Source organism: Paenibacillus sp. FSL H8-0283 (genome assembly GCF_045040675.1).
Taxonomy (GTDB): domain Bacteria; phylum Bacillota; class Bacilli; order Paenibacillales; family Paenibacillaceae; genus Paenibacillus; species Paenibacillus amylolyticus.
Genome location: NZ_CP150295.1, coordinates 5,648,412 through 6,109,784, shown reverse-complemented (window position 1 = coordinate 6,109,784; position 461,373 = coordinate 5,648,412). Strand labels below are relative to the sequence as shown.

Here is a 461,373-nt window from a genome sequence, read left to right as displayed (position 1 = left end):
GTATTTGCAGGGTGTTCGAGGGATATGGAACGAACTGGACCAGGCTTGTGCATGTTATGAACAACTTGGGACGTTAATTGACCAAATGAAAGGATATATGGTTCAGCAGGAGAATAGACGTGCCTTGCGACCAGACACCACAGAAGATTTAGCACAAGTACTCGTGAAGGCGAAAGCACTGGAAGAGCAGGCCATTGATTATTTTCGAGTGATATCCAGGAAGTATCCTGACCGTAAAAGGTCCACTATACCACGGTGGGGAGCACATTCCGCACGATAGGATGAGAGGGGAAGGGAGTGAAGGATGATGGCGACAAAAGTAGTATTGCAGGACTGGCTTCAATCCCCGCAAGCTGCGAGTTTTGCTGATGAATATAGATCATGGAGCGGTGTGAGCGCATATACAGATGCGTTGTTTCGCATTTTATTACATAAACAGTGGACGGTTTTCCCACACCACATGATTGCAGGTATGACAGCAAGTGCATTCCGATTAGTGGTGGATCGGCGTCTGACGTCAGAGTCAATCTCCGCATACAATTGGATGGCAGAGAACTTTGTCGCAGCAGACTTCATTGGTGTGACAACGGGACAACATGGTGGATTTTCATTTGAACCGACTTTTCCGCTCTATCAGAAGCAGGCTCTGCTGGATATCAAAGCTTCCATTGACCGGGGCGTAGGTGCGATTCTCTGGCACGATCAATTTGTCATTGTTACTGGATATGATGATGTGGAACGGGTCTTATTCATCTGTGAAAGTCAAGGTGATGAAATCATTCGTCTGCCCTATGATTCGTTTGGTAGGAACAGTACACCCTACTGGTATTATCAGGTTCTGGAAGACTGTGCACCTATCGATTTATGGGAAGTCTGCAAGGAATCGTTAATCCAGGCCGTGTACAAATGGGAAACCCATGACTATATGCTGCCGCCCCAAGATTACGCCTGTGGAGCGGCTGCGTATGCCGCTATTGCTGCTGCTTTGCAGTCAGGAACATATGACGCTGAACAAGCGGCAACTGTACTTCGCTATTATGCCAAATCAAGATTGGATATTGCCTCTTATGTTGCAGGTCTTAAGCATCTGTCCATTCAAATGGACCAGGTCATAGACGAGTATGAGCTACTCGCAAACCTGTACACAATGATCATTGAGGAAATAGACAACGCCATCTCTTGGGATTCGAGAGAACCGGAATGTGTGCAAAGGGTAATTGAGCTTATATGGAAGGCAGGGGCTACGGAAAAACGTGCCATTGATGCCATTAAACGTGCCTTTCCAGAGACGATAGGTAATCGTTTTAAGGATGTTGGATTAAGATAATTGGAGCATGATAGAGGAAATTGAAGAACTCAGCAGGAATAAAACCGGACAGGTGCAGCCGATCCGGTTTATTTGTATTGAACATATATACACATCAACTCATGTGATCCACGCTAATCATAATTTTTACAAGAAAAAATAACCAAAATTTTAATTTTGGGGTAATCCAAATCCCTTCTTGTTCCGAATATTATATTAGATGGTCTTTTTTGGATGATGATATTCAAGGACAACAGGGGGCGGGAGTATGGTACATAATCCGGAAACCATTCAGGAATGTATCGAACATGCACGGCAAAGGCTCTACCAGATTGCAGCTCAATACCCGGAACTATGGCATCCGGAGGTTATTCGCCAATCCATGGTGCTGGATGAGTTAATTAATGAATATAACAATGCAACTCGCGGGAGAACGATCTCGAATCAACTGAAATCATGATCTTTCTGAACAAAGAATTCCAAGAAGGAATTTCGTGTGTTTGCCTTACTCTTTTACCGCCCCGAGCACAATCCCCTTTACGAAGAAACGCTGCAAGAACGGATATACGAGCAGAATCGGCAGAGCCCCAATAAAGATCTGAGCCGCGTTCACCGTACGTTGAGACATGTTCTGGAGTTGCGTTGCATCCACGTTCATGTTGGAGAAATCTTGCTGTACAATTATGGTCTGCATTAACGTGGCGAGTGGATATTTGGAAGCATCATTCATATAGATCAAACCGTCAAACCAGGAATTCCATTGACCTACCATGGTGAATAAGGAGATCGTGGCAATGGCGGGCATGGAAACAGGCAGATAGATTTTGAACAGAGTTGTGATATGGTTGGCTCCATCAATGAATGCGGCTTCTTCCAGCTCTTTTGGCACGTTGCGGAAAAAGTTCATCATGAGAATCAGGTTCCAGACAGCCACCGCTCCCGGCAAAATGAGAGCCCACATCGTATTCATCAATCCAAGCTTCTGGATCAAAATATAGGACGGAATCAATCCCCCGCTGAACAGCATCGTGAAGATGAAAAACCACGCATATAACGAACGTCCTTTAAAGTGCAGACTCTCCTTGGATAACGGATAAGCCGTCAGGAAGACAAGTGTCATACTGAGCAGTGTTCCCAGAACAGTACGCTGGACTGAAATCCAGAGTGCACTGAGAAAGTTACTGTTACCAAATGTTTTGGTGTAGGCGTCCACCGTAAAATCAATGGGCCAAAGTGTCACCAGATTGGCGGATGCTGCCGCTTTACCACTGAAGGAAACCGCCAGAATATGGACCAGCGGCAGGATGCACAGAATTGAGACGGCCGCGATGAATATCAGGTTGAAACCATTGAATATACGGTACCCGGTTGTTTTGTGATACACCTTGATTCCTCCTCAAAAAATACGGTAATTGGCGATTTTGTACGCCATCCGGTACGCAGAGATGACCAGAAACATCGCGACAAATGATTTGAATAGTCCAACGGCGGTCGCAAAGCTCATTTTGCCATTCAGAATTCCCATCCGGTAGACAAAGGTATCGATAATATCGCCTTTCTCATATACCAGCGGATTGTACAGGTTGAAGATCTGGTCAAAGCCTGCATTCAGGATATTGCCCAGCGATAACGTACCTACCACGATAATCATCGGCACGAGTGCAGGCAGGGTAATGTGCAATGTCTGTCTAAGTCGTGTTGCCCCATCCACCTCGGAAGCCTCATACAATGCGGGATTAATACCCGCAAGTGCTGCCAGAAATACAATTGTCCCGAATCCAAACTCCTTCCACACATCACTGACAACTACCGTTACACGGAACCAGTCGCCATCCCCCAGAAAGAAGATCGGTTCAACGCCAGCCGCCGCTAACACCTGGTTTACCAGTCCACCTTCCGGTGATAACATATCGAGCAGAATGCCGCCCAGGACAACCCAGGACAGGAAATGGGGCAGATACACCAAGGTCTGTGAGAAACGTTTGAACGTAGAGTTCCGAACCTCATTCAGCAAAATGGCGAACACCACGGGGGCCACAAGTCCGGCCACAATTTTCATCGAAGCAATCAGCACCGTGTTCCAGATGACCTGAACGCTGTCGGGATATTCGAACATGAACCGGAAGTTGTCCCAGCCCACCCATTTGGATCCAGTGAATCCCAGCCACGGTTTGAAATCTTGAAAAGCAATAATAATGCCGCCCATGGGCACATAGGCGAACAGTAAAGTGAGCAGTACAGCAGGCAGCAGCATCAGATGCAACGGCCATGTGCGTTTGAAATTCCAGCGGGTACGTTTGCGTGGATGGGGTGTCATTTTTCGCACCGGCGTATTGGTTGTTAACGGTTGTTCTATAGCCATCAGGGTCCCTCCTTTATCTCGTCCAGCCCTGAAAGTGAGGCGAGTAAGCCTCTCTACAGAGTGGAGCAACTGAATTATAGCAACGGAAAAGGGCGGACTATAGAACAACATTTCAATGCGGATGTTGAAATATTAACTTGTTGATGGGAATAGAGGTCTTCAAGTCACAGGAAAACGGGAGAACAAAAAATCATATAGAATTGTAAGGGCTTTCAATATAAAATAGGACTTCGGTGTAGAACGACTCCAAATTTAGGGACAGGGTGAAACGATGAAATTCACAGTATTTGCGAAGACGGTCATTCTCTTAATCTGCCTGCTCGTACCCATTCTGCTGCTGTATACATACGCGAACCAGGCAAATGTGGACATGGTCGTTGAAGAGAAACAACAGTCGAGTCTGAACCAGTTCAATTATTTCAGTTCGCAGGTGGATAAAAATATCGAGCAGCTCTCGCTGTATGGCCTGACATTGCTGCGAGATCCGAGTATCCTGCATTACCGTTACATGACGGACTCCACCAGCCAATATGAGAAGAACAGTATCTATCTGGATATTCTCGACAAATTATCGTTGTACCAGTCCACCAGCCGCTGGAAGAACGATATTACCATTGTCCTGCCACAAGCGGAACTTGTGTTATCCACCATGTCCAGCCGGACGGTCTACGATGAGAAGATGTTGACGTTCCCGCAACCTGGCCAATGGCAGCTGGAGAAGGGGAGTTTCACCTACTTTTTCACGGATAACTACGAGTGGAATGAAAAACCGATGAATACAGGCGTGCGAACGGTGATGGAGATTAATTTTGACCCGATGAACGTGGTTGCCATGTTGGATGATTTTAAAGAAACGCAGGGAGGAGATCCCTTCTTGCTGGTACCAGGTAACGATCCGTTGCTGAACCGTACGGCGGACCCCGAACTGGTCGAAGCGATCATGCGTGATATGCCTTTTAACGGGCCGGAGAGGGAAGGCAATCATCAATTGGAGGTGGGCGGTAAACAATATCTGGTCAGTTACGTGCACTCCAAACAACTGCAAGCGGTATACGTGAACCCTGTGGTATTAGATGATTTGCTGACCCCAATGGACAAGAGCCGAAATATGTTTATTACCTCCATTCTGTTACTGCTCGTGCTGAGTATCGGGGCCGCACTGCTTTTGTATCGAAAAGTTCAGGTGCCCATCCATCGTTTGATGAGAGGGCTGCAACAGATTCGCAAAGGCCAGTTGTCCACACGGATTCCGGTCGATCACTCTCGGGATGAATTCGCGTATCTCACCCAGAGCTTCAACCATATGGCAGAGCAGATTCAGGAACTGATCGAGAAGGTATACGAGGAACGTATCCGTTCAAGGGAAGCCACATTGAAACATCTACAGTCACAGATCAATCCGCATTTCCTTTACAACTGCCTGTTTTATATCAAAAATATGACCCAGCTTGGCAACCGGGAAGCGGTTATTGCCATGTCGCTAAGTCTGGGAGACTACTATCGCTACATTACGCGGGGCGAGAATGATATGACGACAGTAGAGGAAGAAATCCGGCTGCTGGACCATTATTTGTCCATTCAACAGATGCGGACCAACCGGCTGACCTACGAGATTGCCGTACCGCAGCAACTGATGTTGCTTCACATTCCGCGACTGCTCATTCAACCCATCGTAGAGAATGCGGTGATCCATGGCATTGAGCCGATGGAGGGCAGTGGGCATGTCGTCGTAACGGGGATGGCGGTACCCGAACATATTGAGGGTCGGAAATATACAAGATATAGCCTGTTTGTAGACAATGACGGTGTCACGCTGACAGCGGAAGAGATTGCGGAATTGGAACGGGAGATCAATGAACCGATGGGTGAGGAGATTGGAACAGGCACGTGGAATGTGCACCAGCGTCTCGTTACGCGATATGGGCTGTCGTCGGGGCTTCATTTTGGAGCGATTCCCTATGGTGGACTTAGTGTAGAAATTCGATGGTTTGAGGAGGAACAACCGCATGATGAATCTGATGGTCGTGGATGATGAACATTCAGCAGTAGAGTCGATCGCTGTCTCGATACCGTGGAGAGAACACGGGATTGGTCAGGTATTCAAAGCCTATTCTGTCAAAGAAGCCTTGGAACATATGGCATCACATCAGGTCCATATTATTATCACGGATATCCGTATGCCGGGTATGTCCGGTCTGGATCTGGTCAGTCACATCCGCCAAAAGTGGGAACAGACAAAATGTATTATTTTATCGGGGCATGCTTCCTTCGATTATGCGAAGCAGGCACTCAAACATGGGACAGTCAGTTATCTGCTCAAGCCGGTCCGGGACGAGGAACTGATCGAATCCGTGCAACAGGCTGTAGTGCAGATTCGCCTGGAGGGTGAGAAACAATTGCTGCATCAGCGGGCCATGTATTCGGTAAGGGAACATTTGCCTGAGAAGCGAGCGGAGCTGATGAAGGATGTATTGTTAGGGCATAAATTTGCGGATGCTGAACTCGAAGGCAAGCTGGAGCAATTGGAGATCGGGTTCCGTCCACAGGATAAAATGCAACTGTTGCTCATCCGGTATGATGACCATCAACCTACACATAAAGCGTTTCGACTGATGAAGTATGCCATCTCGAATGTAGTGGAAGAGATCTGCGGCAGTACCTATCATCTCTGCCATACGGATGATGCCTATGATGATCTGGTCTTCATGGCCAGTCCCAAACAAACTCAGGCCGAACCAGAAATGTTAATGGGCCGACTTGGAGAGCGGTTGATCCACAGTGTGAGGCAGTATCTGAACGCGACCATTTCCCTGTCCGTTAGTCGTATTGGGCGTTTCCCAGATCAGGTGCCGCAGCTATATCATCAAGCTGTGAGTGCACTTCGCAAGCAGGCCGAGGCGGGCAAAGGATTACATCTGAATGCGGCGGCAGGAACCAATGGGGCCACGTTGAAGTCTCTTGCAGCGCTGTATGAACCACCGGGTCTGACGACATTACTGGAAGCCGGGCGCATGGAGGATGCACACCGCAAGATTGATCAGATCTTTGCCGAACTGTCGAACAGTGTGTTCCCGGAGCATGTGTATGTGGCATTTCATTATCTGGCGGCAGCATTCTCCTATATGGCTCATCGGGAAGGAAGACAGTTAGCCGAAGTGCTTGGCGAGCAATACCAGCAGCTGCTCAAGGATGGTTATGGCATCTCGCTGCGTAGTCTGGAAACGTGGACTCGGTCTGTAATGCAGCAGTGGGCAGAGAGCACAAGCGATGCGGGACAGGATGCCGGATCAACGCTGATTCGGCAGGTACAGCAATGGATTGACCATCATCTTGGCGAGGATTTATCGTTACAAGTCATTGCAGGAGAGGTGCATCTGCACCCCGTATATCTGTCGAAAATGTACAAACAATCCACAGGTGAAGGCATTAGTGATTATATTATCCGTTCCAGAATGGAACGTGCGGTTCATTTGCTGAAGCATACGGCGATGAAGATCTATGAAGTCGGTCAGGAAGTGGGGTACAATAATACACCTTATTTCATTCAGGTGTTCCGCAAACATTACGGACTGACCCCGCAGGATTTTCGGAACGGTTAACAAATCGATATGAACATTGAAATTGTGATATATGTTTGCCTCCCCGGCTGCACTATCCTTTTCATGTAAGGTGCATTTGGCACATAAGGGTATCCAAGTTACCTGAGGAGGGGTTAGTTCATGTATAGAAAAATGATGACGGCATTGCTCGCAATCACGATGGTTGCTGTAACAGCATGTAGTTCGGGGGCCAAGGAAGAACCGGCGAAGGAAGCCGCTGCACCACTTGCTCTGCAAGATGGGAAGTATGAACCGGCGGTACAGATGAGTTATTTGCGGGCCTGGAATGATGATACGAAATTCAAGAACGGGGAAACAGCCCAGAACAATGTGCATACCAAATGGGCCAAGGAACGGCTTGGCATCGATCTGACTACGCCATGGGCTGTATCGGTGACCAATGATGCATTTTACACGAAATTACGCTTGTCCCTGTCCGCTAACGAAGAACTGCCGGATATCGTCTCCATTCGGGGAGACTACAATCTGGTCCGGGAATTAATTGAGTCCGGCAAATTTGCCAATGCAGGCGAGTTGTTTGACAAATACGCTTCGGACACATGGAAACAGGCATCCGAATCAGCATCCGAGGAATGGTATCCATACATGTATGAGGGCGAGCGTTATGGCATTCCAATCTTCGATTATGCCTACAACGGCGATTCGGTCATGTTTATCCGGGAAGACTGGCTGAAGAAGCTGGGACTGGAAGAACCAAAAACCATGGATGAGCTGGTTACGGTCATGGATGCTTTTACAAATCAAGACCCGGATGGGAACGGCAAGAAAGATACGTATGGTCTGACCGTGGGCATGAAAAATGCGCTCAATACCTGGATGACGGAATCCGGCTGGATCTTCGGCATGTACAACACGATGCCTGGACAGTGGAATGATGCCGGAGACGGAACACTGCAATATGGCTCCATTCAGCCAGGTGTGAAGGATGGGCTTGCTACGATGAAAGATTGGTTGTCCAAAGGTTACCTGCCCAAAGAAGCAGGCGTCTATGACGAGATCAAGGCAGCAGAATTGTTCACCGCAGGTAAAGCAGGCATTATCGTGGGACCACACTGGATGCCAAACTGGCCGATTGATGATGTGAAGAAAAATGTGGACGGTGCCACGTACAAGGCCATTGCTTTACCTACAGGACCAACAGGTGAGAGCCACCAGCATGGTTCTGGTGCAAGTAACGGCGTTGTACTGATTAACAAAGACATGGCGAACCCGGAGATTTTCTTCACGTACCAAAATTATCTGTTCGACAACTTTGCTAATCCGGAAGTGGGCAGCGAGTTCGAACATGGCTTCGCACAAGGATATGATTATGACATCGTGGATGGCAAAGTCGTTGGTGAAGCTGAAGTGAAGGACGGCGTATCACCACTCAAATATACGATTACGTATGATGGTGCACGGATTCCGAATCTCATGATGGATACGCTGGCGGAACTTGCGAAGGGCAAAGAACCGGAGACTCCTTTTGAGAAAAATACGAAGATTGCCAACAAACCGGAAGTATTTGTAGCCGCTGAGGTGGTCGTTGCGAATAAAGATAACGCCATTAAGAATAAGTTCACCGGGGCACCAACCGAGACGATGAAAATGAAGAAGGACGCAATCGACAAGTTGGAGAAAGATACGTTCAGCAAGATCATCTATGGTCAGGTAGGCATTGAGGAATTTGATGCGTTTGTGACAAAGTGGAAATCCATGGGCGGGGATGATATTACCGCCGAAGTGAACGAGTGGTATAAGACAGTCAATTAATTTAAAAAGCAGGGGAGAACTGATGAATTCATCAGTCTACCCTGCTTTTTTTGTCTCGAATAACATTTATGGAAAAATAGAACCTTTGGAGTTATAACTATTAATCTATATCGTACAGATCGATTATGACTCGCAGCGGACAAAAGTTACTTGTTTTCCTAGAATCACATTCTCAACCTTCCATCCGGCATTTAACCAGGATAGTGCCTGTGTATGATTATTGGAATTATTCACCCACCATTGTTCGCGATTATACGCTGTAGGGGGTAACGTAAATCCAAGAATCTCCTCAAGCTCTGCATATGTAAGGGTGATTGAAACTTGATTCAAATAGTTTTCCAAGGGGAAGTATTTGCTGTAGCTCATTTAGTCAGACCTCCTGAAAAGGAATACAATGATTATACAACGTGGGGATGATGATAGCGAGGGCATACCGAGAGCGTACATAGTTATGAAAAAAAAGGAATCCGTAGATCTCTTTGACCAGCAAACAACCGTGCATAAGCCTTATTGTTCCGGGTGTACTTGAGAGAGTAAAATAATAGGTAATATACGAACATCAATACGTATTTATAACATAGATGCCCCGGATTAATCCGGGATTCATAGAGGTTCAAGTGTGGTTGATGAACATCATAAGATGCATGGGAAGGCAGGAGATCAGATGAGTACACTTTATGATCAGGCGATGGAAGAGATGATTACGACGATCCATGAATGGTTTGATGAACAGGAAAAGCGGGATGACTTGGAAAGTGTTGTGAAGCGAACCACGCTGCAAATGGGTATTTTTAATGATATTGTACTGGATTACAAACCTGGACGGACCACGGTAGACAGCCTGGATCTGGGTTTGGATGATGATGATGTGAAATCAAAGCAGGCAGGAGCCTTTACCGAGGAACAGGTACGGAACGAGATCGGGCCTAAGCTTGTAGAGGTTGTTCAGGGAAGATTGGACAAGCTGGCAGATACTCCGTTGATTGACTACCGCTTCACCTTGCGAGGGAAATTCCCAACAACCGAAGGCAAGCTGCAACTGACTTTATTGGAATGGATCAACGAAGAGAAAAGAAAGCTGCTCCTTGAGCGTATTCATACCTATGTAGACAAGAGGCTGGAGAACAGTACATATCCAACGAAGCCATTGGAATCCTTCTTTTTGACGAGTCATCTGCTCGATCCAAAGCTGTTCCCGGAGTTGGATGTAGCATGGACGATCGGGCAGTATGACCGGATTCAAGAGTTGAATCAGGGTCGTCCGGAGGCACTTGCGGAACATCGTGGTGAGATTACTCGTGCAGTGACGGCATGGGCGGAGAATCAGTTTTTGCCACAGTATTATGATGTTCAGTCTTCGCCTTATCGTACCAATGAATATTCACTAAAGCCCGGAGCAACACTGGAGTCGAACGTTGAGACACAGGAAGGCCAACATTTGGACGAGCCTGGGAAGGCGCAAACATCCGAAACTCAACCAATCGATCTGCTATTATACGCGGCGGTCATGATTCTACGTTTTGAGCCGAGTTATAGTAAACCCAAAGGTGTGACTTTTCTGGAGCTCGCGAAGCAACTCGGTAGCAAACGTGCGGCACGTATGATGACAGAAGGTAGCGGAACGTATGCGAAGGACGATATTCATGTGAAAACGGAAGAAGTGGAATGCAAAGCAAATGATGTATTTGCTCTGATGACCATTCACATTCGTAAGGAAGAGGCTGGTGCCTATCAACAGGCACTTACCTTTATCACTCATTTATTGAAACAGGGCTTTCCGAAAGGTTATAAGATCAAGCTCAAGTCCAGCGTAAAGCAGTATTTGCCGATCAAAGGACTTGCGAAGTCGGATACCCACCGATTCTTTGCCAATGCACTGGAGTACCCGGAGCTGCATCCACTCCTGGAAGAGTATGCGCGTGAGGCTATCCAAGAGTTTGAGTTCTACGAGGATACCGAGGGAGAGAAAAGCTGTATGCCGGGCAGTTATGCAACCTTTGGACTGGGGCTTGTGGATGAGCAGTATTTCCCGTTGGTTGAATATTACATGGGTGAAGTGGATGATGAGCATCAGTTGATTCAGGATAAGTTCATTGCGGCATTTGTGGAAAAACAGGGTGTAACGGCTCAATCCATACCTGCGTTAGTCGCCAGCTTGCGTCGTTCGACCGATAGTCTGAAGCTGAAGATTCAGCCCGAGCTGGAGAATGAGGAAATACTCGAACTGCTGGTTAGACAGATTCAAAAACTTGAGCATTATGAAGCGGAACGTGTACTCTATCCGATCTTTGGCAAAGTGGAGAAGCTCTCAACGCTTGCTCGCAAGGTCGAAGGAAGACGGAAGGAATTATTGATGGAGCTTTTGCAGGCCGCAGAGAAATAAAAATGTAAACAACACAAGTAAGATTGTGCTTCGCTAGTAAAGTATTTTAGTGAAGTGAAAGTGCATAAGGAAAGGTGGGGGAAGTTGTGGAGGCATTGAGACGAGACATGTGGCAGGCGTTGAATGCTCAGGACAAAGAGGCTTGGATGCGTAAGCTTGTTCGTCAGTTACCAGACGGTATGGTATATGAGGGTCTCGAGACATTTGAACGATTCGGTCAGCGGATGGAGACAGGTGTATTTACGGAGGATGGGCTGAGATTTGTGTTTGTGCCTGGGGATCAAGTAACACTCGGCTGGGATCGTTGGCAGCATGGTATGAACGAAGAGACCTCAGCCGACCTGCATGAAACGGTCAGTGAGTATGGTGTGGAGGACGTGGATTCGTTTCTAGCGAGTCAAATGTCACCTGTAAGAACGGTCAACATTGCGCCGATGCTTGTTGAATGTGAACTGATCTCACTTGGCTGGATTGAAGTGTCCAAGGAGGAAGCATTTGCACAGGAAAATCCTGATTTCCCTTCAGCACTGGAGCAGTTTAAGCAGTCGGAGATCCGTGAATATGAACTGCATCAACAGTTTCGTCTGATTCGCCAAAGTGAGAATGAAGTCCGAATCCTGTGGTTCAACGAAGGAATAGAGTTGGAAGACGTTGTGAGGGAGGAAGCCGCGGCGGGCTTTGGTTTGCTGACCGAAGACGAATGGGAGTATATCTATGGCGGTGGTTGTCGCACGTTATTTCCCTGGGGTGACAGCTTCGACTATACGATGAGATTGAAGCACTTTGGAAGTCTGGAAGGCGTGGATGAGATTGTGGATGGATCGGCAGAGACGGCCTCTTCACGGGTTGAAGAAAAGGATGATTGTCCTTATGATCTGGAAATGCCAAATTTCTTCGGGGTGCAATTTGCTGGTGATCCCTACAAGTATGAGCTTACGCTCGATTCGTCTGGGGATGTGATGCCCAAAGGCGGAGACGGCGGGAGCCTGATATGTGGTGGAACAGGGCCGCTGGTTGGTTTCTTGCCTGCTGCTGCGGTCTATTATCGAGACGTTAATGCAAGTGAACTTGACTGGGAGGATTTGATGGATGCGATGGTCTATCGCAGGGTTGTTCGTTTGGCTGAACTGGCATTGTAGTCATGACGAAACGTATCTATCAAGGAAGAGTTATAATGGCGAACAATAAACGTTCAAATCCGTATGAGGATTCACCTTATGTCATCTATGCAGTAGATGGTATTCGGCTGAGTGCAGGCATACTTGTCCTGTTTTTTCTTAACGTATTTCTGCTTATTCCCGTGTTCAGTGTCCCGTTCCAATCGCTGTATGCGTATATTCTCTTGCCACCGCTAGCCTTTATGAATATATGGGCGTTTGCCCTGATTGCTGCCCCACGCAGACTCCAACTGAATTATGTATTGTTCCGAGGCGTATTTGGCATTGTTTGTTCTGTGGGATTTATGGTGATTATACAGAAGTTTGCCTACGGGATACTTGGTCTATCTACACCTTGGTACGCCATTGGATCATTTGTGGTATATGGTTTTGCCTTGTTCCAGTACGTGAAGTTTCATTTGCGTAAGCTTAAGCAGCCCCCTCAGCGTAAAAAAGGGGATAAAAGCACGGGTGTGCCTGTTGCCACAATTACGATGATTACGGGCGGAGCATATCTTCTGGCCAATATTTCACTGGCCTTTGTTACACAGCAGACTGTGGCTGTTGTGCTAATGTGTGTATACATTATGCTGGCTTTTGTGGTATTTCATTTTATCATGGACTTGCATCGGTATTACTGGCTTCGCCAGGTCATTAATAAGGCAGAGAGTTAATTGCAGATTAGGGACAGAAGAACAGGAAGAGATCTTTGTAGCAGAGCTTGAGCATACAAAACACACATCAAATCAGCCCCAACTCATAGAGTGGGACCGAAATGATGTGTGTTTATTTTTGTTTATTTTACTTTTTGTACAGATACCGCCATTTGCTCCAGTTGAGTGTGAGTCAATTGGTTATTCGGCGAGCTGACTGTTACATAACGATCATCCAGCTTGAATGTGAGCATATCCGTTTGGTCTGGTGTATACCATTTGGCTGATACGCCATTAGGCAGTTTTACCGTTTTACCATCATAGCTGAACGAGTAATCTTTAGGGGATACCGTTACATTCATACGATTAAAAACAAAGTTTACACCATCACCACCCGCACCTACGCTTTTGAACGTATCTCCAGCAACCATATGTTGTGGGGCATAGGCTGTTGTGAACCCGTCAAACTTCGCAAATACTTTGCGAATGTTATCCAATTGTTGTTTGCTATAGTTCACATCTGCAAATGCAGTGATCCCTTGATCATTGTTGCTGTTGGCTTTTTGAACAGAGACAGCGACTTGTTGCAACTGAGCTTGGCTCAGCTTATGATCCGGGGAGCTAAGGGTAACGTAGCGATCATCCAGTTGGAATGTGAGCATGCCCGTTTGATCTGGTGTGTACCATTTGGCAATAACACCATTGGACAGTTTCACGTCTTTGCTCGTATAACCGTCCGAATAATCTCTTGGAGACACATCCACTTTCATATGGTTGAAAACAAAACTGACGCCGTCGCCACCCGCACCTACACTTTTGAACGTGTCACCTGCGATCATCTGCTGAGGTGCATAAGCGGTCTCGAACCCATCGAATTGTGCAAAAGCTTTTTGGATCGCCTCTTTTTGTGCTGCGCTATACGTTACATTTGTCAAAGCTGATGGATTGCTTGTTGCTTGGCCGATAATGACCTGTCCTTTTTTGCCGTCATAGGATACAGGCACATGCAGTGCATCGGCAAGCGCTCGTACGGGCAGATAAGTAGAGTTGTTATAAGTAATTGGCGCAAGTTTGTTGCCATTGCCATCCGTTGGTGAGTAAGCCGCGCCATCGACATTAAAGCTGATTCCATGGTTAAGGTATGCAGAGATTTTCTCCAGTTGCGTTCCGGCAAATACACCCGTTGCTCCTGTTAATGTCATGCCCAGTACCATCATCGTTGCTACGGATTTCTTCATGTTTTTTTTCATCATATATCTCTCCTTCAAGTTGGGGGTTAGTTTTGTTTAATGGGCTCGCTGTCCCTTATGGCTTTATATTAAACCCCGAACATATCCAGAATAATTCTGAATTATCTCCAACTTGTAAACATGTGTATATATACGGAGAATGTAGAACAAAAACTGAAGTTGCTTGGCGTGTTTGAACGTATTCTTTGCCGAATCGAAACATTTTAGTTAAAAAGATAGAGGATTAGTCCGCCAAAACCAAGGACAATCGCACCAACGTATACATAGGAAAGTTTGCTTAGGTTTTGCTTTGTGCGGCGGTCATATTCGGGGTTGCTGGTCTGATTGGCTTTGGAATTTCCGATGATCATGGTAGCAATACCTCCAAACAAGGCGATACCCACAATTAAAACATAAGGCAACCAGGTCATGAATGGACCTCCTTCGCGGATAATATGTTATGTCCTTATTGTACTTCAGGATGACCTTTGATGTAAGCTTTAGTTGAGAAATAAAGGAAAATGAAGTATCTATATTACAGTATGTATGTGGTCTTGGATCGGAAAGATCACTACAATTTTATATTTTTTTAATTCAAAAAAACCTTGATACAACAGGCGTTCGCAGCTTTCTTCACTGAAGGCTGTGAATTTTTTTTGTCCACAGAGTGATCCAGAATAGAGAACCCTGCGTTACACCCTATGAAGACGACGACGAGGAAAGAAATTATACACACAACATAATCGAGGAGTGAACACGTAATGAAAATGAAGATGAAGAAGTTTATCGCACCTGTACTTAGCATGACACTGTTGATGCCGGGGATCGCTGGAGCAGCTGCCGCACCACAGACACCAATGACCATGATGAAAGCATCCGTGAACACACCTGCGGCTGACCTGAGAGCAAACCTGGACCACCTGTTGTCCGAGCACTTTGCACTCGCAGTAACGGCAATGGCCAAAGCATATGACGGAGCAAAAGATGCAGATGCAGCCTACAAAGCACTCGACCAGAATGCACTGGATATGCAACCGGCAATCGCTTCCCTATACGGTGACGCAGGTGCCAAAGAATTCGAACGCATCTTCCGCGCTCATAACAAATACACAGATGATCTGGTGAAAGCAACCAAAATGGGCAACCAGGCTGGAATCAAACAAGCACAAGCAAACATCAACGGTTTCGTGGATGAGTTCTCCACATTCCTGAGCACAGCTACCGAAGGCAAGTTGCCAAAAGCAGCAGCCAAACAGGCGCTGAAAGTACATGAAGATCTCGTGCAAAAAGTATTTGATGAGTATGTAGCTGGAGATTACGCTGATGCATACAAGGCTTACCGTGAAGGTTTCAAAGAAATGTTCGACGTAAGTAAAGCACTCTCCACAGCAATTACGACACAAATGCCTGAGAAATTCGAAAATACCAAAGCGGATACAAAAGCAGCTGATCTGAGATCTGCACTTAACCACTTGGCTTCCGAACACTTTGCACTTTCGGCTCTGCAAATGCAAGAGGAATTCGATGGACGCACAGCAGCTTCCAACGCACTGGTTACAGCTGAAGCTGGAAACACAGCTGACTTCAAAGCAGCGATTGCTTCCGTTTACGGTAACGATGGTGCCAATGCTTTCGAGAAAATTTGGGTAACGAACCACGTTAACGCACAAAGCGACTATGTAAAAGCTGTTAAAAACAACGATGCTGCGGCTCGTGCAACAGTAGAGAAACGTATTGATGGATTTACAACAGAATTTGCTACATTCCTGGATTCAGCAACAGCTGGCAATCTGCCAAAAGCAGCAGGACAACAAGCGCTGACAACGCATGAAAATCAAGTACAAAACGTATTGAATCAATATGCAGCAGGTAACTATGATGCTTCTTACACAACAAATCGTGAAGGCTTCAAAGTGATGTTTGGTGTAGGTCAAGCTCTGGGTAACGCCATCGTGACTCAATTCAACGACAAATTCCAAGAGCCAGCAACACCAGCACCAGCGCCAGATATGACAACGGTGTGGATGCAACTGAACAGCAAAATGCTGAAAATTAACGATAAAACAACCAACATGGATACCACACCAGTGCTTTGGAAAAACACAACATACATTCCATTGCGTTTCCTGAGTGAAGGTATCGGTGCAACGGTGAAATGGGACAAAAAAGCACAACAAGTAACGGTAATGGCTGGCGATGATACCCTTGAATTCTGGGTGAACAACAACGTTATGGAAGTGAACGGTGTGAAGAAAAACGTGGGTGCAACGGTATTTGTAAATAAAGATGGACGTACGCAAGTGCCTCTGCGCTTCATTGCTGAACTTCTGAACTGGGACGTGAAATGGGCACAAAAAGATGGCTCCATTACGCTGACGAAATCGATGTAATAGTAGAGTGAAACAAGATTAAAACAAAAAGAGCTGCCCCATACGGCAGCTTTTTTGTATTCACCCAAAAGTTCAAATATTTGGTATAATCATCGAGTAATGACCTACATAACAGCTTGAATAGCCGATGGAGTCTAGAATGATGTATGATAATTTGGTATAAGCAAAATGAAGAGGGGGACAGAGGAATGAGTACATCATCAAAATCGGAGCGTCCAGCGAGAAATGTGGATACCCGGTTATTTGTCGCTTGGGCCGTTTCCGTTATCGCAACAGGGGGGAGTCTCTATTTCAGTGAGATCAAGGGCTTTCTTCCATGTGATCTGTGCTGGTACCAGCGCATATTCATGTATCCACTAACGATTTTGCTGGGCATTGCCTACTTTAAGGATGACGTGGGCATCACGAAATACGTGCTCCCACTGAGTTTCGTCGGTGGCGGCATTTCGTTATATCATGTAACGATTCAGCGTATTTTTTCGGCTACAGGTAATGCCGTCGCATGTGGTAAGGTTCCATGTTATACCGACTATTTGAACTGGTTTGGTTTCATCACTATTCCATTACTGGCACTGATCGCCTTTATTATCATCATCGTGATGCTGTGGGGTATCGGCAAAACACCAAAATCTTCTTAATAAGAAAGGATAGATGGTGATGAGCGGACAAGTTCGTTGGTTCATGCCCTTCGTTATTCTGCTCCTCCTGACGGTGGGATGCTCTTATGAAGAACAGTCACAATCGGGCGAGATGCCGGAGATGATCAAAGTGAAACTTGACGTTCCAGAGAAAGCTTCTCTTCATGAACCAACACGGTTGCAGGTGAAGCTTACACAGGGAGATGCACCGTTAAGTCATGCTGACCATGTGCAATTCCAGATCTGGAATGAGCTTGATGATCCGCCTTCTGTATCTCCGGAACAAGGTATGATGACAGCGGACGAACTGGAGAATCAGGGGGCTATAACTGCCAAGGAGGCAGAGGAAGGGCAGTATGAAATCCAGCATACCTTTGAAGAACCAGGTACGTATGTGGTACAGGTCCATGTTACGCACGGAGCTATGCATAGCATGCCGAGAGCGAGAATTGTAGCGGAATGAAGCAGCAGGCGGGTACCAAGGCTTTGGTTCAGGTTTAGCAATAGGTTTATAATGTTAAAGGTATGAAGAATGTTGTAGGAAAAGAGGCTGTTATGGCAACTATTCATGATGTTGCACTCAGGGCAGGAGTTTCTGTAACTACCGTCTCGCGTGTATTAAACAACCGGGGATATATCAGTCAGAAGACTCGGGACAAAGTGTATCAAACCATGGACGAACTGAACTATCGACCCAACGAAATTGCCCGTTCTCTTCTGCGTAAGCAATCCAATGTGATAGGCTTGATTATTCCCGATGTATCCCATCCGTTTTTTGGAGAACTGGCTAGCTATGTTGAGTATCATGCTTACCAGAATGGATTTAAAATTATGTTATGCAATTCCCACATGGACCCTTCCAAAGAGCGTGAATATGTGGAAATGCTCAAGGGTAATCGCGTGGATGGCATTATTATGGGAAGTCATACACTGGAAGTTGATGAGTATATGAATCTGCATTCCCCAATCGTGACCTTTGATCGTAAGATCGGTGAAGACATCCCGTTTATCTCATCTGATAACTATCAGGGAGGGGTTATGGCTGCTGAATTGTTGCTCTCGAAGAACAGACGACATTTGGCACATATCTGCGGTAATTTGGAATTGCAAATGCTGTCCAATCGCCGGACGACAGGTTTCGTTGATACATTGCAGGCTCATGGAGTCAAACCGGTCATGATTCATGAAACCGATCTGAATGTGTTTGATCAGCATCAGTATACGGAATTGGTGGATAAGCTGCTTGCACAACACCCCGAGGTGGATGGGCTCTTTGTAACGAGTGATCTGATGGCGGTGCATGCGCTGAAGCAGATCGTGTTAGGTGGGCGCAAGGTACCCGACGATATTGCTATTATAGGTTATGATGACAGTCGTGCGGCAGCGTATACGGTGCCTGGCATTACAACGATCAGGCAGCCGGTGGAGGCCATGGCTAAGCTGGCGATTGATCTGATTCGGCGCCAGCTCGCGGAAGAGAAGATCGGAATGGAGCATATTTTGCCAGTTAACATCGTGGAGAGAGAGACGACCTGATACAGGTCGTTTTTTCCTATTCGTTCTTTTGCCACGAAGAAATGAAGTCGAGAAAAATTTTTTTTGAATGGTATGTCAAACGATTGACATGTCAAACCTTTGACATTATAATTCGATTTGTAAGCGTTTCCTTTTAAACTATTGATCGGGGGCCATAACAAGATGAAAAGAGAACAGAGATGGATGAAATTATCGGTATTGTCATTGATTATGATGCTTGTATTGTCGGCATGTGGAAGTAAAGCAGCGACGGAGTCCAACTCCTCCTCAGAGGGTAGCAACAGTGAGAGTGTAAAAATCACCTTGCTTAATTCCAAGTCGGAAATTAACAGTCAGTTGGAACAAGCAGCTAAAGACTTCCATGCCGAAAATCCAAATATAACACTCGAAATTGTACCTGTAGGCAGTGGACAGTCTCCGTTTGAAAAAGCGTCTGCTCTGTATGCCTCCGGCAGCCCTACAACGATGATGATGCTGGATACAGGAGATGTCGAGAAATTCAAGGATCGTGTTCTGGATCTCACATCCGAGTTTTGGATGAAGGATGCTGTGGAGAACAGTACAGCGGCTACAACGTTTGATGGCAAAAATTATGCCTTCCCGTTCTCTATTGAAGGATATGGATTCATCTATAACCAGAATGTCTTGGATCAGGCGGTAGGTGGGACATTCGATCCAAAGTCTGTACAGACCACTGCACAGCTTGATGAGTTGTTCCAAAAGATCGCTGCTACTGGAAAATCACCTTTGATTGTATCTCCGATGGATTGGTCGCTTGGTGCGCATTATCTGGGGCTTGCATATGGCGGGCAGTCTTCAGACCGTGCGAAGGTGGATCAATTCATTACTGATCTGAAGGCAGGTCAAGTGGACCTTGCTTCCAATGCCGTGTTTAATGGCTTGTTAGATACATTTGATCTGATGAAAACCTACAATATTGACAAGGCTTCTCCACTGTCCGGAACCTATGAGCGTGGACCTGAAGTGCTTGGCAAGGGTGAGGTAGGTATCTGGTTCCAGGGCAACTGGGCATGGCCACAAATTTCAAGCTTTGATACAGCAGATGGAAAATATGGCTTCCTCCCGGTACCTGTGAGCAATAATCCAGATGATTTCGGTAATACGCAAATCTCTGCTGCCGTATCCAAACGAATATTGCTGGATAAGGAAAAGAGCACACCAGCGCAGCAGGAAGCAGCGAAGAAATTTTTGGACTGGATCGTTTATAACGAAAAAGGTCAGGATTTCCTGGTGAATCAAGCCAGTATTATTCCGGCATTCAGCAACATTACATTGGAGCCAACCGATCCACTTGGCAAATCCATTAGTGAATACATCAAGGCAGGCAAAATCGAGGAATCAATGAGCACACTTCCTGCGGATCACTGGTCCAAACTGGGTGCATCCATGCAGAAATATTTGGCTGACGTCATTGACCGTGCCGGACTTGCCAGTGAAATTCAGGCATACTGGAGCAACGTGAAATAAAGGAATTAATCATAGCCCTGTGCAGCACATAGAGAGAGACTTGCGGTACGCCGGAGATGGTGAACATACAGCTTCCACACGAGGTCTGTTCGACTTGTTTCCGGTATAACCGCCAGGCTAATCATTTGGATAGAGTGGAGGTTGACAATGCTGACCGAAAAAGGATTATGGACACGTCTGCGCACCCGCCTGATCTTTACTGGCCCGACATTATTTGCGTTTGCTACGGTGATGATTATTCCATTTTTGTATGGTATTTATTTGACGTTTACGAACTGGGATGGCATTGCCATAGATCAAAACTTTGTTGGCTGGGATAATTACATCGGTGTGTTCAAGGACACCGTGTTCTGGAAATCATTTGGGATGACGCTGGAGTACGTATTTATTACCGTTGTGCTGACCAATGCGGTTGCCTTCCTGCTCGCTTACGTTGTAACTCGGGGAATGAAGGCACAGGGCTGGTTTCGGGCTGGATTTTTCCTGCCAAATCTGGTGGGCGGAATCGTGCTTGGTTTCATCTGGCAGTTTATTTTTAATCAGGTACTCGTCTTTGCAGGACAAAAAATGAATCTCACGCTGTTCTCCACCTCTTGGTTGGCTGATCCGGATAAAGCGTTCTGGGCTCTCGTTGTGGTGACCGTTTGGCAGTATGCCGGTTATATGATGGTTATCTACATTGCAGGACTGATGAATGTGCCGAAGGATGTTATGGAGGCAGCCAGCATTGATGGGGCAAGTAATCGCAAAATGCTGGCGCGCATTGTATTGCCACTGATGGTTCCTTCGTTTATTGTATGCATCTTTTTGTCACTGCAACGGGGATTCATGGTGTATGATCTGAACGTCTCTTTGACCAGTGGCGGGCCCTTCAAGAGCACAGAGATGGTATCCATGCATGTTTATGAGCAGGCCTTTCTTGCTCGTGACTACGGATTGGGTCAGGCAGAAGCCTTTGTTCTGTTTATCCTTGTAGCCGCCATTACATTGCTCCAGGTCTATTTCAGCAAAAAACTGGAGGTCGAGGCATGATGGCTGGACAATCGCGCATTCTCAACTGGATGAAGTTTATTGCATTAATCATTGTGATGATTTTGTTTGTATTTCCGTTTGTGCTTCTAATCGTCAATTCGTTCAAGGCTAACCAGGCAATTACCTCCGATCCGCTGGGCTTGCCAAGCTCCTTTCAATTCGATAATTACGTCAATGCGTTTGACAAAATGGGATATGTATCCGCATTCAGCAATTCGTTGCTCATTACCATTGCAGGTGTATTACTGATTGCTCTTTTTGCGGCGATGACAGCCCATTACTTTGTTCGTCACAAAAGCAAGGTGAATCAGTATCTCTTTTTCCTGATGGTAGCTGCGATGATTATTCCGTTCCAGGCCATTATGATTCCACTGGTTAAAATATACGGCTCGCTCAGCCTGCTGGATAACAAGTGGTCGCTGATCTACATGTATATTGGCTTTGGCAGTCCGCTCGCCGTATTTATCTACCATGGCTTTATCAAAAGTATTCCCCTGGAGCTTGAAGAAGCGGCTCTAATGGATGGCTGCGGCAGAGTGCAGACCTTTTTCCGTATCGTACTGCCAGTGTTACTGCCAACAACCGTAACGATTAGCGTGCTGAATGTATTGTGGATATGGAATGATTTTTTGCTGCCATCCTTGGTACTGACTTCATCCGAGCAGCGTACGCTGCCGTTGTCCACGTTTTATTTTTATGGGACATATACAGTGGATTACGGTCCATTGATGGCTGGTCTGGTGTTGACCCTGCTACCTGTCCTGATCGTTTATCTGTTTGCGCAGAAGTACATTATTCAGGGGGTCATGCAAGGGGCAATCAAATAAGTTCAGTCGGGTGATATAGAGAGACAGGAGTGAAGGACATATGAACCAGGAACGACACGAGAAGCAGGAAATAGACACAAGGCAAGAGACAGACCTTGGACTGACGAGTTCTTCGGCTCAAACAAAGGAGAGGTATACACTCGCCCGGGCCAACGCATATATCAAGGAGCATCGACATCAGGTTGATCCAACCTATCGAATGGCCTATCATTTGATGCCAGAGGTGGGCTGGATGAATGATCCCAACGGCTTCATATACTTCGGTGGGATGTATCATTTGTTCTATCAGCATTATCCCTATGAACCGGTATGGGGGCCGATGCACTGGGGCCATGCGGTGAGCCGTGATTTGGTTACGTGGTCTTACCTGCCTGTTGCACTGGCGCCCGATCAGAGCTACGACAGTGGAGGTTGTTTCTCCGGAAGTGCAATCGTGCAGGATGGCAAGTTGGTGCTGATGTACACGGGACATGTCGTGACTGGACCTGACAAGGATAACGATTACTTGCAGACACAGAATATCGCTGTCTCGGACAATGGGATTGATTTTGTCAAAAGCACGATCAATCCGGTCATTCGGCTGGATCAGATTCCGGAGCATACGAGTACGAAGGACTTCCGTGATCCGAAAGTGTTTGAACGAAACAGTGTGTACTATTGCGTCCTTGGATCGAATGATGCTGCGGGCAAAGGTGTCATTCTGTTATACCGCTCAACGGACTTGCTGGATTGGAGTTATGTCAACATTATGGCCCAGAGTGACGGGACGCTTGGCGACAATTGGGAATGTCCCGATCTGTTCACATTGGATGGCCGAGATATTCTGATCATGTCTCCGCAACGCATGCCTGCTCAGGGAGATAACTATCGCAACTTGCATTCGACCGTTTATATGATGGGAACGCTGGATGAAGACCAGGGTGTGTTGAAGTACGAGCAGTACGTTCCGTTGGACTGTGGCTTCGACTTTTACGCACCTCAGACGATGGAGGATGCACAGGGACGACGAATCATGGTGGCTTGGATGGATACGTGGGAAACGGAAATCCCGACACAACAGTCCCATGCCTGGGCTGGAGCGATGACGTTGCCAAGACAATTGATTCGTAGGGGAGAACGATTGATATTCCAGCCTCTTTCCGAACTTATACAGTACAGGTCGGAAGGCACCGAGCAGTATGGTATACATTTAAATGGTGATGAACATGATTTTGATCTTGGAATCAGTGGAGACCGTTACGAACTGTATGCTGTATTCGAAGCGGAACAGGCACAACACTTTGGGTTAAAGCTGCGCACGGGTGAGGATGAAGAAACCGTGATTTCCTATGATGTAGAGCAGCGTCGTTTATGCTTGAATCGCGAGCAGGCCGGACAAGGGCCGGGCGGAGAACGAGCTGCAACAGTGGAACTGCTTGACGGGAAACTGGAACTTCATATCTTTATGGATGTCAGCTCCATTGAGGTGTTCATTCAGCAGGGGGAGCAAGTGATGACAGGACGGATCTATCCTGGGCCGAACTCAACAGGTATTAAGGCTTTCTCGTCCGGAACGTGCACGTTGACCGAACTTCGGAAATGGGATTTACGAATTCCTCGATAAAATCTTTTCTAAAATACAGCCTTGACCTTGAAGTATGCTTCAAGGTTTATTCTTTTTTTATCAAGAAATATTGGAGGCTGAATAATGAGAATTTTAGAATGGATTTTGGTATTGGTAACCGTAGCTGCTACGGTACTCATGCTAGTGTTTCCGAAGCGCCGGGCAATAACAGTGGGCATACTCACAGCTCTGGTTCTGGCAGTGCTTCTGCATGGCTTGATTAATTCATTTCGCGTGCAGATGATACCAACCTATATCGTTACACTTGTATTATTCATTACGTTAATCATTCAACTCATGAAATCATACCGCGGTGATCGTTATGTTCAGAGCGTGCGGAGACCCAACCGTCTTTCAAGAATAAAGATGACGCTGATATTGATTCTGCTTCTGGCCTTCAGTGCAGGTTCAATCATACTGACCTGGCTCTTACCTGCTTTTACGATGCCTGAACCAACCGGCACATATGCCATTGGCACGTTCTCTCAACACCTGGTGGATGAATCTCGCGAAGAGACCAAAACACCCGAGGCAGGAGATAAGCGGGAACTTATGATTAATGTGTGGTATCCGGTGGATCAGAAAACCGCCCAAGGGCTGCCGCTGGAGCATTACCCTAGTGAATTGGGAGAAGCGATCAGTCTGGTGTTTGGCATTCCGTCTCAGGTGTTCAGTTATCTGGATACCATTCCAACACATGTGGTGCAAGGAGCTGAGATGTCCGCCGTCCAAAGCAAGTATCCGGTTTTGCTATTCTCGCCGGGTATCCGCTCAGCCCGTTTTCAGAGCATGACGATGATTGAGGAGCTGGTTAGCCACGGTTACATTGTGGTGGGGATAGATCACCCTTATACGTCAGCACAAGTGACATTCCCCGATGGACGTGCAGTCTCCTATCAGGCTGACCCTGACTTCCCAACCTCCAAAGAACTATATCAATATAATATAAAAGGTATAGGTATTCGTGCAGAGGATGCTAGCTTTGTACTGGACACTCTCACACAGTGGAATTCACATGATCCGAATCAATTGCTCGAAGGCAAGCTTGATCTGGATTCTGTCGGTATCTTTGGTCACTCCTACGGCGGTGCAACCACGGCGGAAGCGCTGGCTCAGGATGACCGTTTCAAAGCAGGACTTAGTTTGGAAGGCGGTTTCTGGGGTAAAGTATCCACAACAGCCTTGAAACAGCCGTTTATGTATATCATGTCGGGTGGGACAGCCAAAAGTCTGGACCCGGACGCCACTGCCAAGGATAAAGTATTTTATCCCGAGTTTGAGCCTGATTTGGATCGGGTGATGTCAAACAGTCTTAATGATACCTATTATCTGACAGTGGAGAATTTATTTCATCAAAGCTTTACGGATATTTCGTTAATTTCACCAAAAATGTTTGCCAGAGGTATGACGCCAGAACATAATGTGGATATTACCAGATCCTATACGCTGGCCTTCTTTGATCATTATTTGAAGGGGGAGGAGCAGCCGTTGTTGCAAGGCCCTTCATCTAAATTCCCTGAGGCCACTTATGATACCAAGTATACCAAGCTACGTCACCAAAAAGCGGAATAACCCAGCAGAAGGATGGAGGGTATCTATGGAAACCATGACAAGAGGAGAGCTGGCTAAGCGTACCGGTGTAAGTATGGCAACCCTCCGTTATTATGAGGACAGCGGGATTCTGCCCGCTCCCGGTCGTTCCTCCAACGGATACCGGGTGTATACTGAGGATTATTTGGTGAAGATTAAATTTATTAAGGATGCCCAGTCGCTGGGTTACTCTCTAAAGGAAATACAGGATACGTTACAGTTACTCAGTCAGGAAGACATGGAAAAGGAAACGTTAAAAACCCTTGTACGCGAACGCATCACTGACATTCAGAAGCATATTGACCATCTGGAACAGCTGCAGATTAATCTGGCACGACTGTTGCATACACCGGAGGACGATATCGACAATTATATTCAATCGTTCAGGGTGCAAAAGAAAGAGCCGTAATCGCGGCTCTTTTCCTGTTTAGCAGAAAACAGGAGTTGACTAACGAGCAGGGAATCGGAGATTTAGAAAGAATACATAGTGTAGTTTGCCAATACATAATGGTGTTTAACGTGATTTCAATAATTTCAATAATGAAACTCACACCACAAAAGGAGTAACATTTTCTATGAGGGATTTGCAAGGTTTTGTATCCGATTACATCAAAGGAAAGAAACATCTGCATCTTGAGATTGGCGTTATTACAAAGGGAGATATCGAATATCATTCATTGGGCAATCCCCAAAAGAAGAGCATGGCTTCTCCTGAACACAGGTTGTTCGAAATCGGCTCTGTAACCAAAGTTTTTACATCGATCCTTCTGTTAGAATTGGAACGTGAACAGCAGCTTTCTACGGATGACACGGTTGGCAAGTACATATACAACGCTAAAAACGATTATTTGAATAAGGTTACCTTAAAAAGTCTTGCTACGCATACCTCTGGATTGCCTAGACTTGCCACAAATCTGAACCCCACGAAAAACCGATTGAATCCGTATTCAGATTATACCGAGGATGATTTACTTGCTTTTTTATCGGATGCTGACTTTGCGGATCAGATGGGTTCATTTGAGTATTCCAATACCGGCGTGGGCTTACTGGGCTATATCCTATGTAAAGTATCAGGCAGTACATATGACGATCTGCTGAAAAAATATATCACAGGTCCATTAAACATGACGGAGACAGCAGCTATGCTGAATGCAGAACAGAATGGCAGATTTGTAGATGGACATACGTCAACGGGGAAAAAGATGCCTCACTGGGATCTTAGTGTACATGCAGGGGCTGGGGCGATCAAGTCATCTGTTCACGATATGAGTTTATTTGTTCAGGCCAACCTTAATGATGATCATCCGATAGCCTCTGCAATACAAAAAAGTCATGTTCCTATAATGATTGGAGATTCGGACTTATATTTAGGATGGCATAAGGATAAGCTCTTAGATCAGAATATTCTCTGGCATAATGGGGGGACATTTGGTTTTAGCAGTTATTTAGCCTTAAACAAGGAACAGGGTATAGGCATCGTATTATTGTCCAATTATTGTTTTGGATCAGCCTCAATTGTGGATGAGTATCTGGATGCGATATTCAAGTTTATAACTAAAAAAGACCTTTATCCACTCATGCCGCTGGATCCCGTGGGTAATAAAATACTGGAAGTCATGATGCAGGGATAAAAAAACACCTCCAATAGAGATCACCTGAGGATGTACTTCGGCGCTCTCTGTTGGAGTTTTTTTTCGTTCTATCTTAATAGTCTTGATCATGACATACCCGCTTCACGCAGAAAATGGTGCACAATCTTCGTCTGATACTTGATACGGGTCGAGCGTTTCAGACTCCAACAGGTCTCCACTGTGACGGAACGGGCTTGTAATAGTCTTGAAGCCGCTGTACGGGCAGATCCCGGCAATTCATGCTGCTTGAGGTTAAAATGACGATCATGAATGGCAATCGACCGATTCATCCGTTCGATAACTCTTCTGCAAGCTGGAATCGTCCCACTGCCGGGATTAGTGATCAACGTCTGTCCAAGCACCCGTGAACTAAGCTGTGACAGGCCGTTAGCTTCATGCAGATCAAGCCACCAGTCGGCCCGATGTTCACGCGCCAGCTGAAAAACTGCCGCAGCGAGCGGATGCTTGGCCTTGCCTGACATACGACGTGGAAACGTACGATTCAGATCTGGCTTGCCTCTGATTTTCTTAGCGTAGGCTTGCTGGTTCACGCGTGGCACGATAATTAACAGCCCTCGCTGAATGGCGTGACGACCTGTCGCAATATCATTTGCGAGTTTTTGCGCAGCGGCCATACTCGCCGTTTCATTCCCGTGAACCCCGGATGTAATGAACATCACGGGTCCCGGCATCATGCCACGTACAATGAAGTAGGGAGTAGCGTGTACGGTGGATGCTAGAAGGACATGTTTGGTCACAAGCATGACGCTTCACCTCCGTTATTACAGTACGCCATGTCCCTCTTTCATGTAACGGCGTAAGAACAGGTCTTCATCCTATTTCCTCACAAAATGGGCCGACTAATATACCCGATGAATGATATCTTCAAAATCGGGTTCTTTCATCTCTACATCTTCAATCTCACCCCAGTGCTCCAACTGTTTCAGAATGTCCATTGTGCTCCATTCCTTCCGGTTCACTTCGACGGTGACAATCTGTCCTTCCATTCCAGTAATATGTATCGCGGACGACACAACATCCGGGATATAAAACGCTCCTCGGAACGTTACCCGAATCAGCGTAGGTAGTCCGATGGTTTCGCGAAGTGACGAGATCGTGCCGTCATATGTCAGTTGACCATGGTTAATCACCATGACCCGGCTGCATAACTGCTCAATGTCGTCCATGTCATGTGTGGTCAGCAAAATCGTTTTGCCAAACGTTTCATTTAATGTACGTAGAAATTGACGAATGTTCCGCTTTGCGTTCACATCCAGTCCGATCGTTGGTTCATCGAGAAAAAGCAGTTCCGGATCATGCAGCATGGAAGCTGCGAGATCGGCACGCATGCGTTGCCCAAGCGAGAGCTTGCGGACAGGCGTGGCCCAGAACGATTCAAGGTCCAGCAGCTCGGCGAACTGGGACAGCCGTTTCTTTTTATCCTCGGCACGAACGCCGTACATCTCGGCCAGAATATCATATGAATCTTTCACGGGCAGATCCCACCAGAGCTGACTGCGCTGTCCAAACACAACACCTAGTCGACCAACGGTCCTGCGCCTGTCCTGATGTGGGTTCATACCGTCAAGCTTTACCTCACCCGAGGTTGGGTGCAGGATACCTGTCAGCATTTTGATCGTGGTAGACTTTCCAGCCCCGTTCGGACCGATGTAACCCACAAATTCCCCTGGGCCGATATCAAAACTGATATCGCGTACCGCTTCCTTGTGGACACATATTCACGTGAAAATAACGTACGTAGACCGGAGAAACGTCCTTCGCGAATAACAGGAGTCTTGAATTCCTTTTGCAGATGCCGTGCTGTGATCATGTTCATGATTCGTTTCGCCTCCTTAGCTACCTGTACTTTGATATTTGGTCATGCCGAATTGCCAGAAACGCAGACTTGCAACCAAGCTCAGTACGGCAACCGCCGCAACAGCAACAAGAATCCACGCTCCTCCTTCACCCCGTAACAGGTAAAGTGACGGAATGTAGTTGACGAATCCCACGGGAATTACCGTCAGCAGAATACCAGACATCCATTTGGGATATAACGTTAGCGGATATTGGGCAGCCGTTCGTGCGGCATCTTCAGTGATCGTCTGTAATTCCTCGATGCGTGTGGTCCAGAATCCGAGCGTGGCAGTAGCGAGTCCGATGGAAAAGAGAATGACTGCGCCCGTCAGGATAATGAGCAGGGAGAAGGGAATGGCTATCCAGCCAATCTGTCCGCTATGCATCATGCCTGCCAATGACCAGCAGAGAATGAACCCGCCTTGCAGGACTTCCCCAGCCATGATGCGGAAGTTTTGCGGCAGCAGTGCCAGCAATACGGGCATGGGACGTGTTAACAGTTGATCAAGCTCACCATTAACCAGATATTTTTCCAGATGATGAACTTCGTTTCCGAATGTTCGATACAGTGTTTTGGATAACGTCATGATGGCGAAGAGATAACCGATCTCATGGAGGGACCAGCCTTTAATTGCTCCGAATTTGTGCAACACGAGAGCAACCATCAGAAACTCGGAGATCTGAATTAAAGCGGCCAGTACGGACGCCATGATGAAATTGAACTTGTATTGCATCCGACTGCGGATGCTTGTTCGAATGAGCATTTTATATAAATTGAACCAGGAAGTCCGTTTCATCCGCCTTGTACCTCCACTTTACGACGTAACACTTGGGTGATGGCAAGACAGATCAACGTCATAAAGACACACCAAAGCAAGGTTCCCCATAACAAGGAGCCATCTTCGAAACCAAGATAGATTCGGGTAGGTACATAGAGCAGGAAAGGGTAGGGTGATATCCAGGCAAGTTGTTCAAGCCAGTTCGGTAGCCATTCCAGCGGAATGAAAAAACCAGCCAGCAGATTCATCATCGCGTGATTGCCCCAGTGAAGCCAAGAGGACTCCGTGGTCCACATCGACGTAGCACCAATGATGTAGTTCATACAGATGGATAAGTATGCGGCGCCGGCAAGACCAAGTGCGGCATAGAATAGTGTTGAAACGTCTGAGGGCCAATGCAGGGAAAAGACAATGGAGAAGAGCAGGTAGATCGGAATACTTTTGTACACGAACTGGTAGGCAATCTGCCCCCATTCGCGTGCCATCAGGTGGGTGAACAGATGAACAGGCCTCATCAGATCCAGTGCGATCTGCCCTGTCCTGACGGATAAGGGAATACCCAATCCGTTCGTGAGAAAACCCGAGATCCAGAGAGAGGATTGCGTGAACGCAATGTAACTGATCATCCCCTGTGTCCCATATTCTCCGAGAGTATGGTCGGCCCCGATGCCGATCCAGAGGCAGGCATACATGTAACCAAACATGGCGCTTGCCAAGTTATGTACCATGTGTGCCCCGCGGTATTGCAGATTCCGGGAGTAGGCTTTGGAAGCCAGAGTGAAATAAAGCATGTGACACCTCCGATAAGTGGATTGAACGGCGTTTCCGTTCACTTCAGTCAAGGCGAAAAAGAGAGAAGGACAACAGCATACCAATTTATTCCTTCACAGGCAAGACATTTTTTTAGCTAATAATGGTATTAACAGGGGTGTTCATGATTGCGCCACAAGACAACGGTCTGTCCGTTCATTTATAATTGAGAGGTAGTATCGCAAACGTTTACAATGTGAAATATTCAAATTTTAAATAAACCGCCGGGCTTGTGCTTGACGATTGAGGATACAGAACGAACAATCCGGCAAGAGAGAAGGATGTCATGAAGAAAATTGCATGGGTCACCGATAGTACCAGTACACTGGATCCCGTTTTTGCGGAGCAAAATCATATCTACATCGTACCGCTGCGCATCGTATTTGGAGAGGAATGTTACCGGGAAACCGATGACATTACATCTGAAATGTTCTATGAGAAACTTGCGGAGGCTTCACGTGCGAGCAGTTCGCAGCCACCTATTGGCGAATTCATTGAACTGTATGAGTCGCTCAAAGACAAGTACGATGAGATTATTACGATTCATTGCTCTACAGAGCTTAGCGGAACGCTGCATACGTCCATGCAGGCTGCAGAGATTGCAGGAGTGACGGTGACCGCAATTGATTCGAAGGCAGGTGCCTATCCTCACCGTGAGATGATTATGCAAGGACTGGAATGGCAGAAGCAGGGATGTTCAGCTGCCGAGATCAAAGTAAACATTGAACAGATGATTGATAACATGTCCTTTTACCTCATACCGGCCAGTCTTCAACATCTTCACCGCAGTGGCCGGGTGTCGGGTACACAGCTGATCATCAGTCAACTGCTCAAGATCCATCTGCTGCTTCGATTTGAAGAGGGTAAAGTGGTTGTGAATGAGAAAATTCGCACGTTCAAGCGGACAAAAGAGCGCATGCTGGATATGCTCAAGCTGGATGTGGAGAAAGTAAAGCATGTGTGCATTATGCATGCGAACAATCAGGAAGAAGCCGTCACGATCAAGAAGCAGATTGCCAATCTGCTCCCTAAATTAAAGACCGAAATCATGCCGTTTATTCCTGTGGTGAGTATTCATGCAGGTGCAGGAACCATTGGACTGTGCTGGATCCACAGTGAGAACGGATATAGAGACTAGAAGCACCAGCATTGATCTACAGACACTCATAGACCTGGCAGGAAACACACTTATACCAAAGTGGTGCTCCTGTCAGGTTTTTTCGTATGTCATTGCCAATTCAAACAAACTGTGAGGTAATAAAGAAAACTGTTCATGTTGGAGGGAAACATGTGTTAAGTCACCGCTTGTTGCTTGTTGAAGATGATCGTTCAATTAGTGAGATGGTCGGGCCGTACTTGGAAAAAGAGGGCTACGACGTCACTTATGCATATGACGGCTTAGAGGCAGAACGTCAGTTCAGCCAGTCACAACCCGGGTATGATCTGGTTATTCTGGATCTGATGCTGCCCCGCAAAAGTGGGATGGATGTGCTGCAAACCATTCGGGCAGTCAGTCTGGTCCCTGTGCTCATTCTGTCTGCGAAGGATGGGGAGGTGGACAAAGCACTAGGTCTGGGGTTCGGTGCAGATGATTACTTGAGCAAACCTTTCTCGTTAATCGAACTGACTGCCCGCATCAAAGCTGCGATTCGCCGCGCCAATTATACGACTCCGCCTGTGGCTGAAGTGGCTACAGATCAGCGTATTCATATCGGAGGACTCATAGTTAACATGGAGACGTACGAGGTGGAGCGTGAAGGTACACCCGTCAAGCTGACATCCAAGGAATTTGGAATTCTGAAGCTGTTGGTTACCCATCCTGGCAAAGTGTTCACCAAGGCTCAGATTTACGCTTCTGTCTGGAACGATCAATATTATGGAGACGAAAATATCATTAACGTACATATGCGTCGTCTGCGTGAGAAACTGGAGGCAGATCCTTCGGCTCCCCAGTATATCAAGACACTCTGGGGCATCGGGTATAAGCTGGAGGCGGAACAGGGATGACACTGATTTTTGCCAGTACAACAGCTATTCTGGCCATTGCTGTCATTGGATTGTGGATGAGATTGCGGAAACGCAGCCAACACCTGTCCTATATTCATCAGAAAATATCCGCAATTCTAGATCAAGGCACCTTTGAGCGTTTGCTCGTATTCAATAGTGATGACCAAGTCAGTCAGCTTTTGAAAGACATGAACCAGCTGCTGGATCATGCGCACCGTGCAAAGGCCGGTTATGCAAACCAGGAGAAGGAGATGCGTAATATGCTCTCCAACATTTCACATGATCTGAAAACGCCACTCACCGTTGTGCTGGGTTATAGTGAGACCTTACTGCACAGCCCATCATTGACCGATCAGGAACGGAAGATTATGACGGAGAAAATACAAGATAAGGCGCAGGAAGTGCTGCGTTTGATCCATTCCTTTTTTGATCTAGCGAAGCTGGAATCTGGAGATACGGAGCTAGTGCTTAGTCGGGTGAATATAAGCGAATTATGCCGGTTGAAGATGCTTTCCTTTTATGAAATGTTGACGAATCTGGGGTTGCACGTGGAGCTGGAGATACCTGATGGTGATATCTTCGTGCAAGCGAATGAAGAAGCCTTGGACCGTGTGCTGGATAATCTCATTACCAATGGAATGAAATATGGAGCAGAGGGTAAGGTACTGGGACTTTCACTTGATCATTCAATAGGTGCACCTGTGACGTTACAGATCTGGGATCAGGGAAAAGGGATTCCTGAGAGCGAGCATAGCCGTGTGTTTGAACGCATGTATACACTGGAGGATTCCCGCAATCGACTCTATCAAGGCAGTGGCCTGGGTCTGACCATTACGAAACGGCTAGTTGAGCGGATGGGTGGAAGTATTCACTTGCATAGTGTGCCACATCAACGGACTGTATTCTCGGTTACCTTAAAGGCTTGGTAGACCCTGCGTTGGCGTGTCCGGTCAGACTTAAGGTTTTTGTAAGATTTGATTAATAAAAAAGAAGACTTTTCTCTTTACAATATAGATATAGGAACCCGGACAGGGGACGTAAAGGAGAACAAGGACGATGAATTATATCGCACGAACAATAGATGTGACTAAAGTATATGAAGGGGTGGAGGTTGTATCCAACGTCAATATGAATATCAAGCAAGGTGAGATCTATGGATTCCTAGGTCCGAATGGTGCTGGTAAAACAACCATCATGAAGATGCTCACCAATCTCGTCAAACCAACCACAGGGGAGATAGAACTGTTCGGGGAGAAGCTAACGCCGACCTCCTATGAAGTGCTGAAGCGAATGGGCAGTATTATTGAATATCCTTTTTTCTACAATAGACTGTCTGCTCGCGAGAATCTGGAACTTCACTGTGAATACATGGGATTCTACAACAAAAAGATCATCGACAACACGATGGAAATGGTAGGGCTGAAGGATACGGGCAAGAAACCGGTCAAAGACTTCTCCTTGGGCATGAAGCAAAGGCTCGGACTGGCTCGTGCACTAATAACCACACCTGAACTGCTCATTCTGGATGAACCGATCAACGGATTGGATCCTGTAGGGATCCGGGAAATGCGAGATTTGTTCAAGCGCCTTAGCAATGAGTATCGCATTACCCTGCTGGTCTCCAGTCACATTCTTGGCGAGATAGAGCAGATTGCGGACACAGTTGGTGTCATTCGCGGCGGTCGCTTGGTGGAGGAAGTATCGATGGAGAGCATTCGTGGAAGTCAAAATGAGTACATCGAGTTACAGGCGGTGGATATCCGCAAAGCGACCTATGTCATTGAACACCAGCTTGGTTTGAGTAATTATAAACTGGTTGACGACCAAACGTTACGCATCTATGATCCGGGAATTATTCCATCAGAACTGAACACCAAGCTGATCCAAAACGGCATTGAGATCGAATCGATATCCAAACGGGCTCATTCCCTGGAAGAACACTTCATGAAGCTTGTGAAAGGGGATGAAGACGTTGCTTAAACTAATCAGACTTGAGATGCGGAAGCACCGTTTTGCACGTAATTTTGCAGGTGCAGGTATTGCCAGCATAGCCATTCTTCTTTTCCTGATCATGATTGGATTCGTGGATGTGGGAGCAGAAGATTATGCCTATGCCGATTACCAGACCGCCTTTATGATTATTGATACGTTTGTGAGAGCGACCTTTATCATATTTGCAGGAGCTTTATTATCCAAGCTGGTGATCAGTGAGTATAGAAATAAAACGATGAACGTCATGTTCACCTATCCCATCCAGCGTCATAAAATCATCGCTGCCAAATTGATTATCGTGTTTGGTTTTACATTTGTGATGATTATGGTTAACGATCTGTTCATGGGCTCACTATTGTTGATTGTTAATCAATTCTACTCCTTCATTCCTGAATCACTGACGAATCGGGATATATTGGGACTTCTGGTGAAGTACAGTATAAGTTCTTTATCGGCTGCGTGTATGGCACTCATTCCCCTATTCTTCGGTATGCGTAAGCATTCTGTTACAACTACAATGGTCTCGTCCATTTTGCTGGTTTCGATTGTCTGCTCCGGATTCAACGGGTCGGAAGTTTCCATTCATTCTCTTATTATTATTCCTCTGACCCTTGGAGCAATAGGGATATGGATTGCTTCGATGTCCATGGTTCGTCTGGAGACAAAAGATGTGAACTGAATCATTCGGAAAACCATGCTCTGTATGGCTTCAGATGCCATTGACATCCGCTCGTACAAGGGATAGGATAATGTCAACTGAGACACGAAGGAGAATGCAACTACCATGACGATTCCAAAAACATTAACAATAGCTGGTTCGGACACGAGCGGCGGTGCAGGTATTCAAGCTGATTTGAAAACTTTTCAGGAGCTGGGTGTGTATGGCATGACCGTACTGACTACGGTTGTGGCAATGGAGCCCGAAACATGGGATCACCAGGTCTTTCCTGTTGAATTAAATGTGGTTGAAGCGCAGCTTCGCACGGTTCTGGACGGCATCGGTTTTGATGCAATGAAGACAGGTATGCTCGGTTCTGTAGATATTATTGAATTGGTAGCAAAACATATTCGCCGCAGCGGTCTGCCACAGATCGTTATCGATCCGGTAATGGTATGCAAAGGTACAGACGAAGTACTGCAACCGGAAAATACGGAAGCGATGATCGAATTCCTGTTGCCAGGTGCCGATCTGGTTACACCTAATCTGTTCGAAGCATCCCAACTGGCGAAGAGTGGACCGATTCGCTCCAAGGAACAGATGGAAGCAGCGGCAGCAGCAATTCATGCCCATGGCTCGAAACATGTTCTGATCAAGGACAGAGGTGTCATTAGCCCGGGTAAAGCAATGGATCTACTCTATGATGGAACCAACTACGAATGGTTTGAAGCCGATGTTGTCGGCTCCGGATATACGCATGGTGCGGGTTGCACGACGTCTGCGGCGATTACCGCAGGATTGGCTCGTGGTCTTTCAGTGAAAGAGGCTGTTCGTGAAGGTAAAGCCTTCGTGACCAAAGCGATTGCCGGCGGATTCCCGCTAAACCGTTTTGTTGGCCCGACACTGCATGTGGCACACCGTCTGGAGCAACAACGTTAAGTGTTGCCAGGGAGCGCGCAGTAGCGCATCAATTCTGGATAACACACTTCGATTTCATTCAAGTAGCTGTCAATGAGCAGGAGCTTGCTCGTTGATGGCTTCTTTTTTATGCGAATTTTTATAAAAAATAGTAACTTTTGGCTTATATTAATCGTATATATCATGGGAGCATTCCAAAACATGTGTGGACACATGAACGACACATGGAATAGGTATGTTATCATCAGAAATCTAAAAGGAGAGTCGGCCATGATCAGAACAGTGCTTCTGGTGGAAGATGAAAGCCGCATTCGTGAGATTGTGGCCGATTATTTCATAAAAGAACAATGGAACGTCATAGAAGCAGAACATGGAGTACAGGCACTGGAACTGTTGGCTCTGCATGAGGTGGATTTGGTTATTCTGGATGTTTTGATGCCTGAAATGGATGGATGGACGTTATGTGGGCATATTCGATCCCAATCCACCGTACCTATTATCATGCTGACTGCACGGTCCGAGGATGACGATAAAATTCATGGATTTCAGCTGGGCGTAGACGATTACGTTACCAAACCGTTTAGTCCACGTGTGCTGGTTGCACGTGCAGAGACATTAATGAAGCGTGTTGAAGGTGCATTTGGACGAGAGCAGGGTGTGATTCGTTTCGGACAGGTAACCCTTGATCCATGGGCCAGACGTCTGGAGAAGGACGGAATTGAAGTGGAACTTGCACCAAAGGAATATGATCTGTTGCTTTATTTGGTACGTAATGCAGGCATTGTGTTGTCCCGGGATGCCATTTTGAATCGGATCTGGGGATTTGATTTTGAAGGGGACTCACGTGTTGTAGATACCCACATCAAGAAGCTGCGCAGCAAACTGGGTGATGAAGCCAAGTGTATCCGGACGGTGATTGGCACTGGATATCGTTTCGAGGCAGAAGCATGAGAAGAAATGGCGTAACGATGAAGCTTTTCCTGGTCATGGCAGGATGTCTGGTTCTTCTATATGGGACGACGGTTTTTGCCCAGTTGTTCTGGTTCCCCGACTTCTATCAGCATCAAAAGGTCAGCAGTATGAAGAAAAAGCTGTCCAAGTTCGAACAGCAATACTCCAATGGGCATTGGAGTGATTTACAGCTAGCCAAGGAGACCGGGAAGTTCATGCGTCAGAATCAATCACATCTGGTCATTTTGACGAATACCGGAAGATTGGTTAATGACCCGTTCCACATTACGTTGCTTCAAGAGGATGGAAGTCACGTGAAAGTGTCCTTGTCCTTGTTTATCAATAGTGAGAATGCTGGCTGGATTACATCCCATCTAAAATATGGGCAAGAACTGACGGTGAAAGGTCCGGCCAGCGAATCCATGGTCTATCCATTCAAAATCCAGGATGCCACTTCTGCCGCATGGGGAACAGAAAGCTTTCAGGAATCAATTGAACCTGTAAAGGAATGGTCAGGCGTATTAACCGAGGTAGTTCTTCCCAATCTGGCAACGTGGAGTCAAAGGCAGGGACTGCTGGTGCAAGCACTGGATAGCCGGTTCCCATTATCCACCGAAGACCAACTTGCCTTGGCGAATGGCAAAATGCTCAATGAAGAATGGATGGATAGCTGGAGCGGTGTTCGCAATGTCATCACCATTGCTCCAGTGCATCGTTCCGGACCCGAGCAACAACTGATCTTTTCGCTCACCTCTCTACAGGAGATGAGGGAAGCGAATGAGGCAACACGTTTGTTCTATGCGTATTTTGGCATTGGGGCATTTATATTGATTCTGTTGCTGGCGTTACTCCTGTCCCGAATTATAACGAAGCCGCTCTTGGCCTTGAACCATGTCGCGAAAAAAATGTCTACGCTGGATTTCACGGTGAAATCACCCATCCGGCGTAATGATGAGATCGGCAGTCTGTCTAACAGCCTTAATGCCTTATCAGGAACCTTGGGTCAGACACTGGAAGAGCTGAGGCAGGCCAACACGCAGATGCGTACAGATATGGAAATGAAGCAGGAGATTGAACAGCGTCAGCGCAAGTTTTTTGCCGATGCATCACATGAACTTAAGACTCCAATCAGCATTATTAAGGGATATTCTGAAGGGCTGAAGGATGGCGTGAGTGAGAGCAAACGGGAGCGTTACATTGAGATCATTGCCGATGAGGCGATCAAAATGGAAACGATGGTTGAAGAGATGCTGGATCTGGTGCGACTGGAATCCTCAGCGGTTCAATTGAATACGGATGCTGTTGCACTGGCTGACATGATTGAAGATATCGCCGGCCGTCTGGGTCCGCAACTGAAGGACAAAGGATTGGATGTGGTGCTTGTATCCACAACAGAACAGACGGTTGAGGGTGACCGAAGCAAGCTGGAGCAAGTTATTTTCAATATCATGATGAATGCTATACGTCATGCGATACCACATACCGATATAACTATTGAGATTAGCAGGCGTGAAGGTTTTGTCCATATTTCCATTGAGAATAAGGGCGAGCAGATAGCTGAAGCTGAGCGGCAGTATATATGGGAGAGGTTCTATCGGGTAGAGCGCTCACGTAATCGTAAAATGGGTGGTACCGGGCTTGGTCTGGCCATTGCGAAGCAGATTCTTGATCTGCATGGGTGCAGTTATGGAGTGGAGAATACACCGGATGGAGTCCGTTTTTATATTATTTTTCCTAAAGCCTAGTACGAAAGGGAGTCAAATCTTATGAAATCTTTACCATCGATATTAACCTTGGGGAATCTGAGTTCAGGCATGCTGGCAATCATTATGGCTATTCATGGTGAATTTGCCCTGGCTGTGATGATGATATGGGTAGCGATGTTCTTTGATCTGTTTGACGGGTATGCGGCTCGCAAATTGCATTGTGAGGGTGAGTTCGGCAAGTCCCTGGACTCGCTTGCGGATGTAGTTTCATTCGGAACAGCACCCGTGCTGATTCTGTACCTGAATTCCATGATTGAAGTGAGTGTGCTGGGGATGGCACTGACTGCATTGTTTCCGATTTGCGGTGCTTTACGTCTGGCCCGTTATAACTGTCAGAAGACAGCAAGCAGTGGTTTTGTCGGAATGCCGATTACATTTGCGGGAGGTCTGATGTCCTTTTTCGCACTCTGGAGTCCTTATTTCACACATGGTGTAGCCTATCTTGTCATTATTGTATTATCCAGTCTCATGGTGAGCCAAATCCGATTCCCGTCTCTAAAACAAGTGTTAGCCTCACATGAGAAGGATATTGTGGAACCGAAATAAGGAGCGAGTCAGTATGGAATTTGCAAAAGAATTTATTGGTCAATATGGTTATTTCGCAATATACGGACTACTGGCTCTTGGCGTTATTGGAATGCCAATTCCGGATGAGGTGATGATGACGTTTGTCGGTTATCTCGCCTCCATCTCGGTATTGAATTACTCCGTATCCATCGCCGTCAGCTTCGGTGGCGCATTTACCGGAGGGCTGCTTAGCTACATGATTGGCAAAAAAGCGGGCAGGCCGCTGGTTGAAAAATACGGCAAGTGGGTTGGCGTTAATGCCAAACGATTCAGCAGGGTGGAGTCGTGGTTCCTCAAATATGGGTATTGGTCCATCATCCTGGGTTACTTCATTCCAGGCATTCGTCATCTGATGTGTTGTTTCTCCGGAATTAGCAAGATGGCCATCGGCAGGTACGTAGTTGTATCGGGCATTGGTGCATTCGTCTGGTGTGTTGTCTTTATCTCGATTGGTTTTTATGTTGGCGTGTTAACTTAAAATGGGACAGCCTGTTGTAACAACAGGCAAAGATCGAAGACCTCTTGAGTGTAAGGTGGTCTTTTTTTGTTTTTCTATATATGGTCGGAGACCTCATTCTAAGTAATTTAATCGACTACAAGTAACTTACCCTTGGAGCTGTCGGCTAGCCCGCAAGCTATTTCAAGTAAATTCTAGCTCAGAGCTATTCCTCCGTGTAAATCTCCATGTAAACTCGATATTGATGAAAGTATCTGACACTCCAGTATCTAAACTGGTTCGCAATTAGGTTTAATAGTAGTAACTCCAAAAGTTATAATAATAACTCCAAAAGTTTCGGAGTCATTTCTAAAATTCTAACGAACTCAGGTGAGCTTATTATCGAGATAAGAGGCATGTTGGAATTCTAACGAATCCCAGCAAACTTATTTCACGAAAAGGCCCGAAAAAGTGCCCTGATCTACTTCATATCATCACAATAAGATGTCCTGAGTTCGTTAAAAAATGGATATGTACGATATCGGCGAAATAGAGTGTCTCATGTTCGTAAGATATACGTTCGATATCGTTGAGCGCCACTAGCGACATGTAATACTTGTTGATCAATCAGGCTGTGAAGAACTCTTCGAGCATGTTGATCCGTGATTCGCAGGTGTGTTGCTAGTTCCGAGGGGGCAAATGGACGGATGATGCGTCTGGCATAACGAACAGTCTCGGCTTCTAGCCAATTTAAGGATGTCGGAACGTCCGTAGCAATGAATTTTCCCATAAAAGAGAGCACAAGCTGTTGGCACCGTTTCGGTTCGTCTTTAATGGAGAGATACGCGATCGGCAGAAAAATCCAATCATCAAGCGTTAGCAGACAATGCCGCCAGCATAAATCTTTAAAACGCCGTACATCCAGATCACGGGCATGTGGCCCGTATCCCTGAATCTCAATACCTCCCTTAACGCCGTTACCTGGCATGTATGCAAGATCCAAATACCGATAGCCGTTATGAAAGTCTCGAACTTCCTATTCGGGTTGCAAATGGTTAAAGTTTTTCATCACCGGAAACCAGACTGAACGTAAAAATTCCAACGTGCCATGTTCAAGTCCATTTTCTAGTCTGGACAGTACTCTGGGGTTCGTTTCCTTCTCCAGAAGGGAGTGCATCCAAACATCGTAAACCTCCTCAAAATCAATGCTCATCGTCTTCATCTCCTCTAAAAATAAAATAAACGAACGTGAACAGGCTTCAGGTCGTCATGTCAAAATACAAAAAGCCGCTCTGACCATTTCCAACCTTCGCGTTGAAGGGGAGAATGGATCAAAGCGGCGTGTGCTTCACGACCGATGTGTTACATTTCTAGATCAAGTATAGCTTTAAATATGGAATGATTTCAATACCTTTTCCAATAGAGGATATCTCAAGCCAAGGTCTGAATGCCAGAACGAGACTGGACGTATTCCGAGCTAGTAGGTGCTACACTTTAAATGTGTGAGAACGCGTCCCTTAATGTGCGAGTAAGCGATATAGACGCTGTAAAAGTAGATTATTCTCGCCTTCAAGGCTGTTTACATTTAAATTAAGTTCTTCGTACCGCGGGTATGCGTCTTCTCTTGCTCATGCTTGGAAAGAAGCGTAGAGCGGGCAATAAGAGCTAAGGAATCTGAGAAACGTTATTTCGGAATGTACAGCCATTTTCAGCGTTTTGTTATGAAAATTTGGGAAATAAGGTGTCTGATGTTTCTTACAATTGAAAAAGAGAGCCAGAGGACCAAATAAGACGTACTGGGTTCCTTAGAAAAAATGAAGGGTTATTCTTAAGGCGCAGCCGGCCTACATTTCAGGAATTTTACGCCCGTTGATGCTTCAAGACAGTGTTAGTATGTGTGACGACTGGATGCCTTGGGTGTGCCAAATGCGAAAAGCTAAAAGTGCAGCATATCATCAAGACACAGCTTACCTGAGTCGCAAGACACTCATAGTAATTCTAGGGACACAACTGAAGTCTAGAGTTCAGAGTGCCACAATGGAATCTTTATTGTTAAGTTTTGAACTGAGACATATCTCACCCGTTCAAATGAGATTCTTCAATTCCTTTTTCAACCCGCTCCTCCCCTTTTTTACGTGCAAAGGTGATTTTGAGGAGTGGCGGAGTAACCAGTGTAGTCACAATAACCATGATCACAACGCTGGTAAAATACTCTGAATCAAGCAAGCCCGAAGCAAGTCCGGTCGAAGCAATAATTAGAGCAACTTCCCCTCTGGAGATCATGCCTGCACCAATAGCAATAGAAGAGGAACGGTCGAACCCGGTCAGCCGGGCACCAGCTCCACCACCGATAAGTTTGGTAACAATAGCGATGAGACTTATAACAACAATAAACCAAATTTGTGAACCCACACCATCAAAAGTGACATTTAAGCCGATACTGACAAAGAAAACCGGGACAAATATTCCGTAAGCAATCGGCTCGATTTTAGTTTCAACCTCATGTTTGAATTTGGTTTGGGAGATCGCGATACCAGCGGCAAATGCACCAATGATTCCAGCAACTCCCATCCACTCTGCAAAGTATGAAAAGAGGAAACAGATAATGAGTCCTGTCGTAATCACGGTTTCCGTGACCCGCAATGGTGCCATCCATTTCATGACCCGTGGCACAAGCCACCAGCCTGCTGCAAAGATGATGACAAAGAACAAAAGTTTCTTACCAATCAACAATCCAATAGAGACATCCCCTCCACCTGTGCCGAGCAAGCTCATCATGACGGCGAGCAGAACCACAACGAGCACATCATCCACAACGGCTGCACCAAGGATTGTTGTACCCTCCCGTGAACTCAGTTGATTCATATCCTTCAACGTCTGAACTGAGATACTGACGGAAGTGGCACAGAATAAAAGTCCAAAGAACAGCGCGTGTGTCTGCGACATACCAAATGCTATGGCCGAACCGTATCCCCCTACAAAAGGTAAAATAACACCACCGACGGCCACAGCAAAGGCCGCCTTCCAGTTTTTCTTTAATTGCTCCAGATCGGTTTCCAGTCCGGCGATGAACATCAACAACAGTACCCCGATCTCCGCCATATAATGAACGAAATCTGTCTTCTCCACCCAACCGAGCAGCGCAGGTCCGAGGATGACACCTACAATCAGTTTCCCCAAAACGGATGGTTGACCCAATCTTACGGATAGATCACCAGCGAGTTTGGTAAAGATTAAAATAAGTGCAAGAACCAAAATAAATTCCATAGCTGTTCTTCCCTCCAGTAGTAGCGTCTATAGGTTAACCAACCCAAGGGCGATCCATCCTCCGCTTCAAACAGACAAAAAGGCACAGAAAGGCATTAGGAAAGTGCCGTTCTGTGCCTGAAAAAGACAAAGAGGGGCCCTTGGTGACAGGCTCCTCCAGTTTCAACGCGTATGTGATTAATTGCATTAATTATACCACAAATGTAGACTCGGGTAAATGGGAGCCGGTTTGGATTTGATTGAAAACGGCCGCAAAGGGGCATTTTATAGGGAAGTGCAGCGGTTTTTGTTCAGAGTGTTGTCACTTAACAGCCCGTAATTGCCGAGATATAATGATATAGAACATAGAAGTTAGGATATGAGGAGGATTTTGCATTGGGCAAAAATAACAAAGGGGAGCAGAACATTCCATCCCCGACGAGTAATAAAAATTTCGCAGGCATCATTATCACGATTTCCATTCTCGCTAATGTCATTATTTTATTATTGTTCTTCGCACCGTCAATTGGTTACAAAGGTGATGTAACCTTTGATATTACGGTGTTGCCGCGGTTTAATGCCGTGTTTAACAGCTTTACCTTTATCTTCCTGCTCGCAGCGCTTATTGCGATTATCAAGCGAAATGTGAAGCTGCACAAACGATTTATTCTTGCTGCATTCTCAACAACACTGTTATTCCTCGTGACCTATCTGACGTTTCATTACCTCTCACCAGAGACGTCCAAATACGGCGGCGAGGGCATCATTCGTTCCATTTATTTCTTCATTCTGATTACCCATAGTATACTGGCAGCCCTGATTGTTCCATTGGCGTTGTTCACACTTGTATGGGGTTGGACGAATCAATTGAAGAAACACCGCAAAATTGCACGTTGGACGATGCCAATCTGGCTGTACGTCAGTTCTACAGGTGTGGTGGTATACCTGATGATGGCACCATATTATTAATGTGATGAACGTTTCATTGTGCTAATTAATTTGACTTGTGGGTAATGTTTCCATGGAAGGAGGGTTCACATTTATGTACAGAGTTGTTTTGATTCGCCATGGACAGAGCATGTGGAATGTAGAGAATCGTTTTACCGGATGGACTGATGTGGATCTGACGACGGATGGTTACGCAGAAGCACGTAAAGCAGGGAAGATCATGAAGGAACAGGGATTTGATTTTGATTACGCCTATGCATCCGTGCTGAAACGTTCTATCCGAACACTCGATATTGCGCTGGATGAAATGGACCTCATGTGGATTCCTATTACGAAGACTTGGAAGCTGAATGAACGCCATTATGGTGCACTGCAAGGACTGAACAAACAGCAGACTGCTCTGAAGTACGGGGAAGACCAAGTAAAGGAATGGAGACGATCCGTGAACGTATCTCCCCCTGCACTGGACGAAACAGATGACCGATATGTGCAGGATCTGGACAAGTACAAGCGGCTCGGATGCACCATCCCTTTTACGGAGAACCTAATGGATACCTCGAAGCGTGTTCTGGAGTACTGGAATGCGGAGATTAAACCGATGGTGTCTGCTGGCAAAAGAGTGCTGATCTCTGCGCATGGGAACACGCTCCGTTCACTCGTCATGCATCTGGACCAATTGTCCGAAGCAGACGTGATGGCGCTCAATATCCCAACGGGCATTCCGCTTGTCTACGAATTGGATGAAGATCTGCATCCCATCGGACACTTTTATCTGACCGCCGATGGTTCGACCTACAAACATGAAGAAATGACCCATGTGGCAACGCCATCTGATTAATTGGACATGGACGTATGTCTTGATTGTACGAAAGCTTGTATGATTTATCTCGTTCGGTTGATGTTTCAACAGGACGATTGAAAGATGACCGCTGAATTGAATTCGGAGGTCATCTTTTTTTCTGCGATCAAGCCTGTACTTCGTTTCGTTTTGCTCCCACAGGGTAATTGTCAAACAAGACACGATGTACATTTATCCTGAAGGAGGAGAAGCACATGTCTAAAAGAAGAGGAATACTCATGACGGCTATCGGCGCAGGTGTGACTTATCTGATGAGGAACAAACAAGCAAGAGATAAGCTGTTTAGCACTGTCTCGGGTATGATGAAAAACCCCAATTCGTCCAATGGAACAAGTAAAACCAGACCACGTGTGGAAGTGAAATAGATTGCGATAGTTCGTTTATCGATTGAATTTAAATGATGATCACGAGAAACCTGGAGATGAAGTCGTTCCAGGTTTTTTTGTGCAGTTGAAAACTACCCTTTGTTTCGGTGAGGCATGCGATTTTTGCCAGCAAGAATGATACAATGGATACTTGCAGAACGTATGGAGGGAGATGCACATATGAAGAAAAATCGTCTGGGTACATCCGAACTGATGGTGTCTGAGATTGGGCTGGGATGTATGTCACTTGGAACTGAAATGGAGCACGCTGTGGGTCTGGTTCATGAGGCTCTGGATCATGGGGTCAATCTGTTGGATACAGCCGATCTGTATGACGAAGGGCGTAATGAAGAGATTGTAGGACAAGCTATTAAAGGGCGTCGGGACCAAGTCATTGTGGCGACCAAAGTAGGTAATCGTCGTCTGCCTGGCAAAGAGGGCTGGTCATGGGACCCGTCCAAAGCCTACATTAAGCAGGCTGTACATGAAAGTCTGAAGCGTCTGCAGACCGATTACATCGATCTGTATCAGCTACATGGCGGGACCTTGGACGACCCCATCGAAGAGACGATCGAAGCGTTTGATGAACTGAAGAAGGAAGGACTTATCCGATATTACGGAATTTCCTCCATTCGTCCCAATGTGATTCGGGAGTATGTAAAGAGGGCAGCCATCGTCAGTGTGATGAACCAGTACAGCATTGCTGACCGCAGAGCGGAAGAAGAAGTGCTGCCTTTATTGGAACAAAAGGGGATCAGCGTAATTGCCCGTGGACCAGTAGCTAGCGGTGTGCTTGCCGATTCCGGATCTGCCAAGGCAGACAAAGGTTATCTGGACTATACGCCAGAGCAACTATATACCATTCGGCAAGGGTTAAGTCGTCTTGTTACAGACCAACGCAGTATGGCTCAGACGGCTATTCGCTACGCGTTATCCCATCCTGCCGTAGCAGCTGTTGTCCCTGGTGCCAGTTCAAGAGAACAGTTGTTGCATAATATTGTTGCTTCGAATTCGCCTGAACTCACCCCTGCGGAAATTCAGGAAATACGAGAACTCAGTCCCGCTAATCTGTACAAGCAGCATCGTTAACTCCATTAAGCCTATTTTCAATTGTAACTATACGAGGTACAATGAAGATCAGCCAAAAAAGGAACTTATAAGGGAGAGAAGACATATGGAAAGAATTCAAAGTGAACAGCAATATTTGGATACAATTAACTCTGATGGTTTTACCGTCATTAAATTTGATACAACCTGGTGTCCGGATTGCAAAAACCTGGATCGTTTTATCGGGGATGTTATCGACCAACATACGGACAAAACCTTCTATGCCCTGGATGCAGAAAAGTTCCAGCCGTTTGCCGAAGAGAATGGTGTACGCGGCATTCCAAGCCTGCTCGTCTTCCAGAACGGCAAGAAAATCGCACATCTGCATAGCAAATGGGCTAAAACACCTACTCAAATCTCCGAGTATCTGGAGACGCTTGAATCCAAAGTTTAAGCGTACGAGACTCAGCAGTTTGTCTAATTAATTTAGCTAAGGAGACCTCTTCTTGTCTCGCGACAGGAAGGGGTTTTTCTGTTTCATTCCAGCACGCATGATGTGCATTCAAATGTGCATTCGAATAACTGAAGTTGAGAAACAACGCTTGTTTAGAATTTGTTCAGTGCTCCCATGTATACTGTGAGAACAAACTGAATATTTGGAGTGAACAAGATCCGTATGAAGAATGAAATTTTTGAAGAAATGCACCAATTAAGTCACAATGATGACCGAAGATACCGATTGTTGATGATCGGGGTGAAGCAATTGCTACAGGAACAAAAGGAGAATAGATATAATCTGCGTGAGAGATTAAAGAATCGAAAGAAACACCGGAACTTTCAAGTAAAAGAGTGGTATTAGACAGGCTGCTTTTCAGAAGTGAACATAAATATGGTTGTCCATGATACATAGTAAACCTAGTCGGCATCACAAGTGAACCAACCCAGCAAAGAAGGAAGTAATGAAGAATCAGACTTCTTCTAATTACGGGTATTGCTGTCTCTGAAGCAGCAACAGAATTGTGAAGCAACAGAAACATGAAGTAACGGAAGTATAGCAATATAAAATATGGCGGCCTCGCTTCCCAAGGGAACGTGAGGCCGCCATTGATTTTGCCTGTCTAATTACTTGAATTGTAATGCTTACATCAAAATAATAAAGAACACGGCTGCCAAGACAAAGCGATACACAGCAAAGACGGTCAGGCTCAATTTTTTCAAAATGGACAGGAACGTTTTGATCGCAAGCATGGCGACGATGAAAGCAGCGATGAATCCAATCGCAAAGATTGGGAAATCACTGCCGTTCAGGTGATCGATACTTTTGTACAGGTCATATCCCGTAGCACCAATCATAATTGGCACAGACACGAGGAATGTGAACTCCGCAGCGGCTACACGGCTTACCCCTGCAAAGAGACCGCCTGAGATCGTTGACCCGGAACGGGAGAAGCCTGGCCACAACGCCAAGATCTGAAATATACCCACCGCGAATGCCTGTTTGTAGGAAATATCATCGACATCATGGGTAGTAATCCGCCCACTCTTCCGGCTCCAGCGTTCGGCTACGATCATCAATATACCACCTATAACGAGGCTGTACAGCACTGTTTCCGGACCAAACAAATGTGCCTTGATCCAGTCGCGGAATACAAGTCCGATGACTACGGCAGGAACCATCGCCAGGAAAATATGTCCCAGATTGAGGCGGCGGGAGTAAGGTCTGCTCCCTCCGGTGAAGCGGAACATATCAATGAATTTGTTCCAGTACAGTACAACAACAGCAAGTACAGCTCCGAGTTGAACAACCACCTCAAACGTTTTGACTGACTCGTTGTCCTCCGATAAACCCAGCAAGTGGGCAGTCAGAATCATGTGTCCAGTAGAGGACACGGGCAAAAACTCAGTCAAACCTTCGATGATGCCCATAATAATGGATGATATAATGTCCAATTCTCTTCCTCCTTGAAATGCAGGTGACAGCACAGGCTGTCCTGCTTGACCATGCCTGTTCATTTGAACAAGGCTATCACCTATTATGATCACAAATGCACTCAACTTCAACTTATGCTTGTAACCATTTGTTTAAAACTATATTGACAAAAACCTAGTTATCCCATAGGATATAACTTAACTGACTGACTGATCAATCGGGAGGGTTACATGAATGACCAAAATCAACGGTTTGGAACCCGGTGAAGAACGCCGGGACCAAATAATACGCATAGCGATGGAGCGTTTTGCAACCCAAGGTTACCATCAGACGAAAATTTCCGATATCGTCCGCGAGGCTGGTGTGGCGCAAGGGACGTTCTACTGGCACTTCAAGAGTAAAGAAGCTATTGCTTCGGAGATTGTCTTAACGGGCAAGGAGGAGTTACTTGAGTCGATTGGACAAGGGTACCGCAAGGATGCAGGATCGGTAGAAGATATGGTGAAAGCATCGGAAAGGCTGTTCACTGACTTGTTTTTGTTTGCCGCGCAGAATCGTTATTTTATGGAATTGTTGCTCAAAGGCATCGTGACGGAAGAGTCCGTACAACGCCTGGTTGAGGAGACACGTAATGCTGTGGAAACTGCGTTTCGTCACAATATGGAACGTGCCATCGAACTCGGCATGTTGCCTAAGGGCATGAATGTTCCACTTCGAGCAGCGCTATTGGTAAGCATGATTGAAGGGATGATATCACGCTGGTTGTTCGGTTCCGATGAGTTACACAGCAAATTTTCAGCCATGACAGCTTCATCGTTGGCAGCTGAGGCAGCAAGCTTTGAGTTTTACGGACTGCTAGGCACATAAGATTCACATGATTAAACAAATAGCAGGGAATAATGGGTACAACTGCGGTTTAGTCACAATAAAGTAACCCAATGTACATCCAGATTAATACACGACTGAGAGGAAGTTAACGTAATGAACAACACATATGGATCGAAAACTCGTAAAGGCTGGTCTTTGACAGCAATTCTGCTGATGACCGTGCTGGTACTTAGTGCTTGTGGAAGTAAGGCAACAGATGGTGGAAGCACAAATGGTGCACAGGCAAGTAATGAACTGGAACAGATCAAGTCGGCTGGCGTTATCAAAGTGGGCATGATGGGCACATACGCACCGTACAACTTCCTGAACGATAAGAAAGAAATGGACGGCTACGATGCCGATATCGCACGTGAAGTTGCGAAGCGTCTTGGGGTTGAGGTTGAATTTGTATCCCAAGAGTTCTCCGGTTTGACACCAAGTCTGCAAGCGAAGAAGCTTGATGCCATTATCAGCCAGATGACCATTACCGATGATCGTAAGAAAGTACTGGATTTCAGTGATCCGTATATTACGAACCAAGTTAAAATTATTGTAAAAGAAGACAATAACGATATTACCAAACTGGAAGACTTCAAAGGTAAAACGATTGGCGTAGGTCTGGGTACAAATGATGAATCATATCTGCGTAATGAAGTGTTGCCAAAAGTGGGAGACTTCACGATCAAAACCTATGACGATGTCATCTCTTCACTCAAAGATCTGAATGCTGGGCGGATTGACGCAACAATCAACAATATGTATGCTCTGAAACCGATTGTGGATGCCAACGGATTGAATATCAAAGCTGTAGGTGAAGCTATTAAGAGTGACCAGGCAGGTATTGCTGTTCGCAAAGACAATCCGGAACTCGTAGCAGCACTGAATGATGCTCTCAAAGGCATGAAAGATGATGGCACGTACAATACCATTTTCAAAAAATGGTTTGGTGAAGAGCCTGCGCAATAATGAACCTGCAAGGCGAAGGGAAGATTTGACCCATGGAACTGGTATTTGAGAATATCCCCTTCTTTCTGAAGGGGGCTTATTATACGCTGTATGTAACAGTGATCTCCATGTTTTTTGCGTTCATCATCGGAGTCCTTGTTGCGATTGCTCGTCTGAAGGGACCGATGTGGCTTAGGTTGATCGCAAGGTTTTATGTATCCATCATGCGGGGAACCCCGCTGCTGGTGCAATTATTCGTTATTTATTACGGATTGGTCGATTATGGAGTGACCTTGGGATCACTCACGGCTGCATGTCTGGGATTGAGTCTGAATGCAGGTGCATTTCTGTCGGAGACGTTCCGTGGAGCCATTCAGGCTGTGCCTAAAGGACAGACAGAAGCTGCATATGCAACGGGAATGACACCGGCTCAAGCGATGAGACGCATTATCTTCCCGCAGGCTGTGCGCATTGCCATCCCGCCGATGGGGAACACGTTTATTGGCATGTTGAAGGAAACATCACTTGTGGCGGCGATTGGTGTTACCGAGTTGTTGCGTTCAGCACAACTGCTGGTATCGCAATATGCATTGAATATGCCTTTTTATCTGGCTATTGGTGTGATCTATTGGATTATGAGTATCGGCTTCTCGGCCATTCTGGAACAAGTGGAGCGCCGGTTGGCCCGGGCTTACTGATGGGAGGAGAGAACCGATGATTACAACAACTGGACTTACCAAACGTTTTCAGCAAAATGAAGTACTTACGAACATCGATCTTCATGTCGATGCCAAAGATATTGTTGTATTGCTCGGCCCAAGTGGTTCAGGCAAGAGTACCTTGCTGCGCTGTCTGAATGGACTCGAAGAGTTGTCCGGAGGACAGATCGAAGTGAACGGCATTGTGGTCAACAGCGCAGATCCGCTGCGAGTCCAACGTGCCCGGGTACTGGAGATTCGTCGCCAGACCGGCATGGTATTCCAGCAATTCAATCTGTATCCGCACAAGACAGTGTTGGGTAATGTGATGGAAGGTCTCGTTACGGTAAAAAAAATCAAGCGTGACGAAGCAGCTGAACGCGGCCGGATTCTTCTGGATCGGGTGGGCCTGTCGGACAAGCAAGATCAGTATCCGTCCCGATTGTCTGGTGGGCAACAACAGCGGGTAGCCATTGCACGTGCACTTGCGATGGAGCCGGAAGTGATGCTGTTTGATGAGCCAACTTCAGCTCTTGATCCTGAATTGGTCGGAGAGGTGCTTTCCGTCATGAAGGAGCTGGCAGAGGAAGGCATGACGATGCTTGTTGTGACACATGAATTGAAGTTTGCCCGTAATGTGGCGAACAAAATCGTCTTTATGGCGGATGGATCGATTGTAGAAGAGGCAAGTCCACAGGCCTTTTTTGAACATCCAACGCAAGAACGCACCCGCCGTTTCTTGCAACAAATTACTGAATTTTGATAAAGATAACAGCGATCGGAAGAACGAACGTACCCGGAGCGGGTATTTAAGGTCGTGACGATATCAGTTCAACTAAACTTTTTGCACAAGAACGGAGAGGACAGAAGAAACCTGAAGAAGCGGAGCGTGCGCCTTTATCCCCTGATTTTCCCTTGAAGAAGGGAATCAAAAAAATCTGGGGATAACAGCGATCGGAAGGTTATTCTGTCATCGGAGTGGCAAGTGCAAACCTTTTTCGCTTGAACTTAAACTATTGTGAGAAAGAAGGATAACATCATGAATGTAACAACCGTATGGAAAGGCAAACGTGCGTTTACTTCCGAAGGACCCTCTGGCTACGCGGTTGGCATGGATGCCACTGCTGCTTATGGTGGTGACAGCAAGGGTGCGACCCCGATGGAATTGTTACTGGCGGGTCTCGGGGGCTGTATGGGAATCGATATTACGATGATTCTGGACGCTTTCCTGGACAAAATTGAGTCGATTGAGATTGAAGCGCAAGGCACACGCAGTGAAGAGATGCCCAAAGGCTTCACATCCATTGATCTGATCTTCAAAGTGGATGGCGATATCCCGGATTATCGCATCTGGAAAGCCATCCAGATGGCTGAGGAAAAATATTGTGCAGTTTCCGCTTCGTTGAGCGCCGATATTCATCCTAAACTGATCCTCAATGGGGTAAGTACACCTCGTCCTTAATAACATATGAGTAAATCTCTTATACTGAGAAGGCACTTCCAATCGTGGGAGTGCCTTTTTTGGCTTTTCCAACACTTCAACAGGGATTTCGCCCATCTAGGAGTCACTAAACTTCTGTCAGTAGAAAATAATTCGGTAAGCCCGGTCGCCATGTTAATGGCGGCCTCTTCTACTAGAGGTAGGTTGGCTTACAGCCTGGCAATATAGTACCCATTGCAATGACAATCCGAATTCTGACGGTTATGTGGTATGATTAATTCTGAGGACAGAACATCCTGATCCTGCTGTTTATATGTAAGCGCTTATACAGATGACGGAAGGTGCAGACATGTTGAAAAGGTTGATACGAACCACTAATAATCTCAAATTAAAGCATAAATTGCTCATTTCCTATGTACTGGTTGTCATGATTCCGGTTCTGATTGTTGGTCTTGCTGTGACCAGTTATTTTCGCCAGCAAGCCCTGGACAATGCGATAGGACAGACGATCATCAATGTGGACAAAATCAAGAGCCAGACGGCAACCATGCTTCGTGTACCAACCGATATATCAAATCTATTAATGTTTAATGCGGATCTCAAGGAGATCGTGAATAAACGGTACAAGAGCGTTGTGGAGTTAACCTCAGCGTATCTTGCATACAAAGACTTTCAGGAGTACAGGCGTTTGTACCGTGAGATAGCGGGCATTCGTTTTTACTCAACTAACCCAACATTGATCAACAACCTCGAGTTCATCCCGGTAGACAAGCAGACGGAAGAGAGCTACTGGTACCAACAGGCACTGAAAACAACCAGCATCGGTTGGTTCTACATTCCGGACAAGGAAGATAATCCTGTACACAAGCTCAGTCTGGTGCGCAAAGTACCTTTTGCCGAGTATCGGACAGAGGGTGTGTTGATGATTGTGATCAATCAGGATGAGCTGAATGGATTGTTGCGTCAGGAACAGTTTGAGACGATGATTACGGACGAGCAGGGGTATGTGGTTGCAGCCAAGAATACCGAACTGGTGGGTAAAACGCTGGACGAACTTGATTTTGGTGTTAATCTGCAGAATCAGGCGAAAGGCACCATAGAGGGTGATTTCCGGGGGGAACCGTCTAATATTGTTATTGATGAGCTGGGCCCTGGATCGAGTATGAATAGCCTGAAGGTGATTTCGGTTTTTGCCACCAAAAATATCGTCAAAGACGCCAACACGGTCAGCTTGATTGGCATGATTTTCATTATCCTTGTGCTGGTGATCGCCCTACTATTCGTATATATCATCTCGTTCCTCACTTCGAACCGATTGCTCCGGCTGAGTAAACACCTCAACAAGCTTGCATTAGGCGACCTGAACGTGACTTCAAGAATTGATGGAAACGATGAAATTGGACAACTGTCACGACAGTTCAACTATATGGTGAAAAGTATCAATGAACTCATGACGCAGGTGGTAGAAGCGACCGAACAGAACAATCAATTGGAAATCGCCCAAAAAGAGATTAAACTGAAAATGATGGCGAGCCAGATCAATCCACATTTCTTGTTTAATGCACTGGAGTCCATTCGGATGAAAGCGCATATTAAGGGAGAAGCAGAGATTGCTAACATCGTCAGGCTGTTAGGCAAGCTGATGCGCAAGAGTCTGGAGATTGGCAGTGGAAAAACAACTTTCCGGGCTGAACTTGAAATGGTACGTTCATATTTGGAAATTCAAAAATTTCGTTACGGCGACCGCCTTGCATTCCAGATCCATATCGATCCCGAGGTGGAGAAGATGTACATTCCGCCTTTGATTATTCAACCTCTGGTTGAGAATGCGATTGTCCATGGGCTGGAGAACAAAGAGGGCACAGTCCGTGTTCACATAAGTATTCGTTTAGTAGAGAACATTGTGCAGATCCGTGTGGATGACAATGGTGCAGGCATAACGCCAGAACGACTGGCTGAGGTGATGCAGTTTATCTGTGGACCGGAGGAGCAGGAGAAGAGTCGGATCGGCATGCGTAATGTACATCAACGCTTAACATTGACGTACGGGGAGCCATATGGATTGCAGATTAAGAGTGTATATGGGGAAGGAACAGAGGTTTCTTTCACTTTGCCAGCAGGAGGGGACCAACATGTATAAAGTGTTTTTGGTGGATGACGAACCGAGCATACGTGAGGGACTGACAACCATTATCGAGTGGGAAAAATACGGATTCCAGGTCATTGCTACAGCTGCCAGCGGGCGTGAGGCCATCTCCCGGTTTGAGGAATTGGAGCCTGATCTGACGATTATTGATATTCGCATGCCCGGTATGACCGGGCTGGATGTGATTGAAGAAGTGCGCCGGAATCATCCGGATTCGCACTTTTTGATATTGAGCGGTTATGCGGATTTTGATTATGCCAAAAAAGCCATCAGTTTTGGTGTGGATGGTTATCTGCTCAAACCGGTGGATGAAGAAGAGATTATTGGTGAACTGGAGCGTATTGCTACAATCCTGACCCGTGAACGAGAGACAATGGCACGTCATGCTGGTGAAGATATCGTCTTTCGGGAGCATCAGATCGAGGCTTTGCTCTTTGACAGTCTGGAGGGTGCGGGTAGCATGGAAGAAGATAGTCTGGGGCTACATTGGCCTCACTATCAGATTGTGCTGCTTGAGATGCATGTAACCCCCGACCTGCAACGGGGAAGTGTTATGAAACGCAAACTGATTGAAGCATTTGACCATAAAGACCGAGGCATTGTATTCTCGTTCCATTCTGGTCTGGGACTGTTAAGTAAGGAAATAATCACATCCGAGTCATCTGCAAGGAATCTGTATGATGAGCTGGAAGGACTGCTGGGAGAATGGGAGGTTCACATGTATGGTGCTGCAGGAGAACCCGTACACTCCACTTCTGAAATTGCGCAGTCATACACGCAGGCAAATCGTTTACTCGGGGAACGCTTCTTGTTCACGGAGCAACGCATCATTCTGTGGACTGAAGGCAGCGAAGGCCAAAGCGTTGTTAAACCAGAAGTTGAAGCTGTGGACGGAGCACATGAGCCAGTTGAGGACGAACTCGCGGACAAGCTGTATTATGCGTTAGACATCCGCAGTAGTGAGTCCGTTATGCGGGTGCTGGGTGAGATGGAAGAGCGCCTGGTTCCATATCACCGAACAGAGCAAGCGATTAAGACGGCGTTCTCACAGGTATTTTCCCTGGCGTTCAACAAACTTGCAGCGACGAATCAACATATGCACTCCATTATGCAGGAACATTCGGTTCTGATTAATGAAGTCTATCATCAATTTACGATGTCTGATCTCAAAGTCATGGCATCGGAACATTTGAATCGACTTATTCAACGTATGGGTGGGGGAAGCAAGGATACTGTATTGAAACAGATGATTGAATTTATCCAGCGTAACCCTGGCGAGAATCTCAAGCTCGAAGTGCTGGCAGAAGTGTTTAACTATAACAGCAGTTACTTGGGTAAGTTGTTCAAGAATCATACTGGAGAATATTTCAATGCATTTCTGGACAAGGTTCGTATGGAAAAGGCCAAGGAATTGCTGGACGAAGGACTGAAGGTCCATCAGGTCGCGGCGAGAGTGGGATATGCTAATGTGGACTACTTCCACGGTAAGTTCAAGAAATATGTAGGGGAATCCCCCTCCGCTTACAAACAGGCCAGAACCCAATCATCAATTAAAGGAACGGCTACGGATATAAACGAGGAATAAGTATGGAGTACTGGGCCTTGCCCCTACCTATTGTGTAAAACGTTTTCGATATTCCTGAGAAATTTCCAGATTCATCATATTGTCCATGCACTTCCCATGATAAGCAATGGTCACCGAATGCTTCACATTTTAGACTGGATTTACAAGAATCCAGATGAAGGGATGGCTATACGATATGAATTTGTCTGATATAGGCGCTGTACGTCAACCATTGAACTTAAATGGAACATGGCAGTTTTGTTTGGATCAGGAGTCCGATATACTCGTTGAACAAGAGATATTACCGCCTTCACAGTGTAAAAATACATCATGGGAGACCATTCAGATTCCCGGTTCATGGGAAGAGCAAGGATACGGAGATGAGCCTGAATACGAAAGGCTCGATACTTGGACCAAGGTACGCGAATATGAAGGCTCAGCCTGGTATGCTCAGGATGTTCATGTTCCATCAGACGATCCCGGATGCCACTATGTATTCAGATTGGAAGGTGTCCGATGGACAACGCATCTCTGGATCAATGGACAGTATGCCGGGCAGCAGGATAGTCTGGTGAATCTACAGAAGTGGGATGTTACCTCTCTGGTGAAGCAGGGGGAAGTGAATCGGATAGAGATTCGCGTGGATAATACGATGAAACTTCCCCTGGCAGGTAGCCATATTCATTCATTACATACGGCCACAGCCTGGGGTGGAATCACGGGTGGTGTTTATCTGGACAGCTTTCCCCCATTCCGATTACAGACGTTACGTATTCAACCAGATGCTGAGAACGGAACCATTCTGGTTGATTGTACTGTAAGCGCTCCCGCAAATGATTCCGCTAGATCGATGCAATTACATGTGGATATCCAGCATCCGGACGGCACATGGCTTGATCGATATAGTTGTAATGTTAATCTGAGTGATCCATCACATGTGGATATTAGCTCAGCAGGTGTAACTGAAAGCAACGCTGTAATAGATCAGTGGCGATTGGAACTTGGAACAGAGAAGTCTATCGCAAGATGGTCGGATGAATCTCCTGAATTATACAAGGCTGTGATCCGTCTCCATGACAGTGAACAGGAGCTGGATCGGCTGGAGCAATCATTTGGTGTACGCTCCTTTGCATCAAACGGGAAGCAGCTTGAACTGAATGGAATACCAGTATACCTGCGTGGGTACGTCGATTGCTGTATCTTCCCACTGACGGGTTATCCCGTCTGGGACAAGGAGCATTATCTTCAGCAATTTCGAATCGCCAGATCGTATGGCTTCAACCATGTCCGACTGCATGGGTGGAGCGCGCCGGAGCCTTTCTGGGAGGCGGCTGATGAAGCGGGCATGCTGGTACAGGCAGAACTTCCCCATTGGTCTCGTTTCTTTGAGCAATCGGATCAGTCTGCGCCAGCTGAAGTATTGTCCTATCTGACACAAGAACTGGACGGGCTGCTTCAGTCGCTGCATAGACATCCTTCATTCGTCATGTTCTCCATGGGGAATGAACTCATTGGTCCGAATGGCCACCCTGAACTCAATGCATTAGTATCGAGGGCAAGGGATATGGACCCGACCCGGTTATATACGGACAATACAGGTTTTGGACAGCTTCCGGCGCAAGGGCGGGAAGGTGATTATTATATTCAGTCGTTGAACTGGCATCCCCCGTTGGAATCTGCATATTCTGCTGTGCCGGATACCACGCTGGACTATCATGCAGTCACTCGGCTCGCGGAGCATCCCGTCATTGGGCACGAACATGCACAGTACACCATGTATGTGCGGCCCCAAGAGCGAGCGAAGTATACTGGCGTATTGCGTCCTAGCTGGTTACGACCGATCGAAGAATCGTTAACAAACAAAGGCATGATCGAGGACCTGGAGCATTTTCAACAGGTCAGTGGTACCCATCTGGTACGTTCCTTAAAAGAAGCCATGGAGCGAATTCGGCGAACACCGGACGCTGCGGGGGTACAGCTTCTGGACATTCGCGATTTTCCAGGACAGGGACATGCTACGACGGGCATTCTGGATGTATTTTGGGATGACAAAGGCATTACAACACCAGAAGAATTCATGTGTTTCAACGCAGATGTGGTGCTGTTGTTAAGCTGCAAAGAGCGTACATTTTACGCCGGAGAATCCATTCATGTCGATGTACGCATCTCTCACTACGGTAAGGAGCCGCTTGAGGACGCGGTCATTCAGTGGAGGTTAATAAGCGATGATGTGATACTCACTGAAGGAGAATGGAAGACCGGAGATATCCAATGTGGGTCTGTCATGTCACTGGGAAGCATCGTCGCTACCGCTCCTCATGAAGGGGCAGCAGCTTTTCGGATCGAGGCGGAGCTGATATCAGGCGATTCGGAAAGAACTGTAGCGAATGTATGGACTGGCTGGTCGTTTCCTTTTTACGAGTCTCATCCGGATTCGAATCGGTTCTGGAATACCGTGGCAGAGTTGAAGCCATTATTGGGTGAAGCGCATGATGATTGCGTAGATCGCATCGATGGATTCCAGTTGTTGAAAAATCGGGAGATTGACTTGGTTATCGTTCAGTCGTTAACACCCAATGTCGTTGATTATGTGGTCAACGGGGGAAGTGTTTGGCTACAGGCAACCGCAGAAGGGTTATATGATTCAGTGGAGACCAAGTATCTGCCTGTATTCTGGAATTACCTGATGTTTGCTACACAGCCTGGTGCAACGATGGGCATGTATTTGAGAGATCAGCTAGCACTACTAGGCTCCTTCCCGCATGATGGGGCTTCGGACTGGCATTGGTATCACTTGGTGAACGGTACACCAGCGATATGTTTGGATACGTTGCCTGGGGTGGAGCCGCTGATTGAAGTGGTGGACCATTTCCATCGGGCCAAACGACTTGCTTATGCCTTTGAGGCAAAAGTAGGGAAGGGCAAGATTTTGATATCCTCACTTCCGTTTGCCAATCTGGCTGTAATGAAGCGTCCGGAAGCCGCCTATTTATTTCAGGAGATACTTGCGTATTTGAATGGAGATCAATTCCGTCCAGCAACCTCCATATCTGTAGCGCAATTACTCGGCATCGTTAAACTGCAAACCATTCAATTTACATTGTAATCAGAGGGACCCGAAAGGGTCCTTTTTGTATGCCATGTAATTGAAGTAAACGATTACTATAAAACGTTTTCGATATTTACCACTTTAGATATTATTTTACCTTAATATTACTTTTATATCATTTGAAAGTAGAATTTATCACTGATTTTAACGAATTAATGTCTGATTATATATGTCTATATCTAATTTTTATATGATTTTCTCTAAAATCCAGATGGTATTTTGAAAACGCTCTATCGAGTATGATTATTTTATAAAACAGAGGAGGGGGAACGGAGATGGAAACGCTAACAAAAAAATCCGCTTCCGCGAACAGAAGCAGTGACCCCAAACCGCCTTTAAAGAATCGGCGGAACGGAATTTGGGACAGAATGAAACAGCAGAAATATCTCTATCTCATGTCATTGCCATTCGTAGCTTGGGTTTTCGTATTTAACTATCTGCCACTATGGGGATGGACGATGGCTTTCCAAAATTATAAACCTGCCAGATCATTTGGTGATCAAGAGTGGGTTGGTTTTAAACACTTTGTAGAGCTGTTCAGTGATGATCGTTTCTATCTGGTACTTCGGAATACGCTTGCAATGAGCTTGATGGGACTAGTTGTCGGTTTTATCGTACCGATATTCTTCGCTATTCTCCTGAATGAAATGAGAGGCATGTTCTTCAAACGTGCCGTGCAAACGGTATCATATCTGCCTCACTTTGTATCCTGGGTTGTTGTAGCCGGGATCATTACGAAGATGCTCTCCACCGATGGAGGGATTATCAATGATCTATTGGTAGGACTGAACATTATCGATCAGCCGATCCAATTCATGGCCAAGGGGAACTTGTTCTGGTACATTGTAACCGCTTCAGATATGTGGAAGGAAACCGGTTGGAATGCCATCATCTATCTGGCGGCGATTACAGGTATCGACAATGAGCTGTATGAAGCCTCCCGTGTAGATGGAGCCAACCGCTGGAGACAGATGTGGCATATTACGCTGCCTGGCATACGGACCACGATTTCTGTACTTTTCATCATGTCGATTGGACATCTTATCAGTATCGGTTTCGAGAAGCAATTTTTGCTACAAAACAGTCTGGTCACAGACTACTCGGAAGTACTTGATCTATATGCGCTCAATTATGGTTTGAATATGGGACGATTCTCGTATGGTACAGCCATAGGTATATTCAACTCCGTTGTCAGTATCATCCTTCTGTTTACTGCGAACGGCTTGTTCAAAAAATTCACAAAAGAAAGCATCATGTAGGGAGGGGACGACATTATGGCGAACAAAGCATTCAATGCTACTCGGGGCGATAAACTGTTCGATATATTCAACATCCTCGCGATGACCATGGTGCTGGTTGTAACACTTTATCCATTCCTTAACGTACTAGCCATCTCACTCAATAACTCGACAGATACAGTACGTGGCGGAATTTACTTGTGGCCTCGCGAATTCACATTACAGAACTACAAAACGATTTTCCAATATGATGGATTGTTACAAGGTTTGCAGATATCCATTCTGCGTACACTTGTAGGTACCGTGCTCGGATTGATCAGTTCATCTATGATCGCCTTTACACTGAGCAGACCTGACTTTGGACTTAGAAAATTTGTATCCACAACACTCGCACTCACGATGTATTTCTCCGGTGGTCTGATTCCGGTATACATCCTGATGCGTGACTTGGACCTGATCGGTACATTCTGGGTATATGTATTGCCTGGCATGATCAGTGCATTTAACGTGTTTATCATCCGTTCATTCATTGATGGCCTGCCATACTCATTGCAGGAATCCGCGAAGCTGGATGGAGCGAATGACTTTACAATCTATTACAGAATCATCTTGCCACTGTGTAAACCAGTGCTTGCTACCATCGCATTGTTCCTGGCTGTAGGTCAATGGAATGCGTGGTTTGATACGTACCTGTATAATGGTTCAAAGGCACATCTGACCACGCTCCAATATGAGCTGATGAAAGTATTGCAAAGTACACAGCAGGGCTCAGGTGCTGGACGAAATGCCAATGATATGGCGCAGCAAATGACACAGATTTCACCGGAATCGATCAAAATGGCGATTACGATCGTTGTGACGGTTCCAATCCTCATTGTATATCCATTCCTTCAGAAGTACTTTGTTGGTGGTATGACACTGGGCGCAGTAAAAGGTTAAACAATAGGGTACAGGCTGCCACATAGAGCGGCCGTACATCTACAAATGAAGCATCAGGATACCCGAAGCGCAGCCATTTGGTCTGTGCTTCACCGTATAGGGCTGCGGTGTGGTATTCATGAAGCTATAGACAGGGACAAAAAAGTCCCGGACAAACAGACATATGAAACAGGGAGGATTACCATTATGGCAAGTTCCAAAATGAAGATTGCACTGGCACCAGTGCTTGCAATGTCTTTACTCGCAGGTTGCGGTGGAGGAAGCGGCAGTGATACGTCGTTCAAGGATACAAGCGCAGAGACAACTCCACTTACTTTTGATTTCTTCAGCGTTGACCCCAGTCCGAACTGGAATGGCATGAAGGATGAAGTAGGTAAAGTCCTTACGGAAAAAACAGGGATAACCCTTAACGGTGAATTTGCCGTTAGTGGTGGTCAAGATAAAATATCCTTAATGGCGGCGAGCGGAGACTATCCGGATATTGTCTCCCCCAAAGGAGAACTCAGCAAACTGGTGGATGCCGGAGCAATGCTCGATCTGACAGATCTGATCGACCAATATGCTCCCAATCTGAAGAAGCTGTATGGTAATTACATGGACCGGTTGAAATACAGTAATGAAGATCAGGCTATTTATGTGCTGCCAACGTATTATGCGGTAGACCAAAAGTACTTTGATGCAGGTGGTGGATTTGGCATTCAGCACCGTGTACTGAAAGAACTCGGATATCCGGAAGTACGTACACTTCAGGATTACGAGAATGTATTGAAGGCGTACAAAGAAAAACACCCAACAATTGATGGTCAGCCAACCATCCCGTTAACACTGGACGCGGATGATTGGAGAATCATGATTACCGTAACGAACCCAGCCTTCCAGGCAACAGGAGCTCCGGATGATGGTGAATACTACATCGATCCAGAGACGTATGAAGCAAGTCTGCATTACAAACGTCCAGAGGAAAAAGAATACTTCCGCTGGTTGAACCATATGTACAACACTGGATTGCTGGATCAGGACAGCTTTATCCAGAAAACAGACCAATACAAATCCAAAATTGCAAGTGGACGTGTTCTGGGTGTCATTGACCAGGATTGGGGATATTCCGATGCAGAAAATGCATTGAAATCCGCTGGTAAGACTGAAGCAACGTATTCACACTTTCCAGTAACCCTGTCCGAGGATATCAAGGATCATGCCTACCAAGACCCTGGTTTTGTATCCGGTTGGGGTGTAGGGATTACAACATCGAATCCTGACCCGGTTCGTACGATCAAATTCTTCGATTACCTGGCTTCTGAAGAAGGGCAAGTGCTGATGAACTGGGGAATTGAGGGCAAACAGTATGAAGTGCAGGACGGCAAACGTGTCATTCCTGCCGACATTCTGGATCAGAAAACCAATAATGCAGCCGTATTCCAGAAAGAAACGGGTATTGGACTGTACACCAATATGTCCGGTCACTATGGAGACGGTGTGAAGGATTCAACGGATAACTACTACACTACGAATTTCCCTGAACAGATCGTGGCAGCATATTCCGATGCAGAGAAAGAAACACTCAAAGCTTACGGTGCTACGACGTGGAAAGATCTGTTCCCGAGTGAAGATGAATTCCCAATCAAACCATGGGGAGCAGCATACAATCTGCCAACACCAGGTGACTCCAACTACAACGTCATCTTCAAGAAAACACAGGATATCATTCGGAAACGTATCCCGGAAGCCATTCTGAGTACTCCTGAACAGTTCGATGCGATCTATGACGGCATGATTGCAGAAGTGAACCAAGCAGGAGCAGAGGATATGGAGAAACAATATACAGAACTCGTTCAAAACCGTGTTCAATTGTGGAGCGGTGAAGAGGCTAAATAAACGATTAGCAATTCAGATCTAAAACGAAAAAGAACCCAGAATATTTGGGTTCTTTTTTTATCTAAAACGTTTTCTAAAAAACGTTTTCAATTTTATAAATTCACTATTGACAAGGGATATAGGAGCGATTATTATTCAAGTATGAAAGCACTTACATTTGCTTGTACAACACGTGGCATACACCTGAATCTCAAAGTAAACATTTGCAGAATGAAGAGGAAATAAGGAAAGAAGAACATTTTTTTATTTTTTAAGAAAACGCTTCTAATGTTATAAAAACAAGAAAATTACATTTGTTTCATCTGGTCACGGTATGTGCAGGTCAGCCTGTTATACAAATATACAGCTTCATTAATATCCATAAGGGGGATTACACATGAAGGGCAAAACACCAAAAACATTCGCAATGCTTCTGTTAGCCAGTGCTCTTGCAATTACAGCAGGATGCAGCGGCAGTGGAGGAGGAACTAACGCTTCAGAGAAACCGGTTGATTCCGGAGATACAACCAGTCCAGTGACCTTTACATTCTTTGGTGCAGACGCGAGTCCGAACTGGAATAACATGAAGGATGCTGTCGGTCAAGAAATTACTAAGGCAACGGGAGTTACAATTGAAGCTGAGTATGATGTGAATAATGGCGGTGACCAAAAGATTCCTTTGATGGCTGCCAGTGGTGATTACCCTGATATTATCTATCCTAAAGGCAACTTGTCTAAGCTTGTGGATGCAGGCGCGATGCTGGACCTGACCGATCTAATTGAGGAGCATGCTCCCAACTTGAAAAAAATCTATGGTGATCAGATGAACCGTCTGAAATACAGTTTGGAAGATCAAGCCATTTACACGATCCCGACCAACATGGGTGTAGATAACGTTTCATTTGACGCTACGGGCGGATTCGAAATTCAACAAAGAGTATTGAAAGAGCTTGGCTACCCTGAAGTAAAAACGCTTGAGGACTACGAGAACGTACTGAGAACGTATTATGAAAAACATCCAACGATTGATGGTCAACCGACGATTCCGTTAACATTGAATGCAGATGACTGGAAAATTATGATTACGGTAACGAACCCTGCATTCCAAGCTACGGGTGGACCGGATGACGGTGAGTATTATATCAACCCTGAGACGTATGAAGCCGTTCTACACTACAAACGTCCTGAAGAAAAAGAATATTTCCGTTGGTTGAACAAAATGTACAATGAGGGTCTGCTTGATAAAGATACATTTGTTCAAAAGGATGACCAATACAAATCCAAAATTGCCAGTGGCCGTGTACTTGGTCTAATTGACCAAGAGTGGAACTATGGTGAGGCGGAAAATGCTTTGAAATCATCTAACGGTGGCGACAAAACATATGCCCACTTCTCCGTATCCCTGAACAAGGATATTGTGGATCATACGTTCCAACCGACAGGATTTGACGGTTATGGTATCGGAATCACAACTTCGGCCAAAGATCCGGTACGTATCATCAAATTCATGGATTGGCTTGCTTCCGAGGAAGGTCAGGTCCTGAGAAACTGGGGTGTTGAAGGCCAACATTACCAAGTAGAGAATGGTAAACGCATCATTCCGGATGACGTACAAGATCGCAAAACCAATGATAACTCTGCTTTTACCAAAGAATCAGGCGTAGGCATGTATAACGTATTTAGCGCCAGATACGGTGATGGTGTGAAAGATGCCACAGATAACTATTACACAACGAATTTCCCTGAACAGATTCAAGCAGGTTACACTGCCGCTGAGAAGGAAACGTTGAAAGCATACGGTATTACAACATGGAAAGATTTCTATCCTTCCGAAGATGATCTGAAGCTGAAAGATTGGGGCGCAGCATACAACATGCCTGTACCATCTGACACGGATTACAACGTAACGTTCCAGAAAACACAGGATATCGTACGTAAACGTATTCCAGAAGCGATCCTTGCCAAACCTGAGAACTTCGACAGCGTATATGATAGTCTTCTGGCTGAACTCGATAAAGCGGGTGCAGTGGAGATGGAGAAACAATACACGGTTTGGATCAAAGAACGTGTAGCTCTCTGGACTGGAAAAGATGTGAAATAAGCTTGAAAACCAAGCATTAAAGTTAAGGATTTTCATAGCAAAAAAAGCCCTTTCTCAAGGGCTTTTTTTATTGTTGACGTGAGGTGATGGATAGCCTATAATCTATCATGTAAGCACTTTCAGTAAGCGGTTTATCTCATTTCCGAAAACGTTTTACGTTTGTTAGAAGAAGAATCTTTCTTTTTGCAGAATCGAAACGTCAGCTTTAGTGAACACGTCGGAATAGACGATACCGAAAGCGCATTCAAAAAAAGTGGTATCCTCAGGCATAAAGCCTGTTATACAGATAAAACCTTCATAAATAATAGGGGGAACTAGACAATGAGAGGCAAAATGAAAGGCAATACACCCAAGACGTTTGCAATGTTGATGCTCGCAAGTGCAATGTTGGTTACAGCTGGTTGTGGGAATTCGGGAACCAAAGAGACTACAGAGTCCAGCGGTACCGAACCAATTACAGTTACGTTCTTCGGGGGGGATGCTAGTCCGACCTGGAACAAGATGCAAGATGCTGTTGGTAAAAAGATTACGGAACAAACAGGCGTGACAATTGAAGCTGAATATGATGTAAACGATGGTGGTAACCAGAAGATTGCACTGATGGCTGCCAGTGGTGACTTTCCTGATATGATCTACCCTAAAGGTAACTTATCTAAGCTTGTGGATGCAGGCGCGATGCTGGATCTCACGGATCTGATTGAGGAGCATGCTCCCAATCTGAAAAAAATCTATGGGGAACAGATGAACCGTTTGAAATACAGTTTGGAAGATCAAGCGATCTATACCATTCCAACCAATATGGGTGTTGATAATGTTACGTTTGACGCTACAGGTGGATTTGAAATTCAGCAAAGAGTATTGAAAGAGCTCGGATATCCTGAAGTGAAGACACTTGAGGATTACGAGAATGTACTTAGAGCCTATTATGAAAAACATCCAACCATTGATGGTCAACCAACCATTCCATTAACATTGAATGCAGATGATTGGAAAATCATGATCACGGTAACGAACCCGGCTTTCCAGGCAACAGGTGCACCGGATGATGGTGAATATTACATTGACCCTGAAACGTATGAAGCCAAATTGCACTATAAACGTCCAGAGGAAAGAGAATATTTCCGCTGGTTGAATAAAATGTACAATGAAGGCCTACTGGACAAAGATGCCTTTGTTCAAAAGGATGACCAATACAAGTCCAAAATTGCCAGTGGCCGTGTCCTCGGTCTGATTGACCAAGAGTGGAACTATCAAGAAGCGGAGAACGCGCTTAAATCATCTGGTAAGGATGATGCCACATACGCTCACTTCTCTGTATCACTTAACGATGAGATTGTGGATCACACGTTCCAACCAGCCGGATTTGACGGTTATGGCATCGGGATTACAACTTCGGCCAAAGATCCAGTGCGTATCATCAAATTCATGGATTGGCTTGCTTCCGATGAAGGACAAGTTCTGAGAAACTGGGGTATCGAAGGTGAACATTACAACGTAGAAGATGGTAAACGCGTGATTCCAGATGACGTACAGGACCGCAAAACGAATGACAACTCCAATTTCAGCAAGGAAACAGGAATTGGGATGTATAACATATTTAGCGCAAGATACGGTGATGGTGTAAAAGATTCTACGGATAACTATTACACAACAAACTTCCCTGAGCAGATTGTAGCTGGTTACACGGCTGCAGAGAAAGAAACGCTGAAAGCTTACGGTATCACGACTTGGAAAGAGTTCTATCCGGCTGAAGAAGATCTGCCAGTTAAGGATTGGGGCGCAGCGTATAACATGTCCGTACCTTCCGGTACAGACTATGAGGTAACGTTCCAGAAAACGCAGGATATCATCCGTAAACGGATTCCGGAAGCTGTTCTGACTACACCAGCAAACTTTGATGCAACCTATGATGCTTTACTGGCTGATTTGGACAAAGCGGGTGCAGTTGAAATGGAGAAACAATTTACGGTTTGGGTTAAGGAACGTGTCTCTCTGTGGACAGGAAAAGACGTAAAATAATATGGATTGTCTGTGATCCATGGTTACACAAGGAAAGGGCCCTATACGGGGCCTTTTTTTTGTGGAATGATGTGATGATTTGCATTGACGCAAATTTTGAAATCACATATAATTTTATTATTGTAAGCACTTACCGAAAACGTTTTATAACATAAGAAATATACAGCTTATTCAGGAACAGGAGCTAATCATGTCCCAACACAATAACCAACCTAAAATCAATCGTCTATGGTATCAACAACCGGCAAAACGCTGGGAAGAAGCATTGCCCATCGGAAACGGCCGTCTTGGAGGCATGGTGTACGGTGGCGCAGCAGATGAACGAATTCAGCTCAATGAAGATACATTATGGTCAGGGTTTCCACGGGATACGATTCAATACAGCAGTCAGCGGTATTTGAAGCAGACGCGAGAGTTGATCATGTCTGGGCAGTATGGTGAAGCTGAGGATTTGTTGAACCGTGAAATGCTTGGTCGTGATGTGGAGGCTTACCAGCCGATGGGTCATTTTCTATTGCACCATGAGGGTCTGGAAGATCTTTCATATGATGCATTTGAACGGGAGCTTGATCTGGAATCGGGTATTGCAACCACAACCTACTCATTGGAAGGAACTCAATACGTACGTGAAGTGTATTCAAGTGCTTCGGATGATCTGATGGTCTGCACATTAACTGCTGATCAGAAGGGCGCTGTGAGTGTAAGTGTTACGCTAGACAGTCCCCATCCTTATCGCGTTGAGACTTCGGGAGATGCTCTAACCATGTTCAGTCGGTGCCCAAGTCATGTGGAGTCCAATTACTTCGGAGATCACCCGGAATCCGTTCTCTATGAAGAGGATCGGGGAACGGCTTATGCTGTCCGTCTAGCATTTACGGCATCTGGTGACCAGGTGAAGGTCTCCAATCCGGAAGGCAAGTTACATATTCTGGGTGCTGATCAGGTTGTGTTTTATCTGGCAGCGGCTACCTCCTTTGAGAGTTACGATGTGTTACCTGTGAAGGATCATCTTGTATTGGAAGAGGAATGCAAGGAGATGATCTCCAAAGCGACCACACATGGCGCGGAAGCGCTTCGTGACCGACATATTCAGGATCATAGCGCGTTGTTTAACAGAGTCTCTATTGATTTAGGGGTATCGGCTAACGGCGAATTACCTACAGATGAGCGGCTGCAGGCTTATCAGGCAGGGCAACAAGACCCTGGACTGGAGGCACTTTATTTTCAATATGGAAGATATCTGTTAATGGCTAGTTCGCGTCCGGGCAGCCAGCCTGCCAATCTGCAGGGAATCTGGAATCATCAGGTAGAGCCGCCATGGCACAGTGACTACACGATCAACATCAACACGGAGATGAATTACTGGCCAGCGGAAGTCTGTAATCTCAGTGAATGTCATGAGCCACTGTTTGATATGCTGACCGATCTCAGTGATACAGGACGAAGAACGGCGCGGATTCTGTATGGAGCCCGTGGATGGACTGCCCATCATAACGTGGATATCTGGAGAACCTCTACACCGACAGGTGGAGATGCAAGCTGGGCTTTTTGGCCGATGGGTGGCGTGTGGCTGACCTCGCATCTATGGGAGCATTACCAATTTACCGGGGATCAGCGTTTTCTTGAGGAACGTGCGTATCCCATCATGAAAGAGGCGGCGCTGTTCTGTCTCGATTGGCTGGTGGAAGGGCCCGATGGTTATCTGGTTACGATTCCATCCACTTCACCAGAGAATAAGTTTCTCACAGATGCTGGGGAGGCACGCAGTATATCCATGGCTTCAACGATGGATATGACGTTAATTCGTGAACTGTTCAGCCGCTGTATTGAGGCCTCGAAGCAACTAAATATAGATGAGTCGTTGGCAAGCGAGTGGAGTGAGGCTCTGGAGAAACTCTATCCATTCCGAATTGGAAGCGAAGGACAATTGCTGGAGTGGTTTAAGGATTTTGCCGAATCCGAGCCAGGGCATCGTCACGTCTCCCATCTGTATGGACTGTATCCGGGAGAGCAGATCAATCGAGTGCACACACCAGAACTTGTGGAAGCTGCAAGGGTATCGCTTGAACGTCGTATCTCACAAGGTGGTGGGCATACAGGATGGAGCTGTGCATGGTTGATCAATCTGTATGCACGACTGCTGGATGGCAGCCAGGCACATCAGTTTGTGCGCACCTTGCTGGCCCGATCCACACATCCGAATCTGTTTGACGATCATCCGCCGTTCCAGATCGATGGTAACTTTGGAGGCACGGCTGGAATAGCCGAGATGTTGTTGCAGAGTCACTTGAACGAGTTACATTTACTGCCGGCACTGCCTGAACTCTGGACTCAAGGTCGAGTTGAAGGGCTTCGTGCAAGAGGTAGTTATACAGTGGGAATAACATGGGCGGACAACAAGCTTGCGTCAGCAGTCATCAAAGCAGAACGAAGTGACACGCTGACCGTTCGCAGTGCTTATCCGCTGCGTGTGGAAGGAAACGAACAAGCCAAGGCAGAGCTTACGCCTCAGGGCGATTATGTAATTATTTTAACCATGACCGCAGGACAGACGATCCGCGTGTCATTATGAGACGGAGGAGCCAACCATGACGATTTTTAAATTTCCGCAAGATTTTCGCTGGGGAACAGCAACAGCTTCCTATCAAATAGAAGGAGCTGCACAGGAAGGTGGACGCGGGGTATCCATCTGGGATACGTTTGCGCGCACACCTGGCAAGGTATATAACGGAGACAATGGGGATGTCGCATGTGACAGTTACCACCGTTACGAGGAAGACATCGAACTAATGAAGAAACTCGGGATTAATACGTACCGGTTCTCCATTGCGTGGCCGCGTATTATTCCTGACGGAGATGGTGAGATCAATCGGGAAGGTCTGGACTTCTACCACCGCTTCGTGGATGCATTAATCGCAGCTGGAATTGAACCGTTCCTCACACTGTATCACTGGGATCTTCCGCAAACGCTGGAGGATGACGGAGGCTGGGGCAACCGCAGAACTGTGGATGCTTTTGTGAAATATGCGGAAGTGATTTTCAAAGAATTCTCGGGCAAAATCAACTTCTGGCTGACATTCAACGAACCATGGTGTATCGCGTTCCTGTCGAACCTTCTGGGGATTCATGCGCCAGGAAACAAAGACCTGCAAACTTCTATTAATGTGGCACATGGATTACTGGTTGCTCATGGTAAAGCCGTTCAATCTTTCCGTCGCTTGGGAACAACCGGTCAGATTGGTATTGCTCCGAACGTGTGCTGGGCTGAGCCGTACAGCAAATCTCCCGAGGACCAAGCTGCGTGTGACCGATCAATTGCGCTTAATACCGATTGGTTTCTTGATCCAATCTACAAAGGTTCATATCCGCAGTTTATGGTGGATTGGTTTGCAGAAGCGGGGGCTACTGTGCCAATTCAGGAAGGCGATATGGAGATTATCTCGCAACCGATCGATCTGCTCGGCATTAACTATTACACGATGGGGATCAATCGCTTCAATCCGGAGGCAGGTGCTCTGCAATCGGAAGAAGTTGATATGGGCCTCACCAAAACTGATATTGGCTGGCCCGTAGAATCACGTGGTTTGTATGAATTTATGCATTACTTGCAAAAGTACGGCAATGTGGATGTATATATCACAGAGAATGGTGCCTGCATCAATGATGACCTGGAAAACGGAAAAATTAACGATGATCGCCGGATTTCATATTATGAGCAGCATTTGGCTCAAATTCACCGCATCATTAATGACGGCATTAACCTGAAAGGGTACATGGCATGGTCACTGATGGATAATTTCGAGTGGGCAGAAGGCTACCGTATGCGTTTTGGTCTTGTTCATATGGACTATCGTTCACTCGTGAGAACACCGAAGGAGAGTTATTACTGGTATCAGAACGTTATCAAGAATAATTGGTTGGAGACACGGAACGAACATAATCCCCAATAGTTTGGGTGGCAGGTTTCAAGGGTAAAGCAGGTCCTCATTATATATGGTTCCCTTATTAAAGCTGAGAACGACGGTAACATTGGAGTATTCCAATGTGCCGTCTTTTTTTGTGTTTTTACCGTTGGAAAGGAGTAGTTCATAAAGGTTTCATAAGGTCAAGTGCAGTTCCTGTTATGAAGAGACGTTTTTTGGGTTATAAGAAGTATGAAAGAATTTAATAATGTTTTGTCAATGGTCGAAATGAAAATAAAGTGTCCAAATTGCGAATAAAATTTGAACATTTGTTGACTAAAAATCATACTGATGTGGTATATTGGTATAAGGAAAGCACTTACAAAAAGGGAAAAGGAAGTGTTTACTATGGCATCGAAGACAGCAATGGTTAGCCAATTGGAGCGCAAAGACAAAAATATGCGGCGCGCCGTCTTGACGATGACAGTTCTGGCATGGGTCGCACTCATTACGGGAGTGATCATGTGTCTGATCAATCTGAACGAATTTAATGATCGTAATCTTGGCTTGATGGTTGGTATTGGATTCCTTGTAGGTAGTGTGTTTATTTACGTTATTGCCAAAGCGATTGGCCTTGTTCATACACGCCGGGAAGACGAAGGCGCTGATTGATTATAATCCTGCGTTAATTCGTTCATAATAAGACTGGATGAGTTCCCGGAATCCAGTCAATAAAGCCCTTTGCGGATTCGTTGACACTGTTCAACGGGACTGCAAAGGGTTTTATTTTGTGACTTGATGTGTAAAGATTACGAAGTACAAATATCAAGCATGCAAGCGATTTGTGAGAAAAAATTCACACATTTAAGGTGTAAAATCGACAAATTTGTTAACAAGAACAAAAAAGTTGTTCATTTCTGATATCTTTAGTAGGAAGAGAGTAGTATACTGATTTTTCAGTATGAGCGAATTTAAGGAGAGGGGATCAAAATGAACAAGAAACCTAGGTCGCTAATCCGGATTATCATTCCGGTTGTCCTGACGTTGGTTACAATTGCATTGATTGTCTGGCCAATGCTGGCAGGCGGACAGTACGTTGTTCTGGATCCGAAGGGGCCAATTGGCGCTTCGCAGAGAGATTTGATTGTCATCTCGACAATTTTGTGTGCTGTCATTATTGTGCCAGTACTCATTTTGGCTGCCGTAATCGTATGGCGTTACCGTGAGAAACCGGACAACAAAGCAGCATATGAACCTAACTGGGCTCATAGCACCAAAGCGGAGGTTGTATGGTGGACCATTCCAATTATTATTATTGGAATACTTGCAATTGTAACGATTCGTTACACGTATGTTTTGGAACCTTCGAAGCCGTTGGCTCACGAGAAAGCACCAATTACCATCCAAGTGTCTTCACTGGACTGGAAATGGCTGTTTATGTATCCAGAACAAGGAATTGCAACGGTTAATACGTTGAATATTCCGGCAGACCGGCCCGTGAAATTTGAACTCACTGCGGATTCACCGATGAACTCATTCTGGATTCCGCAACTTGGAGGACAGATTTATACGATGTCGGGTATGGCGATGACCTTGTATCTGCAGGCAGATCATGAAGGCAAGTACTGGGGTTCAGGCGCTAACTTCACAGGTGAGCATTTTGGAGAAATGCGTTTTGATGTGAATGCTACATCGGACGAAGATTTTGACAATTGGGTAGCTGAAGTGAAACAGAGTTCTCAGGCGTTGACTACAGAAGGTTACAAAGCACTGGCTGAGCCAGGCACAAGCAACGTTGCTTATTATTCTGCCTTCCCAGAAGGATTGTTCCAAAATATTGTGACCAAGTATGTAGTAGATGGTCAAAGTGCTCACAGTAAGCATGGAACTTCAAAAGAAGCTTCTGGAGCCATTCAAAATGCAACTGATACGTCCAATCAAGACGAGGACGAGAGTGCTAACTAAAGATTCGAAAGGAGGCCCCCAATGTTAGAGGGACTTAAAGAGTTTGCATCGGAGTTTTTCGTAACCGGTGATCCGCTCATTTATGGTGCGATGGTAGCTATCGGAATTACCATGATTACTATTGTAGCGGTGCTAACTTATTTCAAAAAATGGGGCTGGCTCTGGCGTAACTGGTTAACGACTGTCGATCACAAAAAGATCGGTATCATGTATATCATTGCTTCCATTATCATGTTGTTCCGTGGTGGTGTGGATGCGCTAATGATGCGCCTTCAGCTAGCTATGCCTAACAATGAATTTCTGAATCCTGAGCATTATAATCAGGTCTTTACAACTCACGGTACGATCATGATCTTGTTCATGGCGATGCCATTTATGTTTGGTCTATTTAACGTTATCGTGCCATTACAGATCGGAGCAAGGGACGTTGCGTTCCCGTTCCTGAATGCACTGAGCTTCTGGTTATTCTTCCTGGGAGCAATGCTGTTTAACCTGTCATTTGTTATCGGTGGTTCACCGGATGCAGGATGGCTGAGTTATCCGCCTCTATCGGAGCTGTCACACAGTCCGGGGGTAGGACAGAACTTCTATATATGGGGTATACAGATATCGGGTATCGGTTCCTTGGCTACCGGTATCAACTTCCTGGTTACCATCATTAAAATGCGTGCGCCAGGCATGAGATGGATGAAAATGCCGATGTTCACATGGTCGGTATTCTCCACTTGTATCATTATCTTGTTTGCTTTCCCGATCTTGACTGTGACACTTGCATTGTTATTCCTCGACAGGTTTGCCGGGGCGCATTTCTTCACACTTGATCTGGGCGGTAACCCAATGATGTATATCAACTTGATCTGGATGTGGGGTCACCCTGAGGTATACATTGTCGTCTTGCCGGCATTCGGTGTGTTCTCCGAGATTGTAAGTACCTTCTCTCGGAAAAAACTGTTTGGCTACAAATCGATGGTATTCGCGATGTTGATCATCAGCTTCCTGTCCTTCTTCACATGGGCGCATCACTTCTTCACGATGGGTTCCGGAGCAGACGTGAATGCATTCTTCGCCGTAACTACGATGTTGATTGCTATTCCAACAGGGGTTAAGATATTCAACTGGCTGTTTACCATGTATCGAGGAAGGATTCGCATGGCGACTCCGATGATGTGGACACTTGCCTTTATCCCGTGCTTTATTGTCGGGGGTATGACAGGCGTTCTGTTATCCGTTGCTCCTGCTGACTTCCAGTTCCACAACAGTTACTTCCTGATTGCCCACTTCCACCAAGTATTGATCGGTGGCGTTGTCTTCGGATACTTCGCAGGTCTGTACTACTGGTGGCCTAAAATGTTCGGTTTCCAACTCGAAGAGAAACTGGGCAAATGGGCATTCTGGACTTGGAATATTGGTTTCTATGTCTGCTTCATGCCGCAGTACGCTGTCGGTCTAATGGGTATGACACGTCGTCTGAGCACATACGGCTGGGATACTGGCTGGTGGGAACTGAACTTCGTATCCACAATCGGGGCATTCCTGATGGGTGTCGGATTCCTGTTCCAAGTTGCACAAATCGCAGACGGTATTCGCAAATACAAATCACTCAAAGCTTCCGCCGATCCATGGGATGGCCGTACGCTGGAGTGGTCAATTCCTTCACCAGCTCCTGAATACAACTTCGCCGTTACACCGCGCGGAGATGATATTGATGAGTGGTGGGAAGAGAAAGAACGTCGTGCCAAAGGCATCTATCCGGCAGAGCAACCGCTTGAGCCGATTCATATGCCGAAGAACTCTGGAATTCCGTTCATCATGTCTGTCTTCTGGTTCATCGCCGGTTTCGGCTTTGTATTCGGATGGTTGTGGATGGCAATTCTCGGACTCGCTGGCGTAGGGATCTGTATGATCGCCCGTTCATTCTCATATGATACGGATTATTACATTCCGGTCGACGAAATTAAACGTACCGAAGCGTCGTTAAGGGGGTCGGTATAGATGGCTCAAGCAGCCGCTAAGCACGGTGAGAATCATGCACATGGTCACGACCATGGACATCATGATCCACAGGAAATGAAAATTCTCGGTTTCTGGTTCTTCCTGATTTCCGACGTTATCCTGTTCTCCGTATTGTTCGCAACCTTCATTGTGTTGCGTGACAATACGGCGGGCGGACCGATTTTGTCTGAATTGATCAAAATGCCTGGTGTTATTGCCGAAACGTTTATCTTGCTCACAAGTTCATTCACGAGCGGACTAGCCGTACTGGCGATGAATCAAGGCAAAGTAAAACAATTAATCAGTTGGCTGGCAGTTACAGCCGTTCTGGGTGCAAGCTTTATCGCACTGGAAGTATATGAGTTTATTGAGTTGATTCACGAAGGGTTCAGCTTTACAACGAGTGCTGCTTCTGGCGCATTCTTCACCCTTGTGGGAACTCACGGACTTCACGTATCGCTTGGTCTGATCTGGATGATTGGACTTATGTTACAACTGAAAAAACGTGGTATTACTGATGTTACTCGCGGTAAAATCAACGTCATCAGTTTGTACTGGCACTTCTTGGACGTCGTATGGATTTTCCTCCTGTCGATCGTCTATCTCATGGGGGTGATGTAGATGGCAGAGCACAACTCACATGATTCCCACGGCCATGAACAACATGGCTCACTGAAGTCTTATGTCATCGGCTTCATTCTGTCCGTCGTACTGACAATCATTCCACTTGTGGTGGTTTTGAACGACATGATGGGCAAAACAGGAACACTCGTTGTGATTCTTGGTACAGCAGCACTTCAGTTTGTGGTTCAACTCTTCTTCTTCATGCATATCCGTGAAACAGGGAAACCACGCTGGAATGTGATGGCACTTATTTTCGGATTACTGATTATGATGACTATCGTGATTGGTTCGATCTGGATCATGCTTAACAACGCTGTTGCACATTAATTCACATGATGAAGAGCTTCACGACCTTGGAATTCAAGGTTGTGGGGCTCTTTTTTTCGAATCAGAAGTTATCGCATATTTTAATGAAAAAGTTGTATTATATCTTAATAAGTCGTTTATGAAATAATTTACCAGTGATACTATTGTCATACACTCTGGAAATATATTCAATATTTTAGTTAGAGAAATTTTAGAAAAATTATTTTAGGAGATGTACCAATGAAAGCAAGGGTAATCCGTTATTATCGTTTTGGCGAACCAAGTGAAGTGTTATGTATGGAAGAAAAAGATGTGATACCCCCTGGACCCGGTGAATTAGCAGTGAGGATGTATGCTCGGCCTATTAATCCCTCCGATATTATTCCTGTTCGAGGAGCTTACCCGCATCGTACCCGATTACCAGCTGTTCCCGGGTTTGAGGGTATGGGGATAGTAGAAGCAGTAGGATTGGGAGTATCCAATCAAATGTTGGGGCGCCGCGTCTTGCCACTAAAAGGCGAGAATACTTGGCAGGACGTCGTGAAGACTTTGGAGCGACATACAATTATTGTGCCGAATGATATCGATGATCACTCAGCCAGCCAGCTCTATATTAATCCGGTTACGGCTTGGTTGATCTGTACAGAGGTGCTTAAGCTTACGTATGGTGATACCCTGATTGTGAATGCAGGGGGATCTGCAATCGGGCGAATCTTTGCACAGATCTCAAAAATTTATGGATTTAAATTGATTGCGCTTACGAGAGATGATTGTCATACTGCTGAACTGTATCGTCTTGGAGCAGTTTCTGTTATCAATACAACGAAAGAGTTGCTACAGTCTAAAATTACGGAATTAACAGAGGGATACGGTGCTGATGCAGCCGTGGATTGTATTGGAGGGACAGACGGGGAACAATTGGTGAGTTGCCTTAAACCAAATGGGACGGTCATCAGTGTAGGACTGCTTTCGGGGATCACACCGTTATGGCATGAAGTAACCCGGGGAACACAAGTTCATGTGAAACTTTTCTGGTTAAAACATTGGGTGGAACGCTGTTCGCAAGAACGCTGGGAACAGGTATTTCATGAGGTGATGGAGCTGGTCAGAGCAGGGAGACTTGTCATGGCAAACATTGGGGCGACGTATGAACTAACGAATGTACAACAGGCTATTACAGCGGCTGAATCGGGTATCGAGGGGAAGGTTCTCTTAATACAGTAGTACATAAGACTTGGAAAAAAGTCTTAAGCTCATTATCACATAAATTACTTTTTCAAAAATAAAGGTACACAAAAGATACATAATGAACTAAAATGAACTTATATGAACATTATCAAACTCAATCCCAACTAATTTAAATGACGAAAGGAATGGATTAATAATGGAAAATCGTTATGCTGCACATCCCAATGAAGTGAAAACGTATGATACATCTCGCCTGCGTGAGGAATTTTTGATGGAGCAACTGTTTGCAACCGATGAATTGGTAACGGTGTATTCTCATGTGGATCGTTATATTGTGGGAACGGCTGTACCTGAGAGCAAGGACATTACCCTTGAAGTGAACCTGAAAGATATCGGAACGAACTTTTTCCTGGAGCGTCGTGAAATCGGTATCATTAATGTCGGTGGTCACGGAACAGTGACAGCGGACGGACAAGGTTATGAGATTGGAGCGAAGGAATGTCTCTACATCGGTAGAGGTGTGAAGGAAGTTGTGTTCACAAGCAGTGACAAGGCTCAACCTGCCCAATTCTATTTTGTATCCACACCGGCTCATCACACCTATCCAACAGTAAAAGCAACACAAGAACAAGCTCAGCCAAATCATCTGGGCAGCATCGAAACTTCCAATGAGCGTACGATCTATCGTTACATTCACCAAGGAGAAGGCGGAATTCAGAGTTGTCAGTTGGTGATGGGCATTACCGAACTCAACAAGGGTAACATGTGGAACACGATGCCTGCACATACCCATAACCGCCGTTCCGAAGTATACTTGTACTGGAACTTGCCTGAAGACGGTGTTGTATTCCATATGATGGGTGAGCCAAACGAAACACGTCATCTGGTTGTACGTGATCGCCAGGCGATCATTTCCCCAAGCTGGTCCATTCACAGTGGTGTGGGTACAAGCAATTACACCTTCTGTTGGGCGATGGCTGGTGAGAACCAGACGTTCGAAGATATGGACGGCGTAGCGATGAAAGACCTGAAATAATAAATTACAGATGTCTGAGTTAAATTGACAGGGTAGACACTAGAACACTCATTCATTTGACTCAGGTAATATAGGAAGTTGATTATGATGAATCCATTGAAAAGACATGAAAAAATTATGGAGGCTCTGCTGGAACGCCAGGAAGTAACCGTCAGTGATCTGAGTGAGTTGTTGCAGGTGACGGGGAAGACTGTGCGAGAGGATCTCGACAAGTTGGAGAGTATGGGACTGCTCGTACGTGTCCATGGTGGTGCTATGCTGGCTCAGAATGACCAGTATGGCATCTTGAATAGCCGCGGAGTTACCGAGAAGCATCATTCGGAGAAGACGGAGATTGCTGAACGTGCCCTTGCTTACATTCGACCTGGAGATATCGTTGCTCTCGATGGTGGCAGCACTACGCTGGAGATGGCCAAACGTCTCGATAATCAACCGCTGACGGTGGTGACCAATGACCTGTTCATTATTGCGGAGTTGACCAAAAAGGAGCAAGTGCGACTGGTTGTGCCTGGCGGGGCGCGTGTACGGAATATGCTGGTTGGGGATGATACGGCTGCGTTTATATCCAGTCTTAACATTCATAAAGCCTTTATATCCACGACAGCCCTTCATCCGGAATTTGGATTATCCATATACACGGGAGATCTGGTTCCTTTGAAAAAAGCAATGATATCTGCCTCGCAGCAAGTATACGGCGTTGTGGATCATTATAAATTCGGACAATTTGCACTGCGAACTTTCGCCCAGTGTTCGCAACTGGACTATATTATCAGCGATAGTCGTTTGGATGAAGAGACGGCTGCCTTATACGAGCAGAGCGGTGTCACAGTGGATTATCAAAGTTAACCTCATTCATTATTCATGGGATTAAAGAACGGACGGATCTAAGGATTGCATATCAAAACCATGCGGAGGAATCATTCATGAACCCATTTGATTTAAGCGGACAAGTTGCACTGGTGACAGGTACCTCGGGAGGACTTGGACAAGGGATGGCCATTGGTTTGGCAGAAGCAGGTGCTGATGTGGTGCTGGTCTCTTATTCCAAGCCTGCGGCAACGGCAAGTGCCATTGAAGCACTCGGACGCAAAGCTTATGTGATTGAAGCGGATTTAAGTCGTGAAGATGAGTTGTCGGCTGTGTTCGAACAGGCGCTTGCGTTCCAGGGCAGAATTGACATTCTCGTCAACAATGCCGGAATCATTCGTCGCACACCTGCGGCTGATCATGCAGTTCAGGACTGGCATGATGTAATTGGTCTGAACCTGAACACTGTATTTTTCCTAAGCCAATTGGCAGGCAGACATATGATTGAACGCGGAAGTGGCAAAATCATTAATATTGCATCCATGTTGTCCTATCAAGGTGGGATCAACGTGCCAGGGTATACAGCCAGTAAACATGGCGTTGCCGGTTTAACCAAAGCACTCGCTAATGAATGGGCAGGTAAAGGAATCCAGATTAACGGTATCGCACCTGGTTATATGGAAACCGATAATACTACCCAGATCCGTGCGGATGAGAATCGGTACCGGGATATTACAGCCCGTATTCCTGCTGGGCGTTGGGGAACACCTGAAGATCTGAAAGGCCCGGTTGTCTTTCTGGCATCTGCCGCTTCGGATTATCTGAATGGTCATGTGCTGAATGTCGATGGCGGCTGGATGGCACGTTAATCGTTTGATAATCGGATTAGCATAGGGAGGCAGTGAGATGAAACTTGGTATTCTGGCACATACATTTGGCAAACAGCCTACAGCACAGCTTGCGCAGACGATTGCGGATAACGGATTTAATTCCGTACAGCTGGCGCTGGCCAAAGCATTATCCGATGTGGACTCATCGAATGGCAAGCTGAGCCCAGGGCTAGCGAATGAGATCGGAGATCAATTTGCACAGCGCGGGGTGAAGATTGCAGTACTGGGCTGTTATATTAATCCGATTGACCCTGATCCGGTAAGACGACGTGCGGACATTGATCGATTCAAGGAGCATCTGCGTTATGCCCGGGATTTTGGTTGCAGCATGGTTGCAACGGAGACCGGGGGCTTGGACACCTATCAGGATACACATCCGGATGGATATGAAGAGAAGGCGTGGAGTGTGCTGAAAGAAACGGTTGAGGAGTTGGCTGAGGAAGCGGAGAAATGGGGCGTGCATGCGGCGATTGAGCCTGTGTCCACACATACTCTTCATACCCATGAACATATGACACGTTTGTTTGAAGAGATTCCTTCATCGAATCTGGGGATGCTGTTCGATCCGTGTAATCTGATCAAACAACCACATGCAACAGATCAAGGGGCTTTCTTGCGCGAGGTGATGGAATCGCTGTATCAGCGCATGATTGTGATCCATGCCAAAGATGTAGCCTTTGATGCACAGGGAGAGAAGTACAATCCGGTACCTGGGGCAGGGATACTGGATTACCCGTTATTTTTTGAATTGTTAAAAACGTATAAGCCACATATCGATATTTCACTTGAAGGCGTAACTGCGGAGGAAGCTGTACCTGCGGCCAAACATTTGCGTGAAGTATGGAGTGCAGTTCGGGTCTAACCAAACCCAGGATGAGGTATTGCATACCGAAGCCAACGTAGCTGAAAAACCTTTGCGAGTGCAGAGGTTTTTTTGGTACAGAAATTGATAATATACATATTTAATATTTCTTATCGGAAAAATCGGAAATAATTCTTTTCAAATGCGACATCTTGTGAGAGAATATGGAAAACATACGCTACCATGCGAAGACATCAGGAACTTAAAGAACGTATATATTGAGGGAGGATTCAGATTTATGTCAAACGAACGTGAGCTTTCATTTGAAACATTGGCAATTCATGCAGGCCAGGAGATTGATCCAACCACCAACGCACGAGCTGTGCCCTTGTATCAGACAACATCCTATGGATTCAAGGACACCGAGCATGCAGCTAACTTGTTTGGTTTGAAAGAGTTTGGCAACATTTATACCCGTCTGATGAATCCAACAACCGACGTGTTTGAGCAACGGATTGCGGCGTTGGAAGGCGGAGCTGGAGCGCTGGCTACAGCTTCTGGTCAGGCAGCGATTACGTTTTCACTTCTGAATATTGCTGGTGCAGGTGATGAGATCGTATCTTCGGCGAGTTTGTATGGAGGTACATACAATCTGTTCTCGACGACTTTGCCGAAACTGGGTCTGGACGTAAAATTTGTGGATTCCAGTGATCCTGAGAATTTCCGGGCAGCGATTACGGAGAAAACGAAAGCATTGTATGCCGAAACGATCGGTAATCCGAAGGGGAATGTACTTGATATTGAAGCGGTGGCAGCCATCGCTCATGAACATGGAATTCCTTTGATCGTGGATAATACATTCCCGAGTCCGTACCTGCTTCGTCCAATCGAACATGGCGCAGATATTGTCGTTCACTCTGCAACGAAATTTATTGGGGGTCATGGTACATCCATTGGTGGTGTTATCGTGGATAGCGGGAAATTTGACTGGAAAGCAAGTGGCAAGTTCCCTGGATTGACGGAACCGGACTCCAGTTATAACGGTGTTGTATATACGGAAGCGGTTGGACCGATTGCTTATATTATCAAAGCTCGTGTACAACTTCTGCGTGACCTGGGTGCAACGATCTCTCCATTCAACTCCTGGTTGTTGCTGCAAGGACTCGAGACATTACATCTGCGCGTAGAGCGTCATAGTAGCAACGCCCTTGCGGTTGCAGAATTCCTTGAGAAACATGAGGATGTGTCTTGGGTAAGTTATGCAGGTCTACCGAGCCACGGTTCTTATGAGCTTGCACAGAAGTATCTGCCAAGAGGGCAGGGTGCGATTCTGACCTTTGGAATCAAAGGTGGTGCGGACGCGGGTCGCAAGTTGATTGAGAGTGTCAAACTGTTCTCTCACCTTGCAAACGTGGGCGATTCCAAGTCACTGATTATTCACCCGGCAAGTACAACTCACGCGCAGTTGACCGAAGATGAACAAACCGCAGCAGGGGTTAATCCGGAATTGATTCGTTTGTCTGTTGGTACCGAGAACATTCAAGACATTATCTATGATCTGGAGCAAGCCATCAAGGCAAGTCAGGGAGCAAGCGTAGGCGCGTAAATGGCATTTGGGTGGATGTGTAAACAATCACTTAAGTGATATGCCATAAACAGGTCATATGAATATCAATAGATGGTTAAAGCCGTTGTCCCCCGGGACAGCGGCTTTTTTTCTTTTTGAACACGCATGTATGACTATCCATCGAAAAAAGCCCATTTACAAATGTGGATCGCAGGCATATACTGATTAAAAGTTGTATTGAGTAAACACAATTGCATAAGTGCAAAAATGATTATCATTCTCATTCGAGATTATGTCAAAATCATTCACAAAACCATGCTGCTGCGGGATTCCCGCAGCAGCATGTGTCATTTTTAGGGCATTAACAATGGCTCTCATTCTCAATACAACTTCATTTTTGGGAGCGGAATTTAGCAGACTCTTCATCCGCAAACCTACCATTCGAAAGGAACGTGATTCATATGCAAGCGATACATCAACCACTACACAGACAGAAACAAGCGGAACAGCGCTTATCCCAAACACCAGGCCCAAACCGGGGACGTAAGCCTGATTTTCGAGCCATGGTGCAGAATAAAGAGATGCAATCTGCATTGGGCAGCGGGCTGTTGATGCTGATTGCCTGGGGAACTGCACCTTATTTTGGTACCTTATCCATCATGCTCTACATTGTGGCGTATGCCGTAGGCGGTTGGACCAAAGCGAAGGAAGGCATCGAGACACTGGTCAAGGAACGTGATCTGGATGTAAACCTGCTGATGATTGCAGCATCCCTCGGGGCAGCAGCCATTGGTTACTGGAATGAAGGTGCGATGCTAATCTTTATTTTTGCACTCAGTGGTGCGTTGGAAAGTTATGCGACAGAGCGCAGTCATAAGGATATCTCATCTTTACTGGCGCTGAAGCCGGAGACTGCACTGCGTATTGAGGATGGACAGATGAACCTTGTGGCTATTGATGATCTGCAGCCGGGTGATCTGCTGTTGGTCAAACCGGGAGAACTGATTCCTGCGGATGGCGTGGTGTACCGGGGGAGTTCTTTTATCAATCAGTCGTCCATTACTGGAGAATCCCTGCCTGTGGACAAAGTTGCGGGGGATGAAGTCTATGCAGGTACGGTAAACGGGGAGGGCGCCTTATACGTAGAGGTCACAAAATCGGCGGAAGGGTCACTGTTCGGCAAAATCATTAAAATGGTGGAAGAAGCGCAGGCAGAAGTGCCGGATTCCCAGCGTTTTATGGAGCGGTTTGAAGGAATTTACGCACGTATTGTTGTAGGGGTAACTTTACTTGTGATTGCAGGAACTCCACTTTTGCTTGGGTGGACATGGAATGAGGCATTTTATAAAGCGATGGTATTTCTGGTGGTTGCTTCACCTTGTGCATTGGTGTCTTCCATCATGCCTGTCATGCTGTCCGCGATGTCCAGCAGCGCCCGCCGAGGCATTCTCTTTAAGGGAGGTGCCCATATGGAGAATATGGCTCGCACGCGGGTCGTGGCTTTTGACAAAACAGGTACATTGACAATGGGCACCCCACAAGTGACCGATATTATTACGGCTGAACATGTAGATCGTGCCCAGCTGTTAGCTGCAGTAGCGGCGATTGAGAACCTGTCCATGCACCCTTTGGCTCGTGCCATCGTAGATCAGGCGAACAAGGAGAACATTACACTTCAGGAAGCGGAGCACGTACAGGCTCTAACAGGCTGGGGCATCGAAGGAACTGTGAACGATGTGGTCTGGAGCATTGGCAAAACAGATGTACTGAGATCTATGCAGTCAGAGAAGATGACAGGCAGCAACGTTGATCCAGATGAACATGATGTTAACCCTGTGAAGGTATCTTCTGAGTGGGGCGATGTATGCTCTCGTCTTGAAGGGGAGGGAAAAACCGTATCCGCTGTTATGGCTGCTGGTGAATTAGTCGGGCTGATCGCGATGCGGGATATGGTACGGCCACAGGCAGCAGCTGCAGTGAAAAAGCTTGAAGCGATGGGTGTAAAAGTTGCCATGTTAACAGGAGATCGAGCCAGATCAGCTTCTGTAATTGCGCGTGAAACTGGAGTAAGCATGGTCTATGCAGACTTGCTGCCTGGAGATAAAGTGAAGCAGGTCCAAGCGCTCCGCAAACAGTATGGTCCTGTGTTAATGGTAGGGGATGGTGTCAATGACGCACCGGCACTTGCAGCAGCTACTGTGGGTATGGGGATGGGATTGTCCGGCAGCGGAACTGCACTGGAGGTGGCTGATGCGGTACTCATGAACGATAACATTGAAGAGATTGCTTGGGTGATTGGGCAGGCCCGGCGAGCTCAGCGTACGGTGAAACAGAATATGTGTTTTGCCATCACCGTTATTCTGGCCTTAATTGCGGGTAACTTCCTCCAAGACGTCGCATTGCCTCTGGGTGTGGTAGGTCATGAAGGCAGTACAATTCTGGTTATTCTGAATGGGCTCAGGCTGCTACGGTAATCAGATTAGAAGAGGAAAATGGCTAATTGGTTTCGCTGGTAATATGCGGCTGGTTGAACGGCTTACGTTTGAACCTTGGGTCAGCGGGTAATGATTCGAAGAGACGATTCGATAATAAGGGAGCTGTGAAATATGGGACGTTATGTACAAGTGGAACCAAATGTAAAAGTATATGTTGAAGATATAGGCGAAGGAACCCCGGTTGTCTTTTTGCACGGCTGGCCTGTTAATTATAAAATGTTTGAATATCAATTGAACGTACTGCCGAACCATGGCATTCGTGCCATCGCGATAGATTTTAGAGGATATGGCTTATCGGATAAGCCTTCCACAGGATATGATTATGATCGCATGGCAGACGATGTTCGTGCCGTTATTGATGATCTGGAGCTGAAAGACGCGGTACTCGCAGGATTCTCTATGGGTGGAGCGATCGCAGTACATTACATGGCTCGCCATAAGGGATATGGCGTCTCCAAGCTGGCCTTGTTATCTGCGGCAGCACCTGTGTTCACACAGCGCGAAGGTTATCCGTACGGATTGACTCCAGAGCAGCTGAACGAGCAGATCATTGAGCCGATCTTTGCAGATCGTCCGAAGTTGCTGGAGACGTTTGGCGGCATGTTCTTCGCGAAGAAACACAGTCAGCCATTCATGGATTGGTTCCACGCCCTCGGCATGGAAGCTTCATCTTATGGTACCATTCGCAGTGCAATTGCGTTGCGGGATGAGGACTTGCGAGGTGACCTGAGTTCCATACAGGTGCCAACAGCCATTTTGCACGGGAAAAAAGATGAGATCTGTCCGTTTGAGTTCGCCGAGCAGATGCACCAAGGCATCGCTTCGTCTCAACTAATTGCTTTTGAAGAGAGTGGTCATGGTGCATTTTATGATGAATTGGAAAAATTCAATTCGGAATTGATTCGTTTCATCCAATCCTGATCAGGAGAGGGCATAATACCTCTGACAGACGATCCCAGTAATTTCATGGAATCTTCATTTGTGGCTAAACAAAGAACCCGGTTGACAGTCTTGGACTGTTCGCCGGGTTCTTTAGTCTTCAATTAAAACAGTTCGGTCAGACCAATCATCGTGATGAGCCCGAGTAAAAAGGACATCGTCGCCACACGTGCATTGCCATCGCCGTGACTCTCGGGAATAAGTTCCTTATAAACAATGAACATCATCGCACCGGCTGCAAAGGCCAGACCATAAGGCACAAGACCAGCTACGAGACTGCTCAAGGTGTAACCAATCATAGCTGTAATAATCTCTACCGCTCCGGTCAGGGTGGCAATACCCAGCGCTTTGAAGCGGCCAATGTTCTGGTTTACTAGGAAAAGGGCCACCAGAAATCCTTCCGGCGCATTCTGCAATCCAATGGAAAAGGCAATGAGATTGCCCAGGTTCTCATCCGAGCTTGCATAGCTGACGCCAACGGATAACCCTTCCGGCAGATTATGCATGGTGATGGCTGCAATAATCATGAAGGCTTTGGTTTCAATTTTAAAAGGCATTTTCTCGGGATTCTCCAGATCGACGTGTGGAATCTTCATCTCCAGCACCAGTAGAACCAGGCTACCAAGCATAATACCAAATGCAAGTACAAAGAGATTCGATTGGCCAAGCGCTTCCGGAATGAGATTATACACCGAGGCTGAGGTCATAATACCTGCGGCGTATGCCAGCAAGATATCACGCAGACGGTGTGATATTTTACGCATAAATAGAATCGGTACGGCCCCTAGGCCGGTAGACATGGCTGATATAAAACTGCCAATGAGTGCATCGTTCATGCTTCCATTTTCCCTCCTGATGAAGACTTCTTCATAATCGCTGCCGAGCATTGACACCGTACATAAAAGAGATCATAATGAACAACAGATTAGAATGATTATAAATTAGAATTCCGTTTCTGCATAGGGCCATTGTCATATCACAGGCAGGTCTTGTGGACATGATGTGGGCTTTTCGTTCTAGTGTATGCAAAAGCCTAAGCTTTTGATGCCGGAGGGTCTAACCTTTTTGCAGAACCCGGGGGAGGAACTATACATGTATAAATCAATTATTATTGGAACAGGCCCTGCAGGGCTGACAGCAGCAATCTATCTGGCACGTGCCAACTTGAACCCACTCGTTATTGAAGGACCACAACCTGGTGGCCAACTGACAACAACGACTGAAGTGGAGAACTTCCCAGGTTTCCCTGATGGAATTATGGGTCCTGAACTGATGGATAACATGCGTAAACAAGCTGAGCGCTTCGGTGCTGAATTCCGTACAGGCTGGGTTAACAACATCGACATGAGCGAGCGTCCATTCAAGATTCAAGTTGAAGGTATGGGTGAACTCGTATCGGAAACATTGATCCTGTCCACAGGCGCAACTGCTAAATACCTGGGTATCCCTGGCGAAGAAACGAATGTAGGCCGCGGTGTCAGCACATGTGCAACATGTGATGGATTCTTCTTCCGTAACAAAGAAATCATCGTTATCGGCGGTGGTGACTCTGCTCTTGAGGAAGCAAGCTTCCTGTCCCGTTTCGGTTCCAAAGTAACGTTGGTACACCGTCGTGAAGAACTGCGTGGCTCCAAAATCATGCAGGATCGTGCACGGAGCAACGAAAAAGTAGAAATGGCTTTGAACCGTACACCACTCGAAGTACTTGCTGGCGACAACGGCGTAACCGGACTGAAAGTGTTAAACAACGAAACAGGTGAAGAAGAAGTGATTCCGGCAAGTGGCGTATTCGTAGCGATCGGTCACACACCAAACACTGGTTTCCTTGGCGGACAGATCACTACGGACGAACATGGATATATCCTGACTACACCAGGTACATCCGAGACAAACATCCCAGGCGTATTTGCATGTGGTGACGTTCAGGATACACGTTACAAACAAGCGATTACAGCTGCAGGTAGCGGATGTATGGCTGCCATGGACACAGAGAAATACATTGAGAGCTTGGAGCACAGCGCAGTTGTTCTGTAATAGAATGAGCTGATTCCAACCAAACTATAGATTAATATAAAACCATATGAGGTGAATTAAACATGGAAAACGTAATTGTATATACATCAACGAACTGCCCGAACTGCAAATCCGTAAAAACGTTCCTGGCTGACAAAGGTATCTCTTATGAAGAGCGCAACATCGAAACTAGCGATGAATTTGCACAACAAGTATGGGACATGGGTGTACGTGCCGTGCCATTGACTGTCATTGGTGAACACCGCATTCTGGGTATGAACAAAACCCAATTTGCCAAAGCATTGGACGCTTAAATCAGGCTGATTATCTGAATCATCATGTGTTGAAAGAAATTTTCGATTCATATGCAATTCCGGTTTTCGCGAGCCGTTAGGATATAGAAAGAACCGTACCCGGAAGGGTACGGTTTTTTGTGCGTTTTCTATGAGTGGCTCGAATGAATTGGTATCTGGTCACAAACATCATTCGCAATTGTCCGATGTACAGAAGTGCGATATCATTTTCTTGAGTCGCAGAGCATAATTGAGGTGAACAAGCAGCATGATTATAGATCAGGAGGAGCATTTTCGCTTCTGGGAACAGGCGAGTATACGAGATATCCATTCTCACATACTAGTTAAAACAACTGGAATTAAGGCCATTATAATAATAACTGACATTACTTTTTTATTAGTTCGGGATTTGATCATTAGTTTTCGTGAGGTATACCAATTTCCAAAATTATAAAATCTAGAATGAATAAGAAAAGTTATCAAAGAATTAATTACAAAGAATATCAAAATATAATCTTTTGGATTAACACTCATCATAGGATAAACTTGCAGTTCTATACCCCATAGTAGGGTTATACCAATAAAATAAAGAATAGAACAAAGTATAAAATCAAACAGGAAACCAGATGTCTTTTTAAGCATATTAAAGCTCCTCTCTAATCTAGTGGTAAATCCAATATTAATTTCCAACCAACAATCATTTTACATTGAAAAAGTAAAAAAAACATACTGGTTTGACTACTTTTGTTCCGTTAACTAGGATTAAAGAGTAAGTCAAAAAACTCCATTGCTTATCTTCTGCAGAGGTCAGATCTCAAAACAACGTAAACGTATTAAATATATAGGTACTCAATCCAGAATATCGTTTATATGATTGAAGAACGATTTAAAGAAAGTTCGAGTTGTCCATAATTCAGCATCGATGTTAAGAATGGGCAAAAATATGCAGAAAAATCCCCTTGCGTCTGTAATTCAGAGTACATGATAACGTGTACCCATGAATTACTGCGAAAGGGGATTTTGCATGAAAACAAATAATTACATCTAGAAAAAAATACTCATGAAAGTCTGAAATACAACATACACCAGCAATCCTGACAGCATGTACATGAAACCAGCCTTCTTTTTGCTCTGGAACAATCGGAGTATGCCAAGGCTGAACAGGGGCGCAAGCACAATCAGGAACAGGAGGACGGTGACAAACATTTGCGCCGAGATATCTGAAGTATCCACGTAGGTCACGCTTTTTTTCACTCCGTTTCGTTATCGGAATTAACACAGCTTGATTCACACAGCCATGACAAAAATCACATAACCCCATTATACATCTGGATTTCTTTAACAAAAAGGGAGGAAATGGGGCGAAATGATGTCAATTTTCATCTGTTATTAGACAGACACCCTAATTTTACCTAAAAACTGGGATATCGCAGAGTAAGCGGCACCAACGCGGGTGGAACGGCTGCCCAGAGCTGCCCATTCAATCTGCAAACTGCGGCGGTGATAAGGTAATGTACGTTCCTCGACAACTTGTTTTAACGCTGTTTCAATCCATGGACCTGCTTCAGAGAGCGGACCGCCAATGATAATACGTTCCGGGTTGAAACTGTTAACGATATTGGTAATGCCAATCCCCAGTTTGCGTCCAATCGTGTTGTATAATTCTTGAACAGCATCGTGGCCTTGCTCCGCATGATGAATAAGCTCTCGTGTGGTATAAGCAGGTAATTTTAGCTGGTGATCCGGGTGCTCGTAGGCTTTTTCCGATGCGTACAACTCCCAGCAACCACGATTACCACAGGAGCAGGGCAGACCTTCCGCTTCAATGGACATATGGCCTGTTTCTCCTGCGTAGCCCCACGCGCCTTTGTATAATTCACCATCTACCATGATGCCTGAACCAATCCCCATGCCTGCACTGATGTAGATCATGTGACGTACACCGATACCTGCTCCAAAATTCAACTCTCCATGGGCACCAGCATTGGCTTCATTATCAATCGTTACAGGCAGTTGAAATTCTTCTTCAAGCATCGAGCGCAGAGTTACCTTTTCCCACCCCAAGTTGGGTGCAAACAGGACCGTTCCTGCCTCATCCACCATGCCGGGCACCCCGATGCCAATACCAATGACTCCATGAGGGGAAGCAGGAGCTGCTTCAATGAGTTGCTTTGCTGCCAATTTCAATTGCTCCAGTACAGAGGACACGTCATGATGTTCCAAGGTCACTGCGTACTCTGTAATGATGTGTCCTTCCAGATCTGTAAGCACGCCTTTCAAGTGGGTCACACTGAGTTCCAGACCGACTGCATAGCCTGATGTCCCTCGAAACAGCAGCATGAGTGGTTTACGTCCGCCGCTGGATTCCCCAGGGCCAATCTCCTGCACCAGGTCATCACTGATCAGATCAGCAACCAGGTTGGATACCGTTGCTTTGTTCAGCCCCGTAACCTCGGACACTCGTGCGCGAGAAAGAGGGGCATGGCGCCGGATCGTATCCAGAACGATCGACTTGTTTATTTTTTTGACCAGCATCTGGTCTCCGGTAATTTTCATATGGTTAAGGCACTCCTATTCTTCTGATAAAAGGGTTCTGACCCACATCCGAAACAAGTTATTCGACTATTATAGCGTAAACAACCATGTAAAAAACAATTTTATTTTACTTTGTTTAACCAATAGACAAAGTAAATTCGATGTGATAGGATAACGGTGTAAACGATTTCTTAAAACTATTGAGGAGGCATTTTACACATGGCCTATTTTGAATCCGTTAATAAAATTGCATTTGAAGGTAAAGATTCCAAGAATCCTTTTGCTTTTAAACATTATAATCCGGAAGAAGTGGTAGCCGGCAAATCGATGGAAGAACATTTCCGTTTTGGCATGGCTTACTGGCATACATTAACTGCAGGCGGCAGTGACCCGTTTGGTGCGGAGACAGCTGTTCGTTCGTGGGATAAATACTCGGGTCTGGACCTCGCGAAAGTACGCGTGGAAGCGGCATTTGAATTTTTGGAAAAAATGAATCTCCCGTTCTTCTGTTTCCACGATGTGGACATTGCACCAGAAGGCAACAACCTGCGTGAGTTCTACAGCAACATTGATACGATTGTTGATCTGATTGAAGATCATATGAAATCCAGCGGCAAAAAACTGCTCTGGAACACGGCGAACATGTTCTCGAACCCACGCTTCATGTTTGGTGCGGCTTCTACTTGCAACGCAGACGTGTACGCTCACGCTGCAGCACAGATCAAAAAAGGTCTGGAAGTGGGTAAACGTCTGGGCGCTGAAAACTATGTATTCTGGGGCGGTCGTGAAGGTTACGACACATTGCTGAATACAGACATGCAACTGGAGCAAGACAACATTGCTCGCATGTTCCACATGGCTGTAGACTACGCGAAGGAAATTGGCTTTGATGCACAATTCCTGATCGAGCCTAAACCAAAAGAGCCAACGAAACACCAATATGATTATGATGCAGCAACTTCCATTGCTTTCTTGCAAAAATACGGTTTGGACAAACACTTCAAACTCAACCTGGAAGCGAACCATGCTACACTGGCTGGTCATACATTCGATCACGAAATCCGCGTTGCTCGTACAAACGGTATGCTCGGTTCCCTCGATGCGAACCAAGGCGACATGTTGATCGGTTGGGATACGGACGAGTTCCCGGTTGATATGTACGATGCTACATTGACAATGTATGAAGTATTGAAAAACGGCGGTATCGGCCGTGGTGGTGTGAACTTTGACGCGAAAGTACGTCGTGGTTCCTTCGAAGCTGATGATCTGTTCTTGGCACACATCGCAGGTATGGACACGTATGCAAAAGGTCTGAAAGTAGCAGCGAAGTTGATTGAAGATCGCGTATTCGATGACTTCATCGAAAAACGTTACAGCAGCTTCAGCGAAGGTATCGGTGCAGATGTAGTTGCAGGTAAAGCAACACTGGCTTCCCTTGCTGAGTATGCACTCAACAACGAAAGCCCACGCAAAAACCAATCCGGACGTCAGGAATTGCTGAGAGCACAACTCAACCAGTACATCTTGGCTGACTAATAGCGCATTAGGCAGGGTTGGTGCACGTCGACCACCGATGGTTACTCAACTTATATGTGTTGGACATTAGTATCCAAGCTTGCCTATGCACAAGATTAGCTTGTACCATGGAACGCCTGAACAAGCATGACATTCGGACCGTCCCCGACTTTCCCTTGGGAAGACGGGGGCGGTTTTTTGGTTAAACAAATAACATGGTTTTTAAGTTTTTTGATATAAATGGTTGTCTAAGATGGTGCATGCAAAACGGAGTGAGCAGAAAGGACCCGAGGAAGCGGAGCGTTCGCTAAGAGCTTTCTGAAAGAAAGCTGGCTTCGGAAGCATAGGCTTATACCCGGATTTCTCCCTTGTCAAAGGGATTAAAGGAAATCCGGGGGTAACGGCGATCCGAGGGTTTTCTGATCACGGAGTGACCACATGAGCATCAAGGTTTCATTTATAACCAATGACGAATCAAGGTCATTGGATCAATCTTTCTGTTATAAGAACGAGTATGTTTTACACGTTTCATATCCATGTGTGTCCAGTATCATGCATGCAAAACGGAGTGAGCAGAAAGGACCCGAGGAAGCAAAGCGGTCGCATTTATCCCCGGATTTCACCCTTGCTAAGGGGTATAAAGGAAATCTGGGGGTAACGGCGATCCAAGGGTTTTCTGATCACGGAGTGACTTTCATGCGTACTTGGATCTTTCGTGGATATAACCTGTGATAAACGAGAGGAGTTAACCTATGAGTTACGTAATTGGCGTCGATCTTGGAACCAGCGCGGTCAAAACCGTGTTGGTCAATCGCGAAGGAAAAGTGGCATTTGAAGCATCCGAGGCATACCCGTTGTACCAGCCCAAGGCTGGATACAGTGAACAAAATCCCGAAGATTGGGTAGAGCAGACCATTGTTTCCTTGCGTAAATTGCTTGAAGTATCTGGCGTGCAGCCTTCGGAAATCGAAGGATTGAGCTTCTCGGGCCAGATGCATGGACTGGTCTTGGTGGATGCAGAAGGTAAACCGCTGCGTAACGCAATCCTGTGGAACGATACACGCACAACGGCTCAGTGCCGTCGCATCGAAAAAGTGCTGGATGGCAAGCTGTTAAGTATTGCCCGGAACCGTGCACTGGAAGGGTTTACCTTGCCAAAAATTCTGTGGGTTCAGGAGAACGAGCCTGAATTGTTACAGCAAGCATCCTTGTTCCTGTTGCCTAAAGACTATGTGCGTTATCGCCTGACCGGGGATTACGCTATGGATTATTCTGATGCAGCGGGAACTTTGCTGCTGGACGTTGCAGGCAAACAGTGGAGCGACGAGATTGCAGAAGCTTTCGAGCTGCCAATCTCTCTTTGTCCACGTCTTGTGGAATCGTTTGAGGAAGTGGGCACGTTGCTGCCTGAGATTGCGGATCAAACGGGTCTAGCGGCTGCAACAAAAGTATACGCAGGTGGTGCGGATAATGCGTGTGGTGCCATTGGCGCAGGCATTCTGAGTGAAGGACAGACGATGTGCAGCATCGGAACGTCCGGGGTTGTGCTTTCCTACGAAGAGCGTAAAGATCTCGACTTCGAAGGCAAAGTACACTTTTTTAACCACGGAGAGAAAGATGCCTTCTATATTATGGGGGTAACGCTTGCGGCAGGATATAGCCTGTCCTGGTTCAAGGATACGTTTGCAGCGGACAAATCATTTGATGTGCTCTTGCAGGGCATTGATCAGATTCCGGCGGGCAGCAACGGATTGTTGTTCACACCATATATCGTTGGGGAGCGTACACCTCATCCGGATGCGAATATCCGTGGCAGCTTCATCGGTATGGATGCAGGGCACAAGCTGGAGCACTTTGGACGTGCGGTGATGGAGGGCATTACCTTCTCGCTACGCGAGTCCATTGATATTCTGCGTGGTGCAGGCAAAACCGTCAATGAAGTCATCTCCATTGGTGGCGGCGCCAAGAACGAAGCTTGGTTGCAAATGCAGGCTGATGTCTTTAACGCCACGATTGTGAAGCTGGAGAGCGAACAGGGTCCAGCGATGGGTGCAGCGATGCTGGCTGCCTATGGCTGTGGCTGGTTCCCGTCTTTGCAAGAATGTGCAACAGCGTTTATTCGTCCAGCGAAGTCCTATGAGCCGAACCCGGAAACGGTTGCTGTCTATGATGGACTGTTCGCACTGTATCAGGAAGTCTATGGACAGACACGTAGTCTCAATGATCGTTTGGCTGAATACCGTTAATTCATTTATTTCACTACATTAATCTTGTGATTACATTTAAAAGCATCCGCGAAGGCGGGTGCTTTTTTTGTCGTTCATCAAGATTAACCCCATGAAAGGTTTCTTTGGCCTGCATATCCGTATTCCGGCTCTGCATAGATTGGAAATAGAGGATTGTGATTCGTCCAGGCATCGTGTGTCCGACATTTTAAATAGGTAGAAGCTTGAGCATGGGGGTGAAGCTTTGGATGGACATGAGGAACATGGAAGACCACATATTACCTTGTCGATGATCGTTCGTAATGAAGAAAATCGTTATCTCAGGCAGGCACTGGAGAGACATCGTCCCTGGATTGATCGCGCAGTAATCATTGATGACGGAAGCACGGATGGAACGGTCGCACTGTGCAGGGAACTTCTGGACGGTATTCCACTCGTATTAGTGGAGAACGTAGCTTCACGTTTTGCAGACGAGGTAAGCCTGAGAAAACAACAATGGGAAGAGACGGTGGCAACCGATCCGGAGTGGATTTTGAATCTGGATGCGGATGAGATTCTAACCAGTGACTTTGGGTTGGTACGGGATCTGCTGCTCAGTGGTAAAGAAGATGCGATCTATTTCAGATTGTTTGATATGTGGAGTGAGACGCATTACCGGGAAGATGAGTTCTGGCAGGCGCATGCCTATTATCGGCCATTTCTGATTCGTTATCACCCGGGGATGAACTATGAATGGAAGGAGACACCCCAGCATTGTGGTCGTTTTCCGTTAACGATCCAGCATTGGTCCTATGGATGTCATGCTCCCCGGGTGAAGCACTATGGTTGGGCGCGGGAAGAAGACCGTATCCGCAAATATGAACGCTATCAAGCACTGGACCCTGAAGCAAGATACGGTTGGAAGGAACAGTACGAATCGATATTGGATCAAGAGCCACGACTGTTGGCATGGTTCGAATAAGGAGAGGGGGAGTGAGCACATTGAAGAAAGACCCTTTACGCAAATCGCAAGAAGAATCCCAACCTCAAATAGAGCTGAATTCACATGAGAAAGAAAATCAAAAAGAGAAGCAACATGAGAGCCAGAAAGAGAGCCAGAGTAATCATCGACCGCCCAGACTTTCTGATAAATCGCTGGAAACCCGCAAATCGGAAACGCTTGAAGCGCCTGGCCAGGAAAGAATACTGATCGCCAGCCCGGTTCGCCAGACAACTCCGGTGCTCCGTGAATTTCTGTATTCTCTGCATGCACTGGAACGAACAACAGTGAAGACGGATTATCTGTTTGTTGACGATAACGTGGAAGAAGCCGCATCGAATATATTGCATGAATTTGTGCTTCAGCATGAAGGGACGGTTATTCAAGCAGATGAACATGGTAGCGGTAGTCCTGACAACAAAGGGGTGTACAGCAAGGATGAGGGAGGACACTATTGGCAGGATGAGCAGATTTGGCGTGTAGCCGGTTTGAAAAATCGCATATTGCAATATGCACGCGACAATCACTACGATGCGGTGTTCCTGATTGATTCTGACTTGGTGCTGCATCCACGGACGCTGGAGCAACTTGTATCGAGTGGCAAAGACATTGTATCCAATATTTTTTGGACCCGCTGGCAGCCGGATGCCAGGGAAATGCCGCAGGTATGGCTGCAAGATGAGTATGCCTTGTATCGCCGCGGTGGCAAAACAGTAGACGGAACCGAGGCGGAGGACGAGGGCACGCAAACGACTGCTTTTCTAAATCAGCTGCGGATCCCGGGTTGTTATGAAGTTGGAGGGCTAGGGGCATGTACTCTTATTCGCAAAAATGTTCTGGCAGCAGGAGTCTCATATGACCAGATTCCCAATGTATCCTTCTGGGGCGAAGATCGTCATTTCTGCATCCGTGCTCAAGCACTGGGTTTTCGTTTGTTCGTTGATACTCATTTCCCTGCGTACCACATCTATCGATTGTCCGAACTGCCGGGGGTTTCCGCCTTTAATCGCAGGGCGAGAAGAGGTGAGGAGACGATCAGTATTACCCTGTGTATGATTGTGAAAAATGAAGAAGCTTCCCTTGCGAGATGTCTGGACTCGGTCAACGGTATTGCCGATGAGATTGTAATCGTGGATACCGGATCAACGGATCGTACCCGTCAGATTGCTTCCAGATATACGGATCGTATCGTTGATTTTGAATGGGTGGATGACTTTGCAGCAGCACGCAACTATGCCTTCGATCAGGCAAAGAGTGAATATATTCTGTGGCTGGATGCAGACGATGTGTTCGAACCGGAAGATCGGGCGAAACTGATCGCCTTGAAACGTTCGCTGGACCCGGATGTTGATAGTGTGACGATGGATTACAATCTGTCATTCACAGCAGATGGCAAGGTAGCCTACAGCCTGCGCCGGAATCGTCTGGTGCGTCGGGATCGGCAATTTCGCTGGATTGGCGCGGTGCATGAATATCTGGCTGTAGCGGGCAATCTGCTGCATAGTGATATAGCGGTTACCCACAAGAAAGATAAGGAGTATACCGATCGGAATCTGCGGATCTATCGTAAAAGGGAACAGGCCGGAGAGGAATTTGGGCCGCGTGACTTGTACTATTTCGGTAATGAACTGAAGGACCATGGACAGCATGAGGATGCGGTGAAGTACTATGAGAAGTTTCTGGATACCGGACTGGGCTGGGTGGAAGATCAGATCGCTGCTTGCCAGAAAATTGCGGATTGTGAAGCTGCACTTGAACATCCGGAACAGGAAGTCACGGCGTTGTTCCGATCATTTGCCTATGATTTGCCAAGAGCCGAGATTTGCTGTCGATTGGGTGGTTATTTTGCCGACCGTGAAGATTATCGCAAGGCCCTGTTCTGGTACGAACAGGCGACTCGTGCTGTACGTCCTGATGACCCTATGGTAGTGCTGAATGAAGCAGCTTGGACCTGGATGCCGCATCTGCAACTATGTGTGTGTTATGACCGGATGGGTAACCGTGCCAAGGCCCGGGAACATAATGATATCGCACTCGCCTATCATCCAACACATCCAAGCATGTTATATAACGATCGATACTTTAAAGATTTGGAGAAGGATAACGTATTGGAAAATGCCTAAAGCATGCATATAGATTGGAACTGTAGGTATAGATATTGCTGGAACAGTTGTTTGTAACAAGAGCCTCCTCTGATGAAAGAGTGGACGCAATGTGCCACTTTTATGAGAGGGGGTTATTGACGTAATTGTATTAAAGGAGTTATTGTAGATATATTAAGTCTTTTATTAGGGAGGAATGAGATGATGAAGTATTCCAAAGCTACCAATTACGCCCTGCACACGATGCTTTTTCTTGCGGCATCCAATTCAGATAAACCTGTGGGTGTGCAGCAGCTTTCAAAGTGGCAGAATGTTTCACCCACATATCTGTCCAAGATTTTAACCAAATTGACGAAAGAGGGGATGATTCATTCTTCATCTGGTGCCCATGGCGGGTATACACTTCAGGAGAAGTGGGAGGATCTTACGTTTTTGGATATCATACAGGCCATTGAGGGTACAACCTCTCTGTTTAATTGTTCTAATCATAAACAGGGATGCTTAATTCAAGAAACCATGATCACTGCCGAAGGACAGATGGAAGAAGTGTTTAAAAATCGAAAATTATCTTCGATTGCCGGTAAAATATCAATGATGTATTAAGTATTTTTTTGTGTTTGTAATAGATATAATTTGTCTTTTATATCTATTATAAATTTCAACAAACGAATATATTCAGAAGATTTCACACACTATTCTTTTGAATAAAGGAGACTGAAATGAATTCATTTATTATCTATTTATTGGCTTTAGGAGCCTTTGTTGTGGGAACAGCCGAATTTGTCGTATCTGGCGTTTTAGATATCATTGCCCGCGATTTACAGGTTTCGATCTCATTAGCGGGACAATTGGTCACCGTATATGCACTATCTCATGCATTGGGTGCCTGGGCTCTGGTCATGCTGACTTCCAAGTTACAACGTAAAAAAGTACTTCTGTATTCCATGCTTATTTTTATCTTGGGAAATATCATTGCATTCTTCAGTTTGAACTTTGGCATGCTTATGTTCTCACGCATCGTATTGGCCATGAGTGGTGGTCTATATTTTGTCCTAGCCACGAACTATGCTGCAAGACTAGCTCCTTCTGGCAAACAGGGTAGTGCCATTGCAACTGTCATCACAGGATTCACCGTTTCATTGGTATTAGGAGTGCCGATTGGTACCTTCATTGCTGCCTACATGGATTGGCACTACGTTTATATCATGATTGCAATTATCGCATTTATTAATTTCATGCTGTTGTACAGATTTATTCCTCGAATGGAGGGTAACCCGTCTCTCTCCCTGAAGCAACAATTATTGATTATCAAAGATAAAAAGGTTATCACCGGATTATTAACGACTGTTTTCTGGATTCTGGGTTACACCATGGTATTTGCTTATATCGCTCCACTTTTAAGTTCTGTAGCCGATTTTTCAATAGAAATGATTAGTACGGCGTTACTTGTATTGGGTATATTTGCATTCATAGGTTCCCGTCTTGGTGGCTATGCGGTAGATCGATGGGGACCTGTTCGCACGATTCCAATCAGTTTGATTATTCATGCTGGTGCCCTCTTTATTTTGCCAATCACAGCAGGTTCCACAATAGGTATTCTTCTGACCATCATGATTTGGGGCACAGCTGCCTGGATAACAACGCCCGCGAATCAGTTCTATTTGATAACATTGAGACCACAGTCTTCTGAAACAGTCCTGAGTTACAATACGGCAGTAATGAACATAGGTATGACTTTCGGTGCCGGATTGGGAGGTGTAGTTGTGAAATACAATTCCGTTCAAAATTTGGGGTGGATTGGTGGTATGGTCCTGCTGTTGGCGTTGGCGATTGCCCTTGTTTCCTTCAGGTTGACTACAAAACCAAGTTGAATTCAATGTCTTTTTAAAAGCAAGAAGTGAATATTGGATCAAATGATTTCATCCAGGAGAGGATATGCCTTACAATAATGAATAACGGAAAAGCGGTGACCATGATTGCCTGTCTTCGGCTGCCGAATTGATGAAGCAAGGGGAACTGGATATGAATTTGACGGAAGTACTATTGGAGTCAAGGCTAGTTGCGATTGTGCGCGGTATAAGCCGCGAAGCGGCAGTAACAGCTGGACAAGGTATGACAGGTGGCGGCATCCGACTAATGGAAGTCACACTGAACACACCTGGAGCACATGATATTATTGCAGACTGGCGTGAGCGGCATGAAGGAAAGGCTTATGTTGGAGCGGGTACGGTACTGAATGTGCAGATGGCGAAGGAAGCCGTCGCTGCAGGAGCACAATTTCTGGTATCTCCCAATGTCGATCTGTCTGTCATTGAATATGCTGTAGAACATGGTGTCGAGATCTGGCCTGGAGCCATGACACCTACGGAGATTGTCGCTGCCCATGAAGCGGGAGCACGAGTTGTGAAGTTGTTTCCGATGGCGAGTCTGGGTATACCGTATCTGCGGGAGATCAAAGCTCCACTGAATCATATTCCACTGCTGGCAACAGGTGGTGCCACACTGGAGAATATTGCTGATTATTACGCAGCAGGCGCTGCTGCAGTGGGTCTGGGAAGTGCACTTTTACCACGAGAAGCTCTTGTGGCAGGAGATCATGAGCAGATTGCAGCATGTGCACGGAGATTTGTGGAAGCAGCTGAAGCCTAGGATTCCAGCATCAGATGAGGAATATGTATATTTGGGTATATATATGATGGTTCCTTTAAATTAGTTGTTGGATTAATCTTTATCATAAAAACCCATGTCGCTTAACGTGCCGTTCATTCTATTGTTTTATGATGGATGTATGCCGGAATTCGGAGAGGAGAGATGCCCTGTGAAAGCTAAAACAATGATAGGCGGCATGCTCGCCGTGGCCGCAGTAACGGCAGGTGGATTATGGAAGGCAGCGGTAAAGAGCCAAACCCCCAAGAAGATTCCAATCACACTCACACCCCCAATGCCATTTGAGGATGTGACCTTTGACAGTGGGGGAGGTCGGGTGCATGGCTGGTTCATCCCGGCCAGAGCCGACATTCCGAAACCATGGCCGCTCGTTATTATTGCACATGGCTGGGGCTCCAATCGCTCCCGTGTTCTTCGTTACGCACGTCCGATCTGGGAAGCTGGATATGCCTTATTTATGTATGATGTGCGTAGTCATGGGGCTAGTGATCCGGTTCGTGCTGCATCTGCCTACTTGTTCCGGGATGATCTGCTCGCGGCGTTGCAGTATACGACTGCACGACCAGAGATTGATGCGGATGCCATCGGAGTGCTTGGTCATTCTTTGGGGGGATTGGGTACGATTCTTGCAGTGACGGAGGGAATTCCTGTATCAGCAGTGATTACGGACTCGATGCCATCGCAATTTGAAGTAATCGTCAGTGCAGAGCTGAGACGCCGGCGTCTGCCCTTGTTTCCACTGGCCCAGTTAATTCCGAGAATCTGGTTCTGGCGACTGGGTGAATCTCTGAAATCTTATCGTCAGCGTGATCCGGTGATGATGCTGAATGAACGGCGCAGGGGGATGCAACTGCCGATGCTTATGGTGCACTCCAAGGGAGATAATTTCATTCCCCCGAGTGAGCTTGAATATTTTATGTCCAAAGCCGATCCGCCTGTTGAACATCTATGGGTCAACAGCGGAGGACACAGTTGTTCTGAGGAAGATCCCACCTTCTGGGACACCGTTATTCCATTTTTGAAAACCCATGTCCAAGGTCAGGCGAAGTTGAACGATTCGTCTAAAGCGAGTAGTTGACAAGGTAGATTCAGCCTACATAAGAGTGCAGGCTAACAGATAAAACGCCAACGTAATTGGCGTTTTTTTTGCTGTTACTAGCAATATGCAGAAATTCACATTTGTAAAATTGCCCGGAAAACGACGATTAAAAAGGAAGCTTATGGTATCATAGAATAGACTGGCAATATTCATGCGAGGTTATTTGTTATGCTTCTTTGTATGAAATTGAAGGGAGAGGTCCAGATTTGAGTTTGAATTGGAAGTTTAATCTACGTTTGAAAATGTTCGCAACCAAAGCAACAACCGCAGCGATGGCAACACTGCTGCTTGCTTCGCAAACACCAGGTTTTGCAGGCAGTGCATCAGCCGCGCAAGCAGAGCAGTTGACCGCAGCGACAACGGGGGAAAATGAACAACTAGACGCAACGAGCAATGACGTGCCTGAGGGAGCGAAAATCTCATCCAGGCAAGCCAGTGAAAATATACTGAAATTATTTCCATTATTAAAAAAAGCAACGATCTCATCTGCACGATTCGATTCACCTAATTCCTATCCACCGCCAGACTACAAGGCGTGGGAGATCGGGTTCCAGATTACACAAGGTAATCATACGTCGGGATTCAGTGGAACTGTACATGCAGGCACAGGGGAAGTGTTAAGTGTACATTTGCCGTCGGATATCCTGGATAAACATGTCTCGGAATCAGATGTGAAGTTAACCAAAGCTCAAGCTGAAGAAAAGGCCGTGACACTGTTGTACCAAGCGATTCCGGGTCTTAAGGACAATGAATATGCTCCGCTTGGAGATCTGTATTCTTCCATCGAACAAGAGTCATTGTTTGGCAGAACAGAGTATCGATACGGGTACCAGTTAAAACATGATGGATTGTTATCTGACGCAGAGACAGTCTACATTAATGTGGATGAAAGTGGTTTGGTGACAGGTTACTCACGGGGTACTATTGAAGCCAAGTATCCCTCATCGAAACCGGCAGCTTCAGAAGAGAAGGCCAGACAGCAGTTTGAAGAACAGTTCGATGTGGAGCTGGCTTATATCGCCAAAGATCGTCTATCTTCCAAACAGGGTCAGCAGTATTACCTTGCATATACACCAAAAAATATCAGTATCATTCCGATTGAAGCCAATACGTTGGAACGGATTAATACATTAACAGGTAAAGCTGTAGATGAAGATTCTTTGCAGCAGGATACGAAGTTAAAAGGTGATGTAACGCCTTTTGTCCCGGCCAATGGTACGAGGTTAAATGTGCAGCAGGCCGCCAATCGGGTCGCAACAAACTTTGATATTCCCAAGGGATATAAGCTGGAGCATAACCAGTTGGGCAAGGGATATTACTCAAGTCCGAACAATCAGGTGTGGAGTCTGAGCTGGAGCGATCGAAGTGCCAATATGTCCTATATGTTCATGCGGGATATCTCAGCACAGGTAGATGCAGTTACCGGGCAGATCTACAGTTATACGATGATGCAACGAATGGGACCGGAGATGGAACAGGAGAAGCCGGCTGAGGAGAAGGCAGGCAAATTGGTAACCCGGAAGCAGGCTGAGAAACTGGCGATGGACACGGTGATTGCGCTAGTTCCAGACGCAACGGAGCAGTTCCGACTGGCTAACGTGATTGAGGTGGATGATGCTCGCACATTTTTGTTCCAGCGTTATCTGAACGGAATTCCGGTTAAGGAAGATACGGCACAAGTACAGGTGTTAAACAACGGGACGATTAACGAGTTCTATACACGTATTGCGGCAACGCCTGAACAACTGCCAGCAGATGTTAAGCCAGCCATCAGTTATGAAGAGGCCAAGGCACTCTATCTGGAGGAATTCAAGCTGATCCTCGCATATTCCCGTTATGGCGGATATGGTATGAACGGTGGTCAAGTCATCCCAGCGGGGGTGAACCTTGCTTATATGCCTACACGTGATGAGAATTCGATCTATGGCAACTATGAAGCGCTGGATGCGAACACAGGGGAGTGGAAGCTTTTATACGGGGACACAAGCTCTGCAACCAAGGCTGAACCTACGGATATCTTGGGTCATGTGGCCGAAGCAGCTCTACGCAATATGACACAGCATGGCGTATTGCTTGCTGATGAACAGGGACGCGTATTCCCGGATCGTGTGATCACCCGAGGGGATTGGTTTAACTATCTGGCAAGAGCGATTAATCCAAATATGGATCTGTACTACAGTGGGGACGGAGATGACAAGTTATACGCTGATGTGACACCTGACAGCCCGTATTATAAGGCAGTTCGGGCATTAATCGATCAGCGCTGGCTTGCCGGAGCGGACCCTGAACAGAATTTGAATCCGCAGGAAGAGATGACACGTGAAGAATTGGCAGTGCTGCTTGTACGTATTTTACGCTATGAGAAGCTGGCCGGATTCTATACGTTGCCATCGGATCTTCCCAACATTGCGGATGCCAGTGCCATTACGAGTAAGGGAGCGGTCTCCCTGAGTCTGAAGCTGGGATTGCTTCCTTCGATTGAAGGACGATTCATGCCTGCACGTAAAGTGACGGTAGCTGAAGCGTCACAGGTATTGGAACGGCTGGCGAAGCTTCAAGGTAAAACAGATACGTTTATGAGTGGTAATCGCCTGTATTAGACGAGGAATCACTCATATCGTGACCAAACGAAACATAGGATGAAGATAACGGGTAATCGTGATTCAATGAACTAAAGATCAAAGGGACCTTCCATAGAAGGTCTCTTTTGATTTGCTTTGACAAAACTAGAAGAATGACGACAGAGCCTTTTGTGATACAATAGGGCGTGAGAACTTTGCAAAGAAGGGTGGGTTCCTTTCATGGGTAAGAACGGGAAACGAATTATCACCATACTGCTGGCAGGCTGTCTGATTGCTGTAGCGTTACCACGTACGGTTGATCTGGATCAATTGTATGCTGCATCAGGGACATCAGATATATCCACGGCAACAGATTTGCGCCAGACCTTGCTTACCGCAATGTCACAGCGAACGGAGGAACTTGTTTTTACATACAAAGGCAATGTGAAGGGCCTCAAAAAACAATTACAAACCTCCATCGATGAGGCAATGAAGAGTGACCCCTATATCCAATATACCGTTAAAAGTTATGCATTTAATTATAAAGGCTCCAATGTGTCGGCCGAGGTGCATGTGACTCTCTCCTATCGGGAGACCAAGGAGCAGACCGATTATGTGAATCGTAAAGTCACAAACGTGTTGAAAGAAATCATCAAACCAGGCATGACGGATCATGAGAAGGTCAAGGTCATCCACGACTGGATTGTGCTTAACCTTTCTTACGATACTTCGTTGAAGAAATATACGGCCTACGACGGGCTTGTTACAGGCAGTACCGTCTGTCAGGGATATTCACTGTTGGCATATCGGATGCTGGAGCGAGTAGGTATCGATAACCGGATTGTGGAAGGTACAGCGGGCGGGCAGCTTCATGCCTGGAATATCGTGAACCTGGACGGCAAGTGGTATCACATGGACACTACCTGGGATGATCCTACCCCTGACCGCAAAGGTAAGGTTAGCCACAGCTACTATTTGCTGAGTGATGATGAGATGGCACGTGACCATATCTGGACAGGCAAAAGCAAGTACCCCGCTGCGCCCGCCCCATATCGAGAAGCTTTATTAAAGCTGGTGAAGGCCGGAGATAACAAAAAAGCCGCTTATCAGAAGCTGTACCACGCTCTGGACTATTCCCTGTATGATGAACAGGATGCTGTTAAAGGCCATGCTGCGCTGAAGACCAAAGTTCAGAGTAAGCTGAAGGAAGGCGGAACCTCACTCACGTTCAGGTACAAGGGTACGGAGGCTGGACTGATTGAAGATTTGCAGGATTTGTACCAACTTGGCATGAAATCGATATCTTATTATGTGTCCAAAATGGAAGGTACTACGGATCTGCGCGTCAAAATTAACTGGACATTATAACAACCGTTTGAACAGGATGCTCCGCTTGAGGAGTATCCTTTTTTGTGTTCAATTTTGTGTTCAAAAACGAGGATTTTAGTGTTGTCTATTTTTTGTATATGTAGCTTTGCTATTCTAATCTTCGGCGTATGCCAACACTACGTACGAGGAGGATATGCAAACAATGAGGAAAAAAGTGAGCATAGTGATCATTGCTCTGTTACTGGTCACGCAAATGATGCAGGGTTGGATATTTACACCAACAATGCATGCTCAGGATGAATTAACTAATTTGCCAGCCAGTGCAATCAGCGATACAGCATCAGAAGAAGGTTTGGCAGGTTCGGAAGAGGTTAACAACGTTGACGTTGCTGCCACTCCGGAAGAAGAGGGGGAGGGAAACCTCAACCAGAGCAGTTTAGCAATCGCAGCTGCAGGCCCGGTAATTACAGATCAATTGATTACCAGTGTGCAGATGTACAATCAGGCACCAGAAGACAACGGGAATGGCACGATTGAAGTCAAAGGAGATAAAATTGAGGATATTCGACCACGAATCCAGGATGAGGTGGCTGTAGTCTTTACATGGGGACTTGCAGATGCCAACCACAACTACAGCGATGGCTCTACGTTCACCTTTAACTTGCCTGATAAATTCATCATCGGATCGCAGCTTAAGGGTAATCTGGATGGCGGTGTTGGGGAGTATGTGGTGAATCCAGATGGCACAATCATCTTTACCTTTAATGAACTGATCGATCATGCGAAGCTGGAAGGCAACTTCTACGTGTGGATTAAGTTCGATGAGAGCAAGATGGAAGATGGCTTGAAACAGGAGATAGACTTTAGTTCCGTAGGGCAGGGCATCATTGATGTACATTTTGCCAACACAGCCGTAGATAAGTTGAAGAAATCGGGAAGCGCAAACAAAGACAACTTCAACTCGGATGAAATTAAATGGACTGTAGATTTTAACCAAGGCGAGAAGGCAATGAAAAATGCTGTTCTTGCAGACACGTTCCCAGCAGAGCTGGAGCTCAAGGGCAATATCGAAATTCGCGAATTGGAAGTGCAATTGAATGGATCTGTAAAAGAAGGCCCAGTAGTTCAAACGGAACCACAGTTTCCAATTCAATTGGGAGATACAGATAAGGCCTATCGTGTAACCTATACGACAAGTGTTAAAGCACCAACCACTGCTCCGTTCACCAACGTGGAGTATCAAAACCAGGTTGCGCTTACAACGGATCAGAGTGAGCACAACGAAACAGATATTGGCCGAGTTCGTGTGAGTTTTAATGAGCCTTTGAACAAATCAGGGCAAGAGAGTGCGTATGATCCGGTAACCCAGACGATCACATGGAAAGTGCAATATAACTACAATCAGCAAGAAATTATGCAAACGAATGCATGGATTGAAGACCGCTTTGATACGGCAAAACAGCAACTGATCAACAATTCCGTCAAAGTGTATCAAGTGGACATTAATGCAAGTGGAGCGGCTTCCAACAGAACACTGATCAATCCGAATGAATACACACTCGAAGCGATGGGTACAGGGTTCGATAATGGCTTCAGATTACATTTTAAGAACGATATTACAAAGGCCTATGAGATCGAATATGATACTCAATCTATTCATCGTGTGTATACAAACGACACCATTACGAACACAGTGAACATGTATGATGGTACTTCCAAAACAGGCCGAAGAGACATCCAGGAAGTCATTTTTGCAAAGAGTGTAAAAAGTGAAAACTTCAACACAAAAGAAATCGAATGGCAGATTGTTGTGAACCGTGATTTGCAGGACATGACGGATATCGTCATCACCGACAATTACGAAGGCAGACATATGAAACTGATTCCGGGTAGTCTTCAAGTGAGTGGTGTTAACAAAGACGACTTTGAACTGACTCCAGACCCGGCTGATCCAACGTATGAAAACGGATTCTCACTTCGCTTGAAGGACGGCGTAACGCTCAGTACGGAGCATGTTATTACTTATAAAACAAGCTTTGATCCCACAGCGGGTATGCCAACGAATGATGAATATCGCAACTCAGCCAAGATCGATTGGGAAGAGTCTGATGTAAAACAGACTGCGATTACCAAAACTGCTGCGGTCAAACCGCAAGACTACACAATTCAAAATGGTAACAAAAAGGGTGAATATAGCGCCAAAGATAAAAAGATCACCTGGACAATCGATGTAAACTACAATTTGTTTGATATTCAGGATGCAATCCTTAAGGATGCTTACACTGGAGACCAATCTTTCGTAGACGGCTCATTGAAAGTTCATGAGTTAGAGTTGCAGGGAGCCAATAATGTTACTGCTGTGGGTAGCGAGGTTCTGCTCACACCTGGTCAATTCCAGTTGAACCCGGACGGTAAAGGTTTTGCGTTGGATCTGGGTAACATGGGCAAAATGGCTTATCGCATTCAGTACCAAACAAGTCTGGATGGACCATATTCTGTAGCAGGCGCATATGCCAACCAGGCTGTTCTGACGGATGGTGAGGGTGGTGCAATACGATTTAATAGATCAGCCAGTGTTACACCTGCCAACGGTGGTGTATACGTGCGCAAAACAGGGAAGCAAGAAGGTACAACGGATAAAGCATCATGGACGGTAAATATCAATCCAAGTCAATCTTTCATTCCTGCGGGTAACCAATTAACAGATACCTTGTCAGAGAACCAGATTTTATTGGCTGATTCATTGAAATTATATGCAACCAATTTACCTGCCAACAATTCAGGCAATGTATCCACCAAAGCTGGACTTGTTGATCCGGCTGATTATGAATTGGACGTGGAGGGCAATACATTTACCTTCACCTTCAAGAAAGATATCCATACTGCATTCATTTTGGAATATCAGTCTTATATTAATGCCGATCATGGCGCCCGAATTGAGAATAAGGTTGAATTTGCAGGCCAATCTTCCTCGGTAATCGGAGAAGGTAATCAGTCGGGAATCAAAGTTTCCTTGGCTGGAGCTGGTGGAGGAGCCTCTACAGGTCTGGGCAAAATCAGAATTCACAAAGTCAGTGATACAGGAGTTCCGCTGGAGGGTGCAATATTTGCAATCTATAATGCGTCTGGAACTACGCTTCTGGAAACATTGAAACCAACGGACGAGAATGGTGTGGTTGAAAGCTCCAGAAACTATCGATTAAACAATCTAACCAACGGTGTACCTTATAAGTTAAAAGAATTATCTGCACCGGCAGGATATTTGGTTGATCCTGAATATGGCTCTGCCTCAGGTCAAACGATTGAATTTAAGGATGCGGATATTGCTTTTGAAATTGAAAATAAAAAGATTCGCCAAGGCTTTGAATTAACCAAGGTAGATGCGGTGGACTCCTCCAAGACACTTAAGGGTGCAACTTTCGAATTGTACTCCAAGGACGGCGCAACGCGAGAGAAAATCGATGAGTTAACGACAGGGGAAGATGGGAAGATCGCCAAAGGTGGACTGTCGCCAGGGGATTATGAGCTGGTAGAAGTCGTGGCACCTGAGTTTTATCAATTGGATGCTACACCAATTCCGTTTACCATTGTAGAGAATCAGACGGAGAGTATTACCTTGACGAAGTCTAATGCAATGGGTGCAGGTGGTAAACTTGTCGTTACCAAAGTAAATGCCAAGGATAAGTCTGTATTAAGCGGAATCGAATTCGAATTGCGTGATCGTTCCAACATTGTCATCGATACAAAAGTAACCGACCTAAATGGGGTCATTGAATTCGATGGTTTGGATTATGGTTCATATACATTGGTAGAGACCAAGGCAGAAGGCTTTGTTATTGAACAGCCGGAGACCCTTGCATCTATTATCAAACCAGAAACTCAAATAACCATTGAAAATAAAAAAAATGATCGTTCTGTTAAATTGATTAAAACCAATGCGGGCCGAACTCAGCACCTTCAAGGAGCTGTATTTGAATTACGAGCTCAAACTGCATTGATGGATGCAAATGGGAATTGGGAATTCCACAAGGTAACAGGTCTAGATGAAGCTTCACTGACAACCAATCAACAAGGTGAAATTGTACTTGAAGGCTTGGATATCAATAAATATCAGTTGGTTGAAATAAAAGCGCCTAACGGGTACATGTTGGAAACAACACCAGTACCATTCGAAATTACGAACATACAAACCGAAGCTGTAGTTGTGGAAAAAACGAATCAGGCTATCCCGGTATCGGGTGGTGGGTCTAGTGGACCTTATAATCCGGGAACACCTACTACGGGTGTAACACCAGATCCAGAGAAACCAGTAACTCCGGAACCAGGAAAACCAAATCCGTCGGTTCCAGGCACGGTTGTAACTGAACCTACAGAGTCTGGGGGAGGAAGCGAAAGTCCGACAGATGAAGATTCCGGGGTAGTGACACCGACACCAGGCGATTCCAACGGTGACGATACTGCACCTCCAGTTGGGGATACAGATGCACCTGATGGGGATGGTGCACTTGCACCTCCTGCTGGAACGGATACAGATGGATCACAGGGCAATGGAAATTCCGCATCACAGCCAAACGGAAATTCTGGATCTCAGGGAATGCTGCCACAAACAGGTGAAGAGAGCACAATGGCTTACACTGCTGTGGGCATGATGCTGATGGCGCTAGGTAGCGCGGGATTCATGTACTTCCGCCGCAGACAACAGCTTCATCGCTAGATCGAAACACGCAGTATCTAAAATTCATCGTGTGAGATAGAAATACCCTCTAGCAATCACTACGAAGACTTAGCGTCGACGTGTGAATATGCTAGAGGGTATTTTTTGGTGATATTTAGGGAGGATCAGGTCCCCGTAACATTTGGTTTCACTGCAATAGCTCTTACAATTAGGCGATGTGTTGGATTGACGAGTGGATCACAGGTAATCAAGGTAAGGACCTGTCCAAGCCCAGGATCCTCCAGCACAGATAAGTCAGTTGGCTCCACAACGGATATCTGATCTACCTTATATTGGATAATCGTTCGATCTGCCAGGGTGACTTCCATTGAATCACCAATCTGGAGTTCTCCCAGACGATTGAACAGTCGTCCTTTTTTGTGGGCGCGATGAGCGGCTATCGCAGCATTACCTTTGTTCCCGATACTGGTGGTTTCAACAAGATGGGTTGCAGCTACCTTCATGTTGGCTTCCGTTGCACCCTCCAGAATCGGTAAGCGGACATCAATCTTGTCAATTGATAGTATCCCTAACGTATCCGAAGAGAGCTCTTGCACTGTAGCTGTATTGTCAGTAGTCGGCTCGGCGGAAGCTGCGTCCTGCATGCCTTGTTCGAAAGAGTGATTAAGCTTAGACAAGCCGTTTTGCAATTGCTCCAGATCGTTCATGACACGGGTTTGCTGCCAGTCATAATACTTTTCCCGCAGGAAAGGAAAGCTGATGATCAGGATGCCCAGTAGAACGAGCAGGATAGAGAATTTTTTCATTATACATCAACTCCCGTTGTCCAAGAAAAATAGTATACCTTTCTCTATTCTACTTACGGATCTATACAAAATATGGACAGGGACGAAAGGATGTACAGAAATGTTCGAAGGGGGAGAGTCGAACCAAAACAAAACCTCCCCGTTTCGCTACAGTAGGAAAACTGCAACGCCACGGGGAGGTTTTATTAAATAGCCACTATTTATCAGCTGGTGAATCGGTAGGTGTGAAATCACATTCCTGTAGCGGCACCACTTTGGTCTTTTTGATCCATTTGTAACCGAGCCACAACACCAGGAACAGGGGTACGCTCAAGTAGGCAACGATGGCTCCACTCCAGTCGATCTGATCACCCGTGAATGCCTGATAGTTCTGTCCGATGATCACGATGATACACAGGACAAAGGCAAAGATCGGACCAAACGGGAACCAGCGTGCACGGTAAGGCAGATCGCTCAGATCCCTGCCTTGTGCAACGTATGCACGACGGAAGCGATAATGACTGATAGCGATACCCAGCCAAGTGATAAAACCACACATACCGGATGCATTCAGCAACCACGTGTACACAATCCCATCACCGAACAGCGAGGCAAGGAATGCCAACATACCAACGGCTGTTGTAAGCAAAAGTGCATTCATTGGAATACCCTTTTTGTTCAACTTGCCCAAGAAACGAGGGGCTTTACCGTCACGGGCAAGGGCATAGAGAACCCGGCTTGAAGCATACATGCCTGAGTTACCGGCAGAGAGTACAGAAGTCAGAATAACGGCATTCATGACGGAAGCCGCAATGGCGAGGCCAGCTTTCTCAAACACCAGTGTGAACGGGCTGACACCGATATTTTCCAGGTCACCTTTGAGCAGATTCGGATGAGTATACGGGATGATCAGACTGATCACGGTAATCGCCAAGATGTAAAAAATCAGAATGCGCCAAAATACCTGACGAATTGCACGAGGAACATTTTCGCGCGGGTTTTCACTTTCACCGGCAGCTACTCCGATAAGCTCGGTACCTTGGAATGAGAATCCAGCAGCCATGAACACACCAAGCACAGCGAAGAATCCGCCATGGATGGGCGCATCACCGATGGTGAAGTTGCTAAAACCAACGGCTTCTCCGCCCATAATACCAAAGATCATGAGCACACCAACGGCCAGGAAGATGATCACAGTAGCGACTTTGATAATGGCGAACCAGTACTCGGACTCTCCATAACCTTTAACGGACAACACGTTCAAGGAAAAGATCAGCACGAGGAACAATAAGCTCCATAACATGGATGAACTGTCGGGGAACCAGTATTTAATGAGTACAGTAGCGGCAGCAAGCTCTGCTGCAATGGTTACCGCCCAGTTGTACCAAAAGTTCCAGCCCATGGCGAACCCGAGAGCAGGATCGACAAAACGTGCGGCATACGTATTAAATGAACCGGAGTCCGGCATAAAGGTAGCAAGCTCACCAAGGCTGGTCATTAGGAAATAAACCATGATGCCAACGGCCACATAGGCAATTAATGCTCCACCAGGGCCTGCGGTTGAGATGGCGGTACCACTTGCGAGAAACAGCCCGGTACCAATTGAGCCACCGAGGGCGATCATCGTCATATGGCGTGCGCGTAATCCTTTTTTCAGGGAAGGTCCAGTTGTTGTTGGGTTACTGCGGTCTTGCATGGAAACACTCCTTCATTCGATATACTGATGTTTGCGATACCTGAATTCATAAACAAAAAGACCACAGGCATCAGCCTGCGGTCTTTAATATTTCAATGTCCGCACCATGTCCCAGATGATTAAGATAGCTCAACACAGAAGAATTCATACCTTTATATAAAGGAAATGTACTTCCGTGACAGTTCTGCGCCTTTCGACAGCAGCCCCAGCTCACCGGACCGTATAAGGAACGTCCAGCGAGCTTCGGCGGGTACACCTTTCGGCTGATCTCATAAGCGGCTCCTTAGCGCCTCCATCAGCGTACTGATCGCACCCGCGACCTCTACCTCACCATCAATGGATGAGGTGTATCTATTGTCTATGAAATTATGAACAACACAACTTAACACCGTGTGTTCTGTTTAGTAAACAGACAATCAGTATAACGCGCATGGTTTTCCAGTGCAATAACAATTGTTGGATGTGAGGTCTAGAGACGACTATTCCTCTTTTTTGTTACGGCCAGCCATCTGCTGCCATACCGTTCCAGCAGCCTGTTCGCCCGATTCGATCCGCTCCAGAGCCATCTTGGCCTGCAGGCTGACTTCGAATTCGGGATCATCAGCTGCAACGCGCAAGGCTTGTTCTGCTTCTTCTGTTCCGACCTCATATAGAAAACGAGCTGCACGCCAGCGTACAAGTTTACTTTTATCGGATAACGTAGCTGTCATGGCTGGAGTGGCGGCAGGATCACCGATATCCGACAAGGTATCCCCGGCAGTCCGGCGTACCGCAGGAGAACTGTCCTGAAGTGCTTCATACAGCAATTCCATCGCTTCCGGTGTACGAATGTCACCCAGGTATACGACAGCCAAGCGACGTATCTGCATTTTGTTGTCATGCAAGGCATGGGCTACGAGAGGCAGTCTTTCTGCCGTAGGCTCCATGCTGTCAAATGCCGCATAGCGAACATTCCAGTCTTCGTTTTGCAGAGCCTCTTCAAGTTCGGCTCCATCCAATTCACGGCGGCGCTCGACGAACTCTTCGGATTTGGTACCATGTTCAATGGCCTGTTTAATGACTTGCTCCAGCCGTTCCGGCGGGTAAGCGGCTTCCAATTCCTGCTCGACTTCACGTGCAATATCAGGCAATTCACCATATCGAACACCGTAATCACTCAGTTTACGTTCTTTGATCATCGTTGCACTGGCGACTTCTGTTACGGCTTTGACAAAGCGGTCTGACAACGAAATTCGTTCTTCCTTGACCCCGGCCTTGACCCTAATTTGCATCGGTACACCTCGGAAGAATTGTACAAATACCTGTGCTTCTCCGAAGTGCTCGCCTGAACCATCTTCGGATTCAATCCAGTCCAGATCGATGCCGTGCTGTCCAAGGCGATTTTGGACTTCGCCCAAGATAACGGACCAGTCGGCATTCCCTTTACGATCAAGTGCGACAAAGTCTGTTGTGTGGAACACACTCTTTACACCGGGAATATGAAGCATCTGGCGAATGAACGCCGGAGCAGATCGTTCGTTGTCCAGTGTATATGTTTTGCGAATTCCGTCCTCCAGACGTTCATCGAGATGTAACATCATCGTATTTGGACTCGGTGTTGGTTCAATGGAAACAATATTCATCAATGTAACCTCCTATAGTACCAGATTCATCTTTAACTTCCCGTAAATTAAATCACACGGGTATTTCTCTATTTTACATCAATGTGTGGAATCTGCGAAATCATCCAGAAGTGAAGTGGACGTGTCTAACACTTAATGTGAAGAAGTGCGAAATTTGTTAACACTTCTTTCATGTTCACGCACAAACATTTTTAAACGAAAATTGGCACAATAAAGATAAGAATCAACTGGAGGTATACCTATGGAACCCATTACCGTGCTCTCGGATGGAAAACGTCGTATTGCATATGAGAATATTATTCAATTGTTCAGGAACTGGATTGAGGACTCAACATCTGGTTCTGCGATAGAAACACATCGGGGAAGTTGGGAAAATGCCCGTTATTGTATTGTTGATTATCAGGTTGCCGAAGAAGCGGTGTCAGCAGCAAATGCCATTCGGGCTTTTATGCCACAACTTCCGTTACTGGTCATTACGGATTTCCAATCCCTTATTCGTAAGCGTCACCTGCAAGAAATTACAGGTACGGGTGAGATGAAGATGATTCTCTGGAACGAGCAAGACCCGAATCAACTAATCAAGGATATGGAAAATTGGTTTCATTCTTCGTCTATCCATAACTCAAAAATAGCCATACCACCCATCTTATCCATGAGATAAAAGAGAGATATGGCCAAAGATGTTTAACTTTTTAATCGTTACGATCGTATTAGATCACATATTTATAGCCTGTTCCCCAAACCGTTTTAATATAACGTGGGTTCTTGGGGTCAGGCTCAATTTTTTTACGCAGACTTGAGATATGAACATCAATGGTACGATCCAGATAGGCGCGTTCGGAGCCTTTGATCCGATCCATCAGTTCATTGCGGGTGAACACTTTACCCGGATTGCGGTACAATTCCTTCATAATCTCAAACTCAATATGAGTGACCTCGATTTCAACGCCATCCACAAACAGGGTTCTTCTATACTCATTCACATTCACATGTCCAGTAACCTCTGCCTGCTTGTCTTCTTTTACCGGTTTATCCTGATAGGAAATGATTGATCTTCGCAGCAGTGCTTTAATCCGGGCATCCAACTCTTTCAAACTAAATGGTTTGCACAGAAAGTCATCCGCACCATTATGCAATGCACGAAGTCGATCATTCAGCATGGTGCTTGCCGAGATCATCAGAATGGGCACAGTGGAGTGCTGGCGAAAGGCTTCTACGAGATCATTTCCATCCATTTCAGGAAGCATGAGATCCGTTACAACAATATCCGGCTGGAATTGTGGAAACAGTTGAAGTGCCTCGCGGGCATGATGAACCCGTTCAGTGATGTATCCTTCCTCCTCAAGAAAGAAAGCAATCATGTCGGCTAGATTTTTCTCATCTTCTATAAGAAGTACTTTGATAGTCATAGGGTCACACTCCTGGTGAAAATAATATGTTAAGAAAATGCTAAAAAAACAAGGTGAATTGCGAATAAATGCCGCAAATTTTTTAATGTTTCTATCCCAGAATATAGGATGTATATGTAGAGAAAGAATACGCTTTTTGAATGAACTTCAATATTCTAGCATGAATGCAGTTTGGTTGCCGATCAATCAGAATTTCCCAAAGCTACACCAAGTATTAATTACAGTATAATGGATCAGAACGAGTTAAGGGGAAAAAAGTAATATTGTATCCGCTTAAGTTTATAGGGGGAACCAACGTTGTTGTTGAAAACAGAAGAAAAAATGATCCATGAGGGCAATTGCCTATGGATCGTATAAAGGCAAGACAAATGCTGGATTGGGTCGTGTTGAAACTGAGAATACCCTGGATTGGGACCAGCATTCTGATCATTCTGGGCACACTAAGCACTATTTTTCCGTTTACTTTATTCTATGGTGTACAGTTTATGATTGGTAGCGCCGCAGCACTAATTGCTCTTCGTTTGCATGGGGCCATCTATGGATTTGTCACCCTTACAGTTATCCATCTCCTGAATACCGTCTTTGTCGGCTTTGTGCCGCACAATTTAACTGTCATGCTTGCCCACTTCATGGAATTAATCTGGATGCTCGTTTGGCAGATCCGCTGGAAGAATGGCAGCTTAATCAAGGCTAATGCTGTCTTTTGGGTAGTCATGTTACTTCCTGTTATCTATGCCGGGCATTTTATGTTGGGTTTAAATATAGACGATTTGAAGTATGAGTATATGTATATTGCTGTGATTGGTATGGTGAATGCGCTGATTGCGGGAATTGTAGTTGATTTTTGGATCACCACGGGTGAACACAAGTCAAAACGCATGGGAACCATTCCACTAACAAGAATTGCGTTTAAATACGTAGTCGCCTTTGTGGTATTTGTTTCTCTCGTACTGTTATCCGCAGATAGCCGCAGACAATTGGGGCAAATGAATGATGCCATATTACGTGATATGAAATATGCAGCAACTGCGGTTGTTCAGGATCTTGATGAAGAGTACGTTACCTCTGAGAATATGGATCAGAATATGGCGCGTTATCATCATCTACTGGGTGTGAATGTGATTCTGCTGAATCGCAATGATACAGTCGTCGCTTCTGGTTTGAATACACTACAGGTGGGCGAGTATCTGGACATGGACAGATTCCGTCTTCTGAAGTCGAGGGATAACCTCATTCTGTTAAGTTCCGCAAATATCCATTACAGCGATGTATTGAATCATTGGAAACAAGCCTCTTTTATCTATGAAGCAGAAATGACAAGGTTAACACCTTATCGGGTATTCATTGTGACTGACTCGTCCGAGTATTACCCCCGAATCGAATCCATTTATCTGACCACGCTACAATCCCTGTTCATCATCATCGTGGCTTCCATGATCGTAGCGGCTCCTCTCAGCAGTAAGGTTGTTAGCCCGCTGTTAAGACTGACCCGAATGACAGGCTCTCTTCCGAGACTGCTGTTTCGAAATGGGAAGATGGAGTGGCCAACCAGCCATGTAACCGAAGTACAGATCCTGATTGGTAATTTGCGCAAAATGGCCGATGTGCTGCTGGAACAATTCGAACAGATTCGTCACGACAAGTTAACGCTGGAGGACAGGGTTATCGAGCGTACCAAGGAACTCAAGAATAGTGAAGAGGTCAAACGTGCCATTATTGAATCCTCTATTGATGCGATTATCGCTGTGGACTCCAATGGGCTGATCGTTGAGTTTAATCCGGAGGCTGAAAGAATGTTTGGATTGCGTCGGGAAGAAGTGATCCTGCACAAGGAAGCGCCATCTCTTTTTCAAGGGGCCAGCTGCAAGGAGATCAAGAATTTGCTTGAGCGATTTGAATATGTTGAAGGTAAAAGATACACCATCGTTGAAGAAATTTCAGGTATCCGACGGGATGGTTCCGTATTTCCGATTGAGTACAAAATTGTTGAGATCCAGTTGGGCAAAAATGAGACATTATATAACCTGTTTATTAAGGATATTACGGAGCGGACCAGAGCAGAAGAAGATCGTGTACGTCATGCCCTTGCGCTGGAGAAGCTGAACTCGGAGTTGTTCAATGAGAAGATTGCCATCCAGGAACAGCGAGATATCAGTGAGCAATTTATTGAATCCGTACGAGAAGGGCTCGTGATGTCTGATCGATCAGGTACCATAACCATCGTCAATCGAAGGATAGAAGAGATGTTTGGTTTGGGTGATTTTATGGGCAGATCCATTGAGGATTTGGCGCAGGCGATTGATACGATGGTATTAACGGACAACTTCAATCTGATGGAACAGACGAGAGCATTCCTGAATGGAGAAACGGCGTTTATCGAGACCGAATTTATATTCAATAATGTGGATAAAAGTGTATTTTCCTTGTACATGAAGCAGATGGATGTCCCCGGTAAAAACCATGGGTTTCTGCTGGTGTTCCGTGACCGAACAGGAGAAGAACGGCTGGATCGGATGAAAAATGAGCTGATCAGTGTGGTATCTCATGAGCTTCGAACGCCTGTAGCCACCATTATGGGATATGTGGAACTTATGATGATGTATGACCTTCCGGCAGCTCAACAGCGGGAATTCATGCAGACCATCTCTTCGGAGGGCAAGCGGCTGAGCAGTTTGCTCGATGATGTACTTGATATTCAGCGCCTCGACAACGAAGGTATGACTTATCACATGACGTATGTACCGCTGGTGGAGTTGGTAGAAGGGGTTGCCGAACAGTGGAATATGAAGTCTGCCCAACGTATCTACGTGCATACGTTTAATGGAGACTTCTTTGCTTATGCGGACCAGAACAGGATGGTTCAGGTTCTGCATAATCTGGTGGGCAATGCAGTTAAGTATTCTCCGGGAGCCGATCGTATTGATATTACGTTATGGGAAGAAGAGGAATGGTTATGTCTTGATGTGCGTGATTACGGAATAGGTATTGCGGAGCAAGAGAAGGACATGCTGTTTAATAAATTCTATCGGGTCGATAATTCGGATCATCGGCAGATTGGTGGAACAGGAATTGGGTTGTACATTTCCCGTAAAATTGTAGAGGATCACAAGGGTACGCTGACTTTTATATCTGCACCGGACAAAGGAAGTACGTTCAAGGTCCGACTGCCCAAGCAGGACGTATTGGTGTGAATTTAAGATTGGATGAAGAAATGTATTTCACTTTTTTTATGAACCAAGTTTATGTACGAGACCTACGAATAGAGCCTTTGCCCTTCAGCGCGTGAGCGTGATAAGGGGAAAGGCTTTTTTTGTTTTTCAATTTCCCCGGATAAAAAAACAACTTCTTTTGCAAACTGTCTATAGAGCCATAATTTGCATCCCATGCAAAAGGAGGACGGCAGGTATATGTTCCGTAAACAAGAGAAAACACTCATTATCGTCTGTCTGGTTGCAGCTGTGGTTGTGCTGTATGCCGTTGTGAAGAGCATCATCCGAATCATGAGTTATTGAGATACACGTTCAAGCAGAGTAACTGCTGTCGTACATAACGATTATGTGAAAGAGGAGTGTAACCATGTCATCCCTGGACCCTGTTTTGCTCAGCCGGATACTAACCGGTCTTACCCTGTTTGTACACATTATTTTTGCCTCTATTGGTGTAGGCGTGCCACTTATGATTGCCTTGGCCGAGTGGCGAGGACTACGAACCAATGATATGCATTACACCTTGCTGGCACGCCGGTGGGCGCGAGGTTTTGTCATCACCGTTGCTGTTGGCGTCGTTACAGGCACCTCGATCGGATTACAGCTCAGTCTGCTGTGGCCGATGTTTATGCGGGTAGCGGGTCAGGCAATCGCCCTGCCGCTGTTCATGGAGACGTTTGCCTTTTTTATAGAGGCGATCTTTCTTGGAATTTACCTCTATACGTGGGATCGTTTCAAAAAGAAATATACGCATATGCTGCTGTTGATTCCGGTAGCTCTCGGTTCTTCTGCATCTGCGATCTTCATTACAACGGTGAACTCCTTCATGAACCAGCCTCAGGGATTCACCCTGATTAATGGCATCATGAAAGACATTCATCCGATTGCTGCCATGTTGAATCCGGCAACGCCAACCAAAGTGTCCCATGTACTCGCTTCTTCCTACACCTTGAGTGCAGGTATTCTGGCGGGGATAGCCGCTTTCAGTTTACTTCGGGGACGGGATCATGTGTATTACAAAAAAGCACTGAAACTCACGACGGTATCTGCGCTCGTATTTGCCATCAGTACCGTCATGATCGGCGATTCCTCCGGTAAATTTCTTGCGAAATATCAGCCGGAGAAGTTGGCTGCCGCAGAATGGCATTTCAAGACGATGAAAGAGGCACCGCTCGTTTATGGGGGGATTTTGGATGAGAACAATGAAGTGAAATACGCGATTGAGATTCCCTATGCACTTAGCATTTTGGCGGGGAATCGTCCCGATACGGAAGTGAAAGGTCTCGAAGAATTTCCGGCGGATCTGAGGCCACCACTGTCCATTCATTATATGTTCGACCTGAAGGTCACAACGGGAGTAATCATCCTGATGATTCCTGTGTTATATGTATTGCGGCGCTGGTTGCCAGGGCGTAAGCCATACCCCAAATGGCTGTTGCTTGGCATCGTCTTGCTGGGGCCTCTGGCCATGATTGCGATCGAGTTGGGGTGGATGTTCGCTGAAGTGGGCAGGCAGCCTTGGATCTTACGCGGATATATGAAGGTGGCGGAAGCGGCCACGACGTCAACTTCGGTAGGATGGATGTTAGTGTTGTTCATCTTGCTGTATCTGATCCTGTGTTTCTCGTGCATTCGGGTACTCAGCAAGCTGTTCCGCAACAAGGAAGCAGAGAAGGAACTAGAGTCTCTGGGGCTTGAAGGAGGGATCGTGCATTGAGTTTCGAAATTGCAGGCATCGCAATATTGTGGACGTTTTTGTTCGGTTACTTGATCGTTGCGTCGATTGATTTTGGCGCCGGGTTCTTCAGCTTTTATAGCATTTTGACCGGGCATGAGAACAAAATTCATAACATCATTCAGCGCTACCTGTCTCCTGTGTGGGAAGTGACGAATGTATTTTTGATCTTTTTTGTGGTCGGACTGGTCGGGTTTTATCCGGACAGCGCCTTTTATTACGGGACGGCTTTGCTGGTTCCAGGTTCCTTGGCCATTGTACTGCTTGCGATCCGGGGCGTGTATTACGCCTACAATACCTATGGCAATCATGGGCAGAACAGCCGGATCTATATGGCATTGTACGGGGCGACGGGATTGCTGATTCCGGCGGTATTTTCCACCATTTTGGCGATATCCGAAGGCGGGATCATTGAAGAGGTGGGCGATCAGGTGTTTTTTCGCTGGCGTGAATTTTTGACGAATCCCTATACCTGGTCGGTTGTTTTGCTTGCACTGGTTAGTGTGCTGTACATCTCGGCGATGTTTCTTTCCTATTATGCAAAACGGGCGGGGGATGAGCCGGCATATGAGGTGCTTCGAGAGTACGCGCTACTCTGGAGTTTGCCTACCATTTTTGCAAGCTTTCTGGCTTTTCTGCAGATTAACAAACAGAATCCCGAACACTTTGAGCAGATGGTAAATATTTCGTGGATGTTCATCGCTTCGTTTATTTGTTTTGTCATTGCTGTGTCGCTGGTGTGGAAAAGTAAATATCTGGGTTGGTGTTTTGTTGCTGTCATGCTTCAGTTTGCCTTTGCCTGGTATGGTTACGGGCGATCTCACCTTCCGTACATATTGTATCCTTACATCAATATTTACGACGGCTTTACGAATCGCACGATGGGGATTGCGCTCATTACAGCGTTTAGTCTGGGGTTACTCGTGCTCATTCCTTCGCTTGTGCTGATTATGAAGCTGTTCCTGTTTGATGCCAATTATGTGCGCGGTAATTCTGGTAAAAAGAAAGGATGAGTCTGTTCATGCACCCAAACATGTTCTTACTCATGACTCCCTTGCTGGATCCACTATCTACTGAGGGAGTCACGGGGATACCCGGTATAACCGGATTGAGCTTTTTTGAGACATTCACCATTATGTACGCCCCTCCACTGATCATTGCGGCTGCTATTGTCTTTCTGTTTATATATCTGGCCGTATATAAGAACCCAAAGGATTGATTGGTTGGTACGTCCATTCCCGTTTGGGGTAATCTGTTGTTAAGAAATGAGGAAGGGAGGAGGGCCCTTTCATGCCGAAAATCCGTTATAACAATATCGATAATGTAAGTACGGACAAAACGCTGAAGGAATTCAAACAATGGAGGGAGCAACGGCGGAGCAAAGTGAAGGACTACACCTACACCGTGCCCAAACACCCGCCTGAACTGGATTATCTGCATGCCAACCGGGATGACACAAGTATTACCTGGATTGGACACTCCACGTTTTTCATTCAATATTATGGATTGAACATCGTGACTGACCCGGTGTGGGCCGAAAAAATGGGATTTCAACGAAGGCTCGGTGCCCCCGGCATTCCGATTCAGGATATTCCACCGTTGGATGTGATTCTGATATCCCATTCCCACTATGATCATCTGCATCTGGCTTCCTTGCGTAAGCTGATTACAGCCAAGACGTTGCTCATCGTACCCGATGGTCTAAAACGCAAGATGATTCGCAAAGGATTCCATCGATGCCAGGAGATGAAATGGTGGGATCATATGACACTTGGCGGAGTCAAAATAACTTTTGTTCCTGCACAGCACTGGACGCGCCGAACGTTGTTTGATACCAATACGTCTCATTGGGGCGGTTATGTATTGGAATCGAATCATTCGGCAACGAATTCAGCAGTGGAAAGTGCTACAACAACGAACAATCAGGATGAATCATCCACGGAATCAGGGAAGGACGAAACATCCAAAACATCCGGCGGTCCGCCTGTGTTGTATTTTGTGGGTGATACAGGTTACTTCCAGGGTTTCAAAACGATTGGAGAACGCTTTGACATTGGGGTTACCCTGATGCCCATCGGTGCCTACGATCCGGAATGGTTCATGACTTCTCAGCATGTGACACCCGAAGAAGCGCTGCAGGGGTTCGTTGAATCCGGCTCACAGCTCATGGTGCCAATGCATTACGGCACATTCAAGCTGGCGGATGATACGCCCAAGGAAGCGCTGGATCGGCTGGAAGTTGAACGTGAACGTTTAGGCATTGGTAAAGAGCGGATTCGGGTGCTTGGTCATGGCGAAACACTCCGCATTCATCACGAGGAAGGTAAACAGGGCTAACAAAAGTGAGCCAAATATGTTAATGTAGGGATATGCCTGCATGAACAGTACATTTACCAAATCTTTAATAAGTAAAAAGCGGCCAATTTTCGAATTTGCCGCTTTTTTGTGTTATAATATGGTGCCAGAATAGGCATCGGGATATTGAATCCATGATTTACGCAACTTGCTATTCATGCAGTATGCAGATTAACCAATAAAGGATGGTATGCTTAATGATCAGTACAAGCGGCATCACGCTCCGCTACGGAAAACGTGCACTTTTTGAAGATGTAAATATCAAATTCACACCAGGAAACTGTTACGGCCTCATCGGCGCCAACGGAGCCGGTAAATCAACATTCTTGAAAATTTTGTCTGGTGAGATTGAAGCCAACTCGGGAGAGGTGCACATCACCCCGGGCGAACGTATGGCCGTTTTGAAGCAAAACCACTTTGAATATGATGAGTATCCGGTTCTCGAAACGGTCATTATGGGTCACGCTCGTCTGTATTCCATCATGAAAGAGAAGGATGCTTTGTATGCGAAGGCAGACTTCACAGAAGAAGACGGTTTGCGTGCAGGTGAGCTTGAAGGGGAATTCGCTGAGCAAAACGGCTGGGATGCTGAACCAGATGCAGCGGCGCTCCTGATCGGTCTTGGCATTGTACGTGACATGCATGACAAAAAAATGATAGAGCTGAGCGGAAACGAAAAAGTCCGTGTATTGCTGGCACAAGCGTTGTTTGGCCGTCCAAACAACCTGTTGCTCGATGAGCCTACCAACCACTTGGACCTCGAATCCATTCAATGGCTGGAGAACTTCCTGATGGATTATGAAGGTACCGTTATTGTGGTATCCCATGACCGTCACTTCCTGAACAAGGTATGTACGCATATCGCAGATATTGACTTCGGTAAAATCCAGATGTACGTAGGTAACTATGACTTCTGGTATGAGTCCAGCCAATTGGCACTTGCTCTGCAGCGGGATGCCAACAAGAAAAAAGAAGAGAAGATTAAAGAGCTGCAAGCCTTTATTCAACGTTTCTCTGCGAACGCTTCGAAGTCCAAACAGGCGACTTCCCGGAAGAAAACACTCGACAAAATCACATTGGATGACCTTCGTCCATCCAACCGTAAATACCCGTTTATCAACTTCAAGCCTGAACGTGAAGCAGGTAAACAATTGCTGACGGTAGATCGTATTGACAAATCCATCGATGGTGTGAAAATGTTGAATGATGTGAGCTTTGTGGTGAACAAAGGTGACAAAATTGCATTTGTTGGCCCGAACGGAAATGCCAAATCACTGTTATTTGATATTCTCATGGGTGAAACCGAAGCAGATAGCGGCGAATATACTTGGGGTATAACGACGACTCAGGCTTATTTCCCGAAAGACAACTCTCAGTATTTTGACGGTGTAGACATGACTCTCGTGGATTGGCTCCGTCAGTATTCGAAAGATCAGGATGAAACGTATCTGCGTGGATTCTTGGGCCGTATGCTGTTCTCCGGTGAGGAGTCCCAGAAGAAGGCTAGCGTACTCTCCGGGGGGGAGAAGGTTCGTTGTATGCTGGCAAAAATGATGCAGACAGGTGCAAACGCACTGATTCTGGATGAGCCAACGAACCACTTGGATCTTGAATCCATCACAGCACTGAATAACGGTATGATTGACTTTGACGGCACAATGCTGTTTACATCCCATGACCATCAGTTCATCCAAACGATTGCTAACCGGATTATCGAAATTACGCCAACAGGCATCATCGATCGCCAAATGAGCTATGACGAATATCTGGAAAGTGATGAAATCAAAGAACTGCGCAATAAAATGTATCCGGTAGAAGCTTAATCTAAGCATCATCTGCGGCACATGATTATAGGAACACCAAAGAACCGCAAGCCTCTGTGAAGAGGGCTTGCGGTTCTTTTTGTAATTCAATGGTTTCTCGGCGGCTTTAAGACCTAAGATCCACCAGTACGGCGCCGTTGGTTGTTAGGCTTTTTGTTGTTTTGACTCTTCATCGCTTTAGGTCCGCCTTCAAAGTAGGCGCTGGATTGGTTACCAGAATTTGCTTGTTCTTTCTTTTGCGCCAGTTTTTGGCGTATAGCATCCTGCAAACTGACCTTTTTCGGTTCGTTATTTTCGCTCATCGTTATTTCCCTCCCGGTCTTACAGTGAGCCGTCCAGATTGGACGGGATGTACCTATTTTATACGTTTTATAAAAGCCCCACAAGGGCAACCTGATAAAATGCTCAAAACCTTTGGTTTTACCCAGGCCAACATTTTTTCTCAATAACTACAGCCCTGCCGTCTGGCAACTTTGTTTCGGCTTGCCTACAGCAATGCAACCTGGCAACACTGTTTCTGTAGACCCACACGCTCCGCATTTGGTAACATGGAAAAACCGTAATACGAAACGTTAAAGGGGTGTCGCCCGGTTTGAACGCTTATGAAGAAATTCGAAAAGGGGAGCGAGGGGCTTGGGTTAGTATCGTAGCCTATCTCGTCTTGTCCGCTTTTAAGCTGATCTGTGGATATTTATTTGCTTCCAGCGCCTTGCTGGCCGATGGTTTTAATAACCTTACAGATATTGTAGCATCCATTGCTGTACTGATTGGGCTTCGGATCTCCCAGAAACCACCTGATTCGGATCATGCCTATGGTCATTTTAGAGCGGAGACGGTTGCTGCTTTGGTAGCTTCATTTATTATGGCTATGGTTGGGCTGCAAGTATTGGTTGAAGCCGTTCGCTCCTGGTATGAAGGAGCCTTTGTTGCTCCAAACCTGTGGGCGGCAGCGGTGGCTGTAGTCTGTGCTGTGGTGATGTTAGGCGTGTACCGTTACAATCACCGTCTGGCAAAACAAATTAATAGTCAGGCTCTGATGGCTGCGGCGAAAGATAATCGTTCCGATGCCTGGGTCAGCATAGGCGCTGCAATTGGAATTATAGGTGCGCAGTTTGGACTTCCATGGCTGGATAAAGTAGCTGCCATTGCTGTAGGTCTGTTGATCTGCAAAACGGCTTGGGAGATTTTTCGGGATTCTACACATCGTCTTACCGACGGATTTGACCAGAAGGAACTGACGGATCTCAGATCCTCCGTAGCACGCGTTCCCGGTGTTGAGATGATCAAGGACGTGAAGGCACGTGTGCACGGCAGTCATGTACTTGTGGATGTAGTCATTGAAGTGGACGGAGGCCTAAGCTTGATTGAAGGCCATCAGATCTGTGACCGTGTTGAAGAGCGGTTGAAGCGATCGCATAACATCATGCATGTACATGTACATGTGGAACCAAAGACGGAAGAAGTCACAAGGAACCCTTGAACAGGGAGTGAACATCTTGGAAAATGAAAAGAGGACAGCCGCGATTGTGCGTGCTGTCCTCTTTACTTATCGTTAGAACGATTATACGATGTTATTGAATGGCAACGTGGATCCACGCTTTGCCTTTCCAAGTGTATACTTGTACCCACTCGCCGCCATCGAATCCATCAACCACTTCACCTGTTGTATCGATGACTTGGGAACCTAATGCACCGATTGGTTTACCGTTAGGTGCATCATAGAACCAAGTGCGCTCCAGAAGGTTCAGCAACATCGTTGGTGCCAGTACTTCATCACCTGGTTTTACGAGTGGCTCTTCAAACATTTTGTCATCTGTAGTCGTAGCTGGCGTTTCAGTTGTAGTTGAAGTACCTTCTGCACCTGTAGTGTCTACTGTTGTACCTGTTACAGTCTCAGCAGTACCTTCTACTGTTTCTACAGCAGGTTTGTTCACTTCAACAGCCGGAGTTGTTGTGGTCGATGGTGTTGTTGTAGCCTCAGTTCCTGTTTCCGGATTTACCGTTCCAGTAACCGCTTCCTCCGCACCCGCAGCGGCAGCCATCGAACCCATCAACGTTAAAGCAGCGGCAAAACTTACGATTTTTTTCATTTTGTTTTTCCTCCTCGGTAGGTATGTAAAATGTTGTCCTGATTACAAGTAACCAAGCAAGCACCCTTATGAATCACAAATTATAACAATATTTTCTTGCATTCTCCAGTGTCAACTGGCTCATATGTGGGTATATAGCAAGCCTGTAAATATCATACTTCAGTGGGATAAAACCGGGTTGGCTATCTCAAAAAGGTCCTGTTTTTTTTGGGATTCATACGAGAGCGGATTGGAATAAAGCAGAAGGGAGTGCAATACATAATATAGAAAAGTTGACCTATGCCTGAACGCACAAAAGCCAATCGGCTTGGGAGCACGATCGGCTTTTGTATGTAATCGTTTAGTAAACACTCAGTCATATCAGAGCCTGAGGTTATCGCATTCGGCTACGTCCCGTAATCAGGGAGATTACGAACAGTACAACAAAGATGAAGAAGAGTACTTTCGCGATTGAAGCAGCTGCTTCAACAATACCGAAGAATCCAAAAATACCTGCTACCAGTGCAATAATTAGAAATAATACAGACCATTTCAACATAAGTATTCATCCTTTCGTATAATTGATTGTGGAGTGAGTTGTGTTCACCTCACCGCCTTGTGTAGTCTAACTTTAACCGAGTGCTAACCGCTTGAAACATTGGTTTTTTTTCCAAGCGAAGGCATATATGAAGGGATATATCATATTGTTTCGTCCGGGAAATCGCCGGGTAACTATAGCAATAACAAACTGATGCACATATGGAAAGAGAGGTTCTTCTATGATCTATCAAATTAGCGTGGCCCTGATTGCAGTGGCATTTGCAGTACTGGTATTCTTTTTAATTCGTACCTTGAAATCCGCTCAGGGTTCTTTGGACAATGTCTCACAGACATTGCAGGAGGTACAGAAAACCATTGACGAACTTAGTTATGAAGTGAAGCAGACGGTAAGACATGCCAATGATATTACGGTGGATGTACAACACAAAATGAAAAAAATTGATCCTGTTATGGAATCTGTTGAGAATCTGGGAGAAGTGTTGAATGAAGTGACGGCAGCAGCCAAACAAGTCTCCACAACGCTGATGGCGAAATTTCAGACCAAACGTAACAACGCTGAACAGACCAAGCATGCTGAAGCGGTTCATGTAACTGCACCGCCTGCTACATCAACGGATCGTACCCTGCAATCCTATGAAGCTACATATAATGGTGAAGCTAAGGGCGGGAAAAACTGGATGAAGTATATTGATGTTGCAGCGAATGTATGGCAACGGATGCGCAAGTAACATGACCGCTTTGTAACCCATGAAGAAGCCTTCAGAGCGGTGATGAACCTGATGAAAGGGTGAGAATCATGATGAAACTACTGCTTGTGATGTTTAGCGTAATTTCTCCCTTTTCCGTTCAACCGGCAGCGGTACCCGCTGCTCACGATATGCAATGGACGGCAATGGAAGAGAAGGCGTCAGAGGTAACTCTGGCTGTTGATCGATCCGAGACTTTCCAGCATTTTCGGACTCTGAATGGCATTTCTCTGGATGACACCATGGATGATTTGTTGGCCAAGAAGGGCCAGCCGGGGTATAAGCAGGAAGATCCTTATCTGGGGTGTCCTGAATATCACTTTCATGATGTGAAGGTTGGCTTGTGTGAAGATACGGATGTCATTCAATATGTGCATATCGATGCATCTGAGAATCACATCATGTTAAACGGAAAGAGAATTGAGATGAATATTGAAGCGATCCATCATGCTCTAGGGAAACCTTATTATGTGGCAGAGGACGGAGAAGTGTTTCTCCGTGGAGACCAGGCTCTGAAGGTATATATGAAGTCAGGCTCTCATCAGATTGAAGGCATTGATCTTTTTGATGACACAGTTTCCTAGGATTGGTTATTACCAAATCGTTTCAAACCCATATAGTATGGTTATATACTAAGTAGCTCGATACAGAAGATTAAATCAGAGGAGAGTGGAAACGATGAATTCAACCAATGAGCAAGCTTATGCAAAAGTGGTAGAAAACGGAGTCCAGGCGGTAGAAGCGGTGAAAGAATTGCAGATTACCGGATACCTTGCTGATCAAATCTTTGTTCTCGCCCATGAGAAGGATCGTACAGATCGAATTGCCGATACAGCAGATGCCAAAGAAATTGGCATAAAGGAAGAGGGCGTATTTGATTCCTTGGCGAATCTGTTCCGCTCACGTGGTGATGAACTCCGGGCCAAAATTGTATCGATGGGCTTTACCGAAGCCGAAGCGGATTTCTACGAGAGTGAACTCGACAAAGGTAAAGTACTCGTTATTGCTAAAAAGAAAGATTAACTCGATAAGTTGAAGTTTGCTGAACATGGACAAGCTTCTGAATCATTTATGTAAAATGCTTAATCAAAAACATAGATAAGGAATGGGGAAACCCCCATTCCTTATCTATGTTTTTGCAAGTTTGGAAGCGGGATCAGGACGCTGCAAAAACAGGGTGAGTCGCGGGGATATTCCCCTACGATGGTGCCATTTACTGATAGAAGTTTTTTGTTTTTACGATTATAGTTATACTAGGAATTATTATGTCTACTGCCGTTTTGTATGCAAAATTTGTATAATCAACGTTTGTTTTAACCTAATAAGAATCGACAAACCCGGACGCCACAGATAAGGAGATATCAATGAGAATACTTATTGTTGACGACAATCCGACGAATGTCATTATCATTCGAGAAATTCTGAAAAAAGAAAACTATCGTGACATTGTAACGGCGAGTTCCGCCATGGAAATGTTTGAAGTGTTAGGAATTGGGGAGGAAAGCAACGAACTTCGTCCAAGACCGTCGGATATTGACCTGATTTTGCTAGATATGATGATGCCTGAGATGGACGGTATCGAAGCCTGCAGTATTGTGCAGAAATTTGAGAATCTGAAGGATATACCGATTATTATGGTGACTGCCATCGGAGACTCCAAGAAACTTGCCGAAGCATTGGATGCTGGTGCATCTGATTATGTGACCAAGCCGATTAATAAAGTCGAACTGATGGCCAGAATTCGACTCGCACTTCGTTTGAAACAGGAGAAGGATTGGCATAAAGAGCGTGATCAACGTATTCAGGATGAGCTCAAGTTGGCAGCGATGGTCCAAAATGCTGTATTAAGTCCGGCAATTAGGGACCCGTTGTTCCAAGTGCATGCCATCTATAAACCATCCTTTGAGCTTGCGGGTGATCTGTATTCTTGGTACCCCCTTGGGGAAGGCCGTTACGGAGTACTGCTGCTCGACATGATGGGACACGGGATATCTTCATCCCTGTTTACCATGTTTATCGCTTCTGTGTTAAAAGATACGGTTACCACTTATGTGGATCCAGAGAAGGTCATTCAGGAGTTGAACCGTCGTTTTAACCAGCTCCATCTGGAAAAACAATTGGTGCAGTATTATTTCACGGCAATTTATTTGGTCGTTGATACACGGATGAAACGTATTGATTATGTTAATGCGGGGCATCCACCTGCTTTATTTTTCCGAAACGACGGCAGTGTCACCACATTTGACAGCGTCTGCTGTCCTGTTGGTTTATTTGACAAGATGGATATTGAACCACAAACGATCCATTATGAGGGTGACGGGCATATTGCACTCTATACGGATGGATTATTGGAAGCTGTTCAGGGCGGGCAGGAAGAACAACATGAATTCCTGATCGAAAAACTGACTGGCTCACATCAGTGGAATGAAGCTGCTATGCAGGCCATGTTTTTTGACGACGAAATTCCCCAAGAGCGGGATGATGATAAATGTCTGGTCTGGATTACTTTGAATAAAGGGGCGGGGGATGAATGAAGATCAGGAATAAACTGCTGATTGGTTTTACCGCTCTGATGGCCATTTTGATCGTGCTCACGTTTGTGAGTTATGAACGGTTAAACAGCAGTAATCAACAGATTGATCAGATGTATCAGGAACGTTATCTCAAAGTAAGGTTCACTTCTGCTGCACGTGGAGAGGTCAATGATATTGCCAAAGTGCTGGCTAACTTGTTATTGAATCCGAACAATTCGATTAATGCTGCTGAGGGTGACCTGAAGGAGATGAAGGATCGGGGGGATGGTTACCTCGCAGAAGTGAGAAACCGGGCAGACAGTGCACCTGAACATCAACTGGTGGATCGTGTGAATACGGCGTGGACCGCTTATACATCTTATGCAACGAGACAGATCAACCTGATGTCCCAAAACCGGGTAGAAGATGCGAATAACTACCGCAATTCAACAGGACTCGCGGTGCAAAAAGAAACTGTGGATAGTTTGAATGCTCTTTCACGTTATCAGGACCAAGAGATTGATGCTGAGATCAAGAACGCTAACGAAGCGTATACGAGAGCAGTACAGATCACGATAAGTATCATGATTGCCGGGTTGTTGCTTGCATTGGGTGTCATTCTGTGGGTGCTGCCGAGTATTACACGGGGTCTGAACACTGTATCTATGATGATTACCAGCTTTGGTAAAGGGCGTTACCGAACCATTCGGCGCATACAGGTCAAATCAACCGATGAGATTGGTCAGATTGCCAGTGTGTTCAAAGATGTATCCAGTGATCTGGAAGAAAAACTGGAGATCGAGAGGGCTTATGTGCAGGCTCAGCAGGATCAAAACTGGATGAGTTCGAACATCGCAAGAGTCCCGGAGCTGCTTCGGGGGATTGGCTCCATTCGCCAAATTTCACAGATGTTTATCAGTGAGTTCACACCTGTGCTTGGTGCTCAGTTGGGTGTCGTCTATCTGATCGATGAGGAGAAACATCCCGACGAACTGAGACGTTACGGTGCATACGCATTTGAAGAGAACGAAGATGTTGGTAAGGAAATGTATCGCATCGGGGAAGGCCTGATTGGTCAAGCCGCGCTGGATATGACACCGATTATTCTGGAAAATACGCCCGAAGATTACGTGCATATTGGTTCAGCTTCAGGCTCAACACGTGCTGCGGGTATCATGATCTATCCTGTCGTGTTTGAAGATGAACTGATTGGTGTAGTTGAAGTGGCTTCCTTTGAAGGTTTCAATGAACTGCACAAGCAGTTATTCACACAACTGATTATGAACCTGGGCGTAATTTTGAACAACGTTCGACGTCGTTTGCGTGTGGAGGAGCTGCTACGTGAATCCCAGGCACTGACTGAGGAACTGCAGGTTCAATCGGAAGAATTGCAGACACAGCAAGAAGAACTTCGTCGTTCCAATGAGAATCTGGAGGAGCAGACAGAGGCGCTTAAACGATCTGAGGAGTTGCTACAGCGTCAGCAGGAAGAACTGGAACATTTTAATACGGAACTCATTGCCAAGACGCGGGCGCTTGAAGAGCAGGTGCGTGAAGTTGAAGAGAAAAATGACGAAATTGAGAAAACGAAGACACAGTTGGAACAGCAAGCTACACAGCTGTCGATGACAAGCAAGTACAAGTCCGAATTTTTAGCGAATATGTCACATGAACTCCGTACACCATTGAACAGTCTGCTCATATTGTCCCAGTTATTGTCTGAGAACAAAGGTGGAAATCTGACTGACAAACAGCAGGAATATGCGCAAACCATCTACATGTCGGGCGCGGATCTGCTGAAGATGATTGATGAGATTCTGGATCTGTCCAAGGTGGACGCAGGTAAGATGGATATCAATTATGAGACCGTACGAATGGAAGAGCTGACCAGCTTTGTTCAGCAGAACTTTGGACCGATGGCGAACAAAAAGGAACTGAACTTGAATATTGATTTCGACAGCGATCTACCGGAATGGGTGTACACCGACAGCCATCGCGTCAAACAGATTTTACGGAATTTGTTGTCGAACGCATTTAAGTTCACCAATCGAGGTTCGGTTAGTCTAATTGGACGACGGATGAAACCGGAAGAACTGCCGGGTTATATGAACACCAATCAGGAATATCTCGGATTCAGTGTAAAAGACACCGGCATTGGTATTCCATCGGACAAGACGGATCTGATCTTTGAAGCGTTCCAGCAAGTAGACGGGACCACAAGTCGGAAATACGGTGGAACTGGTCTGGGATTGTCCATTAGCAGGGAATTGGCACGTTTGCTTGGTGGTGCAATACAGGTGGAATCATCCGAGGGAGAAGGTAGCTGCTTTACCTTATACCTGCCGGATAATCATGAAGAGGAAGCCTTGGCGGAGGAAGGTGCTTCAAGAGAAGCGGCTGTTTCCTCAGAGGATCTTTATGAAAAGTCCATCGAAGCACGGACCATGCTTTCAAGTCATCAGTCCATACTCTCTCCTGATCCGGAGCGTAGCGTGGGTACAGATCTTTCTCCTTCCCATACTCCAGATGTCACGCAGATCGAAGATGATCGGGAGAATCTGATGGAAGGTGACAAAATCCTCCTCATCATTGAGGATGACGTGAACTTTGCACATATTTTGATGGATATGGCGAGAGGAAGAGGATTCAAAGCACTTGTTGCCCTTCAAGGTGATAAAGGACTTGAAATGGCACGTCAATATTTGCCGGATGCCATTATCCTGGATATTCAATTGCCGGTGATGGATGGTTGGACCATTCTGGGCGAGCTGAAGAGCAGTTCGGCAACACGCCACATTCCGGTTCATGTGATTTCAGTCATTGATGATATGAAGCAAGGTCTGATGATGGGTGCCATTGCGTATCTGAAAAAACCTTCGAGCAAGGATTCACTGGATAAAGCATTCTCGCATATCAAATCATATACTGAGAATCAATTGAAACGACTGTTGATCGTCGAAGATGACGAAATTCAGCGTAAAGCCATTATTGAATTGATTGGTCATGATGATGTTGCAATCACCGCTGTATCGACAGGTAGTGAGGCATTGAATGAATTACACAGCCAGCGTTATGACTGCATGGTACTGGATCTGATGTTAACGGATATGACCGGGTTTGAGTTGCTCGATCAGATTCGCGATGATGAATATCTGAACGATCTGCCGATTATAATTTATACAGGCAAAGAACTAGATTCCAAGGAAGAAATGAAGCTGCGCAAATATGCGGAATCCATCATTATCAAAGATGTGAAGTCACCGGAACGTTTGCTGGATGAGACCACTTTGTTCCTGCATCGGGTAGAAGCGAATTTGCCGGAAGACAAGCGTCGAATCTTACAGAAACTACACAACAAAGAAACGTTGTTTGAAGGCAAGAAAATATTACTTGTAGATGACGATATTCGTAACGTATTTGCCCTTTCAAGTGTTCTTGAAGGCTATCGGATGGATGTGACGTTTGCTGAGAACGGCCGAGAGGCTTTGGAGATTTTAGACAAAAATCCGGAATTTGATCTGGTACTGATGGATATGATGATGCCAGAGATGGACGGTTATGAAGCGATGACACGAATCAGACAGATCCCGCAGTTTGAAAAGTTGCCGATTATTGCGCTTACGGCCAAAGCCATGAAAGAGGATCGCGGCAAATGTATTGAGGCTGGAGCATCTGATTATGTGAAAAAACCGATCCAGACAGATCAATTGTTATCCTTAATGCGCGTATGGCTGTATTCGTAAGTTCATTATTCGTATGTTCATTGTTTGGGTAATGAAAGACAATACGACGAATACGCAAGTAACAAATGAAGAAGTGGAGAGAACTTATGACACCGTGGGAACCTACCGAGACGGGGGCAGATTTGGTCCGTATGCCGCAAGATGAAGAACGCGAGCTGATCGAGATTGAGTTGCTGTTGGAAGGCATGCACCGTTTATATGGATATGATTTTAGAAACTATGCACTGCCATCCCTGAAACGAAGAATCTGGCATCATGCACATGCTGAAGGTGTTAAGAGCATATCCGGCTTGCAGGAGCGTGTTCTTCATGACCGTTCCGCGTTTGAACGTTTTGTACAGAACTTATCCATCCCTGTAACGGAAATGTTTCGAGATCCTTCGCTTTTCCGAATGTTTCGGGAACAGATTATTCCTATCCTGAGAACCTACCCGTATATCCGAATATGGCATGCGGGATGCTCTACGGGAGAGGAAGTTTATTCCATGGCCATCATGTTGCATGAGGAAGGACTGTATGACAAGGCAAGAATTTACGCAACGGATATGAATGATCGCTCTTTGCAACAGGCCAAAGAAGGCGTATACGGTATTGAGAAAATGAAACTATTTACTACAAATTATTTGGAGGCAGGGGGTACCAGAGCCTTCTCCGAGTACTATACAGCGAAATACAATTCGGTGATATTTCATCCCTTTCTAAGGAAGAACATCATTTTCGCCGAGCACAACCTGGCAACAGACCGGTCATTTAACGAGTTTAATGTTATCTTTTGCCGTAATGTCATGATTTATTTTAATGATGAACTGCGGAACCATGTGCATGGGCTGTTTCATGAGAGCTTGAGCCACTTTGGTATTCTGGTTCTGGGGTCGAAAGAATCGATACATTTTACAGAGTTCAGTGATACCTATGAGCCGTTAGACCGGACCGAAAAAATATACCGGAAGATCAAATAGGGGGTTAGGGTTAGCCATGGGGCTCAATGAACCAATCCACATATTATTGGTAGATGACCGCCCTGAGAACTTGCTTGCTCTTGAAGCAGTTCTGGAATCGGAACAATATAAACTCGTTAAGGCAACTTCCGGAGAAGAGGCACTCCGCTGTCTGCTAAAAGACGAATTTGCGGTTATCGTTCTCGATGTGCAGATGCCTGGAATGGACGGAATTGAGACAGCAAAGTTAATTAAGGCACGGGACAAGTCCAAGGATGTGCCGATTATATTCATCTCTGCCAATAGCAGAGAAGCGGAGCACTTGTTTGCCGGATATTCAGCCGGGGCCATTGATTACATGGTTAAGCCATTTATTCCTCAGATTTTGAAATCCAAAATCGAGGGCTTTGTGGAGATGTTTATCACCAATAAACGTTTGAAGACACAGACCATGCTTCTTCACCAGAAGACACAGGAACTGGAGAAGATGAACCAACAACTCATTCAGGCCAAGGAAGAAGCAGAAATTGCAGCCAATGCAAAGACTGAGTTCCTGGCAATGATGAGTCATGAGATTCGTACACCGATGAACGGAGTTATCGGTATGGTTGATCTGCTGATGGAAACGGAACTGAGGGAAGATCAGAAGGAATATGCAGACATCGTTCGTCGCAGCGCAGATGCACTTGTCACGGTCATCAACGACATTCTTGATTTTACCAAGATGGAATCCGGCAAAATGGAACTGGAAGAGCATCCTTTTGAGATTGTCTCCTGTATTCGGGAAGTGTTAGGATTGTTTGCTGCAGAAGCAGGCAAAAAGAATCTGGAACTGGATTATTTCCTGGAAGATTCTGTGCCTGAATTAATCTATGGAGATATGGCAAGGCTCCGTCAGGTTCTCTTGAATCTTATTGCCAATGCGATCAAATTTACCGATCAGGGTGGAGTTTATCTGATCGTGTCAGTTAAGGAAGAAGAGGATGGAGAAATGGCATTGGAGTTTGCCGTTAAAGACACCGGGATAGGTATCGCTTCAGACAAAGTTGATCGCCTGTTCCAGCCGTTTTCCCAGCTGGATACATCCATGACACGTAAATACGGTGGAACTGGCTTAGGACTGGCAATATGCAAGACTCTGGTTGAAATGATGGGTGGACAGATCTATCTGGATACAACAGAGCAACGGGGAGCAACGTTTGTATTTACAATTCAGGCGAAACGTTATGTAGAAACTGAACTGGTCCAGGGGAACGGGGAAGAGAAACCAACGGATGTGAAAAATGAGAATAAATATCCTACGGTATTAATTGTGGATGATCATCCGATCAACCAGAAGTTGATGGCGATTATGCTTGGTAAGCTGGGGTTGCTCTCAGACATTGCTGAAGATGGACAGAGCGCACTCGATATGGTAAACGGCAGCCGTTATCCCTATGACTATGTGTTTATGGATCTGCAGATGCCTGTGATGGACGGTTTGGAATGTACACGGCGGATTCGAGAGAGTCTGTCCCAGTCTAATCAGCCAATCATTATAGCCATGACTGCTAACGTGATGGAAGGTATTCAGCAGCGCTGTATTGCTGCCGGCATGGATGATTATATTAGTAAACCGGTGAAAATGGGCAATGTAAAACAGAAAATAGCCCAGTTTCAGAAACAACGACAAATGTTAGAACCAGGCCCTTCAGCCATGAATCAGGCCAATTGAAACATTTTCCAAACTTCTTTCTGATTCACTCATGCTGAAGTTGGGTTATTAGGTAAGGAAACCATTGATCAGGAGAGAGATGTCTAATGAATACAAATAAAAATGAAAAATTCAATGCAAGAACTGAAACTCAGGACGGCGTGTGCACGGTGTATCTGACTGGCGAACTGGATTTGTCGGTTGCTCCTGACTTCCGCTTGGTGATGGAGCCGCTCGTGGATAACAAGGAACAGGATCTTGTGATTAACATGAAAGAATTGAAGTATATCGATAGTACAGGGATTGGTATCTTGTTATCTGTTCTGAAGGCCAGACATGGAATGGAAGCTCGCTTTGAAGTACAGGAAGTTCCTGCGCAGATTCAGAAACTTTTTGACATGACGGGCATCGCCAAATTCTTTGTCACACAGAAGAATTCCCAATAGGAAAGGATCGAAAAAGGAATGAATGCAGAAGTTCAAAGAGTCACCCTTAATTTACCTGCGACAGCTGATTACGTTGATATTGTAAGACTCAATCTCTATGGAGTAGCATCCAAAATGGGATTTTCCTACGAAGACATTGAGGATATGAAAGTTGCTGTATCCGAGGCCTGTAACAACTCTGTATTGTATGCCTACTCACACGAAGGCGGCATGGTTGAAGTTGTATTCGAAGTGGATGGCGAAACATTGTCCATTATTGTCAAGGACGAAGGTGCCAGCTTCGAGAACATGAACCCTGCTGTGTCACGTGCCGGTCTACACGACAAAGAACTGACGGAAGCACAGATTGGCGGACTTGGGTTCTACCTGATGCAAGCCTTGATGGATGATGTCAGTGTGGAAAGTGAGACGGGCAAAGGTACGAAAGTAGTACTCGTAAAACGTCTTGCAAGAAGTGAGGAGAAAGTATGAATGAAAAAGTGACTCCCCCAGAGTCCATGTCTGAAGCTATAGGTTTGATCTGGGAATACCAGCAGACCCTAGATAATGAAATTGCAACAGTTCTCATCCGTAAATATGAACCAATGGTCAAGATGGCAGCAGGTAAAATCGCTCGGAATCGCCCCGATCTATACGAAGACTTGTATCAGACCGGGCAGATGGCTTTGATTCGTTTGCTTAAGCAATACGATATCAACCTGGGTATTCCGTTTGAACCTTATGCCATGAAGAGCATGATCGGTCATATGAAGAACTACTTGCGTGATAAATCCTGGTATATTCAGGTGCCCCGGAGGATTAAGGAAAAGGGAGCCCTTGTGCAACATGCCATTGATGAGTTAACCGTTAAGCTGGAGCGCTCACCCGGTGTGAACGAAATTGCTGAATACCTTGATCTGACTGCAGAAGAGACAATTGAAGTTCTGGCTGGTCGGGAATGTTACCACTATGTATCACTGGATTCTCCTTTATCTCAGGATGACAGTGCAGCAACATTGGGAGAACTGATCAGTGCAGATGTGAATGACTATGATTCGGTCGAAAAACGGATGGACTTGCAACAGGCATTGGGACAATTGAAGGAACAAGAACAGCAGGTACTTATTCTAGCATTCCAGGATGGCCAATCTCAGCGGGCAATTGCCCAAAAGCTTGGTGTTTCACAGATGAGTGTATCTCGGATTCAGAAGCGAGCTACAGAGAAACTGAAACAGATCATGTCTAATGCTTCAATGTTATGAAAAATGGAACCCTAATGTTGTTGAGTACGGCATAAAGAAGGACACGTCAATGCGCTGAAATGCATACGTGTCCTTTTTGGGATCAAAAAGATATGGGTATGCAATGAAGAACATGAGTGCAGGAGTGGATAAAGTGATTGTGAACCAAATCAAGTTGGAAGCTCGCCGTGACAAGTTATCTTGCTCGGACCATTGGCAATGGTGGGATTGGGTTGCGCCGCCTGACACCGATAGCATGAAGGATGCGTTGGAGGAGCTGACAGAGGCGTTTCCGGATATGCGGTATTGGCTTCATAAGATTCCGGAAGTGGAATCAAATTATTTGTCCGTCCGTTTCATGAATGGTACAGAACCAGTCATATTTGGTTCATTGTTGTATGCGGTCAAAAATGAGAGAGATGACAAACGTCAAGATAATCAGATGTTTTTCTATGTCGATCGCAATAACCTGGTTACCTTGAATATGGATGACAATACACGAGGCATTATGAAGACGGATGAACGTGCCCATATGTTACAGCAATGTAGTGAAGCCAGGGACGGGATGTTTGTACTTTTTCGAGCTATACTGCATTACTACCATGTGGGGATGGATCATTTTGAGATGAACCTGCGTGAACTGGAACGGAAGATGGAATCCCGCAATGCCCGAACTTTAATGGACCAGATTTTGGCCGCCCGATTTGAACTGTTATACTGGAGCAATCTGTTTATCCCCTACTCGGAACTGATGGCCGCTGCCCATGAGGCTTATCTCAGTGAAATCAACGAAAATCGATATTTCCAGCAGCTCCAACATCGAGTAGAGCGAATGGAACGTTTGTTTAGTCACTACGAGAAAGAGATCGATACGTTAATCTCCATTGATAATGCGATCTCCGGTGTACGTGGCAATGAGATCATGAAGACACTGACCATTGTTACTGCTGTGTTCATACCTGCCACGGCAGCTGGCGCGATATGGGGGATGAACTTTGAGAACCTGCCCTTTATCGACAAATCATGGGGAGTTGTACTGGTCCTTGTTGTCATTATCTTAAGCATGATCAGCATGTATGTATGGCTGATGATGAAAGGCTGGACAGGAGATCTGCTCAAAGTGAAATCCTCACAGCCTTCAGCTGAAGAGACAGAGAAAAAAGGAGCAACGGAAAAACGTAAGGGATAGCCTACTGTTGGTTAGTCCTCTTAGTTTTTGTAATCTTCAATATAACCAAGCAAGTCAGCGATATATTGGCCCACAATTGGCATATTCACGAATTGGCTGAGAATGAATGCCAGCAAACCGAGAACAACAAAGGTACCCACAGTCAGACCGAGACCTCGTGCCATGCCCACTGTAAAATTGGTAATAATCCGCTTTTTGGGACTGCTGTAATTCTCAATAATATCCTTGATCTGTGCTCTCTCCAGACTGTCCGCAATCTGGTCCAGACGGGTGTTCAATCGCTTTACCTCATGACGCAATTCAAAAGGATGCTCGCTTGTATCATACTGCTGTGCCGGTGTTCCTCCCGTAATTGGAGTATTACCATTGATTGTAACTTTACTCATATTATTTGTCCTCCTCAACTCTCATTGGATAAAAAATAGCCAGCTGAAGTGCAGCTGGCTATTGGTGTCTCGATCTGTATCGCCTTACAGGCTAGTCGAGTTAAGTTCTTTACGTGCATCTTCCTTCGCTTCAACGGAAGCGGCAGCCACTTCATCAGATGCACGGGATGCTTCATTAGCCACATCAGCGGACGCTTTTCTCACAGAGTCCATTACATCATTGCGGCCTTGATTTACCGTTTTTGCAATGTCTGAAGTTTTGGAAGAGACCGTTTTTGCCAGTTCAGAGGCTTTGTCACTTACAACAGTTGCCACTTCTTTGGTGCGGTCAGTAACGATGCCCACTTTCTCGGAAAGGTCACCACGCAATTCACGTCCCGGTTTAGGCGCAAAGAGTAGTGCTGCTGCAGCTCCCAGCAAACCCCCGATGAAAATACCTTTTGCGAAAGTGGAACCCGTCTGTACAGGATATTGCTCTTCTGCTTTATTCATGTCTAATCACTCCTTCTTCAATTTAAGAAACAAATACGAAACAACGAACACCTTGTTGCCCGAATCAGGCAGCCTGTCTTAGCAGTCTGGACACAAGCCCCAGCAAGAAAACAAAGAGCGCTGTACCAATGATGGCAGGGATAATGGCAAAGTTACCGATAACTGGTCCCCAGTTACCAAGCAAAAGTGCTCCTAGCCAGGCTCCGGCAAATCCGGCAATCATTGCACCGATTATGCCTCCAGGCATGTTGTGACCGGCAAGTGCATCTCCGATCAAACCGATGATGACAGCCATCACAATGCTGATAATGATGCCCCACATAACAACCGCCTCCTTTTAAACTTGATGTAGGATGTTGTCTGTTCGCGTTTGCTTACTTCGTATATAAACCCTGTGCAACCCTGTGAAACAATAAAGATGAGGATGAATGAACTGGAAATTAGAGGGATTTGTTCTTTAGTGGCTTTGTTTAATGCCTTTAACCATGCAGAAGATCCATGCCAATCCAGCAGTAAATCCAGTAAATACATCCGTAGGATAATGAACGCCCAACATGATCCGGCTGAGGCCAATCAAGAAAATAAAACTGATACCACATAGAACAGGAAGCCACACACCGGAAGAGTTATGTCGCTGTCGTTCAATGGCCCAGATTACAAAGAGCATGCCGTAGAAGCCCATGGAGATCATGGCATGTCCGCTGGGAAAGCTGTACCCGTGAACGACCAGCAGATGATCGAGTTCAGGTCTGCTTCGTCTGAAAAATTCCTTCAATAACGTGTTCAGAATCCACATCATGGCAAAACTTCCCGTGAGCGCATATCCATATACAACAAACCTTGGACTGCGTTGAATGAAGAAAAGAAGAGCAAACCCTCCTGCAGCCACAGCAGAGATTTTGAATGAACCCAGTGCGGTTATGAATGCAGTGTAAGGGAATAGATGAAGACGTGAATCTGAATTCAGATAAAATAATTGCTGAATTTGATCATCCAGACGAATAATAACATCAGCACCCAACCAGGCACCGAGACCTGCCAGGATAAATACGACCGATGCGCTGAGGGCCAGACCAGCCATACCCCAGTTGAGGAGTGGACGTAATAACGTACCGGAATTTGGACTGAATGAGGCTGGTGAATACGTTTTGCGCGGCATAATGAGTTTCTCCTTCAGTTATTGTAGTAGATGGACATAGATGATAAAGCTATACCCGAAATGCCTGTCGAAAAAACTGTAAAAACGTCGCTTTTGTACTATACTATTTAAGATATCCCATGCGGCGTCATGACGCAAAGCAGAGATGAAATCGGGAGCACAAAGGAGAGAACTCGCATGGAGAGTGCCTTGTTAATTAAAGAATACCGTGCAGGCGTTATGGAATGCGCCCATTACGGACACATAAGTATTACGGATGAGTATGGCCGAATCGTATACTCGGCTGGTGACCCTCAATTTAGAGCGTTCACTCGCTCATCTGCCAAACCTTTTCAAGCCATTCCAGGTATTCGGGCAGGAATTGCCAGTCACTATGACCTATCAGCACAGGAGATCGCCATTATGTCCTCTTCGCATCGTTCGGAACCGGAACACATTCGGGTGCTGGAGCAGTTATCCGGTAAGATCGGATTGGGAGAAGAATGCCTGATCTGTGCACCAAGTTATCCGCTTAATGAAGAAAGCCGTAATCAATGGTTACGTGGACAAGGAGAGAAACGGCGCATCTTGCACAACTGCTCCGGAAAACATCTGGGAATTCTGGGGTACAGTCAGATGAAGCAGGTTGATCTGGGCAGTTACGCTGAACCGGATCATCCGGTACAACGAGAAATTCTTGAAACCTTTGCCGACCTGGCAGGTATTGAGGAAAAAGAGATTAAGCTTGGGACGGATGGCTGCGGCTTTCCGGTATTTTCTTTGCCGTTGTCGGCATTGTCGAACGCCTATCTGAAGCTCGCTTGTCCGGATCTTATCGCTGATCCTTCCACAAGAACAGCTGTAGAGACCATAACATCAGCTATGAATGAACATCCGTTGATGGTAGGTGGCACGGAGCGTGTCGATTCAGTGTTGCTGGAAGACAATAACATTGTAGCGAAGGGTGGATTCAAGGGGGTATTCGGTTTTGGTCTGAAAAAAGAAAGACTGGGAATCACCTTCAAGGTGCTTGATGGTTCCGAGGAAGAGTGGGCTTTCATCACTCAATCCATCCTAAGACAGATTGGTTATTCCAATGAGAGAACCATTGCACGATTGGCTGAAGTGTTCCCTTCGGACATCCGAAATGATGCGGGTACCCTTGTAGGTCATGCAGATAGTGAGTTCATTCTTCACTCACTTGAAGATAGCGTATAACCTTAAGAAGGGGCGTGATTAGAGTTGCCGGACCCCGGGTAAAGATGACATACCAACTGGTATTCATCTATACAATTCATATACACGCATGGACTGCCGCGGTAATGTGGCAGCTCTAAACCCTTGGAGGTGGATGAACATGATTAAAGTGGTGACATCGGAAGAAAGGCACACGTCGGATCGAGGTTGGATACACAGTGAATTCAGCTTTTCCTTTGCGGATTATGATGATCCAAGCAACGCCCATTTTGGCTGTCTGTTGGCTCATAATGAAAACACGCTGATGCCGCAAGAAGGCTTTAAGAAACATCCACATCATGATCTTGAACTCGTCAGTTATGTCATATCAGGTACACTCAAACATACGGATAGTATGGGAACAGAACAATTGCTTGAACCGGGAACGGTCCAGGTGATGAGTGCGGGTACGGGAGTGGAACACTCCGAGACCAATCCGTCAGCGGATGAACCGGTACGTTTCCTCCAGATGTGGTTTTTGCCATCGGAGCGTATGCTGAAACCTTCCTATACGAATCGGAGAATAGAGCCGCAGGAGCATTTGAATCGTCTATGTCCGATTGTATCCGGGCAAGGGGGCGAGGGAAGCGAAGGCGCATTGCCTATTTCCCAGGATGTAACCTGTTATCTGTCCCATTTGGAGTCCGGGAAAAAGTTGATGTACCCGCAACACGAAGATCGACGGACACATCTTTTCCTGATCAGTGGACATGTGGAGATTCATTGTTCGGATGGTAACTTCAACCTCAAGCCGGGGGATACCGCACGAATTCGCAAAAGCTGTGATCTGCAAATCACGAGTACAGACAGTGAACCTGCCGAATTTGTTTTGGTTGACCTGCCTTAAGGATGGGATGTATTCCGTAAAAGATAGTCTGGAAATATAAACATGTGAAAAAGGACCTGTTCCCACGGTGATGTGGAAAACAGGTCCTTTTTTGGCTTAAGATTTACGAAGATTACCCAGTTCCGAAGCGACAGCTTCCACTTCAGAGATACTGAGATGTTCCTTGCTCAAAATCATTTCATACAGGTCAAACAGATCTTCATATTTCTCAAGTGGGAATGAAGAAGCTTGCATGGCGGCACCGCTTGCCATACGAAGTTTGGTTTTGATCGCTTCAATCATATATTCCATATTGGCTGCTGTTGCTTGTGTTAAATCCATCGTTAAGTTCATCCCTTCCGTATCGGAAACTCTTGTTATTGTATCATGATTGGAAGTGCTCAGGCTAATGCTTTTGCGAGGAAACCAAGCATCGGTTACAATGATGGATACAACAACAGGATTTAACGGAAACCTGAGTGCACTGGAGGGAATACAGCTTGGCAGCGTATAAGCGAGAAATGGTTCGCCATCAAGGAAGGGAAGTCCGCAAAGGCGTGCCTGCAGAGAATCTGGTCTTATTTTTCAAAAACATCGTTCAACTTCATTCTCCAGCTGAAATCACGTTTGTCTGCATTGGTACTGATCGTTCCACCGGGGATGCTCTGGGTCCACTGACAGGAAGTTTACTGCAAGAGAGCGGAATGGAGAACGTGATTGGCACGCTGTCTTCCCCTTGTGATGCAGATACGCTGGAAAAGAAATTGGCACTTATTCCTGCGCACCATGCCATCATAGCGATTGATGCATGTCTGGGTCCAAAGCAGGCGGTAGGTACATACTATCTCTCGAATAACCCACTCATTCCGGCCCAATCGGTCGGAGGCAAGCTACCCCCTGTTGGACAATACAGTGTAGCAGCTGTGGTTAATGCGAATGGACCAAGGCCCTATTCCATTTTGCAGATGACCTCGCTCCACTTGGTCATGGGGATGTCCCGAACGATTGCAGACGCCGCAATTGAAGCATGGAAATGGAGACAAACGTTTCATTCATGATATGTAGGCTTAATAATATACAACCTGAATTATTTAATTCGCGCAGAGAGAGGGATTCATATGGAAAAAGTGATGTGTGATGGAACGACGATTTGTTATGCCGAACAAGGTAAGGGAGAAGCACTCATTTTGCTCCACGGATACTGTGGCAGTTCATCGTATTGGGATGAGGTCGTACCTGAACTGGCACGCAGCTATCGCTGTATCGTACCTGATCTGCGTGGACACGGAAAAACAGATGCACCTGTAGGAAGTTATACCATCGAACAGATGGGCAACGATGTATTACAGTTGATGGATGAGTTGAATGTGGAAAAAGCGGTCCTTCTGGGACACTCGATGGGGGGATACATTGCGCTCTCGATTGCACAACGTCACCCGGAGCGTTTGAATGCATTTGGTCTGATTCATTCGACAGCCTATCCGGACAGTGAAGAAGCCAAGGAAAAACGCCTTCGTGCTGTATCCACCATTCAGACCGAAGGTATCGTAAATTTTGTAGATGGACTGGTTCCCGGACTGTTTGCACCGGAACATGTGGAATCGTTATCTAAGCATGTAACACGTGTGAAGGAAATTGGATACCAGACTGCTCCTCAAGGTGCTGTTGGTGCTGCACTTGCTATGCGAGAACGCCCGGATCGCCGCGATGTGTTATCGGCTACACCTTTACCTGTATTGCTGGTTGCGGGAGAGAAGGATGCTGTTATCCCGCCAGAACGTACATTTACAAGTGACAAGCCACATATCGTGCAAGCCGTGATTGCGGGTGCAGGTCATATGAGCATGTATGAAGCTCCTGAAGAGTTAATTCAGGTCATTAAACAATTTATGGCTGGATTATCGAAGTAATTGATGAAGTGATTTATGTTGATTTTATTAAAATATAGTTTGGTTTCTGGATGATTCAACCTCTTGTGGAGGAGGAGTACCCAGTTCCATTTCAACCGAGCCCCTGCCACGTCCCTTTGGGATAGGCGGGGGCTTGTGTGTTCAGGTCCAGAGCAAAGACACGTGTGTCTTGTTTTTGGCTTTTTGTGATGGCATGAATTAAAATAAATATAAAGGAACGATATGAGAACGATTGAATGTATAGGGTCGAATGATGAGGGGGCATACAGCATGTTCAGAAAAGATTATCTGCTCCGCATGATGGAGGAAATGACTGAAGCAATAGGCAAAGTGTTCACGCTCAAACAGCAACGTAAGCACACCGAGGCATTGTCTGAACTGGATGAGTTGATGCGCAGGCAGTTTGGGTTGAACTTATCTCTACTGAACTCATTGCCAGCAGAGGATGTTATTGAAATGTTCCGTTTTCGCGGAATGATTGAGGTAGATAATCTGCAACAAGCCGCGAGGCTAATTGAAGAAGAGGCATATATTTATCAAGAAAAGGCCAAAGTGGAAGGCATTGATGATCAGGAAAGAATGGACGCAGAGGATGACGCCCTCATTCGATTGATGAGATCACTTCATTTTTACTTGTATGCATTGAATCATGGCGCTAATCCTAAGTTGTTGGACGCACCGGAACGGGTGGAGGGTGTGTTGGGGCTTACGAAAGAATATGAACTTCCTGCTCGAACCGAAAGACAGCTTGCCCTGTATCGTGAACAACAAGGACGTTATGACCAGGCAGAGAACAGTTGGTACAGGCTACTACAGCTTGGTGCTGAATTCCCGGTGAGCTACCGAGATGATGTACAGGCGTTCTATGAAAGGTTGAGCCCACTCACGGATGAACAACTGGAGCAGGGCGGTCTGCCACGGAACGAAGTTGAAGAGGGACTAGCTGAACTAAGTCGTCAAGAGATGAACTCATAAAATATGGATTGGATCAAGGCATGTTACATGCCTTTTACTTGGAGAGGGAACGGAATTGTGGTATGGTAACGGTTGACCAAACCAAACCGAAAGTGAGATGTACCCCGTGGATTCATTGCGAAAGCTTATACAAGACATCTTTGAACAGAATTCGCTGATTACAGCGACCTGGAGCCAGCTGCGCAGACGGGACAATGTCTCGTATACCAAAGTGCAAGTCAAGCCGGTGACACTGAAGAATCAGCTGCATTATCAATTTGCATTTCATTATAACAACAAAGTGCTGCACGAGAATTTGACTCCGGCTGAAGCGGCTGAGCGCATGACTTTGTTATGCGAAGAGACGTTTCGTCAAGGGCTGCTCTGTACGACCGAGGCAGACTATCAAATTTTGATCAGCAAAAAATATAAAGTATCCATTCTGACCAAATCTGCTTCCAAAACTGCGGTGGACCTGTCGCATAATCGCAAAAAGCAATATGTATTGGAAGAAGGCGTACCTGTATCGTTCCTCGTTGAACTTGGTATTATGAACGAAGAAGGTCGTGTGCTGGCTCGTAAGTATGACAAGTTCAGACAGATTAACCGTTTCCTCGAAATGGTGCAGGATGTTATTCCGCATCTGCCGGAGGGACGTCCACTGACCATCGTTGATTTTGGTTGCGGCAAGTCTTATCTGACATTTGCGTTATATCATTATCTGTCTGTACAACAACGGCGTTCACTCAAGATTATTGGGTTGGACTTGAAGGCAGATGTGATTGAACACTGTAATGATCTGGCTAATCGATTGCATTATGGCGATCTGAAGTTTCTGGTTGGAGACATCGCGGACTATGATGAATTAAATGAAGTGGATATGGTTGTCACGCTGCATGCCTGTGATACAGCTACCGATGCTGCTTTGGAGAAGGCAGTTCGTTGGGGGGCTTCTGTTATTCTGTCTGTTCCGTGCTGTCAGCATGAACTGTTTGATCAAGTAGAGGCTTCCGTGATGAATCCATTGTTGTCCCATGGTATTCTCAAGGAACGTTTTTCCGCACTGGCTACGGATGGGATTCGTGCCAAGTTGCTTGATCTGATGGGTTACAAGACACAATTGCTTGAATTCATCGATATGGAGAATACGCCTAAAAACATATTGATTCGTGCTGTTCGCGGTCAGGCCGGCGAAGTGACGGAGATGTGGAATGAATATACGGCTTTCCGTGATTTCATTCATGCCGATCCATATTTGGAGCGGGCTTGTGCCGATTTGCTTCCTGGCGATGGCAAGCAGGCCAACGGGAAATCAAATTCGAGCAAAGAAACCGTTCAGGATTCCGCAAATTGCGACCTTTGCTGAGTGTGCCAATGACAATCCAGGGGCATACTGCAACTAGGGTACCTGAATGTAAAATGATATTCAATGCACATACTTCGTAGCAATCAACATTATAACTGTCAGATGTATATCAGACAGAAGGACCCGTTATCGGGATCTTCTGTCTTTTTGTTATGCATATGGAGCGGTGGAAGGAAGGAGGGTGGATAAGGATGAAGAATAGGACAATGGATAAGGGTGTTGTAGGGTATAGACGAGGGTATGAGGCGAATGAGGAAGTGATGGAACAGGCGTTTGAAAGGTCTCACCATGCAAATGGTACAGAATCTGTAGATAACAAGGACTTATGTAATGGGGGCAAGAGGGACGGTAGAGACAGTACATATAATAGGGAAGATACATACAACAAAGATGATACGTATAAAAAAGAGGATAAAAATAATTCAAATGGAGCTATTCACACCGATGCGTCAGGGAGTTTTTCTCAAAGTTTGAGGTGTAAACGTTATTCAGGATGGGGTTGGACTGTTGGGGTAGGCATACTCTCCATTCTCTTGCTGCTTGCAGGATGTCTGAGTCGAGGGCTGTACTATTCAGCGGATCTGTACCCTGTCCTTTTGATCGCAGGAGGAAGCATATTGATTATGTTTTTGCTTTTCCTTGTAGGTATTCGTCCACAGAAGGCGAGTGAACGAATACCCATATCATTGGGACAGGGTCGGGGGAGACTCGAACGAATCGTTGAGAAAATTTTTCGATTTCCAGGAATGTGGCGGGTATTATGGCCGCTGGGGATGATGACATGTTTTGGGCTACATGCATGGGTAGGCTCGGTGAGTAAACAGGGCAGCATGGATGAGATGCTGCGGTGGAGCTTGCTTGCGATGTTTACTCTGCTCACCGCAATACTGGCTGTGCGCATGGATGGTGCGCGTTGGTTAGCTTGCGGTTGGCAGATGGCAGGAGGCTTGCTTGTGCTAAGCGGCATCCTTGCCGTATGCGGGATATTGCCGCTGCCCTTCGGGGTGATGCGAACTGCTGACCCCGAGATCAGCTCCGCCGGAGCAAGGCTCGGCGGACTATTGCAGTACCCGAATGCGTACGGTGCCGTTGTTGGCATGTACGCATTGGAGCGGCTGACAGCCGCCGCACGAGTCATAGCCCGGCCTGTGCCGGCCGGGCGACTCATCGCGGCAGTGCTGCCGCTCATGCCCGCGCAAGCCGCGCTCCTGCTGAGCGAGTCGCGCGGCGCTTGGCTGGCGACCGGCTGCGCCGCGGTCGCCGCCTTTGCTTTGCAGCGGCGCGGTGCCCGCCTGCCGCTGCTACTGGCCATGGCCGCGCCACTGGCGTGCGCGGCCTGGCTGTACCGCCAGCTGGCTGCTGCCCAGCTGGCGCCTGCACCCGTGCCCGGCCTGCTGGCACTGGCCGGGGCATGGGCAGCTGCGCTGCTCGGCACGCTGCTGCTGTGCCGTCTATGGCACAGCGGCGCCGCCAAGGCTCCACGCGCCGCTGCCCTGACGGCCATTGTGCTGGCGGGAGCCGCCGCCGCACTAATGGCCGTGGCCTCCACCGCCGATCGCCTCGCGGCGGGTGTCGGCACTGGGGTGTCCCGCCTACAGATGTGGCGGGATGCCCTCCAGCTGTGGACCGAGGCCGCATGGCTCGGCCAAGGGGGAGATACATGGCGCAACATGTTTCGCGCCATTCAATCCTCGCCTTATGTTGGAGGCGAGGTTCACAACGGCCTGCTCGATCTCGCCCTGGACACGGGCATGATCGGCATCGTGCTTGTCGCAGGGTGGTTTCTCCTCACCCTGCGAAGCATCTTTTATTTTGCACCGCAGCTCATGCCATCCGTGCTTGTTTTTGGCCTGCATGGGGTGATGGACTTTGACTGGAGCTTTACATTATTTTGGATGCTCTTCATCTGGCTCGGTGCTTGGGCAGTCGCATTAAAGACGGAAACAGAGGGGGTCCAGCGATCCGGCGTAACTGTGAAATACACTCCTATCAGATTCAAATCGAGATCTAAATCCAGATCCAGATCTCTTTTCTTGCGATATTTACCAACCCAATCCCACCCATCAGCTGTCTCGATGCGTTCCTTCTTTCATATTTTTCAGCGAGTAACTGCTTGGCTAATAAGGGTATCCACAGTGATGATCATCCTTTCCTGGATTGGTGGAACAGTCTGGCTGACCTCCCGATATGCCGTAGCAGAAGTGCAGTACCATCAGGCGATGTCTGAACCGGCTGGCACTCCAGCACAGAAGGTGCATCTTGTGGCTGCCCTTCAGTCTAACCCGAATCGACCGGATATCGTGATATCCCTTGCACGATCTCTTCCGGGACGAGAAGCAGAATCATTCCTTTTGAACAGCTTGTCCCATTCCCCGATGCACCCTCAGATTTACATCGAACTGGGACGATTGGTAGCCCAATTCGGCGAAGGACAGCAGGCTGGAGAATATTTTGAACAAGCGATCGCATTGAATCGGTATGATGGCATTGGCCAATCCTCGGCTTTGTATTGGATGGAGCAGGTAGCGAGGCGGGAATGGAAGGCAGGATTCACGGATCGAGCCCAACAGACTGCCGCCGCTGGTGTTCAGATGTATGAACGGTATCAACTGCTGGCTGAGGAAGTGGAAGCAGGAAACGTTCGCAATGATCGTCGTTTTGTACTGGAAGAACATGCTCCAGGCTATGGAGAGAACCTGCGCAGGCTTGCTTCAGCTTTTTCTCATCCGTTTACTCCAGAGTTGACCAAGCGGAGCCCTTGAATCACTGCTGGATCTTGACGTTTACCCAAGCTATATGATGATGGATGTCAACGTCTAAAAATTCTGGGAGTCCAAGCCGGTTGCTCCTCGCGGATGGGTATGCGATTTTCTAAGGAACACAGGACGTCTTATTTGGCCTTTAGCTCCTCCTTTTAAATTGTAAGGAACATCAGACACGTTATTTCCGGAAATTCCCTAACAAAAACCTATAAAAGGTCAAAAATTCCGATATAACGTGTCTCAGGTTCCTTAGATTTCTGCAGACGCTTCAAATCGTTGAATAAGACGCCTCAGATTCGTTACCGCTCATGGGCTTGGGCTTGAGTATGAGAATGAGCATGAAAATATACTCTCAGCTTATGTTCATACTCCCCATGGTGGTCGGCTTCATGCTCTGCTCGATCCGCAAGCCAGAGGACGCCCTGCATTCCACCTGGAGCGAAGCTTTACATCATAAATGAGCAATTCCCATTTATGTTGTCTCAATCGCTTGCTCGTACGTGAAGAAGGCATTAACATCACACGGTAAGGACACAGTGCCCGTGCCCTTACCCGTTCCTAACATGTTCCTAACATGTTCAGATTCGCTTAAGATTAGCTTCAACCATTGCTCCGTTTTTCAGTAGGTTTGAAGACACAGCTATCTGCCTCATTCCTCCATAATCTACAGACGATAACCGCCAAATGCGTGCTGAAACGCATCTTTTAATGGTTCAACGTCTACTTCCCACATCGTGGCGATCTCTGCACTGACATCTGTGTTCCACCACTCACATAATTTCTTGCGGTTGTCGCGATTCTCCCCAATCCAGAGCAGATTTGTAATCACCTTACCGTAATAATATTCTTCCGCCTGTTTCATTCGTTCGGGAGAGACATATACTTTTAGCCTTTTGGCTGTCCGGTACAATTCCTTGCTGCATGCTCTGCGAATTCCTCTGGCGGAAGGAAGGTTTTGACCAGATTGCTTATGTTTGACCGGCGGAGAACCGGGTATTGACTTGTGTGACATCTTCTCACGCTCCTCTCCCCATACCATATGCCGACTGCTACGAACGGGACACTATCCCAACCTCGTGAAGTAGCAACGTCCACAGCCCTGTGATAAAATAGGGACGAACATCCATGGTGCGGAGGGGCACCGCCAATCAGGATGGAGAAAGAGGGTTGAGATGGACTTTATTCATAACCTTGTTGGCCAATTGTTCGATTGGATTCAAAGTCTTGGGTACTTTGGAATCATGCTTGGATTAATGTTGGAAGTTATCCCAAGCGAAATTGTGCTGGCGTATGGAGGTTTTCTCGTTTCACAAGGTAATATCAACTTCTTCGGTGCTATGATTTTTGGTACTGTGGGCGGTGTGATTGCCCAGTTATTTATTTACTGGATTGGCCGTTATGGCGGCAGACCTGTACTTGAACGCTACGGTAAATACATACTCATCCAGAAAAAACACATCGACCATTCCGAGGAGTGGTTCCGCAAGTATGGTACAGGTGTCATTTTCACAGCGCGTTTTGTTCCGGTGGTAAGACATGCAATCTCCATCCCGGCTGGCATCACGAAAATGCACACAGGCAAATTCATCTTGCTTACTACACTCGCTGTTATACCTTGGACTGCATTGTTTATATATTTAGGGATGATTCTTGGAGATCAATGGAAGCATATTGATGAGAAAGCGGCACCATATGTTATGCCTATTTTGCTTGTCGCTCTCGCCCTTATGATCGTTTATGTACTTATTAAATGGATGAATGTTCGTAAAAAGAAAGGAAGTGTCTAGTCATGGGTAAACCCAACTTGTCTCACAAATTCGGTAAAGGTCTTCCACCGAAAGATTTTATCGAGAGTATGACCAAGAACCAAAGTGAATTCCAGGCCAACTATGATAGCTTTACTTGGTCGAACGAAGAGGATCGTGAGTTCTTTGAGAGTCTGAACCATCGCGATGATCTGCGTGTGTTAATTCTGGCTGCTGACTGGTGCGGGGATGTTGTCCGTAATATTCCGGTTGTGTTTCAGGCGCTTGAAATCTCAGGAATTCCAACAGAAGTTCTGATTATGGAGAACCATCCGGAAGTGATGGATGAGTTCCTGACGATGGGTGGCCGTTCCGTGCCAGTCGTTATTTTTGCAGATACAGGTGGTCATGTGTTAGGTCAGTGGGGACCTCGTCCGCAGCATGTACAGGAAGTCATGATTGAATTCAAACGCCTTAATCCGGATCGTGAAGCAGCAGATTATCAAGAAAATTTGGCTGTAGCGCGTCAAGAGATTGGTAAACGTTATGGGGAAGGAACGGAGTCACATGCGGCCATTATCCGTGAGCTGCGTGAACTGATTTCGGGTTACTAAGCCGATATGCTTAACATTCGTACGTTTACACTAGGCCCGCTTCAGACCAACGCGTACCTTTTACAAGGAGATGATCCGGGCAAAGCCGTCATTATCGATCCAGGCATGAATCCAGGGCCGCTACTTAAGGCGATCCAAGACTTGGAGATCGAAGCCATTCTCCTCACTCATGCTCACTTTGATCATATGGGCGGGGTAGATGAGATCCGTAAATTGAAGGGATGTCCCGTTTATCTTCATGACTTGGAGAGTGACTGGCTCACCACCCCGAAATTAAATGGATCTTTGAATTGGCCACAGGCGACACCACCGCTTTCGACAGATCCTGCTGAATATGCCATGGACGAAGGGCAGAAGCTGAATCTGATTGGTCATACGTTTAAAGTGTTCCATACACCTGGACATTCACCAGGCAGTGTAAGTTTGCTTTGTGATAACGACCTGTTTGCCGGTGATGTGCTGTTCCGCATGGGTGTGGGCAGAACGGACCTGACAGGAGGGCGTGAACGGGATCTGATTGATTCAATCCAGAACAAGCTTTACACCTTTGCTGATGAAGTGAAAGTATATCCAGGTCATGGTCCCAAAACGACCATTGGTTATGAGAAACAGAACAATCCTTACGTGTCCGCAAGATAATCCGACATGATATGTGAAGAAAGTCTGGACAAGTGACAACTTTTTCATTAGAATAGCAATTAGTTGTTACAAGCGTTAAGGCATCATCTAACTGAAGCATTACCAAGAAACACCCAACCTCGCGAAGCACGCAGACTGTGGTCTATACCCGGTTTGCGTTCTTTTTTTTGTTTTCAGCCCCTTTTTATCACAGAATTAGCCTTTTTTACGCTACATAGAGATGCAAGATGCGCTTCATCACAAGCCAGTTTGAGACCAATAGCAAGTTAGCAGCAAGTACAGATTGATTTAGAAATGATGAGTTTAAGAAAAATAGTATATAAGTTGAACTAATCATTTACACAATAACGGAAAGGACAGAAAAAACCTGTAAAAGCGAAGCTACAAGCTTTCTGCAAGAAAGCAACTTCGGAAGCATACGCTATCACCGGATTTTCACTTTAAGAAAAGGGAATCAAAAAATCTGGGGATAACAGCGATTGGAAGGTTATTCTGTCATCGTAGTGTCAGTGTAAATAATCTTTAGTTCAACTTATATAGATCATGAGAGTGGGGAATATCAAAGTGGAGAAAACAAGAGTTATTCCGTTGAATCAGCGTGTCGAGTATCCGATCATTGAAGAAAACCGTCGCATATTGGAAAGTGGGAAAAGAGAAACAGGTACTGAGCGAGCTTTAATACATAACCCTAGCGTGACCAATGAAGTGGTGAAGTCTCAGCAGAATATATGGGCAAGCCGTGTTTTAAGAAACGGAGCCCGCAACCAACCGTGGTTCGACAAGCTGCAAGATTACCGGAATCAAGTCTGATTGCCCGGGAAATTGTCGGGTTTAATTTTTTTTTGATTCCATTGAACGTTTTTGCAGAGCCTGTCGTATTAACTCCAGATTGAACGGGAAGCAGGTGATTTCATGATAAAGGTAGCTGAGCTTGAAGAGGTACGCAGAGCAGTATCGGGAGACGATAGCGCACTCGCAGCGTTGTTGCAACGTCACTACACGTTTGTGTATAAGTATCTTGTCAAAGTGACAATGGACGCTAACCTCGCAGAAGAGACGGTGCAAGATACGATGATTCGTTGTATGGAAAATATCCATCGATATGATGGCACGTCTGCCTTTTCATCATGGATGATCACCATTGCGACCCGCATCTATATCGATAAGACAAGACGTAAGAAGAGAGAACAGAACTGGCTTGCTCTCATCCGGGATCAGGCTGTACGTCGATTCCGCTGGCAGCTTGAGACTCGGAATGAAGAATGGACAGATGTCATGGATGCGATGACAAGACTGACACCCGAACATCGTGTTGCAGTGCTACTGAAGCATTATTATGGATACGGATATGACGAGATCGGGGAAATGCTGGGTATTCCTGCGGGAACGGTGAAGTCACGCACAGCTTATGGTCTCCGTCAGTTAAGAAAGGAGCTGGAATAAGGATGAGCAGATCAGATGATGCACAAGAACAAGAAGTTGTAGAACGATTGCAGCAACACATGAAAGTGCTCGATGATGCATTTGAGCCGACAAGTATTCCTTCTTTGGGTGCACTTGAAGCCCAAGTCAGGGAACGGAGACAGATTAGACGTCGAGCCAATTGGATCGAGATGATATGTTTCTGGTTGGTTGGATTGCTTGCCATAACCTTTGGGGCATTATTTTTTGTATCTGCTCCAGCTCTTTATCTGGGAATCCAGGCTCTTGGTACAGCTGTTGCGGTGATTTTGGCTGTGATTTGGGCCGGACGGCGCCGGAAGGAGGTTCATCATGAATAAAATACATTATTCATTGGATGAGATTTCTCCACTGTGGCTGGCATTGCTTGGCATTTTCCTTCTGGTTCAGGGCACATGGATCTTTCAGGACGCACGCAGACGTGGACGTTTCCCTTGGTTATGGGGATTATGGGGAATCACAGGATTTCCCACGCCACTTATAATATATTGGTTTGTCGTGATTCGATCACAGCGCAAGCCAGGTGCACGGAATCAGAAATAACATCATTTTAAAAATGGAAAAAAGATTTTGCACAAATATGTTGTTTAATTCTAGTATTCCTAGACATCGTTATTCTTTTCTAGTAGACTATACAAATAAATATTAATGATAGACTACCAGGAGGTTAGACGATGCTGCGATTAGGAGAGAAGGTTGTCATCGTCGCGGATGCGTTTGAGCAGAATCTTCCTGTGGGGGAATATGGTTTCATCATCGCTTATGACCGGAATCCGGACAATGCGTTCGATTACGTGCTTCGAGTGCCGCAGGTGAACCGGAACTTTTTTGTTCCATCCGGCGACGTCGATCTGGAAGAGGTTCTGCTGAAGCAGGAAGCTGAGCGGGTCGAGCGAGAAGCGTTGATAGATTACGCCCTTGCGACACACAATGAGAAGCTGTTTCATTATCTGATGAACGGAGATTTTCAAGCTGTGGAAGAGGAAGAGGAAACCGCGAACGATGTTATGTCACAGGCGGATTTTATAAAGCAGGTTAATCTGCGTGCATGGATTTAGAATTTTAAGAGTCGGCTGATGCCGGCTCTTTTTTATTTTATAAGTTTGATTTTAGCTTCCCGGAAGCCTGTCAGGTCATTTGCATTGAATTGTCGAACTATCTCACCTATAATGAAAAAAGTTATCTTGAGACTTTAGCCCGTTAAACGAGCGATTCGTTTCAGGTCGTTTCGGGAATCAGAACGAATGAAGGAGGCATCCGCTAATGAGTATTTCGAATAATGACGTTCAGCATGTGGCCAAGCTGGCCCGGCTCAACTTGACTGCTGAAGAAGAACAGACCCTGACAGGTCAGCTGAACGCGATTTTAAAATATGCAGAAAAGCTGAATGAGCTGGATACAGAAGACATCGAGCCCACCACTCACGTTCTGCACGTAAGCAATGTTATGCGTGAAGATGAGACCAAAGAAAGCCTGTCGATTGAACAGGTGATGCGCAATGCACCGGAAGAAGAAGACGGGCAGTTTAAAGTGCCTGCAGTAATGGAATAACGGATAACCGGAAGGAGGACAAAAACTGTGAGTTTATTTGAACAATCGTTGCCTGAGTTACATAACAAGCTGCATGCCAAAGAGCTGTCGGTCAGCGATTTGGTGGATCAGGCGTATCAGAACATTGGCGCGCATGACGATAAAGTTAAGGCATATTTGGCACTGGATGAAGAACAAGCACGCGCTCGTGCACGTCAACTGGATGACCGTCTGGTTAGTGGCGAGGAGAAAGGTTTGCTTTTTGGTCTGCCAGTAGGTATTAAGGATAACATCGTTACGAACGGACTGCGCACGACGTGTGGTAGCCAATTCCTTCGTAATTTCGACCCGGTGTATGACGCGACAGTTGTCGAGAAATTGAAAGCTGCGGACACCGTAACTATTGGTAAACTCAACATGGACGAATTCGCCATGGGCGGCTCCAATGAGAATTCAAGTTTCTCCCCTGTACGTAATCCATGGGCACTTGATCGTGTTCCAGGAGGTTCCAGCGGTGGTTCTGCAGCAGCTGTAGCTGCGGGAGAAGCATACTTCACGCTTGGATCAGATACAGGTGGCTCCATCAGACAGCCTGCTTCGTATTGCGGTGTTGTTGGATTGAAGCCGACGTACGGACTTGTTTCCCGCTTTGGATTGGTTGCATTTGCATCATCCCTGGATCAGATTGGTCCTTTGACGAAAAATGTTGAAGATTCTGCTTATGTATTGCAAGCCATTGCTGGTTATGACGCCAAAGATTCGACATCTGCAAAAGTAGAAATCCCGGATTATTTGAGCGGACTGACAGGTGATGTCAAAGGGCTTCGCATTGCCGTTCCGAAGGAATACATCGGTGAAGGCGTAGATCCACAAGTGAAAGAGACAGTTTTGTCTGCATTGAAAGTTCTTGAAGGGCTCGGGGCAACATGGGAAGAAGTATCCCTTCCGCATACCGAATATGCGGTGGCTACGTATTACCTGCTGGCATCTTCAGAGGCTTCTTCCAACTTGGCTCGATTTGATGGTGTACGTTATGGCGTGCGTGCTGACAATCCGGATAACTTGCTGGATCTGTACCATCAGTCCCGCAGTCAAGGTTTTGGTCCGGAAGTGAAACGACGTATCATGCTCGGAACGTATGCACTCAGCTCGGGTTACTATGATGCCTATTATCTGAAAGCACAGAAGGTACGTACATTGATCAAACAGGATTTCGACAATGTATTTGCCAAATATGATGTGATTATCGGACCAACTGCGCCAACTACGGCGTTCAAACTGGGTTCACAGGTGGATGATCCACTTACGATGTATCTGAACGATATTTTGACTATTCCGGTTAACCTTGCTGGTGTACCTGCTGTTAGCATTCCATGTGGATTCTCGGATGGATTGCCTGTTGGCCTGCAGATTATCGGTAAAGCCTTTGATGAAACAACCGTATTGCGTGTAGCGCATGCGTTTGAACAAAATACAGAATTCCACAAGCAGCGCCCGCAGCTGTAGACTGCCCGGAACGGAGGAATATAGAAATGTCCGCATCTAAATATGAAACGGTCGTTGGACTTGAAGTCCACGTGGAGTTGCATACCAACTCCAAAATTTTCTGTGGCTGCTCCACAGCTTTTGGAGCTCCGCCGAATACGCATACCTGCCCGGTCTGTCTCGGACATCCGGGTGTACTGCCTGTATTGAATCGTCAGGCGGTAGACTACGCCATGAAGGCAGCGATGGCCCTGAATTGTACGATTGCTGATGTCAGCAAGTTTGACCGTAAAAACTACTTTTACCCCGACTCACCAAAAGCCTATCAGATCTCGCAATTTGATCAACCAATCGGTGAGAACGGCTGGATTGATATCGAAGTGAATGGTGAAACGAAACGAATCGGCATCACGCGTCTTCACTTGGAGGAAGATGCAGGGAAGCTTACACATATTGATGGCGGATACGCGTCTTTGGTGGACTTTAACCGTGTCGGTACTCCACTTGTGGAGATTGTATCCGAACCTGAGATTTCTTCTCCGGAAGAGGCGCGTGCGTATCTTGAAAAAATGCGTGCAATCATGCAGTACTGTGATGTGTCGGACGTGAAGATGGAAGAAGGATCACTGCGTTGTGACGCCAACATCAGTTTGCGTCCACATGGACAGGAGAAGCTGGGAACAAGAGCCGAGCTGAAGAACATGAACTCCTTCCGTGGTGTTCAGCGTGGTCTGGAATATGAGCAATATCGTCAGGCTGAGATTCTGGATGATGGCGGCGAAGTGGTTCAGGAGACGCGTCGCTGGGACGAAGCTCAAGGGAAAACACTGTCGATGCGTGGTAAGGAACAGGCGCATGACTATCGTTATTTCCCAGACCCGGATCTGGTGAATTTGCATATTGACGAAGCCTGGAAAGAGCGGATCAGAGCTACCATACCTGAGCTTCCAGACGAGCGCAAGGCGCGTTACACGGCTGATTATGGATTGCCTAGCTATGATGCAGAGGTTATTACCTCCTCCAAAGCTGTGGCAGATCTTTTTGAAGATAGTCTGAAATACACTCAGGATGCGAAGTCCGTATCCAACTGGATCATGGGCGACTTGCTGGGTTACCTGAATACGAGCAACCTTGAAGTGACTCAAGTTCCACTGACAGGTCAAGGCTTGGGTGAGATGATTGGCCTGCTGGAGAAGGGCACAATCAACAGCAAAATCGCCAAAACGGTATTCAAGGAAATGCTGGAGAGCGGCAAGCTTCCACAGCAGATCGTTGAAGAGAAGGGTCTTGTGCAGATTAGTGATGAAGGTGCCATTCTTGCCATCGTTGAGCAGGTTGTGGCGAATAATCCTCAATCCGTGGAAGACTATAAAGCTGGTAAACAAAAAGCCATTGGCTTCCTTGTTGGTCAGGTTATGAAAGAAAGTAAAGGCAAGGCGAATCCCGCTTTAGCCAACCAACTGCTTGCAGATGTACTGAACCGCTAATCCTTCCGGTGAGGCCGGACAGAAAGAGGCTCGTCCCTGTGACAGCCTCTTTTTGGTATTGATAGATACAAATGTATTTCGGACGGGGGAACGGATATGAACATTCAACCATTGTCACTGAGTGATCTGGAGACGTTGGGACAGTTATGGAGACTACAACATGTGGCCTATCGATTGGAAGCCGAAATCATCGGATTTCAGGAGATTCCTCCTTTGATGGATACGATGGAGACACTTCGGGATTGTGGAGAGAGTTTTTATGGTTGTATCCATGATGACGGAGATCTTATCGGGGCTGTCGCTGTAGCGGAGGAAGAGGAGAACACACTGACCATTACACGAATGATGGTGCACCCGGATCACTTTCGCAAGGGAATTGCGGCATCTTTGATGACGTATGTGTTGGAACAGCATGCGGATCTTCCGCGTTATATCGTCTCCACAGGAACGCTGAATCAACCCGCAGTGAATCTGTACACCAAATTTGGTTTTACGCCTGTGGAAGTCACACAGATTGCACCTGGAGTGGAATTAACGACTTTTCACAAGAATAAACTTTAATAATATTAACAACTTGAGGAGGAATACCGACTTTGGGCGATCCCTGGTTCATTGATGAGTGGCACATTTTATTACGATTATTGCTGGCTATGCTGCTTGGAGGGCTCGTAGGCCTGGAGCGGGAACGGTCCAATCATGCTGCCGGTTTGCGTACCCATATCTTGGTATGTCTTGGCTCTGCACTGATCATGATGTTATCTGTTTATGGCTTTAAAGATTTTGCTAATGAATTAAATGTAAGGATCGATCCAGCGCGTTTGGCTACTGCTGTAATTACTGGTGTCGGATTCCTGGGAGCAGGGACAATTCTCTTCACGGGAAAATCCATTACCGGACTGACTACAGCTGCTTCAATCTGGGTTGTTGCAGCCATTGGGCTCGCAGCAGGTGCGGGATTCTTTTTTGCCTCTATCGTATCCACCGTTCTGGTATTGCTTAATCTCTGGGTATTTAACAAATTAGAGCTAAGGTATCTACGAGGGAACAAACTGCATGTTGTTACACTTCATACCTTGTCAGAACCCGGTTTTCTCGAACAACTGTCTTCATGTATGGAGCAGGAGAAGATCAAAATCCGTAAAATTACCGTGAATGAACAAGATCTGGCTTATGCAGAGATGGTGTCAGTTGAACGCAAAATTGAGATTGTGCTGCATGTTCAGGTACCGCATGATTTCCAAACGGTAGGCTTGGTATCCAAGTTAAGACAATGGGAACACGTTACCAAGGTGTCGATCGAATAATGAATTACAACCCTCCCCAGGCCAGTAGTGCCGGAGGGTTTTTGGTCATATCCATATTTCTTCCAGTTACTCTCCTTGCTCTTTAGGGTACTATCTAACCAAATGCATGAAGAGCGGAAGGTCAGATCAGAAGAGAGGAGTATGTTATGAAACGGAGACGTCAATTGAACAAAAAGACTCGTACAGTTCAGACCAAACCGGTCAGAAATCGGACTCACAAGTTTATTGCGGGATTACTGAGTGCCATTATTCCTGGCCTGGGTCATATTTATCTGAGATTGTACATGAGGGGTTTGACCTTTATGCTGCTTGTTTTGCTTGATCTGTCAGCAGTGTTGTACTTCTCATCTATTGGTATACAGATCAATGTGCCATTGCTCATCTTGCTGGCTTTGTGTATTCCGGTTATTTACTTTTACAATGTATATGATGTGTTGCAATCTGCAGATTGGGTCATGATGCGCAGACGTAGAGCCGTAACCCAGGCAACTTCGGACAAGCCGATAAATGAACGTTCTACACGAGATGCAATGATGGTCTGGGAGAGAGGCATATCGTTTGGATTACTTCTGATTGTGGGCGGATCTTTAATGGTACTTTTTTTCCGCAAACCACGTTGGTTTCAAGAGCTTCTCGCCATGTACGGCGGATATTCATTTGCGGTTCTCATGATCGTAGGCGGTTTGCTTCTGTTTGGTCGTGAGTTCTGGGTGATGTTGAACAAGAAAAAAATGTAGTGGAAACAATACAAGGAGGGAACGTGATGAACCGTAAAGTCCGGGTTGGCCGCTATACGGCTGCCGCCTTAATCATAGCGGTCGGTGTGCTGTTGATTTTGGATAAACGGTGGGGAACGGACTATGTATATGAGATGGTTGACTGTTGGCCATTTTTGCTCGTTGTTTTGGGTGTTGAATATATTGTGCTGTTTCTGTGGACACGCAGAAGAAACAAGGTGCAATCGGATAACCCGAGCAATCCTGATGAGCAAATCAAAGTACGTTTCAGACCCGATGCCAAAGGCATTCTAACCTCACTGATTTTGGCAGCTTCCGTATTTATCGTTACCGAGCAGGATCATTACATGCACTTATGGAATAGAGTGAGTCTAAATCTCGGAGCGGCATCCATGGACTACAGTCAAGCGGCAGGATATATGGAGGATAAGGGCACGATTCGTGTACCTGTTCGCATGGATACGTCAGACCTAGTGGTTGAAGGTGTCAACGGAGATATCTCGGTACAACGCGGAGATACGGATGAGATTGAAGTACGGACGGTGATCTGGGTAGATCAGACGACGGAAGTACAGGCAAAGGCCGTTGCAGCAGCCTCTTTTGTAGAGGCCGATGGTACAAAAGTGATTTATATCAAAGCTACAGGCAAGACGTATGGAGACAATGAAAAAACGCAGCCGCGTATGAATCTTACCATAACGATCCCGGAAGATCGTCGTTTTAATCTGGATATTCGAACTTCCAATGGAGCCATATTATTAAACCGTCCGGAAGCCATTAGTACCATACTGGCCGAAACGGGTAACGGACGTATCCGGATTACCAATGCTGTTGGAGATATCTCCGGGAAAACGTTGAACGGGGATGTCATTGTAGCCAACGCCATAGGTAATGTCGATCTGGACAGTAACCGTGGAGATATGAAGGCTCGCGGTATTTCCGGCGATGTAGATCTTGCTACACAAGTGGGAAGTATCAGTATTGCGGACTCCGTTGGTGAATTCATCGCAGAGACACGCAACGGCAATATTACGCTGGATGGAGCCAATCTGGGAATCAAAGCCCAATCGCTTAATGGCAGTATTAACATCGTATCTACCAAAGTCGGAGGGGACTGGGATGTGTACAGTGCGGTGGGAGCCATTAACGTATTACTTCCTGATCGTGGAGACTACAGTCTTGCGGGTTCCAGCAGTTATGGAGATCTAAGTACGGATTTGCCGTTCAAAGTACAGAATAAAACCATAGAAGGCCAGCTCGGTGAGGGCGAGTACAGGGTGAAAATTGAAGGCAACAGTGATCTCACCATTCAGAGTAATCCGGCTGTATCTACGCCTGAAACAGTTACACCTGATTCTGAAGATACGGCTGAGAATCTGGAACAGACAACCGAAGACGGAGCAAATTCCCAGGAGGATTCTACAGAGGTTCCTTGACTGCCGCGTTGACAATAAACTTGTAATCGCCGTACAATAAATGTACACTGGCAAGATTACACGGCATGAAAGATGGATTGTCGTTCTTAATGGCCGGGAATCAACTCTGAGCGAGGAGACGGTAACTTACTCTTCACCAGAGAATGAAAGGTAAGGCGGTGGGTTTTATGGCAACACGTGTCCAACATGCGTTGGAGCATCTGAAAACGACCGGTGTCCGTATTACACCCCAGCGTCATGCCATATTGAACTATCTGATGGAATCCATGGGGCATCCGACAGCCGATGAAATTTACCGAGCCCTTGAACCCCAATTTCCCAGTATGAGCGTGGCAACGGTATATAATAATTTGAAGATGTTTCTGGAAGCTGGCATGGTCCGGGAATTGACATACGGAGATAATTCAAGTCGCTTCGATGCCAATGTGACGGATCATTATCATGTTATCTGTGATCAATGCGGCAAGATTGAAGACTTCAGCTATCCTTCACTCAAAAGTGTAGAGCTTCAGGCGGAGTCTAGTACAGGATTCGAAGTACACGGTCACCGATTGGAAGTATATGGCGTTTGCAAAAGTTGCAGGGATTAAGAGAGTTGAATTACAATATTAACGTGCAGAATTCAGTATGGATTCTTCACGTTTTTTTTTAGCATTTATGCAAAATGCTCATCTTTATAACAACTTATGCGCACATCCTTATGATCAGCATAATTAACGGAGGTAGACGTTTGGGTAGAAAAAGCAGATATACACGTCAGAAGCGACGTTCATTTTGGCCCGGTTTTCTCGGGGCTTGTCTGATCGCCGGGGGGGCTTACTGGCTTATAACAAATGTATGGTTGAACCAGACCCATGAAGACCCCGACTGGGTAGGAAGAAGCCAGCCTATTTTTGTAGATGGGCAACTGATGGATGGAGACGCTCTGGGTACAGGAGATCAACTCAAGTTGCCTGTAGATGTGCTGCAAGAAGCGATTGATGCAGGCATACGTTATGAATCAGAATCGGGAGATATCATTATTGCCTCTCCTCAGCGAGTCCTTCATATGAAAGATGGAAGCACACAAGCAGAACTTAATCACAAAGATTATCCTATGACAGTTAAGCCTGAGGTTAAGGACGGAGAAGCCTATATTCCGCTCAAACCTTTGAAAGAAGTATATGGCATAACCGTACAGGAAGATTCAGTAACAGGTGCTGTGCTGCTGATGCGTGGTGGAGACATGATACAGTATGCAGAGATTGATACGTTATCATCCAAAGCCGACAAAACGGTGCCGTTATATAAACGTGGTGGAGAATCCTCACCAATCATTGCCGACATGGAAAAGGATGCACGGGTACGTGTATGGCAGACGGGTGATAAACAGAGTTTTGTTCAACTCGATAATGGATATGCCGGATATGTAGATAATGATTATATTGTCCTCACCGAGAAAAAGAAGGTGGACTTGCCCAAGTATACGCTGACTGCAGCAGAGAAGAAGTGGCAGAATAAACCGGTAAATCTGGTTTGGGAAGCCGTGTACAATCGTCAGCCTGATGTGGGCTCTATCGGTAAAATGCCAGGTGTGAATGTGGTCAGCCCCACATGGTTTCATATTACGGATGGACAGGGCACTGTGAAAAGCAAGGGAAACCAAGCTTATGTGAACTGGGCTCACCGTTCGGGTATGGAAGTATGGGGACTCATGGATAACAGCTTTGATCCGGACGTTACAAAAGAAGCTGTAGCTTCTTACGAGACACGCACTCATATTATTGAGCAGATGTTAGAGTATGCACAGACGTATCAACTGGATGGTATCAACATCGATTTTGAGAACGTGTATACCGATGACGGGCCGAATATTACGCAGTTTGTGCGCGAGATCAAGGCGATGGCTCGTATACATGGATTGATGTTATCAATTGATGTAACACCAAAATCAAACAGTGAGATGTGGTCTGCCTTTCTGGATCGCCGTGCATTAGGTTCTTTTGCAGACTATGTTATTGTGATGGCTTATGATGAACATTGGGCGGCCAGTCCCAAGGCAGGTTCGGTAGCATCTCTGCCTTGGACCGAGGCTTCCATGAGACGCATACTTGAGGAGGATGAAGTCCCTTCTAACAAGTTGATCATGGCGGTTCCGCTCTATACCCGGATATGGACGGAAGAGACGAATGATCAGGGTGAGGTTAAAGTGTCTTCCAAAGCGGTGGGCATGAATGCCATTGTGGAGCTGATCCAAGAGAAGAAACTCAAACCTGAACTGGATCAGGCAAGTGGACAGAACTATGTGGAATATAAGGAAGACGGAGCTACCAAGAAAATATGGATCGAAGATGCCGTGTCCCTTCAGGCGCGTGTGGATTTGATTGCTTCGCTGAAGCTGGGCGGAGTAGCAGCATGGAATCGAAGCTTTGCTAATGCTTCTGCATGGGAGGTATTGAAGCAGGCTGGGTACCAGAAATAATTTACTCATGCTCCGTGTTCGACGGATCTCTTCTCTTGTTTTGCTTTGCAAAAGTCAGAAGTTGCCCTCGTCTGATACCATCTTACATGTAATTTATCATTTTATTAGTCATAGAAATTATAACTTAACTTCATATCTTAGCATTGATAACAGCAACAAGGCTTACTTACAAGCCAAGTCCAAAAAGGTCCGGTAAACATACCGGGCCTTTTTTTTTGTTCTTCAATGAAATTAAGGGAAAAGACATTTAGCGGTTGGAGATCATATCGTGCTAACCATCGGTGGGGGGAGCTTGTGTAGAAGGCGCTTTCAGTTGTTGACTGGTCATGTTGGCCTTATTAGGGTCCAGGGTGAGGATGGTATGACAGAACATACAACGATCCGTTTTGCCAAGCATTTTGGTTAACTTCCCGCATTCCGGACAGTCGACTTGTACTGCACTGGTGGAGAGCATACCCGCCCAGAAATAAATGGCTAGACTGGCCATCATGGCAATCAGGCCGATGACGAGTCCTACAGCTGCGAAGACCTTGCCTGCATGTCCCCAAAAAACAATCCCGGCTGTTCCCAGTATCATTAGGCCCATACCTAGCATGGTCAGTAGTAATCCCCAAGTGCGAAAAGCATTAATTTTTGCTGATTTAAAAATCATGAAAAATGCTCCTATCGTATGAGTAGTATTGGACCTGGAAAAGAAGGAAACTTCAGTCTGGATGTAGAATTACATTATAACTGACTTGGCGCTTATCTGCCATGAAATGTATGGAGGGAATCGTGGAATTAAAGAACCTTGCTTTTTTGTCCGAACAGTCGGAAGAGACAGGGGCAGTTGGGGCTATCGCTTATTCCCACCCGGGAGAGCGATTCCACGGCTCCCTAATTCAAGATTTCGAATTATTAGTACTTGTTGTTCATAATGATGATCAATTGAAGTCGACGGTCGGACATTACAGATATGGTGATCTTCGTTATCAGATGATCTATGCGAGCCGTCATGAATTAAAGAGTAGTGTAGTAACCGGGAATCATAATAATCTCACCCAGTGTCTGATTGAAGGTGAGATTATCTGGGAAGCGGACAGCGCCTTAAGTGATTTGCGAGAAGAACTGTCTACCTTTGGGGCAGAATTGCGTGAGCAGAAGCTGCTTCATGAATTCACCAGTTTCTTGAGAATGTATGTGGAGGCCAAACGTCATATTCAGGAAGGTCATGTTGTAGACGCCTACTACAATGTATTAGAGGCTCTGGGGAACTGGGCAAGAATTGTATTGATTGAACAGGGGATATACCCGGATCATGCCGTCTGGACACATGTGCAGAATCTGGATCGCGCTTTATGGAAACTTTATCAAGAGCTTACCGTAAGCTCGGAGACGCTGGAGCAGCGAGTAGAGCTTGTCCTGCTTGCCTGTGAGTTTTCAGTAATGTCCAAAATGAGTGAATGCTCAGAACTGCTGTTGCGTGTGTTAAGAAGTCGCAAGGAGCCGTGGAGCATGAATGAACTTGTTCATCATCCACAGTTAAGATTTGTTCGAGAAGATCTGCCTTTGGTAATACGTAAGCTGGTCTTTCGTTCTATTGTAAAAGAATCGGCAGGATGGCCATCAATCGGAGGAGAGGGTCGGGAAATTCGGTATTGGATTGAGGCATAACCTTCTCCAGAGGCCTGACATTATATTGATCACATAAGGGAGGGGAAACCTTCCTTTTTTGTTTGTCTAATAATTTATAAAAAGATGTTGACTCTCATTCACGATATATGATACATTATATTTCGTTCCTCAAACGAGATTATCGCCAACAAACGATAAATTCTTCAGAGGAAAAGTGAAGAACTAAAGCTTCAAAAAAGAAATTAAAAAAAGTTCTTGACGAAAACAAACGAAATGTGTTACATTATTTAAGTCGCCGCCGAAACTTGGTTGAGACGAAAAAAGTAAAACAAATCGTGTTTGATCTTTGAAAACTGAACAACGAGTGAGTAAACATTCTGCTTGCAGAATGAACGCGAAAGTTTGAGACAAGCCTTGGCTTGAATCGGCTGGAGCACAAATGAGATTTTTAATCTCGTCAGATTCAAAATGAGCTTATCGCTCTTTTCAATACTTTATTGGAGAGTTTGATCCTGGCTCAGGACGAACGCTGGCGGCATGCCTAATACATGCAAGTCGAGCGGACTTGAAGAGAAGCTTGCTTCTCTGATGGTTAGCGGCGGACGGGTGAGTAACACGTAGGCAACCTGCCCTCAAGTTTGGGACAACTACCGGAAACGGTAGCTAATACCGAATAATTGTTTTCTTCGCCTGAAGGAAACTGGAAAGACGGAGCAATCTGTCACTTGGGGATGGGCCTGCGGCGCATTAGCTAGTTGGTGAGGTAACGGCTCACCAAGGCGACGATGCGTAGCCGACCTGAGAGGGTGATCGGCCACACTGGGACTGAGACACGGCCCAGACTCCTACGGGAGGCAGCAGTAGGGAATCTTCCGCAATGGGCGAAAGCCTGACGGAGCAATGCCGCGTGAGTGATGAAGGTTTTCGGATCGTAAAGCTCTGTTGCCAGGGAAGAACGCTTGGGAGAGTAACTGCTCTCAAGGTGACGGTACCTGAGAAGAAAGCCCCGGCTAACTACGTGCCAGCAGCCGCGGTAATACGTAGGGGGCAAGCGTTGTCCGGAATTATTGGGCGTAAAGCGCGCGCAGGCGGTCATTTAAGTCTGGTGTTTAATCCCGGGGCTCAACCCCGGATCGCACTGGAAACTGGGTGACTTGAGTGCAGAAGAGGAGAGTGGAATTCCACGTGTAGCGGTGAAATGCGTAGATATGTGGAGGAACACCAGTGGCGAAGGCGACTCTCTGGGCTGTAACTGACGCTGAGGCGCGAAAGCGTGGGGAGCAAACAGGATTAGATACCCTGGTAGTCCACGCCGTAAACGATGAGTGCTAGGTGTTAGGGGTTTCGATACCCTTGGTGCCGAAGTTAACACATTAAGCACTCCGCCTGGGGAGTACGGTCGCAAGACTGAAACTCAAAGGAATTGACGGGGACCCGCACAAGCAGTGGAGTATGTGGTTTAATTCGAAGCAACGCGAAGAACCTTACCAGGTCTTGACATCCCTCTGATCGATGCAGAGATGTATCTTTCCTTCGGGACAGAGGAGACAGGTGGTGCATGGTTGTCGTCAGCTCGTGTCGTGAGATGTTGGGTTAAGTCCCGCAACGAGCGCAACCCTTATATTTAGTTGCCAGCACTTCGGGTGGGCACTCTAGATAGACTGCCGGTGACAAACCGGAGGAAGGTGGGGATGACGTCAAATCATCATGCCCCTTATGACCTGGGCTACACACGTACTACAATGGCCGGTACAACGGGCTGCGAAATCGCGAGATGGAGCCAATCCCAACAAAGCCGGTCTCAGTTCGGATTGCAGGCTGCAACTCGCCTGCATGAAGTCGGAATTGCTAGTAATCGCGGATCAGCATGCCGCGGTGAATACGTTCCCGGGTCTTGTACACACCGCCCGTCACACCACGAGAGTTTATAACACCCGAAGTCGGTGGGGTAACCGCAAGGAGCCAGCCGCCGAAGGTGGGATAGATGATTGGGGTGAAGTCGTAACAAGGTAGCCGTATCGGAAGGTGCGGCTGGATCACCTCCTTTCTATGGAGAATCGTTTCCTGCAACGGAAACATTCAAATACGCAGCTTAGCTGCAAAACACTCACTCGTTGTTCGGTTTTGAGAGCTCAAACTCTCAAACAGCTTGCTTTTGCATGGAGCTTGTTCTTTGAAAACTAGATATCGAAACGAAACAAACGCGAATTAGAACATTCCTTTAAGCTGATCTTGTGTAAACAAGTGAAGTGTTTATAAAGGTAGTTAAATTGCTTTTGTGATGGTATCGGGTGAGAGCGACTTTTGGATTTGGACGTAGTCCAAAACAAGGGAAGCGAGCGACCGAAACCGGAACAAAATGGTTAAGCTACTAAGAGCACACGGAGGATGCCTAGGCGCTAGGAGCCGATGAAGGACGTGGCGAACAACGAAACTGCCTCGGGGAGCTGTAAGCAAGCTTTGATCCGGGGGTGTCCGAATGGGGAAACCCAGCTGGGGTAATTTCCAGTTACTCATAACTGAATACATAGGTTATGTAGAGGCATACCAGGGGAACTGAAACATCTAAGTACCCTGAGGAAGAGAAAACAATAGTGATTCCGTCAGTAGCGGCGAGCGAACGCGGAGAAGCCCAAACCAAAGAGCTTGCTCTTTGGGGTTGTGGGACGTCTCACATGGAGTTACAAAGGAACCGGTTAAGCGAAGAGGTCTGGAAAGGCCCGCCAAAGAAGGTAAAAGCCCTGTAGTTGAAAGTTGGTTCCCTCCGAGACGGATCCCGAGTAGTGCGGGGCACGTGAAACCCCGTATGAATCCGGCAGGACCATCTGCCAAGGCTAAATACTTCCTAGCGACCGATAGTGAAGCAGTACCGTGAGGGAAAGGTGAAAAGCACCCCGGAAGGGGAGTGAAATAGAACCTGAAACCGTGTGCTTACAAAAAGTCAGAGCCCGTTTTAGGGGTGATGGCGTGCCTTTTGTAGAATGAACCGGCGAGTTACGTTCCCGTGCAAGGTTAAGGTGAAGAGCCGGAGCCGCAGCGAAAGCGAGTCTGAATAGGGCGAATTAGTACGTGGACGTAGACCCGAAACCGGGTGATCTACCCCTGTCCAGGGTGAAGGTGCGGTAACACGCACTGGAGGCCCGAACCCACGCATGTTGAAAAATGCGGGGATGAGGTGGGGGTAGCGGAGAAATTCCAATCGAACTCGGAGATAGCTGGTTCTCCCCGAAATAGCTTTAGGGCTAGCCTCGGAAAACAGAGTCGTGGAGGTAGAGCACTGATTGGGTGCGGGGCCCGCAAGGGTTACCAAGCTCAGTCAAACTCCGAATGCCATAGACTTACTTCCGGGAGTCAGACAGTGAGTGCTAAGATCCATTGTCAAAAGGGAAACAGCCCAGACCATCAGCTAAGGTCCCCAAGTGTGTGTTAAGTGGGAAAGGATGTGGAGTTGCACAGACAACCAGGATGTTGGCTTAGAAGCAGCCATCATTGAAAGAGTGCGTAATAGCTCACTGGTCGAGTGACTCTGCGCCGAAAATGTAACGGGGCTAAACACACCACCGAAGCTATGGCTTGATGCTTTGCATCAGGGGTAGGGGAGCGTTGTATAAGGGTTGAAGGTGTACCGTAAGGAGCGCTGGACATTATACAAGTGAGAATGCCGGTATGAGTAACGAAAAGATCAGTGAGAATCTGATCCGCCGAAAGCCTAAGGGTTCCTGAGGAAGGCTCGTCCGCTCAGGGTAAGTCGGGACCTAAGGCGAGGCCGAAAGGCGTAGTCGAAGGACAACAGGTCGAAATTCCTGTACCACCGTAAGCCGTTATGAGCAATGGGGGGACGCAGTAGGGTAGTGACGCGGACTGATGGATGTCCGTCTAAGCAGTAAGGCTGATGTGTAGGCAAATCCGCACATTGTAAGGCTGAGCTGTGATGGGGAGCGAAAATTATAGTAGCGAAGGTCATGATCTCACACTGCCAAGAAAAGCCTCTAGCCAGGTGATGGTGCCCGTACCGCAAACCGACACAGGTAGGCGAGAAGAGTATTCTAAGGCGCGCGGAAGAACTCTCGTTAAGGAACTCGGCAAAATGACCCCGTAACTTCGGGAGAAGGGGTGCCCCGGTAGTGTGAATAGCACGAGGGGGCCGCAGTGAAAAGGCCCAAGCGACTGTTTAGCAAAAACACAGGTCTGTGCGAAGCCGTAAGGCGAAGTATACGGGCTGACGCCTGCCCGGTGCTGGAAGGTTAAGGGGAGTGGTTAGGAGCAATCCGAAGCTGTGAACCGAAGCCCCAGTAAACGGCGGCCGTAACTATAACGGTCCTAAGGTAGCGAAATTCCTTGTCAGGTAAATTCTGACCCGCACGAATGGCGTAACGACTTGGGCGCTGTCTCAACGAGAGATCCGGTGAAATTTTAATACCTGTGAAGATGCAGGTTACCCGCGACAAGACGGAAAGACCCCATGGAGCTTTACTGCAGCTTGATATTGAATTTGGGTACGATCTGTACAGGATAGGTGGGAGCCTTTGAAGTGTGAGCGCCAGCTTGCATGGAGGCAACGTTGGGATACCACCCTGATCGTATCTAGGTTCTAACCTGGTACCGTAATCCGGTGCGGGGACAGTGTCAGGTGGGCAGTTTGACTGGGGCGGTCGCCTCCTAAAGAGTAACGGAGGCGCCCAAAGGTTCCCTCAGAATGGTTGGAAATCATTCGAAGAGTGCAAAGGCATAAGGGAGCTTGACTGCGAGACCTACAAGTCGAGCAGGGACGAAAGTCGGGCTTAGTGATCCGGTGGTACCGCATGGAAGGGCCATCGCTCAACGGATAAAAGCTACCCTGGGGATAACAGGCTTATCTCCCCCAAGAGTCCACATCGACGGGGAGGTTTGGCACCTCGATGTCGGCTCATCGCATCCTGGGGCTGAAGTAGGTCCCAAGGGTTGGGCTGTTCGCCCATTAAAGCGGTACGCGAGCTGGGTTCAGAACGTCGTGAGACAGTTCGGTCCCTATCTGTCGTGGGCGTAGGAAATTTGAGAGGAGCTGTCCTTAGTACGAGAGGACCGGGATGGACGTACCGCTGGTGTACCAGTTGTTCCGCCAGGAGCACCGCTGGGTAGCTATGTACGGACGGGATAAACGCTGAAAGCATCTAAGCGTGAAGCCCCCCTCAAGATGAGATTTCCCAGTATGTAAGACCCCTTGAAGACGACGAGGTAGATAGGCTGGGGGTGGAAGTGCAGCAATGCATGGAGCTGACCAGTACTAATCGGTCGAGGGCTTATCCAATAGCAAGTTGTAATTCGCATGTTTCGTTTCGAATCTAGTTTTCAGAGAACGATCTCTGAAGCATATTCCCTGATAGCTCAGTTGGTAGAGCACTCGACTGTTAATCGAGTTGTCACAGGTTCGAGCCCTGTTCGGGGAGCCATATGGAGAGGTGTCCGAGCTGGCCGAAGGAGCACGATTGGAAATCGTGTAGGCGTCACAAGCGTCTCGAGGGTTCGAATCCCTCTCTCTCCGCCATAATATTAAGGCCCGTTGGTCAAGGGGTTAAGACACCTCCCTTTCACGGAGGTAACAGGGGTTCGAATCCCCTACGGGTCATAATAACTTCAAAAAAAGAAGTTGATTTTTACAACAAGATTATGGTATGATCATAAATGTGTTGTTCGGAGGCTTAGCTCAGCTGGGAGAGCATCTGCCTTACAAGCAGAGGGTCGGGGGTTCGATCCCCTCAGCCTCCACCATATAAACTTTATAACGACGCGGGGTGGAGCAGCCCGGTAGCTCGTCGGGCTCATAACCCGAAGGCCGCAGGTTCAAATCCTGCCCCCGCAATTATACTTTCCTTTGAGAAAGTGATCTGGAACCGTGGTGTAGTTGGCCTAACATGCCTGCCTGTCACGCAGGAGATCGCGGGTTCGAATCCCGTCGGTTCCGCCATTTAATCTTTACATGAGGCAAACTGTTCACTACATCTGCTGTATGGCACTGATGCCCTATATAAAGTGTAAGGAATTAAGATTAGACTTTATTATGGCTCGGTAGCTCAGTCGGTAGAGCAGAGGACTGAAAATCCTCGTGTCGGCGGTTCGATTCCGTCCCGAGCCACCATTTTTAAATAATTTAATAAGCCGGTGTAGCTCAACTGGTAGAGCAACTGACTTGTAATCAGTAGGTTGGGGGTTCAAGTCCTCTCGCCGGCACCATGTAATCCTGGAGGATTAGCGAAGTGGCCAAACGCATCAGACTGTAAATCTGCTCCCGTACGGGTTCGGTGGTTCGAATCCATCATCCTCCACCAGTTTTTAGGGGCATAGTTTAAAGGTAGAACAACGGTCTCCAAAACCGTTGGTGTGGGTTCAATTCCTGCTGCCCCTGCCAATTAACTTTTTAGAAATTAACCTTTTATGGCGGTCGTGGCGAAGTGGTTAACGCACCGGTTTGTGGATCCGGCATTCGGGGGTTCAATTCCCCTCGATCGCCCCTTTGTTTTTTCATTTTTTATTGGGGATTAGCCAAGCGGTAAGGCAACGGACTTTGACTCCGTCATGCATAGGTTCAAATCCTATATCCCCAGCCATTATGCGGACGTGGCTCAGCGGTAGAGCATCGCCTTGCCAAGGCGAGGGTCGCGGGTTCGATTCCCGTCGTCCGCTCCAAAATATGGCGCCATAGCCAAGTGGTAAGGCACAGCTCTGCAAAAGCTTTATCCCCAGTTCGAATCTGGGTGGCGCCTCCAGCATATGCCGGCGTGGCGGAATGGCAGACGCGCTCGACTCAAAATCGAGTGGGAAACCGTGGAGGTTCGAGTCCTCTCGCCGGTATATTGAATAGCCCTACATGTTGCTTATGCAATGTGTAGGGCTATTTTTATTTTATATGAAACGATTTATGTGCAGTAAGAAAATCTAGAGTAAGAGAAGATGGACGTTAATAAAGATTGACGTATGATTATATTGAGTATATTGTAGATAAGTAAAGTCTTTAATATGGAGGAGTGAAGTAGAGTGACTAATGGAAAAAATGTATCGGATACCGATCTGTTATTTGATCTTTCTGTATGGGAAGAGGCATGGAAGAATCGTCCGAGAAGTTCAAAATATAAGAAGAAAAGCGCCCCCTTTAATATAGAAGAAGCTTTTGAGCGATGGGCCAGGGATTATCATGCACAGTCGTTCACTGAAGAAGGAAAGCAGCGTTCTGAACGCATTATGGGCTGGATTGAAAACCAGGGTGTGGAATTCTCAGGATTATCCATATTGGACATTGGAGCGGCCTCAGGCATATTTACCATTCCTTTTGCGGAAAAGGGGGCAAGTGTGACGGCAGTTGAGCCTTCTGAGTTGCTTGTCTCCCTTATGAAAGAGACGATACCTCCAGCTCTGGAATCCAAAATCGAAATCGTAAACGAACGATATGAGGAAATCTCTATTCAGGATAAAGGCTGGGAGAAGAAATATGACTTTGCATTTGCATCCATGTGTCCGGCGATGTCGGATTGGGAAACGATTGAGCAGGCGATCAATTGTGCCCGGAAGTATGTGTATATAAGTACTATGGCGGGACAGAAGGAACACACACTAATGGATGAACTTAAGGATGTACTGGGTGTAACTTCTTCACACAAGGTCGATGATATGGGGTATATCCAACAGTTGCTGTATTTGAAGGGTTATTCTTATACGATGATCATTACGAGAGAAGTTAACTCATTTGAAGTACCGGTGGAAGAGATTATCGAGAAGCTGCCAGAATGGCTTAATACGTATGAGTTACCATCGGATGAAGATTCCCTCAGATTGGCTGAGGATTACATTAGCGATACGTACAAGGATAGTACTGTGACCTTCTCACGTGGAGGAAGATTTGGTAAAATTCTAATTCAACTTGAACAGCCCAATATGAAAACAGTTCGCACTAAGGATAAGCGATAAATCGCATAAGCGTGGCACGTGTAATGATAATCAGGAATTGAGACTGAGACAATGTAGTCTAACGTCTAAGATGGCACTAGGAAGCATCACAACGCTGTGCCAAAAGATGAACGGTTGAAACATATGAAGTTAAGATTGCAGAAGTGAAGGTGTAAGTGAAGGGAGCAGGTTATGTGCTCCCTCTTTTTTGAAGCCACTAATTCATCAACCGCTTTGAACCAGACCCTCGTTTATTTAGAGATGTTCGACACTTCTGCTTTCTGCTTACGCTCCCGATACTGGCCGGGGGTGATTCCTTCCCATTTACGGAATGATCGGATAAAGTTTTGCGGATTATTGTACCGAAGTCGTGCTGCGATATCTTTAACGGTTAGATCACTTTCGTCCAGCCATTTTTTAGCGATGTTAAATCGGTACTTGGTCAGATATTCACTAAATGCACAGCCTGTCTCTTTGCGGAAAACACTACTTAAGTAGTTGGCATTGTAGTGAAGCTTAACAGCACATTCCTCAAGCGTCAGATCCTTATCATAATCTTGATGAATCATGGCAATCATTTTCTCAGATATATGCTGATACTGGGCGTACTGTCTCGCTTTAAAAACCTGGATGACGGGCAAGATGACTTGATATTTAAACCAATCCTCAACTTCAGCAGCGTACTGCAAACTATGAAGTTCATGAAACATCGAACCACGACCTTGGGAGATCTGTCCGAGTCGTATGCCGGATTCCTGAGTCATTTGCAAAATATGCGTGAGTAGCCTCGTAAGAGCCACCTCATACTCCTCCGGTGTAACCTCCATACCAAAGATCACTTCAAGCAGTTGTTTCAGAAGAGCAGATGCCTGGACTTCGTCCGCATTTTGAATAGCTTGGATCAACGAATATTCCAATGATTCCGGGTAGGTCATGGACCAAGTGGGAGCGTAATGATCTATGTTCTCATATTGAAAAATAATGCCTGTTCCCAGCTTCATCCGATGCCTTAGTGCTTCCATGGCTTCTGTGTAAGCTTGAGAGATGTGATATAGAGAGCTGTGCGGCTGGCTGAATCCTATACTGACTTGAAGAGCTAGAATCTTATCCATCTGTTGTTGTAACTGGTCTGTTAATACATATAGCTGCTGTGAAAAAATAAACTGATCCTGTTCAACGCTCCCAATCACCGTGACTACCGTATGTTCCAGCACAATGGGAAGCAATTGTTGGTTATGCACAACGGTTTCCTCCAATATATTTTGAATAGCGAATAATAAGAGATCACGATCACTAGTTCTATATTTTGTATGATTAACAAGATCGGCCTGTAGTGTAATAACAGCAATTTGTTGCCATTCCCGAACCTGATGCGTGTAGCCATATTCATTCAGGGCGTCATGAAGAGTATGAACAGGGATCTTACCCTGGAACAGATTCATCATAAAATGATTGCGAATCTGCAATAGATGCACATTAAGTGTGTTCTCTAATTGGGAGCGAGAGGCAGATAATTGTGAGACCCCTGCTCTGATCTGTTCGAACTCATCAGAAAATGGTGGTGATTGCTGAGCTACCGTGTTTCCTTCTTTGGACAGGTGGTTGTCACCAAGTTGGGTTAAAAGTTTACGAATCGGGACATGCATTCGCTTGGAGCCGAGCCAGGCGAGTAATAATGAAAGTAAAAGTAAGAAGATACTGATATACAAGGTGTGTAATCCGATATCGATATATTCTTGTGTCAGAATATTGGTAGGTGAGATTAGCACATAAGTCCATCCCTTTAAGGTAGAAGGGCTATACGTCAGGGAATAATGTGTATCGGCGATCTTAACTTCCCGTTTTTCAAAGCCTGTTGAAAATGTGATGGGTGATAGTTTGGTTATGTTGGCTTCCGTATCCCGATCCTGTAATCCAATGGCAGACAACGGTTGTCCAATGTATACGGGATCGGGATGCACCAAGATACGTTGTTCCCGATTCAAAATGATCAGTCCAGAGGCAGCATTGCCTAGGGAGGCTTCTCCTAGTGTATTTTGCAAAGAGCATGCAGGAATTCCGGCAATCAAGGCAGCATCGGATGACGTATTCAGATTCGGAATAGATCTCGCAAGGGCAATATGATAGATACAGCCTGTACCGGGTGAGCGCTCATCATTACTGAACACCGATGAAGGGGAGAGCTGCCATCCAGAGGTTAACGTATCCGATATCAATTCCTTCATGGGAAGAGCCAGTGGAAAATCCGTATTACGATATAATCCGGCATGATCAATAAGCCAATTCTGAGATTGATTCACCAGAGTAATATCCAGCAAAGGTTCCCATGACCTCATATTCTGAAATTCGCTCTGTAGTTTGTCGGCAAGCAAAGGCCCTTTCCCTTCTAGTGAAGAAGAAGCAGACAGGGAGCGGAGGGTTACTGGAGAGCGAACGGCCTGATCAAGCATATAACTAACTGTAGCGAGTTTGTGTTCTACGTTGGATTGCATTTGTTCCAGCAACTGTCTGTTAGCCTGCGTACGATGCAGCTCTGTTTGGTTTGATGAATAGATAAATGCGGCAATTCCCGTTAACAAAATGGGCAGGGTGCTTAACAGGATTCCGAAGATGATCATTTTATGGAGATAGCTGATTGGTCGCACAGTTTCAGTTCCACCCCTGACATTAGAAATAGTAACACTTTCTATTTTAGTAAACGCTTACATATAGAACAATCTAAATTTTGTTTATTTGGATAAATAAGTAATTTTACAAGAGAGTATAGAAGTAGAGATAAGGGATTGCTGATAGATGATTTTGCAGAAAAGGTTAGAGAAACGGCTTGGAATGACTATCCAATACGGAATCATGAGAAACGAAATTGCAGTGTGAACGTAAATAGAGACATGGACAACATTCTCTCTACAGGTCGACATCTGCTAAAGGGTAGCCTGAATACGGGTAATAGAAGGTATCTGGAGTGCTATTCAGCTTAGGTGGAACGTTGGTCTTATATAGGGACAGACAAAGGTCCAACTAGATCCCCGACCTGAGTCTAGGATGAAAAACCGTCCACGGTCTGTTTTGAAAAGTCGCGGAATCCCCTAGAATAAGGACATAAGGTTAAACAAGAAACACGGAAACAAAAAACAAGAAACAAACGAACAAATGACTCAACACATTAAAAGGAACGAATGGAAAGGGCGGTGAACAACAATTATGAGATTGAATAAGGGAAATGGCTGGGCGATTGTATTGATTGCGCTGGGTGCACTACTCCTCTTCGGAAAGTTAACTCCACTTCTTGGACACTTAATGGGTTATCTGATTCCGGTCCTGATGATTGCACTGGGATACTACGGAGTTAAACGAGGGAATGTGATGCTTGGCTGGATTGTTCTCATCATCGGTATCATCTCACTGATGGGTAAACTGGCATGGTTGATCGGACCGATCATCGCGATCGGGTTAATCATCTTTGGTATCTCAATGCTAAGCAATAACCGCAGTCGTCGTGGTCGGTACTAAGCTTTCACGATTATGAAAAGGAGGGACAGAACATAATGAGTGTATTTCGTCGAATGCGGGATATTACCGTAGCTAATCTGAACGAACATTTGGAGCAAAGTCAGGACCCAGTCAAACTGATTGATCAGTTCCTGGTCTCGACCCGCCAAGACATCGGTGAAGCCGAGAAACTTCGTCATCAATATGCAAGCCATACCAGACAAATGAAACAACAAGCCGATCAGGCAGCAGGTATGGTGAACAAACGGGAAGAACAGGCTTCCATGGCTCTGAAAGCAGGGGAAGAACATCTCGCTAAGCTGGCCTTGCAGGAGAAAATCCTCCACGAGGAAAAAATGGAACAGTACAATGAATTGTATGCACAAAGTTATGCGGCATTACAGGAGTTGGATGAACAGATCGACCAGCTGAAGGTTGAATATCAGAATGTATACAGCAAACGCCAATATTACTACGCTCGTATGCAGACGATTCAGTTACAGCAACGTATGAACCAGAGAGGCAATCACAACGGTCAGAATGTACCCCGTATGTTTAACCGACTGGATGACCAAGTCTCTGATCTCGAATATGAAGCACAAAGTCTCCGCGATATCCGGCGGATGAATCAAGATGGTTCAGGAGTGACTGGCAGCATGTCATCCTCTACGCTGGATAAGGAACTGGAACGCTTAAGACAGAAATTGAACAATGACAGAAAGGAGTAGTCACAATGAATAAATTATACCGCTCGGCGCGTAATCGAAGGCTAACAGGTTTGATCGGTGGCATTTCTGAAAATCTCGGATTGAGTACCACGCTGCTACGTATCATTTTCTTCATCAGTATTTTCGCTACGGGAGGTACATCATTGTTGATCTACTTCATCGCTGCATTGGTGGTACCAAAGGAATCCAATCACGTTGATCCATATGCTTATGATTCCAACGTAAGAGGATACAAGTAAACGAAAGGAGCAAGCACATGAGCAAATTATACCGCTCAACGCGTGACCGGATGTTAACCGGCTTGTGCGGCGGAATTTCCGAAACCATCGGAATGGATTCCACCCTGCTGCGTATCATCTTTGTTATCAGTATCTTCGTAACTGGCGGCACGTCGTTGTTAATATACTTTATTGCAGCACTGGTGGTACCAAAAGAACCGTATCCGCCTTATGATCCATATGGCTACGGTCCGGGCCAAGGCCCTGGTCCTGGCAGAGGATACGACAACTATGATCATCAGCCACCAAGAGGTCCTTTTCAAAATAATCACAACCAACAAGGTCCTGGTAACTTCGGTCCCGGCCCTGGATTCAACGGCAGACCTCAATCTGGTCCCCGTTCTTATGACAACAACGCCTACGGAGCAGGAGCACCGCAAGAAAGTGAACTTGATTCCATGATGAAAGATATCGAGAAAAAAGCACTGAAAAAAGAAGTTGAAGAGCTTCGCCAAAAATTATCTCGTTACGAGAAGGGAGAAAAGTAAAATGGGAGTATTTAAACGGATTAAGGATATGACGAAAGCATCGGTAAATGATATGTTGGATAAAGTAGAGGACCCGATTGTAATGTTGAACCAGTACTTGCGTGATATGGAGGCTGAGATTCATGAGGCAGAGGTAACTGTTGCCAAACAAATGGCAAATGAGCGCCGCATGAAACAACGTTTGGATGAAGCGGAGCGTACTTCGGTACAACGTGAGTCCCAAGCAGAAGCTGCTCTGTCTAACGGTCAGGAAGAAGTGGCACGCAAATTGTTGGAAGAGAAAATCTACTTTGATCAAAAAATTACGGAGTACAGCGAACTGCATGCACAGTCCGAAGCACAAGCAAAAGATCTGTTGCAACAGTTGCATGATATGAAAGATGAGTTCTACAAAATGCGTAACAAACGTAATGAACTTGTATCCCGTGCACAAATGGCAAAAGCTAAAAAACAAATGTCTTCCATCAACAGCTTGCATTCGATCGAAAGTGGCGGCGCATCACTTGGATTCCACCGCATGGAAGAGAAAATCATGCAGCTGGAAGCTGAGGCTGACGTAGCTCGTGCACCTTATCGCAACACATCATCCACGTATACGAATCCTGTAGATGTGGAAAAACAATTCAAAGTGGATCAGCAATTACAAGCCCTCAAAAATAAAATGGGCAATGGTTCCAAGAATGAAGCGAACGGAACTTCAAAAGAATAACTGTTCGCTTAGTGGACAATATGATATTCTATAAATCGTGTATAATGTACGGTTGGTAGAACAAAAGTTAAGCCATACAGGACTTCATTGCCTGGTATGGCTTTTCCGTTGAATAAAGAGAGATTAACTTACAGAGGAGGTGCGGCGGGGATGAATCAAAAGAGTAAATGGCTTGCAGTTGTCATTATGATTATTGGCACAATGATGTTATTGAATGACAATATTAACTTCCTGACCGCTGCCGCACTGATTCTGTTAACGGTTGGAATGCTTCAAGTCCGCAATGGGGATACCCGCAAAGGTCATCGGTATCTTGGCATTGGTGCGGCACTGTTATTGCTGGATAATTTAATGATTGTATTTTTGATTGTACTTGCTTCTTTAGCTTATTTTTATTCAAAAAACAAAAAGATTCATCTGGACGAAGGCGTTATGAAGAAACAGAATTTCATGGCTCGGTACTACTGGGATCAATCATCCTGGACGTTACGTAGTATGAGTCTGTGGCATGCCATAGGTGAGGTTAACGCGGATCTATCTCTTTCGATTCCGGAGGAGAAACAAACAATTGTGCTGCTGCAAGGAGTTATGGGTAATGTTCGCCTTACACTACCAGAAGATTATGGTGTGGAGATTGAAGCATCGGTTCTTTTCGGCCGGATTAATCTTCTTGGAGAACAAGATAGCGGCATGATGAACAAATTAGTATGGAGAACGCCTGGATATGAATCCAGTGAACATAAAGCAAAATTTGTCATTTCTTATATTGTTGGCGACCTAAACATCAGTAATCCGTAGTAAAATAGATGAAGAGAAGGAGGAGACCCCGATGAAGACAAAACGACATACCGACATGGTAACCCGAAGTATGGGTGAAGGGATCCTCCTGGTTTTCATTGTGCTCGCTGTTATTTTGTATGTATTGTATACATATGGTTATCTTGCTCCGTTTACAGGTTGGCGTCATCTGATTCAATCGGGTCTGGCCTTATTGCTACTTCTGATTGGGATCGGTGCGGTCTTTGGGTTCTATCAGAGTTACCGGGTTAAACGCCGGCTTGAACTGCTGCGGGAAACACTTCTACTGTGGGAGAAGGGCTCTCTATCACGCACTGTACCTGATCTGGGCGATGATGATGTGGGCCGTTTAAGTGAGCAACTCGGACGAATCGGCAAAAAGTGGGAAGATCAGATATCTACGCTCCAGCGATTGTCTACTCATAATGCACAGCTTGCTGAACAAGCCAGAATTACGGCTATTGTGGAAGAGCGGCAACGTTTGGCACGGGAACTACATGATGCGGTATCGCAGCAATTGTTTGCGATATCCATGACAGCAACGGCCGTTGGACGGAAGATGGAGAAGGATTTTGAACGTGCTCAGCGGCAGGTGGCTTTGATTGAGGAGATGGCTTCGGTAGCCCAGTCCGAGATGCGTGCGTTACTGTTACATCTGCGTCCAGTCTATCTGGAGGGTAAACATCTCGAACAAGGTCTGCGTGATCTGGTGATGGAACTGAAAACAAAAGTACCCATGGACATTGTGCTCGAAATGGACGAAGACATTGATCTGATCAAAGGCATCGAGAATCATCTGTTCCGGATCGTTCAGGAGGCTATGTCCAATACGTTACGGCATGCAAAAGCGGAAAAAATGGAGATACGGATCCAGCGCCGTACTGATGCGATCCGGGTATTGATTCGTGATGATGGGCAAGGCTTTGATCTGGATGAGAATAAACAAGCTTCTTACGGTCTGGCTAACATGCGTGAACGTGTTACGGAGATTGGCGGGGCCATACATTTTGTAACAGCGCCTGGTAAGGGAACGCGGATTGAGATTACGATACCTTTGATGAACGATGAAAGCGAGGAAGAACATGTCAATGGAACCGGAAGTCGAAACGGAGACGGAAACGTCGATCAAAGTATTGCTCGTGGATGATCATGAGATGGTACGTATTGGTCTTGCAGCGGTACTGGATACCGAAGATGGAATTGAAGTTGTTGGTGAAGCAGGTAGTGGAGAGGAAGGCATTCGGCTTGCACAGGAATATAAGCCTGATGTTGTTCTGATGGACCTGGTTATGGAAGGAATGGACGGCATTGAGGCTACTCGTCAGGTACTTAAAATGTATCCAGAGTGCAAAGTCATTGTATTGACCAGTTACTTGGATGATGAAAAAATGTATCCTGTCATTGAAGCAGGTGCATTCAGTTATCTGTTGAAAACATCAAGAGCCAATGAAGTGGCAGATGCGATTCGCGCAGCAGCTCGCGGGCAATCCGTTCTGGAGTCACAGGTGGCTTCGAAAATGATGAATCGCTTCCGGCAGCCACAGGCAGCAGCTCCTTTGCATGATGAATTGACTGACCGAGAAATGGATGTGCTCCGGTTGCTCGCCAAAGGTAAATCGAATCAGGACATCGCTGATGATCTGATCATTGGTATCAAGACGGTCAAATTCCATGTTACAAACCTACTGGCAAAATTAGGCGTAGACGACCGTACACAGGCCGCGATCTATGCTTATAAAAATGGACTTGCAGAGTAATAACAAGAACTATATGCAATAACATCATTAAGCCAAAGAACCGTGCATTAATGTGCGGAAGTTATAGATAAGAGATGATTTATATAAATTGAACTAAAGATTTACACAAAACGGAGAGGACAGAAAGAACCTGAAGAAGCGAAGCTAAAAGCTTTCTGAAAGAAAGCTACTTCGGAAGCATAAACTTCGCCTTTATCCCTGGATTTACCCTTTATAAAAAGAATCAAAAAAAATCTGGGGATAACGGCGATCGGAAGGTTGTTCTGTCATCGGAGTGGCGAGTGTAAATATTGTGTAGTTCAATTTATATAGAAAATTATAAATGAAAGCTCCGATGTGCCATGCAAGTGGCGGGTGGGGCTTTTTTGTTGTGTGCAGAAGAAGTATAGCAAATATGCGAAAGGGGCATGCTGTTGATAGATTCATAGAATGCAAGAAAGAAGCGGGGGATTCAAATGTTAAATCGATGGATGACAACAGGTATCTTGGCAATAGCTATCATAATTCTTATTGGTGTGACACAGGTATACGCAGAGAAGAACGAATCCAAAGCTGCCCAACTGGAACAGTTAATCTATACTGCTGACAGTGTGATTGATAATGTGGATCGTCTAGTTATTAAATGGCAAGGAGAAGGCAAGGGAGATGCACAAGCGCAGGCCGTGTTACTGGCAAGTCACTTGGGACTTGAACCACCTGTGCGGGTACGCCAGACGGGCCATGATGTTTACCGCAGTGAAGAGATTGTCGATACGGCTACTGGAGGTGCAGGCATGTTGGTCAATGTCGTCGATACAGGAGACAACGGATACTACGCCATTGTACAACTTTCAGGGGATGCACACATGGATCGGAAGGCATTAATGATAGTACATGAACAGATCGGTCAACTGCTTGTAGACTCAGGGATGAAGGCAAGCTGGAATATGTCTGTGCAAGGTACAGCAGTTACTGCTACTGAACATGATGCGAGTCAGCAACTGGAACTGATCGAAAAACAGCTGTCCACAAAGGTAGATATCGCCTCCGTCGAACGTTATACAGATGCAGGCACTGCAAGTGTCTCTTATAAGGCGGCTGAGCTGCCCCTATCGATCAAGAGTGGCTCGCACATGTTGAATATGCAACTCGCAGTTCACCAGGTTGGGGACGAGGTCGATAATCGAATTACAGTGGGGTTTCCGGTGATTACGATTGAATACTAAGGGATGGATTTTTCATGAATTGGGACCCAATATTGAGAATCTTTATCAGAAAAATGAGTTTGAAATAGTGCATCCATTCAGTTGATATGCTAAAATGGCATCACATCCAAGAAGGAACTTGCTGGTAATTGACAGTTGTATGTCGTGCATATATAACACCATTACATAGCTCGGGGAGAGCATAAAGGTTATCTTCCCGGAAGAAAGAGGAGCCCATGGTTGAAAAACAATTGCAAGATGAAGTACAGACACCAGGTGCAGTATTTTTCATTTTTGGAGCAACGGGTGATTTGGCCCGTCGGAAGCTGTTTCCGGCTATCTACAGTCTTTACCGTGAAGGCAAGCTTGCCGAAGACTTTGCGGTTATTGGCGTAGCACGTCGTCCGAGGTCCCCAGAAGAATTCCGGGAAGAAATCTATGAATCCATTAAAGAGTTCTGCCGTTATCCAGCGGGGGGACCTGATGAGTGGAACGCTTTTGTCGATCATTTTGAATACAAAGCACTGGATATCAATAATGTGGAAGGATTCAAAGAGCTGCGTGCGCAGACGGAGCATCTGGAATCAAAGTTTAACACGCCGGGGAATCGACTGTTCTATCTGGCACTGGCACCTGAGCTGTTTGGCAGTGTCTCGTACAGTTTGCGGGACGGTGGTATGTTGGAAAGTCAGGGATGGAACCGTTTGGTGATCGAAAAACCATTTGGTTATGATCTGCAATCGGCCGAACATCTGAATGAGCAGATTCGTGAGGTATTCCGTGAAGAGGAAATCTATCGGATTGATCATTATCTGGGCAAGGAAATGGTGCAAAATATCGAAGTGATCCGCTTCGGAAATGCTTTTTTTGAACCGCTCTGGAACAACAAACATATTGCCAACGTTCAGATTACGCTTGGTGAGACCGTAGGCGTGGAAGAACGTGGCGGTTATTATGATCACTCCGGAGCACTCCGTGATATGGGGCAGAATCATATGCTCCAGATGCTGACGATGATTGCGATGGAACCACCAAGTCGCCTATTCCCGGAAGACATTCGGGATGAGAAGGTGAAGGTATTGCGCTCTCTACGGGCGTTCACCTCGGATGAGGAAGTGAGCAACAACGTTGTGCGGGGGCAGTATGCCGAAGGGGAGTACCGTGGCAAGCAGCTTCCGGGGTATCGCCAGGAAGACAAGGTTGATCCGCAGTCGAATACGGAGACGTATTTTGCAGCACGTGTATTCGTGGATAATTTCCGCTGGGCGGGTGTGCCATTCTACATTCGGACAGGCAAGCGTCTTCCGGTAAAAACAACCGAGATCGTAGTTGAGTTCAAGTCGATGCCAAACAACGTGTACCTTGGGAAAAAGTATAAATTGGAACCGAATCTGCTAGTCATTCGGGTGAATCCGATGGAAGGCATATATATCAAAATCAATGCCAAGAAACCAGGCTCGGATTCCGAGATTCAGCCACTCGCAATGGATTTCTGTCAGAGCTGCATGATTGGAATTAACTCGCCTGAAGCGTATGAACGTCTGATACACGACGCAGCAGAGGGCGATTCTACGTACTTTACCCGTTGGGATGAAGTGGCAACAGCCTGGTCTTTTGTGGATCGGATCGCAGCAGCCTGGGGGCAGAATCAAGGAGAGCTTCATACGTACCCTTCTGGAACTTGGGGACCAGAAGCGACAGATAAGCTACTGGAGCAGGATGGATTCCACTGGTGGCCGGTGAATGGTCAGGACGAGGACAGCGTGATCTGGCAAGTGAATGGTTAGGGTAGGGTAAGGGCATTAACAACAGTATTAACAACATACACAACATGACTGAGCCTGGGGAAATCGCAAATTTTGCGGTGTACCCAGGCTTTTTAGCGGTGAAAAGGTAGGTATCCATCTTAAGGAAATAAGTAATTTAAATTAAGTTGTTGACAAAAAGTAAGTATGTAACTTATACTCAACACATGAGTTAAAGAGTTACGCAAATGACAAACTTCATTCGGGCAAACGTTTCGGATAAGTTATCATTCATGAGATAAAATGTAAACCAGTTGAAGGGGTTTGCGTCACAGAGAATCATGAAGAAAAAATGTGCATAATATCTTTAATCTAAGAATACTATTTTGTATATATCGAATGGAGGAAAAAGAAAATGATGTTGGATGTAGGGTTGTTGTTGATTCGTTTGGTGATTGGATTGTCGTTCATGGCGCACGGAGCTCAAAAGCTGTTTGGTTGGTTCGGAGGTTACGGGATCAAGGGTACAGGCGGCTGGTTTGAGTCGATGGGCATGAAGCCAGGTGCATTGGTGGCGTTACTGGCTGGACTCGCGGAATTCGGTGGCGGATTGCTGCTGGCCCTGGGTCTGCTTACACCAGTAGGTGGCATTCTGATTGCATTGACGATGGTCATTGCGATTGTGAAAGTCCATGGTGCGAACGGATACTGGTCCACGCAGAACGGATTCGAATATAATCTCGCGATTCTGGTGATTGGTGTAGCGCTGGCATTGACAGGTGGCGGACAATACGCGCTGGATGCATTGATTTTCTAAAAACGATAAATAAAAATGAATGAGGAGTGCCTGGATGCCATGGAAACGGCTGAAGGGTGCTTTTTTTTTTGCAAGTGAAAAGAGAAGAATCTGCGGTAGTAATCGGTTATTTTCGGTACAGATTATGGTACAATAGGAGAGTTGGGTTAAGAAGCAGTTCACGGTATACATGAAAGCACAGATTTGAGGAGGATGAACTCCATTGTAAATGTGTAAAATTAATCTAGTGTGTAAATACCTAGTACGTAAAAACTCGTGTACAATCAACCGGCCTCGCCGGATTGCATAAAGATTGAATGATGGACCGGCCATGCCGGATTAACGTGAATGAACGGACGAAAGGGATTAAACCTATGAGCAAAGCTGCAAATGATATTCTTCAACAGGAAGTGGACAAACGCCGGACGTTTGCCATTATCTCTCACCCGGATGCGGGTAAAACTACATTGACCGAGAAACTGTTGCTGTTCGGGGGCGCGATTCGCCTTGCGGGAACGGTAAAAGCTCGGAAAGCCAGCAAACACGCAACAAGTGACTGGATGGAAATTGAGAAACAACGGGGGATCTCGGTTACCTCTTCCGTAATGCAATTTGATTATCTGGATCATCGCGTCAACATTTTGGATACACCGGGTCACCAGGATTTCAGTGAGGATACGTATCGTACACTGACGGCTGCCGATAGCGCGGTAATGTTGATTGACGTGGCAAAAGGTGTCGAGGCCCAAACGATCAAGTTGTTCCAGGTATGTGCGAAGCGTGGGATTCCAATCTTTACATTCATCAACAAACTCGACCGTGAGGGTAAAAGCCCATTTGACCTGATGGAAGAACTTGAAAATGTACTGGGTATTCGTTCGGTTCCGATGAACTGGCCTATTGGTACAGGTCGCGAGTTGTGTGGTGTCTATGACCGGATGAAAAATCAGGTGGAATTGTTCCAAGGGGACGATCACTCGACGATTAAAGTACAAAAGGTAGATGGCTACAAAGATCCGATTATCCGTGAGATGGCAGGAGAATACCTGCATGATCAATTGTGTCAGGATCTGGAGTTGCTGGATATTGCGGGCGACCAATTCGACATGGAGAAAGTTCAACGCGGTGAATTGACCCCTATTTTCTTCGGTAGTGCGATTAATAATTTCGGCGTACAGACTTTCCTGGAGAATTTCCTGGAACTGGCACCGAAACCTGAACCACGTCGCAGTACGGCAGGAGAGATTCAGCCAACAAATGAGAAATTCAGCGGTTATGTGTTCAAGATTCAGGCAAACATGAACCCGGCACACCGGGATCGTATTGCGTTCCTGCGAATTGTATCAGGCAAGTTCCAACGTGGAATGAGTGTGAAGCATACTCGTGTGGGCAAAGAGATCAAGCTGTCACAGCCACAGCAATTTCTGGCACAAGACCGGGATATTGTCGAAGAGGCATATGCTGGCGATATTATCGGTTTGTTCGATCCGGGTATCTTCCGGATTGGCGATTCACTGAGCCAAGGCAGCGAGGTTATCTTTGAGGAGTTGCCAACGTTCTCGCCAGAGATTTTCGCCAAAGTTACTGTGAAAAATGCATTGAAACATAAACAGTACCAAAAGGGAATTGATCAGTTGACGGAGGAAGGAACCATTCAGGTGTTCCAGACGGCAAGTTTCGACGAGACTATCCTCGGCGTAATTGGTCAACTTCAGTTCGAGGTATTTGAATACCGGATGAAAGGCGAGTATGGGGTAGACGTACTATTACAACGCATGCCTTATCAGTTCGCTCGCTGGATCGTGGACGAGAATCTGGACCCAAGCAAATTCCGGATTAACTCTGCGCTTGTAAAAGATAAAAAAGGAAATTATGTAGTGCTCTTCGAAAATGAGTACGCAATGAGAACGGCTATGGATAAAAATCCTACAGCTCAATTCCTGGAGACTGCGCCTTAAGTGAAGACAAAAGTATTTCGTGGGAATTGTTAAAAAATTAGTTAAACGTGACAAGCTCATGTGATGAGATAGCTTGTTAAAAATAAGATCCCTCCGCCAATTGGCGGAGGGATCTATTGCTATACACCTTACCTGGAGGCGGGTATGATCCAGCCGAATAAGGGAAAGCTTTCTTTTGCAGACAGAACAAACGTAATGATGGTTACCTTCCCCTCCAATGCTTCACTTAGCGAAGCGGTTGAACGGGAATGGTGTGCAGATGCTCCTGCGCGATTTGAATGAGTTCTTCCTGCTTGGCAGGTTCTGTGTTCTTCCAGATCATCTCGAAAATGGCGCCAAGTCCAGGTAATGCAGCTTCCGGTCCATCTACTGAACCTTCAATCATCTCCCGGAGCTGATCATCACTCTTGTCATGAACTTTATGAACAATCGCTTCACGCAGGCTTAATGTAATGGGCATCGCAATTCCCTCCTCGTATATTCGGCTGCTCTAATACTGTTCCCTGGGAAGCGCTAGCGCATTCAAGTTTATCAGGCTTTGTGGTATACTACGAAGGATTATTTACGTTAGCATGGGTATCCGTAATGATGCGTCATGCTGAAGAGCAACGGGAGGTTAAGACCCTAATGGCCAAGAAACAGTATGCCGTAATTGGCATGGGACGGTTCGGATCAAGTGTTGCCAATGCACTGAGTGGCATGGGATTCGATGTGCTGGCAATTGATGCGGACGAGCAGCGGACTCAGGAAATGTCCAATGTGGTGACCCATGCGGTATCGGCAGATTCAACAGATGAAGAAGCGCTGCGTGCGCTGGGCATACGGAATTTCGACGTTGTCGTTGTGGCGATTGGTGAAGATATTCAGGCGAGTATTCTGACAACCCTGATATTGAAAGATATGGGCGTACCGGTGCTGATCGTAAAAGCTCAAAATGAGCTTCATGGTAAGGTATTGCAGAAGATTGGGGCGGATAAAGTCATCTATCCTGAGCGGGATATGGGACTACGCGTAGCCCATCATCTGACCTCGCCTAATATACTGGATTACATCGAGTTATCTGAGGATTACAGCATTCTGGAGATGAGAGCCTCCGAGCAAATGATCGGTAAAAACCTGATGGAATTAAACATCCGTGCACGTTTTGGTTGTAACGTGATGGCGATTCGCAGTGGAAATTCGATGAACATCTCGCCGTACGCGGAGGACCGGATCGAAGCTGGAGATGTGCTGATCATTGTGGGTCACAAGGATCATTTGACGAAAATGGAGCTTGCGTATCCGAAGTGATGGATGCAGATGGGAAGGATGGAAAGATGGATATTGTATCACCGCAAAATACACGTGTAAAAGAATGGGCGCAGTTGCTGGAGAAAAAGCATCGTACCCGTCAACATAAATATATCATTGAGGGCATTCATCTGGTACAGGAAGCATTACGCGCCGGAGCAGATCTGGAGTGCATTGTGTACGACGGAGAGCAAGGTGTACCTAGCGAACTCGCCGGGCTTGAGAACGCGCTACAGCGTGTGGAGTGGGTTAGTGTATCTCCTGCGGTTATCGCCAAATGTACGGATACGATGACACCGCAGCCTGTATTCGCAATTGTGCGTAAAGGCAGTGAGCCACTGGAAAGCCTGATCGCAGGAGCACGTGGGCTTGTCGTGGTGCTGGATGGTGTGCAGGACCCAGGGAATGTGGGGACGATCATCCGTAGTGCGGACGCAGCTGGAGCCGCGGGGGTTGTACTTGGCGCGGGCTGTGCTGATGTGTATAACCCAAAGACGATTCGTTCGACGATGGGGTCATTGTTTCATTTACCCATTGTGGAGGGCCAGTTGGAATCTTTGCTTCCCGAAGCGAAGGCTGCGGGCGTGAAGCTGGTTAGTACTTCTTTGCAGGCAGAGCATTCATGTTATAGCTATGATTTTACGCAGTCGGTATGGCTTGTGATCGGTAACGAAGGCAAAGGCATCTCGGACGCTACGGCACGTTTGGTAGATGATGCGATTACGATCCCGATGCAGGGACAGGCAGAGTCGCTTAACGCGGCAATGGCGGCAACGATTTTGTTATTTGAGGCGATGAGACAGCGGATTTGTAACCAATAAATAATTCCTGTCTAATTTTATTTTTACTGTCCCTAACTAAAATTAACTGTCCCCAAACCACCAAAGACTGGAACTTGGTTGTCGCTATTCCGCAACCATTTCTCCAGTCTTTTTCTTTCCTCTTAAAGCACTACAGCAGGGATTTATCATCCAAATCCCGAATAGGTAATCAAGCAGAAACCCAGGATACTCAAGGCTTTTCGATAGGTGGGGCGGTTTTACTCAGTCATTTCCCAGGCTCTTACTCAGGCGTTTTAAATGCCAATCCCTACTTTTCTCAGGCACTTCTCTATCCCTTCAGGGACACGAATTATTAGTTGTTTTCGTTCACAATTGAACCAGTTTCTTTCCAGTTTTCAGGTGTGTTTCTCAGCGTTTTTGGGACAGTTATTTTATCTCGGAAATGGTGGTGAAGCCTTGTGGGGTAAGGGATTGGGGGATTTGGAGGTGGGGACAGTTATTTTTAGTTTTCTACAAAGTAACAAGTTTTTTAGTGGCAGGAATAAAGGGATGCTGTCTTGCCCTATAAATCATTGAAAAAAGCTTTTGTGAAGCTCGTTTATCCTGAAAAGTGGATATCGCAAGCGGTAGTTAGATTGATAATCAAACGATGCTAAAGACAAGGTAAGGTGAGACTGGTGCTTCTAAGTGAATTGCTTTCAATGAGAGATCTGGATATTTCTAAATCGATAAAGTTGGTTCGGCATCAAGATCCAAATTATGATACCAAATATCTTTATAAGCGTGGCATGCTTGATTTTTATCAAAGCATTCAAAGTAAGGATGTGTTTGGGAATTGTGAGTATCTCATTTCGTTTTTGGGGTATGAGCAGTCGAAAGCAATCTACATTGGGGCATACAAAGTAATTGCAAAGTCAACTTTCAATAAATCATTGGCGAATGTTCCTCCTGATTACCCATATATGGAGGTATTCGAGCAACCATTATTTCATTATGAATTTGAGAAGATAGATCTACTAAATGATCTGGTTGATCGGCTTGTTATTGATTGGGGATCATCGACGAGGGCTTGGTTTCAGTGGCTAAAAAAAGACAATCCGAAGCGAGTAGTTGAAATACTTCCTGCTGGATATGTTAAGGAATTCCCTGGTTTTGAAGATATGATCATAACCTTTGACGAGCTTCAAACCATTGTAAATAGTCCTGATCCAAATAGAATATGGCATACCATGCTTTCTTCCGTTGCAGGTGTGTACCTAATAACTGATATGACCGATGGAAATCAGTATGTTGGGTCGGCATCAGGGAAACTGGGTATTATGGGGCGCTGGAGAAGCTATGCAGAAACGAAGCATGGAGGAAATATCAAATTGATGACATTATTACAGGTAGAGCCAGAGCGTTACAAGAATTTTCAATACTCGATTTTACGAACACTTCCTAAATCATTAACTCAAACTGAGGTTGTTAGTTTCGAACAGAAATATAAGCAAAAGTTGGGGTCACGGGCATTTGGTTTGAATGGGAACTGATAATGAATAAATTTACTGATTAAATTATGGCTCAAAACCCTAATTAGTGGTTGACTACATTTGATCTTTATTCGTTCCTGAAAAGCCTATCACAACAGCGTAGTAATATAGAACACTGATCTATTTTCAGTGTCAACCACTAATTTTTAGATCGAGCCAGAATTATATGATTATATTGCAGGCTGATACACTGTTATAGTGTATCTTTTAAATACAATTATTTGTGTTAGGTGGGATAAAATGTCGATGAATGGTAAAGCGGGGAATCTTGGTGATGTTCCAAAACACCTTTTTCTTTTAGAGTTATTTTATTTGAAGTTAAAAGATTCACATACACCAATTTGTTTTTTTGATGCATTTGGAGGAAATTTCATATCAAATACATGTGCAGCTGAAGCGAAAAAGTTTTATAATTTTTTAGAAAAAAATACTAAAAATGATAAACAGGAGGTACAAGAATCTCTTAAAGAATCTATGTACTATCGATTAATGAAAAAGATGTGGAAGTATTCTTATGGTGAACATTACTATGGATCCAGTAAGTGGATACTGGAACTAATTTCAATTATCAATTCAGGTACAAACTATAGAGTAAAATACAATAGCTATGAGCTTTGTGATGTTATCTATTCGTTGTCTTGTCTAAGTTCACCCGAGAACTATAAATTTAGAGTTAATATTACATTTCAAATTGCAAATGCATATGATCTTACTAAGGACTACCTTGAAGCTATAGATTCATTTGAGCGAGGAGTTATTTTTTTTGATCCTTACTGGGGCAAAAACAAAGATAATGATATGAAGGGCTGTAAGAAAATAATTACTGAATTATCGGAAAAGCTTAATAGTAAACCGAATTGGTCTTTCTTGATTTGGTTGCCAATATACAATAAAAAAGATATAGAAGTCTCTAATGAAATAGAAAAGCATATAAAGTTAGATATTAAAAGTTACTCAATTTATAAAATAGAATCAGAAAAAATTGTAAACAACCCCACAATGCAAGGGGTGCATTTATTTTTAATAAATGATTATGACAAATTAAGTGAGCGACTAAACGAGGTTGGATTTAACAGCTTAAACATTGCATTAGGTAGAAAAAATTATATTGTTAAATCAAATAAAAGTAGATTAAATTGAAGATATTGATTAAACATCTAAATAGTTAGTGCATACCAAAAGAAGATTAAGAACATTTTAATGAGTGGCTTTAGGAAGGTGTACAAATGATTGATTTAAAAATTGAATTAAGTAAATTAAATATAGTAAAGCGAATAGAGCAAACTCTTCAAGAAGAATCGTTTCTTAAAGTTTCTACACGAAATGATTTGGGTGTGGGGAGAGATGGAAAGGTACCTTGTAAATGCGGAGTTTATTTTATATACAGGCAGAAAGCCCTAACATTTGATGATGACAGTTGGACTTTGCAATATATTGGCGTTCATAAATCGGTCAGGCAAAGACTAAGCGAACATTTGTTTTATACACCTGATTCGAAAACTAATCATAAAGCATATCAGATAAACAAACAATCTGAGTATATGTATGCTGTGAAGTACATCCTCATAGAACCGTGCTCACTACGGGAGTACATTGAACGCATTTTAATTGAACAAATGGATCCTCCTGATAATAATCATGATTAAAGAATATAAAGTTTTTGGTTTTAAGGTAAAAAAGGAATTTATAAAGTATTTGTTTTAAATACATACGAGTAGGCCATTTCAGGGAGCAGAGAAGAACCTAAATATTCCTTCCTGCGTTTTTTTATCATAAATCCATGACACAGAGGGATTCTTTCTCATTAATTTTGAGCGTTTTCCTCTTTCTTTCTTCGAATTCTCCTCAGTTTCTCGATGTATTCAGGTGTTTAGAGCACTGTATATGATAAACTCTTGTGCTTATTGGTGGAGCGGAGGTCTTGTGGGACGTGGGATAAAGGAGTTTTAGTGGGGAGGGGCAAACTTTGCGATAGTCAGATCGTAAGGATACATACTTAAAAATGATTCAATATTCAGGGCGCATTATTATGCAAATAGCTCATTTATTGCGGTTGCAATATTTCTCAACGCTTCATTATTGTGTCCAAATATATGTTGTTCGTTAGGGTGGAAAGCCATATTTCTAAACATCCGCAATGAATGGTAGTAATCTTTTCTGTTTCCATCTATTACTCGCCGTCTAACTAAATTATTAATTTTTTTAGACAACCCAACTTCTCTTCCATTCGAATCTACATTTGTACCTATAACTTCTTTATGCTTATATGCTATAGCCGCTTCAAAGGCTTTAATAGCTTGTTCATTTGCTAAAGTGAAAAAAGTCCAGTATAAATATCCATAGGCATACAATGCTAATGCTGGATCAAATAATGATTTGATTTTTTCTGGAACCCGTTCATTAAGGCAAATGTCTTGAATGGATGCAATGTAGTCTTTCTCTGTGAGCGGTTCTAAATTTCCTGTTTCAGTGTTAACTCTTCCGAAAAATTGAATGGCTTCATCAGCAGAATAATAGTTTTCAAAAGTTATCTTTTTCATGTAACTGCCTCCCTCCAATGATTATTATAGCAGAAAGCTATTAAAGAAGTTGTTTACGAGCAGAGTAATAAACGTATCGAAGTCGAGCATTTCGCTGATCATGTCTTCACATCAGCTCGTTTTTTGTAAGTTGATAAGGGGCTTGGGGGAAGCCAGCAGGATGAAGCGATTTTCTCGAACCCCAGAGGAATGAAGTCGAGGAGTATTCCTGAGACTTCTTTTTTATTGGAGAGCATATTTTGTAACGGTATTTCAGACGAAGGGAAAGCCGTCAATTATGAGGTAAAACAACTTTCGGAATACAATAAACCTATATATAGGGGCAAAAAGTTCTTCTATCGGCTTTACGCATGCCATCCTCGAAGAAAGTTGCTTATTCATCATTAGGTTCCGACCAACTATAAAGGTTTGATGAATTCAGTCTAATTTTGAAACGAGCCTACGCTATGGTTACATTGCAAGCAACTATAGGGTTGTTCAAGGCGTTCATCTGATAAGTATTCTGCAATTATAACCTAAAGAAACGCTGATTCCAGCGTATAGGGTTCAATAAAAAGCATTTGCGAAAAGACTTTTATGCAATCTTCAATGAGTGGTTAGCCAGCACAATTGACCAAAGGTAAGCAAAGCCTGATTTGAATCACTACTCATGGTTTTCACCTATCAAGAGGTGAAAAGTAACAATTCCTCTTATTATCGAATTCAGATCCCGATGGTAGAAGTTTTGAGTTGTACTCTCATGATCGTGATGAAACAGCAACTTCCCATCTTTCGAAACCCAATCATACCAATAACCCTTATTGAGATGTTCGGTAACATATAGCATGGTATCGTCGATAAATATAATCGTTGCTCTCTGAATCTCCTCCGAACTTGGCTCTCCTGACTTGTCTGTATTTTTCACTAACTTTATGGCAAATATAAATTCCTTTGTTAAGCTTTCAAGATCGGTCAACTCCTCCAATCGTTTTCACCCCTCCGTCTGATCGTTATACCATGTATAATCCTATTTTGAGCATAAAGCAAGATGGAGTTTGGATTTATTTTCAATGTGGTTACAATTGCAACACCATCCAGTTTTTATTGACGGAATTAATATGCTTGTGTATGTTCATATCAAACAAATCTCCAAGCTTTTTAGGAACGGGTGATTTATGATGCATCTTCCAAAAGATTATTTGGATGACCTTTTAGTGCGTATGACACATCATTCTTGTGCAATTGAGAATAACACGAGCACGTTTAGCGAAGCTGTTTCCATCCTACTTTGTCGAGTGATTCCTGGTAAAATCTCAGTTCATGAATTTTATGAATTAGAAAATCATCGGTTAGCTTTCAACTATATTATAGAGAATATTGATCAAGAACTTACGATATCATTAATTCACGACATTCATTCTTTATTATTGGAGCGGCTTCATCACGAAAGAGGTCGATTTAAATCCCAGGAAAATGCGATAGTCGGGGCGTTAAACCATACAGCTTCTCCCGAAGAAACGCCTTCTCTCATGGATCAGTGGCTTCTAAATCTGAACAATCAAATTCAACAAGCGAATTCATCTGATGATATTATTCTTTCGATTTGTTCCAGCCATATTGAATTTGAACGAATCCATCCGTATGCCGATGGAAATGGACGAACAGGTCGATTGCTTATGATGCATTTGTTCTTACAAAATCAAATTGTACCTCTTGTCATTCAAAAAGAGAATAAACACGAATATATTCAATTTCTTGAAAAGCAAGATGCTAATGGATTCTCGGTTTATGCCGTTTCAACCATAGAGAAAGAGAAACAACGATATAAAGCATTTTTAAATTCACTTCCTAAGGAATTATCAAGGGGAGATGGCATAGACAGGTGTATGAAGAATTTATAGCTATTGTGGTAGGACAAATTAGGACGTTGAAAATAGGGTTAGGAGCGATATCTATGGTTAACTATTATAATCATCAGCAAACCGTTAAAGAGTCCATAATTGGATTCATGCGGCAAAAAGGGTATTCAAGATCAACGTTTGCAAAGTTAACGAATATACCCAGAACGGCGATTGATCAATTATTACTGCAAGGTAGGGGGAATATTGATACATTGACATATAACGCCTACATATTGCAAATCAATCGGAGATTTAACTTCGCGGAGTATGATCTCTTGAAAATAACACCCAAGCCCAATTTGTTTCCATCACCACCCGCTCAAACAGAAAGAAGTGCGCTGGCTCAAGAGGCGCTGGATGGACTGGAGCAGATTTTGGATGTATTTTCGATGTATTATAAAAAGTGAGTAAGAATTGAAAGTTATATCTGAGAAGAACGTATTTAGCGATAAACCTTGAGAACGATAAGAGTGTTTAATAATTAAAGTGGCAGTTGATTTGGGAATGAGTAATAAACATTTATATTATATTCTTACTATAACACTCCATAGCATTCTGAGTTGCAAGAAGCCAAGAGATCAGGCCTTTATCTGGTTTACTTCGGCTTTTTTCATTTAGGAAAGTGGATATGTATGCGATTAATTCGTCTCGGAGATTACCAATTTTTGTTGAAACACAGATCAACCAATCTGATAAACACGACTTAGAGAAAGTGCTTGAAATATTAAATGCAATATCGGAAAGAACTATCATTTGGATTTTTTCAGGATTCCATGAGGGTCATCTTGAACGAGTAAAAACATACATGAGAAGCCAAAAAATAAGTACAACGATTTTTATGCCTTGGGTGTAGATGAAGCCGTCGTTAAGGTAGAGGAGCTTAACGAATTGTACAAGCTTGATGTATGGGAAAGTTACAATGAATAGGGGATTCTCGTGTGTCCGCCGCTGGAGCTATTTGACGTTTATTCACAAGTTCCGTCAACTCATACTGGACGAGCAATTGCTGTCACAGATTATAATTTTGAGCAAGTTGAAGACGTTAAGCAATATATGCTTGTAAAGCTAAGAGATCACGTACCCTATTTAACCAATGTGTGGAAAGCTAAGAAGCATAACAGTTATGATTGTCAGATCTCGATTGGCAGAGGTCGAAGTGGCGTTAACTTTAGAGTGAGTACTCGAAATAAATATGGACTGGCCTCGATATATCTACACTTCGAGTCATGTCAGGAAATACTATATACCTCGAGTCAAGAGAAAGTTACTGAACTTTGAACAGTTCACCCTGAATTTATGGCGAAGAATCGGAAGATAGGAGTTAGTTTTAAACCAGAAGATGACTTGGACGCTACGATAAGAAAGCTGGCTTACATTCTTGATGAGATGCTCGTGGCAATGGAACCCAAATTGTATTGGGCAAGTCGATGAACCGCATTTATTTGCGGTTTTTTTATAGTGAGAGTACATGTAGATTAATGTGTCGTCAAACCAAAAAAAGTAACAGGTAAATACTAAAAAAGAATATTGGCAATACTCTTTACAGACTGACATGGATTAGTTATTATAGAAAACAAGGAAATACAGCACGTACACAACTGGTTTTAATGTGTATTGTCAATACATATTTAATATGATTGCAAAAACGAGGAGGGTGTTTAGAATGAGAAACGCAGGTCTTAATGAGGCTGAGAAAGATGCATGGGTTATTGGGGATAATTGGAGAAGCGAGATGCAAAACAGCGAGATGAGGCTTACTTTGCAACCGATGCTGACTTATAAGCTCTTATGTGAAAACACCGATCATGGATTCAATATCCCGAATAACCAGTCCTGGGAGATGGTTACATCGAATGGATTAGATTTAGGAAAAAGGCTGTCCATAGCTTTTCAAGAGCTGGAGAGATTGAATCCATCTTTGAAGGATGTCTTTACATTAAACGACTATAACAGATATCGCAATGTTCTAAGTCTATATAAGGTAGTCGAAACTATTCTAAATCGCCAGTCTTACAATCGTGCCTTATATGAGGATTCAAATCCATTAACAGGAACAGTTACACGATATTTAGACAGTTTACTGGAGACTTTCATTTCAAGAGAAGGTGCTCATGGAGGAGAGAAAGGTAGTCCAAAGAGTGTTAGCTCACTTCTTCCACATCTTCTTGATAAAACAAGTGGTACGATATGTGACCATACTTCGGGGTTGAATGGTTTTTTAATTGATGCGTATAAGTATGCTCAACTGAACCATGGAGAAGTGAAACTATTTGGACAAGAAATCAATGCCCAAACCCGTGCGTTAGGGATAATGAACCTAATTATACATGGTATGTATCCAGAAGTGGCTGACGTGAAACTCGGTAATACAATCACCGCTCCTCAATGGAAGGACGAAGAAGGACACTTGTTGAAGTTTGATGGAATCCTTACTTCGCCGCCATTCGCAGTGAGTGGTTGGGGGTACGAGGAAGCCGAGAAAGACGTATACGGTCGTTTCCGCTACGGATTGCCGAGTAGGGCCTATGGTGATATGGCCTTTGTCCTTCATAGTGTTGCCTCTCTCAAAAAAGACGGTAAGGCGGTCATTGTGGTTCCGCATGGAGTTCTTCATAGGACTGCTTCCGAAGCTAAGATTCGTGCCAACATAATTCAAGAAGATTTGATTGAAGCCGTAATTGGTTTGCCATCTAACCTATTTATGGGTACGGGTATCCCCGTTGCTGTACTAATTATCAATAAGAATAAACCTGACGTAATGAGAGATCGGATATTGTTCATAAATGCAGAAGATGGTTTTAAGAAGGCAATGCGAAATCAAAACGAACTTCGTGACTCTGATATTGAGGCTATTGTAAGTGCATATCGTAATCATTCACACATTGATGGCTACAGCAGAAGTATTTCCATAAGCGAAATTTCAACGAATGACTGGAGTCTTTCCCCTTTGAGATATTTTGAGAAGGCAGACGTCGAAACAAAGATCGGCAGAACGAACATTAACCGCAGGAAATATGAACAGTCGGATCTACCGAAGATTGAATTAGGGGATATTGCAGATGTCGATAGAGGGCTTAATCCCACAAAGGATGTTTCCGATGATGCGGAGATGACTCACTACTTGGTGAATCTTGTTGATGTGCAAGAGGGTAAGATCATACCAGATGGATTGAAGGGAATCACATTAGCCCCTAAAAGAGCACGAGAGTATGAGCTTCAGCCAGGTGACTTATTACTGTCCAGTCGTGGCACTACGCTTAAAATGACTGTGATAACGCCAGAGGATCTCAAAGATAAGTCGTTTGTATTCTCACAGAATTTCCTTCGAGTTCGTGTATCGGACGCAAATGGATATGATCCATATTTCATTAAGGCTTTTCTTGAAAGTCCAGTAGGGCAGTATTACTTACAAGCCTATCAGCGTGGAACAACCGTCACTGTATTGAGTCATAAGGATGTTGCGTCGATTAAGTTGCCGAAGCTTACGCTTGATAAGCAACGTGATATCGCACAATTGTTACTTCGATCGGACGAAGAGTATCAAGCGGTCATAGAACAGGCAAGAACGAAACATGAGCAACACTATGATGAAAGTTATCACCTCATGGGTATCTCCGATTCTTATGTAAAGGTTGATTAATCCCGATAATTGTTAAGGGGGGAGGGATACTCGCTCTCTTCCTTATCATGTATAATTGAAGTACAGGATGTTTGAATAATAGAAGAGATAGTTCGTAGGAGGAACAAAGATGAGTGAACAAGTTACATCACAACAAATAAATGCGGTTTTATGGCAAGCGGCGGATACATTCCGTGGTAAAATCGATTCCAGTACATATAAGGATTATATCCTGACTATGCTGTTTATCAAGTATTTGAGCGATGCGTACAAAGAACATGTCGAAGAATACACGAAACGCTATGATGGGGATCAGCAACGGATTCAACGTGCATTATCCAGGGAGCGTTTTGTATTAGACGAACTATCCACTTTCGATTATTTATATAGTAAACGGACTGATGCTGAAATTGGTGAAATCATTAATAAAGCATTGGAACGGTTGGAGAACGAGAACACAGGGAAACTACGTGGCGTATTCCGCAATATCGACTTTAACAGCGAAGCAACCCTTGGAAAAGCGAAAGAAAGAAATGCAATGCTTCGTGCGTTGTTAGAGGATTTTAATAAACTAACTTTGAAGCCTTCTGTTGTCGGTAGCGAAGATGTCATTGGTGATGCGTATCAATTCATGATCGAACGTTTTGCCTCAGATGCGGGGAAAAAAGGAGGCGAGTTTTTTACGCCTTCAATGGTATCCGAACTCCTTGCTCGGCTGGTAAAGCCACGAGAGAATGATCGTATATATGATCCAACTTGTGGTTCAGGCTCCTTACTTATTAAGGTAGCGAATCAAGTGCCGAGCAAGAAAGTTGCGATCTATGGTCAAGAAAGAAATGGACAAACGCATTCGTTAGCACTTATGAATATGTATTTGCACGGCATTGATGATGCAAAGATTGAATGGGGAGACACGTTATCGAACCCACTTCACTTGGAAGATGGAAAGTTGATGCGGTTTCAGGCAATTGTTGCCAACCCCCCTTTTTCTTTAGACAAATGGGCAATGGGCTTTGCGGGTGAAGGGAATACAGATGAGAAGTTTAAGATGGAAGCAAGCCTCGACCAGCATAGAAGATTTGAGTGGGGCGTACCACCGACATCTAAAGGCGACTATGCATTTGTTCAACATATGCTCTACTCACTGGCTGAGAATGGTCGTATGGCGACAATCCTGCCGCATGGTGTTTTATTCCGTGGGTCGAGTGAAGAAAAGATTCGTCAGCAAATTATCGAAATGAATCTGTTAGATGCCGTAATAGGATTGCCTGAAAATCTATTCTTTGGAACAGGAATTCCAGCGTGTGTTATGGTGTTTAGAAAAGATCGAAAACGCAAAGAAGTAATCTTTATTGATGTATCAAGTCAAGACAACTATGAAAAGGGTAAAAATCAGAATAATTTGAGAGAAGAAGATCTTCACAGGATTCTGGAAACGTATGAAAAGTACGTGACTATTGATAAATACTCGTATGTTGCCTCAGTGGACGAGATTAAAGAGAACGACTTCAACTTGAATATTCCTCGATATGTGGATACGTTTGAAGAAGAGGCTCAAGTGAATATGGAACAGGTGAAAGAAAAAATTGTCGCTATAAAGCAGGAAATTGAACAAGTTGAAGTAATAATGGATAAATACTTAAAAGAGCTTGGATTGTAGGTGGAAATATGCATATATCAAAAAAACCTTATGAAGAAGTAGATGACAATAGTTCTATCCCACTAAATTGGAAAGTGGAGAAGTTAGGGGACTTACTTGAATTTAAAAATGGGCTTAATTATAGGGTAGGTGATATCGGAGAGGAAATTTTTCTTGTAGGGGTTTCCGAATTTAAAGATAATTTTTTAATAGATGAAGGTAGACTTTCTACAATTAATGTTCAAAGTATTCCAGATGATTATCTAATGAAAAATGGGGATTTTGTGTTTGTTAGATCGAATGGGAGTAAGGAACTTATTGGAAGAGTGCTTTTCGCAAAGAATATTACTAAGAAAGTAACTCATTCTGGGTTTACTATTAGAGCCAGGAGTAAGAGCAATGTCGTTTTAAACGAATATTGTGCATTGTTTTGTTCCTCACATTTAGTTAAGAAGCAATTTATGACTAAAGGCGGAGGGTCAAATATTAATAACTTAAACCAGCAATTACTCTCGGATATCGACATTATTTTACCCCCTATAAATGAACAAGGTAAAATCGTCGAAATTCTTAATACATGGGGGGAAGCAATTGCTCTAAAAGAAAAGTATATTGAGCAAAAAAGAGTGCAAAAGAAAGCCTTAATGCAGAAGTTGCTTACGGGAAAAGTTAGGCTACCTGGATGTGAAGAAGAGTGGAAGGAAGTAAGGTTAGGTGACCTGTTTAAAGAACGAAGGGATGTTGGGAATAGTAATCTTGAATTATTAGCCATTACATCTCAAAAGGGGATTGTACGCCGTACAGAAATTGATATTAAGGATAACTCGAGTGATGATAAATCAAAGTATAAAAAGATAGTGCCATTTGATATTGGCTATAATACTATGCGTATGTGGCAAGGTGTTTCAGGGGTTTCGAAATACGAAGGAATAGTAAGTCCTGCGTATACTATTTTGAAACCTAATAGCCAAGTAGACTCCAATTTTTTTGGGATTCTATTTAAGTCTCCCGAAATAATCAATTTATTTCGAAGATATTCGCAGGGATTAGTTGACGATACTCTAAGTTTAAAATATGGAAACTTTAAGGGGATTAAAGTAAGAATTCCAGAGGATGTTAGTGAGCAAAAAGCCATCGCAGAAATCTTGTTAAGACTCGATAATCACATAGAACTTATTGAAAAAGATCTCGGATATTTAAAACAACAAAAAAGGGGTCTTATGCAACTTTTACTAACAGGAAAAGTGCGGGTAAAGGTCTAACCTTTGCCTTTTTTTTCAATACCTTACTTGGAGGTGTCAATGTGGAACGGCCAAATAGCTACGATGAACGATATATTAGCCAGCAACCTGCTCTTGAGGTTTTACAAGGATTGAATTACAAGATTCTTACTCCTGAGCAAGCAGAATCTATGCGTGGCAGTTTCTATGAAGTTTTAATTAAAACTGTATTGGAAGAAAAGTTGAAAGAGTTCAACTCATATGAATACAAGGGCGTGACGTACAAGTTCAGTCAGAATAGTATCGAGCAAGCGATTCGTGATTTGAATGAACCATTAACGGATGGACTTGTTAAGACGAACGAGAAGATCTTTGAAACATTAATGTTGGGGAGAAGCTACACGGAGTTTTTGCCAGATGGCTCAAAAAAGTCATTCACAATTCAGTATATCGATTGGGATAATTTCGAGAACAACGTTTTTCATGTGGTTGAAGAGTTCGTTGTAGAACGGATGGATGGGCGCGGTACGGTACGCCCCGATGTTGTTTTATTCGTGAATGGGATCCCGTTTGTGGTTATTGAATGTAAAAAGGCATCGATCTCCATGGAGCAAGGAATTAGCCAAATGATTCGTAACCAAGGGAAGGATTATGCTCCTCAGCTTTTTAAGTATGTACAAGTCGTCATGTCAACGAACAAAAATGAGACGAAATATGCAACATGCAACACACCAAAGAAATTCTGGTCAGTCTGGAAAGAAGAGAAGGAAGAGTGGTTGCAAGCTTTGCTGAGTGAGACAGTTAGCGATCGCATGCCAACTATGCAAGACAAAAACATCATATCGCTATTTCATCCTGAACGGTTATTGGAATTGACGCACTTCTTTACTTTGTTTGATAAGGATGTAAAGAAGGTTGCTCGTTACCAGCAATACTTTTCCATTAAAGAAATCATTAAAACGATTCAAGATTATGACGAAAGTGGAAATCGTCAGTCTGGCGTCATATGGCATACCCAGGGTTCAGGTAAGAGCTTGACGATGGTGATGCTGGCGAAGTATATCCTATCCGAGATGAACGAGGTTAATCCTAAAGTAGTAATTGTTACGGATAGAATTGAACTCGATAAACAAATACAAAAGACATTTAAGCACACCAGGTTAAAGGCAAGTAGAGCAACTAAAGGGCCACATCTTGTTGATCTTATTAAAGACAACAATGCGGATATTATAACAACCTTGGTTCACAAGTTCGATACGGCTTCGACACAGCTAAAGCCTATAGAATCCAAGGATATCTTTATATTGGTCGATGAATCTCATCGAACACAGTATGGTGAACTTCATATCAAAATGAAAAAGGTTTTTCCTAATGCCTGTTATTTAGGTTTTACAGGTACACCTCTGATGAAGAAAGAAAAGAGCACCATGATTAAATTCGGTAAGTTGATTCATACATATACGATTGCAGACGGCGTAAAAGACAAGGCGATTGTTCCTCTCCTTTATGAAGGGAAAATGGTCGATCAAACCGTTAACCAAAAAGCAATCGATACCCGCCTTGAAATGATCACTCGCAACTTAAATGATAAGCAGAAAGATGAAGTCATGAAAAAGTGGAGTCAGTTCGAGCGAATTGCTTCATCTAATCAGCGGATAAGTATGATTGCATTTGATATAAATCAGCACTTTCTGGATAACTATAAAACACAGGGAAGTCAGTTCAAAGCCATGCTCGCAACCAACAGCAAGATCGAAGCTATTCGATATTTGGAGGCTTTCGAAGAATTTGGTGATTTAACGTGTGCTGTTGTGATTTCTCCACCAGATCAACGAGAAGGACATGAGGTTGTTGATGAGGTATCCAGAGATAAGGTTCTAAATTTTTGGAACCGAATGATGAATCGTTATGGTGATGACGAATCTTATGAAGATGCAATAAAAGAGGATTTCATCGAGGGTGATGAGATCGAGTTGTTAATTGTCGTTGATAAGCTACTTACAGGTTTCGATGCACCAAGGGCAACTGTTTTATATATTGATAAGCCAATGAGAGAGCATACATTATTACAGGCAATCGCCAGGGTCAATCGCTTGTATGACGGCAAAGACTATGGGCTCATAATCGATTACAGAGGGTTGCTGGATCGGCTCGATCAAGCATTGGAGATGTATTCAGGTGCAGGTCTTGAGAAATTTGATCCAAAGGACTTGCAAGGAGCCATTTACGATGTAATAAGTGTGATCGGTTCACTACGGCAGTACCATTCAGACTTACTTCAAATCTTTGCTCTAATTAAGAACAAGCAAGATGCGGAAGAGTATGAAGTATGGCTGGAAGATGAAGAGCGTAGGGAAGAGTTCTACGGTGTCCTTTCTCAGTTCGGGAAAAATCTTGGAATAGCACTGGAGTCTGAGAAGATCTATAATGCTCTGCCTCCAGAAGAATTGAAAAAGTACAAGAAGGATTTGAAGTTTTTTCAGGAACTTCGTAAGGCTGTTAAGCTACGCTATTCCGATTCCATTGATCATAAGGAATATGAAGCCAAAATGCAGAAGCTTATGGATCATTATATTTCTGCCGAAGAGGTCATTCGTATTACTAATCCAGTAGATATTCTTAATGAAAAAGCGTTTGAAGAAGAGCTGGATCGATTAGAATCAAAACGAGCAAAGGCAGATGCGATTCGTACACGTCTGACAAAAAGTATCAATACCAAATGGGATGAGAATCCTGCTTATTATAAGAAGTTTTCGGAACGGATCAAAGAAGCAATTGATGCCTATAAGCAACAACGTATTTCTGAGGCAGAATATTTGCATAGAATGAATGATCTAAAGAGGGAATATCAGCAAGGGGAGCCTGTTGAGGATTATCCTGATAGCATTAGGAAAAATGTAAATGCTCAGGCTTTCTATGGTGTAACGAAAGACATCATGAAAGAGCAAATGATGAGTGAAGAGTTATTGGCTGAGTTAGCAGTGAAAATGGAAGACATTATTCGTGCTTACACCAAAGTGGATTGGCATGATAACATTGAAGTGCACAATCGAATTGCACAGCAATTAGATGACCTTATCTTTGACTTTACGAAAGAGCATAATGTCAGTCTGGGCTTTGACCAAGTTGATAAAATTATTGAGCAGATAAAGACAGTGGCATTACGTCGTTATTAAGGTAGTGGAAAAATGGAAAAACATCAAATAGTATATGCCAATCGAGTAATTGAATTTTTCATTGAACGAAAAAACGTGAAAAATGTAAATCTCAATATCAAGCCAAACATGACAATTATGGTATCGGCTTCGGAGAAAGTCCCTCTCAAATTTATATACGATTTTGTAACAAGTAAGGGTAGCTGGATCTTGAAGAATTTCAAGAACTTCGAACAGGTTCAGCCTTATAAACAAAGTGAACGTGAATATGTAAGCGGTGAGTCGTACAAGTATTTAGGTAAACAGTACCGTTTGCGTGTAGAAACTACTTCTGAAGAAGAGATGGTTAAGTACTACCGAGGCTTTATCGTTCTCATGGTAAAAGACCCGACTGATCTTGTCCGAAAAGCCAAGTTGATGGATGAGTGGTATCGAGAGAAAGCGATCAAAACTTTTGAACAGTCTTTAGATAAGCAATATCCGCTGGTTCAAAAATACGGTATTCAAAGACCAAAGATTGACCTGCGTATTATGAAGGCACGTTGGGGGTCAGCACTCATTGATTCAAACACTATTCTTCTTAATTCCGAGCTTATTAAAGCACCAAAGCACTGCATTGACTATGTGGTGCTACACGAATTGATTCATTTTCAATATAATGACCACAAAGACGGCTTCTATAATATGCTTTATTCGTTTATGCCCGACTGGGAAAAGAGAAAAGCTATGTTGGATGAAGAAATAGTTAGAGAATTATAGCAGAATAACGCTGAAATAACGCGAGGAAAACCGATTATGTTTATGTGATGAAATAAATAAGAAATATGATCAATTCCATCTCCGTTAAACTTGCTTGAAATATAAAATGCGAGTTGTCAGGTTGTGAAAAGGTAGGTTTTCTGTCATTAAAGCGATGAGTATAACGAACGCTTTCTCCATCCCTGAGATTTCGTATTCAAATGTATAAGAATAATCAAAAGATAATTAATCAATAAAAGTACCGTCGATATCGGTGAATATAGCCGATTCTTCGGTACTTTTACTTTGAAAGGCGAGATTTTAGAAGAGTTGGGTAACAGATCGACATCTTCCTCTGAAATCTGTGTTCAGGAGAGGAGGAGGTTTAGATATTGTGGGAATCTTTAAAAGAGGCAAGGGAAACCGCGCAGGATTGTGTGGCACGGAATTATAAGGACGTTATCAAAAGCATGCCCAGTTGACTATATTTCAAATTCCAATATGCAAGCAACTTTCATTGCCGACAACAATGCTCACTCAAATAGACTATCTGATTGTTGCTCGGTTTTGTTTATGGATAGATGTGTAACAAATTCATAAGAATTACGAACATGTTACCGAATAGATGTGAGGATGTTCATAACTTGTTCATAACATTTATGAGGTTGTATGAAACATGTTCATACAATGTGTGATAAGTTCTTATATACTTTTGATGCTGATTTGTGATAAAATAATTAACTTTCTTTTGGTGTTGACTTTTTACGGATATTAACGGTAAACTTACCATCAAAATCAGCATTAGTAGTACAAGTGACTGCTCCTTCAGACTCGAATGGGGGGATGTTATATGGTTAAAGTAAATCGTAAGCATAACAGAAACAGAAATATAAAATATGAAATGAAGACAACGTTGATTGGACGACATGAACTCAAATTAATGAGAGAAGCATTGGAGTTACTGAGGAACCCTGAACAGAGTTGTGTCTGTTTAAAGTTGAAGGAGAAATCTCAAATTAGATAAAATCCAGTGGTAAATTGATACTAATGACCGAGCCTCAGCCTTTGGAAATCTCCAAAACGCTAATTGATAGCAACACATCAGATTGTCTGTAGATTAGTGTTAAAAGGTGTTTAAGATTTTCGTGAAATCGATATTGGTAAAGTAAGATTAGCTTGGAAAACACGACAAGAATACGAAAAACAACACGTATGTCTGATAAATCAGCCACAGGAGAATCGACTGAATTGGATCGAATAAATAGGAATATACCGAAATTGCTCCGTGTAAGACGGTGTGGAGGCGGCTATTACTCCAATATTGCATGCCCAATTTTGCAACTTAATTGTGCACATCGTTTGCTACTATAGTTTGGATTGTTCGCTGTCATCAAATATAAAACCATGCTTCTCGCGAGCGAGAAGAGGCTCCTACGCCCAAAGGCGTGGAGCCTTTTTTTGCATTAATCGAGAGAAGGTTATAATTCCTCTTTCAAAATCTATAATCAAACATCTGCGGGATAAGGGGCTTCGTTTCAATGGGTGGGTTCTAAGCTCACCTTTTTCCTGCGGAAAATCGGCTCACTAAGAACCACCAAGCCCCGTTGTGCTCGGCTATCGCCGACCGCTCGGCCTATGGCACTCGCTGCAAAACGAAGCCATTGAAACTCGCCCCTTGGGAAAAGCCGTTGCCCATTTGCCAATGGGACAAGTGTTTCTACGAAACACAAAAAGGCATTGCCTCATCTAAGATGAGGCAATAAAGCATGTTGTCGCATAAATTCGCCGCGACAAGCGTCTCTCCAAGACGCAAATGCCACACTGACCATCTAAGATGGTCACATAAACATTGCCAGCGCGAACTAATCATTCATACAGCCAAAAGGAGGTGCATTACAAATGGCAAGACGAAGCAAACCACTTGTTACCCAATTCTTTAACCGAGACAGACTCGCATTTAGCGCAATGCACAGAGTTGGTCACGTCTCTTCCGATCATCTTCAATTGTGCGGCTTAGCCGACAGGCGCATTCAAAATCTTGTAAGAGATGGTCTTATGGAAAAAGTCGCGTACAAGCAAAAAGGGAAAAGCGAGGAATGTTATAAGCTTACGAAGTCAGGGCGGGAAACAGCCGCTCGCCTATGGGGATTGAGTTATGCATACCATGCTCAAAGCCCCATACACGACTTGGCAATTGCAGATAAATACTTTAGCTTGTCAGAGGAGTCACGAGAAAGCTGGAAAACAGAAACTCTGGTTCGAAAAGAATTTGAAGATCAAATTTCCGATATGCGAAAAGAAGGAAACGAAGCGGAAGCAAAGCTATATCAAGATATGATCAAAGAGAAACTAATATCAATGCCAGATGGCTTATATATCAATAGCGTGGGAATCGAAGTAGGGATTGAAATCATCACCAATTCGTATGGGATCGAGGAAATGAGGTCTAAAGAAACATTCGTCAGCATGATTGGATGCCAATACGAAACAATTAGAGTTTGAGAGGAGGAATTAAAATTATGACTATATCGAATGCTAATAAACAAACGGTTTGCGAGAAGTATCGAGTATACCTTGAGATTATCTACCGTTTCGGCAACAAAATAATGCTGATGAAGCAACTGTTTCACTATGCTCAAACGATGGGCATAGCAAGAAGCTTCTCGGCATTTTACGGCTCGATAACTGAACTTATTAATAACGATGTTTTAAGAAAAGAGTCATTCACGGCTTTCGGCAAGAAAACCCAACTCCAAATGCTTGTCATGAAGAAATATGCTATCCGTTTTTTAGAGGAAAAGCCAGACAGCTACAGTGTTGCATCTGTCAAGAAAGCTTTGGGAAATGAAAGGATTTTGATCAGCATTTTTAAAAACCAATATATTTTGAACAAAGTTATCCCACGCATTCAAAAGGAATGTACAAGGGTAACGCTTGGAACAATCATTGATCTATTGGAACGTGACAACAGCACGATTTTATACAGCAAGAATCAAGGGCTGTCCTTCCTGGAAAAAATGAAAAATGAAGCAACCCTCCAAAAGTATTTGGACATGCTATCGGTCGAGCAAGATATCAATAAAATGCAGAAAATCAAGCAGAGAATGGGACAGGGATTGAGGAAAGGGTCGAAAGCATCGGAAGGGAAAGGGAGGGGGCGACTCCATCTTTCTGAAATCTCCTCAATGGATCGCATTGATAATATTGCTAAGCGAAGCCAGGAGTTAGGCAAGGAAGAAAGAGTCCATCAGTATACTTTTGATACGATGCTATCTTTCAATGCATATATCGCACAGATAAGGATCGACAAGGGGCAGGTTAAAATTACGGCTCTTATTTTTGATATTTTCAATAGATCAAACATTTATAAGATAGCGACCCATATTGCGTGTATGTATCACATGCTTGCTCGTTATTTCCAGGATGAGATTGAGCTGAAGGTTGGTATTGTATCCGTTGACGAGTTCGCTTCTAATCATCTAAAGTCGCAGGCTGAATCGGTAACTATCGACTTTGTTTCAAAAGAGAGAAGAGACTCAAGATTTACTCATATTTTGGATAAATGGCATATTAATCGATTCAATCAGGAGAAAATTGAAGTACAATTTGTGGACTATGATATAACAAATCAGTTTTTAGATGGCATCAAGCACGCGAACCTTGTTAGACGCTAATTTTTTTTCGGATGGAATTACCATCCATTACATAATTCAATGCGGGTCATGATATGAAAATTGTGAAAAAAGTCAGTCGTTTTAGTTAGAACAGTAGTGATTTCCTTGAGAACATTCTCATCCCTCATGTAAATGTCTTGAATTTCACCATTTCGATCCTTAGTGGCCAACATCATCTTTCCTTGTGAATTACCAACCAAGCGACTAAAATCCTTATTCTTAACCTTTTTCATTGTATATTTAGCTTTATCTTTCGATTTATCACGGGAAATCGGATAGCGAAAATAATCGCTTTTATCGTCAAGTTCATAAATGGATTTCATGTAGCCTCTAATTCTACCTGTGATCAGCCAATTTGCTTTCGGAGCTTGTAGTTTTAAATCCTCATCATTCTCCTTGATTAACTTGCAAAGGTACTCAAAAAGTAGTTGTAAGGAATGACAATTTTCAATATATAACGGATTTCCTTTATCATTGACCATAAACTGATGGTTTTCGCTGGATGTAACAAGCAAGTATGGTATATTTAGCTCTTCGTGGATATGCATAATTAGAGATTTCAAAAAGAGCTCGATAGAATGTCTATATAAATAAAGAACAGGCATTTCAGATTGCGCAATTATCCCATCCTTGAAATCGGAATTGTTTAAATGGTCAGCCGCTTTTTTAAAAGCTTCAGCGGTAACACCAAACCCCTTATCGGCATGTGTGTCAATACTGGATAACAGATATTTAATCAAGATGCATCCCCCTTTTTTTATTTATTTTATGATAGATTTCAAGTATACGAAAGCTTTTTCTACCCTTTTAGATAACATAAGATGAATCGAAATATCTGCAAGTAGAAGAGAGGCAAAGTAACTGATACTTAGCCAAATTGCAACCAAACAGTTGGCTCGGTAGGAACATTACAATGTCATCCCCGAAACGATATCAGGAGTTAATCGCAGGGTGATTTCGCCGCTCTTCAGACAACGAAAAATCGTAAACCTCAGCAATATGCTCAGACATCTTTTTCGTATTTTGTATCAGTTGCACATTATTACTTAGCAATTTGAGCTGTTCTTCATGATTGAGTTCGTCAAAAACTTTGTCCAGACTTGATCTCCTATGTAACATTTCAACTGACTCAAAAGCACTCACTCCAATATTATTAACAGCCACTCCATAAATTTCAATGCTTTTCAGATGCTCCGACATATTCAATCCCTCTCGATATTTGGAAATGATTTTAGCACTAATGGTGCTCAATTGCATGAGACATTCCTACACTGTTTACAAGGTAACACCTTCCAAATTATGGTTGACGGTCTTTAGGTTTAGCTGTATGATTGTGCTCAAAACAATGTTAAGCGAGGTGCAATACAATGCAAGGACCATTAATCGATTATATCTGCATAGATTGTGCCAAGGGTCAGCCAAATTAGGCTGACTTTTTTTATGTCGTTATGAACGCAACATCATTGAAACGAGGAGGAGTATTAATATGGGACAATATCTGCAAATGGGCATTTGCCATCAAATGCTGATTGGAAAAAGAGAAATCGGGAAAACAACGATTGATAATATCAAAGGAGAACTTGGCAAGTTAGTAAACCTGGAACTCTTTGATTTCGAGGAATCAGAGGAGAATGTCTCCTTCATCATCAAGGAATCGGTTGTGCAAGAGCAATTGCATATGTTTTTGAGCGAGCAGTTCGCGCTTTACGAACAGGTCTACAAAGAAGATTTTTCTGAAGCCCTCTCAGAAATTGCAAAAAGGCAATCGCTTGGTGAAATTATTGAGCTGGCGGAAGAAAAGGAATTTCGCTTTTTCCAGCACAACAATGTGCACGATAGTATCGAGATTTCGCCATGGCAGACGGCTCAGGTAGATACCTCATTGTTTCTAATTTTCATTGAGGGAAAATTGCTGATGGAGAGCTACAATAGCTTTCTTTGCTATCTGGAAAAATTGGTACGCTCCAATTCGAGTCAAGCCATATCGGGGGCATTTCGAGCATTCATAGACTGAGAGGGATTAAACCTATTTTGAGTTATGAATTAATGGAACTTTTACTATATTAACAATATAGAAATCGAGAAGAGAGGGGGATTTATATGTTGAAAAAATGGATGAGAAACAAAAAGGGATACGTCTCAATCGAGACAGTAATCGTTGCGGGTTTAGTTATTGCATTGGGTGCATTTGCAATGCAAGAATTTTACGGTGCGGCACAGAATGTAGTAGGAGCTTCAATAGACAGAATGGATGTGGAAGACGTCATATTAAAGATAACTATCGTGGGCGGTATTGAAGAGGTAGAACTATAAGGGGGAGAATTCCGTTGACTGTAAAATACGATTGCTGTCAAAACAAATTAAACACTTAGGCTAATTGGTGCCTGAGTGTTTTTTAATGTTCGAAAGGTAACTGTATTGATTCAAATTTTTAAATCCAATTTTTGCTTTGCCTGCAAATCTGCTAATTTGCGGATCTGCTCCAGAGCAAAATCTTGAAATTCGGGTTGCAATTCTTTGAAAATGGCAATCGCTTCATCAAGTTTCTTATTGGATTGCCATTCACTTAAAAACATGTTGCCATCGCCTGTAACAAGCCAGTTTTCGTCAACTCCATATCTTTCACAAATATGTTTGATCATTAGCTCCTTTATCGGGACTCTATTATATTCAAGATTTGAAATGACATCTCGGCTGACTCCCAGGTGCTCTCCAAATTCGCGTTGAGACATTTTTAGGGCTTCGCGGATAGCCTTGATTCTGTCGTGCATAGACACACCTCCAGTGTTAACTACAGATAACCTAAATGTACAACACAAAAACTCTACAGTCAACACAATAAAAACCCAAAAAAGAGTTTACAACACAACTAAATAATGGTAGATTGTGTTTATAACACAATTTAGGAAGTGGAGGTGCGTTTTTGACTCCAAAAAATAAGCAGGCAAAAAATATTGCCGAGCTAAACTCGCTTTTTAGCACGCTTGATGACGCAAATCAAGAATATGCATTGATTTTGTTGCAAACTCTATGTTTCTCTCAAAAATACTACGAGAAACATGAAGAAGACTCAAAGGAGAGAGAAAATGGGGAGACATAAAGGCATAATGGCCACAACCGTAGTATTATCTCTTCTGCTAAATGCAGGATTGGCACATGCGGGTAGTCTGACGGGAACCGTGCAAGAAGTCATTATTGTGTACAAAAATGAAAATGGCAAGGAAGCCATAATCGAAGAAAGTATTGATATTAAACACGAATTCGAAACGATTCCCGCAGTAGCCGCTACGGTAACGAGTGCTGATTTACATGAATTGGCGAGTGATCCGAATATTGCGTATATCGAACGAAACACTAAATTCCGAATCACTGGTGGAGATATCAAAGTTACTTCCATCCCAGCGGAGCAAAGCCAATGGAACTTCCAAGCTATTCAACCTACGAAAAGGTGGGATGAAGGCTACACAGGAGCAGGCGTTAAAGTCGCAGTTATTGATACGGGCATTTTCGCGCACAGCGAATTAACGATTGCAGGCGGCGTTTCGACCGTAGACTACACGACAAGTTATAACGATGATAGAGGACATGGTACTCATGTTGCTGGTATTATCGCCGCTAAAAGTGGAAATGGCGGTATAGTAGGGATCGCACCTGACGCTCAAATCTATGCTGTGAAAGCCATAGGAGCAGACGGCGAAGGAACGATACTTGACGTACTTGAAGGAGTTGAATGGTCTATTCAGAATGGAATGGACATCATCAACATTTCCCTTGGTATGGATACAGATTCGTCACTCTTAAAGGAAATGATTGATAATGCCTACAACGCAGGAATCGTTATTGTGGGAACGGCAGGGAATGAGCAAGAAGGAATACCTTTAGATACGTACACCATACAATATCCAGCAAAATACGATAGTGTCATTGCAGTTGGGGCAGTAGACAGTCTGAATCAACGCGGGATTTTCTCTTCGGTTGGTGAGGAAGTCGAACTTGCGGCTCCAGGCGTTGATATCATTTCAACGTATGTGAAAGCCGATGGCACTGGCGGTTATGGTAAATCAAGCGGTACTTCACAAGCGGCCCCACACGTAACAGGTATGATTGCTCTGTTGATGCAAAAGTATCCAAACATGAGCAATGTTGAGCTTCGTGAGGAAATTAAAAAATATGCCGTTGATTTGGGAGCACCAGGACGTGATATCGAATTCGGATTTGGTTCGCTGTCATTCAATAAGGATGTTTCTCCTCCTGCAAATGTAACGAATCTTGCTATTGCTGATAAAACCGAAAACAGCATTTCACTTACCTGGAAGAATCCACAAGATGTAGACTTCGCAACGAATAATATTTTTGCGAACGATGTAAAAGTTGGTACGACAAATGGCGAAGTATTTACGTTGGAAAACCTTCAATCGAATACTTCATACACCATTGCGGTCAAATCTGTGGATCAAAACGGAAATGAATCGGCTGGTGAAGTGGTTGTAGAAACAACAGATGCAGACACTACGGCTCCAGCGGAAGTAAGTAACCTTGCTGTTGCTGAGAAAACTACAACATCAGCGAAAATAACATGGAAAAACCCAACTGATTCAGATTTCCTAAGAGTTAATTTGACTCAAAACGGAACGTCAGTGGGGAATACTACGGCTACAGAACATGAGTTCAAAGAACTGACTCCAAGCACGACTTATGTGTTTGATTTCAAAACCGAAGACATGGAAGGTAACGTTTCTACTGGTCAATCGGTAACGGTGACAACAGATGATGTTCCAGTTGTCGATACTACGGCTCCTGCCGAAGTCTCTGGACTGAACATTGGTGAAGTAACCACAACGTCTGCCGAAATCACTTGGATTAATCCGAGCGATGTAGACTTTGAAAAGGTTAACGTCTATAAAGACAATGTTTTTGTCGGCGATGTTTCGGGTACACGGTATGTATTTACTGGACTGAACCCAAATACAGCACATGTATTTACGGCTAAGACAGTAGATGCTTCGGGCAACGAATCTGCGGGTCAAACCGTTACAGTAACGACAAACGCTGAACCTCCAGTGGTTGACACAACTGCTCCTGCCGAAGTAACTGATTTGACAGTTGGTGAAGTGACAACAACGACAGCAGAAGTATCTTGGGTTAATCCGACCGATCCAGACTTCGTTAAATCGAAATTGTATTTGAATGGAGCGCTCGTTGGTGAAACACCAGGAACAAGTTATGTATTCAATGGTTTGACCGCTGATACGAACTATGTTCTTCAAGCGAAAACAGTAGATGCTAATGGCAATGAATCGTCTGGTCGTTATGTTATGACGAAAACGAAGCCTGTACCTGATACGACACCTCCAGTTGACAACACGGCACCAGACGAAGTCAGCAACTTTACGGTGGTCGGAGAGACGAATTCTTCCATTGATGTTTCTTGGACAAATCCATTAGATGTAGATTTTGCGAAAGCAAACGTCTACTTAAATGGAACGTTTGTTTCTAACACAACGAACCCGTTCTTCAAATTCGTTGGTCTGACAGAGAACACGGATTACACGATCGTTGTGAAAACGGTAGACATAAATGGTAATGAGTCCATCGGTACTTCAATTGTGGGCAGAACGCAAGCAACACCTGTTGTAACGCCACCAGTTGACACAACGGCTCCTGGCGAGGTTTCGAGCTTGGAAGTTTCTAATGCGACTGTTAATACCATTCGTGTTCGGTGGGTAAATCCAATGGATGCAGATTATACGAAAGCAAATGTCTACCTAAATGGAACTTTTGTTGCTGACACAACGAACTCGTTCTACGAATTCGCTGGTCTGACAGAGGATAATGCTTTCACTATTGTTATTAAAACAGTAGACGTAAGCGGAAATGAATCCATCGGCACTTCGATTGTAGGCAGAACGAAAGCAACGCCTCCAGTTGATCCGCAACCTCCAGTTGACACAACTGCTCCTGCGGAAGTATCGGGATTGGTAACGGACGCTACAACTCAAACAACGATCACAGCACGTTGGATCAATCCATCAGATAGTGATTTTGCAAAGGTGAAGCTGTTTGTTAACGGAGTCTTCATTGCGGATACTATGAATTCATCCTATGAGTTTTCAGGATTGGTTGCAGATACAGCTTACACAATTGTTGTAAAATCTGTAGATGCAAGTGGCAATGTTTCTGGTGGTGCTACGCTTAATGCAAGAACTCAAGCGGTTCCTGTAGTAACGCCTCCAATCATTCCGACAGATCCAGACGACGATGTTGTAGAGATTCCTACGAATCCAACACCAGCTCCAACTCCAAGTGGCAGTGGTAGCGGTGGTAATACAGTTATCGTAACCCCTGCTCCAGAAAAAGCATCTTCGGTTGATGAAGTGAAAACAGCTCTTGAGAAAGCGAAGGAATCGTTGACTATCGTTGATTATGTTGGTGCAAAGTCAGCAATTGACTCCATGACTGACAAAGAGAAACGTGATGAGTTTCAAAAGGAATTGGAGACACTCAAAAAAGAGCTGAAAATCGAAGATCTTCCAACGAAAAAGGAGCTTCGCACATTTGTTCCAGTTGGTATCAGCCTGCAAATAGCAATGAAAAGTGAGAATTATAAGTACATTGATGAAGCTTCCATTCAACCAGGGAAAACTGTCTTTGTTCTAAATAGCAAAGGTGAGTTGGTTGAAGACGTAGAAGTCAAAGTGTTGTTCAATCGAATTATTGTTACTCCGAAAAATGGTAAGTTCGATTCGAAAGAAACGTTCACAATCATTTTGGATTCCACGGTAAAAGGAAAAGCGAGCAAAGACTCGAAGGAAACCTTTGAGCTGAAAAACCCACTGATTCTTGAGTTTACCACTCGCTAAACAACAGGGGGAGTTGTTAATGCAACTCCCCTATAATAATAAAGGGGAAATGGAGTGTACATATGTTCAAAAAGCAGTTTAAGTTCCTCACAATCGCACTATTTATTGCGCTCATCGCAACATCGATTCCACAAAGCGTAGATGCCGCTGAGAAGGTTGCGTTCTCGGACGTAAAAAAAGGGGCATGGTACGAAGCAACGGTGGATTGGGCAATCTCTAAGGACATGATTAAAGGATACGAAGACGGAACGTTCAAGCCAAACAAGAGCGTAACCGAAGCTGAATTCTTGACGATGATGCTACGTGCGTTTGAACCAACGCTTTCTTCTTCGAAATCGGAGAATTGGGCAGAAGTTTATTACAAACGAGCTAAAGAGCTGGATTATCCAGTAAAAAGCTACACTGACATTGCTTCGAGGAATAAAGTGATCCTCCGCAAACAGGTGGCAGAGTTGATATCCTCGACAGAAGGTGTGAACTTTAGCGGTGAAAATGCAATTCATTATCTTTTGGCTTTTGGTCTTGCCGAAGGTTCCAATCCCAATGAAGTAACGCTTGCAAGTTTTCAGGGAGATAAAGCTTTAACCCGTGCAGAAGCTGTACAGTTTGTTAAGAATTTCGTGGAATATGGCATCGGTGGGCTACTTGAAAGACCGACTGAGCCATCAAATCCAAGCGAATTGCCGCCATTACGTCTTTAATAACCCTGATTAAAAGCTCGGTCATAGTATCCGAGCTTTTATTAATTGAGCAGAAAGGATTGCTGAAAATTGAAGAGAAAGCAATTGATAATACTGATCGTGATCATGTTGTCCCTTGTGGCTAATGTCTATAGTGCAGTTGCAGAGCAAGGAAACGCTGGTACTACGAATACCCTATACAAACGGTGTGAAGATTGCCAAGACAGAAGGGCAGCCAGTTGAACGGACTGAAACGATCTACGTACCAGTCGTACCAATCGTAAAAGGCATGGGTGACAAGCTCACTTGGATTGACAAACCGTACTCCGCTTTGATTACGAAGAAGGATGGAACGAAAATCAACATCTACGTGACCAGATCTACTGCAACTGTAAACGGTAAATCCGTACCAATTTCGAAAAAAGTGATTGAAACGTTAGCTGTTCCTGTACAATTGAAGCCTGCACAAATCAGCGGAAAACTCTATGTTCCTGCTGAATTCTTGAAAGAGGTGATGGGTTACACTGTAACAACTGAAAAAGAAGGAGGTACTGAATTTGTTGTGGCAGGTAAGGCTCCTACTGGCGGTTTGGAACCCAATAAGGAAACACCAACACCATCTGAAACGTGGAAACCAGATCTTGGGTATCTCCCTCCTTCTGGGTGGACACCAGACCGCATTAAATCTACATCGACGGATAACTTTGAAAAGGATAAAAAATTCCTTGAAGAAGAGCTTGGGTTTAAGGGTGGTTACTCGTACAACCCATTTGGGAAAAATGCAACTGCTGGCACAAGCCTTATTATCGACACGCACTCGAAATATTACGTAACTGTTAACATTCAATCGTGGTATGGAGATAAGACAAAGGCAAATGATAGCAATAAAACCCCTTATGTTGCAAGGGAATTGTTTAAGTTTTACTTCCCTAACGAGTACAAGAAGCTCGTTACAATCATTAACGATGGAGTTAACGGAAAAGATGTCTCTAAGTATGTTGGGAAGCCATTTACCTTAGATGGACGCATTGTTAATATCATTGATAGCGAGTTCGGCATTGCCATCCAAATTGGTTACAAAAATTAAAATTCCAGAGTGAACAGATTGTATACCTATTATTGAAGTATAAGTCTTCAATACAGTTATAAAAGTAACAATATAGAAAAAATGTTTGTTATATACATTCAAAAATAATATACTGTTTCTATAGCAATCTGTTTGAGATGCCTACAATGATTAACGTGTATTTGCGAAATTAAAACTGTGTCATTTTAAAGCGCTCGGTCAGAAGATGACTGAGCGCTTGATTTATTTAATAGGGTTCACATCTAAACATTATAAAAATAAATGAGTGAAAGGGAGGGAAAACAGTGGACTATCAACAACAATTTATTAAAGTCATCGCCGATGAAGAAGAGTGCGTATTTATTATCCCGATTGCCATATTGAAACAAGCGAACATTGCTATTGGAGACAAGTGTATAGTCGTTGCTGAGCAAAACAAGATAATCATCAGGACAGCGGAGAATGATAGCTGATGAAAACGATATGTGTATGCGGAGGACTGGCTCGGTTGCAATATAAGAACGAGCAAGGGCGAATAAAGGATAAAGTCGTTACAATATACAATGTGCCTGTATACTATTGCGCTGATTGCCAAGAAGCATTTACAACGGGTCCTGATAGCTTGAGATTTGCCCAGAGAGTTAGAAAAGCCATTGAGTCGGGGGCTGAAGAGCTTGAGTTCTGAAAGGGGAAGAAGAGGATGCAATTTGATCAAGAAGCATTCGGCGAGTATCTGGAGCAAATGTGGGAGCATCTATTTGAGACAAACACGCTCAGCCAGATTATAGCCAAGATTAATAATAACCATCGAGCCAGACGCTTTTTTGCTATGTATTTGCTGAAGAATCGAGAGACGTTTTATTTGTATTATCAGATGAGAGAAGAGCTGGGTATCGGCTATATTTTTGACATTATCATTTCCGCTTTATTTCATGAAAGAGAAAAAAGGCCAGTGAAACAAGAGTTGATCGATCTTTTGCAAATTAACTTAAATATGGCTAATCAACAAGTGGAGGGCTATCCACTGAAAGAATTCAATAAGGACTTGAACTCCTTTTTGACATTTTGGCGAAAGAGGACTGGAGAATGGGAGCATCTTCATAAAAGTTAAGAACAACTTCACAACTTTTATGCATATATTCAGAACTTGTATGAATGAATGCGTATAAACGGTGTATAACATCTTAAACGGAAGCTCAAACAAGGTTCGACACAAAATCCATATATTGCATGGACTATTCCGTATAAAATTAAGAAAAAAAGGAAAGTGGAGGGGATTAAAATGAAAAAAATAAAAATTGTCGCATCGTGCCTATCAGCAATGCTGTTAATGTCAGTAAGCGTACAGACAAGTTCAGCGGCGGAGACCAAAAACGCATACACGATTGAGGTTAATGGAACGACTCTAACACAACAAATGGTAGTAGCTGAAGGGGTTGATAGCCTCAGTGTCCCTATCGCTCCGATAGTCAAAGCAACTGGAGACAGCATTAAATGGAACAATAATACTCAAACGGCTATAATCCGTCAAAAGGATGCTGTTATAGAGATTTCAGCAAACAAAACTACTATAAAGTTAAATGGAAAGAGTGTACCCCTTGTCACCAAAACGATGAATAATGTTATTGTTCCGAGCGGAGAAAAATCATCTATTATAGATGGAAAACTCTACGTTCCATTGGAAGCGGCAAAGACCGTTTTTGGCTATGATATCAAACTGATTGGTGCGGAGACTAAGAAACTGGATTTGTCATATCCTGTGCCATCAGAATGGGTCTTGCCGCAAATGAAATCATCAGCAACAGGCGACTATCAGACAAACAGAAAGATCTTGGAAGACGAGTTGGGATTCCAGCGAGGAATTTGGTATAACCCCTATGGGCAGGATGCATACGAAGGTTTAGGAAAAGTAAGGGTGGGTCTTGCGGAAGGAGCTATCGCTAATATCGATTTTCTTGCTTGGTATGGTGACAAAAATCAGGAGCATGTTAGCAACACTATACCGTATGTCAGCCGCGAACTATTCCGCTTCTATCTGCCGAAAGAATACGATAAGCTCTTTAAGGTTATGAATGATGGATACAACGGAAAGGATATCTCCAAATACATCAATAAATCTTTTAAGCTTGACGGACGCAAAATAACGATCACTGAAAATGAACGGAGCGTTACGGTTAAAATCTCGAAAAAATAAAGAAATTTAACGAGGGAAGAGGCGGACATCCGTCTCTTTTTTTCTTGTATCAAATTATGAATCTCGCACCTGTTGCGTAAAAGAGGTAGAGCAAGGTAAAACAGCTTTTGTGTTTTCTAACACAATCAAAAAATCTAAACTAAATGGAAAGGAGGTCGATAAAGCATGAAGAGATACAAAGTAATGAAATTTGTTGGTGGATTGGCGGTGGTAAGCCTGATCGTTGGGTTCTTGTTACATCAGGTTTACCAGCCCAATGTAGTGGAAAGGGCATTTGCCTTCGGCGGCGATCTCGTCACAGCTCATTGGGATGATGGCGCAGGGAAGATAGTCAGAGATATCAGCGAGCCGCCAGTATATCTTACCTACAATAACTCACCGCAAAAAAATTATTATGACTCCATAGGCATCACGAAACTGTACGAGGAGTACCACAAAAACAAATTTCTGTGGTATAGCCCAACAGAGCAAGTGCCTGCATTAATGCAAAATTCGAGCACTGATCACTCGTTAATCTATGAGAACAATTTGGTGCGTAACGGGACGGATTACGCCTACCTGGTACGAAAAGGTGCAACAGGAATTTGGCAGAACTTAAAGCTTGGCAGCATGGATCCAGGATATCAGACAAGGGATCACTATAATGGAGACAATAGTGGAACGACTAACATTGTTAATACAAACAAATTGGGCTCATATTTCGGCAAGAATTATGAGTTCCGATACCTCGGCGTTTCGGACGCAGGAATTCCAATCAGCAATCCGTACTTTCCGTCCGATGTGCCATCTGGCGATCATGAATCTGATTGGAACCCGCTCGAAAAGGATTGGTGGGACTATCCGTGGTTGGCTAATGAAGGGCATCCTGCTAAAACAACAGCATCCGCATGGGATGTTTCTCCAGATGAAGACCCCGAGGGATTTGAGCAGAAGGTGCAGTGGTTCATAAAATATCTCTTGCCAGCGAACGAAAATCTGAGAAGATCGGGTAAGAGTGAAAGAGAAGATGCTACGTTTTACGCAAAAAAGTTTAGTCTGATCAATAGTCCTGAGCTTTCAACAGGGATTGTCGTAGGTTGGCATGGGGCTGGCTATTATGCGACCTTTGTTTTGAAATCCCCACCTCGAAATAATTTGAGAGTTGTGGAATTTAAAATTTCGGATAAGAAAACGGGTAAAGTCGTTGGCTTAATGACTGCTGATGCAAATAATAACGACAACATCTTGAGAAAATGGGAAATAAACAACCAAGAGGTTGCTGTAGGCGATACATTAGTCGTTACAGCCAAAGTTAAGAACATGGTTCAAGCAAACTTTAATGGTCGTAAAACAAAGTATACACCTGTTCGAATGATTCAGATGGCTTCTTTTGACGAAGACTCTCTAATTCTTGGTAAATGGAATACTGCCATAACTGAGGATGTCATTCCTGGAGTGAATGCTGATCCAGCAACTCGAATCAGCGGTATCGATGTAGGTCAGGTTGTTACCTTTGATAAAACAAAGAACGATTCATCTGGAGAGATTCTACAATGGGAATTCAAAGTACCTACTGACGTAAAAAAACAATTTGTTTTGGGGGCAGAGGTTTCTCCAGGATTCAAGCTCTACAATGACAATATCTACACGGGTGACGACGATGGGCGACTACGCTTCAAAATTAAAGAAGAAGATATCGGACTTGTAGCAAGTTCTATCGAGCTTCTTGATAATCAAGGAAACGTTACTGACGATGTTGTACCAGGAATGACTCATGGTGTGAGAATCACGGTGAAAAAAGTCACTGGTAATAAACTGGTTGGTGATCCAAACGATTATTACAATCCATTTGCGGCTGTTTCTATCGCTTTGAACGACACTGGAACTGTCTATATTGACCATGACAAGGTTTCAGCAACGAAGGCGTTAACCTTTAAAGGGGATACGGCAGTAATCGAGATTAGAGATGCGATTACACCTCTTGTACCGAGCATTAAGGCGGACTTCCAAATCCATTGGTTTAACGCATCGGCAAGTTTCGGTAATCAAAGTTCTGATCCTTCGAACGATAAAGCATCTAAAGTATGGAGATCCACGAACAATCTGAGCGTAAGCAATTTCACAATTGTTCCCACATCGGTTATCGGTCCATCTTCTACTTTGAATGAGACGCTGACATTCGAATTCATAGCATCGAACATTAACCCTGAAAACTCGGATCGAGATGTTGAAATTGAAATTCGAGATCGGAATGGTAGAGTTGTTAAGGAAGAGATCGTTACGCTTCCAGCAAACGTTGATTATCCATTCTCATGGACTGTACCCAATGTTTCGCTAAGTGCGGGATCCAATGGTACTTCAAATGCCTTTATAGTAGAGATCAACCCACCACCAAGGCGGATAATTGAAACATCTACAAGCACAACGAACCCGTATGCTGATAACATCGATACGAGTGCAGTAATGGCGTATATGACGAATTCTAACCCAGAGACTTGTTTGGTCGTAAACAACCGCAATACGTGGTCAGAAACTCACTATATCCATGATCGTGAAGGTTATCGATATTACTGGTCAAACCGTTGGGGATCGGGTAGTTATTGCATCGCCACATATGATAATACGTGGACTGATACAAGAAGCTATTACGAGGAATACAAGATAACCAATGTCATGTTCCGAAGCAAACTGACGAAAGATAAACTTGGTGGAGATGGTTGGGTTGATATCTTAGCTCGACCAGATCAAGCGAAAGTAAAAGCTGGATATGGATTTGAAATCAAATATATCGTTAAGTTCGATACAAACACGTATCGTAACTCGCCTAAAGGTTGGCCTGGCGATTGTTCGTTTAGAACAGTAACTCGTCAGTATGGCGGAACTGTAACAGCACCTACTACGCTTAGTGTTAAAATGCCATTTGCCGATAAGTTTGGAAATCACGTTACGTACAGCTTGACGAGTCCAACTCAATCAGGTTCATGGGATAATCTCAGCCAAGTCTATGAAATGCCGATGCGTAATGCATTTAATCTCGAAAACTCAAGATCCATTTTTGTGAACGAAACGGCTTCTGACGGAAGCTATAATATGGTCGTAAGTACGTATCGATATTTTTATGGTAATTCTTACAAGCCAAATCAATCGCAATACTTGTGTGATTCAAGACAAATAACAATTTATATTATCGGTGCGAATAGCGATGATATTAAGAGCCATATCACGCAATAGGAAAAGAGGACTTCGTAGAAGTCCTTCTTTTTATAGTATTTTCGACTATTACTACTTAGTATTGTCGAAAGTTGAAAATTCAAATATAATTGATAGATTGAATTGAGGTGATAAAAATGCGATTTAGTGATGTTAAGGTAGGATATATTTATAATGTGATTTTTGATCCAGTAAGAGATTGTGAATTTGATGGTAAACATTTGGCAGTAGTTTTGAAAAAAAATAATGATAAAAAGACTTTTATTGTTATGCCTTTTACTACTGCCACAAGTGGTGATGGTGTTAACAAAATTAAGCTGAATCCGATCGCCTCTCTTCCTACATCATTAAAAGGGAATACTACATATGCTGTATTCAACCAACTGAGGACTGTAAATGCAAGTCGTTTCATCGCCTTAAAGCAGGGAGGCGATGTTGTTGAATGTCCGATAGAAAAAGAAGTATTTTCTCATTTATTGCTACTGAGTATTAAGGAGATTGTCTACAATGTGTCTCAGGACGATAAAATCGAAATTCTGAAAAAAGCCTATGAAGTGGAACGTGTAATAAAGGCTAAGGATTTGGCCTATACTATTAAAGAATTGCAGAGGTCAAATGATAACCATGAAGATAAAATTTCCAGGTTAAAAAATGAGATTAAGGAAACATTACAAGACATATCCTTTTCTTTAGAAAAGAAGTACATTGATGATGGCATACAATGTATCTTTGATGAGGCTATACATGAGGGAGAGAAGTTGGCATTGCGTTAAAAAGTACATCATGTTATAATGAAGTCAAGAATAGAGCGAGAAGCTCTGTTAAAGAATGTAGGGTATAAAATCCCAACAAAGAAGAATGGAGCTAATAACTCCGACAAAGATTGGAAGGGTATAAAAACCCAACAAAGAAGAAGCAAGCCTAACGGCTTGTTTTTTTGTTTTATAAACATTTCAGTGTGAATATACAAAAAAGCAGAGCCGCCATCAGCACTGCTTTTCGTCATCAGAATTAAATAATTAGTCCCTCCTTAATTCTGAATATACTTTAATTCCCTTTAGTTCCTCCCGCAATTTTAAGTATTTCATCCATCTCCTCAGTCAAGGCTTCCCAACGATAATAATCAATTGGATCATCCAAATCACCCTCCGCTATTCCTTCAAATGCTTCTTGGTAAGTCTTCTTACCATACCGCAATTGCAACTCAGTCAGCTCTTGATTAATTTCAAGTAGACGTTCTTGAGGAGTTTGTTCTAATCGTTTTTTTGTTTGATAGTTCATTTGCATTCGAATGGAATAAACGGTATCACGCATGAGTTCTACTGCATGTTTAGGAATCTTTTTATGAGATCCATTGTTGTCCTGACATTCTAAACCTTGATTTACGTACTTGCGTAACGTCACTTTTGAAATGCCCAGTAGATCTGCGGCTTCCGCAGCGGTAAGTAGGTAGTCGTCATGGTAGATATATTCAATAGACACACCGCCTAATTCATAATACCAAGTGTCAAGGTCAATCTTCCATTTCCCAAAATCTAAATCACTAACTGGCGATTTAACTTCGTACACTCGATCCAGCCATGTTATCAGATTTTTTTTGTGCTTCGGAGATAAGAGGTATTCTGCCGTGTATGTAAATTGTTCGTTCGAAATCTTGATGCCTACAACTTTATCGTGAAACAATGTTGCAAAACTGGCTAAAACTTTGGATAGGATATAATCCGTCTCTTTTTGAATCACTACAGAATTTTTTTCATTGAAGCCATAACCAATTTGCTCATGGGTGTAATCATATACCGTTCTATTCATCATCCACATCCCCCTTGTACATTCTATTCTAATGCGAGGTTAATGAATTGTCTATTTCGTTAATGATTGTTTTACCTATTTAGTTAACTTCCATATATGCGTCGAAGATTATGACATAACAAAAGACCTCCTAAAGTTCTGGAAGTCTTAATTGTAGTTAATATCGAATGCTACCTCAGACATGCTTTACGGTAGAATTTTATCCATTATTGGATAGGGGATGCCCCATTTTTCCTTCATCATTTCCATTAACTCAGCGGCTGAAAATCCAAGCTCGTCCGCCGCCTCGACAGGATGAAAAAACTCAAACAAAAACTTGAATTCCGCCTCAATTTTGTGAGACTCGTCCTGTACCCATTCCATGAACTCATCGGTTTCAATCTCGCTATCAAAAGGATTAGCGCCTTCGTTAAATCCGAAAAATGTGCTCCCAATCTGCTCATTAGCAAGGTTGTAAATACCAAATTCCATATCATATTTATCAAAATTAATTGATTGCAAAAAAAAGAATTTGTCCTTATACATTACCAATTTTTCCATTTCGAAATACCCCCGTATATAAAATATGTTTTTCTAAAATTTCTCGATTTTGAGCCTCAGCGATCCTCCTTAAAGTTGCTGTTTGATACACATAATTGCTCATCCTTTGTTGTTTTTAACTCTATATTATATATAGTTTTCCGCAACATAATTCGATTGCATCCCTCATTTTATGCATAAAATATAAAAACTTATAACCAAGGGGGTGCGGTATATGTATGGGCATCAAATCTATCAATTATCGGCAAACGATCGTGCGAAATTTTTAAACGAAGAGCTGAAGAAAGAGGAATATCGGGAGCTTAAGCAATTGGCGAATGAGCTGATGGTTGACGAGACTGATTTGAGAGAGGATATGGCGATTACGGGTTGGTACTACATTGTGGAGCTGAAACGGTTCATGAAGATCGAAGCTAACCAAGCATCTTAAAATTGATTAATGGTCAGACTTGCTTGCAGGCATTAATAGTTATCAAATCAGTTGCCCTCGACTACAACAATAAAAAAACAAAAAAAAGAGAGGCTTCAACACTCCCTGCCAAGTTTGTGTTTACTACAAGCGCTCTCTTCATTCACATTATGTAATGATTATACTACGATTTGACAGGAAATATAATCTTGCAATCGCTTGAGATGGTTTGATATTTTCTTCGACAATTGGATGAAAGAGAGAATGGGTCAGTTGAAGCCTCCTGTGCAAAGGGGGCTATTTCTAATGAAGGAAATGAAGATTTTTAACCAAGTGCCAGTCTTGACGGATGGGCAGATAGACAAGCAAGCAGAGAAACAGATCCGTTTTATGAAGGTAGTACATCCGCAACTTGCGGACGAACATTGGAATGAGGGAAGAGTCGAGCTTAGACCAGTCAAGCGCGATCCATCAATAAGAGAGTATCTACGGAGCTTCGGAACATGGCACCTTGATGAAAAGGATACCTCCGAACTAAAAAAGTTTCTCCAGATTATGAATGCCAAAGGAGTAGACTTATACTTTTCGAGCTTTGCGTTTGACTATGACTTGGAAGTTTTCAAGAAGGATGGGAAAAAGTATGAAAAAGGAAAGGTGAATAATGAAAATGCCTTGTTCACGAGTATTTTGCCAATGGATTTTGACGGCATAATGGCAGAAGAATTCCAGGCTCAGAAACAAAGGCTAATAGATTTGGGCATTGAAACAATTGATATTTTTTCGGGGCACGGCTATCAAAGTTTTATACTGCTAAATCATAGGGTTACAGATAAGGAAATCTACAAGAAGTTTACAGGTTTGATGTTGGCAAAAGGTTTCAAGGTTGATGAGGCAGTACAAGACCCCGCCAGAGTCCTAAGAATGCCATACTCCTTCAATTGCAAGGCTCTTGATCGTAATAGTAAATATTTCAGCGCGACAAACCCAGAGATTGTTGCAACGACGGATGTTTATTGGACGGAGAAGCGGTATCACGTCACTGAGGTTTTCGAGAAGTTGAACAGCCTGCCCGAAGTGATTAGGCAGATAGAGCCTTTGAGCGAGATCGAGATGAAATCTATCCCTACTGCACCACTGAACGGTTCGGACAGGAGAGGAAAGAAGGAGAGGAGCAAACGGGAAATTGAAGCGGTTGGGGAGATAAAGATTGAAACTCTTAAAGCTGTTTATAGCATGCTGGACTTCGAGCGGCTTCCTGATGCCGTACAAAGGATGCTTGCTGGAAGCCAAGAAGGGTTGAGGAATAAAGTGATGATGTTCATCATTCCGTTTTTGCGGAACAGCCTTGGCTTAAATATCCAGACGATTAAGGACGTTATGGTTTGCTGGGGAGAAAGATGCTCACCGAGTCTGGATGCATCCCACATTTTCAAAGACACAGACAGAATATATGCAAAAGACTTTAAGGGCAAACATGGCAAGTATACGGAAGAGCTTCGCGGTGCATATGGGTATTTAGAGTTTGAAAATTATACGAAGAAAAACAAACTCATCATTTCGAATGACTTTTTCGATGATCTAAGCGTTCTATCTGATTGTGCAACGCGGATTTACTTGGCTATGAAGCTTGGAGAAAGCCTGGAGGGAATCAAAAACTTTAGCAAGTTGGACATCCAAAGGTACGCTCAAATTTCCGAGAGAACTCTGGAGCGAAATATGAAGGAGTTAGTTTTAAAAGGACATGTCACTAAACGCAGAGGGAATCGTAGAGCTGGCGAAGGGTATGTGTATTACTTAAATCCCTTCTTTAATTCCGTTTCTGGCTTTACTACCCTTGAGAATGCAACGGTTAAATTGATGCTGAATGATCTTACTGATGGGGAGTTAAAATTGTACAGCTTTCTGAGCAAAATTGTATCTCAGAAAGGAGCTGATTGCTGGGCAAGTCAAAAGTACATCGCTCAAAAAATTGGTAAGAAGGGTCATGATTCAATTTCCAAAATGACAGCGAGTCTTCACAAGAAGGGGTTCATTGCAAAAAAAACAATAGACAGGAACGGGATCAAGCATTCTATTTATAATTTGAATTTCTAATACATCAAACCTGTAGCAAATCTAAGCTCCAGGTTTTTTGTTTTCTATCAATTTTTAACCGTCATCTATTCACATACTTGGAGGAGCCGAAAACCCTTGTTTTATAAGGGGTTTAAGGTTTTAACCGACATCTATTCACAATAATAATAGAAACAGGAGAGGAGAGAAGTGAGAGGATGCGAATAAGGAAAACAATACTTAAAACTTCGATACAACATTGATTCAATTTAATAGATTCGATACTTGTTTTTGATAGGTTGCATGCATATAAGATATAAACCAATTATCAAGGAGGCATATGTATGCAATTTCGTTCAGACGAGCACAAAAGACGATTCAATGATTTATGCGAAAGAGACAAAACGAATATCAAGGACATTGAACGGTGCTCACTTTTTTACATTTTCTCAGGAACAGAACTGTTGTACAAAAATATCGAAATGCTTTACGACTTTGAGGATCATACTATAAGGCTGGAGGCTTACAATCAAGCTTTCCTAACTGGCGGCACTCGTAGCTTGATTGACCTGGCATTTAGTCTGTACGGCTCGGAGGCGGAATGCGAGGTTCGCTTTTTGTTTAATACCCTTGATGACCGCAACAGCATACTTGCATTGCAGGCAATTAAGTATCGATTTCAAATTCCAGTTGAGATTGATGATTTAAAATGAAGCAGAAGAAACATTAAGATGGCGAGGGAGCTACCGACAAATTTATACTCAATCACTATAAGGGTTTATTTACTTGAATCAAAGTAATGAAGTATAATGGAGGCAACTGAATCGAATATTTCAAATCGGAAGCACCGATCTTACCTTAGGGGGGATCTGTGCTTTTTTTGTTTGATGGGAGTTAAAGGGAAGGAATCAGACTAAACAGATCGCTGATTATAGGAGGGGAACGAAATATGGAACCAGAGAAGCTATTTCTGGCAGTTCGGCTAATGGTCGGAGGAGGTTTATTGTTTTTAAACCGAAGTATCTATCAAATGTATGGTCACGATCTGCTAAACAGACCTTTTATGCAAATTGTGTTCTTTCTCATGTTTGTTGCGACGATGCATATGTTTCGCAAGTTGTCACTTTTTCAACTTGCTTTGGAGATGGTAAAGGATCTTTATCGTTTATATAGGGGCAGTCGTAGTAAGGATTGAGAATAAATCCCTAAACATTACACAACTCAATTGTTTACTACTAAATTGACGGCGGTATGATGATTAATCGGGGTATGGAAAGCGAGGAAATTAGTAGGTCAATCAAGTTGCTAAGTGAACAGTATTCGAATAACATTCATGCCGTCATTAGCGTAGTTGATAGGCTAAAAGTATAAATGAATGAATGGACAACTTATCTGCTGGACAAATCAGTATAAGGCTAAAAAGGAGATAGAATCAAAAAACGATGAATTGATCTCCTTTTTATACTGTTACAAAGGAGACCGTATTACAAGAATCAGATGAAACTAAGCTGGAAAAGCAGTAGGGTTTAAGAAAAATCGTTAACCGTCTCTCCATAAAATTATGATCAATCCTATTGGCGACTATGATGTAGAGTTAAAAACAAATCAGGATTCCTAACAAGGATAATAATGGAGGGACACATGACAGAAGAAAAGATTGAACAAGGAACAGGCGGTTCTGATAAATTCGCACTTCTGATTAAGCACTACCGCAAGCTACGCAATTTTTCGCTGAAAGATCTTGAAAATGCCAGTGGTGGATCAGTTAGTGCGGGCTATATCCATCGACTGGAAAGCGGAGAGCGAAATTCTCCGAGCATTAACAAGATAATTGCATTGGCAAAGGCTTTACGGATTAGAAATGAGGTATTGGTTCCAACCTTGTTTTGCGAATTAGATGAAGAGGACAGATCATTTTCTTTGTCGGAAGTGTTGATTCAGAATAGCTATTTTTTAGGGAGTGGTATGCTTAGTTCTGAAGCTAAACAGTCGCTTATACGTATTGTTGAGTTTATTGATCATGCCGAATGGTCGCCGACATCTAAAATGAGAGAGATGTATCAGCTATCGGAGATAATTGACGATTTTAAACAAGCCGTAAGCTAAACAGTGAGAAGTGGGGGGAGCGGGAAATTGGCTCCTTTTTTTTGAATTTTTGATCAGTCGATGGAGTTAATATTTAAACTCTATTGCATTAGATGAGTAGCAATAGAAAGCGTGAAATAGGAAGATATTGTTTTAGCAATTTGATATAATCAAAATGACGATGGAGGTGAGCCAACTTGATTTTTGATCTCTTTTCCAAAAGAGGAAAGAAGCCTGATACAGAGATGTTTATATACGACAATTTCCCCGCAGAATTTCGAATTCAGGTCATACATTTATGGTCTGATGCTATTGGCAGGTGGTATCATGAGACTAATTTTTACGGAGAGACGCATACCAGCCCATCTAATAAGATCTGGCTCCAAATTCATAAGCAATTATGTAAAGAGTATGGCATCTTTTCTCTTAGCGAACAGGGTGATAATCCATATACTCAATGCCAATATTTCATCCAAAATGCTACTACTGAACGAGTTTTGGATATTATTGAAATGAGTTTCTTATGGATCGACGAGGTGGTGCGAAACTGGAATGATTCAGTTTTGCAAAATGCTAATATAACGCAAAGAGCTGAGGATGCTATTGAGGAGCTTAATCAGCGTTTCCGCGAACATGCCATTGGCTATCAGTATATCGAAGGGCAAATTGTCAGAGTTGATTCGGAGTATATTTACGAAGAAGCTGTCCAGCCAGCAATTAGTATGATGTCTGAAGAAGGGTTTGAGGGGGCATCTCAGGAGTTCATGTCTGCTCACGAACACTTCCGTAAGGGACGACATAAAGAAGCAATTTCAGATGCTCTGAAGGCTTTCGAGAGCGTCATGAAAACGATTTGCAAGCGCAAAGGATGGGAAGTTCGAGATAATGCAACAGCGAAACCTCTGATAAATACACTATTTCAGAATGGATTGCTATCCATAAGTCTCCAAACACAATTTAGTTCTTTAAGGGATACACTGGAAAGCGGATTACCCACCATTCGTAACAAAAACAGCGGTCATGGGCAGGGTGAAAGTATAGTCCATTTGCCTACTCATTTGGTTGCATATGCTCTACATCTCGCGGCTACAAACATTTTGTTCCTAATCGAATCCTACAAGGCTTTAGATTAAAAGCAAAAAGAATTCAATACAACAGGAGAAGGGTGGGGGAGCAGTTTGCTCCCTTGCTTTTTATTCTGTAGCAATAGAGTTTAGATTCAAACTGTATTGAAATGTCTCTTCTGAGCCGATATAAATGTAAATAATATTTTACAATAATCGGAGAGCATATGGACATCAACAGTATATTTACGGGTGGGAGCGTCAAGCCCAATACAATTGAAAAGAACATTATTCGACAATATTTGCACAATACTGATCGCATACAGCACTTCCAGATCAGAAGCTATATAGACAACGAGGATTTCTCTGCTATAACGACAACACAAGAATTCGAACACTACATCCAAAGTCAGAACGCTTTTGGCAAAGTGTTTGGTAACTTGGACATGGTGGAAGATGAGTGGTATTATTGCGATTTCGTATCTGGCAACGATGCCTGGATATCCAAAGATGAAGCAGGGGTCTATCGCTATTTCTCCAAGACGAAATTGGGCGGCACGATTAGCCTTAATATATTTGATGTCGTCGAAATTGTTCTTGGAAACGCTGATGATGCGGAGAACGCATTCCAGAGCGCTCGGAGCCTACTCGCCAATTTGTTTGAACTGGAACTAAAGGACGAATGGGTATTACAACAAGCTCAAAAGTATCAGAGCAATCTGCAATACATACGTGGAGAAAGAAAGGATCTGGAGCAAGCATATCCCGCAGTGTTTCAATTTATTCAAAAATACTATGCCATCTTAGAGTATTTCAACGATCACCAGGAGGATAAATTATATCGGGTCTTCAGCTACGAAAATCAGCATGTGTTTTTCTCCGCAACCAATCGAATTAAGGAAAAATTGAAAATTAGTCAATCAACCGTGACCAGATCCATTAATATGCTCGCGCTATCAGGATTAATTGTAAAAATTCCGCATCAAAAACTTCCAAGCAGAATGCTTGAAATATCTGATGCGATTTTGAGTTATCGGATGAATCAGGGCTATATAGGAGGCAAAAGGATTACGTTTTACACAATCCCAGAGTATAGTAATGAAACATTGCAATTGGCAGAAAAGGTCGTTATCATACTGCAAGCCGCTGGCGTATGGGGAAGTTTACTTACAAAGGAGAAAGTGAGTAAGCACTTTGGAGAAGCAAGAGCAAATCAGGTGTATTTAGCTGAATATACCGTGAAGAAAATTAACTCAGCAGATAATTCTACGTTGGTTGATGATGCAGAAGACATCCTAATCGATATTGAAGATGATCCAATTCCATTTTAATAGCTATAAATTTATATAATTTACACTACAGTTATCGGTTTAACGCATTAAAGTTGTGTATCTCATGTTTGGAGGAACTCAATCTTATATCAAGCATGTATCCCTGAGATGGGATGCTTAGTTTTTTACGCGTATCACTAATGAGGAGTTTGCATAAAAACCAAGGTTTATCGCGCAGGCGAATATTGTAACCATGTTTTGCGCTAAGCGTCCGTAGGGACGCACATAAGAAGATTGCGAAGTAGTATAACACTTTTATTTGTATTTTAGCTTGATAAATTTAAGACATTTAATATATGCAACCATTTATTTACAAATTTTTCGCAAACTCACTCAAGGCGTACATTTTCCACGACAAAAAAGAGAGGCAATCTAATCCTCTCTCCCTCGTCGTTATGAACTACCAGACACTTTTCATTGCGTTTGAAAATGAAATAATCGCGACCTTTTTTATTTTTGACAGAGCATATCGAGCCGACTCCCATAAAACCAGCATAAGCAATATCCCACAAACCACATATCCTGCTGTTACTGCGATTTGCTCATAGCTCAATCCAACAATAATACTCGCTATTAAATAAAATGTTAAACGTGGCTTGCCCATTTTGAAAACCTTCATAATTACTCTCAGCCATTTCCTCAATCCAACTCCCTCATGCGTCCAATTCTTACTGTGACGGAAAGCTCCCCAGAGCGGAAGAAGAATGACTACGCAAACTGCTACATACAGCAAAGTGTTTAATAACATCGATACGGCAAATGCCAAAATCGATCCCATAAATGCAATAACCAAGATATAGCCCAATGTGTTTTTAATCATGTCAACATGCTCCTGTTTTTAATTTTGCCTTGTATACATCTCACTGCCTAACTTCCTGCCTGTACTTTTTTGAACTTAATCATTCCCCATTCATTTTAATCTCTCTATATGATAGATTTCTCCATTGCATATAATCGTGCTTTTGACCAAAAAGTGTGAGAAGATCGTTGGTTGTTGATTAGCTCGTTATGAGTTATAATGTTGCCAATAACACTTTCACCAACTTTAAATGCATTGCTTATATGCTGTTTCCTTTTAAAAAAAGGAGACTCGTCGCATATAGGCAATGCATTTTTTTATGCTTTAAATTAGAAGAAAGAAGGTTGGAAAATGGAAATTGAGTATAGTTGCAAAGTTGTCAGATACAATTTTGGTGAAGATTATAAGACAGATGTTGTGATCATCTTTGATTTTCTATTGGACTTAGGATCGCTTCGGAACCTACTTAAACATTTAACGGTCCCGTCTATGTATATACCAATCAAAACGATTGCATTTATCGATGAAAATATCGGAAAGTTGGCTGAGTTTTACCACGGTGACATCACTTCTCGAGCTAAAATAGAATTCATCGATTGTAACAACTTTAGCGTCAATTTCAGAAACGATGCTATTCAAGGCTTCATTTCAAACAAAGTTTTGAAGCAGTGGGATGTCAAAAGTGTTGAGGAGATGCTTGCAGGAGACACATTGAACAGCGTAATACTGACGAATTACACATATGGTCAAAAACATGCTGAAGCGACGGACGCCTATCATATCTCTTTAAGATTGCAGAATGGGGAGAGATCTGATGTCTAAATTTAACTACGATGCTTCTGATGCCAAATTACAACGATTCATTAAGGAAGGAAGAGGTCAGGGGCGTGGGGCAGAATACCAGCCATGGCTAAATGTCCATAGCATTGCATCCCGCGGAAGAGTGAGCAGAGTTTCGGGCTGGAAAACGGGCAGGGTGCATCATTTTCTATCCGATAATGAGACGCGCTATTTCTATTTATGCGAGTGGTCAGATGCTGTGATCGACATCCGCGAGCATTATCCCCTCATGGATTTGTACGAGATGACTGATATTTTAGATGATGACTTAACGAAAAAACTAATGGATCGAAAAACGGGTACTCCACATATTTTAACGAGCACGTTTTTATTAACGATGAAAAACGAGCAGGGGCAAGAGCGACATTTCGCTCGGAATATCAAAGAGGCGAGGGACTTTGAAAAAAACTCAGTCATTGAACGTTATGAGGTCATTCGCCGATATTGGCACAAAAAAGGTATTCCTTGGGGACTGGTTAGCTCCTTTGAAATCAATGCGGCATGGGCAAAGAACATTGAATGGTTGCACGCCGCAAGAAGGTTAAGCGATTGGGGCTACTCAGAACAGCAGATTGCAGGCGAGAGCCAATCATTAATGGAACTTTTGAACGGCGGAAAAGGAACGATAAAAAACGCCATTGAACGCTTCGATAGTCAGCTTTCAGGAGAGCAAGGGAAAGGATTGTTAATGCTAAAGCATTTGCTTGCGACTAAGCAAATCAAAATCGATATGGACAAGCCTATTGACCTTAATCATTCTGCTAAAAGCATTGATATTGTGGATAACAAAGGAAGTGATGCAGGTGCTAAGATTAGTAGTTAACTCATTGCTTCAATGTAGTGGAGATCCAAAGCAAATCGAAAGAATCTTGTGGATCGATGCAGGACGAGTCCATTGTTACACAATCAATATCTTCGATAATCGTTTTCCAGAACTGCGATTACTCCAGGATATTGAGCAGGGGTTGCAGGAAGAGATCTTCCGTATTGTTGACGATGAATGGTTCTCTCTCGTCTGTGAGGAGTTATTATCTGAAAAGGCAAGAGTGCAGATGGAGAATGCGTGGGAGGCTGTAAAACATTTAGTGGACAAGGAGCCAGCCATTTTTGACACGGAGTTTCGCAATCAATTCATTCAGGAGGAATCAGAGCGTTCGGGACTAAGCACAAAAACTATTGGACGATACTTGAAGTCATTTTGGGTCAAAGGAAAGGTCAAATACGCTTTGGCTCCTGAATTCGACAAAAGAGGAGGCGCTGGAAAGACGAAAACTTCAGGTCAAGCCAAACGGGGAAGACCGCGAAAATACAGCCAGGATACGGGAATTAATGTTGACGAGGGGGTTGAACGTATATTTCGAGTATCATTAAAAAAATATTATTATACCTCGAAGAAAGCACCGCTCAAGTTTGCTTTTCAAAAGATGATTCAGGAGTTCTATAGTCAGGAGCATAAAATAGAGAATGGCATAAAGATGCCTATTATCCAAGGTGCTAATGAATTGCCGACATATGCGCAGTTTAAATACTTCTTCCAGAAGGAAAACAACATAAAGAAGGAAGTCTCAACGAGGTTTAGTTCGAAAAAATATGAGTTGCTTCACCGTCCTGTGTTGGGGAGTGCAACGGCAGAAAGCATTGGACCAGGGTCACGCTACTTGTTCGATGCGACTGCTTTCGATGTATATTTGGTTTCAAGAATTAATAGGAACTGGATAATCGGACGTCCCTACCTCGTATACACCCAGGATGTCTTCAGCAGATGCATCACTTCGATCCATGTCACTTTGGAAACAAGCTGGCTCTCTGCGGCAATGGCAATTGCAAATTGTTGCGAAGATAAAGTAGAGTTTTGCAAGCAATATGGAATCGATATCCGACCAGAAGAATGGGAGGCAAAGCACCTACCCGAAACCATTCTTGGGGATCGTGGGGAACTCTTTACAAAGGATGCAGAGACCCTTATAAGTAATCTGCATGTCAAGATTGAGAATACCTCATCGTATCGTGGGGATTTGAAAGCAATTCTTGAGCGACATTTCCGAACGACAAATGATTTGACGAAAATGATGTTGCCTGGGATCATCAATCCTGATTTTAGGCAGAGAGGTCCAAACAGCCGCGATTATCGCTTGGATGCAAAATTAGATCTCTATCAATTCACCCAGATTATTATCCGTTGCGTGCTATACCACAATAATCATTACTTGCCCAACTACCCTCGTGAGGAAATGATGATTAGCGATGACATAGAAAGCATCCCCTCGAAAATTTGGCAGTGGGGAGTGCAATATCGTTCGGGAAAATTGAGGGAAGTCCCAAAGTCGGTCGTCTTATTAAACCTGCTTCCACTCGCTGAGTGCCTGGTGACTTACAAAGGCTTAAAATTCAAAGGCTTGTTCTACAGCAGTCATACAGCTCTCAAAGAAAGGTGGATGGAGAAAGCACGCACGGAAACCTGGAAGATTCCTGTCAGCTACGATCCACGAAATTTAGGGACAATATATTTGAGAGGTGTGGGCGAGAATGGGTTTGAACCATGCTATCTTCTAAGCCAGTACAATCAGTATAACGGTCGCACCCAGGAGGAGATTGAGTATTTGCAGGAGTTTGAGCGTATGCAAAAGGCACAACAAGCAGAAAAAGAGCTACAACCTCAAATTGATCTCATCACACACATCGAGGCTATCGTACTTGAGGCGGAAAAGCAAACGAAAGAGCAATATGTCTCGGGTACAAAAGCTGAAAAACTTCGTGGAATTCAAGACTATCGGAATTTTGAAAAGCAACTCATGCGAAATGAGGAATCCATACACGCTCAGCTTGGGTTCGGAAAATCAATTCAGTTTGAAGACAGGGCAGATTCCACTGAAAACATTGATTATTTTGATGATTTCGAATTGTTGAGAAGGAAACGAGGGGAGGAATAGCATGACTGAATGGATACAGATCCCTAACGGGGCTTTGGCACAGGTGGCTGACTATTCTTCACAATTCGTGAGTCAATACGAAGGCAATTTGCTTATCGAGGCACTCCCCCCAATAATGTCTAAAGAAGAGGTTGTTCAAGTCTTATCAAGTTATCCTCACTTCAATGAGGAAGAACGATTTGCCGACAGTCATTATCGTTTCCACATGATTCAGCAACTGCTTGGTTACTTTCAAGTAATGCCTCTGCATATTGACCTTGAAAATCGAATATCGAGACTGATTCGGCAAGGCTATGTCAATCGAAATCCTTTAAAGCCACACTATGCGAGTCGGATGGTTCAAGGACACGCTGATATTCAAAGTGGACAAATTCGCCAAAGTGTACAAGCATTCTCCTCTGGAATGACCATTGTCGGTATTAGCGGGATTGGTAAGAGTACAGCTATTAATCGTATATTGAGTTTAATGCCCCAGATCGTAAGTCATTCGGAATACAACAGCATACAGCTAAGTGCATATCAAATTACTTATTTGCGCTTGGAGTGCCCACCAGATGGCTCAATCAGAGGCTTAATCAACAATTTTTTTGTGGAATTGGATCAACTCCTCGGGACAAATTACATGGATCGCTTTGGCAAAAACACTAAATTATCTGCCGCCTCCTTGATGCCGATTGTTGCCCAAATCGCAAGGAGCTGTAACTTGGGGCTTCTTGTTGTTGACGAGATTCAAAACTTATCTGTAGCTAAAAGTGGTGGTGCGGAAAAAATGTTATCATTCTTTGTTGCGTTGTCGAATTCCATCGATCTCCCAGCGGTTTTAATCGGAACACCAAAATCTCAAACTCTCTTCTCCGATTTCCGCATTGCGCGACGCGGTAGCGGTCAGGGTGACGTAGCATGGCTACCAATGAAGAAATCTGAGCCGAGTTGGAGGCTTTTCATCGAAGGGATTTGGGACTATCAGTGGGTTCGAAATCCAACGGAATTAACAACAGAGTTGAATGATACGATATATGAAGCGAGTTGCGGAATAACGGACATTGCCGTTAAAATTTTTATGTTCTCTCAGATACGTGCGATAACATCAGGGACAGAAACGATAACCCCACAGATCATCAAGGGTGTCGTTAAAGATAGCCTGAAATTAGTTGAGCCGATGTTGAACGCGCTTCGCTCAGGCAACCTGAACGGCATTGCCAGGTTTGGCGATATCAATATTGCTCCAATCGATGGATTTATAGCGGCGGAGCAATCCAAGCTGGATTTAGGAAATTTGCTTCAAACGTTTCAGAAAACACAAAAAGAACAACAGGTGCATGCTGAGCGATTGAAACAGGATGCCGTAGTGCGATTAACACTATTAGGGGTTCCAGAAAAAGATGCCAAACATAATGTCGGCAAAATCCTCTCGGAAATGCCACGTGTCCAAACCGTTCAAGAGGTTGTACAGGAAGCTTATAAGCTTCATCTTGGTCTAACTGAAGATATGCAAGCTACAAGCAAGACACGACCGCAAATCGAAGATGAACGTGATTTGCGGAAGTTGGTTAAGGCAGGAAAGGAGAATGGTTTAACTGCCTATCAGGTGCTTAAAGATGCTGGATATATTGCATCAGACTTTTCAATAGACGCTGGAAGTGAAATCGAATGATGCTTCAATTTCCGATTCCTTACGAGGACGAATTATTGCATAGTTTGCTTGCCAGATTTGGGATTCGAAGTGGCAACATAAGTAAAAGGGCTATCTTGATGGACATATTCGGAACAGATAGCTTCACAGCCTGCTTGGAATTGCAACCAGGCATCAGCAATATAGTTTCAAATTTACCTATTGGATCAACAATATCAGCAAAGCGACTCATCTACCAGAATACGATGTACCTCTTTTATAACGCTTTTCGGGATGAAGAACAGGCGCACGCCATATATATCAGTATGCTTGATGAGCATGGAAGGGATCTGCATAATGCCATTGGTTTAATGTCATCATCAGTCCAACCGAATACTCACTTTCAATATTGCTCCTTATGCAATCAGGAGAGCATAAGACAGCATGGAGAACTATATTGGACGCGGCTATTTCAAATCCCAGGTGTTCGAATTTGTATCAAACATGGCATATGGCTTTCTGAAAGCTCAGTTTTGACGAGAGAAAGAACGAAGTATGCATTCATAGCTCCAACACAGGATAATTGCACTGATCATTCTGTTCGAGAGATTACTGATAAGGAAATGTTGAGCCAATATAGTTGCATCGTGAACAACATTGAGAAGTTGCTCAATTTTAAATATCCTCATCGTCCAATGGATTGGTTTCATAAACACTATATAAATCAGTTGATACGGAAAGGCTACGCCTCAGATAAGGGAAGAACTGATTATAAGCGATTAAGAGCAGAATTTATTGATTTTTACGGAGTTGAACTGCTGGAGATTCTCCAATCATCAGCAAATGGTGAAAGTAGCTGGTTAAAGCTAATTTTCCAAAGGCATCGAAAGGGGTTTCATCCTATTCGCCATCTGTTGGTCATGCAATTTTTAGAATTGACACTGGATGAAGTTTTTAATAGCGATCCATCTGAAATAGATGGTCATGAGAGTAAAACATCTCCTCCAAAGAGAAAAATTATGAAGAAAACAATGACTGAAGAATATAGAGAGCAAGCCAAAAGGGAGAGACGAGAAGTATGGTTACAAATGCGAAATGATTATCCTCATCATGGTAGATTGGAGTTGAGGAAGCTTGATCCCAAGGTATATGCGTGGCTCTATCTGTACGACCGAGAATTTCTTATGGATCACATGCCCCAAAAGTTGCCACCGAAGGCTGGTACAACACGTCATGATTGGGAAAAGCGAGATCTGGAGATTCTTGAAAAAGTTACTGAGATTGCAGAACAGTTGATGAGTGAAGGAGGAAAGCCACGCCGCATCACTTTGGAAAGAATACAGGAGATTATAGGTAGCAAATGTTTAATGCCCAAGCATTTGAAGAAGATGCCACGTACTCGAGCCTTTCTTGAGCAGGTGGTAGAAGATGCTGAAGCGTTTCAAAAACGTAGAGTATTGTGGGCAATCGGGGAATTGAAGTCGAACGATGAATCACTAACTTTAAATAGGGTTAAAGTGAAGGCTGGAGTAAGTAGGATTCCAGAAGAATTTTTGCAGGAGTTTTCTGTGATAGCTCCAAAACACAAATAAGTAAAGGCCTGAGGAGTGCAATACTCTCAGGCCTTTACTTATTGAAGTATATATATTCCGAAAAGATACCTTTTCGGAATAAATTATGAAGTGGATAGCAAAGGGTAAGCTTCAACTTTGTCGAATTGATAATTAAGATAAGAGTGATATTATTTAAAACCTTCAAATAGGGAAGATATTTTTGAATTGATTAAACTCAGAGTTTTACACGTAAATATGCGAAAGTCGGATTAATATTAAGACGCTATATTATAAATGAAGTTATATCAGAATCATTTTACTAATTAGGGGATGTATAAGTATGAATCATAATGATCTAATTCATGAATTTGGTAGAAAAAGTGTAGTAGAACATCTTCATATTATTGAAACATTTTGTGAAAAAAATGAACTATCAGGTAATGATGGCCTTTATGGGCAATTCCAATTTGTAAAAGCATTAATAAGAAGTGGTTCAATTGAACACCATCCTGGAATAGGAAGGGATTTATTTGAAATTTCTTATACAATTTGGGCTTTAGAAAAACTTGGCTACTTGCATATTATTGATGGAGTAGCCCGTAGATTTAAGAAGGGTGGTGAATATGGAGATACGAGTGCATATCTTTCCACTGAAGAAGGTAATTATTTTAAAAATTTCCTTCTTCAAGCTCAAGTAGGTCTAAGACTTGTAGAAAGTGGGATTGATGTTACATGTGGTGATGATCAAAATGGAGATCCAGATTATTTTACCGAAGAAGATATAAGACTTGAGATAAAAGCACCAGCATCAAAATTAGCATTATTTCAGGCTTTAGTAAAGGGAGTTCAACAAATTGAGGATAAGGGGTCACCTGGAATTATTGTATTATGTTTAGATCACATGGTTACAAGAAAAATGATCCCAGCTACAGTATCACCGCTACCTGAAGAGATCATTAGTATTATTCTTAGTGGATTGCCAACTAATACTAATTCAAATACTATAGGCGTAATTGCTGAATGGGGAAGTTGGGATGGAAATGCAGCTTTTACTGTGGTACAACCGATTATGAATAATGCAAAGGGGCAGACCGAGAACAATAAGCTAAAGGTACATAAAATATGGAGTGCGCTTTGTTCTGAAAGTGTGTATCACGATGGAATAGTTGTTGGGGATACGCTGCATCCGTTTCCTTATGGTAAAGACTATAAAAGTGGAGTGAAGCCTGAGACCTTTTTCTCAGCTACGTGGCCCAGTCTATAAAATGAAAATTCGGAAGGAGCGTAAGAATGGGCAAAAGTGTATATTTTTCTCAATTTGTCGATGTTGAAAGAATTGAAACAATCCCTAAAACTATTAAGAACAAGAATCTCGATAGATATAGGTATTCATTAACTATTCCCTTTAAGGAACGGAGTAGCGGTCCAACTGCTGTTGTTATTATGAAAAATCCAAGTAAAGCTGGTTTTTTTGATGAAGATAACAAAAAGTTGTTGTCTGATGACACCATCTATAGAGTATGTGATTATATTTATAAAAGAAAGGAGAAGTTTTCAAAGCTTATTATACTTAACCTCTTTCCTATATATGGTTCAACTTTTAAAAACATTGCGATCAAAAATATTAGAGAATTAACAGGTGAAACTGGAGGGTATTCCCAAAATGATAAAGTGATTAAAAAAGTTCTTAATTCACTGACCATTAAGGAGGATAGAATCATACTTGCATGGGGGGGATATCCAAAAATAAGTGGCAATAAGGAAAAAAAAATTTCTAAAAGTGGGCAACAAAAGGTAAATAAACTTTATGTACAACGAATAAAAAAGGTTTTGAGTATTATTGAAAATCGACCTATCTTTAAAGTTGGCACAGAGCTAAGCTATGGTAAATTTCCACAGCACGGAAAAGCGTGGTACGACTTTGAGGAATTATTACTATTTGATTATCCTATACTTAGCAAAAGCTAAGTTGTTTTTCTTTCAAATGGAGGGAATTGTACTTTTCTGTCGAAATTTAGATACACTTCTTAACCCAAAAAAATTCTCAACTGAGTGGCTCTTTTTATTCTGAAAAGAGCTACTTTTTATGTTAAATAAATTTAAGGAAAAAAACTAATATTTCTAATATACGCAAACTTAATTCTTTATATTAAACATGTTTACATTTCATGAGGGCTGTTGTACCATAGTAGTTAGATTCAGGAGGGATTAGCGGGTGGGAGTTAAACAGTCTAAGAACAAGGATTCGGTAAAGGTAACTCATGATTTTTTGCTCGATTGTGCAAAAAATAAAAATCTTACCAAGAAAAGCTACAGGGTATTGCTTTATTTGCTCACAATTGCATCATCAAAGAGATTAGAACAAATTAGCCAAAAAGAAATATCTGAAGAATTGGATATGGACAAATCATCGGTATCGCTTGCCATTCGCAGTCTTGTTGAAGAAGGATACATAAGTCATATTCCTTTTTTGCAGAGCTGCCTATTTATTGATCCAGATGATGATGAATATTAGACACGAAAGGGTGATCAAACATGAGAAAAAATCGAGGTCAGACAGACATTAAAAAAAAGTATCAAAATCAAGATGAGAAAGTTAAGAAATTGATAAAAACCTTGGCAAAGATGAGAATCTTGGAAGAGGATCTTGAGTATTTTCACGATTACTTCCATCAAGAAATTCAAAGTGCTTTACAAGAGCGAAACCAATTACTACGGAGAAGAAAGTATCAGTTGATTTGCTATGCCTTATGGGGATATCAAGTCAATTTGGTCCAATCCCTGGAAATGGCAGTTAATTTTTTCGATGAGTCAACACTTAAAGATTATATGAAGAAGAAGCTTAAATTGGATAGAGCTATAGATGAATTGGTAGACATTCGTAATCAAGCGGCACATCCCAATCTTGATTTCGTAGGACTGGACATTTTATTCAAAAAGAAAACGTCATATCAAATGATTCAAATCGTAACTAACCATCTGACAGATAAATTAAAAGACAAGTATGAACTCAAGAATAAGAAACTCAGTGAACTGACACAGTATCGCTATGAAAAACAAATGAAGAATGATATCGAGCGTGAAAAAGAATTTTATGTGAGTAAAATCGAAAATAAGTTCAAGAGAAGTCGTTATGAAACTCAAGAAGTAAAAACTAAAACAATTCGCAAGTAATTGGTGAATTGTTAGTAGTACAAACAAGAATTAGGACTGGAAAAGGATCGGCTAACTTACCCGATCCTTGCTTCAGTCTTTTTTTCATTTGCCGCGGCTTCTCTTGAGTTTCAAAATTCATGTGAGAACGCAGATGAATTTCAGCGTCTTTTCTTTTTTAACCAGATTTTTGTCATTCCTTTTCATGTATAATTTGATATAGATATAAGGGGTCATCAGTCAATGAAATATTATTGGCATGGAAATATAATGTTAGATGGATGGAAGAGCTTTAACGAACTTCAATCATTGAGAGTAGCTTCTGCTTATTTTCTAAATTTGGATTAGATCTTATTAAAGATATGGTAACAAAAAAAACAATTTAAGTCGGGATAGAGTTGAGTTATTTTTGTCACCGCTATTTTCATATCAACAACATGGTAAAACGCTCAACGAAGCATTTAAGATATCAACGGTTTATATTTTAGAGTCCATCCCCTTTCATGCAAAAGTTTATCGCTTGAAAACTAAATTGGGTGATGAACTTGTTGTCTTTAGATCATCGAACTTTACAAAAGGGGGATTTGAACTAATAAATGCATCGGGACTTTTAAATCGGCTTCAGAGATTAAGATTAAGGAAGAGATGAAATTTGAGTAAATGCTCATACGATAAAGGTGTTCTCAATTTGTATAGCAGAAAGTCATTGTAGAAAATGTGTCATTTTGGGCTAATTGAGTTTTGTAATGTTGATTGTTTAGTAATAGGTAGAAAACTTTTTTTGAAAAAGGTGCTGAGGAAAAATGAATTGTTGTGTTAACTGCTTTAATGACGAAGAGATAATTGAACAAATTGCAGAAAAAAACGATATTCAAAATTGTGACTTTTGTGATAGTGAATCGGTATATACGATTGCTGTTGAGGAATTGGGGTTATTCATTCGAGAAGGATTTGAAAGAGCATATGAACATGTAGAAGAATTTACAGGAGCCATGTGGGATTCAGAAAACTCATCGTATATCAGTGGTAACGGGCAGGAAGCTGGAGGGTCAGTATTAGATATTCTTTATTGGGAGAATCCAATTTTTTCAGATTTGCATGATACAGAAAGCGCCAGTAAATTGCTAAGTGAATTAATTGATTCAACAGGATTAACAATGTCTGATATTCAAGATGGTTGTATAGATCACTTGAGTGATATTTTTAACCCTTGTTTTGTCTTTAAAAATGATTTATTTGGGGTAGAGTCGACATCCGAGTATTCATCATGGGAAAATTTTAAGCACTTATGTAAATATTATAATAGATATTTTGATGTTGGAACAGGAAACACACATAGAGAAGATCTTTTAAATAAACTTGGTGATTTATTTCAATTAATGGGTAGAAAACTTGAGATAAATACAGTTTTATTTAGGGCACGAAAATATGAAATGAAAGATAAAAATGAAAATTGGTACAGAGAAATTTCACCAGCACCTGCTAAATATGCTGTCAATAACAGGATGAGTCCTGCTGGTATTTCTTATACCTATTTAGCAACTCACATAGAAACCACATTAAAAGAAATTCGTGCCAACAAAGGTGATCATGTTTTAATTGGAGAATTACAACCGATATTTGAACTTGATATATTAGATCTAACAAAAGAAATAGAAATTAAAACTAAAAGCATATTTAGAAAAGACTACAATCATAATGATAATTGGGTTAATGAATTCATATCTAATTTCATTGCAGAAATTAGTAAACCAATTAATGAGAATGAAAAGAACATAGAATATGTAGCAACGCAATTGTTATCTGAATACATTAGAAAATTAGGTTTCGATGGGATTAAATTTGAGAGCAGTATTGCTTCAGGTACTTATAATTATGTTTTATTTTGTGGTCCTAATACAGATATTTTGCGTGATTCGTACGAATATGAATATTATACGTATAATAATGATTATGAATTAGTTTACTTTAATAAATGGTTGAAATTAAAATCGATAAGATATATTGAGTGTGAAGAGACGTGTGAGTATCAAGAGTTGATACATACTGATACGATTGATGATATAAACAAATCGTTATTTCCTAATGGAAGCGAAAATTTTGTTCATATTAATCAGATATATAACCAGTTAGAAGAATTGAATCAAATTATATTGAAAGACTATGATTTTTATGATCATAACGAACTAATTCCGAATTTTAACTTGATTGAGGTAATGAGAGAATTAATAGATGGAAACAATCAGTTAAAAAGAGTGATGTACATTTCAATTACTACAGGATTTAATTTTATTAATATTAATGTTGGGATGAGGGAAGGCCTGTATAAGAACAAGTGTTTGGCTTACTTTACATGCTATCATAGAACTATTAAAAATTTTGAAGATATCTTATTACCAGTAGATCTAAGTGAATTTAATTCTAAGTTATAAGAAGTTCAGTGTAAGCAGGATGACTTACTTGTTAACAAATAAAAAATTCCTGTCCAATTTCAAATTAACCGTCCCTAACTAAAATTAACTGTCCCCAACCCACCAAAGACTGGAACTTGGTTGTCGCTATTCTCCAACCATTTCTCCAGTCTTTTTCTCATCCCTGAAAGCATCACAGCAGGGATTCTTCATCCAAATCCCGAATTGAAGGCTGGGGTCAGTCAAATTCCAGAAGAATATTTGCAGGAGTTTTTGTAGTTATGCTTGGCAAACCTAACTTAGGAGGGATATTTTGGACATGTGTCGAAATGTGTTCAGTAGTTAAATATTACTTAGAATAGGAGAAACATTTAGTGAATTTGGACTCTCATCATATTGAAAGATTAATTCCTTGGTTTGGGTATGGAAATTTTAATGAAGCAGAAGTAGTCTTTTTTGGAAATGAAGAAGGACTGGGTGGCTATCCAATTGAAGCAGTTTTAGGAAGGTGTCAGCTTTACGGATATAATCCAAATACGTGGATTGATAATGATTGGAGACTTGGGTATTGGGATGAAACAAGCCATGATGGGTACTTAAACCTGGGAAGGATAACAAATGAAATAAGAACTGCAAGTGGATTGTCACCTGTTGCCCCACCTCCACCTCCAGCATCTCCTTTCTTAGAATTCCAAGCAAGGATGCTATTGCATTTTGAACAAAAGGATCAAAATTGGTTCAATGTTAAGAAAAACCTTCTCAATAATCAATGGAATCAAATACAAGAGTTGAAAGAACACTTATATTCAAACAAGACTAAAATTAAGGCAGGATTAGTAGACTGGAGACCCTTGCCTCGCCCTACAGAGGATGTTTGGCCATACGATGGAATTGACGAAAAGAAGTACATTTCAGCTTTCAAATTAGCTAATGCAAATTTGAAAAAAATAACTGAATTAAGCAACGGTAAATTGGCAAAAGAAGAACTCGACGAGTATTCCAAGATGCTATGGAATCGTGCTGAGCTGATTAGGAAAGTATTTGTTACATTCCCCTTCTCAACACTAATCGGTGTTGGAGATATGAACGCCAAGAAGAAACTGTTGGAATTCATTTTCAGAAATGAAAATTTAACATTCACGAAAAAGACTTTGAGAAATGGGAAATCGTATGAGATAGCTGAGTTAATTCTTCCAAACAAGAAACTTACCATTATCCTTACATTATTCTTTAATCATCGTTCTAATTGCTTACAATTAGAAGGGCTACAGCATTTATGTGAGGATGTTCTTGAACCAATTATTGGCTGTTAAAGTTAATTTCAATTATAATGGAGTTTTCTTCTACAGAAAGTCCATAAGAATAATAAGTTGATTGTCGAGTCGATGAATTTCAGGTGTTTATTCCTGATTATTCGTTCGGCTTTTTGTTTTACACAAAAAATTCAGTCTTTCTCTAACCTATAATTCTCCATTTATGAGAGATTCACTTAATCAAAACCCAAGTAAAGAAGTCATTATTGAAAAACGATACTTAAATGCCCTCCAATTCTTATGCGTAAGTTCACAAATGTGGAAGAATTAGATGAATGGGCAAACAGAATCATAAATTTATAAAGACATAAAAAAGCAGAACTATCAAATAGCTCTGTTTTTCAATTTCGCGGCAAGATTTCGTCGAGGACAAGAGAAACATTTTTTTGCACGCAATACCCGAGAGACGAGGGAGTTTGAAAAAAACTCAGTCATTGAACATTACGAGATAATTAGCCCACTAATGGTACAAAAATTGAATACCCTGCGTACTTATTAATTCTCTTGAAATCATGTCTGTAACCAAAGAATATTGTAAGATTACAGGCCGCAAAGTTCTTCGGGTTTAACACTTTCTGATATTCAAGAAGGTTGTATAGATAATATGAGTCATATTTTTAACCTCTGTTATGTACTTGAAGGTATGGTGTAGAGTCGATATTGGATTATTCATCGTGAGCGACATTTAAACATATAGGAAAAACGTTAATTCATAAGAGAGTCTGAAGGTCTTTTTATGTAAAGGTAAAATTTCCCATCTATCCAGCATCTTACTGCTTTTGTTCTCATTGATACTAAAAGAAGAAGTTGTTAAGGGAGATCGTGAGCAATAATGCACATATTACTAACCGTTGAAACATAAATTCTGTTACAAAGAACTAATAAATGATATAATTTGGGTTGTATTACCTATATGAATAATGAAAATAGAGTAGATAGACTCATAATGTCGAAGAACTAAAGGTACAAAGCAAGTTAAGCATGAATAATTATGTGGGAGGGACGTAAGATGAAAAGTGTTGTAAATCAATATGGCATAAGATTTTTGTTACATTTTACACAAGCGAATAACTTACATAGTATACTGCAACATGGAATATTACCTATCGCTGAGATGAATCAACAACGAATGAACTACATTGGGAATGATGCCTATAGGTATGATGGTTTCCCCAACGCCTCATGTCTTTCCATTGAAGTTCCAAATTATAAAATGTTTTATAAATATAGAATAGAGAACCTAAAAAGTGAATGGGTTGTTTTAGGGGTGAGGAAAGATATAATATGGGAGAAGGATTGTGCTTTTTGCGTTGAGAATGCGGCAAGTAGAGCTATTACTCAAACTACTATTGAATCAAGAAAAGGAGTTCAGGCTCTAAAAAGATTGTATGACGAGTCTCCCAATAAGCCCACAAGAAGTTCATTAAAATTGAATGCCGCTGTACCAACAAATCCACAAGCTGAAGTATTAGTTTTTGGAAAAATCGAGCCCACATACATCTATTCGGTTTGCTTTGAAAATACTATTGTACGTGATAAATATAAACACTTAGTACCTTTGAATATAAACGTTGAAGTTCAGAAATGGTTATTTGAACCAAGGGATGACTACGAACATTGGAAGTAAGTAAGGGGGAAATATGGCTGAGAGACCCGTATTTATAAGTGGTGCAAGAGAACATGGTTACGTATATGTCAAGAATATTAAGTTTGAATGGTTTCCTGGGTTTTCCGTGAAGCAGAAACAAAAGTCAATTGATTCATTTCATACTAATATAAAAAAAGTACAACCCTCATTGAAGGTGTTAGAAATATCGAGCAAATCAAACATAGAATTGGGAGTAGCACTAAGTGCATTTAACTTAAAAATTAAAACGAAGAATGATAAAGAATTTAGTGTTGAAACAGCTTTTCAGGCAAGTAAGGTTTTTGAATTTGGTGGTCCATTTATTGATTTGTACGATAAATCTTCGAAAGAAGCCAAGAAAGATCCAAGACTTAAAATTAGTGGAAGATTATTGTGTTTTCAATACTTCGGTAGGAAATGGGATTTAGAACCTAAGACATTTTTTTATGATTGGTTATATACTAATGCATTGTCTCTTAATACGGATTTGAGCAGAGAAGTTGTAAACTATGATGCCTTCACTGATATTGAATTCAATCCAGACAAGTCAATTAATTGTCAGGCAAAATCTGTGGCACTTTTTGTTTCCTTGAAAAAACTGGGTTTGTTAGAAGAAGCCCTGTCATCAATCGAAAAATTTAGACATATAGCCTATATTGAGAAACAAAACGATGTCGAAATAAAAAAAGAAGATGGAGCACACCAACAAATTAACTTTTTTGATGATTTCGAACTATAATAGAGAACACTACTTATTCATGATTCATATTTATAATTAATAGAACAATTTCTTTTTATCTGAAATAATAATTCTTGTTCATTTTTTTGTGAAAAGTTGATTTTTAGGATGATTGGGTAGCTGAATTTTGTTGGATAAAAGTTGTCAAGCAATGAATATTACGTAGATCCTATATAATAAGAGTTTTTTTCTAAGAACATGTCATTTCAGTTGGGTGTAAAACATTTGAATTTTTTAATATATAAGTGCAGGGGTGTATTTATGAATGTATTTTTGTCATATTCCTGGAAAAACCAAAATGTTGCGGATGTATTAGATAATTTATTTCGTAAGAAAAGTATCATAATAAAAAGAGATGTACGAGACGTTGAGTACAGACAGAGTATCAAAGAGTTTATGAGGCAAATAAGGAAATCAGATTATGTACTTTTAGTTATAAGTGAAGCTTATTTAAAGTCAGTAAATTGTATGTTTGAGTTAACTGAATTTTTGAAGGATGATAACTTCAGAGAACGTTGGATACCAGTAGTCCATGAAGAAACAGGCATATTCACTGAAATTGGAAGGATTGAATACATTGAATATTGGCAAGAAGAATACAAGAAACTTAAAGATAAAGTAGAGTATCTCGATGAGTTAAATAAGTTAAGTGCAATTAGTGAGTTAAGAAAATTAGAATCAATTCAACGGATGATGTCAGAATTTTTAACTATTATATCTGAAACAAAGATGATTACTTTTACAGATAACATTTCAAAGGATGACTTTGAACAGATATATTGTGCGATTTTTCCTGAATCAACTCAGAAAGAACTAATTTTAGACGGGTACTACCTTCTTAATGTACCACGTACACTCCATCAAAATATTATGAACTGGTGGGCTGAAGATAACCATACTTATACTGTGGATACGAGAAATGCACGTCTGTTTACTACAGATGAAGTCAGAAAGCATATTAAAAATGATTATGATGCGAAAAAGAATTCAGCAATACCAGCAGATATTATAATAAAAGCCAATCAGACTATTTTACCATTTACAGAAGCTTTCGTTTCAGTGATTGAAAGAAATCGGGAGAGAATAATTGGAAATAAATATATGTACTTGTCGGTCGAGGAGTTGAAAATATTTGATTAAGATACTCTATTACTCGAGGTTACTAAACATTCTGAGAATTGAATTTACAAAATTTAATGTGACTTAGGTTACCATGTAACCAATAAATAATTCCTGTCTAATTTTATTTTTACTGTCCCTAACTAAAATTAACTGTCCCCAAACCACCAAAGACTGGAACTTGGTTGTCGCTATTCCGCAACCATTTCTCCAGTCTTTTTCTTTCCTCTTAAAGCACTACAGCAGGGATTTATCATCCAAATCCCGAATAGGTAATCAAGCAGAAACCCAGGATACTCAAGGCTTTTCGATAGGTGGGGCGGTTTTACTCAGTCATTTCCCAGGCTCTTACTCAGGCGTTTTAAATGCCAATCCCTACTTTTCTCAGGCACTTCTCTATCCCTTCAGGGACACGAATTATTAGTTGTTTTCGTTCACAATTGAACCAGTTTCTTTCCAGTTTTCAGGTGTGTTTCTCAGCGTTTTTGGGACAGTTATTTTATCTCGGAAATGGTGGTGAAGCCTTGTGGGGTAAGGGATTGGGGGATTTGGAGGTGGGGACAGTTATTTTTAGTTTTCTACAGGATTTTTAACAAATAAATGATTCCTGTCCAATTTCAAATTTACCGTCCCTAACTAAAATTAACTGTCCCCAAACCACCAAAGACTGGAAGTTGGTTGCCGCTTTTCCCAACCATTTCTCCAGTCTTTTTGTTTTTCTCTTTGAAGCACGACAGCAGGGATTTTCCATTCAAATCCCGAATAGGTGATATAGTTTCTATTTCTTAAGCTTATAGGCAGGTGTATAAATTGGAAATGAATAATGGAAAAGAAAAAACTCACCTTAGGGAATTTATGGCTTGGGCCGGGGAAAAGGGCTGGGACATAATGAGTAAATCCGGTTCGCAGTCACATTTAAACAGCAGCATTACTTCAAGATATAAAGGACTTCCAGATGAATATTTAGAATTTCTAAATGTAGTTGAAAAATGCGTTGCACCGGATGAGCAAACCTGGTTTATTTGTGAGGCTGAGTTCAACAATAGCACGGAGACCGCATTCCAATGGAATGAATTTGAAATGCTTAGTTTGGAGGCAGCAGAGGGTGATTCTATTTGGCAGTCAGAGATAACGGCTTGGTGGGATCATCACTTGCCGATCGTAATGTCTGTGGAAGATGGATATTCCTTCTATGCCATTGACTTAACAACTGACAGTGGAGCTATTGTCCGTGGATGTGAGCCTGAATTTGAAGAGGTTGAAAAGGTATCCGATTCGTTTGGAGAATTTCTGGCATGGATGATGTCGAATTCAGATTAGCGTAAAAAGAAAGGTTGATGGTTATACTTGTGGCCATTGGCCTGACATTAGATTATTCAATGAAAGAACTTATAAAATGATATAAAAATTCTTAATTTATGATATAAAAATGGTTTATATAGCGTGATTTTATTCTCATTTAAGTATGTTCCAAGCATATTTTCTATATATAAAATAATTCTTTACTGTTCGTTCTAAAAATGATATGCTAACTGCAAGTTAGATCTAACTACATTTTTTTTACACATTTAAGAACGATCGTTCTCAAAACTGAAATTACACTAATCTAAAGAATATAAGGGAGAGAATATGATGAAATACACAGTAATTACAGGAGCAAGTTCAGGAATTGGATATGAAACAGCATTGGCATTTGCAGCACGGGGTAAAAACTTGATTTTGGTAGCTAGAAGATTGGATAAGCTTGAAGAACTTAAATCGACTATTCAGGGTATCGATCCTAAAGTAAATGTTATCGTTCATACAAGCGATTTGTCTGTTACCGCAGAGGCGTACACGCTATATAACGATTTGAAGGAATATGAAATTGAGACTTGGATCAATAATGCAGGGCTTGGAGAAGGCTCGTTCATTGCTGAACAGAATTTGGATAAAGTGGAGACCATGCTGCGTGTTAACATAGAATCTTTGACCATTCTATCTACACTGTATGTGCGAGATTATGCGAATGTGGAAGGCACTCAATTGATTAACGTCTCATCCGCACTTGGATATGCCATTGCTGTAGGCAGTGTTGCTTACTCTGCATCGAAATACTACGTTAGTGCCTTCACAGAGGGCCTTGCCAAAGAATTGGAATTGAAGGGTGCAAAACTAAAAGCGAAGGTGCTTGCACCAGCGATCACGGAAACAGAGTTTGTACAAAAATCAATTGATGCTGAAGGATTTGATTACAAAGCGAATATGTCCAAATATCACACAGCTAAAGAAATGGCAGGCTTCATGATCGATCTGTATGATCACCACGAAGTGGTTGTAGGCATTGTAGACCAGAACTATGATTTTCAGCTGACAGGCGCAATCTACCCGGTCATTTCAGAATTGAATTAATACAGCAGAATCTAGAGGATACATCTACAAAATCTCAAATAAGAAGAGGAGTACATCCAAATGGAAAAGATATGGAGTAAAACGAAGATTGGTAACATGGAATTGTCTCATCGACTAGCGATGGCACCTATGACACGCAGTAGAGCACAAGAAGATGGTACACCTGGAGAGTTGGCGGCACTTTATTATGCTCAGCGTGCGACCATGGGACTCCTGATTACAGAAGGAACACAGCCTTCTGATGATGGACAGGGTTACTTGTGGTCACCTGGCATTTACACGGACAAGCATATTAAAGGTTGGAAAAAGGTAACGGATGCGGTGCATGAAGCTGGCGGATATGTATACATCCAATTAATGCATGCGGGTCGCATGTCACATCCGGACAATACCCCGCATCATCGTCAACCGGTTGCTCCATCTGCAATCGCACCGGGTGTAGAAATGTTTACGGCTACAGGGATGCAGGATATCCCCGTTCCCCGGGAATTGAGTCGGGAGGATATACAAACGACCATCGCTGATTTCCGAAAGGCAGCAGCCGCAGCGATCGAGGCAGGGGCGGATGGCGTCGAAATTCATGGAGCCAATGGTTACTTGATCAATCAATTTTTAGGAGAAAATTCGAATACACGCACAGATGAGTACGGCGGATCTATTGAAAATCGTGCTCGCTTTGCGATTGAAGTAACCAAAGCCATCGTGGAGGAAATAGGCGCAGAACGAACTGGCTTCCGTATCTCACCAGGGACACCGCTGGGTGGAATTCAAGATGGCGAACAAGGCCCTGAACTCTATCGCTATCTTGTAGAAGAATTGGCTCAATTGGATTTGGCTTACCTTCATGTTATGCATCTTGGAGATGAACAACTGCTCCAAGACATTCGTTCGATCTGGCAAAATCCATTGTTGGTCAATCGGGCTGGAAGAACGTTGGATGATCTCAGTGTCGATTTAGATCGTGGTCTCGCTGATGTGGTACCTGTAGGTGTATGGTCCTTAGCTAATCCAGATTTGGTGGAACGACTTCGACAAGGTGCGCCACTGAATGAAGCAGATCCGACAACATTCTTTGGATTGGGAAGTAAGGGCTACACGGATTACCCTACGTTGGAAGAATTAAAGTCGCAAGAGGGGCTACACTAGCACAAGTATGGAGCATGGCGTACAACTGAAGATTGCGCGCCCTGTTCCTACATAAGTTGAACTAATTATTTACACGATAACGGAGAGGACAGAAAGAACCTGAAAAAACGAAGCTAAAAGCTTTCTGAAAGAAAGCTACTTCGGAAGCATACACCTCGACTTTATCACCGGATTTTCCCTTTAGAAAGGGGATCAAAAAAATCTGGGGATAACAGCGATTGGAAGGTTGTTCTGTCATCGTAGTATCAGTGTAAATAATCTTTAGTTCAACTTATGTAGTCTATAAGCAAAGGAAGAGGATAAATGATGAGAGCAGCTCAAATACAGAAATACTCTAAAAAAATCCAGGTGGAAATTAATGATATTGCGACACCTCAGATCCAGAGCCATGAGGTTCTTGTCAGAGTAAAAGCAGCGGGTGTAAATCCACTGGATATCTTGAATATGAATGGCAGTGTTCGGATGATTGCCGACTATGCGTTACCTTTAACTTTAGGGAATGAATTATCGGGTGTCATTGAAGCTGTCGGTGATGATGTTTTGAATTTTAAAGTGGGTGATAAGGTTTATACAAGGTTACCTCTGAATAAAATTGGTGCTTTTGCTGAATATGCGGCTGTACATGAGGATGCTTTATCCATGATGCCTGAAAATCTGTCTTTTATCGAAGCTGCTGCAGTACCCCTTACTGCCTTGACCGCGTATCAAGCATTGCATGATGTGCTCCGAGCGGAACCGAATAAAAAGTTGTTTATTCCTGGCGGAACCGGGGGATTCGGTGCGATGGCTATCCCAATTGCCAAGTCCATGGGATTAACGGTTATTACAAGTGGCAGTGAGAGGGGCAGAGCACGTACTCTATCCATTGGAGCAGATCAATTCATTGATTATAAGACTGAGCAGTATGCTGACATTCTGTCCGATATCGATTATGTGATCGACACCTTGGGTGCGGATGAGATCAAAGCTGAACTGAGCATTTTGAAACCACATGGCAAATTAGTTTCTTTGAAGGCAGGACCCAATTATCGCTTTGCAGTGGACAGTCAATTCCCGTTGTGGAAAAGAGCATTATTTGGTCTCGTAGGTGCACGCCTGGATTCTTTAGCGCGTAAGAATCAAAATGAATATCGTTTTTTATTCGTGCACTCCAGTGGAGTTCAATTGCAAGAGATTACAGCTCTTGTAGAAAAAGAAGACATTAAACCTTCGATCGATTCTACGTATACGTTTGATGACATTGAAAAGGCATTGATCAAAGTATCCACGGGTCACTCTCAGGGCAAAGTCATTGTTACCTTATAAAGGCTCGTTAAGATCATGCTTATGCTTTCAATGTTCGTTTTCTGAACAGGAGGAAAGCCAATGGCGAGAAGCAAAGAGTTTGAAGAGTCTGTTGTACTGGATAAAGCGATGAGACTTTTTTGGGAACAAGGTTATGAGAAGACGTCTATGACGGATCTGGTTAATCATATGGGAATTCATCGTAAAAGCTTGTATGACACATTTGGTGACAAACATACCTTGTTTCTAAAGTCAGTAGATCTGTATGATCACAAAATCAGCTCCGCTCTTGCAGCAGGCGTAAAGCGTTCTAAAACGGCAACGGAAGCACTTCAGTTTATATTTCTTTCTTTAATTCATGGAGAGGAATCTCCAGCATCAGGTTGCTTCATTGTTAATTCGACGGTAGAATTGGCGGCACGTGATAAAGACATGAACCACCGATCGACGGAGATGTTTGCAAATACGGAGAAACTAATCAAGGACATTATGGTGTGGGGACAGCAAGAAGGTGAATTCACAACGGAGTACAACGCCGAGGTATTGGCGGAATATCTGCATAACGTAAGCATTGGGTTAAGGGGGATGGCCAAGACTTCGATGACCAAGGAAAAACTGCTTCGTATAGCGATGCTATCCATGGATCTCATACTAAGGTAGTCCATTTTTCACTATTATAGAATGTTCATTCTAATTGATGTTCCAGATGAAACATATGTTATAGAAAAGAGAGGCAGGTCACGATATGAGAAAGACAGTTCTAATCACAGGGGTATCGGGTGGGATCGGTAAAGAGTTAGCAAATCGGTTTGCCAAAGGTGGACATCATATTGTGCTGGTAGCACGAAGCAAGGGTAAAATACAGGATCTAGCTCAGGAGTATCGGAAAAAGTATGGCATTCAGGCGACGGTTATTGCCAAAGATGTAGCAGTACCTGGGGTACCACAGGAGATTTATAATGAGTTGAAGGAAAAGGGCATTGTTGTTGACTATCTTGTCAATAATGCAGGCTTCGGTCTGTTCGGGACGTTTATGGAGACGGATATGGAACAAGAAGTTAATATGATTGACGTGAATATCAAGGCTTTAACCGTCTTGACAAAGCTATTCTTGCCGGATATGATCCAACGTGGGCACGGCGGTGTGATGAATGTGGCCTCGTTAGTAGGTTTTTTCCCTGGACCGATGATGTCGGTATATTATGCAACAAAGGCATATGTACTATCGTTCACTGAGGCTTTGGAGAATGAAGTAAGCGGAACTGGCGTTACAGTAACGGCACTGTGCCCAGGCCTGACATCCACCGGGTTTGTTGATCGTTCGGGTATGGGTGTCTCGAAGATGTTGCAGGGCCCGATCATGGAAGCCGGACAGGTGGCCGAAGAAGGGTATCGAGGCTTTTTGCGTGGCAAGACATTAATTATGCCTGGTGCTCGAAATCGATTCATCGCGTTTATGCCGCGGTTGTTGCCGCGTAAGATGATGACTCGCATGATTAGATCCTCACAGGACAAGACAGGACATTAAACATATAAAGAGGATAAATCAAGTCTTCCTCAAGTCGATCGTTACACGTTGTCCTTCATCTTGTCTTTTACGACAAACATATACAAAAACAGGAGGGAAGCTGAAGGGCACAAATTGAATTTTCTCCATCTCAAATAGCTTAGATAATCGTTTCTTCATATGAAGTGAGTACTGGTATAACACTAAGGTGCCTCCAGGTCGGAGCGCTGTATCGATCTGTGACAGGATGTTTTGTCTCATTTCTCTGGAAAAATTAAAAAAGGGCAGTCCGCAAATGATGCTATCCAACTGATGCATATGTTCTTGGCTGATCCTTTTTAATAGATAGGATGCATTGGAATGGAACATGAATTCAGGATATGTTTTCTTCAGATTACTTCTCATTTTGGTGTCTCTTTCAAATAAAAACACGGTTGCCGATTTCGGTAATTGTGATCTTATGAGCCGGGTGATGGCCCCTGTTCCTGGCCCCAGCTCAGCAATGGTTCTTACCTCATCCCATCGTACAGACTGGACAATTTTCTTAGCCAAATATTTGGAGCTGGGGAGGACGCTGCCTACTCGTTTGGGGTTCCTCAGAAATCCTTGCAGGAAAAGAAGTGGTTCGAATGTTTTCATCTCGGTATCCTCCATTATCAATGCTATTGATGTTTCACTGGATGTTAGAAGGCAAGCTTAGTTGGAATATAAATACGTTACGCGTATGTTTTAGTGTTAAAGTCCCCTGATGTAAATCCGCAATGTTTCTCGCAATAGAAAGTCCCAGACCAGATCCTGATTGAATACCTTCGCTATTCCTCGAATAATCCACCTTATAAAAGCGATCAAACAGTCTGTTTTTTTGTTCTATCGTTAGTGGTATGCCTTTATTCTCTACTTCAATGGTAACGTGATTATGCTGCACACTCATTCGAACATGAATCGTGCCCGGTTTAAAGGAATACTTGAGTGCATTCATGAGGAGATTGTCGATAGCTCGAGCGATCTTATCACTATCCAGGGAAACCATGATTGGAGCATTACCGAGTGTTTTTTCAATACGAATCCCATGCTCCTGAGCTAAAGGTTCGAATTCAAACAACAATTGGTCCAATAGCTGACAGAGGTCAATATTTTTCAAATCCAATTGGGTGTTCACTTCGTTAAGACGCGTATATTCAAATAAATCATCGAGTAACTTCTTCAAATGTGTTGCTTTGTTATAGGTATTTTGGATGAAACGATCATACTCTGCTTTGTCTTGAAATGATTCTGATTTGAGAAGCTCAATATAGCCAATTATGCTGGTAAGCGGTGTACGCAGGTCATGTGAGATGCCAGTGATCATGTCCATCTTGGATTGCTCCAATTCACGTTCTTTAGCAATCTGTTGCTTTAACTGTTCTGTCATATGATTGATGTTGGAAGCAACGCGTCCAAGTTCATCTTGTCGATTAACGGGCACCCTGTAATTCAGATTTCCTTCAGATATGATTTGAAGCCCTTTCTCTAATGTAATGAGATCTCTCACAATTTTTCGTGTGGAAAACAAAAAAATTAACGTGAAAATTACGATGAAGATTGGTGTTAGAACGTAAGGAAAAATGTAGAGGAGCGAAGGCCAATTAAATCTTTCACTAATTTTTGCGGCAGCTATGATCAACATATTATTGACACCCACAGAGCCAACAAACGAAATCAATAAACTGATCAACATTTGATATAGGATGTTAATCTGTATCTTTTTTTTAAAATGTGGTAATCGTTTAATCAATTTTATATCCCACTCCCCATACCGTTTTAATGTAATGAGGTTCCCGCGGATTTACTTCTAATTTCTCTCGCAGGTTACGAATATGAACCATCACCGTATTATCCGAATACCCGTAAGGTTCCTTCCATACGGTTTCGTAAATTTTCTCGGAGCTAAATACTTGTCCAGGATGGCTGGCAAGCAGCACCAGAATGGAAAACTCCAGTGGTGTAAGCGAAATGTCATTATCTTTGAGCTTCACAGAATGTTTACTTGTATCAATGACAAGGTCCTTGATCAGGATAAGTGAATTGAATTCGGCTTTGCCAATCAGTGTTTGACGTCGTAACTGAGCTTTAACGCGAGCCAGTAACTCTAATGGATTAAACGGTTTGACCATATAATCATCAGCCCCGGTAGTCAGGCCCGTGATTTTATCAATGTCTTCTTCCTTAGCGGATAACATAATAATGGGAGTGGGTGATACTTCTCTTATTTTGAAGCAGGCTTTGATTCCGTCCATGATGGGCATCATAACATCCAGTATTACGAGTTGGACCGATGTTGTTTTGATAATATTTAGTGCTTCCTCACCATTGGCTGCTTCAATGACTTGATATCCTTCGTTACGTAAATAGACATGAATGACATCCCGGATATCGGGTTCATCATCAACAACAAGAACGGTATTCATAATTCAACACTCCTTAAAAATTAGGATAACATCAGTGTAAACGATCGTCCGGAATGTTTAAATTGTTTCCTTTTTGCGACAGACATAAACGAACGCAGAAGGTATATTCAAAGGCACGAATTCTATTTTTTCGATGATAAAGTGTTCGGATAATGTTTTTTTCATTTGAAGTGAATATTGAAAGGCGATGAATAATCCTCCAGGTTTGAGTGCCTTATGGATCTGGTCTACCAACGTATTTCTTAATTCAGGTTCAAAGTTGAAAAACGGCAATCCGCTAAAAATGTAATCCAGTTGCTGAATGCCCTCTTGATTCATAGATTCTACCAATCGAGCGGCGTCTGGATAACAGGAGAACTCCGGGTATGTCGTCTTAAGAGTGTTCCTCATCGTTTCGTTCATCTCAAACAATAGGACTTTGGTGGAATCCTGTACTTGTTGATGAATATAACGAGTGATCGGACCTGTACCCGATCCAAGCTCGGCGACTGTTTTTGCCTCTAGCCAAGAGGCTTGCTTCACCATTTTGCTGGCGAGAAACCGGGAACTGGGTATGATACTGCCGACATGTTTAGGGCTTTGCAGAAAGCTTTTCAAAAATAAAACAGGTTCATTGGAATTCATAGGGTTCCTCCATAATGTGATGGTATGTTATCCAAACCAGTTAGAAATGTAATAAATGAAGCGTAGATAGAATGGGGCCACCGAAGTAAATTCCCGCTGTAAAATACGTTATGGTCCATAACAAAGCACTGGAATAGGAGATAAGAGCAAATTTTCTATACTGCACGCCACTGAGTCCCATCACTAAAGGGAGAATATATCGCACGATTGGAATGAACAAACCGATGCACATCGCCCAATTGCCACTTTTATTCAGAATGAGTTCAGCCTTAACGAAGTGTCTATGATGTTGGAATCTGTGTTTTATCTTGGGTCCAAATAACTTCCCTGCAAAATAAGCAAAGGTAATGGCTGTTAATAGTCCTGATAAAATACAGAAGTATGTGATCCATGAATTGATAACTCCTGTGTGGCTCAAAATGGCACCGCTGATAATCGTGATTTCATTTGGGATTGGAATACCGAAAGGCCCTAATGAGAAGGCAAAATAAAAAATCAGATAACCATACTGATGAAGTAGCTCTAAGATCGTATTACTGATCATTGTTTTGCCTCCTCTCTTGTTGATATAGCAATCTTAATTAAAAAAACTAAGGAATTAATGAGCATAAATCTAAAGAAAATCTAAAGAATACATAAGCAAAGCCAAACAACTTATGTTTAAGAGAAAAAAGCCTTGCCAACGTACTGGCAAGACTTGAACAGGTAGACATATTTAGGAGCGGTGATCAAGTGATATGAATTTCTGAATATCAAATAAAGTTTGCCTCAAAAAGGAACGTATAAGCTAGCTCGAGTTGATTACCTATATCTTTATCTGTAAGGAAGAGGATGATCAAAGAAGAGCCGAGACGTCATAATGACGACTCAGCTCTTTTTTGATGTCCCAGGGGATCAGACTTCTTTGAATCAGCTTATTGTAGGAAGTAGAACCATCTGAATTTGGTACCAGCAACAATAAACAAAACAATCCATCCCCATAAAAACAACAAACGTAGAGGTCGTGGAATCAGGAGATATTCTGAGTACAATTTGCTGAAAAGTTTCATTACAGTAGTGACCACCCCTGCTAAGTTACTCCCTTATTTCCGCTTTCGAAAGAAAAAGAGACGATAAGATAACCAATATCCCAATAAGTCTGTATACCGTGGCGTAGGCCTCGAAGTAAATTCTGGATGCAGAACCTCCAATTATATCAAAATTAGGTATATTATATCATGATAAACACCAGAGGACCTTTTTGTATCAGATTCAGCCATACCTACTCATTCAATAAATAAATCGAACGATATGATGCTGGCATGCCAATATATAGTGTAAGGAGGAGGGGGATGGATAATGAGTGAACAAGATGAGTACATAGAACTTGTAACGTTAATACGGGCGGGGCATGAAGAAGCTTATGGAGAATTATATGAGAAAACAGTGACGAGGATATATCAAACTGTGCGATTTCTCATCAAGGACAAGTCTGATGCGGAGGATGTAGTACAGGAGATTTACATTCAGGCGTATCGATCATTGGCGCGATATGATGCGGAGCGTGCTTTTCGTCCCTGGTTGATGGGGGTGACGATGCGACAGGTTCAGAGTTATCGACGCAAAAGATTGATGCAGTTTCGGTTTGGTAAGCGGATCGAAAAATCTGACGTGGGACTAGAATATGATTTTTCCACTGATCTGGTCAACAAACTGGCAAATCGTCCTTTGCTGGAACAGGTGCGCCGTTTACCGTACAAGCTGCAGCAGGTGGTTACACTTCATTATTTGAATGAATATACGCAAGAGGAGATTGCTGGCATATTGGAGATTCCGCTTGGAACCGTGAAATCGCGCATACATGCGGCGCTGGCGAAGTTAAGACAGAAAGAGAAGATGAATCCAAGGTTGCGGGGAAAGGTGGAGGATCTGCATGAAACTCGATGAACAGTTGCGAACAGCCTACCAGGAAGAGACCAAAGACTGGTCCGTTCCTACGAGGATTAAACATAAAATGATGGATGGTATTCGAAATGATTCACACATCAGAAAAAATCGGAAAAAATGGCTGGTCACCGGGCTATTAGCTGTTGTGCTCGTTATTCCCACCGGAGCCTACGCAGGATACACCTATCTCGCAGACGGAATATATGGTTCGCAGGAGAATATCAAAGCTATGGGGGGAACAGCTGAGGATTATATGAGGTTGGAAGCAAAGTTGCAGACGGCCAAGGCCTATTTCAGCGAAGAAGAATTTGTTCAATATATGGACTTGCTGAAGCAATTAGGGCAAATGGCCGTGAAGTATGCCGATTCTCAGGGCAATATTCATCCAGAGCAGTGGAGTACAGTGGAGCAGGAGCGATATAACCTTCTTGTAGCTGAGCTGGAACCGTTTTTCGAGAAGCTGGAAGCTGTGAGTACTGCTTCACAAAAGGATCCTATGAATGAGCAACAATTCTGGACGGAGCAGTTGGCGCGGGCGGAGGAGATGTTAACTAAAGAGGAGTTTACCGAGTTCAAATCTGTGTATAAACAAATGAAGGCTTATGAAGTGATGGTGGTAGATAAGGATGGAAGCATTCATGATGAGCGCTTGTCAGTGGAACAGAAGGATGATTTGAGGCAATTAAGAGAGCGACTTATTCCGTATTTGGAGAAGTTGGGGCTTGATGTGCGGTGAAGCAAGTGAAATCGGTTTGTACGAGAAGAAGCGGAGAAGTGAATTCTTTCGCTTCTTTCTTGTTGTTGTGATCCATTACTTCCTCCCCTGCACCTTCAGCCGATATTGATGTGGTGTAGATCCTGTGGCAGTACGGAATACTTTGCAAAAGTAGGAGGGGCTGGTCATACCGACACGGTGACCGATTTCGGGAACGGTGAGCGAGGAACGGGTGAGCAGCACACAGGCATGACGGATGCGGGTGGCTTGAGCATAAGCAACGATGGTGGTGCCAGTCGCTTTTTTGAATACATGAGATAGATGATAGGAGGATAGATGAAGTGTATCTGAGATATGCTCCAAACGAAAAGGCTCATGGTAATGCTGTTCAATCCATTGCATGATGGCTTCGGCATGAGGTGGAAGAACGCTTGCACTGGACGAGAGTACATCCTGGGAGCGGCGCTGTTGCCCATCTTGCCACAGATAGCGAAGCTGTGCGAACAGATCCAATAAAAAGAGGTGTGTATCCTCTTCTACTTCGTGGGGAAGCAGACCTGGATACGTATCTGCATATTGCTCCATTCGTTGAACGAGTGGGGAAGTGTCAGCAAGTCGGATCGGCTGAATGGGGGATTGCTCTCCCAGCAGATCCTGTATGAAGTGGTGAGTCGCCACAAAATGCGACCAAAGTGCCTTCAATATATCAAGCTCAACCATGAGTACATTTCGAATGAAAGGCTGCTGACTGGATACTTGAATCTGGACGTGATGCAATTGAAAAGGTCGAAAAATCATGAGCATACCAGGTTCAAGGGAGAAAACCTGACCTTCGGTTATCAACTGCCCATATCCTTCATGGATATATGTTATCTCCATCTGCGAATGAGCATGAAACACTTCGCGAAACGTAGTGTTGGATGCACGACGACAGACCAGATTAAATTGTTCTCCCAGAAAGATGGACTTCATGAATGCCTCCCTTATCATGCGCAAGATAGTTTTATTTTAGCACAAGATGAACGCATAAAAGCGCTTTATTATTGTGTATTGTGAAGGGAATAAGGGAGGTATGCAACGATGTTAAAAGTGGCGATTATCGGAGCAGGTGCAATTAGTGGAGCACATATCTCAGCATATATGGCGTTCCCTGAGCGATGTCAGATTGTTGCTGTGGTCGATATCTACGTGGAAAAAGCACAGAAGCGAATTAATGAATATGTTCTGGAAGGTGCACAAGCTGTCACGGATTACACAGAGTTACTTGCCCTAAACATTGATCTGGTATCAGTCTGTACACCACCGTATACGCATGCTCCCATTGCGTGTGATTTCATGCAAGCAGGTGCACATGTGTTGGTCGAAAAACCGATGGCATCTTCCCTGGAGGAAGCGGATCTGATGTTGAGGGCAGCGCAAGCAAGTGGTAAGTTGTTATCCGTAGTAGCACAGAATCGTTTTACGACACCAATGATGAAGCTAAAAGGTGTGCTGGACAGTAAACGGATGGGACCGATTGTACATGTGCAGGTTGATTCGTTCTGGTGGCGGGGCCACAATTATTATGATCTGTGGTGGCGCGGGACATGGGAAAAAGAAGGAGGAGGCTGTACCCTTAATCATGCGGTGCATCATATTGATGCCATGCTTTGGATGATGGGACCTCCAGTGGAATTACAGGCCATGATGGCAAATACGGCACATGATAATGCCGAAGTTGAGGATATATCCATGTCGATGCTTCGCTTCCAGGAAGGGGCGCTTGGCATGATTACCAGTTCCGTCGTACATCACGGAGAGGATCAGCAGTTAATTTTTCAGGGCAAAGAAGCCCGGGTATCTGCACCTTGGCAAGTCGTTGCTTCTACCGCCCGGAATAACGGATTTCCGGAACCGAATCGAGAGTTGGAACACCAGATTCAGAAGCTCGCTGACGAATTACCGGATGTTATTCATGTCGGTCACGCTGGGCAAGTTGAGAATGTGTTAAATGCTATTGAGACAGGATCTCCCCTTCTGGTGGATGGCCAAAGCGGTCGGAATACGCTTGAACTGATTGTGGGTATCTATAAGTCGGCAAGTACGGGAGAAAAGGTTGTTTTCCCACTAGGGGCGGAAGACGCGTTTTACACAAGAGAAGGAATTATGCAACATGCCGTACATTTTCATGAAAAAAAGACGACGGTGGACAACTTCGAGGATTCGAGTATTACACTCGGGAGCAAGTTGGATTCGTAGTGTTTTCCGTGAAAAGGATGCCCCTCACATAAGTGAGGATGGGCATCTTTTTTTGTACTAGGTCGATTACACCTACATCACCATAAAAAATCAATACACTTGGTTTTTCCATCTATGTAACTCGTATTCGCTTCAAGATCATAATCCATAGTCAGGGATTGGATCAATGAGAGCTACAATCAGTCTCGTAGTTGTGTGAGGGAGAATAGGCAGAATCAGTGCTGTTTAGCTTCATCTTTTGAGCGTGTTGGTTCAACAGAAAGAGGTTGCAAATGTAGCGCTTTCGCAGTTAGCGGATTCACGTCATTTGAGACACTCGAAGAAGATGATGTCATGGATTGAAGAGCATTTCAAATATGAGATCAGATTGGACCAGATAGGGGTAGATGTTCACCAGTCCAAATCGTATGCTTCCCGCATTTTTCATCAAGAGATAGATAGCAACATTAAGAACTACATCAAAGCCCGAAGATTGAAGCAGGCTTTCTACTCCTTGACATAACAAATTTCGTTGGATGAGATTAGCAGACGAGCCAGATTTCCAAATGGACCGTATTTTATCCAGTTATTTCGCAAATCTGCCTGGACGACCCCGCTGCAGTATCGGCAACATTTGAACGGAACAGTAGGCACTAATTTTGGTTTGCAAAATAATAGCGTTATTACGTCTCTATACACAATTAGTATTTACCGTTTGAATTAAATAAATCCCGGATGCGGATTGCACTAGCCAGTTGCTAAATGCCTTACTACACCTCCGGGATTGCACATCGGTTACCTTCAAGCTAAATAAACATTAAGGATTCCTCAAACTGTTACAACCACTTATCAGCCCAACGTTCCACGGCGCTTAGCGCTCTCCCCAGTTCCGTTCCTTTTCGTGACAACATATATTCAGTCCGAACTGGACGTTCCGTGACCACATGGCGAACCACAAGTCCTTCTTCCTCCAATTCCTTCATTCGCTCATTTAACACACGTTTGCTCAAGTCAGGGATATAAGCGTGAATCTCACTGAAGCGTTTGGGTTCCTCCATCAACGCATGGATAATGAGGGCTACCCATTTTCGGCCAATGATCTGATAAGATTGTTCCACTTTTGTACATATTTGCTTGGCATTCTCATCATCGCTCATGATTGTACTCCTTTGGTTTAGTATTGCTTGTAATATCATTAGTATACTTATTGTAACCTACTTGTCCACAGGCCATATGTGTAAAATGTCACATACCAATTGTTCTTAATGTTACCACATAAAGCGTTATCATCAAATAAAAACCCTATAAACACTGGAGTTCACAGGTTCGACACGATTATTGACGAATTGTGACGACAGGTGTAATATGGGTAACGTTAATTCAAATGGTTACAATTTATAACCTAAACACAGGTTGTGGAGAGAAGGAATGTTCCATGGTTGAATTCAGGCTTGTTATATAAACGGAGGCAAGGCGGGGAACACACCCACTTATTCCGTCTTTTGTCATGCTTGGATTTGAACATTTTGCAACATCATATACTATACTGCACAGATCACAGGAGGCACTCCAATGGATGCAATGACATTTGTCCTGTTCGGGGCAACAGGCGATTTAGCCAAACGCAAGATTTACCCTGCATTATATAACTTGTACATGGATCAGAAAATGCCGAAATCCTTCTCCGTTATCGGATTGGGACGACGTGAATTGTCGGATACGGACTTCCAGGCAAATGTTGAAAAGTCACTGCATGAATTCTCACGTCAGACGCCGGAAGAAGAATCACAAGTTCGTGATTTCATTGGCGCTTTCCGTTATTGTTCTTTAAATAATACGAAGCTTGAAGATTACACCAAGCTGTTGGAACTGGTTCAACAGCGTGAACAAGAGCTTAACATTCCCGAAAACCGCATGTTCTACATGTCGGTGGCACCGGAATTCTTTGAGCCAATCGCATTGAACATTCAAGAAAGTGGCCTGGGTAACACCAAAGGCTGGAAGAAACTGATTATAGAAAAACCATTCGGACACGACCTGCAATCAGCTCGTGATTTGAACGAAAAACTGAGCAATACCTTTGCGGAAGAAGAAATCTATCGCATTGACCATTTCCTCGGTAAACCGATGGTTCAAAATATTGAGACGCTCACCTATGCAAATCCGGTGATTCAAGCGTTGTGGTCTAACCGTTATATTGCCAATGTACAGATTACGGCAAGTGAGACGGTGGGTGTTGAAGAACGTGCCGCGTATTACGACCAAAGTGGTGCTCTTCGTGACATGTTCCAAAACCATATGCTTCAGTTGCTGATGATGATTGGTTTGCATTTGCCAAAACGCTGCACACCGGAAGAGATTCAATTCAAAAAACAAAAGATTGCTGAAGCACTTCGTCCTTTGACGAAAGAAAACGTCGCTTCTGAAGTTGTTCGTGCGCAATATGCAGCAGGTGAGCTGCAAGGTGCTTCGGTTGTTGGATATCTGGACGAGCCTGGCATCCCTGCCGGATCTCAGAACGAGACGTATGTTGCCGCAAGACTGTGGATCGATGATCCATTCTGGAGTGAGGTTCCATTTTACATCCGTACAGGTAAACGCCTGACTGAGAAATCCACCCGAATCGTTGTTGAATTCAAGGCTCCACTGAAGACCGGTCATGAATCCGAAAATACAACGGCACCTAACCTGCTGACCATTGAAATTGGTCCGGGAGAAAGCATCTCGCTTCAATTAAATGCGAAGAATCCATTGAACCATGGTGAAGTGGAACCAATGCATATGACCTTCAACTCAGGTAAACGTAACATTCCGGAAGCCTACGAGAATCTGATCTTTGATGCGATGCGTGGAGATTCCACCTTCTTCGCTCACTGGAACGAAGTGGAGCTGGCATGGCAATGGGTGCAACCGATTCAGGAAGCATTCGAAGCGGGCAGCGTGCCACTGGATACGTACAGCGCAGGTTCGCATGGACCAGAGTCAGCAGATCGCCTGACCGCAGCAGACGGTTATCGTTGGTGGTAAGTGTAAAAGAGTAAGCACAAGAAAAAAGAACGGTACAATCCATTCTGCTCACAAATGAACATTCTGCACAAATTTAAAAAGAACCTTCCGATCATTAAGGTATAGAACGAAATTTTTATATTCGCTAGAGCTTGTACTTGTAAGCGAGTTAAATCGAATGGTGCAAATTGCTAATATAAACACTGTATCTACTATGAATCATACCGTTCCAATTTTGCATAAGCCCTTCCGGTTATGATTGCCGGAAGGCCGTGAAAATTTTTGAATATAGATTAGCGGTTCAGTTTTAAAATGGGTTGGCTTGAACGCTGAGAATGTAGTGTAGGGGACGAAATCGATTCTGTAGAAGCAAAGCGTTCGCCTTTATCCCCGGATTTTCTCCTAAATAGGAGATTCAAAAAATCTGGGGATAACAGCGATCAAAAGAACGATTCGTGACCGGAACGGATACTTCGCCAAACGTTAAGCACTTATTTTTAATTTTGAACACAAATGAAATTTAAACATTGTTCATAACAGGAGGATTTTGAAATGAAACTTGGACTCGTCGGATTAGGAAAAATGGGATTGAACCTGGGTAGAAACCTGATTGATCACAAACACGAAGTGGTTGCTTTTGACCTGAACGCTGAAGCAGTAAAAGAAATGAAAGAATACGGCGCTGAAGGCGTATCTTCTTACGCAGAGATGGTGGCTTCACTCGAATCCCCACGGGTACTGTGGATCATGGTTCCCCACAACGTGGTAGATGCTGTACTGGCTGAAGTTAGCCCATTGTTGTCCAAAGGCGACATCATCATTGAAGCGGGTAACTCCCACTACAAAGAATCTATTCGTCGCTACGAAGAGATGAAACCTAAAGGCATTCACTACATGGATGCAGGTACATCTGGCGGTATGGAAGGCGCACGTAATGGAGCATGTTACATGATCGGTGGAGACCCGGAAGCTTGGGCAATCGTTGAGCCGGCATTCAAAGATACTTCCGTAGAGAACGGCTACCTGTATGCAGGTAAAGCGGGCAGCGGTCACTTCCTCAAAATGGTTCACAATGGTATCGAGTACGGTATGATGGCATCCATCGGTGAAGGTTTTGACGTATTGGAGAAAAGTGGATTTGATTTCGACTTCGAACAAGTGGCTCGTGTATGGAACAACGGTTCCGTTATCCGCTCTTGGTTGATGGAGCTGACAGAACGTGCCTTCTCCAAGGATGCAAACCTCGACGAAATTAAAGGTGTAATGCACTCTTCCGGCGAAGGACGCTGGACGGTAGAAACGGCATTTGACCTTCAAACCGCTACACCGGTTATCGCTTTGTCCTTGCTGATGCGTTATCGTTCCCTGGAAACAGACACATTCACAGGTAAAGTGGTAGCAGCATTGCGTAATGAATTTGGCGGTCACGCTGTAGAGAAAAATTAATTTTATATATAACTGTTAACATATGGTCAACATCGGGTAATGACTTATATCGTGTTTACGAATTCATCAAGTGGAGGTAACATATCATGAAATTTTTCTTGGATACAGGGAATGTGGAAGAAATCAAACGGATCGAACGTCTGGGTCTGGTGGATGGAGTCACGACTAACCCGTCTTTGATTGCCAAAGAAGGTCGCGTATTTAAAGAAGTCATTCAGGAGATCTGTGGCGTTGTTAAAGGCCCGGTCAGTGCTGAAGTCATCGGTCTCAAAGCCGAGGATATGTTGAAGGAAGCTTATGAAATTGCAGAATGGGCACCGAATGTAGTCATTAAATTGCCGATGAGCGAAGATGGGCTGTACGCTTGTCATGAGTTGACGCAAAAAGGGATCAAAACCAATGTCACGCTGATTTTCTCCGCAGCACAGGGCCTGATGGCGGCGAAAGCCGGTGCAACCTACATCAGTCCATTCGTTGGTCGCTTGGATGATATTGCGGTGGATGGTATGAAATTGATTCGTGATCTGCGTCTTATTCTGGACATGTATGATCTACCTTCCGAGATTATCGCAGCAAGCATTCGCAATATCAAACATGTAGAGGATGCAGCCCTTTCCGGTGCGCATATCGCCACCATTCCGGGTTCGCTTTTGCCGACACTTTGGAAACACCCACTGACGGACAGCGGGATTGAACGTTTCCTGAAAGACTGGGAATCTGTTCCGAAATAAAAGGATAGACATGGCCTGAATCTTTGGGTGGTCTGAACATAAAACCTTTTGCCTTGCAGATTAATCTGCGGGCGAAAGGTTTTTTTATCTCTGTTTATGTGTTTCCGATTTCCGAGTTAGTTTAGCCAATGAGGAGTACTCGTCCCTTTCATGTTGTTGTTACTTTCTATCCAGTGTCCATGTACTGTCCTTCTTTTTCGGGACAACGGTGCATAAGGTTAACATATAGCCTATAGCTCATCCCGTAGGGGAGGGACACTTCGATGATGAGAAGAAAATGGCGAAGCCGGAGACGCCGTAAGCCGCCAAGCGGCAAACGCAAAATGTGGTTGATCATTTTATTGGTCACCGCGTTTTGTTTGATGCAGGGCTTTGCTTATGTGGATAAAAAGATGAAGCCCCCCATCATGCACTTGGCCAAGATCAGAGTGAAGCAGATTGCGACCGAAGCGATCAATAAGGCGATTACAGCACAGGTTGCCGATGGCAAAACCAACGAAGGACTGATTGACTGGAAGACGGATACCGCCGGGAAAGTGTCCGGTTTCATGCTGAACTACAATGAGCATATGCGAATCACTGCAAGTACGATGAATATTGTGCAATCTACGTTGCAGAATGTACACATGTTAAAAGAAAAAATCCCGCTGGGGCAGGCGCTGGGCAGTCCGGTGTTGGCTTCATTTGGCCCGAGTATACCGGTTCGTATTGAGCCCCAAGGTGCTGTCAAAGTGGATTTGAACACCCGTCAACAGAATGCGGGTATTAACATGATTTTGGTGGAAGTGTACATTCACATCATTGCTGAGGTCGCGGTCGTGGTGCCCTTCGACATGGAACCCGAAACGGTCGATACGGAAATCCCGATTTCCTACCTTTTGGTTGTCGGGGATGTGCCAATGTATTATTACGATAATCAGGGCAAGCCAGTGGGCAGTAACGGTAGTAATGCCCCAGCTATTGCGCTGCCATCAGGTCATACGGGTGTATCAAGCGGTAATGGAGTAACTACGAATCCCCCTGGCCAGAATCAGCAACAGACGCCGTCAGACCATTTGCAAGGGAATGAACTTGAAATTGAGCCGGATGATCTGCCTGATGTGAATGGGGGATTGCAGCTCAATAAGGACGCGCACCCATGATACACACAAATTTGAATTGCAAAGCAAAGAAAGGGGCCTCTATTAAAGAGGTCCCTTTTTCGCTTTGCTGATCGTGCATATCCTCGTCTCACTTACTTTTCTTGTTCTTTTGTTTGCGTTCATCCTGTTCCCAATGTTTCAGCTGTGGATAAGGATCGAACGACCATTCGTGCAGTCCGCTATCCCGGTAGATTCCATAGTGCAGATGTGGAGGGAATTTACCCTGTGTCCCAGGTTTCCCGTAACCTGAACTGCCCACCCAACCTACGACCTGACCGGGGATCACAACTTCACCAATGCGTACACTTTTGTCAAAACCCGAGAGGTGGGCGTAGTAATGATAATGGTTGTTCAAATCCCGAATTCCGATGCGCCAGCCACCAAACGGGTTCCAGCCTTTGATTTCCACGACCCCGTAACAGGTACTGCGCACAGGCAGTCCATGCGGAGCGAAAATATCTGTTCCCTCATGAATGCGATAACCGCCCCAGCTTCTTTTTGTCCCCCAGGTACTACGATAGGAGTAGTTGGTTCCGAGCGGGACCGGAAAGGCATGTCCGAATAGATCCAGATTGTCAAAATGCTCATATAACTTCGCGAATTGCTGTATCCGTTGCACAGCACGGGAGTTGTGGTAATATTCCCACAAGGCAATGTTGAAGTCCTCTTGCTTGTTCCCGTAACCTTGAATAACAGAAGCCATGCTGTACAGCACATCCTGATCATTGTTGGCATCCGCTATACCGTCTCCTGAACCATCACGTCCATATCCTTTGAAAAAAAGAATGGATTCCGGATGTTGATCCGTCTCATCGGGATTTAGCCATCCTCTCCAGGCCGGAGGGGTCATGAAAATACCCGTAAGTCGCTCTGGATGCTTACGATCCTTTGGGTGTGCACGAGTAATCGTTCGTTCATACTGATCAATGGCAGCAAGCCTGTACCAAGGAATCTGGGTCATCTGACCGATGGTTTCATATAAATGGCGACGTGCAGCGAAAATTTCTGCGGGTTTTAATTCGGCAACCTGTGGTTTGGGAGCGGCCTGGGCGGGTTCACCGTAAACTTCAACAGGCAAGAATGGGAGAAGCAGAGTACCTGCAAGTAATGTTTTGATCCAAAAGCGGCACGTGTGCCTGAAGGTCAAGCGTTGTTGCACTGGGAAGCAACCCCTTTCCATTAGAATGATACAAGGTACCCGATGAACCAAGCTAAAGGTTAGCGTTCTTCAAAAGTTCTCATTTTATCCATGTAAGCTTTTGGGGGGAATCCAATTATACAAATTGTCCATATCGGGCATGAATGCACAAGATGTGACAAATTGGGGTTTTTCCAGCGCTTTCATGGTATAATATGTTCCGAGCAACAGCCTAACTTCAGTAGAAAGAAGGTTTATGCATTGGCTAAACGTGTTAAAGAACCGAAGCCGGATTGGATTCGGATCAAATTGACAACCGGCGATAACTATCAGGAAATGAAAACGATGATGCGTTCCAAAACGCTGCATACGGTATGTGAGGAAGCACGGTGTCCAAATATTTATGAATGCTGGGCCAATCGAACGGCCACTTTTATGATTTTGGGCGACATTTGCACAAGGGCATGCCGTTTTTGCGCGGTGAATACAGGCTTGCCAACGGAGCTTGATTTGCAGGAACCAGAACGTGTGGCGGAAGCAGCAGAGCAGATGAATCTGCAACACTGCGTAATTACAAGTGTAGCCCGTGATGACCTGAAGGATGGGGGAGCTACGATTTTTGCAGAGACCGTGAAGGCCGTAAGACGACGGTTGCCATTGTGTAGCGTTGAAGTACTCATTCCAGACTTTCTGGGCGATCGGGAATCTTTGCAGATTGTAATGGATGCCAAACCGGACATTCTGAATCACAATATTGAGACGGTTGAGCGGTTGTCAGACAAAGTGCGTGCCAAGGCGAAATATAAACGTTCACTGGAATTGCTTGCTCGTGCCAAAGAAATGCAACCTAACATCCCTACGAAATCAAGCATTATGCTTGGTGTAGGTGAGGAATATAATGAAATTTTATCAACAATGGATGATCTTCGTGCGGTGAACTGTGATATTATGACGATTGGTCAATATTTGCAGCCATCGGAGAAACATCTGTATGTTGAAAAGTATTATCCGCCAGAGGAGTTTGCTGCATTGAAACAGGAAGGATTAAAACGTGGGTTCAGCCACGTCGAATCCGGCCCGATGGTACGCAGCTCCTACCATGCGCATGAACAGGTGAAATCGGCTACCAAACATGCTGAACAGGCGGCAACACACGCGTGATGGAGGATACCGGATTGGAAGAAGAAAAAATCACAGAACAGATTCAGGACCAACTTCAGGAGCAGATCCAGGAGCCGGTTCAGGAATCAGTTGTTGAATCAGTTGAGGAAAAGCCCAAAGAACCGGTCATTGTACAGATCGGCGGCAAAAATTATGAAATCGTCCAGAACCACAAAGAGGGCTGGAATCCAGAGGTTTTCCGTGATCGTTACAGTGAAGTGCTGGAGCGTTATGATTATATTATCGGAGACTGGGGTTATAGCCAGTTGAGGTTAAAAGGTTTTTACCGTGATAACCATCCAAAAGCAACGAAGGATTCCACGATTGCCAGTATGGTGGATTATATCAATGAATATTGTAACTTTGGCTGTGCGTACTTTGTGCTTCAGAAGAGCAAGGATCAACCTCAAGCCAAAGCAAAAAGCGGTTCCTGAGAAGGACCGCTTTTTTGGTGTGTTTATTTTAGTCAAGAAATGCCGTGCGAACCCGGTTCCAGAATGGATAAGGGCGGAAACGTGCGAAACTGACCTTGTGACTGGATACCTGACAACGGACGGAGATCAGATCCTCCACCATCACATTCACATGATCAATCGTCATCAATAACCGCTGATCCTTGCGGGAGAAAATATCACAATGATGATGCTTGGGCAAAATAACCGGTGAACCAAGTGTACGATAGACCCGGTTATTAATCGATGCAATCTCCGCAATCTGAATCGCCTCGATGGTTGGATGAACCATGGCACCGCCAAGGGCCTTGTTGTATGCCGTGCTGCCTGATGGCGTGGATACACAGATGCCATCCCCACGGAACATCTCAAATGTCACATCGTTAATATCGACCTGGGCTACGACGGTACCGTCTACACCTTTTAACGTAAATTCATTAAGGGCGATGTAAGAGGAATTCCCCGACTTTTTACGAATCTCAAGCTCCAACAGTGGGTATTGTACAATACGTGGTTTGAGACGCTCCGGATCTCCCTTGCCACTCATCAGCCTGACTAACTCCCGTAATTCTTCCTTCTTCCAATCGGCGTAAAAGCCGAGATGGCCTGTATGAACCCCAACAAAAGCAATATCCGGAATACGGTCGATGAAATTGTGAAATGCCTGTAGCATCGTACCATCGCCCCCGATGGAGATAACAATCTCCGGCGATTCTGCATCCAGCTTGAACCCTTCTTCCTTCGCCAGCGCGTGAAACTGCTGACTGAGATCAATCGATAACTGGTCTCCGCGGTCTTGAACATAGTATCTCAAGATGAAAGCTCCTTTGTGGTCATTATACTACCGATGATAATCAATTCCGCGGAAGAACACAACGTTTGGGCGCATATTCAGTTAAATATAGATGAATCGTTCACTTATTTTTTGGTATGTCGTCTAGGCTTGAGAATGGAACTTAATATCGCAAGGAATAACAACAACACGATGAGGCTTACAAAAACAATCATTCCGGATAAGAAAATCAGTCCCCAGTCCGGTGTATACGTTGATAACGATGGGATGAAACCGGGCTCCATGAGAACGGGTGAAGAGGAACGCCCCATCAGGGGTGTCCACAACAGCAGGACCAGCATAGGTGCGATTAGCGCATGGATTGCTCTGGCAAATAGAAATGGACCGTATCTCATGGGTGTGTTGCTAAGAACACTCATAATCTGTGCATGGACGGATAATCCACCCCAAGAGAGAACAAAGGCTGCTGCTGCTACTTTATAGACGAGTGGGATGGATGCCCCGGCACTCCCAGCCTCTTTGTTCCCCAGCGTTACTTCAAACAGCCCACCGACCAAGCTAGGAGATAAGGATGGAGGCAGTCCGCTATGTCGTAACAATTGCTCGGTTATCCCGTATAATCCGCCAAGCCAACCGGTCTGGACAAGTAGCTCCATCATGACCGAGAAGAATACAACCAGCCCTCCTACGATAATAATAAGGCGAAGGGATGAGGAGACTGCCTGGCGCAGCAGTTCACCAAATGCCCGTCCGTCAGCTTTTCTTGCTTCATGCATCGCATAGATGGCCCGGACCAGTCTGTTTCTAGGTATCCCCTCCGATGGAGATCCAGAAGAACTGTCTGGGTGTGAGCCTTTTGCTGTACCCCCGTGAAAACGCATGAGCATACCCACCAGAAAAGCTGCAGCGTAATGGCTCGCAACCAATACTGGAGCAATGGCGACATTATGGAAGAATCCAACCGATACCGCTCCAATCATGAAGATCGGATCGGATGATGTAGTGAAGGCAACGAGCCGTTCTCCTTCTTCCCGGGTAACCAGCTTTTGTTCCCATAACTGAGCGGTCAGTTTCGCCCCTGTAGGATAACCGGATGCACAGCTCACGGCAAATACAAAACCACCGCTTCCGGGAACACGAAACAATGGACGCATCAGTGGATTCAGCAAGGTACCTAGAAAATGAACAATGCCAAAGCCGAGCAGCAGCTCGGACAGCACCAAAAAAGGAAAAAGGGAGGGAAACAATACGTCCCACCAGATGGACAGTCCACGTACACCTGCATGCCAGGTTTCCGCTGGATACAAGACCATTAACACACAAAGGATCAGGAGAGCGAGTGTGACCAGAACATGGGTGAGTCGTTGTGAAGCAGCCATGAATTCTTCTCCTTTATATTTGGAATGGTCGGTGTGCGGAAGTCTGTGATGTTATTGCCATCAATATATGAAAAAAAGTGGACAAACAGTACAAAATTATACGTAGAAAGCGCTTGCAAAAGTGGCTGTGTTTTTGAGTGATGTGTGCTAAAATGAGAAAAACGCCTGAACGTCACCTAATTGTCTCCAAGGTGGAATTCAATTCGGATGGAGTGATGATCATGAGTCTTGTCACCGGAATCCTGGTCTGTGCTTTTGTATATGTGATACGTGCCTCGCTGGTACGCTCTGAGGAAGAGGACTGGCGGAGTTATTAATGAAATATCTAGTGCGCCAACCCAAGCGGTTGGCGCTTTTTTTGTGTTATGTTTCGAATAAGGTCCTATATACAGATGGCAGGTTACATGTCCTGATGATTTCATGTTATATAGGACTTTTTGGTTTTTTTTGATAGAATGGAGATAGAGGCTTTTGTGGCCTGGATATTGTTACTGTTTTCACAATGTTCACGGAACGTGTAATATATGGCAAAATTCGACATCAGAAAGGGGAATCAGACGAATGAATCCCAGTTTGAGTATTTATGACAATCTTGGCGGTGAGAAAGGTGTTCGCGCACTGGTCGAGGCTTTCTATCCGATCGTTCAGCAGAATGAGCAGCTGGCTCCGCTTTTCCCGGAAGATATTCAGCCGGTCATCGACAAGCAGTATATGTTTTTGTCTCAGTTTTTTGGAGGACCAGGGCTGTTTTCCGAGGCGTTTGGACATCCAATGATGCGTGCCCGTCATATGCATTTTGAAGTGACGGTTGAACGGGCTGAGGCGTGGCTGGCATGTATGGATCAAGCCTTAACACAGATTGGTGTGGAGGAGCCCTTGCATGCGTTTATCCTGCAGCGTTTATCCGGGCCTGCACATCATTTTGTGAATACACCGTAGATCCGAATATGATTACAAGCGTACGGGAGAGGGATGGAAGAGATTGGAATTAGAGCCGCTGTATAAGGTGAAAGTGACCTGCCATTATTGCGAAACCGAGTATGAAACCTCACGGGTAAGACCGAGTTTGAAAAGGCCCTACCGGACGGATTCGGATTTTTGTGCTTACTACAAGCTGGAGAATCCAGATTTTTATGTGGTTCGCATCTGTCCGCAGTGCGGGTTTGCCACGACGGAGAACGCAACGGAGCATTTAAATGATGCTCAGCGCAAGGCATTTAAGGAACAGATCGGTAACCGCTGGGTTAAACGTGATTATAGCGGAGCACGAACACTGGAACAGGCGCTGGCTACGTACAAGCTTGCCTTGCTGTGCGCACAGGTTATCCGGGAGAAAGATCGTGTCGTCGCTGGTCTGTTGCATCATATAGCTTGGTTGTATCGTTATATGGAGGACCATGCACAGGAACATCGTTTTCTTGAATTTAGCCTGGAAGCCTATGTGAAGGTGTTCGAACGTGAAGGAACGGGTGGCAATGAAGCCAAACTGTTGTATTTGCTCGGGGAATTGAACCGCAGGGTAGGCCGGTTTAATGAAGCAGTGCAATGGTTCAGCAAGGTCATTCATGACAAGCGGATCACAGATGCGGCCATGATTCGTGCTTCAAGGGAACAGTGGGCCGTGCTGCGTGAGCAGATGATTTCAAGTAAGTTGGAACTCCCTGAAGAGATGCTGGAAACAGACAAAGAGGCTGCAAAGCGCAGCCCCCTCTAGGTTGATCTTACATTAGTTACGGACAGGACGGCTGGATAACAAATAGTCACTGTCGTTGTCGATCACGGTCATGCTTGTATTACAGCAGGGAAAGACCAGTAATTTCTTTTTGCCTTCGCGAATGAGCACAAGCTCTTTGGGTTTGAGGGGGAGCAGCACGTTGCTTGCGTGACAGTAGGGACATTGCTGTACATAGATGTCTCCCATCACAATATCGTAAGGCCAGCTGTTCTCAAACGGAATCATTCTTGTTCGCCTTCTGGTGCGGAAGGGTTGGAGGTTTCTTGTTTGGCGAGTTCCGCAATCTTCTGCATCAGGATATGTTGGGGCATGTGCATCAGGTGCTCCAAAGGTACGCCCAGGGATTCTGCTAATTTGACGGCTGTATCAGCCGATACTTGTAAAGGTTTCATACGTTTACCTCCTGAAGGTTGCTATAAGTATTTCTCTAGTATAGAGATATGGCTGACAGAAAACCAGTTTTTAATTCAATCCTAACCATCCAATTTATAGAGAGAGGTGCCTTATTAAATGAAAACGCCATTACACCCCGTATGGGACCTGGAGTCCATTTTTAGTGGAGGTTCTTCCTCCGAGACATTTGCTACGTATCTGATTGAACTGGAAGAGGATGTACGTAAACTGCAACATCTGTTGAACGAAACAGCTGCACCGACTTCATTAGAAGAGACGGCTGCATTTGATCCGATTTTGGAACTGCTGCAAAGCTGTTATATCCGCATATCGGAAGGATCTGCGTTTGTATCCTGCCTCTCATCGCAAAACCAGAAGGACAAAAAGGCAACGCAGCTTCAGGGCGCCATCAGTTCTATTGCAGCGATGCTGAACGGCAGCAAATCGAAGTTTGATAATACACTCAGTCAGACATCGGATTTGGTGTGGGACGCTTGGGTTGCTCGGGAAGATATTCAGCCGCTGGCATTTGTACTGAACGAGAGTCGCACGCTGGCTCGTGAGAAGCTGTCGCCTGAACTGGAAGGCCTTGCACTGGATCTGGGTGTGGATGGTTACCATGGTTGGGGCAAATTCTATAACACGATTGTCAGCAAGGTGAACATTCCATTTGAGCAAGATGGGGAAACGGTGATGCTCTCCGCAGGACAGGCTGCCAACAAGCTGAGCGATAGTGATCGGAATGTACGCGAGACGGTATTCGCAAACTGGGAGCAAGCTTGGACTGATGTCGAAGATTTCTGTGCTGACACGCTGAATCACCTCGCGGGATTCCGTCTGAAGTTATATGAGAAACGTGGCTGGGATGATATCCTCAAAGAACCTCTGGCCATCAACCGGATGTCACGTCAGACATTGGATACGATGTGGGATGTGATTAATGGTGCCAAACCTGCACTTGTTCAATATCTGGAGCGCAAGGCAGAACTGCTGGGGGTAGACAAGCTCAGCTGGAGCGACGTAGATGCACCTGTAGGTAAATCAAGTGGCAAAATCACTTACGATGAGGCAGCCATCAATATTGTTGAACAGTTTGCCAAGTTCAGTCCTAAACTTTCCTCGTTTGCAGAGATGGCTTTTGAGAAACGCTGGATCGAAGCAGAAGACCGTCCTGGCAAGCGTCCAGGCGGATTCTGTACGTCTTTGCCACTTAGCAAAGCAACCCGAATTTTCATGACCTTCTCCGGGACACCATCTAATGTGTCGACTCTTGCGCATGAACTTGGGCATGGATATCATCAACACATTATGGAAGAGTTGCCTGCATTGAATCAACGTTATGCGATGAATGTGGCTGAGACAGCGTCCACGTTTGCTGAACTGATTGTAGCAGATGCCCTGGTGCAGGCGGCAACAGATGAGCAAGAGAAGCTGGCTTTGCTGGAAGACAAGATACAGCGAAGTGTGGCTTTCTTTATGAACATCCATGCCCGGTTCCTGTTTGAGAATCGTTTCTATGAACAACGCAAAAAAGGTCTGGTCAACGCGGATGAATTATCCAAATTAATGGTGGAGGCGCAGCAGGAAGCGTTCTGCGGTGTACTTGCATCAGATCATCCTCATTTCTGGGCATCCAAACTGCATTTCTATCTGACGGGTGTGCCATTCTATAATTTCCCATACACGTTCGGTTATATGTTCAGTGCGGGAATCTATGCGAGAGCACAGCAAGAAGGAACGGCATTTGCAGATAAATACGATGATTTGTTGCGGGATACAGGGCGTATGACGGTTGAAGAACTTGCTCAGAAACATCTGGGTACGGACCTGACACAACCGGAATTCTGGCAAAATGCTGCGGACTTGGTTATTGCCGATATTGAGCAGTTTCTGCAGATGACAGCAACCGAAAAATAAGTTGAATATAATAGGTTGAATATATATAAAAAGGCTGCAATTCCGTGTTAACAGACACAGGATTGCAGCCTTTTTTTGTACAGAATCCTCATTTTTGATTCTCGAAGATTTTGTCGTAATTAATTGAAAAAGCTCAGTTTAAGGGAGTGGAATGGCAATTAATTGTGCAAATCATAGTTAGAAATACCCAACTTTGCCTTTCTTTGTTGAACGAGCACATATGATGTCATATAATGAGTCGTAAGTCCTTGCTTTATAGGACTATAAGCATATAAGGAGAGTGTTAATATGAAAATTGATGAGCTTTCATTAGCGAGACAGTTGGATCTGGTATTCAAAGAACTTGATAATGAGTTATCAGGGTTAGATTCAGGGGTAGTTTTTGTGCAAATACGAAACAACGTAATTGGGAAATTCGGTATTCGACATAATCCGATAGCTGGACGAGATGGGCAGATGGATGTGGAGGAAGGAGGGCTAAACGAAACCCAGAGAACTTCTTTCCGGGCAATGGCACTGGAGACGTTGAAATTCAAACGTAATTGGACACATGGCGAAATATCGTACGACTTCACAGTAAGACAAGGTATGATTTTGGTAGATGCAACGATGGAGTCTAATTACAATATGGCGAGCCTGATGATTCGTTACCCTAGAACCAATACATACAAGGATTCAGATATGGAGTCGACCTCCTAATTAGTTGCACAAGAGAAAGCGGCACTTCCGAAGAAGGCCGCTTTTACTTTTGGATTCTGCTTAGGCTCAAGCAATAATTACGAGCTTACGAACGACCCGATAATTGCTGCTCAGCGATTTGCACCAGACGTTTAGTGATGTATCCACCCAGAGAACCTGTCTCACGGGAAGTATAGTTACCGTAGTAACCATCTTGTGGAATAGTTACACCCAGCTCTTGAGCAGCTTCAATTTTCAATTGTTGCAATGCTGCTGTTGCTTGGGGAACGACCAGGTTGTTGGAGCGGCTACCGCTACCTTGGTTTTGATTTCCGTACATATGTGTCACCTCCTTATGGGTTGGTGATGTTAGTATGGTTAGAGAATACGGAAATATACATGATATGGCGTAAGGGAAAATATGGATAAATATCAGTGCACAGGACACATAAAAAAGCCGACCCAATGCGGGTCGGCAAGTTGTATTTGGATATCAAAATATAGGGTGATATGCGTAAAAGCAAAGTAGAGCATGATCAGCTCGCTTAGTCTGTAGGAGGTATAACCTCAATACGTGTAAATAACTCAACAGGCTGTTCCGGTTCCAAGCGAATCAACCCGGTTTGTTCATCCGATAAAGCCAAATTAGGTGCATCCGGGAGCCAAGTGTACGGTTCAATGCACAAGAACTGATCGGATTCACCTTTGGTGAAGAGAACCCAATGTTTGAAAAATGTTTCATCTGCTGAATATTTCAATGTATACCCATCTTGCCTGCGTAAGTAAGCCGTAGCCGGTTCACCTTCGGTAGCTTTCAACAGGGTATCCCAGTTACGTCCCTGCAAATTGATGCCTTCGTTCAGAGCAGACCATTCACCCAGGGATTCCAGTTCACCTGTCGGTAGTTGTTCTTCATTCTGTCCGTATATTCCGGAAACAGGCAGTTGCAGTGTCCAGTCGGCAGGTTTGCCGTCTAACAAAAACCATGTATGATATCCCATCCCAAAAGGAGCAGGTGTTGAGCTCAGATTGGTGACTCGCAGACGCTGGCTAAATACAGCGTTTTGCAGACTGAACGTCATCTCAAGTTTTAGGGGAATCGGGAATTGGGCCATCCAATGCTCTTCATTTTCGGTCAGTAATTCAGTCGTAATTGCACAGCCGTCTTCATCTTCCTCAATGTCACTGACACACCAGGATTGGGTACGGTGGAGACCGTGAATATGGTTGTCATTCGCCGTGTTCTGATCAAACTGGTAACGAACGCCTTCATATTCGAATTGTCCACGATGAATGCGCCCTGGTGGAATCAGGAGAGGAACGCCAAAATGGTACGGCTTCTGCAGATAAAAGGCAAGATCGTCTTCATCCGGACGGCGGACGACATCTCTGTCCTGCACTAAATCGCGAATAGAAATAATATTATTTCCAAGACGCGGCAGCAGGGTGATTTCCAATTCACGGCTATGTAGGATATACGTGTCGTAACCATTCCATTGGCCTTTGGTCACTTGTTTCATATCGATGCTCCTTTTCCCACTTGAAATCTGTCTGCAAGCAGTTGTGATGAAGCTACTGCTGCAGGCGTGTCGTTGTGTACATGCCAGCTATTTCCTGCGCTATTTCGTGTGAAGCAGGCAACAGGATAAGCAATTCCATCATAACAGATTTTGATGTCTCGGGTAAAAAAGTTCAACTCATTTTGACATTCACGCCTGTGCGCATTAAGATGGAACTCTGAAAGCATTTATTAGAATTAAATGACATGAAATCGATGACAGGGATAAGTAGGCCAAGAGAATCCTCTCCAGAAAGCCGGTGGTTGATGTGAACCGGTGTGAGCTCTTTACCGAATGGACCCTTGAGTGTAGGTTTGAACAGGTTAAGCCAGAGATGGGCTTGCCCCACTAGAGTCTGCCGTATAATCCACGTTACGGAACAATGAAGGCATTTCTTCAGCTTGACTTGATTTCAGGGTCAGGAGCAATCGAAGAAAAGCGAATAAGGGTGGCACCACGGTCTCACGTCCCTTGCGGATGTGGGGCCTTTTTGCGTTCGCAGAGAATGGCAGGAGTTTTTTATATACAATCAGGGAGGCGTTATGTGTAATGAAAACAGTACTTTCAGGTATTCAGCCAAGCGGTAAGCTCACATTGGGCAACTATATTGGTGCAATCAAAAATTTTGTAAAACTCCAGCATGACTATCAATGTCATTTCATGGTGGTTGATCTTCACGCCATCACCGTGGCTCAGGAGCCAGCAGCATTGCGTGAACAGTCGGAAGCGGTAGCTGCGCTGTTTATTGCAGCAGGCATTGATCCGTCGAAATCTAACGTATTTCTGCAATCCCATGTACCGCAGCACGCGGAATTGGGCTGGTTGATGACAACGCTGACCTCCATGGGTGAGCTTGAACGCATGACTCAGTTTAAGGATAAATCATCCGGTAAAGATTCCGTTGGTGCCGGACTGTTTGTGTATCCATCATTAATGGCGGCTGATATTTTGTTATACAATGCTGACCTTGTACCAGTAGGTGAGGACCAGAAGCAGCATCTGGAACTGACACGTGATCTGGCAGGACGTTTTAACCACCGTTATGGGGAGTACTTCACCATTCCAGATCCGTATATTCCGCAGGTGGGTGCACGGGTAATGTCACTTGATGATGCCTCTTCGAAAATGAGCAAAAGTAACCCTAACGCTGGCAGCTATATTGCCCTGCTGGATCCGCCGGATGTGATTCGTAAAAAAATCAGCCGTGCCACTACAGATTCGGGACGTGAAGTCGTATATGATCCGGCAAACAAACCGGAAGTCAGCAATCTGATGAGTATTTATGCTGAATGTGCAGGTATGACGCTTAAGGAAGTAGCTGAGCGTTATGAAGGCAAGATGTATGGTCCGTTCAAAAAGGAACTGGCTGAAGTGGTTGTATCTGTGATTGAACCGCTGCAACAACGATATAATGAGATTCGTGAGTCTGGCGAATTGGCGGATGTTCTGGATACGTCAGCCCGTCGTGCAGAAGAAGTTGCTGCTCAAACGTTGGATGCAGTGAAAGAACGTATGGGATTTGTTCCGAGACGTAAACAGTAGCCCTGAACAAGATCTTCATTTCATGCAATGAATAGTTAACATAAATAAAGAGGAGCCCTATTGAAGGACTCCTCTTTTTTGTGCGTTCATTATTGAACTATCAAATGACCTAATCAAGAAGTGGGCTCTGAAGCAGCCGAACGAACTTCCTGACGTTCTTTTTTGGCACGAATCACAAATCCCCAGCCAATGTTGGCAATGGACAGGACAAACAGTAGTGCAGCAAACCAACCGGAGTAGGAGATCATAATTGCTGAAACCGTTAACAAGATAATCGAAGAGAATGCGAACCATAAAGACAAGCCTTTACTCATTGGGAAAAACCTCCATCTACAAATTTAGTAAAACTCCGTATAACCTGTAGCCTACGAGCCATAATAATCTTGCAAGCTTGCAATTACATTACAGACACAGATTGAAGGGAGATTATAAATATGGCTCAAGGATCTCGTTCTAACAACTTGGTGGTACCTCAGGCAAATTCAGCACTGCAACAATTGAAAATCGAGGCTGCACAGGAACTGGGTGTAACTATCCCACAAGACGGTTACTATGGTAACTACACTTCCCGTGAAACAGGATCTTTGGGTGGATATATCACCAAACGTCTGGTACAAATCGCTGAGCAGTCTCTGGCTGGGTCTGGCAAATAATTTATTTTAACCAACAGCAACAAAACAGGATAAACAGAAAGCCCGGAGCGGAAACGCTCCGGGCTTTCTCGCGTATCAGTTCCTATGTCTGATTGTGCCTTGACATGCTCACTTCGTCAAGGGCGTGCAGATAAAAGTTTTTTATCCATTTTCTCATCGCTTAACCAGCCTACATACGTATCAATCGTCTCGAAATTCCGATCCATCACAATCACAGCGACAAATGGATATTGTTTCCGGTGTCGATAACGTACATCTGCCCAGCGGACCTTGTAACCAGCAGGCAGTTCTTCAACCTCTGCCACCGCATAGGAGGTGAAATAGAGGAAGGCACTGACTTCCGGTGATTTGCGTGAAGCAGCAACGGCCGCATGAGTAGAAGACGAAGCGTGCAGACTCCATACCAGATTAGAACCATCCATTTTACCGATCACATAACTGCCGTCCTCAACTCGTTTAACCACATGCCAGCGGTTCCAGGATATCGTTGGAATGACGATGTATCTTGCCTGCTCTGGGCTGTTGTCGAGACGTCTAACTTTTCTGACTGCTTGTGCACGAGCAATCGTTCGCCATATATAATATAAACCGGTCAAACTATACAACGTAACGAAGAGTGGTGCAGGGGCGATCAGATCAAAGGCCCATAACAGGATAGCTATGACATGTGTAGTGAATAGAAACGGATCAAAAATATGAATGATGTTCCAGGCGATCCAGCGTTCCGTAAAAGGCCGGGCGGCTTGGGTTCCATAGGTGTTGAACAGATCGGTGAATACGTGAAAGCCTACGGCCACAGCGGTCCAGGTGGCAACGTGTCCAATAGGGACACCAGGGAATATCAGTGCAATGACGCCGGTGATGAGCAAAACCCATAACAGGAGAAATGGCAGAGAGTGTGACAAGCCCCGATGATTCCGAATGTAAAGCGAGTTGCTTTTGAGACGTAACGCAGTATCAATGTCCGGGGCCTGGGAACCGGCGATCGTGCCAACCATTACCGCAGCTGCAAGCATGGGACTCGCCGCGACGACAGGATCGACATAAGCCAGACCGGCTAGACCAATCCCCATGACAAAATGTGTAGAGGTATCCATAAACGTCTCCTTTGTGTGGTATATCGTTCTAAGGCATATTACTTCTCTATCTAGGTGATACCCATATATAGTGTATAATATCCGTTTGTCAGGATGCAAAACATCCCTAATTTCAAAGTTATGACAATTTCCTGTGCCATACCCAATAAATGTACGTAGTTTGTCAAACTATTTTGGCATTTCCTATGATAAACTTTATATCGGATACAGTGAGAAAATCGCCAGAGAACGTACGATACTATTCGAATGATATACAATGCTAAAATAATTTATGGGCATTGTTCCTTTAAACCGTTACAATAATATAGAATCTCATAAAAAGTAGGTTTCTTTGAATACATATGTCACAGTAGATGGATAAAGCGAAACGGACGTGATTTTGGATTCACATATGTATGCGTATTCATAAGAGGAGATACAGAAGGGACGAGGAAGATGCTGAAAAAGTACAAATGGACATGGATGCTGCTCGGGCTCGCACTGATTATGGCTGTGTATCTGATGTGGGGCACCGTATTTGCTAGTAAGGAAAAATTACCCGAGATTCGTGAAATCCAATCCTTTTCTATGGAAAATGTAGATGGCAGCACAGTATCGCTGGAGGATACTCAAGGGAAAGTCCGCTTGTTCTACTTTTATTTCACCAGTTGTCCGGATGTCTGCCCTATTACGACCTTTACGTTATCCCAGGTGCAGGATCTGTTGAAAGAGGACGACACCTTTGGTAAAGATGTCTCATTTGTATCTATTTCATTCGACCCGAAAGTCGATACAAGAGAGAAGATTAAGACGTTTGCGGACCGCTTCCACGCGGATTATTCCGGATGGTACTTCTTGCGAGGGGATATGGACAAAACCAAACAGTTTGCCAGGGAATCATTCCAGATCCTGATCGATGGGGAGAGTAAGGATGATTTTGCCCATATGAATATGATTGGTCTGGTGGATGAGAACAACCAGCTACGCAAGGTATATAATGCATTTAATACAGAGGACGTTGTGCCTGCTGTCATTGCCGAGGATATTCGCAATCTGATTAAGGAATAATCATCTGACCATCATACTGTAAAGGCTGCCTCTGGTTGGATATCAATCCAAAGGCAGCCTTTTGGTATTTCATTTTAATAGGAAGGATGTTCAGGGTATTGGATGTATGTCTCTAACCCGGCCTTCTCCAGCTGGGCAATGATATACTCATCAGGTGTTCCTTCCACACCCGCATATCCTCGTCGTGTATACATCTGTACTGCATCCGGGAAAGCATCCCGAAGTACACCTCTAATTTTTTTGCCGGAACTGTCATTATCCATAAATAAAAAGACTTCATCATAACCGACCTGCTTGCGCAGAGTCTCCAGCTTGAGGGAATTAAGTGTTCCAAACGTACATAGAATGTTGATTTCGGGTCCAACCAGACGTTTCAGTTTGCTTCGGTCATTCTTACCTTCCACAATGACATGAATAGGCATGATATTCACCTCTTGTTCGAGAGCTTATGTCGACATTCCCCGGGAAATGTTGCAGCGAAAATCGACTGATTATATAAAATGGACTCCTTTCTTTACACGACTGCTAACTGGATAGAACAACACATCAAGTTTGAGGTCTTATTTCATAAATGCATCATTAGGTCAGTAATAGCTTTAGTGGCCGTTCCAGTTACGGATCGTTCTTCCGATCGCTGTTGTCTCCATATATTTCTGATTTGCTTTTATAAAGTTAATATTTGGAGACAGCTTATGCTTTCGAAGCAGCTTTCTTACAGAAAGCTTTTAGGCGAACGCTACCGCTTCTTCAAAATCGATTCCGTCCCCTTCACTACTTTTGGCTAATTGTTCAACCTTAATGATCTTCAATAAGATAAAACCTTCGGTGATTGTAAAAGATAGATTTCCCAGTTAGCTTTTATTAACGTGTAAAATGTTAGTCCATTTTATATAGTTTAGCTGTAAATGGGGGAATGATGCAAAGCTAATGAAAATACTGGCCTAATTTATGCCGTTACGGTAAGGACACAGAGTCTGATCGGAATTTAATTTAATATACTTTTTGGATCGGACAGAGAAGCTTCGTGTCTGGATGTATAGTATGGAAGCAGCAACATACCAATCATTAACAAAAGAAACGCGATGAAATAGGGTGATAACCCGACACGAAGTTGTCCGGCTGTGATGGGGCCGATGAAAGAGCCGATGGAGGTGGCTATGGATTGCAGCGAGAAAATGCGGCCCAACTTGCTTCCTCCGCTCAGACGGATAAATAGGGTTGCCATAGCTGGAAAGATGATGCCTTTGGACATCCCAAGTACAAATAATACAGTAGACAACGGAACTTGCGGAATGGCTGCCATCACAAAAAAACACAAGGACATTAATAGCACGCCCGCAACCAGACGCAGCTTGGGGGAATACCGGTTGAGAAATAACATGCTGAGGGTGAAGAGTGCTCCAATACTGATAATAGAGAACAGCAGTCCAGTAGACATGATGGACGATTGTCCTCCGCCCCGCAGGGGTAATTCGAAGAAGAGAATCCCTTGGGCACAGGCAATCACCAGAGGCAAGGCAAAGTATCGCCAGGACACCGGCAGGAATGCACTTGTGGCATCTGCGGGTGAAGCGTCAGGTTTAGCAGGTACCGTTACTTTCTCATGCTGTTTGACGATACCACGAGGCATGGTCATGAAAGCAATGACACCTGTGAGAATAAGCAGATAGCCCAATCCTGAGAATGTAGCAGAGAATCCCATGGAACCCACAATGATCGCACCGGCTGCTGGAGATACCACAGACGCGAGGGTATGCACTACCCCGTGACCCGACATATACTTACCCTGTTTCACCGGATCGCTGGATAACTGTGCAAGCAGGGCGAGACATGCAGGAGACAGGAAGGCCAGTACAAACCCGCTGATGGAACGCAACGCCAGCAGTTGCCATGGTGTCTGGACATAGGCTTGTAAGAGCAGGATGAATCCTGCTCCGAGCAGACTGAATACAATGTAGCGGCGACTGCCATGTTTATCGATTTGTGTTCCAGCAATCAGATTGCCAGGAAGATGTGTTAAGGAATAGATGCCCATCATCCAGCCAATGAAAGTAGGGGCGGCTCCCAGCGAGATGGCAAAAGGGGTCAGAATGGGATACTGGGCGTGCAAATCAAATACGGCAAGGAACAAAAACAGGTATAGCCAGATGGCCGTTTTCACATAAGCCCCTCCTTGTTAAGCGATGCATGTTCAAACTACAGGTCTTGAACGTGTTCCCCGTTCGCCCGGCAGAACCTCATGGTACTACTTGTACGCCCGGCGGGACGAACTTAGACCGTTTATTTTTAAGGGAGAGGGCTTAGCTGACAGCAGCTTCGGAAATCATGTATAATATTCGGGAGTGTTACGAATGAATTCTAATACGGAAGGTGTAGTCATGAACATAGAAGTAATCAAAGAGTTTGTGATGCAGAACTGGCTGGTGATCGTGGTTGCATTGATCATATTGTTCTTTGTTCTGAATGTGGTCAAAACCGTATTGAAATGGGCGATTGCCATCATCATTATTGCGGCTCTACTGATATACAGCGGCATCTCCATTGATCAGATCAAACAGACAGTGACAGACGTACAATCCAGCACGATGGACACATTGAAGAAGGAAGCAACCAGCATGATGCTTAAGGAGGCTTCCAAAGCGAAATACGTCAAAGGACAGGATGGAGCGTTCACCATCACAAGTCCCAATGTGGAGATTAAGGGCAGAACTCAATCGGATAAAGTTGATGTGACCTTCCGCGGAATTTCACTTGGCGAATGGAAACTCGACAATGAAACTATACGTACGTTTGTCGAACAGGCACAGGAGAACAAAACAGCACCAGCATCGTAGTAAAGGGGGAATCGGTACGTGCTGCAGAATTGGCTGGACAGCCTGAAGGAATTGAATGGCATCACGATTATGCTGTTGCTGATTGTGGCTGCTTCATTATTGCAGGGTTGGTCCAGAGGGGCTTCGCGTTCAGCAGGCAGACTCTTTGGGTTCCTGATGGATGGCATTATGGCGGTCATTGGTATTCTGTTGTCGATCGGTTTAACGTTGTGGCTTGCGCCATATGTACAGCAGTGGCTGTCTGAGTATGCTTCAGCCATGCCTAACCGTGAGTTGAACCGGTGGGAACAGATGTATTATACGTTGGTTACGGCGATTGCAGATTTTCCGCTGATGCGGTTCGCTGTATTATTTGTACTTAGCTATGGACTCATCCGACTGATTCTCGGGTTTCTCTCTTCATTTATTTTTAGCAGCAGGCAGAGGTCAGCCGAGGAAAGTGCGCCTAAAGGTATGTTTAGTCGCTTGACGGGTGCATTCATTGGCACGATCATAGGCTCCGTCCGCGGAATGATTGTCATCGCAGTTTTGTTCATGATTGTCAGTCTTTACCCTGGAAGCATGTTCAGCCGATATGTGGAAGCGTCCCCGATCTATATGCAAGGGGCCAAATCGGTTATCGAACCGTTGTCTGGCACGTTTATCAAGGACAAGCTACCCGTCTTTACGCAGGCTGTGCAGAAGGAACTGGGCGGCATCCTGCAACGCAAATATGAAGTCATCGACCACAATATTCCGACGGACATTGAATCAGCAGCGAGTGAGATTGTCAAAGGCCAATCGACAGATGAAGCCAAAGCAAGAGCGCTATACGACTGGGTAGGTTCACGTATTCAGTATGACTATGGTAAAGTGGATGACTATGAGCAAAAGGGCATATGGCATGAACAAAATCCACAGAATACATTTGATACACGCAAAGGCGTATGTATTGATTATGCCCGTCTCTATGCCGTGATGGCCCGTTCACAAGGACTTGAAGTCAAAGTTGTTACAGGACTTGGTTATAACGGCCAGGGAGGGTACGGTCCGCATGCGTGGAATGAGGTGTATTTGAGTGGTTCCGAGAGCTGGGTTCCGCTTGACCCGACATGGGCGATCAGTGGAGACTGGTTTAATCCTCCGAATTTTGCCGACACCCATCTAAAGGATCAGTCAGCTTAACATTACAACGGACACTGGTCCGGAATATGACGACGTTGCCAGGTTATCATGCCGCGAAGAATCAGTTTGAGCGGTATGCATCAAGTCATGAAAGAGGTAGGATGGATGAAAAAACATTCCAATGAGAAGGATGAACTTACGGACAAACGGCGCTTCAGTTACCGAATGAACGTATTTTTCTTCGCTTCCTTTGTTATTTTTAGCGTTATTATTGTACGCTTGGCCTTTTTACAATTTGTCGAAGGGCCTGAGCTTAGTCAGGAAGAAGCAAGTAACATTACCAAGGATGTACCACTTCCTCCTGTGAGAGGCACGATCTATGATTCCACAGGTGAGGTGAAGTTGGCTTACTCCAAGCCCATTCAGTCTCTCTACCTGACGCTTTATAAAAACTATGGGGATGTTGATGGGAAACCAAGTCCTAACATAGGGGAAGTGCAGGATATTGCAACCCGGTTGCATGATGTGTTTGAACAGTACAAGCTGAAGGACTCAGAGCCACTTACGGTGGAGAAAATTATTGAAGAGATGGACTTGAACTCCCGCAAAGCGAACGGTTTTATGCCACGTCTGATCAAGAGTGATCTGTCCGAGGAAGAAGTTGCTTATTTCCTACAGCACAAGGACGAGTTCAAAGGTATTCAGATCGTCGAGGAGAGTGTGCGATTCTACGATCCGGATACGGTAGCGGTTCAGACCATCGGTTATCTGAAGAAGTTCAGAAGTTCGAAGTCCTTGAACAAATACAAAGAGGTGGACGAGGCCAATAAAACGCAAACGGATCCGGGCCTGGTGTATACGGAAAATGAATTTGTAGGCTTTGATGGACTGGAACTGCAATATCAGGATGCTCTCCGCGGCAAAAGCGGATATACATCCGTTGATGTTGATTTGCGTAACTTGCCTGAAGGTGTAGCTGGTTCTACCCCGCCGCAGAAAGGGTACGACCTGATTTCCAGCATTAACAAGAACGTTCAGGTGAAAACAGAACAGGCCATTCTGGATCAGTTGAGTTGGCTTCATCGGAATCCGGTTTCCGGTCGATTGCATCCAAATGCCAAGACCGGGTTTGCGGTTGCGATGGAAGTGGATACGGGGAAAATCGTATCTGCTGCCAGTATGCCAGATTATGATACCAACATCTGGAGAACAGGCAGTATCACAAATGATCAGTATGATGATATCAAATATGTGTATCAAAATGGTACGATTCGTTCATTCCCTCCGGATGACTCTAAAAAGCGAGCTGAATCGATCGTGTTACTCGGTTCCACCATCAAACCGCTTAGTGTCTTGATCGGTTTGAAAGAAGGTTTCTTCACTACCAATACGGTTTATTCGGATAGAGGTTCAACGACCTTTGGTGGGGACAATCGCAGAGTGCAGAACTCATCAGGGCATGTTTATGGTGCAATGTATCCTCGTGATGCGATTCGTCATTCCTCGAACGTATTCATGATTGATGAGATTGGGAAGAAGATGTACTCAAAATACGGTGCGACCGGAATTGACAAATGGGATGAATACATGAAGCAGTTCGGCCTTGGGGTATCTACAGGGGTTGATCTGCCGAATGAATTCCTGGGGATACGGGATTACATGAACGACACGGAAAGCTCGCTGACTCGTCTCGTGTATGGTTCCTTTGGACAGCAGGGAAAATACACAACTATGCAGTTAGCACAGTACACGACAATGCTGGCGAACAAAGGAAAGCGGATGGAGCCACAACTGGTTAGAGAGTTCAGGGATTCGGAAGGCAACGTGGTCGAGAAAGTAAAACCTAAGGTACTCAGCACGGTGGAGTTTAACGATGCCTACTGGAATGAAGTACAACGAGGCATGGCAACCGAGGTATCTGCATTTAGCGGATTCCCTTATGACTTTGCCAGAAAAACAGGAACATCGACACAGGTAGTAGGCGGTAAACTGGTGGATAACGGTGTATTTATCGCCTATGCACCACGTAATAATCCAAAGCTTGCTGTCGCTGTGGTTATCCCCGAAGGGGGCTTTGGATCGAGCAGTGCGGCTCCGGTTGCACGTGCGATCTTCGATGCCTATGACGAGGAATTTGGTCTCGACGGTGTACCGAAAAAAGACAAAAATAAAGATTCAGAATCGGGATCAGGCACACAGTGATGTGAGGCATTGGTTACAGAGGACCCTTCATGGGTCCTCTTTTTTGTTTTTACGTGGAGAATGGATCGTAAGAGTGAATTAATTAGTTGCATTAATATGTAACCATATGAGCTGTACCACGTTTATATAAAAGAAGGGTAAACGCGATCTGAAGAATGGGACAACGTTGATATGTCAGTGTTTACATTGAAATCGGTAGATGGGGTAGTGTAATGGTTCTGTTTACGAAAATGTAACCAAATATTGAAAGACGTGACAGCTAACCTTTGGTAGACTTGTATGAGAAAGGATTAAATATAGGATTGAACACGTTCACAAGACGGATTAAATATTTTATTTTTATAAAGGAACGGGAGAGGCTTATAACATGTTTAACCGATTGAGGAAGAAACCCATGACTGAGGAAGATACACCCGTCAACAAGCCTTCCACCGCAAGGCTGAATCTGTTTTTTTTCGCGGCATTTGTCATATTCAGTATCCTTATTTTCAGATTAGCCTTTGTGCAATTTGTCGAGGGTCCTGAACTGACGTATATGGAAACGAGTCGTAATACCAAAGACATTCCACTCGCACCTGTTCGTGGTCCCATCTATGATGCGACAGGGGAAGTCGCGCTCGCTTATTCCGAACCTGTACAGTCCCTGTATGTGCTGTTATATGAGGATTATCGGAATGATGAACGTAGACAGGAAGCAGAGGAACTGGCTCATGATCTGGCGGCTGTGTTTAAGCAGTTTAATCCAGGGGACAAAGAGCAGCCGGATGCGGAAGAGATCATCAAACGATTGGATCTCAAATCTCAGAAGGCACATGGGTATACCCCTCGCCTAGTGAAGTCGGATCTAAACACGAAAGAAATTGCTTATTTTATGGAGAAGAAGGCGGAGTATCCAGGTGCCATGGTACTGGAAGAAAACATTCGAAAATATGATCCGGATGGAGTTGCCGTCCAGGTGATTGGATATACAAGAGAGTTCAAAGGTCAACAGGAAAACTTGGATAAATATATAGAAATAAGCAAGGCGGAGGCAACAGAACGTGATCCTGGACTGCGCTATACCCAGCAAGAAAAAGTGGGGGTCGATGGTCTGGAATTACAATATCAGGAAGAGCTTCGTGGACGTAGCGGTTACCAGTCCATTGATATTAATTCACGTAATTTGCCAGAGGGCACGATGAAACAGACTCCGCCAGAGAAAGGCTACAGTCTGGTTTCCACCATTAACAAGGAAATTCAGATGGCCACACAAGAAGCAATAACGGACGAATTACGAAGACTCCCTAAGGCAATTACCGGATACGCAGTAGCCATGGAAGTGGATACGGGGAATGTGGTGGCTATGGCGAGTATGCCGGATTATGATCCGAACGATTGGGATTATGACAAAATCAAATATGTGTTCCGGAATGGAACCACCGAGTCGTTCCCACCGAATGATGACAAGCCTAGTCGGGCGGAATCCGTTGTACTTCTTGGATCAGTAATCAAGCCGCTAAGTGTGCTTATTGGATTAAAAGAGGGATTATTTACAGCAGGAGAGACCTATCACGATCAGGGATATGCGGTTTTGGGGAAAGACGGGCGACAAGTGAAGAACTCGCATTCTGCTTATAATGGTTCTATTACGGCGAGAAGAGCGATTGAGAAATCCTCCAATGCCTTCATGATTGATATGGTGGGTAAACGTTTGTTACGTAATTATGGCTCAGAGAAAGGCATCGATGTCTGGCACAAACACATGCAAGAATTTGGCTTGGGTGTCTCGACGGGAGTAGATTTACCTAACGAGTTCTTGGGTCGGCTGGAATACAAAGAAGATCATGAATCAGCTCTAACACGTTTGGCATTTGCCTCCTTTGGACAGCAAGCCAAGTACACCACGATGCAACTCGCCCAATATACGACCATGCTTGCCAATAAGGGCAAACGAATGGAACCGCATCTGGTGAAGGAAATCCGTGACGCGGACGGCAATGTGGTGAAAGAGATCAAACCTAAGGTGCTTAATGAAGTTGATTTTGCCGATGCGCACTGGAATGAAGTGCACAAAGGAATGGTTACCAAAGTAAGTTCATTTGACGGTTTCCCTTACGATTATGCTCGGAAAACAGGAACATCAGAGCAGGGGACCGGACCGAACAAAAAAGAGAATGGTGTATTTATTGCCTTTGCACCACGAGATAATCCGAAGCTTGCTGTTGCTGTTGTTGTACCGGAAGGTGGGTTCGGGTCAGTCAGTGCCTCGCCGATTGCACGGAAAATCTTCGATGCATACGATGAAGTGTATGGTCTCGATGGAACGCCAAAAGGTAAGAAAGACGAAGGAAAAGACAACGAGTAATGTAAAAGAAATGCGGCAGATGTAGCGCTTTTACATCACATCTAACAGGTTAATGAAGTGAACAATATATGAATTTGGACAGGCAGGGGAAATAATTCCTTGCCTTTTTTTTTGGCTTCGGATAAAATTTGCACAAGGGAAACATTATTAGTCTTGATTAAAACTTAATACCTTGTACAACAAAATTAGATGTAGACAAGTATTTTAGGAGAGGGAAAGGGGTCGGTTGAATTGTTAATGGTGAAAATGAGGAGTATTCAGAGGGGGTTCATTACGCTAGCCGCTCTGGTTCTGGTTGTTGTACTTACGGCATGTTCCAGTAATGCAGAGACGAGCAGTGGTGGCAAGTTACAAGTAACAGCTACAACGGGAATGATCGCTGACGTAGCACGTGAGGTAGGCGGGGCATATGTTGACGTTACCGGGCTAATGGGCCCGGGAGTTGACCCCCACTTGTACAAGGCATCCCAAGGTGATATTCGCAAGCTGGAACAAGCAAAAGTCATTTTCTATAATGGACTGCATCTTGAAGGCAAAATGACAGACATTTTGGAGAAAATGTCCTCAAGCAAGCTGGTTACTGCTGTTACAGAGACTATTCCAGTCGAGGAGTTACACTCAGGCAAAGATACAGGCGGCACCGAATATGATCCACACGTCTGGTTTAACGTCAGCCACTGGATGCATGCGGCAGAAGCCGTACGCGATACGCTCGTGGAGGCGGACCCGGACCATGCGGAAGAGTACAAGGCTCAGGCAGAGGCGTATCTGGCGAAGCTCGAAGCACTGGATGCAGAGGTGCGTGAGAAGATTCTGGAGATTCCGGAAGCAAGCCGGGTATTGGTTACGGCGCATGATGCATTTGGATATTTCGGTCAGGCTTATGGCATGAAAGTGATGGGGCTTCAGGGCATCAGTACAGCAGCCGAATACGGCGCAAAAGATGTTAGCGAACTGCGGGATTATCTCGTAGATAACCATATCAAAGCAGTATTTGTTGAATCGAGTGTACCTGCAAAAGCGATGGAAGCCATCATTGCCGGAGCAGCTCAAAAAGGACATACGGTCAGCATTGGTGGAGAACTGTTCTCGGATGCCATGGGGGCTGAGGGAACGGAAGAAGGCACATACATCGGTATGATTCGCCACAATGTTGAGACGATTGTAGAAGCACTGAAATAATGAATCACATGAAGAGAGGAGTACAGGATTATGGAAGATACAACTTTATTGAAACAAACTCCTACGAAACTGAACAATAGTCACTTGCAGGGAACGCAGCCAACATCGGCTCCTCTTAGTGTGAGGGATCTTGCTGTTGCGTATCACAAAAAGCCGGTGCTCAGCAGTGTATCCTTCGATATTCCGGAAGGACAGCTCATCGGAATCCTCGGACCGAATGGTGCGGGGAAATCTACCCTGATCAAAGCTGTTCTGGGACTGGTACCGAAGATGCATGGAGAGGTACGGATCTTCGGTCAATCGTACAGGGAACAACGTCGCCACATCGGTTATGTGCCCCAACGGGAATCGGTGGACTGGGATTTTCCAACGCATGCACTCGATGTGGTGATGATGGGACGGTATGGTCATCTAGGCTGGTTCCGTCGTCCGGGGAAAAAGGAGCGAGACCTGGCGGCACACTGCCTGGAGCAAGTCGGCATGGGTGATTACATGTACCGCCAGATCAGTCAGTTGTCCGGTGGACAGCAGCAACGTGTCTTTCTGGCGCGGGCACTCGTGCAAGACGCAGATCTGTATTTCATGGATGAGCCATTTGCAGGTGTGGATGCCACCACAGAGAAAGCGATCATTTCGCTTTTGGAACAGTTGAAGAAACAAGGCAAGACGGTACTGGTCGTTCACCATGATCTAGCGACAGTCGAGGAATACTTCGACCATGTGCTGCTGCTCAATGGACGACTGGTGGCAGGTGGACCGACAAGTGAAGTATTTGTACCGGATACACTGCAAGAGACGTACGGAGGCCGGATTGCGATGATCGGAAGCCGGACGGAGAAAGGCCAGGTGTAGTGCATGTGGAACTGGATCGTTGCCATCTTATCTGACCCCAATACACGTTGGATATTGCTTGGCTGTCTGTTGTTAGGATTCAGTAGCGGAATTATTGGCTCCTTCACCTTTCTTCGTAAACAGAGCCTGATGGGGGACACCCTTGCTCATGCTGCTCTGCCTGGGATCTGTATTGCATTTATGTTGACGGAAACGAAGTCGGTCGGATTATTCCTGTTCGGTGCTCTGGTGGCTGGCATTGTCGCTACCTTCGGAATCTCGTGGATTACGCGCTACTCCCGAATCAAGCAGGATGCGGCGATGGGAATTGTGCTGACCGTCTTTTTCGGGGTTGGTGTAGTGATGCTGACGCGCATCCAGCATGGGGCGAGCGGAAGTCAAAGTGGACTCGATAAATATTTGTTTGGGCAGGCGGCATCCATGGTCATGACGGATGTGTATGTCATGGGTGGCGTATGTCTCGTATTACTGATTGCCTGTCTTGCCTGGTTCAAGGAATTCAAACTGGTGAGTTTTGACCCGGGATTTGCACGTGGTATGGGACTGCCAGTTGCGATGTTGGAGCAGCTCATCCTGCTCTTGACGGTAATCGCAGTGGTGGCCGGGATTCAAGCCGTTGGTGTGGTGCTTGTTGCAGCCTTGCTGGTAACTCCGGCAGCAGCGGCACGTTGCTGGACCGACTCACTCGCACTGATGGTGGTGTTGGCCGGTATATTTGGTGCATTGAGTGGTGCAACAGGCACCATCTTCAGCACGCTTGTACCTAATCTGCCGACAGGACCTGTAACCGTTCTTGCGGCTACGGTGTTGTTTGCCGGATCTGCCTTGCTGGCTCCGCGTCGTGGATTATTAGCTCGACGGTTGCGCAGCATTCAGGCAAAGTCCGCTTATATGCGTGAAGAGCGGGCTACACTTCAGACTCTCGCCACACAGCGAAATCAGCAGGAACGGGGGGAGATGTAATGGCAACGTTTTGGATTATCTTAACGGCCGTATTGGTTTCTTCCGCCTGCGCCATCCTCGGTTGTTTTCTGATTCTGCGGCGAATGGCTCTGGTCGGTGATGCGATCAGCCATGCAGTCCTCCCTGGTATTGCGATTGCTTTCCTGTGGAGCGGTTCCAGAGATTCATTGTGGATGCTAATTGGTGCAACGGTGTTTGGACTACTGACGGTGTTCTTCATACAGAGTTTGCAGGCGGGAGGACTGTCGTCTGATGCCTCGATCGGAATTGTGTTTACTGCACTCTTCGCAGTAGGTGTTATTTTGATTAGTCTGAACGCCCAGCATATTGATCTGGATCTGGACTGTGTCTTGTTTGGTGAGATCGCTTATGTACAGTGGGATACACTAACCCTTGGAGGTACGGATGTCGGGCCGAGGGCGGTCTGGATGCTGGGTATTACTTTGCTAGTCATCCTTGTCGTCATTGGGCTGTTCTACAAACAGTTTAAGCTATGTGCCTTTGATCCGGCGCTGGCTGCGGCCTGCGGCATTCCAGTAGTGCTGTTCCACTATCTGCTCATGGGACTCGTTTCGATGACGTCCGTAGCTTCATTTGAAAGTGTTGGTTCGATTCTCGTTGTGGGCATGCTGATTGTACCTGCGGCAACGGCTTACCTGCTCACAGATCGTCTGGGCAAAATGATTCTGTATGCCGTTCTGATCGGAGCAGCATCTTCGGTTGGAGGTTACATCATGGCTTACGCTCTGGATGCTTCCATCGCGGGCTGTATGGTAGCTGTTGCTGGAATTTTGTTTGTTCTCGCACTGTTGCTGTCACCGAAACATGGCATTGTATTCCGTTACGCTCGTCGCAAATTCGCGGCAAGGTAATGGAAGTTTAAGTGAATAACAGGTGAATAAATAAAATTATAAGAAGCCGTCTGCATCGCAGGCGGTTTTTTTGCGTGTCTGGTCGTATTACTTTGACAAGGGCGACCGGATATAACATATGCAATATAAATTGATAATGTAGCGTCATCCTGCTGATTACGGGTTATTTTGTTGCATACAGATGATCTGTGGTAAAATGTCGTTAGCTGTGACGTCCGGAGCGTCCGTTGTTACGGGTGCCGGGCGATCTTGTTGTGAAAGAATGTTTAAAATTAGGGAGAAATAGAGAGACAACCTAGGAGGAACTACTGTATGAGTGAACTGAAATACAAATTGCTTGCATTGGATATGGATGGAACATTACTTAACGATAATCATGAAATTACACAGGAGACCGCCAAGTGGATTCAAATTGCCATTCGTCGGGGTGTACATGTGTGCCTTTCTACGGGAAGAGCGGTATTCCACGCCATGCCTTATGCGGTCCAGCTTGGGCTGGAGACACCGATGGTTACTGTTAATGGTAGTGAGGTCTGGAAAGCCCCGCATGACCTGCATATGCGTCATCTGATGGACCCGGCATTGATTCGCAAAATGCAGGAGATTGGTGAGAAATATAACAGCTGGTACTGGGCATACTCCGTGGAAGAACTCTTCAATCGTGACCGCTGGACGGACAACATTGAAGGTCTGGAATGGTTGAAATTCGGCTTCAATACGGAAGTGGATGAAGTGCGTCACCAGATCATGATGGAACTGCAACAAATGGGCGGTCTGCAAATGACCAACTCCTCACCCGTTAATATTGAGATCAACCCTGCCGGCGTATCCAAAGCCAGTGGTGTAGCTGAAGTCTGCAAGCTGCTGGGCATCGAGATGTCCGAAGTTGTTGCTGTCGGAGACAGTTTGAATGATCTGGCTGTCATTGAGGCCGTGGGTCTTGGTGTAGCGATGGGTAATGCGCAGGAGCAGGTGAAGGAAGCGGCTGATCTGATCGTAGCGAGTAACAATGAAGACGGCATCGTCGAAGTGATCCGTGAACATATTTTGAAGGGGGAGTAACCTTTGCTCGCAACCGTTGCCTGGATTTTAATTGTGCTGCTGTTTGCAGTGGGGATGGCTGGAACGGTATATCCCATACTGCCTGGTGCTGTAGCGATTTTCTTCGCGTTTCTGGTCTACGGCTGGTTCTTCAGCTTTGATCCGTTTGGTGTGTGGTTCTGGATCATTCAGATTCTGATTGTTGTTGTGTTGTTTGTGGCTGATTATGTCGTCAGTGCATGGGGCGTGAAGAAGTTCGGTGGCTCCAAGTTATCAACAACGCTGAGTACCATTGGTGTTATCATTGGCCCATTTGTCATTCCGGCATTTGGACTGGTGCTGGGACCATTTATCGGTGCATTTATCGGGGAACTGATCGGAGGGTCTTCACCTTCCAAAGCGTCGAAAGTTGGATTTGGTTCCGTTGTGGGGCTATTTACGAGTACTGTGATGAAAATTATTTTGCAAATCGTCATGATTGTTCTCTTTATTATCTGGGTGGTAAGATTCGCCTAAACGTTCAGGATTAGCTTCAACGGGATGCACGTCCGGTGTGGAGGAAAGAAGGGGAATTCGTTTGTCTAAGAAAGAAACATTCATTAGGGGTACGCTCATTCTGGCGGCCGCTGCACTGATCGCAAGAGTACTCGGATTGGTTCAACGGGTGCCGCTGGAGCATATCCTCGGCGATATCGGTAACGCATCTTTTACCATCTCCAATACGGTATATTTAATGCTGTTAACTGTAGCAACGGCGGGCATACCGAGTACACTTAGTAAGATGGTATCGGAACGCTATGCGCTCGGACGCGCGGGTGAAGCTCAACAGATCTACCGTGCAGCCCTGATCTTTGCCGCTGTTGCCGGGGTAGTCATGTCTGCTTTGTTGTGGTTCGCGGCACCTTATTATGCTACGTATGTGTCCAAAGTACCGGAGTCGGTCAGCGCCATTCGCGCCTTGGCTCCAGCGTTACTACTTTTCCCGGCTATTGCGATGATGCGTGGATATTTCCAAGGACGCGGCAACATGACAGCTGGTGGTATTTCACAGATTGTTGAACAGTTCGCCCGTGTAGGTACAGCCATTATCGTGGCTTATGTCATGCTGCAATGGAATTATGATGACCAGACGATTGCTGCAGGTGCTTCATTTGGTGGGGTATTAGGAAGTGTGGGTGCCTTCGGTGTCATGCTGTACTTCACCTTGAAGCTACGTCGTAGCGACCGTGCGGCCCAATTGAATTACGAGCGTGCAGAGCAGTTACCGATGCGAGGTATCTACAGTGATATCTTCAAGCTGTCTATTCCAATTGTGCTGTCTTCACTTGCGGTTCCAGCCATTAACTTCATCGATTCATCCCTTGTGGTACCACTGCTTAGTGGCCAGATCGGACTCGAAGAAGCGACAGGTGTACTTGCGATCCTGGGTGCGAAAGCCCAAAGTATTGCGGGTATTCCTCCGATTCTGGCTATCGCTTTGAGTCAATCATTGGTGCCTGTCATATCGGCAGCATTTGCCCGCAAGGATGAAGCGCATCTGAAAAGTCAGGTTACACTTGCCTTGCGCATTTCGATTCTGACTGGTATGCCGATTGTCATTGCACTTTGTGCGGCAGCGTATTCGGTCAACGGATTGCTGTTTACCAATCTGGATGGAACGCCGATCATTGCCTTGTTAACATTCGGTACCATTTTCCAGATTACGATGATGACCACCAACTCTATTTTACTAGGGGTAGGGAAACCGCGGATTACGATGATCAGTGTCGCAGCAGGTGTTGTGATCAAACTGATCGCAAGTCTGATTCTGGCGCCGATCTTCGGCATTTACGGCATTATTATTGCAACGGCCCTCTGCTTCTTGGTCATCACGTACCTGAATCTGCGGGTCCTTCGCAAAATCGTTGATTTCTCCATCATGGGAGATCGTTGGAAAGGATTTATCATTACGGTCTTGCTTGCAGCAGGTGTAGGATTTGCAACGAACTGGATTGGCAATACGATCTTTGGATTGTTCCTGCCAGCGCGTGTATCCTTCTTGCTTACCTGCCTTGTGGTTGGTTTGCTTGTTGTTGTGGTGTATCTGGTTCTCATGGTTGTGCTGCGTGTACTGCGCAAGGACGAGCTGGGCAGTTACCCCCGTATTCTGCAAAAAATTCTTCGTCCACTTATGCGTCTTCAACGTGGAGCTGGGCAAAGAGGTTAAACATGCAAGGAGCATCATCCATGCTCCAATATTTTGTGAAAATACGATACAAGCTCTGTCTGCTATTGAAGCGGACAGGGCTTTTTGTTTAGCTAAGGAGAGCTGAGCGACTGAACTCGACATTAGCCCAGCAAGCGAGGATTAGCGGTACATCGGATATCACATCATCCGTCTTTGCCTGCTCTATATAGTCTTCAGCATTAGTGTGTGATAGCTTTAGCATCATGAGCCAGTGCTGTTTTCAGCATGCCATACCGGTGTTCGTGACTCATCTCAAACAGCCATGGGCGACGCGGTGCCGTCAGATAACCGAGACAATCCCGAGTCTGAAGCCAGTCCTGTCTGGTGATCGGTTCATAAGGCGTGTCCCCCCATACGGAGAGCAGTTCCGGACTATATAATCGTTGCCCTTCTGGAAGCCATTCTTCATCCATTAGCTCCTGAGCATAAAGTGTATGTTCCCCTGCCTCGTCTTCACGATTGGTAAACAGCCCAGGCCAATATTCAGCGCGCGAGCAACGATGGGGAACCAAGCGTGCGAACTCCAACACTTGTGTGTGTACTTGCTCCACGCCAAACAACAGGGCATATAGCCCTTTACCAAACATGATTCGCTCATCTAGTTTGCCAAAATGTTCAATGACGCGTCCTGCGAGTCCTGCTCCCTGTCCAAGAGGAAAGACGATATGATTCAGACCGGCCAGATTATGCAGATGGAATGCGGGTTTGGAAAGTACTTCTTTTTGAAAATAAGGATGTTGCACCACCCGGCTCTCGATATAGTTCTGCTCATTAATAATTAATGCCACACTTAGCAGTGAACTGCATCGTTCCAGCCAAAAGCGTTCCCAAAACGGCGTCATAAACGCCGATACGTGAAAGTGCGACAAGAGATGGAAACAGCTACGTCCGATCCGGCGACTGTTCATATACAGCAGAAGCTGGGGATAGGCATCCTGGAAAATGAGTGCATTGCACCGCTCCAGCAGCCGATACATATGCTGGCGATCGCTTTGATTCTGTAGATTATGCATTAAGTCACTCTGAAGATCTGTCATGTGATATCCGCCGTTGCGAGAGACCATATGGGCCAGTAGTGCCCAATGCAGTTCGGGATATTGCTCATAACATTCCAGATAGGCTGCCGTGCGGGTGATATTACTCCGATTGTGCTCCTGAGTCAGTGTCTTAATCTCTTCCAGAATGATGCAATCTTCTTCGCAGACGAGTGCGCTTTGAACCTGGTCCGTGCGTGTAAAAGATTTGTTGCTGGTAGGTAACAAACGCTCCACCTCAGACTGTAAGGCAGCTGCCGTATCGGTATCCCACTCGATGTCACGCAATGGGTGACGAAGCTGTGCTGAAGCTTGCCATGCAGCCTGTTTGCCACGCCAGATTTCACGGGCAGCACCCGGAATGGAACGGACAATCTGCAGAAGGGACCCGTGATGTTGTTCGCTGGAAGAATCGGTTCTGGTGGAAGTCATGATGTGACATCCTTTCATGATGTTCTGGGTTTATTTTCACAGACCATGTGGTTATTCTAAGTATGCGCTGATTATTTGACTTCCACTCGCCAATTTGCTTCACTTAGGGTAAGACAAGGTACAGAAAGGGAGATGAACCGAATGGAACAGATTACCTCCAAACCGGCTTTTGATGTAGCCATCCAATCCCCACGTTTGACGATTGCCGTATTCAAGGCAGACTGGTGTGGTGACTGCAAATACATCGATCCGTTTATGCCTGAGGTTGAAGAGAAATATGCACGTGAATTGACCTTGATTGAGGTCGACGTGGATCAGGTTGGAACCGTTAGTGAAGAGCAGAATATTCTTGGCATTCCGAGCTTTGTGGCGTATACAGATGGCCGCGAACTCGTACGGTATGTGAACAAGCTGCGCAAGTCCAGAGAAGAGATTGAGCAGTTCCTGGATCGCGCAGTTGAAGTGTACAACACGATCCATAAATAATGTTATATAAGTTCGATAAATGAATATTTACACAGACACACAGACACTCCGATGACAGAATAACCTTCCGATCGCTGTTATCCCCAGATTTCTTTGATCCCTTTTATAAAGGGGAGAAATCCGGGGATAAAGGCGAACGCTCCGCTTCTTCTGGTTATTTCTGTCCTCTCCGTTATTGTGTAAATGTTTCATGAACTTATATAAAAGTATGACAGGTTCATGTTGTAAAAGGGTATAATAAAAAGAACGCCATTTCTCTTGAAATAGGGAAATGGCGTTTGTGTGTTCGACACGTTCTATGTAAGAAACGTTTCTGTACATATCCCAAATGACCTGTGGGTCATTATTTCACCAGACGTTAACATTTTGTCACAAAGCGCGACGTCAATGAACATTTTATCCGGTATAATGAATTTAGTTGTGAAATAAGTGTCAAAGTACCGAAACAAGCGGAGAATATTCTTCGCCATCTTAAACCAACAGCGGGTGAGAAAAAATTGAAACACTTAACTTTGTTTAAATGGTTAACCGTATTAACCTGTCTTGTCATGTTTCTGGCTACTTTTGGTGGAGGCATCGTAACCAAAACGGAATCAGGCCTTGGCTGCGGAACAGAATGGCCTTTATGTAACGGAAAACTCGTTCCCGCACATACTGTGGCTTCACTCATTGAATATTCCCATCGCGCTGTAAGTGCACTGGCTGGACTGTTGTCCATTGCCTCGTTTGTTGCTTTTCTGCGGTTTGGCAAATCACGCCGTGACCTGCAATTGTTTTCTTTCTTAACTCTGGTATTTGTTATCGTCCAGGGAATCATGGGGGCTTTTGCCGTTGTCTTCTCCCAATCTTCAGCAGTCATGGCACTGCATTTTGGTTTTGCACTGATTGCTTTTGCGAGTTCTCTAATGATGGCGCTGGGCATAAGGCAGGAGGCCAAAGATGGCGGATTGGAGCGCCTGAATAAATACCCTCGGGTTAGCAAAAAATTCAGGAATCTGGTCTGGTTCTCCACCATTTACACATATCTCGTGGTATACACAGGTGCATTTGTGAGTCACACGGATTCTGCCGGCGGATGTTCTGGATTTCCGCTTTGTAACGGTCAGATTATTCCTGAGCTTTCGGGTGGGGTAGCGGTTGCTTTTGCTCACCGTGCAGCAGCTGCGTCGCTCGTGATTGTTATCGCAATCCTGGGTCATTTCGCTTACCGTAATCATCCGGACAACAAGGAAATGCGTACTCTGGGTGTGGTATCCGTTGTTCTTATTCTGATGCAAGTAGTCATTGGTATTTTCATGATGGTGACAATGAACCGTCCGGAAGTATACATGTTCGTAGCTCTTGCTCATATGCTGGATATCGCCATATTGTTCGGAGTCTTAACGTATATGAGTTTCCTGGTGTACAAGCTACATCGCCCGGCTAATCGTTTTTAAATATGAAAGTCCACCATCCAGTGATGTACATCATTGGACAGGTGGACTTTGTTTGATGTCAGAGGGATCAGGGCAACCTATGGCAAGCAGCAATTACACGGAATGAATGATGATTCGTTTACGGTGATGAATTCTTGTTGATTTGGAAAAGAGGAGGTTAGATATGCTGCGAACGTTGTTGGGGGAAAAGCCACGTATAAACGAAGGTAAATTGAAGGCAGCGATGGACGCAATGGCGCATACGCTTGAGTTATTTCAACGACAAATGCATGTGGACCATGATCCCACGCATGACTATCGGAAACTGTATGTGTGGACTCAGGGACTCATCTCCTCACTGGATGAACTGGAGCAAAGCTGTTTCGCTGCTGCTCATTTTCGTAAAAAGGTCGTTGCAGGCTCAACGGATGATATGACGGCGACTGAAAAAGCCGAGTATGCACGTTATGTGTATTTCTACAAAGATGGCTTTATCCGCTGCTTTGCCATTCTGGATAAAGTCGGCACAGTATTAAATGAAATATTCCAGCTGAATACTTCCAATACCAAAGCGCATTTTTCTTATTTTACTATGTTAAGGCAGTTCGACTATGCAAGGGAGCATCATGATCTTGCATTGCAATTAATACAGATCAAGGACTCTTATCGTGAACCGATGAGCAAGCTGCGCAAGCGACGTAATATGGAAATTCACTACATGAACTCAGAAATGCACGATGACCTGTGGCAGTTACACCAGACCTTGCAAGGTAAAGTGAAATTGGAGGATCTGAATCAGCATGTGCAGGAAATGCGTCAGGGCGTGGATATGGTCTGTGAAACGTTAACAGCCTCTTATAGTTATATCAATAAAATATGGAAAAGAAATAATTCCCTTTGACAAATCGGAATACTTGGAATATACTGAGTTTCAATCGAATGTTACATGGATATAACTGATATTTCGGAAGTTACGTTCACATTATAAAGCATAAACTACATGAACTTATAAAATCCTACAACAACATATTTCTTATCGAGAGCGGCGGAGGGACAGGCCCGATGAAGCCCGGCAACCGATTTGTAACGACATGATACATGTATCATTCGTTATAGATGTTAGGTGCTAATTCCTACAAAATGGTGCAAGACACGATTTTGGCAGATGAGAAGGTATATTCTTTCACGTGAAGAGCCCTCTTTGTATCTGCAAAGGGCTCTTTTTTTGTACTTTAAGGGGAGTTTTCCTTTAGATCGGGTAAAGATACATGTAGGTGGTTGGAAAGGGGCAAGTGCGATTGATTGAATTAAAAGGTTTAACGAAAACGTACGGCAAAGGGGCAAAATCTACAACAGCGTTATCTGAGCTGAATTTGAGCATCCAAAAGGGTGAAATCTACGGTGTGATTGGCCATTCTGGAGCGGGCAAAAGCACATTGATTCGCTGCATTAATTTGCTGGAACGGCCTACGGAGGGTGAGGTATGGGTCGACGGAATCAACTTGACTGAACTGAGCAAAACCGAATTGCAGCAACAGAGACGCAAGATCGGGATGATTTTTCAACATTTTAATCTGTTATCTTCGGCAACGGTATATGACAATGTAGCTTTTCCACTAAAGCTTGTGAATACACCCAAGGAAGCCATTGATCGCAAAGTGAAGGAAATGCTCGCACTGGTTGGTCTGGAGCACCATAGCAGCAAATATCCGGCTCAATTATCGGGTGGACAGAAACAACGTGTAGGGATTGCGAGAGCACTTGCAAGTGATCCAAATGTGCTTCTCTGTGATGAGGCTACTTCGGCACTTGATCCGCAGACGACAAATTCAATCCTGAAGTTATTGCTCGACATTAATGAAAAGTACAACCTTACGATTGTGCTGATCACACATGAGATGCATGTCATTCAGAACATCTGTGACAAGGTGGCTGTCATTCATCAAGGTGGCATTGTGGAACAAGGACCTGTAACAGACGTGTTCTTGAAGCCGCAGCATGCGATTACGCGGGACTTCATGATGCGTGACCATGAAGCTGGACTTGCTCTGGAAGAGACCGCTCTGGCAAATGCAGGCGTTGAATTGCAGGCAGGTGCTGCTTCCAAACTTGTGAAGATATCCTTTCTGGGTAACAAAACGTATGAAGCGATTTTGTCTAGAACGGTACGTAAGACAGGCGTGGATTTTGCCATCCTGCAAGGTACAATCTCTACGATCAAACAGGTTCCTTATGGGCAGCTGACCGTTCGGTTCGAGGGTGATTCAAATGCGATTGATCGGACGATATCAGAATTAACCGCTGAGGGACTTGATGTGGAGGTGCTTCGTTAGATGGATTTTTCAACAGTTCGCTGGGAAGAGGTTGGTAAAGCTTCCATTGAGACACTGCAAATTTTGGGTGCATCAGGCTTGTTTACCGTAATTTTTGGTTTACCGCTCGGGGTGCTGCTGTTCATGACAGCCCGATCTGCTTCAACCAAATCACGGGTGGTGTACATTATACTGTCCCTGATTGTTAATATTTTGCGATCGATCCCATTTATCATATTGATTGTTGCTATTATTCCATTCACTCGTTCGCTCGTCGGTACAGCTACAGGGGTGCTTGGTGTTATACCACCTTTGGTTATTTCGGCAGCTCCTTACTTCGCTCGACTGGTAGAGACAACAATGCGTGAAGTGGATCGTGGTGTCATTGAAGCGGCACAGGCGATGGGTGCATCGACCGGACAGATCGTAAGACGGGTGCTGTTGCCTGAGGCACTGCCTGGACTGCTTGCTGGTATAACGATCACCATTGTTACGCTCGTCTCCTATACGGCGATGGCGGGCATGGTTGGCGGTGGAGGTCTGGGAACACTGGCAATCAACTATGGATACTTCCGTTATCAAAATGAAATTATGATCATATCCGTAGTGTCGATGATCATTCTAGTGCAAATTCTCCAGATGGCTGGAGATCGCTTGGTTACATTTTTCACCAGGAAATAACACATAGATAACATGATGGATATGCATTAATGCAGATGCCACATGACAAAATGATTAGAGAAGGGGTTTTACACATGAAAAAATGGTCTTTTGCTCTACTTAGTCTTATGTTGATTGCGGTTCTCGCAGCTTGCGGAAACAACAAGGACGCCGATAGCGGCGCAGACAATTCAGCAGGTGCACCTCGTACAGTTGAATTGAAAGTTGGAGCTTCACCTACACCACACGCAGAGATTCTGGAAAGCATCAAGCCTGAACTGGAAGCACAAGGTATCCGTCTGCAAGTCGTTACATTCAACGACTATGTTCAACCCAATCAGCAACTTGCTGACAAAAAATTGGATGCAAACTTCTTCCAGCACCAACCATATCTGGACACAGAGAATAAAGAACGTGGATTCAACCTCGTTTCTGTAACACCTGTTCATGTTGAACCTTTTGGTGGATACTCCAAAAAGATTAAGTCTTTGGATGAATTGGCAGACGGCGCAAAAGTAGCAATTCCAAATGATCCATCCAATGGTGGACGTGCTTTGTTGCTGCTTGCGAAGGAAGGTATCATTACGCTGAAAGACAACACAAATATTACATCTACGATTCAAGATATCACAGCCAATCCGAAGAACCTGGATATCATCGAGCTGGATGCAGCCATGATGCCTCGTCAATTGGATGAAGCGGATCTGGTATTTATCAACGCTAACTATGCGCTCGAAGCGAACCTGAATCCGGCGAATGATGCTTTGCTGATCGAAGATCTGCAAGGTAACCCATACGCAAACATCCTCGTTTCCCGTGAGGACAACAAGGATGCAGATGCAATCCAAAAACTGGCTGCTGCTCTGCACTCCGAAGAAGTGAAAACATTCATCAAAGAACGTTATAAAGGAGCAGTTGAACCTGCAACTGAATAATTCACGATATGTATGATATGATGTGAAGCTATTAAGAATAAGCCGTATATCTCTTCTGAAGAGATATACGGCTTATTTTATGTTTCCTAATCTGTACTGACGTGGGGATCAACATAAGTCAAAGTTTTTCCGGTTTATCCACGTCAGAATGATGCCCAGATTGGAGGTAGTAGGATAATTCATTCTGATCAGCATACTGCTGTTCATCGGCTTCTTGCAGGTACGTCCTCTCGGAGGGAGAGAGTTTCTCTTCTTCTCCGTGTGAGCTTTTGATTTTGTATCTGATCCAACCGATTAACCCAAGGACGACAACGAGGATCAAAGCCCATCCTTTTTTGAGCAAAAGAAGAGCACTGAATTTTTGGGAAGCCGTGTACCCGATCCCGCCCATCAGAAGACTGTTGAGCCCTATGGTGGATGTTTTGTCAGTCGAAGCATTGTACTCCTCGTAGGTATATCCTGCATTGATGCTAAGTTGATTAAGGACAGTTTCCTCGAATACCTGGCGGCTCTGTTGAAAGTTGTCCGTATCGGTAACCAGAATGGCTGTGATGTACCCTTCGCGTGTCAGGAGTTTTACATTGTAATTGACCATGGCTTGCTGATCAGCATTCTTAAAACCGAGGGAGTAAACCAACTGATGTTTGGTACTGTCATATGTCGGTTCGATCTCCCACCCCGTTATGTACGTTCTATATTCAGGATCAAATTCTCTGTTATCTTCTTCTGTGCCTCGGATATAACTGCTTAACAGCTCTTCGGCACTTAAATTTTGATCGTCATCATGGATATGACCTGTCTTCACGTACTCGAACACAACATACCACGAGCCGAATTCACTATTGCTGGTTAGGCTTCCGATTTCGTTCCCATTAGGCTTTCCATCACTGTTAAGTATCGAGCGTTGGGTATTGGGCTTATCCAGATAGGAATGGCTTTCAGGGACTTCCAGGGTGGCCTTACCGTCCAAAGAGACAGATGCTGGTCCAGTAATCCAATCGTACTCATCTGGTGCTGGCTCATTCTCACTTGCCGCTGATACCTGTAAGGCACTAGAGACTGTGAATAAACTCAACATTAAAAGTGTAAGAAATAATATCCATCTTTTGTTCTTCATATTCGTGTAGAGGTCCTTTCAGGTTATATCCTCGACAGTACCATAGGTGTTTAATTTCAATCAAGATATATTTGGAATTAAAGGTGAATAATCCCTTGTGGATAAGCGAGTTGTAGGAGGACGATAAATCTTTTATACTGGATAGTGACTGCTCTTTGAAGAGGGGGATGAACGTGAAGGGAAAGATTGCCCTCATAACGGGAAGTGCCAAAGGTCTTGGTAAAATGACGGCCCTCAGTCTGGCAGATCAAGGGTGCCATATTGCCCTGAACTATGTACACAGCAGAACAGAAGCTGAGGCTTTAAAGGCTCAGATTATAGCCAAGGGTGTGCGGTGCATTGCCATCCAGGCTGATATATCCAAGGTGGAAGATATCTCTTCATTGGTTGAGCAGGTGGAAGGTAACCTTGGCAGCATTGATATTTTGGTGAATAACGCAGGTCCATTTATCCGTGAACGACGATTATTTGCGGATTATTCTGAAGCTGAGGTCCAGATGCTCGTGCAGGGAAATCTGTTGGGACCGATGTTACTGGATCAGCGTGTATTGCCAGAGATGAGACGCAAGCAATGGGGACGCATTATCCATTTTGGCTTCAGTCATGCTGGAGAAGCGAGATCTTGGCCTCATCGCGCCGTATATGCGGCTGCCAAGGTGGGTCTGGTATCTTTTACAAAGACACTCGCGGTTGAAGAAGCCCCGTATGGAATTACGGTTAACATGGTATGTCCAGGTGACATTCGTGGTGCGAACAAAGAGAAAACGATTGATGAAATGGCAGGCATCATCGACGAGGAAACACCAAGAGGGCGTCCAGGCAGCGGTGAAGATATTGCACGAGTGATTACGTATCTGTGCCTTGATCATTCCGATTTTATAACAGGTAACATTATGGATGTATCTGGAGGACTTGATCCGATTCGTCCGACCATACAGCGTGAGGATACTTAAAAGGTGAATTGAAGGATTGTACGTGGAATCTGGTAAAAGGGACAGATGAAATGGACTCTCTGCATATGCACACAAAAAAAGAGCCCTCCGCTTCATGCGAAGCGAAAGGCTCTTGAGGTTTATTTCGTGAAGGATTGATTAGAATACTTGTACGACTTCTTGTACACCCTCAACTTCTTCGAGAAGGGCACGTTCAATCCCGGCTTTTAAGGTAATGGTGGAGCTTGGGCAACTGCCGCAGGCACCGACCAGTTTCAGCTTAATAATGCCGTCTTCCACGTCGACCAGTTCCACGTCACCGCCATCGCGTTGCAGAAACGGACGAAGTTTGTCAAGCACATCAATTACTTCATCATACATGGTGCTTTGTGCGTTTTCGCTCATTTTTTTCAACTCCTTTCCCCTATATTATATTACAAATGGCCACAAATTAAAATGGTCAAACAAAGCAGGTGAACCTATATGAGACCGATTATTGAATTTTGTGCCAATAATATGCATTTTGGCACAGATGAAGTCATGGATCAACTGGAAGAAAATCCAGACTACGACGTGATTGAATACGGCTGCCTCACCAACTGCGGCCAATGTTCTATGACTCCATTTGCACTGGTGAATGGCGAAGTTGTCATTACGGACAAAGTGGAAGATCTATATAACGCCATTCTGGCCAAAATTGGCGAAGCCGATGCCTGGGACGAGCTTGATCTCGACTAACCGAGATGGCGCTTGGACATCCAGAGCACACCACTTTTCAAAATACGAGGTACACGTCCCATCATGGACGTTTTGCCCATCAGCCCAAACCCAGACTTCTTGCCGAGTGCACCCAGTGTGCCACGAAGCTTGAGTGGATGTGGATTGGGCTTTTCGCCTTTCCAGAGGGCATGCTGAATATGGGCGATCTGCTCACCCTGTACTTCCGCAGCTTGACCGCTAGGTGCATAAGGTACACTGGCACAGTCACCAACGACATACACATCGGTATATTCCGGGATTTGGTAGTATTCATTCAAGACGACACGTCCCTGAGGATCTTTGGTTACGTCCAGATCCTGTACCACTTTTACTGGCTGAATGCCTGCAGTCCATACGACAGCATCTGTTAGAATCTGTTCATCCCGGTTATAGATGGCATTAGGTTCAACGCGTGAAATGGCGATATGCCCGCGTGTCTCTACCTGATGTTCGTTGAACCATTCATGCACATACACGGATAGACGTTGCGGGAAAGCGGATAATACACGTTCACCACGATCCAAAATGCTGATGTTCAGATCCGGTCTGCTCTCACGAAGTTCGGCTGCTATCTCGACACCACTTAATCCGCCACCTACGATATGCACATTGCCATAGGCTTTGACTTCATTAAGGCGCAGGTAGGTCTCGCGTGTTTTGCTAAAGCTCTGAATGGTACAGCTGTAGTCTTCGGCGCCTGGTGTGTTGTGGAAACGGTCTGTACAACCAAGTCCAATGACAAGTTTGTCGTACACGAGCGGGTCTTGGCCTTCAAATTCAATCTGACGCTGTTCCAGGTCAATCGAAGTAACTTCTCCATAACGGTAAGTGACTTTATCGCTCACTGGAAATTGGATACGCAGGTCATAATCAGATACGGTTCCTGCTGCGAGTGCGTAATATTCTGTCTTTAATCCCTGAAAGGGGCTGCGGTCCACCAAAATAATTTGTGTATCGGATGGAATTTTACCTTCCAGAAGTTCCTTGATGATGGTGAGGCCGCCATAACCGCCTCCAAGAATGACGAAATTTTTCATGACTCGGCTTCCTTTCTGCATCAGTCCCACTGAAATGGGGCTGTAAACTGTGGAGCAGCTATGCAATAACATAGCTGCTCCTTTTGTTATGATTTGAATAATTGAAAAGTAGACATTGAAAATTGAAGATATTATTCAGCAGTTTGCACCACTCGAATTCAAACGTCTCCCTTTAATGAAAGCTGCGTTCTGGAGTGGTGCTGGTGCAATATTGGTTGTGGATGGAGTTATATCCTATTCGTACACTTGAATTTCATTGTAGAACGTATCACGTTCTACCGGAATACGTCCTGCACCTTTAATGAGCCATATGAGCTCTTTACGTGTAAGGCCTTCAGGTGTGAGTGCACCTGCCGCATGACTAATCCGTTCGCGAACGATTGTGCCGTGTGCATCCGAAGCACCGAATCCAAGGGCAACTTGAGCTAGCTGTGGACCGATGTTAATGAAGTATGCTTTGATATGATCGATGTTATCCAGCATCAGACGGCTGATCGCAATTGTTTTGAGATCCTCATAAGCCGAGTTACGACGCATAATGCTTGCGTTTTTACTTTTTGGCTGCATGGAAAGCGGGATAAAGACCATGAATCCGTTGGTCTCGTCTTGCAATTCACGGATCTGCACCATATGGTTGACGCGGTCCTCATAGGACTCGATCGATCCATACAACATCGTAGTATGTGTACGCATGCCCAGGTTATGAGCAGTACGGTGCACCTCAAGATAACGATCGACGTTCGCTTTGTCTACACGCATTTTTTTGCGATATTCATCCGACAGAATCTCAGCGCCGCCACCAGTCAATGTTTTCAGACCTGCTTTTTGCAGCTCCTGCAGAACTTCCTTGATACTCAGTCCGCTGATGCGAGTGAAGAAATCAATCTCGGCTGCTGTGTAAGCTTTCAGTGTAACATCCGGATATTTCTCGTTTAAAGCACGCAGGGAATCGACATAATATTGAAAAGGAACATGGTTGTTATGTCCGCCTACGATATGGAACTCACGTACGCCTGGATGAATATGCTGTTCCACATAATCGATCATTTCCTGACCGGATAATGTATAGGAGCCTTCTTCACCCTGGTCTTTACGGAAATTACAAAAAGCGCAGTGGGCTTCGCATACGTTCGTAAAATAAAGACTCATGTTTTCGATGAAATATACTTTCTTACCATTTTTCCGCAAGTTGGCCTCATTGGCCAGCTGGCCCAAAGTCAGCAGATCATCTGTTTCATACAGATATACGCCGTCTTCTACGTTCAGCCTTACGCCGTTCTGCACTTTCTCAACGATTTCAGCCATTCTTTTGTCTGTGAACGGTGTTACCAATGTAGACATACTGTTTCCTCCTGTTCTTAACCGGATTTGAGTTGTGTGTAGGATCTGCATACAGAACTACATAGCAAAGATGCGGTCAACTGCCGCCTTCTTATATGGACTAACTCTTATTTACCCGGTGCAGCGTGTGCTGCGTACGTAAAGCTAATTTTTTCATTAAAGTGAGTCTTGAGACTCTATATGCATTGGGGACTGCGGACAGTCTCGAAATGTGAAAAAAATTACAACTCTATATATGATCGTCACCTGAATAAGTCATGGCAAAATATCGACATTTCAGTGCGACCACCTATTCATTATAAACCTCGTGTCGCGGGGGTTCAATACACTGGGAAGAAAAAGGAGTTCAGGGGGAACGCGGAAAGAGGCAAACATGACTTGAGACCCTTGACGGGGTGGAGTATAATTTAAAGAAGAGTTAATGAAAAGGAGAGTGACCTGGCATGATTAACATCAGCGAAACGGCTGCTGACAGATTGAAAGAGATGCTTGCACAGCAAGAAACACCTGGTATGTTCCTGCGTCTTGGCGTAGCACCGGGCGGTTGCACCGGATTTTCGTACGCCATGGGCTTTGACGATAAAGAGTCCGATGAGGACCTGTATATGGATATTCAGAGTATGAAGGTTGTAGTCGAGAAGGAAAACCTGAAGTATCTGGATGGTCTCGAAATTGATTTTGAAGAGTCCGGTATGACGGGTGGTTTCACTATCCATAATCCGAACGCGGTAGCGACTTGTGGCTGTGGATCTTCTTTCCGTACGAAGGAAGACGCGGGTGTGCCGGATAAGGATTGTTAAGAAACGTAGTTACAGCGGTTTCCCAATTCTGTTTTGAAAATAAGTAGTTTGCAATCCCTTTAATAGATAGCCTCTGAATTGTATCCGTTTAGCACGGGCATGATATCAGGGGCTTTTTTGCGTGTACTGAAAGTATCATGGTTGACAAACTTAGTTGTAACAACTATAGTTACAATATAAAGTTCAAATATAAACAATATCGATAATTTAAAGGAGAGATCATGATGAACATTGCAATCATTGGTGCAACAGGCAAAGCAGGAAGTGTAATTTTGAAAGAAGCAGCAGACAGAGGGCATAAAGTAACGGCAATCGTTCGTAATGCATCCAAATTGGAAGATAAAAGCCTGAATACGCTGGAGAAAGATGTATTCGATCTTACAGCTGAAGATCTTAAAGCATTCGATGTGGTTGTAAATGCATTTGGTGCGCCAGCTGGTAAAGAAAACCTGCATGTGGAAGTAGGACAAGCGTTGATCAACATCCTGAAAGATGCACCAAACACTCGTCTGATCGTGGTGGGTGGAGCAGGAAGCCTGTTCACAGATGAGTCCAAAACATTGCGTGTCTTTGAATCCCCAGGATTCCCGGATGCTTACAAAGCAACTGCAACGAACCAAGGCCAAAACTTGCAGGATCTGCAAGCATCTTCGGGTATTCAATGGACATTCTTGAGCCCGGCTGGATTCTTTAATCCAGAAGGTGTACGCACCGGCAAATATCAAGCAGGCAACGACGTTATTCTCGTGAATAGCGAAGGCAACAGCTACATCAGCTATGCAGACTATGCGATTGCTTTGGTTGATGAGATTGAGAACCCACAACACAAAAACGAGCGCTTTACCGTTGTTGGCGAAGTGAAGTAACACTTTTAAATGATAATATGGAACATACAAACGGACGCTGATCTCCACAGATCGGTGTCCGTTTTTTTTATGCTCTCGAAGAGGGAAGTTCTGCAATAACGTTAGACAGGTCAGATGATTATTGTTCAACTTCCAACTACTCCTTTGAATCTATGTTATATTATTCTAAAGATGGAAAGGAAATGTGATTATATGAAAACCATCTTCTCTTCATTGGAATTTCTGCGAGTTCAAAAGTATAAGGGAGTGAACAGTTCTGAAGATGTATTCTAAAGGAGTTATATTATTGATCTTTGTGGTTTTTATGATTAGTGTATCGAGTGGTTCAGGGTTATCCCAATATACAAACGTTAAAAATACGATGAATCAATTTCACATCACTTCTCTTTATCCGAAAAATAAGAATGGACAGACATATGGTTCTGCCGCATATGCGACTTCTCCGGAAACGGAACCTGATTTAATCTTGGCTACTGGTGTGGATGGTACAGACGGATATCTGCTGAAAAAAGACATGGATGGCGAGCAACCAAAAACACCTGAAGAAGCTATTGCGATACAGAACAGCAGATCACCAGACGGTCGTGATATTCCCCTGTATGACAAAGATGGTGAAACCGTAATTGGTGTGTTTCATGTTGGAGGAAAGTGAAACGTTACTGAAATGAACACCATTCGGCAGTTGATCAAAAGGGTCGGCTGCTTTTTGATTTTAATATTTATTTAGTCTGCTAAAGGATGTGACGCGGTAATATGAAATACTTCATTGGAATTACCCCTCCAGATGATTATAAAGAAAAAATTGTGGCATTTCGTGATCGTTGGTCCAGTAATCGTCTTAATGATGTAGTCGAGCCTCATATCACTGTAAAAGCGCAGGGTGGTCTTACCGTTGATCTTCATTGGTTAGAAAGTGTGAGACAGACATGCTCTTTAATGCCAAGTTTTCAATTATCGTTATCAGAACCGGGATCGTTTGGAAGTGCTGTTACATTTCTTAGTGTTGAAACGAGCAATATCATAGAGTTACATCGTAATTTGGTAAAAGCGATTTCTCCATCACAAGAACTTTTAGACCGTTACTTTGAAATGGATAAATATCATCCTCATTTAACCTTGGGGCAAACCTATTGGGGTATGAACGAGACTGAGATGGAAGAAATGAAGCTCTTAACAATTAAGGAATTGGCTCCTTTTCCAACCTTTGATGTCAATTATGTACGCGTATATAAAGAAGTTGAACTGAATAAATACGTACCATTTGAAGACATCCAATTGGGAACTGAAAAGTAAAGCGATTCAAATAACAGGAGCATTAGTTCAATAAAACAAGGAAACTCCCGATCAAAGGAATTGGCTGTTTCCTTGTTTATGTAATGGCAGAATAACGCAACTAGTTAATGAACGAATCGTCAAAATGATGAATATACTTCTGCACATTGGAGGGAACTTGATGTATTTTAAACCCATCCGTATTGTAATGGGGCTAGTTTTTTTTATCATTGCTGGGTGCAATAACGAGGTCACGATGATGGGTACAGATGAACTCACGATTACAGGTGATCAAAAGACTGCCACAGAATATGTTAAGGCAAAAGGTTATAAAATTTCTTCGTACGATGGTCAAGTTCAGAAATACACTCTAAACAAAGATAAACTACTCTACGGGATAACGGAAACGATACCATATAGACAGGCCTGGGGGGTTCAAAAAGTAGAACCCGAACAGTATTTCGGAATGGAAATATCGGTATATAGCTTTACAGTAACAAACCATCCTCTGGGAACGTTTGACGATAGTAAATCCAAAGTTTCAATATTACTTTGTGAAGGCAAAGTTATAGGGGGAACATCCTTCCCGAATACAGCAATGGATGGGGCACCATATTCATTGGATGGAAAAACATTGGAAGAAGTAACGGGGAAAAGTTTTCAAAAATGGAGTGAAGAATGGGAAAAGAAATACGGGACTTAAAAAGCCAAAGCTAACGGACAGGATATTTACAACATAATATCTTTCGACGGATACGAAACTTAATTGCGCACAAATAGTTGCGATACGAAAACCTAACGAAACTATACTTTTGTTGAGAGGAGGGATGAGATGGATTGGCTTATGAGGATGAATCGAGCATTGGATTATATTGAAATGAACTTGGTCGGCGAGATCGAGTTGAAGGAAATTGCTCAATGTGCTTATTGTTCTTCACATCAGTTTCAGAGGATGTTCTCGTTCATTACCAATGTTTCACTTGCGGAATATATACGAAGAAGACGGCTGACTCTCGCTGCAATTGAATTGCAGAATAGTGATAGGAGAGTTGTTGATATTGCCATAAAGTATGGGTATGAATCACCGGTATCATTCGCAAGAGCTTTTCAATCATTGCATGGTGTTAATCCAGCGATGGCTCGTGAAGAAGGGACTGCTCTCAAAGCCTATCCTCGGCTTTCCTTCCTTATCTCAATTAAAGGGGAAGAGCCTATGAACTATCGTATCGAAACAAAAGAATCTTTCGAAATATTTGGAATTGAGAAAGTGTTTCAATTAAACGGAGTAGAGACACCAGCAGAATTATGGAAGCAAAGCCACGAAAATGGCGAGGTTGAAAGACTTGCTACAAATGCCGGTGATCTACCGAACTCTTTGAATTCGAATTATCATAAAGTGCATGCTGTGTGTAGCTACAAAAAAACTGGGGAAGATACTTTCCCATACATGTTGGGTGTATTTAAAGGTGAAACAAGTAAACCCGATGGTTACACAAGTATAACGATACCAGCACATACGTGGGCGATCTTTTCCTCTGATCCCTTTACATGGGATAAATTCGATGCAACCATTGAAACCTTATATAGACGATTCTTTTCTGAATGGCTTCCTACTACAGGATATGAACAGGTCGACGGAATGGAATTTGAAATTACTGGAGTTAAAGATGGACTGAATTTTGTTGAGTTATGGTTTGCTGTAAGAAAAATATCTTAGTTTTATTTCTTTTAGATTAGTCTTGAATAATAACTTAATAAAGACAAATGGAGCAAACAATTGTGTCCGATTGGTTGCTTCTTTGTTCATTCACCTAACGGCCAGGGAAAATGCAACATTTTTCCTGTTAAACAGGTCAATAAAGATGTACCAATTAACATTATGAGAAGAAGGTGGAAAAACTGAAGCTTCGTATAATCACGTTAATTTTTTTTATATCTAGCGTGTTCTTTATCTCAAATGCACAAGATGTTAACGCTTTGTCATGTGTTGAATCGGGAGGCCCCCAAGAACAGTTAGAAATATATGATGGAGCTGTTTATGGTGAAGTAAAGCAAGTAAAGGTCGACTTGAAGCAAGAGGGGTTTACGGGAACCAAAGAGAAAATTAGATATATTTTAGTGGAAGTTGAGAGGAGTTGGAATACTGAAGTTGACTCTCAACTAATTATCGCAACCAACTTCACATGGGGATTTGATTTCAAGGAAGGTAACAAATACTTAATATACTTTAGCGAAGTGGATGGTGAATTAAGTAGTAGTCCGTGCAGTTCAACCATCGAAATGAACAATATTAATCAAGCAACTGAACTATTCGGGGAAGGCTTTCCACCAAAACAACAAGTAAACTTAGAACACAAAATGTGGTTTATGTTTGAGCAAGATATTGATTTGTTTATCGTAGGTGTGGTCGTATTTGCGGCGATCTTTACCTTCATCATGAGAGTAAGAAAGAAAAAGCACAAAGTATAATTTGGTAGCGCTAAACGGGGAATTTTGCTCAAAGAAAAAGTCATTTGAACTAGGAATGGATTCCTGTATGACCTATTACCCCCTTTACTTAAACGAGGATCGAGGCGTATAATCCGTTGAGATATCAGAGCAATAAGAGGGGATACAGTTATGAATAGTGGATTAATCAACGCGATCATTGCGTATATCATGTGGGGAGTTCTCCCGCTGTATTGGAAGTTGTTTGAAAATGTACCGGCAGGCGAGATTTTATCGCACCGGGTTGTCTGGTCATTTGTCTTTATGGGGATTTTCGTTGCCGTCCAACGTCGTTGGAGTGACATGAAGCGCATTCTGACCAGTCGTTCGACCCTGCTGTCCCTTACCGCGAGTGGGCTGCTAATTGCTATTAACTGGCTTATCTTCATCTGGGCGGTTAATAACGGTCATGTCGTTGAGACAAGTCTGGGCTATTATTTGAACCCGTTGCTGAACGTGTTACTGGCGGTTGTCTTTCTTCATGAAAAGCCAAACCGTGGACAGTGGCTCGCGATTGCCATCGCTGGTGTCGCGGTGCTTATCATCGCTATCGACTACGGACGTTTCCCATGGGTTGCGATCTCATTGGCCGTGTCATTTGGCTTGTACGGTCTAGCGAAGAAGAAGATCAAGCAAGACGCTTCAGTGGGCTTATTTTCGGAGACAGCTGTAGTTCTGCCCGTCGCACTCGGCTACTGGATCTACTTGGCCGTTGTAGGAAAAGCAACGGCATGGACGTTGCCTGCACCGATGTTCTTCGAACTGTTACTTTCCGGTGTGGTGACGGCGTTGCCGTTGCTGTTCTTTGCACGGGCAGCTGCTCGAATGTCATTGTCCACACTAGGCTTCGTACAGTATATTGGGCCGACAATCATGCTGATCCTGAGTGTGTTTGTGTTCAAGGAAACGGTCTCGCCAGTTCTGCTTGTTGGTTTCGCTCTCATTTGGACAGCGCTTATCGTATACGCTACCGCATCGATACGTGCTACGAGACTCGCTAAGGTAAGCTGAAGGCATACATATCCTTGTAACAGGTGAAGTTCTAATGGCGTTCACCTCCAATGGATGGGGAGAGATTCGAACACACCAAGAAGGCAGCCGATCAAGGAGATCGGCTGCTTTTGTTTAACCAAACGAGCAGTTCAGTGTAACGAGATATGAATTATTCATTTACAACAGTAATTTATGCAGTGATTATTTTTAGCTATGAGGGTCCGTAAGAATGACACAAAACCGGATTGTGATGGTTGTGAGTGTTTCTATAACACATAATGATAAGATACATATGATTAAGGAAAACAAAGCATCGGTTAAACATACATGGAATTTCCCCTCAGGCAGAGTTAAACATGGTGAAGATATTTTAGAAGCAGCACGAAGAGAAGTCAAGGAAGAAACTGGTTTTGATGTGACACTTACAGCTACTACAGGGGTTTACAATTTTATTAGCAGTACCAATCATCAAGTTGTTTTGTTCCACTTCAAGGGTACAATTGTTGGTGGTGCTCTTTGATTAGATACAACGGAGATCATAGATTCGATGTGGGTAGCTCCTGAGGGTTTGTTGATTCAACTTGCTAAAGTTACGAGATCCGGGAGCCATTCGACAGATTATGGAGCATATAGTCTCCCAAAAAGAATATTCCTTAACTCTATTCCATAAACAGCTGTAACATGGATTATAGAATGGTTTTCGATGGACTGTAATTTTGTTTGTATATAATTGCTAAGAAACGGAGAACGATTGTTCATGAAATCATCCTATTTAACGCGTCCTTTCTATTTCCTGTGGACCACGCAATCGGCTGCGAATGCAGCCGACGTACTATATATTATGGCGCTTACGGTAATGGTGCTTAACCAGACCGATTCGCTAATATCGGCAGCGCTTTTGCCGCTGATGCGAAGCGGGGCACAGATGCTCAGCAGCTTGATCGCCCCTTTGCTGATTCAACGTTTCAAGTTGTCTAGGCTTCTGCTACTGTCACAAACAGGGCAATTTCTGCTGTTCGCTTGTCTGGCTTTTTATTTGCAGCTCAACGGAGAGGCAGCATCCCTGGTGTTCGTATTTTCACTCGTATTTGTCATGTCCTTTCTCGACGGCTGGACAACTCCGGCTCGGAATGCCCTTATTCCACGTCTCGTGACACACGAGCAAGGTCTTCTTAAGGCGAACGGACTTATGAGTGTCAGCGATCAGGTTGTACAGTTTGCAGGTTGGGGTCTAAGCGGTGTTGTGGTCGCCCTGATCGGGGCTAGCCCGACGCTGCTGTTGACGGCCGCTATTTATGGTTTGGCCGCAGCGTTTACGCTTGGCGTCAACGAACCAACGGAGAAGCAAGCTGGAGCAAAGGAGTTGCACATTTTTTCTGATGTCTTGCCTGTACTTAAAACAAGCAGGTGGCACACCTTAACCGAAGGCTGGAAAATGATATGGAATACGCCTCGTCTACGGGTGCTTACGTTTATGGATATGATCGACATGCTTGGCGGTTCAATCTGGGTAGGTGCCTTTACATTGGCTTTTGTTCAAGTCGCACTGGGACAAGGGGAGCAATGGTGGGGATTCATTAATGCTGCATATTTTGCTGGAACCATAGGTGGAGGCTTGCTGGTCCTTGCTCTGGCACGAAGAATTGGCAACCGTTATTTCGCCGTGATGATGATCGGCATGGCAGGTTATGGAGTACTGACTGCATTTTATGCACTGAACACAGAGCCTTTCATTGCGCTCATATTCGTTATGCTGATGGGGCCGTTCGCGGAGCTTTCCATGATTAATCGGCGTACCTTGATTCAGAGTAGCGTGGCCAAACGTTTGCTGCCCAAAGTATTGTCTGCCCAGGCATCTCTTATGCATCTGGTCTTTTGCATTTCCTTGCTCGGTATGGCTGGGCTCGCCGAATATATCGGCATTGTGAACCTCTACCTGTTTGCGTCCGGATTGACTATATTAGCGATCGTTGTGGGCTTGCTGAATTACCGGGCTTTTCGGCACAAAGCCACTCCTGAAGCTACGGTGGATTAGTACGAGGGATTAGATAAAGCTTTTCTATCAATAAATTTTTTTTGAAGAAGTAACTAGTATGAATTATGAGATGTATTGGGAAAGGGAATCCCGACTCTGTGAGGAGCCATTTCCGCATTTACCAGATCCTTGTCTCACTAACTTGAACCGCTCCAAATTACCATTAATGCCGTGAATCCAGGTCCAACGGATTAGAGATTTATGAATGATGAAATCAGAGGGGATCTGTTGCCAAAATTTCCGATGGGACGTATTGGGACACCTGATGATGCCACACGTTTGATTGCTTTTCTTGCGAGTGAGGAAGCAGAGTGGATCACGGAGCAGGTCCTCAACTCGGAAGGCGGATTTATTCGAGAATAATACGGAATGTCGTGAAAAGCTGATTCCTATATTTTAATATTTGGAATCAGTCTTTTATTATGTAGCAAAACAATATGCGTTCTGCTTTTTTTGTTCCTAAACGGTGTACCACGGTCGCACTTAAGACAGCGACTGGTCTGCCGCTTATATCTCGGGGGCCAATAAGCAAGGTTTAGCTGATATCCGTGGAACCCACAGATTCCGAAATATCTACACCTTCAGCGCCATCAACTGCATCAATGACACCGACAGCGAGTGTTGTTACCGCAGCAGCAGCTAAAAGATTCTTGGCACCAAGCTTCACTCTGTCCTTATCTTCCTCTTTCATGCCCACAACAACATCTTTACCGCTGTTATATACATACTTTGCTGATATCGCTACACCTTTTGCAGTATTGGTTACAGCACCTCCAATATCGGCAAGCCCCGCGTCTATGGCAGTATCATCTTTTCGAATTGCACCACTGGCAAGATCATAAGTTCCGCTAGCGAGTTGTCCAACGGTTTTGCCTGTATTAATTGTGGCTTTCTCTACGCCGTTCCCGATTTCTTTGATAAAGGGGCTTCCCCGCGATTTCACCAACAACCCTCACGCTGCCGCCCAACACCTTCCCGGTAACTTCCCCAGCTAACTGACCGAACCCTTTTAAAAAACTCATCCTTATGCCTCCTCTCCTATTAGAAGTTGATCCTATGTGTTATCTCAATAAACTTATTATATTCATATGTAAGCCAAAAGAACATCAGTCTCCAGCCCGAGTGATGCACCCCTCCTCGATTGATTGCGACATGCTTTAAGAATGCCTGATCCGATCCCGGAACGCCGACCACGCTTCCCCCTCAACGCACTTCATCACCAAAAGGCGCTAATCCCCCCGGGAACAGCGCCTCAAGCTCTTGTTTTACCTTACTACTTACCAGTTGACTACACACGGTTTTAGAAGTGTCTCATAGAGCAGCAAGGTAGTGGAGGGGGCGGAATCGATTCTGAAGAAGAGGAGTGTTCGCCTTTATCCCCGGATTTTCCCCTTATCAGGGGAATTCATAAAATCTGGGGATAACAGCGATCATAAGAACGATCCGCCACCGGAACGCCACCATGCTACCCCCTCAACGCACTTCATCGCCAAAAGGCGCTACTCCCACCAGGAATAGCGCCTTATGCCCTTCATTGCCCTAATCCATTTGCCTACACACGGTTTTAGAAGTGTCTCAAGGAGCAGCAACGTAGTGGAGGGGGAGGAATCGATTCTGAAGAAGCGGAGCGTTCGCCTTTATCCCCGGATTTTCCCCTTAACAGGGGAATTCATAAAAATCTGGGGATAACAGCGATCATAAGAACGATCCGCCACCGGAACGCCACCACGCTGCCCCCCAAAGCCCGCACTTCTACCCAACGTACCTAGTCAATAAATCCTTCCATGACAACAGTCGGCATCATATTCGACTGCCAAGCGCCCTTACCATATCCACTGTTATAACCTGGTGTAGCCTGAGGCTCCCAGTAGAATACACCTTTACCTTTGCCATTTGGCAGATTGCGAATTTGGTTTTTCATCGCGGCAACAAAACTTTTACCAGCTGCAGCCTGGTTATTGTCCATGCCAATTTCGGAGATGATGATCTCTTTGCCATAACGGTTGATCATATCCTTGGCGTTGTTTACCGTATTTGTCACAGCGGTGTTCCAGCCCGAAGCTGAAGGATAGAGGGACATGGCGATCATGTCAAAGTTAGCTCCGTTATTAATCAGACCACCAATGTTCCATACATACAGGGCGTTATCATCTCCACCTGCCAGATGCACAATGGTTTTGGTGCCGCTGCTCAGGGACTTCACTGCGTTATGGCCTGTGTTCACCAGCCACGCATAGTTTTTCATGTTGGTGGATGCTTTGCCATCTTCCCATAACATACCGTTGCTTGTTTCATTACCGATCTGTACCCAGTCAGGGGTAACGCCTTTGCTTTGCATCGCAGTCATGACATCACGTGTGTGGTTCCATACCGCATCCATGAGCTGTTGGAACGTATAGTTTTTCCAGGCAGCAGGTTTGGTCTGTTGACCAGGGTCTGCCCAAGAATCGCTGTAGTGCAGGGTAAGCATCACACTCATGCCAGCATTCTTGGCACGTTGTGCGAGTGCAGCCGCACGATCCTTATTCATGTAACCGTTCCCATAATCATTCGAAGGATTAACGAATACCCGAATGCGAACGGAATTGATTTGATAGTCTTTTTTCAAAATATCAATGATGTCGCGCTGTACGCCGTTTTTATCTTTCCATTTGTAACCCTGGGCTTCCATTCCGGGAACCCAACTGATGTCGGCTCCTTTGGCGAAACTTGGTGCTGCGCTGGCATGCTGACCTGCGGGCAACATGATGGAGGTGAATAACAAAACAAAAGCCAACATGATGGATGTCTTGAAACCCCTTACATTTTTGAACATTACAAGATGCCTCCTCGGATTTAGGTTGAGTTGCATCCTAATTATAGCCATCCTGGTTTGCTCTACTAAAGGGTCCATTTCCAATATTTTGGGTGTTTTCTCAACCTCTCTACAGAAAAAGAGAAAACAAAAAGCCGTCCGAAGACGGCTTTTCTACCCGTGGCGCTTTTTGAAACATTGATCCGTATCCCGCGCCTCCACCAGACTCTTTTAATTTGAGCTAGTGGATCGGGTAAGGGACACGTTCAACATGACATTAGAAATGTTGACGCACCTCCTTTCCTTGTGGCAAGAGTATACAACACCTTGTTTCGGAAAGCTAGTCTTTTTTACGTATTTAAGCAAAATTATTTTTCAGTCTGGAACATCGTAATATCTCGTGCATAATGGCTTTTGGTTCCGTCATTGTTTCGAATGCGCACACTGTCTTCACTGATCCGCTCCACAATGCCACAACCGACCTCGCAATAGACGCCAGCCGGGTCTTCCTGCCATGCGCTTACCATACATTGGGATAGTGCAGCCGTGAAAAACTCTATATTTTTTTGTAACGTTCTAGGTTTGTTGGATTTCATTATATACTCCTTTAATCAACTATATTTGGAATGAGAACAAGCAACCGGACCAAATCACACTGTACTTCACTTTACTCTGTCTATTGACCTTTGTAAAGGGATGGAAAAAGTTGCGGCCATGAGGTATCATTTACATAAATTTTACGTAGCGTTTACACTGCGCTGACGCTTGATGTTGATTACGAATAGTACAATTATATGAGAACTTCTAACCAAGAATAGATATGCAACACATTCGGAGGCCATACATGCATAGAGACGTCAAAACAGGCAACTACGTTAATCGTGATTTGAGTTGGGTTGAATTTAATCGGCGCGTACTTCAGGAGGCCCAGGATCCAACAACGCCTCTGCTGGAACGCATGAGATTTCTCGGCATTGTCGCTAGTAATCTGGACGAGTTCGTCAGTGTAAGGGTGGCGGAGACAAAAGAGAAGATCAAGGCCGGATTCACGCAAAAAGATTTTACAGGATACACGCCTTCGGGATTGTACCGCAGATTGATCAAACGAACCGGGACCATGGTCGCCGAACAGTATAAAACGTATCGTGAACTCATTCGTCTACTCGCCAAGAAAGGCGTGAACATTCAGGAATATACAGATCTTAATGTGACACAGCAGCGCGCAATGGACCAGTACTTTCATGAAATTATTTTTCCGGTACTCACACCGATGGCGATTGACCAGAGTCGTCCGTTCCCACTGGTACACAACAAGTCTGTCTATCTGTCCGTGATGTTACAGAAGGAAGGGGAGCAAGAGGGCGAGCCGTTTATGGCTATTGTTCAGGTGCCTTCCAATCTGCCGCGGGTAGTTCAGGCTCCCATTCGGGCGAATAGCAAAAAGAAAACATTCATACTGATTGAAGATCTTATCAAACATCATATCCATACGCTCTTCAGCGGATATATCTCGCTTGCTGCACAGGAATTTCGAGTGACCCGCAATGCGGATCTGTTTATTAATGAAGAAGAAGCGGAAGATCTGCTTGAGGCCATTGAAAAAGAATTGCGACGCAGACGCCGCGGGGCTCCTGTACGACTGGAAGTCTGTAAGGATTTTCGTCCGGATGCCTTATTGGAATTGCAGGATGAATTTGATATTCAGGACCCGGTATATGAAATTGATGGACCACTTGATCTGAGTTTTCTGGCTGGATTCGTGGACAGTCTGGAAAGTTTTTCACATCTGAAATACAGTCCGGTGAAGCCGGTCTATCCACCGGAGTTTCTGCCAAGAGAAAGTCATTTTGAGCTGCTGCGCAAACGCGATGTACTGGTGCATCATCCGTACGAATCGTTTGAACCAGTCACTGATTTTATATTGGAGGCTTCGGAAGATCCAAGAGTTCTGGCCATCAAGATGACATTATATCGGGTCAATGGCGATTCACGCCTTATTCCGGCACTTGCACTTGCAGCTGAGAGTGGTAAGCAGGTCACGGTTGTGGTGGAACTGAAAGCCCGGTTTGATGAAGAGCGCAACATTGCTTGGGCCCGTAAGCTGGAGAAGGCCGGTTGTCACGTGGTTTATGGACTGGTTGGACTGAAGACCCATGCCAAAATTATTCTTGTCGTACGCAGAGAACAGCAGGGGCTGAGACGTTATGTTCATGTAGGAACCGGTAACTATAATGAGAGTACAGCCAAAGTGTATACGGACGTGGGACTGTTCACCTCTAATCCGATTATTGGGGAAGATGCATCCGAATTGTTCAATGAGATTACCGGATACTCCGGTCCGAAGGCATTGCAGGCGTTCCGCGTAGCTCCAGATGGTATGAAGGATGAGTTGTTTGCACTGATTCGTAGAGAAACAGAGCATGCGCTGAAAGGCAAACCTTCCAGAATCATTGCCAAGATCAACTCCTTATCCCATCAGGAAATGATTGATGAATTGTACGAGGCTTCTCAAGCTGGCGTGCAGATTGATCTGATTGTGCGTGGTGTATGTTGTCTGCGTCCGGGGGTAGAGGGGCTTAGTGAGAATATTCGGGTCATTAGCATTGTGGATCGTTTTCTGGAGCATTCACGGTTGTTTTATTTTGAAAATAGCGGCAACCCCGATGTATTCATCTCCAGTGCAGACTGGATGACACGTAACCTGAATCGAAGAATTGAACTGATGTGTCCCGTATTTGATCCCGAGCTGAAAAAGATGCTAGTGGATATCCTTAATCTGTCCCTTATGGATAATGTCAAAGCGAGACAACTTATGCCTGGAGGCAATTATGTATTTGTAGAAAATGAAAAGCCCCCGCTGAGAAGTCAGACGGAGGCCATGGGTATTATCCCTTGGAAGCCTGCTGAATGGAGTGCGTTAACGTAACTCCCCAGGCTTCCTTCAGATCCTTGACGGCCTCTTCCAGGCCATCAAGTTCCAGTAACGGCTCAGCTGTACAGGTGAATTGCACCTGCAGCGAGTCGTTTTCTTTTGTTGCTTCAATCGCAGCGATGCTTTCGGATCGATTGATGGCTTCAGCTACGCGCAGCAGAGAGCCTAAACGATGAGCATGCCGCTCATCCGAGTTTTTCAGAATGTCCCGGTGCTTATTCAGCAGCTGGGGCGTTCTTTTTTTGGGATGATAATCAGCTGCACTGGCACTTAGAATGGTCTCCCGATGAGAAAGTCCATAAATGCTCGAATTCATAATCCAATAGGCCGAGTGCTGTGTATAACGGAAATAGTTAATCTGTTTACCTGCCATGTGCAGCATGGAGGATGCATACAGGATTCGGGCATCTGCTTGATCAGGAGGGGTACCTTGTAATGCTGTATACAGGGTAACCATATCCTGATGAATCCGTTGCAGACGTTTCTCTGGAATAGGTGGACCAAAATGGATAAAGTTGCGGATACTGTCCTTCAGCGCGTCTGGAACGACCGGCTGCCCTCCAGCCATGTAATCACGCAACAACCCGTCTCGTAGACCCGCGCCACTAACCACATAACGATCTCCCTGTATTATCTGGAAGACAGTTCGTAGGATCAGCACGCCGGGCACAATGATGTCAGCGCGATCTTTGGCGAGCCCAGGTACCTTTTTGCGCTGTGCCGAGGTGAGATGTGGTAAGGAGCGAGCGATGTTCTCCATCGCTTCCTCACTGATCTCATAATGATGGCTGACAGGCAAAGAATACTGGGTGCGCTTCTGTTCCACTTTGGCGAGTGTACGCATTGTGCCGCCAAGTCCGATGAGTGGCAGACCAGGATGCTCACGAATCCAATCCTGTCCACGGAGAGCCTCAGTGACTTCGTTGCATAATGCATTTGCATTCTCCTCAGTCCACTGATCTTCGCCCCCGTAACGGGCATGTGAATTCACAGCACCAATAGGGAGGGAGATGCTATGTAACCTTTTCCGATCCCGAAAGACCGTGATCTCTGTGCTGCCGCCTCCAATATCCACGACGTAACCGTCTGCCAGATCAATGGATTGAGTGACACCAAGGAACCCATAATAGGCCTCCCGATCTCCCGATACACATTCAATGGTAAGCCCCGTCTCTGTCTCCAGCCATTCGATAATCTCCAGGACATTGCTTGCATTACGAATAGCTGCGGTAGCTGCTGCACGAATCAGTTTGGTCTGGTACGCTTCACAGGTCGCTTTGAATTGACTCAAGATGGTGATGGCTTTATCCAGAGAATGGCGCAGAATGGTTCCATCGGACTCAACAACGCTGCTCAGACGAGCGGCGTATTTGTCTTCATGAATGATGCGATAGGCTTCGTCCTGATCCAGTTCATAGATAACTAGACGAATGGAGTTCGAGCCGATATCAATAATTCCTAAGGTTTCATTAGTACGTGTCATAAGCATCTCCTTCTACAGAGGTTCAACTACCCGAAGTGAAGAAGGGCAGCCATGGCTTCCGGTGAACCCGGCGGTGTGGCAGAGAAGGGCGTAGTTAACATAACAACAATGATAAAGACGATGAAACAGGCAAATATAAGACAACTCACGGCAAAGCCGCGATTACGCTTTTGCATAAACAGTCGAATACCTGTGACAAAGAGAAGTACCGTAACAGCTACGAGAACGATCGACATTGCAAAATAGGCTACGCCATAAAGTGATTTGAAAAATGCTTCCATTTGTTCTTAACGCTCCTTAGATCCTCATATTTAAGCCCTTCCAAGCCATTCCTTAGTAGCATACGACAGATTGACTTGTTTGAAAAGCAAACCGGGCGCGTGTTCCCGTTTCCGCCATCACCCTGGGACAGGTTACATGGAAAAGGGGCCTTTGCCGTGGACAGACATCCAAGAAAGCAAGGCTTCTGTTGAGTATGTATAAGGAAGGACTACTGTTTCAAGGAAGGAGATCAACCCATGTCGAGACAACTTGCAAGCAAATGGCGGAAGACAACGGCTCTGATGAAATACCCGGTAGCTGCTGTCCATATCCCACAGACCAAGGCATTCAACTCGGGTAATCTGCTGCAAATGCTCAGTCGTTATGGAATGGTGTATGTCAAACCTATTGTAGGAGGCGGAGGTTACGGTGTTATCCGGGTATCGGCCAGCGGTGGAGCTTATCGATACACCCATATGAAAACAACCCGTTCTTTCACCAGTTTCAGCCAGATGTATCGCTCTCTGGTGCGTGTAAAGGCTAGACGCAAGTACTTGATCCAGCAAGGCATTCATCTGGCAACAATTCAAGGGAGACCTGTTGATTACAGAGTCAAAGTTGTCAAAACCCAACGAGGCTGGGTATTCCGTTCATTAGTAGGACGACTCGCTCGTCCCGGACTCTGTGTGACGAATCTGAGCAAGGGTGGCACCATGTTATCCGGAAGGCGAGCTCTTGGTTTATCCCTGCCACATATATCCGGTCGGCACAAACGCCGGGAGATGCGTTCCCTTACACTGACATGTACGTACATTATGGAAAGTCAGTTCCCTGGTGTAGGTCAGCTTGGATTTGATTATGGACTGGATTATTCAGGCAAGATCTGGATTCTGGAAGTGAATACCAGACCCCAATAGAAAATGAATGGGAAAACTCAAGAAAATTCAAGAAAAACCGATAATATATAGAAGAAAACGGTATGAAAACCGTTTGAAATTTTACATTACCGGGTAATTTACTCGCAACAAGTCTTGAAACTATGAATTTATTCCAAAAAAAATACGCTGATAAACGTTCTGATAGTAGTACAAACTCCCTGTGCATAAATATTGTCCACACTATACACGTTGACTACTCTATATTTTTTCCATTTATCAACAAACTATGCACAGGATTTCCACATATCGTTGTGGATAACAAGAACGCTTGTTCTCTATATGAATCTCTGATATGATAGTTTTGAGGAAAAAAAAGGAAAGGTTGTGGCGGGAAATGGCTATGTTATCCGATGAGATGTTGTTGGATTCCTACCATAAAGCGATTGAGTTGAATCTCGAACGAGATTTCATCGCACTGCTGTTGGCAGAAATCCATAAGCGCAAACTGGGTACCGACGTATCTGCCATTCTTCACTAGAGATCCTCATTGCAGGCAATGTTACAGGTTTCCGGACAAGTCCCATAGTGAGACTGGCCATGGCGTGCTCGTCTGACAATGGTGACAGTACATCACATGATTGCAAACGTTTTCGACTTCGTCTGCCGTGTCAGAGGAAGGTTGGAATACGTAGGGGCTGTATGGTCCGGTGTAATCATCCAATTTGCCGCATTCTAACAGTCCCTGAAGGCAGTGGGGGCAAGCCTGCTCCGGTACAACCAGACCGTTACACAGCGGGCATATATAAGACAAGGGTATCCCTCCTGATATGGATTCACTCAGGAGTAAGATACCCTTTTTTGTATCAATATATGTTATTTCAGCAAAACTAGCGTTTCATGTTACTGCTGTGTCCTGGGGACAACTTGGCATCCGGATCGAAGTACACCTTCGCATTGTTGACGGCTGTTGGAGCTTCGCCGAATCCGACAGCGATCAGCTTCAGTTTACCCGGATATGTTGTGATATCTCCGGCAGCGAAGATTCCTGGAATAGATGTTTCCATGCGGGAATCAACAACGATGGAGTTACTGTCAATTTCGATACCCCACTCGGCAATCGGTCCGAGAGAAGAGACAAATCCGAAGTTAACGATCACGTCATCTACTTCGATTTCCTGAGTTTCTTTGGTTTTCACATGAGAAAGGGTTACCTTGGTAATCGTGTCATCCCCATGAAGTTCCGTGATTTCGGTCGGTGTAACGACATTCACCTTGGAATTCATCAGGTTTTCGACACTGTGCTCATGTGCACGGAACTTGTCCCGGCGATGGATCAGTGTCACTTGCTCAGCGATAGGCTCCAGCATGAGTGCCCAGTCTACCGCGGAGTCACCGCCGCCACTGATCAGTACTTTTTTGCCAGCGAAGGCATTCAGATCACTGATGAAGTAGTGCAGGTTGCTCTTCTCGAACTTGGCAGCACCTTCAAGCTCCAGGCGACGTGGTTCGAATGCACCTACACCAGCTGTAATAATGACGGCTTTGGCATGATATTCATTCTCATCCGTCTTCACGACGAAATGTTGCTCATCCTTTTTCTCCACCGATACAACCTTTTCTTCAAGCCGGATGTTCGGGTTAAAATGATTCATTTGCTCAACGAGGTTATTCACCAGTTCCTGAGCTGTTACTTTCGGGAATCCGGCTACATCATAGATGTATTTCTCCGGGTAAAGAGCGGCAAGCTGTCCACCAAGCTGTGGCATACTTTCAACCAGTGTAACGGATGCCTGACGCATCCCACCATAAAACGCGGCGAACAGACCCGCAGGGCCCCCACCGATAATAAGTAAATCAGTCATATCATGACTGGAATTTTGTGCAGTCAAGAATCAACAACACCTTTCATATTTTAATAGGTAGTTAACAGAAAGAATGTGCAGGCTACGTATCGTAACCGGCATGGGTGCTGAACTGTCTTTCCTATTATAAACGGTGTATTCAGGGTTGCAAAGTTAGCGGCGTCACGAAACTGGGAACAATTGATGAAGATCAGATGAGAATAGGATGAAATTGGAAATGAAAGGTTATGAAAAATAACAAAAAAAACCTTGATCTTTACTAGAAATACAGATATCCTTGACCTGTACTATGTGTTTTTTTGTCTAATTTAGAGTCAATATGTAATATGAAGACAGATCCCGTGTTTTGTAGAATCTTGTGGTTAATTTCACAACTTGAAACGATAACTTGCGTGCAAACGTATCAATTTCATAAACCCTTTAGTTGCTTCAATCAAGTCTAGATATAGATCAAAACGGTTCGATACGTCGATATCTAGTTTCATAAAATCCATTTTTAGTGAGTTATGAAATTGATGCAAACGTTTAAATAAATTCGCGAAGTTAACATTTGTCGTCATAATGGGCAAGACCTCATCAATATTTGTAAGTATGTGCATTTTGCATCTCACCCAAGATCGGGCTGATGCAAGTGAAACCGGAAGGGGTATAGACATGAGCAGTATTCCCAAAATCGTCATCCTCGGCGCGGGCTATGGCGGGATTCTGACAGCCCAGCGGCTGCAGAAGGAATTGAACTATAACGAGGCCGACGTCACATTGGTGAATCGGCATGATTATCATTATATTACTACACATCTACATATGCCGGCAGCCGGCACGGATACCATTGAGCATGCAAGAGTGCCCATTTCCAAGCTGATTGATGAGTTCAAGATTGATCTGGTCAAGTCTTCCGTGAAGGAGATTCGTCTGCAGGATCGGAAGATTATTCTGGAGGACGGCACGTTATCCTATGATTATCTGATTATTGGACTAGGCGGTGAGCCTGAGACCTTCGGTATTCCGGGGATGCTCGATCACGCCATGACAATCCGCAGCATTAACTCGGTCAGACTGATTCGAGAACACATCGAATATCAATTTGCGATGTACAAAAACGATAACAAACGAAATCGTATTCGGTTTGTCGTAGGTGGAGCGGGTTTCAGTGGTGTTGAATTCGTAGCTGAACTTGCAGATCGTATTCCACAGCTGTGCAAGGAGTTCGACGTGAATCCGAAACATGTGCACATCTATAATGTAGAGGCAGCGCCTTCGGCCTTGCCTGGATTTGACCCGGAATTGGTAGAACATGCAATGAATGTGCTCAAGAAAAAGGGTGTTACTTTCAAAATTGGTGTTCCAATCAAGCAATGTCTCCCGGACGGGGTTATTGTGGGTGAAGGTGAAAAGCTCGATGCAGCTACAGTCGTATGGACCGGCGGTATTCGCGGTAACTCACTGCTTGAACAGGCAGGTCTTGAAGTGATGCGAGGACGTGTGAAAGTAGACGACTACTTGCGTGCTCCAGGGCATGAGCATGTCTATGTCATTGGTGATAATTCACTTGTCTTCAACGCGGAAGGACGGCCTTATCCGCCAACAGCCCAGATTGCGATGCAGCAGGGTGTGAACTGCGCCAAGAACGTTGTGGCATCCATTCGCAAGAAACAGCCACAACCTTTTGTATTTACGAGCAAAGGCACGGTTGCATCACTGGGTAAAGGTGAAGCTATTGCCGTTGTGGGCGGCAAGAAATACAAGGGCTGGAAAGCGGCTCAGTTGAAGAAGCTGGTAGATCTGCGTTATCTGTTCATCATTGGTGGTATTCCGTTAGTCCTGAAGAAAGGGCGGTTTTTTGGATGAGACATTGCAGTGTTCAGGTCCGGGGACTATTAACACGTGAAGAGCTGGATCGTTACAACGCCCTGATGCAGGTCGGTGGTTATCTGGAGGAACAGGATCAATATGATCTGGCCTACATCGTGCAGAAAGAAGTGGATATTCTCATTATGCCTGCGATTGAGCGGCTTAAAGAGAAGGGTCGTGACCGTGACCGGGCCACAGCCGAATTCCTCGAATCGCTGAAAGCGGTAGATGATGAGGACGAGGATTAGAGACGATATAAGTTGAACTAAAGATGTTTACACATACACTTCAATGACAGAATAACCTTCCAATCGCTGTTATCCCCAGATTTTTTTGATTCCCTTTTGTTAAAGGGAAAATCCGGTGATAAAGGCGAACGCTTCGCTTTTTCAGGTTTTTTCTGTCCTTTCCGTTTTTGTGTAAATAAATAGTTCAAACAATATAGATCTAAATCAAGCTTGAGGTAGTAGAATATAGATAGATAATAAAGCACCGCAGACAGTATCCTTTACAGGAGATGTCGCGGTGCTTTATTGTGTTTTGTACTATTTTTATAGCTTAAGCATGTCTTCCAGTGTTCCTTCGTTCAACAGACTTCCCACATAGAACGAACCGAATTCGCCATAACGGGCGCTAACTTCATCGAAACGCATCTCATAGACAAGTTTCTTGAACTGAAGTGCGTCATCCGCAAATAGCGTAACGCCCCATTCCCAATCGTCGAAACCAACAGAGCCGGTAATGATCTGTTTTACTTTACCCGCATAGCTACGGCCAATCATGCCGTGACTACGCATCATGGTGCGACGCTCGTCCATGGACAGCATGTACCAGTTGTCATTCAGCTCACGTTTTTTGTTCATCGGATAGAAGCAGATGTATTGTCGTTGTGGCAGAACAGGTTTCAGACGGGCGATAATATCCGGATTTTGCATCGGGTCTTCGCCTTCTTTGCCAAGATAGTTGCTCAGTTCCACTACACTGACGTATGAATACGATTTGGTTGTGTATTGGGCAAACATCGTTTTGTTAAACGCGTTCTCAACAGCCTTCAGATCTTCCAGCGTTTCACGCAGGTGCATCATGACGAGGTCTGCTTTTTGACCTACAACCGTATATACAACGGTACTTCCTTTGGATGAATCCTCGACTTCTTTCCATTCTTTCCAGAATTCCTGAAGCTCGTCCAGTGCAACAGCGCGTTCTTCATCATCTGCTGCTTTCCAGGCGGCCCAGTTAATCGAGCGAAAATCATGCAGGGCGTACCAGCCCTCCAGTGTTGATGCGGCTTCGTTCATTGGTTGTGTTCCTCCTGCAAGGTATATTTCCAAATCCCTATAAGAGGTTGTTCAAAAAGTCCGCTTTTGATTACGAATCATGCCTGGTGGCATCATCAGCATCGAATATGGCATTCAGCCGAAATAAGTGGATGCTTACGAAGTATGTTTCCTTCGGAAACATTGTAGTTGCTCACGTAGCTCTATCTACGCTCCGCTGCTCCATTTCTAACTTCATTCCATCTTCTCGGTACTGAAAACCAGTCTTTTTGAACACGCACTATAAGGGACGGGTGAGTGCTTTATCGTTTACATTGTATCCCAACATGAAGCAGAAGGGCAAATGAACAGAGTATAAATATAGGGAAATTTGTCCAGAAAGTTCGTTGCTTCGCCACATTTTTTGCGGTACACTAACTACTATCCAGAAGTGAAACCTGAATGTGTGAAAGAAGAGGTGAATGTCGCCCGATGCAATTTATACCTGTGTTAGTATTGATGGTATTATTTTTCGTTATGATGTTTGGTATCGGTTTCATTCTGAACATGCTGATGAAGACAACCTGGTTTCCTTCCTATCTGTTCATTATTGTAATTCTGCCTATTGTTGTGTACTCTCTATGGGATCAGTCGTCATCTCTGATGTCACATCTGGGTTCTTTCCAGCTTGTAGACTATATGACGGGCATCGCTGGACTGGCTGGTGCGATAATCAGTGGCTGGACGATCCAGAAGTTGCGACTGGGTGGGTACAGAATGTTTTAGATTGTTGGAAAGAGGCAACACATGCCACTGTAATCGCGTGAAAGTCTTGTCTTTGTCGTAAACGCTTACGAGTACAAAGGGAAGGCTTTTTTGCTATTCATTTATATTAGAAGGATTATTGTACACTTGTACTTCATATACATCTGGAGAACATTCTCTTTAGATATTCCCTTGTATTCTGCGGCTACAGCTTTTATAGTATTCTAGCGGCTCTCGACATTTTATTTTAGAAATTTGCTGAATTCGGCGAAAACGTGAATGATGTCGACCTAGGACGAAACGGAACGAGAACAGGCCATCTTTTTACCTGTTTTTGAGCATTTGAGGATCAGACATTTATGATAGAATAGATAAACATACTTTTGGGGAGAAGGAGATCAGGCTATGCGCATGAAGAATCTGCACCATTATACTGAACATCATCGCTACTGCGTATACAGGGAGTTTGGACTTAGCGCCCTGGATGACCGTATGCTTACAGGAGCATATCAGCCCATGGTAGGTGCTTTTGCGGTTGGCTTGTATCGGCTGTTGTTTCAGCATCTTCCCGGTGAACAGGTCGGTTATTCGCCGCTTGAACAGCAACGGAGGCTGTTCATGACACTTGGCTTGGAGCCAAGTGAGAAAGGGCGCAAATATTTGTTAGAGCAGACATCCAAGCTTGAGGCAGTGGGACTACTTCAGACTTCACGGCTATATATACCGGAAAATGATGATTACATCTACGAATATGAGCTGCAACCGCCGCTTTCTCCGGCAGAGTTTTTCCGGACACAGCATTTGACACTGTTGCTTCGTGACAAGATAGGCAAATTCGCCGTACTTTCCTTGCGTTCCGGTTTCTCGGCAGTGGAAAATGGGGACGCGCCTTATCCGGCAGCCAATAAAGAGAATATTTCCGTTCCCTTTTACGATATATTTGAATTGAATACCCATGTAATTGATTACGAGTTGGAGCAAGCATTGTCGGAAGTATCAACTACGGCCCAGCGGACAGGCACGAATGATACAGCGGAAGAAAATAGTTTGAACTATGCCGACATTATTTTGCGTTTTCCACGGGAGTCGGTCAATCGTCGTCATGTAGAACAGCTGCGGTTCGATCATGAACAACTGGGCATTGTAAATTATGTAGTAAACAAGTTTAACCTCAGTGTGCAGGATGTATGCCGTCTGCTGGATGAAGATGATATCTTCAGTCCACAGGGCCAGCTGATTCTGGATGATCTTCAGCATAAGGCGAGCATGCAGTTCAGGCAGACCAAGAAGCGCCATGAGCAACAGACTGTACAGGCAGCCAAGGTCGTGGCACTGAGACAACATATGGAGGAGCCTGAACGGAAAGAGGACTCTGGTGAACCACCTGTTGAGCATGGAGTGCAGATGGAGTACTACGTCGAAGTGCCTCCACAATTTATGACCAAGTGTGATATTCATCAATACAATATGATGTTGCGGAATGAGCCGTATACGCGTCTGCTGCAGACGTTCTTCCCTGGTGCAGTACCGGACAATCTGATCGATATATTTGAGAAAATTGATCTGAGTTACAAGTTGCCTGGTGAAGTCATCAATGTATTGATTCATTATTTGATGGCATTGCTTGTATCCGGCGGCGAGCAGCGGATTAACCGTAACTTCGTTGAGGCGATCGCCTCCAACATGTTGCTCAAGCAGGTTAACTCCTACGAGAAAGCTGTTCAATATATTCGTGATCAGGCCAAGGTCAAAGGCAAACAGGCTGCTGGTGCAGCTGGAACCCGTACCCGTACATACGGCAAAGGAACCAAAGCCAAGCCCGAAATTCCGATTGTACAAGACATAAGCACCGATGGAGATGCCGTATCCGAGGAAGAGTTCGAAGAGATGATGCGGTTTGCCCAGCAGATGCAGGCGAGTAAACAAAAAGGAACTTCTTAAATATTTATTATATAGCAAAAAGGCGAGTCCCCCGATTAATGGAGACTCGCCTTTCTGCTATATAAGTTGAACTGAAGAAACGTATTTTACGTTTAATCCATTTTTTTTATTATTTTGTAGGATATTTATCTAATTTAAACCACTGCTGAAATTCCTTTTTTGTGATTCTTTTTACAGGCTTAACTTTTTTGCTTCCTGTATCGTATCTGAAAAGAATCCATTGATCTGAAGGATACTCACTAATGTAATCCATATTTTCTCCGTTCTTATGCCATAAAATTAAACCGGTACTAATATAGTTGGTTGCCCGAGGGAGATAAATAAAACGGTCTTTCTTAGTATCGTACATTGCCAAAGTGCTTTTCTCCGTATTTCCATAAGAAAATGCAATAATGTTTTCTTTTGGTGACCAATTATATGATGAAATGGTTTCTACATTTTGTTTACCTGCTTTTTCAAGACGTTCGTTTATAATCGTGTACTTTCCTGTTTTAAGGTTCATGAGAATGAGGTTGCTGCCAGCACTTTTTTCTACTTGGATAGTAATCCATTCATTCGATGGAGATACAGCAACACTAGTGATATCCAATAATCTAACTTCAAAATCTCCCGTTTGTAGGGTGTGCTTTTCTTTACCATGAGTAACTACAATGGTGTCAATGATGTTTTGCTCGAAATCAGCAGCATCTTGCTTTAAGGTGTTCGCGGTTATCGTGATGTCGTCACCTCTCCAGACAATTTTGTTTGAGCCTTTTGTTTTTTCAAACTTAGATATACTCTGGTATGTCGAAGAGTTCACAGATGTTGAGTTAGCAGCAATATGTGCTATTTTATCTGAAGTATGAAGTGAAGATGATGCAGTTGATAACGTGCCTAAGCTACCTAAAACAATGACGCTTGATAATAAAACATTGGTGTATTTCATTATTATCTCTCCTTCATTTTGGGAAGGCGGTTACATGATGTGATTCCCTCCAGAACTATTCCAATCTTTGCTTATCATTATAAATTTGTAAAGATATGAAATCATAGAGATGATATGAAATGAGATTTCAAAAAGGGTGATTAGTCCTGTAAGTAACAAACCTGAAAGGTTGAATACATATTTATTTTATATTTATGTGGCCTTCTGATCCTCTCTGGTGTCTAATTCATTGTAAATCAAGAGGAGGTTCTTACCATGTCAGGAGCTCATGACACAAAACCTGTTTATCCGGATAAACAGGAACGTATCACTAACTTTGAAAACACTTATGAGCTGTATCGTCAAAGAATTTGCAACTACTTTTCCCTGAAATTGAACCCGATGGTTGCAGATGATTTGACTCAACAGGTGTTTTTAAAAGCAGTCGAGAATCTTCACCGATTCCAAGGGAAATCAAATTTATTTACATGGATATTCAAGATTGCTCAGAATACAGTGAAAAACGAATATCGAAGATTATCGCGAAAAAAAGAAACGCCGTTTGATTTTACGGGATATGAATCACAGTCGATCTCCCTTGAATTTACGAAGTATGTTGATTTTCGAATTGATATCGGAGTTGCGCTGAAAAAGTTAAATGAAACCGACCAGGAAATCATTGCATTACGCTTTTTTGTGGACTGCACATTGCTTGAAATTTCTAAGATTGTCGGGATGCGTGAGAGTGCAGTAAAGAACAGACTCTATAGAGCTTTGGAAAAACTTAAAAAGGAACTGAAAGAATGGGGAGGCGTTACGATCATGTCTATTCAAGATTTGATTTCAATTGTTAATAAGGGTGAAAACGAGGGATTGAACAATACGCCTAATAAAGTACACCATGATTTGTTCAATGAACTAAGTGATCATATTGAACGAATCTCGTTAAAGTACAATTATCATCCATCGCGAAAAGTAACGATTGAAGTATATCCTGATATGCCATCGTTTCACCAAGCGGTCGGAGAAGCAGATGCTCCGAATTGGTTCATGGGTACCTATGAAGGGAGTATTCTTAAAATTGTATCTCCATTAAATCCAGGACCGGAGCATACCTATCAATCGATTCTTAAAGGTACGGTTCACTTGTTCACCATGTGGCTAATAAGTGAAATCAATCCGAAGGCTCCGAAATGGATAAGGCAAGGAATTGGTGGATATGAAGCCAAGCTGATGACTCAGGACTATATTGAAGGTACAACAGAAGAGGCTATCCACAATTTAGAGATCCCAACGTTCGAACAATTAGATAATGATACCTGGGATTTCGAAACGATGAAGGGTTTTCAGTTTTCGTTCCTATTTGTGGAGTTTGTTGTTCAACAATATGGAATAGACCAGTTAAACAAATTGATCCGTGACCCTCAGGATTTTAATGGTATCTTTCAATGTTCCGAGAAGGAATTGCATCAGAAGATGGTAGAGTTTATAAGTAAGTAACCCATACAAAAATGTATGTTGCCCGGGGGAAGAACCGGGCCTTTTTTAACGGGGTTATAGTTATGTTAAATGTACTATCAATTAATTGGATTATTTTGTACAATGCATATAAAAAGAGGTTGTCTATGAATCCTATGGATGAATGTAAATAATACATATGGAGGTAATTAAGTTTGAAAACTCACTACTATTTCAGTTGGTTTAATCATTTTTTTCCTGAGAAGCTGGTCCATTGTTTGCAGGAGGATATACAAGACAGAAAATCGCTTGTTATGATTAGTGCTAATCCGTCTGGTTATAAAGATGAGCAAGTTAACTTTGATGATATTTCTGAATGGACATGGTTGAATGAGGCTAACATTATTTTTGATGAATATCATTTCATCGATTACCGTATGCAGAAAGAAGATGCTCAGCGATTCATTCAGAACGCTTCTGTCATTTTTTTATGTGGTGGATATCCTGTTTTGCAGAATGATTTTTTGGCGGAATATGAATTATCCAATGTTATTAAGAATAGCAATGCCATTATAATGGGTGCAAGCGCCGGTGCGTTAAACATGGCTGCAAAATGGTTAAGCTTGAATAACACTGATGAAGTTGAAACAAGTACTATTTATGATGGTATTGGCTTTGATCATTTTGCCTACGAATCTCATTCTCAACGCGATTACGCCACGTTTGTTCAAGGCTACCTGTTCCCCTTGTCTGAAGAGATTGATATTTATGCGGCAGAACAGGAGAGCGCTATACGTGTAAAGGACGGCAAAATAGAAATAATGGGACCTGTATATTTAATTTCCCACTCAAAGATTCAGAAGTTGGTTGAGACGCTCTAATTAGGGTGAGTGGCTATGACCTTACATAAGTAATTCCTTTTGGTGTATAAAATCATGGCTAATAGGCGAATTATCTCAGGTCTCCTTTCTATGAGTTTGTAAATAGATGCAATCTTAATATTCCTAGGACCTAAAGTCGGCAGGGTGTCAGAGTGATCAGTTACTTATTTAAACTAGCGGACTGACAATAGGATCGTTGCAAAAATGCTAACGATCCTTTTTGGTATACCTTTACAGAAAGTAGAGAACACGAAAAATTATATTAGGATGATGAGCTCCTTATTAAGCTAACGGGCAGGATAGTTTAATGAAACTATGAGTTGCAATTTGAAGAGGGTTTCAACCACAATTAGATGTACATAAATAAGTTCCTGAACTAATATTCATTGTAGGAGGTGAACGATGATAAATATTAAGAGGGTCGGGGAGATCATAGCAAGAAACCGTAAAGAGTTATCCATGACGCAAACACAACTTGGTGAGGTTTTAAAAGTTAGTCATCAGGCTGTTTCAAAGTGGGAGAGAGGTGATTGTTTACCTGATATTGATATATTAGTTCGATTATCCAAGATTTTTAATAATACCGTAGATTATTTCCTAACTCAAGAAGAGAATGATGCTCATGCAACTAGAACGAATATACTTAATAACAAGAATGACATTTGGAAGTCAGTTTTAGAAAAAATAAAAGACCAAATCTCTCAGCCAAGCTTTGATAGGTGGTTTACAAGTGCTACAGCAATTCAAATTGACAACACCCTCATTATTTCAGGTCAAGATCAGTTTGCCACAGACTGGTTATATCAGAGGTACTCCCATATGATTTCAAAAACTATAGATGAAATTAGAGGGGAAAGTGATTTAGAGGTAACCTTTCGCTTTTCTAAAGGTACTGAAAATACAGAACCATAAAGTTTGAGCATTAAGCTAACGGGAAACGTTATACGATTGCGATTAAAAACTACCCATGACGCATATGCGTCATGGGTAGTTTTTAATCATTTCCATACGTTCAGGAGGGGGCCGTGTGAAATAGCGATGTCCTAATCACTTCGTTGGACAGGACAGACAGAGTTTTGTGTAAAAATGGCCACCGTCCGGGAACGGCTATTCTTCGTATACATTTCCGAACTGACTTACTTGACCGGCCCCATCCAGGTTGAAATCGTCTTCTGCTGGTGCGGCAACGGCGGTTTCAACTTCCCGTTATCGATCAAATGCTTCAAAATATAAGCGACAAGCCGGCCTCCGCCGGTGTTGCCTCTCACCATGTAAGCAAGCTGCGGCTCCAAATGCTTCGGCTGATTTTGCAGGAACAGGTTGAGCATTTTGTCGTAGAGCTTGCCGACAGCAGGCGCATACAGAGCGGACAAATCCGGCATTGCTTTGTTCAACCGATCCAACGTTTGCGGAGAGTCCATCCAGACCGCATTGAACTTGTACCCCTCCTTCGTCTTGCGGATGTACCCCTTCTCCAGCAGGAACGAATATTGCTCAGCGTTCTCTTCGTTGTCGGGCAGTTCCCCTTGTTGGAACGCATGACAAATCTCGACATTCCGATATTCCAGCAAACGCCAATCCATCTGGCGGTCGCTCCAGTACGTATTGAATTGCCACAAGTATAAAGGAGAGTCTTCGACGTAGCGGAGCGACGGACCGAAGGTGACGTAACTACTCATATCAAAACCCGGATCGGCATAGTGGCTCCGATTTAACGCCGCATAGGCAATATATTGACCTCCGTCCTTTCGCATTGGTGCGACCGCATCGAAGTTTTCGCCAGCCGGCATGCTCCGCCAAGATTGCTCCTCGATGTTCTTGGGCAGCAAGGTCCAGAGCAGGAAATTATAGTCGCCGTCCGGAACGTAAACTCCGCTATCCTCGACTTGCCGGCGAACTTCCATTATTGCGTCGAAATGAACATCGGCCACTTCGGCGGCGCAATCTTGCCAGAATTGATGACCAGCTACGGCTAACTCGAAGAGGTCCCAGACGATGGTATTGCTTTGATATTTGCCGGGAGAGGTTTGGATGAGAAAATTGTAATCGGCCAGGTGCCGGACTTCGCCTTCCAGCAAAGACGGCGGCATTCCGAGCTCCTCCGCGATTTGATGTACGGTACGCGCCTTATGATAAGCCGCGTAAACGATATTTTGCGCCAAGGCGCGTCCAAGAAAATCGTTGGTTTCGCCCAGGCTGCCGGCCGAACCGGAATGGCCCATTTCCCCCATGCTGACCGGATTGACACTTAAAGTTCCTGTTGCACGCATACGTTTCATCCCTTTCCGTAACTTCTTTTTGGCCTCGCTCAAATGCCACTTCACCGTGTTGACAGGAATGTTCAGAGCAATCGCGATATCGCCGATTTTAAGCTCGTCGTAGTAATGCATGACCACGATCCTGCGATGGATGTCGGACAGAAACGCGACTTCTCGGCGCAGCTCGCGGTAAGCTTCGGTTACCAGCAACCGGTCAAGCGGCTCTCGGGAAGGGGCGGCCGACAGTTCGGACATGCCGTTGATTTCGATCGCTTGGGGAGCGTGCGCACGCTTTTTCAACCAATTCACCCAAGTGTATCGGGCAACCGTCCAGACGTAAGCGTCAAGGCTTCTAATGTCCCGCACCCCGGAGAAGGATTTTAACAACTGCAACATAATCTCCTGAGCCAGATCCTCCGCCTCGGCCCGCTGCTTGACCCGGTTTAACGCAAAACCGAAAATCGGTTTGACATAGCTCCGAATTGCTTCCGCCGCTTCTTTTCCGTTTTTACCAATTGAATCCATCTTTTGCCTCCATAGTTGCATCTGTAATTCCTGACAATTATATAGTGTGCCAGACGAAATAAAGGTTGGGATTATTTTTTAAAAAATTTGGACGTCCTACCGGGTGACTCATACACGTATAATTACAAACATCAACATCATGAGTAGGTCATTTAAATGGTTAAAGAGACGTTATGAATTTTTTGTTAAACGAGATGAAGATTACTTTAGATGTAAAGGACTCACTTTTAGTATATAAAGATACTTCTTTTCCGTTCAACTATGGGAGGATACAAACTAGGAGCACGAGCCGAAGTTCTTCTTCGGGTACTTGGGGTACTCCTTCGTTCCGTAGTTAACAGGAGTGGTCTCGATTAATTATTCAAATGCATAATTGAGGTTCATTATACTAACGAGAAACGTTAGTTTAATGCTCAAAGAATCGACGTAATCAACTGCGGTTTAGAACTAACGGATGACAATAGGGATCGTTGCAAAATGCTAAGGATCCTTATTGGTATACCTTTAGGGGGGGATGTACTCCAGAAAATACGGACAAAAAAAGCCCAAAAGGGCTACTTCGATAATTGTCATAGTAAACTTTTCCTAGTACTCTAACTGGAAAAAAATTACATACTTAACTTTCCCTTGTAGGAGTATGAGTAGCAACTTTCCATTTACCTTCCTCATAGGTTAAAGTTATTTTTGCAGAGAGCGACCCCTCATTGGCACGATACTTACTGACCTCTATGGCAATGTTATTATCTGATTGCTTCTCCTGCTTTTCAATTTTCAGTAAAATCCCTTTTAGCGTGTTTTCAGACTGTTCTGACAGTCCTTCTTCAATCAATTCTTCATAGGTTAGGTTATAAATTTTTACGTTATATTTGCTGTGAAGGTAATCCTCAATGCTTTTCTTATCAGAATCCTTTAATGGAATTCCTTTATCAAAATCTAATGAGATATACTCCATGTTTTCATTAAGAGCCGTATCTGTTGAAATTAACTCCTCCAACGCCATACGATAAGGTTCACCTAGTTCATTCTGCTGACTAGAGCCAGTAACAACACCTGCGCAAGCTGATAGTAAAAATAACGCTACAACACTGAAAATAAAATGCATTGTCTTTACTTTTATGACAATCCCCTCCTGGGTACTCGTTTCCTAAATAAACGTAATGATAAACAGAAATGTTGTATTTCAGTTTAGAAAGAAGCCCAATTTGATCTGCCTAATTAAGCTAGCAAGTAGGTTAACGGCAAGGATCGTCTGTGAGCAGAACTGTAATATCAGGAGAATTTATGGTTTTAATAGAGGATAATGATTACTTATTATTCCAGATATATGCTACTCTCTTTTTATTCCATAGTTTTCTTAACGGAGAAATGGAAATTTAAATGTTGGGGGTAATTGCTTGCTTCTATCCGAACGATTGCCAATTGCAGCAAGTCTGTACCCTGAGGAACCTGCGTTAATGCGACATGGGCAAACGATGAGTTATGGGGAGCTTTACGGTCTAGTTGAAAGACTCAGTCATGCCCTGTATGTTGAAGGACTCCGGGCCGGTGATCGCTTTGCCCTTTTAGGTGATCCAGATCCCCAGCTCGTTGTTGCGTTTTATGCAGCAGTTGAGATTGGTGCTATACCACTCGTTCCTTCTCCTATGCTAACAGTACCTGAACTTGCTGCCATATTTCAGGATGCAGAACCATATATGGTTATTCATGATGACCAACATGCTAAAGCAGCTATTGCCACGGTAAAGCTTCTTGGGTATTGTCCAAAACTGTTTACGACAGACGAAGAAGGGACGAATAACAGTTCGCTCGCTACTCTTTTACAGCAGGAACCCGCGTTCTCTCCAAAAGACCATTTCAAACGAAGTGTAGACGATACGGCAGTCCTGATTTATACGGGTGGGACAACTGGTCGGCCAAAAGGGGTCATGCATTCGCATCGTGGTATGGCTACTTGGAATCAACTTACGCCTTCTGCAGGCTTCGGTCATGATCTCAAGCGTCGTGTGTTAGTGCTCAACTTATCCCATCTGGTAGGTCAGTTCCAGCTGTGGGCGACCATGGCTGCCGGAGGCTGTCTTGTATTTCTAGACGAATACCCGGCGGATGTACACCGCATTATGGCAGCTATTGAACGTGATCAGATTACACAACTCAGCACAGTAGGCCAACTGCTTCGTGATCTTACCCGCGAGGCATCCGTAGGAGGTAGAAACTTGAAGAGTCTATCGCTTATTGGCTGCGGAGGGTCCATTATTTCCCCGGATACACTACAGGAGGTCGTATCGCAATTTCCTGAAGTTATCATTGTGAACAACTACTCACAAGCGGAATGTGGAATGTCCATAAGCCGCCTTTTTCCTGTTCAGCATATGGGCGATCCTCATCGCCTTCGATCCGTAGGTCGTCCTGCTGACTTGGCTGCCCAGGGTGAGCAGGCCTTTGAAGTTCGGATATTAGATACGGACGGAAGTGAGACAGTTACGGGCGAGGCTGGAGAAATCGTTGTTCGAGGTCAACAGACCATGCTGGGGTATTGGCGCCAGTTGGAGGTTACTGCCGAGACCATGTCCGATGGCTGGATTCGAACTGGGGATGTCGGTTGTCTGGATGCCGAAGGTTACCTTTATGTGTTTGATCGCTTGAAGGATATGGTTATTGTGGGCGGTTCCAATGTGTTTTGTGCCGAAGTGGAGCATGTTATTGTGAGCCATGAGTCGGTAAGCGAGGCGGCCGTAATCGGACATCCTCATCCCGATGAAGGCGAGGAACTTGTCGCTTTCATCGTGTTACGGGACGATGAAAATATGGATCTGACGCGGGTGCGGACGTTTTGTGAGCCACACCTTGCTCCGTACAAATGGCCGACTCGACTGTTCATTGTGGATACTTTGCCCAGAACAGCCGTGGATAAAATAGACAAAAAGCAGTTGCGCAAGCATCTATCCTCAATTTCATCCGAAGGGCTATGCTAACGGGAATGCTGTTTAATAGCTGTTGGGCAGAATAATTATTGTTAGATCAACAAAAACAGCCCTTCAACTTCCTTTTGGAAGTGAAGGGCTGTTTTTATCTCAACTGGTATGCAGGCGGGCACGAAAATACCTCGTAGTGTTACCTCAAAATCGTAGTGGCCTGATTACCCGCATAATCCTCAATGACCAGCTTCAAAGAGCTGTTGCTGGACGCTGGCGTGAAGGTCAGTTCACTCAGCTTTGTTCTTCCCCGAATGATATACGGGAATTTTTGCGATACGTAAGTGACTCCGAACTCGCGTGCCACCCCATTTTCATAAACATAAATCTTGTACCAGTCCTCCAGATCCGGGAGGGCAAGTGTGTACTTTCCATCTTTTACCGTGACCTTTTCCTTGGCGTATGGTGTAATCTGAAGATCTGCGAGCTGTCCGGTATGGGTAACCGGATTCTGCCCGCCAATGGCGATGTTCAGCACGTAATGTTCACCATTGGTCGGAAGTCCGGTCAGGACGACAGATTGTTTTCCTTTTTTGACCTGAAGCGACTTGGTGAAAGGCTCTTTTGTGTATTCTGTTTCTAGTGTGAGTTGAATAGACTCGTTGCCTTTTCCTTTGTCTTTATTTTTATCCTTGTCCTTATCCGTATTCTTATCTTTGTCTTTGCCCGAGTCTTTCACTTTCTTCGGGTTTTTCCAGCTTACAATAGCATCGCCATTCTTTTTGAATTTCACATCAATATCCTGAACGGCTGCATTCAGATCGTAAGGCAGGACGGTTGCTTCACTTTCGGTACCATCTGCACCAACCGCACGGATAGACAGTTCACCAGATGGCTGTTTTAGCGATTTGATATAAAAAGTGGAATCATACACGCCGCCTACATAGGCGCCATTTTCATATAAATTGTATTGTTTGACCTCTGAATAGTCCTTCATGTCCCATGCAACAACCAGTTCATCGGTGTTGGTCAGTGCTTTGGCAATATGGAATCCGGTCGGTGCATCCGGTACAGCCGCTGAACCGTCGGAAATGCGGATCTCGCCAATGTTCATCTGGTAATTCTCAATTGCTTTGCCATTCGGGTCAAAAGATAATCCCATAGCGGCAATGGTTTTGCCTTGATAGGCACTCAAATCCAGCGAAGTTGTCTTCCAGCCTTCTGTATGCTGGCCTGCATTAGGCACATTTACGTTGACCACGTTGGATGGATCATCTTCGAAGATCAACCCAACATGCAGGGAGGAAGCGTCACTAGTCGACGGTTTGTTATACGTCAGTTCCAGTTTCGATTGCCCGTTGACGGACAGGTCGGTCTTGTACAGGCGCAGGAAGTTCTCCGCGTTCAGTGTGCCGTTCACCACGAGAGAGCTGCCGCCATTAAACGCGCCAATGGAGTCATAGTTGTACCTTGCGCCTTTCTCATAAGAGGGACCATAGTCAAAATCAACACTGAGCTTGTCGCCTTCACTATCCATCCACCATTGCCAAGTGACAGGGATATCCTGAATGTTGATATTGGACCATTCTTTATCGTTCGAGACAGCACCGTCTTCATAATATTTCAGGCCGTGGCCCGTATTGAAGTTGGTCGCAAAATTGGAGCCGTTGATGACGGATCGCTCGGTAAGATAAGCGGCAATTCCATCCCAATTTGCACCGGAAGCATACACATCCGACAGATCGGCAGACGCATTACGACGTGCATCTGTCGGGTCTTGATTTGGACCAGACCACCAGGCACGATCACGTACAAAGGTCATCCACTGGTACTCATCTTCCGCACGATGATTGGTGCTGTCATCGCCCATCTCTTCATCCAGAGCGTTGTGGGTGAAGTCGGCACCTAATGTCGCGATGCTGTTCATGGGTTGACCGTTCTCATCCAGGTTATGGCGCAGGTCATAGGATTGCTTCCAGCGGCCGAATTTGTCATGTCCACCTTCGACACCAGCAAATACGGTTTCCAGTGGATCCAGTCCCAAGCTAAGGGCATGATCACGGGAATCGCGGAGCATCTTGTGGTTCCATACATAGTTCAGGAAGATGGAATCCGAGACTCTGCCGAGAACGGAATCCTGCACAAAGGGGCTGTTAAGTCCATTAAATTGGTTCTGGTATTGAATTTTACCTGTTGTATTGATGGTGGAATCATACCACTGAACGTACAGGCCTTTATCTCTTAGATATTTCATGAATTTCTTGTAGGAAGCGATATCCTCAGGGGCTACACCCCGGGCAACCTCTTCCTGATTGAAGAAATATCCATCGTAGTTGTAGTATTCTGCCATCTCGGCTAGTTTCTCGGCCACAGGGAAATTACCGTTTTCATCCTGGATCAGCATTTGTTTATAGGTTTGTGGCCCACGGTCATTGTCCGAGAAAAAGATGTTGGCAATGGACTTAACGCCGTTCTTGTGGGCTGCATTGGTGTAGGCCGGATTCGGAATGTTCAAAATGCCAAACTCGAAGTATTTCTCCGTCCATTCTTTACTCGGATCGTACAGCTCCTCAGGTACTCCCGCAGAGGCCATGCCGTGCCAATAGCTGTAGTAGTCTGTATATTGCCAATAATTAAATAGATACTGGCTGAATTCATTGGTATAAGGTGTGCTATCGAAGAATGCATTGCCGTAATCGCCACTCATTGTGAATAACTGGGTGTCCGGACTAAGCTCAGGATAAGCCTGTGTGGCAGCAAACGCTTCATTACGGGGCTGCAAGGGAACATGGGCACGAAGTAAATCGCCATGGATATCACTTTCCGGTGTCCAGTTCAGAATCTGGGCCGAGGTGTATCCATGTTGATAGGGCTGATTCACCCCTTTGGCACTTTCACCGGTGTAAGGGAGCGTGTCTCCGGCATAAACGGATGATGCAACAACTTGTCCAAGCAGAGCCGTAGTCAGGACCATGGCGGTTACCTTGGGTATGATGCCTTTTGCTTTGAGTTTGCGTGTCATGCTGTTCCTCCTTCAAGTGGAATGAATGTAAGGTATTCTTTTACACAAAGCTAAACTTATGGTTAACGATAGTGGATGAAAGCGTTTTTAAATAGGGTGAAATTAAAGAAACACAGATATAAACTAAAGAAAAGTTGCAGGTGACAAGTTAATGTCAGAAGCCTGATGGTATAATTCAAGTCAGGAAAACAGCATCGGAGGGAACATGCGAATTGAAAATTGTTAGCGTTTACAATAATTTCTTCAAAAATAATATGTTTATGAAAATGCTCCTGATTTTCTCGATGATATCGATTGTCACGATCATTACGTTATCTTATATCATCTTCCTGTCGGTGTCCGACTCCACGATTCGCCGGGAACTGGCGATCCAGAAAGCGGCGATGGAACATGTAGACCGGTACATTCATCAGCAGTATGAATCGGTACAAAACATGGTGAGGGACATGCATCAGAATGAGGCGCTGTCCGCTAACATTACGTACCTGATGAATCATTCGTACGCTGAATATGTGCAGCACATGACCAATGGATATTACGCCAATCAGGATGACTATTCGGCCGATGTATTGAAACATTTTCAAAATATTATGGATCGCAATTCGCAGATTAATCAACTCATGTTGTATAGTGCCGAACAGCAGGATCTGTCTACCTTTAATCAACACAAGCAGTTCCGCAAGCTGGACGCCAATGTAGCTCATTCCTATATTCCGGACGTGATGGCGATGGAAACGCCCAATATCAGTGCACCCAACTACTGGATTCGCAAAGAGATTAATCAATGGGACGCTGCGCTCTACTCCATCCGCGTACCAATTAACAATACACAGACTCTTCGGAATTTGGGCCAATTTCTTGTCTTCTTTGACTCAGAAGGAATCGGTAATGCGCTGGATAACTACGAGAGTAATCTCAAGGGAGACATCGTGGTGTTATCGGCGAAAGGGACAGTGTTATTTGACTCCAACAATCATTATTACGGGAAGAAGTATCCCTACGTGAATGTGGCCGATTCCCTGTTTGATCAGACGGATATGGATTCAATGAAAAAGGAGCAGAACATGTACGTGAACAAGTTTGTCTCCGCGGATCAGGGTTATGTGGTCATTGGCACCGTTCCGGTAGAAGAGATGGCTGAAACCTATGCGGGGATTCGCAATACCATCATCTCGATCAGTATCGTATGTATTTTGTTTGCCGTGCTGGTTCCGGCATTTTTCATTATTAACTTTGCCAAACGAACCCGTCGAATTATTCGCTTCACCCAAAAAGTGAAATATGGCAACTTAACGGCTCGCATCGACGATCCGCGAGATGATGAACTGGGGCAGATCTCACATAGCTTCAACGACATGCTGGATGAGCTGAATCTGTATATTGAACGGGTCTACAAGGCCGAGATCAAACAGAAGGAGACCGAGCTGGTCGCATTACAGGCGCGCATCAACCCTCATTTTCTCTACAATACGCTTGAAGTGATTCGGATGAGGGCGATATCCCAGGGGGCGAGAGATGTCGGCGAGATGATCTATAGTTTATCCGTATTGTTCAAGAGCCTGGTACAGCAAAAGAAAAATTATACGCTGAAGGATGAGATGGAAGCTTGCCGTTTGTATCTGGAGTTATTCCGAATCCGCTACAAGGATATTTTCATATATACGATCCAGATCGATGCTGCATATTATCAACACCCTGTGGTCAAACTTTCGCTGCAACCTATCATTGAGAATTATGTTGTACACGGCATTCAGACAGAACGTTCGGATAACCGATTATCCATTGTTGTGGAAGAGACAGATGATGTGGTGCAAGTGGAAGTCAAAGATAATGGCAAAGGCATTGATCCGGCACGCCTGACGGAAATCCTTGAAGAACTGGAACGTCCTGAAGAGTCTGGTCAGATGTTCGGGCTGCGCAGTGTCCATAGTCGATTGCGCTTCCTGTATGGGCCAGAGTTCGGTATCACCATAGAGAGCACCCTCGGAGAAGGAACACGAATCAGGGTGCGTTATCCACATACAGAAGGGACAGGTGTGTAATATGTACAAGGTGTTTATTGTGGACGATGAGCCATTCATCATTGAAGGTTTATACGATATTGTGGATTGGTCTTCATTTGGTATGGAAATTGTGAGCCATGCAGGTAATGGGCAAGCAGCGTTACAGGCGCTCTCTTCTCAGCCTGTGGACATTCTGATTACGGATATATCCATGCCACTCATGAATGGTCTTGACCTGATTCGGGAAGCAAGGCGAGTACAACCTGAGATTAAGGTCATTATCCTCAGTGGTTTCAATGAGTTCGAATATCTGAAGGAAGGCATGCAGCTGGGAATCGAAAATTATTTGCTTAAACCGATTAATGTGGAGGAATTGGAATCCACGCTGAGCAACACCGCGTCCAAGCTGGATCATATGGTATCACCTCAAGCCAATGATGCGTATGGCATCCAGATTCTGAAAGATAACATTCTTCATCGATGGCTTACGGGACAGATTGCAGCTACTGAATTTGAAGAACGTGCCCAGTTCATGAACCTTTCGCTGGATGCACCGGACGTTGCTGTGGCCATTCTGCGTGACAAAGGACAAGTACCCGGCATGTTTGAACGTGTAGAAGAGATGCTTAGAGACAGACGCCATCTGAACGTATTTCATGATATCGATGGAGACATCGTCATTATTGCCAATATTCAGGGTACGAGTGACGAGGAACAGAAGTTGATGGATGGCTTGCAGGCATTATCTGATGAGATAACCGTAACCCATCCGGCGGCACGCATTGGAGCAGGCAGATTGATGAAAGGGTTATACCATGCGCCGACCAGTTATGCCGAGGCCAAAAAAGCACTCCAGTATGTGATGATTTATCCCGACCTTAAAGTCATCGACCATGCCATGCTGGAAAGGTGCGGAAATTCAACGGCGACCTTTTTCATTGAATGGAGGGAGTATGCCAAACTCATTCTGTCCCGCAATACTGAACAACTTGCTGACCGGATTCGCATGGATTTTGAACAGCATCGCAATGGGCTTACACCTGGGGAGTTACAGAATACCGCACTGGAAGTTGTGATTCGCTTCAAAATGGAACTGGAGAGCATCAAACACTCGGATGAGTCTGCCATATACCAACAAGGGCTTCAACTTGTACTGGACAGTGGCACTTTTGATGAGCTCGTGCGGGCGCTTCAGCAGGTTGGGTCGCAGACGATCCAATCCCTATTGCAGGATCTGAAAAATCCAATTGTAAACCAAGTGCTTCAGCATATCGACAAACACTACGCAGAAGAGCTCTCCTTGAAGCTATTGGGTGCCCACTATCATCTGCATCCGGTGTATTTGGGACAATTGTTCCATAAGGAGACAGGGGAGACGTTTGCCGAATACATCAACAAATACCGAATTGAACGTGCGAAGGAGCAACTACGCAATTCCAATCTGAAGGTACATGAGATCGCCCGAAATGTAGGGTATTGGGAGACGGGGTATTTCTATAAACAGTTCCGCAAATATGTAGGGATTTCACCGACTGATTTCAAGGTGTTTGGTTAATTCGGTGACGGGTAGATCCAACCATGCGGACAGAGAGCCAAGAGACATATCGGGAACAGGAATGGCATGGTAGAAAATCATGGCATACGTTACCCGAAATGTCTCTTTTATGTAAGCGATTTATTTAAATAGGTACAAAATAGTGGCCCAAGGACGATTTCTCTTTAATTTGTACCTCGAAAACTTAAGTTTATCTTCTTTTTGTAAATGCTTTCATTCGATAAGGTTAAAGCAGTTAGTAAGTAGAGCCTAAGGGAACACGAAAAGGGAGGATCAAAGAAATGAGTAAACAAAGAAAACGCTTCTCACTCGTTCTTGCATTGTTAATGGCCGTTACACTTGTTCTTAGTGCCTGTGGAGGAAGCAAAGATGCTTCAGAATCCGGGGGAGCTGGAGATGATGCGGTAGAGTTGATTTGGTATACCATCGGTACCCCTCAGAAAGACGTCAATAAAGTGATGGAAGAAGTGAGCAAGTACACCAAAGAGAAAATTAATGCCACGGTAACGATGAAGATGGTTGACTGGGGTGACTACCCGCAGAAGATGCAGGTTAACGTAGCATCCGGTGAGCCAATGGACATTCTGTTCACTTCTTCTGGTGGATTCGATTATGTACAAAATGCTAGAAAAGGTGCATTTCTTGAACTGGATGACCTGCTTGCTGAATACGGTCAGGATCTTACCAAGACCATTGATCCTGCGTTCCTCAGCGGTTCCAAAGTAGATGGACACAATTACGGAATTCCAGCCAACAAAGAGCTACCACAACAAGAGGTATGGCGCTTTAACCAAATGCTGGTTGATAAATACAAGCTGGACATTTCTGGCGTTCGTACGTTAGACAGTCTGGAGCCTCTGCTCAAAACAATTAAGGAAAACGAGGCGAGTGTAACACCATTTGCCATGGATAAAAACTATGTTCCTTACGTGCCTTATGACTATGTCATTCAGAATCTGCCAATGGCAATCAAGCTGGATACAACAGACTATAAGCTTGTAAACATACTGGAAACACCTGAAATGAAAGAAGCACTTACCACAATGCACAAATACTACAAGGCTGGTTATGTATCGGCAGAAGCGGCAACAACAGGTTCCACGAACGACCTGACAACATCGGGTAACTGGTTCCTGGATCGTGCACAGACTCAGCCGCTTGCGGACAATCAATGGTCTGCAAGTTACGGTTATCAAGTCGTTTCAACACCTGCAAGTGAAGCAATTATAACAAATACATCTGTACAAGGCTCCATTATGGCCATCTCGGCGAACTCGGAATATCCGGAGAAAGCGATGGAATTCCTGAACCTGCTCAATACAGATCCTGTGCTGCGTAATATGGTGGACTCCGGTATTGAGGGCACACACTACAAAAAAGTGGATGACACGCATATGGAAAATCTGCCTGAATCGAAAAACTACGATATGCCTTCATACTCCCTTGGGAACAACATGCTGCTCTATCTGAACAGCAATGACCCGGATAACAAATGGGATGAGTTCAAGAAGTTTAACGCTGAAGGTGTCAATTCCCCGATCCTCAGCTTTAACTTTGATGCAAGCAATGTATCGTCCGAACTGACAGCGGTACAGAACGTGAAAGAGCAATATTGGGCAGCACTGATGACAGGTACACTGGACCCGGCAGCCAATCTGGATCAAGTGATTGAGAAGTTCAATCAAGCCGGACTGGAGAAAGTAATGGCTGAAGCCCAAAGCCAGCTGGATGCCTGGAGAGCGGAAAACAAGTAACAGTACATCGTAAGGATCGGGCGGCTGCTTATCGCGTCCGGTCCTTTTTCATTCAAGCCTGAAGGAGGATCTCCACAATGACTACATTTTTGAAAAACCTGATTAGAAACCGAGTCATGTTGCTCATGGTGCTACCAGGCGCCATCTGGTTCTTCTTCTTCTCCTACTTGCCACTCGTGGGTACAGTGGCTGCTTTCAAAGAATATCGATTCAGCCGTGAAGGGTTCTGGGCAAGTCTGATGAAGAGTGAATGGGTTGGCTGGGACAATTTCAAATTCCTGTTCAGCACAAGTGACGCATGGCTCATTACACGCAACACCCTCTTTTATAACATCGCCATTATCTTCCTGGGACTGGTGTTTGCTGTGGCATTGGCAATCCTGCTTTCGGAACTAGTCAATAAACGACTCGCCAAACTGTATCAAACCGGCATGTTTCTGCCGTATTTTCTCTCATGGGTTATTGTTGGTTACTTCGCATTCAGCTTCTTGAGCATGGACCGCGGGATGTTGAATCAGATTATCGGCTGGTTTGGGATGGAACCAATTCAGTGGTACTCCGAGGCGAAATATTGGCCGTATATTCTGGTATTCGTAGCGTTATGGAAAACCATAGGTTATAGCAGCGTTGTCTATCTGGCTTCCATACTGGGGATTGATAAATCACTGTATGAAGCAGCCATGATTGATGGAGCAAGCAAATGGCAGCAGATTCGCAATATTACGATTCCGTTGCTGTCGCCCATCATCACGATTATGACCTTGCTGGCCGTAGGCCGCATTTTCTATGCCGACTTTGGACTCTTTTATCAGGTGCCAAGGGATTCGGGTACGCTTTATTCCGTGACCAATGTTATTGATACGTATGTATATCGAGGTTTGAAAACTAGTGGTGAGATCGGCATGAGTACAGCAGCGGGATTGTATCAATCCGTGGTGGGCTTTGTGCTTGTTATTATCTCCAACTATGTTGTTCGCAAAGTAGATAAAGACAGCAGCCTATTCTAGGACAGGGAAAGGAGTGAACCACTATGGCTCAAGCAGGGCTTGTTAAAAAACGCGACTTCCACCACGTATCCAACGGCTGGAACGTGATCATGAACATCATCGCAGGTCTATTCGCTCTGATCTGTGTATTTCCTTTTATATTTGTAGTCATCATCTCGTTTACAGACGAGAAAGCACTGGCCCGTGATGGGTATCGTCTGATTCCGGCAGAATGGAGTCTCGCGGCATATCAGTTTGTCTGGCAGAGTGGGGACACGCTACTGCGGGCGTATGGAGTTACCATCCTGGTAACGGTACTTGGTACCATCATCAGTCTGATTCTCATGTCGCTGTATGCGTATGCGGTTTCCCGCAAGAGCTTCAGATATCGGAGATTTTTCTCCATCTTTGCAATTCTTACCATGCTGTTCAACGGCGGGATGATTCCAACCTATATGGTCGTATCCCAGCTGCTCGGGTTGAAAGATACGTTATGGGCACTTATTCTGCCGCTGGCGATGAATGCCTTCTATATTATGATCCTGCGTACATTCTACTCCACCAGTGTACCGGATGCAGTCATTGAATCGGCGAAGATTGATGGCGCCGGTGAGTTCTATACCTTTATGAAAATCGTGGTTCCACTCTCCTTGCCGGGACTGGCAACCATCGGGTTGTTCAGTACACTCGGTTACTGGAATGATTGGTTCAATGCGCTGTTATACATCGATAATCCGAATCTGGTACCACTGCAATCTATGTTAATGCGGATTGAGTCGAGTATTCAATTTATCCAGCAGAACTCTGCTAACAGTTCGATGAGTCTGGCAGCCATGCAGTCCATTCCGCAGGATACGTCCCGAATGGCGATGGTTGTGCTTGCTACGTTACCGATTATATTCGCTTATCCGTTCTTCCAGCGTTATTTCGTACAGGGTCTGACGGTAGGCGCGGTCAAAGAATAACCGGATCACGTTATAGGATTGGAGAGATGCAGATTGATGACTTATAAGGACCAAAGCAAATCCGTAGAGGAACGGGTACAACACCTGCTTAGCCTGATGACTACGGAAGAAAAGGTAGGTCAACTTACGCAGCCATTTGGCTGGCAGACCTATACGAATGATCAAGGGAACATCACGTTAAACGAATCCTTTAAACAGCAAGTGGAAAATGGGGGCGTCGGCTCCCTCTATGGTGCACTTCGCGCAGATCCGTGGACGGGCGTTACGCTGGAAAATGGACTATCCGCCAGAGAAGGCGCTGAGGCGGTCAATCTGATTCAACGTTATGCAATAGAACATTCCAGACTGGGGATTCCCATTCTGATCGGGGAAGAGTGCTCGCATGGTCATATGGCTATTGACGGAACGGTCTATCCTGTCCCTCTTTTACTGGGGAGCACCTGGAATGTGGATCTGTATCGGGAGATGTGCCGGGCAGTAGCACGGGAGACACGTGCTCAAGGTGGTGCGGTCACCTATTCTCCGGTACTGGATGTTGTGCGTGATCCGCGCTGGGGACGTACGGAGGAATGTTTCGGTGAAGATCCGTTTCTCATTGGAGAGCTGGCAGTTGCTTCCGTAGAAGGGCTTCAGGGTGAAAGTCTTGACCGTGGAGATACAGTAGCGGCAACGCTGAAACATTTTGTTGGTTATGGCAGCTCAGAAGGCGGACGTAATGCAGGGCCTGTACATATGGGCTGGCGCGAGCTACTGGAAGTGGATCTATATCCATTCCGCAAAGCGGTGGAAGCGGGCGCTGCGTCGATCATGCCAGCATATAACGAAATTGATGGCACGCCTTGCACCGTGAATACGGAATTGCTGGAAGATGTTTTGCGTAAGGATTGGGGCTTTGACGGTCTGGTCATTACGGATTGTGGTGCGATCAACATGCTGGAAAGTGGGCATGATGTCGCGGCAGATGGAATGGAAGCTTCCGTACAGGCGATTGAGGCAGGCATCGATATGGAAATGTCCGGTGAGATGTTTGGGCAATATCTGGTGCAGGCGGTGGCAGAAGGCAAGCTTGATATGCAGGTTCTGGATCAGGCTACCTCTCGCGTGCTGGCGTTGAAGTTCAGACTGGGCTTATTCGAACAGCCTTATGTGGATGCCGATCGGGCAGCAGAAGTAATTGGAAGTGAAGCGCATATTCAACTGGCACGCCAGTTGGCTGCGGAAGGGGTTGTACTTCTCAAAAATGAGGCTGACACGTTACCTCTCTCGTTAGCAAATGTGGGCCGGATTGCCGTGATCGGCCCAAATGCGGATCAGGCCTACAATCAACTGGGTGATTACACATCTCCGCAACCGAAGTCGAAAGTGGCGACGGTACTGGATGGGATTCGCATTAAGCTGGCTAATCATGTGGATGGGCAAACGGAGAAGAGTTCTGTTGGTGCTTTGACTGGTGACAGCAGTACAGATCAGGTTCTTTATGCACCAGGCTGCCGGATCAAAGGTGATTCGAAAGAAGGATTCGAGCGTGCGATCGAAGTTGCCAGTCAAGCGGATACGGTCATTATGGTGGTTGGCGGCTCCAGTGCACGTGACTTTGGAGAAGGAACAATTGATCTGAAGACGGGGGCTTCCAATGTGTCGGATAACTCCTGGAATGATATGGAGTGTGGCGAAGGGATCGACCGGATGACGTTGGGTCTTGCCGGAGTACAGTTGGAACTTATTCAGGAGATTCACAAGCTCGGCAAGAAGCTTGTCGTTGTTTACATTAATGGTCGTCCCATCACTGAACCTTGGGTGGATGAACATGCCGATGCAATTCTGGAGGCGTGGTATCCGGGTCAAGAGGGCGGTCGTGCCATTGCAGATATTTTATTCGGTGATGTGAATCCGTCAGGCAAATTGACGATCTCCCTTCCGAAGCATGTCGGCCAATTACCGATCTATTATAACGGCAAACGTTCCCGAGGCAAACGTTACCTCGAAGAGGATCTGGAGCCACGTTATGCATTTGGATACGGACTTAGCTATACCACATATGAGTACAGTGAACCGCAGCTGAGTGCTGCATCTATGACAACTGATGATTCAGTTACGGTATCGGTGAACGTGACCAACACCGGCCGTTATACAGGTGCAGAAGTTGTACAGATGTACATCTCTGACGTGGTCAGCTCACTAACTCGTCCGGCCAAGGAACTGAAGGGGTTTGCAAAAGTGAACCTGGAGCCGGGAGAGACACAGACCGTGGAATTCCACATCGGGGCCGAGCAGCTGCAGTATATTTGTCGTGATTTGAAGCCTGTCGTTGAACCGGGACAATTCCATATTCATATCGGCAGCAGCGTAAACGATACGCAAATAGCCGAACTGACCGTAAGGGAGGCGTAAGACGTTGGAACGTATCAGACGATTTATTCGCGAGTTGTCCGAACATCAGTGGCTGGAGCAATTACAGCTGCGCAACTGGGATATTACCCGCGCTTATTATCATGTGCCAGGACAGTATGAGGATCAGGGTGAGTACCCCGAAGGGCAAGATTTTGAGCGTTTTCCGAGCAAACAGGGAACGACTTATTTTTTCAGAACACGTTTGGAGATTCCTGCTACATGGCAGCAAACACCTTATGGGCTTGTATTTGAGACAGGCGGAGAAGGCTTGCTTCGGGTAAATGGGCACTCTTATCAGGGCCTTGACCGCAATCATACCTACGTCACGCTTGATCCATCCAAAGTCGGAAACGCTCCAGAACTGGAGATCGAGATGTTTGATCCGGTACCTGAACCTGTAGACCCGTTGAATCAACAGGCGGTTATTCAGCCGCCAATCACATCAATTACGAGCTTGCTGGTGAGACCCAATGAAGCGGTTCGTAGTCTGATGTATACCGTCATTATTGTGCGTGATTCGGCTGTGTTGCTACCGGAAAGTGACTTTCGGCGGGTTCGCCTGTTAGAACTGGTGTATCGTGCGATGGATCAATTTGTAGGCATGTCAGCAGAAGAGATTGAGCAGGGAGAGGGTATTCGTCAGATTGAGAATAATCTGAAGCATCATGTGCGTGAGATTGGCGGAAACGCGGAAGGTCTGGAGCATATGGTGGGACAGTCCCATATTGATATTGCCTGGCTGTGGCCTGTACGTGAGACGGTACGCAAAACGAGCCGTACTTTCTCCACCGTGGATGCACTCATGAATGAATATCCGGACTATGTTTATTCCCAGAGCCAACCCTTATTATATGCGTTTCTGAAGGAGCATGATCCCGAGCTGTACGCACGGGTGAAGCAGCGGATTGTAGAAGGCCGGTGGGAACTGGTTGGCGGCATGTGGGTTGAGCCGGATCTGAACATCCCGAGCGGGGAGTCCCTGATTCGCCAGATGTTATATGGTCAGCGTTTCTATATGGAGGAGTTTGGCAAGACATCACAGATTGAATGGTTGCCGGATACGTTTGGTTACTGTGCCTCCCTGCCGCAGATTTTGAAGCATGGCAATGTGGAGTATTTCATGACAACAAAGCTCGGATGGAATGACACAAATGTGTTTCCATACGATCTCTTCCATTGGGTGGGTATTGACGGCACACCGATCCTGTCCTACCTCAATCATGGGGTTAACGAACACACCCTGCCGAAGGACATTCATGATCACTGGCAGTCCTACCGTGAGAAAGCAACTCATCCGGAGCATATGCTTCTATACGGACACGGTGATGGCGGCGGTGGTGTAACACGCGAGATGCTGGAGTATGTGGATCGCGCAGACCTGATGGTAGGTCAGCCTGCGAGCCGATATAGCACAGCTGGAGCTTTCTTTGACGGAATTGAAAAGGAGCAACCTGTACTTCCGAAGTGGCATGGCGATCTGTATCTGGAGTTACATCGGGGAACCTATACGACCCATGCGCGCAATAAGCGTAACAACCGGAAAGCGGAGGTTCTGTATCGAGAAGCTGAGCTGTGGAATACACTCGCTCTGCCAGATATGGAGGCAGATGCAGAAGCTGAAGTGCGTTCGAATCTGCATGAAGGCTGGAAATTAATTTTGCTGAATCAATTCCACGATATTATACCGGGATCGGCGATTACGGAGTCCTACGTCACTTCGAATGAGGAATATGTACAGGTATTTAAATTAGGCAGAACCGGACTGGATCAAGGCATTGCAGCATTGACAACGGGTATCAATACAGAGGGACCAGAAGGTTCAGTAGCCTATGTTGTATTCAACAGCTTGGGCTGGAAACGGAGTGCAGTCGTTCAACTTCCTGTGCAGGAGGGCTTGGATCGCTACGGCATCGATGAAGAAGGCCAACGGCTGCGGATGGATTGGGAGGATGGCAGCATGTCTATTCTCGTGACAGACATTCCGGCGTTTGGATATAAGACGATTTGGCTTGTACCGGAAAATACAAGGGAAACGAATGTACGGGAAATGACCACCCTTGCCGCACAAACAACCTTTAATGATACATGGGATACTGCCTTTTATCATGTGCAGTTCAACGAACGTGGGGAGATCACCCGTCTGTGGGATAAAACCGCAGAGCGTGAGATGCTGAAGCCGGGTGAACGAGGCAATCAACTTCACTTCTTCCACGATCGTCCAACGCTCTGGGATGCATGGGATATCGACAGTCGTTATGAGGAACAGATTGCTGGCGAAGTGGAACTGTTGGAGAAAAAGCTGGTGCTTGCGGGTTCAACGAAAGATGTCCTGCGTTTCCATTGGAAGCTACATCAATCGGAAATCACACAAGATATCGTCTTTTATCATGATTCACGACGTATCGACTTCCAGACACAGGTGAACTGGAACGAAAATCACAAACTTCTGAAAGTTGGTTTCCCGATTGATGTGGTGACCTCCAAGGCAACATTTGAAATTCCATTTGGCTCACTGGAACGCCCAACACATCGCAACACAAGCTGGGAACAAGCGCAGTATGAAGTCTGTGGACATCGCTTTGCAGATGTATCCGAATATGGATACGGCGTGAGCCTCCTCAATGACTGCAAGTACGGGTACGACGTGCAGGGAAGCACCATTCGTTTGTCCTTGCTGCGAGCACCAAAATGGCCGGATCGCACAGCCGATCTGGGAGAACATGAATTCACCTATTCCCTCTACCCACACGACGGTGACTGGAGAACTGCACACACCGTACGTCAGGCTGCCGAGCTGAATCATGAGGTGACAGTACAGCAAGTGAAACAAGTGCAACAAAAGGGTCACTTACAACAAGAGCAACAGATAGAGCAGGTACACCAGGGCGCAGGAGCTGGCAACAATCCAACTGCAGATACAACTGCTAATGCGGCACCTGTACGCCCGGCAACAGGCTCCTGGATTAACTTCAACAGTAGCCACGTGATTCTAGATACCGTCAAATTGGCAGAGGATGGGCAGGGAACAGTCCTTCGTTTCTATGAATCATCAGGCAAACGCGACAACATCACATTGCAATGGCCACATGCCTTTGAACAGGCGTATCACTCCAACGCACTGGAAGAACCGATCAAACCACTGGCCCATACCAATGGCCAGATTACACTATCCTTTAAACCTTACGAAATACAAACCGTGCTACTGCGGTAAACCTTTTTGAAATATTTTTGAGCTATACATGTCAAGCTCTTTATTCACACGTTAACGGAGAGGACAGAAATAACCAGAAGAAGCGAAGCGTTCGCCTTTATCCCCAGATTTTACCCTTTAGAAAAGGGAAACAAAAAAAATCTGGGGATAACAGCGATCGGAAGGTTATTCTGTCATCGTAGTGGTCTAGTGTGAATGTTCTCAGCTTGATCCTGTATAGCTACACCATTCAATTTGTTTAAGGAGTTGCACTCATCCATGGAACAGTTCAGATTACCCAAAATACCCATGCCACCTGTTGCTTTGCCACAATCCATTCAGGCCGTGCTCGAAGAAGCAGAACAGAAACTGGCACACCGACCAAAACTACTTCAATTATTCAAAAACTGCTTCCCCAACACTATAGAAACAACAACTAAGTTGATGGAGGACGGTACGACTTTTGTTATCACAGGAGATATTCCGGCTTCCTGGCTGCGTGATTCCGTGGAGCAGGTGGTACATTACATTCCGTTTGCAAAAGAAGACGAGGACCTGCAACGCATTATTGGCGGGCTGATCAAACGTCATATCCAATATGTTCACATCGATCCATATGCCAATGCCTTCAATGAGACTGCTAACGACTGGCATTGGAACACGACGGACGAGACCGAGATGTCACCTTGGGTGTGGGAACGCAAATTCGAGATTGACTCATTATGTTTTGTTGTACGTTTGGCGTATTTATATTGGAAGGAAACCGAGCTGACCGACATTTTTGATTCAAGCTTCAAAGCAGCGATGCGTAAAATTGTGGACCTGTTCAAAGTCGAACAGCATCACATGGAACAATCTCCATATCGCTTCACTCGTAATAACGGCATCCCAACAGATTCCCTGCGCAATCACGGAAAAGGTATGCCAGTCAACTACACGGGGATGATCTGGTCCGGTTTCCGTTCCAGTGATGATGCGTGTGATTTCCACTACAATATCCCTGGCAACATGTTCGCGGTTGTCGCTCTGCGCCAAATGCAGGAGTTTGCCGAGTGGGTGTTCCGGGATATGGAACTTTTGCAGGAATTGAAGGATCTGGAGCAGGACGTGGATCACGGCATTCAGTTGTATGGTATTTATCGTCATCCGGAATTTGGACCGATCTATGCGTACGAGACGGACGGTTATGGCAACCACTGTCTCATGGACGATGCGGGTACACCGGGACTCATGTCCATTCCATATCTGGGTTACGTCACAGCAGATGATCCGATCTACCAGAATACCCGCCGCTTCGCTCTGAGCAAAGAGAACCCATTTTATTATGAAGGCAAGGTTGCCAAAGGAATTGGTAGCCCACACACACCGCCCGATTACATCTGGCATATGGGATTGTCCATGCAAGGACTGACTGCGCAGTCTGCCGAGGAGAAACTGGAGATTATTCGCATGCTCGAAGCAACGGATGCAGATACAGGTTATATGCATGAAGGCTTCCACGCCGATGATCCAACGATTTTTACACGAAAATGGTTTGCATGGTCCAACAGCCTGTTCTCCCAGTTGGTCTACAGATCGATGAAGGATGGCCTGTTATGAGTATCCAACCTAATGATAAAAAGCTGATTATCTTCGCTGATCCTGCGTTTCCGATGGAAGGTGCTTCTCCAACTCATGAGGCTCTGAATACATGGAAAGCAGTTGAAGAGATCACCGTTGTAAACGCCGAAGAACTCGCAGAGGCTTTGAAGACCACAGCAGGTGAAGGATGTCTGGTCAATCTGCATGCACCCTATTTTCCCAAGTTCGCCTGGACGGAGATTGCCGCTTACTTGCATCAGGGCGGAAGCCTGATCAGTGTGGGGGGCGCACCCTTCAAACGTCCGGTTCGATATGAAAATGGGGCATGGGTTGTAGAGTCCGAGCAGACCGCGTATCATCAGGAACTCTATATTCATGAGGCACTGAACGTATCTTCTGCCAATGTGCAATCGTACACTTCATCCGAACAGATCCCGCTTCTCACTGGGAAAGAGGGGCTGTTCGAGAAGGCAGATACATGGAATTTGGTTCCACATACAACCAAAACAAGTGATCTGCCCCACCAGATGGGGTCATCAGGACCGATGAGTACGCAGATTTATCCATTGCTTCGTGGCATGAGTAAAGACGGGCGCAGTGTCGCCGCTCCGATCGTTCTGTGGGAAAACTCGCGCGGGACTTTCGTAGGTTCACGCTGGATGTTTGTACATCTGCCGCTGACCACCTCATTCTGGACGCAGGATGGCGCTGCCGAGATTGTGAAATGGGCGCAATTCTGTGCGCAAGGTGTAACCGAGTTATCCCTCAAAACGAATTATGCTTCGTATGAGCCAGATGAGCGGGCTATACTCACACTTCAAGGCCAGATTTTACAGCGAGCAGGGAACAGACTTACCGAGTCCGAGCTGTGGGCATTCGACATAACAGTCGAGCATGAAGATCGCACAAGTGGCACGACGGAGAAGGTATGGAGCCATCGACTGGAGATGGAACTTTCCGGTGAGCAGCGTTTCGAACGTATACTTCTCCCGGTATCCATTGAAAGTGGGCTGTATCGGATCGTATGCCACGCGCAGGCTCCTGACGGTGAAGTTCGGACCTTGCGTCAAGGCTTCTGGGGACAGGATGCTGCACTGCTGGCAGAAGGGGAAGTGATTACCCGCAGCAGGGATTATTTTGTAAAAGACGGACGCCCTCTCCCTGTTGTGGGCATGACCTACATGACCTCCGATGTGGCACGGAAATTTCTGTTTCTGCCGAATGCGGATGTTTGGGATCGAGACATGGCCCAGATGGCAAAAGCCGGCATCAACTGGATTCGGACAGGAATCTGGACCGCCTATCGCAACATGATGCAGGTGGACGGACATATGGCAGAGGATGTGCTTCGTGCCATTGATGCATTTATTTTAACGGCGAAACGCCACGGCTTACAGGTCACGTTCACTTTCTTCTCCTTTACACCAGAGACATGGGAAGGCACGAATCCGTATTTGGACCCGCAGAGTGTCGAAGCACAGAAACGTTTCATCCGCAGCATCGTCAGTCGTCACACGCATACAACACATGTGGACTGGGATCTAATTAATGAGCCATCGATGTTCGATCCAGTACGTATCTTCTCAGCTGGCCCACGCTCGGCGAGGGATTCGTATGAACAGCAGGCTTATATCGCTTGGCTTCAGCAGCGTCATGAGACGATTGAAGCGTTGCAGGAGGCATGGAACATGTCGCCGAAGCAGCTCCCCAACTTTGCAGCCGCAGTGATCCCGGAGGCGGAAGAGATTAATTTTGATGTACAGGACATGCACAAGGCCAAAAAGGGAACACGCTGGCTCGATTACTGTCTCTTCTCCATGGAGATGCACAATGGTTGGGCTAGAAAGCTTGTAGGTACGATCAAAGACCTGGTTCCCGATCATCTGGTTACCGTGGGACAGGACGAAGCCCTTGGTGCACAGCGTCCTTCTCCGTTCTTCTATGAACGTGAAGTGGATTATACAACCGTGCATTCCTGGTGGTTGAACGATGATCTGATCTGGGATGGCATTTTCGCCAAAACGCCATACAAACCGAATCTCATTCAGGAGACGGGCATCATGTATGTGGAAACCCCCGATGGGCGAGCTAAACGTACGGAAGAGGAGCTTCGTGGTATTCTCGAACGAAAGTACGCCTATGCTTTCTCGACAGGCGGCGCTGGCGCCGTGCAATGGATCTGGAACACCAACTTCTATATGGATAATGCCAATGAGTCCCATATTGGGGCCCTTCGTGCAGATGGTACGGAGAAACCCGAGGCGGATGTGTCTTATGATTTTGGCCGATTCATGCATGGCATTCGTGATCTCTTTGAAGACCGTGAGCTGGAAGATATTGCAGTGGTGTTCCCTTATTCCAATGACTTCTCCAACCGTGCCTTGGCCTATGATGCCACAACAAAGCTTACTCGCGTAATGTCTTATGATCTAAAAATTCCGTTCCGTGCGTTATCCGAATATCATCTGGAAGCGTTGGAGCAGCAACCACCTAAGCTGATTATCGTACCGAGTCCGCACAATATGGAGAGCGATGCACTTCAACAATTGCTCACGTTTGCGGAGAAGGAAGGCACGAGCCTGCTCATTACAGGGCCGCTGGGACTGGACGCATACTGGAAGGCAACTGACCGGGCCGATCATATCGTAGGTAAACGCAGTCTGGGTAACGTACAGCGGGAAGAACTGCTGAATATTAACGGCGTGAATCACCGGGTGACCTACGGACGGCGTCGTATCGCCGAGGTGGCAAAGGAGACGTTGCTTCATGGAGATAATGGTACAGCAGATGAAGTACACGTTCTGCCTTTGGGTAAAGGGAAATTAATCTGGACTCCACTTCCGCTCGAGTTAAATGGACGGGACGAGCCACTTGCTGAATTGTATCGTTATGCGACTGAAATTTCGGGCATTGAACAGGAGTTAGAATGGATATCTGGCGGAGATATCGCAGGGATCTATGGCCGGAAGCTGAGTTTTCCAAAAGGAAATCTGTATGTATTTGTATCGGAGTTTGCCTTTAACCATGAAGTTCATGTGAGAGATCAACGTACAGGTGTATCGTATGCGTTCCAACTGGAAAAAAATCGTTCGGTGCTGTTTGCCACGGATGCTTCCGGAAAGCTGACTACGATGTATCGCCCTGATGAGGTTGAGATTGTACAACAAGATGAAAGAGGTGGGATAACACGATGACCAAGAAAAAGAGAGCACATATTATTTCGCATACCCACTGGGATCGGGAATGGTACTTGCCGTATGAGAAGCATCATATGCGTCTTATTCAGCTCGTCGATTCACTGTTGGATCAGCTTGATGAGGGATCGGACTATAAAAGCTTTTATTTGGATGGACAAACGATTATCATCGATGACTATCTTCAGGTTCGCCCGGAGCAGAAGGAACGACTGGAGAAGCATATTCGCAATGGGCGGATTGTGATTGGACCATGGTACATTTTGCAGGATGCGTTTCTGACGAGCGGAGAAGCCAATGTGCGCAACATGCAGGTTGGACATAAGGACGCCAAACGTTACGGCACCCCTTCGAAAATTGGTTACTTTCCCGATACATTCGGATTGGTCGGGCAGACTCCACAGCTGATGCAGCAATCAGGCATTGATAATGTGTTTTTTGGACGTGGTGTGAAGCCGACGGGATTTAACAATACGGTATCGGATGCCGGATATGAATCAAGCTTCTCGGAGCTGATGTGGGAAGGACCAGACGGATCAAAAGTGCTCGGCGTATTGTTTGCCAACTGGTACTCCAACGGAAATGAAGTTCCAGTAGACGAGGAATCGGCCCGCAAGTTCTGGGAAACCAAGCTTGCAGATGCCGAGAAATATGCATCGACCAATGAGTTGTTGTACATGAACGGATGTGATCACCAGCCGATTCAGCGAGATCTGCCAGAAGCGATTCGCATGGCTGAACAATTACATCCCGATATCGAGTTCATTCACTCAAACTTTCCGGATTATCTGGAAGCTTTGAGAGCATCGTCTGAACATGAACTGTCCACGGTCAAAGGAGAACTGCGCAGCCAGCGTACCGATGGCTGGGGAACTCTGGTGAACACCGCCTCTGCTCGTGTGTATCTGAAACAGATGAACCAGCTGGGCCAGACTATGCTGGAAAAAGTGGCTGAACCCCTGGCATCCTACGCCTATCTGCTTGGACATGCCTATCCACATGACCAACTGACGTATGCCTGGAAAACGCTGATGCAAAATCACCCGCATGACAGCATCTGTGGATGCAGTGTGGATGAGGTGCACCGCGAGATGGTGACACGGTTTGATAAGAGCCGTCATGTAGCAGAGGCTTTAATTGAAGAGAGCACCAGCCAGATTGCTACAGCTGTCGATACCTCCATATTTGAGCGTTACGGCGAAAATGCCCGGCCTGTTGTAGTGTTTAATACAACGGGGTGGGAACGCAGCGGTGTAGTTCAGATGGAACTGGACGCGACTCGGTTGTATTTCCGGGATGGACATACATTGGAGGAAATGGCGGCACAGATGAAAGCCGTTGACCTGTCAGATCGCATACTGGTAGATGAAGATGGTAATCACATTCCATGTACGGTGGAGGATCTGGGTCTGCAATTCGGCTATGATCTGCCGGATGATCGCTTCCGTCAGCCGTATAGCTGTCGGCGCGTTCGTATTCGTTTTGAAACAGAAAATGTAGCTGCATTTGGCCTGAAAACCTATGCATTGGTCAACTTTGTGGATCATTCAAAGAGTGGCTCTCCATCGAAAATAAATACCTTGTTGCGTGGTGAACGTGGTATGGAAAATCAACATATGATCGTCACGATTGCAGACAACGGTTCATTCACACTCACAGACAAACGAACAGGCCGGACTTACAAGGACCTTGGCGTGTACGAAAATGTGGGCGATATCGGTAATGAATACATGTTCAAGCAACCAGAGAATGAAGTGGCGCGAACAACACACGAGCTTCAGGCCGAGATTCGGGTCCTTGAGGATACATCATACTTGGCCTCGTTTGAAGTGATTCATCATTGGGAAATACCGGAGTCAGCGGATGAGATGCTGGATCAGGAACAACGGGAGCTGATTTATTATCCATACCGTAAAGCCCAGCGTTCAACTAAAATGATTCCGCTCCAGATTCGTACAGTGATATCACTGAGTCGTAATGGAAAAGGAGTACAAATGGAAACAACCTTCAACAATCAGGCGAAGGATCATCGGGTGCGTGCTCTTTTCCCAACGGATCTTGTATCTGCTGTTCATCATGTGGATTCCATGTTCGAAATTGCAACGCGTGATAACAAGCCTGCACCGGAGTGGCAAAATCCAAGCAATACACAGCATCAACAGAATTTTGTGGATGTGAGTGAAAAAGAGGCGGGATTGGTCGTAGCCAATCTGGGTCTGAATGAATATGAAGTCCTTCAAGATGGACGTAACACCATCGCCGTAACGCTGCTTCGTGCTGTGGGCGAACTCGGAGACTGGGGTTTGTTCCCGACACCGGAAGCACAATGCCTTGGTGAACATACATTTCAGATCGGGATCATTCCGCATGATGGAAATGGTGCAGCATCAGGTGCATATATTGAGGCGTATCAGTTCCAGGTTCCTTGGACGCTGGCACAAACCGAAGTACACCCAGGTTATCTGACACCTAACAACACACCGTTTGCATGGCAAGGGGAAGGATTGGCGTTTTCTTCACTCAAGGTAAATGAGGATTCCGGTGATGTGATGCTACGCTGGTTCAATATGACCACCGACTCTGCCACGTTGAAGCTTGCAACATCACAAGCGAATCCGCAGCCATTCGAAACGGCATACAAAAGCAACATCTTGGAGGAAGAGGGCGAAATACTTCATCTCAACAGCATAGAAGAGGCATCAACATTATCATTTGCCACCAAGGAATGGAACATACAGACAGATTCATGCGAGATCGTTACTGTTGGCTTGCGCCGCTGATCAAAGTTGTTTAAAGAGTCGAAAAACAGACTTTTGAACACACACTAAAAGGTACAGGACTGCAAGTGTACTATAAACTAGGCATTACGTACGGTGGCAGAAGGGTTACGCTATTTACCAGATCTATGAGTTGAGTTATTGGTTGTTTTTCTATAGAATGAACAGTAGAATTGCAAATGATCGAAAGTTCCTATGCCATCAAGATGGTCACAGGTACACTTCATTGTTCATTCTATATTGAAACATTAAGGGGGCTTGAAGCCATGGAATCCTTGGGAGGACTGCTTCAGCAGCTGAACCCTGCCTTTCGTGAGCAATCGCGGCGGATTGCGGCGGAATTGATGGAAAATCCGTACGTACGCGAATTCCGCGCAGGTCATCCTGAACTGCAAGATGCACAGCTCATGACTGATCTGAGCAAGCTGTTTCAGTACGCCAAAGACTCTAAGAACTGTGCGAATTGTCCGGGACTCGACAACTGTCCTAACGATTTTCAGGGCCACTTTTGCAAACTGGAAGTAGAACATTTTAACGGTAAACCCGAAATCATAGATATAAAAGCGCCTTGTTCCAAACATATCGCCCGGCAAAATGAACATATTATTAAGCAACGCATTCGCAGTTTCTATGTGGACGAGCGTGCGCTCAGTGCCGGATACAATGACGTTGAGATTATGGGCAAGGATCGGATGCGTGCTCCGGCAGTAAATCAGGTGCTTCGTTATATTAGGGAGACCAAGGAGAATGGATTATCTCCGCAAGGACTGTTTCTGGAAGGAACATTCGGGACGGGTAAGACGTTTCTGATGTGTTATCTGCTGCATGAACTGGCGGTTGCAGGTCACACGGGTGTCATCATCTATATGCCTGACTTTGTGGAGGATCTGAAATCCATGATCAGTGAAGGACAGAAGCTGAAGGAAATGACGGATATTTTGAAAAGTTGTGATCTGCTCATCTTTGATGATATCGGGGCAGAGAATCTGAACCCTTGGGTTCGGGATCATGTGATGGGGTCCATTCTGAACTATCGGATGAATCGTAAACCTACGTTCTATACGTCCAATTACAATCTGGATGGGCTGGAGAAACACCTTAGTTTCACCAACCGGGACGGCGAGGAAATGAATAAAGGGCAGCGTCTCATGGACCGGATTCGTCCATTTGTGGATGTTATCTCCGTTCGGGGTGAGAATCAGCGCGGTAAACGTTAAACCGATCTAATTGAACCAAAAGGTTCTGGACAAGGTTAATCTTCAAATTATCGGTGGAGCTTACGATTTAGAAGCTGAGCTGATTGTAATCAAAAGCTAAAGTAGTCCCAAAAAAAGCCTGGCTTTCGCATTGTCGCGAAAACCGGGCTTTTCTGGTCCTGCGTGAGACCTGTGAGTGTCCTATTCGGTGAGGAATTTGAAGATAACCATACCGAAAAAGATCACTGTCATCAGGCCAGCCATGCCGGCAACACCCGCGATCAGATCAAATAGATCGTTGCGGGGTTCCTCGTTCACATGTTCACGCGGGTCGCTGATCCGCACATTTGCATCCATGTTATTGCCTCCTTATGGGGAAACAGCTTGCCCGTATGGGGGCTGAAACCCGGAGTAATTTTAGTATACTTGGAAAAGAAAGCGTTTGTAAAGATTTTGCAGTTAGTATGTTACATCCTGTAATTGTGAAGATTTGATGTTGGGAAGATGAACATTGCAGCGTTCAATTCACAAGTTTGACGTACCTGTGTTATACTGGAAGTGTCGTTCACGACGTTACAGGTTAAAATAAACCGTAAGTATATATAAGGAGGACAATTTCATGGCTATTGTTAACGTATCCGATCAATCCTTCAACGCTGAAGTAGAAGGCGAAGGAACGGTTCTTGTTGATTTCTGGGCGCCTTGGTGTGGTCCTTGTAAAATGCTCGCTCCAATCCTGGAAGAGCTGTCCACAGAAGTTGGCGATGCAGTGAAAATTGCTAAAGTTAACGTGGATGAAAATCCGGAATCTGCTTCCCGCTTTGGCGTAATGAGCATTCCAACTTTGATCTTCTTCAAAGACGGTCAACCGGTAGATAAAGTGGTTGGTCTGAATTCGAAAGATGCACTCAAAGGAATTATCGCAAAACACCAATAATTTACAGGCTTACACATACGCCTCCGGTTTACATGCCGGGGGCGTTTTGCGTCGAATACCTTTATATAGGACAATATAAAGTATACTCTTTATATAAAATGAAACTGGAAATTTACATGTTTAACGAAGAAGACAGAAATGAACTGTAGAAGCATAGCCGTTGCAATTTTTATCCGAGTTTCACTTTTTAATATGTATTGCATTAATTACTCACACAATAGCGGAGAGAACAGAAAAAACCTGAAAAAGTGAAGCGTTCGCCTTTATCACCGGATTTTCCCCTTGTAAAAGGGAATCAAAAAATCTGGGGATAACAGCGATTGGAAGGTTGTTCTGTTATCGTAGTGTTCGTGTGAATTACGGCGATCGAAAGATCATTCTGTCGTCGGAGTATTTCATGTAACGTGAGGATTTCAGCTTTTTCGGGAAGGAGGATTCACCGAATTATGGACCAATTCATCAATGATTTGCAGGATCAGGAGAAGGCATTGGAGCAGATTCGTCACAAGCTCGCTTTGCTGCCAGACATGTCTGGATGTTACCTGATGAAAAACAGTGAAGGCACCATTATCTACGTAGGTAAGGCCAAAGTGTTGAAGAACCGCGTACGCTCTTATTTTATCGGCAGTCATAACGGAAAGACGCAGCGTCTGGTGTCCGAAATCCGTGATTTCGAATATATCGTGACGGGCAGTAACATGGAAGCACTCATTCTGGAGTGTAACTTGATCAAGAAACATATGCCGCGGTATAACGTGTTGCTCAAGGATGACAAGACATTCCCATATCTTAAAATTACCAATGAAAAGCACCCCCGGTTGGAAGTAACCCGGCGTGTGCTGAAAGATAAAGCCAAATACTTCGGACCTTATCCGAACTCGTATGCGGCACACCAAACAAAAAAACTGCTCGACCGCATGTATCCACTGCGCAAATGTGGTGTAATGCCCAAAGAAGTGTGCCTGTACTATCACATGGGACAGTGTCTCGCCCCTTGTGTGAAGGAAGTGGAGAAGGAGCAGTACGACCAGATTTCCCAAGAGATTGGTTCATTTCTGAGCGGTGGTCACGAAGAGATCAAGAAGGATTTGCAGCGTAAGATGCAGGAGGCCGCGGAAGATCTTTATTTTGAACGAGCCAAGGAACTGCGCGACCAGGTGATCGCCATCGATGCGATGATGGAAAAACAGAAAATTACGATGGCCGATGCCAGAGACCGTGATGTATTTGGTTTTGCCATTGATAAAGGCTGGATGTGTGTCCAGATTCTATATATGCGTCAGGGTAAAATGATTGAACGTCACGTATCAACCTTCCCGTTTTACGGTGAGGCGTATAGTGACTTCATGTCCTATGTAACACAGTATTACAGCGATAATCCGGCATTGCCACAAGAAATTTTGTTGCCGGAAATGCCCAAGGATCTTGCAACGGATAACGAAAGTTTGGATACAGTATCTGATGCTGAGGGATCGGTGCCTGCCGCAGTTACGGTAGAATTCGAGCAGATGGGACAAGTGGAGCGCAGTAACGCTTCCCAGCCACTGGTTGCTGAGACTCGTGCAGCTTACGGAGGTTCCACAGATGCAGAAGGTGAACAACCTGATAGTATGCAAGAGGATGAATCAATAATGGATATAACTGCTTCAAATGAAAAGCTTCCATCAGGACTGGAAGACCCAACTCAGGTTGCTGCTGCTTTACAGGAGTGGTTGGAGATCAAAGTGCTCATTCCGCAACGTGGATTGAAACGCCAGATGATCACGATGGCTGTGGATAACGCACGTGTGGCATTGGAAGAGAAGTTCCGTTTGATTGAGCGAAATGAAGAACGTACATCCAAAGCTGCCGAAGGACTGGGACGTTTTATTGGATTGGATCAGCTTCACCGTATTGAAGCGTTTGATAACTCGAATATTCAGGGTACAAACCCGGTATCTGCCATGATCGTATTTACCGATGGTAAACCGGATAAGAAGGAATATCGGAAGTACAAGGTCCGTTCGGTTGAAGGGCCGGATGACTATGAAACGATGAGAGAGGTCATCCGGCGCCGTTACGAACGGGTATTAAAAGAAAACCTGACCCAGCCTGACCTGATTGTGGTCGATGGTGGTAAAGGACAGATCTCGGCTGCGGTCGATATTTTGGAAAATGAGCTGGGGCTGTTTATTCCGGTATGTGGTCTGGTGAAGGATGCGAAGCATAAGACTTCGCAGTTGATGATCGGTAATCCACCGGAAGTCATCTCCCTGCCACGGGATAGTCAGGAATTCTACCTGTTGCAGCGGATACAGGAAGAGGTCCACCGTTTTGCGATCTCGTTCCACCGGGAACAGCGTGGCAAATCGATGGTGACATCACGTTTGGATGCCATTCCGGGTATTGGAGAAAAGCGGCGTAAGTTGCTGTTGAAGCATTTTGGCTCTTTGCGCAAAATAAAAGAGGCCAGCGTTGAAGACTTCCGGCCTCTATCTATTGGTGACAAACTGGCAAATCAGATTATTGCAGCACTTCGGGATGAGGAGTCGTAACATACGGCTTCTCTTTTTGTTTTGGATTGAATTTGTAGACCACATATCCAACGATGGCCGGCAGTGCAATCCAGAAGAGTCCAGCTGTCATATTCAGGGCATCGCCCATAAAGACCAAGCTGAGTCCCATCAACAAGCTGTCGAAGATCACATGGGCGAATACAACGGCAATGAAGCCGTGACGCAGCATGATCAGACTGAACAGCAATCCAATCACCAACAGCTCAATGGGACGGGTGATTACTGGATAGATCGGATACAATGTGTGTCCAAGTGCCCAAATGATGGTTGGAATCAAACAGGCAATAAACGTGTTACGCACAATCTTTTGCATCATGCGAATGCCGAACAGTCGATAAACAGTTTCTTCACCAATACCGGCCATCCAAGCCATGATCGGGAAGAGCCAGGCATAGGTCATATTAAATGTAGATTGATCTGCTGACGTCGTTGACCATGTGCCAATGCTTCGCTCCAGAATGAAGAACAGGATGGATTGCACACCCAGTAGAATGAATGCCCACAGGTAACCAGCAACCATGCTGTGAAGTACATATTTTCCATATCCGGGTTCTTTGGCACGAGGCCATGGGTTCAGACCTATTTTGCGCCACATGCCGTCACCAGCAACAAGAGACAGATAGATGGTTGCACTCATGACCAGTGTAATTCCCGCCTGCATTAACATCAGGAACGCTAACATGAAGCTGGAGAGCCCTTGTGCCTGAAAGAGTGGAATCATGTTCAGCGTACCAATTACCGAAGCTGCGAAATACACCAGCGAGAGAATGATCCCGCGTTTGAAAGACGTATGTGCTCGGGTCAGAATGCTATAGATGATTGCCAGCACGCCCAGAACAAAGGTCAGGAATGCATAGCCGCCATAGGTCATCCAATTAGCTTGGCGCGTTTGATCTTTCACATAATCGGTATGGGATTCAGGGACAGAGAATCCAGGATCGAAGGATCGTACCGCACCCTCTTCAAACGTAAAATTCAATTCAAGCTTAGAGTCTCCAATGGCTTTTTCAGAATCCACATACTTCAGTCCCGCTTCACCATCGCGAGTCTCCAGTTGAAGTACCGGCACTTCATAACCGAATTCGGTCAGAACGCCAGCCGCGAGCTGTTGTTTCTCGTCCAGAGACATATTGCCTTCAGCAAGTACTTGCGATGTGGTCACTCGTCCACTAACCTGCTCCGCCTCAATGGCGGTATAGAGTGAAGAAGGTAGTTCTCGTTTGAAGCCGACGACTTTTCCTGTTTTCATATGTACGTCAACATTAAGATAACCGCCCTTGTCTTGATCAGGCAAACGAACGCGGAATACATCGTAAGGATAGCTTGTTTCCCATTTCTGGTTATAGGTATCAAGTTGTTTGGTTTTGGCCATATACCCGTAGATATCCGAATGTGTCTGGTAGGTGACCAGGGTTTTTGCATCATCATTTGGCAGTGTATAGTCATTCACAGAAGCTGCGAATGATCGTGCGGATTGCTTCGCCTGCTCCTTGGTTATGAAGGACGTAGACGAAATTTCTGTCGTTTGTGATGAGGTAGCAGGAAAGATCTGAAATACAAAAAATAGAATCAGGCCAATCGCCGCAAGCAACCCCAGCCGCTTGAAGTTAGCCTTGAGTTGCAAAGGCTGCCCTAAGGGATTCATGTAATGGTGTTCCTCCTTTATTGATAGAGGTAGTTCAAAAAGTTTCTATCTTCATCCCATCTTCTTGGTACTGAAAACCGCCCTTTTTGAACACGCACTAATATGGATATTAAAGTTAACATAGCACAGGCCAAGCACCGAATGCCAATGATGTAACGAAAACAGGTGTAAATCCTTGAAAATGAATGAAAAGGACCGAAAGAATCTGATCCATCCGTCGCCATATCTGAGTTCTTCCCTTTTTGGCTGAATTCGATCCGATTTACACAAAAAACGTTTTGTCTACAAACGTCGCAGCGCTTATAATTTTGAAACAAATGTGCAATGATTCGCATGTCTTTCGCCCAACAAGGGAACGAATAGGATATATTCCAACTTCATTATATATGTCGTTTTAATCTGAATCATACTTGTTTAACGTTTGGGAACAGCATTTCAAATGAAGAAGGCTCCACGGGTGTGGAGTTATTTTCATTTTAGAAGAGGTGGAAGATACTCAAGTGAAACTGAATGTGCAATGGATGCGATTATCGCCACCCCGTATTCTTGTGTTAGGGTTTGCTGGCATTATATTGGTAGGCACACTGTTGTTAATGCTTCCGGCATCCAACCGTAACGGTGACAGTCTTGCATTTATTGATGCGCTCTTTACAGCAACTTCGGCTGTTTGTGTCACTGGTTTGGTTGTGGTCGATACAGGGACTCATTTCTCGGTGCTGGGTCAGGTTGTGATCGCCATTCTGATTCAGATTGGCGGACTGGGCTTCATGACAATGTCCACATTGGTTGCCATTGCGTTCAAACGGCGGATTTCGCTTAGAGAGCGGTTGATTCTACAGGAAGCGATGAATCAGAGCACGATGGAGGGCATCGTCCGGCTGATCCGTAAAGTTGTGATCTACTCACTCATTATCGAAGGCATATGTGGCACACTGTTTGCCATTCGCTGGTCGTTCGACATGCCGATTGGACAGGCGATCTATTATGGCTATTGGCATGCGATCTCCATGTTCAACAATGCGGGCTTTGATATGTTTGGGGATTTCCGCAGTCTGACCGGTTATGTGTATGACCCGTTGGTTAATTTTACAGCAATGTTCCTAATTGTCTCTGGCGGTATCGGTTTTGTAGTGTTGTCAGACCTGGTGGATTACCGCAAAACGCGGAAGCTGTCTCTGCACTCCAAAGTTGTACTGTTAATGACTGGATTGTTAATTGTGTTTGGTGCACTTGTCATTTTCGTATTTGAATTCAGCAATCCACGGACACTGGGTGGCCTGAACTGGGGTGGCAAAATTCTCGGTTCATTCTTCCAGTCCGTTACGCCGCGAACAGCAGGAGCCAATACGGTAGATATTGCCGGGCTGAGACAGGCAACACAGTTCTTTATGATCATTCTGATGTTCATTGGTGCTTCGCCGGGTTCTACCGGAGGCGGGATCAAAACAACGACATTTATGATTATGGCTGGAGCGGTCATCGCCATGATGCGTGGACGTGAAGATATCGTGTTTTTCCGCTACCGGCTCGTACAGGAACGGATCTTCAAGGCGCTTACCATTACATTGCTGGCACTCTTGTTCATCATAGCTGTAACGATGGCATTAAGTACCACAGAAGACGCCAGTTTTATGATGATCTTATTTGAAACAACATCGGCCTTTGGTACCGTTGGATTATCGCTCGGACTGACGCTGAAACTGACTACATTGGGCAAACTCCTGATCTGTTTTACGATGTTTGCAGGAAGGCTTGGACCGATCACATTAGCGTATGCACTTGGGCAGAAAAAGGGTAAAGAGTTATACAGGTATCCGGAAGGCAAAATGATTATTGGATAAATCTATTTTTAGTGAGTTTTGAAATTGATTTGGATAAGGGGTTCGTGAAGAACAATGAAAACACAGCAGTTTGCGGTGATTGGGCTTGGGCGGTTTGGCTCCAGTCTGGCACAGGAATTAATGGAACTCGGCTACGAGGTGCTCGGGATCGATAAAAATGAAGAAGTCGTCGAAGACATTAGTGAATTGGTCACCCATGCCGTTGTAGCCGATGCCACAGATGAGGAAGTGCTACGCTCCCTGGGTATTCGAAATTTTGACTGCTGTATCGTTGCTATCGGGGATGATATTCAGACGAGCATTCTCACCGCGATTCTGTTAAAAGAGCTGGGCGTCAAGACGGTCGTGGCCAAGGCCATATCCGTCCTTCACGGACGCGCATTGGATAAACTGGGGATTGATCGTGTCGTTTATCCTGAGCGGGATATGGGTATTCGGGTTGCCCACCAGCTGGTTACCCCGAACTTGCTGGATTACATTGAATTATCCAATGATTACAGTATTGTCGAGATGAAGGTTCCCGCCTGTCTGCACAACAAAACCCTTTCGACCCTGAATGCACGTGTACGTTTTGGTTGCAGCATTGTGGCATTACAGAAAGAAGCTGGGGTCATTATCGCTCCGACGGCACTGGATTCGCTTCAAATGGGGGATATCATGGTCATTATTGGTAATAATGCAGATATCGACCGATTTGAAGAAGAGGTTATCAGCCAAGAGAGCTGATAATTATCATGAGTTAAATATGGAAGCCAGACGTTAGAGCCTGGCTGTTTCAGATCAAGGCAAAGGCGTCGTAGCCCTCCGTGAGGGCAATGGCGCCTTTGCTGTAAAGAGTGCAGCCGTCTCCTTGACCCATTGTCTGGAGGTCTCGCTGAGGTCCTCTTTTTCCCCATAGATCATACAAGTTGTTCTGCGGGTCTGCTGTAATTGAGGCAAATGAACAGAAACAAGATCATTGTCCGCGAGCAATTGTGGACGAAGATATGACTTGGGCAATAGAGCAGCAGCTTTGGCGGAAGGCAGAAGTCGGATGATCGCTTCGAAGGAATCAATCTCCATGCGAATATCCGGCATCACGGCACAGCGCTGGAAGAGATCGTCCGTTAATTTGCGATACCAGGTGCCTTTGGAGAACGTGATCATCGGCAGATCCTGCAAATGTTCCATCCCGGCTTCCTTACCGGACAAGGGGTGTGTGAGAGGCACAACCAGTTCTAGGTGATCGTCGAATAGCGGCACACAGTTAAGCCCCACTTCGCTGATGGAGGAGGCGACAATGCCCACATCGGCTTTTTTGTCACGCACAAACGAGACAATCTCATGTGTTTTACCCGTCAACAGTTTCAGTTCGGCATTTGGATGTTTCTCCATAAAGGCATTGACGAGAGGTGGTAACGTAGTTTGAAGCGTCGTCAGACTGGCTCCAAGTGTAATGGTGCTCTGTTCTTCGTCTTTATACTGGGCCAGCATGGTGAGGAACTTCTGTTGTTGCTGCTTCTGTTCTACAGCGTAGGTATAGGTGAACTGGCCTACACTGGTTAACTCCAGCCGTTTGCCACGGCGGTGGAACAGGGCAACTCCGAGTTCATCCTCCAATTTGGCGATTTTGCGTGAGAGTGCAGGTTGGGACAAGTTCAGTAACTTGGATGCACGGTTCAGGCTGGACTGCTCCACGACCGCTGCAAATGCATTTAACTCCTCAAACATGAACAATAACCTCTTTTCCATGAATGTGATTCTTGCCCTTGCTCAATCGTTTTCCATGTTGTATAGCCTGTAAACCCAATGTTTCACTGCTTATACCTATAGGTTATAACATTTAATAATTATATTGCAATTCCCTTATAAGAAAAAAAGGAGTAACATGAACCGTGACACAAGTTGTTCACACCTGGGGAAAACGGAACAATTTGTCGAACCTTTTCATGGAAAAGGATTCGTGTCATGATAAGTGAAATCATTTATGAAAACGTTGTATTTAGCGAAAGGGGATCGACATTTTATGAAAGGGTTTTACTCCAGAAAGCTGCACTCCTTGCTTGGCGTCATTCCGCTCAGTTTGTTTTTTGTTGAGCATTTGGTGACGAACTTCACGGCAGTTGAAGGCGGCAAAGAAGCTTTTTACGGTGCCGTTGCATTTCTGAACGGTTTGCCTCTTGTTATTGTAATTGAGGCATTACTTATCTGGTTGCCGTTGTTCTATCACGGTGTTTATGGTCTTTACATTGCCTATCAGGCCAAGCCTAATGTTGGGCGTTACGGTAATGAGCGCAACTGGCGCTACACGTTACAGAGGGTAAGCGGTATTATTACGTTTGTATTCGTCATCTGGCACGTATGGGAGACGCGAGTACAGATTGCGCTGGGTAATGTATCCCATGAAGAGATTGGCGGCGTCATACATGATGCGGTGACGAATCCGATAACCTTTGCGATATATATGATCAGTGTGGTTGCGGCGTCATATCACTTTGCCAATGGTCTGTGGTCGTTCCTCGTTAGCTGGGGAATTACGGTTGGTCCGCGTGCGCAACGTGTATCCTCTTACGTATGTATGAGCTTGTTCGCTATTGTTTCCATCATGTTTATTGCTTCACTATTTGCTTTCCGGAGCATTGATTTCCAAACAGCTACTTCGATGATTGACGCAGTAAAAACAGTTCTAATTTAAGCATTTAGCGTATAAATGCTGACTTATAAGGGAGTGAACAGCAATGGCATCAACGAATGTAATTATTGTGGGCGGCGGTCTCGCGGGATTGATGGCGGCGATCAAATCGGCTGAAGCCGGAGTCCATGTTCATTTATTTTCACTGGTTCCTGTTAAACGATCCCACTCTGTATGCGCACAAGGCGGCATTAATGGAGCGGTAAATACCAAGGGTGAGGGTGACTCCCCATGGGTACACTTTGACGATACGGTATACGGCGGTGACTTCCTTGCGAACCAACCTCCTGTTAAAGCGATGTGCGAAGCAGCACCTGGCATCATTCACTTGATGGACCGTATGGGCGTAATGTTCAACCGGACACCGGAAGGTTTGCTTGATTTCCGTCGTTTCGGGGGAACGAAGCATCACCGTACGGCGTTTGCCGGAGCGACAACAGGACAACAATTGCTCTATGCATTAGACGAGCAGGTACGTCGCTGGGAAGCAGCTGGCTTGGTTACGAAATATGAGAACTGGGAGTTCCTGCAGGCAGTTTTGGATGATGAAGGCGTATGTCGCGGGATCGTGGCTCAGGATCTGAAAACGATGAAGGTACAGACCTTCCCGGCAGAAGCGGTTATTCTGGCGAGTGGTGGTCCGGGGATCATCTTCGGTAAAACGACCAACTCTGTAATTAACACAGGTACAGCGGCAAGTGCGGTGTATCAACAAGGTGTAAATTACGCAAACGGGGAGTTCATTCAGATTCACCCAACAGCCATTCCAGGGGATGACAAGCTACGTCTCATGTCTGAATCCGCGCGTGGTGAAGGTGGACGGATCTGGACGTACAAAGACGGAAAACCTTGGTACTTCCTTGAAGAAAAATATCCATCCTACGGTAACCTGGTTCCACGTGATATCGCGACTCGTGAAATCTTCAGCGTCTGCGTAGATATGGGTCTGGGTGTGAACGGCGAGAACATGGTTTATCTCGACCTGTCGCACAAAGATCCGAAGGAACTGGATGTTAAACTCGGCGGAATCATTGAGATCTATGAGAAGTTCATGGGTGATGACCCGCGTAAAATCCCAATGAAAATCTTCCCGGCAGTCCATTATTCCATGGGCGGCATGTGGGTAGATTACAATCAAATGACTAACATTCCGGGGCTGTTCGCAGCTGGTGAATGTGAATATCAATACCATGGTGCGAACCGTCTGGGTGCAAACTCATTGGTATCTGCGATCTATGGTGGTATGGTGGCTGGACCAAAAGCGGCTGAATATATCAAAGGACTTAAAAAATCGTCCGCTGATATCCCATCTTCCGTATTTGAGAAACACACCAAACAACAAAGCGACAAGTACGAAGGCATCTTGAAAATGCAGGGCACGGAAAATGCCTATGTCATCCATAAAGAGCTTGGCGAGTGGATGACAGCCAATATGACGGTTGTGCGCTACAACGACAAGCTTGAAGCCACGATTGGCAAGATCAAGGAATTGAAAGAGCGTTATGGCAAAATCAACATGTATGACAGCTCTGGTTGGAATAACCCGAGCGCAGCATTCACTCGCCAACTGTGGAACATGATTGAATTGGCAGAAGCAATGACTCTCGGTGCACTGCTGCGTAACGAAAGCCGCGGCGCGCATTACAAACCGGAATTCACGGAACGTAATGACGAAGAGTTCCTGAAAACGACTATCGCAAGTTGGTCGAAGGAAGGCCCGAAAATCTCGTACGAGCCAGTAGACGTATCCTTGATCCCACCACGTATCCGGGATTACTCCAAGGATTAAATATCACGGATTTATTTATAAGGTTAAATATTAAGCACCTGAACGAAGAAGGCAGGAGAACTTTGGAGAAGCAAAGCTTCTTCAAAGTTACTGCCATCAAAGTGAAGGAAAGACCCAGAAGAAGCAAAGCCCTAGCGATGCTTCAGAACTTCAATACTGCCTCCAGCATGAATGGAGTGCAGTTTTCCAGCAAAGTTACCCAGTGCACAACATAGCGGAAGAAGCGGAAATGCCCAGAAGAAGCGAAGCGCTCGCCTTTATCACCGGATTTTAACCCTGTGAAGGGTTGATCAAAAAAATCCGGGGATAACAGCGATCAGAGGGGCATTCCGCTGACGAAGCGTCTCCTGTGCACCAAAAGACTAACTTTGCGCATCAGCAACACCAATCATCGTCACCAGAGGAGGGGACTACGATATGGCGGAACAAGCTACAGCCAACAAAACCGTCAAGTTTATCATCACCCGTCAGGATAGCCCGGAGTCATCTTCGTACAACGAAGAATTTGAGCTTCCGTACCGTCCCAACATGAATGTGATCAGCGCCCTGATGGAGATTCAGCGGAACCCGGTCAATACAGATGGCAAATCCATTGCTCCCGTGTGCTGGGATTCCAACTGTCTCGAAGAAGTCTGCGGTGCCTGCTCCATGGTCATCAACGGCAAGCCACGTCAAGCATGTGCAGCCCTGATCGACAAGCTCGAACAGCCTGTTCGTATCGAACCGATGAAGACATTCCCAGTGGTTCGTGACTTGGTCATCGACCGTAGCCGGATGTTTAGCGCCCTGAAACGAGTAAAAGCATGGATTCCGATCGATGGTACCTATGACCTCGGTCCAGGTCCACGGATGCCTGAGAAGAAGCGTCAGTGGGCATATGAGCTGTCCAAATGCATGACATGTGGAGTATGTCTGGAGGCATGCCCGAACGTCAATGAGAAAACAGACTTTATCGGTCCAGCAGCACTGTCCCAAGTGCGCCTGTTCAACGCTCACCCAACAGGGGAGATGAACGCCGACGATCGTCTGGAAGCGTTGATGGAAGACGGAGGCATTGAGGGCTGTGGTAACTCACAGAACTGTGTGCAATCCTGTCCAAAAGGCATTCCACTGACAACCTCCATTGCCGAAATGAACAAACAAACGACCAAGCATATGTTCAAACGCTGGTTGGGTGTATAATCTCGTCATAACATGTGCAGAAGTGTAATCTGCAACTTAGAAGAAGTCGTGATCCCGTGCAGCAACATGCCGGAGATCCCGGCTTCTTTTTGTAATGAAGCAGAGGAACCGGGCTACCCATGCAGAATATGATATACTAAGGGGATGGATTAAGAGCGTAGAAGGAGGGGGAGATATGGCAGAGACACCGCGTCAGGGCAGCAACAACTCGCCGTCCCAGCGCTCGCACAAAGCATCAGGTGCAGAAGAGTCTGTGTTTCCTGGAGAAGAAAAGGATCATGATCCCTCTCGCCGAAGTTTCTTATTGCGTATGGTTTTGATGACAGCGGGTGCCAGTTTGCTTACAGGAGGTTATGCCTGGTTATGGGAACCGCGTCGTCTGGAGATCAAGCAAGTGGCGCTGAAACTTCCGAAGTTTCCAAAGGCATTTGACGGTTTGCGTGTCGTTCAGTTCAGCGATGCCCATCTTGGTTTTCATACCGGGGTGAAAGAGCTGAAGAAGCTGGCAGCAACGATTGAGGAGCAACGACCGGACTTGATTTGTTTTACCGGAGACATCGTCGAGAGGGAAGCAGAGCCGATGCGTGAATGTATTCCGGTACTCGCCTCCATGAAAGCGAAGTATGGCAAATTTGCTGTTTTGGGGAATCATGATTATCGGGGCGGACAGCAGAATGAAGTGACAACCATGTTCCGTGAAGCTGGATTCACTTTGTTACGGAACGAACATGTGGTGATTGAACAAGGGGGCGAACGTCTGGCCATAGCTGGTCTGGATGACGCACTTACAGGCAGTCCTGATCCTGCCCAAGCCATCAAGGGTTTGGATCATGATGTGTGGAAATTGTTACTTATGCATGAACCGGATTATGCCGATATTGCCACTCCCTATGGTTTCGGATTACAACTTTCCGGTCATAGCCATGGTGGCCAGGTACGTTTTCCTTGGATCGGGGCACTGACAACTCCACGAGGTTCACACAAGTATGTTCAAGGGTTGTATTACACGGATGTCCAGGGGGTATATTACACCACCCAGACACAGATGCCGGTGTATGTGAATCGTGGTTTTGGCATGACTCAACTGCCCATTCGTTTTCTGTGCAGACCAGAATTAACGGTGTTTGAGCTTAAAGGATCAACCACATAAAAGAATATAAGATGAATTTAAAACATAAAGGATTGAACATGAATGGAGGTTATCCAGATGGAAAGAATTGCGATTGTATCCGACATTCATGGCAACATGACTGCCTGGGAAGCAGTGTTAAAAGATATCCGAAGTCGTGGCGTGGAGCGAATCTTTTGTCTTGGTGACCTCGTGGGCAAGGGGCCAGAACCGGTACAGGTTGTGGATCAGGTGAGAGCGACGTGCGAACTTGTTATCCGTGGCAATTGGGATGAACTGGTTGCGGTTAACCAAGACAACGAGAACTTTACGTGGCAAGCAGAGCGGCTGGGTGAGGAACGATTGGCGTACTTGGCGGGCCTACCCTTCAGTCATCAATTTCAACTGAGCGGTCGCACCATCCGTCTGGTCCATGCTTCACCTCAAAGTGTATACCATCGTGTACAGCCGTGGGACGCGATGGAAAAGAGGTTGGCAATGTTTGATCCTCCGGCTGATGAGCCTGAGCAAGGTGTTGCAGATGTTGTAGGTTATGGGGATGTGCATAACGCATTCTTGCAGTATATGAACGGCAAGTTACTGTTTAATGCAGGCAGTGTTGGTAATCCACTCGATCTTCCCCAAGCTTCCTACTGTATTCTGGAGGGTGAAGACAGCAACGATAACAATACCCCGTTCAATGTTCAATTCGTGCGGATGCCTTATGATATTGAGCGAGAAGTACAGGTTGCACAGTCGGCGAATGTTCCTGCATTGGATTTCTATATTCGTGAGATTCGTACGGGTATCTATCGCGGGCTGCAGGAGTAGTCAGCATCTGGACCTTTTAGCGTGAGGAATTGAATGATGCAATATATTAATACTAAAATGCGAATACTAAAGTTCGTGGATCAGTTCAAATGGTATTACGCCGGATCATCATCAGAGCATGCTTGTCTTACCGGACTAGAGCCCGTTTAGGCAAAAGGAGCGATTGTCATGCTTACCCGAAAAATGCTGGTTCAAGGTCTGCCGGCTTTGTGGACAGAGCGTCTTGTCCTGCGATCATTACGTCAAAGTGATTACAGCACATTATCGGAACTCTTTTCCGATCCTCAAGTCATAAGATATGTGAATAGGGGAAGCCAGCCCACGCCAATCCGAGCGAGACGGTTATTGAACCAGATACGGAGCAGCAGCGCCAAGCTGGATTCGTTACATTATGGGATCTGCTGGAGAGGCAAGGAACAAGTTATTGGGATCACCTCATTCCAGCACTGGAATGATCAGAATGGTACCGCACAGATTGGTTATATCCTGAACAGGTCCTGTTGGGGCAGAGGTGTGGCTACCGAGGCGGTACAGCGGCTGCTGCAGTTTGGATTTGACGATCTTCATCTGGGGAGGGTGGAAGCACGTTGTTATGAGGCCAATGTATCTTCACAACGGGTGCTAAGCAAAATAGGGATGTCCTATGAGCGGAGTCTTCCCTCGTTCGGACTGAATGATGAGGATGACGAGGGATCAGAATCCCTGATGGATGTTAAAGTGTATAGCATGTATCGGGAACAATACGTACGCCCGCTTCAGGAAAAAGACCTGCAAACTCTGGTATCTGACAAGCCGCAATGACATAGAGTAAGAGTAGTCAAACGTGAATGAATCGAACTTCAATCATTTGTTACACAATTGAAATATAGCTGCAATTGAACTCTAACAGACAGGGGGTAAACTTATCTCATGACCCCCTTTTTGATAATAGATAATGCTGTTGGGACCCGCGCGAGCGGGTTCATTTTTTTTGTCCATATAAGTTAACTGTGGAATATTTACACTGGCCACTCCGATGACAGAATAACTTTCCGATCGCTGTTATACCCGGATTTTTTTGATTTCCATATTTTTGAAGGGGAAATCCGGGGATAGCGTATGCTTCCGATGCAGCTTTCTTTCAGAAAGCTTTTAGGCGACCGCTTCGCTTCTTCACGTTATTTCTGTCCTCTCCGTTATCGTGTAAAATATAATTATATTTCCTTATATAGGGCAATAAAAGGCCCCCACGGCGTGAACAAGCGCGCTGTGGGGGCCTTTGTGTTTGCTATTTTTTACAGTGGAACAACCTGCATCTGTTTCTGCTTGAAGTATACCCAGTCGGTGAATCCGATCTCCTTGAGACGTGTACGAACGTCATCCAGCTCGTCTGCAACCCGCTGTGGTTTATGAGCATCCGATCCAAATGTCACCTTCACTCCATAATGATGGGCGCGTTCCAGAATGGCATCCGAGGGATACCAGCCACCGCTGAGTTTGGTTTTGCCAGATGTGTTAATTTCGATCGCTACGTTGGATCCTGCAATGACCTGCAACGTTTCATCAATGGCCTGATCAGCGATAATATCGGAGAAAGGTGGATAGTTTCCTTTCATCGCATCAATATGTCCAAGAATCTGGAACATACCGCTGCGAGCCGATTCCCGAATTAATGAATAATAACTTTCTTTCACTTCAACTTTGCGAGCATTGCTTAGGCCATTCCACCGGGTTTTGTTGAAGATACTCACATCCTCGGTATGGTGAACTGAACCAATAATATAGTCAAAAGGATACTGTCCCAGTGTGGTACGGTACAATTCTGCATGAACAGGGAAGTAGTCGGATTCAATGCCGAGCAGCACATCGATTTTACCAGCGTACTCTTCTTTCAAAGCAAGGACTTCTTCCACATAATGCTGCAATTCCGACTTGCCCATTGCGATCCGGGGAAATGCCTGCTCAAGCTCACTGCCAAAGTACGGCGTATGATCCGAGATACCGATGGCCTGAAGTCCTACCTTAATACCTGCCTCTATATAATCGCGGATGTTGCCGTCTGCGTGACCACAACGAAAATGATGTGTATGAAGATCAAATTTCATATGGAATCCTTCCTTTCTCATGGCTCATTGTCATTCTGAACTGATGAATTGGGTTTCCGGCATACCTTTGAGGTCACTTATGAACTGCTGCATCGCTGAGTTAAGGTATCGACTGGACTTATAGATGACACCAACAGGGTGACTGACCTCCAGCTCACTTAAGGGTATCATTCGCAATGTACCTTGACGCAACTCATGCGCAACAGATTGTTTGGATATGACAGCTGCCCCGAGATCAATCTCGACCATCCGTTTCACTTCTTCGCTGCTCGACAACTCCATTACAATATTAGGTTCAATATTATGTTTCTTGAAGATAGTTTCCGTAAACCTTCGTCCTACGGTATCAGGGGACAGCAGAATCAATGGTGTACTCCGGAGCACATCGACTGCAGCATGTTTCTTCTTCGCCAGCGGATGGGAAGGAGATACCACGAGTTCAAATGTGTCATAGTACAGCACAGATGTATTCAGGTTGGGATTACGCTCCGTGAGATAACCGATACCAATATCAACCAGACCATTTTCGACCTGGGTATAGATCTGTGATGAAGGAAGGGACTGGATACTGGTTTTGATCAGCGGGAACTGATCTTGGAAATAGGATAACACCCTTGGCAAGATCTGAATAGCAATGGAAGTTGTTGTGCCTAACACGATACGTCCCTGAGGCGTTTCATCGAGATCGGACAATTTTTGTTTCAACTCATCAACGATATCGAGCATCCGTTCAGCGTGCTCCAGGAATACCTGTCCACGGTCTGTCAGGGTAACGGGTTGGTTACGATCCACAAGAACGGTGCTGAATTCGTCCTCCAGACTTTTGATCTGGGCCGAGACGGCAGGCTGGGTCAGGTTCAGAAGTTCTCCCGCTTTGCGGAAGCTCATCGTTTTGGAAATGGTAATCAGTGTCTCCAGTTGGCTTATGTTCATAGGTGACCTCCTTGCAGGCAAAATTTCTTGATTATGTAGTGTTTAGTGTGATGTAACCCCGTAACTGGTTATTGTTCCGTTATCTTAAATTATAGGTGATTCAGGACAGCAGAGCAATGAAGGTAATGATCAGGATCAAAAGTAGTTCAAGAGACTGTGAAAAAAACGCGAATACAAGAATTTGATTTTTTTTACAGTTGTGAGAAAGCAGTAATAAAGTCCTAAATGCCCTTTGCCACGCACGATGATCGAAATGCTTTCTTCAAAAGAAGTGAAAAGCGCTGTTTATTCGCTAGAATCAGCTATAAACATTTGCCCCACGGATGACGATAAATTATAGTACACATGGTTTAACGAATTCTTAATGAATTCTTGTACGTGATAAAGTATAATAAATTTAATGAATATGGGACTTTTGGTGTGTGACCAATAACCCAGTGCGAGGGGGACATAGACAGTGAAAGCGGAAGTGATTAATCCTTTCCTGGAATCGGCACGGAACGTATTCGAACAGCTCATCCAGGTTTCGCCTTCCACCGGGAGTCTTGGCGTGAAAAATGTAGAGTACATTGCAGACCATGTCTGGATCGTGATCGGAATGACCGGACAACTTAGCGGAAACATTGTATTTGGAATTAATGAACAAGTTGCATTGAAAATTGTATCTGCGATGATGGGTGGTTTTGTCATTACAGAAATGGATGAAATGAGCAAAAGTGCGATTTCCGAACTGGGGAATATGATCAGTGGTAACGCCAGCACGATCCTGTCAAACCAGGGTGTTGTGGTCGATATTACACCTCCACAAGTGATGAAGTCCGAACATCTGACTACATTTAGTGCAACGAAAGCACTGAGTATTCCTTTGCTGATGGACGGCATTGGTGAGATGGATATTCAGGTCATGATCTCGTAGAATAGAACCATACGCCTCAAAAGGCAATATGTGTTCAATACGGGAGGACATCACGGATGCTGAAAGATCAGGTAGTGTTTATCACAGGTGCATCGAGTGGTATCGGTGCGCTGTGTGCGCAGATGCTGATAGAAGAAGGAGCCATCCCAATTCTGGCTGCCCGTTCACGGGACAAGCTGGAAGAGATTGGTGCCTCGCTGAAAGGGCCGCATGAATTACTCACACTTGATGTTACGGATAGTGAGCAGGTTCAGGCAGCTGTGGATGCGATATTGCATAAATACGGACGAATCGACATTTTGCTGAACAATGCAGGTTACGGGAAATTCGCAGCGATGACAGAGATGTCTGTACAGGAATTCGATGAGATGATGGACGTTAATTACATGGGCATTGTCCGCTGCACCAAAGCAGTGCTTCCACAAATGCTGGAACGTGGCAAAGGTCAGATTGTGAACGTGGCCTCCATGGCTGGCAAAATCGGTACAGCCAAATCCGCTTCCTATACAGCTACGAAACATGCTGTACTCGGATTTAGTAATGCGCTGCGTCAGGAGCTTCGCAAGACTGGAGTCATGGTGACAACGATTAATCCAGGTCCGATTGATACACCGTTTTTCCATCGGGCTGACCCTTCTGGCAATTATGTGAATAATGTACGCTGGATGATGTTGAAACCGGAAGACGTTGCGGGTCATATGATTCGGGCGATGAAAAAGCGCAAGGAAGAAGTGAATCTGCCAAGACTTGCTTCTGCTGGCATATGGTTGTACCAGCTATTTCCTCGTCTTGCAGATCGATTGTCGCACGGTGTAATGAATCAGAAGTAAATGTGATACGAGGCATCATATACGGAATGAAAGAAAGGCTCCGCCGAGGGGCTTTTCTTTTTTTTGGCGTGTATACATACAATTCTGGAATAAGATTTGGTACACGGGCTTTTTTCGCATATAATGAAAGGTAATGTGATGACAGGCTTCGGTTTATATCCGTACAAGCAAGGCTAGCATCAAAATGAATAAATTAAAAGGATGGACATACATGACGAATCAAACATTTGCTTCAATTGGCGTGGAACAGGATCTGGAGGCCGTTTTGGCGAAACATGGCATTAACGAACCTTCACCTGTACAGGCTCAGACGATCCCGGTTATTTTGGAAGGCCGAGATGTCGTATCCAAATCCCAGACGGGAACAGGAAAAACGCTGGCATATCTGCTGCCACTGTTACAATCCATCAAAATGGATATCAAAGGTACGCAGAAACTCATTATTGCACCTACGCAAGAGCTGGCGATGCAAATTGTACGTGAAGCGCAGCGTTATGCGGAAGAACGTAAGATTGGCGTATTGGGTCTAATTGGAGGCGCAGCGGCTAAACGTCAGATCGAGAAGCTGCGTGAGCATCCACAATTGGTTGTGGGTACACCGGGACGACTGAAGGAATTGATTACACTCAAAAAACTAAAAATGCACAACGTCTCTACGATTGTTATCGATGAAGCAGACCAAGTGTTCCAACTTGGCGGCGTAAGTGACGTGAACTTTGTACTTAAGAGCGCATTGCGGGACCGTCAGCTGATCTTCCTGTCAGCAACTATTGATGAGCATACGGCTGGACTCGCAAAGCGTGAGATGAAAGAGCCTGTGCAGATCGGAATTGAGCCGGATCGAGCTACGGCTGCGGGCCTTGAGCATTATTATTTTGTAGAAGAAAACCGTAACAAAATTGACATGCTGCGTCGTCTGGTTAGACAGTACAATCCGGATCGGGCAATCGTATTTGTGAATGCAACCGAAGATATTGGTGAAGTTGAAGCAAAAATGAATCATCTGGGCTTGTCCGCTGCTGCGCTGTATGGAGATGCTGACAAAGTGACCCGCAGTAACGTATTGTCTGCCTTCCGTAATGGCAAACTTCAGTTGCTGATTGCCAGCGAAGTGGCTGCCAGAGGACTGGATATTGAAGGTTTGCCAATGGTCATTAACTATGACCCTGCCTTTGACTCGGAGCACTATGTTCACCGTGCAGGTCGTACAGGCCGGATGGGACGCTCGGGTATCGTTTTGTCCATTGTGGATGAAACACAGATCTTTATTATGCGTAAATTCGCACGCGAACTCGGAATCGAACTGTCAGAACGTGTACTCTTTGGCGGTAAAGTACTGGAGGCTGACCCGCGTCCGGACACGCGGCCTGAGGGACATTCGTTCTCCAGAAAACCAGGACAATCCAGAGATCGCAAACCAGGTCAGGGCAATCGTAATGGGGGAACCAGAGCTACAATCTCCAATTCGCGTCCAGCAGGTAGCAAACCAACGGGTAATACAGGCCGCACGGAGCGCGACCAGGATCGTAAAAACAAAGGAGCACCCAAGTGGAGTAAAGATAAAATGCCACGCTCCGAAGAATAGAATCTGACGAAAGGGGTGCAGGGATAGATGGAAAACGTTCAATCGCCTGTTCTGCAAATCAGCGGGTTAAGCGGAGGTTATAGTGCCAAACGGCCCGTCCTTCACGGCATCGATCTGGAAGTTGGACGTGGAGAGATGGTCGGACTAATCGGCTTAAACGGTGCTGGCAAAAGCACAACCATGAAACATATCCTCGGCTTGATGACCCCTCAACAGGGCGAAGTGCGAGTGATGGGCAAGAAGCGGGACGAGGATGCGCAGATCTACCAATCGGCTATGGCATTTGTACCGGAATCACCTGAACTGTATGATGAGATGACGGTGATGGAGCACCTGGAGTTTACGGCAAGAGCGTACAATGTGTCGGAGGCTGATTTCAAACAACGTACGGAGAAACTGCTGGAACTGTTCCGTATGAATGAGAAAAGTACAAGTCTGTCGACTCACCTGTCCAAGGGGATGAGACAAAAGGTCATGATCATGTGTGCTTTTGTGGCAGGACCACCACTGTACATCATTGATGAGCCTTTCCTGGGACTGGACCCGCTGGGTATTCGCTCTTTGCTTGATTTTATGCTGGAGATGAAAGCTTCGGGATCATCCATCCTGCTCAGTTCACACATTCTGTCCACGATTGAAAATTACTGTGACCGTTTTATCGTTCTGCACCGTGGGCAGGTTATTGCTCAAGGGACGCTGAATGAACTGCGCTCCCAATTCGGGGAATCCGATGCCACGCTGGAGCACATGTTCTATTCCCTCGTACAAGGCAGGGATTGAGCATGGATCTCAAGCTGCTATGGAAGCAAAGACGCACAGGATTCTGGAACGGAATTCTTCCTTATCTGGGTTATGTGATCCAGAGCGGTGTAGCTATGGTCTTTTTATTTCTCGTCATTGCGTTCTCCGCCTGGTATACATCGTTTGTCCAGAACATTCCGGCGGAATTTCCGATTCGCTGGGTTGCATTGCTGCTGCTGGCACCGCAAGTGCTGTTTAGCAGTTATCGTACATATCTGCTTCCGGCAGATATTGTGTTCCTGCGACCACAGGAATACCGGATGCAGGAATATTTGAAGAACAGCTTTGCCCGGGGCATCATCTATAAAACTCTGGGCTTGCTGCTTGTATTTGTTACACTGTGGCCGCTCTATGTCAGAGCAGATCTGGATGCACGGCCATTTGGCTGGTTCATCGTATTCCTGTTGCTGTGGAAAGGGTTGTCCAGTTATGGAGCGTGGCAAGAGCTAAGAATGGTTCAGGTCGGGGCAGCAAGAGGATATCGTCTCTTGCGATGGGCTCTGGCAGTGCTGGCGGTTGGCGCTTGGCTGTGGCAACCACCGCAGCGTAGCGTCTGGTTCCTGCTACTGCTGGCTGTTGTCTACATCGTCGCCTTGCGTATACCGGTGAAACATCGGGTAGCGTGGGAACGACTGATTCAGGTGGAACAGGGGCAGGCTGGCAGAGTCATGCGTACGCTTGGCTGGTTTGTGGATGTACCTTCATCCGGACAGAAAGTAAGTTCGCGTCGCTGGCTTAGCAAATTGGGGAGTGGTCTTCCCTGGAATGCAGGGAAAGCTTACCGTTACTTGATAACCAAAACGTTTGTTCGAACCGAAGTGTTCTCAATCGTGTTACGCCTAGTTGTACTGGGCATGTTACTATCCTGGTGGACAGCAGGCAGCTACTTTGGTGTCGGGGTGTATCTGTTCTTCCTGTTGCTTGCAGGTGTTCAGTTAGGTGCGCTGCGTCGCAGTCATAGTGAATCGTTCTGGATTATGATCTATCCAATCTCGGGTGAGAGTCGTCGTTCTCAGGTGTTGGGATTCATATTCCATCTACATGCACTGGCTGCGTTACTCATGTGGTTGCCTATGCTGGCTGCCGGAGCAAGCGGACTGACTGTCACCGGAGTAGCACTTATTTTGGGTATACTGGTGATTGTGATCATGCGGCGTTCGCAAGGTAACAAGTGGTTGAAGGAAGAAGAGGACGAGTAAACGATCGGACACCGGACCAACTCGGATTATTACATTGGGTTCACCAGTGAGAGGTACAAAAGATAACAAAAGAAGGGTATTCCGGGCTGTGTCCCGGTATACCCTTCTTTGTGCTGTAATGGAATCATGCAATCAGATCACTGGGTTCTCGCGCAAGTGTGTATTGGCACTAACAGAGGAACGATTTAGTGATAATCACGAGCAAGATGAACAGAACGAGAATGGCACCTGTATTAGTAAATCCTCCGTAACCGCCGCATCCATAACCGCCTCTTGTATCTTCAACTCCAGACATGGTCATTCCCCTTTCAAGTGGTTGTTTGGCACGCCCTTGCGTACATCGTATATTATGTGCCGTGGGGGTAGGCTGATTGGGCCGATGCCCGGTAAAGCCAGAAATTAAAGCTTTTGGGCTGCTGTCCGGGGGAGTGGAGTAGTATCAGACGAATTGTAAAACACAAAAGAACCCTTCGTATATTCAGTGACATGAAGCGTCGCCGTTATACAAAGGGTTCTTATAACATTCAGGGTACAGGTCTGTGTTAACTAAGTCGTCCGCAGATCCTGAACTCCACGATAGATGGTTTCATACAGATCTTCCAACCCGGATTCTTCAATACAGGAGAAGGCGATTCGAAGATCCGATTCACCCAGCGCGATTGTACCCACACCATATTTGTGCAGCAAATGGCTTCGAAGTTCTTCAGCGCCAACTTCTTTTAGCTTCAGGCACATGAAGTAACCGGAGTTGAACGGATAATAGTCCCATGCATCTCCATACTTGCCGCTATCGAGAATGGCTTTTACCTTATTGGCGCGGCCTTTCATAATCTCGAACTTCTCCTGTTTCTGTGCTTCAAATTCCGGTGCTTTGAGCGCATCCAGTACAAAAGTCTGGGAAGGATGCGGGCCACTGGAGATCGTTGCCCGGATAATACCGAGTGTTTTTTGTTCCAATGCATGCAGAACGGCTGCATCTTCATGGGCATACGTAATGAATCCAACGCGGAAGCCCCATACGAATTCTTCCTTGGTTGCACCATCCACTTTTACGGTCAACACACGTGGATGAATGTTGGCAAGTTTGCCAAACAGGGATTCATGAATAGAATCTTCGAAGAACAGTCCAAAGTAGGCATCATCTGTTACAGCAACCACGTTAACGCCGGCTTCAGCTGCCTGAAGAATCGTGTTCACAATGGCATCTGCTTCTTCGGCTCCAGGCGTATAACCTGTAGGGTTATTCGGGAAGTTGAGCAGCACGATGGCTTTACCTTTGTCCTTTTGATCAAGCAAAGCCTGAAGAAGACCATCACTGTTGAAGTTCAACTGATCATCGAACAGGGGATAATGAACCAACTGGCCATGACGACGAATTCCGAAGGTCAGCTCGTAATTTTCCCAGTTTTTATCTGGATATATGACAGCGTCCCCTTCATCGGCGAACAGGTCGGCTACGATACTTAGTCCATGGGTTAATGCATTGGTTACAATCGGATTGCCAAACGTTTTGCCTTCCAGAGAAGGCGTTTCCTTCAGCATCTTGTCTCTCCAAACGGTCCGCAATTCAGGTTTGCCTGCAGGTGGAGCGTAAGGATACAGATCCTTTGGTTGGAATGCAGACAGCTTCTCCTGAATAACCTGAAGATGCATCGGCACACCACCCTCCAGGGCGATACCAATCGTGGCATTATGGGTCTTGGCCAAGCTTGCTGCTTCAGCAGATTGACTCAAAATCCCCTCTTTAGGAAAATAAATTTCTTTGCCAAGCTGTGACAGCATGGAGTAGACGTGACTGCTGCCTGTCTGAATACTTTCGTTCAACTGTTCAGCCAGTGGATTCATTCTTTTCATCCTTCCAAGTCTTTGTGATTCAACTGCCTAACATTATATCACCTTGACATGCCCCCGTCACGGAAATTACGCAATATGACAGTTATATCGCTTTACCGCGTTGTTGCAGAGGGTTTTCGGGTGGGTTATCGTTGAATTCAACCTTGGAGCAATCCTCAAGAAATGAAACTTATTGCTGATGAAATGGACAGTATTTCCGCATCATTTCAGCAGTTTCAGTATCTCTTCCTTCATTACGCTGTTCCAACTGACCACTGATATGATCGAATCGTTCACTGGAGAGGTTTTGTCCAAATTTAAACTTGGCGCTGATCCGTTCAGGACTAATTCGGACTACGGCTACAGCTTTGAGGTTTCCTGTATAACGCGAGTCAGTAGCGTCAATGGGTACATATCCGCCTTGTGGCTGGAGTTTTTCCATAAATCGTTGCAGTACCTTACCTTTGATGTCCAGATCTTTAACCGGTTCAGCCTGACCAAAGGCCATGACACTTTTGAAGAAAGAAGTTGCCGGACAAGCCAGCTCAGGATCACTGAAATAGGATGGAATCAGGGAGAACTCTTCAGCTACTGTGAAACTGACCGACGAATCCTGTTTGATCTGTTTCATCTTCTCGCCAGCCAGACTGCCGTGAAAATAAAAGCAACCGTCCATATATACGAAGTTCAGCGGTGTAACCCGTGGTTGTCCGTCCGGACTGACCGTTCCTAGAAACCCGAAGGAGCACTGATCCAGAAATGCGGTAATTTCCTGTTCTTCATCTACTGTGAATTCTTTCCGTCTCATGTGTATTCCCCCATCATTGAAATGTATAATAAAACGCCATATCTTATGGATAACAATAGTTCATACATTGACAATGAAATAGATCCAATTTACATTCACTTTAGTAGGCCAATTAGTCAGGGATCACAGATGAAGACAAATGAAGAGAGGTGCATGATGGAATTGTGGCTGCCCATGGATACCTATGAACTTCAGCATCGATACAAGTATGAGGCATTGTACCATGCGTTACGTGATGCCATTCATGCAGGCACATTGGTGGGAGGCACGCGGCTTCCTTCCACCCGTGAGTTGGCAAAGCAATATGAGATGTCACGTGGTTCGGTAGCTCAGGTATACGACATGCTGCTTGCGGATGGTTATGTCCATGCACATCGGGGAAGAGGTACATTTGTCACCGAAACATTATCCACTCAGGAAAATGAAAAACAGGAAGCCGTTCTCAACCTGTCTCCCTGGGGTGAGCGGGTACAGAGGTTGAATACGCAACATGAAGTTCTGCGGACTCAGATGTCTTCACCGAAGCCGTCCGTCATTAATTTTCAAATGCAGCGCATGCCTGCGGAACATTTCCCGTTAGGGGAGTGGAAGAGTGCACTCGCTGCGGTTCATCGCAGTGGTTGGCGAGAATCAAGCGGTGTAGCCGGTGATCCGGAGCTGCGTGAGGCCATCGCCTCCCATCTCAGATGGACACGTGGTATTCAGGCTGAACCATCTCAGATTGTATTGTTCAGCGGTTCAATGCAAGGCATCACCCTTCTATCCCAGCTGTTGATCGCAGAGGGGGCAGCAGTTGTATTAGAGAATCCGGGGTATCCGGGCATCGCTCATGCCGTCAAGTCCTGTGGTGGGCATATCATCCCGGCAGAGCTGGATGGCGCAGGCATTATTCCTCAGCCTTGGGAGGCACAGACGTTATTTGTCACCCCTACCCGGCAGTTTCCAACAGGGGCCGTGCTGGGATTGGACAGAAGACGTGCCTTGCTTGGGTGGGCCTCAAAGCGGAATGCGGTCATCATTGAAGATGATTATGACAGTGAATTCCGATGGGGCGGAAGACCGATTGAACCCCTCAAAGTGCTTGATCGTGAACAGCGTGTCATCTATGTTGGATCATTCTCACAAACGATGGTGGCTTCGTTCCGACTTGGCTATGCCGTCCTGCCACCTGGTCTGGTAGAACCTCTGCTTGCCGCCAAGGCGTTGTATGAACCGGTACCTCCGGCACTGCTGGAGCAGCGCGCACTGGCAAAGTTTATGACCAGAGGAGGTTACCTGAGACACTTACGGCGGTTAACCCGGTTATATGGGGAACGGCATGATTTTTTTGTCAGAGAGATGGAACTACAGTGGCCGGAAGCATTCACGATGCAGCTTGGTGATGCAGGACTGCATATCTACGCTACCTGGAATGGCGATGTGGACAGTTATCAGCGATTTAAAAAGCTTGCTCAGGAGGATGGCATATTGTTCCGTGATGCAGAGCGATATCGGTTGACTTCAGGTCATCCGGCGGCCTGTTTTGCTTTTGCACATCTGGAGAAAGAAGAGATGACAGAGGGAATCCGGCGAATGCGGCTAGCCTGGGAGAAGTGCACATTTTCGTTTCGGTGAATTCCGCTGTATAATGGGATAAGACATTTCGCTCCTGTAGGAGCAGAGATCATATATGAGCAAGTTGTATTTAATCATGCTATACAAGTTGAACTAATTATTTACACGAAAACGTAGAGGGCAGAAATAACCTGAAGAAGCGGAGCGTTCGCCTTTATCGTCAGATTTTCACCTTTGTAAAAGTGAATCAAAAAATCTGGGGATAACAGCGATCGGAAGGTTGTTCTGTCATCGAAGTGGCAAGTGTAAATGTTCTTTAGTTCAATTTCTATAGATACTGAAATACATATGGCCTGGATTGAAGAAGTGAGATTCAGATCAGAATGATGCCATATGCAGAGAGATTAACTATCAAGGGGGAGTGGCGACATGCTGCAGGCATCGCCGTCATCATTTGTTATTTTGCCCGCTGTCGCCAAAATTGTCTGTGAACCGGGCTGGAAGTGGCAGAAACGGGAAAAACCGATGCAAAACTATGATTTATTTTATGTATGGAGTGGTGAAGGAACGCTTGTACTGAATGACCAGTCGTATGAAGTTGGCAAGGGTAGTTGTTTTTTGTTCAGGCCAGGAGATCATCCTACTGCAACACATAATAAGCAAAAACCGTTGGTACTTACGTATATTCACTTTGATGTGGACGTGCCTGTTGCTGACGTTCCCCAGTCCTATCGTGAGGTACAGGAAACGGTGGAGTTTGAGCATTTGCTGGCACGTTATGTAAGACTGTTCTTATCGGATGTGTACGGACGTGATGAAGAGAGCCGATTGATTCTGAAACAATTGATGATTCATTTGCTGCGCGCCGATACGGAAGAACCTGTGGAGAAAAAGGTGAGCAACCAGTTGTCCGATGTGATCCAGGAGGTCGCCAATTATGTGCGTCAGCATCCCGGGATTACGCATCGGGTGGAAGATCTGGCTGCGCGGGCTGGCTTATCGCCCCGATACTTCTCGATTAAGTTCAAGGAACTGGTGGGATCATCGGTGCAATCTTATATTATCCGCATGCGTATTGAACGGGCGGAACATCTGCTGGTGCATACCGGCATGAATGTGACCGAAGTGGCGGATGCTCTGGGCTACCGGGATATTTTCTTCTTCAGTCGTCAGTTCAAGCAGTATACCGGCAAAAGCCCGTCCGAGATTCGTTAAAATTCTGATGAGAAAAACAGGAAACCGTTTCAAGTCTGGAATGCAAGGGTAATTATCTAGCATTCCAGATGACCAAAAGGGGGAACTTGTGATGAACGGAAAACGTCGGGTCCGCAACCGGGGATGCTCTACGAAGGGATGCAATATTTTCCGGAACCGTCTGCGTCGCTTCAAACCGGCAGAGGACTTGCAAGATGTGTGGTTTTGAGGAGAACTCAGCAGACCAATAACGACGGAGCGAAGCTTCGTATTGCATGTATATATGGATGAATATGAATTCATAAAGAGGATGGCGCAATACCTGGTTACAGGTGCTGCGCCATCCTCTTTATTTGCGTATGGACTCATTAGTTCTTCGGTTTTAAACGACCAAGCAATGCTCCCATTTTGACCGAATCGCCTGGCTGTAAGCCCGGGTTTGGTTCGAATGTGCCACTCTGCGTCAGCAGAACAACGGTGGAACCGAATTCAAAATAGGCCAGATCATCGCCTTGTGCCCAGGTACTTATGTCCGTATCAGCATATTGTATGCTACTCACGTTCATCGCACCTACTTTGACAACCGCCACTTCACCGTAATCATGTGCGATATACGTAATGAGTCGTTCGTTTCGACTAAGCACGGATCTCATATGGGTCAGGCCAAAGTCATTCACGGGATAAACTTTGCCTTTGATGTGTTCGCTCTCTATTTTGCGGCCGCTGACAGGTGCATGAATGCGGTGATAGTCGCGAGGGCTGAGATAGAGGACGAACCCGTACCCGTGCTTGTACTTCTCCAGATGGGGAGAATGGTTTAATAATTCAGCAAGTGTATAATTTTGTCCCTTAACATTCAGGAGTGTCCCTGCAGATATTGGACCGGCTGCCGTAATCTTGGCATCTACCGGGCTGATCAGTGCATGCTCTGAAAGTTCCAACGGGCGCATGCCCGGCTTTAATTTGCGGGTAAAGAAATCGTTCAGTGAACGGTATTCCTTCCAGTCTTTCTCGGCCTCCTGAACAGGGATGTCGTAGGTCCGGACAAAATAAGGGATAAATGCCTTACTTCCCCGGCTTTTGGAGAAGGCTCCCACGGTCCGGGAGATCCATTTGCGCGAAGAAAGCTCGGTCATTAATCGCAACAGCGTTTTTGCCATGAATATCCCCCTTAGGGTTAATGCGAACTTCAAGGCCGGCAAGACCGGCCGTTCTGCATAATATTGACACAGAATGCACACGAAATCAATATAGTCTCCTATCGTATGTCTGCGGTTGTCTCGGAATTCTTGAATTCTGTTCCAGCAGCAGACGCCCATAAGCCATCGGTTTGCTGTACGTTGCCTTCCAGTGTTCCGACATTCCCGCCTTGCGAAAACCGTAACGCTGATCCCGTCCATTGCATTCAATAAAATAGATCTGGCCGCTGCGCGTTATCCCGAGATCAAGACCCAGATCAGCCAGATGTGGAAGACTGGCCGCCAGGTTTTGGGCAATTCGAAGGGCAACGAGTCCGATTCTGTATTCCAGTCGAGCCAGGTCGAAGCCAGATTCCCCTAATCCAAGGGCCTCTGCGAGCTTCATGACTTTACCGCCCTGGGCGATATTGCTGACAAACGTATGGGCAGGAGCCGCTTTGGCAAACATGCCTGTTATTCCCCAGAGACCATCGCTGCCACGTTGTACAGATACCCGCAAATCTACCGGCCTGCCCTCATAACGTACCAGTGGGATACGCTCTTCAATGAGGTAGGCATGGCGAAAGATCCGCCTTAGGGTGGCGGAAGGAAGCTGTCCTTTGCTCAATCGGAAGGTAGCCCACCCTTTGCGTGCCGCCTTCGTCTCACAGGTTAGTTTCCACTGTCCATCTCGCTCAAAGACTCGCAGAATCCCATGACCGATGCTACCGCTGCATGGTTTGATGACGAGGTCATCATATTGTTCCATCATATAGGCCAGAGACTCTGGCGTAGCTTTGACTGCACGGGGCAGGTGTTCTCGCAAGGCGAGGTCCTGATGAAGCATGTCATGAATGTGATCTTTACGGTACCGGTTGCGAACGTTGAATACCTGGATACCCTGCAACATCAGCTTGGTGATCTGATGCTGTTCCGTCCGGCGAAGCTGGAGTGAGCGGTTATGAATGACGGAGGGCAGTGGCATGCGCTCGCGAACATATCTGCCTTCTTTTTTTACATAGGCAAGACATGTTTTTTGATCCGAATCGATATCTTCCAGCCTCAAAAAGCAGGGAGTTAATCCATAACTGGCCGCTGCCTGTTCATAATTCGCGAGTGATTCCTGACCGGTCCTTCCGGCCGGTATCCCCTGGTACATGCGTGAATCGAACATAATGCCGATCGTTTCTTGGAGCATGACCGTTCCTCCTTCGATGTTATCGCGACCATGGATCGTCCATTCATGGAATGCCGGCCTGTCACCGCATGGCTCAGACATCGCGATAACGCAGACCGGTGTGTAAGATGCATCGCCAAGCACTAGTGCTTGCTCAGGGCGTGTCTAAAACTCTGAAGGAAGCAGGTTTTGCCGAATCTTCGTTCCAAGCAAGGAAGTTTTCCGCAGGCGTGCCGGGGCACGTCAAGGGAAAGTGACACAGCAGGGGGCGAAAAGACGGTGAAAGATGCATTTCAGCGAGTTTTCAGACACGACCTAGATATAATATCCTATGACATGACTGGGACGGGGGCGTGGACAGCCGCCTTTCCTCTGCTGCCCTGACACGCCTATTTCCACGAAGATCATCGAACCTTCCTGTCTTGACGCCTGTACATTCGTGCTCTGGAATCCGCAAAAGTCATAAATGAAGTGGCAGATGCCCATATGGAAGCATATGATGCCGGAGACGAACGTTAGAGGAAGGAGCAAGCTGCATGAGTAAAAATGGCAAAAAGAAGGTTCCGACGCCGAAACTGCGGCATGTGAGCCCGAAATACAAGGAATTGGAACTGACTGATCGCCGGGCAGACAAGATAAACTCAGGTTTCACTGTGAATAGGGAAGAACGCTTGAATACGAATAAAAGGGATTCGAGAGCTGTTCAGGAGTCGGAAGAATTCCTATTCGACTCAATGGAGCTACCTTCTTCAACAAACGAGCTGGAAGAGTTGGAGATCGAAGCCGAAATCAAGCCGGAACCCGTAGAGTCTGATAGCAAGGAAATCGAGACAGAAGATAGCTCGGATAAGCAGATTCAGGTTAGCAGCGTGGCTCCGCTTGTTCTGGAAGAAGAGGTGGGTATCATCAAACAAGAAACAACAAACAAGGACCGGCTGCAGATCCTGAACCAGAACCAGATGCCGGGTCATACCGGACATTACATCTACACGGACGACTTGAGTGAATTTGCTGTTACGGAGAGCAAGTTGGCTCCTTTCTCTGTAGATGCCTCCAAGCTGAAACCGGATGCGGTCGGCAGTGAAGCATTGCAGGATTATGCGGTGACCAGCATTCACATTGCAGACGGGGCCATTGTTTCAGCAAAACTTGCGGAAGCGTCTGTATCTGAGGAGCACCTGATTGACGGTTCTGTGTCTGGTCACAAAATACGAAATGCTTCTATTGCAGGCGAGAAAATCAGAGATGGCAGTATTACTTCTCAGAAGCTTGGCAACCAGGCCATCGATTCGGCCAAAATTGCCGACGGCTCCATCAGCACAAGACATCTCAGCCGCATGCTGGTAACGGAAGAATTAATCAAGAATCATGCCGTAACTGGAGACAAGATCGCGATTAGCGGGGTGGATACAAGGCATCTCACGGGAGGAGCTGTGAATACCTCTAAACTGGCTGACGATGCAGTGACTACAACCAAAATTCGTGAAGCTGCTGTCACAGGCAGCAAAATCGAAGAACACTCCATCGAGTCTCACCATATTCAGGCAGGTGCTGTTAAACAGACACATCTGGCAGAAGGTTCTGTCGGTCGTTCACAACTATTAAATGGCAGTATTGGAAGTGACCAGATAGAGGATGGATCCATACAAACAAGACATTTAGCTGAGGGTTCACTAACTGGAAGACATCTGCTGGACGGTTCAATCGGATCAAGTCAGATTCGAGCTCATTCCGTTGGCAAGGAGCAGATTGGTAATGGAGAAGTGGGCAGTGAGCATTTGACAGAAGGTGCAGTAACCAGTAGCAAACTGGCAGACCAGTCTGTTGGAACAGCAAAATTGCTGGAACAGTCCATTACGGCATCCAAGATCTCTGATCAGAGCGTCATTTCTTCCAAAATTGCGGATGAAGCCGTACAGGGTAAACATCTTGCCAAAGGGGCCATTCGTGCTGAACACATTGCGAATCGGGGAATTACGCCGGTACATGTGGACAATTCCGCAATTCACTCTATTCACATTGCAAGTGGAAGCATCGAGGCAGCTCATCTATCTGCCGGAAGTGTGTCCGGAGACGCTCTTGCAGACGACGTGGTGTGTGAGCGGCATCTTGCAGAGTCGGCCGTGGGTACGTATGAATTGCAGGATGCTGCCGTTACAGACGTTAAACTCGCGGATGGAAGTGTGACAACAGAAAAGCTTGGAACGGCATCGGTGAGTAGCAGAGCGCTTGCCCCGGGAAGTGTTATATCCTCGCATCTTGCGAGTGGTGGAGTCACAGGGACACATCTGGCTCCAGGTAGCGTGGGTTCCGAGGCCCTGAGACCTTATGCAGTGAAATCGGAACACTTGACAGAACATGCCGTAGGTGTACCTCATCTTCAGCCGGGCAGTGTTGAAACGGATGCGATTGCACGGGCCGCGGTCACAACAGACAAATTGGCTATTGATAGTGTAACTTCAGCCCAGCTGGCTGGCGGGTCCATTTTTCCGCCTCATCTAACAGATCATGCGGTTACCTCCCCCAAGCTCTCACCAGAAAGTGTTGCCACAGATAAACTGGCGGATTTTGCTGTCACGTCAGCTAAATTGGCAGACGGCAGCGTGACTTCTTCCAAGATTATGGCAGAGAGTATTAACGCCAAACATATTCCAGCAGGAACCATTCGCGGATATCACTTGAAGCAGCATGCCGTTTCCCTGGAACATTTGTCGGAAGAAATACGCTCGCCGGAATTATTTGCTGATGGTAGTATTACCGGCAACAAACTTCAACATGGCTCCATAAGTGCGGACCATTTGACAGCAGACTCGGTATCCGGGACAGAACTGCAACAGGATGCTGTAGGTAGCGAGCACTTGCAGCCATCCGTTGTACAATCCGTCCATCTGGCTGAAGGCAGCGTGAAATCTGACCATTTGGGGACTCAAGTAGTGAGCTCACAGCATCTGAAGCCAGACATCATTCATGAGGAGCATATTGCTGAACAGGTGGTAACATCGCATCACTTGGCACCCGGATCTGTCGAAACAGACCATCTGGCACCTTTATCCATTACAGCGGCCCACCTTCAGCCAGGTTTGATCAGTGGTTTGCATCTTCAGGCAGAGTCGACAAGTGCTGTTCACCTGCAGCAAGGAGCTGTGCATTCCCGTCATATTCAAGATGGTGAAATTCTTCCTCATCATATCCATGAACGCAGCATCGGAACATCTCATCTGGAAGAAGAAGCGGTAAGTACGATTATTTTGCAGGATGAATCTGTAACACGCTCCAAACTAGCAACGGGTAGTGTGGATGGCAGCAAATTAGCTGCAGGAACCGTATCGGCTACTCACCTTGCCAATGAAAGTGTGCAAACCCATCATATCCAAGAAGGAGCAATCCTTGCTGATCATATTCAAGAGTGCAGTATTGGCTCAGTTCATCTGGATGAGCAGTCTGTAAGTGCAGTTCATTTGCAAAATGGATCTGTAACAAGTGCCAAACTGGCGGATGGCAGTATCAACGGCAGCAAATTGCTTGAAGGAACCGTATCGGGGGTTCATATTGCGTCCGAAAGTGTGCAAACCGGGCATATTCAGGCAGGGGCCATTCATGCTGACCATATTCAGGAGCGGAGCATCGGCACAACCCATCTGGAGGAGGAAGCAGTAAGTGCGATTCACCTGCAAAATGGGTCTGTCATCAGTACCAAACTGGCCGACGGCAGTGTAACGGGCAGCAAGTTGATCGAAGATGCGGTGTCGGGAATCCATATCGCATCGGAAAGTGTGCAATCCCGCCATATTCAGGAAGGAGCAATCTTTGCTGACCATATTCAGGAGCACAGCATTGGCATGCTTCACTTGGAACAGGAAGCAGTAAGTGCCATTCATCTGCAAAATGGATCTGTAACAAGTACCAAGTTGGCCGACGGCAGTGTAACCGGCAGCAAGTTGCTTGAAGGTGCAGTATCAGATATCCACATTGCAGACGATAGTGTGCAATCCAGTAAGATTCAGGCAGGAGCCATTCATGCTGATCATATTCAAGAGCGGAGCATCGGCACAGCACATTTGGAAGAGGAGTCTGTAAGTGCCATTCATTTGCAAAATGGATCTGTAACGAGTGCCAAACTGGCGGATGGCAGTATAACTGGCAGCAAGTTACTCGAAGGTACGGTATCCGGGGTTCATATCGCATCGGAAAGTGTGCAATCCGGGCATATTCAGGCAGGAGCTATTCATGCTGGTCATATTCAGGAGCGAAGCATAGGCACAGCCCATCTGGAAGAGGAAGCCGTAAGTGCGGTTCATCTGCAAAATGGGTCCGTAACAAGTGTCAAATTGGCTGACAGTAGCATTAGTGGCAGCAAATTGCTCGAAGATACTGTATTGGGGAGCCATATCGCGTCGGAAAGTGTGCAAACTCGCCATATCCAGGCAGGAGCGATCCTTGCTGATCATATTCAGGAGCACAGCATTGGTACGTTCCATCTGGAAGAGGAAGCAATAAGTGCGGTTCATCTGCAAAATGAATCTGTAACGAGTGCCAAACTGGCGGATGGCAGTGTGAGCAGCAACAAACTGCTTGAAGATGCGGTGTCGGATGTCCATATTGCCAATGGAAGTGTGCAATCGCGTCATATCCAAGAGAAAGCCATACATGCTGACCATATTCAAGAGCGAAGCATTGGAATCTCCCACCTCAAAGCGGAATCGGTAAGTTCGATTCATCTGCACAATGGTTCCATAACAAGTGCCAAAATGGCTGACGGCAGTGTGAACGGTAATAAATTGCTTGAAGGTGCGGTATCTGCTATCCACATAGCCGACAAGAGTGTGCAAACACGTCATATCCAGGATGGAACCATTCATGCTGATCATATTCAAGAACGCAGTATTCGCACAACTCATCTGGAAGAGGAAGCAGTAAGCGGGGTTCATCTGCAAAATGGGTCCGTCACCAGTGCCAAATTGGCCGATGGCAGCGTGAACGGCAGCAAGCTGAGTGAGCAGAGTATTACCTCTAATCATTTGAATGCGGGGATTGTAGGTCCAGCGCATCTGAGCGAAGAGATATGGAATGCGATCCGTCAGTTCAGTGGAGAAACGCTGGAGCAACTGGCAGCTATCAAAAGACAAGAGGGATTGCTTCAACCAGAAAATGAAGGTGTACAGCAATCACAGCAGGTAATCGTCGAGGCAATACCGAGTGCTGGTCTGGAGCAACAACAAGAGCTGATATCCGAAACAGATCAGCTTGGCGAACTACCGGTAGCTTTGTTCACGACAGAGCCGGCAGAACAGGCTCAGCAACCACAGCTTGAACAGTCACAGGAGATCGCTGGAACTACGGAGTTTATGTTAAGTGAACAATCGATTAAACAGGAGCATCTGTGTGATGATGCCGTGGGCAGCAACCAGTTGCAATCGGGGGCAGTTCAAGCCAAACATCTGGCCTTCCAGCCCGTTCGCAGCGTAAGCAAACAACCGGTTGTACAACAATTCGGAATGGAAGCTTTTGTACTGCCAGAGAGTGAAGTATGCACAGAGGTAACTGTTGTTTTTGAAGAATCATTTGCTTCAGAACATTATGTGATTGTGGGCATGAGTAATGATCGGGGATTCCAGATTTCCTTGCTCTCGCAGAGTGAGGATGAAGCGGTACTTGAAGTGTCACGTACAGCAGATTGCAAGCATACGTACGGATTGTTGTCATGGATTGCTGCGGGACCTTCGCAAGGATAGTGCAGGATTGTATCCGTAATAAACAAATGACAAAAGCGGTGTCCAGAGTTGTCCGGGACACCGCTTTTGATTGATATAAGCTTAATCCGTTCGGACGGTGAGGGGTGTCTGAACGTTTTGTTACCATTAGGATGAGTACATTATAAGTTCAACTACAATAAAATAAGATTTTACAGGCCTACAGCTTGATACGCTTTGGTAATAGCAGTAGCTTCAGCGGAAGTTGCTCCGTACAGATCTTTGGCTGCTTGAATGGTAGCTGTTTTGGCAGCGGCAAATTTGGACGTTGGTGTCAGGTAGTTCACCAGTGTGCTGTAGAAAATCTGGATCGCTTTATCCCGGCCGATTCCGGTAACACTCACACCATTATGTGTTCCGCCTTGAGCAGCAAGGAAATAGGCTTTATTGATGATACCACTGTTGATATGGACACCGCCGTTGTCCTGTGAGCCTGTGTAGCGATCGCTGTATTTGTCAGGTTGACCATACAACGTAGGGTTGGAGAGGGAGCGCAGCGCATCTCCTGGAGTGTTAGGTGTGTAGATATCATCACCAAGCAGCCAGTTTTTGCTTTGGATCGTATTACCGAAAATATCGGCAAAGGCTTCATTGAGTGCACCTGGTTCATTGCGATATTCCAGATTGGCTGTATATTCAATAACACCATGCGTCAATTCATGACCCACAACATCCAGATCACCAGACAGGGATCGGAACATCGTTCCATCTCCGTCACCAAAGACAATCTGTGCCCCGTTCCAGAAGGCGTTATTGTAATTGGAGCCGTAGTGCACGGTTGATCTGATCAACAATCCGTTACCATTAATACCGTTACGGTTGAATTTGTTTTTGTAGAAATCATACGTAGCAGCGGCATGAGCATGAGCATCTACACCTGCACGATCGGTCCATACATTATCCGAATCTGTAAGCAAGCTACCAGGCAGTGAGGAGCCATTGTTTGCCGTATACGTTTGGATGCCATTGCCACGAGTGGTGTCTTTCAGTTGGAAGGTGCTGCCGGATTGGGTGGTTGTCAGGGTTTTGGTATCACCGAGTACACCTGTACCTGTTCCAGTAGCGAAGTTAATGAGGTCAAACTGGGATACGATACTGCCATCCACTGCGTTAATGAAATATTTGGTCCGTAGAGGGGCAGGTTCCAGTACGTTTACTTCCGTAATGTAAACCAGATATGTCTGACCATCTTCTTCATGATGATAGATGTTCAATTCAGCTTGAGGTGTGATTTCCGCGGCACCAAGCTCTCCAATCCGGGAGGTTGCTTCTTCGGTTGCAATCTGGATCGCGTCTTCTCCGCTGATCTCGGCTACACCATCATTTGGAATGGCCTGCTCTTCAATCGGTGGAAGATCGCCAAGTGCGGAGCTCACGGCTCCGGTTTTGTCCAGGTGAACCGTCTGTTCTGCACCATAAACCGGGATACCTTTAATATACTGTTTCAGGCGGAAGTGTCTTACGCCAGATGTATCTGTGTTTCTTTTGACAATTTTGAGCTGGGATTTCACATCGGAATTCAGAAATTGTTCCTGCTGTCCAAGATAATTAAAGATAGTGTCATCTGTTCCACTGTTCAATGGAATATCCTCCTCAGAGGCATAAGGGGCCTGAAGTGGAATGGATTGATCAGACACTGGAGCTGCAGTAGCAGAGGACACGGAAGCGAGCAAAAGAGCTCCTCCAAGAATTGTTGGCATAACTTTGGCAAATTTCATAGTAAACTCTCCCATTCTTAAACTTATTTTTGGTTGGAAAATGTTCATGCCAGTCTCGGTTGGAATTCCGTCTGCAACTTGGGCAGCGCGGAGCGTGGGGCTAGACCTGAAGCGTGGAATGAGACAAGAAACGATTGGAACAAAATCGGCTTGGCCTTAGCTCGGGAAGTGTTAAGCACGACACCAAACAAAAAGGATAACCGTTTATTCAGTTCAACCCGAAGGTTGAATCGTCTATTGTGTTCCTCTTTCAGAAAGCCGGGGGTTGTCCAATTGCGCAGGTAGAAGATACGTTCACGGAAAACTGGGGTGTTCAATCCGGGTTTGCGTAAATGACAAAGGCAGTATGTTCTGAACGGCATCACTCCTCTCAAGAGTAGAATGTATCTGCTTAACAAGATCTGTGAATGAGGTCATAATCTAATCAACCTAAGGTCAATAAATTGATTTAAAAAATATAGGGGAACTTATGTTCACCACAAGGTTATTTTTGTAAATAAAACTGCTTGGAACGTATATTATCACAATGTAAAACTTTGGAAAAGATACAATTTTAGATTTTTGTTAAATTTGTGTCTGAAGTAGGGGAGAGGTAGCGTTTTTCACATATTTTGACGTATTTTGTCTAAAAGCAAGGCCTGTACCCTCGTGTTCACAGGGAGAACCTGCTTAGTGCAAGGACAAACGCCGTTTCCACTGCTCCACGAATACATAGAATAACGTGTACTCCCTTGGCATGCCGATGATCGAATGCGGGAGGTGAAACTGTTGCGCAAAACCCGTACCACAGCACGTTATGCAACCCGAACCAATGTGACACGAAGAAAAACAGTGCTGAAGAAACGAAGATGGAAGTCTGGACACAAAAAGGGTACAAAGGCCTATACGTTCGTTATTCCATCCAAACAGCTGATGTCACAGGCTAAGGATGGAGTAGAGAATGGAGCGGAAAATGGCATGAGTGATGCTCCTTCACACAGGGGGGGGTCTCAGCGACCGATGCTCTCGGTCATTATCCCTGCTATGAATGAGGAGAAAAGGATTGGTGCAGTTGTCCGTGAAGCGCTGCGGATATGCCGTGATGCTGAAGTGCTTGTCATTGTGAATGGTTCTACAGACGGTACGGCTAACGCAGCCAAACGGGCTGGAGCACGAGTGCTCACGTATGCCGAAGCACTGGGGCATGATGGAGGACGAAAAGTAGGCGCAGCGGAGGCGCGCGGTCAGGTATTGTTATTTACTGATGCAGATATCGTAATTCCCGCAGAGCACCTTGCACCTTACGTGAAGGCTGTGCTGAAGGGAACGGATGTGGCGCTTAACGACTACCATGGGCCGGTCACTCATCATCCCGTTCATCCGGTAGTGGAGGCCAAACACATGTTGAACAGCATACTCGCAAGATCCGATCTCCGGGGGGCATCCATGACAGCAATTCCACATGCAATAAGCCGAAAAGGGCTTGAGGTCATGGGGATATCCTCACTGGAAGTTCCGCCACTCGCACAAGCGAAGGCAGTGATCGGCGGACTTCGGGTACGCGCTGTTCATCACGTACCTGTGGGTAGAATGAATGCAGTACGAATCAAGAAGCGAAGAGGACCTGATCCGCTCAGTCAAGTGGTACTGAATGATCATATGGCAGCGATTAAGTGGATTACGGATACGCTCGGTCCCCGCGGAGGTTATACCGATCTGCAACGTGTTCGCAACCTGGCGAGGTAAGCATGTCGCATCGGATGATGCAACATGCTGGAGGTGAGGAAATGAAGGGACGTTCAGGGGTTGTCCGCCGCAGGCGGACAACAAGTAGACAAATGACAGCAGGAAGAACAGTAATGAACAAGCGTCATAGGAACAAGAAACATGTAGATATTCAAAAAAAAAGAAGAAGCCGAGCAAAGTCTGGCCAAGTAGATCTACACTTGATGTGGAAAGCGGGGCAAGTTGCAGGAAGGGAGGCAAAGGCGAACAACACACTATCAGAAGAACATGCACGTCTCGTATGGAATGCACACGCGGTGAACGTTGCGGAGCTAAGCAACTTCGAGCTAGCTCTGAAGGCAGGTAAGGCATTTATGCAGGGTTATGCTCAGGCCTCGGGGCATTCATTCCAGATTGTGCCACTACCTCTTCGTCATTCGGCTGCTGCTGTTGTCTGTGCCTGTAATGAGGAACACACACTGGGGCAGGTGTTATTGCAACTAAAGCGGTTGCCTCTGACGGATATTATTGTGGTACTGAATGGAACGACAGATGACAGTTTGAAGCAGGTACTAAGGCAGCCGGGACTTACAGTAATCTATGAACCGGATCGGGCAGGACATGATGTGGGCCGGGCACTTGGAGCCAAGATGACGGATGCGGAGACGGTACTTTTTGTGGATGGAGATATGGTCGTCTCGGCTGAACAGCTTGCACCCTTTCTGTTCGCGGTTGATTGGGGACAGGATGTGGCGTTGAATAATCTGACGTCTTTGCTGCCTGCGTTTGCAGGCCAGGATGAGGTAAGCCGGATCAAAGCATATCTGAACCGGACATTAGGCAGGGCAGATCTGGGTTCCAATTCCATGACAGCCGTGCCTCATGCATTGTCTCGTCGTATGATTCAGACCGTGAAGCCAGCATCACTGGCCGTTCCACCTAAGGCACAAAGTCTAGCTATTCAGCATGGAATGAACGTCTCGGCACCAAGTCAGGTGGATGTTATTCGTTCCAATCGGTTGCGTCCTGGTAACACGGGAAGTGGGAATGATGTCGCCAAATTGATCATCGGAGATCATCTGGAGGCACTGGCTACATTGCTGGGTACAGGTTGGAATCCAACCCAGGCACATACACTCTCCCGTGTAGAAGTCGCTTACAGGAGGAACGCCTAATGACACTGACGAGTATGATTATCCCAACTTACAATGGGCTGGATCTGATCAGGCCCTGCATCGATGCCATACGTCAATACTCGGGCGATCCTGCGTCATATGAAATTATCGTGGTAGATAACGGTTCGACGGATGGAACGGCTGAATATTGTGCGCTGGAGCGAATTCGATTTGTAAGGTTCCCGGACAATCGGGGGTTTCCGGCAGCGTGTAACGCTGGACTTCGTGCAGCTTGCGGGGATGAGTTGTTGCTGTTGAACAATGATGTTACGGTCACGCCCCGTTGGCTGGAGAACCTGCGAACGGCTCTGTACAGTGACGCAAGTATTGGGATCACGGGTCCTGTTACGAATTATGCAAGCGGCATCCAGCAGATTAAACTGCAGTTTCGGGACATGGAACATTTTCAGGAGTTGGCCAATTCCAATAATGTTGCGGATTCTTCAAGGTGGAGGGAAGTACGCCGGATCGTCGGTCTGTGCATGCTGATGAAACGAGATGTCGTGGAATCAGTTGGGCTGCTTGACGAGGCATATTCTCCGGGACACTATGAGGATGACGATTATTGTTATAGAGCAAGATTGCAGGGATATCGCCTGCTGGTATGTGGAGATGTTCTCGTGCATCATCAGGGAAGTGCCAGCTTCCAGAAGACAGATCCGGTAGCGTGGAAACAGCTGCTTGAGCGTAATCGTTCGATTTTTATGAACAAATGGCATGTCGATCCGCTTGAATATATGGACATATCCGATGAAGGAGGGAACGTGGAATGAAAGGTGTAATTCTTGCCGGCGGAACAGGAACTAGACTGTATCCGCTGACCCGGCTCATTAACAAACATCTGCTTCCAGTCGGTAAACATCCGATGATTATGTATGGCATCGACAGGCTCCGTCAGGCAGGCATTGATGAACTATTGATTGTGATCAACAAACATTCCGCCGGGTTATATACAGAGTATCTTGGTGGGGGAGCGGATCATGGGGTCAAGTTGACTTATCGCATTCAGGAAAAGGCAGGCGGGATTGCGGAAGCGTTGGATCTGGCGACCACATTTATCCTTCCTGGCGAAAAATTCGTTGTGCTTCTCGGTGATAATCTCTTCAGCGATGATCTGAAGCCTTATGTGGATCGTTACATGCAGCAGCCTGCTGGCACAGCACGAGTTCTGCTCAAAGAGGTGGATGATGCACGACGTTACGGGGTGCCTGTTTTTGATCCAAAGCATCCAGAGCGAATCTCGTACATTGAGGAGAAGCCAAGCCAGCCGAAAACCTCTTATTGTGTGACGGGCATATACATGTATGACGATCATGTATTTAACCTGATTCGCAACATTGCGCCGTCTGCGCGTGGAGAACTTGAAATTACGGATGTGAATAATCACTACGCGTCTGCTGGCGGACTGGAATACGACATTTTGCAGAAATACTGGAGTGATGCAGGTACATTTGAATCGCTCCAGGAAGCAGCTGTCCGTATGAAAGGACAATTACCCTAAAATATATGCGACTGATGCTGCCGCTGTGCGGTGCCCCATGGGAGCAGAACACTCTGCGCCGGAGCTGGAAGGATGCTCCGGCGCTTTGCGCAGCGACAATCCTCGTGCATGCCAAAGGAGGGAATGGCGTGAGAGTAGTGACACGCACCGGGGCCGCTAAGGCCTCCGTGTCGGGTAAACCCCGGGGCATCCACCCGGCCGTATTTATGGGCAGTGGCACTCCGGCAGCAGCAGGTACAGGGTCTGCTGGAGTCAGAGGTGTGAAGTCAGGGAAACGTAGTACCCTGACCAAAGCGGGTACATCTGCAGGCGCAGCGCATAAGGCTGCTGCAAGGAAAGCCAGCAGCACAGGCAGTGTTGTTGGCAGAGCAGGCAAAGCTGGCTCTGCGGGCGCGAGCAGAGCGGCAAGAGCCAGCCGCACCGGCAAAGGCAAAGCCGGCCTGCGCCAGGCCACTGCTGGGCGCAGGCCGGCATCAGCGCGGGGCCGGCGTGCCGCTGCCCGCGCCAAGCAGCGCACGGAGATGCGCCGTGCGCCCATGCCAGCACCGCAAGCCAGCACGCCACAGGCGATGCCTGCCAGCGGTGCTGGCCCCGCCCCGCGCCAGGCGACACACCCGAAGGGTGCCGCCCCCGCAGGGCGGGGAGGCGCTGCCGGCGCGAATGCGGGCAACGCGAAGGGCTTGCCGCCTCCGCCCGCGGAGCAGGCAGTGCAGGCGGAGGCTGTGCCCGGCGGCTACGCCGAGGGCTACCGCGACGGCGTATTCGCCGGCGGGGAGGCGCTGGTGGCGCAGCACATCCCGCCGGATCACATTCTGCCTGCCGTGGCGGCGGCAGATCTGATCGCGGCGGGATTCCGCCAATACGCGCCCAGCCTGGCCCGGCTGTCCAGCCCTCATGAGATGGCTGGACACATCACGGCGGCGCTGGATGCGCAGCGCCCCTTGTCTGTCGTTCGCCTCGGAGATGGCGAACTGCTCACGCTGGCAGCCGATACGGTGCTGCCAGGTCAGGAAGTGCAGGAGCTGGCACCGTTTCTGCCCTATGCAGGGGTGCCATGCTCAACCCCCGACATCCGCGCGATGCTTGCGGAAGCCATACAGGCCGCCGACTGGGTTGGCGTGCCGATCTCGCGGGCACCGACATTCCAGGGGCTGTTATTCCCGGTGTTGCGCCACTTCGGGATCGACTGGTCCCGGCTGAAATTGACCAGCTCCACGATCAATTACAGTCTGCATCAGTCCGGCCTGGTGTTGCCCTTGCTGCAAGGACGGCGGGTTCTGCTCATAGGCAGCCAGGCACCAGAGCTTGCGGCACTGCTGCATAACCGGGGGATTCATGTCACAGGTATCATTGGTTCTGTGGCGGGAGTCATGGATATTCCAAAGGTGATGCAGCAAACCGCAGAACATGCTTTTGATATCGCGTTGGTGGCGGCGGGAATTCCGGCGGTCATTCTGTGTCGGCGAATTGCAGGTGAACTCGGCAAGGTCGCTCTGGATTTTGGACATTTGGCTGACAAACTGGTAACAGGAGAGCTTCAACTCTAGTGGACCGTCCGGGGGCTGGTCATGTGCGTGTTGGCCTCACGGACAAGTGGAAATGGAGGGAGCAACATGAACACACCCGATCAACAGCGCGGGGAAGGACGTCATGGTCATAACAACAAGGTTAATGCTCGAAACGTCGTCCGTCGAAAGGGTCACAGTCATCTGAACATCATTCCAAATATCAGCACTCACAGTGACAACAGCCGCAGTGAAAACAACCGGAATGGCAGCATAAGCAGCGAAAAAAAAGCGGCCTGCCGTGCCACACAACACGATGTCTCGCGATCTGACATGGCAGTCCTGCATGCAGCAGGTCGTCGCTCAATACGGAAATCCAGACGTAAAGGCAAAAGCAGGCGCACACCCAAAGGCGCCAGGCTCTACAAACAGGGGTATACCAGAGGATACAACGAAGGTGTCCGCCAGGGACAGAGCTCGTTTGGTCTTGTTTTTGAAGGAGTTAGCATCATTATCCCCACGTACAATCAGCGGGAGTATGTGCTGCAATGTGTGTCCAGTATCGAGAAACATACCCCTGCCCCTTTCGAAATCATTGTTGTGGATAATGCCTCCAAGGATGGAACTGCCGAGGCCATGCTCCGCAAAGGCGGCATGGTGAGGGTGGCATCCCTGGATAAGAACCGGGGGTTTGCCGGAGGTGTCAATCATGGGCTGATGATGGCGAGAGGACGACATATCATCGTGCTGAACAACGATACGCTCGTTACTCCGGGCTGGCTGGATAACATGATGACTTGTCTCGCCAGTGATCCGAAGATTGGTGTGGTGGGTCCGGTGACCAACTATATTGGCGGGGATCAGCAGATTCAGGTTCCGTACCGTGAGGTAGAAGAGATGTGGCCTTTTGCCGCCACACATAATCGTCCGGATGCAGACAAACATCGAATAACCGATCGCTTGGTCGGATTCTGCTGGTTGTTCTCACGGGAGCTGCTGGAACGGGTAGGTTATCTGGACGAAGGGTACGCGGTGGGCAATTTCGAAGATGATGACTGGATCATCCGGGTGAAGCTGGCAGGATACCAGCTTGCGGTAGCCGGGGATGCTTTTATCCACCACTTCGGAAGTGTCAGTATGAAAGCCTTGGGTGAGCAAGACTTTGCTGTAGTGAATAAGGATAACGAGCAGTTTTATAGCCAAAAGTGGGGAGATCCCCATGCGCTGGTTGCCGAAACCTCCCGCTTGGCTAGACAACAAACCTCTGGTACCCCATCCGGTCAACAAGAGGAGGGTGACACAAACCCAATGGATCCGCGTCAGCCAATCTCGACGCAGGGCAGCCAAGATCCAGCATTACAGTTCAGACACAGTTATGACTTCTACCCGGAAGGTTCGTTCCTGTCCAATGCCAAAGGAGAGGTCTATACTTTAACTGGCGGTCGGCGGCGTAAGTTGAACATCCCTGTACCGCGTGGAATATCTCCTGTTCAGGTTGCCAAACCGGACCTGCTCGCCATTCCTGCCGGAGAAGCACTGATATCAGCGGGGGACGTGCAAAGATGGCCGAGGGAATCACAACAGGTGCATACGACAGCGGTTCATGGTTCTCACAATGGATGGGCAGAAGGAAGTATTATTGCCGCAGTGGATGCACCCGAGATTCGATATCAGATCAGCGGAGACAAGCGGAGACGATTTGTATCGGTCTATGCGGCAGAACGTTGGGGTGTACATTCTGGGCATATTATCAGCGTGTCTGCGGACCAACTGAATGCGATGGAAGAAGGCTGGCCCATTATCGCCCCACCTCAGCTCTTGAACCCCGATCTGTAATGTCAGGCGATCTGTTTATGCGAATCAGCAGCATGATGCGGAATGGAAAATGTAGCGGTACCCTGTGTAATCGCTCTGATTCATTCCGCATCCGAATATTACATATGAGTTGGTAGCTAGACTACTGAAGCAATATCGATTCATTCCTGTAAAATAAGCGATCTTTCAAATTTATAATTTAATCTTTCTATTTGGTTATAGGTTTATTCTATTAGCAGATCCATTGACGCAGGAAGGGCACAGGAGTACATTTAGAGCCATAATTCTTATTTAACAGATAGGAATTGAAGGTCTAGGATATTCATATTTAATCGCCCAGATCTTGATCTTAAAACTAATCAGGAGGTATGTCGATGTCATCATCAACCAAAAAAGTCGTGCTGTGGAGCAAAACAGGCTGTCATTTCTGCGGGGAAGTGAAAGCATTTCTGACAGAGCGAAACCAGCCTTTTGAGAACATTGAAGTGCAGGGCAATGACGTGCTGCGTGATGTGCTTGAAGCAAAATATGGCATTCGGCATGTACCCGTTATTGAAGTGGGAGGGGACGGCAAGTTTGAAGCCTTGCTGGAACCTGATCTGGAGAAGCTGGCGGAACTTCTGGCACGAGCGGACGAAGCGGCAACAGTCTAACGGGAGTTGATATATACCTTTGGAGCAAGCCGTTCCGGCTGCTGCATGATGCAAGATCGCATTTGTACAGCAGCTGGAACGTTCATAAGTTATGGCTCTCTTGGAATGTAAATGGTCTTATTTACATCTTCAATGTTCATATAGAAAAAATCTATTAGTCACGCTGTTGACCCTTTTACGGGGCAGTGATAAGATTTGTGAAATTAAAACAAACCAAACTCATAGGAATAGTTAACTTTTAAGTTATTTTGCATACGTAATCAGTTCAGTTGGCCCTTGATCATTCTTTTGAAGATTCTAATCCAAGGAAGGCGGAGTGCATATGACAGCGAAACGCAGTTTGAAATTTGGAGCCATTATTCATGGGGTTGGAGGAAGCAACACCACATGGAGACACCCGGAGGTTCTGTCGGATGCCAGCGTTAACTTTGGATTCTACAAACGTCAGGCACTGAAAGCGGAGGAAGGCAAGTTCGATCTGGTCTTTATCGCAGACGGTCTGTATATTACCGAGAAATCCATTCCGCATTTCCTCAATCGCTTCGAACCAATCAGTATCCTCTCCGCTTTGGCTACCGTTACTTCACGTATTGGACTGGTAGGCACCCTCTCGACATCCTATAGTGATCCGTTCACCGTAGCCAGACAGTTCGGTTCCCTCGATCAGATCAGTGATGGCCGTGCAGGCTGGAACGTCGTGACTTCTCCGCTGGAAGGTACAGCGAAGAACTATAGTAAGAGCAGTCACCCTTCGCATCCGGAACGTTATCGCATTGCCGCGGAATATTTACAGGTAACCAAAGGGTTGTGGGACTCTTGGGAAGATGATGCTTTTGTAAGAGACAAAGAGAGCGGTGTATTCTTCGATCCATCCAAGCTGCACACGCTTAATCATGAAGGAGAGTTTTTCTCCGTACAAGGTCCGCTCAATATTGGCCGTTCACGGCAAGGACAGCCGGTGATTTTCCAGGCAGGTTCATCGGAAGATGGCAAAACGCTTGCGGCGCAAGAAGCGGATGCTGTCTTTACCGGACACGATACGATTGAAGATGCACAGGCATTTTATAAGGATGTGAAAACACGGGCGGCTTCCTATGGACGTTCTGCACAGGATATTGTTATTCTGCCAGGCATCAATCCTATTGTTGGACAGACCGAAGAGGAAGCGGAACAGAAGTATCAGGAGATCGCAAGCCTGGTTACCATTGATAAAGCGCTGGATTATCTGGGACGTTTCTTCGAACACCATGATTTCTCCCAATATCCGCTGGATGAACCGTTCCCGGAGCTGAATGGCATTGGAAGCAACAGTTTCCGCAGTGGAACCGACAAGATCAAAAAGGATGCCAAAGAGCAAGGATTGAGCTTGCGTGAAGTGGCTCTGCGGGCAGCAACACCACGCAGCAAATTCTTGGGCACACCGGAGCAGGTCGCTGACAAGATTCAGGAATGGTTTGAGACGGAAGCAGCGGATGGCTTCATTATTGCTTCGGAGCTGCCAAGTGGATTGTCTGATTTTGTGGAACTGGTTGTTCCGATTCTGCAAGAACGCGGTCTGTATCGTACGGACTATGAACACGATACATTGCGAGGTAACCTTGGGGTACAGATTCCGGTTAACCGTTATACGGCTGCGAAGAAGCAAGTTGTATCTGATTTGGCATAACGGATAGGGAGCGAACGAGCATCTGATTTTGTCTGTTGTGTTCTCCAAACGGTAATAAAGTAATTACTACGTTTCGTACTATCTTAAAACCGACTTAACTTATAGGATATATATAGTATTGGTATAAACATCAATTTTATGACACCTGTATACACAGAGGGGGAAGCGATATGAACAGGTCTATCTCATGGATGAAATATATGGCATTGGCAGCAGTATTGGTGATGGTATTATCCGGTTGCGGAGCGGCGGGAGGCAGCACGAACAGTACGGCACAGGCATCAGGCGGGGGGCAGGCCGGGCGAGCCGAAGGAGGCAACCTGACTTTTGCACTCGCCACTTCACCGGATACACTGGACCCTCATCGCAGTGGGCTTGCCGTAACGGTACGCGCCATCCGAACGATCTACGACAATCTGGTCGTGCAGCTGCCTGATGGTTCTATCAAACCTTGGCTTGCCACGGAATGGAGCGTATCCAAAGACGGCAAGAGTTATACGTTCAAGCTGCGTGAAGGTGTGAAGTTCCATGATGGTACACCGTTTAATGCGGAAGCCGTGAAATACAATCTGGACCGGGTGATTGACCCGGCCACCAAAGCTGCCAATTCTCTGGCCCTGATTAGACCTTATAGCTCCTCCGAAGTCATTGATGAATATACCATCAAGGTAAATCTGGAATCACCATCGCAAGCCTTTCTCGGTAACTTGAGCCAGGCACTTCTGGGGATCGTATCCCCAACAGCTGCCCAAAAATATGGTGACCAGCTAGGTAAAAATCCGGTGGGCACAGGTCCGTATACCTTTGTAAAATGGGATGAAAATGCGGATATAGTCGTTGCCAAAAACAAGGATTACAACTGGGGACCTGAGACGGTTGAAAATAAAGCCGCGCCCCATGTGGATACGATCACATTCAAGATTGTACCGGAAGAAGCAACGCGTATCGGAAGTGTACAGAGTAGTCAGGTACTCGCTGCCGAGACGGTTCCACCGCAGAATATCGCTGCATTAAAAAACGATCCGAACCAGCAATTGTTACAGGCCAATACGGTTGGACTGCCGTACACACTCTTTTTCAATCTGCGCAAAGCGCCTTGGGATGATGTGAAAGTAAGGCAGGCAATACAATCCGCTGTAGATGTGGAATCGATTGTCAAAACATTGTATCTGGGCAACTACGAACGTGCGTGGTCCGCACTGTCTCCTGGAATCCTGGGTTATGATGCATCGCTGGAAGGAAGCATCAACCCGGACATCAATAAAGCCAATCAACTGCTCGATGAACAAGGCTGGGTGAAAGGCGCTGATGGAATTCGTGCCAAAGACGGCCAGAAACTGACCCTGCGGTATGTCGATGGTTCGCCCAATCGGGAGAAACGCAATGACATTGCTGCCATTATCCAGCAACAGTTGAAACAGGTTGGCATTGCGGTTGAAGTGGAAATTACAAAAGACGTAGCAACGGTCATCTATCAGAACTGGGATTATGATCTCTATGGCAACAGTCAGGTCAATTCTGACCCAAATGCCTTGTACGCTTTCTACCATACGAGTGCAGAGGGCGAGCGTCCCACATTGTCCGGTTTGTCTGATCCAAAGATCGATGAACTGTTAGAGCAGGGAGCGGTCGAGACGGATCCTGATAAACGTGTTCAGATCTACAATCAAATCCAGCAATACCTGATTGAGCAAGCGGTAATTCTGCCAATCTATGTATTCCCGTATACCGTCGCTGCATCCAAAAAGGTCGAAGGCATCAAGTTTGATTCATTAGGTTATCCACTCTTTAACGACGTCCGCATTCAGCCCTAACAGAGGTTGTTCAAAAAGTCCACTTTTGATTACGAGTCATGCCTAATGACATGATCAGCATCGAATATGAAATTCAGCCGAAATAAGCGGGGGGCTTACGAAGGATGTTTCCTTCGGAAACATTTCAGTTGCTCACGTAGTTTCCTACGCTCCGCTACTCCATTTCTAGCTTCATTCCATCTTCTCGGTACTGAAAACTGGTCTTTTTGAACACGCACTATAGGAACGGCCAATCCAGATTGAGGAAGGAGATATCCCGGTATGGTTCAAACGATACTGTCACGACTTGCAACATCGCTTCTGGTTATTTTCGGAGCTTCGGTGCTGGTGTACTGCATCATGTATCTTCTGCCGGGTGATCCGGTTCTGCTCATGCTGGACCCATCCTCGGCTACCCCGGAGATGATCGAAAATCTGCGGGTTCAGCTTGGACTGGATCAACCGTTTTACATCCAGTTTGCGAACTATTTCGGTGATATGCTGCGTGGGGATTTCGGTAAATCAATGATCAATTCCGAGCCAGTTCTGCCAAAAATACTGGAACATTTTCCAGCCACACTGGCTTTGACCGCACTCAGCTCAATCATTGCCATCACGATTGGGATTACACTTGGTGTATTGTCTGCAATTCATCGCAATGGCGTGATTGATTTTGTCGCCCGGCTCGTTGGACTGTTTGGCATCTCCATGCCAACCTTCTGGACGGGGATTCTGCTCATCCTTTTATTTTCAGTACAGCTTGGCTGGTTCCCGGCGATGGGTTCCGACGGATTCAGCTCACTGGTTCTTCCGGCAGCTACGCTGGGTCTCGTGGGTGCAGGGTTTATCGTACGGATGGTGCGGAACAGCATGCTGGAAGTCATCAATGAACCGTTTATCGTGGCATTACGGGCCAAAGGACTTTCGGAGCGTGCAATCATGTATAGCCATGCACTGCGTAATGCGCTTATTCCTGCTGTAACGGTAATCGGCATGCTGATCGGTGATCTGCTTGCGGGAACCGTTGTGGTGGAGACCGTCTTCTCCAGACAGGGGATCGGCCGAATTATTGCGGATGCGCTAATGGCCAAGGATCTGCCAGTGGTGCAAGGCGTTGTTTTCTTTACATCCATTATCTATGTGGTCTTGAACCTGCTGGTGGATATCTCGTATTCGTACATTGATCCCCGGGTTCGGCGTGCAGTCCGAACATGATATCGGATAGAACAGTCAGAAGTGTCCTGACACGGAGTATGAAAGGAGGAGTTGTTGCTCATGAGCATGAAACCTTTGGCTGGTGACAAAAAAGCATGGGCCGGCAGTGTAGGACGTATCCATCTGTGGAATCGCCGCCCTTGGCGTTATCGCGTCTCATTCGCGGTATCCCGATTATTCTTTTATGCAGCATTGCTGGTGGTGGTGTTTACCGTGGCATGTGCGATTGTACCGGGCTGGATTGCGCCCTATGATCCAACTCAGATGATGACGGATGCCATACTGCAGGCTCCTTCTGCTACGCATCTGTTCGGGACGGACTATTTTGGCAGGGATATCTTCAGTGTGGTTGTGCATGGAAGCAGGGATTCGCTGCTCATTGGATTTGCTTCCGTTCTAGTGGGCGGTATTGTCGGTAGTGCGCTTGGTATTATCTCCGGTTATGCCGGAGGAATTGTTGATACTGTCACGATGCGGGCTGTCGATATTCTGATGGCTGTACCCGGCGTGCTCCTTGCATTGTCTGTTGCAGCTGCTCTTGGGCCAGGACTGATGAACATTGCACTGGCTGTTGCGGTTTCCTCCATTCCGGGCTACGCACGGGTGATGCGTGGGCAGGTCATATCAGTTAAAGGTCTGCCTTTCATTACAGCGACACGTTCACTGGGCGGTTCCAATACCCGTATTTTTTGGAAACATGTACTGCCACATTCGTTGTCACCCTTGCTGGTCATGGCTACGCTGGGCGTAGGGACATCAATCCTGACGGGCTCCGGACTCAGTTTTCTGGGACTTGGGGTGTTGAAGGAAATACCGGATTGGGGCGCATTGCTCTCACAAGGTAGAGGTTATCTGACGGTTGCCTGGTGGATCTGTACGTTCCCGGGTCTGGCGATCACGTTGTTTGTACTGGCGGTTAATCTGATTGGAGACGATATTCGCGATCGGCTGGACCCCAAAGTAAAAGGAGCGGCTTGACCGCTATTCCAAAATATAAGAATTTATAAGTTTCACCCTATCCATTTTTATATTTCACTGCGAAACGGTAGCTGTGCCACGAGAGGACGGCGACAGCCGTTTACGCTTGAGGAGGAGATATTCATGTCACATGTTGTCATTATTGCAGGATCACCTTCCAAACGTTCGCGTTTGACAGGTCTGACGGATTACAGCAGTCAAAAATTAACGGAGGCAGGCATCACTGTTGAAGTCATTCACGTTGTGGATCTACCTGCTGAGGATCTGGTGCAAGCCCGGTTTGACAGCTCATTCATTCGTGATGCACTTGCTGTCGTGGAAGCGGCGGATGCCGTTATTGTGGCTACGCCAGTATACAAGGCATCGTACTCAGGAGTGCTCAAGTTGATCCTGGATCTGATTCCGCAAGAAGGGTTGCGGGGCAAGTTGACACTTCCGCTCGTTATCGGTGGCTCTATAGCTCATCTGCTCGCCATTGATTATGCATTGAAACCTGTTCTGGCAGCCCTTGGTGGAAGACATATCTTGGGTGGCGTGTATGCTGTGGATCAGGGAATTGAGCGATTGGATGATGGAAAATTTGTACTCTCGGCAGATGTTACCACACGTTTGGATCGCTCGCTGGATGAATTGATATTGACACTGGAAAAGGATGGGATTACGATATCATAAAACCAAGTAAGTGTATTGGATAAATCAATATAAGATCAAACGTCTGCGGACGTGGATACGGAGGCGCTCATGAATATCGAGAATATTGAAGCATTTGTATATATCAATCATTATGGAAGCTTCAATAAGGCTGCCGAAGTACTCTTCTTGTCCCAACCTTCGGTCACAGCTCGCATTCAGTCACTGGAAAGGGAGCTGGGCTGCAAGTTGTTTGATCGGCTTGGCAAACAAATTGTGCTGACAGATGAAGGTCGGAAATTCCTGCCATATGCGCAGCAAGTGCTGCAAGTGATTCAGAAGGGCAAGCAGAAGATTCAGCAACGGCGATCAACACCGGATGCTCTTCGACTTGGTAGTACAGTATCGGTTTCCAACTATGTCATTCCCGATTTTTTACCCAAGATCAAGGAAGCTTACCCCGAAATTAATATCAAATTGACGACCGCAACGACGGATCAGCTGATTGCCAAACTGCTTGGTCAGGAGATCGATCTTGCTTTTGTGCGCAAGGTCATGCATCCTGCGATCCGTACGGTTGCTTTTTATGAAGATCCGATCCAGCTCTATGTGTATAAAGGGCATCCATTCATTGAGAGCGGGCATGTCAGCATGGAAGCTATCCGGAATGAGCAACTGGTCTTTTTTGAATGTGGTTCACTGGACTGGCTTCGCATTCACCGGGCTTTCGACTCGCTGGAACATCCGCCGAATATTACATACCATGTCGATAATTCGGAGACGGCGAAGAAACTGGTTATGCAAGGGGCAGGCATTGCCTTTCTCCCGGGACTCACGGTGAAGAAGGAAGTGCAAAATCAGGAGCTGTTCCCCATTCAGGTACATGAGGTAGCAGGTGTATCGTTGCAGATCAGCGTCGTTACTTTAAAAGAAGAATATTCGCCATTGGCAGAGCCCTTCGGGGAACTGCTGCGGAAGTTATAGATTGTTTGTAAGATTCAAGAACAGCGGTTCAGCACAATCAAGGAGGAGAAGGATATGAGTATTCGTGTTGGCATTTTGGATCAGACTCCCATCTATGAAGGGGAAACGGCGGTGGATGCTTTTCGGCATACGATTGAGCTGGCACAGCGGGCAGAGCAGCTGGGATTCCATCGATTCTGGGTGTCGGAGCACCATGATTCAGGGCATGTTGCAGGTTCCTCCCCAGAGGTACTCATCTCCCACTTGCTTGCGCATACAAAGCGGATTCGGCTGGGGTCTGGCGGAGTAATGCTTCAGCATTACAGTCCATACAAAGTCGCCGAGAATTTCAATATCCTCGCAGTGCTCGGACCAGGAAGAGTTGACCTGGGAATCGGTCGTGCACCAGGCGGGTTACCACGTTCGACACAGGCGTTGCAGGAAGGTATTCAGGAAGCCGCATCTCTTCAAGAGAAAATTGTTCAAGTGAAACGATACATCCACAATGAGCCGCTTGAAGATCAGTCGCATCCACTTGCAGGTCTCAGCGCTTCGCCAGTGTCGGACATTCCAGCGGAGCTGTACGTACTTGGAGCAAGTGTCGATAGTGCAGGCATGGCTGCGGAACTGGGACTCCCATATGTCTTTTCACTGTTCATTAACAGTAATATAGAGGTAGCGCTTCAAGCGATCCGTGTATATCGTGAACAATTTGATCGTTCCCAGGGACGAGAGCCCTACGCTGCACTAGCCATATCGTTAATTGTGGCCGAGAGTGAGGAGGAAGCGGAAGGACTTGCGAGCGAGCATATGCTGGTGAAGATCCATCTGGAGAGTGGGAAAGTACTCACTGTCGGTTCTGTGGAACAGGCGGAAGAATTCGGCCGTCAATCAAACGAAACCTATCGGATCGAGATTTTGGAGCCAAGTGTGACCCGGGGTACGAAGGAAAGCGTAGGTCAGGCACTGCTGAAGTTCCAGCAGGAGTTTGCTGTGGAAGAGTTCATTGTGACTACAGCTACACGGGACTTTACCAAGCGAATTCGTTCATTCGAATTGTTGCGTGAGATTCTGGCAGAGCAGGGACTCAGTGAATTTGCACTGGAATCCAAGGAACAGGAAGCTGCAATCGGATAGAGTTAGGCAGTTAATATAGCAGTGAATATATACGAATGGGAGGCCATGTGATGAAAAGTGATCTGGAACAGCCCAAGCAGCATTCTGACCAACAAGTACAGGGCCCCGAGCATGAACTTCACGGTGAACGGGTGGAAGAATTCGTGGAAAGATTAATCACCATTCGGCGACATCTGCATCGTAACCCGGAATTGTCCGGCGAGGAAAAGGAGACGACAGCTGCCATTCGCAGTTGGCTGGAAGAGGAAGGTGTCCGTATTGCAGACGAATATGCGCTGTGGACAGGGCTTGTTGCTGAAGTGGGTCAAGGGGACGGTCCTGTTGTCGCCCTAAGAGCAGATATTGATGCGTTGCCCATTCAGGAAGAGACAAAGCTGGAATTTGCCTCCCAGGTAGATGGAAAGATGCACGCATGCGGACATGACGCACACACGGCAATTCTGATTGGTGCTGCACGATTACTGAAACAGCGCGAGTCCATTCTACCGGGAAAAGTACGGTTGATATTCCAGCCATCGGAGGAAAAAGCAACGGGTGCTCGGCAAGTGATCCAGAGCGGCGCATTATCCGATGTTCGGGCCGTATTTGGTTTGCATAACAAGCCTGATCTCCAGGTAGGTACGGTGGGCATTCGAGAAGGCGCATTGATGGCAGCAGCAGACGGTTTTGTTGTCAAAGTGGAAGGTGTAGGCACCCATGCAGCTGTGCCTGAAGCCGGCATTGATCCAATTGTGGTTGCCGCACATATTGTTACGGCATTACAGGCCATTGTGAGTCGCAATGTGGGAGCACAGGAGAGTGCTGTAATCAGTGTCACCAAGCTCCACAGTGGCACAGCCTGGAACGTTATTCCGGATGAAGCGATCCTTGATGGCACAGTGCGTACCTTTGATGAGAAAGTGCGTGCACGGATTCGCGAGCGTTTCAATCAGGTAGTCGCCGGTGTGGCGGCAGCCTATGGCACACGGGCTACGGTCCGCTGGATTCAGGGACCTCCTGCCGTGGTCAACGATGAGTCTCTGGCATCTGCGGCGGAGCAAGTTGCAAGTGAGATTGGATTAAACAGTGTTAGACCGCTACCTTCTCCAGCAGGTGAGGACTTCTCTTTTTATCAAAAAGAAGTTCCGGGCCTGTTCCTCTTCCTGGGTACCTCTGGCCCGCATGAGTGGCATCACCCTGGCTTTGATGTGGATGAACGGGCTCTGCCGCTGGGAGCACATCTTCTGGCTGCACTGGCTGAGAAAGCACTGCACAATGTGTAAGCACATCAAGAGTGATGAGTATAGTGAATCACTGGATCATATCCAGATCGAAACGGTCCCGTTCGACGGCAACCGTTTTTCGTATTTTTTTGATAAGAGCGGTCTCGGAACGACGAGTCGTTGAATCTTAATATATGGTGTAGTTATAGCTAGGGTTGGGCAAAAGCGTCAGCTCTGTTTGGGTTTTCTTACAGGAAGGGCAACTAAAGGTATTATGAAATTTTATTTTTTTAAATGGAAATATTTGTTGACGCTCCCCAAAAGGATGTGCTATATTTTTCTCGACCTTTAATCGTAATAATTACTATTAGATAAAAAGAAGAACAGGAGTAGTCGCTGCGATGAAACAGGAGATCGATTTTATCAAGTTCAGTCCCACTCAAAACATGACGATTCTGGTTAAAACGGATCATGCTGCCGAGAAATACAATCATATTGCAACTCGTCTAATGTCGTATGATAACGTTTACGCTGAACAAGTGGGATTCATAGAACCAACGAGGAGACCGGAAGCTGTGGCACGTCTGGAAATGGCCGGAGGAGAGTTCTGTGGCAATGCCTGTATGGCACTTGCAGCACACCACGCATCTGAAGCAGGACTGGCACAACAGGAGTTTATGGATATCATGCTGGAGGTTTCCGGAACCGATCAATTGATCATGTGCCATGTGAAGAAGCAGCAGAACGAATATGACTGTCAGGTAACCATGCCGATACCAAAGCAGATCGAACAACGAACAATCCGATACGAAGGCATCGAGCTCGATATGGTGATCATCCGGTACGCTGAGTTCATCCATATCGTGATCGAAGTCGATGACTTCAACGATACGATGAAGAAGAGGGCACAGACCCTTGCAAGGTTACTGGGGTTAACCCTGGGAGATAAGCTGATCGGTATCTTGTTATATCAATCACACTCGGAAGAAATGGCCCCACTCATCTATGTTCCGGAGCTGGATAGTCTGATCTGGGAGAGAGGGTGTGGTTCGGGTACGGCCTCCGTCGGAGCGTATCTCGCATGGAGCCAGCAGAGGCAGATTACGCAGTACATCAAGCAGCCTGGTGGGGCGATCAAAGTGGCAGCCCAGTGGAATGGCGCAGAACTTGGGAGTATTACGATTGAGGGATCTGTTGGCATCGTGGCTCAGGGCAAAGCCTTCATAGATGCTCCAGCAGAATGGAGCGTTGTAAACGCATGAGGTACATGATACATGATCGAGACAACGTATAGGGGGAAAAGAAATGATCACATTGGTCCATTTTCAGACATGTTTGAGTGAATTTGCAGAGAAATTCGATAAGCTCGCAAGCAAGTATGATCATACGATTCAGCATAGTGCAGAGCTGGAGGCTGTGATCAATGACTACTCCCGCTTTGTGACTGATCAGGACAATAAGGCAGCCTGGGAACAGTTGGAGCATTCGGAGCTGGAAGAACTGGATTCGCTTGTGTGGGAGTTAAGAAATAAATCCGCCCAGTGTGTGGCGATCATGGAGAAATATCGTGCATTAAAGTTAGAAAACGGGGATGTTCAGATTGCCGATTATTTCAAAAATATAGAAGAGTGTATCGATAAAGAATTCGGCAGCTTCCATGTCACCTCCGATTCCAACGTATTGTTGGTAGGCTCCGGTTCCTTCCCCATGACACCATTACTCATCGCCAAGCGAACAGGTGCACAGGTTGTCGGGATCGATATTGACGAAGAGTCCATTACACTCGGGCGAAAAGTAGTGGAGACACTGGGAACGGACTTGAAGATTCGTTTGGAGTCAACATTGCTTGAGGATCTGGATTATACCAGGGAAGCAACCCATATCATTTTCAGCTCTACGGTGGCCCCTAAATATGAGCTGCTTGATCAACTGCATGCCCTGACGAATGCACAGGTGGTTGTAGCCATGAGATACGGTGATCAGTTGAAGTCCTTGTTCAATTATCCGATGAGAGAGACGGACAGCAGCAAATGGAAGCTGGTGGATACGATCCTGCGCCCGGATGATGTGTTTGATATTGCGTTGTATCAAAAAGCATAGGTATGCAAGTGCATCCAAGTGCGTCCAAATGGATTACAGATTGAACATTGAATTAAGGAGGCTTATATGAGCAATCTTCAGCGAATTCTGATACTCGGAACCGGACCTGCATCCATTCAGCTTGCGGTAACGCTCAAAGATCATCTCAACTGCTGTATAGGCATTACGGGGAGACAATCGGTTCGTTCAGCGTCCGTATTCTCAGCCCTCGAACAGAGCAATGGGCGTATTCAGGTCAGCATTCAAAATGAGAAACATCAATCGCTCGCAGGTGAGTGTTACGTTGATCATGTGTTCAAGGGATATGACACCATTGATGGTAAATGGGATACACTCATTTTGGCGGTTACCACCGATGCGTATATCGATGTACTGGAACAAATGAATGATTTATTCATCAAACAACTGAAATGTATCATTTTGATTTCTCCAACGTTCGGGTCCAATCGACTGGTAACCCATTATATGAGAGAGCGGAATGCAGCGCCGGAAGTGATCAGTTTCTCTACCTACCTCGGAGATACTCGTTGGATGCACGAACATCCGTCCAATCATGTGATCACAACAGGGGTCAAGAAAAAGGTCTATATCGGTTCCACACGTTCCCCGTCTGAACAGGTCAGTAAACTATGCCAAATGTATGAGCGTTTGGGTATTGTGCTGGAAGTGATGCGATCTCCACTGGAGGCGGAAACGAGAAATATTTCGTTGTACGTGCATCCACCTTTGTTCATGAACGACTTCTCATTAGAAGCCATCTTTGGAGCATCGGATATTCAGAAATACATATACAAGATGTATCCTGAAGGTCCGATTACACAAGTTTTAATGCGAGAAATGCGGGCACAGTGGCAGGAGATTATGAATATTACGGACCGACTCCATATCCAGGGAGTGAACCTGCTTCAATTCATGACGGATGACAACTATCCGGTTCGATTAGAGAGTATATCACGCCAGGATATCGAGAATTTCAATCAGCTGCAGGTCATTCATCAAGAGTATTTATTATACATACGATACACCTCATTATTGATTGATCCATTCTCGGAACCCGATTCGGAAGGGAAATATTTCGACTTTTCAGCAGTCCCATTCCGTCAAACGTTCATGAACCGCGAAGGGGAACTGGACATCCCCCGTATGCCCAAGGAAGATTACTACCGCATCAAAATCATTCAGGGCATTGCCAGACATCTTGATGTGAGCTGTCCAACGATTGATCAATTTATCGCCAGGTATGAGGCGAAGATTCAGGAAGTGGCTGACGCACACCCGGATCAACGCTTGTCCGAAGCCTTTGCGATCCAATCCTTTGACGAGGAGATCCGCATGATCTGCACCGGACTTTGAGTAATAGGGTCTGATTACATTTAAATAATGCAAATTAAATTTTGTTTTACACAGTAACGGAGGGGGCAGAAAGAACCTGAAGAAGCGAAGCGTTCGCCTTTATCACCGGATTTTCTCTTTGGAAAAGAGATCAAAAAAATCTGGGGATAACAGCGATCGGAAGGTTGTTCTGACCACGTAGTGGTCTTGTGTAAAGTTTGAATTTTAATTTGCTCATCAGGAGGAAATGTTGTGAAAAAGCGTCTTACTTTTACATCTATACTATTGCTGGCGTCAGCCATTGCGCTGCTCGCCGGATGCGCTCAGAACACAAAAGAGAAAGAGAGCGCCCAAACGGAGCCTGCCAATAGCCAAGTACAAACGGAACTTATCTATGCTTCTGCCAAAGATATTAATGATATGAACCCCCATCTGTATACAGGCTCCATGCCTGCGCAAGGGATGATGTATGAGTCTCTGGTGGAAAACACACCTGACGGAATCAAGCCATTGCTAGCTGAATCATGGGATATTTCGGAGGGTGGCAAGACCTATACCTTTTATCTGCGACAAGATGTGAAATTCCATGATGGAGAGCCATTCAACGCAGAGGCGGTTAAACAAAATATCGATGCAGTACAGGCGAATGCCGAAAAACATGCCTGGATCAAGCTGTCTACCAAAATCACAAGTGTAAAGGTAATCGATGAGCATACGGTAGAGCTGACACTGTCAGAAGCCTATTATCCGGCACTGGTGGAATTGTCCATGACAAGACCTTACGTCTTCATATCACCCAAGGATTTCAAGGATGGGGGAACCAAAGACGGAGTAAGTGGTTTCCACGGCACAGGACCTTACAAGCTTACTGCTCATAAAGTTGAAGAGAATGCCACGTTTGAAGCCAATGAAGACTATTGGGGTGGTGCACCTGCAATCAAGAAAATCACATCCAAGGTTCTTCCGGCTGGAGAAACAACATTCCTGGCATTGCAAAAAGGAGAAATCAACTTTGTGTTCACCGATGACCGGGGAGCAGATAGTATCGATGTCGAAGCCATGGACCAATTGGCTGAATCCGGTGATTATCAAGTGATCCGAAGTGATGCAATGAATACCAATATGATCGTAGCCAATAGCAGTCGCGAGAATAGTCCAGTTCAGGAAACGGCAGTGCGGGAAGCGCTTTGGTATGCCATCGACCGGGAAACGATCAGTAACGATATTTTTAACGGTACGCAGACTGTTGCGGACACGCTATTTTCAGCCAATGTCAATTACGCCAAGGTGGACCTGAAGAAACGGGAGTATGATCCGGAAATGGCTAAAAAACTTCTGGATCAAGCAGGCTGGACATTGGCAGACGGTAAAGGGGTGAGAACGAAGAACGGTCAGCCTCTAGCCATGAAATTATACTATGACAGCAACTCGTCTTCACAGAAAATACAGGCCGAATTGATCCAGTATTCCATGAAAGAATTGGGTGTTCAGCTTGAGATTGTGGGCGAAGAGTCCACTTCCATCGCAAATCGGAGAGCCACCGGGGAATATGATCTGCTCTTTAATCAAACCTGGGGACTGGCCTATGATCCACAGAGTACCATTGCTGCATTTACATCAGATTCGGCATACAAGCATACAACAAGCGGAATTGCCCAAGCAGATGAATTGTACAAAAAAATCGATGAGGTCATGGTTTCCACAGATGAGGCTTCACGCCAATCCCTGTATGCCGACATTATGAAGATTGTCCATGATGAAGCAGTCTTCATCCCGATTACCAACGGACGTGTCACCGTAGTCGCTCCTGAGAATCTCGATGGAATCTCATTCAAGCAGACCCAATATGAACTGCCATTTGAAAAAATGAATTTTAAATATATAAATTGAACTAAACATTTACACAAAACGGAGAGGACAGAAAGAACCTGAAGAAGCGGAGCGTTCGCCTACAAGCTTTCTGCAAGAAAGCTACATCGGAAGCATACGCTATCCCCGGATTTTCCCTATATAAAAGGAATCAAAAAAATCTGGGGATAACAGCGATCGGAAGGTTGTTCTGTCATCGGAGTGTAGTGTAAATATTGTTTAGTTCAATTTAAATAGAGCGGAGATGGATATGGGAAGTTATATCGTCAAAAGGATTCTGTTAACCATCCCTTTACTGATTATCATTTCATTTATAACGTTTGTTCTGATTAATCTATCTCCCTTGGACCCGGCGGTTGTTGTGTTACAGGCACAGGAAGTTCCGCAGATCACGGATGAACTGATCGCCCAAACGAATAAAGCGCTGGGATTTGATCAGCCGTTCATGATCCAGTATGCGAACTGGATCATGGCTGTTGTACAGTTGGACTTTGGCAACTCTTATGTATCTGGTGAACCTGTGTGGTCATTAATGGGGCCGGCTTTTATGAACACATTGAAGTTAACGCTTGTCTCATCGGTATTTATTATTGCGCTGTCCATTCTGCTGGGTGTGATCTGTGCCATGAGAGAAGGCAAGTTGCTGGATCGATCGGTCAGAGGCGTATCATTTTTCCTTACAGCCATGCCGTCCTACTGGCTTGCAGCCATGATGATCTGGTATTTTTCCGTCAAGCTGGACCTGTTACCTACCAGTGGCATGGACTCGTATCGAAGCTATATTCTACCGGTGATTGTGATCACGGTGAGTTATACAGGCATTTATTTCCGAACGGTTCGAAGTTCCATGCTGAGCAATATGAATGAGGACTATGTGTTATATGCACGGGCAAGCGGTCTGAGTGAGAAGAAAGTAACCCTGCATATTCTGAGAAATTCATTACAGGTGGCCGTGTCCATCTTTTGCATGGCGATCCCAATTGTGTTGGGCAGTACGGTAGTCATTGAAAATGTATTTGCCTGGCCGGGGCTCGGGAGGCTCAGCGTGAAATCCATTTTAAGCAGGGATTTTCCGATTATTCAGGCGTATGTTCTGATGTTGGCTGTCACCTTTGTCTTGTTTAACACGTTATCCGACATCATTAATGCGGCGATGAATCCCCGGTTGAGAAAGGAATACTGATGCGAATATTGAAAAATCTGCGCAAAGACAAGCTTGCGATGACCTCTTTGGTAGTGATTATGTTCACGCTTATGGCGGGCATATTGGCTCCGCTTATTGCGCCGCATGATCCTGGACAAGTGAACATGAAGCTTCGATATGCCTCCTCGTCCTGGGAGTATCTATTAGGCAATGATCATCTGGGCAGATGTGTATTATCCCGGCTTATCTATGGCATCCGTCCAAGTGTGTTATGGGTTCTGGTTGCGCTCAGTCTATCTGTTCTGATCGGGGCTATTGTTGGATTCATCGCAGGTTACTTTAAGGGGAAAGTGGATGCATGGATCATGAGAGTCTGTGATATCATGCTGTCTTTTCCCGGATACGTGATGACACTGGCGGTGGTTGGCATTTTGGGTGCAGGACTGGAGAATATACTGATTGCCTTTGTGTGGATGAAATGGGCCTGGTTTGCCCGTGTTATTCGCACATCTGTGATGCAATTCTCTGATATGGATTATGTAAAATTCGCCAAAGCCTCCGGCACACCCAATTTGAGAATTATAACCAAACATATTGTTCCGGTTACCTTTGCCGATATTGCCGTCATTGCGAGTGGTTCCATGTGTTCAATGATGTTGCAGATCTCCGGCCTTTCCTTTCTGGGGCTTGGCATTCAGGCTCCGCATGCGGAGTGGGGGATGATGCTCAATGAGGCGAGGGAAGTCATGTTCTCCAGACCAGAATTAATGTTGGCACCGGGCCTGGCCATTGTGGTGGTCGTGTCTGCTTTTAATTTTCTATCGGATGCCCTTCAAGTGGCTCTGGACCCCAAATTGATGACCTCTCAAGGTAAGTCTGACAAGTCTTACGAAAGTGAGGTGAGAAAGGCCACTTATGAATATAGTCGAGGTTGAACATTTGAAAGTATGGGATACCAATACAGGTAAAGTGATCATTCATAACAGTTCATTCGAAGTTAAGCAGGGAAGCTGTATGGCCATCGTGGGGGAAAGTGGTAGCGGGAAGTCCGTTACGTGCAGGGCTATCATGCGACTGAACAAGCCATGGATTCGCCAATCGGGCAGGATGTTATTTCAGGGCGAAGACCTGAACCAGCTTTCGGAACCGGAGATGCGGCGTAAGCGGGGCAAGCATCTATGTATGATTTTGCAGAATGGCATGAGTGCATTTGATCCTTCCTGTGTCATTGGTGTTCATATTCGGGAGACGCTTCAGCAGCATTTTGGCTGGAATACCCGCGAGAGTGAACGGAAAATCATCAATGCCATGGAAAGCGTCATGCTCAGACATCCGCGCGAGATTCTGAATCAATATCCACATCAGCTGTCCGGTGGAATGCTGCAACGAATCATGATTGCACTGGCATTAGTGCTTGAGCCTGATCTGATTATTGCGGATGAGCCGACAACGGCGCTGGATACGATCTCTCAATATGAAGTGGTGGAGCAATTGATTCATTTACGCGAACGCATGGGCTGTTCCATGATGTTCATCTCCCATGACCTCGGCGTCGTTCAGAAGATTGCAGATGACGTGATGGTCATGAAAGACGGAAACATCGTAGAGCGTGGCAACATGCATTCTGTTTTGACGGAACCGGAGCATGCCTACACGCAGTATCTGGTCTCTACCCGATTGGAGTTGAGCAATCATTTTAAGGCGTTGATGCAGGGGGACTTATAGATGCTAAAGGTGGAAAGTATCGAAAAATCATATAACCAAGGCGGACTGTTCTCCAAGCACAGACAACAGGTATTGAAACAGGTTACCTTTGAATGCCAACAGGGTGAATGTCTGGGTATCATCGGTGAAAGCGGAAGCGGTAAATCGACGTTGGGCCGTCTGATTCTGGGCATTGAACGCCCAGATCTTGGAACGATCTTGCTGGATGGTCAGGACGTACAGAATCGGCGTGTACGGATGGGAAACCTCAGCGCTGTTTTTCAAAACTATACATCCTCCATCAATCCATTTCTTACCGTGGAAACTGCCATTATGGAACCGATGCAAGCGCAGCAAAAGCTGCGAAAGCATCAGGGAAACTCAGAGAAGGTAGATCTGTTGCTGAACCAAGTTGGACTGGGCCCTTCCTATAGATCCAAATATCCGCATGAACTATCCGGCGGGGAGGCTCAGAGAGTGTGCATTGCCAGGGCCATCTCGACAGCCCCAAAACTTATTGTGTTCGATGAAGCGATCAGTTCACTGGACGTGTCTGTTCAGATCCAGGTGTTGCAATTACTGAAAGAGTTGAAAGAAATCTATAAGCTGAGCTATGTCTTTATCACACATGATATACAGGCGGCAGCCTATATCTGTGACAGGGTAATCATTTTCAGAGAGGGACAGGTTGTAGAGATCGTTCCGACCAAGCAACTCAAGGACGTACAGTCCGACTATGCGAAGCGATTATTGAAGCATTTAATTACATTTTAGGGGGAACACCCATTGTGAGTGGAGCGATGTCTTGGCCTTTTCTGCGCTTGTACATACTGGTTCTTCTATATTTCAGTGCCAATGCCATTCTTAACGTGATCATCCCATTACAAGGGGAGTCTTTGGGTGCGAGCGGTACAACGATTGGACTGATCATGGGCGCTTATATGTTCACAACGATGTTTTTCAGACCCTGGGCAGGTCGGATTATTCAAAAGCACGGTCCGATTAAGATATTGCGTCTAATTCTGATTATCAATGGATTTGCGCTGATTTTATATACCTTTACGGGACTCGGAGGTTATTTGGTTGCTCGTATTTTGCAGGGGGTATCGACAGCGTTCTTTTCTATGGCTTTGCAGATTGGCATTATTGATGCACTTCCGGAGAAAGATCGGTCACAGGGAATTTCGTATTATTCGTTGTTTAGTTATATACCGGGGATTGTGGGGCCTGTTATCGCGCTAGGAATCTGGCAGACGGGTGGTATGGATTATTTTACAGTGGTTCTGATCGGTATTGCCGTCTGTACGGGCGTCTTCGGATATACCGCCAAAATGGAACCAAACAAGGAGCAACCTGCTGAGAATCTTTCGGAGCAGAACGTGAGCATGTGGGAATCCTTTGGTCAGTTGGTGAAGAATCCACATTTATTTCGTTGCAGTGTGTTAATGCTCGCCGCTTCGGTTGTATTTGGCGCGATTACCACCTTTATTCCGCTGTATGCAAGTCAAGTACCAGACGGGAATGCGGGTGTATATCTGATGCTTCAGGCAGGAACAGTGGTGTTGGCTCGAATTATGCTCCGAAAAAGGATTCCGTCCGATGGTAGTTGGCATTCTCCTTTCATCGTGGGTACGATGTGTCTGCTCGCCGTAGCTGCGCAATGTGTCAGTTTTGCCGTGACAGGCGGGGTGGTCTTTTTCTATGCGGGCGCTGTATTCATGGGAATCGGTCAGGCGATCCTGTATCCGACACTCACGACCTATTTATCTTTTGTCTTGCCTAAGCTGAATCGGAACGTTCTGATCGGGTTATTTATTGCAATGGCGGATCTGGGTATTTCTCTGGGTGGGGTGATTATGGGACCCGTCGCTGACTTCTCTTCCTATTCATTTATGTACATGATCTGTGCTATTCTAGGAGCGGTAATGATCGTTTTTGCCTATGAACGGCGTAGACCCGGGACAGGTACATCTGTGAGTTGATTGCCAGAAGAGAAAGTGGTGACGAACGTTTGAAGTCTTCGATGAATGCAACATCCAATGGGAAATTAAATCCGGTATCCTTTTCGTTTATCCGGTTTTATATGCTGGCCTTTTTATTTTTTGCGGCAAATTCAGCTTTGACGATTATTCTGCCCCTGAGAAGTGAGGCTGCGGGATTAAATCAGGCTGAGATTGGTCTGATGATGGGAGCATATATGTTCACTTGTATGCTCTTGAGACCTTTTGCAGCACAGCTGCTGGGTAAGCATGGGCCGCTTCGTGTGATGCAATGGTTATTGATTTTGCATGCCGGAACGCTGCTGCTGTTTGTTGTTTTTGGTGTGGAGACGTATCTGTGGTTGCGGGCCCTGCAAGGGGTGGCTACGGCTTTTTTCTCCATGACGATGCAGGCAGGCATTGTGGAAAAGCTGGAGGACAAGGACCGGGCACAAGGGCTGTCCATGTACACCCTGTTTACGATGGTTCCTTCACTGGTCATTCCGATCCTTGCCATACAAATCTGGGAAAATGCCAGTGATCTGGCGTTTACGCTGCTGATGATCGGACTGGCGGCTTTGCCACTTCTGATTGGATATAATGTGGATCTGCCGCGGAGTACCGTGCAGAACAAATCGTACACCTTGGGCGATATGTTTCGTTCATTCGGCGGCATCTGGCGCAGTACGCCACTGCTGATTAGCAGTGTGGTGATGTTGTTTGCGTCCTGCGTCTTTGGGGCGACAGCGACCTTTCTTCCCCTGTATATGGTATCCACTGGACTGGCGAGTGCAGGGGTATTTCTGACGATACAGGGATTGGTTGTGATCTTGTGCAGGTTTATTTTGCGAAAAAAAATTCCGTCCGATGGTAGCTGGAATACCTGGCTGATGGCAGGGTTAATGCTGTGTGCAGCACTGGGAACCCAGTTACTCAGCTTAATGGAGATCATCGGGCCATTGGTGTATCTCTCCGCGGTGTTTAGCGGTTTTGCCCTGGCACTGTTGTACCCGACGTTAACCACATATCTGTCCTTTGTGCTGCCTGCGGATTCCAGATATGTACTCATAGGGATTTTCATGTCCTCGTATGACCTCGGATTCTCTCTGGGTGGACTGGCGATGGGGCTCATTGTGCAAGTGAGTTCGTATTCGACCATGTTTATGATCTGCACGTTGCTCTCTATTGCAGCGATGGTACTGGTGTTGGTGTTCAGGCAACGGATGGAAGCGGGCAATAAGGCCAGATCTGGAGTGACTATATAAATTGAACTAAAGAACATTTACAGAGGAGGTTTATGACTCACTTCTTGCCAAAACGTATCCTCAGGATGCGAAAGTGCAAGGGCTGGTCGTCAGCCTTTTTTTGTTTTTTTTGCAGGTTGAAATCAAAAATAGTTTGACAACGACCGTGCAACAGGATTATAGTCATTGTTGTTAATCGTAATAATTACTATTAAAGTCTAAATTACACAGACTGCAAATATAAGGAGTAGATTTCTATGACACAAAAGCAAGTTCCGGTAACCGTACTAAGTGGTTACCTCGGTTCAGGGAAAACGACGGTTTTGAATCATGTGCTCAACAACAGACAAGGGCTTAAGGTTGCTGTGATCGTTAACGACATGAGTGAGGTTAATATTGATGCAGCGCTGGTTAAGGGGGAGGCAACCTTGTCTCGAACGGAAGAGAAGTTGGTGGAGCTGTCCAACGGCTGTATCTGCTGCACCTTGCGGGATGATCTGATGCAGGAGATTGAGAAGCTTGTGAACGAAGGGAAGTATGACTATATTTTGATCGAATCCACCGGCATCAGTGAACCTGTTCCAGTTGCACAGACCTTTACATACGCCGATGCCGAGTCGGGTATTGACCTGACTAGTCTGGCCCGATTGGATTGTTTGGTAACGGTAGTAGATGCCAATCGATTCTGGCATGATTTTGGATCAGGACAGAGTCTTCTGGATCGTAATCAGGCGACCGGAGATGAGGACACCCGTGACGTTGTAGACTTGTTGATTGATCAGATCGAAACCTGTGATGTGCTGCTACTGAACAAATGTGATCTGGTCGATGACACCGAGCTGAACAAGCTCGAAGGCATCATCCGGAAGCTACAGCCTAACGCCAAGATCATTCGGACTGAGAATGGAAAGGTGAATCCGTCCGAGATTCTGAATACAGGCCGCTTTAATTTTGAGAAGGTGAGCATGTCCGCTGGATGGATTCAGGAGCTGGAGAAGGAGTCGCATACACCGGAAACTGAGGAATATGGCATTGGTTCCTTTGTATATCGCCGCAGAAAGCCGTTCCATCCTTCCCGTCTGGCTGAATTCATGAGTTACTGGCCGGAAGAAGTGGTACGTGCCAAAGGTTTAGTATGGCTTGCGGCTGAAGGGGATGTTGCTGCAAGCCTCAGTCAGGCAGGGCCATCCATCCAGTTCGGTCCTGCGGGACATTGGGTCGCTGCGTTGCCGGAAGCGGACAAAGAAGAGATTTTACGTAACGAGCCGGATGTTCTGGAGAAATGGGATGCCCAGTGGGGAGATCGTCAGACGGAGCTTGTCATGATTGGGATCGAAATGGAGCGTGCGAGCATTGAAGACGAGCTGGACCAGTGCCTGCTCAGTGATGAAGAAATGCTGGGAGACTGGGGCCATTTCGACAATCCACTGCCATGGCCTGTGGAAGCGGTATAACTCGGAAGTTGATGTTCTAAACATAAATTTAATGGATAAAGGAGCTGTAATTCATGGCTAAAAAATCTAAAGTGGTACGTGAGAAGCAACGTCAGGCGATCGTGGCAAAATATGCGGACCTGCGCCGGGAATTGAAGGAAAAAGGGGATTACGAGGCATTGCAGAAATTGCCGCGTAATGCATCTCCGACCAGACTAAAGAACCGTTGTGAAGTGACAGGTCGCCCGCGGGGTTATCTACGCAAGTTCAAGGTATCTCGAATTAAGTTCAGAGAACTGGCTCATCAAGGACAGATTCCTGGTGTAACAAAATCCAGCTGGTAAAATGATCAAGGGATGTAGCTGACCACCATTGCATGAAGGCAGGTTGTTGTGTGCTTGGAGCTGCATGTGGTGCGTAGAACAGAGGTGGTATTTTGCTGAAAGGATGTGCATCTCATGTTGGACTTGTTTACGTTACGAAGAATTCAGTCCGTAATGAACGGATATATTCACGAGAAGGTACCTGCGCCACTGCGTACGATGGTGAAGTTGACATATGAGATGAATGACAATGAATTGATCCTGACCGAAGAAAGACCCGCCGAGGAACGTTATCAATGGGATAAGATGCATATTGCCCGATTTTACTGGGAAGAAAATCAGTGGAAAGTGTATGCCAGAGATGAACAGAGCAGCTGGAATCCGGTAGATGTTATTACACCTTGTTCCGATTTTGAGAATGTGCTCGAGCAGGTGGAACGGGATGAGGCGGGGTTGTTCTGGCGTACGTGAGCGAGTTCGAAGCTAGCGAAACAGTGGCTAGCATCGGGCTTTTTTTGTGTCAAAGAATCATTGAAGCAAAGAGGGGGGCGATCTTTTGGTCTGCCTTCCTTAATGGGAAAAAGAATAAATAAAATCTGTTTTACAATAAAAATTTATTGTAAAACGATAAATATTATGATAAATTCATATCACTTAAAACAAGTGAGGTGCTTTTTGTGAAGCGAGGTACAACCATCTTTTTAAAATTGGCTGTGTTGCTTATTGGTGTTCCCATTCTTGCCTTATGTATATTCGGCATACCCTGGTTAGCAAACAATCCGGTGAATCCGAATTATGCAGGTGCACTATACCCCATAGTGATTATTATGTATGTGTCCGTTATTCCGTTTATCGTTGCACTGTACCAGGCATTCCGTCTGCTGAGCTACATCGACAAAAATGAAGCGTTCTCTCTAATGTCAGTGAAATCCTTAAAAACAATAAAATATTGTGCTATTGTAATCAGTAGTCTCTATTTTGTGATGTTGCCATTTGTTTATGTTGTAGCAGAGAAAGATGATGCCCCAGGCCTCATTCTTATGGGAATGGTTCCTGTTTTTGCTTCATTGGTCATTGCAGTGTTTTCAGCGGTGCTCCAAAGATTGTTACAGGAAGCGATTGATATCAAATCAGAAAATGACCTAGTGGTCTGAGGTGAATATATGGCCATTATAATCAATATTGATGTGATGTTGGCAAAGCGGAAAATGACGGTTACCGAGCTTGCAGAGAGAGTTGAGATCACAATCGCCAATATTTCCATATTAAAAACAGGAAAAGCAAAAGCGATCCGTTTATCCACTCTGGATGCGATCTGTAAAGCACTGGATTGTCAGCCTGGAGATATATTGGAATATAAGGCTGATGAGGACGAAGATACAAATGAACATCTATGAAAAATGAACGAAAAAGACTCTGCATGTTATATGCAGAGTCTTTTTTTGCATCAGCTTGTTCAAGGAATACGTCCCGTACCTTATAACGAAAGATTGTGCATCATACGGAATTGCATAGGTGTTACGTTTTCCTGGGTTTTAAAACAGCGGATGAAGTAGCTTGACTGTGAAAATCCCGTTTCCAGCGTAATTTGTTTAATGGAAAGGTTGGTTGTTGCGAGCAGTTGTTTCGCATGTAATAACCTGGATTCCAAGAGGAATTCCGGGAAGGAGATGCCAAACGTCTGACTGAACTTGCGGCTAAAGTATGTTGTACTGTATCCGGCAATTCCGGCAGCGTGATCAAGTGTGATGTGCTCATTACTATGAGAGCGAATATAATTCCCTGCTTCACGAATTCGCTCTGAAGTGTGATTTAAAGAAACATTGATTTGACTCGCTGCGGATTGCAATCGGGTCAGAAGTTCATATAATGTTGCTGCCACACTGTGCTCGTCCTCCACCTGATAGCCTCTGCCTAGCTCCAGCAATCGATCCATGAGCGCGGTAACCACCGGAAAGTTGGAACATTGAAACAGCCAGGGCTCGTCAACGCCTTTTCCATTTAACAGTTCTTCGAGACGAATGCCGTAAAAGTGAATCCAACGAATACTCCACGGATCATCCAAATCTGAATAGTAGGTTTGTCTGAGACCGGGACCGTAGAGGAATCCCTGCCCTCGTGTTAGCTCATAACGAGTGGTTCCCGTGTCCAGGAATCCTTTACCTTCAAGTACAAGGTGCAAATTATAGCAATGATCCAAGTTGATATCTTTCGTTCGATATTCCCGATTCACATAATGTTTCGGAAAGTCACTGTACCCTCCAATAAAATCGGGAAAGCATACATGTCTGGGGAAAACCGGCTTGGGGAGAAAGATGTGTTCTTTCACGTGCATCCTCCATTTAAACGCAATATTTTTATGTAGTGAACTGAAATAGATTCAGCCTACTGTTATTTGAATCTTGGACAATGACAATATTTTATTATAAGTCGCATAATCTTGTCATTTATTATATGTGAAGGTTCCAATAGAATGGAGGCAATATGGCAGGTTAAGGGGGCAATCAAAGGTGGCAAAATCAATCCAATTGGATGAATTAAAAATGGGGGTCTGTTATTACCCTGAGCACTGGTCGGAAGCGTTGTGGGAGGACGATTTCCGTAGAATGAAAGAGATGAATATCACAGTTATTCGGATGGCTGAATTTGCATGGTCCATCTTTGAACCGGAAGAAGACCAGTTCGATTTTAGTTTTTTCCAGAAGGCATTGGATCTGGCGCATCAATACGGTTTAAGTGTTATTTTGGGAACACCTACTGCAACTCCACCAGCGTGGTTAACATCCAAATATCCTGAAGTATTAAACGCAAATAAGGACGGGGTATTGTATCAACACGGCATGCGGCGTCATACCAACTACAGCAGCCCAATCTTCAGACAGCAATGTGAAAAAATCGTGCGCAATATGGTGATTGCCTATAAAGATCATCCGGCTCTTATTGGATGGCAGATTGATAATGAATTTAATTGTCATATGGATGTTTTCTATGCTGAGGCAGATCATGTCGCCTTCCGTGAATGGCTCAAGAATCGTTATGAATCGTTGGAGAATCTGAACCAGGCATGGGGGACTGTTTTTTGGAGTCAGACCTATACCGACTGGGCGCAAGTTCACCTTACCCGAAATATGGTCAGCCAATCTCCAAATCCTCATTTGGCATTGGATGAGAAGAGATTTATCTCAGCCAATACGATTTCTTTTGCCAAGCTTCAGGTGGACATTATTCGCGAATTGGACCCTGAACATTGGATCACAACAAATGGTACGTTTGGACATTTGGATAATCATGAAATGACAGAAGACCTGTTGGATTTCTTCTCCTATGATTCGTATCCGCAGTTTGCCACGATCTTCCCAGGGACAGACGATAACTCATTACAAGATCGGGCCTGGAGCATGAAACTGTCGAACGTACGTAACATGTCACCGAACTTCTGCGTCATGGAACAACAGTCTGGGCCAGGAGGCTGGGTTGACAGTATAGGCATGGGTACGCCAAGACCGGGCCAGATCCGATTATGGTCGTATCAATCTGTTCTTCACGGAACAGATCTACTCGTCTACTTCCGCTGGCGGACAGCAACATTTGGCACCGAGATGTACTGGCATGGCATCAATGATTACCATAATCAACCCAACAGAAGAGTACGCGAGGTTGCACAAGTAGGGAAAGAGTTTGCCAAGATCGGGCGTGTTATTGCGGGCACTACATATCAAGCCGATGTTGCGATCCTACAGGATTACGATAACATCTGGGATGGAGAGTTGGATGAATGGCACGGCCCGCTTCAGCAACAGAGTGTACGCTCCTGGTATAAACAGCTCCAGTATCGTCATATTCCGACGGACATGGTTACACTGCAACCAACGACAACACTGGAAGAGTTATCCGATTATAAGGTGATCATCTATGCTCACCCGGCCATCATGACAGACGAGACAGCAGAACTTCTGCAAGCCTATGTCAGTCAAGGAGGCACGCTGTTTTTCGGTGCGCGCACTGGATATAAGGATCTCAGGGGGCATTGTTATATGAGACCGTTCCCTGGGGCTGTCGCTGAGTTGTGTGGTGTAACCGTAGAGGACTTTACCTTAATCAAAGGAACCATTCCAGCAGCTGAGCTGCAATGGAATGGGGCGAGTGAGCGACTTCAGGAGGGAACGTCAACGGCCGGATTTAACGAAGTTCTTTATGTGGAGCATGCTGACGTACAGGTTGTGGCTGAGTATACATCCGAATATTATGCAGGTAGTCCTGCATTGACCAAACGTACGGTAGGTCAGGGGCAAGTATGGTATTATGGAGCGGCTTACAATGAACCGGTCGTAGATGCTCTCCTGGATGAAATAGAGCTATCTTCACCTGTGGGTGACCTGGTAGAGGTATCGTCCGAAGTTGAGCTTGGTATCCGTTCTGGTAAGGATAAAGCTTATGTCTTTTTACTCAACTACTCGGATCAACAAGTCCCCATTAAGCTTAAGAAGCAAGCAAAAGAGTTACTGTCAGGTACAACACTTCAGAATGAGATCAACATGCCCGCGTATGGTGTGTTCATTTTTGAGATCGATTTGCCACATTAAGCAATCCATTCATCGATATCATGCGTTATATATAGAAAGAAACACCAAAAACGCCTTGCAGCCCTTGCAAGGCGTTTTGTATATGCATGATGTAATGTGTAATACACGTTGAGCATTGGCTGTTATTGTCTAGATTTGGTATAACTATGCTTCGTACAAAATCTCACCTGTCCGGGATACGTCATATCCCTCGAATGATTGCAGTTCCTGCCTGAACTCCGGCGATTGGAGAATTCGCAGTACAGATTCTGTCCAGGCTTCATTACCTTGCTTCCTCAGCATGACCAGATCATAACGTTCCTGAATGAGCGGGATAAAATCAACCTGTCCCACAAGTCGTGCAGCTTTCTCAATGCCAACTCCGACATCAGCTTCGCCTGAACTGACTTTGGCAGCCACGCCCATGTGACTGGTTTCCTCGGTTTCATATCCGATCAGACCTGCGGCAGGAATTCCATGCAGTCGAAGTTGCTCATCCAGCAATACTCGCGCGCCAGAACCTATCTCCCGATTAGCGAGTCGAAGCTCAGGCTTGCTCAGATCGGTCCAATTCTGTAAGTTCTGCGGATTACCACGCTGTACGTACAGTCCGGCAGGACGTGATAGCAGGTTCACCACAACATAGGACCGTCCTGTCAGAATTTTGCGAATGTACGGCAGATTATACTCACCGGTATCTCCGTCGAGCAGATGGGTGCTGACCAGATCGGACTCACCGCGATACATCGAGATAAGCCCATCCAGACTACCCATGAACGAACGTAGCGGACGAATGTCCCGAGTTTGTTTTTCCATATGGCGCATTAGGATATCCAGACTGACATCCTGACCTGTTATGACCAGATGCCGTGGTACAGCAGTCATTGCATGAGCAGAACTCGCTGGAGTAATCGCATGCGCAGACCCAACGGGTGTAGTCGATTGTAAGGAAGTTCCCTGAAAATCACCCGGACTTGGCTGAGTCCCTGATTCCGAGGTCTGATGAGGAGTCGGGATACGCTGACCTGAGGACTGAAGTTGCTTGGAGCGACGTTTATATGCCTCCAGATCGGTTGCATCAATTCGCATTTGTTTACCTACACGGTATGCGACGAGGTCTCCTTTTTTGATTAGGTCATAGACCGTCAGTTTCGATATTTTGAGCAGCTTGGATATTTCTTCGGTTGTGTAGGATTGCTCCTCCGTCATAAGTGAAGATCCTCCTTCAAAGGTATAGAGCAATTATGGTTTTATTATGAATGTTTCTTGTACTATATCATTAATTGAGGGATGCCATAAACCTGAGAACACGCAATAAACGCATAGGACAGATAACAAAAATCAAATGTGATCTTAATCACCTTCCCATTTTATTTGTCTTGTGTATAATTAGATATAATCAATTATAACTAGTTATATCTAAAGATAACGTTGGGGGAGAAATGAATGAGAAAGAGAATCGGATATGTGTTGGGAAGTATGTCACTGGGACTGGCTCTTGTATTGGCTGGTTGCGGCGCAAACACGGGCACTACGGATACATCCACAGGTGCAGAACAAACGACCTCAACGCCAGCGGCATCAGGTGAAAGTTCATCAGCAGGAAATAACGATCCTCAGGAAACGGTAGATCTGACGATCTCTGCGGCGGCCAGTCTGACCGATGCAATGAAAGAGATTGAAACCAATTATGAGCTAGCTAATCCTTATATAGAACTTAATTTTAACTTTGGCGCCTCGGGTACCTTGCAACAGCAGATTGAACAGGGTGCCCCGGCTGATGTCTTTGTATCGGCGGCAACGAAAAATATGAATGCGCTAGTGGATGAAAACCTGATTGCATCGGGCGATCAGAAGAATCTGCTACAGAATTCACTGGTGGCCATAGTGCCAGCAGATGGGACCCACACAGTAACCAGTGAAACGGATCTCACCAGCGACTCCATCAAGACGGTAGCCATTGGGATTCCGGAAAGTGTTCCTGCGGGAACCTATGCCAAGGAAGCTCTGACCAATGCCAAGCTGTGGGATGAACTGGAAAGTAAGCTTGTGCAGGGGAAAGACGTTAGACAGGTTCTTCAATATGTAGAGACGGGTAATGCAGATGCAGGATTTGTATATAAAACGGATGCTCTTACTTCGGATCAGGTGAAAATTGCGTTTGAGGTGGACAAGAACAGCTACACACCAGCCAACTATCCAATAGGCATTATTGAAGGAACCAAACACCGTACAGAGGCCGAACAATTTTATGCGTATTTACAAACCCCTGAAGTGCTCGATATCTTCGCGAAATACGGATTCACAATTCCGGAATGAATGTGAACGCCATAGACTGGTCCGTATTCTGGTCACCGGTGCGCCTATCGCTTCAGGTAGCGTTATTATCCAGCGTAGTGGCCACTGTGCTCGGAATTGCGATAGCCTGGAAGATGTCACGTTCTTCATTTCGGGGAAAGATTCTGCTGGAAACGGCATTTATGCTGCCGCTAGTCCTTCCTCCGACGGTGGTTGGATTTCTGTTACTTGTCATATTGGGGCGTAAAAGTCTGTTTGGACAATGGATTGAAGCCATATTCTCCGCACCGGTTATTTTCACCTGGTGGGCTGCGGTGATTGCTTCGGTGGTGGTTGCTTTTCCACTGGTGTATCAGACGATGAAATCGGGATTCAGTGGTGTGGATCGTGATCTGGAGGATGCGGGTCGTTCGATTGGGGCGAATGAGTGGCAGGTCTTTCGTTACATTTCCTTGCCGCTCGCAGGCAGAGCATTGATGACCGCCTTCATCCTGGGCTTTGCCCGTGCACTCGGTGAATTCGGAGCCACACTTATGATTGCAGGCAATATTCCGGGCAAAACACAAACGGTACCCACGGCAATCTATGTCGCTGTGGATTCGGGCAATCAGACCATGGCTTGGGCATGGACTGTTTCCATTATCATCATCTCGTTTCTCATGTTACTGATGACCAGACAGCAGCGAGATGGAAAAAATGACTAATTTGATATGTGTTAATATTATATATAAAATGATGAAAAATCCGTTTTGAGGAAAGCACTTTTTTCCTTAACGCGGTTTTTTATTACCAATTTCATATGTACCAATATCAATATCCTGCCAAATTGGTCTTAATGGAAATGTAAAGCTGTTTTAACATAAAAAAATAAAAATTTTCCCGAAATTTAATCGTTCAGTACTCGCTTTCAGTGGGCTTGTTCCTGTAAGATAGAAGTAATGGATTCCAGCCAAGTACTGAAATAAGGAGAGACGACGATGAACACTAAATCTGATTGCGGCGTTTCGTTGCAAATTGATGACTATCTGGATCTTTTGCATTTTGCCATCCAAATTCAGGATCAGGAATGGCAACAATCCCTTATCCGCCAACTCAAAATATTTCAGACGGCGACGGAGCAGCAACGCACACCTGAAGAGGAACTATGGACACGGTTTGATTACATCAACAGCAAACTGACAGGTCTGTGCCACCAGATTCATGCCGCTCATTCCATGGACGAACGCAAGAAGTTCGAGGAACGGATCGGTCTCTTACAATTACAGCGAGTGGAAGTTGCACGTAAAATTAAATGGGCGAGTCGCAGATAGATGAGTAGTGTACACACCAAGTGATGCACCGCCAAAATGGTATAATCAGTGAGAGTCATACAAGAAGAAGCCATCCGCCAATCGATATGGGGGATGGCTTTTTCTTGTACTATAGAGAAGTCCTATAACCATATCAGGATGTCCTATTAGTTTAGTTATTGCCCTAAGATGACTTGTAATGATATTCTTTGTTCAACCTAATTCCGACTATACAAGTAAGAATGGTTTGTTAACAGGAAGAGGAATGGGAGCACACATCATATTTGCTGTGATAACAGCCTGTGGAGGAGATTGGGAATGGTTAAAAAACGGGGGATTCAAAAATTCCGGACAGCACTGCTGTTCATTACAATGCTGGCGGTACTGGCTGGATGCAGCACAGGAACTGCAAGTAATGATTCAGAATCTGCTTCGGCAGCAGGCGACACCAAAGTGAAAAAGATCATTGTAGGAACAGGTACACAGTTCCCAAATGTCTGCTTCATTGATGAGAATGGCAAGTTAACAGGTTATGATGTGGAACTGATCCGGGAGATCGACAAACGTTTGCCTGAATATGAATTCGAATTCAGCACGATGGATTTTAAAAATCTGCTGCTGAGTCTGGAAACAAAAAAAATTGACCTGATCGCTCACCAGATGGAAGTCAATGATGAGAGACAGGCCAAGTTCCTGTTTAATGATGAAGCCTATAATATTTTTCCAAATAAAATTGTCGTAAGTCAGAAAAATGAGGAAGTAAAATCGATTGAGGATCTCAAAGGGAAAAAACTGATTGTTGGTGCTACAAGTAATGCGGCTGTACTTGCTGAGAAATGGAATGCAGCGAACGGCAACGGGATTGATATCGTTTATTCCGGAGCGGGTGAGGATACCATTACCCAGATCAAAACAGGCCGGGTGGATGCCACCATCAGCACGCAGTTTGCCATTGATTATCAGAATAAGGCGGTTGATGCTCAGCTGAAAACGGTAGGAGATGCCCTCTCCAACTCCAAAGTATACTTCATTCTGAACAAAGATGAGCAGGAGCTCAAAACCAAAGTGGACGAAGCGCTCAAAGCGATCAAAGAAGATGGAACGTTAGGCAAACTGAGCACAGAGTGGCTTGGAGCTGACTATACGGTTGAAGAGTAGTCTAGAAAGGTGTGCAGCGGTAATGGGAAAATCATTTGATCTGTCATTGGTTCTGGATTTCATCCCGGAACTGCTACGATATTTGCATATAACACTGATTGTACTGGGTGGTTCCATCGTGCTCGGACTGGTGGGCGGCGTGCTTCTGGCCGTTCCCCGGCTGTATCGGATTCCGGTACTAAGCCAGTTGGCTACACTGTACGTCTCATTCATGCGGGGCACACCGATCCTGATCAAATTGTTCCTGGTGTATTATGGACTTCCCGAGTTGCTCAAACCCATTGGCATCGATCTGTCGAGAACCGACCCTTTGTTATTTGTCATTGTGACCTATGCGCTTAGTGATGCGGCGTCCTTTGCCGAGATCTTTCGCGGAGCGGTGCGCAGTGTGGATAAAGGTCAGACGGAAGCAGCCTATGCTGCGGGTATGACCACATTCCAGTCTTTTCGGCGGATTGTTGTTCCGCAGGCACTGATTGTTGCTTTTCCGAACATGGCTAACACGTTAATCGGTTCATTAAAGGATACGTCTCTGGCCTTCTCCATTGGTGTCATGGATATGGTGGGCAGAGGGCAGACGTTAATTTCGGCTACATCGCATGCACTTGAAGTGTATATCAGTCTGTCTGTGGTCTATTATGTCATTGTTATTGTTCTTGAAAAAGGATTTGCCTTTGCAGAACGCAGACTCCAGCGTCATGAACGCAAGAGAGTTGTACACAAACCGGCAATTCGAGCCAAACGCCTGAAAGAGGTTGTTCAAAAAGTCCGCTTTTGATTACGAATCATGCCTGGCGGCATCTTCTCGGTACTGAAAACCAGACTTTTTGAACTCTCACTGAAACGAATAGCGGGGTGAGCATATGTCGATTGATCTCCAGTTTATCTATACATCTTTTTTTCAAATCCTGAAGGCATTGCCACTGACACTTGTCATTACGATTGTTCCGTTGATTGCAGGGTTCGGAATCGGTCTGGCTACGGCTCTGATCCGTATCTATCGCGTGCGGTGGATTCACCGCATTGCTGAGTTCTACGTTTCATTCCTGCGTGGAACACCGATGTTGATGCATCTATTCCTCATCTATTACGGTATTCCGATGATTATCGATAAGCTGGCGGAACGTTACGGTTGGGCTTTCCAATCCTCGTCGATTCCAATTCTCGTATTTGTACTGATTGCTTTCTCACTCACTGCGGGCGCCTATATGTCCGAGATTATCCGTTCAGGCATTCTTGCTGTGGATATCGGCCAGATGGAGGCGGCTCACGCTGTAGGCATGAGCACATTCCAGGCTTTAAGGCGCATCATCATCCCTCAAGCGATCGGGGCTGTATTGCCTAACCTGTGCAGTATGTTTGTTGGGTTCCTGCATGGATCAACACTCGCTTTTACCGTGTCTCAGATGGACATCCTCGGTAAAGCGGATGTGGTGGCATCCGTCAGTCTGAAGTTTCTGGAGGCCTTTATCGCCGCAGCGTTCATCTATTGGGGGCTGACCATCATTGCCGAGCGGATCACTGCTCTGCTTGAGCGTCGGGTTGCCGTGTACAGCAAAGGAGGCGTGTCATGATTACACTAACAAACATACACAAAACTTTTGGCAAGCAGGAAGTATTGAAGGGAATTGATCTGACCGTGGAACAGGGCGATGTCGTAGCGATCCTTGGACCGAGCGGATCAGGTAAAACAACGCTGCTGCGCTGTGTCAATTTTCTGGAACGTGCCGATGAGGGCGAGGTTCAGATCAGTGGATTAACCGTCGATTGCAAGCATGCACGCAAACATGACATTGTGCAGCTGAGACGAAAAACGGCGATGGTGTTCCAGCATTATAATCTGTTCAAACACAAGACGGTGCTGGATAACGTCACGGAGGGTTTAATTATTGCCCAGAAAATGTCCAAATCCGATGCCCGCACGCGTGCCTTGCGTGTGCTTGAACAAGTCGGACTGTCTGCCAAAATCAATGAGTATCCAAGTATGTTGTCAGGTGGACAACAGCAACGGGTGGGCATCGCCAGAGCATTGGCACTGAATCCCGAAGTGATTTTGTTTGATGAACCGACCTCGGCGCTGGACCCCGAGCTTGTGGGAGAAGTGTTGTCTGTCATCCGCTCCATTGCTCAAGAGGGGATTACCATGATTGTAGTCACCCATGAAATGGGGTTTGCCCGTGAGGTGGCAAATCGGGTTGTTTTCATGGATGGAGGTTCCGTTGTGGAGGAAGGAACCCCGGAGGAGGTGTTTGTACGTCCCAAGCAGGAACGTACTCGCCAATTCCTCAGTCGATATTCTTCCGACTGGAGTTATGTCATCTGACGATATAGGCGCAAGCTGTAGTAACTGACGATCCCGGCCCGGCATATGCTGTAACAGGCAAATGCTGATAGGCCGGGTTTTTCTATGGGTGAAGCAGGCCGTGACGGTAAGGAGGAGGACCATGCAGAGCAAAATCGATGAAATCATCACACATATTGCACACTCTCACCAGCAGATCGCACGTGTGCTGGATGCCAAACGCCAAGTCGCTGTACGCATGTCTGAAATCATCAATCATTTGCCAGATATCGAACCGGAGTTGGATGGCGTTGACGGTCTGCTGGATAGCTCTGGGCAAATCAACAAAAGCATTATCTCTTACTTGGGGGGCCTTGCAGATCTGGAAGAGGCTGTAGCCGAAACGCTGACCCAAGTCATGCGGGAGATCGCGGTTCAAGAAGAAGAATAAGCCCGGAAGGCGGGTGAAGGAACATGAGTAGAGAACAGAGCCTCATTCTGATGCTGGACGCAGCAGCCAAAATGCAGTGGAATATTGCCCTGATCCTGGAGGCAAAAGCGATTGAGGCCGAGAAGGTACGGAACTGGACGCTGAATCATTTGAATGGGGATACCTTTCTGACGCATGGGGATCAGGTAGGCGAGCCGCTCAAAATGCATGATCAGCTGGTGGAATTGCTGGAAGGATTAACCCGGATGGAGACCGGACTGTGCAACAATCTCAAAGCGGTGATGGTGCAGAACGATAGCGAAGATGGCGGCGGTATGGACGGCGGCATGTTTGGCGGCATGGATCTGGGAGACATGGGAAAATGAGTCTGATGCGGCGTGAGCAGGAAGCCAAACTGGCGCTCATTGAATCCATTGCACACAGTCAGCAGGCGCTGGCACGCATTCTGGACAGTGTAGCCAGTGTAACCGCTCATTCGGAAGTATCCGCCCGCAGTCTGGCCGAAAACATTCGTTTGCTGAGTCGCTATCAGGCAGAAATGTCTCGTATGGTTACGGGAATCAGGCTGGCCCGAATCCAGCATGGGGAGCCTGGCTTGCCGTGGCTCAAAGACCCCGGGTGTGCAATTCGTATCGTTCGGGACATACAGGAGGAATGTTGACATGTTAAAGAAAAAGAAAATACGACTGAGAACCAAAAGAGCTTTGTTAATCCGTGGAGCCCGTCTGCGCAAAATTCGCAAACTGCGTGCGCTCAGAGCCAAACGTGTTCTTCACAAACGCCCACTTAAAGGACGCAGTGCGTGGCTCAAAAAAAAGAAACGTGCGGTACGGCGGCACCGGAGTCCAAAGCCCGTACAACCAGTCGTCCCGGCTACCCCTACCGATCCGAACCCGGACGGTGCGTACAGCCAGGGATACAACGAGGCGTACAACGAGGGATTCAACGCGGGTTTCGCCAAGGGATTCGAGGACGGACATCAGCTGGCTTACAAAGCACAGTAACCGATTAGACCGGATTATTCCTGCATGGAATGATACCTACTAACAGTGCCAGTTCAAAAAGACCGGTTTTCAGTACCGAGAAGATGGGATGAAGCTAGAAATGGAGTAGCAGAGCGTAGGGAAGACTACGTGAGCAACGGACATTTCGGCTGAATTTCATATTCGATGTTGGTGATGCCGATAGGCATCCTTCGTAATCAAAAGCGGACTTTTTGAACATCCTCTAACAAATGATGTTAGCCCGGGGGGACAGATCCCTCCGGGCTATTTGCATCGCCGCAAAAGCGGACATGCCCGTACAGGCGGATGTGGAGGGCATGCGCCAATTTTGCGCCTTGCAGGACACCCGTCCATGATGCATCTGACCCCGAGGCATATCCTTTAGAGGGAAGACCAATCTCGGGGAGAGTCTGGAAGTGAGATCTCCTGAAGGAAGACAGGGTGAATAATGTGGCAAAACGAAGGCACCGTCCGCTGACCGAAGCGGAAACGGCTTACCGCGGCGGATATGCAGAAGGCCGCAGATTTGGCGGCTGTCAAGCCATGATGGAGCGGGTGCAGATGTTTGAACCGACCCTGCGGGACATGAAGGTGTTATATATCCCGCAAGGATTCGATGCCATCGATGAAGGTGTCACCTTGGCTCTGCAGCAATCTGTACGTGAATGCGTTGTTGGATCGCCAGCAGCGATGTTGCAGGAAGCCAGTCAGCATCGGCCCGATGTTGTGCTCGTTATGAATGGTCTGCATGTATTTCCCGCAGATCATGTAGAGCAGGTGAATGGCATACGTGCACTCGGTATCCGAACTGCCGTGTGGTTTGTGGATGATCCGTATTTCACCGAAGATACAACGTCCCTTTGCCAGCACTATGATGTCGTGTTCACGCATGAAGAGGCCGCCGTACCCTTCTATCTGGGACATGGAGCGAACCAGGTCATCTATATGCCACTCGCGGTGAATCCAGGCATGTTTCAACCGCGGCGCGCCGCACCGCAGCATCAGCACGACATTTGTTTTATCGGTACCGGATTCTGGAACCGGATTGCCTTGTTTGATGAGCTGGCCCCTTTTCTAGCGGACAAAAAGGTATTCATTGCTGGTAGCCAGTGGAATCGGTTGACACGCTATGATGTACTAGGCCGTTTCATCCACGAAGGATGGATTGCTCCTGGAGAGACAGTAGATTATTACAATGGCGCCAAGATTGTCATTAACATTCACCGGACTTGCGAGAATGGGGAAGACAATCGCAATACACATCATCTTGAAGGTCACTCAATTAATCCACGCACGTATGAGATCAGCGCATGCGGCACAATGCAGATTACGGATTCACGTGCAGATTTACCTCGTTATTATAAGCCGGGATATGACATCGAGACGTTCACCAACGCAGCAGAACTTCAGCGCAAAATCCACTATTATCTGAAGCATGAAGAAGAACGACAGGCGATGGCGTGGCGTGGACTTCTTACCACGATGAACCAGCATACATTCACTCGCCGGATCGGTCAGTTGCTGGAACATTTGTAATCCCCGTCTGAAGTGCAGCATCAACAAGAACACTATCCCAAAAAATAAAGGAGTGGCGGTATGTCTCTCAAACACCGTAAAACCAAAAAGGTTCATGCACCCGTACTGAGCCTGGCTGATCAAGCACGCAAAAATGGGCAACATGCCGGATATGACGCAGGTAAAGAAGAAGGATATCTGCGCGGTCGCGCCAACTATATAGTGAATTGTGCACAGGAACCGTTGCCTTTCCGACAGCTTCACGTGCTGTATGTATCCTCGGGTAAAGGCTTCCCTTACTCCCCGTTGGATGAGGCCATTATGGCCACGCTACAGGGTATGGTAGCTCAAGTAACCCTCTCTGATCCGCGTCAACCGGTTTCTGAAATTGCACTGCAGACGCGTCCTGATCTTGTGCTTGTGCTGGATGGAATGGATATCCCCATCGAGCATATCGATGCGATTCGCCAAGCGGGCATTCAGACGGCGATCTGGCTCACGGATGACCCGTACTATACAGATATGACGCTGGATATTGTGACACATTTTGACCATGTCTTCACGTTGGAACTGAACTGTATCGATCTATATCGACAGATCGGCTGCGCGTCCGTTCACTACCTCCCTTTTGCCGCATTCACTAATCATTACTTTCCGATTACAACTCCTTCCCCGTTAAAACGGGATGTCAGCTTTATCGGCTCGGCCTACTGGAACCGGGTATACTTCTTCAATCCGATCATGCCTCAGTTGATGTCACACAATACGGTATTTAACGGAATCTGGTGGGACCGTCTGCCTGACTATACTGCCTATGGCGAGAAGATTGAGCTCGGGCGCTGGATGAGTCCGCCGGAGACCAATGATGTGTACAATGGCACCAAAATTGTCATCAACCTGCATCGATCCCACGAAGATGATTCCGTCAATAATAATCACCTCAAAATCGCGCCAGCTTCACCGAACCCGAGAACGTTTGAAATTGCCGCGTCCACGACGCTACAGCTGACCGACGCCCGGGATGACATTGCGCGTTTCTACAAACCGGGTGTGGAGATTGAGACATATTCCTCGCCGCAGGAGTTACTCGACAAAGTGGAATATTATCTTACTCATGAAAAAGAACGCCGTGAGATAGCACTTCGTGGACTAGAACGTACACTGAAAGACCACACGTATGGCAAAAGAATTAATGAAATGTTAACCATTATATTCCCTTAATTCTGGCCGGGAGGAGGTGTGCACAGTACCCTGTATCGGATAACCGTGTACAGGGTCCGTGCGGCCATGGCAACGAAACCAAAGATGATGTTATTTTCACATGTGTGCAATACTCGCAGCATTACAGGCGCCGAGAAGTTGCTGCTTCATTTTATGAGAGAGATCGGTACGATCTTTGAATGTGTGCTCGTAGCCCCTCAGGAGGGGAAGCTTGCGGGGCTTGCGCGAAGATTCGGCATTCAGGTCAAAATATGCACTCTGCCGATGCTTCACGGTGTGTACACACCTTACCTGGGCATTGCAGATGATGCGGAGCATCTTCGTCATACACCAGCGTATCAGGAAGCAGTCTCCCTAATACGGGAGACTGCTCCCGATATGGTGTTAACGAACACCTGCGTTAATGTGATGCCGGCTGTAGCGGCAAAGTCCCTTCAGATTCCGGTCATCTGGAAGATTACCGAGATCATTCATACGAATGAACATACAACCGAGGCGATCCAGATGATTGGGCGTTACGCGGATTGGATTATCGGTATATCCGAGACAGCGGTAGCCCCATTCCACGAAGCCGGCATAGGTGACAAAGTGACCATTATCTCCCCAACTTGGGAACCCGCGCTACCAGCACCGGACCGCTGGGTTCATCTGCGCGAACGCAAGCGTAAGGAGCTCGGTTTCAAATCATCGCAGACCTGTATCGGTTATATTTCTTCATTTATATATGATGCCAAAGGGTTGAAACCTTTTGTAGATATGGCCTTGAGGATCTGTGAAACACATTCGCGCTGTCGCTTCTGGATCATCGGGGCAGCATCGGATAAAAAGTATTACGACGAGTGTGTATCACGGGTGAAAAAATCCGGGTATTCACGCCGGTTTACCTTCACCACATTTGAAGAGAACGTATCTCTGGCGTATACCGCGATGGATATCCTGGTCATCCCAAGCATGGTCAAAGAAGGGTTTGGCATGACCGCACTGGAGGGTCTCTATTTTGCCAAACCGGTCATCGCTTTTGCTCAGGGTGGACTGAAGGAATTAATGGAATCCGTAGGCAGTGATGCATTTCTGGCCCCGCCGGGTGATACCGAAGCGCTTGTCACCTTGGCAACAACCTTGCTGAATGATGCAGAGCTGGCCTCAAATACGGGGTGGCGTAATCGGACAGAAGCGGAAAGGCTCTACGGCGTTGAAACCTACCGAACGAAACTGCATACGATGGTGACACAGTGGTTATTGCGTTTTCCCGGATGGTTTGCTTATATCCAACCTCCGAATGGACCTGTGTATACCCATGGGGAGGGAGGACTACGCACTGTACTGGTTCTGGAGCCAACTACGGTTCGGGCACTATTATTCCCACTGACCGTCATACAGGCGTTGCCACATTCCTCATTACCTCCAATCGCATTGGGTCACGATGCTCCTGTTGCCTCAGGTACTGGCACAGCTGCAAAGCCGATTCAACAGAGGGGCAAAATGCGGAAACGTCGTCGCAAACCACTTGCACCTCATTCTCGCCGAGACCGTGAGGGGCTGAAACGTACTTCCGGAACTGGCAGACGTAAGGGGAGAACCCGTACAACGAAGGGACCGCGTCCACATATGGGGAAATCGGCTAGTCGCAGACGCAAATCTGCCAAGACGGGACGTAGCCGTGCAGGGCGCAAGGGTTCCAATACAAGATGAAGGCAGGGATTACGATGAAGATCATGACGGTGCTGGGTACGAGACCTGAGATCATACGGCTCAGCCTGATCATCTCCAAGCTGGACCAGTACGCGTCCAA

Annotated in this window: 404 protein-coding genes, 15 tRNA genes, 2 rRNA genes, 3 pseudogenes, 2 riboswitches and 1 other annotated feature (2 of these 427 running past the window's edge); of the genes and pseudogenes, 336 read left to right on the top strand and 88 right to left on the bottom strand. The window is 45.3% G+C overall.

The window, feature by feature from the left end:
• The 3 genes from MHI52_RS27050 to MHI52_RS27040 form a co-directional block, all read left to right on the top strand.
• Nucleotides 1-280, top strand: the 3' portion of a protein-coding gene (locus MHI52_RS27050) for a hypothetical protein (protein WP_405157977.1). 719 nt of this gene lie to the left of the window's left edge; only the last 280 of its 999 coding nucleotides appear in the window; its start codon lies beyond the left edge, outside the window; its stop codon occupies nt 278-280.
• A gap of 24 nt (nt 281-304) precedes the next feature.
• Nucleotides 305-1,327, top strand: coding sequence for a hypothetical protein (locus MHI52_RS27045; protein ID WP_405157976.1), 1,023 nt, complete (start codon nt 305-307; stop codon nt 1,325-1,327).
• 247 nt (nt 1,328-1,574) lie between these two features.
• Entirely contained in the window at nt 1,575-1,766 is a 192-nt protein-coding gene (locus MHI52_RS27040) for an aspartyl-phosphate phosphatase Spo0E family protein (protein WP_036606805.1), read from the top strand.
• A gap of 45 nt (nt 1,767-1,811) precedes the next feature.
• On the opposite strand, the gene MHI52_RS27035 is transcribed toward MHI52_RS27040, so the two are convergent.
• Both MHI52_RS27035 and MHI52_RS27030 read right to left on the bottom strand, forming a co-directional pair.
• Nucleotides 1,812-2,690 carry a carbohydrate ABC transporter permease gene (locus tag MHI52_RS27035; RefSeq protein ID WP_047841631.1) on the bottom strand — a complete coding sequence of 293 codons (879 nt, stop codon included), beginning with the start codon at nt 2,688-2,690 and terminating at the stop codon, nt 1,812-1,814.
• 12 nt (nt 2,691-2,702) lie between these two features.
• Nucleotides 2,703-3,623, bottom strand: a complete 921-nt coding sequence (locus tag MHI52_RS27030; RefSeq protein WP_036668173.1) for a sugar ABC transporter permease — start codon at nt 3,621-3,623, stop codon at nt 2,703-2,705.
• Between the two features lie 316 nt (nt 3,624-3,939).
• Here MHI52_RS27030 and MHI52_RS27025 point away from each other — a divergent pair, with 316 nt between their 5' ends.
• The 3 genes from MHI52_RS27025 (at nt 3,940) to MHI52_RS27015 (ending at nt 9,040) form a co-directional block, all read left to right on the top strand.
• The gene (locus MHI52_RS27025) at nt 3,940-5,700 is read left to right on the top strand and encodes a sensor histidine kinase (RefSeq protein WP_076328858.1); all 1,761 of its coding nucleotides are present in this window, start codon (nt 3,940-3,942) and stop codon (nt 5,698-5,700) included.
• A complete protein-coding gene (locus tag MHI52_RS27020) occupies nt 5,675-7,267 on the top strand; it encodes a response regulator (RefSeq protein ID WP_405157975.1) in 1,593 nt (530 codons plus the stop codon). The genes MHI52_RS27025 and MHI52_RS27020 overlap by 26 nt, the downstream gene beginning before the upstream one ends.
• 120 nt (nt 7,268-7,387) lie before the next feature.
• Nucleotides 7,388-9,040, top strand: coding sequence for an extracellular solute-binding protein (locus MHI52_RS27015; protein ID WP_405157974.1), 1,653 nt, complete (start codon nt 7,388-7,390; stop codon nt 9,038-9,040).
• A gap of 123 nt (nt 9,041-9,163) precedes the next feature.
• Here the strand turns inward: MHI52_RS27015 and MHI52_RS27010 are convergent, their stop codons facing one another.
• A complete protein-coding gene (locus MHI52_RS27010; RefSeq protein ID WP_036606815.1) occupies nt 9,164-9,406 on the bottom strand; it encodes a hypothetical protein in 243 nt (80 codons plus the stop codon).
• 298 nt (nt 9,407-9,704) lie between these two features.
• On the opposite strand from MHI52_RS27010, the gene MHI52_RS27005 reads away from it, so the two are divergent.
• From MHI52_RS27005 to MHI52_RS26995, 3 genes are all read left to right on the top strand, one after another.
• Complete coding sequence (locus tag MHI52_RS27005) at nt 9,705-11,423, top strand: DUF6138 family protein (protein ID WP_405157973.1); 1,719 nt, start codon at nt 9,705-9,707, stop codon at nt 11,421-11,423.
• Between the two features lie 86 nt (nt 11,424-11,509).
• A complete protein-coding gene (locus tag MHI52_RS27000; protein ID WP_405157972.1) occupies nt 11,510-12,562 on the top strand; it encodes a hypothetical protein in 1,053 nt (350 codons plus the stop codon).
• Between the two features lie 35 nt (nt 12,563-12,597).
• Nucleotides 12,598-13,254 (top strand): hypothetical protein, encoded by a 657-nt coding sequence (locus tag MHI52_RS26995; RefSeq protein WP_127546645.1) that lies wholly within the window; start codon nt 12,598-12,600, stop codon nt 13,252-13,254.
• Between the two features lie 122 nt (nt 13,255-13,376).
• Here the strand turns inward: MHI52_RS26995 and MHI52_RS26990 are convergent, their stop codons facing one another.
• Together MHI52_RS26990 and MHI52_RS26985 are read right to left on the bottom strand one after the other, a co-directional pair.
• Nucleotides 13,377-14,486, bottom strand: coding sequence for a stalk domain-containing protein (locus MHI52_RS26990; RefSeq protein WP_405157971.1), 1,110 nt, complete (start codon nt 14,484-14,486; stop codon nt 13,377-13,379).
• A 200-nt stretch (nt 14,487-14,686) separates the two neighbouring features.
• A complete protein-coding gene (locus MHI52_RS26985) occupies nt 14,687-14,893 on the bottom strand; it encodes a hypothetical protein (protein WP_017692174.1) in 207 nt (68 codons plus the stop codon).
• Between the two features lie 336 nt (nt 14,894-15,229).
• Between MHI52_RS26985 and MHI52_RS26980 the strand changes: the two genes are divergently transcribed.
• The 11 genes from MHI52_RS26980 to MHI52_RS26930 all read left to right on the top strand — a co-directional run bounded on the left by MHI52_RS26980 (nt 15,230) and on the right by MHI52_RS26930 (nt 27,197).
• On the top strand, nt 15,230-16,852 hold the full coding sequence (locus MHI52_RS26980) for a copper amine oxidase N-terminal domain-containing protein (protein WP_405159428.1): 1,623 nt from the start codon (nt 15,230-15,232) through the stop codon (nt 16,850-16,852).
• Nucleotides 16,853-17,040: 188 nt separating this feature from the next.
• Nucleotides 17,041-17,490: a disulfide oxidoreductase gene (locus tag MHI52_RS26975; RefSeq protein WP_047841622.1), complete on the top strand. Its 450-nt coding sequence runs from the start codon at nt 17,041-17,043 to the stop codon at nt 17,488-17,490.
• A gap of 43 nt (nt 17,491-17,533) precedes the next feature.
• Nucleotides 17,534-17,953 carry a FixH family protein gene (locus tag MHI52_RS26970; RefSeq protein WP_405157970.1) on the top strand — a complete coding sequence of 140 codons (420 nt, stop codon included), beginning with the start codon at nt 17,534-17,536 and terminating at the stop codon, nt 17,951-17,953.
• 92 nt (nt 17,954-18,045) lie between these two features.
• Nucleotides 18,046-19,026 carry a LacI family DNA-binding transcriptional regulator gene (locus tag MHI52_RS26965; RefSeq protein ID WP_076319690.1) on the top strand — a complete coding sequence of 327 codons (981 nt, stop codon included), beginning with the start codon at nt 18,046-18,048 and terminating at the stop codon, nt 19,024-19,026.
• A gap of 162 nt (nt 19,027-19,188) precedes the next feature.
• Complete coding sequence (locus tag MHI52_RS26960) at nt 19,189-20,514, top strand: ABC transporter substrate-binding protein (RefSeq protein ID WP_405157969.1); 1,326 nt, start codon at nt 19,189-19,191, stop codon at nt 20,512-20,514.
• 147 nt (nt 20,515-20,661) lie between these two features.
• Complete coding sequence (locus MHI52_RS26955) at nt 20,662-21,546, top strand: carbohydrate ABC transporter permease (RefSeq protein ID WP_036606829.1); 885 nt, start codon at nt 20,662-20,664, stop codon at nt 21,544-21,546.
• Complete coding sequence (locus MHI52_RS26950; protein ID WP_036607075.1) at nt 21,546-22,373, top strand: carbohydrate ABC transporter permease; 828 nt, start codon at nt 21,546-21,548, stop codon at nt 22,371-22,373. Before MHI52_RS26955 ends, MHI52_RS26950 begins: the two co-directional genes overlap by 1 nt.
• 40 nt (nt 22,374-22,413) lie before the next feature.
• A complete protein-coding gene (locus MHI52_RS26945; protein WP_405157968.1) occupies nt 22,414-23,976 on the top strand; it encodes a glycoside hydrolase family 32 protein in 1,563 nt (520 codons plus the stop codon).
• Between the two features lie 84 nt (nt 23,977-24,060).
• Nucleotides 24,061-25,548, top strand: coding sequence for an alpha/beta hydrolase family protein (locus MHI52_RS26940; protein ID WP_405157967.1), 1,488 nt, complete (start codon nt 24,061-24,063; stop codon nt 25,546-25,548).
• 25 nt (nt 25,549-25,573) lie between these two features.
• Entirely contained in the window at nt 25,574-25,975 is a 402-nt protein-coding gene (locus tag MHI52_RS26935) for a MerR family transcriptional regulator (protein ID WP_036606833.1), read from the top strand.
• 166 nt (nt 25,976-26,141) lie between these two features.
• Nucleotides 26,142-27,197 (top strand): serine hydrolase domain-containing protein, encoded by a 1,056-nt coding sequence (locus MHI52_RS26930; protein ID WP_405157966.1) that lies wholly within the window; start codon nt 26,142-26,144, stop codon nt 27,195-27,197.
• A gap of 86 nt (nt 27,198-27,283) precedes the next feature.
• On the opposite strand, the gene MHI52_RS26925 is transcribed toward MHI52_RS26930, so the two are convergent.
• The 4 genes and pseudogenes from MHI52_RS26925 to MHI52_RS26910 all read right to left on the bottom strand — a co-directional run bounded on the left by MHI52_RS26925 (nt 27,284) and on the right by MHI52_RS26910 (nt 30,624).
• Nucleotides 27,284-27,961, bottom strand: a complete 678-nt coding sequence (locus MHI52_RS26925) for a succinylglutamate desuccinylase/aspartoacylase family protein (RefSeq protein WP_315370948.1) — start codon at nt 27,959-27,961, stop codon at nt 27,284-27,286.
• Between the two features lie 96 nt (nt 27,962-28,057).
• Nucleotides 28,058-29,028: pseudogene (locus MHI52_RS26920) on the bottom strand (ATP-binding cassette domain-containing protein).
• Between the two features lie 22 nt (nt 29,029-29,050).
• Nucleotides 29,051-29,851, bottom strand: a complete 801-nt coding sequence (locus MHI52_RS26915; protein ID WP_036606837.1) for an ABC transporter permease — start codon at nt 29,849-29,851, stop codon at nt 29,051-29,053.
• Entirely contained in the window at nt 29,848-30,624 is a 777-nt protein-coding gene (locus MHI52_RS26910; RefSeq protein WP_036606839.1) for an ABC-2 family transporter protein, read from the bottom strand. The genes MHI52_RS26915 and MHI52_RS26910 overlap by 4 nt, the downstream gene beginning before the upstream one ends.
• A 305-nt stretch (nt 30,625-30,929) precedes the next feature.
• Between MHI52_RS26910 and MHI52_RS26905 the strand changes: the two genes are divergently transcribed.
• From MHI52_RS26905 to MHI52_RS26860, 10 genes are all read left to right on the top strand, one after another.
• Nucleotides 30,930-31,781, top strand: a complete 852-nt coding sequence (locus MHI52_RS26905; protein WP_036606840.1) for a DegV family protein — start codon at nt 30,930-30,932, stop codon at nt 31,779-31,781.
• A 203-nt stretch (nt 31,782-31,984) separates the two neighbouring features.
• Nucleotides 31,985-32,650 carry a response regulator transcription factor gene (locus MHI52_RS26900; protein WP_405159427.1) on the top strand — a complete coding sequence of 222 codons (666 nt, stop codon included), beginning with the start codon at nt 31,985-31,987 and terminating at the stop codon, nt 32,648-32,650.
• Complete coding sequence (locus tag MHI52_RS26895) at nt 32,647-33,579, top strand: sensor histidine kinase (RefSeq protein ID WP_405157965.1); 933 nt, start codon at nt 32,647-32,649, stop codon at nt 33,577-33,579. The genes MHI52_RS26900 and MHI52_RS26895 overlap by 4 nt, the downstream gene beginning before the upstream one ends.
• A gap of 127 nt (nt 33,580-33,706) precedes the next feature.
• Nucleotides 33,707-34,630, top strand: a complete 924-nt coding sequence (locus MHI52_RS26890; protein WP_405157964.1) for an ABC transporter ATP-binding protein — start codon at nt 33,707-33,709, stop codon at nt 34,628-34,630.
• On the top strand, nt 34,614-35,321 hold the full coding sequence (locus tag MHI52_RS26885) for an ABC transporter permease (protein ID WP_083669903.1): 708 nt from the start codon (nt 34,614-34,616) through the stop codon (nt 35,319-35,321). Before MHI52_RS26890 ends, MHI52_RS26885 begins: the two co-directional genes overlap by 17 nt.
• A gap of 105 nt (nt 35,322-35,426) precedes the next feature.
• Nucleotides 35,427-36,239: a bifunctional hydroxymethylpyrimidine kinase/phosphomethylpyrimidine kinase gene (thiD, locus tag MHI52_RS26880; RefSeq protein ID WP_017692191.1), complete on the top strand. Its 813-nt coding sequence runs from the start codon at nt 35,427-35,429 to the stop codon at nt 36,237-36,239.
• 249 nt (nt 36,240-36,488) lie between these two features.
• On the top strand, nt 36,489-37,169 hold the full coding sequence (locus tag MHI52_RS26875; RefSeq protein WP_036606855.1) for a response regulator transcription factor: 681 nt from the start codon (nt 36,489-36,491) through the stop codon (nt 37,167-37,169).
• A complete protein-coding gene (locus MHI52_RS26870; RefSeq protein WP_282320196.1) occupies nt 37,166-38,914 on the top strand; it encodes a cell wall metabolism sensor histidine kinase WalK in 1,749 nt (582 codons plus the stop codon). The genes MHI52_RS26875 and MHI52_RS26870 overlap by 4 nt, the downstream gene beginning before the upstream one ends.
• Nucleotides 38,915-38,935: 21 nt before the next feature.
• The gene (pssA, locus tag MHI52_RS26865) at nt 38,936-39,481 is read left to right on the top strand and encodes a CDP-diacylglycerol--serine O-phosphatidyltransferase (protein ID WP_017692194.1); all 546 of its coding nucleotides are present in this window, start codon (nt 38,936-38,938) and stop codon (nt 39,479-39,481) included.
• Between the two features lie 13 nt (nt 39,482-39,494).
• A complete protein-coding gene (locus MHI52_RS26860) occupies nt 39,495-39,980 on the top strand; it encodes a DedA family protein (RefSeq protein ID WP_036606861.1) in 486 nt (161 codons plus the stop codon).
• 517 nt (nt 39,981-40,497) lie between these two features.
• Here the strand turns inward: MHI52_RS26860 and MHI52_RS26855 are convergent.
• Nucleotides 40,498-41,151: pseudogene (locus tag MHI52_RS26855) on the bottom strand (transcriptional regulator).
• Nucleotides 41,152-42,014: 863 nt separating this feature from the next.
• Nucleotides 42,015-43,205: a cation:proton antiporter gene (locus MHI52_RS26850; RefSeq protein WP_405157963.1), complete on the bottom strand. Its 1,191-nt coding sequence runs from the start codon at nt 43,203-43,205 to the stop codon at nt 42,015-42,017.
• 375 nt (nt 43,206-43,580) lie between these two features.
• Here MHI52_RS26850 and MHI52_RS26845 point away from each other — a divergent pair, with 375 nt between their 5' ends.
• The 6 genes from MHI52_RS26845 to MHI52_RS26820 all read left to right on the top strand — a co-directional run bounded on the left by MHI52_RS26845 (nt 43,581) and on the right by MHI52_RS26820 (nt 47,262).
• Nucleotides 43,581-44,153, top strand: a complete 573-nt coding sequence (locus MHI52_RS26845) for a DUF420 domain-containing protein (protein WP_405157962.1) — start codon at nt 43,581-43,583, stop codon at nt 44,151-44,153.
• Between the two features lie 73 nt (nt 44,154-44,226).
• Nucleotides 44,227-44,970 (top strand): 2,3-diphosphoglycerate-dependent phosphoglycerate mutase, encoded by a 744-nt coding sequence (gpmA, locus tag MHI52_RS26840; protein WP_076328872.1) that lies wholly within the window; start codon nt 44,227-44,229, stop codon nt 44,968-44,970.
• 215 nt (nt 44,971-45,185) lie between these two features.
• Nucleotides 45,186-45,356, top strand: a complete 171-nt coding sequence (locus MHI52_RS26835) for a hypothetical protein (RefSeq protein ID WP_338707038.1) — start codon at nt 45,186-45,188, stop codon at nt 45,354-45,356.
• 180 nt (nt 45,357-45,536) lie between these two features.
• Nucleotides 45,537-46,445 (top strand): aldo/keto reductase, encoded by a 909-nt coding sequence (locus MHI52_RS26830; RefSeq protein ID WP_405157961.1) that lies wholly within the window; start codon nt 45,537-45,539, stop codon nt 46,443-46,445.
• Nucleotides 46,446-46,530: 85 nt separating this feature from the next.
• A complete protein-coding gene (locus MHI52_RS26825; protein ID WP_405157960.1) occupies nt 46,531-46,857 on the top strand; it encodes a thioredoxin family protein in 327 nt (108 codons plus the stop codon).
• 222 nt (nt 46,858-47,079) lie between these two features.
• Nucleotides 47,080-47,262 (top strand): hypothetical protein, encoded by a 183-nt coding sequence (locus MHI52_RS26820; RefSeq protein WP_124118151.1) that lies wholly within the window; start codon nt 47,080-47,082, stop codon nt 47,260-47,262.
• A gap of 281 nt (nt 47,263-47,543) precedes the next feature.
• Here the strand turns inward: MHI52_RS26820 and bacA are convergent, their stop codons facing one another.
• Complete coding sequence (bacA, locus tag MHI52_RS26815; protein ID WP_017692204.1) at nt 47,544-48,353, bottom strand: undecaprenyl-diphosphate phosphatase; 810 nt, start codon at nt 48,351-48,353, stop codon at nt 47,544-47,546.
• A 214-nt stretch (nt 48,354-48,567) separates the two neighbouring features.
• On the opposite strand from bacA, the gene MHI52_RS26810 reads away from it, so the two are divergent.
• The 28 genes from MHI52_RS26810 to MHI52_RS26675 all read left to right on the top strand — a co-directional run bounded on the left by MHI52_RS26810 (nt 48,568) and on the right by MHI52_RS26675 (nt 85,749).
• Nucleotides 48,568-49,200 carry a TetR/AcrR family transcriptional regulator gene (locus MHI52_RS26810; protein WP_340984223.1) on the top strand — a complete coding sequence of 211 codons (633 nt, stop codon included), beginning with the start codon at nt 48,568-48,570 and terminating at the stop codon, nt 49,198-49,200.
• A 114-nt stretch (nt 49,201-49,314) separates the two neighbouring features.
• Complete coding sequence (locus MHI52_RS26805) at nt 49,315-50,166, top strand: ABC transporter substrate-binding protein (protein ID WP_076253558.1); 852 nt, start codon at nt 49,315-49,317, stop codon at nt 50,164-50,166.
• A gap of 32 nt (nt 50,167-50,198) precedes the next feature.
• Nucleotides 50,199-50,843 (top strand): amino acid ABC transporter permease, encoded by a 645-nt coding sequence (locus MHI52_RS26800; RefSeq protein WP_017692207.1) that lies wholly within the window; start codon nt 50,199-50,201, stop codon nt 50,841-50,843.
• Nucleotides 50,844-50,859: 16 nt separating this feature from the next.
• Nucleotides 50,860-51,606: an amino acid ABC transporter ATP-binding protein gene (locus tag MHI52_RS26795; protein ID WP_405157959.1), complete on the top strand. Its 747-nt coding sequence runs from the start codon at nt 50,860-50,862 to the stop codon at nt 51,604-51,606.
• 276 nt (nt 51,607-51,882) lie between these two features.
• Nucleotides 51,883-52,305, top strand: a complete 423-nt coding sequence (locus MHI52_RS26790) for an OsmC family protein (protein WP_036606882.1) — start codon at nt 51,883-51,885, stop codon at nt 52,303-52,305.
• 328 nt (nt 52,306-52,633) lie between these two features.
• Nucleotides 52,634-54,424 carry a sensor histidine kinase gene (locus tag MHI52_RS26785; RefSeq protein WP_405157958.1) on the top strand — a complete coding sequence of 597 codons (1,791 nt, stop codon included), beginning with the start codon at nt 52,634-52,636 and terminating at the stop codon, nt 54,422-54,424.
• Nucleotides 54,417-56,015 carry a response regulator transcription factor gene (locus MHI52_RS26780; RefSeq protein WP_164783184.1) on the top strand — a complete coding sequence of 533 codons (1,599 nt, stop codon included), beginning with the start codon at nt 54,417-54,419 and terminating at the stop codon, nt 56,013-56,015. Before MHI52_RS26785 ends, MHI52_RS26780 begins: the two co-directional genes overlap by 8 nt.
• Before the next feature lie 175 nt (nt 56,016-56,190).
• On the top strand, nt 56,191-59,100 hold the full coding sequence (locus tag MHI52_RS26775) for a glycoside hydrolase family 2 protein (RefSeq protein ID WP_405157957.1): 2,910 nt from the start codon (nt 56,191-56,193) through the stop codon (nt 59,098-59,100).
• 278 nt (nt 59,101-59,378) lie between these two features.
• Nucleotides 59,379-60,362 carry a sugar ABC transporter permease gene (locus MHI52_RS26770; protein ID WP_127546607.1) on the top strand — a complete coding sequence of 328 codons (984 nt, stop codon included), beginning with the start codon at nt 59,379-59,381 and terminating at the stop codon, nt 60,360-60,362.
• Between the two features lie 15 nt (nt 60,363-60,377).
• Entirely contained in the window at nt 60,378-61,280 is a 903-nt protein-coding gene (locus MHI52_RS26765) for a carbohydrate ABC transporter permease (RefSeq protein ID WP_127546605.1), read from the top strand.
• 186 nt (nt 61,281-61,466) lie between these two features.
• Complete coding sequence (locus MHI52_RS26760) at nt 61,467-63,155, top strand: ABC transporter substrate-binding protein (protein ID WP_282320204.1); 1,689 nt, start codon at nt 61,467-61,469, stop codon at nt 63,153-63,155.
• A gap of 376 nt (nt 63,156-63,531) precedes the next feature.
• Nucleotides 63,532-65,235, top strand: coding sequence for an ABC transporter substrate-binding protein (locus MHI52_RS26755; RefSeq protein WP_340984230.1), 1,704 nt, complete (start codon nt 63,532-63,534; stop codon nt 65,233-65,235).
• 321 nt (nt 65,236-65,556) lie between these two features.
• The gene (locus tag MHI52_RS26750) at nt 65,557-67,254 is read left to right on the top strand and encodes an ABC transporter substrate-binding protein (protein ID WP_373865015.1); all 1,698 of its coding nucleotides are present in this window, start codon (nt 65,557-65,559) and stop codon (nt 67,252-67,254) included.
• Between the two features lie 190 nt (nt 67,255-67,444).
• Nucleotides 67,445-69,826 (top strand): glycosyl hydrolase family 95 catalytic domain-containing protein, encoded by a 2,382-nt coding sequence (locus MHI52_RS26745; protein WP_405157956.1) that lies wholly within the window; start codon nt 67,445-67,447, stop codon nt 69,824-69,826.
• A 16-nt stretch (nt 69,827-69,842) separates the two neighbouring features.
• Nucleotides 69,843-71,204, top strand: a complete 1,362-nt coding sequence (locus tag MHI52_RS26740) for a GH1 family beta-glucosidase (RefSeq protein ID WP_127546597.1) — start codon at nt 69,843-69,845, stop codon at nt 71,202-71,204.
• A 360-nt stretch (nt 71,205-71,564) separates the two neighbouring features.
• Nucleotides 71,565-71,828 (top strand): hypothetical protein, encoded by a 264-nt coding sequence (locus MHI52_RS26735; RefSeq protein ID WP_036606904.1) that lies wholly within the window; start codon nt 71,565-71,567, stop codon nt 71,826-71,828.
• Between the two features lie 318 nt (nt 71,829-72,146).
• Nucleotides 72,147-73,121 carry a ubiquinol oxidase subunit II gene (cyoA, locus tag MHI52_RS26730; protein ID WP_076253565.1) on the top strand — a complete coding sequence of 325 codons (975 nt, stop codon included), beginning with the start codon at nt 72,147-72,149 and terminating at the stop codon, nt 73,119-73,121.
• A gap of 21 nt (nt 73,122-73,142) precedes the next feature.
• The gene (locus tag MHI52_RS26725) at nt 73,143-75,113 is read left to right on the top strand and encodes a cbb3-type cytochrome c oxidase subunit I (protein WP_405157955.1); all 1,971 of its coding nucleotides are present in this window, start codon (nt 73,143-73,145) and stop codon (nt 75,111-75,113) included.
• Complete coding sequence (cyoC, locus tag MHI52_RS26720; RefSeq protein ID WP_036606911.1) at nt 75,114-75,734, top strand: cytochrome o ubiquinol oxidase subunit III; 621 nt, start codon at nt 75,114-75,116, stop codon at nt 75,732-75,734.
• Nucleotides 75,735-76,064: a cytochrome o ubiquinol oxidase subunit IV gene (cyoD, locus tag MHI52_RS26715; protein WP_017692224.1), complete on the top strand. Its 330-nt coding sequence runs from the start codon at nt 75,735-75,737 to the stop codon at nt 76,062-76,064.
• Between the two features lie 219 nt (nt 76,065-76,283).
• On the top strand, nt 76,284-77,267 hold the full coding sequence (locus MHI52_RS26710; protein ID WP_340984233.1) for a zinc-dependent alcohol dehydrogenase family protein: 984 nt from the start codon (nt 76,284-76,286) through the stop codon (nt 77,265-77,267).
• 160 nt (nt 77,268-77,427) lie between these two features.
• The gene (gene kduI / locus MHI52_RS26705; RefSeq protein WP_036668043.1) at nt 77,428-78,267 is read left to right on the top strand and encodes a 5-dehydro-4-deoxy-D-glucuronate isomerase; all 840 of its coding nucleotides are present in this window, start codon (nt 77,428-77,430) and stop codon (nt 78,265-78,267) included.
• An 87-nt stretch (nt 78,268-78,354) separates the two neighbouring features.
• Entirely contained in the window at nt 78,355-79,113 is a 759-nt protein-coding gene (locus MHI52_RS26700; protein WP_282322274.1) for a DeoR/GlpR family DNA-binding transcription regulator, read from the top strand.
• A gap of 77 nt (nt 79,114-79,190) precedes the next feature.
• Nucleotides 79,191-79,943 carry a 2-dehydro-3-deoxy-D-gluconate 5-dehydrogenase KduD gene (kduD, locus tag MHI52_RS26695; RefSeq protein WP_036606921.1) on the top strand — a complete coding sequence of 251 codons (753 nt, stop codon included), beginning with the start codon at nt 79,191-79,193 and terminating at the stop codon, nt 79,941-79,943.
• 37 nt (nt 79,944-79,980) lie between these two features.
• A complete protein-coding gene (locus MHI52_RS26690) occupies nt 79,981-80,826 on the top strand; it encodes a sugar phosphate isomerase/epimerase (RefSeq protein ID WP_100529836.1) in 846 nt (281 codons plus the stop codon).
• A 238-nt stretch (nt 80,827-81,064) separates the two neighbouring features.
• Nucleotides 81,065-82,372 (top strand): homocysteine synthase, encoded by a 1,308-nt coding sequence (locus MHI52_RS26685; RefSeq protein WP_036606925.1) that lies wholly within the window; start codon nt 81,065-81,067, stop codon nt 82,370-82,372.
• Between the two features lie 422 nt (nt 82,373-82,794).
• Complete coding sequence (locus tag MHI52_RS26680) at nt 82,795-84,807, top strand: heavy metal translocating P-type ATPase (RefSeq protein WP_405157954.1); 2,013 nt, start codon at nt 82,795-82,797, stop codon at nt 84,805-84,807.
• Between the two features lie 132 nt (nt 84,808-84,939).
• On the top strand, nt 84,940-85,749 hold the full coding sequence (locus MHI52_RS26675; protein ID WP_340028351.1) for an alpha/beta hydrolase: 810 nt from the start codon (nt 84,940-84,942) through the stop codon (nt 85,747-85,749).
• Nucleotides 85,750-85,871: 122 nt separating this feature from the next.
• Here the strand turns inward: MHI52_RS26675 and MHI52_RS26670 are convergent, their stop codons facing one another.
• Nucleotides 85,872-86,603 carry a ZIP family metal transporter gene (locus MHI52_RS26670; protein ID WP_036606933.1) on the bottom strand — a complete coding sequence of 244 codons (732 nt, stop codon included), beginning with the start codon at nt 86,601-86,603 and terminating at the stop codon, nt 85,872-85,874.
• A gap of 256 nt (nt 86,604-86,859) precedes the next feature.
• Here MHI52_RS26670 and trxB point away from each other — a divergent pair, with 256 nt between their 5' ends.
• A complete protein-coding gene (gene trxB, locus MHI52_RS26665; protein WP_047841589.1) occupies nt 86,860-87,801 on the top strand; it encodes a thioredoxin-disulfide reductase in 942 nt (313 codons plus the stop codon).
• Between the two features lie 62 nt (nt 87,802-87,863).
• Nucleotides 87,864-88,094, top strand: a complete 231-nt coding sequence (locus MHI52_RS26660; protein WP_036668031.1) for a glutaredoxin family protein — start codon at nt 87,864-87,866, stop codon at nt 88,092-88,094.
• 1,023 nt (nt 88,095-89,117) lie between these two features.
• On the opposite strand, the gene MHI52_RS26655 is transcribed toward MHI52_RS26660, so the two are convergent.
• The gene (locus MHI52_RS26655; protein ID WP_017692236.1) at nt 89,118-89,315 is read right to left on the bottom strand and encodes a hypothetical protein; all 198 of its coding nucleotides are present in this window, start codon (nt 89,313-89,315) and stop codon (nt 89,118-89,120) included.
• Nucleotides 89,316-89,462: 147 nt separating this feature from the next.
• On the bottom strand, nt 89,463-90,629 hold the full coding sequence (locus tag MHI52_RS26650) for an ROK family protein (RefSeq protein WP_405157953.1): 1,167 nt from the start codon (nt 90,627-90,629) through the stop codon (nt 89,463-89,465).
• A gap of 198 nt (nt 90,630-90,827) precedes the next feature.
• On the opposite strand from MHI52_RS26650, the gene xylA reads away from it, so the two are divergent.
• The 11 genes from xylA to MHI52_RS26595 all read left to right on the top strand — a co-directional run bounded on the left by xylA (nt 90,828) and on the right by MHI52_RS26595 (nt 109,799).
• Nucleotides 90,828-92,144, top strand: a complete 1,317-nt coding sequence (xylA, locus tag MHI52_RS26645) for a xylose isomerase (RefSeq protein WP_036606941.1) — start codon at nt 90,828-90,830, stop codon at nt 92,142-92,144.
• Between the two features lie 731 nt (nt 92,145-92,875).
• Entirely contained in the window at nt 92,876-94,369 is a 1,494-nt protein-coding gene (xylB, locus tag MHI52_RS26640; RefSeq protein ID WP_076253582.1) for a xylulokinase, read from the top strand.
• A 223-nt stretch (nt 94,370-94,592) separates the two neighbouring features.
• Nucleotides 94,593-95,309 (top strand): glycosyltransferase family 2 protein, encoded by a 717-nt coding sequence (locus tag MHI52_RS26635; protein WP_340934310.1) that lies wholly within the window; start codon nt 94,593-94,595, stop codon nt 95,307-95,309.
• Between the two features lie 1,070 nt (nt 95,310-96,379).
• Nucleotides 96,380-97,450 (top strand): glycosyltransferase family 2 protein, encoded by a 1,071-nt coding sequence (locus tag MHI52_RS26630; protein WP_200869389.1) that lies wholly within the window; start codon nt 96,380-96,382, stop codon nt 97,448-97,450.
• A 183-nt stretch (nt 97,451-97,633) separates the two neighbouring features.
• On the top strand, nt 97,634-98,032 hold the full coding sequence (locus tag MHI52_RS26625) for an Rrf2 family transcriptional regulator (RefSeq protein ID WP_341344140.1): 399 nt from the start codon (nt 97,634-97,636) through the stop codon (nt 98,030-98,032).
• 116 nt (nt 98,033-98,148) lie between these two features.
• A complete protein-coding gene (locus MHI52_RS26620; RefSeq protein ID WP_341344139.1) occupies nt 98,149-99,300 on the top strand; it encodes an MFS transporter in 1,152 nt (383 codons plus the stop codon).
• Between the two features lie 151 nt (nt 99,301-99,451).
• Nucleotides 99,452-100,078: a bifunctional 4-hydroxy-2-oxoglutarate aldolase/2-dehydro-3-deoxy-phosphogluconate aldolase gene (locus MHI52_RS26615; protein ID WP_047841586.1), complete on the top strand. Its 627-nt coding sequence runs from the start codon at nt 99,452-99,454 to the stop codon at nt 100,076-100,078.
• Between the two features lie 169 nt (nt 100,079-100,247).
• Complete coding sequence (locus tag MHI52_RS26610; protein WP_282320216.1) at nt 100,248-101,174, top strand: alpha/beta hydrolase; 927 nt, start codon at nt 100,248-100,250, stop codon at nt 101,172-101,174.
• Nucleotides 101,175-101,401: 227 nt separating this feature from the next.
• Nucleotides 101,402-103,795 (top strand): S-layer homology domain-containing protein, encoded by a 2,394-nt coding sequence (locus MHI52_RS26605; RefSeq protein WP_405157952.1) that lies wholly within the window; start codon nt 101,402-101,404, stop codon nt 103,793-103,795.
• A gap of 201 nt (nt 103,796-103,996) precedes the next feature.
• Nucleotides 103,997-105,124 carry a transglutaminase domain-containing protein gene (locus MHI52_RS26600; protein ID WP_076253587.1) on the top strand — a complete coding sequence of 376 codons (1,128 nt, stop codon included), beginning with the start codon at nt 103,997-103,999 and terminating at the stop codon, nt 105,122-105,124.
• 163 nt (nt 105,125-105,287) lie between these two features.
• Nucleotides 105,288-109,799, top strand: a complete 4,512-nt coding sequence (locus tag MHI52_RS26595; protein WP_405157951.1) for a collagen binding domain-containing protein — start codon at nt 105,288-105,290, stop codon at nt 109,797-109,799.
• Between the two features lie 125 nt (nt 109,800-109,924).
• Here the strand turns inward: MHI52_RS26595 and MHI52_RS26590 are convergent, their stop codons facing one another.
• The 3 genes from MHI52_RS26590 to MHI52_RS26580 form a co-directional block, all read right to left on the bottom strand.
• Nucleotides 109,925-110,566, bottom strand: a complete 642-nt coding sequence (locus MHI52_RS26590; RefSeq protein WP_282320219.1) for a class D sortase — start codon at nt 110,564-110,566, stop codon at nt 109,925-109,927.
• A 196-nt stretch (nt 110,567-110,762) separates the two neighbouring features.
• On the bottom strand, nt 110,763-112,241 hold the full coding sequence (locus MHI52_RS26585; RefSeq protein WP_076328900.1) for an amino acid permease: 1,479 nt from the start codon (nt 112,239-112,241) through the stop codon (nt 110,763-110,765).
• A 117-nt stretch (nt 112,242-112,358) separates the two neighbouring features.
• Nucleotides 112,359-112,574, bottom strand: a riboswitch (Lysine riboswitch).
• Between the two features lie 146 nt (nt 112,575-112,720).
• Entirely contained in the window at nt 112,721-113,863 is a 1,143-nt protein-coding gene (locus MHI52_RS26580; RefSeq protein WP_405157950.1) for a virulence factor, read from the bottom strand.
• 241 nt (nt 113,864-114,104) lie between these two features.
• On the opposite strand from MHI52_RS26580, the gene MHI52_RS26575 reads away from it, so the two are divergent.
• Nucleotides 114,105-114,524, top strand: a complete 420-nt coding sequence (locus MHI52_RS26575) for a hypothetical protein (protein WP_127546579.1) — start codon at nt 114,105-114,107, stop codon at nt 114,522-114,524.
• A 49-nt stretch (nt 114,525-114,573) separates the two neighbouring features.
• Here MHI52_RS26575 and MHI52_RS26570 read toward each other — a convergent pair whose 3' ends face one another.
• The gene (locus tag MHI52_RS26570) at nt 114,574-115,272 is read right to left on the bottom strand and encodes a response regulator transcription factor (RefSeq protein WP_017692253.1); all 699 of its coding nucleotides are present in this window, start codon (nt 115,270-115,272) and stop codon (nt 114,574-114,576) included.
• Between the two features lie 344 nt (nt 115,273-115,616).
• Between MHI52_RS26570 and MHI52_RS26565 the strand changes: the two genes are divergently transcribed.
• The 6 genes from MHI52_RS26565 (at nt 115,617) to MHI52_RS26540 (ending at nt 124,391) form a co-directional block, all read left to right on the top strand.
• A complete protein-coding gene (locus MHI52_RS26565; RefSeq protein ID WP_405157949.1) occupies nt 115,617-118,463 on the top strand; it encodes an ATP-binding protein in 2,847 nt (948 codons plus the stop codon).
• 385 nt (nt 118,464-118,848) lie between these two features.
• A complete protein-coding gene (locus MHI52_RS26560; RefSeq protein WP_036606964.1) occupies nt 118,849-120,195 on the top strand; it encodes a cytochrome ubiquinol oxidase subunit I in 1,347 nt (448 codons plus the stop codon).
• Nucleotides 120,192-121,226, top strand: a complete 1,035-nt coding sequence (locus tag MHI52_RS26555) for a cytochrome d ubiquinol oxidase subunit II (RefSeq protein ID WP_036668011.1) — start codon at nt 120,192-120,194, stop codon at nt 121,224-121,226. Before MHI52_RS26560 ends, MHI52_RS26555 begins: the two co-directional genes overlap by 4 nt.
• A gap of 32 nt (nt 121,227-121,258) precedes the next feature.
• Entirely contained in the window at nt 121,259-121,432 is a 174-nt protein-coding gene (gene cydS / locus MHI52_RS26550; protein ID WP_405157948.1) for a cytochrome bd oxidase small subunit CydS, read from the top strand.
• Nucleotides 121,433-121,503: 71 nt separating this feature from the next.
• A complete protein-coding gene (locus MHI52_RS26545; protein ID WP_405157947.1) occupies nt 121,504-122,550 on the top strand; it encodes an MBL fold metallo-hydrolase in 1,047 nt (348 codons plus the stop codon).
• A gap of 215 nt (nt 122,551-122,765) precedes the next feature.
• Nucleotides 122,766-124,391 (top strand): ABC-F family ATP-binding cassette domain-containing protein, encoded by a 1,626-nt coding sequence (locus tag MHI52_RS26540; protein ID WP_036668008.1) that lies wholly within the window; start codon nt 122,766-122,768, stop codon nt 124,389-124,391.
• A gap of 113 nt (nt 124,392-124,504) precedes the next feature.
• Here MHI52_RS26540 and MHI52_RS26535 read toward each other — a convergent pair whose 3' ends face one another.
• Nucleotides 124,505-124,693 (bottom strand): hypothetical protein, encoded by a 189-nt coding sequence (locus tag MHI52_RS26535; protein ID WP_017692261.1) that lies wholly within the window; start codon nt 124,691-124,693, stop codon nt 124,505-124,507.
• Nucleotides 124,694-124,983: 290 nt separating this feature from the next.
• Between MHI52_RS26535 and MHI52_RS26530 the strand changes: the two genes are divergently transcribed.
• Nucleotides 124,984-125,871, top strand: a complete 888-nt coding sequence (locus MHI52_RS26530) for a cation diffusion facilitator family transporter (RefSeq protein WP_036606974.1) — start codon at nt 124,984-124,986, stop codon at nt 125,869-125,871.
• 91 nt (nt 125,872-125,962) lie between these two features.
• On the opposite strand, the gene MHI52_RS26525 is transcribed toward MHI52_RS26530, so the two are convergent.
• Together MHI52_RS26525 and MHI52_RS26520 are read right to left on the bottom strand one after the other, a co-directional pair.
• Nucleotides 125,963-126,481, bottom strand: a complete 519-nt coding sequence (locus MHI52_RS26525) for a hypothetical protein (RefSeq protein WP_051447019.1) — start codon at nt 126,479-126,481, stop codon at nt 125,963-125,965.
• A 373-nt stretch (nt 126,482-126,854) separates the two neighbouring features.
• Entirely contained in the window at nt 126,855-127,019 is a 165-nt protein-coding gene (locus MHI52_RS26520) for a DUF1328 domain-containing protein (protein WP_017692264.1), read from the bottom strand.
• A gap of 220 nt (nt 127,020-127,239) precedes the next feature.
• Here MHI52_RS26520 and MHI52_RS26515 point away from each other — a divergent pair, with 220 nt between their 5' ends.
• From MHI52_RS26515 to MHI52_RS26465, 11 genes are all read left to right on the top strand, one after another.
• Entirely contained in the window at nt 127,240-127,749 is a 510-nt protein-coding gene (locus tag MHI52_RS26515; protein ID WP_036668007.1) for a DUF948 domain-containing protein, read from the top strand.
• A 68-nt stretch (nt 127,750-127,817) separates the two neighbouring features.
• Nucleotides 127,818-128,351: a hypothetical protein gene (locus tag MHI52_RS26510; protein WP_036668006.1), complete on the top strand. Its 534-nt coding sequence runs from the start codon at nt 127,818-127,820 to the stop codon at nt 128,349-128,351.
• A gap of 94 nt (nt 128,352-128,445) precedes the next feature.
• Entirely contained in the window at nt 128,446-128,790 is a 345-nt protein-coding gene (locus MHI52_RS26505) for a general stress protein (RefSeq protein ID WP_017692267.1), read from the top strand.
• A gap of 341 nt (nt 128,791-129,131) precedes the next feature.
• Complete coding sequence (locus MHI52_RS26500; RefSeq protein WP_036606980.1) at nt 129,132-130,301, top strand: PP2C family protein-serine/threonine phosphatase; 1,170 nt, start codon at nt 129,132-129,134, stop codon at nt 130,299-130,301.
• Nucleotides 130,298-134,023, top strand: coding sequence for a response regulator (locus MHI52_RS26495; RefSeq protein ID WP_076253594.1), 3,726 nt, complete (start codon nt 130,298-130,300; stop codon nt 134,021-134,023). The genes MHI52_RS26500 and MHI52_RS26495 overlap by 4 nt, the downstream gene beginning before the upstream one ends.
• Before the next feature lie 86 nt (nt 134,024-134,109).
• The gene (locus tag MHI52_RS26490; protein WP_036606984.1) at nt 134,110-134,982 is read left to right on the top strand and encodes a protein-glutamate O-methyltransferase CheR; all 873 of its coding nucleotides are present in this window, start codon (nt 134,110-134,112) and stop codon (nt 134,980-134,982) included.
• 16 nt (nt 134,983-134,998) lie between these two features.
• Entirely contained in the window at nt 134,999-136,675 is a 1,677-nt protein-coding gene (locus MHI52_RS26485) for a response regulator (protein ID WP_127546566.1), read from the top strand.
• Nucleotides 136,676-136,761: 86 nt separating this feature from the next.
• Nucleotides 136,762-137,100 (top strand): STAS domain-containing protein, encoded by a 339-nt coding sequence (locus MHI52_RS26480; protein WP_036606989.1) that lies wholly within the window; start codon nt 136,762-136,764, stop codon nt 137,098-137,100.
• An 18-nt stretch (nt 137,101-137,118) separates the two neighbouring features.
• Nucleotides 137,119-137,571 carry an anti-sigma B factor RsbW gene (gene rsbW, locus MHI52_RS26475; protein WP_036606993.1) on the top strand — a complete coding sequence of 151 codons (453 nt, stop codon included), beginning with the start codon at nt 137,119-137,121 and terminating at the stop codon, nt 137,569-137,571.
• Nucleotides 137,568-138,341 carry a sigma-70 family RNA polymerase sigma factor gene (locus MHI52_RS26470; RefSeq protein ID WP_036606995.1) on the top strand — a complete coding sequence of 258 codons (774 nt, stop codon included), beginning with the start codon at nt 137,568-137,570 and terminating at the stop codon, nt 138,339-138,341. The genes rsbW and MHI52_RS26470 overlap by 4 nt, the downstream gene beginning before the upstream one ends.
• A 112-nt stretch (nt 138,342-138,453) precedes the next feature.
• Nucleotides 138,454-139,509 carry a magnesium transporter CorA family protein gene (locus tag MHI52_RS26465; protein ID WP_405157946.1) on the top strand — a complete coding sequence of 352 codons (1,056 nt, stop codon included), beginning with the start codon at nt 138,454-138,456 and terminating at the stop codon, nt 139,507-139,509.
• Nucleotides 139,510-139,529: 20 nt separating this feature from the next.
• Here the strand turns inward: MHI52_RS26465 and MHI52_RS26460 are convergent, their stop codons facing one another.
• The 4 genes from MHI52_RS26460 to MHI52_RS26445 form a co-directional block, all read right to left on the bottom strand.
• Entirely contained in the window at nt 139,530-139,895 is a 366-nt protein-coding gene (locus tag MHI52_RS26460) for a DUF5665 domain-containing protein (RefSeq protein WP_405157945.1), read from the bottom strand.
• A gap of 84 nt (nt 139,896-139,979) precedes the next feature.
• Nucleotides 139,980-140,387, bottom strand: a complete 408-nt coding sequence (locus MHI52_RS26455) for a YtxH domain-containing protein (protein WP_076319638.1) — start codon at nt 140,385-140,387, stop codon at nt 139,980-139,982.
• A gap of 64 nt (nt 140,388-140,451) precedes the next feature.
• A complete protein-coding gene (locus MHI52_RS26450) occupies nt 140,452-140,709 on the bottom strand; it encodes a GlsB/YeaQ/YmgE family stress response membrane protein (protein WP_017692278.1) in 258 nt (85 codons plus the stop codon).
• A gap of 135 nt (nt 140,710-140,844) precedes the next feature.
• Nucleotides 140,845-141,546, bottom strand: a complete 702-nt coding sequence (locus tag MHI52_RS26445; RefSeq protein ID WP_405157944.1) for a phosphatase PAP2 family protein — start codon at nt 141,544-141,546, stop codon at nt 140,845-140,847.
• 177 nt (nt 141,547-141,723) lie between these two features.
• On the opposite strand from MHI52_RS26445, the gene MHI52_RS26440 reads away from it, so the two are divergent.
• Both MHI52_RS26440 and MHI52_RS26435 read left to right on the top strand, forming a co-directional pair.
• On the top strand, nt 141,724-142,743 hold the full coding sequence (locus MHI52_RS26440) for an asparaginase (RefSeq protein WP_405157943.1): 1,020 nt from the start codon (nt 141,724-141,726) through the stop codon (nt 142,741-142,743).
• Nucleotides 142,744-142,882: 139 nt separating this feature from the next.
• Nucleotides 142,883-143,608 (top strand): pirin family protein, encoded by a 726-nt coding sequence (locus tag MHI52_RS26435; RefSeq protein ID WP_340984247.1) that lies wholly within the window; start codon nt 142,883-142,885, stop codon nt 143,606-143,608.
• Between the two features lie 96 nt (nt 143,609-143,704).
• On the opposite strand, the gene MHI52_RS26430 is transcribed toward MHI52_RS26435, so the two are convergent.
• Nucleotides 143,705-143,929 carry a DUF1128 domain-containing protein gene (locus tag MHI52_RS26430; RefSeq protein ID WP_017692283.1) on the bottom strand — a complete coding sequence of 75 codons (225 nt, stop codon included), beginning with the start codon at nt 143,927-143,929 and terminating at the stop codon, nt 143,705-143,707.
• 158 nt (nt 143,930-144,087) lie between these two features.
• Here MHI52_RS26430 and yyaC point away from each other — a divergent pair, with 158 nt between their 5' ends.
• The 5 genes from yyaC (at nt 144,088) to MHI52_RS26405 (ending at nt 150,579) form a co-directional block, all read left to right on the top strand.
• Nucleotides 144,088-144,645, top strand: coding sequence for a spore protease YyaC (gene yyaC, locus MHI52_RS26425; RefSeq protein ID WP_082218945.1), 558 nt, complete (start codon nt 144,088-144,090; stop codon nt 144,643-144,645).
• Nucleotides 144,646-144,705: 60 nt separating this feature from the next.
• A complete protein-coding gene (locus MHI52_RS26420) occupies nt 144,706-145,497 on the top strand; it encodes an alpha/beta fold hydrolase (protein WP_036607004.1) in 792 nt (263 codons plus the stop codon).
• 270 nt (nt 145,498-145,767) lie between these two features.
• A complete protein-coding gene (locus tag MHI52_RS26415; protein WP_353883824.1) occupies nt 145,768-146,472 on the top strand; it encodes a DUF6483 family protein in 705 nt (234 codons plus the stop codon).
• A gap of 97 nt (nt 146,473-146,569) precedes the next feature.
• Nucleotides 146,570-147,817, top strand: a complete 1,248-nt coding sequence (locus tag MHI52_RS26410) for an SAM-dependent methyltransferase (RefSeq protein WP_244988473.1) — start codon at nt 146,570-146,572, stop codon at nt 147,815-147,817.
• Nucleotides 147,818-148,008: 191 nt separating this feature from the next.
• Nucleotides 148,009-150,579: an O-antigen ligase family protein gene (locus tag MHI52_RS26405; protein WP_405157942.1), complete on the top strand. Its 2,571-nt coding sequence runs from the start codon at nt 148,009-148,011 to the stop codon at nt 150,577-150,579.
• 664 nt (nt 150,580-151,243) lie between these two features.
• Here the strand turns inward: MHI52_RS26405 and MHI52_RS26400 are convergent.
• The gene (locus MHI52_RS26400) at nt 151,244-151,591 is read right to left on the bottom strand and encodes a dehydrogenase (RefSeq protein WP_076328912.1); all 348 of its coding nucleotides are present in this window, start codon (nt 151,589-151,591) and stop codon (nt 151,244-151,246) included.
• A gap of 160 nt (nt 151,592-151,751) precedes the next feature.
• Between MHI52_RS26400 and MHI52_RS26395 the strand changes: the two genes are divergently transcribed.
• From MHI52_RS26395 to MHI52_RS26315, 17 genes are all read left to right on the top strand, one after another.
• Nucleotides 151,752-152,366 (top strand): DedA family protein, encoded by a 615-nt coding sequence (locus MHI52_RS26395; RefSeq protein WP_036607012.1) that lies wholly within the window; start codon nt 151,752-151,754, stop codon nt 152,364-152,366.
• A gap of 2 nt (nt 152,367-152,368) precedes the next feature.
• Complete coding sequence (locus MHI52_RS26390) at nt 152,369-152,938, top strand: thioredoxin family protein (RefSeq protein ID WP_017692292.1); 570 nt, start codon at nt 152,369-152,371, stop codon at nt 152,936-152,938.
• Nucleotides 152,939-152,944: 6 nt separating this feature from the next.
• Complete coding sequence (locus MHI52_RS26385; RefSeq protein WP_036607016.1) at nt 152,945-153,577, top strand: MBL fold metallo-hydrolase; 633 nt, start codon at nt 152,945-152,947, stop codon at nt 153,575-153,577.
• Between the two features lie 564 nt (nt 153,578-154,141).
• On the top strand, nt 154,142-154,387 hold the full coding sequence (locus MHI52_RS26380; protein WP_127551797.1) for a hypothetical protein: 246 nt from the start codon (nt 154,142-154,144) through the stop codon (nt 154,385-154,387).
• Nucleotides 154,388-154,489: 102 nt separating this feature from the next.
• The gene (sigY, locus tag MHI52_RS26375; protein WP_076328914.1) at nt 154,490-155,020 is read left to right on the top strand and encodes an RNA polymerase sigma factor SigY; all 531 of its coding nucleotides are present in this window, start codon (nt 154,490-154,492) and stop codon (nt 155,018-155,020) included.
• Between the two features lie 2 nt (nt 155,021-155,022).
• Entirely contained in the window at nt 155,023-155,358 is a 336-nt protein-coding gene (locus MHI52_RS26370; RefSeq protein ID WP_076328915.1) for a YxlC family protein, read from the top strand.
• A complete protein-coding gene (locus MHI52_RS26365; RefSeq protein ID WP_174806499.1) occupies nt 155,351-155,581 on the top strand; it encodes a hypothetical protein in 231 nt (76 codons plus the stop codon). The genes MHI52_RS26370 and MHI52_RS26365 overlap by 8 nt, the downstream gene beginning before the upstream one ends.
• Before the next feature lie 131 nt (nt 155,582-155,712).
• Nucleotides 155,713-156,096, top strand: a complete 384-nt coding sequence (locus MHI52_RS26360) for an ATPase (protein WP_405157941.1) — start codon at nt 155,713-155,715, stop codon at nt 156,094-156,096.
• A 205-nt stretch (nt 156,097-156,301) separates the two neighbouring features.
• Entirely contained in the window at nt 156,302-156,589 is a 288-nt protein-coding gene (gene gatC, locus MHI52_RS26355) for an Asp-tRNA(Asn)/Glu-tRNA(Gln) amidotransferase subunit GatC (protein ID WP_036607033.1), read from the top strand.
• Nucleotides 156,590-156,616: 27 nt separating this feature from the next.
• Nucleotides 156,617-158,074 (top strand): Asp-tRNA(Asn)/Glu-tRNA(Gln) amidotransferase subunit GatA, encoded by a 1,458-nt coding sequence (gatA, locus tag MHI52_RS26350; RefSeq protein ID WP_036667997.1) that lies wholly within the window; start codon nt 156,617-156,619, stop codon nt 158,072-158,074.
• A gap of 26 nt (nt 158,075-158,100) precedes the next feature.
• Nucleotides 158,101-159,540 carry an Asp-tRNA(Asn)/Glu-tRNA(Gln) amidotransferase subunit GatB gene (gene gatB, locus MHI52_RS26345; RefSeq protein WP_036667996.1) on the top strand — a complete coding sequence of 480 codons (1,440 nt, stop codon included), beginning with the start codon at nt 158,101-158,103 and terminating at the stop codon, nt 159,538-159,540.
• Between the two features lie 96 nt (nt 159,541-159,636).
• Nucleotides 159,637-160,101 carry a GNAT family N-acetyltransferase gene (locus MHI52_RS26340; protein ID WP_074096432.1) on the top strand — a complete coding sequence of 155 codons (465 nt, stop codon included), beginning with the start codon at nt 159,637-159,639 and terminating at the stop codon, nt 160,099-160,101.
• Nucleotides 160,102-160,133: 32 nt separating this feature from the next.
• On the top strand, nt 160,134-160,844 hold the full coding sequence (locus tag MHI52_RS26335; RefSeq protein ID WP_017692302.1) for an MgtC/SapB family protein: 711 nt from the start codon (nt 160,134-160,136) through the stop codon (nt 160,842-160,844).
• Nucleotides 160,845-160,990: 146 nt separating this feature from the next.
• The gene (locus MHI52_RS26330; protein WP_340984253.1) at nt 160,991-161,581 is read left to right on the top strand and encodes a hypothetical protein; all 591 of its coding nucleotides are present in this window, start codon (nt 160,991-160,993) and stop codon (nt 161,579-161,581) included.
• A gap of 26 nt (nt 161,582-161,607) precedes the next feature.
• The gene (locus tag MHI52_RS26325) at nt 161,608-163,017 is read left to right on the top strand and encodes a DUF4097 family beta strand repeat-containing protein (protein ID WP_405157940.1); all 1,410 of its coding nucleotides are present in this window, start codon (nt 161,608-161,610) and stop codon (nt 163,015-163,017) included.
• 167 nt (nt 163,018-163,184) lie between these two features.
• Nucleotides 163,185-163,607: a peroxide-responsive transcriptional repressor PerR gene (gene perR, locus MHI52_RS26320; RefSeq protein WP_026081471.1), complete on the top strand. Its 423-nt coding sequence runs from the start codon at nt 163,185-163,187 to the stop codon at nt 163,605-163,607.
• A 140-nt stretch (nt 163,608-163,747) separates the two neighbouring features.
• Nucleotides 163,748-165,478: a glycosyl hydrolase family 18 protein gene (locus MHI52_RS26315; RefSeq protein ID WP_036667993.1), complete on the top strand. Its 1,731-nt coding sequence runs from the start codon at nt 163,748-163,750 to the stop codon at nt 165,476-165,478.
• Between the two features lie 271 nt (nt 165,479-165,749).
• On the opposite strand, the gene MHI52_RS26310 is transcribed toward MHI52_RS26315, so the two are convergent.
• The gene (locus MHI52_RS26310) at nt 165,750-166,130 is read right to left on the bottom strand and encodes a DUF2614 family zinc ribbon-containing protein (RefSeq protein ID WP_017692307.1); all 381 of its coding nucleotides are present in this window, start codon (nt 166,128-166,130) and stop codon (nt 165,750-165,752) included.
• 122 nt (nt 166,131-166,252) lie between these two features.
• On the opposite strand from MHI52_RS26310, the gene MHI52_RS26305 reads away from it, so the two are divergent.
• The 19 genes from MHI52_RS26305 to MHI52_RS26215 all read left to right on the top strand — a co-directional run bounded on the left by MHI52_RS26305 (nt 166,253) and on the right by MHI52_RS26215 (nt 175,030).
• Nucleotides 166,253-167,131: a nucleotidyltransferase-like protein gene (locus MHI52_RS26305; protein ID WP_036667991.1), complete on the top strand. Its 879-nt coding sequence runs from the start codon at nt 166,253-166,255 to the stop codon at nt 167,129-167,131.
• 455 nt (nt 167,132-167,586) lie between these two features.
• Nucleotides 167,587-169,139: ribosomal RNA gene (locus tag MHI52_RS26300) — 16S ribosomal RNA — on the top strand.
• Between the two features lie 314 nt (nt 169,140-169,453).
• Nucleotides 169,454-172,379, top strand: a 23S ribosomal RNA gene (locus MHI52_RS26295).
• The 16S and 23S rRNA genes sit together here with 15 tRNA genes alongside, the layout of an rRNA operon.
• A gap of 66 nt (nt 172,380-172,445) precedes the next feature.
• Nucleotides 172,446-172,521 (top strand) — tRNA-Asn (locus MHI52_RS26290).
• 3 nt (nt 172,522-172,524) lie between these two features.
• A tRNA-Ser gene (locus tag MHI52_RS26285) sits at nt 172,525-172,616 on the top strand.
• A gap of 9 nt (nt 172,617-172,625) precedes the next feature.
• Nucleotides 172,626-172,697: transfer RNA gene (locus MHI52_RS26280), tRNA-Glu, on the top strand.
• 67 nt (nt 172,698-172,764) lie between these two features.
• A tRNA-Val gene (locus MHI52_RS26275) sits at nt 172,765-172,840 on the top strand.
• 17 nt (nt 172,841-172,857) lie between these two features.
• Nucleotides 172,858-172,931, top strand: a tRNA-Met gene (locus tag MHI52_RS26270).
• A 27-nt stretch (nt 172,932-172,958) separates the two neighbouring features.
• A tRNA-Asp gene (locus MHI52_RS26265) sits at nt 172,959-173,036 on the top strand.
• Nucleotides 173,037-173,131: 95 nt separating this feature from the next.
• A tRNA-Phe gene (locus MHI52_RS26260) sits at nt 173,132-173,207 on the top strand.
• A gap of 19 nt (nt 173,208-173,226) precedes the next feature.
• A tRNA-Thr gene (locus MHI52_RS26255) sits at nt 173,227-173,302 on the top strand.
• Nucleotides 173,303-173,311: 9 nt separating this feature from the next.
• A tRNA-Tyr gene (locus tag MHI52_RS26250) sits at nt 173,312-173,397 on the top strand.
• Between the two features lie 6 nt (nt 173,398-173,403).
• A tRNA-Trp gene (locus MHI52_RS26245) sits at nt 173,404-173,477 on the top strand.
• Between the two features lie 29 nt (nt 173,478-173,506).
• Nucleotides 173,507-173,579 (top strand) — tRNA-His (locus MHI52_RS26240).
• Nucleotides 173,580-173,601: 22 nt separating this feature from the next.
• A tRNA-Gln gene (locus tag MHI52_RS26235) sits at nt 173,602-173,676 on the top strand.
• A 4-nt stretch (nt 173,677-173,680) separates the two neighbouring features.
• Nucleotides 173,681-173,755, top strand: a tRNA-Gly gene (locus MHI52_RS26230).
• Nucleotides 173,756-173,761: 6 nt separating this feature from the next.
• Nucleotides 173,762-173,835 (top strand) — tRNA-Cys (locus tag MHI52_RS26225).
• 6 nt (nt 173,836-173,841) lie between these two features.
• Nucleotides 173,842-173,920: transfer RNA gene (locus MHI52_RS26220), tRNA-Leu, on the top strand.
• A gap of 183 nt (nt 173,921-174,103) precedes the next feature.
• Complete coding sequence (locus tag MHI52_RS26215; RefSeq protein WP_405157939.1) at nt 174,104-175,030, top strand: methyltransferase domain-containing protein; 927 nt, start codon at nt 174,104-174,106, stop codon at nt 175,028-175,030.
• Nucleotides 175,031-175,260: 230 nt separating this feature from the next.
• Here the strand turns inward: MHI52_RS26215 and MHI52_RS26210 are convergent, their stop codons facing one another.
• On the bottom strand, nt 175,261-177,654 hold the full coding sequence (locus MHI52_RS26210; RefSeq protein ID WP_405157938.1) for a helix-turn-helix domain-containing protein: 2,394 nt from the start codon (nt 177,652-177,654) through the stop codon (nt 175,261-175,263).
• Nucleotides 177,655-178,210: 556 nt separating this feature from the next.
• Between MHI52_RS26210 and MHI52_RS26205 the strand changes: the two genes are divergently transcribed.
• The 12 genes from MHI52_RS26205 (at nt 178,211) to MHI52_RS26150 (ending at nt 188,939) form a co-directional block, all read left to right on the top strand.
• Complete coding sequence (locus MHI52_RS26205) at nt 178,211-178,519, top strand: LiaF transmembrane domain-containing protein (protein ID WP_017692311.1); 309 nt, start codon at nt 178,211-178,213, stop codon at nt 178,517-178,519.
• Nucleotides 178,520-178,554: 35 nt separating this feature from the next.
• Complete coding sequence (locus MHI52_RS26200) at nt 178,555-179,226, top strand: PspA/IM30 family protein (RefSeq protein WP_017692312.1); 672 nt, start codon at nt 178,555-178,557, stop codon at nt 179,224-179,226.
• A 5-nt stretch (nt 179,227-179,231) separates the two neighbouring features.
• The gene (locus MHI52_RS26195) at nt 179,232-179,465 is read left to right on the top strand and encodes a PspC domain-containing protein (RefSeq protein ID WP_036673255.1); all 234 of its coding nucleotides are present in this window, start codon (nt 179,232-179,234) and stop codon (nt 179,463-179,465) included.
• A 17-nt stretch (nt 179,466-179,482) separates the two neighbouring features.
• On the top strand, nt 179,483-179,992 hold the full coding sequence (locus tag MHI52_RS26190; protein ID WP_017692314.1) for a PspC domain-containing protein: 510 nt from the start codon (nt 179,483-179,485) through the stop codon (nt 179,990-179,992).
• A gap of 1 nt (nt 179,993) precedes the next feature.
• A complete protein-coding gene (locus tag MHI52_RS26185; RefSeq protein ID WP_017692315.1) occupies nt 179,994-180,701 on the top strand; it encodes a PspA/IM30 family protein in 708 nt (235 codons plus the stop codon).
• A gap of 150 nt (nt 180,702-180,851) precedes the next feature.
• On the top strand, nt 180,852-181,499 hold the full coding sequence (gene liaF / locus MHI52_RS26180; RefSeq protein ID WP_036605686.1) for a cell wall-active antibiotics response protein LiaF: 648 nt from the start codon (nt 180,852-180,854) through the stop codon (nt 181,497-181,499).
• A gap of 31 nt (nt 181,500-181,530) precedes the next feature.
• Nucleotides 181,531-182,646 carry a sensor histidine kinase gene (locus tag MHI52_RS26175; protein WP_036605687.1) on the top strand — a complete coding sequence of 372 codons (1,116 nt, stop codon included), beginning with the start codon at nt 181,531-181,533 and terminating at the stop codon, nt 182,644-182,646.
• Complete coding sequence (locus MHI52_RS26170) at nt 182,588-183,256, top strand: response regulator transcription factor (RefSeq protein ID WP_091020933.1); 669 nt, start codon at nt 182,588-182,590, stop codon at nt 183,254-183,256. Before MHI52_RS26175 ends, MHI52_RS26170 begins: the two co-directional genes overlap by 59 nt.
• 485 nt (nt 183,257-183,741) lie before the next feature.
• A complete protein-coding gene (locus MHI52_RS26165) occupies nt 183,742-184,461 on the top strand; it encodes a YwmB family TATA-box binding protein (protein ID WP_405157937.1) in 720 nt (239 codons plus the stop codon).
• Nucleotides 184,462-184,676: 215 nt separating this feature from the next.
• A complete protein-coding gene (gene zwf, locus MHI52_RS26160; RefSeq protein WP_405157936.1) occupies nt 184,677-186,227 on the top strand; it encodes a glucose-6-phosphate dehydrogenase in 1,551 nt (516 codons plus the stop codon).
• Between the two features lie 376 nt (nt 186,228-186,603).
• Nucleotides 186,604-187,002, top strand: a complete 399-nt coding sequence (locus MHI52_RS26155; protein ID WP_024634146.1) for a DoxX family protein — start codon at nt 186,604-186,606, stop codon at nt 187,000-187,002.
• A 353-nt stretch (nt 187,003-187,355) separates the two neighbouring features.
• A complete protein-coding gene (locus MHI52_RS26150; RefSeq protein WP_036605691.1) occupies nt 187,356-188,939 on the top strand; it encodes a peptide chain release factor 3 in 1,584 nt (527 codons plus the stop codon).
• Nucleotides 188,940-189,165: 226 nt separating this feature from the next.
• Here MHI52_RS26150 and sspI read toward each other — a convergent pair whose 3' ends face one another.
• A complete protein-coding gene (sspI, locus tag MHI52_RS26145; protein ID WP_036673259.1) occupies nt 189,166-189,399 on the bottom strand; it encodes a small acid-soluble spore protein SspI in 234 nt (77 codons plus the stop codon).
• Nucleotides 189,400-189,527: 128 nt separating this feature from the next.
• Between sspI and MHI52_RS26140 the strand changes: the two genes are divergently transcribed.
• The 5 genes from MHI52_RS26140 to MHI52_RS26120 all read left to right on the top strand — a co-directional run bounded on the left by MHI52_RS26140 (nt 189,528) and on the right by MHI52_RS26120 (nt 194,189).
• Entirely contained in the window at nt 189,528-190,229 is a 702-nt protein-coding gene (locus MHI52_RS26140; RefSeq protein ID WP_076254620.1) for a TrkA family potassium uptake protein, read from the top strand.
• A gap of 26 nt (nt 190,230-190,255) precedes the next feature.
• The gene (locus tag MHI52_RS26135; RefSeq protein WP_405157935.1) at nt 190,256-191,050 is read left to right on the top strand and encodes a TrmH family RNA methyltransferase; all 795 of its coding nucleotides are present in this window, start codon (nt 190,256-190,258) and stop codon (nt 191,048-191,050) included.
• Between the two features lie 662 nt (nt 191,051-191,712).
• Nucleotides 191,713-192,543 carry a GIY-YIG nuclease family protein gene (locus MHI52_RS26130; protein ID WP_405157934.1) on the top strand — a complete coding sequence of 277 codons (831 nt, stop codon included), beginning with the start codon at nt 191,713-191,715 and terminating at the stop codon, nt 192,541-192,543.
• Nucleotides 192,544-192,789: 246 nt separating this feature from the next.
• Nucleotides 192,790-193,683, top strand: coding sequence for a hypothetical protein (locus tag MHI52_RS26125; RefSeq protein WP_405157933.1), 894 nt, complete (start codon nt 192,790-192,792; stop codon nt 193,681-193,683).
• A gap of 86 nt (nt 193,684-193,769) precedes the next feature.
• Nucleotides 193,770-194,189, top strand: a complete 420-nt coding sequence (locus MHI52_RS26120; protein ID WP_405157932.1) for a hypothetical protein — start codon at nt 193,770-193,772, stop codon at nt 194,187-194,189.
• Between the two features lie 381 nt (nt 194,190-194,570).
• Here the strand turns inward: MHI52_RS26120 and MHI52_RS26115 are convergent, their stop codons facing one another.
• Entirely contained in the window at nt 194,571-195,083 is a 513-nt protein-coding gene (locus tag MHI52_RS26115; RefSeq protein WP_405157931.1) for a DUF4145 domain-containing protein, read from the bottom strand.
• Between the two features lie 643 nt (nt 195,084-195,726).
• Entirely contained in the window at nt 195,727-196,047 is a 321-nt protein-coding gene (locus MHI52_RS26110; protein WP_405157930.1) for a hypothetical protein, read from the bottom strand.
• A gap of 190 nt (nt 196,048-196,237) precedes the next feature.
• Here MHI52_RS26110 and MHI52_RS26105 point away from each other — a divergent pair, with 190 nt between their 5' ends.
• The 9 genes from MHI52_RS26105 to MHI52_RS26065 all read left to right on the top strand — a co-directional run bounded on the left by MHI52_RS26105 (nt 196,238) and on the right by MHI52_RS26065 (nt 211,008).
• Nucleotides 196,238-196,963, top strand: coding sequence for a Fic family protein (locus MHI52_RS26105; RefSeq protein WP_405157929.1), 726 nt, complete (start codon nt 196,238-196,240; stop codon nt 196,961-196,963).
• 53 nt (nt 196,964-197,016) lie between these two features.
• Entirely contained in the window at nt 197,017-197,370 is a 354-nt protein-coding gene (locus MHI52_RS26100) for a hypothetical protein (protein ID WP_405157928.1), read from the top strand.
• Nucleotides 197,371-198,626: 1,256 nt separating this feature from the next.
• Entirely contained in the window at nt 198,627-200,603 is a 1,977-nt protein-coding gene (locus tag MHI52_RS26095) for an N-6 DNA methylase (RefSeq protein WP_405157927.1), read from the top strand.
• A gap of 109 nt (nt 200,604-200,712) precedes the next feature.
• Nucleotides 200,713-202,242, top strand: coding sequence for a type I restriction-modification system subunit M (locus MHI52_RS26090; RefSeq protein WP_405157926.1), 1,530 nt, complete (start codon nt 200,713-200,715; stop codon nt 202,240-202,242).
• Between the two features lie 8 nt (nt 202,243-202,250).
• Nucleotides 202,251-203,483: a restriction endonuclease subunit S gene (locus MHI52_RS26085; protein ID WP_405157925.1), complete on the top strand. Its 1,233-nt coding sequence runs from the start codon at nt 202,251-202,253 to the stop codon at nt 203,481-203,483.
• A gap of 41 nt (nt 203,484-203,524) precedes the next feature.
• Nucleotides 203,525-206,617, top strand: a complete 3,093-nt coding sequence (locus tag MHI52_RS26080; protein ID WP_405157924.1) for a type I restriction endonuclease subunit R — start codon at nt 203,525-203,527, stop codon at nt 206,615-206,617.
• A 12-nt stretch (nt 206,618-206,629) separates the two neighbouring features.
• A complete protein-coding gene (locus MHI52_RS26075; RefSeq protein WP_405157923.1) occupies nt 206,630-207,355 on the top strand; it encodes a M48 family metallopeptidase in 726 nt (241 codons plus the stop codon).
• A 1,878-nt stretch (nt 207,356-209,233) separates the two neighbouring features.
• The gene (locus tag MHI52_RS26070; protein WP_405157922.1) at nt 209,234-209,836 is read left to right on the top strand and encodes a hypothetical protein; all 603 of its coding nucleotides are present in this window, start codon (nt 209,234-209,236) and stop codon (nt 209,834-209,836) included.
• A gap of 17 nt (nt 209,837-209,853) precedes the next feature.
• Entirely contained in the window at nt 209,854-211,008 is a 1,155-nt protein-coding gene (locus MHI52_RS26065) for a hypothetical protein (RefSeq protein ID WP_405157921.1), read from the top strand.
• A gap of 17 nt (nt 211,009-211,025) precedes the next feature.
• Here MHI52_RS26065 and MHI52_RS26060 read toward each other — a convergent pair whose 3' ends face one another.
• Nucleotides 211,026-211,748, bottom strand: coding sequence for a hypothetical protein (locus MHI52_RS26060; protein ID WP_405157920.1), 723 nt, complete (start codon nt 211,746-211,748; stop codon nt 211,026-211,028).
• 193 nt (nt 211,749-211,941) lie between these two features.
• A complete protein-coding gene (locus MHI52_RS26055) occupies nt 211,942-212,208 on the bottom strand; it encodes a hypothetical protein (protein WP_405157919.1) in 267 nt (88 codons plus the stop codon).
• A 286-nt stretch (nt 212,209-212,494) separates the two neighbouring features.
• On the opposite strand from MHI52_RS26055, the gene MHI52_RS26050 reads away from it, so the two are divergent.
• Nucleotides 212,495-213,022, top strand: coding sequence for a hypothetical protein (locus tag MHI52_RS26050; RefSeq protein WP_405157918.1), 528 nt, complete (start codon nt 212,495-212,497; stop codon nt 213,020-213,022).
• 86 nt (nt 213,023-213,108) lie between these two features.
• Nucleotides 213,109-213,321 (top strand): hypothetical protein, encoded by a 213-nt coding sequence (locus MHI52_RS26045; RefSeq protein ID WP_405157917.1) that lies wholly within the window; start codon nt 213,109-213,111, stop codon nt 213,319-213,321.
• Between the two features lie 110 nt (nt 213,322-213,431).
• On the opposite strand, the gene MHI52_RS26040 is transcribed toward MHI52_RS26045, so the two are convergent.
• On the bottom strand, nt 213,432-213,779 hold the full coding sequence (locus MHI52_RS26040) for a helix-turn-helix domain-containing protein (protein ID WP_405157916.1): 348 nt from the start codon (nt 213,777-213,779) through the stop codon (nt 213,432-213,434).
• A gap of 152 nt (nt 213,780-213,931) precedes the next feature.
• Between MHI52_RS26040 and MHI52_RS26035 the strand changes: the two genes are divergently transcribed.
• From MHI52_RS26035 to MHI52_RS25995, 9 genes are all read left to right on the top strand, one after another.
• Nucleotides 213,932-214,108, top strand: a complete 177-nt coding sequence (locus MHI52_RS26035; protein WP_405157915.1) for a hypothetical protein — start codon at nt 213,932-213,934, stop codon at nt 214,106-214,108.
• 7 nt (nt 214,109-214,115) lie between these two features.
• Nucleotides 214,116-217,868, top strand: a complete 3,753-nt coding sequence (locus MHI52_RS26030) for a S8 family serine peptidase (protein ID WP_405157914.1) — start codon at nt 214,116-214,118, stop codon at nt 217,866-217,868.
• 62 nt (nt 217,869-217,930) lie between these two features.
• A complete protein-coding gene (locus MHI52_RS26025; protein WP_405157913.1) occupies nt 217,931-218,569 on the top strand; it encodes an S-layer homology domain-containing protein in 639 nt (212 codons plus the stop codon).
• Nucleotides 218,570-218,693: 124 nt separating this feature from the next.
• The gene (locus tag MHI52_RS26020) at nt 218,694-219,635 is read left to right on the top strand and encodes a copper amine oxidase N-terminal domain-containing protein (protein ID WP_405157912.1); all 942 of its coding nucleotides are present in this window, start codon (nt 218,694-218,696) and stop codon (nt 219,633-219,635) included.
• Nucleotides 219,636-219,919: 284 nt separating this feature from the next.
• A complete protein-coding gene (locus MHI52_RS26015; RefSeq protein WP_405157911.1) occupies nt 219,920-220,087 on the top strand; it encodes a hypothetical protein in 168 nt (55 codons plus the stop codon).
• 227 nt (nt 220,088-220,314) lie between these two features.
• Nucleotides 220,315-220,725: a hypothetical protein gene (locus MHI52_RS26010; protein ID WP_405157910.1), complete on the top strand. Its 411-nt coding sequence runs from the start codon at nt 220,315-220,317 to the stop codon at nt 220,723-220,725.
• A 171-nt stretch (nt 220,726-220,896) separates the two neighbouring features.
• Nucleotides 220,897-221,808, top strand: coding sequence for a copper amine oxidase N-terminal domain-containing protein (locus MHI52_RS26005; RefSeq protein WP_222215786.1), 912 nt, complete (start codon nt 220,897-220,899; stop codon nt 221,806-221,808).
• A 165-nt stretch (nt 221,809-221,973) separates the two neighbouring features.
• A complete protein-coding gene (locus tag MHI52_RS26000) occupies nt 221,974-225,018 on the top strand; it encodes an Athe_2463 domain-containing protein (protein WP_405157909.1) in 3,045 nt (1,014 codons plus the stop codon).
• 116 nt (nt 225,019-225,134) lie between these two features.
• The gene (locus MHI52_RS25995) at nt 225,135-225,770 is read left to right on the top strand and encodes a type II toxin-antitoxin system PemK/MazF family toxin (RefSeq protein ID WP_405157908.1); all 636 of its coding nucleotides are present in this window, start codon (nt 225,135-225,137) and stop codon (nt 225,768-225,770) included.
• A gap of 274 nt (nt 225,771-226,044) precedes the next feature.
• On the opposite strand, the gene MHI52_RS25990 is transcribed toward MHI52_RS25995, so the two are convergent.
• The gene (locus tag MHI52_RS25990) at nt 226,045-226,809 is read right to left on the bottom strand and encodes a helix-turn-helix domain-containing protein (protein ID WP_405157907.1); all 765 of its coding nucleotides are present in this window, start codon (nt 226,807-226,809) and stop codon (nt 226,045-226,047) included.
• A gap of 183 nt (nt 226,810-226,992) precedes the next feature.
• Nucleotides 226,993-227,346 carry a hypothetical protein gene (locus MHI52_RS25985; RefSeq protein WP_405157906.1) on the bottom strand — a complete coding sequence of 118 codons (354 nt, stop codon included), beginning with the start codon at nt 227,344-227,346 and terminating at the stop codon, nt 226,993-226,995.
• A 214-nt stretch (nt 227,347-227,560) separates the two neighbouring features.
• On the opposite strand from MHI52_RS25985, the gene MHI52_RS25980 reads away from it, so the two are divergent.
• The 6 genes from MHI52_RS25980 to MHI52_RS25955 all read left to right on the top strand — a co-directional run bounded on the left by MHI52_RS25980 (nt 227,561) and on the right by MHI52_RS25955 (nt 234,287).
• Nucleotides 227,561-227,776, top strand: coding sequence for a hypothetical protein (locus MHI52_RS25980; RefSeq protein WP_405157905.1), 216 nt, complete (start codon nt 227,561-227,563; stop codon nt 227,774-227,776).
• 285 nt (nt 227,777-228,061) lie between these two features.
• Entirely contained in the window at nt 228,062-229,849 is a 1,788-nt protein-coding gene (locus MHI52_RS25975) for a helix-turn-helix domain-containing protein (RefSeq protein ID WP_405157904.1), read from the top strand.
• 302 nt (nt 229,850-230,151) lie between these two features.
• Nucleotides 230,152-230,520 (top strand): DUF6075 family protein, encoded by a 369-nt coding sequence (locus MHI52_RS25970; RefSeq protein ID WP_405157903.1) that lies wholly within the window; start codon nt 230,152-230,154, stop codon nt 230,518-230,520.
• Between the two features lie 928 nt (nt 230,521-231,448).
• Nucleotides 231,449-231,913, top strand: a complete 465-nt coding sequence (locus MHI52_RS25965; RefSeq protein WP_405157902.1) for a helix-turn-helix domain-containing protein — start codon at nt 231,449-231,451, stop codon at nt 231,911-231,913.
• 176 nt (nt 231,914-232,089) lie between these two features.
• Nucleotides 232,090-233,025, top strand: a complete 936-nt coding sequence (locus MHI52_RS25960) for an STM4504/CBY_0614 family protein (RefSeq protein ID WP_405157901.1) — start codon at nt 232,090-232,092, stop codon at nt 233,023-233,025.
• Nucleotides 233,026-233,183: 158 nt separating this feature from the next.
• Nucleotides 233,184-234,287, top strand: a complete 1,104-nt coding sequence (locus tag MHI52_RS25955) for a hypothetical protein (RefSeq protein ID WP_405157900.1) — start codon at nt 233,184-233,186, stop codon at nt 234,285-234,287.
• 400 nt (nt 234,288-234,687) lie between these two features.
• Here the strand turns inward: MHI52_RS25955 and MHI52_RS25950 are convergent, their stop codons facing one another.
• Entirely contained in the window at nt 234,688-235,107 is a 420-nt protein-coding gene (locus MHI52_RS25950; RefSeq protein WP_405157899.1) for a hypothetical protein, read from the bottom strand.
• A gap of 330 nt (nt 235,108-235,437) precedes the next feature.
• Between MHI52_RS25950 and MHI52_RS25945 the strand changes: the two genes are divergently transcribed.
• From MHI52_RS25945 to MHI52_RS25850, 20 genes are all read left to right on the top strand, one after another.
• Nucleotides 235,438-235,908 (top strand): hypothetical protein, encoded by a 471-nt coding sequence (locus MHI52_RS25945; protein WP_405157898.1) that lies wholly within the window; start codon nt 235,438-235,440, stop codon nt 235,906-235,908.
• Complete coding sequence (locus tag MHI52_RS25940; protein WP_405157897.1) at nt 235,901-236,749, top strand: TnsA endonuclease C-terminal domain-containing protein; 849 nt, start codon at nt 235,901-235,903, stop codon at nt 236,747-236,749. The genes MHI52_RS25945 and MHI52_RS25940 overlap by 8 nt, the downstream gene beginning before the upstream one ends.
• Nucleotides 236,730-238,856, top strand: a complete 2,127-nt coding sequence (locus MHI52_RS25935; RefSeq protein WP_405157896.1) for a Mu transposase C-terminal domain-containing protein — start codon at nt 236,730-236,732, stop codon at nt 238,854-238,856. Before MHI52_RS25940 ends, MHI52_RS25935 begins: the two co-directional genes overlap by 20 nt.
• A 1-nt stretch (nt 238,857) precedes the next feature.
• Nucleotides 238,858-240,510, top strand: coding sequence for an ATP-binding protein (locus MHI52_RS25930; RefSeq protein WP_405157895.1), 1,653 nt, complete (start codon nt 238,858-238,860; stop codon nt 240,508-240,510).
• Complete coding sequence (locus MHI52_RS25925; RefSeq protein ID WP_405157894.1) at nt 240,507-242,060, top strand: TnsD family Tn7-like transposition protein; 1,554 nt, start codon at nt 240,507-240,509, stop codon at nt 242,058-242,060. The genes MHI52_RS25930 and MHI52_RS25925 overlap by 4 nt, the downstream gene beginning before the upstream one ends.
• A 301-nt stretch (nt 242,061-242,361) precedes the next feature.
• Complete coding sequence (locus MHI52_RS25920; protein ID WP_405157893.1) at nt 242,362-243,285, top strand: hypothetical protein; 924 nt, start codon at nt 242,362-242,364, stop codon at nt 243,283-243,285.
• A gap of 26 nt (nt 243,286-243,311) precedes the next feature.
• Nucleotides 243,312-243,989 (top strand): DUF1643 domain-containing protein, encoded by a 678-nt coding sequence (locus tag MHI52_RS25915; protein WP_405157892.1) that lies wholly within the window; start codon nt 243,312-243,314, stop codon nt 243,987-243,989.
• Between the two features lie 247 nt (nt 243,990-244,236).
• Nucleotides 244,237-244,536 carry a MarR family transcriptional regulator gene (locus tag MHI52_RS25910; RefSeq protein WP_405157891.1) on the top strand — a complete coding sequence of 100 codons (300 nt, stop codon included), beginning with the start codon at nt 244,237-244,239 and terminating at the stop codon, nt 244,534-244,536.
• Nucleotides 244,537-244,556: 20 nt separating this feature from the next.
• Nucleotides 244,557-245,195 carry a hypothetical protein gene (locus tag MHI52_RS25905; protein ID WP_405157890.1) on the top strand — a complete coding sequence of 213 codons (639 nt, stop codon included), beginning with the start codon at nt 244,557-244,559 and terminating at the stop codon, nt 245,193-245,195.
• Between the two features lie 782 nt (nt 245,196-245,977).
• Complete coding sequence (locus MHI52_RS25900; RefSeq protein WP_405157889.1) at nt 245,978-247,606, top strand: RES domain-containing protein; 1,629 nt, start codon at nt 245,978-245,980, stop codon at nt 247,604-247,606.
• 353 nt (nt 247,607-247,959) lie between these two features.
• Nucleotides 247,960-248,898 carry a hypothetical protein gene (locus MHI52_RS25895; RefSeq protein WP_405157888.1) on the top strand — a complete coding sequence of 313 codons (939 nt, stop codon included), beginning with the start codon at nt 247,960-247,962 and terminating at the stop codon, nt 248,896-248,898.
• Between the two features lie 1,009 nt (nt 248,899-249,907).
• Nucleotides 249,908-250,525: a DarT ssDNA thymidine ADP-ribosyltransferase family protein gene (locus tag MHI52_RS25890; RefSeq protein WP_405157887.1), complete on the top strand. Its 618-nt coding sequence runs from the start codon at nt 249,908-249,910 to the stop codon at nt 250,523-250,525.
• Nucleotides 250,526-250,538: 13 nt separating this feature from the next.
• Nucleotides 250,539-251,264 (top strand): DUF6977 family protein, encoded by a 726-nt coding sequence (locus tag MHI52_RS25885; RefSeq protein WP_405157886.1) that lies wholly within the window; start codon nt 250,539-250,541, stop codon nt 251,262-251,264.
• Nucleotides 251,265-251,525: 261 nt separating this feature from the next.
• Complete coding sequence (locus tag MHI52_RS25880) at nt 251,526-252,404, top strand: toll/interleukin-1 receptor domain-containing protein (RefSeq protein ID WP_405157885.1); 879 nt, start codon at nt 251,526-251,528, stop codon at nt 252,402-252,404.
• Nucleotides 252,405-253,199: 795 nt separating this feature from the next.
• Complete coding sequence (locus MHI52_RS25875) at nt 253,200-253,703, top strand: SMI1/KNR4 family protein (protein WP_036673263.1); 504 nt, start codon at nt 253,200-253,202, stop codon at nt 253,701-253,703.
• A 312-nt stretch (nt 253,704-254,015) separates the two neighbouring features.
• Complete coding sequence (locus MHI52_RS25870) at nt 254,016-254,774, top strand: SDR family oxidoreductase (protein WP_221823674.1); 759 nt, start codon at nt 254,016-254,018, stop codon at nt 254,772-254,774.
• A gap of 60 nt (nt 254,775-254,834) precedes the next feature.
• Nucleotides 254,835-255,920, top strand: coding sequence for an alkene reductase (locus MHI52_RS25865; protein ID WP_405157884.1), 1,086 nt, complete (start codon nt 254,835-254,837; stop codon nt 255,918-255,920).
• 306 nt (nt 255,921-256,226) lie between these two features.
• Nucleotides 256,227-257,225: an NADP-dependent oxidoreductase gene (locus MHI52_RS25860; protein ID WP_405159426.1), complete on the top strand. Its 999-nt coding sequence runs from the start codon at nt 256,227-256,229 to the stop codon at nt 257,223-257,225.
• A gap of 60 nt (nt 257,226-257,285) precedes the next feature.
• A complete protein-coding gene (locus MHI52_RS25855; RefSeq protein WP_100529793.1) occupies nt 257,286-257,864 on the top strand; it encodes a TetR/AcrR family transcriptional regulator in 579 nt (192 codons plus the stop codon).
• 85 nt (nt 257,865-257,949) lie between these two features.
• Nucleotides 257,950-258,732, top strand: a complete 783-nt coding sequence (locus MHI52_RS25850; protein ID WP_405157883.1) for an SDR family NAD(P)-dependent oxidoreductase — start codon at nt 257,950-257,952, stop codon at nt 258,730-258,732.
• Between the two features lie 18 nt (nt 258,733-258,750).
• Here MHI52_RS25850 and MHI52_RS25845 read toward each other — a convergent pair whose 3' ends face one another.
• The 5 genes from MHI52_RS25845 to MHI52_RS25825 are packed head-to-tail and all read right to left on the bottom strand — an operon-like array spanning nt 258,751 to nt 262,326.
• Nucleotides 258,751-259,350, bottom strand: coding sequence for a class I SAM-dependent methyltransferase (locus MHI52_RS25845; RefSeq protein ID WP_405157882.1), 600 nt, complete (start codon nt 259,348-259,350; stop codon nt 258,751-258,753).
• A 34-nt stretch (nt 259,351-259,384) separates the two neighbouring features.
• Nucleotides 259,385-260,428 (bottom strand): sensor histidine kinase, encoded by a 1,044-nt coding sequence (locus MHI52_RS25840; RefSeq protein ID WP_405159425.1) that lies wholly within the window; start codon nt 260,426-260,428, stop codon nt 259,385-259,387.
• Nucleotides 260,429-260,477: 49 nt separating this feature from the next.
• Nucleotides 260,478-261,158, bottom strand: a complete 681-nt coding sequence (locus tag MHI52_RS25835; protein ID WP_405157881.1) for a response regulator — start codon at nt 261,156-261,158, stop codon at nt 260,478-260,480.
• 57 nt (nt 261,159-261,215) lie between these two features.
• Nucleotides 261,216-261,782, bottom strand: coding sequence for a class I SAM-dependent methyltransferase (locus MHI52_RS25830; protein ID WP_127548142.1), 567 nt, complete (start codon nt 261,780-261,782; stop codon nt 261,216-261,218).
• Between the two features lie 40 nt (nt 261,783-261,822).
• Entirely contained in the window at nt 261,823-262,326 is a 504-nt protein-coding gene (locus MHI52_RS25825) for a DedA family protein (protein ID WP_127548144.1), read from the bottom strand.
• A gap of 794 nt (nt 262,327-263,120) precedes the next feature.
• On the opposite strand from MHI52_RS25825, the gene MHI52_RS25820 reads away from it, so the two are divergent.
• Both MHI52_RS25820 and MHI52_RS25815 read left to right on the top strand, forming a co-directional pair.
• Nucleotides 263,121-263,708 (top strand): sigma-70 family RNA polymerase sigma factor, encoded by a 588-nt coding sequence (locus MHI52_RS25820; protein WP_076328962.1) that lies wholly within the window; start codon nt 263,121-263,123, stop codon nt 263,706-263,708.
• The gene (locus MHI52_RS25815; protein ID WP_405157880.1) at nt 263,695-264,444 is read left to right on the top strand and encodes a DUF3600 domain-containing protein; all 750 of its coding nucleotides are present in this window, start codon (nt 263,695-263,697) and stop codon (nt 264,442-264,444) included. The genes MHI52_RS25820 and MHI52_RS25815 overlap by 14 nt, the downstream gene beginning before the upstream one ends.
• A 75-nt stretch (nt 264,445-264,519) precedes the next feature.
• Here MHI52_RS25815 and MHI52_RS25810 read toward each other — a convergent pair whose 3' ends face one another.
• Entirely contained in the window at nt 264,520-265,395 is an 876-nt protein-coding gene (locus MHI52_RS25810; RefSeq protein WP_405157879.1) for an AraC family transcriptional regulator, read from the bottom strand.
• Between the two features lie 108 nt (nt 265,396-265,503).
• On the opposite strand from MHI52_RS25810, the gene MHI52_RS25805 reads away from it, so the two are divergent.
• Entirely contained in the window at nt 265,504-266,661 is a 1,158-nt protein-coding gene (locus MHI52_RS25805; RefSeq protein ID WP_405157878.1) for a Gfo/Idh/MocA family protein, read from the top strand.
• A gap of 238 nt (nt 266,662-266,899) precedes the next feature.
• Entirely contained in the window at nt 266,900-267,163 is a 264-nt protein-coding gene (locus tag MHI52_RS25800) for a hypothetical protein (protein ID WP_405157877.1), read from the top strand.
• A gap of 313 nt (nt 267,164-267,476) precedes the next feature.
• On the opposite strand, the gene MHI52_RS25795 is transcribed toward MHI52_RS25800, so the two are convergent.
• Nucleotides 267,477-267,797: a helix-turn-helix domain-containing protein gene (locus MHI52_RS25795; RefSeq protein WP_036605715.1), complete on the bottom strand. Its 321-nt coding sequence runs from the start codon at nt 267,795-267,797 to the stop codon at nt 267,477-267,479.
• Nucleotides 267,798-268,212: 415 nt separating this feature from the next.
• Between MHI52_RS25795 and zwf (MHI52_RS25790) the strand changes: the two genes are divergently transcribed.
• The 4 genes from zwf (MHI52_RS25790) (at nt 268,213) to yunB (ending at nt 272,965) form a co-directional block, all read left to right on the top strand.
• Entirely contained in the window at nt 268,213-269,667 is a 1,455-nt protein-coding gene (zwf, locus tag MHI52_RS25790) for a glucose-6-phosphate dehydrogenase (protein WP_405157876.1), read from the top strand.
• Between the two features lie 531 nt (nt 269,668-270,198).
• On the top strand, nt 270,199-271,092 hold the full coding sequence (gnd, locus tag MHI52_RS25785; RefSeq protein WP_169480654.1) for a phosphogluconate dehydrogenase (NAD(+)-dependent, decarboxylating): 894 nt from the start codon (nt 270,199-270,201) through the stop codon (nt 271,090-271,092).
• An 86-nt stretch (nt 271,093-271,178) separates the two neighbouring features.
• Entirely contained in the window at nt 271,179-271,823 is a 645-nt protein-coding gene (fsa, locus tag MHI52_RS25780) for a fructose-6-phosphate aldolase (protein ID WP_405157875.1), read from the top strand.
• Between the two features lie 263 nt (nt 271,824-272,086).
• A complete protein-coding gene (gene yunB, locus MHI52_RS25775; protein WP_074096394.1) occupies nt 272,087-272,965 on the top strand; it encodes a sporulation protein YunB in 879 nt (292 codons plus the stop codon).
• Nucleotides 272,966-273,053: 88 nt separating this feature from the next.
• Here the strand turns inward: yunB and MHI52_RS25770 are convergent, their stop codons facing one another.
• On the bottom strand, nt 273,054-274,124 hold the full coding sequence (locus MHI52_RS25770) for a M23 family metallopeptidase (RefSeq protein WP_405157874.1): 1,071 nt from the start codon (nt 274,122-274,124) through the stop codon (nt 273,054-273,056).
• A 240-nt stretch (nt 274,125-274,364) separates the two neighbouring features.
• On the opposite strand from MHI52_RS25770, the gene lipA reads away from it, so the two are divergent.
• A complete protein-coding gene (gene lipA, locus MHI52_RS25765; protein WP_017692371.1) occupies nt 274,365-275,264 on the top strand; it encodes a lipoyl synthase in 900 nt (299 codons plus the stop codon).
• A gap of 14 nt (nt 275,265-275,278) precedes the next feature.
• A complete protein-coding gene (locus MHI52_RS25760) occupies nt 275,279-275,698 on the top strand; it encodes a YutD family protein (RefSeq protein WP_235200693.1) in 420 nt (139 codons plus the stop codon).
• 28 nt (nt 275,699-275,726) lie between these two features.
• Here the strand turns inward: MHI52_RS25760 and MHI52_RS25755 are convergent, their stop codons facing one another.
• A complete protein-coding gene (locus MHI52_RS25755; RefSeq protein WP_036673293.1) occupies nt 275,727-276,530 on the bottom strand; it encodes an NAD kinase in 804 nt (267 codons plus the stop codon).
• Between the two features lie 104 nt (nt 276,531-276,634).
• Nucleotides 276,635-277,888, bottom strand: a complete 1,254-nt coding sequence (ylbJ, locus tag MHI52_RS25750) for a sporulation integral membrane protein YlbJ (protein ID WP_405157873.1) — start codon at nt 277,886-277,888, stop codon at nt 276,635-276,637.
• A 152-nt stretch (nt 277,889-278,040) separates the two neighbouring features.
• On the opposite strand from ylbJ, the gene MHI52_RS25745 reads away from it, so the two are divergent.
• From MHI52_RS25745 to MHI52_RS25735, 3 genes are all read left to right on the top strand, one after another.
• A complete protein-coding gene (locus tag MHI52_RS25745) occupies nt 278,041-278,205 on the top strand; it encodes a hypothetical protein (protein WP_155984997.1) in 165 nt (54 codons plus the stop codon).
• Between the two features lie 244 nt (nt 278,206-278,449).
• The gene (locus tag MHI52_RS25740) at nt 278,450-278,827 is read left to right on the top strand and encodes a globin (protein ID WP_076254602.1); all 378 of its coding nucleotides are present in this window, start codon (nt 278,450-278,452) and stop codon (nt 278,825-278,827) included.
• A gap of 43 nt (nt 278,828-278,870) precedes the next feature.
• Nucleotides 278,871-279,602 carry a DUF2225 domain-containing protein gene (locus MHI52_RS25735; RefSeq protein WP_036605724.1) on the top strand — a complete coding sequence of 244 codons (732 nt, stop codon included), beginning with the start codon at nt 278,871-278,873 and terminating at the stop codon, nt 279,600-279,602.
• 12 nt (nt 279,603-279,614) lie between these two features.
• Here MHI52_RS25735 and MHI52_RS25730 read toward each other — a convergent pair whose 3' ends face one another.
• Both MHI52_RS25730 and MHI52_RS25725 read right to left on the bottom strand, forming a co-directional pair.
• Entirely contained in the window at nt 279,615-279,848 is a 234-nt protein-coding gene (locus tag MHI52_RS25730; protein WP_017692378.1) for a hypothetical protein, read from the bottom strand.
• Nucleotides 279,845-280,015 (bottom strand): YycC family protein, encoded by a 171-nt coding sequence (locus MHI52_RS25725; protein ID WP_405157872.1) that lies wholly within the window; start codon nt 280,013-280,015, stop codon nt 279,845-279,847. Before MHI52_RS25725 ends, MHI52_RS25730 begins: the two co-directional genes overlap by 4 nt.
• A 118-nt stretch (nt 280,016-280,133) precedes the next feature.
• Between MHI52_RS25725 and MHI52_RS25720 the strand changes: the two genes are divergently transcribed.
• Entirely contained in the window at nt 280,134-281,933 is a 1,800-nt protein-coding gene (locus tag MHI52_RS25720) for a M3 family oligoendopeptidase (protein WP_405157871.1), read from the top strand.
• Between the two features lie 288 nt (nt 281,934-282,221).
• On the top strand, nt 282,222-282,632 hold the full coding sequence (locus MHI52_RS25715; protein ID WP_017692381.1) for a hypothetical protein: 411 nt from the start codon (nt 282,222-282,224) through the stop codon (nt 282,630-282,632).
• Between the two features lie 85 nt (nt 282,633-282,717).
• On the opposite strand, the gene MHI52_RS25710 is transcribed toward MHI52_RS25715, so the two are convergent.
• On the bottom strand, nt 282,718-282,951 hold the full coding sequence (locus MHI52_RS25710; RefSeq protein ID WP_339297981.1) for an alpha/beta-type small acid-soluble spore protein: 234 nt from the start codon (nt 282,949-282,951) through the stop codon (nt 282,718-282,720).
• Nucleotides 282,952-283,156: 205 nt separating this feature from the next.
• Complete coding sequence (locus MHI52_RS25705; protein ID WP_307542250.1) at nt 283,157-284,131, bottom strand: aldose 1-epimerase; 975 nt, start codon at nt 284,129-284,131, stop codon at nt 283,157-283,159.
• 245 nt (nt 284,132-284,376) lie between these two features.
• Nucleotides 284,377-284,645 (top strand) — a binding site (T-box leader).
• Between the two features lie 74 nt (nt 284,646-284,719).
• Between MHI52_RS25705 and trpS the strand changes: the two genes are divergently transcribed.
• Complete coding sequence (gene trpS, locus MHI52_RS25700; RefSeq protein WP_036605729.1) at nt 284,720-285,712, top strand: tryptophan--tRNA ligase; 993 nt, start codon at nt 284,720-284,722, stop codon at nt 285,710-285,712.
• A gap of 113 nt (nt 285,713-285,825) precedes the next feature.
• Here the strand turns inward: trpS and MHI52_RS25695 are convergent, their stop codons facing one another.
• Nucleotides 285,826-286,026 carry a hypothetical protein gene (locus MHI52_RS25695; RefSeq protein WP_017692385.1) on the bottom strand — a complete coding sequence of 67 codons (201 nt, stop codon included), beginning with the start codon at nt 286,024-286,026 and terminating at the stop codon, nt 285,826-285,828.
• A 120-nt stretch (nt 286,027-286,146) separates the two neighbouring features.
• Here MHI52_RS25695 and MHI52_RS25690 point away from each other — a divergent pair, with 120 nt between their 5' ends.
• Nucleotides 286,147-286,365 carry an alpha/beta-type small acid-soluble spore protein gene (locus MHI52_RS25690; RefSeq protein WP_017692386.1) on the top strand — a complete coding sequence of 73 codons (219 nt, stop codon included), beginning with the start codon at nt 286,147-286,149 and terminating at the stop codon, nt 286,363-286,365.
• A gap of 116 nt (nt 286,366-286,481) precedes the next feature.
• Here the strand turns inward: MHI52_RS25690 and MHI52_RS25685 are convergent, their stop codons facing one another.
• Entirely contained in the window at nt 286,482-287,462 is a 981-nt protein-coding gene (locus tag MHI52_RS25685) for a metal-dependent hydrolase (RefSeq protein WP_036605731.1), read from the bottom strand.
• A 435-nt stretch (nt 287,463-287,897) separates the two neighbouring features.
• Between MHI52_RS25685 and MHI52_RS25680 the strand changes: the two genes are divergently transcribed.
• Nucleotides 287,898-288,509, top strand: a complete 612-nt coding sequence (locus MHI52_RS25680) for an SCO family protein (RefSeq protein WP_036605732.1) — start codon at nt 287,898-287,900, stop codon at nt 288,507-288,509.
• Between the two features lie 74 nt (nt 288,510-288,583).
• On the opposite strand, the gene MHI52_RS25675 is transcribed toward MHI52_RS25680, so the two are convergent.
• Both MHI52_RS25675 and MHI52_RS25670 read right to left on the bottom strand, forming a co-directional pair.
• The gene (locus MHI52_RS25675; protein ID WP_036605733.1) at nt 288,584-288,931 is read right to left on the bottom strand and encodes a toprim domain-containing protein; all 348 of its coding nucleotides are present in this window, start codon (nt 288,929-288,931) and stop codon (nt 288,584-288,586) included.
• Between the two features lie 563 nt (nt 288,932-289,494).
• Nucleotides 289,495-290,670: an MFS transporter gene (locus MHI52_RS25670; protein WP_405157870.1), complete on the bottom strand. Its 1,176-nt coding sequence runs from the start codon at nt 290,668-290,670 to the stop codon at nt 289,495-289,497.
• Nucleotides 290,671-290,860: 190 nt separating this feature from the next.
• On the opposite strand from MHI52_RS25670, the gene MHI52_RS25665 reads away from it, so the two are divergent.
• The 11 genes from MHI52_RS25665 to MHI52_RS25615 all read left to right on the top strand — a co-directional run bounded on the left by MHI52_RS25665 (nt 290,861) and on the right by MHI52_RS25615 (nt 304,109).
• The gene (locus tag MHI52_RS25665) at nt 290,861-291,343 is read left to right on the top strand and encodes an ATPase (protein ID WP_174806458.1); all 483 of its coding nucleotides are present in this window, start codon (nt 290,861-290,863) and stop codon (nt 291,341-291,343) included.
• 18 nt (nt 291,344-291,361) lie between these two features.
• A complete protein-coding gene (locus tag MHI52_RS25660; protein WP_036605735.1) occupies nt 291,362-292,507 on the top strand; it encodes a transglutaminase domain-containing protein in 1,146 nt (381 codons plus the stop codon).
• A gap of 105 nt (nt 292,508-292,612) precedes the next feature.
• Nucleotides 292,613-294,649, top strand: coding sequence for a penicillin-binding protein 2 (locus MHI52_RS25655; RefSeq protein ID WP_253503184.1), 2,037 nt, complete (start codon nt 292,613-292,615; stop codon nt 294,647-294,649).
• A gap of 394 nt (nt 294,650-295,043) precedes the next feature.
• Entirely contained in the window at nt 295,044-296,993 is a 1,950-nt protein-coding gene (locus MHI52_RS25650) for a penicillin-binding protein 2 (protein WP_253503182.1), read from the top strand.
• A gap of 237 nt (nt 296,994-297,230) precedes the next feature.
• The gene (locus MHI52_RS25645; RefSeq protein ID WP_301291295.1) at nt 297,231-298,175 is read left to right on the top strand and encodes a metal ABC transporter solute-binding protein, Zn/Mn family; all 945 of its coding nucleotides are present in this window, start codon (nt 297,231-297,233) and stop codon (nt 298,173-298,175) included.
• Between the two features lie 30 nt (nt 298,176-298,205).
• Nucleotides 298,206-299,027, top strand: coding sequence for a metal ABC transporter ATP-binding protein (locus tag MHI52_RS25640; protein WP_405157869.1), 822 nt, complete (start codon nt 298,206-298,208; stop codon nt 299,025-299,027).
• Nucleotides 299,028-299,030: 3 nt separating this feature from the next.
• Entirely contained in the window at nt 299,031-299,990 is a 960-nt protein-coding gene (locus tag MHI52_RS25635; RefSeq protein WP_017692397.1) for a metal ABC transporter permease, read from the top strand.
• Complete coding sequence (locus MHI52_RS25630) at nt 299,990-300,862, top strand: metal ABC transporter permease (protein WP_253503177.1); 873 nt, start codon at nt 299,990-299,992, stop codon at nt 300,860-300,862. The genes MHI52_RS25635 and MHI52_RS25630 overlap by 1 nt, the downstream gene beginning before the upstream one ends.
• Nucleotides 300,863-301,174: 312 nt before the next feature.
• The gene (locus tag MHI52_RS25625; RefSeq protein ID WP_047841303.1) at nt 301,175-301,924 is read left to right on the top strand and encodes a Cof-type HAD-IIB family hydrolase; all 750 of its coding nucleotides are present in this window, start codon (nt 301,175-301,177) and stop codon (nt 301,922-301,924) included.
• A 54-nt stretch (nt 301,925-301,978) separates the two neighbouring features.
• Nucleotides 301,979-302,419, top strand: coding sequence for a DUF456 domain-containing protein (locus tag MHI52_RS25620; RefSeq protein WP_047841365.1), 441 nt, complete (start codon nt 301,979-301,981; stop codon nt 302,417-302,419).
• A 61-nt stretch (nt 302,420-302,480) separates the two neighbouring features.
• Nucleotides 302,481-304,109 (top strand): polysaccharide biosynthesis C-terminal domain-containing protein, encoded by a 1,629-nt coding sequence (locus MHI52_RS25615; RefSeq protein ID WP_405157868.1) that lies wholly within the window; start codon nt 302,481-302,483, stop codon nt 304,107-304,109.
• A 200-nt stretch (nt 304,110-304,309) separates the two neighbouring features.
• Here the strand turns inward: MHI52_RS25615 and MHI52_RS25610 are convergent, their stop codons facing one another.
• Nucleotides 304,310-305,596 (bottom strand): DUF2515 family protein, encoded by a 1,287-nt coding sequence (locus MHI52_RS25610; protein WP_405157867.1) that lies wholly within the window; start codon nt 305,594-305,596, stop codon nt 304,310-304,312.
• Nucleotides 305,597-305,737: 141 nt separating this feature from the next.
• Here MHI52_RS25610 and MHI52_RS25605 point away from each other — a divergent pair, with 141 nt between their 5' ends.
• From MHI52_RS25605 to MHI52_RS25580, 6 genes are all read left to right on the top strand, one after another.
• Nucleotides 305,738-306,082 (top strand): thioredoxin family protein, encoded by a 345-nt coding sequence (locus MHI52_RS25605; RefSeq protein ID WP_017692403.1) that lies wholly within the window; start codon nt 305,738-305,740, stop codon nt 306,080-306,082.
• A gap of 497 nt (nt 306,083-306,579) precedes the next feature.
• Nucleotides 306,580-307,518 (top strand): heme A synthase, encoded by a 939-nt coding sequence (locus MHI52_RS25600; protein WP_036605745.1) that lies wholly within the window; start codon nt 306,580-306,582, stop codon nt 307,516-307,518.
• 163 nt (nt 307,519-307,681) lie between these two features.
• Complete coding sequence (locus tag MHI52_RS25595) at nt 307,682-308,398, top strand: Cthe_2314 family HEPN domain-containing protein (protein WP_315372442.1); 717 nt, start codon at nt 307,682-307,684, stop codon at nt 308,396-308,398.
• Between the two features lie 129 nt (nt 308,399-308,527).
• Nucleotides 308,528-308,669: riboswitch (SAM riboswitch) on the top strand.
• A 126-nt stretch (nt 308,670-308,795) separates the two neighbouring features.
• Nucleotides 308,796-309,830, top strand: a complete 1,035-nt coding sequence (locus MHI52_RS25590) for a methionine ABC transporter ATP-binding protein (protein WP_036673323.1) — start codon at nt 308,796-308,798, stop codon at nt 309,828-309,830.
• Nucleotides 309,831-310,490: a methionine ABC transporter permease gene (locus tag MHI52_RS25585; protein WP_405157866.1), complete on the top strand. Its 660-nt coding sequence runs from the start codon at nt 309,831-309,833 to the stop codon at nt 310,488-310,490.
• Between the two features lie 74 nt (nt 310,491-310,564).
• A complete protein-coding gene (locus MHI52_RS25580) occupies nt 310,565-311,404 on the top strand; it encodes a MetQ/NlpA family ABC transporter substrate-binding protein (RefSeq protein ID WP_036605748.1) in 840 nt (279 codons plus the stop codon).
• A 118-nt stretch (nt 311,405-311,522) separates the two neighbouring features.
• Here MHI52_RS25580 and MHI52_RS25575 read toward each other — a convergent pair whose 3' ends face one another.
• Entirely contained in the window at nt 311,523-312,482 is a 960-nt protein-coding gene (locus tag MHI52_RS25575) for a DUF2167 domain-containing protein (RefSeq protein WP_405157865.1), read from the bottom strand.
• Nucleotides 312,483-312,694: 212 nt separating this feature from the next.
• On the opposite strand from MHI52_RS25575, the gene MHI52_RS25570 reads away from it, so the two are divergent.
• Nucleotides 312,695-313,474: an SDR family oxidoreductase gene (locus MHI52_RS25570; protein WP_339284219.1), complete on the top strand. Its 780-nt coding sequence runs from the start codon at nt 312,695-312,697 to the stop codon at nt 313,472-313,474.
• Nucleotides 313,475-313,612: 138 nt separating this feature from the next.
• Here the strand turns inward: MHI52_RS25570 and MHI52_RS25565 are convergent, their stop codons facing one another.
• Nucleotides 313,613-313,858 carry a NifU family protein gene (locus MHI52_RS25565; RefSeq protein ID WP_017692412.1) on the bottom strand — a complete coding sequence of 82 codons (246 nt, stop codon included), beginning with the start codon at nt 313,856-313,858 and terminating at the stop codon, nt 313,613-313,615.
• A 78-nt stretch (nt 313,859-313,936) separates the two neighbouring features.
• Between MHI52_RS25565 and MHI52_RS25560 the strand changes: the two genes are divergently transcribed.
• Nucleotides 313,937-314,191 carry a YuzB family protein gene (locus MHI52_RS25560; RefSeq protein WP_076328984.1) on the top strand — a complete coding sequence of 85 codons (255 nt, stop codon included), beginning with the start codon at nt 313,937-313,939 and terminating at the stop codon, nt 314,189-314,191.
• Here MHI52_RS25560 and MHI52_RS25555 read toward each other — a convergent pair.
• Nucleotides 314,188-315,249: an NAD(P)/FAD-dependent oxidoreductase gene (locus MHI52_RS25555; protein ID WP_036605751.1), complete on the bottom strand. Its 1,062-nt coding sequence runs from the start codon at nt 315,247-315,249 to the stop codon at nt 314,188-314,190. The two genes, MHI52_RS25560 and MHI52_RS25555, sit on opposite strands and share 4 nt — an antisense overlap.
• A 234-nt stretch (nt 315,250-315,483) precedes the next feature.
• The gene (gene mqnE, locus MHI52_RS25550) at nt 315,484-316,590 is read right to left on the bottom strand and encodes an aminofutalosine synthase MqnE (protein ID WP_047841294.1); all 1,107 of its coding nucleotides are present in this window, start codon (nt 316,588-316,590) and stop codon (nt 315,484-315,486) included.
• 443 nt (nt 316,591-317,033) lie between these two features.
• Here mqnE and MHI52_RS25545 point away from each other — a divergent pair, with 443 nt between their 5' ends.
• The 11 genes and pseudogenes from MHI52_RS25545 to MHI52_RS25495 all read left to right on the top strand — a co-directional run.
• A complete protein-coding gene (locus tag MHI52_RS25545) occupies nt 317,034-317,390 on the top strand; it encodes an iron-sulfur cluster assembly accessory protein (protein ID WP_036605753.1) in 357 nt (118 codons plus the stop codon).
• A gap of 224 nt (nt 317,391-317,614) precedes the next feature.
• The gene (locus MHI52_RS25540; protein WP_036605754.1) at nt 317,615-318,256 is read left to right on the top strand and encodes an NAD(P)-dependent oxidoreductase; all 642 of its coding nucleotides are present in this window, start codon (nt 317,615-317,617) and stop codon (nt 318,254-318,256) included.
• Nucleotides 318,257-318,542: 286 nt separating this feature from the next.
• Nucleotides 318,543-318,908, top strand: a complete 366-nt coding sequence (locus tag MHI52_RS25535; RefSeq protein WP_340907017.1) for a hypothetical protein — start codon at nt 318,543-318,545, stop codon at nt 318,906-318,908.
• Nucleotides 318,909-319,009: 101 nt separating this feature from the next.
• Nucleotides 319,010-319,549, top strand: coding sequence for a 2'-5' RNA ligase family protein (locus MHI52_RS25530; protein ID WP_340907016.1), 540 nt, complete (start codon nt 319,010-319,012; stop codon nt 319,547-319,549).
• Nucleotides 319,550-319,709: 160 nt separating this feature from the next.
• Nucleotides 319,710-320,231, top strand: coding sequence for a hypothetical protein (locus MHI52_RS25525; RefSeq protein ID WP_340907015.1), 522 nt, complete (start codon nt 319,710-319,712; stop codon nt 320,229-320,231).
• 129 nt (nt 320,232-320,360) lie between these two features.
• A complete protein-coding gene (locus MHI52_RS25520; RefSeq protein WP_339195412.1) occupies nt 320,361-321,245 on the top strand; it encodes an AraC family transcriptional regulator in 885 nt (294 codons plus the stop codon).
• A 173-nt stretch (nt 321,246-321,418) separates the two neighbouring features.
• Nucleotides 321,419-321,997 carry a hypothetical protein gene (locus MHI52_RS25515; RefSeq protein ID WP_127548292.1) on the top strand — a complete coding sequence of 193 codons (579 nt, stop codon included), beginning with the start codon at nt 321,419-321,421 and terminating at the stop codon, nt 321,995-321,997.
• 150 nt (nt 321,998-322,147) lie between these two features.
• Nucleotides 322,148-323,026: an EamA family transporter RarD gene (gene rarD, locus MHI52_RS25510; protein ID WP_074096366.1), complete on the top strand. Its 879-nt coding sequence runs from the start codon at nt 322,148-322,150 to the stop codon at nt 323,024-323,026.
• A gap of 211 nt (nt 323,027-323,237) precedes the next feature.
• Nucleotides 323,238-323,528, top strand: coding sequence for an NUDIX hydrolase (locus MHI52_RS25505; RefSeq protein ID WP_315372953.1), 291 nt, complete (start codon nt 323,238-323,240; stop codon nt 323,526-323,528).
• A gap of 237 nt (nt 323,529-323,765) precedes the next feature.
• Complete coding sequence (locus MHI52_RS25500; protein WP_315372954.1) at nt 323,766-325,043, top strand: MFS transporter; 1,278 nt, start codon at nt 323,766-323,768, stop codon at nt 325,041-325,043.
• A gap of 102 nt (nt 325,044-325,145) precedes the next feature.
• Nucleotides 325,146-325,406: pseudogene (locus MHI52_RS25495) on the top strand (SDR family oxidoreductase); the annotation flags it as partial.
• A 172-nt stretch (nt 325,407-325,578) separates the two neighbouring features.
• On the opposite strand, the gene MHI52_RS25490 reads toward MHI52_RS25495, so the two are convergent.
• The 3 genes from MHI52_RS25490 to MHI52_RS25480 all read right to left on the bottom strand — a co-directional run bounded on the left by MHI52_RS25490 (nt 325,579) and on the right by MHI52_RS25480 (nt 328,433).
• Nucleotides 325,579-325,986, bottom strand: a complete 408-nt coding sequence (locus tag MHI52_RS25490; RefSeq protein WP_405157864.1) for a hypothetical protein — start codon at nt 325,984-325,986, stop codon at nt 325,579-325,581.
• A gap of 822 nt (nt 325,987-326,808) precedes the next feature.
• Nucleotides 326,809-327,858 (bottom strand): glycosyl hydrolase 53 family protein, encoded by a 1,050-nt coding sequence (locus MHI52_RS25485; protein ID WP_100529768.1) that lies wholly within the window; start codon nt 327,856-327,858, stop codon nt 326,809-326,811.
• Nucleotides 327,859-328,205: 347 nt separating this feature from the next.
• Nucleotides 328,206-328,433 (bottom strand): hypothetical protein, encoded by a 228-nt coding sequence (locus MHI52_RS25480; protein ID WP_017692425.1) that lies wholly within the window; start codon nt 328,431-328,433, stop codon nt 328,206-328,208.
• A 248-nt stretch (nt 328,434-328,681) separates the two neighbouring features.
• Here MHI52_RS25480 and ppk1 point away from each other — a divergent pair, with 248 nt between their 5' ends.
• A complete protein-coding gene (gene ppk1 / locus MHI52_RS25475) occupies nt 328,682-330,763 on the top strand; it encodes a polyphosphate kinase 1 (protein WP_405157863.1) in 2,082 nt (693 codons plus the stop codon).
• Here ppk1 and MHI52_RS25470 read toward each other — a convergent pair.
• Both MHI52_RS25470 and MHI52_RS25465 read right to left on the bottom strand, forming a co-directional pair.
• Complete coding sequence (locus tag MHI52_RS25470) at nt 330,723-332,252, bottom strand: Ppx/GppA phosphatase family protein (RefSeq protein ID WP_036605761.1); 1,530 nt, start codon at nt 332,250-332,252, stop codon at nt 330,723-330,725. The two genes, ppk1 and MHI52_RS25470, sit on opposite strands and share 41 nt — an antisense overlap.
• A gap of 26 nt (nt 332,253-332,278) precedes the next feature.
• The gene (locus MHI52_RS25465) at nt 332,279-332,533 is read right to left on the bottom strand and encodes a hypothetical protein (protein ID WP_017692428.1); all 255 of its coding nucleotides are present in this window, start codon (nt 332,531-332,533) and stop codon (nt 332,279-332,281) included.
• A gap of 237 nt (nt 332,534-332,770) precedes the next feature.
• Between MHI52_RS25465 and MHI52_RS25460 the strand changes: the two genes are divergently transcribed.
• Nucleotides 332,771-333,430 carry a YheC/YheD family protein gene (locus MHI52_RS25460; protein WP_405157862.1) on the top strand — a complete coding sequence of 220 codons (660 nt, stop codon included), beginning with the start codon at nt 332,771-332,773 and terminating at the stop codon, nt 333,428-333,430.
• A gap of 355 nt (nt 333,431-333,785) precedes the next feature.
• Nucleotides 333,786-333,929, top strand: a complete 144-nt coding sequence (locus MHI52_RS25455; protein ID WP_017692430.1) for a sporulation histidine kinase inhibitor Sda — start codon at nt 333,786-333,788, stop codon at nt 333,927-333,929.
• Between the two features lie 21 nt (nt 333,930-333,950).
• Here the strand turns inward: MHI52_RS25455 and MHI52_RS25450 are convergent, their stop codons facing one another.
• Nucleotides 333,951-334,202 carry a hypothetical protein gene (locus MHI52_RS25450; RefSeq protein ID WP_074096361.1) on the bottom strand — a complete coding sequence of 84 codons (252 nt, stop codon included), beginning with the start codon at nt 334,200-334,202 and terminating at the stop codon, nt 333,951-333,953.
• A 76-nt stretch (nt 334,203-334,278) separates the two neighbouring features.
• A complete protein-coding gene (locus MHI52_RS25445; RefSeq protein ID WP_207765610.1) occupies nt 334,279-335,253 on the bottom strand; it encodes an NAD(P)/FAD-dependent oxidoreductase in 975 nt (324 codons plus the stop codon).
• Nucleotides 335,254-335,907: 654 nt separating this feature from the next.
• On the opposite strand from MHI52_RS25445, the gene MHI52_RS25440 reads away from it, so the two are divergent.
• Both MHI52_RS25440 and MHI52_RS25435 read left to right on the top strand, forming a co-directional pair.
• Nucleotides 335,908-337,101, top strand: coding sequence for an NAD(P)/FAD-dependent oxidoreductase (locus MHI52_RS25440; protein ID WP_036605766.1), 1,194 nt, complete (start codon nt 335,908-335,910; stop codon nt 337,099-337,101).
• On the top strand, nt 337,098-337,352 hold the full coding sequence (locus MHI52_RS25435; RefSeq protein WP_036605767.1) for a hypothetical protein: 255 nt from the start codon (nt 337,098-337,100) through the stop codon (nt 337,350-337,352). The genes MHI52_RS25440 and MHI52_RS25435 overlap by 4 nt, the downstream gene beginning before the upstream one ends.
• A gap of 303 nt (nt 337,353-337,655) precedes the next feature.
• On the opposite strand, the gene hemQ is transcribed toward MHI52_RS25435, so the two are convergent.
• Nucleotides 337,656-338,402, bottom strand: coding sequence for a hydrogen peroxide-dependent heme synthase (gene hemQ / locus MHI52_RS25430; RefSeq protein ID WP_036605768.1), 747 nt, complete (start codon nt 338,400-338,402; stop codon nt 337,656-337,658).
• A 450-nt stretch (nt 338,403-338,852) separates the two neighbouring features.
• Between hemQ and MHI52_RS25425 the strand changes: the two genes are divergently transcribed.
• Together MHI52_RS25425 and MHI52_RS25420 are read left to right on the top strand one after the other, a co-directional pair.
• Nucleotides 338,853-339,146, top strand: a complete 294-nt coding sequence (locus tag MHI52_RS25425) for a YuiB family protein (RefSeq protein ID WP_036673352.1) — start codon at nt 338,853-338,855, stop codon at nt 339,144-339,146.
• Between the two features lie 384 nt (nt 339,147-339,530).
• Entirely contained in the window at nt 339,531-341,066 is a 1,536-nt protein-coding gene (locus MHI52_RS25420) for a helicase DnaB (protein WP_282320277.1), read from the top strand.
• Between the two features lie 109 nt (nt 341,067-341,175).
• Here MHI52_RS25420 and MHI52_RS25415 read toward each other — a convergent pair whose 3' ends face one another.
• The gene (locus MHI52_RS25415) at nt 341,176-341,991 is read right to left on the bottom strand and encodes a hypothetical protein (RefSeq protein ID WP_340984291.1); all 816 of its coding nucleotides are present in this window, start codon (nt 341,989-341,991) and stop codon (nt 341,176-341,178) included.
• Nucleotides 341,992-342,246: 255 nt separating this feature from the next.
• Here MHI52_RS25415 and MHI52_RS25410 point away from each other — a divergent pair, with 255 nt between their 5' ends.
• The 3 genes from MHI52_RS25410 (at nt 342,247) to MHI52_RS25400 (ending at nt 345,221) form a co-directional block, all read left to right on the top strand.
• Nucleotides 342,247-343,470 carry a sigma-70 family RNA polymerase sigma factor gene (locus MHI52_RS25410; protein WP_340984293.1) on the top strand — a complete coding sequence of 408 codons (1,224 nt, stop codon included), beginning with the start codon at nt 342,247-342,249 and terminating at the stop codon, nt 343,468-343,470.
• Nucleotides 343,471-343,643: 173 nt separating this feature from the next.
• Nucleotides 343,644-344,309 carry a Type 1 glutamine amidotransferase-like domain-containing protein gene (locus MHI52_RS25405; protein WP_127547005.1) on the top strand — a complete coding sequence of 222 codons (666 nt, stop codon included), beginning with the start codon at nt 343,644-343,646 and terminating at the stop codon, nt 344,307-344,309.
• A gap of 402 nt (nt 344,310-344,711) precedes the next feature.
• Complete coding sequence (locus tag MHI52_RS25400) at nt 344,712-345,221, top strand: DnaA N-terminal domain-containing protein (RefSeq protein WP_340984295.1); 510 nt, start codon at nt 344,712-344,714, stop codon at nt 345,219-345,221.
• A 224-nt stretch (nt 345,222-345,445) separates the two neighbouring features.
• Here MHI52_RS25400 and MHI52_RS25395 read toward each other — a convergent pair whose 3' ends face one another.
• Together MHI52_RS25395 and MHI52_RS25390 are read right to left on the bottom strand one after the other, a co-directional pair.
• Nucleotides 345,446-347,092: an RNA polymerase sigma factor gene (locus MHI52_RS25395; RefSeq protein WP_076319804.1), complete on the bottom strand. Its 1,647-nt coding sequence runs from the start codon at nt 347,090-347,092 to the stop codon at nt 345,446-345,448.
• 616 nt (nt 347,093-347,708) lie between these two features.
• Nucleotides 347,709-348,194, bottom strand: a complete 486-nt coding sequence (locus tag MHI52_RS25390) for a hypothetical protein (protein WP_253503116.1) — start codon at nt 348,192-348,194, stop codon at nt 347,709-347,711.
• A 292-nt stretch (nt 348,195-348,486) separates the two neighbouring features.
• Here MHI52_RS25390 and MHI52_RS25385 point away from each other — a divergent pair, with 292 nt between their 5' ends.
• A complete protein-coding gene (locus MHI52_RS25385; RefSeq protein ID WP_405157861.1) occupies nt 348,487-350,064 on the top strand; it encodes a class I adenylate-forming enzyme family protein in 1,578 nt (525 codons plus the stop codon).
• A 139-nt stretch (nt 350,065-350,203) separates the two neighbouring features.
• On the opposite strand, the gene MHI52_RS25380 is transcribed toward MHI52_RS25385, so the two are convergent.
• A complete protein-coding gene (locus tag MHI52_RS25380) occupies nt 350,204-353,026 on the bottom strand; it encodes an endo-beta-N-acetylglucosaminidase (protein WP_405157860.1) in 2,823 nt (940 codons plus the stop codon).
• A 212-nt stretch (nt 353,027-353,238) separates the two neighbouring features.
• Here MHI52_RS25380 and MHI52_RS25375 point away from each other — a divergent pair, with 212 nt between their 5' ends.
• The 11 genes from MHI52_RS25375 (at nt 353,239) to dnaI (ending at nt 374,639) form a co-directional block, all read left to right on the top strand.
• Nucleotides 353,239-355,068 (top strand): sensor histidine kinase, encoded by a 1,830-nt coding sequence (locus tag MHI52_RS25375; protein WP_405157859.1) that lies wholly within the window; start codon nt 353,239-353,241, stop codon nt 355,066-355,068.
• A gap of 1 nt (nt 355,069) precedes the next feature.
• Nucleotides 355,070-356,584, top strand: a complete 1,515-nt coding sequence (locus MHI52_RS25370) for a response regulator (protein ID WP_405157858.1) — start codon at nt 355,070-355,072, stop codon at nt 356,582-356,584.
• Nucleotides 356,585-356,865: 281 nt separating this feature from the next.
• On the top strand, nt 356,866-358,338 hold the full coding sequence (locus tag MHI52_RS25365) for an ABC transporter substrate-binding protein (RefSeq protein WP_036605779.1): 1,473 nt from the start codon (nt 356,866-356,868) through the stop codon (nt 358,336-358,338).
• A gap of 77 nt (nt 358,339-358,415) precedes the next feature.
• Nucleotides 358,416-359,345, top strand: a complete 930-nt coding sequence (locus MHI52_RS25360; RefSeq protein WP_036605780.1) for a sugar ABC transporter permease — start codon at nt 358,416-358,418, stop codon at nt 359,343-359,345.
• 23 nt (nt 359,346-359,368) lie between these two features.
• Nucleotides 359,369-360,289 carry a carbohydrate ABC transporter permease gene (locus tag MHI52_RS25355; RefSeq protein WP_036605781.1) on the top strand — a complete coding sequence of 307 codons (921 nt, stop codon included), beginning with the start codon at nt 359,369-359,371 and terminating at the stop codon, nt 360,287-360,289.
• 36 nt (nt 360,290-360,325) lie between these two features.
• A complete protein-coding gene (locus MHI52_RS25350) occupies nt 360,326-362,680 on the top strand; it encodes a glycoside hydrolase family 3 N-terminal domain-containing protein (RefSeq protein ID WP_405159424.1) in 2,355 nt (784 codons plus the stop codon).
• 4 nt (nt 362,681-362,684) lie between these two features.
• The gene (locus MHI52_RS25345; protein ID WP_405157857.1) at nt 362,685-365,891 is read left to right on the top strand and encodes an alpha-mannosidase; all 3,207 of its coding nucleotides are present in this window, start codon (nt 362,685-362,687) and stop codon (nt 365,889-365,891) included.
• A 258-nt stretch (nt 365,892-366,149) separates the two neighbouring features.
• Complete coding sequence (locus tag MHI52_RS25340; RefSeq protein ID WP_076329001.1) at nt 366,150-367,469, top strand: glycoside hydrolase family 125 protein; 1,320 nt, start codon at nt 366,150-366,152, stop codon at nt 367,467-367,469.
• A complete protein-coding gene (locus MHI52_RS25335) occupies nt 367,466-370,645 on the top strand; it encodes a beta-galactosidase (protein ID WP_405157856.1) in 3,180 nt (1,059 codons plus the stop codon). The genes MHI52_RS25340 and MHI52_RS25335 overlap by 4 nt, the downstream gene beginning before the upstream one ends.
• Entirely contained in the window at nt 370,642-373,425 is a 2,784-nt protein-coding gene (locus MHI52_RS25330; RefSeq protein ID WP_405157855.1) for an alpha-mannosidase, read from the top strand. The genes MHI52_RS25335 and MHI52_RS25330 overlap by 4 nt, the downstream gene beginning before the upstream one ends.
• A gap of 263 nt (nt 373,426-373,688) precedes the next feature.
• Nucleotides 373,689-374,639, top strand: coding sequence for a primosomal protein DnaI (gene dnaI / locus MHI52_RS25325; RefSeq protein ID WP_076319793.1), 951 nt, complete (start codon nt 373,689-373,691; stop codon nt 374,637-374,639).
• 180 nt (nt 374,640-374,819) lie between these two features.
• On the opposite strand, the gene MHI52_RS25320 is transcribed toward dnaI, so the two are convergent.
• Nucleotides 374,820-374,975: a hypothetical protein gene (locus MHI52_RS25320; protein WP_017692450.1), complete on the bottom strand. Its 156-nt coding sequence runs from the start codon at nt 374,973-374,975 to the stop codon at nt 374,820-374,822.
• A gap of 262 nt (nt 374,976-375,237) precedes the next feature.
• On the opposite strand from MHI52_RS25320, the gene trxA reads away from it, so the two are divergent.
• Together trxA and uvrC are read left to right on the top strand one after the other, a co-directional pair.
• Nucleotides 375,238-375,555 carry a thioredoxin gene (gene trxA, locus MHI52_RS25315; RefSeq protein WP_017692451.1) on the top strand — a complete coding sequence of 106 codons (318 nt, stop codon included), beginning with the start codon at nt 375,238-375,240 and terminating at the stop codon, nt 375,553-375,555.
• A 446-nt stretch (nt 375,556-376,001) separates the two neighbouring features.
• Nucleotides 376,002-378,089 carry an excinuclease ABC subunit UvrC gene (gene uvrC, locus MHI52_RS25310; protein ID WP_405157854.1) on the top strand — a complete coding sequence of 696 codons (2,088 nt, stop codon included), beginning with the start codon at nt 376,002-376,004 and terminating at the stop codon, nt 378,087-378,089.
• Here the strand turns inward: uvrC and MHI52_RS25305 are convergent.
• Nucleotides 378,058-379,755: a CPBP family intramembrane glutamic endopeptidase gene (locus tag MHI52_RS25305; protein WP_405157853.1), complete on the bottom strand. Its 1,698-nt coding sequence runs from the start codon at nt 379,753-379,755 to the stop codon at nt 378,058-378,060. The two genes, uvrC and MHI52_RS25305, sit on opposite strands and share 32 nt — an antisense overlap.
• A 521-nt stretch (nt 379,756-380,276) precedes the next feature.
• On the opposite strand from MHI52_RS25305, the gene MHI52_RS25300 reads away from it, so the two are divergent.
• Nucleotides 380,277-381,596 (top strand): TrkH family potassium uptake protein, encoded by a 1,320-nt coding sequence (locus tag MHI52_RS25300; RefSeq protein WP_047841360.1) that lies wholly within the window; start codon nt 380,277-380,279, stop codon nt 381,594-381,596.
• 54 nt (nt 381,597-381,650) lie between these two features.
• The gene (locus MHI52_RS25295; protein ID WP_017692455.1) at nt 381,651-382,322 is read left to right on the top strand and encodes a TrkA family potassium uptake protein; all 672 of its coding nucleotides are present in this window, start codon (nt 381,651-381,653) and stop codon (nt 382,320-382,322) included.
• 54 nt (nt 382,323-382,376) lie between these two features.
• Here MHI52_RS25295 and MHI52_RS25290 read toward each other — a convergent pair whose 3' ends face one another.
• Nucleotides 382,377-383,306: a LysR family transcriptional regulator gene (locus tag MHI52_RS25290; RefSeq protein ID WP_036673385.1), complete on the bottom strand. Its 930-nt coding sequence runs from the start codon at nt 383,304-383,306 to the stop codon at nt 382,377-382,379.
• Nucleotides 383,307-383,601: 295 nt separating this feature from the next.
• Between MHI52_RS25290 and MHI52_RS25285 the strand changes: the two genes are divergently transcribed.
• The 6 genes from MHI52_RS25285 (at nt 383,602) to MHI52_RS25260 (ending at nt 389,978) form a co-directional block, all read left to right on the top strand.
• Complete coding sequence (locus tag MHI52_RS25285) at nt 383,602-384,270, top strand: succinate dehydrogenase cytochrome b558 subunit (RefSeq protein WP_036605792.1); 669 nt, start codon at nt 383,602-383,604, stop codon at nt 384,268-384,270.
• A gap of 43 nt (nt 384,271-384,313) precedes the next feature.
• Nucleotides 384,314-386,056, top strand: a complete 1,743-nt coding sequence (gene sdhA / locus MHI52_RS25280; protein WP_036673387.1) for a succinate dehydrogenase flavoprotein subunit — start codon at nt 384,314-384,316, stop codon at nt 386,054-386,056.
• A gap of 417 nt (nt 386,057-386,473) precedes the next feature.
• Nucleotides 386,474-387,238 carry a succinate dehydrogenase iron-sulfur subunit gene (gene sdhB, locus MHI52_RS25275; RefSeq protein ID WP_036605794.1) on the top strand — a complete coding sequence of 255 codons (765 nt, stop codon included), beginning with the start codon at nt 386,474-386,476 and terminating at the stop codon, nt 387,236-387,238.
• Between the two features lie 175 nt (nt 387,239-387,413).
• Nucleotides 387,414-388,388 carry a metallophosphoesterase gene (locus MHI52_RS25270; protein ID WP_405157852.1) on the top strand — a complete coding sequence of 325 codons (975 nt, stop codon included), beginning with the start codon at nt 387,414-387,416 and terminating at the stop codon, nt 388,386-388,388.
• 57 nt (nt 388,389-388,445) lie between these two features.
• The gene (locus MHI52_RS25265; protein ID WP_405157851.1) at nt 388,446-389,177 is read left to right on the top strand and encodes a metallophosphoesterase family protein; all 732 of its coding nucleotides are present in this window, start codon (nt 388,446-388,448) and stop codon (nt 389,175-389,177) included.
• 168 nt (nt 389,178-389,345) lie between these two features.
• Nucleotides 389,346-389,978: a GNAT family N-acetyltransferase gene (locus tag MHI52_RS25260; protein WP_053061418.1), complete on the top strand. Its 633-nt coding sequence runs from the start codon at nt 389,346-389,348 to the stop codon at nt 389,976-389,978.
• Nucleotides 389,979-390,451: 473 nt separating this feature from the next.
• Here the strand turns inward: MHI52_RS25260 and MHI52_RS25255 are convergent, their stop codons facing one another.
• On the bottom strand, nt 390,452-391,261 hold the full coding sequence (locus tag MHI52_RS25255) for a histidinol-phosphatase (protein WP_340028418.1): 810 nt from the start codon (nt 391,259-391,261) through the stop codon (nt 390,452-390,454).
• Between the two features lie 30 nt (nt 391,262-391,291).
• Nucleotides 391,292-392,194 carry a LysR family transcriptional regulator gene (locus MHI52_RS25250; protein WP_036605798.1) on the bottom strand — a complete coding sequence of 301 codons (903 nt, stop codon included), beginning with the start codon at nt 392,192-392,194 and terminating at the stop codon, nt 391,292-391,294.
• Between the two features lie 457 nt (nt 392,195-392,651).
• Between MHI52_RS25250 and MHI52_RS25245 the strand changes: the two genes are divergently transcribed.
• The 5 genes from MHI52_RS25245 (at nt 392,652) to MHI52_RS25225 (ending at nt 397,525) form a co-directional block, all read left to right on the top strand.
• Nucleotides 392,652-393,110, top strand: coding sequence for a chemotaxis protein CheX (locus MHI52_RS25245; protein ID WP_036605799.1), 459 nt, complete (start codon nt 392,652-392,654; stop codon nt 393,108-393,110).
• Between the two features lie 56 nt (nt 393,111-393,166).
• On the top strand, nt 393,167-393,940 hold the full coding sequence (locus MHI52_RS25240; protein ID WP_047841269.1) for an SDR family oxidoreductase: 774 nt from the start codon (nt 393,167-393,169) through the stop codon (nt 393,938-393,940).
• Nucleotides 393,941-394,151: 211 nt separating this feature from the next.
• Nucleotides 394,152-395,525 carry a DEAD/DEAH box helicase gene (locus tag MHI52_RS25235; RefSeq protein ID WP_405157850.1) on the top strand — a complete coding sequence of 458 codons (1,374 nt, stop codon included), beginning with the start codon at nt 394,152-394,154 and terminating at the stop codon, nt 395,523-395,525.
• A 27-nt stretch (nt 395,526-395,552) separates the two neighbouring features.
• Nucleotides 395,553-396,305 carry an ABC transporter ATP-binding protein gene (locus MHI52_RS25230; RefSeq protein WP_036605802.1) on the top strand — a complete coding sequence of 251 codons (753 nt, stop codon included), beginning with the start codon at nt 395,553-395,555 and terminating at the stop codon, nt 396,303-396,305.
• A 2-nt stretch (nt 396,306-396,307) separates the two neighbouring features.
• A complete protein-coding gene (locus MHI52_RS25225; RefSeq protein WP_315370509.1) occupies nt 396,308-397,525 on the top strand; it encodes an ABC transporter permease in 1,218 nt (405 codons plus the stop codon).
• Nucleotides 397,526-397,694: 169 nt separating this feature from the next.
• On the opposite strand, the gene MHI52_RS25220 is transcribed toward MHI52_RS25225, so the two are convergent.
• The 3 genes from MHI52_RS25220 to MHI52_RS25210 all read right to left on the bottom strand — a co-directional run bounded on the left by MHI52_RS25220 (nt 397,695) and on the right by MHI52_RS25210 (nt 400,166).
• Nucleotides 397,695-397,820, bottom strand: coding sequence for a YjcZ family sporulation protein (locus MHI52_RS25220; protein ID WP_206759599.1), 126 nt, complete (start codon nt 397,818-397,820; stop codon nt 397,695-397,697).
• A 251-nt stretch (nt 397,821-398,071) separates the two neighbouring features.
• The gene (locus MHI52_RS25215) at nt 398,072-399,370 is read right to left on the bottom strand and encodes an aminotransferase class I/II-fold pyridoxal phosphate-dependent enzyme (protein WP_091020859.1); all 1,299 of its coding nucleotides are present in this window, start codon (nt 399,368-399,370) and stop codon (nt 398,072-398,074) included.
• A 178-nt stretch (nt 399,371-399,548) separates the two neighbouring features.
• Nucleotides 399,549-400,166: a pyridoxamine 5'-phosphate oxidase family protein gene (locus MHI52_RS25210; protein ID WP_315370510.1), complete on the bottom strand. Its 618-nt coding sequence runs from the start codon at nt 400,164-400,166 to the stop codon at nt 399,549-399,551.
• 174 nt (nt 400,167-400,340) lie between these two features.
• Between MHI52_RS25210 and MHI52_RS25205 the strand changes: the two genes are divergently transcribed.
• On the top strand, nt 400,341-401,780 hold the full coding sequence (locus tag MHI52_RS25205; RefSeq protein ID WP_405157849.1) for a PLP-dependent aminotransferase family protein: 1,440 nt from the start codon (nt 400,341-400,343) through the stop codon (nt 401,778-401,780).
• Nucleotides 401,781-402,149: 369 nt separating this feature from the next.
• Nucleotides 402,150-402,935, top strand: a complete 786-nt coding sequence (locus MHI52_RS25200) for an AraC family transcriptional regulator (protein ID WP_036605807.1) — start codon at nt 402,150-402,152, stop codon at nt 402,933-402,935.
• A gap of 347 nt (nt 402,936-403,282) precedes the next feature.
• Here MHI52_RS25200 and asd read toward each other — a convergent pair whose 3' ends face one another.
• Together asd and MHI52_RS25190 are read right to left on the bottom strand one after the other, a co-directional pair.
• The gene (asd, locus tag MHI52_RS25195) at nt 403,283-404,074 is read right to left on the bottom strand and encodes an archaetidylserine decarboxylase (RefSeq protein ID WP_036605808.1); all 792 of its coding nucleotides are present in this window, start codon (nt 404,072-404,074) and stop codon (nt 403,283-403,285) included.
• Nucleotides 404,075-404,159: 85 nt separating this feature from the next.
• Nucleotides 404,160-405,290, bottom strand: coding sequence for a YheC/YheD family protein (locus tag MHI52_RS25190; RefSeq protein WP_405157848.1), 1,131 nt, complete (start codon nt 405,288-405,290; stop codon nt 404,160-404,162).
• 515 nt (nt 405,291-405,805) lie between these two features.
• On the opposite strand from MHI52_RS25190, the gene MHI52_RS25185 reads away from it, so the two are divergent.
• Nucleotides 405,806-411,001: a WIAG-tail domain gene (locus MHI52_RS25185; protein WP_405157847.1), complete on the top strand. Its 5,196-nt coding sequence runs from the start codon at nt 405,806-405,808 to the stop codon at nt 410,999-411,001.
• A 170-nt stretch (nt 411,002-411,171) separates the two neighbouring features.
• On the opposite strand, the gene MHI52_RS25180 is transcribed toward MHI52_RS25185, so the two are convergent.
• Both MHI52_RS25180 and MHI52_RS25175 read right to left on the bottom strand, forming a co-directional pair.
• The gene (locus tag MHI52_RS25180) at nt 411,172-412,737 is read right to left on the bottom strand and encodes a M4 family metallopeptidase (protein ID WP_076253259.1); all 1,566 of its coding nucleotides are present in this window, start codon (nt 412,735-412,737) and stop codon (nt 411,172-411,174) included.
• Nucleotides 412,738-412,781: 44 nt separating this feature from the next.
• Nucleotides 412,782-413,099, bottom strand: coding sequence for a hypothetical protein (locus MHI52_RS25175; RefSeq protein ID WP_143781285.1), 318 nt, complete (start codon nt 413,097-413,099; stop codon nt 412,782-412,784).
• A 406-nt stretch (nt 413,100-413,505) separates the two neighbouring features.
• On the opposite strand from MHI52_RS25175, the gene MHI52_RS25170 reads away from it, so the two are divergent.
• From MHI52_RS25170 to MHI52_RS25025, 30 genes are all read left to right on the top strand, one after another.
• A complete protein-coding gene (locus tag MHI52_RS25170) occupies nt 413,506-414,462 on the top strand; it encodes a glycosyltransferase family 2 protein (protein ID WP_405157846.1) in 957 nt (318 codons plus the stop codon).
• 41 nt (nt 414,463-414,503) lie between these two features.
• The gene (locus MHI52_RS25165; RefSeq protein WP_179087928.1) at nt 414,504-415,616 is read left to right on the top strand and encodes a glycosyltransferase family 2 protein; all 1,113 of its coding nucleotides are present in this window, start codon (nt 414,504-414,506) and stop codon (nt 415,614-415,616) included.
• Complete coding sequence (locus MHI52_RS25160) at nt 415,616-416,389, top strand: glycosyltransferase family 2 protein (protein WP_047841258.1); 774 nt, start codon at nt 415,616-415,618, stop codon at nt 416,387-416,389. The genes MHI52_RS25165 and MHI52_RS25160 overlap by 1 nt, the downstream gene beginning before the upstream one ends.
• A complete protein-coding gene (locus tag MHI52_RS25155) occupies nt 416,386-417,117 on the top strand; it encodes a sugar phosphate nucleotidyltransferase (RefSeq protein ID WP_074096322.1) in 732 nt (243 codons plus the stop codon). The genes MHI52_RS25160 and MHI52_RS25155 overlap by 4 nt, the downstream gene beginning before the upstream one ends.
• Before the next feature lie 707 nt (nt 417,118-417,824).
• Entirely contained in the window at nt 417,825-418,664 is an 840-nt protein-coding gene (locus tag MHI52_RS25150) for a GT-D fold domain-containing glycosyltransferase (protein ID WP_405157845.1), read from the top strand.
• A gap of 66 nt (nt 418,665-418,730) precedes the next feature.
• A complete protein-coding gene (locus MHI52_RS25145; RefSeq protein ID WP_405157844.1) occupies nt 418,731-420,458 on the top strand; it encodes a glycosyltransferase family 2 protein in 1,728 nt (575 codons plus the stop codon).
• Nucleotides 420,459-420,811: 353 nt separating this feature from the next.
• Nucleotides 420,812-421,090 (top strand): glutaredoxin family protein, encoded by a 279-nt coding sequence (locus tag MHI52_RS25140; protein ID WP_340028428.1) that lies wholly within the window; start codon nt 420,812-420,814, stop codon nt 421,088-421,090.
• A 322-nt stretch (nt 421,091-421,412) separates the two neighbouring features.
• The gene (locus MHI52_RS25135; RefSeq protein WP_405157843.1) at nt 421,413-422,756 is read left to right on the top strand and encodes an LLM class flavin-dependent oxidoreductase; all 1,344 of its coding nucleotides are present in this window, start codon (nt 421,413-421,415) and stop codon (nt 422,754-422,756) included.
• A 170-nt stretch (nt 422,757-422,926) separates the two neighbouring features.
• A complete protein-coding gene (locus MHI52_RS25130; protein ID WP_405157842.1) occupies nt 422,927-424,570 on the top strand; it encodes an ABC transporter substrate-binding protein in 1,644 nt (547 codons plus the stop codon).
• A gap of 261 nt (nt 424,571-424,831) precedes the next feature.
• A complete protein-coding gene (locus tag MHI52_RS25125) occupies nt 424,832-425,764 on the top strand; it encodes an ABC transporter permease (RefSeq protein ID WP_405157841.1) in 933 nt (310 codons plus the stop codon).
• Nucleotides 425,765-425,824: 60 nt separating this feature from the next.
• Nucleotides 425,825-426,742 (top strand): ABC transporter permease, encoded by a 918-nt coding sequence (locus tag MHI52_RS25120; protein WP_143781287.1) that lies wholly within the window; start codon nt 425,825-425,827, stop codon nt 426,740-426,742.
• Between the two features lie 123 nt (nt 426,743-426,865).
• Entirely contained in the window at nt 426,866-427,414 is a 549-nt protein-coding gene (gene ssuE, locus MHI52_RS25115; RefSeq protein ID WP_405157840.1) for an NADPH-dependent FMN reductase, read from the top strand.
• Between the two features lie 69 nt (nt 427,415-427,483).
• Nucleotides 427,484-428,356, top strand: coding sequence for a LysR family transcriptional regulator (locus MHI52_RS25110; RefSeq protein ID WP_036673424.1), 873 nt, complete (start codon nt 427,484-427,486; stop codon nt 428,354-428,356).
• 54 nt (nt 428,357-428,410) lie between these two features.
• Nucleotides 428,411-429,472: an LLM class flavin-dependent oxidoreductase gene (locus MHI52_RS25105; protein ID WP_405157839.1), complete on the top strand. Its 1,062-nt coding sequence runs from the start codon at nt 428,411-428,413 to the stop codon at nt 429,470-429,472.
• A gap of 50 nt (nt 429,473-429,522) precedes the next feature.
• Nucleotides 429,523-430,734: an amidohydrolase gene (locus tag MHI52_RS25100; RefSeq protein ID WP_405157838.1), complete on the top strand. Its 1,212-nt coding sequence runs from the start codon at nt 429,523-429,525 to the stop codon at nt 430,732-430,734.
• A 341-nt stretch (nt 430,735-431,075) separates the two neighbouring features.
• Nucleotides 431,076-431,936, top strand: a complete 861-nt coding sequence (locus tag MHI52_RS25095) for a diaminopimelate epimerase (RefSeq protein ID WP_405157837.1) — start codon at nt 431,076-431,078, stop codon at nt 431,934-431,936.
• A gap of 43 nt (nt 431,937-431,979) precedes the next feature.
• Nucleotides 431,980-432,774: an SAM-dependent methyltransferase gene (locus tag MHI52_RS25090; RefSeq protein ID WP_405157836.1), complete on the top strand. Its 795-nt coding sequence runs from the start codon at nt 431,980-431,982 to the stop codon at nt 432,772-432,774.
• A 66-nt stretch (nt 432,775-432,840) separates the two neighbouring features.
• Complete coding sequence (locus MHI52_RS25085) at nt 432,841-434,127, top strand: opine metallophore biosynthesis dehydrogenase (RefSeq protein WP_405157835.1); 1,287 nt, start codon at nt 432,841-432,843, stop codon at nt 434,125-434,127.
• 231 nt (nt 434,128-434,358) lie between these two features.
• A complete protein-coding gene (cntA, locus tag MHI52_RS25080; protein ID WP_405157834.1) occupies nt 434,359-435,996 on the top strand; it encodes a staphylopine-dependent metal ABC transporter substrate-binding lipoprotein in 1,638 nt (545 codons plus the stop codon).
• 229 nt (nt 435,997-436,225) lie between these two features.
• Nucleotides 436,226-437,158 carry a nickel/cobalt ABC transporter permease gene (gene opp1B / locus MHI52_RS25075; protein WP_076253269.1) on the top strand — a complete coding sequence of 311 codons (933 nt, stop codon included), beginning with the start codon at nt 436,226-436,228 and terminating at the stop codon, nt 437,156-437,158.
• Complete coding sequence (gene cntC / locus MHI52_RS25070) at nt 437,158-438,054, top strand: staphylopine uptake ABC transporter permease subunit CntC (protein ID WP_076253270.1); 897 nt, start codon at nt 437,158-437,160, stop codon at nt 438,052-438,054. The genes opp1B and cntC overlap by 1 nt, the downstream gene beginning before the upstream one ends.
• The gene (cntD, locus tag MHI52_RS25065; RefSeq protein WP_076253271.1) at nt 438,035-438,844 is read left to right on the top strand and encodes a staphylopine uptake ABC transporter ATP-binding protein CntD; all 810 of its coding nucleotides are present in this window, start codon (nt 438,035-438,037) and stop codon (nt 438,842-438,844) included. Before cntC ends, cntD begins: the two co-directional genes overlap by 20 nt.
• A complete protein-coding gene (locus MHI52_RS25060; protein ID WP_076253272.1) occupies nt 438,845-439,597 on the top strand; it encodes an ABC transporter ATP-binding protein in 753 nt (250 codons plus the stop codon). It begins immediately after the preceding gene.
• A gap of 14 nt (nt 439,598-439,611) precedes the next feature.
• Entirely contained in the window at nt 439,612-440,805 is a 1,194-nt protein-coding gene (gene cntE / locus MHI52_RS25055; RefSeq protein WP_076253273.1) for a staphylopine family metallophore export MFS transporter CntE, read from the top strand.
• A 41-nt stretch (nt 440,806-440,846) separates the two neighbouring features.
• A complete protein-coding gene (cntE, locus tag MHI52_RS25050) occupies nt 440,847-442,067 on the top strand; it encodes a staphylopine family metallophore export MFS transporter CntE (RefSeq protein ID WP_076253337.1) in 1,221 nt (406 codons plus the stop codon).
• A 236-nt stretch (nt 442,068-442,303) separates the two neighbouring features.
• Nucleotides 442,304-443,500, top strand: coding sequence for a GTP-binding protein (locus MHI52_RS25045; protein ID WP_076253274.1), 1,197 nt, complete (start codon nt 442,304-442,306; stop codon nt 443,498-443,500).
• A gap of 53 nt (nt 443,501-443,553) precedes the next feature.
• A complete protein-coding gene (gene rpsN / locus MHI52_RS25040) occupies nt 443,554-443,823 on the top strand; it encodes a 30S ribosomal protein S14 (RefSeq protein ID WP_036605831.1) in 270 nt (89 codons plus the stop codon).
• A gap of 114 nt (nt 443,824-443,937) precedes the next feature.
• Nucleotides 443,938-444,273: a DUF3024 domain-containing protein gene (locus MHI52_RS25035; RefSeq protein ID WP_076253275.1), complete on the top strand. Its 336-nt coding sequence runs from the start codon at nt 443,938-443,940 to the stop codon at nt 444,271-444,273.
• Nucleotides 444,274-444,479: 206 nt separating this feature from the next.
• Nucleotides 444,480-444,956 (top strand): DUF2975 domain-containing protein, encoded by a 477-nt coding sequence (locus MHI52_RS25030; protein ID WP_036605833.1) that lies wholly within the window; start codon nt 444,480-444,482, stop codon nt 444,954-444,956.
• Nucleotides 444,957-444,965: 9 nt separating this feature from the next.
• Nucleotides 444,966-445,199, top strand: coding sequence for a helix-turn-helix transcriptional regulator (locus tag MHI52_RS25025; RefSeq protein WP_076211193.1), 234 nt, complete (start codon nt 444,966-444,968; stop codon nt 445,197-445,199).
• A gap of 80 nt (nt 445,200-445,279) precedes the next feature.
• Here MHI52_RS25025 and MHI52_RS25020 read toward each other — a convergent pair whose 3' ends face one another.
• Nucleotides 445,280-446,137, bottom strand: coding sequence for an AraC family transcriptional regulator (locus MHI52_RS25020; RefSeq protein WP_405157833.1), 858 nt, complete (start codon nt 446,135-446,137; stop codon nt 445,280-445,282).
• Between the two features lie 175 nt (nt 446,138-446,312).
• Between MHI52_RS25020 and MHI52_RS25015 the strand changes: the two genes are divergently transcribed.
• Nucleotides 446,313-448,385: a beta-galactosidase gene (locus MHI52_RS25015; protein WP_076253277.1), complete on the top strand. Its 2,073-nt coding sequence runs from the start codon at nt 446,313-446,315 to the stop codon at nt 448,383-448,385.
• A gap of 144 nt (nt 448,386-448,529) precedes the next feature.
• Here the strand turns inward: MHI52_RS25015 and MHI52_RS25010 are convergent, their stop codons facing one another.
• A complete protein-coding gene (locus tag MHI52_RS25010; RefSeq protein ID WP_076253278.1) occupies nt 448,530-449,573 on the bottom strand; it encodes a helix-turn-helix transcriptional regulator in 1,044 nt (347 codons plus the stop codon).
• 237 nt (nt 449,574-449,810) lie between these two features.
• Here MHI52_RS25010 and modA point away from each other — a divergent pair, with 237 nt between their 5' ends.
• From modA to wecB, 15 genes are all read left to right on the top strand, one after another.
• Nucleotides 449,811-450,683 (top strand): molybdate ABC transporter substrate-binding protein, encoded by an 873-nt coding sequence (modA, locus tag MHI52_RS25005; protein WP_405157832.1) that lies wholly within the window; start codon nt 449,811-449,813, stop codon nt 450,681-450,683.
• Nucleotides 450,680-451,366 (top strand): molybdate ABC transporter permease subunit, encoded by a 687-nt coding sequence (gene modB, locus MHI52_RS25000; RefSeq protein WP_083669918.1) that lies wholly within the window; start codon nt 450,680-450,682, stop codon nt 451,364-451,366. Before modA ends, modB begins: the two co-directional genes overlap by 4 nt.
• 273 nt (nt 451,367-451,639) lie before the next feature.
• On the top strand, nt 451,640-451,972 hold the full coding sequence (locus MHI52_RS24995; protein ID WP_017692504.1) for a hypothetical protein: 333 nt from the start codon (nt 451,640-451,642) through the stop codon (nt 451,970-451,972).
• A 315-nt stretch (nt 451,973-452,287) separates the two neighbouring features.
• Entirely contained in the window at nt 452,288-453,109 is an 822-nt protein-coding gene (locus MHI52_RS24990) for a transporter substrate-binding domain-containing protein (RefSeq protein WP_036673581.1), read from the top strand.
• A gap of 22 nt (nt 453,110-453,131) precedes the next feature.
• Nucleotides 453,132-453,887: an amino acid ABC transporter permease gene (locus MHI52_RS24985; RefSeq protein ID WP_036605839.1), complete on the top strand. Its 756-nt coding sequence runs from the start codon at nt 453,132-453,134 to the stop codon at nt 453,885-453,887.
• Nucleotides 453,888-453,972: 85 nt separating this feature from the next.
• Nucleotides 453,973-454,683 carry an amino acid ABC transporter permease gene (locus MHI52_RS24980; RefSeq protein ID WP_076319761.1) on the top strand — a complete coding sequence of 237 codons (711 nt, stop codon included), beginning with the start codon at nt 453,973-453,975 and terminating at the stop codon, nt 454,681-454,683.
• Nucleotides 454,680-455,432 (top strand): amino acid ABC transporter ATP-binding protein, encoded by a 753-nt coding sequence (locus MHI52_RS24975; RefSeq protein ID WP_076319760.1) that lies wholly within the window; start codon nt 454,680-454,682, stop codon nt 455,430-455,432. Before MHI52_RS24980 ends, MHI52_RS24975 begins: the two co-directional genes overlap by 4 nt.
• Nucleotides 455,433-455,553: 121 nt before the next feature.
• Nucleotides 455,554-455,841: a hypothetical protein gene (locus MHI52_RS24970; protein ID WP_017692509.1), complete on the top strand. Its 288-nt coding sequence runs from the start codon at nt 455,554-455,556 to the stop codon at nt 455,839-455,841.
• A gap of 23 nt (nt 455,842-455,864) precedes the next feature.
• Nucleotides 455,865-456,206, top strand: coding sequence for a hypothetical protein (locus tag MHI52_RS24965; protein WP_017692510.1), 342 nt, complete (start codon nt 455,865-455,867; stop codon nt 456,204-456,206).
• On the top strand, nt 456,203-456,502 hold the full coding sequence (locus MHI52_RS24960; RefSeq protein WP_017692511.1) for a hypothetical protein: 300 nt from the start codon (nt 456,203-456,205) through the stop codon (nt 456,500-456,502). The genes MHI52_RS24965 and MHI52_RS24960 overlap by 4 nt, the downstream gene beginning before the upstream one ends.
• A 1-nt stretch (nt 456,503) precedes the next feature.
• Complete coding sequence (locus MHI52_RS24955; protein ID WP_051446920.1) at nt 456,504-456,845, top strand: hypothetical protein; 342 nt, start codon at nt 456,504-456,506, stop codon at nt 456,843-456,845.
• Nucleotides 456,846-457,286: 441 nt separating this feature from the next.
• The gene (locus tag MHI52_RS24950) at nt 457,287-458,381 is read left to right on the top strand and encodes a glycosyltransferase (protein WP_340984326.1); all 1,095 of its coding nucleotides are present in this window, start codon (nt 457,287-457,289) and stop codon (nt 458,379-458,381) included.
• Nucleotides 458,382-458,441: 60 nt separating this feature from the next.
• On the top strand, nt 458,442-459,581 hold the full coding sequence (locus tag MHI52_RS24945; RefSeq protein ID WP_047841233.1) for a glycosyltransferase: 1,140 nt from the start codon (nt 458,442-458,444) through the stop codon (nt 459,579-459,581).
• Nucleotides 459,582-459,647: 66 nt separating this feature from the next.
• Nucleotides 459,648-461,273: a glycosyltransferase family 4 protein gene (locus tag MHI52_RS24940; protein WP_405157831.1), complete on the top strand. Its 1,626-nt coding sequence runs from the start codon at nt 459,648-459,650 to the stop codon at nt 461,271-461,273.
• 14 nt (nt 461,274-461,287) lie between these two features.
• Nucleotides 461,288-461,373, top strand: the start of a protein-coding gene (gene wecB / locus MHI52_RS24935; protein WP_076329077.1) for a non-hydrolyzing UDP-N-acetylglucosamine 2-epimerase. 1,006 nt of this gene lie beyond the right edge of the window; only the first 86 of its 1,092 coding nucleotides appear in the window; its start codon is at nt 461,288-461,290; its stop codon lies beyond the right edge, outside the window.

Bases quoted from the DNA above. Each gene is read 5' to 3' on its own strand.
- MHI52_RS25630 (WP_253503177.1), top strand. From the start codon at position 299,990: ATGGCAACGTTTTGGATTATCTTAACGGCCGTATTGGTTTCTTCCGCC.
- ssuE (WP_405157840.1), top strand. From the start codon at position 426,866: ATGTCACATGTTGTCATTATTGCAGGATCACCTTCCAAACGTTCGCGT.
- MHI52_RS26510 (WP_036668006.1), top strand. From the start codon at position 127,818: ATGATGAAACTACTGCTTGTGATGTTTAGCGTAATTTCTCCCTTTTCC.
- MHI52_RS25350 (WP_405159424.1), top strand. From the start codon at position 360,326: ATGACTTATAAGGACCAAAGCAAATCCGTAGAGGAACGGGTACAACAC.
- trxA (WP_017692451.1), top strand. From the start codon at position 375,238: ATGGCTATTGTTAACGTATCCGATCAATCCTTCAACGCTGAAGTAGAA.
- MHI52_RS25815 (WP_405157880.1), top strand. From the start codon at position 263,695: ATGAAACTCGATGAACAGTTGCGAACAGCCTACCAGGAAGAGACCAAA.
- MHI52_RS24945 (WP_047841233.1), top strand. From the start codon at position 458,442: ATGTCTCTCAAACACCGTAAAACCAAAAAGGTTCATGCACCCGTACTG.
- MHI52_RS26005 (WP_222215786.1), top strand. From the start codon at position 220,897: ATGAAAAAAATAAAAATTGTCGCATCGTGCCTATCAGCAATGCTGTTA.
- MHI52_RS25695 (WP_017692385.1), bottom strand. From the start codon at position 286,026: ATGAGTAAAGGCTTGTCTTTATGGTTCGCATTCTCTTCGATTATCTTG.
- MHI52_RS25665 (WP_174806458.1), top strand. From the start codon at position 290,861: ATGAATTCTAATACGGAAGGTGTAGTCATGAACATAGAAGTAATCAAA.
- MHI52_RS27045 (WP_405157976.1), top strand. From the start codon at position 305: ATGATGGCGACAAAAGTAGTATTGCAGGACTGGCTTCAATCCCCGCAA.
- MHI52_RS25225 (WP_315370509.1), top strand. From the start codon at position 396,308: ATGGATCTCAAGCTGCTATGGAAGCAAAGACGCACAGGATTCTGGAAC.
- MHI52_RS26995 (WP_127546645.1), top strand. From the start codon at position 12,598: ATGGCGAACAATAAACGTTCAAATCCGTATGAGGATTCACCTTATGTC.
- gatB (WP_036667996.1), top strand. From the start codon at position 158,101: ATGTCCGCATCTAAATATGAAACGGTCGTTGGACTTGAAGTCCACGTG.
- MHI52_RS26580 (WP_405157950.1), bottom strand. From the start codon at position 113,863: ATGAATATTGTTTCCATTGAACCAACACCGAGTCCAAATACGATGATG.
- sspI (WP_036673259.1), bottom strand. From the start codon at position 189,399: ATGCCCATTACATTAAGCCTGCGTGAAGCGATTGTTCATAAAGTTCAT.
- MHI52_RS24955 (WP_051446920.1), top strand. From the start codon at position 456,504: ATGTTAAAGAAAAAGAAAATACGACTGAGAACCAAAAGAGCTTTGTTA.
- MHI52_RS26595 (WP_405157951.1), top strand. From the start codon at position 105,288: ATGAGGAAAAAAGTGAGCATAGTGATCATTGCTCTGTTACTGGTCACG.
- sigY (WP_076328914.1), top strand. From the start codon at position 154,490: ATGATAAAGGTAGCTGAGCTTGAAGAGGTACGCAGAGCAGTATCGGGA.
- MHI52_RS24995 (WP_017692504.1), top strand. From the start codon at position 451,640: ATGAACACTAAATCTGATTGCGGCGTTTCGTTGCAAATTGATGACTAT.
- MHI52_RS26050 (WP_405157918.1), top strand. From the start codon at position 212,495: ATGGGACAATATCTGCAAATGGGCATTTGCCATCAAATGCTGATTGGA.
- MHI52_RS25125 (WP_405157841.1), top strand. From the start codon at position 424,832: ATGGTTCAAACGATACTGTCACGACTTGCAACATCGCTTCTGGTTATT.
- MHI52_RS25250 (WP_036605798.1), bottom strand. From the start codon at position 392,194: ATGAACATAAGCCAACTGGAGACACTGATTACCATTTCCAAAACGATG.
- MHI52_RS26560 (WP_036606964.1), top strand. From the start codon at position 118,849: ATGTCATCCCTGGACCCTGTTTTGCTCAGCCGGATACTAACCGGTCTT.
- MHI52_RS25860 (WP_405159426.1), top strand. From the start codon at position 256,227: ATGAGAGCAGCTCAAATACAGAAATACTCTAAAAAAATCCAGGTGGAA.
- kduI (WP_036668043.1), top strand. From the start codon at position 77,428: ATGGAAAATCGTTATGCTGCACATCCCAATGAAGTGAAAACGTATGAT.
- MHI52_RS27010 (WP_036606815.1), bottom strand. From the start codon at position 9,406: ATGAGCTACAGCAAATACTTCCCCTTGGAAAACTATTTGAATCAAGTT.
- MHI52_RS25220 (WP_206759599.1), bottom strand. From the start codon at position 397,820: ATGTCTGGAGTTGAAGATACAAGAGGCGGTTATGGATGCGGCGGTTAC.
- MHI52_RS25485 (WP_100529768.1), bottom strand. From the start codon at position 327,858: ATGTTCAAAAATGTAAGGGGTTTCAAGACATCCATCATGTTGGCTTTT.
- MHI52_RS25965 (WP_405157902.1), top strand. From the start codon at position 231,449: ATGACAGAAGAAAAGATTGAACAAGGAACAGGCGGTTCTGATAAATTC.
- MHI52_RS26960 (WP_405157969.1), top strand. From the start codon at position 19,189: ATGAAAAGAGAACAGAGATGGATGAAATTATCGGTATTGTCATTGATT.
- MHI52_RS26805 (WP_076253558.1), top strand. From the start codon at position 49,315: ATGAACAACACATATGGATCGAAAACTCGTAAAGGCTGGTCTTTGACA.
- MHI52_RS25710 (WP_339297981.1), bottom strand. From the start codon at position 282,951: ATGTACGGAAATCAAAACCAAGGTAGCGGTAGCCGCTCCAACAACCTG.
- MHI52_RS25850 (WP_405157883.1), top strand. From the start codon at position 257,950: ATGAGAAAGACAGTTCTAATCACAGGGGTATCGGGTGGGATCGGTAAA.
- MHI52_RS26505 (WP_017692267.1), top strand. From the start codon at position 128,446: ATGAATTCAACCAATGAGCAAGCTTATGCAAAAGTGGTAGAAAACGGA.
- ppk1 (WP_405157863.1), top strand. From the start codon at position 328,682: ATGCATAGAGACGTCAAAACAGGCAACTACGTTAATCGTGATTTGAGT.
- MHI52_RS25230 (WP_036605802.1), top strand. From the start codon at position 395,553: ATGGAAAACGTTCAATCGCCTGTTCTGCAAATCAGCGGGTTAAGCGGA.
- MHI52_RS25410 (WP_340984293.1), top strand. From the start codon at position 342,247: ATGTCAGGAGCTCATGACACAAAACCTGTTTATCCGGATAAACAGGAA.
- MHI52_RS26085 (WP_405157925.1), top strand. From the start codon at position 202,251: ATGCATATATCAAAAAAACCTTATGAAGAAGTAGATGACAATAGTTCT.
- MHI52_RS25200 (WP_036605807.1), top strand. From the start codon at position 402,150: ATGCTGCAGGCATCGCCGTCATCATTTGTTATTTTGCCCGCTGTCGCC.
- MHI52_RS25185 (WP_405157847.1), top strand. From the start codon at position 405,806: ATGAGTAAAAATGGCAAAAAGAAGGTTCCGACGCCGAAACTGCGGCAT.
- dnaI (WP_076319793.1), top strand. From the start codon at position 373,689: ATGGAATCCTTGGGAGGACTGCTTCAGCAGCTGAACCCTGCCTTTCGT.
- MHI52_RS26650 (WP_405157953.1), bottom strand. From the start codon at position 90,629: ATGAAAATTACCGGAGACCAGATGCTGGTCAAAAAAATAAACAAGTCG.
- MHI52_RS26990 (WP_405157971.1), bottom strand. From the start codon at position 14,486: ATGATGAAAAAAAACATGAAGAAATCCGTAGCAACGATGATGGTACTG.
- MHI52_RS25480 (WP_017692425.1), bottom strand. From the start codon at position 328,433: ATGAAATCCAACAAACCTAGAACGTTACAAAAAAATATAGAGTTTTTC.
- MHI52_RS25625 (WP_047841303.1), top strand. From the start codon at position 301,175: ATGAGTGAACTGAAATACAAATTGCTTGCATTGGATATGGATGGAACA.
- MHI52_RS26365 (WP_174806499.1), top strand. From the start codon at position 155,351: ATGAATAAAATACATTATTCATTGGATGAGATTTCTCCACTGTGGCTG.
- MHI52_RS24985 (WP_036605839.1), top strand. From the start codon at position 453,132: ATGGGAAAATCATTTGATCTGTCATTGGTTCTGGATTTCATCCCGGAA.
- MHI52_RS25105 (WP_405157839.1), top strand. From the start codon at position 428,411: ATGAGTATTCGTGTTGGCATTTTGGATCAGACTCCCATCTATGAAGGG.
- MHI52_RS26915 (WP_036606837.1), bottom strand. From the start codon at position 29,851: ATGAAACGGACTTCCTGGTTCAATTTATATAAAATGCTCATTCGAACA.
- MHI52_RS26495 (WP_076253594.1), top strand. From the start codon at position 130,298: ATGAAGATCAGGAATAAACTGCTGATTGGTTTTACCGCTCTGATGGCC.
- MHI52_RS25290 (WP_036673385.1), bottom strand. From the start codon at position 383,306: ATGTTTGAGGAGTTAAATGCATTTGCAGCGGTCGTGGAGCAGTCCAGC.
- MHI52_RS25270 (WP_405157852.1), top strand. From the start codon at position 387,414: ATGGCAGAGACACCGCGTCAGGGCAGCAACAACTCGCCGTCCCAGCGC.
- MHI52_RS25970 (WP_405157903.1), top strand. From the start codon at position 230,152: ATGCAATTTCGTTCAGACGAGCACAAAAGACGATTCAATGATTTATGC.
- rarD (WP_074096366.1), top strand. From the start codon at position 322,148: ATGAATAGTGGATTAATCAACGCGATCATTGCGTATATCATGTGGGGA.
- MHI52_RS26950 (WP_036607075.1), top strand. From the start codon at position 21,546: ATGGCTGGACAATCGCGCATTCTCAACTGGATGAAGTTTATTGCATTA.
- MHI52_RS25240 (WP_047841269.1), top strand. From the start codon at position 393,167: ATGCTGAAAGATCAGGTAGTGTTTATCACAGGTGCATCGAGTGGTATC.
- MHI52_RS25655 (WP_253503184.1), top strand. From the start codon at position 292,613: ATGAAAAAACATTCCAATGAGAAGGATGAACTTACGGACAAACGGCGC.
- MHI52_RS26895 (WP_405157965.1), top strand. From the start codon at position 32,647: ATGACACTGATTTTTGCCAGTACAACAGCTATTCTGGCCATTGCTGTC.
- MHI52_RS25745 (WP_155984997.1), top strand. From the start codon at position 278,041: ATGAGAAAAACGCCTGAACGTCACCTAATTGTCTCCAAGGTGGAATTC.
- MHI52_RS24960 (WP_017692511.1), top strand. From the start codon at position 456,203: ATGAGTCTGATGCGGCGTGAGCAGGAAGCCAAACTGGCGCTCATTGAA.
- MHI52_RS25995 (WP_405157908.1), top strand. From the start codon at position 225,135: ATGCGATTTAGTGATGTTAAGGTAGGATATATTTATAATGTGATTTTT.
- MHI52_RS27020 (WP_405157975.1), top strand. From the start codon at position 5,675: ATGATGAATCTGATGGTCGTGGATGATGAACATTCAGCAGTAGAGTCG.
- MHI52_RS25805 (WP_405157878.1), top strand. From the start codon at position 265,504: ATGTTAAAAGTGGCGATTATCGGAGCAGGTGCAATTAGTGGAGCACAT.
- MHI52_RS25215 (WP_091020859.1), bottom strand. From the start codon at position 399,370: ATGAATCCACTGGCTGAACAGTTGAACGAAAGTATTCAGACAGGCAGC.
- MHI52_RS26075 (WP_405157923.1), top strand. From the start codon at position 206,630: ATGGAAAAACATCAAATAGTATATGCCAATCGAGTAATTGAATTTTTC.
- MHI52_RS26830 (WP_405157961.1), top strand. From the start codon at position 45,537: ATGAAGAAAAATCGTCTGGGTACATCCGAACTGATGGTGTCTGAGATT.
- MHI52_RS26420 (WP_036607004.1), top strand. From the start codon at position 144,706: ATGGAAAAAGTGATGTGTGATGGAACGACGATTTGTTATGCCGAACAA.
- MHI52_RS24940 (WP_405157831.1), top strand. From the start codon at position 459,648: ATGGCAACGAAACCAAAGATGATGTTATTTTCACATGTGTGCAATACT.
- mqnE (WP_047841294.1), bottom strand. From the start codon at position 316,590: ATGTCTACATTGGTAACACCGTTCACAGACAAAAGAATGGCTGAAATC.
- MHI52_RS25400 (WP_340984295.1), top strand. From the start codon at position 344,712: ATGATAAATATTAAGAGGGTCGGGGAGATCATAGCAAGAAACCGTAAA.
- MHI52_RS26440 (WP_405157943.1), top strand. From the start codon at position 141,724: ATGGAGAGTGCCTTGTTAATTAAAGAATACCGTGCAGGCGTTATGGAA.
- MHI52_RS26450 (WP_017692278.1), bottom strand. From the start codon at position 140,709: ATGTGGGGCATCATTATCAGCATTGTGATGGCTGTCATCATCGGTTTG.
- MHI52_RS26485 (WP_127546566.1), top strand. From the start codon at position 134,999: ATGGGGCTCAATGAACCAATCCACATATTATTGGTAGATGACCGCCCT.
- MHI52_RS26490 (WP_036606984.1), top strand. From the start codon at position 134,110: ATGACACCGTGGGAACCTACCGAGACGGGGGCAGATTTGGTCCGTATG.
- MHI52_RS25985 (WP_405157906.1), bottom strand. From the start codon at position 227,346: ATGGAAAAATTGGTAATGTATAAGGACAAATTCTTTTTTTTGCAATCA.
- MHI52_RS25335 (WP_405157856.1), top strand. From the start codon at position 367,466: ATGAGTATCCAACCTAATGATAAAAAGCTGATTATCTTCGCTGATCCT.
- MHI52_RS25025 (WP_076211193.1), top strand. From the start codon at position 444,966: ATGGCCATTATAATCAATATTGATGTGATGTTGGCAAAGCGGAAAATG.
- MHI52_RS25595 (WP_315372442.1), top strand. From the start codon at position 307,682: ATGCTGCGAACGTTGTTGGGGGAAAAGCCACGTATAAACGAAGGTAAA.
- cntE (WP_076253337.1), top strand. From the start codon at position 440,847: ATGAATGCAACATCCAATGGGAAATTAAATCCGGTATCCTTTTCGTTT.
- fsa (WP_405157875.1), top strand. From the start codon at position 271,179: ATGAAATTTTTCTTGGATACAGGGAATGTGGAAGAAATCAAACGGATC.
- MHI52_RS26985 (WP_017692174.1), bottom strand. From the start codon at position 14,893: ATGACCTGGTTGCCTTATGTTTTAATTGTGGGTATCGCCTTGTTTGGA.
- MHI52_RS25110 (WP_036673424.1), top strand. From the start codon at position 427,484: ATGAATATCGAGAATATTGAAGCATTTGTATATATCAATCATTATGGA.
- MHI52_RS26455 (WP_076319638.1), bottom strand. From the start codon at position 140,387: ATGAATAAAGCAGAAGAGCAATATCCTGTACAGACGGGTTCCACTTTC.
- sdhA (WP_036673387.1), top strand. From the start codon at position 384,314: ATGGCATCAACGAATGTAATTATTGTGGGCGGCGGTCTCGCGGGATTG.
- MHI52_RS26710 (WP_340984233.1), top strand. From the start codon at position 76,284: ATGAAAGCAAGGGTAATCCGTTATTATCGTTTTGGCGAACCAAGTGAA.
- MHI52_RS25610 (WP_405157867.1), bottom strand. From the start codon at position 305,596: ATGACTTCCACCAGAACCGATTCTTCCAGCGAACAACATCACGGGTCC.
- MHI52_RS26125 (WP_405157933.1), top strand. From the start codon at position 192,790: ATGAATGGTAAAGCGGGGAATCTTGGTGATGTTCCAAAACACCTTTTT.
- opp1B (WP_076253269.1), top strand. From the start codon at position 436,226: ATGGGAAGTTATATCGTCAAAAGGATTCTGTTAACCATCCCTTTACTG.
- MHI52_RS25460 (WP_405157862.1), top strand. From the start codon at position 332,771: ATGTCGAGACAACTTGCAAGCAAATGGCGGAAGACAACGGCTCTGATG.
- cyoA (WP_076253565.1), top strand. From the start codon at position 72,147: ATGAACAAGAAACCTAGGTCGCTAATCCGGATTATCATTCCGGTTGTC.
- MHI52_RS26685 (WP_036606925.1), top strand. From the start codon at position 81,065: ATGTCAAACGAACGTGAGCTTTCATTTGAAACATTGGCAATTCATGCA.
- uvrC (WP_405157854.1), top strand. From the start codon at position 376,002: ATGGACCAATTCATCAATGATTTGCAGGATCAGGAGAAGGCATTGGAG.
- MHI52_RS26065 (WP_405157921.1), top strand. From the start codon at position 209,854: ATGACTATATCGAATGCTAATAAACAAACGGTTTGCGAGAAGTATCGA.
- MHI52_RS26055 (WP_405157919.1), bottom strand. From the start codon at position 212,208: ATGTCGGAGCATCTGAAAAGCATTGAAATTTATGGAGTGGCTGTTAAT.
- MHI52_RS25560 (WP_076328984.1), top strand. From the start codon at position 313,937: ATGAGACCGATTATTGAATTTTGTGCCAATAATATGCATTTTGGCACA.
- liaF (WP_036605686.1), top strand. From the start codon at position 180,852: ATGAATCAAAAGAGTAAATGGCTTGCAGTTGTCATTATGATTATTGGC.
- MHI52_RS25530 (WP_340907016.1), top strand. From the start codon at position 319,010: ATGAAATACTTCATTGGAATTACCCCTCCAGATGATTATAAAGAAAAA.
- MHI52_RS25855 (WP_100529793.1), top strand. From the start codon at position 257,286: ATGGCGAGAAGCAAAGAGTTTGAAGAGTCTGTTGTACTGGATAAAGCG.
- MHI52_RS25330 (WP_405157855.1), top strand. From the start codon at position 370,642: ATGACCAAGAAAAAGAGAGCACATATTATTTCGCATACCCACTGGGAT.
- MHI52_RS25540 (WP_036605754.1), top strand. From the start codon at position 317,615: ATGAACATTGCAATCATTGGTGCAACAGGCAAAGCAGGAAGTGTAATT.
- MHI52_RS25425 (WP_036673352.1), top strand. From the start codon at position 338,853: ATGCAATTTATACCTGTGTTAGTATTGATGGTATTATTTTTCGTTATG.
- MHI52_RS25360 (WP_036605780.1), top strand. From the start codon at position 358,416: ATGACTACATTTTTGAAAAACCTGATTAGAAACCGAGTCATGTTGCTC.
- MHI52_RS26600 (WP_076253587.1), top strand. From the start codon at position 103,997: ATGGGTAAGAACGGGAAACGAATTATCACCATACTGCTGGCAGGCTGT.
- sdhB (WP_036605794.1), top strand. From the start codon at position 386,474: ATGGCGGAACAAGCTACAGCCAACAAAACCGTCAAGTTTATCATCACC.
- MHI52_RS25975 (WP_405157904.1), top strand. From the start codon at position 228,062: ATGAAGGAAATGAAGATTTTTAACCAAGTGCCAGTCTTGACGGATGGG.
- MHI52_RS25725 (WP_405157872.1), bottom strand. From the start codon at position 280,015: ATGAAACCTTTACAAGTATCGGCTGATACAGCCGTCAAATTAGCAGAA.
- MHI52_RS26140 (WP_076254620.1), top strand. From the start codon at position 189,528: ATGCGTCATGCTGAAGAGCAACGGGAGGTTAAGACCCTAATGGCCAAG.
- hemQ (WP_036605768.1), bottom strand. From the start codon at position 338,402: ATGAACGAAGCCGCATCAACACTGGAGGGCTGGTACGCCCTGCATGAT.
- MHI52_RS25640 (WP_405157869.1), top strand. From the start codon at position 298,206: ATGGAAGATACAACTTTATTGAAACAAACTCCTACGAAACTGAACAAT.
- MHI52_RS26570 (WP_017692253.1), bottom strand. From the start codon at position 115,272: ATGACTATCAAAGTACTTCTTATAGAAGATGAGAAAAATCTAGCCGAC.
- MHI52_RS26690 (WP_100529836.1), top strand. From the start codon at position 79,981: ATGAAACTTGGTATTCTGGCACATACATTTGGCAAACAGCCTACAGCA.
- MHI52_RS25500 (WP_315372954.1), top strand. From the start codon at position 323,766: ATGAAATCATCCTATTTAACGCGTCCTTTCTATTTCCTGTGGACCACG.
- MHI52_RS25845 (WP_405157882.1), bottom strand. From the start codon at position 259,350: ATGAAAACATTCGAACCACTTCTTTTCCTGCAAGGATTTCTGAGGAAC.
- MHI52_RS25605 (WP_017692403.1), top strand. From the start codon at position 305,738: ATGGAACAGATTACCTCCAAACCGGCTTTTGATGTAGCCATCCAATCC.
- MHI52_RS25940 (WP_405157897.1), top strand. From the start codon at position 235,901: ATGTCTAAATTTAACTACGATGCTTCTGATGCCAAATTACAACGATTC.
- MHI52_RS26500 (WP_036606980.1), top strand. From the start codon at position 129,132: ATGAGAATACTTATTGTTGACGACAATCCGACGAATGTCATTATCATT.
- MHI52_RS26785 (WP_405157958.1), top strand. From the start codon at position 52,634: ATGTTGAAAAGGTTGATACGAACCACTAATAATCTCAAATTAAAGCAT.
- MHI52_RS24975 (WP_076319760.1), top strand. From the start codon at position 454,680: ATGATTACACTAACAAACATACACAAAACTTTTGGCAAGCAGGAAGTA.
- MHI52_RS25180 (WP_076253259.1), bottom strand. From the start codon at position 412,737: ATGAAATTTGCCAAAGTTATGCCAACAATTCTTGGAGGAGCTCTTTTG.
- MHI52_RS26045 (WP_405157917.1), top strand. From the start codon at position 213,109: ATGTTGAAAAAATGGATGAGAAACAAAAAGGGATACGTCTCAATCGAG.
- MHI52_RS26575 (WP_127546579.1), top strand. From the start codon at position 114,105: ATGGAACCCATTACCGTGCTCTCGGATGGAAAACGTCGTATTGCATAT.
- MHI52_RS26040 (WP_405157916.1), bottom strand. From the start codon at position 213,779: ATGCACGACAGAATCAAGGCTATCCGCGAAGCCCTAAAAATGTCTCAA.
- MHI52_RS25160 (WP_047841258.1), top strand. From the start codon at position 415,616: ATGACACTGACGAGTATGATTATCCCAACTTACAATGGGCTGGATCTG.
- MHI52_RS26480 (WP_036606989.1), top strand. From the start codon at position 136,762: ATGAATACAAATAAAAATGAAAAATTCAATGCAAGAACTGAAACTCAG.
- MHI52_RS25260 (WP_053061418.1), top strand. From the start codon at position 389,346: ATGCTTACCCGAAAAATGCTGGTTCAAGGTCTGCCGGCTTTGTGGACA.
- MHI52_RS24970 (WP_017692509.1), top strand. From the start codon at position 455,554: ATGCAGAGCAAAATCGATGAAATCATCACACATATTGCACACTCTCAC.
- MHI52_RS25295 (WP_017692455.1), top strand. From the start codon at position 381,651: ATGAAAACACAGCAGTTTGCGGTGATTGGGCTTGGGCGGTTTGGCTCC.
- MHI52_RS26515 (WP_036668007.1), top strand. From the start codon at position 127,240: ATGATCTATCAAATTAGCGTGGCCCTGATTGCAGTGGCATTTGCAGTA.
- MHI52_RS25130 (WP_405157842.1), top strand. From the start codon at position 422,927: ATGAACAGGTCTATCTCATGGATGAAATATATGGCATTGGCAGCAGTA.
- MHI52_RS26095 (WP_405157927.1), top strand. From the start codon at position 198,627: ATGAGAAACGCAGGTCTTAATGAGGCTGAGAAAGATGCATGGGTTATT.
- MHI52_RS26325 (WP_405157940.1), top strand. From the start codon at position 161,608: ATGAACCGTAAAGTCCGGGTTGGCCGCTATACGGCTGCCGCCTTAATC.
- MHI52_RS25300 (WP_047841360.1), top strand. From the start codon at position 380,277: ATGCGATTATCGCCACCCCGTATTCTTGTGTTAGGGTTTGCTGGCATT.
- MHI52_RS26195 (WP_036673255.1), top strand. From the start codon at position 179,232: ATGAATAAATTATACCGCTCGGCGCGTAATCGAAGGCTAACAGGTTTG.
- MHI52_RS26465 (WP_405157946.1), top strand. From the start codon at position 138,454: ATGAGTGCAGGAGTGGATAAAGTGATTGTGAACCAAATCAAGTTGGAA.
- xylB (WP_076253582.1), top strand. From the start codon at position 92,876: ATGAGTTACGTAATTGGCGTCGATCTTGGAACCAGCGCGGTCAAAACC.
- MHI52_RS25885 (WP_405157886.1), top strand. From the start codon at position 250,539: ATGGCTGAGAGACCCGTATTTATAAGTGGTGCAAGAGAACATGGTTAC.
- yunB (WP_074096394.1), top strand. From the start codon at position 272,087: ATGATGAGAAGAAAATGGCGAAGCCGGAGACGCCGTAAGCCGCCAAGC.
- MHI52_RS25585 (WP_405157866.1), top strand. From the start codon at position 309,831: ATGGATTTTTCAACAGTTCGCTGGGAAGAGGTTGGTAAAGCTTCCATT.
- MHI52_RS25305 (WP_405157853.1), bottom strand. From the start codon at position 379,755: ATGAATCCCTTAGGGCAGCCTTTGCAACTCAAGGCTAACTTCAAGCGG.
- MHI52_RS26020 (WP_405157912.1), top strand. From the start codon at position 218,694: ATGTCTATAGTGCAGTTGCAGAGCAAGGAAACGCTGGTACTACGAATA.
- MHI52_RS25645 (WP_301291295.1), top strand. From the start codon at position 297,231: ATGGTGAAAATGAGGAGTATTCAGAGGGGGTTCATTACGCTAGCCGCT.
- MHI52_RS26405 (WP_405157942.1), top strand. From the start codon at position 148,009: ATGAAGAATAGGACAATGGATAAGGGTGTTGTAGGGTATAGACGAGGG.
- MHI52_RS25575 (WP_405157865.1), bottom strand. From the start codon at position 312,482: ATGTTGAGTTTATTCACAGTCTCTAGTGCCTTACAGGTATCAGCGGCA.
- MHI52_RS25265 (WP_405157851.1), top strand. From the start codon at position 388,446: ATGGAAAGAATTGCGATTGTATCCGACATTCATGGCAACATGACTGCC.
- MHI52_RS26800 (WP_017692207.1), top strand. From the start codon at position 50,199: ATGGAACTGGTATTTGAGAATATCCCCTTCTTTCTGAAGGGGGCTTAT.
- MHI52_RS25255 (WP_340028418.1), bottom strand. From the start codon at position 391,261: ATGAAATTTGATCTTCATACACATCATTTTCGTTGTGGTCACGCAGAC.
- MHI52_RS26390 (WP_017692292.1), top strand. From the start codon at position 152,369: ATGGGTAAACCCAACTTGTCTCACAAATTCGGTAAAGGTCTTCCACCG.
- MHI52_RS25675 (WP_036605733.1), bottom strand. From the start codon at position 288,931: ATGCCTATTCATGTCATTGTGGAAGGTAAGAATGACCGAAGCAAACTG.
- cntC (WP_076253270.1), top strand. From the start codon at position 437,158: ATGCGAATATTGAAAAATCTGCGCAAAGACAAGCTTGCGATGACCTCT.
- MHI52_RS25545 (WP_036605753.1), top strand. From the start codon at position 317,034: ATGATTAACATCAGCGAAACGGCTGCTGACAGATTGAAAGAGATGCTT.
- MHI52_RS26520 (WP_017692264.1), bottom strand. From the start codon at position 127,019: ATGTTGAAATGGTCTGTATTATTTCTAATTATTGCACTGGTAGCAGGT.
- MHI52_RS25950 (WP_405157899.1), bottom strand. From the start codon at position 235,107: ATGATTAAAAACACATTGGGCTATATCTTGGTTATTGCATTTATGGGA.
- MHI52_RS26470 (WP_036606995.1), top strand. From the start codon at position 137,568: ATGAATGAAAAAGTGACTCCCCCAGAGTCCATGTCTGAAGCTATAGGT.
- MHI52_RS26885 (WP_083669903.1), top strand. From the start codon at position 34,614: ATGAAGACGTTGCTTAAACTAATCAGACTTGAGATGCGGAAGCACCGT.
- MHI52_RS26585 (WP_076328900.1), bottom strand. From the start codon at position 112,241: ATGCAAGACCGCAGTAACCCAACAACAACTGGACCTTCCCTGAAAAAA.
- MHI52_RS25635 (WP_017692397.1), top strand. From the start codon at position 299,031: ATGTGGAACTGGATCGTTGCCATCTTATCTGACCCCAATACACGTTGG.
- cyoD (WP_017692224.1), top strand. From the start codon at position 75,735: ATGGCAGAGCACAACTCACATGATTCCCACGGCCATGAACAACATGGC.
- MHI52_RS26010 (WP_405157910.1), top strand. From the start codon at position 220,315: ATGCAATTTGATCAAGAAGCATTCGGCGAGTATCTGGAGCAAATGTGG.
- MHI52_RS27005 (WP_405157973.1), top strand. From the start codon at position 9,705: ATGAGTACACTTTATGATCAGGCGATGGAAGAGATGATTACGACGATC.
- MHI52_RS25915 (WP_405157892.1), top strand. From the start codon at position 243,312: ATGGGCAAAAGTGTATATTTTTCTCAATTTGTCGATGTTGAAAGAATT.
- MHI52_RS25890 (WP_405157887.1), top strand. From the start codon at position 249,908: ATGAAAAGTGTTGTAAATCAATATGGCATAAGATTTTTGTTACATTTT.
- MHI52_RS26755 (WP_340984230.1), top strand. From the start codon at position 63,532: ATGAAGGGCAAAACACCAAAAACATTCGCAATGCTTCTGTTAGCCAGT.
- MHI52_RS26740 (WP_127546597.1), top strand. From the start codon at position 69,843: ATGACGATTTTTAAATTTCCGCAAGATTTTCGCTGGGGAACAGCAACA.
- thiD (WP_017692191.1), top strand. From the start codon at position 35,427: ATGACGATTCCAAAAACATTAACAATAGCTGGTTCGGACACGAGCGGC.
- rsbW (WP_036606993.1), top strand. From the start codon at position 137,119: ATGAATGCAGAAGTTCAAAGAGTCACCCTTAATTTACCTGCGACAGCT.
- MHI52_RS25565 (WP_017692412.1), bottom strand. From the start codon at position 313,858: ATGAGCGAAAACGCACAAAGCACCATGTATGATGAAGTAATTGATGTG.
- MHI52_RS25650 (WP_253503182.1), top strand. From the start codon at position 295,044: ATGACTGAGGAAGATACACCCGTCAACAAGCCTTCCACCGCAAGGCTG.
- MHI52_RS26825 (WP_405157960.1), top strand. From the start codon at position 46,531: ATGGAAAGAATTCAAAGTGAACAGCAATATTTGGATACAATTAACTCT.
- pssA (WP_017692194.1), top strand. From the start codon at position 38,936: ATGAAATCTTTACCATCGATATTAACCTTGGGGAATCTGAGTTCAGGC.
- MHI52_RS26410 (WP_244988473.1), top strand. From the start codon at position 146,570: ATGTACCCCGTGGATTCATTGCGAAAGCTTATACAAGACATCTTTGAA.
- ylbJ (WP_405157873.1), bottom strand. From the start codon at position 277,888: ATGGCTGCTTCACAACGACTCACCCATGTTCTGGTCACACTCGCTCTC.
- MHI52_RS26170 (WP_091020933.1), top strand. From the start codon at position 182,588: ATGGAACCGGAAGTCGAAACGGAGACGGAAACGTCGATCAAAGTATTG.
- MHI52_RS27025 (WP_076328858.1), top strand. From the start codon at position 3,940: ATGAAATTCACAGTATTTGCGAAGACGGTCATTCTCTTAATCTGCCTG.
- MHI52_RS26700 (WP_282322274.1), top strand. From the start codon at position 78,355: ATGAATCCATTGAAAAGACATGAAAAAATTATGGAGGCTCTGCTGGAA.
- MHI52_RS25380 (WP_405157860.1), bottom strand. From the start codon at position 353,026: ATGACACGCAAACTCAAAGCAAAAGGCATCATACCCAAGGTAACCGCC.
- MHI52_RS26965 (WP_076319690.1), top strand. From the start codon at position 18,046: ATGGCAACTATTCATGATGTTGCACTCAGGGCAGGAGTTTCTGTAACT.
- MHI52_RS25730 (WP_017692378.1), bottom strand. From the start codon at position 279,848: ATGATTCCGTTTGAGAACAGCTGGCCTTACGATATTGTGATGGGAGAC.
- MHI52_RS25285 (WP_036605792.1), top strand. From the start codon at position 383,602: ATGAAAGGGTTTTACTCCAGAAAGCTGCACTCCTTGCTTGGCGTCATT.
- MHI52_RS26120 (WP_405157932.1), top strand. From the start codon at position 193,770: ATGATTGATTTAAAAATTGAATTAAGTAAATTAAATATAGTAAAGCGA.
- MHI52_RS26330 (WP_340984253.1), top strand. From the start codon at position 160,991: ATGAAACGGAGACGTCAATTGAACAAAAAGACTCGTACAGTTCAGACC.
- MHI52_RS26395 (WP_036607012.1), top strand. From the start codon at position 151,752: ATGGACTTTATTCATAACCTTGTTGGCCAATTGTTCGATTGGATTCAA.
- MHI52_RS25420 (WP_282320277.1), top strand. From the start codon at position 339,531: ATGCGCATGAAGAATCTGCACCATTATACTGAACATCATCGCTACTGC.
- MHI52_RS26810 (WP_340984223.1), top strand. From the start codon at position 48,568: ATGACCAAAATCAACGGTTTGGAACCCGGTGAAGAACGCCGGGACCAA.
- MHI52_RS25945 (WP_405157898.1), top strand. From the start codon at position 235,438: ATGGAAATTGAGTATAGTTGCAAAGTTGTCAGATACAATTTTGGTGAA.
- rpsN (WP_036605831.1), top strand. From the start codon at position 443,554: ATGGCTAAAAAATCTAAAGTGGTACGTGAGAAGCAACGTCAGGCGATC.
- MHI52_RS25455 (WP_017692430.1), top strand. From the start codon at position 333,786: ATGGCTATGTTATCCGATGAGATGTTGTTGGATTCCTACCATAAAGCG.
- MHI52_RS26620 (WP_341344139.1), top strand. From the start codon at position 98,149: ATGAATTCATTTATTATCTATTTATTGGCTTTAGGAGCCTTTGTTGTG.
- MHI52_RS25830 (WP_127548142.1), bottom strand. From the start codon at position 261,782: ATGAATTCCAATGAACCTGTTTTATTTTTGAAAAGCTTTCTGCAAAGC.
- MHI52_RS26310 (WP_017692307.1), bottom strand. From the start codon at position 166,130: ATGATTTTTAAATCAGCAAAAATTAATGCTTTTCGCACTTGGGGATTA.
- gpmA (WP_076328872.1), top strand. From the start codon at position 44,227: ATGTACAGAGTTGTTTTGATTCGCCATGGACAGAGCATGTGGAATGTA.
- modB (WP_083669918.1), top strand. From the start codon at position 450,680: ATGAATGTGAACGCCATAGACTGGTCCGTATTCTGGTCACCGGTGCGC.
- MHI52_RS26090 (WP_405157926.1), top strand. From the start codon at position 200,713: ATGAGTGAACAAGTTACATCACAACAAATAAATGCGGTTTTATGGCAA.
- MHI52_RS26135 (WP_405157935.1), top strand. From the start codon at position 190,256: ATGGATATTGTATCACCGCAAAATACACGTGTAAAAGAATGGGCGCAG.
- cyoC (WP_036606911.1), top strand. From the start codon at position 75,114: ATGGCTCAAGCAGCCGCTAAGCACGGTGAGAATCATGCACATGGTCAC.
- MHI52_RS26545 (WP_405157947.1), top strand. From the start codon at position 121,504: ATGCCGAAAATCCGTTATAACAATATCGATAATGTAAGTACGGACAAA.
- trxB (WP_047841589.1), top strand. From the start codon at position 86,860: ATGTATAAATCAATTATTATTGGAACAGGCCCTGCAGGGCTGACAGCA.
- MHI52_RS25920 (WP_405157893.1), top strand. From the start codon at position 242,362: ATGAATCATAATGATCTAATTCATGAATTTGGTAGAAAAAGTGTAGTA.
- MHI52_RS26435 (WP_340984247.1), top strand. From the start codon at position 142,883: ATGATTAAAGTGGTGACATCGGAAGAAAGGCACACGTCGGATCGAGGT.
- MHI52_RS26630 (WP_200869389.1), top strand. From the start codon at position 96,380: ATGATTGTGAAAAATGAAGAAGCTTCCCTTGCGAGATGTCTGGACTCG.
- MHI52_RS26000 (WP_405157909.1), top strand. From the start codon at position 221,974: ATGAAGAGATACAAAGTAATGAAATTTGTTGGTGGATTGGCGGTGGTA.
- MHI52_RS26860 (WP_036606861.1), top strand. From the start codon at position 39,495: ATGGAATTTGCAAAAGAATTTATTGGTCAATATGGTTATTTCGCAATA.
- MHI52_RS25095 (WP_405157837.1), top strand. From the start codon at position 431,076: ATGAAACAGGAGATCGATTTTATCAAGTTCAGTCCCACTCAAAACATG.
- MHI52_RS26100 (WP_405157928.1), top strand. From the start codon at position 197,017: ATGGTTAACTATTATAATCATCAGCAAACCGTTAAAGAGTCCATAATT.
- MHI52_RS26590 (WP_282320219.1), bottom strand. From the start codon at position 110,566: ATGAAAAAATTCTCTATCCTGCTCGTTCTACTGGGCATCCTGATCATC.
- MHI52_RS25415 (WP_340984291.1), bottom strand. From the start codon at position 341,991: ATGAAATACACCAATGTTTTATTATCAAGCGTCATTGTTTTAGGTAGC.
- MHI52_RS26870 (WP_282320196.1), top strand. From the start codon at position 37,166: ATGAGAAGAAATGGCGTAACGATGAAGCTTTTCCTGGTCATGGCAGGA.
- MHI52_RS25085 (WP_405157835.1), top strand. From the start codon at position 432,841: ATGAGCAATCTTCAGCGAATTCTGATACTCGGAACCGGACCTGCATCC.
- MHI52_RS25880 (WP_405157885.1), top strand. From the start codon at position 251,526: ATGAATGTATTTTTGTCATATTCCTGGAAAAACCAAAATGTTGCGGAT.
- MHI52_RS25155 (WP_074096322.1), top strand. From the start codon at position 416,386: ATGAAAGGTGTAATTCTTGCCGGCGGAACAGGAACTAGACTGTATCCG.
- MHI52_RS26745 (WP_405157956.1), top strand. From the start codon at position 67,445: ATGTCCCAACACAATAACCAACCTAAAATCAATCGTCTATGGTATCAA.
- MHI52_RS26535 (WP_017692261.1), bottom strand. From the start codon at position 124,693: ATGAGCGAAAATAACGAACCGAAAAAGGTCAGTTTGCAGGATGCTATA.
- asd (WP_036605808.1), bottom strand. From the start codon at position 404,074: ATGGCAAAAACGCTGTTGCGATTAATGACCGAGCTTTCTTCGCGCAAA.
- MHI52_RS26680 (WP_405157954.1), top strand. From the start codon at position 82,795: ATGCAAGCGATACATCAACCACTACACAGACAGAAACAAGCGGAACAG.
- MHI52_RS26890 (WP_405157964.1), top strand. From the start codon at position 33,707: ATGAATTATATCGCACGAACAATAGATGTGACTAAAGTATATGAAGGG.
- MHI52_RS27030 (WP_036668173.1), bottom strand. From the start codon at position 3,623: ATGACACCCCATCCACGCAAACGTACCCGCTGGAATTTCAAACGCACA.
- trpS (WP_036605729.1), top strand. From the start codon at position 284,720: ATGAAAACAGTACTTTCAGGTATTCAGCCAAGCGGTAAGCTCACATTG.
- MHI52_RS26930 (WP_405157966.1), top strand. From the start codon at position 26,142: ATGAGGGATTTGCAAGGTTTTGTATCCGATTACATCAAAGGAAAGAAA.
- MHI52_RS25060 (WP_076253272.1), top strand. From the start codon at position 438,845: ATGCTAAAGGTGGAAAGTATCGAAAAATCATATAACCAAGGCGGACTG.
- MHI52_RS26615 (WP_047841586.1), top strand. From the start codon at position 99,452: ATGAATTTGACGGAAGTACTATTGGAGTCAAGGCTAGTTGCGATTGTG.
- MHI52_RS25905 (WP_405157890.1), top strand. From the start codon at position 244,557: ATGAGAAAAAATCGAGGTCAGACAGACATTAAAAAAAAGTATCAAAAT.
- MHI52_RS26430 (WP_017692283.1), bottom strand. From the start codon at position 143,929: ATGGATTTAACACAAGCAACAGCAGCCAATATGGAATATATGATTGAA.
- MHI52_RS26670 (WP_036606933.1), bottom strand. From the start codon at position 86,603: ATGAACGATGCACTCATTGGCAGTTTTATATCAGCCATGTCTACCGGC.
- MHI52_RS26340 (WP_074096432.1), top strand. From the start codon at position 159,637: ATGAACATTCAACCATTGTCACTGAGTGATCTGGAGACGTTGGGACAG.
- MHI52_RS26770 (WP_127546607.1), top strand. From the start codon at position 59,379: ATGGAAACGCTAACAAAAAAATCCGCTTCCGCGAACAGAAGCAGTGAC.
- MHI52_RS27015 (WP_405157974.1), top strand. From the start codon at position 7,388: ATGTATAGAAAAATGATGACGGCATTGCTCGCAATCACGATGGTTGCT.
- gatC (WP_036607033.1), top strand. From the start codon at position 156,302: ATGAGTATTTCGAATAATGACGTTCAGCATGTGGCCAAGCTGGCCCGG.
- MHI52_RS26765 (WP_127546605.1), top strand. From the start codon at position 60,378: ATGGCGAACAAAGCATTCAATGCTACTCGGGGCGATAAACTGTTCGAT.
- MHI52_RS25140 (WP_340028428.1), top strand. From the start codon at position 420,812: ATGTCATCATCAACCAAAAAAGTCGTGCTGTGGAGCAAAACAGGCTGT.
- MHI52_RS26460 (WP_405157945.1), bottom strand. From the start codon at position 139,895: ATGAGTAAAGTTACAATCAATGGTAATACTCCAATTACGGGAGGAACA.
- MHI52_RS25930 (WP_405157895.1), top strand. From the start codon at position 238,858: ATGACTGAATGGATACAGATCCCTAACGGGGCTTTGGCACAGGTGGCT.
- MHI52_RS26910 (WP_036606839.1), bottom strand. From the start codon at position 30,624: ATGCTTTATTTCACTCTGGCTTCCAAAGCCTACTCCCGGAATCTGCAA.
- MHI52_RS26030 (WP_405157914.1), top strand. From the start codon at position 214,116: ATGGCCACAACCGTAGTATTATCTCTTCTGCTAAATGCAGGATTGGCA.
- MHI52_RS26445 (WP_405157944.1), bottom strand. From the start codon at position 141,546: ATGCCGCGCAAAACGTATTCACCAGCCTCATTCAGTCCAAATTCCGGT.
- cydS (WP_405157948.1), top strand. From the start codon at position 121,259: ATGACTCCCTTGCTGGATCCACTATCTACTGAGGGAGTCACGGGGATA.
- MHI52_RS25175 (WP_143781285.1), bottom strand. From the start codon at position 413,099: ATGCCGTTCAGAACATACTGCCTTTGTCATTTACGCAAACCCGGATTG.
- MHI52_RS25340 (WP_076329001.1), top strand. From the start codon at position 366,150: ATGGAACAGTTCAGATTACCCAAAATACCCATGCCACCTGTTGCTTTG.
- MHI52_RS26980 (WP_405159428.1), top strand. From the start codon at position 15,230: ATGAAGATGAAGAAGTTTATCGCACCTGTACTTAGCATGACACTGTTG.
- MHI52_RS26660 (WP_036668031.1), top strand. From the start codon at position 87,864: ATGGAAAACGTAATTGTATATACATCAACGAACTGCCCGAACTGCAAA.
- MHI52_RS25690 (WP_017692386.1), top strand. From the start codon at position 286,147: ATGGCTCAAGGATCTCGTTCTAACAACTTGGTGGTACCTCAGGCAAAT.
- MHI52_RS25795 (WP_036605715.1), bottom strand. From the start codon at position 267,797: ATGAGCGATGATGAGAATGCCAAGCAAATATGTACAAAAGTGGAACAA.
- MHI52_RS25470 (WP_036605761.1), bottom strand. From the start codon at position 332,252: ATGACACGTACTAATGAAACCTTAGGAATTATTGATATCGGCTCGAAC.
- MHI52_RS25365 (WP_036605779.1), top strand. From the start codon at position 356,866: ATGAGTAAACAAAGAAAACGCTTCTCACTCGTTCTTGCATTGTTAATG.
- modA (WP_405157832.1), top strand. From the start codon at position 449,811: ATGAGAAAGAGAATCGGATATGTGTTGGGAAGTATGTCACTGGGACTG.
- MHI52_RS25435 (WP_036605767.1), top strand. From the start codon at position 337,098: ATGAGACATTGCAGTGTTCAGGTCCGGGGACTATTAACACGTGAAGAG.
- zwf (WP_405157876.1), top strand. From the start codon at position 268,213: ATGGATGCAATGACATTTGTCCTGTTCGGGGCAACAGGCGATTTAGCC.
- MHI52_RS26850 (WP_405157963.1), bottom strand. From the start codon at position 43,205: ATGGAATTTATTTTGGTTCTTGCACTTATTTTAATCTTTACCAAACTC.
- MHI52_RS26070 (WP_405157922.1), top strand. From the start codon at position 209,234: ATGGCAAGACGAAGCAAACCACTTGTTACCCAATTCTTTAACCGAGAC.
- kduD (WP_036606921.1), top strand. From the start codon at position 79,191: ATGAACCCATTTGATTTAAGCGGACAAGTTGCACTGGTGACAGGTACC.
- MHI52_RS25390 (WP_253503116.1), bottom strand. From the start codon at position 348,194: ATGCATTTTATTTTCAGTGTTGTAGCGTTATTTTTACTATCAGCTTGC.
- MHI52_RS25865 (WP_405157884.1), top strand. From the start codon at position 254,835: ATGGAAAAGATATGGAGTAAAACGAAGATTGGTAACATGGAATTGTCT.
- MHI52_RS25680 (WP_036605732.1), top strand. From the start codon at position 287,898: ATGCTGAAAAAGTACAAATGGACATGGATGCTGCTCGGGCTCGCACTG.
- MHI52_RS25620 (WP_047841365.1), top strand. From the start codon at position 301,979: ATGGCTGGAACGGTATATCCCATACTGCCTGGTGCTGTAGCGATTTTC.
- MHI52_RS26750 (WP_373865015.1), top strand. From the start codon at position 65,557: ATGAGAGGCAAAATGAAAGGCAATACACCCAAGACGTTTGCAATGTTG.
- MHI52_RS26200 (WP_017692312.1), top strand. From the start codon at position 178,555: ATGAGTGTATTTCGTCGAATGCGGGATATTACCGTAGCTAATCTGAAC.
- cntD (WP_076253271.1), top strand. From the start codon at position 438,035: ATGAATATAGTCGAGGTTGAACATTTGAAAGTATGGGATACCAATACA.
- MHI52_RS25990 (WP_405157907.1), bottom strand. From the start codon at position 226,809: ATGATGAATAGAACGGTATATGATTACACCCATGAGCAAATTGGTTAT.
- MHI52_RS25035 (WP_076253275.1), top strand. From the start codon at position 443,938: ATGTTGGACTTGTTTACGTTACGAAGAATTCAGTCCGTAATGAACGGA.
- MHI52_RS26205 (WP_017692311.1), top strand. From the start codon at position 178,211: ATGAGATTGAATAAGGGAAATGGCTGGGCGATTGTATTGATTGCGCTG.
- MHI52_RS25720 (WP_405157871.1), top strand. From the start codon at position 280,134: ATGAAAACGCCATTACACCCCGTATGGGACCTGGAGTCCATTTTTAGT.
- MHI52_RS26955 (WP_036606829.1), top strand. From the start codon at position 20,662: ATGCTGACCGAAAAAGGATTATGGACACGTCTGCGCACCCGCCTGATC.
- MHI52_RS26925 (WP_315370948.1), bottom strand. From the start codon at position 27,961: ATGCTTGTGACCAAACATGTCCTTCTAGCATCCACCGTACACGCTACT.
- MHI52_RS25810 (WP_405157879.1), bottom strand. From the start codon at position 265,395: ATGAAGTCCATCTTTCTGGGAGAACAATTTAATCTGGTCTGTCGTCGT.
- MHI52_RS25840 (WP_405159425.1), bottom strand. From the start codon at position 260,428: ATGTTGATCAGTTTATTGATTTCGTTTGTTGGCTCTGTGGGTGTCAAT.
- MHI52_RS25525 (WP_340907015.1), top strand. From the start codon at position 319,710: ATGTATTTTAAACCCATCCGTATTGTAATGGGGCTAGTTTTTTTTATC.
- MHI52_RS25835 (WP_405157881.1), bottom strand. From the start codon at position 261,158: ATGAATACCGTTCTTGTTGTTGATGATGAACCCGATATCCGGGATGTC.
- MHI52_RS26970 (WP_405157970.1), top strand. From the start codon at position 17,534: ATGCCCTTCGTTATTCTGCTCCTCCTGACGGTGGGATGCTCTTATGAA.
- MHI52_RS26935 (WP_036606833.1), top strand. From the start codon at position 25,574: ATGGAAACCATGACAAGAGGAGAGCTGGCTAAGCGTACCGGTGTAAGT.
- MHI52_RS25090 (WP_405157836.1), top strand. From the start codon at position 431,980: ATGATCACATTGGTCCATTTTCAGACATGTTTGAGTGAATTTGCAGAG.
- MHI52_RS25235 (WP_405157850.1), top strand. From the start codon at position 394,152: ATGACGAATCAAACATTTGCTTCAATTGGCGTGGAACAGGATCTGGAG.
- MHI52_RS26130 (WP_405157934.1), top strand. From the start codon at position 191,713: ATGAGAGATCTGGATATTTCTAAATCGATAAAGTTGGTTCGGCATCAA.
- MHI52_RS26185 (WP_017692315.1), top strand. From the start codon at position 179,994: ATGGGAGTATTTAAACGGATTAAGGATATGACGAAAGCATCGGTAAAT.
- MHI52_RS26190 (WP_017692314.1), top strand. From the start codon at position 179,483: ATGAGCAAATTATACCGCTCAACGCGTGACCGGATGTTAACCGGCTTG.
- MHI52_RS26385 (WP_036607016.1), top strand. From the start codon at position 152,945: ATGCTTAACATTCGTACGTTTACACTAGGCCCGCTTCAGACCAACGCG.
- MHI52_RS25210 (WP_315370510.1), bottom strand. From the start codon at position 400,166: ATGAGACGGAAAGAATTCACAGTAGATGAAGAACAGGAAATTACCGCA.
- MHI52_RS25100 (WP_405157838.1), top strand. From the start codon at position 429,523: ATGAAAAGTGATCTGGAACAGCCCAAGCAGCATTCTGACCAACAAGTA.
- MHI52_RS26940 (WP_405157967.1), top strand. From the start codon at position 24,061: ATGAGAATTTTAGAATGGATTTTGGTATTGGTAACCGTAGCTGCTACG.
- MHI52_RS26105 (WP_405157929.1), top strand. From the start codon at position 196,238: ATGATGCATCTTCCAAAAGATTATTTGGATGACCTTTTAGTGCGTATG.
- MHI52_RS26625 (WP_341344140.1), top strand. From the start codon at position 97,634: ATGAAGTATTCCAAAGCTACCAATTACGCCCTGCACACGATGCTTTTT.
- zwf (WP_405157936.1), top strand. From the start codon at position 184,677: ATGGTTGAAAAACAATTGCAAGATGAAGTACAGACACCAGGTGCAGTA.
- MHI52_RS26735 (WP_036606904.1), top strand. From the start codon at position 71,565: ATGGCATCGAAGACAGCAATGGTTAGCCAATTGGAGCGCAAAGACAAA.
- MHI52_RS25520 (WP_339195412.1), top strand. From the start codon at position 320,361: ATGGATTGGCTTATGAGGATGAATCGAGCATTGGATTATATTGAAATG.
- xylA (WP_036606941.1), top strand. From the start codon at position 90,828: ATGGCCTATTTTGAATCCGTTAATAAAATTGCATTTGAAGGTAAAGAT.
- MHI52_RS26875 (WP_036606855.1), top strand. From the start codon at position 36,489: ATGATCAGAACAGTGCTTCTGGTGGAAGATGAAAGCCGCATTCGTGAG.
- MHI52_RS26945 (WP_405157968.1), top strand. From the start codon at position 22,414: ATGAACCAGGAACGACACGAGAAGCAGGAAATAGACACAAGGCAAGAG.
- MHI52_RS27040 (WP_036606805.1), top strand. From the start codon at position 1,575: ATGGTACATAATCCGGAAACCATTCAGGAATGTATCGAACATGCACGG.
- MHI52_RS25205 (WP_405157849.1), top strand. From the start codon at position 400,341: ATGGATACCTATGAACTTCAGCATCGATACAAGTATGAGGCATTGTAC.
- MHI52_RS25685 (WP_036605731.1), bottom strand. From the start codon at position 287,462: ATGGATACCTCTACACATTTTGTCATGGGGATTGGTCTAGCCGGTCTG.
- MHI52_RS26780 (WP_164783184.1), top strand. From the start codon at position 54,417: ATGTATAAAGTGTTTTTGGTGGATGACGAACCGAGCATACGTGAGGGA.
- MHI52_RS26820 (WP_124118151.1), top strand. From the start codon at position 47,080: ATGAAGAATGAAATTTTTGAAGAAATGCACCAATTAAGTCACAATGAT.
- MHI52_RS26400 (WP_076328912.1), bottom strand. From the start codon at position 151,591: ATGTCACACAAGTCAATACCCGGTTCTCCGCCGGTCAAACATAAGCAA.
- MHI52_RS24965 (WP_017692510.1), top strand. From the start codon at position 455,865: ATGAGTAGAGAACAGAGCCTCATTCTGATGCTGGACGCAGCAGCCAAA.
- MHI52_RS26775 (WP_405157957.1), top strand. From the start codon at position 56,191: ATGAATTTGTCTGATATAGGCGCTGTACGTCAACCATTGAACTTAAAT.
- MHI52_RS25825 (WP_127548144.1), bottom strand. From the start codon at position 262,326: ATGATCAGTAATACGATCTTAGAGCTACTTCATCAGTATGGTTATCTG.
- MHI52_RS25145 (WP_405157844.1), top strand. From the start codon at position 418,731: ATGAACACACCCGATCAACAGCGCGGGGAAGGACGTCATGGTCATAAC.
- MHI52_RS26790 (WP_036606882.1), top strand. From the start codon at position 51,883: ATGAATGTAACAACCGTATGGAAAGGCAAACGTGCGTTTACTTCCGAA.
- MHI52_RS25120 (WP_143781287.1), top strand. From the start codon at position 425,825: ATGAGCATGAAACCTTTGGCTGGTGACAAAAAAGCATGGGCCGGCAGT.
- MHI52_RS26025 (WP_405157913.1), top strand. From the start codon at position 217,931: ATGTTCAAAAAGCAGTTTAAGTTCCTCACAATCGCACTATTTATTGCG.
- MHI52_RS25010 (WP_076253278.1), bottom strand. From the start codon at position 449,573: ATGACGGAGGAGCAATCCTACACAACCGAAGAAATATCCAAGCTGCTC.
- MHI52_RS26370 (WP_076328915.1), top strand. From the start codon at position 155,023: ATGAGCAGATCAGATGATGCACAAGAACAAGAAGTTGTAGAACGATTG.
- MHI52_RS25505 (WP_315372953.1), top strand. From the start codon at position 323,238: ATGACACAAAACCGGATTGTGATGGTTGTGAGTGTTTCTATAACACAT.
- MHI52_RS26150 (WP_036605691.1), top strand. From the start codon at position 187,356: ATGAGCAAAGCTGCAAATGATATTCTTCAACAGGAAGTGGACAAACGC.
- gnd (WP_169480654.1), top strand. From the start codon at position 270,199: ATGAAACTTGGACTCGTCGGATTAGGAAAAATGGGATTGAACCTGGGT.
- MHI52_RS25925 (WP_405157894.1), top strand. From the start codon at position 240,507: ATGATGCTTCAATTTCCGATTCCTTACGAGGACGAATTATTGCATAGT.
- MHI52_RS25370 (WP_405157858.1), top strand. From the start codon at position 355,070: ATGTACAAGGTGTTTATTGTGGACGATGAGCCATTCATCATTGAAGGT.
- MHI52_RS25020 (WP_405157833.1), bottom strand. From the start codon at position 446,137: ATGCACGTGAAAGAACACATCTTTCTCCCCAAGCCGGTTTTCCCCAGA.
- MHI52_RS26760 (WP_282320204.1), top strand. From the start codon at position 61,467: ATGGCAAGTTCCAAAATGAAGATTGCACTGGCACCAGTGCTTGCAATG.
- MHI52_RS26835 (WP_338707038.1), top strand. From the start codon at position 45,186: ATGTCTAAAAGAAGAGGAATACTCATGACGGCTATCGGCGCAGGTGTG.
- MHI52_RS25135 (WP_405157843.1), top strand. From the start codon at position 421,413: ATGACAGCGAAACGCAGTTTGAAATTTGGAGCCATTATTCATGGGGTT.
- MHI52_RS25045 (WP_076253274.1), top strand. From the start codon at position 442,304: ATGACACAAAAGCAAGTTCCGGTAACCGTACTAAGTGGTTACCTCGGT.
- MHI52_RS26900 (WP_405159427.1), top strand. From the start codon at position 31,985: ATGGTCGGGCCGTACTTGGAAAAAGAGGGCTACGACGTCACTTATGCA.
- perR (WP_026081471.1), top strand. From the start codon at position 163,185: ATGGCAACACGTGTCCAACATGCGTTGGAGCATCTGAAAACGACCGGT.
- MHI52_RS26115 (WP_405157931.1), bottom strand. From the start codon at position 195,083: ATGAAAAAGATAACTTTTGAAAACTATTATTCTGCTGATGAAGCCATT.
- MHI52_RS25820 (WP_076328962.1), top strand. From the start codon at position 263,121: ATGAGTGAACAAGATGAGTACATAGAACTTGTAACGTTAATACGGGCG.
- MHI52_RS25165 (WP_179087928.1), top strand. From the start codon at position 414,504: ATGAAGGGACGTTCAGGGGTTGTCCGCCGCAGGCGGACAACAAGTAGA.
- MHI52_RS25980 (WP_405157905.1), top strand. From the start codon at position 227,561: ATGTATGGGCATCAAATCTATCAATTATCGGCAAACGATCGTGCGAAA.
- MHI52_RS26360 (WP_405157941.1), top strand. From the start codon at position 155,713: ATGCTGCGATTAGGAGAGAAGGTTGTCATCGTCGCGGATGCGTTTGAG.
- MHI52_RS26725 (WP_405157955.1), top strand. From the start codon at position 73,143: ATGTTAGAGGGACTTAAAGAGTTTGCATCGGAGTTTTTCGTAACCGGT.
- MHI52_RS25705 (WP_307542250.1), bottom strand. From the start codon at position 284,131: ATGAAACAAGTGACCAAAGGCCAATGGAATGGTTACGACACGTATATC.
- MHI52_RS25555 (WP_036605751.1), bottom strand. From the start codon at position 315,249: ATGAAAAATTTCGTCATTCTTGGAGGCGGTTATGGCGGCCTCACCATC.
- MHI52_RS25955 (WP_405157900.1), top strand. From the start codon at position 233,184: ATGGACATCAACAGTATATTTACGGGTGGGAGCGTCAAGCCCAATACA.
- MHI52_RS26155 (WP_024634146.1), top strand. From the start codon at position 186,604: ATGTTGGATGTAGGGTTGTTGTTGATTCGTTTGGTGATTGGATTGTCG.
- MHI52_RS25190 (WP_405157848.1), bottom strand. From the start codon at position 405,290: ATGCTCCAAGAAACGATCGGCATTATGTTCGATTCACGCATGTACCAG.
- MHI52_RS25320 (WP_017692450.1), bottom strand. From the start codon at position 374,975: ATGGATGCAAATGTGCGGATCAGCGACCCGCGTGAACATGTGAACGAG.
- MHI52_RS25445 (WP_207765610.1), bottom strand. From the start codon at position 335,253: ATGACTGATTTACTTATTATCGGTGGGGGCCCTGCGGGTCTGTTCGCC.
- MHI52_RS25440 (WP_036605766.1), top strand. From the start codon at position 335,908: ATGAGCAGTATTCCCAAAATCGTCATCCTCGGCGCGGGCTATGGCGGG.
- MHI52_RS25900 (WP_405157889.1), top strand. From the start codon at position 245,978: ATGAATTGTTGTGTTAACTGCTTTAATGACGAAGAGATAATTGAACAA.
- MHI52_RS25580 (WP_036605748.1), top strand. From the start codon at position 310,565: ATGAAAAAATGGTCTTTTGCTCTACTTAGTCTTATGTTGATTGCGGTT.
- MHI52_RS25740 (WP_076254602.1), top strand. From the start codon at position 278,450: ATGAATCCCAGTTTGAGTATTTATGACAATCTTGGCGGTGAGAAAGGT.
- MHI52_RS24980 (WP_076319761.1), top strand. From the start codon at position 453,973: ATGTCGATTGATCTCCAGTTTATCTATACATCTTTTTTTCAAATCCTG.
- MHI52_RS26175 (WP_036605687.1), top strand. From the start codon at position 181,531: ATGAAGACAAAACGACATACCGACATGGTAACCCGAAGTATGGGTGAA.
- MHI52_RS25870 (WP_221823674.1), top strand. From the start codon at position 254,016: ATGAAATACACAGTAATTACAGGAGCAAGTTCAGGAATTGGATATGAA.
- MHI52_RS26540 (WP_036668008.1), top strand. From the start codon at position 122,766: ATGATCAGTACAAGCGGCATCACGCTCCGCTACGGAAAACGTGCACTT.
- MHI52_RS26975 (WP_047841622.1), top strand. From the start codon at position 17,041: ATGAGTACATCATCAAAATCGGAGCGTCCAGCGAGAAATGTGGATACC.
- MHI52_RS26525 (WP_051447019.1), bottom strand. From the start codon at position 126,481: ATGAAAAAAATCGTAAGTTTTGCCGCTGCTTTAACGTTGATGGGTTCG.
- MHI52_RS26905 (WP_036606840.1), top strand. From the start codon at position 30,930: ATGAAGAAAATTGCATGGGTCACCGATAGTACCAGTACACTGGATCCC.
- MHI52_RS25715 (WP_017692381.1), top strand. From the start codon at position 282,222: ATGAAAATTGATGAGCTTTCATTAGCGAGACAGTTGGATCTGGTATTC.
- MHI52_RS25395 (WP_076319804.1), bottom strand. From the start codon at position 347,092: ATGGATTCAATTGGTAAAAACGGAAAAGAAGCGGCGGAAGCAATTCGG.
- MHI52_RS26795 (WP_405157959.1), top strand. From the start codon at position 50,860: ATGATTACAACAACTGGACTTACCAAACGTTTTCAGCAAAATGAAGTA.
- MHI52_RS25875 (WP_036673263.1), top strand. From the start codon at position 253,200: ATGAATAATGGAAAAGAAAAAACTCACCTTAGGGAATTTATGGCTTGG.
- MHI52_RS26675 (WP_340028351.1), top strand. From the start codon at position 84,940: ATGGGACGTTATGTACAAGTGGAACCAAATGTAAAAGTATATGTTGAA.
- MHI52_RS26565 (WP_405157949.1), top strand. From the start codon at position 115,617: ATGGATCGTATAAAGGCAAGACAAATGCTGGATTGGGTCGTGTTGAAA.
- MHI52_RS25355 (WP_036605781.1), top strand. From the start codon at position 359,369: ATGGCTCAAGCAGGGCTTGTTAAAAAACGCGACTTCCACCACGTATCC.
- MHI52_RS26415 (WP_353883824.1), top strand. From the start codon at position 145,768: ATGTTCAGAAAAGATTATCTGCTCCGCATGATGGAGGAAATGACTGAA.
- MHI52_RS25465 (WP_017692428.1), bottom strand. From the start codon at position 332,533: ATGGAAGCATTTTTCAAATCACTTTATGGCGTAGCCTATTTTGCAATG.